The sequence below is a fragment of the Mucilaginibacter celer genome, assembly GCF_003576455.2.
GTDB lineage: Bacteria > Bacteroidota > Bacteroidia > Sphingobacteriales > Sphingobacteriaceae > Mucilaginibacter > Mucilaginibacter celer.
In genome coordinates this window covers 979,735-1,441,107 of the sequence record NZ_CP032869.1, presented here as the reverse complement: position 1 = coordinate 1,441,107, position 461,373 = coordinate 979,735, and the positions used below count along the sequence as shown (strand labels likewise).

Genomic DNA, 461,373 nt, shown 5'->3' with positions numbered 1-461,373 from the left:
GGTAACCATCAGGTTTTGCTTGTTGTTCACCTTCAAAATTTTACCCATGGCATCTTCATTGCCAAAATATTTTTTTGCGGTGGAGGCCGTTATCACTACCGAGGCAGGATTAGTTAAAGCAGTGGCGGCATTTCCGCTCAAAAATTTAAAACTGAAAATCCTGAAAAATGGCTCGTCGGCCAGCAGAAACCGTTTTTCATTAAATAGCTTATCCTTGTATTGAACGGGATTGTTATACCATATAATACGTACGCCCTCCTCAATCTCCTGCAATTGCTGTTTAAATACAGGCACCGGGGCCGTTGGCGTTACCGATACCGATTTAGCTTCGGCATCATCCGACGATTTATAATTGTAAGCCACACGCACAATACGATCAGCATTTTTATGAAACCTGTCGTATCGCAACTCATTTAACAAATAGGTGGCCAATAGTATAAAGCAGCCAATACCAACCGCCAAACCTGCAATACTTATTAACGAAGTAACCTTATTGATAACCAGGTTACGCCATGCTGTTTTTATATAATTTTTAATCATAGTTCAATGGTTCATTTGTTCAATGGTTCATTGGTACTCATTAGCTTTGAGGCCAACTAATCTCTAAACTCCAACCTCTAATCACTCGGAACGCAGACTTTTAACCGGGTTAGCTACCGCGGCTTTAATGGCCTGGAAACTTACCGTTGCAAAGGCAATAAGCAGCGAAACCAGGCCGGCAATGCCGAATACCCACCAGCTGATATCAATGCGGTAGGCAAAATCCTGCAACCACCTGCTCATCCCGTAAAACGCGATAGGCCATGCTATTACATTAGCTATCAGCACCAGTTTTACAAAATGCCCCGAAAGCAGCAGCACGATATTTTGTACCGAAGCGCCAAGCACTTTGCGTACGCCAATTTCTTTAACCCGTTTTTCGGCGGAGTAAGACGCAAGGCCGAATAAGCCCAGGCAAGATATGATGATAATCAGTCCCGCCAAAATACTTACTACGGTGCTTACCTGGTTATCAACGCTGTAAACTTCGTTAAAATGATCGTCCAAAAACTGGTATTCGAAAGGCACACCCGGAAACTGCTTCATCCAGGTAGCCTGTATAAAGGCCACTGCTTCCTTAGCCCTGGCACCGTTAATTTTAACCGACATCTGGCTGAAACCTTTTCCGTTTACCAAAAACAGGGTTTCAATTTTATAATGCAGGGAGTTAAAGTTAAAATCTTTGGCGATACCCGTAATCACTCCCAACGAATCAAAACCAAAGCGTTGGCCCAACAATGATTCCATATTTTTACCTTTATGATCTTTCAGCAGTTCCTTAGCCAGCGCTTCGTTAATAATATACTGCTTCCAAACAGCCGAGGTATCTTTAGAGAAATTATTGCCCATCGCCAGTTTAATCTTATACAGATCGAGGTAGTTATTATCAACCACCAGCAAGGTTGAAGTAAGCTGGCGTAATGGCGAATCGCCCAGTTTAAAAGAAATGCCGGTTTGGTCAAGATGGCTACCCAAAATATCCTGCGAGGCGGTAACGCCTTGTACCAGGGTATTTGATTGTAATTCCTGCTTAAACAGATCGTATTTATTTTGTGGGATGAGGCTTAACGGCACATTCACAATCTGATCGCGGTTAAAACCGGGATCTTTTTTCTGCATAAAATTGAGCTGTTTGATCACAAACACCGTAGCAATCATCAAAATCACCGCGCTGGTAAACTGCCCAACTACCAAAATATTACGCAACGGCACTTTATTTCCCCCTACGGAAGCAAACGCTCCCTTCAAAACTTTAACTGGCTGGAAGGATGATAGAAACAAAGCGGGGTAAATACCCGATACAATACCAACCAACACGGTGCTTATTAATATCAAACCGATAAGCATCCGGTTATCGTGCAGCGGCAAACTGATGTCCCGCTGGCTTAAGCTATTGATAAAAGGGATAGCAAAAGTTACAAGCACACAGGCAAATATCAAAGCTATCAACGATAACAGCACCGTTTCACCCAAAAACTGCATAGCCAGTTGAAAGCGGCCTGCACCAATGGATTTACGTACGCCTACCTCCTTAGCCCGCTCGGACGAGCGCGCGGTTGAAAGGTTTATGAAATTAATACAGGCTATCACCAGCACAATAATGCCTATTACTGTAAACAGGTTGGTGATATGTTTATCAAACTTTTGATAATTGATATAATCCAACCCGATATCGGCCGAGTTGGCATGCACATCTTTCAGAGATAAAAGGAAAAGCTCATAATTTTTTGAGCCGCCCTTGCCCCGGTATTTTTCAAGATAAGCCGGAAACTTCTTTTCTAAAGCCGCTACGTTTGTACCCGGAGCAAGTTCAAGGTAAGTATTGAGCCAGTTGCCGCCCCAGTTGGTAAACATCCACGGTTTATAAATGCTGCTGAACGAAAACAGGCAATCAAACTGCAATTGCGAATTTTTAGGGGTATTGTCCAATATGCCGGTAACCGCATAGCTTATGGTATCCTGCCCGTAATTGGTAATGGTTTTGCCCATAGGGTCTTCATTACCAAAGATGCGTTTGGCAGCATCTTCGGTTAGCAACACGCTGCGCGGCCTAAGTAAGGCAGTTTCCCTGTCGCCCCGGATGAGCTTAAAATCAAACATTTTTAAAAACATCGAATCAACAAAAAATACCTGCGGCATGTATACCCGCTTCATACCGTAATTAAGTGGAAATTTTTGCTGCCAGCGCACACGGGTAAAGTTTTTTATTTCGGGGAAGTCGGCCTTTAAAGTGGGCCCCATCGGAAACATGGATAAAGCCACTTTTTGCGATGCGCCCATTCCCTCAAACTTCTGCACCTCGTTTAAACGGTATATGTTTTTGGCGTGCAGGTTATCGAAACTTTTTTCATAGCTCACAAAAAGCACAATAACAATACAGGCCGCCATCCCCACGGCAAGGCCAAAAATGTTAATAGCCGAAAAAACCTTGCTTTTCCAGATGTTCCGCCACGCGGTTTTGAAATAATTTTTTATCATGATTGGTTCATTAGTTCAATTGTTCATTAGTGTGGTGGCTGGGGATCTGCAAGGCCTAACCTCCAATCTCTAACCTCTAATCACTCCGACCGCAAACTTTTAACCGGATTAGCCAACGCTGCCGCAGTAGCCCTATACCCTACCGTAATCCATGCGATAACGAACGTTGACAGGATCGACATCACAAATATTTCGGGCCCAATACTGATGCGGTATTGAAAATCTTTTAAATAATTGTGCATTGCCCACCAGGCCAGCGGCGCGGCTATTACAAAAGCAATAAGCAACAAGATGCTGAATTCCTTGCCAAACAGCCACAAAATGCTGCTGATATTGGCACCCAGCACCTTGCGCACGCCAATCTCTTTAGTTTTGCGCACAGCCATAAATGATACCAGGCCATATAAACCAAGGCAACCGATAATGATGGCTATACCGGCAAAGGCTTCTATCAGGTTTAGCAGTATGTTATCCATCTCATAAAAACGGGCTATGCTATCATCCAGAAACTGGTACGAATACAACTCCTCAGGAAAGGTTTGGTTCCAGATCTTGTCCAGTGCTGCCAGTGTTTCTTTCGAGTTGCGCATATCCATTTTTACCGCAATGCTGTAATAGCCCTGGTAGTTAGGCATGATACAGATAGGCGCGATTTCGGTATGGAAAGAGTAATTATAAAAATCTTTCACAACGCCAACAATCGTTCCTTTGTATGACCGGCCGTTAACAGCCATTGTTTTACCGATCACGTCCTGCGGCTTCATGCTTAGCTTTTTAACAAAAGTTTCGTTCACCAGAAATTCTTTTACCGAATCGCCTTTGAAATAATTTCTGCCCGCAACCAGTTTTAAACCGAACGTGGAGAGGTAATTTTCGTCGGCCTGTTTAGTGTTAATGCTCCAATGCTCATCTTCAGGGCGGTTATTGAACTGGATGCCGGTGTTGCTGTTTGAACGCGATGCAGGCGGATTATAGCAATAGGTAACATTTTCCACGCCTTTAATCTCATTGAATCGGTTACGCATGGTGCTCATCTTCATGTTATCGTTTTGTGGCAGCGGTAACACCACTATCGCCTTTTTGTTAAAGCCCAGATCGGCGTTTTGCGAATAGTGCAGCTGCGATACCACGATGATGGTACCGATAATCAGCACCTGCGATATGGTGAACTGAGTAACCACCAACACCCTGCGTAACGAAAACCCGCCAACATCCCTTTGGGTCAGTTTACTTTTTAAAGCCTGGATAGGTTGAAACCTTGCCAGTACCAAACCGGGATACGATCCTGATAAAAACACAACAGCTATAGCTATCAGCACAATAAACAGCGTTAACTGCGGCCAGTTAAATGCCATTTGCGAATGGAACAGATTGTTTAATGGGTTGAGCGCCAACTCGGCCAAACCAAGGGCCACACCTACTGCTATGAAGCTGATTATAGCCGTTTCGGCAATAAACTGCCAGAATAGTTGTACCGGCAAACTCCCCAGCACTTTACGCACGCCAACCTCTTTTGAGCGGTTGAGGGCCTGCGCGGTGGCCAGGTTTACAAAGTTTACACAAGCGGTGATAATCAGAAACAGGCCGATGAAAAACAGTGCCCACAGATATTTTTTATCAGCATAGCCCCCTAATTCCCTGTCGAAGTGCATCTCGGCGATGGGCTGCAGTTTAAAACGCCATACCTGCAAATCGCGGCCGGTGTAGTTTTTCTTCACCAGTTGCAGCATGCCTTTTTCGGCTTGTTCTCTTGTGATACCCTTTTTTAGTAAAGTATAAGCCTGGGAGCCGCTGTATACACCACCCCAGTTATTTTCACGGTCCTTACCGCCATACTCGTCCATACTGCTGTAGGATACATAGATCTCAGAACGGCGGTCTGTATTATTTGGCAGATTTTTAAGCACACCGGTAACCGTAAAATTCACCTTGTTATCCAGGCGGAAAACTTTGCCTATCGGGTTATCATTACCGAAATATTTATGGGCAATTTTCTCGGTGATAACAGCCTCATTGGGATGAGCCAGTATAGTTTTGCTGTCGCCTTTCAGCAATGGAAAATTAAGAATGCTGAAGTAATCCGGCTCTGCAAAAGAAACACCGTTATCTTCGCCAAATTTTTTAACATCATTCCCTTTGGTTATAGTGATCAGCGTTTGGTTAAAATCAATTACCCGCGCAGTTTTTTCACTATAGGCTAAATCAGTACGATAGCCTTTGGCCAGTGGCTGAGGTACGGCCCCTACCCGGCTTACATCCTCGTCATGAAACTCGGTATAAAAACGGTAGATCCTGTCTTTATTTTGGTGAAAGGTATCAAAGCTAAGGTGATAGGTAATCAGCGTGAAGATCAATATCCCGCAGGCCATCCCCAAGGCTAAACCAATAACACTGATACTTGCATAAGCCTTGTTACGAACCAAATTTCGCCAGGCAATTTTTATATAATTTTTTATCATATTCTTCGATCATTATGTCATTAGATCATTGAGTCATTTTATTTTGCCATTCCGTCATCTGGTCATTTTTAATTTGCCCCTTGCAACAATGACTTAATGGCGCGCAGCAAATGACTCAATGACAATTTATTCCGAACGCAAACTCTTCACCGGGTTTGTCAACGCCGCCTTTATCGCCTGGAAACTGATAGTAACCAGCGTAATAACTATCGCTGCTACGGCCGAAAGCACAAACACTCCCGGACCAATAGTAATACGATATTCATATTTCTGCAGCCAACCCTTCAAAAAGTAAAAGGCTACCGGCGTTGCTATTACACAGCTTAACATTACCAGTAAAATAAACTCTTTTGATAACAGCAGCCACACCTGCGCAATTGAGGCACCCAATACTTTGCGGATCCCGATCTCTTTGGTGCGCTGCTCGGCTACGTAAGCTGCCAGGCCAAACAGGCCAAGGCAGGAGATAAAAATAGCCAGCCCGGCAAATACCCCGGCCAGTTTACCAACCAATGCTTCAAGGCTGAATTTGCGGTTGTATTCTTCATCAATAAACTTATAAATGAAAGGATAAGCCGGGTTATACGTATCAAAGATCTTTCCTATTTTTTTAAGGGCATCCTGTGTATTTACATTGGGCGCAAGGCGGTACATAATATTGTTGCCGCCCCTGCCATGGTTAAATATGGTAGGCCTAACCGGCGTAAAAGGCGATTCCATCAAGGCATCTTTTACAACGCCTATTATTTTTACTTTGCCTAAAAAGCTGTAGTTTATTTCCTGATTGAGCGGATTTTTCAGACCCATACGTTTAGCCGCGGCTTCGTTAATTATTACGCTTGCACTATCGGTAGCCCAGGTATCGGCAAAATCACGTCCCTCCTTCAGGGTAATACCCAATGTTTTAAAGTAACTTGGCGATACGGAGATGGCACCTACGTTTATCCCCATTTCGCCGGCATTTTTACCCGGCCAGTTATCCACGCCGGCATGACTATAAATATCGGTAACAGGACTCGATGCCGAAGCTACGCTTTCAACCATTCCTCCGGCAATCAAATCGTTTCGTAAGGCGCTGTAATTACGTTCAAGATCGCCGCTCATATCAGTAACTACCAATCGCTCGGCACTATAACCTGTAGGGCGGTTTTTGGCGTGTTGAATTTGCTGGTAAACGATAACGGTGCTTATAATTAACGCTACCGAACAGCTAAACTGCGCCACTACCAAAATTTTGCGTGGCAGTGAGGCTGCTTTACCCACTTTGATAGTTCCCTTTAAAACCTGCACCGGATTAAATGAAGAAAGATAAAATGCCGGCCTGCTGCCTGCCAGTAAACCGGCAAATAAAACGTAGGCTATCATCAACACCCAAAACCAAACATTGCTGTAAGGTATGCTGATGGCGCTGCCAACTATCTCATTAAACGATGGTACCGCCAACTGCACCAAAACCACCGATAAAATAAATGCGATAAAAGTGATCAATACCGATTCGGCCAGGAACTGGGCAATCAAATCGCTCCGTTGCGAACCTATGGCTTTGCGTACCCCAACTTCGCGTGCACGCTTTTCTGAGCGTGCGGTAGACAGGTTCATGAAATTGATACAGGCAATCAACAGCACCAAAATGCCTATCACGCTAAACATCCGCACATAATCAATAAAACCGCCAACGGCTTTACCGTTTTTAAAATCATTATACAGGTGCCATTTTTTTAGCGGATGAATAATCACTTCGGGCTTAGCCGGGCGCATTTGTTCGCTGTGGTTATATACGATGTTTTTAATTTTTGGCGCTATCTGCTCCATAGTTACACCGGGTTGCAGCTCCAAAAACATGTTGAACGAGTTATTGATCCACATGGTGCGGGCACCTTTCATCCAGTCTTCGGTGGCTTCTTTAAAGCTAAATGGCGTTAAAAAGCTGAATTGTATGGTAGCATTTTTAGGAATATCCTTAATAACACCGGTTACCTTAAGGCTTTCATGGTTATCATAACGAACCACTTTATTGATAGGATCAGCATCGCCAAACAGTGCCTTAGCGGTCGATTCATTCAGGATGATAGAATTTGGCTGGGTAAATACATCTTTGGCATTACCTTTTACGAAAGGATATTTAAAAATCTGCAAAAAATCGGGATTTGCGGCGCCGCCTGCAACGTAAAACTTTTTATCGCCCACCAGCAAATCGTGCCATTGCATGCCTACCCAATCGGTTTCGGCAACACGTTTAATACCGGGAATTTCCTTACGGAGCACCTCGGCCAGCGGCAGTGAAACAGCCGCCTGGGTATGTTCACCATCGTGCTGGGTAGTAAAATGTTGTTCAACCTGGTATAGTTGCTCATAATTGGGCAAAAATCTGTCGTACGAGTACTCGTTGACAACCCAAAGCCCAATCATCAGCGCCACCGCCATCCCCGCGGCAAGCCCCAGAATATTAATAGCGCTGTAAACCTTATTGTTAAGGATATTGCGCCAGGCGATTTTCAGGTAATTCTTTATCATCTTTTATATCATTAGGTCATTTACTTCGTGTCATTTTGCTGCGCGTCATTGGGTCATTTGCTTTGCGTCATTGAGTCATTAAGTCATTTTGCTGCACACGTCATTAGGTCATTAAGTCATTTTTGTTTTGCGCCCTGCAACAATGACTTAATGACCTAATGACTCAATGACTATTCACTTCTAAGGCTTTTAACCGGGTTACTCAGCGCTGCTTTTACAGCCTGGAAGCTTACCGTTGCCAATGCTATTACAATTGCGGCAATCCCCGCGGCTGCAAATACCCACCAATGTACCGTAACACGATACTGGTAATTTTGCAGCCAGTTATTGGCTGCATACCAGGCCACCGGGAAAGCGATGAGGCACGAAATTGCCGCCAGCTTTAAAAAATCGCGCGATAGCAATCCTGTTAAACCGGCTACCGATGCACCAAGCACCTTGCGAATCCCGATTTCCTTGATCCGGCGTTCGGCGGTATACGCAGCCAGGCCAAACAGGCCGAGGCATGATATCATAATGGCCAACGAAGCGAATACACCTGCCAGTTTGCCGGTTAGGTTTTCGGTTTTAAACAGCTGATCGAAATCGGCATCTACAAACTTATAATCGAAGGGGTAGCCCGGGTTGGCGCGTTTATAAACGGCTTCAGCTTTAGCCAGCGCATCTGTTAAATTAACGCCCTGTTTAAAGCGGATGGTTAATACGTTGTTGTTTTGGGGATGGCTAAACAGCATGAGCGGTGCGCCCGAAACATACATATCGTTGTACAGGAAATCTTTAATAATGCCGGCTACCTGGAACCTGGCACCGCCGCCATCCCTGATAATGCCGCCTACATGACCGGCTTTACCCATTTGCTTGGCAAAAGCTTCGTTAATTATTACGTTGTTACTATCCGGTTTGGCGTTTGCATAAAAATCACGACCGGCAAGCAGTTTCATATTCATGGTTGATACAAACTGCGGGCTCACATTTTCAATAGTGATCAATGGGTTTTTGGATGGATCTTTGCCATCCCATGTATAGTTATCGGTATTGCTCCAAATTTGCAATACATCGTATTCGCTTAATGAGGCATCGGCCACAACACCGGTTTGTTTCAGTTCGGCATTTACAGCAGCGAAATGATCGGTTATTTTGCCTTTGGTATCAACATAAACAAGATTATCCTTGTCATAACCCATTTTACGGCTTTTTACATGCTGAATTTGCTGGTAGATAATTACAGTACCGATAATAAGGATGATAGACACGGAGAACTGGATCACCACCAAACTTTGCCTGATAAAGCCGGCGCCGGTTGCCGATGGCAATTTGATATTTTTCAATACCGATATCGGGTTAAACGACGACAGGTAAAATGCCGGGTAACTCCCGGCCAACAAACCGGTAACCAAACCTATCGACAGTAAATAAAATAAGTGCAAAGGTTGCAGCAGATCGATATCCAACTCCTTCTGTACCATATTATTGAAGGTTGGCAAGGCGGCGTACACCAAAAGTACAGCTACAATTACAGCTATAAATGCCATAATCACAGCCTCGCCTATAAACTGTGCTACCAGCTTGCCTTTGCCGGCACCCATCACCTTACGCACGCCAACTTCTTTGGCCCGTTTCTCAGACCGGGCGGTAGACAGGTTCATGAAATTGATGCAGGCAATGATAAGGATGATAAATGCGATCGCCGAAAACAGGCGCACATACTCAATCCGGCCGCCATCCATTTTGCCATCCGTAAATTTATCGCGCAGGTTCCAATCGTTCATGGCAAAAAGGAAGGACACGGTATTGTTGCCTTCTTTTTTAGAGCCGATGTAATGCTCCAGTTTTTTATTTACCGCGTTAATATCTGCCGATGGTTCCAACTCTACATAAGTACGCGCCCAGTTGGCCCCCCAGTTCTGCATCCACGGCTGCATGTGGTCGATATTTTTTAATGGGGCTAACCATTGGGTTTGAAAAGTTGAGTTTTTAGGCAGATCGGCAAATACACCTGTTACAGTAAACTCCCGCTCATTATTCATTTTTAAAGTTTTGCCGATGGGGTTGGCATCACCAAAAAACTTTTTAGCCATGGTAGTACTGATCACTACCGAATGCAACTCGCGAAAAGCATTATTTTCATCGCCCTGCACAAAAGGCAGTTTCAGCATTGAAAAAATTTGCGGATCGGCGTATGAACCATCTTCGTTAATCACCTTATCACCCAAAGCAAACACAGCCTTATCCGAACCCGCGGTGCGCGCCGCATTTTTAATACCCGGAATTTCGGCACGCAAAGCCTCGGCCATAGGCCCGGGCGTGGCCCTAAAGGTTGAGGTTTTACCATCATAGGTTTGATTTTCAAACACCGTGTACAGGTTATCCCGCTTCACAAAGTTGTGATTGAAGGTAAGCTCATCCTGCACCCACAAAAATATCATCGAAGCGCAAGCCACGCCGATAGCCAGCCCGACGATATTTAAAAAGCTGTAAGCCCGGTTTTTCATCAGGCCCCTTACGGTGGTTTTTATGTAATTTCCTATCATGGTTGAAGGTTCATTGGTTCAGTTGTTCATTAGTTCATTCTTTGCAAACTGCCTACTGCTACTGCAAACTGCCTATTGCTACTGCAAACTGCCTACTGCTACTGCAAACTGCTACTCACTTCTCAGGCTTTTAACCGGGTTGGCCAGCGCGGCTTTAACGGCTTTGTAGCCTACGGTTACCCAGGCTATTACCAGCGATGATACTATGGCTAATAAAAAGATCCAGGCACTCATCGAGATGCGGTAAACAAAATTTTGCAGCCAGCCGTTCATAATGTACCAGGCAGCAGGCATGGCAATGATAAACGAGATGCCGATAAGCACCATAAACTCTTTCGAGAACAGGAATACGATACTGCTTACCGATGCGCCTAACACCTTGCGGATGCCTACTTCTTTAGTGCGTTGCACAGCCATAAATGATACCAGCCCGTATAAGCCAAGACATGAAATGAAGATGGCTATGCCGGCAAACACTTTGTATACCAATGCCATTTTATTTTCCTGCTCGTAAAACTGGGCTATTCTCTCATCCAGAAAGTAACCGTTGTAGGCGTACTCGGGATAAGTGTTTTCCCACAGTTTTTGTAGTTCTGCTACGGTTTTGCTAAGGTTGGCAGTTTCTATTTTGATGCCTAACTGCCCTTGGTAACCTTTAGCGGGTGCGATAACGATGGGCTTAATGGCATCACGGAGCGAATTGGTTTTAAAATCTTTCAAAACGCCTACTATGGGTTTCCAATGACCGCCACCTAATCTTACCATTTTACCAATGGCCTGCTCCGGGTTTTGGATGCCTAATTTGTGAATAAAGGTTTCGTTAACCACATATTGTTTAACGGTATCACTAACATCGTAACCTTTACCGGCGGCGAATTTTAAGCCGTAGGTTTTAAAGTAATCAGCATCGCCAAACTTCATAAAGGTACTGAAGCCGATATCCTTGTTCGAGTTATTGAAGTAAAAATTGGTGCCCCAGTTATTATCCGACGATGGTACATCCGAAGAAAAACTAACGGCCTTAACACTTTTGTTTTGAAGCAACTGGTATTTAAACGATTCCATTTTGCCCAGGCTTACGCTATCAGTATAACCGGGGATAATGAGTAGTGCACTTTTGTTGAAGCCGAGATCGGCATTGTTTACAAAATCCATCTGGTTTACGGCTACTATGGTGCCGATGATGAGTAGTTGCGAAATAGCAAATTGGGCAATTACCAATGCCCGGCGCAATGGGATGCCCCCTATTGATGCCGCTGTGATCTTATTTTTTAATGCCAGCACCGGTTTGAAACCCGATACTACCAGGGCCGGATAAACGCCCGATAACAAAATAATCGTCACCGTACTTACCAACAAAAACAACACGCTGCCGGTACTTAACAAAGCGATATTTTCCGGAACATTGGCAACATTTTTTAACTGTGGGATAGCGAATTTAGCAGCGCCAATGGCAAATAATGTCGAAATAATGACGATGATAGTAGTTTCGCCAATTACCTGCAAAATAAGCTGCGGACGGGTACTGCCCAGTACTTTACGGATACCAACCTCTTTTGAGCGACCAACGGATTGAGCCGTAGAAAGGTTGATAAAATTGATAGATGCCATAATAATAATGAGCAACCCGATGAACGACAGTGTGCGCAGGGTGGCCATACTGGTGCTATGATCGCCCAGCGGGTTACCTATCACCTTATCAAAGTGCATATCGCCCAGCGGCTGCGGCACAAGGCTTCTTTCTGAGTTGTTATCTTTTTTGAAGTGTTTGGCAGAGAAGGTTTTGAATTGTGCATCGATATTTGCTTTGCTCATGCCCGGAGGGAACAGCATAAAGATTTCGTGACTGCTGCTGGTAGAATGCCAGTCTTCATTATAATCGTAGGCTTTGGCATGTTGTTTCCAGGTAACAAAAGATACCATCACCTTGAACGGAAAATCACTGTTAGATGGAGCATCTTCAACCACACCGGCTACTTTCAGGGTTAAAACATTGTCCATTCGCAGGGTTTTACCCATGGCGTTGTTCCAATCGCCAAAGTACTTGGTGGCGGTGGTTTTGTCAATCACCACCATATCAGGATTGGCCAATGCCGATGCGCTGCCTGCCAGCCATTTGTAACTGAAAATATCAAAAAACTGCGGCTGGAGGAATAACACGCCAATACCCTCGGTAAATTTTTTATCGCCGGTGTTGCTGCCGGCCGCTTCGGGTACGGTTATAAGGCTGCCATAGCTGCTATTTAAAGCAGCAACCTTAGCCTGCGGAAAATCTAAACGTAAAGCCTCCGTAGCCGGAACAGCTACACCAGGGTTTGTAGTGGTTTCCGCTTCAGATTTGCCCTGCGTAGTAATACGGTATATATTTTTAAAATTGGGGTTATAGGTATTAAAACTCAGTTCGAACTGGATGATAACAAAAATGAGCAAACAGGCGGCTATGCCAACAGTTAAGCCGGCAATGTTTATAGCAGAATAACCTTTATGACGGATAATATTGCGCCAGGCTATTTTGAAGTAGTTTTTCAGCATATCGAATTGTGATTTTCGATAGTAATGTAAAACCTATACCAAAATAACAATCATCTGATTATCAAATATTTAAATCAAATTAAAATATCCAGGTGTTCGTAAGTGTAACACCATGTGTACGGTATTGATACAGTGGTTTTAGTGGTTAGAGACAGGAGGTTAGAGGTTAGAGGTTAGAGGTTAGAGGTTAGAGGTTAGAGGTTAGAGGGGAATGCCTTTTTATCGGCTTTGCTTTAAAACAATTAAAAAAGCCCTTGCAACTTAAACAATGCAAGGGCTTTTTCCTAACCACCGGTCTCTAAACTCTAATCACTTGAACACGACCTCTAATCACCACTCCTCAAACTCCTCGCCGGGTTGGCCAGCGCCGCTTTGATGGATTGGATACTTACCGTTAACAGCGCTACCAACAAAGCCACGATAGCAGCCACGGCGAAGATCCACCACGAAATATTGATGCGATAGGCAAAATCCTGCAGCCACTTATTCATCATGTACCAGGCAACCGGGAAGGCAATGAGGTTGGCTATCAATACAGTTTTCAAAAAATCGGCAGAAAGCAGCCTGATAATGCTTTGCACACTTGCGCCCAGCACTTTGCGGATGCCTATCTCTTTTACACGTTGCTCGGCGGCAAAGGCTACCAGCCCAAGCAATCCCATTGCCGAAATTACAATAGCAATTGTAGCAAAAGATGCTATCAGCGTAGATGAGCGTTGTTCCGCATGGTAAAGTTTGTTATAACCATCATCGATAAAGCTGTATTCAAAAGGTTGTTCGGGTACAAATTTGTTCCATACATTTTGGGCTATTTTTATAGCTGCTGCGGTGTTGCCGGGCGTTGTTTTAATATAAAAACTGCGTGCCCAGTCAGTATGATTATTAATAACCATGGGGCCAATTTTTTCGTGAAGACTCCTGAAATTAAAATCTTTAACCACCCCTGCAACTACACCTGAGTCGCCGTTAAATTTAAACCGCTGGCCAATTACAGGTTGATGAATACCCAACTGTTTTACTGCCGTTTCGTTCAGAATTACATTATGCTGATCGCTGCCTGTTTTACTGAACCAGTGCCCGTCCTGCATTTTCAGGCCCAGGATATGCTGAAAATTTTCGTCGGCCGATATTGTTGCAACCGAAGGTTTATAATCGTCTGGCCTCCCCTCCCAATCCATAGATCCCGACACTTTATTACTGTTGTTAAAAAAAGCATCGTTTGCCGAGCGGGACACCTCGCCTATGGCGCTTTGTTGCTTCAGTTCATTCATGATGCTCCTTAATTTGGGCTCCCGCACTTTATCGTCAAAACCAAGCACCTGCCATGGTATGCTCATTACAAAAACGTGCTCGCGGTTATACCCCAGATCAGCCTTTTGCACAAAGTTAAGCTGGCGGTAAATAATCATTGTGCTGATAATGAGCATTACTGAAATAGCAAATTGTAAAACAACCAGCGTTTTGCGGATGGCTCCATCTTTAAAATTTAAAACAGCCCTGCCTTTAAAAGCGGTTAGCGGCTTAAATGATGATAAAAGAATAGCCGGGTATAAGCCATTAAACACAAAGCAAACCACCAGCGTACCTAATAATAGCAACCAGGTTGTAACAGATGCCAGGGGCTGCACAAAATGCTTTTCAGTAACCTCATTAAACCAAGGCAAACATAATTGAATAAATAAAATGGCAAATGACAATGCCAGAAAACTTACTACCAACGATTCGGACATGAACTGGCCGAAAAGCTGCCCTCTGCCTGCACCCACAATTTTGCGCACACTTACCTCTTTTGCACGTACACTTGATCGTGCCGTAGTTAAATTAACATAATTGATACACGCAGTGGCTACAAGTAAAAAGGCAAGAATGAGGAATATATTAACCAGTTTTAAATTACCTTTCTCAAATGATGTGCTTAACAAACCTGTTTCAAAATGCATCTCTCTAAGGCCAATCACACTCATGGTGGTGTTTTCACTCCCCTTGTTATTTTTCCTGATGATATCGGTTAGTTTTTTGCCAACATCTTTAACATTTATACCGGGTTGTAGCTTCAAAAACGTAAGACCGCTATAATTGCCCCATTCGGCCGACTGCTGTTTTTCATGAGGATTACTCAATTTGGCTTCAACCGGGATCAGCATATCGTACTGAAAACTTGAGTTTGCCGGATTATCTTTAACTACTGCCTGCACCTGGTAATTCATGCTGTCAACCCTTAATGTTTTACCTACCGCTTCGCCATCACCAAAATACTTTTTTGCTGTTGATTGAGTTAAGATCAAACTAAACGGGTTTTTAGAAAAGCTTTCGGCACTGCCAGCCACGAAATCATAATGAAAAACCTTAAACCAATTGGCATCTATAAAGGCATACTTTTTCTCGGTTATCAGTTGATTATCGTGGTGTACCGTTATCATATAACCAGGCCATAAAAATGTATAATTCTTTATACCCGGAATCTCTTGTTTGGCAGCAGGTCCCAGCAAATAAGGTGATGACTCCCAATCCCAAACTTCAGTTTTGGTTAAGGTAAGTTTTGTTTTTATGCGGTATATATTATCTACATCCTTATGGTAATTATCAAAACTGTACTCGTTTTGCACCCAAAGCATTATAAATACCGCCGCGGTAATGCCAACGGTAAGCCCGGCAATATTGATAAACGCTGTTGTACGGTGTTTAATTAAATTACGAAACGCTACTTTAAAATAATTTTTTAACATGTTGGTTCATTAGTTCAATGGTTCATTAGTTCATTAGCAAGTAAACTTCCTGCCGCCACTGCAAACTGCTTACTGCCACTGCAAACTGCCTACTCGCTTCTCAGGCTTTTTGTCGGATTAGCCAGTGCGGCTTTGATTGTTTGGAAGCTTGAGGTGATTAGCGCCGTTAGTAACATTCCGCCGCCGCTTACCACGAAAATCCACCAGCTTATTGATGTTCTGTCGGCAAAAGTTTGCATCCATTTGTTCATGGCATACCAGGCTACCGGGGTTACCAGTATAAAGGCAAGGGCAATGAGCATTACCAGTTCGCGGGACAGCAGGGTTACTATCTGCCCTACAGTAGCGCCAAGCACTTTGCGCACGCCTATCTCTTTGGTGCGCTGGTTGGTATTGTATATCGCCAAACCCAATAAACCAAGGCAACTAATAAATATAGATAAACCGGTTGACCAGGTTAACAAGGTTGAAGTATGCTGTTCCGAATCGTAAAGTTTGGCTATACTTTCATCAAAAAAATTGTATTCAAAATCATCTTCAGGATAAATTTCTTTCCAGGCTTTTTCCATCTGGGCAATGGCGGTTTTCCACTCGTTACCACCCGCGGTTTGCGGTTTAAGCGCTATGTGGAAAGTGCCGTTATTGTAAAAAGCATTGCTGATGTGGATACAGGTAGGTTTTATAGCTGCATGCAACGATTCGGAATAAAAATCGGCCACTACGCCGATGATCTGCATCCGTTTATCGCCGTTAAACTTATCGATGTATTTGCCCACCGCATCAGCCGGATTTTTAAAACCTATCAGTTTTGCATAGGTGTTGTTAATTAAAAACGCCCTTGTGCTATCGCCATATTGCAAATTACGCCCGGCCAGAAGCTTTATTTTGTACACATGGATATAATTAGGATCGCCGTATTTTTCGTACAGCTCAATCTTGGTTTCCTTTTTTCCATCAATATAAGTAGCCTCGGTAGAGTTGGTACTTGTTGATGATGGTGCAGCTTTCCCTGCGCTTATCAGCTCAACCTGGGGGATAGCTTTTAGCCTGTTCATAAACACCTGGTTTTTACTCAACGTACGGTTTTTCCAGGGTGAATTGACAATGACGATAGCATCTTTTTTAAAACCTAAATCTTTGGTAAGTGCATAATGGATTTGCTTGCTCACCAGTACGGTAGCCATTATAAAAAACTGGGCTATAACAAACTGCGTAACGGTTAATGATTTACGCAACCATGAGTTGCGTGTTTTACTACTGTTTGATGCAGCCTGGTTTTTAAGCACCAGCACAGGTTTGTAACCGGATAACAAAGCAGCCGGATAAAAACCGGATAGCAGGCTCACCACAATGGTAAGGATCAGCAGGAATACGAAAAGGCTTGGATGATGAAACAGGTCGAATTCGATTCCCGCAGCAATAAAATCTTTAAATAACTTTAAAATAACCGGCGCCAAAGCCACCGAGATTATCACGGCAAACAGGGTTATTAAAAAAGTTTCGCTTAAAAACTGGGTAACCAGTTGTGCGCGGCTGCTTCCCATGGTTTTACGCACGCCGATTTCTTTGGCCCTTTGCGTAGCCTGCGCCGTAGTTAAATTAACAAAGTTGATGCAGCCCAACAGTAACAAGAATGCCGCGATAGCTAATAAGCCGTAAAGCGTAGTTTTATTTGCAGGATTGCCCGAATCAAACGTGCCGTAAATATTATTAAAGTGAATATCGCTTAAGGGCTGCAAAGTAAAATTACGGGTATTACCCTTGTTTTCCGGTTTCGGCGGGTTATTCTTCTTCAACAATTCATTCAGCTGCTTTTCAAAACCGGATTTGGTTGCATTGGGAGATAGCTTCACAAACAGGATAGACGACGAGGTGGTACCTCCCCAATTGGTAAGTGACAGTTCTTCGGCAAGGGCTTTGTTATCTTTTGCTGATGAGTACGAAACAAAATCGTGAAAAGTAAAGTCGTTATTTCCTTTTAATGGTTCTACAATACCGGTAACGGCCGCGCTAAGGGTATCATAAGTGATTACCCGGCCTATCATCTCGTTGTATGAAAGTTTAGGGAAGTATTTTTTTGCCTGATCTGCCGTTAACACCGTTTGATTCGGCGCGTTCAGGGCGGTTTTTTCCGCACCTGCAAGCCAGTTATATTTAAACATTTTAAAATAACGTCCATCGGCAAGGATCACATTATCCTGTAATTTGAATTTAACGGGCACGCCCCCTTTTCCCGGAACAAGTACATTAGGCTGGCTCAGGGTAAAAAACGGCGCGGTTAATTCAACACCGCTTACATTATTCCGCACAGCCTCTGGTACGGGGCCTGATACGCCGCGGTTATGCGCTTCCTCGCCCGAGAAAGTATAATTGGATACTACGCGGTAAATCCGGTCGCTATCATCAAAATTTTGGTTAAACGTAAAATCGTAATGCACAATAAGGTATATCACCAACGCCGAACTGATGCCGATAGATAAACCGATTACGTTGATGAACGTAAAAAATTTGTGCCGCCAAAAATTGCGCAGAGCAATTTTAAAATAGTTTTTAAACATCTTATTTGGTCATTAAGTCATTGAGTCATTTGCTTCGCGTCATTCAATCATTAAGTCACTTTTTGCTCTGCGCCAATCAAAAAATGACTTAATGACGCGAAGTAAATGACCTAATGACCCGATCTATTCAGATCGCAGGCTTTTAACCGGGTTTGCCAGCGCAGCTTTTATTGATTGATAGCTGATGGTTGCAAAAGCTATAATAAGCGCTATCACACCAGCCATTACAAACACCCACCATTGGATGCTTACCCTGAAGGCAAAATCAAGCAGCCATTTGTTCATAGCGTACCAGGCAATGGGCAGGGCTATCACAGCCGCCACAATTACCAGCTTCAGGAAATCTTTTGATAGCTCGGTAACTATTTGCGGGATACTGGCCCCCAATACTTTGCGCACACCAATTTCTTTTACCCTTTGTGATATGGTAAAAGCCGAAAGCCCAAACAAGCCTAAGCAGGCGATGAATATCGCCAGGCAGGAGAATATGGTGAACAGGTTGCCCTGCTGCTGCTCGGCATTGTATAGTTTTTGAAAGCGCTCATCCAAAAAACTGTATTCAAAAGGAGATTCGGGTTGATATTTTTTCCAGGTTTGTTCGAGGGTTGCTATTGCCGAATTGATATTGCTGCCGTTAATTTTAACCGATACCCGGCCGTAATTGTTATTTGCAAACGACGGCATCTCCATCAGCAAGGGAATGATGTTTTGATGCAGCGATTCGAAATGAAAATCACTTACCACACCTATTACCTTGCCTTTTGTATTACCATAGCCCATATCCCTGCCGATAGCATTTTCGGGGGTTTTCCAGCCTAACACCTGTACAGCAGCTTCGTTAATTACAAAATTATTGCTGTCGGTAGCAAAATCGCGACTGAAATTTCGGCCCGCCACCATTTTGATGCCGTATGTTGGGATGAAGCCATAATCAGTATTCAGGCATTTGATGTCAGCCTTAACGGGCAGCGGTTTATCACCATCAAAAACAGAAGCCCCCTGATCATCCAGTAATCTGCCTGATGGAATGCGCGACGAGCGGCCAATTTCTTTGATAGCCGGGTTACGCAGCACATCGGCCCTGAAGGCTTCAAACTGGTTAGCCGGAATTCCCTTTATGGTAACCAAATGGTCTTTATTAAAACCAAGCGATTTATTCTGGATATACCTTAACTGCTGAAAAACGATGGTTGTGGCAACAATCAGGATTATAGAAATAGAAAACTGAACCACCACCAATACCTGGCGGAACGATAAGTTACCCGAGCCAACTTTAAGAATGCCTTTTAAAACTTTGATCGGCTTAAAGGAAGCCATAAAGATAGCCGGATAAACGCCGCTCAATAATCCGATAACTAAAGGCAACGTTAGTACCGCTATTAAGATTAACGGGCTGAACAAACTGCTAACAGATAAGCCCAGGTCTGAAAGTTGATTGATTAACGGCAACAAAGCCCAGGTAAGCAGCAATGCCAACACCAACGAAAAATAAGTAACCAACACCGATTCGCTTAAAAACTGGGTGATGATCTCTTTTTGCTGCGCACCTATCACCTTGCGAATGCCAATCTCTTTGGCTCTTAAGGTTGACCGGGCGGTAGACAGGTTCATGTAATTGATACAGGCTATCAGTAAAATAAACAAAGCGATGGCCGAAAATATATATACCCTTGTAATGTCCCCATTCTGTTCTACCTCATCATCCAAATGCGAATGCAAATGGATATCCAGGAATTTCTGGATATGCAGTTGTGTAAATTTTGATTGCTTAAAGTTGGCCGGTTGCCCCGGGAAACGCATGTATTTATCAATAAAAGCCGGAAACTGAGCCACAATCCGGTCCATATTGTAATTATCGGGCATCAGCAGGTAAGTAAAAAACGAGTTGTTTCCCCAGTTGGTTTGCAAAGCATTGCGGCCGTAAACCTTATCATCATTAAGGGTATTGAATGAAAGCAGCATTTGCGGGTGCATTTGCGAATTTGCCGGGAAAGGTTTGAAAATACCGGTAACCTTAAAATTGGCGGTATTATCCAGCCTGATCTCTTTGTTTATCGGGTCTTCGTTGCCGAAGTATTTGCGGGCCATATCTTCGGTCATCATAACGGTATAAGGCTCGCTGAGGGCGATTTTAGGATCGCCGGCCACTGTTTTGAGATCGAAAAACTTTAAAAAGTTTTCGTCGGCAAAATACGATCCCTTTTCGGTAAGCAGTTTCTCCTTGTAACGTAAAACCACATCCCCGTTAGGAAACAAGCGGGTAACCATTTTAATATCCGGAAACTCATTTTTAAGCAGCGGACCAAATGGCGGCGCCACAGCACCCAAGTGCAGGTTAACCACACCATCGCCGGTATTAAAACTGCGGCTTACACGGTAAATATTGGGCGCGTTATGGTTAAACTTATCATAACTCAGCTCTTTAACTATGTAAGTTAAAATAAGCAGGCAACAGGTTAACCCAATGGTTAAACCAAATATGTTGATGAACGAGATAAATTTGTGCCGGGCAATATTGCGAAAAGCACTCCGTAGGTAATTCTTTATCATAGCTTATATCATTGAGTCATTTGGTCATTAAGTCATTTTTTTCTTTGTCATTGGATCATTAGTCATCAAGTCATTTTTTCTCGCCGCGTTACAATGACTTAATGACGCGCAGCAAATGCCCCAATGACGCGCTCTATTCAGAGCGTAAACTTTTAACCGGGTTGGCCAGCGGGGCTTTAACCGATTGGAAGCTGATGGTGATTGCGGCCACTACCAGCGCTATTACCCCGGCTAATAAAAACACCCACCATTGTATGCTGATGCGGTAGGCAAAATCCTGCAGCCATTTGTTCATTAAAAACCAGGTTAACGGGAATGAGAATACTGAGGCTATCACAATCAGCTTTAAAAACTCTTTCGAGAGCATTACCGTGATGCTGCCTGTTGACGCGCCAAGCACTTTGCGGATCCCGATTTCTTTTACCCTCAGCCTGATCATAAATGCAGTTAGGCCAAACAAGCCTAAGCTGGCAATAATTAAGGCCACACAAGAAAACACAGTAATTATTTTACCTGTTCGCAATTCGGAGGCGTAAAGCGAGGCGTACTGCTCATCTAAAAATGAATAACTGAAGGGCGCATCCGGTCTGAAGCTATCCCATTCGGTTTTAATTCCGGCTATCAGCGATTTGATATCCGCCGTTTTAATCTTTAAAATAACAGTGCCTGTGCTATGACCGTATAACAACATCAGCGGGGCGATTTTTTGTTTGGCTGATGCATAGTGAAAATCCTTAACCACGCCTACAACATTATAATGCGTACGGGCCGACCTAACGATGGTTTTCCCCACCGGGTTGGCATCACCCCAGCCCAGCCCTTTTACCAAAGCTTCATTCACCACTACCGACATTGAATCGCCGGGAAACGATGAGTAAAAATTACGGCCTTTTACCAATTGTAAACCTAAAGTAGTTACATAACCTTCGTCAACATGGTAAATATTGGTATGGATATCGGCATGACCGCCCTTATCATCAAATTCTTTAGCTGTAATCTGTGTACCATCCATCCCGCCTGATTTTCCGGGCAGACTACTTGATATAGTAGCATTCAAAATTTGGGGATTGCGCAGCAATTGATCTTTAAAAGCATCAACACTTCGGCCCAGGGTATAGGCATCATTAACAACCAGTACCTGATCTTTATCATACCCCAATTTTTTGCTTTGCATATAATGCAGTTGTTGATACACAACAATAGTTGCAATAATCAGCAATGTTGATACTGCAAACTGCACAACGATCAAACCACTACGTAAAAAATTCCGTTCGCCGACCTTCGCACCGCTATTACCTTTCAATACACTAATAATCTGGAACGATGACAGGAAAAAGGCAGGATAGATTCCCGCCAGAACTCCAACCAAAAAGGCGGCGGTAATTTCAATAATCAACGCCGTAGTGTCTAAGAAAAACTCTATCCCGATATTCTTTTGAGCTACATTATTAAACAACGGCAATAAAAGATATACCAACCCCAAAGCCAATAACAAGGCCAGCAAAGTTAGCATAACCGATTCGGTAAGAAATTGTGACACCAGTTTACCTTTTTCAGAACCAAGAACCTTACGGATGCCTACTTCTTTTGAGCGCCTGGCCGAACTTGCAATTGAAAGATTAGTAAAGTTAATCCCGGCTAATATCAATATAAATATAGCCATCGCGCCAAATATATATATGTAATGGATATCGCCCGGAGCCTCCAACTCATACTTTGTAGCCGAATGCAGATGAATCTCGCTTAGGGGCTGTAAATAAAACAGGAAAGTATTAACGAATTTACTGGCCTTGGCAATGCCGGTACCCATATCATGTGCAATTTCGGGCACTACAAACTTACGCACCATTTCGGGGAAGGCGGCCTCCAGCTTTTTGGCATCGGCATTTTTGCTGAGTACGATGTAAGTGAAGAAACCAACATTGCTCCAGGTTTGCTGTGTGCGCTCGGCTATGGGTGTAAGGTTTAAAAAAGCATCGGCGTGGAAATGTGAATTATCGGGTACCTTATCAATTACGCCGGTAACCTTATAAGGCTTACCATCAATGGTAACGGCCTTACCAACGGCAGGTTGGTTGCCAAAATACTTAAGGGCCATGGCTTTGGTAATTACCATCGCCGCCGGATCTGTTAAGCAGGTTCTATTATCGCCTTCAATAAGCGGAATTGAAAACAGTTGTAAAAAGTTGGGATCAACTATTTGTACATGTTCTTCTTTAAACTGGCGGTCGTTGTATTTGATAAACACCGGTCCACGGCCGGTTAAGCGGGTAGTTTCAACCACTTCGGGAAACATATTTTTGATACCCTGAGCTACGGCTATATCAACCATAGGGTATTCGCTTACGCCGTTGTTTTCGATAGAGCGTAAGCCCACGCGGTACATCTGTTTAGCTTGTGCCGGATATTGATCGTAATTTAATTCGCTGTATACATAAGCACAGATCAGCATACAACAAGCCAGGCCCACCGAAAGGCCGAACACATTAATAAACGAGAATATTTTATTGCGTTTTAAATTTCGCCAGGCAGTTTTGATGTAGTTTTTTAACATGAGCGTACGGATAACGTACATAATGCTTTTAAAAGGCATACCAATTATAAATACAACTGATTACCAGTTAATTACAATTATTTTTCAATCACAACTGTACGAAGACGTAACACCATGTGTACGGTTATGATACAAAATTACGTAAGCAAAAAGGCCTGTCGATTTTCATCGCAGGCCTTTGAACATTTTTTTATAACTTCTTAATTTACAGTAAGGCTAACCCGGTTACCGCCGCGCACTTCAACCAATGCGCCGCCGCCGTTCAGTTTGCCTTCTATCCGCTCTTTATCTTTATTGCCCGAAAAGCTGTCGCCAAGATTAGCTTCTACCCTATCGGCACGTACATCAAGGTTTAAACCTTGTTTTGATGGCAATTGCAAATCAACACGACCAGCGCTTACATCAATTTTAACCGATTTACCCACGCTTAAAAACTGCGCATGAAAACTACCCGCACTTGTTGAGGCATCAAGGCTGCATGACAGGTCGGTTAGGTTAATGCTGCCGCCCGAGGTACCTGTTACAAAATCGCCGTCAATTTTATTACCGCTGATACTGCCGCCCGATGTAGTAGCTTTAATATCGCCTTTCAAACCATCAAGATGCAATGAACCGCCAGAGGTTTCCAGCCTGATGCGGCCTGTACAGTTAGTAGCCTCGATGCTGCCGCCCGATGTTTGCAGATCGATATCATCTTTAGAGTTACTTACGTGGATGCTGCCCCCCGAGGTACGGCCTTTGATATTGCCTGCGATTTTATCAAGGTGCAAGCTGCCGCCGCTGGTTTCAAATTGTTGCGTACCGGTTAAATTATCCAAATGGATGCTGCCTCCGCTGGTATTCAGGTTGGTGGCCACATTGGCCGGAACATAAACGCGGAACGAAATGCTCAACGATTTTTTCCAGTCCCAGTTATTATCTTTTTTACTTTTTGCCGATGCGTGTACTTCGCCGCCGCTTACATCAACTTTAAGCTCGTAGTTTTCATCAAGGCGCTTCTGGATCTCTTCTTTTGGCAAATCGCCGTTACCGTTGTTGCCCTGGATAAAAATCTCAACCCTCGGCTGCTCGCCCGAAGCGCCGCTTACCGTAATGCTACCACCCGAAGTATTCACAAATACTTCTTTAACAGATTGGCCCGATAATGATTTGGTTAAATATGGTGTTTTCCAGTTATTTTGAGCTAAAGCCGCGTTACCTGTACAGGCAACAAATAACACAAGTAAATACTTTTTCATAATAATGATTGTTGGTTTATATCTACAAGACCAAAGCTTTTGCTGATACGTTGCATCCGTTTGAAAAATAAATTGATCATTACGTCATTTGCGCTGCGTCATTGGGCCATTTGCTGCGCGTTATTGAGTCATTTTGAACTTTTCAATGACTTAATGACCTAATGACTCAATGACTAAATTATTCATTTTTAAGGCTTTTAACCGGGTTAGCCAGGGCTGCCCTGATGGATTGGAAGCTGATGGTTACAAAAGCGATCAATACAGCAAGTACACCCGCCACGGCCAGTACCCACCACTGGATGTTAATACGGTAGGCAAAGCCCTGAAGCCATTTACTCATCATAAACCAGGCTAAAGGCGATGATATTAAAATGGAGATGAATACCAGCTTTATAAAATCTTTCGACAACATGCCTACGATGGTGGTTACACTTGCGCCTAAAACTTTGCGGATGCCTATCTCTTTGTTACGTTGCTCGGCGGCGTAAGCAGCCAAACCAAACAAACCGAGGCAGGCTATTAATATAGCCAGCGTGCTGAACGAGATAAACAGCTGCCCTATACGGTGCTCCGAACGGTAGGTGGCATCAAAATCCTCATCCATAAACGAGTAGGTGAATTGATGGTTAGGTGCCAGTTCTTTCCACTTATTTTGTACCTGCTCTATAAAAGCCGATATGTTCGAAGCCTTGATCCGCACGCTTATCGCACCATAATCATCGGCATAAGCCAAAACCACCGGACCAATTTTATCTTTAAGCGAGCTGAAGTTAAAATCCTTCATCACCCCTACTATATGGTAAGGCTGCACGCCCCAGGTATCGCGGTAAACGGTTTTATTAAGCGGTGCTTTCTCGCCATAAACTTTTACAAATGCCTCGTTACCAATAATAGCGGCAGTATCGGTAGCCATTGCTGTAGAGAAGTTTCGGCCTGATAGCATTTTAATGCCCATGGTATTGATGTAATTTTCATCAACCGGCCAAAACTCGGTGAGCATATCTTTTTTTATGTCGATGGTTTTATCGGGGAAGAGGCCGGTCATGTTCCTGTCCTGCCCCGTTGGGGTGTATAACGACATGGTGGCGTTGATTACGCCCGGCATCCTGCCAATTTCCTGCTTCAGTATTTTGGCCTGTTTGCCCAATACGTTGGTGTTTTTTACTACCAACACCTGGCTGCGGTCAAATCCGAGGTTTTTATTGTGGATAAAGTTGAGCTGGTTATAAATTACCAGCGTACCGATAATCAGAAAAATAGAGATAGAAAACTGGAACACTACCAAAAATCCGCGTAAAAAACTGCCTTTAAAACCGGTTGCCAGTTTACCCTTTAAAACCTCGATAGGCCTGAAAGCAGATAACACAAACGCGGGGTATAATCCGGCCAGAAATCCAACCACCAATACAACAACAACCAGCGAAGGAAGCAACCATACGGCTGATTGCGGGTTGAAGGCTATCCCTTTACCCGACATCTGGTTAAACAGCGGCATTAAGGCCCAGGCTATAACAATAGCTACTATTGTTGAAAACAAGGTAACCAACAGCGATTCGGTTAAAAACTGGGCAATGAGGTTTTTACGCGCCGAGCCTAATACCTTGCGCACACCAACCTCTTTAGCCCGGTTTGCAGATCGGGCTGTTGAAAGGTTCATGAAGTTTACACAGGCTATAGCCAATATAAATACCGCTATTATCGAAAATATATACACATACTGCATGCTGCCGCCTTTTTCAAACTCGTACTCGCTTACCGAGCGCAGGTGGATATCGGTAACAGGCTTCAGTTCGGTATGTAAATAATTACCGCCGGTTGTCCAGGCTTTGGGGTTGAACGAATTTTTAATATCAATTTGGGTGATTTGTGCTTCAAGGTTTTTAACATTGGTACCCGGCTTCAGCAATAAATAATTATGCACGCCGCTAAAGCCCCAGCCATGCTGCCGGCTTTCAGGTATTGATGAAAACGATAAAAAGAAATCGTATTTAAAATGCGATTGTGACGGTATATCTTTAACAACACCGGTTATTTTATAGGTACCGGTATCATTAACAGTTAAAGTTTGGCCAACCACATTTACCCTGTTAAAATATTTTTTTGCCGTGCTTTCGGTAATTACGGCCGAGTGTGGTTCGGTTAGCGAATTTGCCGGGGTACCATCAATCATGGGCAAGGTAAACACATCAAACAGGTCCGATTCGGCAAATACCACATTCCGTTCCTGGATATTTTCGTTCCCGTTGCGGAAATAATATTTCTGTGGCGATAAAAACAGGGAACTTGTAGGGATCATCCTCGCTATTTTTTCAATTTCAGGAAAGTTACCCTGCAAAGCGTTCTTAAACGGTTCGGGCGAGCCTGCGTACGATCCTTCGCGGCCATTTAGCCTTACGTTTTCCGTGATCCTGAAAATCCTGTCGGCTTTGGTGTTATATTTATCGTAACTCAGCTCATCGGCCACAAAAAGCACAATAAGCAGGCAGGTAGCAAGTCCAACCGATAAACCTAATATGTTAATTGCCGTAAACCCCACATTTTTCCGCAACGAGCGAAAAGCCGTTTTAATGTAATTCCTGATCATAATTTTATCGTCATTTTTTCTGGTCATTGAGTCATTAGTCATTAAGTCATTTTTTTTGTCCGCGCTTCAATGACCTAATGACGCGAAGCAAATGACTCAATGACTAAACAAGTTATTCGTTTTTTAAACTCCGCACCGGGTTGGCCAATGCTGCCCTGATAGATTGGAAGCTGATGGTTGCAAAAGCAATCAGCACAGCCGAAACCGCGGCCAATGCTATTACCCACCATTGAATATTTTGCCTGTACGCGAAGCCCTGCAACCATTTATGCATAAAAAACCAGGAAACCGGGATGGCAATGACAATGGCTATGAATACCAGCTTAATAAAATCTTTTGATAGCATACCTACTATGTTAGCCACGTTAGCGCCCAACACTTTGCGGATGCCTATCTCTTTGGTGCGCTGCTCGGCGGCGTAAGCGGCAAGGCCAAATAAACCTAAACAGGCTATGATAATGGTTAAACTGCTGAAAATGATGAAAATGGTACCCATGCGCTGCTCCTTGCGATACGAAGCGTCAAAATCATCGTCCATAAACGAGTATTCAAACTCTCTGCCCGGCTGTATTGATTTCCATTTGTCTTTAATAAGCGCCATTAATGAAGTAATGTTGGCAGTATTCATTTTAACACTTAACGATCCCGTATCCTGCCCGTACATCAACATTATCGGAGTTATATTATACTCCAAAGAGTTGAAATTAAAATCTTTAATCACACCTATTATATGATACTCTTTAAATGTTTTAGCCATGTTATCCATCGGCAAAAACATTGATTTATTAAGCGGATCACGCACGCCCATTAACCTTGCCGCAGTTTCGTTAATGATCATCGCTGCCGAATCTGTTGGCATCTGATCAGAAAAATTACGGCCTTTGGTTAATTTAATATCAAGGGTAGGCAGGTATTTATCATCAACTGTCCAGGTTTGGGCCAGTACGGCTTTTTTGGGGTCGAGGCTTCGTTCCTGGAAAACGCTGCTGCTGTTGCGATAATCTGATGTGGGTAAGAAGCCTGTCATGGTAACACCGGTTACGCCGGGAAGCTGTTTTACCTCATCCCTGAAAACCTTGCTTTGTTCGCCCAGGTTATATACACCGTGCACAACCAGCACCTGGTTGCGGCTATAACCCAGATCTTTATTCTGGATGTATTTAAGCTGATTATAAATTACCAAAGTACCTATAATCAACACTATCGATACAAAAAACTGGAACACCACCAACGAGCTCCGCAGCAGTCCGCCTTTAAATCCCGCAGATAATTTACCCTTTAAAACCTCAATAGGCTGAAAACCCGAAAGGAACAGCGCCGGGTACCAACCGGCAAGGAAACCTATTACCAGCACGGTTACCAGCAAGGCCGGAACAAGCCAAACAAACGATGCGGTACTCAATTCAATACTTTTGCCCGCAATATTATTAAACAATGGCAGCAAAAAATAAGCTGCCGCGAAAGCCATAAGCGTAGCCACAAAAGTTACCATCATCGATTCGGACAGGAACTGAGCCACCAGGTATTTACGTTGCGACCCCAACACTTTACGCACCCCCACCTCGCGGGCGCGATTGGCCGAACGGGCGGTTGACAGGTTCATGAAATTAACGCAGGCTATCAGCAATATAAATATAGCCACTGCGCTAAAAATGTACACATACTGAATATCACCATTATGATCCAACTCTGATACCAGGTTCGATTTTAGGTGGATATCCAGCAAAGGCATCAAACTTAACTGGTATTTATTCCCGTCGGCTTCAAACTTGTCAAAGGTTAAATGCAGGATGCTTTGCAATTGCGGGCCTGCATTTTTACGCATCAGCCCGGGCATTTTAGCCTCAAACTTTTTAATATCGGTGCCGGGTTTAAGTAGCACGTAGGTATTGAAGTTATTACTAAACCAGGCATTCTCCTTACTCTCCTGCGTGGTGGTCATCGACAGGATGAAATCGTAATTAAAATGCGATTGCTTAGGCATATCTTTAATTACACCGGTTACCTTATATAGCCCGTTTTCGCCAAGGGTAAGCGTCTTGCCCACGGCCTGGGTAGTGTTAAAGTACCGTTTAGCTGTTGTTTCGGTTAATACCACGGTTTTGGGTTCAACAAGCGCCTTTTTCGGATCGCCAGCCACCATGGGCAGGGTAAACACATCAAAAAGTGTCGAATCGGCAAGGATTACCTTATTTTCGTGGATGATCTGATTTCCCTTTTTTACGTTGTAACCTCCGCGTTGCAATAACCTGCAGGTACGCTCAACCTCGGGATAATCGTTCTGGAACGCGGCACTAAGCGGTGCCGGCGAACTGGCATATTTTTGATCGATACCGCCAAACTTAATCTGCATATTGGCGCGGTAAATCCTATCGGCTTTGATATTGTATTTATCGTAGCTTAATTCATCAACCACATAAAACACAATCAGCATACAGGTAGCCAGGCCCAGAGCCAAACCAAAAACATTAATGGCTGTAAATCCCACATTTTTTTTCAATGTGCGATAGGCGGTTTTCAGGTAATTTTTAAACATCTCTTTATTTCATTTAGTCATTGGGTCATCTGCTTTGCGTCATTGGGTCATTAGGTCATTAAATCATTTTGCAAAGTTTTACACTCGTTTCAAACTTTTCAATGACTTAATGACGCAAAGCAAATGACCCAATGGACCAAATTATTCACTTTTAAGGCTTCGCGCCGGGTTGGCATTTGCCGCTTTTACAGATTGTATACTTACAGTTACAAAGGCAATAATTACCGCCAGGATACCTGCTACAGCAAATACCCACCAGTTGATGTCAACCCGGTAGGCAAAGCCCTGCAGCCACTTGCTCATGCCGTACCATGCCAGCGGTGAGGCTATCAGCGTGGCAATCAACACCAGTTTCATTAAATCTTTCGACAACAGGGTTACTATCGAGGTTACACTCGCGCCTAACACTTTCCTGATGCCTATTTCTTTTACCCTCTGCTCGGCGGTAAATGTTACCAGTCCGAACAACCCCAAACAGGCTATGCTGATAGCCAGGATGGTAAATATGAGCAGGATGTTGCCTTGCTTTTGTTCGGATTGATATTGTTTGGCGAAGTTTTGATCGAGGAAGTGGAACTCTACTTTATTTTCGATATCGAAACGGCCGTAAACCTTGCTGATATAATCCAGCGTAGCCGGGATATTATTTTTGCCGATGCGGATGTACATATTATCCTGATCGTTAGCGGCAGGCGGCAGGTACAGCATCATTGGCGCTACTTTATGCTGTAACGAATAAGTGTTAAAATCCTTCACCACGCCGATAATCTTCCGGCTAATCACATTGCCGTTAACATCCAGGCCCACCCTAACTGTACGGCCTACGGCATCCTTCCAGCCCATCTCATTAACCAGGGTTTGGTTAACAATAATTGATTCCTGCTTATCGGTAGCCATTGCTGCTGAGAAGTTGCGGCCTTTGGCAAGCTTAACCTGCATAGTTGGAATAAAATCTTCATCAACAATCAGGTTCTCCACTACCTTCGATTCGGAATTGGCTTTGCCATCCACACCGATATTGAAATAATCGGAGCCGATATCGTTATTGCCTATCGGGTTACCGGCAATACCTACGGCCTCAACTGCCGGGTTTTGTAACAACTGGCTTTTAATGGTAGCTATTTTTGTACGGGCCTGTTTATCGCTGATGTGGAAGGTAAGCGTTTGGGCTTTATTAAAACCCAGATCCTTGTTCATTACATAATGCAACTGGCGGTATATAATGCACGATCCGGCAATCATTACAATAGTGATTACAAACTGAAACACCACCAACGATTTCCTGAACAGGATAGTTGCCGCCTGGCTCCCTATTTGCCCCTTCATGGCCGCAATAGTACGGAAGCCCGACAGGAACAAAGCCGGATATAAACCGCTGAAAATTCCCGTTGCAAAAGCAAAAAGCATAAACATTGCCACTGTTTGCTTTAATCCAAATTGCAGCAGCACCAAAGTTTTGCCCGATAGCTGGTTAAAATAAGGCAGTAAAAACTGTACCATTACCGCTGCTATAAGCGAGGCTATCAGCGCAAACAAAACAGATTCGGCAAAAAACATCATTACCAGTTGCTTTTTGCTCGATCCTATCACTTTACGTACACCAATTTCTTTAATACGGATAGATGAACGGGCCGTAGTAAGGTTTACATAGTTGATAACCGCGATAGCCAATATCAGTAAAGCAACAACACCAAATACATATACATAAGTGATATTGCCGTTACTGCCCAGTTCATAATCCAAATTTGAATGCAGGTGGATAGAAGTTAGTGGTTGCAACTCCATATTGTACCGCATAGCCCCCTGCGAGCTTTTGAGATATTTGTTAAAAAAAGCGCCCGATCCGGCTTCTATCTTTTTAAAATCATCGTGATTTTTAAGCAATACATAAGTATAAATATGTGAGTTGCCCCAACTGTCCGTATATCCCTCAGGCAGCGAACGCAACGCGCTGAATGTAAATTGCGAGTTAGCAGGTACATCGTCAATGACACCGGTTACAGTGCTGGGGGTGTTTTCAATCTGCACTGTTTTATCTAAAGCATCGGCGGTGTTGCCAAACAGCTTTTCGGCCAGCGTTTTGGTTAGTAAGATGCTTTGTGGTTTACTTAGCGCAGTTTGCGGGTCGCCTGATAAAAAATGGTGGGTAAACAGGTTGAAGAAACTTTTATCAGTAAACAACATCCCGCCTTCGCTGATGTGCTTTTCTCCATAGCTAATCTTTCCGCCACCCTCGGCATCAATACGCACAGCATCTTCAACTTCGGCATAATCATTTTTTAAAGCCGGGGCATAAGGTGCTGATGTAACCGCGAGGTTAAACTTACCGCCATTCCAGGTACCATGCTGTACTACTCTAAAAATACGGTCGGCTTTAATATTATGGCGGTCATAGCTCCATTCATCAACCACATACAGGCTAATGAGCCAGAACGCGGCAATACCGGTAGCCAAACCAAAAATATTGATAAAGGAAAAAACCTTATGCTTAATGAGGTTTCGCCAGGCTATTTTGATGTAATTACGCAACATAGGTAAATGGTTTATACTATTGATTTATTAAAACCCGTACCATTTATTTAAGCAATTAAAAATCAATAACTTACGATTTTATCCTATATCAAAACCGTCCGGTAATGAAACAGTTAGGGGTACGGAAGTGAACGGGGGTTAGTGATTAGAGGTTAGAGATCAGAGGTTAGGGTTTTAGAACTAATCTGCAATCACTAACCTTTAATCACTTCATGATCAACTAACGGATAGCGATTAGAGGTTAGCGATCATAGGTTAAGATTTAAGAACTAATCTCCAATCTCTAACCCTCTAATCTCTCCAAAGGATCACTCATTCTTCAAACTTTTAACCGGGTTACTCAGCGCGGCTTTGATGGCCTGCCAGCTTACTGTTACCATGCATACCAACAGGCTGATGGCTATTGTTGCCAGGAAAACCCAGATGCTGATACCGGTGCGGTAGGTATAATGCTGCAGCCACTGGTTCATATAATACCAGCTTATGGCCGATCCGATCAGGAATGAGATTGTTACCAGTATTAAAAACTCTTTAGAAAGATTAAACCACAGGCTGCTGATGCTTGCGCCCAATACCTTGCGGATGCTGATCTCTTTTTTGCGCTGCTCGGCCGAGAATGAGGCAAGGCCGAATAAACCGAGGCATGAAATAATGATGGCCAATACCGTAAACGAGCTTGAGAGCGTACCCAAAAGCTTTTCGTTGGCAAACTTGTCGGCAAAGCTGTCGTCAACAAACTGGTATTCGAAAGGGTACTCGGCGTTATACTTTTTGTAGATATTGCCGATGGTTTCGAGGCTTTTTGAAACCGATTGATTGGGGTTAAGGCGGATCCCTACCTGGTTAGCCCAGTTTGGATCGAAGCCTATGATGGCAGGTTTCACCGGTTCGTAAGGCGATCCCCATACAAAATCTTTAACTATGCCTACTACGGTGCAGTTGCGGCCCTGCCATTTTACTATCTGCCCAAGCGGCTCTTTTAAACGCATCAGCTTAACGGCCGACTCATTCATAATAAGTGACAGGGTATCGGCCATGCGGCCCGGGATATAATCGCGGCCCTTTAGCAGTTCAAGTTTATACGTAGATATAAAATTATATGTGGTAACAATCTGATCGATAGGGATTTTATCTTCGCCCGGCAATTGTCCCGGCCAGTTGATACCCCAACTGCTGCTATTACCGCCATTGGCTATACTGCCCGAAGCTAAGGTAGCATTAACCGCCGCGCCAGAGTTAATAATATCAGTACGGAAAGCTTCATACTGTTTTACCAGGTTACCTTCAAGCCCAACTTCAATTACGCCGTTTTTAACATAACCTACGGGGCGGTCTTTAATATAGCTAATCTGTTTATAGATCAATATGCTTGAAAGGATAAGGCTTGTTGCAAAAACAAACTGCAAAACCACCAGCACCTGCCTTGCATGCAGGGTGGTTTTGCCTGTTTTATTTACGCCTTTTAAAACTTTTACAGGTTTAAATGATGATAAAAACAATGCGGGGTAACTACCCGCTAATATGCCGGTAAGCAGTGTTACCACTATAGCGGCTCCCCAGGCCCAGGCGTTACCATACGGGATAACCAAATGCTTGTTGATAACCTCGTTAAAATAGTTAATGGACACAGCCATTAATATCACAGCAACAACCAACGAAAATAAAGCCGTTAATATCGATTCGCCCAAAAACTGCTGGATAATGGCAAACCTGCGTGCGCCCACTACCTTGCGGATCCCCACTTCGCGCGAGCGGCGTTCTGAGCGTGCGGTTGAAAGATTCATGAAATTGATACAGGCAATAAGCAAAATACCAATAGCCAGGAAAAAGAACAAACGTACATACTCGATGGCTCCGCCCGCATTTACGCCGTTTTTAAACTGCCCGTACAAATGCCCGCGGGTAAATGAGTACAGGAACATTTTATTTTCCTTGTTGTTGGGATCGTAACGTTCAACCAGTTTCCGCATTTTGGCGTTGAGCTTGTCCAGATCAACACCCGGTTTAAGCATCACAAAGGTTTGGAATGAATAATTGCCCCATCCCGAATTTTTTACCCATTGGTTTTCGGCTTCGTATAAAGCCCAGGGAATCATGGCTTTAAATTTAAAGCTGGAATTTGAAGGCAAATCTTTAAACACACCGGTAACTTTGGCGGATGTTGTACCGTCTATTTTAAGGCTTTTTCCAATCGGGTCTTTATCCCCAAAAATAGCCTTAACCGCCGATTCGGATAAGATAACCGATGACTGATCGTGAAAAACATCATTTCTGTTACCTTTCACAAAATCAACAGTAAACATTTGCAAAAAAGCGGCATCAGCGGCCATCAGTTTTACCTTAAGCGGCTTGTTATTATAATTAAACAAATGATCGCCCCCCCAATCAGTACGTGCCACATGCTCAATCTCCGGAAAGTCTTTTTGCATAGCAGGCCCTGCCGGTACAGGCATAGATTGGTTGGTGTAGATCTCGCCGTTGTTCGGCTGCGTACGCATTACGCGGTACAGGCGTTCCTTATTCTGGTGAAAGCCATCGTAGGTAAACTCGTTGTAAACATACAACAGCAGCATAAAGCTTACCGCCATACCCACACCCAAACCGCCAATATTTATGGCCGAATACAGCTTGTTTTTAACCAAACTGCGCCATGCTATTTTTAAGTAATTTTTAAACATATCTTTTTATATCATTAAGTCATTGGGTCATTAAGTCATTTTTTTAATACGTCAATCAAAATGACCTGATGACGCAAAGCAAATGACCTAATGACTGATTTATTCAGAACGAAGGCTCTTCACCGGGTTTGCCAGTGCCGCTTTAACAGCCTGGAAACTTATTGTTGCAAAAGCTATCACAACGGCAACAGCTCCGGCCACCGCAACCAGCCACCAATGCAGTTCGGTGCGGTAGGCGTAATCCATCAACCATTTATTCATGGCATACCAGGCTATGGGCGATGCTATGGCGATGGCTATCAGCACCAGCACCAAAAAATCGCGCGATAGCATAGCGGTGATATTAGCTACACTTGCTCCTAATACCTTGCGGATGCCTATTTCCTTAACTTTAATTTGCGCCGTATAAGTAGCCAGACCAAACAAGCCAAGGCATGAAATAAATATGGCTATACCCGCAAATATGTTAAACAGCGTGGCCGTATGCTGTTCAGTTTTATACATATCGTTATAGGTATCATCCAAAAAGGTGTACTCGTACGGAAAATTGGCGTTATACTGTTTCCAGTACTTTTCAACCAGTTTAATAGCAGCCGGTGCATCCTTACCGGTTGTTTTAACATATAGCTGCCATGCTGTTGGCCGGTACGAAAATATAGCCGGCGCGATGGTTTCCTTTAATGATGCGAAATGAAAATCCTTAACAACACCTATAATGGTGCCGTTAAGATCATGCAGTTTAAAGCGTTTGCCGATAGGATTTTTAATACCGGCGAGCCTAACCGCTGTTTCGTTAAGGATGTAGTGCGCTGTATCCGATTTTATCCCTGTAAAGCCTGCACCTGCGGCAAACTTCAACTTAAACAACCCCATAAAATCCCTATCAATATCATACGGGTTGATAAGTAAACTTACATCCGATGCTTTTCCATCCCAATCGGTATCGCTGGTACTGCCGTTACTGGTTATTACACTGCTCGATCCGGTACTTAATCCCTTTATTTCGGGATGAGTTAACAGCTCGGCCCTGATCGCCTCATAATGATCCTGCATGGCGCGTAAGGGCAACGCAAAAACGTGCTCTTTATCGTAACCTAATTGTATGGAGTGGATGTAACCCAATTGCCTGTTGATGATCAGCGTGCCGATGATAAGGCCCACCGAAAAGGCAAACTGGCATACCACCAGTATTTTACGAAATGTAGCGTTACCTGCACCCGAGATTTTACCCTTAAGCGCATTGATGGGCTTAAAAGATGAAAGCAACAGTGCCGGGTATATACTTGATGCAACAAGCGTTGCAATAATAGTTAAAGCTATAACCTGCCATACGTTAGCGTTAAACAGGTCGAAATGCATTTGTTTGCCCGAGATATTATTGTACACCGGCATAACGGCATAAATGAGCCCGAACGCCAGCACCAGGGCAACAACAAAACACAATACAGTTTCAATAATAAACTGCATAAAAAGCTGGCTCCGCCCGGCACCTATTATTTTGCGTACGCTTACTTCTTTTGAGCGCAGCATTGACCGGGCAGTAGAGAGGTTGATATAATTGATGCAGGCAATCAATAAAATGAGTACTGCAACAATCGAAAATATTTTCACAATCTGGATCCCGGCCGATGAACCGTCGGGATTGTACAGATGGATCTCTTTTAATGGCTGTAACTGAAAAACACCATCGGTTGGCTTAATACCGGGCTGGTTTTTCATGTGGATTTCGGTAAGTTTGGCAGCAATGACTTTGGTTGAAGCATCGGGCCTCACCTGTAAAAACGTGGTGGTGTAGTAATTGCCCCAATCAGCATCCATAGCCTTCCAATAGCCCTTACCATCATACTCCCTGCGTTTCAAATTCATGGAAAATAACATATCACCTGCAATGCTCGAGTTGGCCGGAAAATCGGCCAATACACCCGATACGGTGTAAGGATCTTTGCTATCGCCCAAAATGGTTTTACCCATCGGGTCCTGATCACCAAAATATTTTTTGGCTGCGCTTGCTGTAATTATAACCGATTGATCGTTAGGAAAGGGCGTTTTAACATTTCCCTTTAATAGTTTAAAATCAAAAAGTGTAAAAAAGGCATCGTCAACAAACTGTAGTTTGCCGTAGTCTTCTTTCAGTAATTTTTCCTGGTACCTAAAAACAGAATAGCTGTAACTGGTAACCACCCTTACAGCAGTTACTATGCCCGGCACTTCCTTTAAGCCAAAAGCGGCTACAGGTGCCGGTACTCCACCCCATACCTGCCTGCTTGCACCTGTGCCTATCGAGGCATTAACCTTGTAAATCTGGTCGGTTTTGGTATGGAAACGGTCATAGCTCAGTTCGTCCTGCACCCAAATTAAAATCAACATCCCAACGGCGAGGCCTATAGTAAGACCAACAATGTTCAGGGCACTGTAAAACTTAGTGTTAATTAAGTTGCGCCAGGCGGTTTTCAGATAGTTTTTAAGCATAGGAGTAGGCGTTTTTTAACAAAAAACTCCCCAACACGCCCCTCTGCAAATAATTGCGGAGGGGCAGCAGAGGCATTTTATTAACTTATCTATAAACTGATTTCGGGGGCGGGTGTAGGAAAGTTCTAATTTTTTAGTCTTAAGTAGCAGTCCAAATTTAAGATATCCTCAAAAAACCATAAACCATGAACTATCAACTATGAACTCAAAAACCTACACCATGATATTTTCCATAACGGTTTGTCCGTCAAGCAGGCGTATAATACGGTGGCTGTAACGGGCATCGTGCTCCGAGTGCGTTACCATGATAATGGTTGTACCCTGTTCATTTAAATCGGTAAGCAGTTCCATTACATCGTTACCGTTGCTGCTGTCAAGGTTACCGGTGGGCTCATCCGCAAGAATCAGTTTGGGTTTGTTAACTACCGCGCGGGCAATAGCCACACGCTGTTGCTGACCACCCGATAACTGTTGCGGATAGTGGTTGCGGCGGTGCATGATCTGCATTTTATCCAATACCTCTTCTACCCTTTTTACACGCTCTGAAGCGGCAACACCTGTGTAAATCAATGGTAACTCAACGTTTTCGAAAACGGTAAGCTCGTCGATCAGGTTAAAGCTCTGGAATACGAAACCGATGTTGTGCTTACGCAGGTCGGCGCGTTTACGTTCGTTGAAGTGCGCTACCTCAATTTCGTTGAAAACGTAGCTGCCAGCATCCGGATCGTCAAGCATGCCCAGGATGTTAAGCAAGGTTGATTTGCCGCAGCCCGAAGGGCCCATAATGGCAACAAACTCGCCGGTTGCTACTTCCATCGACAGCTTGTTTAACGCGATGGTCTCTACCTCTTCGGTACGGTAGAATTTTTCGAGATTGGAAATTTTTATCATTGGTGCCTCCGTTATTCAGTCCCGGTTTTTACCGCAGACTGATTTTGTTTTTTGTTTATGCTGAATTAATTAATTGGCTTTTATATTATAATGACGCCTGGTACGGTGAATGTGTTGCAACAGATTTACTATTTTTTCAATACAAGTTCCTGAATATCACCATAGGTTTCGTAGCTCGAGGTAATAACCTTATCGCCGGGGTTCAAACCTTCGGTCACCACATAGTAATCAGGGCTTTGACGGCCAAGCACGATGTTAACTTTGTAGGCTTTGCTGCCGTCTTCGCTCACTTTAAAGATCCAGTTACCACCGGTTTGCTGGAAGAAACCGCCTTTAGGCACCAATACCGCCTGCATCTGGTCGCTCAACGCTAAACGCACCTGCAAGGTTTGGCCTTTACGGATTCCGGTTGGCACGGCACCCACAAATTGCATATCAACCTGGAAACTACCTGTTGATTTTACCTGGGTGTATACCTTTTTTATAACGAGGTTATAAGTTTTATCGGCAAACTGAAAATCGCCTTTTAAACCTGTGTAAATGCGTGATAAATAGTGCTCATCAATATCAACCCTAACTTTAAAACCCGATTGCACGTCGATCTGGCCCAGGTGCTCGCCTTTGTTTTTACTTTGGCCCACCTCGGCATCCATCGATGTCAACTGTCCGTCGATAGGCGCCCTAAGCACCAAACCCGCAACTTTTTTGCGCATCAGCTCGAGCGTGGTTTTCATGTGGCTGTATTGTTCCTGCGCTTGTGAGGCCTGTTGCTTAACCAGTGAGGTATCCTGCGATAAGATCTGTTTGGCTAATTTATAGCGATTAACCTGGTAATCATACGTATTTTTTGCTGATTGATATTCCTGCAGGCCAATAGCTTTTTGATCGTAAAGATGTTTATCCAGTTTGTAAATCCTTTCGGCTTCCTTGTAGGCGTTTTCCACATCGGCCATAGTGTTCAGTTTGCTGATGGTATTTTGTTGAGCGTTGTTATGCGAAATCTGCATTTGGGTTTGTTCGGCATATACAGCGGTTTCCTGGTTGGCGAGGTTGAGTTCCAGATCTGTATTTGACAGTTTCAAAATCGGATCGCCTTTTTTAAGCGTAGCGCCGTCTTCAACATACTTTTCTTCAACCACACCACCTTCAGATGCATCAAGATATATGGTAGTTAATGGCATAACCACGCCGTTAACCGGAATAAACTCCTGGAAAGGGCCTTTTGTAATAGTGCTTATAGTTAAGCGTTCGGTATCAACATCAAGCTTGCTTTTGCCCGATGTTAGGTAAATGCTGCCCCCAATTAGTATAATAACGCCTGTAATACCCGCAATGGTTAGTATCTTTTTGCTGTTCCAGGTCTTTTTCTCAATTTTTCTGTCCACTGTATTTTTATAATATTTTGTTAGTGATAACAAAAACACATGCCACAAATTAAAATACTGTTTTACAGCTATTTAAACACCATTTACTCAATTAAAGCGTACGCTTCTGTTACAGCAAGTGTACGGTATTGATACAGTGTATTTGCACGGTTTTTCAGCTTAAATAGCGTGCTACCGGCTTATCCGTTCATTGTGAACGGTTTATAGGTTATATATAATAAAACAAGGCTATTTAGCACAAAATTTGTAACGGATGAAACTGTTAACGAGTCTTTATAGTTCATGGTTGATAGATCATGGTACATGGTAGCAATACGAAAGTTTATTTTTGTGGATGCCTTATAAAGGAGTTACAATTTACTTTAAATTTATAACTTTTGTTAAATTGACATCCTCAATTAATCGTGCGTATTAACGTGCGGCCATGAACAACGATCTATGAACTATTAACTAAATATAATGATATTAAAAAAAGCTACCATTTTAATTGTTGATGACGACCCGGACGTGCTGACCGCCGTAAAACTGTTGTTAAAGCCGGAAGCACGCGAGATCATCACCGAAAAAAATCCCGAAAACCTTAACTGGCTGCTACAACGCAACGAGGTTGACCTGGTATTGCTTGATATGAACTTTAACAGCGCCATCAACACCGGTAACGAGGGATTATACTGGCTGCGTAAGGTGAAAGAATGGAAGCCAAACGTATGCGTAATTATGATAACCGCTTATGGCGATATCGACCTTGCCGTACGCTCGTTAAAAGAAGGCGCCAACGATTTTGTGGTGAAACCATGGCATAACGAAAAACTGCTGAACACGATAAGCGACCTGCTGGAGAAAAAAGAAGGCGGCAGTGCAAAAAGCACCAAAACCACGGTTAAAAGTACCGCGGGCGATACGGCCATCCTCGGCGAATCTGACGCGATGCAGGATATTTTTTACAAGGTGAACAAAATTGCCCCTACCGATGCCAATATTTTGATTTTGGGGGAGAACGGTACCGGTAAAGATTTGATGGCCAAAGCCATTCACGAACGGTCGTTACGTGCCGATAAGCCTTTTGTTAAGGTAGATGTTGGCGCATTGACAGATACCTTGTTTGAAAGCGAGCTCTTCGGCCATAAAAAAGGGGCATTTACAGATGCCCGCGAAGACCGGATGGGCCGTTTTGAAGAAGCACAGGGCGGTACTTTATTTTTGGATGAGATAGGCAATATCAGCCTGCAGCAACAAGCCAAATTGCTTACCATTTTACAAAACCGCCAGGTAACCCGCCTCGGAACCAACAAACCTGTTGATGTGGATATCAGGCTGATTTGCGCCACCAACGTACCGCTGAGCGAATTGGCTAATGAGAATAAATTTCGTAAAGATTTAATTTACAGGATCAATACCGTAGAAATCAATATGCCGCCATTGCGCCGCCGTAACGAGGATATTGTGATTTTGGCCCGTCATTTTGCCAAACAATATGCCGGTAAATACCTCAAACCATCAATGGATTTTGACGCGGCTGCCATAAACAAACTCAAAATGTACAACTTCCCCGGTAACGTGCGCGAGTTACAGTACACTATTGAGCGTGCAGTAATTATGGCCGATGATAACATTTTAAGGCCCGACGATTTGATTTTTTCGATTCTGGAAACCAATACCGAAAACGACGCGGTTGATGCGGATAACATCCCTTTAAGCACGCTGGAGAAAAACGCGATACTCAGGGTTATTGAAAAGCACAATGGCAATATTACCCGTGCAGCCAAAGAGCTTGGCCTTACCCGTACCGCCTTATACCGAAGATTGAGCAAATATGATATTTAACCGTTACGAATGGCGGCTGCTGCTGCGCGTTTTTTTATTACTTGTTGTACTGGTGGTTACCGCCTTCGTGATCGTTAAACTCAGTCAACCATTGTACCTGGTTATTTTGCTGCCATTGGTGGCTTATTCGGTTGTGGATATGATTCGTTTTCAGAAAAAGGCGCAGGACGAGGTGAACCAATTTGTTGAATCCATCCATTACCGCGATTTTTCGCGCCATTTTGATGTACGCAAAGCGCCGAACGAGTTAAAACCGCTACGTAAAGGTTTTAACGATATCAATACTACTTTTAAACTCATCAGCCGCGAACGCGAAACACAATATCATTACCTGCAAAAAATACTGGAACTGGTTGATACCGGCATCCTATCCTACGAAGAGGAAACCGGCGAAACCGGTTGGATCAATGAAGCTTTTAAAAGCATCATCGGCGTACCATATCTTAAAACGGTTCACTCGCTCGAAAAAAGGCAGCCTGATCTGTATGCCGACCTCATCAAACTAAAACCGGGCGAAAGCAAAATTATCACCGTAACCCGGAGCAACCAACAGGTTAAAATACTGGTAAGTGCCAGCCTGATGCGGAGCGACGACAAGCTGTACAAGCTTATCGCCTTTCAAAACGTGAACGAGGCGCTGGACGAAACCGAATCAAAAGCATGGTCGAAACTGTTGAATGTAATGACGCACGAGATCATGAACTCGGTAGCGCCAATCTCCTCGCTGGCAGATACGCTTAAAAACCGCCTGCAAAGCCCCGATATTACCGAAAGCCTTGAACATAGCGATCTGGAAGACCTGGAACTGGGCATAGATACCATTAAACGCCGCAGCGAAGGCCTGCTCAAATTTACCGAAAGCTACCGCAGCCTGAACAAGATTACCAAACTTGATCTGAACAAAATCATGGTTCGGGATATTTTTGAGAACCTGAACAGCCTGATGACCCCTACCCTCGAGAAAAAGAACATCGAGCTCGAGATCATCCTCCGCGACCCAACGCTTGCCATCGAAGCGGATATCAACCTGATTGAACAGGTAATGATCAACCTGCTGGTAAACGCCATAGAAGCGGTAAAAGACCGCGAAGTGCCACGCATCACCCTCACTGCCGAAGTACAAAGCGGCAAAACTTTTGTAAAAGTAATTGATAACGGGCTTGGTATGCCGCCCGAATTGTTAGATAAGATCTTCATCCCGTTCTTCAGCACCCGCAAAACCGGCAGCGGTATTGGTTTGAGTTTGTGTAAGCAGATCATGCTGCTGCATAAAGGTAATATCCAGGTACAATCTACCGAGGGGAAAGGTTCGGCGTTTATATTGTCGTTTTAGAAATTTGTCTGAATCAGAATTTACAGAATTTTAGAATTAGCAGAATTCTAAACCCCATTAAACCCATTTTGAGGATTTAGAGAGCTTACTCAGCATTCTGTAAATTTTGTAATTCTGTAAATTCTGAGTCAGACAATGCCGGTTCAAACATCCTCACCTGCCAATTTGACAATCCAACCACAATTGGAACAGCCCTTGATGAAGCATTACCAACAATCATTAAATCAACCATATTAAAAATATTTTATGCAAGAAAAAGGCAGCATTTCGATCCACACCGAAAACATTTTCCCGATCATTAAGAAGTTTTTATACTCTGATAACGAGATCTTTTTACGCGAGCTGGTATCAAACGCGGTAGATGCTACCCAAAAAATTAAACGCCTGGCTTCGTTAGGCCAATACAGCGGCGAACTTGGCGACCTGCGTGTTGAGGTAGCCTTTGATGCCGACAAAAAGACAATCACCATTAGCGATAATGGTATCGGTATGACCGCCGAAGAGATCAAAAAATACATTAACCAGATCGCTTTTTCGGGTGCCACCGAGTTCATGGAGAAATTTAAAGAAGCCAAAGACGCGAACGAGATCATCGGTCGTTTTGGCCTGGGCTTCTATTCGGCTTTCATGGTGGCTGATAAGGTGGAAATCCAAACCCTATCGTACCAGGAAGGCGCTGAACCTGCCTTCTGGGTTTGCGATGGCAGCACCGAGTTTGAAATTGGCGACGGTATTTTAGAAGAGCGCGGCACCGAGATCACCCTGTTTATTAACGATGAATCGGCCGAGTTTTTAAGCCAATATAAATTGCAGGAGATACTGGATAAATACTGCAAATTTTTGCCTGTACCCATTAAATTCGGCACCAAAACAGAATCTGTTGAAGATGGCGTTGACGAAGAAGGCAAACCAAAATACACTTCGGTTGAGGTTGATAACATTATCAACACCACCAACCCTATCTGGACAAAATCGCCGTCTGAATTAAAAGACGAAGATTACCTGGACTTTTACAAACAGCTTTATCCTTTTAGCGAAGATCCGCTGTTCTGGATCCACCTTAATGTTGATTATCCTTTCAACCTTACCGGTGTGCTGTACTTCCCTAAGTTGAAAAACGATTTCGAGTTCCAGAAAAACAAGATCAAATTATTTAGCCGCCAGGTATTTATTACCGATGAGGTTAAAGACATTGTTCCTGAGTTTTTAATGTTGCTGCATGGCGTTATCGATTCACCGGATATTCCGCTGAACGTATCGCGTAGCTTCCTGCAGGCCGATAGCAATGTGAAACGCATCAGCAGCTACATCACCAAAAAAGTAGCTGATAAATTGGCAGAACTTTTTAAAGCCGACCGTAAAGCCTACGAAGAAAAATGGACCGACATTGGCCTGTTTGTAAAATACGGCATGGTGAGCGAAGACAAATTTGCCGAAAAGGCCAAAGATTTTGTACTGGTTACCAATACCGAAAAAGAAAACTTTACCCTTAACGAGTACAAAGACAAAGTTGAGGCTAACCAAACTGATAAAGATAATCAGCTGGTTTACCTGTATACCAACAACCCGGCAAAACAGGATTCGTTTATCCAATCGGCCACTAAAAAAGGTTATGATGTATTGGTGATGGATTCGCCTATCGACAACCACTTCATCAGCCATTTAGAGCAGAAACTGGAGAAAACATCGTTAAAACGTGTTGACGCCGATGTTGCTGATAAACTGATCAGAAAAGATGATGCGCCTGAAACCGTATTAACCGAAGAGCAAAGCACAAAGGTTAAAGACATCTTTAACAAAGCCATCAACAAACCGGCTTACAACGTACAAATTGAAAGCTTAAACCCGGATGAACTTCCTGTAACTATTACTATGGACGAGTTTATGCGCCGCATGAAAGACATGGCAGCTATGGGCGGCGGCATGAGCTTTTACGGCAACATGCCAGATAACTACAAGGTAATTGTAAACGGCAACCACAAACTGGTAAACCGCATTTTACAGGAAGAAGACGAAGCCGTACAGGCCCAGCTTTCAAAACAGGCGTTTGACCTGGCCCTGCTATCGCAAGGTTTATTAACCGGAGCCGATTTAACCGAGTTTGTTAAACGCAGTGTTAGTTTGATATAATTTAAAAAGCGCCCCTTCCTGAGAGCGTAGCCGTCAATTTAAGAAATCAAGCTTTTGAACTCCCCTCTTGAGAGGGGGCGTGATGGGAAAGAGCGAGAGCAGGGGTGTGTTATACGAGCGATAAACCTTGCACAGAATAACACACCCCTCCACCCCTCTCAAGAGGGGAATCGCACAATCCCGCCGCTTTTTGCTTAAATTAACGGCTATGTTCCTGAGAGGGGCGCTATAGAAGCGCGGGAGCAGGTGTGTGTTTAACCGCCGTGAATGGCGAGGAAAGGCACACTCCTTCGCCCTTCTCAAAAGGGAAATCGAACTTGCTTCCTTACTTTTTGGCATCCCAAAATCTTACGATTTTCAAGCTAAAACGAGAACTCCCCTTACTCAAACAGCTCCATCATCCTGTTCACATTATCCCTGATATCAAAAGGCAATACCGCTTCAAATTTCAAACCTGTATTACCTAATAAACTACCTATCACCTGTTCGGCTTGCTGAAGTGTATTTACAATATGCCAATTGGCAATTTCATCATTCATCGGTTTAACAAAACTCACTACCCTCGCCCCGGCATACAGCGCCTCTAACGAAACAGCCCCAAAGCCCTCATATTCCGAAGGATGAAAAAGTATTTTTGAACGCTGCATCATCTCAAGCAAATCCTTATGCGGCAATTCGCTAAGTAAACGAATATTATTTTCGAGTTTCTTCGAAATAATTAAAGCCTGCAGTCTTTCCCTTTCAGGACCGCTACCGCAGATTACCGTTTTGATACCGGGATAAGATTGCCTCAATAAATCAACAACTTCAATAAACAGGTCGAACCTTTTTAAAGGGATCAATGAGCCCGCGCCAATAATATCGATATCCTTTCCAACCGGAGTTAGATTAAACATTTGCGTATCAATACCTACCGGCACTACCGCTTTAGGCTTCAATCCATAATTCCGGTTAAACTCGCTAACCATAAAATCCGACAGGGCAATCAGTTCGCCCTCATCCGGCTTAATCCATTTTACATACCTGTTACCCGCCTTTGCATCCTGGCCAAGCATCCAGCAGCGGTGTTTAATGTTTTTATATTTCGAAAAGCAATGGGCAACAAAAGCGCATTCGTCCAGCCAGAAACTCAGTAAACCAATCAGTTGGTATTGGCGGTTAAGCTGCAACAGTTTTCGCCAAACTTTAAACCATAGTTTACGCCTGGTAAACCCATCACGCCCCTCCCCCCCAAATGCTATTACCTTTACCCCATGCCAATCATATTCGGTTGCAGCAAAAGGGTACTGAAAGCTAAGCATAATAATATTCAGATCAGGATGTTCGGCCCTTAACGATCGTACAAAAACCTGCTGCGGAGGCAAACAGGTGGTATCCTCCTCGTTTTTCGGGAAACCAGGGCTCAGGATGATCAGTGTTTTTGTACGTTTATTCATCGGGGGATACAATTTTATTGCAAATAGCCAAACTGGCTTTGTTATGTGTAATGAGGATGATCATTTTTCCTTGCCGGGCAAGTGTTTGCAGTTTACCCAGTAATTCGTTTTCCGTATCGGCATCCATTTCGCTGAAAGGTTCGTCCAGTATCAACAGATCATGATCGTGATAAAGCGCCCTTGCCAGCATTAGCCTTTGCCGCTGGCCTCCGCTTATGTTTTTACCGTTTTCGGTGATGATTTTGTTGATGCCTTCAGGATAGCCGGCAATCAGTTTATTTAGACCACAAAATTCAAGTACTTCGGCAAACTTTTGTTCATCTACGGCAGCATCATCAAGTGTTATATTTTTAAGGATACTATCATAAATAAAAAACGGTTGCTGCTTTACCAGCGACATCCGCGCGCGATAACGCTTACGTGCAACGGCTGTGGTAATGATATCATTAATATAGATACTTCCTTCTGTCGGCTCTAAAAAACCCATCAACAGGTTAATTATAGTGGTTTTGCCCCGGCCCGAATCTCCCGAGATCCCAACAATGTCGCCCGGAGCTATCTCCAGATAGAGTCCGTTTAAAACCGGCTTTTCCGGATAAGCAAAACTTACTTTTTCAAACTTTACCGATTTAACAGGCTCATCAGCAAGTACAGCAGTTTCCGGTTTCGCGTCGTTCGCAACAACCAAATCGTTCAGTATAAACTCATAGGTTTTCATCTGCCCGCTGCTGTTCAATATTTTTACTATTCCGGGAATGATTTTGTAAGCTGCCGCAACAAAAATACCAATAGTGAGGATGCTAACCGCCGGTGCATCACCAGTAAGTTTATTTACTGCGACAAGAATAAAAAACCCTAAAACGGCAAACACTTCCATCAACCTGGAGGGCAAATTTTGCCAGGTTTGCTGCGAGGCTATATTTTGATTCAGCTGCCGCTGATAATTAAAAAACCGACTGCTAAAAAATTCATTTTTATTGTAAATATTGCTCTCCACATAACCCGATAATGATTCGTTTAAGTGCTGAAGTGTTTTCTCGCTCACCGTTTTAATCTCCCCGCGGATAGCCTTCAACCGCGTTTTTATAAACCAACCCAAAGCAGCCACCGGCGGCAGCAACAGCACAAACAGCAATATAAATAAAGTAGGATGATATAGCGTAATAGCGCCGATAGTAAAAACGATTTGTACGCCCTGCGAAATAATTTGCTGAAAATTGGTAAGGATATAATGACTAAACTCGATAGGTTGCTGGCTGATCCGCCTGATCTGGACTGATGAATCTATGTGGATATACTCACTATAAGGCGCGTCGAGATAATTACGAATATTGCGTTCGGATAAGCGGGAAGCCACATCATAAAAAAAATGATGCTGGCTGTTTTGGACAAAAAAACCGATGCCGTTTTTTAACGCAAAAAGCAGCAAAAAGAATCCGATAAGCCAAAGCGAATGGTTATCCGCCAAAGCAGCAGGCAAAAAGCCTATAGCATGCACAGCCGCATTTTGTGTATAAAAATTTACGATGAGCAACAGCGCCCCTAAAAAAGCAACATCAAGCAGGGCGATAACCACATCGGCAACAATTAGCCTGATGAGTTTCGATTTTTCCTGATGATTGAGTACCAGGCTTATGCTTTTAATGATCTGTTTCAAAGGGATATTAACCAATAAAGCAAGGTTTGTTCTGGCTTTATAGTTAATACGGGGGTGCAAAGCCAGCAGTTGCCTTGCATACTGATTATATGGGCAGGCAAAGAAGTTAGGTAAAAACCCTTGCGATTCTTAGCCACCTTTGCGTGCTTAATTATGCGCCATGCACTCTACAACAATCCACAAAAACCTTAGCGCCTTTGCGTGCTTAAATATACACCATGCACCCTACGATAATCCACAAAAACCTTCGCGACTTAGCGCCTTTGCGTGCTTAACTCTGCGCCAACCACGCTAAACAAAAAGAAACAAACTTTACGCCCAGTCAAAATCCACTACCCTACCGTTCAGTTTCCATTTAGATGGCGTTAAGGTTTCCATCCAATCCAAAGGCTGGCCAATTGGTTGTACCTTAGCAGCCTGCGCAAAGGCAATTTTTACCGCTTTCTTTTGCTCCTCGCCCATGGCTTCTGGCTGGCCTGAAATAAATAGCGGCGCGCCGCTTTCAGCCAATAATTGCAGCCATTGCTTATTGCGTTTCCATTCAATGTCTTTGGTAAGCCCTACACAATCACCATCAACCGCATAGAAAGCATTATGCTGCGGCAGGCGGAATGCCAGCGTGTTCACTCCCATTTTACGGGTACGGGCCCATTCGTGGCCACTGGTATCGTCGCCTATCCGGCAAAGTTCAAAAATACCTGCCGAGAGGTGGCTCATGGTATTACAGCCAATCACATAAATATTTTCGCCGGCAGCCTGGCGGATGGCACGGTACAAGCCCAATATGATCTCGGCATTGGTTTTCGACCTGTCATTAAAATGCCATCCCGGCGAAGTAAAGCTATCCTTCATATCAAAACCCCAGCGGCCGGTAATATCATAAGTGGTAAAATCATGCTTTACCATTTCATATCCCCATAACTTATACGCGTCAAAATTGTGCTGAATACGGGCAATATTTTCTGGAATGGTTGGATCCAGCGTCGGGTTTTTAGGATCATTTCTGCCCGGGATCTTGGGGGCCAGCAGACTGGCTTTTTCATCGTGCTTCGCACAAAGCGGGCGCATCCACAGGCCGGGACGCATGCCCAGTTTTTTAATGTCATCGCCCAGGATGTGCATATCCTTAAACTTATCATTAGGCTTTGAAAAATCGTCGTTCCAGCCACCATCACCGGGCAGTAACGGCGAATAGGTGGCCCAACCCGCATCGATAACCGAAAATGGTTTGTTGTTATGATCGGTAACCAGCTCGGCCATCATAGTGGTGGTTTTCCTGATCAGATCGGCCGAGTTATTGCCATACGCGAAATACCAATCGTTAATACCATAAACAGGTTGTTTCGGGATGCGCGGTTTATCACACATCATTTTGCAAAAGCGATGCGTTGCCGCGAAGGTGTCTTCGCCGGTTTGGGCGTTGGTGGCAATCACGTCGGCCGCATGCAGTTGCCTGTCGCCCAGTAATACGCCTACCCCGCCCGATGTGGCATCTAAAGTAAGTTCGATATTATCTGCATTCACTCCCCACCAGCAAATACTGTTGGCACCTGTTTTTACACCGAAGCAGGCGGTTTGCTTATCATCGTGGATGATTACATACCATGGGTTTTTAATGCCCGCGGCAAGGGTTTTCCATTGCAGGTCGCCGTATGAGCGTTCCCAATGGTCTCCTAAAAATTTGGCTGATGTTGGTGTATTGTGTTTCCACTTCAGGCGAACGGCGTTCAGTTCCTGTTTGGGCGATGACGCGTAAACTCCAAGCGCGTTGCCGTTGGTTTTCAGGGATACCGCTATTTCTTTAAAGGTATATTGTGATCCGTTGGTAGCCGTAAGTTTTACCCATTCGGTACCTGATTGCGCCCAAACCTCATCGGGCGAGTTGATTATAGAAGTTCCGTTTGATGCCGCGTGAGTGAGCCTGCTAAATAGCAATGCCGCGGATGTTGTTGCCGAAAGTTTTAGAAAATGCCGTCTTCGCATGGTTAGGTAATTGCAGTATTATTATCCGTTAAAGTTACATTTAAATTGGTTTACAACATTACTAAAAGGATTAAGCAAAAACTAATACGATTATATTAATTTATGAAAAAAAGCGCATCGGTTTACTTCGTTCCCTCAGGGTCTCTCGGAGATTTAAGTTTACCCACAAAACAGCATTGGTGAAATTGAATAGCAACTTGAGTTGAACCCCTCTGGGGTTCGGAAGGAGCGTAGCGTGTTTTTTCTACAAACCTTTACCCCTTCTGGAGGATTTCGATAATTTGTCAATCTTTTTATTTCTTTTATAGCACCATGATAGGTGCACCAGAGGTGCAAAACAAGACATTTAGCAGGTCCGATTTTTATGGGTAAACTTAAATCTTCGATAGACCCTGAGGAGACGGGAAGAAAAAAATCCTATCAATCCTAAAAATCTCCCCAAATCCCGGTTCAGAAAAAATCAGCGAAATCAACGTAATCATTTAAATCAACGGTTCAGAATATGGGCGTTGCCTGCGGCCCGGGCTATCCGCTCCAAGTCCTCGCCTTTCCCGCCCTCTATCCCAACTCTCGCTGTGGGCATTCCACTACTATCTAACGCGGCCCGCGCACAACCTCTCAAAAGTCAACCCCTCGCACAACGCCATCGCGTTTTTTTCACCCGCTTGATAGTACTCCAGGTGAAATAATTGTTTGACCATCCTCCCTCCCCCAAAGTTTAACAATAACTTAACACACAGCACCGCACATTGTAACAGCTTAGTGATATTATTGCCGAACTGACAATATGATAATGGAGGATATCGAATTACTGTCGAAAGTTAAGGCGGGTGACAGGGACGCTTTTAATTCTTTATTTCTGAAATACTATCCATTATTAGCTGATTTCTATCGCTTTTTAGGTGCAGGTACTGATGATGGCGAGGATGCCATTGCCGATGTTTTTTTAGACCTGTGGCTTAAACGCGATCGCCTGCAAGTTCACACGTCGATAAAATCATACGTGTACGGCGCTGTAAAAAACCGCATTTATACCCTAAACGGCAAAAATCAAAAAATGCAAGTCCTGCCCGAGGAGTATGCTTCGGAGCAACCCATAAGCAATCAACTCCACCCCGATGAGATCCTTTTCAGGAAAGAACGCCGCGTGATGATCCAGCGTTTTGTGGATGAACTGCCCGAACAAGGCAAACTCATTTTCATGATGCACTGGCAGCACCAACTGGAGCACCAGGAAATTGCCGAAATTTTAAATATCTCGCCCAATACTGTAAAAACCCATATATACCGGGCTATTAATTATTGCCGCAAGCGATTGCTATTGTTAAATAATCAGCAGTAATATTAACATTACATTAAATCGTAAAATCATGTAATCGGATTGTGCCGTTTTGAATACCTACCTCAAAATGGCATACATGGATGAACATCATTACCTATTGATTATAGGCTACCTGGAGGGAAAGATAACCGAAGAGGAAACGCAGTATTTATTGCAGAAAGTTCAGACGGATAAAGAATTTTCGGACGCGTTTGAAGATATTGCCGAGATCTGGTCGGCCAGGAAAGCTATTCCTAATAACAACCTTAGGGCTAATGATGCGCTGAACCGTATTAATAAAAAGATTGATGAGCTGGGGGCTATTCCGGATCAATCTGCTAAGCGCCATTCAAACACCATTATTTTAAAATTGAGACCTTTGCTGGCTATTGCTGCTTCGGTGCTATTGCTTGTCTGCTCGTTTTGGTTTTATAACAATCGCTTAAACAATAACTCTGCCGGTAGTTTGGCATTTACCGAAAACCGGACAACACCGGGGCAAAAGAAAAAGATCAGCCTGCCGGATGGTACCGTGGTTACCCTAAACGCCTCGAGTAACCTGCGCGTAACCGGCAATTTCGGCGATGAAAAACGAGAGGTTTATTTAGAAGGCGAGGCTTTTTTCGATGTAAAACGCAATCCCGAAAAACCATTTATTGTGCATACCGGCAAGGTGGCCACACAGGTATTGGGCACGCATTTCAACGTTTCGGCCTATGCCAATGATGCCAACATCACCGTATCGTTGGTACAGGGAAAGGTTCAGGTTGATATGAATAATGATCTATCCAAACGCATCATCCTCGACCCGGGCAAGCAAATGACCTATTCAAAAACCGATGGGCAGGCCCGCGTTACCGATTTTACAACCGAGGACATCACCGGCTGGAAGGAAAACAAACTGGTATTTAATTACGATAGCTGGACAGATGCCGCCAAAAAGCTAAGCCGCTGGTACGGCATCCCGGTGCAATTACAGGATAGCACCTTGCTGCGCTGCAAACTGAAAGGCACGTTCGAAAATATCCCGCTTACAAAAGTGCTGGGGCAAATCAAAATGGTATCCGATATCTCGTGGAAAATGCAGGGCAATACTATGATCATATCCGGAAAATGTAACTAAATAAAAACTGAATGAAATAAAGAAAAAGCATAAAACAACAACAGGCAGCATGATCAGATCATACCGCCCGTTCCGTAATCAGGTCCTCGCCAAAGGACCCAATTCAAATTAGTATTAGCAATCTCAAAAATATGAAAAAATATATATTCTCGCTTTTAAGCGCGATTTATTTACTGTGCGCTGTATTACCGGCCAACGCAGCCAAAATAAATCAAACTTCCGATCCGCTTTGTACCGTACAGGTATCAGGAAAATCAATAAAAGAAGTGTTTTCGTTAATCGAAAAACAAACCGGCTTACACTTTATACACAATGCAACCGAAGCACAGCTGAGCAAAAAGATCAGCCTGAACGCCAACAATCAACCTATCGACGATGTATTGAAAAAGATAGCCAAACAATCGGGCCTTTCTTTTAAACGTGAAGACCAGGTAATTTATGTACAAACCGCCGCCAGGTTGTTACGCGTTACCGGCAAAGTAACCGACGCGCAAACCGGCGAAGCCCTGCCCGGTGTTTCGGTAAAAATTAAAGAAAGCGCTGATGGTACCATTACCGATACAAACGGCAATTATCATATCGAAGCCGCCGAAAACGCCGTGCTTGTTTTCTCATTCATCGGCTACCAACTGCAGGAAGCCTCGGTTTCCGGCAGCAATCTTAACATCGCTTTACGTTCTGATCAAGCCGCTTTGAAAGAAGTTGTAGTTGTGGGTTACGGCAAACAATCGCGTAAGTTGTTGACCAGTTCTATTGTAACCGTTCAGAATAAAGATTTTAACCGCGGCGCGTTTAATAATCCTGCACAATTGCTGCAAGGTAAGGTAGCCGGGTTAAACATCACCCGCTCAGGCGATCCCAACGAAAGCCCTTCTATCAGCCTGCGTGGCCCATCAACCTTACGTACCGGCCAGGCACAAGAACCATTTTATGTAATTGACGGTGTGGCCGGTGCCGATTTCAGGCTGGTAACGCCCGATGATATCGAAACCATCGATGTATTGAAAGATGCTTCGGCGACTGCCATTTACGGTACCCGTGCGGCAAATGGCGTAATCATCATCACCACAAAAAAAGGTAAAAGCGGTCAAACTTCGGTTGCATACAATGCCTATGCAGGCGTTGAGAAAATAGCCAACAGCATTAAAATGATGAATGCAACCCAATTGGCCGACTACCTGAGCAAAAACAACCTCGCCCTTGATCCATCCGACCAGAAAGGCGCTAACACCAACTGGCAAAAAGAGGTTAGCCGCACCGCTTACTCGCAAAATCATAATGTATCCCTTGCAGGCGGTTTTAACCAAACCACCTACAGCGCATCGGTAAATTACTTTGATGATAAAGGTATTTTAAAAGGCAGCGCCCTTAACCGTTTCACCACCAAAATGGCGGTTGAGCAAAAGGCGTTTAATGATCGGTTGAAGCTGGGTTTATCGGTAAATAATTCAACCAGTAATTCGGATATCATCCCAAATCAAAACATTGTACTGTATAATATGCTGCGTTACCTGCCAACCGTGCCGGTAATGCAAAATGGCGCGTATACAGAAAACTTACAGCGCATTCAGTACTATAACCCGGCAGCTTTACTGGCCGATGCCTATCAGAAAACTAAAAGCAAACTGAGCTTAATAAACGCCACTGCCGAATTAAAACTACCTTTAGGCTTCACTTACAATATTAGCTTATCTACCCAAAACGAGCAGGTAAACGGCGGTTCATACTACAACAGCCAATACACTTTAGACCAGGGCGTGCATGGCGAAGCTTACCGCTCGGCATTTGAAAATACCCGTAAAGTTGGCGAAACCTTTTTAACCTACAACAAAAGCACCGGCAAACATGATATCAACGTACTGGCCGGTTACAGCTTGCAGGAAGATGTGAACGGCGATGGTTTCCAGGCCAATAACCGTAACTTCCCTACTGATGACATTGGTTACCTGAACATAGGTTTAGGTTCGCCTGCCGGTGATTTCAGGACTGATTGGGGACCAAACCTGTATCAAAAACTGCGTTTGATCTCTTATTACAGCCGCGCCAAATACAGTTACGATAACAAATACTTGTTGCAATTATCCTTAAGGCGTGATGGTTCGTCTGCTTTCGGAGCAAATAACAAATGGGGCACTTTCCCATCGGCATCATTGGGATGGAGGATCACCGAAGAATCTTTTATGCAAAACCAGCATTTGTTTAATGAGCTGAAACTGCGCGGCAGCTACGGTATCACCGGTAACTCACTGGGTTTCGATCCGTTGATCTCGCAGATCAAATACGGTTCGGCAGGTGCATTTTATTATAATGGGGTATTTACCAATTCTATTGGTCCGTCGCAAAATGCCAATCCCGATTTGAAATGGGAAAAAACCACGATGTACAATTTAGGCCTGGATTTTTCGATGTTTAACGGCAGGTTAAGCGGTACCATCGAGGCTTACGATAAAAAAACCAATGATCTGATCTACTTTTACCCGGTATCAACCACGCAATACTTTGTAGGTACTTTAACGGCTAACGTAGGTTCGATCTCCAACAAAGGCTACGAGGTTACCATCAATGCCACTCCTATTGTATCGGGCAGTTTTAAATGGAATACTTCGGTTAACATCGCCCACAACAAAAACAAACTGGTATCGCTGTCAAACAGTAGTTTTAAGCTCGATTCTATTCCGCAGGCAGAGCCGGGTGGCCAGGGTGAAACAGGTTATAAGGTACAGATCCTAAAAACGGGTTATCCTGTTGGCCAGTTCCTGTTGTATAAATATGCCGGTAAGGATGCCAACGGCGTATCGCAATTTTACAGCCATAACGGCGGTGTTACAACTACCCCAACATCTAAAGATTATTTCTACGCCGGTAACGCGCAGCCCAAATTAGTGTTCGGCTTCAATAACAGCTTTACCTACGGCAACTTTGATTTGAATGTTTTTGTACGAGGATCGCTTGGCGGAAAAATCCTTAACGCCACCCTGGCCGATCTGAACCGTACCAGCGATGTACGGAGTTACAATCTTCCTGCCTCATCGGCTAACGAATCGCCTAAAGATGTAAATGCTTACCTGTACTCTGATCGTTATATCGAAAGTGGCTCATACCTGCGCCTGGACAATGCTACCCTTGGTTATACCTTCCCTAAGTTCACTCCCGGCATCCGTAACCTGCGGGTGTATGTGGCGGGCAATAACCTGGCGGTAATAACCGGTTACAAAGGCATCGATCCCGAAATTTCATTAGGCGGGTTAACGCCGGGCATCGATAACAAGAATTTTTACCCGCGTACCAGGGCTTTCCTGTTCGGTTTAAGTGCAGCGTTTTAAATTATCCACCATTAAAAAATCAACATGAAAACTTCCATTCATAAATACTGCGCCATATTTTTTGCCGCAATAACCATATCATCATGTACCAAGGTTGATGTGCCGGTAGAGACCGAGTTAACGCCATCCAACTTCCCTACAACCACCCAACAGTTTATCCTTGCTTCGGGCGCTGCTTATGCACAGCTACGCGGCTCATTCGCCCAATCGTACTGGCAAATGCAAACCCTCAGCACCGACGAAGCCATTATGCCCGCCCGCGCCGGCGGCTGGCGCGACGGTGGCCGTTACCAGCAACTACACTATCACAGCTGGAATGCCGACCTGCCACAGGTTCAGGATGCCTGGACATGGGGTTTTGGTACTATTAGTACCTGTAACCGCATCATAGCCACATTTGCCACAGCGCCTGATAACGCAGCCAAAGCCACCACCATTGCCGAATTAAGGGCTACCCGTGCCATGATGTTCTTTTTCATGATGGATTTGTACGGCAATATCCCTGTGGTAACCACTTTCGGTTCGGCCGATAAACCGGCTACCATGGCCCGTAAAGATGTTTTTAACTTTATTGAGAAAGAGCTGAACGAGGTAATTCCTAACCTGAGCACCGTAGTTGACCAAACCACTTACGGCCGCCCAACGCAGTTTACCGCCTACGCCATTCTGGCCAAAATGTATTTGAACGCCGAGGTTTACACCGGTACCAACCGCTATAATGATGCCGTTAAAATGTGTGACAACATTATACAATCTGGCAAATTTGCTTTGGAGGATGATTACCTGAAAATGTTTTACCCGGATAACGGCCCCAAGGTTAAAGAGTTCATCTTCGCTATTCCTTATGATCATGCGCTGGCCCAGGGCGAACAGTTTAGCTGGTATTCGCTGCACCCGGCCTTGCAGGCTAAATATGGGTTGCTGTACCGTTTAAGTAACCCGTGCAGTACTATCCCATCATATTATGCACAGTTTAATGATCCTAATGACATCCGTACAAGCCTTTGGTTAATTGGCAAACAATATGATTTTGCAGGCAATCCTATTATCATTAAAACCACCAAAAAAGGCCTGGATGCTTCATACAGCGGCCCCGATCCTACCGCCCCGGTTGATTTCCAGTTAACTTTTACGCCTGATCTGACTTTGGTTGACGTTCCTACCTTCGAGGTTGGCGGCGATGAGCTGGGCAAAGCCAAAGGTATCCGCAATAACAAATACTACCCGGATGTTACCGCTACAGATCGTAACCAAAGCAATGATGTACCTGTTTTCCGTTATGCTGATGTATTGCTAATGAAGGCCGAGGCTATTTTACGTGGCGCTACCCCAACAAACGGCGAAACGGCTTTATCATTAGTTAATCAGCTAAGAGCTAAACGTAAAGCCGCCACCTGGAGCAGCGTCGATCTGCCAAACCTGTTACAGGAACGCGCGCGCGAACTAAACTGGGAAACCTGGAGAAGAAACGACCTGATCCGCTTTGGTAAATACGAAGAGGCCTGGGGTTACAAAACAGATAACGACGCTAACAAACGCCTGTTCCCAATCCCATCTGCCGAGTTGATCCTGAACCCGAAGCTTAAGCAAAATACCGGCTATTAATACCCCTATATAGTTCATTTTAAACGATGGCCGTCCCGAATGTTTTCGGGTCGGCTTTTTTGTTTTTTTGGAAGGAAATGAGTATTTTCTATTCCCTCGGGAGGGTTGCGGTGGATTGTGTAGTGGCAGGGAGGGATTTGTACGCCCTGTTTAATTAATACGCATGTTGGAGAAACCCCTCCCTATACCCTCCCACGGGAGGGAATCGCACACGACCTCCGCTTTTTACAGAAACTTGTTTTCACCCCCACCAAACCACAAACTCCGTTTGCCCCTCTACAACTGTTTTCAACGAAAACTCAAAGCCATGGTTCAGCATAATTTCGCGTACCAGGGTGAGGCCTATCCCCTGCCCATCCTTTTTCGTGCTGAAAAAAGGTGTAAAAAGATTTGCCTGTTGCCCGGCGCTAATGCCCTTGCCTGTATCCGTAATGGTTAGTTTTCTTTCCTTCAGATTGATGGCAAATGATACCGAGCCCTTGCCTTCAATAGCCTCGATAGCATTTTTAGTGATGTTGATAAAAGCCTGCTCCAACTGCTGTTCATCAGCCAAAATAGTTATCGGTGCTTCGGGCAAATCTATCAGTAATTCGACACCTTTTTCCCCGGCGCGGATAGCCATAAGTTTTACAACCGAGCCTATGAGCTTTTGCAAAACAACCGGCTGTTTATTAGCCGACGGCAATTTCACCAGGTCGGCAAAGTTGCGCATAAACAGGTTGAGGTTTTGGTTGCGGTCCATAGCTACCTGCAAGGCATCCTTTATCAGGTCGAAATCATGGCCCTGCCAAAGCTGATCTGTTTTCATAGCCGATTGCATGATGGAGTTTACCGGGCCAATGGTATTGTTCACTTCATGCGCCATCATCCTGATCACTTTGCCGTAAACCTTTTTCTCGGCCGCCAGGATCTCGGCGGTCAAATCCTCCATCATAATAAAATTGCGCGAAAAGCCCCTATCTATAAAATGCGATTTTTGAAGTTTGAAAGAATTGATACCATCAAGCTTAACGACAGTGGTCTCGCCGGATTTAAGCGCTTTGATGTGCGAAAATATAGGATGATTCAACTCACCTATCAACTCTCCCACCAAAGCTTTTTCATCCGTGCCGAGGGCTTGCAGGGCTTTTGGATTTACCTGTTGTATGCGGTCGTCAAAATCAAGGATAATGATGCCGGTTGGCGAGGTATGGATCAGTTTTTCTAAAAAGAAATGCTGCTGTTCCTGCCGGGTACGTTCGGTTCGTAATTCGTCCATCATCTGGTTATATACATTAATCAGTACGTCAACCTCCAGCTTACCAGTTGTTAAAAATTTAACATTAAAATCTTTGTCTTTTATAGCTTCGATGCCTTGCATCAGCATTTTTATGGGCAGTACCAGCTGACGATAAAGCTGGATAGCTATGGCTGCCGAAATCAATACAAAAGCCTCGGCTATGATAAAATATACCTTGTTATCGATAAAAATAAACCATGCCAGCACCAGGGTAAGCAGGTGCAGCATCAGCACAAATAAAATGTATTTAGTCCTCAGCTTCATCGTAAGGTATCTGGTACTTTTCCAGTCGCCGGTATAAGGCGCTGCGCGTGAGGCCCAGCGCCGCGGCCGCTTTGCTTATTTTGTTTTTATGGTGATCGAGGGCACGTTTTATCATTTCAACCTCTACCTCCTCTAAAGTTAATGTACCTACGCCCGGCAACTGCATATTTCCTTTTTTCACAGGCGATAGTTCCAACTGAGACCTGAAATCATCCACAGCCAGCTCGTCCCTCCTGCTCACTAAAATTGATCGTTCCACCAGGTTTTTTAACTGCCTGATATTACCCGGCAAAGGTAGCTGCTGCAACCACTTCATGGCCGATGGCGCAACGGATAGGTTTGGCCGGTTATAGATCTGCTTTAAATTATTTATAAAAAAGCTAACCAGCAAAGGGATATCCTTTGGCCGCTCGCGCAGGGCGGGCAGATAAACGGTGATGAGGTTGATACGATACAACAAATCTTCGCGGAAAGTACTGCGCGACACCATTTCGTTCAGGTTTTTATTGGTGGCGCAAACCACACGCGTATCAACAGTTTTGGTGCGGCTGCTGCCTAATACTTCGTAGGTGCGATCCTGCAATACCCGCAATAACTTTACCTGGCTCCCGGCATCCAGATCGCCTATTTCATCTAAAAAGATGGTGCCTTTGTTAGCCATTTCAAAGCGGCCTATCCTGTCAAAGCGAGCATCGGTAAAAGCGCCACGGATGTGACCGAACATCTCGCTTTCAAACAAGGAGGTTGAAATACCGCCCAAATTTACTTTAATAAAAGGTTTATTTCTGCGGAGGCTGTTTTGGTGGATAGCCTCCGCGATGAGTTCCTTACCCGTACCGCTCTCTCCCATAATCAGTACCGATGCATCGGTTGAGGCTACGCGGCCAATGGTTTCCAGTATATCCAGCATCCGGGTATCCTCGCCTACTATGTTTTCAAAGTTGTAGGTTTTATCAAGTTGTTTTCGGGTGCGGTGCTCGGTTTTTTTATCCTGTAGATCGAGCAGGGTTTTCACCGATTGGATGAGGTGCTCGTTTGTCCATGGTTTATTGATAAAATCGTTGGCACCCAGCTTCATACCTTTCACAGCCAGTTCAATGCTGCCCCAGCCGGTAATAAGGATTACCGGGATGGAGCTGTTGATGGCCTTGATCTTCCCGAGCAGATCCATCCCCTCACTGCCCGAAGTATCTATCGAAAAATTAAGATCAAGGATGATCAGTTCGGGGGCTTTTTTCTTAATAATTTTCAGCGCTTCGGAGGGCTCTTCGGTACTCACGGCATCGTAGCCCTCGCTTTTTAACAGCAGGATAAGCGAGGTGCGTACGGCAATATCATCATCAATAACCAGTATCATAACAGGCGGGTAATATCGTAATTATTCTTCGTGTAAAGCAACTGCGGGGTAAATGGCCGCGGCTTGTTTGCCGGGATATAATGAACAGATGAGCACCAGCAGGTAAACAAATAATATCGACAGCAGCATCCCCTCGATATAAATTTCGGCACGCAGATCAAACACATTCAGCAACGGAAACTGTACCGCGAAAAACGCCCCAACAATAAGCGCCAGCGTAGCCAGAATCATAGATTCGGATACCAGTTGTGCCGATACCGAGTTACCGGTAGCACCTATCGCCCTGCGCAAACCTATTTCGCCTTTGCGTTTGTTGATGTTATACCACAACACCCCAAACAAGCCAAGCGCTACGTTAATAACCAAAAAGGTGCTTACAATGCCCAGCACAATCATCGGCACCAGGGCAAAGTAATTAGTGCTCCTTAATTTATTGGTTAGATGCTCAATTTCCACGTTAGAGTTTTTCATGTAGTTGGCCATGGTTTTATACAGCTTACCTTCAAACGCGGCATCAGAACCGGGATCAACTTTTACCAGGATCTTGCTTAGCCAGCGGAATGAACCGGTATCTGTGCGGAAATATTCTCCCGGACCGGGATTAGCATAATTACCATCTTTTTTCACGGCCTGGATAACCCCTACTACCCTCATTTTATTTTTATCGTCATCGCCCCCTAAAAGCTTACCCACTGCCGACTCTTTGCCGAAAGTGACTTCTTTTAAATTATTATCGATAATAACCGGGCGGTTTTTACTCACCGCATCCTCCTTGTTAAACCAGCGGCCCTCGAGCAAGGTAAGGTTCAAAACATCCTTGTAGCTATCTTCGGCTGTGTAATTGTTGATGTGATCAATGTGTTTACCCTTATAGGTCATCCCACCGTTATTAATTTGCTGAGAAAATGGGGTATTGCCGCTTACAAAGCTTATTTCGCGCACATGCGGTAACGATTTGATGGTTTTACGCAGGGTTTCGTAATACAGGTTGAGCGAATCGGTGTTTTTGGTTTGATACGAGTTGCCGTAATTAATAACCCATACGTTTTCGTACTCCAGGCCCATCGGTTTTTTGTAGTTATCGTAGTAATACATCATCAGCGTAAATACCGCGAACAATACCAGGAAGGATACCAGCATCTCGGTCATGAGCAAAAAATTCTGCTTCTTTTTATTCCAGATGAGTTTAAATAAATGCTTAAACATAATATTTTGATTTAAGGTTGAATAATTATTGTGCCTTGAGCGCCGTTACCACATTTAGTTTTGACATGCGCCAGGCCGGGTAAACACCCGAGATAAAACCAAATACAAGGCAAACCAGCATGCCAATAAACAGTACCGAAAAGTTGATGCGTAGCTCGAGGTTAGATATCAGATCGGCATTGTTAATAACAGATAAGGCCGCCACCGATAGCACCACGCCAATAACACCACCCAACAACGTAAGAATCAGGTTTTCGACAATAAACTGGTAAACCAATGTTTTTGATGATGCACCGAAAGCTTTGCGCACCCCAATTTCAGACGAGCGCTCCATAATGCGGGTAATGTTGATATTGACAAGGTTGAGCGTTGGCAGCAACGTAAATATGAACACAAAAATACTGATGGCTGTAACAACGATAACTACACCCGATTGCTTTTCGTTCCCGGTATCCACATAACTCCTGAAAAAAGTATTGGCATGGCTGTAAACATGCTTAAAATCCTTACGCTCAACCGGTACCCTTTTAATGAGGTTTTCATACTCGGCCTGCATTTTGGGTACATCGCCCGGTGTAGCTGCGAGCAAAAAAGCCATATAGGCACCGCTGTAACTTTTATCCTTATAATCGGCTTTTGATACAGTGTACGGCAGATAGATATCGCTGTACATCATGTAGTTGGTAATGGGTACGTTTTTTACCACACCAATTACGCGGTAGTTTACGTTATCAGCCTCGAAGTATTTACCCACTACCGATGGCGCATCGCCAAAGTACTGCTTTTTCATATCCTCAGATATTACCGCAACCCTATCGGCATTGCTTACTTGTTGCTTATTGAAAGGCTTGCCTTCGGTAAAATCATGATCAAGCACATCCCAGAAATCGGCATTGGTGTATTTGTAGCTTACCGATATTTTTTTGTTGTTAACATAAGTATTGGTACCGCTAAACATGGATGAAATGCCCACCTTAACCGGCGTTTTCATCATTCCGGTATAGTGGCTCAAAAAATAATACGATACCGTGCCCGATTGCATGGTGCCATCGCCAACCTGGGCAATACGGTTGATGTAAAGCATCCTGTCGCGCTTTTTATCGGGGTAATTATCGTTTATTATCTTATCGATAAAGGCGGTTAACACCATCAGTATGGTAAGCGTAAAGCTGATACCGAACAAACTGATAAACGTAAAAAACTTGCGGCGTTTAAGTACCGCTATGGCTATTTTAAAATAGTTTTTAAGCATGGTTGTAAATTTTAAAACAGTGTAATTACAAAACCTGGGCACCATCAAACAGGCGCACCAAACGGTGGGTTTTATGGGCCATATTTTCATCGTGCGTTACCATTACTATGGTGGTACCATCGTTACGGTTAAGGTTGATGAGGATATCCATAATCTCGTTACCCATGGCGCTATCCAGGTTACCGGTAGGCTCATCGGCCAAAATAATTTCGGGCCGGCCTACAATGGCCCTCGCAATAGCTACGCGCTGGCGCTGACCGCCCGATAATTGCGTTGGAAAATGCTTTAAACGATTTGCCAGTCCTACTTTTTCCAAAGCTTCAGCAGCCAGTTCGCGCCGTTGTTTGGCGGTGGTATCGCGGTAAAGCAGGGGCAGTTCCACGTTATCCAGCACCTGCAAATCGTTAATGAGGTGATAGCTCTGGAAAATGAACCCAAGCTTTTTATTGCGGAATTGCGCCAGTTGCTTATCATTCATGCCCTCGGTTTTTTGATCATCAATCCTGATATCGCCTTTTGAGGGGGCATCCAGCAGGCCCATAATGTTAAGCAGGGTACTTTTGCCACAGCCCGATGGGCCCATGATGGATAAAAACTCGCCTTTGGCCACGTCAAGACTTACGCTGTTAAGGGCCAGGGTTTCGATGGTATCGGTGCGGTACACCTTTTCAATGTTTTGTAAACGGATCATGATATTAATGTCGATTTAGTGAATTAGTGATTTAGTGAATTATGGGTGATTAGTTATAGGTGATTTTTTTGTTTGTTTCAAAGTCGTAAAGCGAAAGGTAGCGCAGTTGGTAATAGGCTCCCCAAAAATCGCGGAGGGCGGCCACGTAATCGCGCTGGGCCTGGTCGTTTTCGCGGAAGGCTATGCCGAGGTCGGTAATGCTCAGGTCGCCCAACACGTAGCGTTCGCGGGCTATCTGGTATTTTTCGCCGGCTATGCTATCGGCGCGGGCGGTGTACACCAGCTGCTCTTTCATTACATTAAACAGCGATACCTGGGTTACTATCTGTTGCTTAAAAGTTTGCTTATCCTGCTCAACGGCATACTCGGTAAATTGCTGGTTGGCCAAGGCTGTTTTAGCACGAGATTTCGACCGCCCCCAATCCAGTATCGGGATAGATAGCTGTACCTGCAATTGCTGCTGGTTTTGCGGGTTCTTGTATACATCCGGAATGTTGGTTGCCGTGTTCGAGAAACCGAGATTGGCGGTAAGCGTAGCCGTTAAACCATTTTGCCCTTTGGCTTTCGCTACATCCCTTGCCGCCTCGGCCAGTCTGCGTGAAAAAGCGATGGCGTCTGAGCGGTTTGCATAAGCTTCGGCCAGTACCTTTTCTGATGATACAATCATCCTGCTGATGTTTTTTGGCGCTTCCAGCACAATTTTACCGTCGCCCTCCTGCCCGGTAAAGCTGCGTAGGTTTAAGGTGGCAATTTCCATATCGCGGCGGGCTGTGCCAACCGCTTTTTGCGCGTTAATCTGTTCCAATTGCAATTGCAGTATCTCGTTTTTGGATACCTTGCCCAATTCGTACTTCAGGTTGGCCACTTTCAGTATTTTTTCTGTATTGGCTAAATTGGTTTCGGCAATTTTAAGGTTTACCTGGGCCAGGAGCAGATCGAAAAAATAGCCTTCCACATCAATAGCTATTTTTTCCTGGGCCTCGATGTAGGCCTGTTTGCTTTCATTAAATTTTAAGGGCTCAATCTTTTTATCCCATTTCAAACTGTTAAACTGAAACAGCGGCTGCGAGTAGCCAATGCCATACGGGATACCATTGTACAATACATTATGCCTGTCGAAATCGTCAAAACGCTGCAACTGGGTTGTACCATAAATAGTACCGCCGGTAGCAGTAATGCTCTGGCTAAAATTAAGCGCCAGCGATGAGTTATCATTATGCACCGGCTGGAACAATATGGTACCATCTGGCTGCTGCACCTGCGTGAAAGTTTTGGTGTAACCCGGCAAAATACCGCTTAGGGCCAGCTGTGGCTGATAGTTTGATTTGTAGGTGCGGTATTCCCAATATTTGGTTTCGCGCACGGTAGCGGCCTGTTTGGCTGCTATGGAGTTGGCCTTGGCCAGCTCAACCACCTGCTGCAGGGTTAGCCGCAGGGTATCGCTACCGCTGCGGGCTAATGCAGTTGTGGTTAAGGTTGATAATAATATGATGTATAGATATTTCATTGTTAATGTCTTTTTTTCCCTGGTTATTGTTGGCGCCATCAAGTCCCCGCCCCGCTGTTGTTGGTGTTGTCACCAACAACTTTTCGAGGCCCTACGTTCGTCTCCTTACGATAACCCGCGTTCCCCGTATGGCTAGAGCTGTTGGTGACAAAACCAACAGCGGCGGGCGTTAATTCTTCACCGTCACTTCCTTCGAGTTTTTATACTCACTCATATCCGATGTAATCACCACGTCGCCCGGTTTTACGCCGCTCTCTATCTCTACAAAATCAAAATTGGTGAGGCCGATGTGCACCGTACGCCTTTCGGCTTTGCCATTGCTGAGTACAAAAATGTCCTGCACCGTCGGGCCTTTAAATGCCGGACCGTTGGCTACCCGCATAATTTTGCTGTGCGTGGCCGTCACCAAAAACACATCTACCTTCATATTCGGCCGAAGTAGTTTGCTGGCACGGTCATCCAGTTGCACCTCGAACGAGATAATGCTGTTTTGTACCGATGGGGACACGTTGCTCACATGCCCGCGTAACAGCGCATCATTAATGCGCACTATTACCGGCAAACCGCTGTGCACCTGATCGGCCGAGTTATCCGAGATGCTTCCCTGGATTTTAAAGCTGCCCAAATCGGCAATGCGGGCGAGGGTTTCACCTTCATGAATGGTAGCGCCGATATTTTTATTTACATAGGTTACTACCCCGGCACGGGTAGCAACTACATTGGCAAGGTCTAACTTACGTTGCAGTGCATTCAGGTCATTTTGCTGGATATCGGCGGCGATCTGCGCCTCCCTGATCTCGATCTGCATAGTTTGCTGTTTGCTTTTGATCTCGTTTTCAAGTTGCTTTTTTTCCAGCTGGGCAACTTTCAGGTTCAGTTCGGCCTGTTCAATACCCTCGCGAGTGCCGCCGCCGGCTTTATACAGGCGTTTGGCATTTTCAACCGCATCGGCAAGGTTGCTGATGCGCAGTTGCTTGATATCATTGTTGGATTTGATATCGTAGAAGCTTTTATCCAGATCGAGCTTGGATTTGGCAATCTCGGCACGTTTGGTTTCGAGCTGAAATTTTTGTTTTTCGAAATCGGTTTGGGTGGCCGATTTATCGAGCGTTAACAACGACTGGCCCGGTTTTACTTTATTGCCTGCATCTGCCAAAGCGCTTTTTATCGATGCATTGATGGGGCTGGTGATAATCTCTTCAAACTCGGGCAAAACTTCGCCGCTGGCATTGAGGGTATTTTCGATATTACCTACCTCAACAGTAGCAGCAGTAATTTCCGACCGGTTGATGGATGATTTAATGTATCCCCGTAAAAGCCATACAGCAAATACCAGTACGGCAATAACTATGATGACAACCAGCGCCGTTTTTTTGCGTTTGGCCGATGTAACTTCGAGTGCTATTTCCTTATCCATTGTGATAATTTTGGATAAGAGTTTGCAAGAGCTATACCAATATTAAATATCTAATTATCAGAATATTAAAAAAATTAGATTTTAAAAAAGTGATCGATATCGGACAAAAGTTCCGTAAATGAACCTCTTTATCTCCCTGTAGATGCCTGATGAGCAGGCATAAAAAAAGGCACCACTAATGTGGCGCCTCTCAGTAGTTTTTACCAAAAACTTAGTTAATCTTAACGTTAAACTTGCCGTTGGTTATAACTTTATGTTTGGCAACTCCCATATCATCGCCAATTATATTGGTGAGGTTACCTTTAAAAGTGCCCTGGTAAGCACTCACCGCAGCCGAAGTGATGTTAACGGTAACCACCTTAGTGGGATCGGTATCATCATTAACATAATCATCAGTTGTTGTTGAATACACTGCAAGCACTTTATCGTTGTCGTCCGCCGCTGTCGAGGTGTATACTTTGCCGGTGGTAATATTGCCGGGTAGTGTGATATTCAGTGTGTCTTTATTGGCAACGCCCTGGATATTGGTATAACTTTTTCCTTCCACAACAGCATGAACGGCTACCACATTGGTAAAATTAATATTTGTGCCATCTACAGTTGCCGAAAGGGTACTGTTGGCAGCAACATCGTCCGATTCTTTATCGCAGCTGTTTAACGTAAAGGTGCCTATAACAAAGGCTAATAATAAGGCAGGTTTCCTGATATTCATGTTAATTTAAGGGTTATGTAATTTATAAATTGGAATGTTTAAGCTTTGTACGTGTATTAATACAAATATGCTACAATATGGTTTAATATTTTTAAGCTTTAAACACCGCCAACGGTTAAAAGTTTTTTTATTTTGGTAAGCAGATCATCTATATCAAACGGCTTGGCCAAAAAATCATCGGCCCCGGCTTCAAACGCCGATTTTTCGATATCATGACTGGCCGAGATCATGATCACCGGCATTTTTTTGGTAAGCTCCTTATTTTTCAACTCCCGGCATACATCGCGCCCGTCAGAGCCCGACATCCAGATATCAAGCAGCAGCAAATCGGGCAAACCACTTTCCATGGCCAGCACGGTAGCGCCGTTGGCGGTTGACGAAACTTCGTATCCTTCAAAATCCAGTATAATCTCTACAGCATCAACAATTCCCGGATCATCATCCGCAATCATAATTTTCTTCATATTTCCCACGTACGCATTGGGCCGCAAAAATCAGGCCTTGAGGGTAATTAGCAAAGTATTATCAAAATAAAGTTTAAACCGGGTGACAAGCTTCTATCAATTAAAAATCGGAGTAATCTGCCGGGCGAAGAAAGATGATATCGGCATGCGATACATTGTGCTGATATTCAGGCTTAGCCGAAAGCGTTTTCCAGTAAGCATCCTTACCAAAGGCGTCCCAATGCTTGTCGCGGTCGTCCATACTGTTAAAAGTGGTCATGTACATTAAATTGGGCATGCGGCTGCCAGCAATAACTTCCGAATAAAATACTGCATTAAAACCCAGTCGCTTAAAAAGGCCAATCTCATCGCCCAGGTTAAACATGGTTACTTTGTTTACGTTGTATTTTTCGGTGGGGCTTTCGTAGCTGCGCAACTCGTAAACCCTATCGGCTTTATTAGCGGTTAAATTTGGAACATCTGTTGATGGCATCCCCGGGAAAGCCTGCAGAATGATGGTTTCAATGCGGGTGTAGGGCTGTTCATTGTAAACCGCATCAATGTAATCCTTACCATCGGCAAGGTAACTGGCATCCGCCTGTAATTTCTGATCAATGCCCATCAATTTATCCCATGATTGGAAAGGCGTAAACACGTAAATCAACCTTGCGGTGTCCTGTTGTTTCAGGGGCTTAAACACACCTACATTTTTTACTCCTGCCCGGTGCAGAGCCGGGATATAAGCCTGCTGCAGGTAATGCTCAATTTTATCTTCCTGGGCCTGGGTTTTGTAATGGTATACTTTAAGCTGATAATAATTACGTGATGGTGCGGCGGCAAACGTTGCCGACAAGATGAAAAAACATCCTATTAAAGCTAAAGCGGGTTTAAAAAAGCGGTTCATAGTAAATGGTTATTGGGCCGTAAATATAACTCAATTAAGCAAACTTGTGTTTTGTCCGTTTATATATTTTCCCCAGCGTTCCAACATTTCCATCAGGTCGGATAGCTTCATCGGCTTGCTCAGGTAATCGTTCATCCCTGCATCCAAACAGGCCTGCCTGTCTTCAGGCATGGCATTGGCCGTCATGGCTATGATAACCGGCTGCTCCTGCATATTGCTACGGATAAAGCGTGTGGCTTCCAGGCCGTCCATTTCGGGCATCTGCACATCCATCAGTATCAGGTTATAATGTTTGGTGGCCATAGTGTTAAGTGCCGCATGCCCGTTTTCGGCAATATCCGGATGATAGCCCATTTTGGTTAGCATATGCACTGCCAGTTTCTGGTTAATCAGGTTATCCTCGGCAATCAATATCTCCATCGGGTAGTTTTTGGCAAACTCGGTGGTAAAAGCAGTTTGTACAGGCTGATACTCGTTTTTAATACTACTGCCGGTTTTTAATTGCTCAACAATATGCTTATGCAATAGGTTATGCTTGGTTGGTTTGGTTAAAACCGCACTAAAAACATTATCCTCTCTTTTACTCTGCTCACTTCCTATCGAGCTTAACAAGATAACCGGCATTTCCGGAAACTTCTTCCGCACCTTTGTAGCCAGTTCAAGGCCGTCCATCTCGGGCATGCTCATATCGGTTATCATCAGGTCGATAGCCCGGCCTTTTTTGTTAAGCACCTTCAGCGCTTCGCTGCCCGATGCTACTACCACCGGATCGTACTTCCATTGCTTTAGCTGTGTATCAATGATATCGCGGTTGGTTGCGTTATCATCCACAAATAAAATGCGCTTATTTTCAAGCTCGGCAAGGTTAAGGTAAACATAGTTGCGTTTTACCTTTTGCCCTACTTTTGATTTGATAGTGAACGAGAACACCGTACCCCTGCCCACTTCGCTTTGCACAGCAATTTCGCCACCCATCAGCCTGATCAGTTTTTCGCTGATAGCCAAACCTAAACCGGTACCGCCATACTTGCGCGTAGTGCTCGAATCAACCTGCGAGAACGGTTTAAACAAACGTTCCAACTTATCATCCGGAATCCCGATGCCTGTATCCCGGATCCTGAATTCCAGTTCCAGGTCATCTCCCTCCTGTGCTTTTACACCAACGCCAATAAACACCTCGCCCTGGCTGGTAAACTTAACGGCGTTCCCCACCAGGTTTATCAGGATCTGCCGCAGGCGTAATGAATCTGAAATAATCTGCACCGGCACATTATGCTCAACCTGGTAAACCAGATCGAGATTGAGGCGCGAGGCCTTCTCGGCAAAAACATCCAACACACCTTCAATACAATCGCGCAGGTCAAAATCTTCCTCATCCAGCTCCATATTGCCCGATTCTATTTTGGAAAAATCAAGAATATCGTTAATTACGGTTAACAGCGCATCGCCGCAGTTTTTAATGGTTTCGGTATATTCTTCCTGCTCGGGGCTTAGTTTGGTGCTGGCCAGCAGAGAAGCCATACCTATAACACCATTCATAGGCGTACGTATTTCGTGGCTCATGGTAGCCAGGAAAATACTTTTGGCTTTATTGGCATTTTCGGCTTCTTCGCGGGCAATTTCGCTGGCCTGGCGGGCAAGCCTTTCGTTGGCCGTCATTTTAACCAGGCTCTCGGTACGCTCTTTTACCTGGCGCTCCAACACCGTTTTTTGGGCTTTTAAAAACTTTACCCGGTACCTGAAAATAAAATAAAGTAACGATACAAATGCAACCGCGGCAATCAGTTCAAACCACCAGGTTAGCCAAAACGGCGGCACAATGGTAATTTTTAATCCGGCCGTAACAGGCGACCATAAGCCCGAAGTGTTTTGATACCTCAGCTTAAAAACATAATTACCCGGGGGCAGGTTAGTGTACGATGCTGTATTGCGGCTGCCTACGTTGTTCCAGTCTTTATCAAAATTTTCGAGAATGTAACTGTAGTTCTTTTTATCTACCGATGAATAATCGAGCGCGGCATATTGCAGGGTAATAACTGATTGTTTGTACGAAAGCCTGAGGGCACGGGTATCGGCTATATCTTCCTTTAAAGGCGATGGGTCTTCGGCATCGCGTGCTATTTTCACGGTTTTGTTAAACAGCTGAAAATTAGTAATAACCAATGGCATAAAACCCGATGGTTTCAGGATTTGCTGCGGCGTAAACGAGTTAAAGCCATTAATGCCTCCAAAATAAATCCGCCCATCGCGGGTTTGCAGGGCCGAGTGCGATTTAAACTCTTCGTTCTGCAAACCATCCTCTATGGTGTAGTTTTTAAAAGTACGCTTAACCGGATCATAGTTTGATAGGCCATTGTTGGTGCTGATCCAAAGCGTACCCAGCTTATCTTCGCGCACAGCGTAGATCACATCGCTGGGCAAACCATCCTCGGTAGTAAAAACGGTAAAATGTTTGGTAACCGGGTTAAACAGGTTTAAGCCCGATAGGGTGCTGATCCAGATGCGGCCTCTACTATCCTCAAACAAATCGGGGATGCTGTTATTGCTGATGCTGTTCTTTTTTTCATCGTGCTGAAAACGGGTAAAAGCACCTGTTTTCCTGTCCATCAAATTTAAGCCGGCATCGAAGGTGCCTACCCAAAAGTTTCCTTTTTTGTCCTCCAGCAGGGCGTAAACCCTGTCGCTGCTGATACTTTTCGGATCGTTGGGATCATACCTGAATGCCGAAAAATTACCCGATGTGTTATCATACAAATCAAGCCCGCCGTTGTAGGTGCCCACCCACACCTGTCCATCGCGGGTTTGGGTAAGCGCGTAAATATTATTATTGCTCAGGCTGCCGGGCTTTAAGGCATCATGCTTATAGCGGGTAAACTTACCTGTTGCCGGGTCAAGGCGGCATAAGCCATCGGCCCAGGTACCTATCCAAAAGCTACCTTTTTTATCTTCAGTAATATTCAATACGTAGTTGCCTGCAAGGCTGTTGGGGTTGCCGGCTTCCTGCATGTAATGTTTAACGCTGCCATCCTTTTTAAATACATCAACCCCGCCGCCATCGGTACCCACCCAAATGTTTTGGTTCCTGTCTTCCTGCAGGCAAAGCACAAAATTATTGGCCAGGCTATTGGGGGACGAATTGTGCCTGTAGTGCGAAAAGCTTTCGGTACTGCGCTTGTACAGGTTAATGCCGCCGCTAAATGCACCAAGCCACATATTACCCATCCTATCGCGGCAAATACAATAAATGGAGTTACCGTTTATGCTGCTGCGGTCAATGTCATCGTGCTGATAAGTGACTATTTTACCGGTGGCCGGGTTAAGGATACTCACCCCGCTGTTTTCTGATCCAACCCAAAGGTTGCCGTTCAAATCCATGCCAAGGCTTAAAACCGTATTTCCGGATATGGTATTTGGGTTTTTATCATCGTGCAGATATCGTTTAAAGGTACCTTTATCGTCGTTTACCAGGTTAAGGCCCCCGCCTTCGGTACCTATCCAGATGCGGCCGGCGTTATCTTCATAAATGGTGCTTACATAACTGCCCGACAGACTGCTATTATCGCCTGTTTTGTTTTGATACCGACTAAAAGTGCCGCTCTTTTTATCAAAAAGATTTAAACCACCGGTAAGCGTACCTACCCATAACCGGTGCTTCGAATCTTCTTTTAAAGCCGTTACATCATCATCACTAAGCGATGATCTGTCGGCTTCGGAGTGCTTGTAATGGGTGAATTTATTTTGTTTGATATCAAACCTGTCGAGCCCCCCTTTTTGACTGCCTATCCACAAAATGCCTTCCTGATCAAAAATAAGTTTGTTTACAAAATTGCTGGAGATGCTGTTGGGGTTGGCATTATCATGAAAATAATGGATAAAATGCCCGGTTTTACGCTCAAACTTATTAAGGCCCGATAAGGTGGCCAGCCAGATGTTCCCCTCTTTATCCTCGGCAATATCGGCTACCAGGTTGCTGCTTAATGAATTTCCGTCCTGTATACTATGCTTGTAAATAACGAAGCCATAGCCATCGTAACGGTTAAGGCCATCGCGGGTGCCAATCCACATAAAGCCCCGGCTATCCTGCACAATGGCACTCACGTTTATTTGCGACAGACCCTCGCGGGTGCCGATGTGCTCAAACTTCAGGCTTCTATCCTGCGCAAAGCCGCTTTGAGCCATCAGCACAAAAGCTACAATAAATAAATATTTAAAAATCCTCACTATAACGGATTGTATTGACTTTTAACAACAATGAAAAAAATTTTCGCCCTTAACACGGGAGACAGGTTTATATATCAGCTTATACGGCTGAGGTATTTATAAGTTTAATATATGTAATAAAATAGCTACAAACAAGCAACAGCCTAATTTTATTGCTGAAATGATAAAAAAGTATCAAATAAAAAACGCCCCCCGACATATACCGGAGGGCGTTTAATTTTTTAACTGTTAAATAAGGTTACAATTCCCTTACCCAAATATTACGGAAGCTAAGCGGCTCGCTTTTATCGCCGTGAGCCTGTAATTTAATTGGTGATGGACCATGTTTTTTACCTTCGTAAGATGGTTTGCCAATGTATTGGGTTGGGCCAAGCAACTCAAAGTTGTTTTCAACCAAAACACCGTTGAAGAATACAGTAGCACGGGCGGCCGATTTTAAGGTGCCGTCCTCGTTGTATACCGGTGCAGTCCAGATCACATCGTAAATATTCCATTCGCCTGGTTTGCGGCCAGGGTTTGCCAACGGGATAGCCTGTTTGTACAAACTGCCTGCCATACCGTTAACATAAGTTTTGTTTTCGTACGAATCCAGTACCTGTAACTCGTAACCATCATCACCTTTACCTATCGAGGCTAAGAACACACCGCTGTTACCGCGGGCCTGGCCGCTGCCGGTAATGCTTGCAGGCACTTTCCACTCGATGTGTAACTGGTAATTTGTGAAAGTTTTTTTGGTTTCGATATTACCTGTTGATTTATTTACGGTGAGTACATCACCTTTAACCAGCCATTTGGCCGGGGTTTTATCTTCTACAGACACCCACTCGTCAAGGCCCTTGCCGTTGAACAAAACGATAGCATCTGAAGGTGCATCGCCTAAATTTTTACCGGGGGTAACAACTTTAGGTATCGGCTCCCAGATCTCGGTATCTTCGGGTTTTGCGTTTTGCGCGTTCGCCATAAAGCAGCTTCCTGCTAAAAGGGCGGTTAATATTAAAGGATATTTCATCTCTATTCGGGTTTGATTGGTTTTAAACGTGTAGTGTATCTTTCAAATAAGAAGCACTTTTGGCAATGCTCATATACGGATCGATATTGGTATAGTTTTCCTGCTCAACAATAAAGTGCTTAATGCCGGCCAGTTTGGCTTTACCTAATATGGTTTTAAAGTCGATGTCGCCTGTGCCAATCTCTGTGTTCAATTCGGCATTGGTTTTATCGCGGTCTTTAACGTGTACAAACTCAAAGCGGCCAGGGTGTTTGCTAAAAATTTCAACCGGGTCTTTACCTGCACGTACAACCCAGTAAATATCCATTTCCATGGCCACCAGTTTCGGGTCGGTGTTGTTCAATACCACATCGTAAAAAGTAGTATCGCCAACAGGTGCCCACTCAAAGTTGTGGTTATGGTAACCTAATTTTAAGCCCGATTTTTTCAAGATTTCGGCAATCTTGTTCATCTTATCCGCTACGCCTTTGCAATCATCAACAGTTTTAATAAAGTTGTGATTTAAAGCAGGGATAATGATATGCGATTGACCGATAGTGTTAGCCACCTCGATATAAGCATTCAGATCATCAGTTTTGCCGGTACCTAAATACTCGTCCAAACCATAGTGGCCGCTTGGGGTGCTTAAGCCGTTATCTTTCAACAGTTGACTAAACTCTTTACCTTTTAAACCCCAATAGCCTGTTTCTTTATTAAAGCCGAAGGTTTCAACTTCGTTGTAACCGGCTTTGGCTACCTGGCCAATAACGCCTTTTACATCTTTTGGTAACTGATCGCGCAGGCTATACAATTGCAGGCCCACTTTATTTGAAGCTTTGGCCGAAACCAATTTGGGTGCAAGCATTGCGCCTGCGGCCATTAATCCGGCTTGTGCTAAAAATGTTCTTCTGGTTGTCATGTATTTGTTTTAGTTTGTTTAGCTTTTAGAGTGATAAGGTGATGTAAGGTTTAAACATCACAAATATGTACCGCTTTTTTAAGCGAAGCTAATTTGTCTTTTTGCTTGGGGATAAACTCCTGCGCCACAAAACCTTTATGGCCTACCTCAACAATGGCACGCATAATGGCCGGGTAGTAAAGCTCCTGTGTTTCGTCGATCTCGTTACGACCGGGAACACCACCGGTATGGTAGTGCGCAATGTACTGATGATTAGCGCGGATATTACGGATCACATCGCCTTCATCAATCTGCATGTGATAAATATCATACAGCAGTTTAAAATTTTCTGAGCCTAAGCGACGGCAAAGTTCTGCACCCCACTCTACCCTGTCGCACTGGTAATCTTTATGGTCAATTTTGCTGTTCAGCAATTCCATTACCAATATGATGTTGTGTTTTTCGGCAAGGGCCACCATGGGTTTTAGGCCCTCAACACAGTTTTTCCAACCCTCCTCGTCGGTTTTACCACGGCGGCTGCCGCTAAAGCAGATCAGGTTTTTATAACCGGCCTCTGCTACCAGCGGAATCATTTTGGTATAGTTTTCATGCAGTTTCGCATGATATTCTTTATCGCCGAAACCATCGGTCAAATTAATTTCAGCACCGTTGCACATGGACGAGAACAGGCCGTATTTTTTAAGCGTTGGCCAATCTGAAGGGCCAACCAGGTCGATACCTTTAATGCCGATATCTTTGGCTGCAGCACAAAGCTGATCTACAGAAATATCGCTGTAGCACCAGCGGCATACGGCATGGTTAATATTGCCTTTCAGCTTTTCATCAGGCTGCATATTTGTTTTTTCGGTTTCGGTGGTAAATGAAGATAATACGCCCGACGCGCCAATGGCCGCCGTGCCCGCGATCATGCTTTTAATAGCTGAGCGCCTGTTTTGGTTTGATGACATGGTTATATTTGGGTTTGAGCAGAAGGTTCCTCAATGTCCAGTCCGGGTTTTGTAGCCATACTGGTTCTATCTTTAAAAAATAACAGGAAAAAGATCAATACCACAGCGGCAATACCGGCAGGGATAAGCCAGATAGACTGCCAGTTGTGTGATGTTTCAGAAATTTTCCATTTATCAACTACCGGGCCCGATATATACGAGCCGATCAGCATCCCCACACCATAAGTAGCCAGGGTAATGAATCCCTGCGCAGCGCTTTTAAAACGCTCGCCTGCTAAATTATCGGTATAGATTTGCCCCGTTACAAAGAAGAAATCATAGCAGATGCCATGCATCACAATACCTGCTATAAGCATCCAATAACCCGATCCGGCATCGCCGTAAGCAAAGAATATGTAACGCAAAACCCATGCGAGCATACCGATAGCCAGCATTTTTTTAACGCCGAAGCGTACAAAAAGCAGCGGCATGGCTGCCATAAATGCTAATTCGGATACCTGCCCCATCGCCTGTACACCGGCAGCCTTTTTTACCCCTACTTCATTTAAAAACGGATTGGTAAAATTGTAGTAAAATGCCAACGGCACACATATAGCTACCGATGCCAAAAAGAAGATCAGGTACGACCTGTTTTTTAATAAACCGATCGAATCTAAACCAATGATATCGCCAAATGTAGTTTTCTGGCCTTTTTTAACCGGAGGCGTATCAGGTAATGTAAAGCTTAACAGACCTAATATCAATGACGCCACCGCTGCCATTTTGAAAGTAAGCACCAGTGTTCCGCTTTTTTCCCATCCTAACAGGCCTATCACAATACCGGCAACGATCCATCCAAAAGTGCCGAATACCCTGATCCAGGGAAATTCTTTACTTGGATTTTTCATCTGCTTAAACGAAACCGAATTTACCAATGCCAGCGTTGGCATGTAAATGATCATGTAGAACAGGATATTAGGGTAAAACTTATCAAAATCGGTTATGGTTGTAGCATAATAAAGCGAGGCCGCACCTAACAGGTGAAGCACACCCAGTATTTTCTGTGCCGAAAAGTATTTATCGGCGATAAGACCGATAACAAACGGCGCTATAATAGCACCTAACGATTGCGTTGCGTAAGCACCGGCATTTTGCGTACCGGTAGCTTTCAGCGTAACCGTTAAATAAGTACCCATTGTTACAAACCATGCGCCCCAGATAAAAAACTCCAGGAACATCATTGTTGAAAGCTTTACCCTAATTCCAAGATTCATACTTATATTTTAAGGACAGATCAAATGATCTCTAATTATTTTTTTGTTGATAAAATGTATTTTACAATTTCCTTAGCATCAGCCTCGGGCAGTGAAGGGTGCGGGGTCATGGCGATGTTACCCCAGTTACCGCTGCCGCCGCTAATGATTTTCTTAGCCAACATATCGATGTTAGCATCTGTAGCTTCGTATTTAGCTGCAATTTCCTGAAATGCAGGGCCGATAACTTTGGTATCAACCTTGTGGCAGGTGCTGCAATCTAAAGTCGCGATCAGTTTTTCGCCTGCTGACGGGGCTGCAGAACTGCCGGTTGCTTCGGTACCTGTTTTAGCTACAACGGTATCAGCATCAGAGTTTGCGGCTTTTGCAGCTTGATTTGCGCCACTGGCGCTATCGGCACCGCCTTTGGTTGATGAATTGCCGCCGCAGGCAGCGAATATTGCACTGATACCAAGAATAATGAATACTTTTTTCATAAAAGTTTAATTGTGGTTTTGGATAATAACTCAACAGAAAATCTGCATGTTAACAAAACTGCTGTTAGCCATTATCCTGTAATTTTAATTGGGTTGGTTAATCAGGCGAAAAATACAATTTTTTATCATAAATAAAACCTCAATGAGCCGATATAGCGCCCAATGAAGCAGTTTTTTTACGTGAGCGCATGTAAATTACCAACCCGATAAATGCTACGATTAATGCAAACGGGATAATCAGGGTAGTATTTAACACTTCAGGACCGGCAGCCGACCTTGCCGCATCAAAAGCCTTAGCCATTTCTGAGCCTGCCGGGGCCGAACGATACGCATCCAAACTTGCACCTTGCGGTAATTTTGAAGCCATGATGTTATCATAGTATCCCCCCATAAAGATCATGTAAATAGATACACCGAACATGCCCGCACCGCCCATCAGGTTTAAGCCAACAGCGCCGGTACGCGGCAGGTTCTCGGCCACAAAACCTATCATACAAGGCCAGAAGAAGGCCACGCCTAAACCAAACACAACAGCCGCCAGGTAAATGGCGTCGCCGTGCAGGTGCACCATCAGATAAATACCCAAAGCAGATAATATGGCCGAGATGAGCAATACGCCCTGCGGCGCCAAACGGTGTACAATGGGGCTTGCAAAAGCGCGGCCCAATACCTGTACCGAGGCAACAAAGGTTAAAATAAGTATGGCATTATCAGTAACTGTTTTGAATAAAACGTCTGTCCATTGGTTGGTAAATAACTCGGTGATGGCGGTACCAAACATGCAGATGATCATGAACAGGAATAACGGGTTGATCAGCGCTTTGTACATATCCTCGGTACTTACACCGGCAGATACGCGCTCGGTAACCGGGAAATCCAGCTTGGAGAAAAGGAAGCCGTAGGCTAAGGTTGGGATGAGCATCAGGGCTATTTCTACCTGCGAGATCCAGTAAGGTTTTGGAGATACGCCATGTGCCAAAGCGGTATCTAAACCAAATACAATCAACGTACCTATCACGATGCCCGCCGGAAACCATAGGTGGAAGTGGTTAAGTTTGGTTGTTTTATTATCGGTATATAAAGATGCTACCAGTGGGTTACACGAAGCCTCAACCGTACCATTGGCTATACCTATCATTAAAGTAGAAAGGAATAAGGTCCAGTAACCGTTGGCAAAAATGGTAAGCAGGATACCTATCAAGTGAAAAACGAAAGCAGATACCAACAGTTTTTTCATACCGATAATATCCACAATAAAGCCCCCGATAATAATAGCCAGCGGAAAACCCCAGAACGCGGTTGCCGCGATAGTACCCAGTTGTGACGCGTTTAAATGAAAACGTACGCCCTGATCATTCAAAATACCCGCGCGGATACCAAATGACAATGAAGTTACCAGCAGCGACAGGCAGCTTGCCCTAAATAGCTGTGATCGGTTAATAGTTTGCATTTTTTGTTAATTAGGTTATTTGATAATTGGTTAATTGGCTTTGTTAAAATGCGTTTTGCTGAGGTTTATTTCAGCGGATGAATTGCTGCTTGTAAGTCCCATCTTTAAAACAACAATTTTTAAATCTCATCATTGCGAGGAACGAAGCAATCGCATACTCTACAGGGCGGCCCTGCACAGTTCGGGATTGCTTCGTTCCTCGCAATGACGTGTATGATTACTATATCCCCAACGTTTTCCTGTTAAACGCGTCATCACTGCCTGATGCTGCGAAATCGTCGAAAGCGCGTTCGGTTACACGGATGATATGATCTTTGATGAATTGAGCGCCTTCTCTTGCGCCGTCTTCCGGGTGTTTAAGCGCGCATTCCCATTCCAACACAGCCCATCCTTTGTAATCATACTGCGTTAGTTTGCTGAATATCGATTTAAAATCAACCTGTCCGTCGCCCAATGAGCGGAAACGGCCTGCGCGGTCAACCCAGTTTTGGTAGCCGCCGTAAACGCCCTGGCGACCGGTTGGGTTAAACTCGGCATCCTTAACATGGAACATTTTGATGCGCTCGTGGTAAAGGTCGATGTATTCGAGGTAATCCAGACATTGCAGTACAAAGTGCGATGGATCGTACAATAAGTTGGCACGTTTATGGCCTTTTACATGATCCAGGAACATTTCATAAGTAATGCCATCGTGCAGATCTTCGCCCGGGTGGATCTCGTAGCAAAGGTCGATGCCGTTTTCTTCGTAAACATCCAGAATCGGTGTCCAGCGTTTAGCAAGCTCTTCAAAAGCTGTGCCTACGATACCGGCAGGGCGTTGCGGCCATGGGTAAACCATTGGCCAAAGCAGCGCACCGCTAAAGGTAACCGAAGCCGCTAATCCTAAATTTTTAGATGCCTGCGCAGCATATTTCAGTTGCTGTACAGCCCATTTTTGCCTTTCGGCAGGGTTGCCGCGTAAATGCTCGGGGGCGAAACCATCAAACAGATCATCGTAAACCGGGTTTACGGCAACCAACTGACCTTGCAGGTGAGTTGAAAGCTCGGTAATTTCCAAACCGGCGGCATTAACAATACCTTTAATCTCATCAGCATAAGTTTTGCTTTCGGCAGCTTTTTGCAGGTCGATAAAGCGGGCATCGTTGGTTGGCAATTGCACACCTTTGTAGCCTAAACCGGCTGCCCACCGGCAGATAGATTCAAGACTGTTAAATGGTGCCGTATCGCCTATAAACTGTGCTATAAATATGGCTGGTCCTTTTATAGTGGTCATGTTTTTTTGTTTTAAGTAGATGATGGATTAAATAGTGAAATCAGTCCATTTAACGTCCGATTTACCTGATGCGATCACGTTTTCGATAAAAGCCATCCCGCGGATGCCTTCCTCAATACCCGGAAAATCCAGTTCTTCGGGAGTGGCTTCCTTGCCTTCCAAACCGGCTTTAACGGTTAAAGCAAAGTTGCGGTACAGGTTGGCAAAAGCCTCGAGGTAACCTTCGGGGTGTCCAGGAGGGGTGCGGGTGTTGTGCTGCGCGAATGAACTGGTATAACCGGCGCCGGCTCTCCAGGTTTCGGCAGGTTTATCAGTGTACATTACTGTTAATGAGTTAGCATCACTCTGGTGCCATTCCAAACCGCCTTTTTCGCCATACACCCTGATTTTTAAATTATTCTCTTCGCCTGCTGCAATTTGGGTTGCAGTAAGTACGCCGCTTGCGCCATTGTTAAATTTCAACAGTGCAGCACCGTCATCATCCAGTTTACGGCCTTCAACAACGATATTGATATCTGCGCAAATTTTGGTAACCTGCAAGCCGGTAACATACTCGGCCAGGTTAAAGGCGTGCGTGCCTATATCGCCCATTGCACCCGCTATGCCGCTTTTACCCGGATCGGTACGCCATGAAGCTTGCTTGTTATCTTCTCCTTCTAAAAAGCTGCTCAACCATCCTTGCGGATACTCTACATAAACTTTTCTAACGGTTCCTATTTTACCGGCTTTGATCAATTGTTTGGCTTCCTTAACCATTGGGTAGCCTGTGTAGGTGTGGGTTAAGCAAAACAGTTTGCCAGATGCCTTTACTACTTTATCCAGTTCTTTAGCTTCATCTAAAGAAAAAGTCATCGGCTTATCAAGCACTACGTGAAAACCGTTTTCCAATGCCATTTTGGTTGGGGCAAAATGCACGTGGTTTGGGGTAACTATGCTAATCACCTGCACACGTTCATCCTCGGGCAGTTGTTTTTCTTTTTCAATCAGTTCCTGGTATGAGCTGTACGAACGGCTGGCCGGTAAACCAAGCAATAAACCGCTGGCCTGCGATTTTTCGGGGTTTGAGCTGAAAGCGCCGCAAACCAGTTCATACTCACCATCAATGCGGGCAGCTATGCGGTGTACGGCACCAATAAAGGCACCTTGTCCGCCGCCTATCATTCCTAATCGTAATTTCATTTGTTGGGTTGTTTTTTGGGGTTAGATTTTACTCAATCGATTGTAAACATCAAAAACAGCATTAAACTATAATGCTGTTTTTGATAATAATTTCATTTGGGTTGGAAACCAAAGGTGTATCAATTGATGTTGCAATTTTTTAGGTTGCCCAGGCTTTGTCGCCTTTTTTGTACGGCAGGTTGCCATCATATTTGCCCGGAACGGCAATATAACGCAAGGCCTCTGTAGCGCCCGGTTTTGAAGTGAAGAAACCCAACAGGGTTAATTCTTTCAACATCCTGAAGTAATGGTTCGGATCTTCAGGCTTTTTGTTTTTGGTGTATTCTTTTTGCTCTTTATCCAGCTCGGTTAACAATTCGGTACGTTGCTGAGGGGTAGCCTCCAGGAATTTTTTACCGAATTTCTTGTCGCAGGCATCATTAAGGTCATTCAGGCCTTTAGTAAAAATTTTCTGATCATCTTCCTTGTAGCAATCCTGTACCATTACGGTCATAAACTTGCCAACCTGCGCATCCTTAGCACCCGGAGTTGAGGTTTTAGGCAAAATGGTTTCGCCTATCTCATCCAAAAGGGCAAGGTCATCCTGCGTAAACAGGTCGTTTACTTTTGGCGAAGATGGTTTACATCCCGAGATGAAAAACTCGGCACCAATAATAGTACCGCCGAGGATCAGGCCCACCCTGCTTATCGCTTCTCTTCTATTCATAAATTAGTTAGTGATTTAGTGAATTAATGAATTAGTGATTTAAATTAATGATGAATTAGCGAGTTAGTGAATTAGTGATTTTTTATTCACTAACTCACTAATTCATTAATTCACTAATTAATGTCCGTTATGCTTTTAACACGAAACCATCACGGTAATCGCGTTTAATATATTGGTTAACTGCATCAAAGTTGGTAACCTTCATGGCTTTGTTATCCCAAACCAGTTTTACCCGGCCGCCTTGTAACTCATGACCGCGAACCGCAAGGTTTGCCATCAATAATGCCTCAGTAAGCGGACCGGCTTTATCAAATGATGAGCTAAGTTCTGTTTTACCGTAACCTGCAATACAACCCTCAACCCACTGCGCGTAGTGCCCATTAGCACCACCAGGTACACGAGCCCATTTTTGCGGAGCTTTGGCATCTTTGGTGAGCGCTTTCGGCAGCAATGTAGGTGCATCAGAGTAAGTACTTGCGTACATTTTACCTTTAGTACCGATAAATAAAGTACCGTTACCTTCTTCGCCACCAAAGTTTTCGCTTGCCAATAACTCGATTGGGCGTTCGGGTTGAATACCGCCGTCCATCCAGTGCAGGGTAACATCGCCTTTGGTTTTATCGGTTTTAGGGAAGGTTAAAGTGATGTGGCTTGACGGAGGGCAGCTTTCAGGGAAGTGGCCTTCTTTAAACTCGTCAACATATACACTACCAACACTGGCCTGTACATCTTTTGCATATTGGATACCCAGTACGCGGAAAGGTGCTTCAACAAGGTGGCAACCCATATCGCCAAGAGCACCGGTGCCGTAATCCCACCAGCCGCGCCAGTTAAATGGTACCAGTTTATCTACGTAATCTTTTTTAGGCGCAGTACCCAACCACAGGTCCCAATCCAGTTCTTTCGGGATGTTTTGCTGTGGTGCAGGCCATGCAATACCTTGCGGCCATACAGGGCGGTTTGTCCAGCAGTAAACAGTATGCACATCACCAATCAGGTCGGCATCATACCATTCAGACATCAGGCGTGTACCATCGTTTGATGAACCCTGGTTACCCATTTGTGTAACCACTTTATATTTTTTTGCAGCCTCGGTTAATAAACGGGCTTCCCAAATATCATGCGTTAACGGCTTTTGAACATACACGTGTTTGTTCAGCTGCATGGCGTTATAAGTGATGATAGCGTGGTTATGATCGGGGGTTGAAACCGATACGGCATCGAAATTTTTGTGTTCTTTATCAAACATTTCGCGCCAGTCTTTATAATACTTGGCTTTAGGGAAATCACCGCGTGATTTAGCCGATCTTCTGTCGTCTACATCGCACAGGAAAGCGATCTCTGCTTTACCGCTTTTGTAAAAATTAGCGATATCGCTTTGGCCTTTACCACCTGCACCAACGCCGGCAATTAACAATTTATCGCTTGGAGCAATGAAGCCCTTTCCGCCCAATACATGGCGCGGAACGATCATAAAGCCGGCCGCGGCTACAGCGCCGGTTTTAATAAACTGCCTTCTCGACGGATTAGGGGTTTTGTCCTTTTCTTCAGTCATGGGTATTTTTGTTATAGGTTTTTGTATGTGATACTGATTAAATTTCTCCCTTTTTCAATGCATCAACTGCGTAATTAGCTGCACGCGCGGTTAAAGCCATATAAGTAAGTGATGGGTTTTGACATGCAGCCGAGGTCATACATGAGCCATCGGTAACAAATACGTTTTTAGCATCCCAAACCTGGTTCCACTCGTTCAATACCGAAGTTTTTGGATCGCGGCCCATACGTGCGGTACCCATTTCGTGAATGCCACGACCAAGATATGGATTGGTGCTTGAAGTTTGAACATCTTTACAGCCAATTGCTTCCAGCATTTCTTTACCGTCTTTTTCCATGTCGATACGCATTTTCAGCTCGTTCTCTTTCAGTTCGGCATCAATGGCAACAACAGGTAAGCCCCATTTATCTTTTTTGGTTTTATCGATAGTGATCTTGTTATCATGGTAAGGCAATGTTTCGCCGAAACCGCCCATACCTACATGCCATGAACCTGGTTCGGTCAGGGCGTCTTTAAACGCACCACCAATGTTCAGTTCGGCAATGTCACGGCTCCAGCCTTCGCGGCTTGCAGAACCCTGGTAGCCGAAACCACGGATATAATCGCGTTTTTCGCCATTCAGGTTGCGGTAGCGAGGAATGTAGAAACCGTTGGCACGGCGACCAAAGTAGTATTTATCTTCATAACCTTCAAACCTGCCCGATGCGCTTACGTTAAGGTGGTGGTCCATCAGGTTGTGGCCAAGTTCGCCGCTGCTGCTGCCTAAGCCACCTTCCCAAACATCGGTAGCCGAGTTCATCAGGATCCAGGCCGAGTTAATGGTTGAAGCGTTTACGAATACGATCTTGGCGAAGTATTCGTATGTTTTGTTTGTTTCAGCATCCAAAACCTCAACACCTTTAGCTTTCTTGGTGTCTTTATCGTAGATGATCTTGGTAACGATAGACCATGGGCGCACGGTTAAATTACCTGTAGCCATAGCCGCAGGCAAAGTAGCCGATTGCGTGCTGAAATAAGCACCGAACGGACAACCCAACCAGCATTTGTTACGGTACTGGCAGTTAGTACGATCATAATGCGGCACAGTAATATTGGCTGTACGGCCGATGATCATGTGGCGTGCTTCTTTATAGTATTCTTTTAAGCGTTTTGAAACATCTTTTTCAACAACGTTCATCTCCATCGGCGGCATAAAATCACCATCCGGAAGAATCGGTAAACCGTCTCTATTACCAGAGATACCTGCAAATTTTTCGGCATAGCTGTACCATGGAGCGATGTCTTTATAACGGATAGGCCAGTCAACAGCGATACCGTCTTTCAGGTTGGCTTCAAAATCAACATCGGCCCAACGGTATGATTGGCGGCCCCACATCAGCGAGCGACCGCCCACGTGGTAACCACGGAACCAATCGAAACGTTTAATTTCGGTATACGGACTGTCTTTATCGCTTGCCCAATAATCAAGATTAACTTCGTTCAGCGGGTAATCGCGCTTAAGAACAGGATAATCTTCGATCATTTTTTGCGTACGGCCGCCCCTGTGCGGAAACTCCCAGGGGTCTTTGGTAGCATTTACATAATCTTTGATGTGCTTGATATCACGACCACGCTCAAGCATGATGGTTTTCAAACCCTTTTGTGTTAGTTCTTTGGCAGCCCACCCGCCTGAAATTCCTGAGCCAATGACTATTGCGTCATAAGTGTTTGCAGACATACGAATATTACGGTTAAATTATTTTTGTTTAGTACTTGGTTGTCTCGTTAAATGTATGAATAAAATTCATTTTACAAATATTTCATTGTGTTTTTTACACACAATGTTTCTTTAGTTTGCAGTTACCAGTTGGCAGTTTGCAGTTGGTTATCGGCTATTTTATCCGGCAAACTGCCTGCTGAAAACTGCAAACTGAATTGCAAACTGCCAACTGATAACTGCAAACTGCCTCAACTACAAGTTTCCCTTTTTCATCTCGCTCATTGCATAATCAGCTGCTCTTGCGGTGAAGGCCATATAGGTTAGCGATGGGTTTTGGCATGAGGTTGATGTCATGCTGGCACCATCGGTAACAAATACATTTTTAACGCTATGCACCTGGTTCCATTTATTTAATATTGATGTTTTAGGATCGTTGCCCATACGTGCGCCGCCCATTTCGTGAATATCAAGCCCCGGAGCACGTTGATCTGTGCTGGCCTGGATATTGGTGAAGCCGGCACTGGTAAACATTTCGGTAAGCTGCTCGATGTAATCCTTCTTCATCTTTTCATCGTTATCATCATAATCGACGTTCATTTTTAGCAACGGCACGCCCCAGGCATCTTTTTGCTTATCATCAAGGCTTACAAAGTTTGTTTCCTTGGGGATGGTTTCGCCCATCATGTGCGAACCTACATGCCATGGGCCAAGCTCCTTATTGGCGAGGTTATTTTTCAGGCTGCTGCCCACGCCGTCCCAACTGCGTTCAGGATAACGGTAGGCACTGAAGCCCGACGCGTAACCACGCAGGAAATCTGTTTCCTGTTTATATACGTTCCTGAAGCGTGGAATATAACCGCCGCCGGCCGGGTTACGGCCATCGGTTGTCCATTCTTTGGCTCCATCATATTGGGCACCAATGTGTGCCGAATAGTTGTGGAAGGCCACATATTTACCCAGTACCCCGCTATCGTTACCCAAACCATTAGGGAAACGGTGCGATTTGGAATTGAGCAAAATAAGGTTGGTATTTAATGCTGCCGCGTTTACGAAGATCACCTTAGCATGGTATTCAATAGCTTCTTTAGTATTTGTGTCGATAACCCGAACGCCGGTCGCTTTGCCTAATTTATCATCATAAATAATAGATTCAACAACCGAGAATGGCCTCAACGTAGCATGGCCAGATTTTAATGCCCAGGGGATGGTACTCGCATTTGCGCTAAAATAGCCACCGAATGGGCAACCACGCTCACAAATAGTACGGCGTTGGCATTGTACCCTGCCCTGATCCAGGTGGATCTGATTTGGGGTTGATAAATGCGCGCAACGGGCGCTGATTACGTACCGGTTTTTATAATTACTTTTTACGTGTTTGCTGAAATATTCTTCTACCGTATTTAAGGGGAATGCAGGTAAAAATTCTCCATCAGGCAATTCGGCAATACCATCACGGTTTCCGGAGATGCCCGCAAATTTCTCTACATAGCTATACCACGGAGCGATATCTTTATAACGGATAGGCCAATCAACCGCGAAACCATCGCGGGCCGGGCCTTCAAAGTCGAAATCGCTCCAGCGTTGGGTTTGGCGTGCCCAGAGCAGGGATTTACCACCCACCTGGTATCCGCGGATCCAATCAAAGGGTTTATCCTGGATGTATGGATGCTCAGCATCTTTTACAAAAAAGTGAGCCGCGCTTTCACCGAAGGCGTAGCAGCGGTTTACTATAGGGTTGGCTTCCTGGATAGCCATGGGCAATTGACCGCGGTGCTCAAATTCCCAGGGGTACATATTGGTGGTGGGGTAATCCTTGATGTGCTTTACATCGCGGCCACGCTCCAATATCAGGGTTTTTAAGCCTTTATCGGTAAACTCTTTGGCAGCCCAGCCTCCGCTCATGCCCGATCCTATTACAATGGCATCAAAAGTGCGATCCTTAACGCTGTCGATATTTAAATTAGCCATTGCTTAAACTGCCTGCTTTAATTTATAAGGGAAACGCGCGTTGTACCGGCCCGGCACAAGTTCGTAAACCACTATATTGGTCATAAAATATTTTGAATTGGTATAGCCGTTGATGGTTTGACGTTTTACCATACTGTAAAATTTCCTTGTCTCGGCGGAGTACTTTCCGACAAACCGAGGAACAGTAGCACTGTCCCTCTTAGCGGCCTCTAACATTTCAGCTTGAATTTCTTTTTCTATATCCAGCAAAAATAACTCGCGGGTTTTGGCATCAAGCTGATCAAACGTTTTACCGTATTGTTTCTGCACAGCATCTGCAAAATGACTGCCCCCTGCTACAAATGCCTGCTGATCTTCTTTTTTATAGCAATCATCAACCATTTTCAGCACAAATAAATGCAGCAGCAGATCTTTAGCTCCCGGCGTAGTAGTTTTCGGAATGATAGTTTCAGACACCTCGCCTATAAGCTGCTCCTGATCGGCACTGATATCGATATTTTTTAGGGCGACTTTTGATTTTGCTTTATCCTGCGAACAAGCCGGGAGCAATGCTGCCCCTCCTATTATCAAAGCCAGGTTTTTAATGACGGTACGCCGATCCATTTGTTAAACTAAATTGTTTTAGCGAAGCCCATGTTATCTCTCCTTTCATTTTAAGCTGATTGGACAAATAGCGGGGGAGGCTTTTTATGATTTATAACGTATTTCCAAACTTAATCATTACAAATTAAAATACAAGGCCTGGAAAATTAAATCTTCACGATGGTGTAAGATAGCTTTATGCTATTAATAGCCCCACTTTTTCATGATTTGTAAATCAATTTTTACACAATCAACCGGATCCATCCCCTGGTAAGATTCCTGTTCGATTATGAATAATGACGTGCCGCCTTTTTTAGCAGCAGCCTTTACAATATCCCTAACAGGTAAAATCCCCTTGCCTAAAATGGTGCTCTCGGTATCGTCGCCGTTATGAGGCGGAACTTTAATCTCATCTTTAACATGCATCGACTGAAAGCGGCCCGGGTATTTATTAATAAAATCCAAAGCCATACCACCTGTGCTGTACATATTACCAATATCTATCTGCTGGGCAACCAGTTCAGGGTCGGTATTCTGGATAATATAATCGTACAGTGTGATATCACCTATTTTGGTACTGATCTCGAAGTTATGGTTATGATAACCAAACATCATGCTCGATTTTTTGCACAACTCGCCGCTTTTATTAAACTGTTCCATGGTACGTTTCAGGGCATCGGTATCAGTGCGCACCTTTTCGTCCATCCAGGGGCTTATCACATATTTCTGGCCCATGGTGGCGGCATCTTCAACCGTATATTTCCAGGCATCGGTAAAATCATTTTTTGATGCATCCCAGTGCTGAGGTGTCATAACCGTATGGCCGCTTGGCATTTTTAGGCCCAGATCGTTCAAAATCTTTTTAAACTCCTTAGCGGTGTAGCCATAAAATTTCCTGTCGATATAATTGGCATGCTCCACATGGGCATAGCCTGCATCAGCGATCTTTTTAAGGGTAGCCATCGGATCGGCCTTCATGGCATCGCGTACGCTGTAAAGCTGCACCCCTACCCGCTTTAGCTTATTATCCGTAGCGGCAAATAAACCATCAGGAAGCAAGGCTGCACCGGCTACTGCAAGGGCACCGGTTTTTAAAAATGATCTGCGTGATGTATACATGATTATATATGTTTAAGGTTATTTCGCTACAGGGAAAACAGGGAACAATAAATCAGAATTACTTACAAAGGCCAGGTGTTTGCTATCAGGCGCCCACGACGGCGTATTGATAGTACCCTGCCCTCCATAAAGGTATGCCACCACTTTTGACGGACCGCCGCCAACCGGCATTACCCTTAAATATACATGTTTATAAAATGGATGATCACCAGGGGCAACTTCGCTTTTCAGGAAGGTGATGTAAACGATCCATTTACCATCAGGTGATACATGAGGGAACCAGTTGTTATAATCATCATTGGTGAGCTGCGTTTGCTCGCTGCCATCAGCTTTCATCCGCCAGATCTGCATCAGGCCGCTGCGTACCGAATTAAAGTAAATATATTTTCCATCAGGCGAATATTCCGGGCCATCATCCAAACCGGGCGTTGTGGTTAACCTCTCTTCGGGGCCGCCTGTTGATGGAATGCGATAAACATCATATTCCTTATTCCGCTCGCCGCAAAAAACAAGGTACTTACCATCCGGCGACCAGCCGTGCATATAGCTTGCTCCTTTTCCGGTTTGAGTAACCTTGATTGCTTCGCCGCCTGCTGATGATACGGTGTAACCTATTGAAGGGCCGCCATCGCCACTGCTGATGGTTAGCATTTTGCCATCGAAAGATAGCACATGGTCGTTATTGTTATTTTTAGCAGGATTTGTATTTAATACTGTAGGCGTATGCGATTTAAGATCGAATTTGTATAGCGAACCCTCGCTATTATAAATAAGCGATTTACCATCCACCATCCAGTTAGGTGCCTGGAGGGATTTGGGCGATTGATAGATAACAGTGGCGTTCTGGCTTTCCAGGTCGAGCAGTTCGATTGCGCTGCCTAAATATTGCTTGTAAGGTACCAGGGTTGCCGGGGCCGGGGTAACTATGCGTACATTGTTAAATACGGCTTTTTCGGTAACATCAGCATTGTGCGAGCAGATGAAGATGCCTACGTAAACATCATCGCCTAAATCCAGATCGGTAACTTCTTCGTTTACAAACAGATCACCTTTACGCGCTACCGACATGGTGTAAGTATTGCCTTTACGCTCCAGCTGAATTACATCGGCAGCTGTGATAGATGCTTTCTTTTCTTCGGTAACGCCGCTGATAGTTTTGCGGTATTGCAACGATGTTAAACCATCACCATGTACAACAGCATTAATATGTTTTGAATTGGAATCGAGCGTGGTACGTACCATTAAACCCACTTTACGGTGCAGCTCAACACCTTTACCAATAAAGGCGGCATTGGTGCGCAGGATAAAATCGCCTTTAATTTTTCTCCATACAAAGTGAAAATCATCGTGTGTGGCCCAAATGTTTTGGCCCGAACCGGTAAGGGTATACTGTTGCGTTTTGGCATCATATACACCGCTGCCCGCATGTTTTACCGTGCCTACATCGGTTTGGCCATCAAAAATTCCCGGGCCCTGTGCTTTTACTTCGCGAACATACAAAGCAAGGCAAGCCATGCATAAAACAATACTTAATAGTTTAGCGCGCATTGGTTTTGGTGTTTAGTGTACACTATAATCGGTTCACTAAAGGTATATAATCAATTTGCAATTAAGATAGTACTATTTTAACATTTCTCCACATTTTTATCATATAGCCAGATTTTTACAGAGGGCTATTTAAATCTCATAGGCAGATAAATAGTCCTAACAACAGGGGTTAATCAAACAAAAAAAGCCACAGCTATTATCCAGCTATGGCTTTCATTATATTTAAGATCAGTCTTTACTCCGCCTCAACCAGCATCTCGGCAACAGGCACAGCCACCGGCACAACAACCGGAACCGAAGTACAGTATACCTTTAAAAACTCGGCCTTCGAATCGCGGTATGAGCTAACCGCGCCAAGCACACTCATCATCTTAATATAGCACCAGGCCAAATCAAACTGGTATGGCTTAAAGCCCGAACGGGCACTTTTAGGATACAGGTGGTGGTTGTTATGCCACTCGCCGGCCACATAGCCCGGCCAAAGCTGGTTTATCGACATATCCTCGCGGTTATGATCAATACCCTCGCGGCGCATATCCTTACCCTTACCATGCCCCTCATAATTAAATGTACGCACCCCAACAGCCCAGATACCAGCCGAACCGAATACAGCACAAGCCAGCGGCATACCACCCAACAGGTAAAAAGCAACAAACCAGAAACCCCAGTTTAGTACGATACCGATAATGGTACGTGTAGGATTGGCCAGCGTTCCCCATTTTTGATATTCGTTGTAAGTATTCACTTTCACCCCCGTATGCTTCATCAGGTTAACGCATTTGGCGTAACAAGTTTCGTTCATGTTGCGGGCTATAGGCTGGTGGTTAACATCGGCCAGGAAGCAATACATAAAACCACCCTGTGCATTGTACGGATCGCCTGGCTGATCAGACAAGGCATGGTGTACGTGGTGCGATACCGCGTAAATCTCCTCGGGAATGATCTTCAGCGTAAGATTCTGCGTAAAAAACCGCCAGAAATTATTTTTAAATGTGTACGCGCCATGTGTGCAATACCGGTGGTGCCAGATGGTGCCGTGGGTGCCCATAATAATCATGCTGTAAACAAAAGCTACTATAAGCCCTGTGATACTGAAATACTTAAAAATAAAAAGCCCCAAAAAAGGCACTAATGCCAGCACCAGCATCCAACTCAAAAATGAAAGCCAGTTCTTCTTATCCCTGAAGACGTTAAGTCGTTTAAAAAATTCGATTACAATTTGTTTGTTAGTGGGTTTCGACAAGTTGCCAAGTTCATCTGTCCAACCGTATGCAGGTGGTTCAAGCACAGTGTTTAAAAAAGCCATTAAAATGGGGAGATTAGTTTTAAGAGTGGGAAATTTCCGTTGATTTTGTCACAATATAGTAAAAAGTTCTATTTGTTTATACGTATTAACGGAACAAATAGATTTAAATTACCCAACAAAAGATTAAAACTTTTTCAAAATAATTAAATTTCTTTATAATTAATTATAGATGGCGATTCATCTTAAATATAAATTAGAACGAATTTAAATAAGCTAACAGGGTGTTTTTTTCGATAGGAATAATTTTTGATGACACTGAAAATCCGACTAAAAAAGTATTGCGAACCTGAATTTGGGATAGGAAAACCCTTATATTATTTGCTACTGTTCTCAGATTTTGGATCATTAACGTTGCTGTCCGATTCTCCGACTTGCTTTATGTCCGGAGTTTGCAACTCCGGGGGTAGTATTAAAATATATCGTTTCAAGTATATCTGGAGTTGCAAAGTTCAGCATAGTAAATTCGAGCTAAGAAGAAAAAAGAAAAATCACAATTGCGCGGCCACCGCGGCATCACTGCTATTGCTGCTACCCTCGTCATCATTACAACATTCGCCCTCAAATAATGGCAAACTAAAGCTAAAGGTACTCCCCCTGCCAATCTCCGAGTTTACCCACAACCGGCCACCGTTAAATTCAACCAGCTCTTTGCACAAAAACAAGCCTATACCGGTGCCTTTTTCGCCCGATGTGCCGGTTGCCATGTACCTGCCGGTATCCAGTTTAAACAACTGGTTTATTTTTTCTCCCGGGATACCTCTGCCGGTATCGCTCACGCTAATTACCAGTTCGTGTTCTGCAGCAGCTCCCGATAGGGTAATGGTCCCTCCCTCTCCTGTAAACTTAATAGCATTGCTAACCAGGTTACTCAGCACCACTTTAACGTGCTTTTCATCTGCCCGTACACAATATTGCGGCGGAATGGCATTTACTATACTGATGCTTTTTTGCTGCAGCATGTAATTAAATGTGCGTATCATTTCATCCCCGGCCAAATTGATGCTTACCGCCGATGGTTCCACATTAATACCTTTAATCTGGTTGCCGGCCCATTCCAATAAGTTTGAAAGTGTGAGCTCGGCACCCTGCACCACGGGCTCCAGCTTCTTCATCAAATCCTGAATTTCGGCCGAGGTTAACGCATCGGCCGTATTATACAAATAAAGTATGGAATGTAAATTAGCCAGCGGCGTACGCAAATCATGCCCTATAACCGCCAGCAGCTTATCCTTTAAATTATTAATACCCGCCAGGTTTGCCGATTGCTCTTCAATCAAATCCTTTTGTATCAGCAGCGCTTTGTGCTGCTTCCGCATGCGGTTAATCAATACTCTTTTCAGCTTATATTGGTAATATGTAACCGACAAGGCTATCACCACCACTAACAACGATATCAACAAAGTAGCGATAATTGTTTTCTGAAAACCGAGTTTCTCGCGATAAGTTTTAGCCCTTTGCTCAACAGCCGCAATGGCATTTAACCGGCTATTAAGTTCAAAGTAGCTTTGTATCAGACTGGTATTATTGCGCTTATTGGTAGCGTTTAGGCTATCCAGCACCTGATTATACCTCCGTTGGTAAACAAGCGATTGTTTGAGGTCATTTTTTTGCTCAAAACTGTATGTCATAGCCTGGTAGGCCGATGAAATACCATCCATTACGCCTATGCTATCCGATAGCGCTGCGCCTCGTTTGGCAAGGTCAATAGCTTTATCATACTGCTTCAGGGCGTTAAAAACCTTGGCTCGCTCAATAAATGATATTGCCCTTAAGCGTTTGTTATTAACCACATAACTCATGCGCAACGCGGTATCTGAGCAGGCTATCGATTGGTTATACTGCTCCTTTAACCGGTAGGCATTGGCAAGCCGACTATATAATATGCATATTGAAGGTTCATCATTTATTACCCGGCTAAGCTGCATGGCCCGCCTGGCGTTGGCTATCCCCTCATCATATTGCTGAAGTTTAAGGTATACAAACGATCGTTCGTTGTAAACTTCGGCCAGCATTTTCTTATCACTACCGGCATATCGGGCAGCCAACGATAAATTTTTTATGGCCTGGCTGTAATTTTGCAGATCGGTATAAGCGCGACCAATTGAACTGTAACAATGCGCCAGCGTTAAAGGTTCTTTTTTTGACAGGTAGGTTAAGGCCGAATTAAAATAGAATAAACTGATAGGATAATAAGATTGCGACCAGTATACATGCCCCAGGTTAAGAAACGAACAACCGGTACCCTGCCTGTATTTTACTTTTTCAGAAAGCAACAGCGCCCGCTCGGCCATAGCACGTGCCTGGTATGGGGCACCTACATAAATATTCTCTGCCAGCTTATTAAGGCTATCAACAGTTTTGATGGTATCCGGCTTATTAACAGACAGAAGACTCTCTCCCGATTGCGCATAAGTTATTACACTATACGCCAAAAACAGCCATATCAATCCTGCATGCCATCTCATTCGTCAACAGTTTACCTCAGTTAAGTACCGCAATGTAACAAAAATGTTAAAATACACAATACTTATCCTGCAACAAGGCAACGTTCGCCGTGCAGCAGTTCAATACAATGTTCGTAATTATCAGGCATCTGGATTTGTTTTACCTCCTGCATATAACTTTGCTTAATTTCTTTACGGCGTCGGGCTTCAATAAAACGGCGCACCTGGTCGCGGTTTTCCAGTATCAGTCCGGGTACTTTGGCTGGCCTGTTATTTTCGTCCTTAGCTACCATGGTAAAGTAGCTGGTATTGGTATGTTTTACCGAGTTGTTTTTAATGTTTTCTGATATCACCCTGATGCCCACCACCAACGAGGTATTGCCCACATAATTTACCGAAGCAAGCAGCGATACCAACTCGCCCACTTCAACCGGATGCAGAAAATCAACTGTATCGATAGATGCGGTTACGCAATAATTATTGGCATGCTTGGCGGCGCAAACGTAGGCCACTTTATCCATTAATGAAAGCAGGATACCACCGTGTATTTTGCCGCCAAAATTGGAGTACGACGGAATCATGAGTTCGGTAATGGTGGTTTGCGAAAAACCTACGGTTTTATAGTCGGATGTGTCGGGGATCGAGGTCATATTTAATGATAAAATAGTACAAGGCTGAGCACTAAGCTACAATTACTGCAACATTAGTATTACATAGGGTTAAATCATTAAACCTTCATTAAACTTTAAAGTTCAATACCCTAAATTGACCCTAAACTATGAAAAAACACTTACTGCTCGCGCTACTATCTTTTCTTTTTTTATCTGCAGCCTACGGCCAGCAAACCCGGGAGGTGCACGGAACTGTTGTAGATAGTGTTGGCGCCGTACCCGGCCTAACGGTAAAACTCACTTCGGATAAAGATAGCGTGGTAGTGGCCAGCGGTGCGGGCGGTGCGTTCTTTTTCCCCGCCGTTGTTTCAAAAAACTTTAAGATAACCATCAGCGGTATCGGTTATCAGCCCCTCAGCAGGAAGTATGTAATGGATAACGATACCAAACCCATTAAGCTCGACCCCATAAAGGTTAAAGTGCAAACCAATATGCTGAACACAGTGGTGGTTTCGGCAGTAATCCCCATCACCATAAAAGAAGACACGGTTGAATATAAAGCAAGCGCCTACAAGGTGCGTGAAGGTTCGCCGGTTGAGGATTTGTTGAAAAAACTACCCGGCGTAACCGTTGACAAGGATGGCAACGTAACCGCCCACGGCAAACAGGTTACCAAAGTGCGCGTAAACGGCAAGGATTATTTTACCGGCGATGTACAAACGGCCACCCAAAACCTGCCTGCTGACATAGTAGAAAACATACAGGTGATTGACGACTACGGCGACCAGGCCAACCTAACCGGCATCAAAACCGGCGACCCGGATAAGATCCTGAACATTACCATACAAAAAGGAAAAAACAAGGGTAATTTTGGCCAGGGCAGCGTTGGCGTTGGTAATGACGATAAGTACCAGGCGCGCCTATCAGCCAATTCATTTTATGATGCCCGGCAGCTGGCCCTGATAGGCACCTGGAATAATAACAATACCAACAGTTTTAACCTTGGCAGCAGCGGTGGCGGAGGTGGCAGGGCGGGCCGTGGCGGAGGTGGTGGCGGCGGCAGCGCCGGCGGTGTAAGCACGGCCAACGGCATTACCACCAACCGATCAATAGGCACCAATTACCGCGACGACTGGAGCAAAAAGGTAACTGTATACGGCAGTTACAGCTTTGCTGATAAAGACAGAGATGTTAACAGCACCACCGTGCAGCAAAACCTGTTTCAATCGGGCAGTATCATCAATATGGATAACAGCGCCAATCATAACCATGGTATTAACCACCGGTTTGATTTTAATATTGAATACAAGATAGATACATCCAACTACATCAAAATTAACCCAGGCTTCTCGTACGCCACGGCCGAAAATATGAGTACCGATACCTTCAGTAATACCCGCAACCAAACACTGGTTACCGGTAACGAGCTGGCGCTTACCAACAACTCATCGCAAACGGGCAGCCTCAATGTGTTGTATAACCACAAGTTTCATAAACGCGGGCGTAATTTTAGCATCAATGCCAATGTAAGCTACTCCAAAAACGACCAGGGACTAAACGATCAATATACGACACACCAGGATACCGCCACCACCAAATTGTTTCAGCAGATCAATTCAGATAACCAGTCACAGCGGGTGGGTGTGCATATTTCATACATCGAACCGATAGCGAAAACCACCTACCTCGAAACCAACTACAGCTACAATTACTCGAATACAGATAATAACCGTTACAATTACCGGGTTGACCCGATAACGGGCAATCAAATTTATGTTGATTCGCTCAGCACCTTGTATAATTACCAGTTTATTACCAACCGCATCGGCTTAAACCTTCGCGGGGTGCAGCCTAAGTATAATTATACGCTGGGTTTGGCGGTACAGCCATCCAAACTTGATGGCGAATCGCATAATTTTCATACCACTACAAACACGTTTAATATTATCCCTACCGCCAGGTTTATTTATAATTTTTCAAAAAATCATTCATTTTCATTCAACTACAGCGGATCAAACGCGCAGCCTTCATTTGCCCAGCTGCAAATACAACCCGATTACTCCAACCCGCAAAACCGGGTGTATGGTAACCCTAATTTAAAGCCCGAGTTTACCAACAGTTTCAACGTACGGTACAACCAGTTTGATATTGCCAGCGGTAATTCGCTGTTTACCAGCGTTTCATTTGCCGAAACGCAAAATAAGATAGTAACCAACTCCTCGCCCATTACCGATAGTACTTTAACCAAAGGCAACAATACCATACAGCAAACCCGGTATATCAACACCAACGGTTTTTACAATGTAAACGGCAACTACTCATTTTCAAAACCCTTTGCCGAGCGCAAGTACACCGTGTCATTAAACGGCGGTGCCAGCTACAGTAACAACATATCCTATATTGAAAGCCAGCGCAACGAAGGTAAAAACTGGGTATTTAACCAGGGGGCCAAAATAAGGTTCGATCTGGATAGCATTATGGATAGCGAAGTAAGCGCCAACTACAGCATCAACACCACGCGCTACAGCCTGCCATCATCCCTCAATACCGATGCCCAAACCTGGACCTTGGGGCTTGACGGCCGCAATTATTTTTTTTACAGCTGGGTATTGGGTTACAACCTAACCCAAACCATTAATCACGGTTTCAGCAGCACGGTAAAGGCCAACCCTACCCTGCTGAGCAGCTATATTGAATACCAGTTTTTAGCCAAACATATCGCCTCCCTCCGTTTCCAGGCCTTTGATATTTTTGATGAGAACAAGGGGATAACACGTACCGTATCGGGCAACCAGGTAATTGATACCCGTACCAACCGCTTAGGCAGGTATTTTATGCTGAGCTTTACTTTAAGGCTACAAAAATTTGCCGGAAGCAGGCCCCAAGGCGGGAGAAATGGCGGAGGCCGCGGAAACTTTGGCGGCGGAGGTGGCCGCCGCGGAGGCCGTGGTTAATTTAACGGTTGGTGTTTGAAGATCTGAAAAGCTGCTTTATATTTACAAAAATCAAAATACCTGCATTGAGAACTCTTGTAATTATCCTGTTATCATTTTTTTATTGCGGAATAGCTTTTGCCCAAACCAAACCAGCCGAAGCCACTAAACCCCAACCCGAAACGGTGATTCAAAAGCACCGCTTAACCGACTCCGTTCAGGAACGGTACAGTGTGCTTAAAAGCGATAAATATACCCGGCAGGGGCTGTACCAGGCCATCTATCAAAAGAACTACGCCCTGGCCAGCGGCTATTATACCAACGGCAAACGCACAGGAGTTTGGCATTTTTTTGATAACCAAGGCAACCTGGTGCAAAATTTTAATTACAATACCAACGAGATTACCTACGAGGCACCGGAAGACAGTACATCAAACGTGCAATACTTTGTTGATGTACCGTTAAATGATAGCTCGAAGGTGAGTAAGCCGCTAAAAATTGGCGGGCGCTTTTATGGATACCTGCCCTATTTAAACCTGTTTAAATTACCGCAGGATTTGACGAACCTTAACCCTAATGTATCCTTTGGGATGATTGAACTATTGGTTAGCCCGCTGGGGAGACTGGCTTCGTTTAAGGTACATGTATACAGCGGCCCCACCTACCATAAAATTTTCAACATGAGCGTTGATGTGCCCGACCCGGCCGATAAGGAATTTGTGCCTGCAACGGTAAATGGTGAGGCGGTTAGTTGCCGGGTGGCTATTAAATGTGCGTTTAGGAGCGATGGCGGGTTGGAGTTTTATTAGGTCGATAGATTTTAATGTGCATTCGCGATAGGAAAACCGAATCCTGGACTAAGTTTAGCGACAGCGTAACTTCGTCCCAAAGTGATGGAAGCATCCTGCTTCCGAAGCCAGATATAAATACCTGTTAAATAAAACACTCCAGGTAAAACACGCTAAAGTTAAGCTGAAAGCGTAACTTCGTCCTAAAGTGACGGAAGCATTCTGCTTCCGAAGCCAGGCATAAATGCCTGTCAAATTCAGAAACATTTCAGATAAAATACTACCAGGTTAAGCTGAAAGCTTAACACAGTTTAGGACGAAGTTACGCTGCGCTAAACTTCGACCAGAATCATAAAACAAAAAAACGGCGGTTCTCAATTTTGAAAACCGCCGTTTTTTTTCTTATACTCCCCCTTCAGGGCATAGCCGTCAACTTAAGCAAAAAGCGGTGGAATTGTGCGATTCCCCTCTTGAGAGGGGTGGAGGGGTGTGTTATTCTGCGCGAGGTCATCGCTCGTATAACACACCCCTGCTCTCGCTCTTTCCCATCGCGCCCCCTCTCAAGAGGGGAGTTTAAAAGCTTGATATCTTAAATTGACGGCTATTCCCTTCAGGGGGCTGGGGGACTTAATGATGGTGATGACCATCCGGGCCATGTGCGTGGCCATGAGATAACTCTTCATCGGTAGCAGGGCGCACATTAATAATTTCGCCTTTAAAATGCAGAGCCTGGCCTGCCATAGGGTGGTTTAAATCAACAATAACGGCATCTTCGGCAATAGAAACCACTACAGCCTGAAAACGGTGGCCCTGGTTATCCTGTAAAGGCAAAACGCTGCCAATTTCAGGCATTTCGGTACCCTGAAACATTTCTTTAGGCAGGTTGGCTACTGCCTCTTCATCATATACGCCGTAAGCATCCTCGGGCGACAGGCGAAACTCATAGCTATCGCCGGTTGAAAGTGTGTTCAGGTTTTCTTCAAATTTAGGCAGCATCTGGCCGGCACCAAATAAAAAGGTTAGCGGTTGTTCCTGGGTGGCACTTTCTACTAAATCTTCAGTACCGGTGTTTTCGCGGTCAACATACAAATCGTAGGTTAACGATACTACGTGCTGTGGTGCAATCTTCATTATAAATTATTTTTAGTTGTAAAATCTGGCTTCAACCTCTTGTATGGCATCGGCCGGGTTATTAGCAGGTAATCCGCAGGTTTTATCTTTACAAATAAAAATTTGTGTTGATGCACCAAACTTATCCTGCAGCAAAGGTAAACTTCCTTTATTACCGCCCAACATAATTTTATTGGGGATGTAATTATTTTCCATTTCCCTTCTAAAAGCTTCGGCATTACTGCCGGTGATGGCAATTTCGTTTACACCAAACACCTCATCAAGCAACAGCATTACCCAATTTGAATAAGCCGAACCATACTTTGGCAATTGCGGCATTACATTGCGTAACAGCTGCGCCGAAACCTCTGTGTACTCCTCGTTATCAAAAAGCAAGCCTAACTTTTTAAGCACCCTCGCCATAACCGAATTAGATGCCGGGATCACCCCATCCATAATCTCCGATTTGCGGGCTATCAGCTGCTCATCATCATCGGCAGTGAAAAAGAAGATGCCTTTGCTTTCATCGTAATAATGAATCAGGGCGGAATTAGCCAGTTTCCGGGCTTCCAGCAGCCAATGCTCATTAAAGGTAACTTCGTACAAAGCAATCAACCCATCGATGATATTGGCGTAATCATCCAAAAAGGCAATGGGTTTATCTTGTGCCGTTGCGGCGCTGTAAATACGTGATAGCCTGCCATTTTGGCTAACAAGGTTATTTAAAATAAAACCGGCGTTATTCAGCGCAAGTTCGAGATATTCTTTTTTATTAAAAGTGCGGTAAGCATCGGCAAGGCCTTTCAGCATTAAGCCATTCCATGAGGCGAGGATCTTGTTATCCAATCCGGGCCTTACACGTACGCTGCGTGCCTCAAATACTTTCTGGCGCGATGCATGTACTTTGCCAGGCAATTCCTCAACCGATAAACCTAACTTTTGGGCCAGATCCTGATCACTATCCTTACGGAATAAAACATTCGACTCCTCTTCCTCCCAGTTACCATCTTCGGTAATATTGTAGTAGATACAGAACAATCCTGCTTCATCACCCAAAATTTCTTCAATCTCCTTTTTTGTAAAGATGTAAAACTTTCCTTCCTTGCCTTCACTGTCTGCATCTAATGCCGAGTAAAAACCATATTCGGGCGACATCAATTCGCGGGTGCTGAAAGTAATGATCTCATTAACCACCTGCCGGTAAAGTTCATCAGGCTGCCAGGTATAGGCTTCGGCATATAAACTGATAAGCTGCGCATTATCATACAGCATTTTTTCAAAATGCGGCACATGCCACAAACCATCAACCGAGTACCGGGCAAAACCACCGCCAACATGATCATAAATACCGCCGAAAGCCATTTTATGCAGCGTGAGCTTAGCCTGCGCTGCAACTTCCTCATCTTTCATTAAAAAAGCATAACGCATTAAAGCCTGCCAGTTATTGGGCATCGGGAATTTGGGTGCGTTACCGCTGCCTCCCTCCCGCTTATCAAAATAACGTTTCCAGTTATTTACTATCGTTTCGAGATCGTTTTTTGCATATTGAGCCTGAGCTACAACAAACTCTATCGATTCGTAATTTTGGATGCCTTCGGTTAGGCGCACTGCGTAATCCTCGGCTTCTTCAGGTTTTTGATTGTAGAAATCGGCAAGGTTAAACAGCAGTGAAGTCCAGTCGTTTTTACGGAAGTAGGTACCACCGTAAATAGGTCGCTGATCGGGCAGGCAGATGCAGTTTAGGGGCCAGCCGCCGCGGCCGCTCATTAATTGTACGGCACTCATGTAAATCTGGTCGACATCTGGGCGCTCTTCCCTATCCACCTTAATACAAACAAAATATTCATTCATTACCGCCGCTACCGATTCATCCTCAAAACTCTCGTGCTCCATTACATGGCACCAGTGGCAGGCCGAGTAACCTATGCTCACTAAAATGAGCTTATTTTCGGCTTTGGCCTTATCCAGGGCTTCCTTGCCCCAGGGATACCAGTTAACCGGGTTATTGGCGTGTTGTAACAAGTATGGAGAAGTTGAATTAGCCAGGCGATTCATATATGTAAATGTATTTGCTGCAAAGGTGCAGATATAATTGCAGCTGTAGGATAAATGGTATTTATTTAGAAAAGTTTTACGGAGAGAAAGTAAAAGTTGCAGAATTAAGCACGCAAAGGTGCCAGGTGGCTATGATTGCCTTTGGAGTTCTAATCTATCCCAACCTGAATTACAAAACCTGATTTCTATTCCCGCCATACCTATCAGATAAACTATAATACCTATAAATATCCTAATTTTTAGCTGCCCGTGTTTGATGCTAATTTCGCCATCAGTAAATAACAATTCGAAAAACTATGAAGATAAAAGATATACTACCCGGTAAAATAGGTTTTGGAACTGCGCCGCTGGGCAACATGTTCAGAAATATTCCCGAAGAGGAGGCATTTGCCACCGTAGAAGAAGCCTGGAACCAGGGCATCCGTTATTTTGATACAGCCCCTTTTTATGGAGCCGGACTATCTGAAATACGATTGGGACATGTATTAGCTCAATATCCCCGTAACGAATTTGTGATCAGCACCAAAGTGGGCCGTATTATTCTTGACGAGGTGGAGGATGTGAATGCCCGTGACCTGGGCGAAAAGGGAGAAATTTTTAAATATGGCCGCCCTAACAAAATAGTGAATGATTACTCTGGTGATGCCACTCTGCGCTCGATAGACGACAGCCTGAAACGGCTGCAAACCGACCACCTGGATATTGTATGGGTACATGATGTGGCCCAGGATTTTTACGGAGATGAATGGCTAAGCATGTTTGAAAGTGCCCGCAAGGGCGCTTTCAGGGTGCTTGATAAACTACGCGATGAGGGCGTTATTAAGGCATGGGGCCTCGGCGTAAATCGTGTTGAGCCCATCGAAATTATCATGGCACTCGAAAACACTCATCCCGATGGCTTTTTGCTTGCCGGCCGGTATTCATTACTTGATCATGACCGGGCTTTGCAAAGGCTGATGCCCGAAGCATTGCGGCAAGGTTTAAGCATAGTAGCCGGCGGCCCCTACAGTTCGGGAGTGTTGGTTGGCGGTACGCATTTTGAATATGCTCCCGCTACGCCCGAAATGTTAAACAAGGTTGCAAAAATTAAAGCCATTGCCGATGAGTATGGCGTAAGTATGAAATCGGCAGGTTTGCAGTTTTCGCTGGCTAATCCGGCTGTAGCAGCCGCCATCCCGGGTTCGAGTAAACCGGGCCGTATTGCCGAGGATATTGAGGCGCTTAACGCCACCATCCCCACCGAGTTTTGGCAGCAATTGCGGGCACATAACCTGATTAACGCATCGGCGCCGGTTCCTTCCAATAACAAATAACCATTAAACAAACTATTTATGGCAACGGCATCAGCATTTATCGAAATCCCTGTAACGGCAAATGAGGTTTGGCAACTAATTGGCGGCTTTAACTCCCTGCCCGACTGGCTACCCTACATTCCGCATTCAGAACTGCAGGAAGGCGGCCGGGTACGTCACCTCGCCAACCCTGAAGGAGGTGTAATTATTGAACGCCTGATGGCTTTTGATGAAACAGAACGCAGCTATACTTACCATATTTTGCAGGCTCCGTTCCCTGTTAAAGACTACTATTCCACCTTACGGGTTAGGACAGGAGAAACCGGCAATAGTTGCCGCGTGGAGTGGTTTGGTGATTTCGTACCGGTAAATACTACCGAAGATGAGGTGGTTGCACTTTTTCAGGGTATTTATGAGGATGGATTAAAGGCACTTAAGGAGCATTATGCCAGGTAAATGAACTTTCCTACCGGTATATCAGCGATGGTATTATTCATACCAGGTTTGCCCTGCCCTCAACCCAAAAAATATTTGATACAAATAACGTAAACCATAAGTACCCTGCATTCCATAATCAGTAATCTCCTTAACCGAACCATCGGCAAATTGTACCTTAAGTTTGATAGTCTGATCGTCCGTCCAATCTACGCTATAGTTATTATCAAGCTTTTGCACGTCGATATAGTTAATTAATGACAGTATTTGGGTTAATTTTTCCTGATCAATTGTTCCTGTAAAAACCCCGGTTTCGGGGTTGTATTTGGTTGCTGTATACGTGGTCGTTCCATCTGCCGCTACATCAAGCTTAAATACAGGGCATGTTCCAAAACACATGGTAGTTTCAACGTGCACGCCGGTAATTGCAGCAGTTGAGGGTTTTGGGTTATATTCGATAAAGTTACCAAACTTAAAAATCAGCGTATCTGTTGCCTGCGCGCCCTTGGTTTTCTTAAATGAAGGATCACCACCAGAACATGCTCGATAAAGCAGCATCTGCGTTCCGTTAATCATCATAGGTTTTGCCAACGGAAAATCGGGCAGAAGGCCAAGATATTTTCTGATAACATATACCGGCTTAAAAGTATCATCACCATTGTCAATTACAGCCAGCAAACTCGTATTATCATCCTTCCAAACAACGTACACTAACAAATCAGTTTTCCCGTCATTGTTAAAATCCGCCTTTTCCCAGGTTTTACAATTCATTTTATGGGCTTCCTGGTAACAGCCGTTGTTTGCAAACAACGAATCTGCGGGTAAAATGATCACATCTCCCTTCCTGATTTTATTTTGTTTTTTTGCTATGGCGAATACAAACCGCGCAACATCAGCATTGGTTTTCAAATCGTCGATGGTATTGGCAGAGACAATTTGCGTTGCAAATAACAGCAAAAAGAAAAAAAGGAATTTCATGAAATTAGTCCAGGATAAAATTATTCGGATTTGCGGTAATAAAATTAGCAGTATCCTTTTAAAAATCTAAAAATACTTATTATAAACACATTAAGCGTAAACGCTCCCTTAGCGGCCCTACCACCTGGTGAGCTAAAAAAATTGCTGATAGCTATTAAGCTTCATAATTGAGATAAGTCAAAACAATTAACATATAGCGTCCTAAATTATCAAACTCACAAATTATTTCGTTTTATTTGCCCCCTTATTATCAAAAATTTAAGATGCACTGTTTAAAACTGAATTATTTACTATGCGCTGTAGTTTTGCTGACTTTAACGCAAAAGGCATCGGCCCAAAGCGCTGATACGGCCGTATACAACCACCAGGATCTGTTCGGCCCAATTACCTGGCCGGTTACAGCCGGGGGCACACGCTCGGCAGCCGGCAAACCTTCACCAGCCTACTGGCAAAACCGCGCCGATTACCAGATTAAAGCCGCCCTTAACGAGGGTAAGGATACCACCATTACCGGCGAGGTTACCATCACTTATACCAACAACAGTCCCGATAAACTGGATTACCTGTGGCTGCAACTTGATCAGAACCTGTTTAAGCCTGATTCGCGCGGGGCAGCCACCACACCAATCTCGGGCGATAGGTTTGATGTGCGGGGCTTTAGTCGCGGTGGTTACCATATTGCCTCGGTTAATGTTACCTATAAAGGCGAGACCTATAAAGTTGAACCTGTAATAACCGATGCCCGGATGCAACTGCGCCTCAACACTCCTATGGAGGGCAAAGGCGAAAAAATTGAGGTAAAGGTGAACTATGACTTTGCCATTCCCTTTTACGGTGCCGACCGCATGGGCCGCAAAAAGTTTAAACAGGGCTACGTTTACGAAATTGCACAATGGTACCCACGTATGTGTGTTTATGATGATGCCGAAGGCTGGAACACCCTACCCTACATGGGCTTAGGCGAATTTTACTGCGAGTACGGCGATTTTGATTATTACATCACTGCACCTGCCAATAAAATTGTAGTAGGCTCGGGCGATTTGCAAAACCCCGAAGAGGTGCTTACCCCTACCCAGTTAAAAAGATTGGAAGAGGCCCGCAACAGTGATAAAACCGTAACCATCATTAGCGCAGGCGAAGTTGGCAAAGGTTCAACCCGTCCGTTTAAAGGTACATTAACCTGGCATTTTAAAATGCAGAACACCCGCGATATTGCCTGGGGCGCTTCGGATGCATTTATATGGGATGCAGCAAGGGTTAACTTCCCTTCGGGCCGCAAGGGTATTGCACAATCAGCTTACCCTATTGAAAGTTCGGGCTCTGATGCCTGGGGCCGGTCAACCGAGTACCTGAAAAACAGTATGGAGATCTATTCGAATTTATATTTTGAATATCCCTGGAATTCGGCAGTAAACGTATCGGGTGTGGCTTTGGGTATGGAATACCCGGGGGCTATCTTCTGCCTCAGCAACCTGAAAAACGGGCAACTTTGGGGCGATGTTACCCACGAGATAGGCCACAACTGGTTCCCGATGATTGTAGGATCGAACGAACGTAAGTACATGTGGATGGACGAAGGTTTTAACACTTTTATTAACGAATACGCCAGTAAGGAATTTAACAAAGGCGAGTACGCCGAAAAAGGCAACTCGGCACAAAATATCCTGGCCGGTTACCGCAACAGTGCCGATCCGCTCATGACGGCTCCCGAAGCTATAGGTCTTAACGATTACGGGCAATACTATGTTAAAACAGCTTTAGGTTTAGATATCCTGCGCAACGTAGTAGTAGGCCCCGAGCGTTTTGATTACGCCCTGCGCGAGTATGTTAAAAACTGGGCATTTAAGCACCCGCTGCCTTACGATTTATTCCGCGCCATGAACGATGCCACCGGCGAAGACCTCAACTGGTTCTGGAAATCGTGGTTTTTCACTACCTGGAAACTGGACCAGGCTGTGACATCCGTTACCTACCTAAAGGATACGCCATCCGAAGGTGCCGTAATTACACTCAGCAATAACGAAAAAATGGCCATGCCGGTTAATTTGAAAATTACCCAGGCCAATGGCAAAGTAGAAACCATTCACCTGCCGGTAAACATCTGGCAACGCGACGGGGTTTGGAAATTTAAATATCCATCGACATCAATAATCAAAACCATCGAAATTGATCCTGAACATCAACTCCCGGATGTTAACCTGAGGAATAATGTTTACAGGGGGGAATGAGATTAGAGATTAGAGATTAGAGATTAGAGATTAGAGATTAGAGATTAGAGATTAGAGATTAGAGATTAGAGATTAGAGATTAGAGATTAGAGATTAGAGGAAATTTTTAAAGGCGATGAGTGTTTGAGCTCATCGCCTTTTTATTTTGATCTTTTATTTTTAATCAAGGTTTACCTGGCCGAAGTTTGATTTGATGACGATGCTGCAGGTTGTATTACTTTTGCCTGCTTGGCCTTTATAGCTTTTTGCTGCGCTGAGGTTAATATTATCCTTGTTTGTTTTACCCAAAAAGTTTAACTGCGGATTGTTGAGTTTTAAAACCCCGTAGCTGGTTGTAACGTCGTAACTGGCATTAAGTTCATTCAGTTTGCCCAGTTTGAGGCCAGTATAGCTCGAATTAATATTAAGGGCTTTGAATTTTTTATCAAAGCTGCCTATGCTTAACTCCCTGCCAAACCTGATATTAATATTAGCCGATGAGTATAACCTGCCAATGTGTGCTTCGCCGTAACTGATGTTGGCATTCAGGTTATTGGCATCGCTTAGCTGGAGGTGGCCGTAAGCAATTTCGAGCCGGGTACCGCTAAAGCTTTCAATACTGGCGTTGCCGTAGGTTACCTTAACTTCATTAAGCGGGTTGTTTATTTTTTGCGCCTTAAGCTCGCTGCAAAAATTATTGAGCGAGAGCCTGCCGTCAAAATCGGGCAGAATTGTGGTGCCGTAGTTGTTGTTGATACTAAGGGCATTTTTTGACGGCATATATACAAGGTAGTTGATCTCGATTTTTTTCAGGTGCGATTTGCTGTCTCCTTTCCATAAAAGGCGGTCGCTGGTGCCGGTGTTGCCTATCATAGTTTTAAACGACACAAGGGCATCTTTTTTTCCATCGGTTATGTTAACAACATCCATAAAACTTTGGGCATCACTCAGGTTATCGGCATAAATGTTTATTTGTACCTCTACCTTAAACTCCTTGCGATCCCAGGTATTAATTTTCACCTCGCCAAAACGGTTGTCAATGGCCAGCGCATCCGGGTTATTGGCCACATACACTTTGCTGTATTTTTTTGTTGCAAGCTTTATTTCGCCGTTGGCTATCTTATTTTGCATCTCGGCATCACCCTGGGTTAGGCTGATGTTTTTTAACACCTCGTCGGGCGCAGCCGGCACCTGAAATAACGTCACATTACTCAATGTATCCGTAAGGGCGGTGCTCACCGTCGTGGCGTCGTCGGCTTCAGTTTTGCTGTTTGATTGCGCCAGGACCGGCCGGGCAAAAAATACAACACCGGTTAACAGCACAAAAAATAGGTTAAGCTTGATTTTCATTTTGCGGGTGATTTTTTTATAAAGATCTGCCCTAAACGACACCTGTTTTTCAAATGAGTTGCATCTATAATGATAAAAGCCTGTACGAAAGTAAAATGGAGCGTGGATTTCGGGCTAAAGCAATTTTACAGGTTAATCAAACTTTATCAATCTGAGAAATTAATACCAATATATTTTCAAATAAACATGATAATAACCTATTGTTAATAAACAAAATAGTTGTAATTTAGCTATAACCTCAACCAGCCAATTAAGCACCTCGAAATATTTTTAATTATAAAACATTTTGTTTATTTGTGGTATTAGTACCCAATAGGGGGCTTATATTTTGCAATTAACCGTTACCAATATGCCAAAAAATATACTCATTATTGAAGACGATGCCGAAATTTTAAGAGTTTTGGAAACCGTATTAACGTTTAACAATTTTGACGTTACTGCGCTAAGCCGTACCGATGATATCATTGCCTCGGTAAAAAACCACAATCCCGACCTGGTACTTACCGATTACATGCTACCCGGCCTTAACGGAGGCCGCATTTGCCAGTTGATTAAAAGCAATGAAGAAACAAGGCATATCCCGGTTATCCTGATCTCGGCCTATCATGAACAAGCTATTGCACTGGTTAATTTTGGCTACGATGCCTTTGTGCCCAAACCCTTTGATGTGAATAAACTGGTGAAAACGATTAACAGGTTTTTGAATTAAGATTGTCCGGGCGCTAAATAACCAACACCAATTATATGTTAAGATTTTAGATAAAGCGCCCGGAGTATCGGAAATAAAAAAGTATCCGCCAGGCTACACGCGATACAATCGCGAACCCATATTAAGCACTCATCACAGATGAGCGCAAGGATAAGAAAGAAAAATCAGCGAAATCAACGCAATCATAACAATCAACGGTCAAAATAGGTGCAATCAAACAATAATCGGTGTAATCCCAAAAACAAAAAAATCCGAAATCCCCAATCCTAATTCCGAAATATCTTTCCCTCTTTCGCCCCAAAACCTTAATTTCGCTGCCTCATAGCAAAGAGGAAAAGATTTTGGATTACTTACAGGGATTAAACCCCGAACAAAGGGCAGCGGTTGAACAAACTGAAGGGCCGGTAATGATTATTGCCGGTGCCGGATCGGGCAAAACACGTGTTATCACCTATCGCGTGGCGCACCTGATACGCAAGGGTGTTGATTCATTTAATATACTGGTACTTACCTTTACCAACAAAGCCGCCCGCGAAATGCGCGAGCGTATTACGCACGTAGTTGGCACCGAGGCAAAAAATATTTGGATGGGTACTTTCCACTCGGTATTTGCCAAAATTTTGCGTGTAGAGGCCGAAAAAATTGGCTATCCGAGCAACTTTACCATTTACGATACTGATGACAGCAAGAGCGTTTTAAGGGCCGTTTTAAAAGAAATGAACCTGGATGATAAGCTGTATAATGTAAACTTTGTACTGAACCGCATCTCGGCATCAAAAAACAACCTGATCTCGTGGCAGGAATATAATAAAAACGAGCAGATCCAGGCCGACGATTTTTCGAGCGGCCGTGGGCAGATGGGTAAAATTTACGAGATGTATGCCACCCGCTGCTACCGCGCCGGTGCCATGGATTTTGACGATTTGCTGTACAAAACCAATGAACTGCTTAAGCTGCACCCCGATGTGCTGAACAAATACCAGCACAAGTTTAAATACCTGATGGTGGATGAGTATCAGGATACCAACTTTTCGCAGTACCTGATAGTAAAAAAGCTGGCCGCCGTTAACGAAAACCTTTGCGTTGTGGGCGATGATGCGCAAAGTATCTACGCCTTCCGCGGTGCCAACATTCAAAACATCCTCAATTTTGAGAAGGATTATCCCGATTTGAAGGTGTTTAAATTGGAGCAAAACTACCGCTCAACCCAAAACATTGTAAATGTTGCCAACAGCATCATCCGCAATAATAAAGAGCAGCTTAAAAAGAATGTATTTTCGGAGAAAGAGGCCGGCGATAAAATAAAAGTGATGCGTGCCTTCAGCGATAACGAAGAAGGCAAAATAGTGGCCGAAGCCATTATGCAGGATCGCAGCTCAAAAGGGCTTAAATGGGGTGCTTTTGCCATCCTGTACCGCACCAATGCCCAATCCCGTTCGATGGAGGAAGCTTTGCGCAAGCTGGGCATCCCTTACAAAATATATGGCGGACTGTCATTCTATCAACGTAAAGAAATTAAAGACCTGATAGCCTATTTCAGGCTCACCTTTAACCCGAATGATGAGGAAGCGCTTAAACGCGTTATCAATTACCCTAAGCGCGGCATAGGCGATACCTCGGTTGATAAGATCATTGTAGCGGCCGATCAGCACGGTATCACACCCTGGGAGGTGATTGTAGAGCCGGGCAAATATCTTGAGGGCAAAATATCGGGCGCGGTAGGCACATTTGCCACCATGATCCAAAGTTTCCAGGTGCTGGCCCGTACCAAATCGGCTTACGAATCGGCCCTTTATATTGCCCAGCATTCGGGTTTATTAAAAGATCTTTACGAAGATAAATCAGTTGAAGGACTTAACCGTTACGAAAATATCCAGGAACTTTTAAACGGTATTAAAGAGTTTTCGGAACGTGAGGATATTGAGGAAAAAGGCCTCGATATTTTCATGCAGGATGTTGCTCTTTTAACCAACGACGATAACGATAAAAACAAGGATGCCGACACGGTATCGCTCATGACCATCCACTCATCCAAAGGCCTCGAGTTTCCGCAGGTATACGTGGTGGGTCTGGAAGAGAACCTGTTCCCCTCGCAAATGTCGCTCAACTCACGCAGCGACCTGGAAGAAGAGCGCCGCCTGTTTTATGTAGCTGTTACCCGTGCCGAAAGCAAGCTACACATCAGTTATGCAACATCGCGCTTTAAATTTGGTACGCTGATAAGCTGCGAACCGAGCCGGTTTTTAGATGAGATAGACCCTAAGTTTTTAGAGCTTGACTATACCGCGCGCCCAACCACAAACAGCAACGCCAGTTTTGACGATGACCGCAAAGCCTGGAGCCGTGATAAACAACCTGATACTTTCAGCAAACCTAAACCCGCCAGCCAGGCCCCTGTAAAAACCACGGCTATGCTGGCTAAAGCCCACGTGCCTTCGGCCAATTTTAAGCCATCGGATACCTCAAACCTGCAGGTAGGTATGGAGGTTGAGCACGAGCGTTTCGGCTTCGGCAAGGTGATCTCGTTAGAGGGTAATAAGCCGGATATTAAAGCCACTATATTTTTTAAAGAGATTGGCCAGAAACAACTATTATTAAAGTTTGCCAAGCTTTATATCATTCAATAAAATAAACTACCAGTTAAATCCCGATTTTGAGGAATTCATTCCCCACGTTAAAACATTCCCCATCATTAAATTGCCGTTATAACACTAATTTAAAGGTAATTTAATGATGGCATGCTGTTTGGATTCTCATTATATCCCTTTTCCTAATTATTATTGAGTTATTGATATGAGTGATATTGTAAAAAAGAGAACTAACACATCAGTTGGTAAAAACATCCGTACCCTGCGTCATCAACATGGCTGGAGCCAGGAAGATGTGGCTAACCGCCTGGGCATTTCTATCCCTGCATTTTCAAAAATTGAAACCGGCGTTACCGACATTAACCTGTCGAGACTGGAGCAGATTGCCAACATTTTTGGTGTAAACGTGGTAAACCTGCTGGCCCTTGATGTGGAGCAGGCCGACCTGAAACCTTCGAGCCTGAGCATCGCGCAGAAAAAACTGATCGACCGCGAATCTGAAATTGCAAACCTACAGCGTAAAGTTATTTTACTTTATGAAGAATTGCGCAATAAAAGGAGCGTAGCGATGTAACACTATGCCGGAGGGTACCCTGAAAAATTCCGGCATAGTGTACAATGTTCACTATAACAGACTTGCGTATTTTTCTGATTTATTAAATATAAATTAACAATATTTAACGCTGCGAAAATTTCAAAGACAAAGGCATTCCAAAATCTACTATTTTACTGTTGAGGGCTGAATTTTAGCAAGTTGGTGTAAAAATTGTGACAAGGGTGTTGTAGTAAACACTATACCTATGTCAAATTATCTTATTTCCATATCTAAAAACGAAACTTTAACCGATGGCGTTATCCACGATCCCGGCAGCAAGTTAAAAGTTAAGGCTTTTGATTTAATAAAATCACGCTTTAAGCCCCGCAAAGGTGAGATGAGATTTTTTGTTACCGCTGGCGATGAAACTTTGGCGTTTGAAACACAGGGATATAATAAACACAGGCAGTTGCTGGTTTTGCAGATGATAGCGTATTACTGTATTTACCTTGGCCTTATTGAAGCGCAGATCCATTCAAGTCTGCCGGTTCATTTCAGTTAATGAATGAGATGATATGCTAATGTGGTTGAATTAAACACGTGGCGGATTGTGTAGCATATCACTCATTTCGATAATCTTCTCATCAATTTCGGATACGCATTTATCCATCATATCCAAACATTCGGCCTGGTCAACCAGGCCTTCTTTTTCAAGATTTATCAGGCCACGCAAGGTTGCAATAGGCCCCCTGATCTGGTGCGACAGGTACGAAGAATGCTCTGAAAGCTTTTTATTTTTTAATTGAAGATCCTTTGTACGCTCGTCAATAATCTCTTCAAGGTGATGATTAATCCTGTCCAGGTTATCCTTTTGCCGCGATACTTCACCGTTAAGCAGTGTAAGCTGGGCATTTGTTTTGGCTTTACGTTTTACGTTGTTGATAAGCAAACCTATCACTATCAGTAACAAACCTGCCACTACGGTTACGGCCCAAAATTTCGATCTGTCGTAAGCCTGTTTCTCGGCAATACGCTCATTCTCTTTTACCTGCTCTTCCTGGCGGCGTTTGGCCTCAACAAGGTTCATTTGCGCTGATGCATTGGTTTTATAAGTAGCGCTGTCCTGGCTGTAGATGCCGCGGAGCAAGGTTAAAGCACGGCCGTAATTTTTACGTTTAAGCTCCAGCTCGTAGGTGGTGTAGCGATAGTCGTAATCAAGTTTGGGGTCTTTAACCAGTTGCGTATAAGCCGATCCTTCCTGTACAATTTTTTCAGCATTCACATAATCTACCTTTGCAACATATAATGCGGCAAGAGTAAGATCGATACTTGCCACCGATTCGTTCAAATCGCGGGCTTTGGCGCCGGCGTTGGCTTGCAGCAAAAGATCCAGTGCCTTATCATAATTTTTAAGCTTAAAATAAATTACCCCCCTGTTTTGAAGGCATTGGATGAGGTTTACCGAATCCTGCAGTTTTTGAAATATCGGGAAACTTTTGTCATAGTACGTAAGCGCCATGAACAAATTATTTTTGCGGGTGTACGTGTTACCTATATTGAGGTACAACGACCCCATGAGCTTTACATCATTTATTTTTTGCGCTATCTCCAACGATTTTTTCAGGTAATTAAGCGAGCGCTCGTAATCATGATCGCGAAACAGGATCCCGATATTATTATAAACTTTTGCCTCGCCGCGCAGGTTATTGCCACGGGTAAAATAAGCAAGCGAGTTGAGATAATTTTCCATTGCCTTTTCAGGCTGATCGAGGTAGTATTTGCCAATACCAATAACCCGGTAAGCCTCGGCTATGCCATTGGTATAATTAAGACGGGTTGAAATTGACAGGGCCCTGGTAGCATCCTCAATGGTTTGCTCGGGGTTGGTAAGCCTGTTTGCGTAAGCGGTGGTATTGAGGGTATTAACCTCGTTGGTATCTTTAGCCACCACATCAATTATATCATCCGCATACGCTGTTAGCGATAATAAAAGGAATAATATAAATGAGTAAACTTTTTTCATTAAAACACTTGTACGATGTATTGGGGTGAAAGTTATGAAATAATGCTGAATTATATTTAACGTTAAAGATAAAAAACGCTGTGGAAAAATATTTTTTAGTTTTTTCGTACCAATTAAAAAACATATCTATATTTGCACAGTTAATCTACTGAAAAACAATTATTTAGATTGCAAAAATCAAATATTTAATACCTTCAGAGCATAGCAGTGCCACTGAACAGCGCAAGGCGATGTGCAATAGAAAAACAGCAGCAAAATAAGCAATATGATAAATTAACTTAAGCGGGATTTTATCCCGCTTAAGAAACAAAACAAATCTTATTGCGTTTAAAATTAATAATTTAAATTGATTTTATAAAGAAAATAAATATAGAGATAAACAACAGTTTTTTAACATTTTAACAGGTTTATAGCAAACAAAAAAAGAGACACAGATCACTTTATTTAAATATTATTAGCAGCTAAAAATAGCCAGCACGGTTTATAACAAATATTAACTATCGTTCTAATTTAAAAAATAAATAATTAAATATATTAATTAATCAATATGAAAAAAACAGTATTTTTTGTACTGCTTGTTGCAACAACCGGAGTACTCACTTCAACATCTGTTTTATCGTCATCAGCAAAGAAAGAAGCTCAGCCAGCCACGGTTGATTTTACAAAAACAGCAACCGGCTTTAAGCGCGATTTGGGTAGCGCCGACTAATATTTTAAAAATTACCCTGAATAATTTAAACACTGAAATACCCCACCCGATCATGAAAAAGATAATCACCATTACCCTGGCTGTGCTGTTTACCGGCACAATCTCATCCTGCAAAAAGGAAAGTGTAAAAGCAGAGATTGCCGACACGCATTCATTTACCACCGGTTATAAAAGAGACCTGGGTAGTGCCGACTAATTATTTCACGATCAATAAAATTAAAAACACCATGAAAAAATTCATCCTCATAGCAGCAGTAGCCCTTAGTGCAGGTGCATTATCATCAGCTACAAACAAAAAAGAAAACAACGAGCAAATACCCGTTGCAAAGATCAACTCATTGGCAAGCGGCTTTAAAAGAGATTTAGGCAGCGCCGACTAATTACAAAACAAACAGCGATTACAAACAACATCATATAAAATATTTAGTACCCCCATATCCAAAAAACATCATGAAAAATTTATCAGTTATAGCAACTTTAGCATTAAGCACAATATTATCATCTGCAACTATCGCAAACGCGGCCACCATCACCCCTAAAAAAGATGGCGTAAAAACTGCAAGCCATGCCGGGCCGAAAAGAGATTTAGGTTCTGCTGATTTCGCAAAAACAGGCCCCGGTCCAAAACGTGATTTAGGTTCTGCTGATTTTACCAATGCTGGTCCGAAAAGGGATTTAGGCTCTGCCGATTTCACTAACGCCGGCCCAAAACGCGACTTAGGTTCTGCCGATTACGCTGTAACTGAAGCTGGTCCGAAAAGAGATTTAGGTTCTGCTGATTTCACTAACGCTGGCCCAAAACGCGACTTAGGTTCTGCCGATTATGCTGTAACTGAAGCTGGCCCGAAAAGAGATTTAGGCTCCGCCGATTTTACTAATGCTGGTCCAAAACGTGACTTAGGTTCTGCTGATTACGCTGTTAGCGGTCCTGGCCCGAAAAGAGATTTAGGTTCTGCCGATTTTACTAACGCCGGTCCAAAACGTGATTTAGGTTCTGCTGATTATGCTGCAACTGAAGCTGGTCCAAAAAGAGATCTTGGTTCTGCCGATTTCACCAATGCTGGCCCAAAACGTGATTTAGGTTCTGCTGATTTTGCTGCAACTGAAGCTGGTCCAAAAAGAGATCTTGGTTCTGCCGATTTCACCAATGCTGGCCCAAAACGCGATTTAGGTTCTGCTGATTATGCTGTAAGTGGTCCTGGCCCAAAAAGAGATCTTGGTTCTGCCGATTTCACTAACGCCGGTCCAAAAAGGGATTTAGGTTCTGCTGATTACGCTGTAACTGAAGCTGGTCCGAAAAGAGATTTAGGTTCTGCTGATTATGCTGTTAGTGGTCCTGGCCCAAAAAGAGATCTTGGTTCTGCCGATTTCACCAATGCTGGTCCAAAAAGAGATTTAGGTTCTGCTGATTACGCTGTAAGCGGTCCTGGTCCAAAAAGAGATTTAGGTTCTGCTGATTTTACCAATGCCGGTCCGAAACGCGACTTAGGTTCTGCCGATTTCACCAACGCCGGTCCGAAAAGAGATTTAGGTTCTGCCGATTTCACTGCATAATCAAATCTCTACAGTTAATCACCATCAAAATAAAAACAACATGAAAAAATTTCTGATAGCAGCAGCCTTATTAGTAGCAACCGGCCTTACCGCAGTATCATTAACCCATAGGGAAGCCAAAACTGAGGTTAAAGCCCAGATAGAAAAAGCGGAGTTTGTTAAAACCCCTGATGCCCCAAAATCAGACCTTGGCTCGGCGGATTGATTAGTTAGCGAATTAGTGATTTAGTGAATTAGTGACTATGTAGGTTGAAAAATTATCCACTAATGAACTAATGAACCAGTGAACCAAGAGAACTAACTATATTTGCTGCAAACCATAATATTATGCAGCACATAAAGCAATATGTTGAGCAAAACAGGCAGCGTTTATTAGACGAGTTATTCGATCTGTTGCGTTTAGCCTCGGTTAGCGCCGATCCGCAATACAAACCCGAAGTATTAAAAACTGCCGATTACGTGGCAGCAAAGCTCCGCGAAGCCGGAGCCGATAATGTTGAAATTTGCCAAACCGCCGGATACCCTATTGTATACGGCGAAAAGATCATCGACCCATCAAAACCTACCGTACTGGTTTATGGGCATTATGATGTTCAACCGCCAGATCCGCTGGAACTTTGGCACACCCCTCCTTTCGAGCCTACCGTGCGCGATGGTAAAATATATGCCCGCGGTGCCTGCGATGATAAAGGCCAGTTTTATATGCATGTAAAAGCCTTCGAGCTGATGATGCAAACCGATACCCTGCCCTGCAACATTAAATTTATGATTGAGGGCGAGGAAGAAGTAGGCTCGGCCAACCTGGGCATTTTTGTTAAAGCCAATAAAGAAAAACTAAAAGCCGATGTGGTGCTGATTTCCGATACATCGATGATCAGCATGGAACACCCTTCGCTCGAAACCGGCCTGCGCGGCCTCTCCTACCTCGAAGTTGAAGTTATCGGACCAAACCGCGATCTGCATTCTGGCGTTTACGGCGGCGCTGTTGCCAACCCTATCACCATACTGGCACAAATGATTGCCAGCCTGCACGATGAAAATAACCATATCACCATTCCCGGTTTTTACAACGATGTTATTCCGTTAACACAGGATGAACGGGATGCCCTGAACAGCGCTCCCTACGATGAGGCTGAGTATAAAAAAGATTTAGACATTGCCGAACTTTGGGGTGAAAAAGGATACAGTACCTTTGAGCGCACGGGCACCCGCCCTACCCTTGAGGTAAATGGTATTTGGGGCGGTTACATAGGCGAGGGTGCCAAAACCGTATTGCCATCAAAAGCCAACGCCAAAATTTCGATGCGTTTGGTACCTAACCAAACATCTGAGGCGATAACCAAACTATTTACCGATCACTTTTTGAGCATCGCGCCACCATCGGTAAAAGTAAAAGTAACCCCGCATCATGGCGGCGAACCGGCAGTTACACCAACCGATAGCGTAGCCTACAAAGCGGCACAAAAAGCCATTGCCGAATCATTCGGTAAGGAGCCTATTCCAACCCGCGGCGGCGGCAGTATCCCTATTGTGGCTTTGTTTGAGGCCGAACTTGGCATAAAAACCGTGCTGATGGGTTTTGGCCTGGATAGCGATGCCCTGCATTCGCCTAACGAAAAATATGATATCTATAATTATTATAAAGGCATTGAAACAATTCCGCTATTTCACAAATATTTCGCCGAATTATCATAAACATGTTATAACATATTAAAAAGAGGGGTTTTGCCGTTTTATTTTCATTTATTGCCAAACAAATATTATATTTATGATATTATCTATAAAAACAAACTCTACTGTTATGGCAACTAAAGAATTGGAAAAGGAAAAGACCGAGGCATCGAAACAGTTGCACGATCCTAAATTATCAAAACAGGAAAAAAACGGTGCAGGCAAAACGCCTAACGCAAACCGTGCAAAGCGAAAACCCCTGTTATAAAATATTTATAACAACAAAAACGGGCCGGTAAAATTACCGGCCTGTTTTGTTTTTGATGATGATTGAGGGTGTTACAACCTAATCCGCATCTCAACCATCCGCTTCTCAAAACCAGCTTTTTGGTAAGCTTTAATCGCATCGGTGTTTTCGCTGTACACTTCGAGCCTTATCTCGGCGAGGCCTTGTTGTGCAACCCAGTTTTTAAGCTCTTCGATAACTGCCTGGTTCACGCCTTTTCCCCTATGCTCCGGCTTTACATACATAAAACCGAGGTAGGCATATTCCTCAAAATCATAATATGTGTTATCATTCTTTTTAATCCGGGCATAACCGCTGCCTGCAATCTCACCATCAATTTCGGCCACTAAAACCTCTACATCAGGCATGGTGATAAATTTTTCAAGATTATAATAGCTTATCGGATCGGGCAGTAAAGTGCTGTCGAAAGGGCGCTCGGCATTGATAATTCCTTGTTCAAATTGAAGCAATACGGGTAAATCTTCGGGGGTGGCTTTTCTAACCAGCATTTATCTCTTTGTTTATATGGTAAAACGTTCGCAACCGGCTAAAAAACCTTCATCGGCATCAGCGCCTATACCGGGAGCATCATCAATATCAAGGTTATAGCCCTCGTATCGAGCGCCGCCGACGCAGGGATCAATCAAATGCCCTAATTTGCAGGTATCCATATCGTAAAAAACAATATTAGGACTGGCGTATACAAAATGCAGCTTGGCGCTTAAGGCAATACGGCTCTCCAGCATCCCGCCCATCATACAGGGAATGCCTTTAGAGGCAGCCACATCATGAATCTTTTTAGCCTCATAAATCCCGCCCGATTTTGCCATTTTAATATTGATGTAATGGCATGATCCGCTGTTAATCTGCTTACGGGCATCGTGATGGTTATACACGCTTTCATCGCCCATAATTTTTACCGGCGAGAGCTGCATCAGCTCGGGCAGGCGATCGTCATACCAGGTGCGTATGGGTTGCTCGCAAAATTCAATGTCATATTGGCCTATCCCCTGCAGGGCAAAAACGGCTTCGTTAAAAGTCCAGCCCTGGTTGGCATCAACACGGATGCGCATAGCCGGACCAACAGCCTCGCGGATCTGTTTAATGCGTTCAACATCTTCCGCGGCGTTTTTTCCCAGCTTTACCTTTAATATATTAGCACCAGAGGCCTGGAAATCTAAAGCCTTTAGAGCCATGGTATGATGCCCGGCTATGCCTATGGTGATATCCGATTCGACCGGGCGTTTCTCTCCCCCTAAAAATTGATATAAGGGTAAACCGGCATTTTTGGCCGCTATATCAAACAGAGCGATATCAAAAGCGCTTTTAATAGTGGTATTACCGGCCGTAAAGCTATGCAAATCATTTAAGCGGGCTTCCAGATCCAATGCGTCTTTACCCTTCCACAATCGGGCAAACTCGCGGGCCATTAACAGGCAGGTTTCCTGTGTTTCGCCAACAATCATCGGGAAGGCAGAGCATTCGCCTACGCCATAAAAACCGGCATCGGTATGTACACGGATAAAAACATTCTGGGCATGATCCATGGTGCCGGTGGCAATGGTGAAAGGCTCCATCGGGATGCTGAAGCGGTAAATATCTATATGGGTAATAATTAATTGCTGATTTTCCAAATTGTAGCTGTTTAGTGGCCAAATTAAAACAAATAATTGTAACATTTAGTTCATGTAATTTGTACATTATAAGTATTACATTATATTTGCGTTACTTCAATACAAGTAACAATTCAACTTTAGCCTCATTTGCCCTTCCGGGAAATTTGTCTGGCTAAATTCAAACTTTCTTAAAAACAATACAACTAACATGGCATTAGATAAATCGCCTGCAAATTTTGATTATAACTCAACCAGGAATAAACTCATCCTGTCTGAATATGGCCGCAACGTACAAAACATGGTTAAATACATAGTTGCGCTGCCAACCAAAGAAGAACGTAACCGCTACGCACAGGTAGTGATTGACCTGATGGGTTTTTTAAACCCCCACCTGCGCGATGTGGCCGACTTTAAACACAAACTATGGGATCACCTGCACATCATTTCTGATTACCAGATAGATGTGGATTCGCCCTATCCTAAACCATCGCCCGAGGCTGTGCATATCAAACCTGCGCCTTTAAATTATCCGCATCAGCGTATTAAATACAAGCATTACGGCAAAACCATCGAGCTGATGATTGAAAAGGCCAAAGCCATTGAAGAGCCCGAACGCAAGCGTCACATGGTGCAGGCCATAGCCAATTTCATGAAAATGGCCTATGTACAGTGGAACAAGGATTCGGTAAGTGATGAAAGCATTATTGCCGATTTGTACGCCCTATCGGGCGGTACGCTGAAACTGGAAGAAAATGTTAACCTTAACCGTGTTGATTTCCGTCCGAATAACTTTCAGCAAAACAACAACAATAACCGCGGCCGTAACAACAACCAAAACAACCAAAGCCGCGGCGGTGGTAACGGTGGTAAGCAAAACAATCAAAACCGTAACAACAACCAAAACCGTAACCGTAATAATAACGGCGGTAAAAAATATTAAAAGTCCGGATACTGTCCGAAAATTAAAAAAACGTCATTGCTGCAGATTCAGCAATGACGTTTTTGCTTTAGTGATAAATCCCATTCTCCTTTTATTTTATCTGCATTAATTTTTTAATCTTTGCCCCGTAAAAATTATTTGACAAAACCGATGATGGTTTTGTTAGTTTATTGATGGTGATCTTATCAATTATCTGAAAATCCGCATGACTAACGCATTTGTAATAAACGGCGGCAAACCGCTAAAAGGTGAAATAACCCCACAGGGTGCAAAAAACGAAGCTTTACAGGTTATATCGGCCGTATTGCTTACCGAAGAGAAGGTAACCATCAGTAACATCCCCGATATTAAGGATGTTAACAAACTGATTGAGTTGCTTGGCGACATGGGTGTTATTGTTGAGCGCGTAAACGAGCATACCTACACCTTCGAGGCTAAAGATATTAACCAGGACTTTTTCGCGTCGGAAACTTTTAAAGCTAAAGGCGGCGGTTTACGTGGGTCTATCATGATTGTTGGGCCGCTGCTGGCCCGATTTGGCAAAGCATCCATCCCTAAGCCGGGTGGTGATAAAATTGGCCGTCGCCGTTTGGACACCCACTTTTTGGGTTTTGAAAAACTGGGCGCGCAGTTTAACTATAACCCTGAGGATGGTTTCTTTAATGTAGATGCCTCAAATTTACAGGGCACTTACATTTTGTTAGATGAAGCTTCAGTAACCGGTACTGCCAACGTAGTAATGGCCGCGGTGTTGGCTAAAGGCACAACCACCATTTACAATGCCGCCTGCGAGCCTTACCTGCAACAGCTTTGCAAAATGCTGAGCCGCATGGGTGCAAAGATCAGCGGGATAGGTTCAAACCTGCTTACTATTGAAGGCGTAGAAAAACTTGGCGGTACAGAGCACCGTTTGCTGCCTGATATGATTGAGATCGGCTCGTTCATTGGCTTGGCTGCCATGACCGGCTCTGAAATCACGATTAAAGATGTTCAGTACAAAGAACTGGGCATGATCCCGGATGTATTCAGGCGCTTAGGCATCAAATTGGAGCTTAGGGGTGACGATATCTTTATCCCAGCACAGGATCATTACGAAATAGAAACTTTTATCGATGGCTCGATCATGACCATTGCCGATGCCCCATGGCCGGGCTTTACACCCGATTTGCTGAGCATTGTACTGGTAGTTGCCATACAAGCCAAAGGGTCAGTATTGATCCACCAAAAAATGTTTGAGAGCCGTTTATTTTTTGTGGATAAACTGCTGGATATGGGTGCGCAGATCATCCTTTGCGATCCGCACCGTGCCACAGTTATCGGTTTGGATAACCAGGTTAAATTAAGAGGTATTTCCATGACCTCGCCGGATATCCGTGCAGGCGTTTCATTGCTCATCGCCGCCCTATCGGCACAAGGCCAATCAACCATTTACAACATTGAACAAATTGAACGCGGTTACCAGCATATTGATACCAGGCTTAAGGCGTTAGGCGCTGATATAACGAGGATATAAGCTGAAAGCCGAAGGCGGAAAGCTAAAAGCTTAAGGCTAAAAGCATAAAGCCTTAAGCTGAATATCATTCAAAAGCTCAAAGCGTAAGGAAAGGCGAAAAAGCTTTCGGCCTTATGCTTTGAGCTTTCTGCTTTTTTTTATATAGCTTTAGGCTTTCAGCCTTCAGCTTTAAGCCACCAATCAATGCCCTACAAAAACCGGAAGCCCACTTACGTTTATTTCGTACTGATTTTTGTATTTATTAAAATTGTTTTAAACCTGTTTGCCATATCGCATTTTGGCTTTCACCGCGATGAATTTTTGCACCTGGTACTGGCCGATCATTTAGATTGGGGGTATAAAGAGGTTCCCCCTTTTATAGCCTTGCTGGCTAAAATATCCATCACCAGCTTTGGCAACTCGGTTTTCGCGGCGCGGATATTCCCTACCATTTTTGGCGGATTGATAGTTTGGCTCACCGGACTTATTGTGATTGAATTTGGCGGCAAAAAATTCGGCATCACGGTAGCCTGCCTCAGCATCATATTCGCTCCCGCTTTCGCAGCAAGCGAGTACCTTTTTCAGCCAGTAGTGTTTGATCAGTTTTGGTGGGTGTTAACCGTATGGCTGCTCGTAAAATACCTTAATACAACTGATGTTCGTTATTTGTACTGGTTGGGGGTGGCCGTTGGTTTGGGGGTGCTTACCAAGTATACGATGCTGTTTTTTGCAGGATCGCTGATCATTGGCATCCTTATCAGTAAACAGCGTAAGCTTTTGTTTAACAGGCATATTTTAGGTGCGGCGGCGCTAACGTTTCTTATCGTTTTGCCTAATCTTATCTGGCAACTTACACACCACATGCCGGTATTTACCCACATGAAGGCGCTGCGCGAACAGCAGCTTGACTACATTACCCCCACCGATTTTATCAAGCAGCAGCTCCTGGTTAATGGCGTAGCCCTGTTTGTTTGGCTTAACGGACTGGTATTCCTCATCTTCTCGTTCAGGCTCCGTAACTTCCAGTTTTTGGCATTAGCTTACGGGCTAATCTTTTTGTTTTTATTGATGATGGACGGCAAAAGCTATTACCTGTTTGGCGCTTACCCAATGCTTTTCGCAGCGGGAGGTTTTGGTTTTGAACGATTGCTGAAAACCAGCGGTTATGCTTTGCGAATTGCTTTGATATTGTTGTTCGCGGTACCGAATATCCTGCTGCTCCCTATTTTGCTTCCTATTTTATCGATGGATCAAACGCTGGCCTTTTTCCGCTTTGCTGATAAAAATCTGCCACCCGCACGTTTTATGATGACCTGGGAAGACGGCAAAAAACACGCCACCACGCAGGATTATGCCGACATGCTGGGCTGGGACGACATGGCCGCCCTGGTTGATAAGGCCTATCGGAGCCTGAGCCCTGATGCTCAAAAGCAAACAGTAGTTTATGCCGATAACTATGGTGAAGCCGGCGCCTTGCACCACTATCGTAAACAATACGGATACCCCGAAGTGATCTCCCTAAACAGCAGCTTTACCCTTTGGGCACCCGATAGTTTGAAGTGTAAATACATGATCTATGTAGATGAAGACGGCGGCAAAAACATTAGAGAATTTGTGGCCGGCAAGATGATTGAAAGTTATACCAAAATTGGCGAGATAACTAACCCGCTGGCGCGTGAAAAAGGGACTGCCGTGTTTATTGTAACGCCTAATCAGCTATTAAATGAACGGTATGCGCCGGAGTTGGCGAAGAAGAGGTTAGAGTAAATTATAAACAAATAGAAATCTTATTTATAATGCGTGAGTCTAACAACTCTGCCATCTTTAGCTGAAAATATAATTAAAAATCCGCCTCCAAGCATCTTTTCAGGTAAGGTTCCATTTAGTACCCAATACCCGTCTATGAAATAAACTTCATAAGGCCGTTCGTTAATTATTTGTTCTTTGCCATAAATTCTGAATAAAATAGCTTCGGCCACAGCTATTGCGGTTTGCTTATCACCTATTATTTTATCAACAATTACTTGTCTGTCTTTTTTATTATTTAAAGCTGTTTTAAGTTCATCTTTCGCAACTTGCAGCCCAAGTAAGGTATGTTTTTGACATCGCGCAACAAATGGTAGCAAAATCAAAAAGGCAAAAGTTAGATATTTCATTGTCTAAATATAAACAAAAAGGTGCCATGCCCATCGCACAACACCTTTAACCTTTAACTTTTACCTCAAAAGGTTAAGCCGAAATAGCGTTTATAATATCATACTGCGTAATGATCTCGATCTTGCCTTGCTCATCTTCAACCAACACGGCGATGTTATCTTTATTGATCATTGCGGAGATCCTATCTATCGATGTATTCAAATCAACAAAAGGGAATGGTGCGGTGGTGATATTTTTTATCGGCTGCGATTTGATGGATGGGTTTTCAATCAACGAGTCGAGGATGTCGCTTTCAGTGATCTTTCCAATAACCATACCTTTTTGCGTAACCGGAATCTGTGATATATTGAGCGATTTGATAGTGTTTATTGCTTCCAAAACCGTTTTCTCACAATCAATAGTAACAATCTCCTGGACATCTTTTTTGGCGATGATATCGCGGGAGGTAAGTTTTCCGTCTTTCAGGAAACCACGGTCGCGCAGCCAATCATCATTGTACATTTTGCCAAGGTAGCGGGTGCCGTGATCCGGGAAGATGATCACAACAACATCGCCTTCTTTAAACTTATCCTTCATCTGCAGCAAACCTGCCACTGCCGAACCGGTTGAGTTGCCCGAGAAAATACCCTCCTTGCGGGCGATTTCGCGGGTCATCAATGCTGCATCTTTGTCGGTTACTTTTTCAAAGTGATCTATCAGGCTGAAATCAACGTTGGCCGGCAGAAAATCCTCGCCGATGCCTTCGGTGATGTACGGGTAGATCTCGTTTTTATCGAAAATCCCTGTCTCCTTATATTTTTTAAATACCGAGCCGTAGGTATCGATACCTAAAACCTGGATTGCCGGGTTCTTTTCTTTAAGATAACGGGCGATACCTGATATAGTGCCACCTGTGCCAACGCCTGCAATTAAGTGAGTAACTTTACCCTCGGTCTGCTCCCAGATCTCCGGCCCGGTTGACTCGTAATGCGCCTGCGAGTTACTCAGGTTATCATACTGGTTAGGTTTCCACGAATTAGGTACTTCCCGCTCTAAACGTGAAGATACGGAGTAATATGAACGCGGATCTTCCGGCTCAACGTTGGTAGGGCAAACTATCACCTCGGCACCAAAGGCACGCAGGGCATCAAATTTTTCTTTGGATTGCTTATCGGTGCTGGTGAAAATACATTTGTAGCCTTTTATTACCGCTGCAATGGCCAGGCCCATACCGGTGTTACCCGATGTGCCTTCAATAATGGTTCCGCCGGGTTTAAGTTTACCGCTTTTTTCGGCATCTTCAATCATTTTAAGGGCCATCCTGTCCTTGATGGAATTGCCGGGATTGGTAGTTTCAATTTTGGCTAAAACCGTCGCCGGGATGTCTTTCGCTATTTTATTAAGTTTTACCAGGGGCGTGTTGCCAATGGTGTCCAGTATGTTATTGTACCACATAATTTAAATCTCTACTAACCCGGTATGCATAGCAGGGTTATGGCTCAAAAATAAGTTTCTTAAATGATATTTCTTTTATGGAATAGTAAATACATCTGCATCTTATTGAAGTCGGAAGTCTTAAGTTCGAAGTAGAAAGTGATGTTTTGACTTTGAACTCAAGACTTGCGACTTAAAACTAAACAGATTATCTTACCATACCAGGCGCTACTTATGCTATCTAAACTTACAAAAACGCTGCTAACATTTAGCCTATTAATTTTTGCCGGGGTTGCATACGCGCAAAAGCCATTAACCCCCGGCAGGCAAAGCAGCTATTACACCTACATCTATAAAATAACTGCCGATGATGTTTTAAAGTTTTACCAGCATCCCAACAAAAAACCCGACGAAAAGATATTACACAACCCTGTCGACTCATTCAAAACCGACGGCAGGTGGGAAAACACACTTCCGCCGGGAAACTATATGAAGATTGTGGCGAGGCATAATAAGCTCGACTATTCGCTGATTGAAAACCGGTCGGCCAATTTGAAGATTCTTGCCAATAATTATGATTTGAGGTTTGTATTGGTAGATAAACAGGGCAAGGCTATTGATAATGCCGACGCCCAAATCAATAATACATCCATCCCGTTTGATGCGAAAAGCGGCTTGTACATTGGCCGCCCTTCAAAAAAAGACACGATTTTAAAAGTTGATTTCGCGGGCGTTAGCAATTACTATCTTATTAAACTACAACAGCGGTATTATGGATACAACCGGTACCGCAATATGAGTTTTGTTAAAGCTACCTGGAACCGTTTTAAAAACCTGTTCAGAAAGCGCTACTACCAGCGCCCCGGCAAATACGAGGGTTTTATAGTATTTAATAAAGCCATTTATAAACCGCACGATACGGTAAAATTTAAAGCTTTTATCCTGAATAAAAAATCGAAACGGCCTATAAACGTTCGTCAATTATTGGTTAGGCTGCGGGAAGGCGGCGATAACGACGGCAAGATCATCGGCAGGGTAAACAGCTACCGCGACGGGGCTTTTGAGTATAGTATCCCCCTGGTTGACAGCCTTGATCTTTCGCTGGATGAAGATTACATCGTTACGCTCGAAGATCCGTCTGCCGAAAAATATAAAACTGAAGATGACGACAGAGATAATCAACGCCGCCTTTTAGCCAAACGCAGGATTTACCTGAGCGGCGAATTTAAGTATGAAGAATACGAGTTAAAATCGATAACCTTTACCACCCGGGTTGATAAAAAAGAGCATTCGCCAGGCAGCCCGGCAACCCTGTATTTAAAAGCTGTTGACGAAAATAACCTGCCGGTTACCGACGGCCGCGTTAGCATTACGCTCAACACAACCAGTACCGGTACCCATAAACAACATTATACCTTTGTGCCAAACCAGCTTTGGAAACACGATATGCCGCTCGACCCTGTGGGCGAAACCAAATTGGTAATCCCTGATTCTATTTTCCCGAAGGCTGATGTAAACTACGCCATCAATGCCGAATTTCTGAACAGCAATAATGAAAGCCAGTCGTCAGATCAGGATGATATGAGTTATACTTATAGCCCCTTCAGCCTTAGGGCCAAATTAAGTGCCGATACGCTCGTGGCTAACTATTATTTGAATGGTAAAGAAGCTAAGGCTCCTGCTATCATAAGCGCACTCGATGCCCACGATGATACCCTATCTAAAACCAAAGTGACGCTGCCCGCCAAAATTATCATAAACCCCTACGCGGTTAGTTATAGCGTGGATGCCGACAGCACTTATGCCGATATCGACCTGAAGGAAACCACACCCGATATATCGCTTTCGGGCTATCGCACTGCCGATTCGCTGTTTGTTACCGTTAACAACCCGCGGCACCTGCATTTCTGGTACTCGGTATTTGGCGGCGATAAATTGATAGATGCCGGCCAGGCCGACAGCCTGTTTTGCAGGCGGGCGTATCATGAACAAAACGTCGTCAATTTCCAGGCGCACTACATCTGGGCCGGCGAAAGCAAAACCGAAGCTACCGACGTAGTTTACCGGGATAAACTGCTCACCATTAACGTGCGGCAGCCTGTAACCGTTTACCCCGGGCAACATGCCAAAACGGATATTGTGGTTACTGATAAAGACGGCAAACCTGTTGCCGGTGCAGATTTAACCGCCTGGAGCATGACCAGCAAATTTACCGGTTATAAAGTTCCTGATGTGCCGTACCTTGGCGGAGGATTCCGCTATCGCAAACAAAAACAACCATTCAGAACAGAGGAAATACGCAGCAACGGATTGCTTGAGCTGAACTGGAAACGTTGGAGCACAGAGATTGGCCTGGATAGTATTAGCTATTACCGTTTTACCCACCCCGATAAAATTTACCAGGTAGAAGAAAATCCCAAACAGGATACGACTACACAGGTAGCTCCTTTTATAGTTAAAAACGGAGATGTGATACCTGTTCATATCCTTTATATTGATGGCCGCCCGGTTTATTTTGATCAAACCCAGCAATTAAGGCGCTATAGCTTTGCTGTAACCCCGGGCAAACACGCGTTCAGGTTTCGTACCAGTCACCTAAATATATGGGTAGATAGCGTAATGGTTGAAAAATCAAAAAAGCTGATTTTTAGCCTTAATGCTGATAACGCACAGTACACCAAAGTATCAGATACGTTAACCGCTTACGAAAGCGACCTCATCAATCGTTACCTGATTACGGTGGTGAATAACTTTGGGTGGAAAATGGCGCTTTTAAACCAGGGCAGTATGCGGTACATGATCAATCCCAACCCAAACTACGGCTACCGGGATAATGACGTACTTGTAGGGCCTTTTGCCGGTAGCTTTGCCGGGTTAGAGGTGCAGGGCGAAAAACCAAGGTATTTTGAAACCGAGCCCGGCTATTCATACCTGTTTGCGCCGGGTTTGCTGAAACAAAAAAGCATCCCTACGGCATTTAACCCGGTGCTATCATCCTACAATGGAGTTTACGATGATTATACCCAGCTGGTGCTTACCCAACCCGAAGCCGAAGATATATGGCAGCAATACCTCGATTTACGCCGTTACAGCGAGCAGCTTTTTCATAACCCCGATATAAGAGGAGAAGCGGGGCGATTGCAAATGAGCATTAATCAACCCAAAGGAAAAGCGCTGCTAATTAAAAACGTAATTATTTATAAATATAACGACCCCGATTTTATGCTGATTTACCCCGGCAATACCTTCGCTATCGAAAAGTTGCATGCGGGCAATTACAGGTTTTTATTTTTATTAAAGGGGGATAGCTATGATATAAAAGAGAATGTAACCATAAAAACCGGCGGCACCAATTACTACAATTTTGATGTATTGCCAACTCACCGCAAAGATTCGGTAAGTATCAGGATTGGCGATATTATAGATAACCGCCAATCGGCATATAACAATAACGACCGGGAGATAGTGAACGATGCTCTTAAAATAAAGGAAGCCTTTAACGAAAAATACCTTGATACCGAAATGTTTATGGACGGCATGAGCGGCACCGTAACCTCAGGCAGCGACAAACAACCGATACCAGGAGTAACCGTGAGGGTAAGAGGATCATCAACCGGGACACTTACGGATGTGCATGGGCATTTTAACATTAAGGTGCCTAAAAGCGGCAAATTAATCATAGGTTCTATCGGATATGAAACCAAGGAAATCGATATTAATCCGGGTTCACATGTAAATGTAGCCTTGAAAGATAGTTATAAGTCATTACAGGAAGTTGTGGTTGTGGGATACGGAATGGCTAAAAAGAAAGATATAACCGGCTCAGTCACTTCAGTATCTTATGGTTTATCAGGTAGAGTTGCCGGAGTTACGGTATCCGGTGATGCCCCCGGAGCCTCAGCCCAGGTTATGATCAGGGGAGTCAATTCACTAACCGGAGCTCAGCCACTTATAGTAGTTGACGGCGAAATTGTCGATAAACTTTCTGATATCAATAAAGATGATATAGCAGAAATGAGTGTGCTGAAAGATGCAGCTGCCACAGCCATTTATGGCTCGCGGGGGGCCAATGGCGTTATCGTGATCCGTACCAAGGGTAAACAAGGTACAGCCGGATCCACAGCCGATAGCACACAAACGGCAGGCACCCAAACCATGCGCAAAAACTTTTCTGATTATGCTTACTGGCAGCCCAAACTCACTACCGATGAACAAGGCAAAGCCAGTTTTATGGTTACCTACCCGGATGATATCACCAACTGGCGCACTTTTATTATAGGCATAAATGGCAATAAGCAAACCGGCTTTAACGAAAGCAGTATCAAAGCATACAAGCCTTTAAGCGCCAACTTCATTGCACCGCAATTTGCTATAGCAGGCGATGAAATGAACCTGATAGGTAAGATAATGAACTACAACATCACGCCAATAAAACTTACCCGTACCTTTAAATACAACGGGCAGCAACTAAAACAAGATGAGCTAGAAGTTAAAAATTCAAAAATAGATACACTTAAAATAACTGCTACCACTCTCCCTGCAACTGCCTCTGCCACTAACTCTGCTGCCTCTTCAACCGATAGCCTTACCTTCGAGTACACCATCAAACGTGATAACGGCTATTTTGATGGTGAAGAGCGCAAAATTCCGGTAATGCCGCAGGGAACAAAAGAAACTAAAGGCATATTTGAAACCCTTGATAGGGATACCGCGGTTACTTTGAAATTCGACCCTGCATTGGGCCCGGTTACTTTCCGCGCCGAAGCATCTGCCCTACCTATACTGGCCGAAGAAACCCGTAAACTACGCGAATACAAGTACCTGTGTAACGAGCAATTGGCATCAAAACTGAAAGGCCTGATTATGGAACGCCATATTAAAAAGTTTTTGGGTGAGAATTTTCTATATGGCAAAAACGTACAGGAAGTGCTTAAAAATTTACAGGACAACCGAAAAGAAAATGGCCTGTGGGGATGGTGGAAAAACAGCGATGATGAGCTTTGGATAACCCTGCATGTTGTTGAGGCACTTTTATCAGCCCAAAAAGAAGGTTACACCGTTCAGCTTGATAAACAAAAACTATCCGACTTTCTGATCTATCAAATGGAAAGCTATAAAGGCCAGGAGAAAATATTTTGCCTGCAATTGCTTAACCAGCTTGGGGCAAAAGTTGATTACCAACGCTATATTGGCCTAATTGAAAAAGAACAGGCCCGGGGCAAAAATATGTTTGGCGGTAATATATCCGGTTATGACAAATTAAGAACGATGCTGTTACGGCAGGAAGCCGGTTTAAAGGTCAATTTAGATAGCCTGCTCTCAACAGCCAAACACACCATGTTCGGTAACGTATACTGGGGAGAGGTTGGGTATAGGTTTTTCGATAATTCGATCCAATTAAGCGCGCTGGCCTATCACATTATTAAAAATGATGGTCATCATCCCGAAATATTAAGTAAGATCCGCGGCTATTTCCTCGAGCAGCGCCGCCTTAACGAATGGCGCAATACTTATGAATCTGCTTTAATTCTTGAAACTATCCTGCCTGATATGCTGATTGAAAACAAACAGGTAAAACCATCGCAGATCACCATCGCCGGAGCCGAAACAAAAACCATCAGCCAGTTCCCCTACTCGGCTACATTAACCGATAAGCAGATCAGCGTTAGTAAAACCGGGGGATTGCCGGTTTACGTCACCGGCTATCAGCAATTCTGGAACAGCAAACCCGAAAAGGTAAGTAAGGATTTTACGGTAAATACCTGGTTTGAGCGTAAAGAGAAAACAATAACCACCCTTAAAGGCGGCGAAACAGTACAGCTAAAGGCAGAGGTGACAGCCCGTGGCGATGCCGATTTTGTAATGATAGAAATCCCTATCCCGGCCGGATGCTCGTACGAGGGCAAAGAACAAGCCTGGACCAACAACGAAGTGCACCGCGAATATTTTAAAGAAAAGGTGAGTATATTTTGCCGCAAGCTTAAACAGGGCAAATATACCTTCACCGTAAACCTCATCCCCCGTTACGACGGCAAATACACCCAAAACCCGGCCAAAGCCGAAATGATGTATTTCCCGGTATTTTACGGCAGGGAGGGGATGAAACAGGTTGTCATTGGTTCATTTGTTCATTAGTTCATTGGTGGTATAGTTCAATAACAAAACCACTCACATGGTATTTGGTTCATTTGTTTAGCGTTTGCTAATACAAATGAACTAATGAACCAGTGAACTAATGAACTTAAAACTTAAGATGCTTAACCGTTAACCCGTTATTGATTAACTGCTTTAACGATTCGATACCGATGTGCAGGTGTGTTTCAACAAACTTTTCGGTTACTGACGAGTCGCTTTCGGCGGTTTTTACACCTTCAGGGATCATTGGCTGGTCTGATACCAATAGTAAAGCACCTGTTGGGATCTTGTTGGCAAAGCCGGTGGTGAAAATTGTGGCGGTTTCCATATCAACAGCCATGGCACGTAAATCTTTCAGGTATTTTTTAAAGGTTTTGTCGTGCTCCCAAACGCGGCGGTTGGTGGTGTAGCAGGTGCCTGTCCAGTAATCGCGCGAGTAATCGCGGATAGTGGTTGAGATGGCTTTTTGCAGCGCGAATGAAGGCAGTGCGGGCACTTCGGGAGGTAAGTAATCATTTGATGTACCCTCGCCACGGATGGCAGCAATAGGCAGGATTAAATCACCTACATTATTCTTCTTTTTCAGGCCTCCACATTTGCCCAAAAATATCACGGCTTTTGGGTGGATAGCTGTAAGCAGGTCCATCACGGTAGCAGCTACCGAACTTCCCATACCAAAATTGATGATGGTGATACCATTGGCCGTTACGCTTTGCATCGGCTTATCAATACCCATTATCGGCGCGTCATCATTCCATTGCGAAAACAACTGGATGTACTTTGAAAAATTGGTAAGGATAATGTACTCGCCAAAGGCATCCAGCGGACGGCCGGTGTAACGCGGCAGCCAGTTGGCCACAATTGCTTCCTTGGTTTTCAGGCCCGATTTTACAGGCGATTGTACTTCTTTTACTTTCGGGATGTTGTCTCCATCTTTCTTTAAATCTAATTCTTCGTTCATAATATAATTCCTTTTTATACAGCAAACCCCGGTATGATAACCAGGGCCGCGTTATTTTTAATAAATATAAGTGTTTACTTATATACTTGGTGTTAAGCTACTTTTAACTTTTTCAGATCAGATTTTTCAAACTTTTCATGCGCATAATCCAACGTTACATGCAGGCGCTTCACATCCTTTTTGGATGGAAACTCGAACATAGCGTCGATCATAATTGCCTCACAAATTGACCGCAATCCCCTTGCACCAAGCTTAAACTCCATTGCCTTATCAACAATAAAATCAAGCACTTCGTTCTCAAAATCAAGCTTTACACCTTCGTATTCAAACAGTTTTTTGTATTGTTTCAATAGGGAGTTTTTAGGCTCGGTAAGAATATTGTGCAACGCATCCCTATCCAGCGGGTTAAGGTAAGTAAGCACAGGTAACCTGCCTATCAACTCAGGGATCAAACCAAACGATTTTAAATCCTGCGGGGTGATATACCTGTAAAGATTTTTCAAATCCACCTCATGATCGTTACCTTTCAGTTTATATCCAACGGTTTGCGTACGCAGGCGATTAGCTATTTTCCGCTCAATACCATCAAAAGCACCACCGCAAATAAACAGGATGTTACTGGTATTAACAGTGATCATTTTTTGATCGGGGTGTTTACGGCCACCTTGTGGTGGTACGTTAACCATGGTACCTTCCAGTATTTTCAATAAAGCCTGCTGTACACCTTCGCCGGATACGTCGCGGGTGATTGAAGCATTATCACTTTTGCGGGCTATTTTATCAACCTCATCTATGTAAACAATACCTTTTTCGGCAAGGGTTACATCATAATCGGCCGATTGAAGTAAGCGGGTAAGGATACTTTCAACATCCTCCCCTACATAACCGGCTTCGGTTAATACCGTAGCATCGCAAATACAAAACGGAACATTCAGTACCTTGGCAAGGGTTTTGGCAAGCAGGGTTTTACCGGTACCGGTTTCGCCTACCATAATGATGTTCGATTTCTCAATCTCTACCTCATCCTTATCCACACGTTGGTTTAAGCGTTTGTAATGATTGTAAACCGCTACCGATAATATCTTTTTGGCATCATCCTGACCAATTACATACTGATCAAGGTGCGCCTTCATTTCTGATGGTTTAAGTAAAGCAGGTGCCAAAGGCGACGATTTTACCTTACGCACCTTTAACTCCTCAGCCAATATTTCATTAGCCTGGTTCACACATTTATCGCAAATATGCGCATCAAGCCCTGCAATTAACATCAGGGAATCTTGTTTCCCGGCGCCGCAGAACGAACACCTGATCTCCTTGCTGTTTTTATTCATCTGATTCGTTTTCTTACTCAAAGTTAATTAATTGCTATCAAAAAACAAAGTCCGTAGTCCTTAGTGCGAAGTCGGAAGCCGGAAGTTTTAAGTCTTAAGTAATTAAAATACTTTTTGACTTAGAACTTCCAACTCCGGACTTAAAACTTACTTCCCTTTATTACCCCTTAAAATCTCATCCACCATACCAAATTCTTTGGCTTCTTCTGCAATCATCCAGTAATCACGATCCGAAGCATCCCAAACTTTTTGGTAAGGTGCACCGCTATGATCGGCAATGATCTGGTACAACTCTTTTTTCAGTTTAGTGATCTCCTGGTAGGTGATCTCAATATCTGATTGCTGACCTTGCGCACCGCCAGATGGCTGGTGAATCATCACCCTTGCATGCGGCAACGCTGCCCTTTTACCTTCGGTACCGGCAACCAATAATACTGCTGCCATTGATGCTGCCATGCCTGTACAGATAGTCGCCACATCGTTTGATATAAACTGCATGGTATCATAAATACCTAAACCTGCATATACCGAACCACCCGGCGAGTTAATATAGATCTGGATATCACGCTTAGCATCGGCCGACTGTAAGAAAAGCAATTGAGCCTGGATAATGTTTGCAATATTATCATAAATAGCATCACCCAAAAAGATGATACGATCCATCATCAAACGCGAAAACACGTCCATCTGAGCTACGTTCAGCTGGCGCTCTTCAATGATATATGGGGTCATGCCGGTTGGTACGGTGGTGATACCGCCTGTCGGCATGTTACCACGTTCAACGCCTGCAATGTATTTATCTACGTATAAACTGTTAATACGGTGGTGTTTAACAGCGTATTTCCTGAATTCGTTTTTATCGATGTTACTGTTCATGGTTTTTGTTAATTGTTCTTGTTGGATTGCGGACGTCTTGCCCGCGTTAAATATAGTTTTTAGTTGAATACTATTTTTAAAAGATAGTTTTAAATAAGTAATTTTTTTGGTGACGAACAGTTGAGTTGGCTGGCATGAAAGCAGATAATATCACAATGTCACTTCTGGTTTACATTGGGCGCTTATTTTAGCCGCCATCATTCCCTCCCTCGGGAGGGGCGCGTAGGAATGTGTGGTGTAGGGATGGGTTTAGTCACCATGCCTATTCAACTTACATGGCGACTAAACCCCTCCCTACACCCTCCCAAGGGAGGGAATCGCACGGGCCTCGCTTCTTTTTTCCGAAGGCTAAAAACACCAAAAGCAACCCGATGAGTTGCTTTTGGTGAATATGCTGATCTCCCGCAGGAGATAAAAAAAATTACTGCGCTGCAGAAACCAATGCACTGAAATCAGTGTAAAGGATATCCTGTTTATCTAAAGTGATAACGTTTTTAATGTAATCAAATACTTTAAGGGCTTTAACCTCTTCAAATATTTTGTTAGCGTTGTCTTTGTTTTGCAGGTACTGAACGGTGTACTGTCCTAACTGATCTTCAGGAATAGCAGTTGGGCTGTACATTCTGAATTGCTGATCTAAACGGATCTTAGCCAATTCAAACACGTCTTCATATTTAATTTCGATCGTGTTATCAACAATGATCTTGTTTTCGATCAAAGTCCATTTCAGGTTTTGTGCAAAATCATTGTAACCACCTTCTAACTCTTCGTCGCTTAGTTTTTCGTTAGTAGCTTTTAACCAACGTTTCAAAAACTCGTCCGGTAACGCGAAATCAACTTTTGCAATGGCCAGTTTGTAGATATCGTCCTGTAATTTACGGTCCGAATCCTGTACCATCATGCTTTCAAGCTCTTCGGTAATTTTAGCCCTGAACTCCTCTTCGGTAGTTACTGTACCTTCACCAAATAATTTGTCAAAGAACTCCTGGTTTAAGTCGCTTTCCTCTAAACGGTTAACGTTTTTAACAGTTAACTGGAATTCGCCTCTTAAATCAGCCGCGTCATCCTCTTCAATTTTCAATAAACCTGCAATTTTAGCTGCGTCGCCATCAAAAGCTTTACGGATATCGATATTCAAAACGTCGCCTTTTTTCAAACCGATTAACGAAGCTTTGATAGCCTCATCTTTGATCTGATCTAAACGAACCGACGCGGTGTTGCTAATTCCATCCTCAAAAACACTACCATCAGCCGAAAGCTGAGCCAAATCGCTGTAAAGAACGTCATCATCTGCCGATACGTCAGGATTTGTCATTTTGCCATAGCTTCTGCGGATATTTTTGATACGTGAGGCAAGCGTTTCGTCATCAATTTTAATAACGTATTGAGTTAATTTATCCTGCGATGAAAAATCAATAGCAAACTCAGGTGCTAAACCTAATTCGTAGCTAAACTCAAAGTTATCGGCAAAATCCCAGTTGTATTCTTTGTTATCATCAACAGCAGGCAATGGCTGACCTAATACGGCCAGTTTTTGCTCGTCGATGTAGTTATTTAAAGTATCTTGTAACAGGTTGTTGATCTCATCAACCAAAATGCTTTTACCGTACATTTTTTTAATGTGCGATGCCGGCACCATACCCGGACGGAAACCAGGAAGTTTCGCTTTTTTAGCGTTTTCTTTTATCGCCTTTTCAACACGTGGCTGATAATCTTCAGGGTTGATGTTAATTTTAACAATCGCGTTCAGGTCACTAATTTTTTCCTGTGTAATATTCATCTTTTACCGGGTAATTTAATTTAATCGTTTGACGTATAGCTTAAAGCCTAATGCAGGCTATACAAAATTCGAGGCGCAAAAGTATAAATTTATTTTTAATTGTGGCTTGATTTTATATTGTTTTAAAGGAAATCGGTTTTAAAAATTACAAAAGTTTAAGGGAAGATTTTTTACGCTAATTTTTGTCTGAACCGGAATTTGGGGGAATTAAAGAATTCATAGAATTTACAATGCATTCTGTTAATTCCTGAATTCATTAGTTCGGGGGGCAAGCAATATTTACAGCATCAATCTTTGTTTAATAGTATCTAATCCTCAACAAGCAATTGTATTTAGTCATTCGCCTCAGTTAACTTCTCACTTAAAATTGATAGTTTTGAGGTCTGTCACTGCTTCATGACCATAGAGGAAATATTAAAACAATACTGGAACCACGATAGCTTCAGGCCTATGCAGGCTGAGATCATTCAGTCTGTTTTAACCGGGCACGATACTTTGGCCTTGCTGCCTACCGGAGGCGGCAAATCGGTTTGTTTCCAGGTGCCTGCCCTGGCTAAAGAGGGCGTTTGTATTGTGGTTTCTCCTCTTATTGCCCTCATGAAAGACCAGGTTGAAACCTTGCGGGACAAAGGCATCAACGCCATCTCGATAGTATCGGGCATGGGGCGGCGCGAGATCGATCTGGCGCTGGATAATTGCATTTACGGCTCTGTGAAGTTTTTGTATTTATCGCCCGAGCGCTTGCTGAGCGAGTTGGTGCGCGAACGCATTAAATACATGAAGGTAAATCTTTTCGCTGTGGATGAGGCACATTGTATTTCGCAATGGGGATATGATTTCCGGCCGCCTTATTTGCATATTGCCGATCTGCGCGAGCTTCATCCGGAGGTGCCGGTTTTGGCCCTTACCGCCACAGCTACCGCCGAAGTTAAGCAGGACATTCGGGATAAACTCCAATTTAAAAACGGCATAATATTTCAGCAAAGTTTTGAGCGAAGCAACCTGAGTTATGTAGTTCAATACGAAGAAGACAAATTCAGAAAACTGCTGGATGTAGCCCGTGGTGTAAAAGGTACCGGGATTGTTTACGTTCGCAGCCGTAAAGAAACTTTCGAAATAGCTAAGTTTTATACTGATAACGGTATCAAGGCCGATTATTACCACGCAGGTTTAACAACCGATCAGCGTGCCGAAAAGCAGGAGGCCTGGAAAAACAACCGCGTACGGATCATCGTAGCCACCAATGCCTTTGGGATGGGAATTGATAAACCTGATGTGCGTTTCGTGATCCATAAAGATATGCCCGAAAGCCTGGAAGCCTACTACCAGGAAGCCGGCAGAGGAGGCAGGGATGGCAAAAAGGCCTATGGCGTATTGCTTTACACACCTGCCGATAAACTGCGGCAGGAGAAAATGTATGAGCTCAGTTTCCCCTCTGTTGATGAAATTAAGCAGGTTTATCACTACCTGGCCAATTACTACCAGCTGGCCTACGAGGCTGGTGAAGGCCTGAGTTTTGACCTTGATTTGGGAGAGTTTTGCGCCCGCTTTAAGCTTGACGCGATAAAAACCCTCAACGCCCTCAAATTTCTGGAGCGCGACGAATACCTCGCCTTTAACGAAAGCGTATTTTTGCCCTCGCGCTTTCAGTTTGAGGTGGTGAATGAGCAATTATATAATTTTCAGATCCAGAATGCCGGTTGGGATCCTTTTGTTAAAACCCTCCTCCGCTCATATGGCGGCGCGTTTGATGGGTATGTACGGATCAAGGAATTTGATATCGCCCGACGCACGGGCCTCAGCGTTCAGCAGGTTATTGAGGGGATGGAGAAGCTGCAGCAGTTTGGCCTCATCAGCTATATGCAGCAAACCGATAAGCCGCAGGTTACCTATCTTAAACCAAGAGTACAGGCCAGTCACCTCATTATCGACAGGAAATATATTGAAGAGCGTAAAGAGGTATACCGCAAAAAAATGGAAGCGGTATTTGCCTACGCTACCCGCAAAAAATGCCGCAGCCAGATGCTGCTTGATTATTTCGACGAAGCGAATGCGCACAAATGCGGCGTTTGCGATGTGTGTATTGACGAGAAAAGGCGTATTAACGAGGAAGAGATTTTTGACAATATCACCACCGAAATAGTGCAACTTTTACAGGTGTCCAGCCCGGATATCGGCACGTTAATTACCGGTATCAATATCGGCACCGAAAAAGAAAAACTGGACACTGTAAGGATGCTGCTGGATGCAGGGAAGATCAAAACTGATGGTGAGGCATATTATCTAAGTTAATCTTTTTATCCTCAACCAAAACACCATTACCACATTCCAGTAGAATATTAGCGGCCTTTCCATCTTAGGAAGGGCTTTGCATTTTAATTGCTGCATACCAAAAACTCACCGGCCATCCACAAAAAAACTTTGCACCTTCGCACCTTTGCGTGCTTAAAATCTCAAACTATTCAAACCAAAAAACTTTGCGCCTTCGCGCCTTTGCGCGCTCAAAATCTTCAAACTATCCAAACCAAAAGCTTTGCGTGCTTGAAATTTAGCAACTATCCACCAAAAGGCTTTGCATATTACTGAGCAATACTTCGTACTGGTTGCGCTTTCGTCTGCTCATGAAAAATCCCGTGGCTTTTCACCGGGGAAAACCACCGCTTTACCGATAAAAACCTGTCTTCCATCTATTTAACCCAATACCGCTGTAACGTTTTAAAATTGGGGGCGTCTTATCAGTGTATTTAATGAAATAAAAAATAATCACTTGATAATCAAAATATTAAAGCCATGAAAACTACATTAATCGCCATCGCTGCCGTATTGTTTATGGTACCTGGATTCGCAAAAAATGCAAATGCAAACGCAACCACAATTAAAGATAACGCTGCAGTTGTTTTAACCGATGTAAGCAACATTAACAAAATTGAAGTTTACGGCAACGTTGAACTTTATGTATCAAGCGGCCCGGCCGACCAGGTAAAGGTTTACAACCGCTATTATGCCGAAAACGCATTGGTACAAAGCAAAAAAGGGGTATTACGCATCTCCTCATATAAAAACGAAAAACTGGTGGTTTGGGTAACTGCCAATCAATTAAGCGCCATAACCGCCTATGATAATGCTGAAATTAAATCATTCGGCAGCCTTAGCGGGGTTGAACTGAACGTGAAGCTAAACAACAACGCTTCGGCAAAATTAAACCTGGATACCTATGCAGCCAGCATCAGCCTAAGCGGCAATGCCAAAGCCGAACTAAGCGGTAACACCAGCGAATACAGCCTTACCCGCACCCCGGTATCAAACGTAAACAGCAATGGTTTAACTTACGCTCACGCCACCGAAACTTTAAACCGTGAAACTAAACCGGTAGTAGCTGAGTACGCTACTTTATAATAAAGCCATTTTTTTTGAGTCAATTATATAGTGGAAGCCGTTCTCTGTAAAGAGGCGGCTTTTTTGATTTTTAAGCATGCTAAGGCAGTGAGGTATGCAGGCGAAATTATTAAAGTCGTCATTGCGAGGTACGAAGCAATCGCGAACTATACAGAGCGAACTTGTCTACGTGCGGTTGCTTCGTTCCTACCCAAAAAATCTTTAAAAATACGTTGTCATGCTGAGGAACGAAGCATCTTCTACAACTTGCATAGCGGCTATACAGGGCGAAGAAGATCCTTCGTTCCTCAGGATGACAAAAGGCCGATGTCATATAATCCGTCAGAGGCGACCGCTTTTACTTACTCAGGATGACAAGGTGGTGATGTCATATTCCTTCAGATGCTCCCGCTTTCAGCTACTCGATGGCAGGTAGAATATGGTTTTGTATTTCATGAATTTTTCTCCTAATCTTCACCCAATTGTCATCAAATAAAATACCATTTCATTTTTCGACTTTTTAGTCTAATTTTGATTCGTCAAACAAAAACAACAATGGGCAAAGCAGAAAGAACCAGGCAATTTATCATCGAACAGGCAGCGTCCCTGTTTAATGAAAAAGGTATTGCCGGTACTACCATTGATGATATTTTGACGGCTACCAAAATGGCCAAAGGCGGTTTGTATGGGCACTTTGAAAGTAAGGATGAAATTGCCCGTGTAATGGTTGATTACCTGCTTGGCAAACTGAGCGATAAGATAGCATCGGCTATGGCCCACGAAAAAACGGCGGTAAAAAAGATCTTTGCCTTTATCGATGTATATAAAGATCCTATAAAATCATACATCGACGGGGGGTGCCCGGTTTTGAATTTTGGTGTGGAGGCTGATGATAATAACCCCGAACTAAAACTGAAACTCAAAAAAATTATAGAAGAGGGCCAGGAAACCATTAAAGCCGTTATCAAGGGTGGGGTTGAAAGTGGAGAATTATCGCCCGAAATAGACGCCGCCGATTATGCCATCAAAATGTTTGCCTCGCTGGAAGGTGGGATGCTGGTTTCGCGGGTTACCGGGGATAGCAAATACATGCACAGCCTGATAAAAATGTTAAAAACCGAATTGAAAAGCTACGAGATAAACTAATTTTTTTTAATAAAAATAGACCAAAAAGTCTTTTACTGAATTTTAAGTAGACCAACAAAAGCAAATCACACACATAAAAATAGACTAAAAAGTCTAAAAATATCAACATAAAAACAAAACAACAATGAAAACTCAAAAAGTAATATTAGTAACCGGAGCCTCGAAAGGTTTTGGTTTAGAGATTGCAAAAACTGCCCTTGCAGCCGGCGATAAAGTAATAGCAACCGTACGCAGCAAAGCCGATGAGCTTGCCGCCTCATTAAATAATAACCCCAATCTGTTGGTGGTAACCATGGATGTAACCAACGAAGAACAGGTTAAAGCCGCTGTAGAAGAAGGCGTGGCTTATTTTGGCAACGTTGATGTATTGATCAACAACGCGGGTTATGGCATAGTAACCGCTATTGAAGAAGCTACCGATGCCGAAACCAAAGCACAATACGCCACTAACGTATTCGGTTTGCTGAATGTAACCCGCGCGGTATTGCCTCATTTACGCGCTCAAAAATCAGGGCATATTATTAATATATCATCACTGTTTGGTTATGATGCCTATCCGGGTTGGGCCTTGTACGGATCTACCAAGTTTGCTGTTGAAGGCATCTCAAAAGGTTTGGCCCTGGAGTTAGCTCCGCTGGGTATTAAAGTTACTGCTGCCGCTCCCGGCTTGTTCAGCACCGATTTTTTGAGCGCCGAATCATATACCGCGGGTAAAAACATTATTGAAGATTATGCCACTACCGTTGGCCCGATGAGGGCGGGTGCCGATCAGTTACATGGCAACCAGCCTGGCGACCCTAAAAAACTTGCACAGGTACTTGTTGACCTGGCACATAATGAAAACCCTCCGTTGCATTTGCCAATAGGTAAAGATGCAGCAGGCATGTTTAAAGCCAACAGCGAAAAAGTTAACAAAGAGGTAGATCAATGGCTGGCGGTATCAACCAGTACCGATCATGATCATGTTACTACAAACTAATTAAATCATCATATACACTCAACTCTCTAAATAATAAAAATCATGTCGAACAATAAAAAAGTTGCCTTAATTACAGGCGCAAACCGAGGTATAGGCTACGAAACCGCTAAACAACTGGGCGAAAAAGGTGTGGCCGTAATTGTAGCCGCCCGCAACATCAAATCGGCCGAAGAAACCGCTGCTAAATTAGCCGGACAAGATATTGAAGCTTATGGCATCCAGCTGGATGTTACCAATGCCGATGAACGTAAAGCCGCCGCCGCTTACATCGATCAAAAATTTGGTAAGCTGGATATATTGGTGAACAATGCCGGCGTAGGTCCAAAAGAAGATGATTTGTTTGTAAAGAAGACCGTAGCTACTACCGCCGATGAGTTTGAATATATATTCAATACCAACCTTTTCAGCGTGGTATACCTCACTAACGACGTATTGCCGCTGTTGAAAAAGAGCGATGCAGGCCGTATAGTTAACCTGTCGAGCATATTAGGATCGCTTACCCTGCATGCCGATCCTGAAAGCCCGATAGCACCGTTTAAACGCTTATCGTACGCGGCATCAAAAACTGCTTTAAATACTTTCACCGTGCTTTTGGCCGATGAGCTAAAAGGCACCAATATCAAAGTTAACTCTGCACACCCAGGCTGGGTACAAACAGAACTGGGCAGCGTTGAACACGCCCCTATGAGCGTACCTGATGGTGCCAAAACCAGTGTAGAGCTTGCACTAATTGGCGAAGATGGCCCTAACGGCAGGTTTATTCACCTGGGCGAAGAATTGCCCTGGTAAGCCAACCTTGTATTTATATATGTTTGTTTTGTGGCAGGGCGTTGGTAACAGCGCCCTGTTTTGGTTTTGATTCGCTCCCCAAATATTAACAGAAGAATAACTGGTTGTTAAGAGTTTATATTTAGTGCCAAAATTTAACCTAAAGGGCGTATTATTGTATATGCGTTTGTTACTTAAGCCCTTGTTATTTATTGCCGTTGTAATTACCCTGCTATCTGTTAGTTTTAAAGGAGCTGCCCAGCAAACACAAACATATCCCCGCATAACCGGCTACTTCAGCCTTACTAACCCTATTGGCACCTGGAATAAAGATGGTTTTAAAAGCAATTTTGATGGGGATGTTTATACCATTGCCTTTCCCTTTGGCATGAACCTGTTAAAAAGTGATCATTTTGGGGTAAGCTTCGAAGTATCGCCATCTATCCGTACCGAAAAAAATGTATCGAAGGTAAATTCGGTATTATTTCATCCCGGTGCCATGTTTAGGTTTAAACATGGCTTTACTTTTATCGGCAGGATGGCATTTGAAACCAACGGACGCTTTGGTGTAACGCCGGTTTTTAACCAGGTGGTGGTACGCGGAAAAAACGCTAATTTTTTTGTCTCGGTACCGGTACCTGTTAGGTTTGGGAATGATCAGCCGGCTTCTGTTGGCACGGGGCTGCAGTTGGGGGTATCGTTTTAAGATTTGTTTCTGTGATATATCATTACTACTACGCCGTTCATACACTCCTTGTGCTGTCTCTTGACTCTGTCTACGAACTACTATGCCTGTAGTTTGCAACTACAGATGGATTGATAAAACTTTTTGGCCGAAGCAATTCTGTAGTAGCAGACTACGGGCATAGGCGTCTGAAGTTGAAAACTTCAGACAGCTTAGCTTTTTTCCCTATCGATAACCGCATAATTTCATATGCACATCTGAAATCCGCACATCTGCACATCCACACATCAAAATTTCTTCCCCTTTTCACCGATGATTTCCCGCCATTCGCCGACTAAAACCTGCCGTACATCTAATTGAACCAAAACTGCTGTAACGTTTTAAAAATGGGGGCGTCTTATCTGTGTATTAAATGAAATAAAAACACAAATAATTGACAATCAAAATATTAATCATCATGAAAACTACAATATTAACAATCGCAACCTCTTTAGTTTTAGCACTTGGCGTATCAACCGCAGCTAATGCAAATACCAAAATTGATAACAACGCAGCCGTTGTTTTGAACAATGTAAACAAGATCAACAAAATTGAAGTTCGTGGTAACGTAGAAGTTTACGTATCAGCCGGCGACGCCGACCAGGTTAAAGTTTACAATAAATACTACGCCGAAAACGCGCTTGTTCAAAACAACAACGGTACTTTGCGCATCACCTCATACAAAAATGAAAAACTGGTAGTTTGGGTAACCGCTGCCGATTTGAAAGCCATCAATGCTTATGACAATGCTGAAGTAAAATCATTCGGTAAATTATCTGCCCTTGATTTGAATGTTAACCTTTACAACAACGCTTCAGCTAAATTAAATTTAGATGCCTACGCCGCAACAGTTAACGTAAACGATCATGCCAAAGTTGAACTTAACGGTACTGCCGATGTATACACACTTAACCACACCCGCGAATCGTTTGTAAACAACAACGCTTTTGCCGCTAACCAGTATAATGATAAAGTAACCAACGCACCTGCTAAACATACAGTTGAAAACGAACTGGCAGGCCTTTAATAATCACTTTTGCAAAAGTCTATCATATATTCTGAAAGCTACCGCCCAAAATGTGGTAGCTTTTTTTAATTTTGATGTAACACTAAACTGCCCCCGGGCGTCATACACCACAACCATGAAAAAGCACATCTTTACCATCACTATTATAAGCGCGTTTATTGTAACAGGCATTTTATCATCGTGCCGGTTAAAATGCGTGCACGGGTCGGGCAATCAGACCACCGAAAAACGCAAAGCAGACGATTTTAAAAAAGTAGATATTTCGGGTGCTTTCAAAGTACACTTAAAGCAGGATAGCACTTTAGGAATTTCCATTACTGCGGATGATAACCTGATCAAATATATTTCAACCTCGGTTGAGGGGGGCACACTGCATATCAAATCGAAAAAGAATTTCTGCGATCCCGGCGATATGGTGATTAATATCGGCGTGAAAAACCTGGAAGAAGTTAAGGCTGCCGGTGCTGTAGAAGTTTACAGCGACGGTAAAATAACCGCCAAAGATTTTAGCCTCGATCTGTCGGGTGCTACCAAAGTAACTTTAGATTTAAACGCGGCCAACGTATCAACCGATGGCAGCGGTGCCACCGAGGTTAATTTAACAGGCCAGGCATCATCGCACAAAATTGACATGAGCGGTGCCAGCAAAATTAACGCCTTTGATTTTGTTGTTGGCGAATATGAAATTGAAACTTCGGGTATTGCTCATTGTAAAATCAACGTATTGAAAACGCTTAACGTACACACCAGCGGCGCATCCGAAATTGAGTACAAAGGTTCACCATCTACGGTAAATAACGATAAATCGGGCGCTTCGTCCATCAAAAAGGTTGACTGATCATCTATCATAAAATCACAGCAAAAAAGCTGAGGAACTGATAAATCCCCGGCTTTTTTATTATTCACTACCTATCACTAATTAAAAATTTCAAATGAAAAAGTTTTTAAAATGGACAGCCTATGCCGTTATTGCACTGGTGCTGATCATTATTGCAGGCATCTCATACATAACGCTTGCACTCCCTAACGTGGGCCAACCCGAAGCCATTAAAATTGATGCCACGCCGCAGCGCATAGCCCGCGGCAAGTACCTGGCCAACCATGTAACCCTTTGTATGGATTGCCACTCGGCCCGCAGCTGGGATAAGTTTGCAGGTCCGTCTGATTCTACAACGCTTGGCGGGGGCGGCGAAAAATTTGATGCCGCGGTTGGTTTTCCTGGTACGGTTTATTCGCCTAACATTACGCCGCTCAATTTAGCTGGCTGGAGCGATGGCGAATTATTTCGGGCTATTACCACCGGGGTTAAAAAAGATGGTTCGGCCATATTCCCGATCATGCCATGGCCTTATTATGCTAAAATGGATAGAGAAGATGTTTTTGATATCATCGCATACATGCGTACTTTAAAACCGCTGGGCAAAAACTACCCGGCACACCAGCTGGATTTTCCGCTGAGCGTTATTGTACATACCATGCCTAAAAAGGCCGAACTGGGTACGGTACCAAATCCGTCGGATACTATTAAGTATGGTGCCTACCTGTTAAATGCGGCAGCCTGTAAAGAATGCCACACGCAATCGGATAAAGGAACGCTGAAAGAAGAACTTGCTTTTGCAGGCGGACAAGGCTATCAATTACCGGGAGGAGGCAAAGTATATTCGGCCAACATCACCCCGGATAAAACAACCGGCATAGGCAGCTGGACCAAAGAACAATTTGTAAGCCGTTTTACCCAATATGCCGATGGCAAAATACAGCCAACACCGGTAAAACCCGGCGAGTTTCAAACCATTATGCCCTGGTGGAAATATGCCGGTATGAAAACATCCGATCTGGAAGCGATATACGCTTACTTGAAAACCATTAAGCCTATTGAGAATAAGGTGGTGAAATTTGTGGGGAGAGATTAGAGGTTGGAGATTAGAGGTTAGTTGTTGTGTGGAATGATGGGTCGGCTGTGTTAGTGCGGTGGAGCCTGCAGGCATATGGGTGTACAGCCCGTGCATAGGTAACGCTCACATTTTTGAACCGTTGATTTTTTTGATTACGTTGATTTCGCTGATTTTTTGTTAATACATGGGGAAAAATGAGCATCCGGTAGAAAAGACATAACTGCACGGAAAAAGTTCGGAAGCCGGGACGGCGAAAGCGTCTTTCCGGCTTGCCGGCTTCCGGACTTATTGGCTATTTCCGCATTAACCATTCATAAAATCCCGGCCAATCTCCGTTCCATTGTTTTTCATTGTGTAATGCGCCTTTAATAACCACCACAGGTGCATTTTGCGGCTTGATACCTTTTAGCTTTACCAGATCGGCCATCTTCAGCATATCTGCAACCATACTGTCACTTTCAGCATCGCCGCAAACAAAATAAAAACGTGCCGATTTGCTTAATGCTGTTTCTTTAACCAGCTTATAAAGATCCGGAGCTATCCAAAGCGCAGGCGAAAAGATCCCGGCATTGCCAAACACCTCCGGATGTTTAACAGCGGCATACATCGAGATCAACCCTCCCATCGAGCTGCCTGCAATTGTTGTATGCTTTGCATCTTTAATAGTGCGGTAGTGGGTATCGACATAAGGCTTGAGGTTTTTAATTAAAAACTGCACATAATCATCACCCCTGCCCTTTCCATATTTCGAATCGTAAGGATCATATTCGGTTATGCGATTATCACCACCATGGTCAATGCCAACTATAATACACTGATTTTTGGCCGTTACCTTATCCATCAATTCATCTATCCCCCATTCGCCATAGCCAGAGGTATATTCATCAAAAAGGTTTTGCCCGTCGTGCATGTAAATCACCGGGTATTTCTTTTTGGCTGCTTCATAGCCTGCAGGCAGATAGATCCAAACCCGGCGTTGGCGGCCAAGCTGCGGCATATCAAATTTTTCGCTGATAACGTGTACCTGCGCGGTGGCCGTATGTTTCTTTTCGGCCGGGGTAAAATTATCCTGCCAGCCTGCTACATCAAGTGTTACTGTGGTATCGGTGCTGAGTTTTAAAAGGCGGTTATCAATTTGTTTTCCCGAGGCATCGCATTCAACTGTGCTCCAGCTGCCGCGGGTAATTTTAAAATGATAGATGCCGGCGCGTAGTTCTTTGGATAAAGCGTACTTTTCACCATCAGTATTGATCAGTTCCCAGGCCTTATCGCCAGGGTTCCAACCGTTAAAATCACCTGCTAAAAACAGACGTTCGGAAGCACTTTTCAGAGCCGGAATTTTGCCGGTAAAAACATTGATTTTCACCTGTGCAAAAAGCAAAAAATTTTGGCTCAAAAGCCAAAACGCGCAGAAAATTATTTTTTTCGTCATCGTAAAACAGTAAAAACCGGGAACGTTTCCGGGAACGTTCCCGGAAATTGATTGCATTAAAGTAAAATCACCTATTGTGTATTATTGACACTTACATTTTTAATAAATGCCCGTTTAAATCCAAATTTCGCATAAAAACAATATTTTTTGACATCTTTTTTAACACTTTTCAATATTTCTTTTCAGTTAAAAAAGCCTTAATTAAACGCTTTAAAATTATCTTTTACATAAAATTTGCAATTGATATTTGTAAATGTAAATTAGTCGCATGCTGTTTCGGCAACTATTATAAACCAATTATAGCCGACAAATTAAGCCTTTTTTTATTCATAAAAATCAATAAGTAAATGAGAAAAAATTACTCAAAAAAGTATGTTCTTCTTTGCGCTTTCCTGATGATGTCTGTCATGGCATTTGCTCAAACCGGAAGCATTAAAGGAAAGGTATCCGACGAAACTAACCAGCCCCTGCCCGGCGCTACGGTTACTATCGACGGCACCACCATCGGCTCAACTACCGATGCTAATGGTAACTATGCCATTAACAATGTTAAAGCCGGTAGCTATACCCTTAGCATTAAGTTTATCGGTTATGTTACTTTAAAACAAGCGGTAAATGTTAGCGGTACAAGCACCTTAAACTTCAGTCTTGTACCCGAAAGTAAAAGCCTCAATGAAGTGGTGGTTATCGGTTACGGTACTCAGCGCAAAAAAGATCTTTCGGGAGCTATCACCAATGTTACCGCCAAAGATTTCCAGAAAGGTGTGATCACCACTCCCGAACAGTTAATTGCGGGTAAGGTAGCCGGCGTATCGGTAATATCAAACAGCGGCGCGCCTGGTGCAGGTAGCACCATACGTATCCGTGGTGGTGTATCACTAAGTGCCAGTAATGATCCGCTTATTGTAATTGATGGTGTGCCTATCAGCAACAACTCTATCTCGGGTGCTGCCAATCCTTTAAGTTTGATAAACCCTAATGATATCGAATCATTTTCGGTTTTAAAAGATGCTTCTGCAGCTGCCATCTATGGTAACAGGGCATCAAACGGTGTAATTTTAATCACCACTAAAAAAGGCAAAAGCGGCAAACCGGTTATTGATTTCAGCTCACAGATTTCGGCCAGTAAACTAACCAAAGAAGTACCCGTATTGACCGGCGACCAGATCCGTGCTTATACCAAAGCCAATGGCACCGCTGCTCAAATTGCTTTATTAGGTACCGCTAATACCGATTGGCAAAAACAAATTTACCAAACAGGCATCACCACAGATAATAATATCAGCGTCTCGGGTGCTGCCAAACACCTCCCCTACCGCGTATCTGCCGGTTACCTTGACCAGGACGGTATTTTAAAAACCAGTTCATTACAACGTATAACAGGCGCTATCAACTTAAGCCCAAGCTTTTTCCAGGACCATCTGAAAGCAACCCTGAATGTTAAAGGCGCACAATCAAAACAACGTTTTGCCAATGAAGGCGCTATCGGCTCGGCTGTTAGCTTCGATCCAACCAAACCTGTATATTCGGGCAACAACCGCTTTGGTGGCTATTGGCAATGGCTAAATAACCCTGCCCAACCTGGCGGTCCACTTAAAGATCTGGCTACCTTAAACCCACTTGGTTTATTGGAGCAGCAGGACAACCGCAGTACAGTTTACCGCAGCATCGGCAACTTACAGTTAGACTATAAATTTCACTTTTTACCAGAGTTACACGCCAATGTTAACTTAGGCTATGATATTTCGAAAGGTTCCGGGAACGTTATCATTCCTGATAGCGCTGCATCAAACTACAAAGGTTTCCTTGATGCAAAAGGCGTTACTCATCGTGGTTTAAACAACCAGTACAAACAAAAACAATCAAACACCATATTTGAAGGTTACCTGAGCTACGCTAAAGACTTCAAAAGTATAGCCAGCCACATCGACGCGGTTGCAGGTTATTCATACCAGGATTTTTCGATCACCAATTACAACTTCGGCAACTTCGCCCGCGATGGTGTTCAACAACCCGGCACACAACCGGTATATCCTTTTGACAAACCCGAAAACAGGCTGATCTCGGTATACGGTCGTTTAAATTACGTGTTTATGGATAAATACATCCTTACCGGTACTGTACGTCGTGACGGTTCGTCAAAATTCAACCCAGATCAAAGGTTTGGTACTTTCCCATCTGTTGCATTTGCATGGAAGCTGAAAGAAGAATCGATGTTTAAAGGTTTAACTGCCTTGTCTGATCTTAAATTACGCGCAGGTTACGGTATTACCGGCCAGCAGGACGGTATCGGAAATTACGATGTGATCTCATTTTATAACCTGAGCAACAACACTGCTCAATACCAAATAGGCGATACTTTTTATAACCTGTACCGTCCGGGTGGTTATTATTCACTGCGTACCTGGGAGCAAACAGCATCAACCAACGTAGCTGTTGATTTCGGTTTCCTTGATAACCGGATTACCGGTACCGTTGATTACTATCACCGTAAAACATCAAAACTGTTAAACCAGATCCCGCAGCCGGCAGGCACCAACTTCTCTAACTATATAGTGGCTAATATTGGTGATTTAACCAGCAATGGTTTGGAATTAAACCTGAATGCCGATGTGATCAGGACTCAAGATGTTACCTGGAATGTTAATCTGAACGCTACTTATACCACTAACAAGATCACCAAACTTACCCTGGCGCCTGATCCGAGCTATCCGGGCGTATTTACGGGCGGCATATCGGGTGGTACTGGTAATACTATCCAAATTAATTCGGTTGGTTATCCTCGTAACTCGTTCTATGTTTATCAACAGGTTTATGGTGCAGATGGCCGCCCACTTGATGGCGTATTTGTTGATCGTAACACAGATGGTATCGTAAACTCAAACGATCTTTATCGTTACAAAAGTTCTGATCCAAAAGGTTATTTTGGTTTAAGCTCAAACGTTACCTACCGCAAATGGTCGGCAGGTTTTGTGGCCAGGGCAAGCGTTGGCAATTATGTATATAACAACGTATTCTCAAGTTCAGCAACACAGCTAAGTATCTTTAACGGTATCGGCATTTTAAATAACGCCTCGACTAATTTACTGGAAACCGGCATCACCGGCTCATCAGACAAAGGCAGGTTATCTGATTATTTTGTACAAAACGCATCATTTATCCGTATGGATAACGTAAACGTTGGTTACAACTTTGGTAAGTTGTTCCACAACACCGGCAACCTGCGTTTGAGCGCCAATGTTCAAAACGTATTTGTAATTACCAAATACAAAGGTGTTGATCCGGAAGTTAGTAACGGTATCGACGCTAACTTTTACCCTCGCCCACGTACTTATGTGTTAGGTCTTAATTTATCGCTATAACACTTTATCAACAGTAAAGAGAAATTGACATGAAAAGAAATTCAATAAAATATATAACTGTAGCAGCTTTAATTGCCGGCGGCCTTACGTCGTGCACTAAAAAGCTCGATCTGCTGCCAACCAACGATGTTACCTCGGCACAGGTTTACAGCAATCCCGAAGGATATAAAAAGGCTTTTGCCAAAGTTTATGCTGCCTATGCATTAACCGGCAACTCGGGCCCGGCAGGTAATGGCGACGTACAGGGTATTGACGAAGGTACATCCGACTTTTTCAGGCTTATGTGGTGCGCCGAAGAGTTATCAACCGACGAGGCTGTTGTTGGCTGGGGCGACGTAGGTTTACCCGACTTTCACAGCATGACCTGGTCATCAAGCAATACTTTCCTTACCGGTTTATATTACCGTTGTATGTATCAAATCACTTTGGCTAATGATTTTATCCGCCAATCATCTGATGCCAATCTCAGCAGCCGTGGTATTAGTGGTGCCGATGCTGATAAAATACGCCAGTATGTTGCCGAAGCTCGTTTTTTAAGGGCTTACCAATATTCTATCCTGATGGATCTGTTTGGCAACCCTCCATTTGTTACCGAAAATGATCCGCTGGGCGGTCCGCTGCCAAAGCAGATCAGTCGTAAAGATTTGTTTGCTTATATTGAAAGTGAACTTAAAGCCATCGACGGTACATTAGCTGCTCCAAAAACAAACGAATACGGCCGTGCCGATAAAGCTGCAGCATGGGCCTTATTAGCGAGGATTTATCTTAACGCCGAAGTTTACACCGGTACCGCCCAATACAACAACGCGGTAACGTATTCAAAAAAAGTGATCGACGCGGGCTATACCCTGATTGGTGACTACACAAAACTAATGCGTGCCGACAACAACCTTAATAAAAACGAATTTATTTTAACCATTAACTACGATGGTCTGCATACGCAAAGCTACGGTGGTATGACCTTCATGACCCACGCCCCTGTTGGCGGCAGCATGAACTCGGCCGATTTTGGCATCGCCGGTGGCTGGGCTGGTTTGCGTACAACAAAAGCCTTTGTAAACCTGTTCCCTGATGGAGCCGGCAGCGCGGATAAGCGTGCGCAGTTTTATACCGATGGTCAAAACATTGATATTAATACCATAAGTACTTTTACCGATGGCTACGCCATAACCAAGTTTAAAAACATTAAAATAGATGGCACCGCTGCACAAAGCAAGGATTATGCGGACGTAGATATGCCAATCTTCCGCCTGGCCGAGCAATACCTTATTTATGCCGAGGCTACAACCCGCGGTGGCGGTGGCGATGCAACTCTGGCCTTAAGTTATGTTAACGCATTAAGGGCACGTGCTTATCAAAGCGCAACCGTTGGCAAATTAACTGCCTTAACTACCGATTTGTTGTTAGATGAACGCGGCCGCGAGCTATATTGGGAAGGCTTCCGCCGTACCGATTTAGTCCGTTACAAAAAGTTTGTTGAGGCTACTTACCTATGGCCATTTAAAGGAGGATCAAAAGATGGTAAAGGCGTTGAAAGCTTCAGGAACCTATACCCATTACCATCAGCCGATGTTACAGCCAACCCTAATTTGAAACAAAATACAGGATATTAATAACATAACGGGAGGTGCCCGCAAAGCATCTCCCGTAAAACCATAAAACCTAAAAAGGATATGAAAAAAATATTTACCACGATTTTGGCAATAGGCGGCATAGCGCTGCTGATGCTGGCATCATGTAAAAAGGATGAAACAAAGGTTGTAGCAAACGTTGGCAAGGTAGGTGCTTTAACATCAACCACAACAACTCCTGAGTTATCAAAACCAAATGCCGCTAATGATGCTGTAACCTTTAGCTGGGCTGCTACGTCAGTAACCGGCTACAAAGCTCCTATTACTTATACTGTACAGGTAGACGTAAAAGGAAACAATTTTAAAAACGCGAGGGAAGTTAGTACCGATAAACTTACTCAAACGCTAAAAGTAGGTGTGCTAAACGATATGCTTATCGCTTTGAAGTTATCATATAACGATCCATCGCAGGTTGAGGTACGTATCAAATCATCGGCGGCACCAAACCTTGCAGCAACTTACTCAAATGTGGTTACTTTAACCGTATTGCCATACCAGGGCACAGGCTACATTTATGCCCCCGGTGCTTATCAAGGTTGGGAACCAAAAACTGCCGATAGCCTGATCTCGCCTAATAACGATGGTGTTTATGATGCAAACATTGGCTTTGCGGCTGGTAAACTGGAGTTTAAACTTACCCCAAAAAGAACCTGGGATGTTTCATGGGGTAACGCAGGCGGCGGAAATATTTCGACAGCGAAAGGTGATAACCTTTCAGTACCTTCTCCTGGCTACTATGCTATACACGTTGTTATCGATCAAAACGATAAATCAAAAGGCACATTTACAGCAACACAACAGTTTTGGAGTATTATTGGTGATGCCACACCTAACGGATGGGGAGGCGACACAGATATGGCTTACGACGCCGATGCCAAAACATGGAGTGTTACATCAACGCTAATTGGAGGCAAAGAAATGAAGTTCAGGTTTAACCACGATTGGGGAGTTAACTTAGGGGGCCCACTCGGCGCGCTTACCAATGGAGGAGATAACATCAAAATAACATCAGACGGCACGTATCGCATTGTACTTGACGCTAATGCCAAAACATGCACTATAACTAAGCTGTAAGCATACACATAGCAATAGTTGATTGATTGATTTATATAAGGCCCGCATGGTGAAAACCGGCGGGCCTAACTTTTGAACCGTTGATTGCCTTTTTGATTACGTTGATTTCGTTGATTCTATTTTATACTTGCGGCTTTTAAAGAATCAGCGAAATCAAACACATCAACGGTTCTGAAAAAAAGCGATGAGGTCATCCCCCATCGCTTTTCTTATTTAATATGATTTCTTTTTCTATGAACTATGATCCATCAACTATGAACCGAAAAAACTACCTGTTAGCTATTTCCACATAATCTTTAGAGGTTGCGCCAACATAAATCTGGCGCGGGCGCCCAATAGGTTCTTTGTTCTCTTTCATTTCTTTCCATTGGGCAATCCATCCCGGCAGGCGGCCAAGGGCAAACAATACGGTAAACATGTCTGTAGGGAAGCCTAAGGCGCGGTAAATAATACCCGAGTAAAAATCAACGTTAGGGTAAAGTTTACGCTCAACAAAGTAGGGATCCTTTAAAGCCACTTCTTCCAGTTTTTTGGCTATTTCCAGCACCTCATCGTTAATGCCTAATTTCTCTAAGATATCATCACAGGCTTTTTTAATGATTTTAGCACGGGGATCAAAGTTTTTGTAAACACGGTGACCAAAGCCCATCAGGCGGAAAGGATCGTTTTTATCTTTTGCTTTGGCAATCCATTTATCAGTATCACCACCGTCTTCTTTAATTTTTTCCAGCATTTCAATTACGGCCTGGTTGGCACCACCATGCAGCGGTCCCCAAAGGGCAGAGATTCCGGCAGAAACAGAAGCGTAGATATTAGAATCCGACGAGCCTACAATACGTACAGTTGAAGCTGAACAGTTTTGCTCATGATCGGCATGTAAAATTAACAGCTTGTTCATAGCATCAATCACTACCGGATCAATAGTAACCTCTTCTGTACGCTGACCAAAGGTCATGTGTAGGAAGTTGGTAACGTAATCGTATTTATTTTGAGGATAGATAACCGGGTGACCTAATGATTTTTTATAGATCCATGAAACCACGGTAGCCATTTTAGCAATCATTTTAATGATGCTTTGGTTAAGCTCTTCGTTGGTTTGCGATGGTTTTAATGATTCGGGATAAAAAGCTGATAAAGCCGATACCAATGATGACAGCTGCCCCATCGGGTGAGATTTTGACGGGAAACCATCAAAAAATTTCTTCATATCCTCGTGTACCAGCGTATGGCGGCTTAACTCGTATTGAAATGCCTTCAGTTTTTCTTCAGTTGGCAATTCGCCATAAATCAGCAAATAAGCAACTTCAATAAATGATGATTTTTCGGCCAATTGTTCAATCGGGTAACCGCGATATTTAAGTATGCCCTGCTCTCCATCTAAAAAAGTAATGGCGCTTTTGGTAGCGCCTGTATTTTTGTACCCGATATCGAGGGTAACATAACCTGTTTGATCGCGAAGCTTAGAAATATCGATTGCCTTTTCACCTTCAGTGCCCTCAATTACCGGCAGCTCGAATGTTTTATCATCAAGTATTAGTTGTGCTGTTTGAGCCATAGAGAATTTGTATCTGCAACAAATGTAAATAAATCTGCGTATTATTAACCGCTAATATAATTTACTGTTTGTAAAATTTACGCGCAAATTTATTAATTTAAGCCCTGTATTTTTGTTTTATTCTCATTAATAATTGATTAAAAAATTACTCAACATCGTGTCGCTAAAAGGCAAGGGATTGTTTTTAATCCAAAACGATGCCACCGTTTACCGGCTATTGCTTATAGGCTTATTAATTGCCAGCCCGTCGTTGCATTATCTGTGTTCGTATAACTCGTACGATCCATTCTGGCTTCGTCTTATAAGCTGTTTTTTTTGTTTGGCGGCACTATCCTTTTCTTTTTTAGGTAATAAAGTATACTATAAAATAAGCGTTAGCCTAACCATTACGTCTTTTTTGCTGATAAACAATTGCATTTTATTAGGGAAAAACGGCTTTGAGCATGTATACCTGTTTAGCGCTATAACCGTTTTTATAGCACTTACTCTTTTTTGCAAAAAACGCCTTGAGTTTGTATTAATAAGCGAAGCGAACCTGGCGGCCATTGTAACAGCTTATTTTACCGCGCCAAAACTGGCTATTTCGCCTACTGTGCTTGTAGTGCTTATTGTGATTTTTACATTGATAGCCTACTTATCGTTTTTAGTGGTAATGGCCTACCAGTACCAGTTGAAAAGCGCTGTAGACAACGTAATGAAGCTAAACCAAAACCTTGTTGTTAACGATGCCGAATTACGTGAAAGCCGCAAACACCTCAACGCGCTCATTAACTCGCTTAATGATATCATTTTTGAGTTTGATGAAACCAAAACCTGTATTAATGTTTGGTTTAATGAGATGACCGAGCGGCCCGTTAACCCGCGAATAGCGATAGGTAAAACGCTTGACCAGGTTGTAGGCCCCGAAAAAGCCGAGAAGTACGACAGGGCTTTAAATTATGTGATAGAAACCCGCAAACCGATATCGATAGAGTTTGATTCGGACTTCGATAGCGGTCACTCTTTTACCGCCAATTTTACGCCGATATTTGAACAGTCATCAGGTTATACCGGCCGTATTTCGGCATCGGTTGTTGATATAACCGGGCAAAAGAAATACGAGCGTAAGCTTAAAGAAAATGAGGACTTACTGCTTGAGGCCCAAAATATTGCCCGGATAGGCAACTGGTGGTACGATCATGAAACGAAGGAAACCTTTTGGTCGGCTAACTTAAACTCCTTGCTCGAAATTGAAAACCCACCCGAAGGTGTAAGCAGGTTTCAATATTACATAAGCATGGTACACCCTGATGACAGGGATGATGTTTTTGAATACCTCAATACCATCCGTACTACCCCTCAAAGTAAAATTGAACATAAATTTATTACCCCGGCGGGTAACTTAAAATACATCAGGATTCAACGCGGCGAACGGAAGCTATCGGCCAACGCCGAAACCCGCACTTTTGGTATTATACAGGATATTACCGAAGCCCGGCTGGCCGATAAGGCAGTTAAACTGAGCCAGCTGGAACTGATGGAAGCCCAGGCCATTGCTAAAATTGGCAACTGGAAATACGATGTTGCGTCGAGGCATATTTCATGGTCGGAAGAGTTGAATAACATTTTTGAACATAACCGGCAAACCTCATCATGCCACAGGTGCTTTGTTAAGTTATTGCTGAAGCATGCGCATCCTAACGACAGGCCCATTATAAGGCAAATGCTGCGCAGCAATGCAAACACCATGGATTCATCTTACGAATACCGTATTGTTACTCCAGCCGGCCATATCAAGCATGTTAGCATTATTGCGGGCAAGCGTTTATATAACGAAGACGGCAGTGTACGTAAAATCATCGGTACCTTACAGGATATTACAGAACGTAAAACTGCCGAAATTGATTTCAGAACCGCCGAAAGTAAATACCGCCAGGTGCTGGAAACCATTAACATGGCTGCCATAACGATTGATGATAATGGTTACGTTACCTTCTGCAATAGATACCTGGCCAATTTGTTGGGTTACACCCAAACGGAAATCATCGGGATGAACTGGATGGATCACCTTATTCCGGAAGATTTGAAAGATTACATGAAAAGCTGGTTTGCAAACAATGCCATTTTACCCCATTACATTAATCCGGTTATTTGCCGTAACGGCGAACGGCGTATAATAAACTGGCAAAACACTATATTTTATGATGAAAACGGCAAAATTAAAGAAGTAACTGCACTTGGCGAGGATATAACCGACCAGGAAAAAGCACGGCAGGATTTGATCTGGGCTAAAGAAGTGGCGGAAAAATCATCCAAGTTCAAATCGGAGTTCCTGTCTATCATGAGCCATGAAATCCGTACGCCGATGAACGCGGTAATTGGCACCACCAACCTGCTGCTAAGCGAAAATCCACGGGCCGAACAAATGGACTACCTTAACACGCTCAAATTTTCGGGCGAGAGCTTGCTGGCTATCATCAATGATATTTTAGATTATAACAAAATAGAGGCCGGAAAGCTGGAACTGAATCATTCGCGTTTTGATGTTCAGCAACTCATCCAAAAAATAAAGCAGCAGTTTATTCACCGGGCTACAGAGAAACAGCTTGCACTTGATGTTATTATAGACGGGAGCATCCCAGCCGAACTGATGGGAGATGCTATGAGGCTTAGCCAGATCTTAAACAACCTGGTAAGCAACGCTATAAAATTTACACATAAGGGCGGTGTAACCATAAGGCTTGACAGGGATATACTTACCGAAAGCACCGTAAGCATTAAATTTGCGGTTACCGATACCGGCATTGGCATCTCGCCCGAAAGCTTCAACATCGTTTTTGATCCTTTTATGCAGGATCAGCAGGTAATTAACAATGATTATGGGGGAACCGGGCTTGGTTTGGCCATTACCAAACGCCTGGTTGAACTGCATAAAGGTACCATCTCGGTATCGAGCGAATTGAGCAAAGGCACAACTTTTAATTTTACCATAAGCTTTGCGCTTGCGCCTGGATCGGACATACCTGCACAGCCGGCAGTGCCAATGAATATTACAGATCACAACTTGCAGGGCCTGAATATATTGGTGGTTGATGACAACAAAATGAACCTGATGATAGCCGCCAAGTTTTTAAAACGATGGAATGCGCAGGTGGCCGAAGCTATAAATGGCCGTATTGCTGTTGATATGGTAAACGCCAATAATTATGACCTGATTATTATGGACCTGCAAATGCCCGTTATGGATGGCTTTGAAGCAACCGCAGTTATTAAGGTATCGCATCCCGATTTACCTATTATAGCCCTTACTGCCGATGCCATGCCCGAAACCTACGAAAAAGCCCTGGCAGCCGGTATGGTTGATTATCTGACCAAACCTTTTGTACCCGAGGTGTTATATGCTAAACTGGCAAAACATTTAAAACAACCGGCGCAATTTTGATTTCGGATTTCGGATGTTCGATTTCGGATTTATTTTTGGGGGGGGGGATTACACCGATTATTTTTTGATTACACAGATTCTGGCCGTTGATTTAGATGGTTGCGTTGATTTCGCTGTTTTTTGTCTGAATCAGAATTTACAAAATTATAGAATTAACAGAATGTCTGCTGATCATTTATTATTCTGAAAATTCTCAAATTCTGTAAATTTTGATTCAGACAAGATCAACGGTCTTAATTAATCTGCTCCTTCACTGATCCGCACTCCTTCATGTGTTCAGGAAAATACGGATTCTCGATGGTTTTAGCTGCTGATAGCCAATAGCCGCCTTTACCTCCATCTGCCATCGGGCAAAAATCAACATAAATTGGTGCCGATTTAAATTTACCGCCTTTAACAAGGTCTACCACATCTTTACTCAAAGCCAAAAATGATTCACGCTGGGCTTTGATATCGCCGGCTTCGGTTATCTGGTGTGCTACAATTGCTGTTTCGGAGCAGCCTTTAATACCGGCCAGTCTTGCCTCCAGGGCCGAGGCAGCAGTTTTAACACCTGCTACATCCGATTTTAAAAACTCATCTTTTAGAGCGATGTAAGCTTTAACTACAGCTGCTGTATCCGCTATCTGCGTGGCTGCGGTTGTTTTGGCAGTATCGGCAGAAACACCCTCTGCTTTGGCGGTTTCCTGCTGTTGCTTAGCGGGTTGATTGCATGCTGATGAGGCAATAACCGCCAAAAAACATAGTGATTTAATAATTTTCATATTGCAAATTAGTTTGTGCGGATAGCTTCAACCGGATCGAGCCTTGAGGCCGAATAGGCCGGGATAATTCCCGCTATCACTCCTATTATAATTGAATAACTTAAGCCTGTTGCAATGTTGGCAGCATCGAGTATCACCTGTATATCAGCAGCAGCTTTTACAATTAAAGTACCCAGATACACAAAAAACAACCCGATTAACCCGCCGGCAAGGCAAAGCAATACCGATTCAATTAAAAACTGCAATAATATAAAATAGTTTTTAGCACCTAACGATTTTTGGATGCCGATAATATTGGTGCGTTCCTTTACCGAAACAAACATGATATTGGCTATCCCAAAACCACCCACCAGTACCGAAAACAAGCCGATAATAAAACCGCCTTTATTAACGATGCCAAAAAGCTCGTCGAGCTGCTGGGTGATCATGGTAGTGCGGTTGAGCGAAAAATTATCTTCGGCCCCCGGCCTTAGCCTGCGAATAGAGCGCATCAGGCCTTTAATCTCGCTTTCCACATCATCTGTAGGAATGCCTTTTTTACCCCGTACAATTATTGCCGGGCCGTATCTTGAACTTTGAATATCAATTAAGTTGCGGGCAAAGTTAAGCGGAAGCAATACTTCCTTATCGGTAGAGATGCCCAACATATCTTTACCCTGCTTGGAGAATACGCCTACAATAGTTACATAACGGCCCATTACCTTAATCTGTTTACCGATGGCATCACCATCCGGAAACAGGTTTTGAGCTATATCATAACCGATATTGGTAATCGGCGCGCCGGTTTTTGACTCGATTTCGGTAAAATAGCGCCCGCTTTCAAAATCAAAGTTCCAGGTTTTGTCGTGATCCTGCGATGCGGCATCAACCTGCGCGCCTTCTACTGTATTACTTTTATATTTGATGGTGCGGTTATCGATATTGATCTCGTAGGATAAAGCTTCGGCTGTTGTGATGCGGCGCGACAGTTCGTTAAAATCGCGCAAATCAGATTCGGGGCGTTGCAGGTACTTCCACCAGGGGAAGTCGCTGCCGCCAACCCAGGGCCATTTTTGTACGTAAATACTGTTATTACCCAGTTTATCCACACTGTGCTGCAGGTTGTTACGCAAAGTATCCACTGCCGATTTTACCGCTATAATGGTAAAAATACCGATGGTTACTCCCAACAGTGATAAAAACGTGCGTGTTTTATTTTGTCGCAGCGCATCGCCGGCAAATAAAAAACTCTCTCTTAAAAGTTTTAAAAAAATCATCTAACTAATTTTGATATTTCCTGTTAATCAATTTTATTGCACGCTTTTACGTGGGAATGTGCCGGGCAACCGCTTTTATTAACAATAAACAGCCTTTTGGGCGATATTTATTTTAGACGGTAACGGCTTTATTAAGTTACAGCATTTTGCAATTAATATAACAGTTGTGTAATTAAAATGCTTCTTAAAAAAATCTGTTAAATTAACAAAAAAATTTCGTACATTTGCGCCCTTGAAAATTCATAAACACAAACATGAAATTATCTCAATTTAAATTTAACTTACCTGAGTCCCTTATCGCCCATACTCCATCTGCTACCCGCGATGAATCACGTTTAATGGTTTTACACAAAGATTCAGGCAAAATTGAGCATAAAATATTTAAAGATGTACTTGATTACTTTCATGATAAGGATGTAATGATCCTTAACAATACCAAAGTTTTCCCTGCCCGTTTATATGGCAACAAGGAAAAAACAGGTGCAACCATCGAAGTATTTTTGCTTCGCGAACTGAACAAAGAATTACGCCTGTGGGATGTGCTGGTTGATCCGGCCCGTAAAATCCGCGTAGGCAATAAATTATATTTTGGCGACGACGATTTGCTGATTGCCGAAGTTGTTGATAACACCACTTCACGCGGCCGTACCATCCGCTTTTTATTCGACGGTACCGACGAGGAATTCCGCCGCAATGTAGAGATTTTGGGCGAAACACCGCTGCCAAAATACATTAAACGTAAAGCCACCGCCGAAGATAAGGAGCGTTACCAAACCATTTTTGCTAAACACGAAGGTGCCGTTGCTGCCCCTACCGCAGGTTTACACTTTAGCCGCGAGCTGATGAAACGCCTTGAATTAAAAGGTGTTGATTTTGCCGAGGTTACCCTGCACGTTGGTTTAGGCACCTTCCGCCCGGTTGAGGTTGAGGATTTAACCAAGCACAAAATGGATTCGGAGCAATTCATTATTGAGCAAAAACAAGCTGATATTGTAAACCGCGGTATTGAGCGTAAAGCACGCATTTGCGCGGTTGGCACTACATCAATGCGTACCATCGAATCGGCAGTATCGGCCAATAAAACCCTGAAAGCCGCTAACGACTGGACCAGCAAATTCATTTTCCCGCCGTACGATTTCAGCATTGCCAACTCCATGATCACCAACTTCCACACACCCGAGTCAACCCTGTTGATGATGATTGCGGCCTTTGGTGGTTACGAAAACGTAATGAACGCTTACGAGATTGCGGTAAAAGAAAAATACCGTTTCTACAGCTACGGCGACGCGATGCTTATCATTTAAAAGTTTTTTAATAGCATATATAAATTTGAGATGCGGGATTTTCCTGCATCTCATTTTTTTTGCGGTAGATTTTAGGGTTAGCCCATCAACTCCCAATCAAAACGAGCGGTGGCCCGACAGAAAAGCGGGCCGGGAGTATGGCCTCGCGGGCAGAAGCTTTTTTCTGTCTTGACTTTTTGGTTACTTTTGTGTCAAGACAAAAGTAACAGCCCCCGCGGCAAATGAGCGGCCAATGATTGTATCATTGCACAAAGCCGTTCGTAACCCCAAAAGCCGTATGCAAGTCCTACCCGGTGCAAGCACCAGAGGTTTAACCATTTAAAAGCTACAAACTGAAATTAAATGTCCTCTAACCACGAATCGTTATTTTCCAATATCCCAAAATACGTTATTATAGTAGCCGGTGGCTCGGGCAGCCGCATGCAATCGGCAATACCAAAACAGTTTTTGCTGGTGAATGGCAAACCTGTTTTAATGTACACTATCGAAGCATTCAACAATACAGAAGCAAACCCCCAAATCATACTTGTTTTACCAACAGATTATCACGAATACTGGCAACAACTTATAAAAAAACACACCTTCAATATCCCCCACCAACTGGTAACCGGCGGCGAAACCCGCTTCCACTCGGTAAAAAACGGACTGACTTTAATTACAGACCACGAAGCCTTAGTAGCCGTACAGGATGCTGTACGCCCACTCACAAGCCCATTAACCATCGATGAAGCTTATCAATGCGCCAATGAACACGGAACCGCCGTAGTGGCCGTTAAAAGCCGCGATTCTATCAGGCAGGTTAAAGATGGCAAATCGGTTAGTTTAATAAGGGATGAGATTTACCTGGTTCAAACCCCGCAAACATTTAAAGCATCACTGTTGCGAAAAGCCTACGAGCAGCCATTCAGCCCAAATTTTACCGATGATGCCAGCGTTGTTGAACAATACGGAGCCGAAATAAAACTAACCGAAGGCGATCACAGCAATATCAAGATCACCTTTCCCGAAGATATAGCCATTGCCGAACTACTTTTAAGCAAAAAGCCACAGGTATAATACCCGTGGCTTTTCTATTTGCAATACAAGGTGGTTTTATGCCCTCCTGATCACGCCTAACAGTACAGCTATAATAGCTATAACCAATAAAATGTGGATCAAGCCACCTCCAAACGGGTGAATAAACGCTCCAAACAGCCATCCAATAACCAGGATAACCGCGATGATGTACAATAAGCCTCTCATATTTGTAATGTTTTTAAGTAAATGTGTAATCACCTATACCAAAACCATTCCAAAAAAGGCTAACCAACAAAAAAACCCTTATTGCTAAGGGTTTCTTTATTGTTTTTAGTACTCGTCTTCGTTAAAAAAGAAGTCGTCTTTTGTCGGATAATCCGGCCAGATCTCTTCAATATTTTCGTAAGGCTCGCCATCATCTTCAAGTGCCTGAAGGTTTTCGATAACCTCTACAGGAGCGCCTGAACGGATAGCGTAATCAATTAATTCATCTTTTGTTGCGGGCCATGGTGCATCCTCAAGGTGCGATGCCAGTTCAAGTGTCCAATACATCGTTTTTATTTAATATTTATAATTATCGGTAAATTTTACGTTTTCGCAAAAGTATAACATTTTCAATTTGAAAATCAATATTTTTTTTCATTTTTCTTAACACGCGGTACCCACTGATTTTCAGGTATTTTATAATCATTTGCCAATTTGCGTGCCAGTGTGAACAGGTAATCGCTCAACCTGTTCAGATAAATATTCACTTTTTCATCAACTGTACTTTCTTCGGCAAGCTGCACGGTGATTCTTTCGGCCCGGCGGCAAACACATCTTGCAATATGGCAAAATGAAATTACATTATTACCGCCCGGCAAAATAAAATGCCGTAATTCGGGCAGGCTTTCGTTCATGGTGTCCATTTCGCTTTCCAGCAATTCCACATCCTCCAATTCCAGATCGGGTATAACCATTTTTGATTTTTCGGGATCGGCCGCCAGCGAGGCACCAATAGTAAACAACCTGTCCTGTATCTGCTTCAATACCTCCTTATCATGTGCATCAATATCCTGGTCGCCAATCAGCCCGATGTATGAGTTAAGCTCATCCACCGTACCGTAACTTTCAATCCGGATATGATGCTTGGGCACCCGGGTGCCTCCTATTAGTGAGGTTAACCCTTTATCGCCCGTTTTAGTATATATTTTCATGCTTAATTTAACAATAAATCACAACAATGCTTTTATCAAGTTCAAAATATCGCGCTTTAAGTCCAAAATTGTAAAACACATTCAACTTAAATCTTTAAACTTTCAACCTAACAAAATCTCACAATCAGCTAATTAAAACACCGTTAATTAAATCTTTTTTCGGGCATTGCTGTTATTCAAATCTATCATCTTAAATATCGCATTTCATAGCAATAGTGTATAATTTTTGCTAACGGAGTGTAATTTTAAAATGTTAGCTTAAACTTGCATTTGTAATATCATCAAACATATTTATCCGATACCTAATGAAATCGATCATATTATCATCCAAATTGCTTGCCATCTCCTTGTTTATACTACTATCAACAGGCTTTAGTTGCGGCGGCAGCAGCAAAAGCAATAGTAGCAGCGACAGCAGCAGCGCTTCGGTAAATAAACCCGCCGCTCCTAAGGTAAGCATGGCCAGTTTACTGAGCGAGCAACAGTTTAATGATCTGTTTCCGCAACGAGATAAGTTTTATACTTACGCTGCCTTTATTAAAGCTGCCGACGAGCTCGGGCTGATTAAAGTTAAAGTAACCCGCCGCGCCACCTCGGTTTACCAGCTGGTGCGTACCGATAAAAAAACGGGCAAAAGCGCCGTTGTGCGCCAGGATGTTGATTGGAACGAAGACTGGGCCAAAGCCAAACCCGGTAGCTCCTACACCATTGATTATGGTAATTTTTGTGCCGAATTTGCTGCAGATATCAATAAAAAGGAACTGGCCGCTTTTTTTGCCCATATAGCCCACGAAACCCGCCACGGTGTTAATGCCACTTATACCGATGGCCTGATGCTGATTCACGAAAGCAACACTACCCTGCCCTATATTAACGAAAACGACGAATACCCACCCGTTGCCGGCAAAAAGTACTACGGCCGCGGACCAATGCAGTTAAGTTACAACGGCAATTATGGCTATGCTTCGGATTGTATTTTGGGGGACGATAAGATCCTGCTTCAAAACCCCGAACTGGTTGAAAACGACCCGGTGATGGCTTTTAAAACCGCCATCTATTTCTGGATGACACCTCAAACGCACAAACCATCGGCACATGATGTGATGACCGGCAAATGGCAGCCCAATACCGAAGACAAAGCCGAAGGCCGCACACCAGGCTTTGGCATGACCATCAATATTGTGAATGGCGAGGTGGAGTGCAACAAAGGAGAAGACATGTATAACATGAACGACAGAATAGGTTTTTACCAGTTTTTTTTAAAGAAACTTGGCGTTACCGATGCGAACTGTGTGTGCTCTTGCGGTAAAATGAAACCTTATCATTATTGATAACCTTTTGATTTTTGTTGCTAAAAAGTTATTATTGTGTTAATATTTAACACTAAACTTTACCAAAGTGTCATCATTATTTGATACCGCGCAAATTCCATCACCTGTAACAGAAGTAGCCGACATACTTGTAACTCTTAAACAAGAGTTCAGGATTGAGCAAACCGGGCATATTGATTTTAACCTGGGTCAGTTCAGCGTGTTAAAAAATTACACCGATGTGCGCCTGCTGAGTTCGCACGCGGTAAAAAATAAAAATAACGATAGCTATATCCTTTTTACTGAAGCGCAGCCCAAACTTACCGATCATGGTAAAACCCAGCCTGTTGAACAGCACGTTTGGGCGCTGGCCTATTTAAAGCACGATTTTGGCCGGGTACTCATCAGACGCGAAACCCTTGTTGATAAGATCAAAGAACTCATCCACCCTGTTGAACTTGATTTTGCTGAAGACAAAGCTTTCAGTGATACTTTTTATATGCTAGTAAGCGACCGCCAAAAAGCAACCTCAGGTGCCGACCGTAATTTTCGTAACGTGGTGATGGATATCCGCCTGGATGATTTTGTGATTGAGATTGTTGAGCATACGCTTATTATCGGTAACACCAAACCACGCGGTGCTGAAAAAGCGCTGCATTTGGCCGAGTTTGTTTCGAGGCTTTGTACTACCTGTGATTAGCCCCGTAATAATATCATTATCCCCACCTACACCCTATGCGCAAATTAAACCTATTGCTTTTATTCATTTGCCTTATATTAAAAAGTTACGCGCAAACAGAAGCAGCTAAGTTTAAGCAAAGCTGGAAGAAGCAGATCCTCGGCACAACCGATATCAAACAGCAATTTGCTAATCACGATCTATCAAAACTATGGACAGTTACAGATAACCAATCAGTTTATGGTTTTATAGGCGATAACTATCAGCGTATAAGGATAAAATTCATTTCCATAAAAAAAGCCGGTGCTTTTACTTATGTTGTTACGGGCAAAACAAAAGTTAGGGATAACATTTGCAACTTTAAAGGCACTTTCACTATTGCTGATTTACGCAAATACCAGGGTACATCGTACGGGGTTGACAATAAATATAAAAACAAACTAAAAAACCAATATACCATTCTGGGAGATTATACCCTTACCGAAGACAGTACTCAAAAAAACACGGGGGTATTTAAGGGTATTTTTAAAACAGATTTTTATGTGGATAACAACAACAAAATACACTACGACGATATCGATATACACGCAGATGGCTTTACCAATAACGAATTTGTAGGCTCTTGGGCTCAATACACTACACAAAAAGCCAAACGATGTAACTGGGGCGATTATCGCATCCCCAACAGCGGAGATCTCGACGTTGGAGCCGGCGAATTCTCGGCCAATGAAAAATATATAAAGAATGGCTGGCTTGAAACTTACAATAAAAGTAAGCCGGCTACATCAAACAAACCTCCACTTGAGTGGTGGCAATAAGCAGGAAAACTATTCAACTATTACAGTTGGTAAAATATATTTCTGCATCATTTTATCAACCCACCGGGGGATAAAATTAAACAAGCACCTATTTTCCCTCTAACGAATCCGGAGCCTCTACGGCTCTCCTATCCACCGTTTGGATATTGGTATTCAAATAGTCCTTCTCAATCAAACCATCACGCATCCGTACAATACGGTGGGCATGAAGTGCAATGTCCTCCTCGTGCGTTACCAGGATAATAGTATTGCCTTTTGCGTGGATATCCTCAATAAGGCCCATAATTTCGATAGAGGTTTTGGTATCCAGGTTACCGGTTGGCTCATCGGCCAGGATAATGGATGGGTTATTGATCAGCGCCCTGGCCACCGCCACACGCTGCCTTTGCCCGCCCGAAAGCTCGTTTGGTTTATGATCCATACGATGACCCAAACCTACGTTCTTCAAGGCACCGGCCGCCCGTTCTGTACGTTTTTCCTTGGTTACACCGGCATAAACAAGCGGCAGGGCCACATTATCTAAAGCGGTATTACGGGGCAGCAGGTTAAATGTCTGGAAAACGAAACCAATTTCAGAGTTACGCACTTCGGCCAGCTGGCTATCCGTCATGCGGCTCACGTCGATGCCGTTAAGTACGTATTGCCCTTTGGTTGGCGTATCCAAACAGCCCAAAATATTCATGAGGGTTGATTTGCCCGAACCCGAAGGGCCCATCAGCGCCACAAACTCGCCTTTGTTAATAGATAGCGAAACTGATTTAAGTGCGTGGATCACCTCGGCACCTATTACATATTTACGCCCTATATCTTTAATAGTTATTAACGGTTTGGCAGTATTTATTGGCTCCATGAATTATTTTTTGGTTTGACTGCAAGAGGGGGTGGAATGTTACAGTTGGGAAGTCGAAAGTCTGAAGTTTTTAGTCAGAAGTTATTTTTAGTAGTGATGACTTAAGACTTTCGACTCCGGACTTAAGACTTAGAACCTACTTCTCAATAACTTTTGCTACCAAAAAGTAATCGGCATCATGCTTAGGGGCATTTTCCAAAGCTTCTTCGTGGGTAATTTCCTGTTTCACCACATCTTCGCGCAGCACATTGGCACCGGCGGTCATATACACAAGGGGTTCAACGCCGGTGGTATCCACTTCGTTAAGTTTGGCCATAAAATCGAGGATTTTACTCATATCCTGCATAGTTTCCTCTTTTTCGGCTTCGGTAAGTTCTAAACGGGCCAGGTGGGCTACTTTTTCAACTGTTTCTTTATCTATGGTCATGCCTGTTAATTACTATTCAAAAAATCTGGTAAACCCGGTTGAACGCGGCGCCCGTTTGAGGCGACATTTTTTGTGGGTTACGCACAAATATATTACAAATTACCGGTGTGATGCGGCATCGCATCAGAATTGATTATGCATAGGCCGAAACTGTGTTTCCTGTTTTTAGGTCGGCATTTATAATTTGATATACCTCATCGCGCAGGCTATCGGCATCATCTACGCTTAATGCAGATGTATCAATAGGTTTATGCACTTTAAATTTGCATATCCCCGGCTTGCTGCCGTACCGGATGCCGGTATCCCAAAGTATTTGCCAGGTATTGGCCGATGATACCGGGATAATAGGAATTTTAAGTTCGATAGCCAGCCTGAAGGGCCCGTTTTTAAACTCGCTAAGCTGCGGGGGATAATCATCGGCAATTTTTCCTTCAGGGAAAATAATGAGCGACATCCCTCCCTGCAATCTTTCGCCCGCTTTTTTAAATGCCCGGAATGACGACATTTTACTTTCCCTGTTTACCGGGATATCAACTGTACGAAAAAACAGACCGGTAACCAGTCCGTCTTCCAGCTCCTGCTTACCCATAAAACAACAATTGTTTTTTACCATAATGCTCATTCCCGAAATATCAAGATTGGAGGTATGGTTGGGGCAAATGATATAAGGCCTACTCCAGTCAATAGCCTGTTCATATTCAAACCTGTAAAATATGCCCACCAGGCCCGAGCTTACCCGTCCCAGCAAGCGTCGCACGCTATTCAGCCTGGGGTATCGCTCGGGTTTGCGCGAGAAATAATACAAAAAAGGCCACATCACAAAGTATCCAACGGCAACACTGGCCATATACAAATACACGTGCACTTTTTTCAATATCATTTTCATCTCCACCAAAAATATAAAAATTCCTTACTTTCGCCACACTATGGAGATTGTTGTTAGTGGTATCCGCTCGACCGGAAACTTACACTTAGGAAATTACTACGGGGCCTTGCAAAATTTTATAAAAATGCAGCATGAATACAACTGCTTTTTTTTTATTGCCGACCTCCACTCGTTAACTACCCACCCCACACCTGCCGATTTACATGGCAATGTAAAGCAGGTGCTGATAGAATATTTAGCCGCCGGCATCGACCCGGAAAAGGCTACCATCTACGTACAATCAGACGTACCTGAAGTAACTGAGCTGTATCTGTACTTAAATATGAACGCCTATTTGGGCGAGTTGGAACGCGCTACATCATTTAAAGATAAGGTACGCGCCAACCCCGAAAATGTGAACGCCGGCCTCCTTACCTACCCTGTATTGATGGCTGCCGACATCATCATTCATAAAGCCACCAAAGTACCTGTAGGCAAGGATCAGGAACAACACCTGGAGATGGCCCGCACCTTTGGCAACCGCTTTAACAGGCTGTACAACCACGATTATTTCCCCGAGCCTTATGCCTTTAGCTTTGGCGAGAGTTTGGTAAAAATTCCGGGATTGGACGGCAAGGGAAAAATGGGCAAATCGGAAGGTGAAGGTAATGCCATATTTTTGAGCGATACGCCCGAAGCAATCCGCAAAAAAGTGATGCGCGCCGTTACCGACAGCGGTCCGACAGTTGAAAACCAGGAAAAACCACAGGAAATTCAAAACCTTTTTGATTTGATGAAAGTGGTATCAACCCCGGATACTTTAACCCATTTTGATGAGGCTTACAACAAGATGGCCATCCGATACGGCGACCTAAAAAAACAGCTTGCCGAAGATATGATCCTGGCCACCGCCCCTATCCGCGACAGGATCAATGCCATCGCCAACGATGCCGATTACCTGCGCAAAGTAGCCGAAATGGGCGCCGATAAAGCCCGCGAAAGCGCTTCAAAAACAATCAGGGAAGTAAGAGAGATTATAGGGTTTAAAAAATTCTGATTCAGAATTTTCAGAATTAAAGAATTGACAGAATTTGAGCAGGTGCTTTTTTAATTCTGTTAATTCTGTAAATTAGGAAAATTCTGATTCAGACAACTAAAAAATATGCACTTAGCTATTGTAGGAAATATAGGCGCCGGAAAAACCACCCTTACCGAAATGCTGGCCCGCAACTACGGTTGGGACCCATTATATGAGGCTGTAGATAATAACCCTTACCTGGAGGATTTTTACAGCGACATGAAACGCTGGAGCTTTAACCTGCAGATTTACTTTTTAAACAGCCGCTACCGCCAGATCATCGATATCCAGAAAAGCGGTCGTAACATTATCCAGGACCGTACCATTTATGAGGATGCCTACATTTTTGCCGAAAACCTGCACGATATGGGCCTCATGACCACCCGCGATTACGAAAACTACGAGTCTATTTTCCAAAATATAACCGAGTTTATTAAACCGCCCGATCTGTTGGTTTACCTCAAGGCTTCGGTACCTACCCTGGTAAGTAATATCCAGCGCCGTGGCCGTGAGTATGAGATAGGCATCCGTTTAGATTATCTTTCAAAACTGAACGAGAAATACGATAAGTGGATCAACAACTACAAACTGGGCAAACTGCTGATATTGGATAAAGACAATCTTGATTTTGCCAATAACACCGAGGATATGGGTACTATTGTTAACCTGATTGAACGGGAAATTAACGGGTTGTTTTAAGACTTTAATTTTGAAAAAGCTTTTTGCGGTTATATTAATCCCTTTTTTTGGGGGATGCATTTCAATAAAAGTACTTGAGCTCAATGCTTTTAAAATATCCATTCCGTCTGATTGGAAATACATTAAACAACAGGGTATTGATTCATTTATAGGCATGCTGCAGGCGGGTAATGACACCCTTCATTTTGATTTTAGCATGAATGGATATGCCAATAGTCTAATATCAACCGAACAAGAGTACATTAAAAGGGAAGAATGGAAGCGTGGGCCATATTTTTTAAAGCCAGACATCACATATACAGCCGAATTTGATGTAAAGCCCGAGCGTGAACGCCAAATGAAAAAACTCGGCACAACAGATTCAACGAAAGTTCATGTAGAGGCAGATCCAAGCTATAAAACAAAAAGCGAGGTTAGCTTGCCCACAACAGATCAAAAGCTAAAGTATCCTAAAGCTGATTACATTGCTAAACTAACTTATAAGGATAGCAGTATTTTTGTGGCTATTGAAATTCCTCCGGAAATCAAAATGCACAATATCCAAATCGACAGCACAGATAGCTACATCATTAAAACAATATCGCCCAAAGTACCAGGAAAGGGGGATGACAGGAATTTATTTCCGTGGACGTTCATCAAACCTTACTTTTAATTTGTTGGGATATAATTTATCTCAACAAAATCAATCCTTAGCTTTACAGGCCTTTAAAACTATCGTAATAAAAACCAAATGAAGATATTAGGCATTATACCCGCCCGCTACGCGTCGTCACGTTTTCCAGGTAAACCAATGGTTGATATCGGTGGCAAAACCATGATACAACGCGTGTATGAGCAGGCAAAAAAATGCCAAAGCCTGAGCGAGGTTATTGTCGCCACGGATGATGACCGCATTTTTAACCATGTAATCGGTTTTGGCGGTGTGGCAGTAATGACCGGCGAAAATCACCAAAGCGGCACTGACCGCTGTGCCGAGGTTGCCCGCCTGCATCCGGATTATGATGTTATCATCAATATACAAGGTGATGAGCCTTTTATCGACCCTGAACAGATCACCAAATTAACGGCCTGCTTTAACGATACCGGCACCCAACTGGCCACATTAGTAAAACGTATTCTTACCGAGCAGGAGTTGCACAATACCAACTCGCCCAAGGTAGTGATTAATAGACTATCCGAGGCTGTTTACTTTTCACGTTCAACCCTGCCCCACATCCGCGGACAGGAACCTGAAAACTGGCTTGAATTTTATCCTTTTTTTAAACACATAGGTATTTACGGTTATCGTGCCGATGTTTTGCAGGAGGTTACCAAACTCCCTGTATCTCCCCTTGAAAAAGCCGAAAGCCTGGAACAGTTACGCTGGATAGACAACGGCTACCGCATAAAAGTTGCCGAAACCGAGTTGGATACGCATGCGGTGGATGTACCGGAAGATTTGGATAAGCTCAAATTCAACTTATAATTTCCCTAACCAGATAACGTTCTTTTTCGCCAACATTTTTGTTGCAACTATCCTGCCTTTAATCTCGTAAACCATTACTCATTACGCTTACAAAATGTGATTGATACCGGGTTAAACTATTGAAACATAGCACAACCATTAATAATTAAGTTTATTTACACAAACAACAAAACGCTTGATACTTTCGTAGTTTAATCAACTATTGCTTTTTAATTTATTAACTTCACGCAAAGCACCGCCCCCTGCTATAAACCTGATTGTTATGAGAATACGGCAGCACCATTTTAAAAATGAAGGTTGGATAAACTATTTTTCCGAGCCGGGGTTCAGTGCCGAAAAGTGCCGGCTGGTACTTGCATTCGGAGCACCTCAACTGATTATTGATCCGGCAATTTACAATCATCTTAAAAATACTTATCCTGCGGCCGATATCGTTTTTTCGTCTACATCAGGCGAGATCATAGGCAGCGATGTTTATGATGATTCGATAGTGGTTACTGCTGTTGAGTTTGAGGAATCATCCATCGCCTGCACATCAACACATGTAAACGAGCAGGCAGACAGCGCCGAAACAGGTGCTTTCCTGATGTCGCAACTGGAAAAAGAGGGCTTGAAATGCGTGTTCATTATTTCCGATGGTACTTTTATTAACGGCAGCGAGTTGGTTGACGGCTTTAACCGCGACAACCCGGGCAAAGTGCCGGTAACGGGCGGTTTGGCGGGCGACGCGGCGAGATTTAGCAGCACCTTTACCAGCCTAAACGCGGTACCTTCACAGGGCAATGTAATTGCAATCGGTTTTTATGGTGATAAGCTGCGTATCAACCATGGCTCGAGCGGGGGCTGGGAAGAGTTTGGACCTCAGCGCACCATCACCCGGTCGGTAAAAAATGTTTTGTTTGAAATTGATGGCAAAAGCGCCCTCGATCTGTATAAAGAATACCTGGGCGAGTATGCAGCCGAATTGCCTGGCTCGGCCTTGCTTTTTCCGCTTTCGTTAAGTATTGAGGGAAGCGATAAAAAGCTGGTACGCACCATACTAAGTGTTAATGAAGACGAAAAATCAATGACCTTTGCAGGCAACCTGCCCGAGGGAAGCAAAGTACGCCTGATGAAAGCCAATTTTGAAAAATTGATCAACGCTTCCTCAACAGCCGCCACCGATTCGATCAATAGCCCCGAACAGGCCGATTTAGCCATACTTGTGAGCTGTGTTGGCCGCAAACTGGTGCTTAATGATCGTACCGATGAAGAACTTGTGGCCGCTAAAAGTATTTTTGGCGATAAAACATCCATGGCGGGTTTTTATTCGTATGGAGAACTATCCCCCCTAAACAAGGGTTCCAACTGCGAGTTGCACAACCAAACCATGACCATTACCACCTTTACCGAGATATAGATATAGTTTTATGGAGTACCATTACCTGTTAGATAAGCAGATTAAAAAAATGCTCCCGGCGCAATACCTGGAGGATGAGGCTATTTTGCAGTTTTTGGGTGCCATAAACGGTAGTTTTAAAAATTTCGACAAGTCGATAAAACTGGCCGATCACGCTTTTAATATAAGCGAGCGGGAATACGTTACAGTAACCGACAACCTGAGGCAGCAAAACGAGATCAAACAACGTTCGATATCACAATTAAAGGATGCCATTAAGGCGCTGAGCCCGGATACTGAATTAAACATTTCTGATTCGGGCGATGATCTGATCCATATCATCAGCTTTTTACAGGAGCTGATTACCAAGGCTAAAGCGCTGGAAATTGAGTTGATCCACTCGAAAGACCTTGCCGAAAAGGCGGCTATGGCCAAATCGCAGTTTTTGAGTGTGATGAGCCACGAGATCCGCACACCGATGAACGCGGTGATCGGTTTTACGCATTTACTGATCCACCAGGATCCGCGGCCCGACCAGATGGAATTCCTCAACTTCCTCAAATTTTCGGCCGAGAACCTGTTGGTGCTCATTAATGATATCCTGGATTTCAGCAAAATAGAGGCCGGTAAAGTAGAATTTGAAAATGTGGATTTCAGCCTAACCGATCTCATCAAAAACATCCGCCTGGCGCTGCTTCAAAAAGCTAACGAAAAAAACATCCAGATAAAACTGATGATGGATCAGGACCTGCCCAATGCCATCATTGGTGATCCGGTGCGTCTTGGCCAGATCCTGACCAACCTGATAAGCAATGCTGTTAAATTTACCCACCAGGGCAAGGTAACCATAACAGCTACCCTTGCGGAAAGTAAAAAAGGTGAAGCAACAATTGATTTTGAGATTGCTGATACCGGTATAGGCATCACTCCTGATAAAATTGAAAGCATATTTGAAAGCTTTACCCAGGCAAGTTCTGATACCACACGCAAATACGGAGGCAGCGGGCTTGGCTTAACCATCACTAAAAAGCTGCTGCTGTTATTAGGCAGCGATATTACAGTTGAGAGCGAGTACGGTAAAGGCTCGGTATTTAAGTTCAACCTTACTTTTAAAACCAGCCGCCGGCAACTTAACAGGCATAACGATAACGAAGAATTTTACGCCTTAAAAAGCCTGAAAGGCACCCGCCTGCTTATTGCCGAAGACAACCAGATCAATGTGATACTGGCCAAGCAGTTTATGAAACAGTGGGATGTAGAATGCGATGTTGCAGAAAATGGCGAAATAGCCCTCACCCTTGTGCAAACCCGCGATTATGATATGGTACTGATGGACCTGCAAATGCCCGAAATGGACGGCTACCAAACCACCCGCGCCATCCGCGAACTACCCGGCGAGCAATATAAAACCCTTCCTATCATAGCGCTAACCGCCTCCGCTATGCTGGATATTCAGGATATGGCTTTTACCGTGGGGATGAATGATTATGTGAGCAAGCCCTTTAACCCGAATGAGCTGCACCGAAAGATTGATTTGTATAGCAGGCAGCGTGAAAGGGTTTAAGTTCAGTTTGCAGTTAGAAGTATGCAGTTTGCAGTAATTTTATTTTGATGTTTGAAGCCTCTGATTTCGTATAGCTGTCAGCGATAATCCATTTGCTAAAATATACTGTACTGCCAGCGCATCCACACAACAAACTAACAATCAAAAAATTACATTCCGCATAAAATTAACAGTCCCTTTTTTCTCAACAGATGTGGTGAACCCTGAAAATTTTCGTACTTTTGTATCCCGTACAGAAACAATTGGTCGCGGCATAAAAGCCCGGTCATTTTTAAAAAAATCATGACTAAATATATTTTTGTTACGGGCGGTGTTACCTCATCGTTAGGAAAAGGTATTATCTCTGCTTCATTAGCCAAACTACTTCAGGCGCGCGGTTATCGTGTAACCATTCAAAAGTTCGACCCTTATATCAATATCGATCCGGGAACATTGAACCCTTACGAGCACGGCGAATGCTATGTTACCGAAGATGGTGCCGAAACCGATCTTGACCTTGGCCATTACGAGCGTTTTTTGAATACCCCTACTTCAAAAGCCAATAACATTACCACCGGTCGCATTTACCAAAACGTAATTAACAAAGAGCGTGAGGGTGCTTTTTTAGGAAAAACTGTACAGGTGGTGCCCCACATTACCGATGAAATAAAAAGAAACTTCCGCATTTTGGGCGAAAGCGGCGATTACGATATCGTAATTACCGAGTTAGGCGGTACCGTAGGCGATATCGAGTCATTACCATATATTGAGGCTGTAAGGCAGTTTCGCTGGGAGATTGGCTCGGCCAATTCACTGGTTATCCATTTAACATTGGTACCTTTCCTGGCTGCAGCCGGCGAGTTAAAAACCAAACCAACCCAGCACTCGGTTAAAATGCTGTTAGAATACGGTATTCAGCCCGATGTGTTGGTTTGCCGTACCGAGCATCACCTCACCAACGATATCCGCAAAAAAATTGCCCTGTTCTGTAACGTAAATATCAACGCGGTTATCGAATCGATAGATGCTCCAAGTATTTATGACGTACCCCTGCTGATGCTGAAAGAACAGCTGGATAAAACCGTGTTAACCAAACTAAAGCTTCCGCATAAAAACGAGCCTGATCTGGAAAGCTGGAAGGACTTTTTGGGCAGGTTGAAAAACCCAACTGCCGATGTACGCATAGCTTTGGTTGGTAAATATGTTGAATTGCCTGATGCTTACAAATCAATAACAGAAGCCTTTATTCACGCCGGCGCCAAGCAGGAGTGTAAAGTAAGGGTTGAATACATCCCATCAGAACAATTAACGCCCGAAAATGCGGTTGAAAAACTGAAAGGCATGCACGGTGTGCTGGTTGCCCCGGGCTTTGGCGAGCGTGGGTTTGAAGGCAAAATTCAGGCTATCCGCCACGTACGCGAAAACAATATTCCGTTCTTCGGCATCTGTTTAGGCATGCAATGCGCAGTAGTTGAATTTGGCCGCCATGTGTTAGGCTTTGAAAACGCCAACAGCACCGAAATGAACCCCGATACCCCCTACCCTGTTATCGGCATGATGGAGGAGCAGAAAAACATTACCCATAAGGGTGGCACCATGCGTTTGGGCGCTTACCCTTGCGATATTAAAAAAGGATCAAAAGCGGCTATGATCTACGGAAAACCACATATTTCTGAACGTCACCGCCACCGTTACGAGTTTAATAATGATTATTTAAAACAATACGAGGCCGCAGGCCTCACCCCATCCGGCATAAATCCTGATAACGGCCTGGTGGAGATTGTTGAGTTAAAAAATCACCCGTTTTTTGTCGGTTCGCAATTTCATCCCGAATTAAAATCAACAGTTGCTAATCCGCACCCACTTTTTATTAACTTTGTCGCCGCTTCGCTGGCTTATGCCCGCAAAAAATAAGTAATTGTACGATAATTAGATAATGGATAGAAATACGTTTACAGGATTATTCCTGATCATGGCGATCATAGCCGGCTCGATATACTTTTTAAAGCCATCAGAAGCCGACCTTAAAAAAGAGCGCGAAGTACAGCACCAGGATTCACTGAAAAAAGCGGGATTGGCCAAAACTACTGCTGCCAATAAAACTACCGCTAACTTTGATACTGCCAAAACTGCTAAAGTTGATTCGGCCTTGTTAAAAATGCCTTTTGGTGCCGCTTCGGTTGGCAAGCAGGAGTTTGTTACCATCCAAAATAAAGAGTTGCTTGTTAAATTAAGCACACAAGGTGGTAAAGTAGCATCGGTTGAATTAAAGAACTATAAAACCTTTGATAAAAAACCACTGATACTATTTGATGGCGATAAAAATCAGTTTGGTTTAAAATTTGCCGCCGGTGTTGCCAACATCAATACCAATAATTACTTTTTCACCCCAAGTGTAAAAGAGCTTAATGTAGCCGAAAAAGATTCGGGCTCGGTAACGCTGCGTTTAAGCTACAGCCCTACCCAGTATATTGATTATGTATATACCCTGAAAGGTGAAGGCTTTAAACTTGGCTTAACCATTAAACCTACTGGTTTGGATGCTGTAATTGCCAATAGCAGCGCTTTGAACCTTAACTGGGCAGCCAGCCTGCACAAACAGGAAAAGGACATGAAGCAGGAGCGCCAGTACTCAACCGTGTATTATTACAATACCGATGGCGATGTTGACTACCTGAGCGAAGGCAAAGACGATCAAAAAAGCATTAGCGATAAAAAAATGAACTGGGTTGCCTTCAAGCAACACTTCTTCTCCAATGTACTGATAGCTAAAAACAGTATTGCTAAAACTGATATTTCTGTCGCCACCGATGTAAATGATACTACCGATGTAAAACAAATGAAAGCCGACCTATCGCTTACCCGCGGTGCCGACGGTACTTTCCCTTTAGAGTTTTACTTTGGCCCTAACCGGTTCAATACATTAAAAGATCAGGGGCATGACCTGGATAAACTGGTTAACTTGGGCCCGGGTCCGTTAAAATACATTAACCGTTTTGCCACCTTGCCGATATTTAACCTGCTTAACAAATTTAACTGGAACTACGGCCTGATCATTTTAGTGCTGACCGTGTTATTAAAGCTGGTATTATCGCCGCTTACTTACAAATCATACCTATCGATGGCTAAAATGCGTGTATTGAAGCCCGAGATGGATGAGATCAAAGCCAAAGTTGGTGAGGATAACCCTACCCTGTTGCAACAGGAGTACCTGAAGCTTTACAAAAAAGCAGGTGTTAACCCATTGGGCGGTTGTTTGCCGTTGGTTATCCAAATGCCTATTGTTATCGCATTCTTTAAGTTTTTCCCAAGCTTATTTGAGTTAAGGGGACAAAGTTTTTTATGGATGCATGACCTTTCAACCTACGATTCGGTTATTAAATTCGCACCTATTAGCCTTATAGGCGGTGTTGATCACATCAGTTTGATGTGTTTACTGATGACCATCTCAACACTGATCTACACTTACTTCAATAACCAAATCTCGGGTGCTACCGGGCAAATGAAATATATAGGTTACATTACACCTCTTATTTTCCTTTTCACCCTTAACAGCTACCCATCAGGCTTAAACTATTATTACTTTTTGGCCAACATGTTCACCTTTTTACAGCAATACCTGATTAAGTTTATGGTTGATGATAAAAAGATCCATGCCCAGATCCAGGAAAACAAAAAGAAACCTGAAGATACTAAAAAGAAAAAATCGGGTTTCAGCGCCAAAATGGAAGAGATGATGAGGCAGCAACAACAGGTGCAGGCTAAGAATAAGAAGTCTTAAGTCGGAAGTCCGGAGTCGGAAGTTTTTGTCCGAAAGTCGGAAAGACCGCAAGTCCGAAAGATATGAAGCCCTTGGGAATTAGTTCCAGGGGCTTTTTCTTTGCTTGCTTTAACAAGCCGTTTCGCAAAAAACTTTCGGACTTACGGACCGTGGACTTCCGGACTTATTTTTTAAAACAGCTAAAATAATTAGCAAAATTGTATTACATTTGAAATAATGTATGCAATTGTCGATATCGAAACCACCGGGGGGCATGCCAGTGCAAATGGTATTACCGAGATAGCTATTTGCATACACGATGGTAAAAAGGTTGTAAAGCGTTTTGAGTCGCTGATTAATCCGCAGCGCGACATTCCTATTTATATCAGCGCTTTAACCGGCATCACTAATGAGATGGTTAAGGATGCTCCTGTTTTTGAGGATGTGGCAGCCGATATTTACCACCTCATTCACGGAAAAATATTTGTTGCCCACAATGTAAATTTCGATTTTTCTTTTGTGCGATATCACATGGCTGCTGCCGGATATGATCTGCAAAGCAATAAACTGTGCACCGTTAGGTTAGGGCGTAAAATAATGCCGGGACTGCCATCATACAGCCTGGGCAGGCTATGCAAACATTTAGGTATCGATAATCAGGCACGCCACCGGGCCATGGGCGATGCCGAAGCCACCGCCGAACTCTTTACTTTATTATTAAATAGCGATACCGAAAATCATATCAAACAATCGCTGAAACAAGGTTCGAAAGACCAGGTATTACCGCCCAACCTCTCCAAAAAAGATCTCGACCAACTGCCCTACACACCCGGCGTGTACTACTTTCACGATCAGAAAGGCAAGGTGATATACGTTGGCAAAGCTAAAAACATAAAAAAACGGGTAAGCAGCCATTTTACGGGTAATAATCCCGGTTTTCAGCGGCAGGAATTTTTGAAAAATATTTACCAGATCAGCCACCAGGTTTGTGGTACCGAGTTGATTGCTTTTGTATTGGAAGCTATTGAAATTAAGCGCCTGTGGCCAAAGTATAACCGATCATTAAAACGGTTTGAGAATGCGTTTTGCCTGTATGCGTTCGAAGATCAGCGCGGCTACATCCGCCTGGCGGTTGATAAATACCGCAAATACAGCGATCCGATATATACCTGCAACTCCCTGCTTGATGGTTATAATTTATTAAATAAGCTAATTGAAGCTTTTGATCTTTGCCCTAAACTTTGCTTTATACAAAAAAACAATGATGTATGCAGCAGCAGTTTGGGAAGCACCTGCGCCTGCGAAGGTGTAGAAAGCACCGATAACTATAATCAGCGGGTAAATAACGCTATCAATCAGCTTAAACAGGCCTTACCAACCTACGCCATCCGCGATGAAGGCCGTACCGGCGATGAGCATAGCTGTATTTTGGTAGAGAAAGGACAGTTTTATGGTATGGGCTATATCTCACATTATTTTGACGCCGATAATGTACAGCAGCTTAAAAATCACCTTACCCCTTACCCCGGAAACGATTACATCAAAAATATTATAGCCACCTACGCTTCTAAAAATCCCGAGCGGATGGTAGTGTTCGGGTGATGTTGGTTGTCTGAATCAGAATTTTCAGAATTTAATAATTAACAGAATAAGAGAAGTTGCTTCCGGAGATTCTCTTACGCGTAAATTTGCCGACACACCATATTATAAACTTATTCATCAATAATTATCCTTAAAGTTAAATCCAATCAACACAATATCCATTTTAGCTGGTTATGCTTATATCATTTACCAATAAAAACTAAAAATAATGGATAGCATTAATCAACAACAGCCCGAGGATAACATGAAGGATTTGAACGGTCCGGAGGCTATGGATAAGATCAAAGAGCTGGCAAAAAGCTCTAAAAGTTGCTTCTTTGTAAGCAATATCAAAACCGGCGTTCCGGCTTCGGTAAGGCCGATGTCGGCACAAAAAATTGATGATGAAGGCAACTTCTGGTTCCTGAGTGCAAACGATAGCCATAAAAATGCAGAATTGGCAACAGATCCCTTCGTACACCTGCTTTTTCAGGGTTCTGCCTACTCTGATTTTCTGAATATTTATGGTATAGCCACAGTTACTGAAGACAAGGAAAAGATTAAAGAACTATGGGAACCAACCTTAAAAGTATGGTTTACCGAAGGGATAGATGATCCGCGCATCAGCGTGATCAAAGTTGAGCCTACTGAAGGATATTACTGGGATAACAAGCACGGCAATGCGGTTGCCTTTGTAAAACAGCTGGTAGGCGCTGCTATCGGCAAAACTATTGATGATTCGGTTGAGGGGAAACTGGAAGTCTGAATCAGAATTTTCAGAATGAAAGAATTAACAGAATAGAACGGGGAAAGGCTTGAGCGTAACATCAAGCCTTTTTTATTTCAACTGTTGTTCCCCCTTCAGGGGGTTAGGGGGCTAAATACTTCCCAAACCATTCAATATATCGCTGCAACCTATCTACCTGGTAACTTGGTACGGTAATACCATGATATTGACCGGGATACAATACCATCTGCGTAGGCACGCCCTGCGACCTCAACGCCTCATACATTTGCTCACCACCACCCGTTGGCACATTAAAATCTTTCAGGCCCGACATAAATTGTGTTGGCGTTTTAATTTTATCGGCATGAAAAAAGGGATAGGATAATTTGATATACTTATCAGCATTTTTCCAGGGCGCGCCAAGCTCGTTATCGTATTGTACTACCCATTGGTCGGAGCCGTAAATTGCTAATTGCAAGGCACTTCCGGCACCGCTTGATGCCGCTTTGAAGCGGGGATCTGTGGCTATGGTATAATCGGTAAGGATGCCGCCGTAGCTCCAGCCGCCAATACCGAGGCGGTCTTTATCGGCAACGCCCAGCTTTACCAGCTCATCCACGGCACCCAGTAAGTCCTTTACTTCTTTATTGCCCCAATCGGCATAAATGGCTTTGGTGTACTCAATACCACGCCCTGTACTGCCCCGGTAATTAACTGCTGCTACAGCAAAACCGGCACAGGCTAAGGTTTGCCTGATCTCATCAAAATCAAATTCGTCCTGATCAGTCGGACCGCCGTGGATATAAAGTATGAATGGCATCTTTTTGGTCACTATACTATCCGGTGTATATAAAATACCCGATACCAGCGTACCATCGCTGCTAAATGACTGGAAACCTTTTACATGTGCCAGTTTAACCGTACTCAACCACTTGTCCTGGTGAAAACTTAGCCTGCGGATTTTCCCATTTTCAATAGCCACCAACTCGTGCGGCATATAAGGTGTTGTCATTTTACCAACCCAAATGCCTGCTGATGAGCCCATCAGATCTGAAAAACTACATTCGGCGCCTTTATAAACAGTGAAAGATTTGCGGGTTAGCAGGTTATACCGGTTGATATAGCGAATCCGATCGCTACTTACCAGGTATTCCAGATCCTTACCATCGCGGCTCCAGGCAATATTGCTTACCGGGCGATCGAGTTGATCTGTAAGCAGTTTGTTGTTTTTACCATCGGCATCCATCAGGCATAATACATCATGCTGATAAATAAAATAATCGGCATCACTGGTTGAGCGCAGGTAGGCTATTTTCTTACCATCCGGGCTCCACAGCGGGTTAATATCATGTCCGGTAAAGGTGGTAAGTTGGGTTTCTGCGGCACCGGCTTTGGCTTCTATGGTAAAAATATCGGTGTTTTCATTCCGGTCGGGATCGGAGGTATGGTTACTTACATAAGCTATCAGCTTACCGTCGGGGCTCCATTGCGGCGAGCTATCATCCATATGGCCGCGCGTTAGCGTATCCAGCTTTTTGGTTGCAATATCATACAAATATAAATGCGAATACCGGTGTTGCAGGTATCCTTCAATATCCTGCTTAAAATGATAACGGTCTATTTTAATAGGCGGAATGGTTTTCGGTTCCTCTTCACCTTTATTTTCAGGATCCTTGATAATAAGCGCCAGCCGTTTGCTATCAGGCGACCATTCGTATTCTTCCAATTCGCCCTTAATATCAGTTAGTTTATGCCCCTCTCCCCCTCTGCGGTCCATCAGCCAAACCTGTCCGGCGGTTTTTGAATCTCTTTCTGATAAATAGGATACGTATTTACCATCCGGGCTCCATTTGGGTGTAGAGGCCGGTTCATCGCCATATGTAAGCTGAATGGATTGTTTTCCGTCAAAACTCTGCATCCAGAGGTGTGATACGCGATTATCTTTTGCTGTATCAACTTCCGATAGCTCGTATACAATCCACTTGCCGTCGGGCGAAAGCCGTGGTGACATCAATGTTGGCTGTTTATATAAGTCGGAAGGCTTTAGCGGATGTTTTATATTTTGGGCAGAGGCAAAACTGAATAAGCAAACCGCCCAAATTAAAAGTATATGTTTATGCATAGGAAACCTCAAATCGGACGGAAAATTACTAATTAAACCTGTTCGATGGGGTTGCGATTGCATCTCTTTACAATAAACCTACTTTTTTAAATACTTATCATACCACTCCACATAACGCTGCAACCTGTCAACCTGGTAACTCGGCTTTGTTAAACCATGGAACTGGTTTGGATACAAAATCAATTCGGTAGGGATATTTTGCGAGCGCAGTGCCTCATACATTTGCTCACTGCCAATGGTTGGCACATTAAAATCCTTCAGGCCCGACATAAACAGTACCGGCGTTTTTATTTTATCGGCATGGAAAAACGGGTAAGATAACTGGATCCATTTATCGGCTGTTTTCCATGGCGCGCCTAACTCGTTTTCGTACTGCAAAACATACTGGTCGCTGCCATAAACCGATAGCTGCAGTGCGCTGCCTGCGCCGCTGGCCGCAGCTTTAAACCTCGTATCTGATGCGATGGTATAATCGGTAAGGATGCCGCCATAACTCCAGCCGCCAATGCCCAGTTTATCAGGATCGGCGATGCCTAATTTTTCTAACTGATCAACAGCACCCAATAGGTCTTTTACCTCTTTGTTTCCCCAATCGGCATAAATAGCTTTGCAGTAATCCAATCCCCGGCCGTTACTGCCACGATAATTTACGGCAGCCACAGCATAACCTGCCGCTGCCAGCGTTTGGCGCGTGGCATCAAAGCCAAACTCGTCCTGCCCAACCGGCCCGCCGTGGATAAATAATATCAGGGGGTATTTTTTATTCTGAACGCTATCTGGTGTATAAACAATCCCCGATACCTTTGTACCATCGTTACTGGTTGATTCAAAACCTTTGGCATAAGCCAGTTGAACCGTATTCAACCAGTTTTGATGGTGAAAAGTTAAGCGGCGGAGCCTTTTATCCTCCAAAGCAAACAGCTCGGCAGGTGTGTACGGATCTGTTTTTTGTACTACCCAATTGCCTGATTGGTTGGTATTAATATCATTAAACACATAATCGCCTTTATTTAGGGTAGTAATTTTTCCGTTACCAACGTTAATATTTGCCAGGTAGCGGGTACGGTCGTCGGTTACAATAAACACCATGTTCTTGCTGTCTTTAGTCCAGGTTTGTGCACTAACCGGCCTGTCGAGCGATAGGGTGAGCGGTTTACTGTTTTGGCCCACTACGTCCATCACACATAAAACATTCTGATCGTACATCATATAATCAGCATCGCTTGTGCTGCGTAAATAAGAAATAAACCTGCCATCCGGGCTCCATTGGGGGGTGGCATCGCGCCCTTTCCAGGTGGTAAGCTGGAGCATGCTGGCGCCGGCCCGGGCATCAATAGTGAAAATATCGGTGTTTTGGTTTTTATCAGGGTCGATACAGCGGTTACTTACAAAAGCAATGGTCTTACTATCCGGCGACCATACCGGCGAGCGCTCGTCTTTATCGCCACGGGTTAATGTATCCAGTTTTTTGGTGGCAACGTCAAACAGATACAAATGATCGTGCAGGTGCTGCAGATAACCTTCAATATCCTGTTTAAAATGATAGCGATCAATCACAATGGGTTTTGGCGTTTTAGGTTCTTCCTTGCCTTTATTTTCCGGATCGCCTATTACCAGTACAATCCGTTTACCGTCCGGGCTCCAGGCGTAATCGCTCAGGTTGCCTTTTATGTTGGTGAGTTTGGCCCCCTCGCCACCTCTGCGGTCGATAAGCCATATTTGTGCCCCTGTTTTTGAATCGCGCGAGGAGAGGAAGGATAAATATTTGCCATCCGGGCTCCAACGTGGTGACGATGCGGCTTCATCGCCATGCGTCAACTCAAGCGACTCCTTGCCATCATAGCTTTGCATCCATAAATGCGATACTCTTCTATCCTTCGCGGTATCCACTTCAGATACACTGTAGGCCAGCCACTTGCCATCCGGAGAGAGTTGCGGATCGCTTACTGTGGGTATGCGGTAAACATCGGCAGGTTTTAAGGATTTTTTTTCCTGTGCGGATGCAGGTAAGTGTAAAACGGCAGTTAGCGTAACGACAGTGAGTAAAACGCGCTTCATAAATTTAGATGTGTACTATGAAGCATGTAAGTTAGTAAAAGAACCTTGATTTTGCAGGTTTGCGGATTTGTGTGGATAATATTACAAAAGTTTGGCATATTTTAATTGAGCCCGGCCCGTTACCAAACGCTCTACATCAAACCGATTACATAATCATACCATGATAAAAACTTAACAGAAATACAAACAACTTTGCCGCATTATTTATGCCGGTTAGCCCCTGTTTGACGGAGCCGGCTACATGCTACCTATGAAAAAAAAATTATCAGCAGTACTACTTGCCCTGTTTATGGTAACCGGGCATCTTATGGCTCAAACAGCCAAACATGTTATATTTATTACCATTGATGGCTTCCGGCCCGATTTTTACCTCGACAATGAATGGCAAACCCCCAATTTGCGTGCGTTGATGAAAGACGGAGCTTATGCCAAAGGTGTAAACAGTGTATTCCCTTCCATGACCTATCCATCGCACACTACAATTGTCACAGGCGTACAGCCTGCGAAGCATGGTGTATTTTACAACAATATTTTCACACCCGACGGCGCACCACAACAACCTTACTGGCAGGATAGCTCGATCCACGCTCCCACCATATGGAAAGCGGCTAAGGCCAAAGGCATGACCGTGGCTTCACTTTACTGGCCCGTATCTGCCAATGCACCTGTGGATTATAACATTCCCGACATAGGTGGCCTGGGCGACGGAATTCGTGAACAATATTCTCTGCCACAAGGTTTTTACGCTGAGGTAAAAAAAGAAGTATTTGGAGGCGTGGATAAAATAGATGCAGGAAAAAATCAGAACATTGCCAGGATTGCGGCTTATGTAATTAAAAAAAGCAAGCCTGAGTTGATGACTATCCACGTATTTTCGGTAGATGGTGCTGAACATGCCGCTGGGCGTTATGGAACACGGGTGCAGGACGCAGTAGCAGATGCAGATGCTGCAGTAGGGATTATTGTTGATGCCCTGAAAGAGGCCGGAATCTGGGAAAACACCGTATTATTAATAGGCGGCGACCACGGATTTTATGATGTAAAAAAATCTATCTCGCCCAATGTATGGCTCAAAGAGGCAGGCCTAATCACTAACCTGGCCACCGGTGAGTGGAAAGCTCAATTCAACACCGTCGGCGGATCGGCTTATTTGTATTTGAAAGATCCGGCTGATAAAGCAACAGCCAATAAGGTAAAAGCACTGCTTGAAGCACAACCCGATAGCGTAAAACAATATTATCGCATCATCAGTAAAAAACAACTGGATAAAGGCGGCTATAACCCAAATGTGGCTTTTGCACTTACAGCAGAGCATGATGCTTCATTTAGCGCAGCTAACACGGGCAATGCGATAAAACCCGGCAAAGGAGGCACACATGGCCATTTTCCTGATACAAAAAATATCCGTACCGGTTTTATAGCTCATGGTCCGGGTATTCGCAAAGGTACTGTAATAGAAGAGATGAACCTGCGTGATATGACGCCGATAATGGTGAAACTGCTGGGAATTTCATTTCCAAAAGTGGATGGAAAAATACCGGCAGGATTATTAGAATAAACCTTGATTTTTAGGATTTGAGGATGATCATGATAAGGTGAATTTTATCTATCAAGTACATCCTCAAATCCTAAAAATCATGGTTCTAAATTACCCCAGCCTTTTCCAACTCTGCCTGCATCTGCTGCTGCAAACTCAATGCCTCCGCCCTTGCAACCTCGGCAAAATCTTCGCCATTGCTTGCATAAAGTATCGAGCGTGATGAGTTCACCAGCAGCCCGCAATCTTTAGTAATACCATACTTACACACATCCTCTAAACTTCCGCCCTGTGCGCCCACGCCCGGCACCAATAAAAAGTTATCCGGCGCATATTGGCGGATGTTGGTAAACTCGGTGCTCTTTGTGGCCCCTACTACATACATAATTCTATCGGCACCAGCCCAGGTATTGGCTTTTTTTATTACGGTTTCGTACAGAAAATCATCGCCTGTTTGCAGGTACTGAAAATCCTTGCTTCCTACCGATGAGGTTAAAGCTAAAATAATAACCCATTTACCTTCATAAGCCAAATAAGGCGTTACACTGTCATTACCCATATAAGGAGTGATGGTAATGGCGTCAAAGCTCATTCCGCCCGATTGTTCATCAAAAAAAGCGCGGGCGTATTTATCAGATGTATTGCCGATATCGCCGCGTTTGGCATCAATAATGTTCAGGCAATCTTTGGGCAGATATTTGTAGGTATCAATTAAAGCCTGCAAACCTTTTATGCCGTAAGCTTCGTAAAAAGCAGCATTAGGTTTGTAGGCCACGCACAAATCTTTAGTGGCATCTATAATACGCTTATTGAACTCGAATATCGGGTCGGGGTATGATTTTAAAAATTCGGGGATTTTATTGATATCCGGATCAAGTCCTACACATAAAAACGATTTCTTTTTTTTGATCTGTTCAATTAACTCCTTGCGCAACATCATATACTGTTGAATAATATTTTAAATGTCAAAAAAACTAAAAATTTGGCTTATACGTTATGCTATCACAGATATTTATTTTTAATAATTTGATTTTAAGAAATAATTGTTTACACTTGCATCGTTTTCCAATGAATTTTTCTTGCACTAAAGAAACAATTTAAATCACCACGCTTTTTATTATCATCATCACATAATACTGGCACGGGTTTGGATGTTTACTGAAAACAGGTTTCAAGATCAATTTCTTTCAATTATTGCCTTATGCACTTTGCGCATACTAAGCTTTAACACTTGCTTGGAAATTTACCATTTGAGAAAAGATACAATAAAAAATCCCTTTTGAACTATAATTCATATCATGTCTGATAAAATTGAATTGAACGATAAACTCGTTTCGGAGTTACGCGAAATTGCCAAAAATTTAGGTATCGCCGAGGCCGACGAACTGCGCAAAGCCCAGCTTATTGCCCGCATTACAGAACAACAACAACTAATTGAGGCCGCCCGGGCCCAGCAAAATATAGTTGAAGCAGCATATACCCCTACGCCTGCTCCGGGCGAAGCACCTGCCGAAACAGCCGACAAACCCCGCAAAAGAACCCGGGTTATAAAAACCAAAGAAACATCATCAAAACCACGCGTTGAAGTACCATTGGATGATACCAATTTATTTGATACGCAGGAGGATGAGCCGGTACAGGAAGAAACTGAAAATGAAGCACCTGTAGTTGCCGCCGAAACAGAAACACCACAGCCCGGTGAGGCAGCACCTGTAAAAATGGAAGAATTGGTTTCGGAAGCCCGTACGCAAAAATTTGAAAGAAGGGTAAATCCGAACAATCAAAATCAACAAAAAGCCCAGGAACCACCTATTAACCTTGATTTTGATAATGTTATCATCAACGAAGGCGTTTTGGAAATTATGCCTGATGGTTATGGTTTCCTCCGTTCGTCTGATTATAACTACCTTACCTCTCCCGATGATATTTACGTATCGCAATCGCAGATTAAACTGTTCGGTTTAAAAACCGGTGATACTGTGCGCGGCAGTATCCGCCCGCCAAAAGAAGGCGAAAAATATTTCCCGCTGGTACGTGTTGAAGCCATTAACGGCCGCATTCCTGCCGAAGTGCGCGACCGCGTTCCTTTTGATCACTTAACTCCGCTTTTCCCGTCAGAAAAACTGAGCCTGTTTACCGATCCTAACAACTATTCAACCCGCATTATGGACCTGTTTTCTCCAATTGGTAAAGGTCAGCGTGGTTTGATTGTGGCGCAGCCAAAAACAGGTAAAACCATGTTGTTAAAAGATGTGGCTAACGCGATAGCAAAAAACCATCCGGAAGTATATCTTATTATATTACTGATTGACGAGCGCCCTGAAGAGGTTACCGATATGGCCCGCAGCGTACGCGCCGAAGTTGTTTCATCAACTTTTGACGAGCCTGCCGAGCGCCACGTAAAAATTGCCAACATTGTACTTGAAAAAGCAAAACGTATGGTTGAATGCGGTCATGATGTAGTGATCCTGCTGGATTCTATCACCCGTTTGGCCCGTGCTTACAATACCGTAGCCCCTGCATCAGGTAAAATATTATCAGGTGGTGTTGATGCCAACGCATTGCATAAACCAAAACGCTTTTTTGGTGCCGCCCGTAACATTGAAGATGGCGGTTCGTTAACCATTATCGCTACGGCGCTTACCGAAACAGGCTCGAAAATGGACGAGGTTATCTTTGAAGAATTTAAAGGTACCGGTAACATGGAGTTACAGCTTGATCGTAAACTATCAAACAAACGTATTTTCCCTGCTATCGATATCACCGCATCGAGCACCCGCCGCGACGACTTACTGCTTGACCGCGAGACACTTCAGCGTATATGGATCCTACGTAATCACCTTGCCGATATGAACTCGCAAGAATCGATGGAGTTTTTACAGGCCCAGATTCGTGGAACAAAAACCAACGAAGAATTTTTGATTTCGATGAATTCGTAATATTTTAGCGATAATGAAGTTATAAGTAAGCAGAATATTATTTGTAACTTCATTATTACTTAATAAAATCCTGATAACTTCGATGGCGAAATGAAGAGACGCGTAAAAAAACACCTTCCAAATGCTATTACCTGTGCCAACCTGTTTAGCGGTTGTATAGGGATAGTTTTCGCCTTTCAGGGTAATTTAATAGTGGCTGCCTACGCCATTTTCCTCAGCTCGATATTCGATTTTTTTGATGGCCTTGCTTCAAGGGTTTTAAACTCCTATTCCTTTATCGGTAAAGATCTGGATTCGCTGGCCGATATGGTAAGCTTTGGTGTGCTGCCATCGGTTATCATGTACGAGTTATTTTTACAGGCTCCGCAAATTGAGGGCGTAAGCCAGGTTTTAAACTTCGTTGCCTTTTTATTGCCTGTATTTTCGGCTTTAAGGCTGGCTAAGTTTAATAACGATACCCGTCAGTCTGATAGCTTTATAGGTTTGCCAACACCGGCTAATGCTATACTGATTGCATCGTTACCTTTGATAGTGCAACAGTATGATGCGCTGGCCCATTATATACTAAACCCGTATTTCCTTACGGTGTTGGTATTGATCATGTGCTCGCTCCTGGTATCCGAAATACCGCTGATGTCGCTAAAATTTAAAAACCGCGACTTTAACAAAAACATTTTCCGTTATTTACTGCTCATGTTTTCGGCAATACTGATACTATTTTTTAAATTTGTGGCCGTTCCGGTGGTTATATTCATTTATATCACCTTATCCTTAATTCAAACAAAACTCACAAATGACAAAGTTCCAGGCTGAAATCGACGTAATGCCAAAAAAAGAAATACTTGACCCACAAGGTAAAGCAGTAACCGGTAGCATGAAAAACCTTGGCCTTGCCGAGATCCAGAACGTGCGCATAGGTAAACACATTACACTCGAGCTTGAAGCCGAAAGCGCCGAAGCCGCCGAAGCCAAAGTTGATCAGGCCTGCAAAAACCTGCTGGCTAACCTGATTATGGAAAGCTATACTTTTAAAATAGAGCAGGTAGCTTAAAGCTGAAAGCCGAAGGCTTAAAACGAAAAGCATCTAAAAACGTTAAAAAAATCTATATAAAATAAAAAGGCAACTCTATGGGTTGCCTTTTTATTTTATAATGTTCCAGAAAAGCTTTCGGCCTTCGGCTTTGCGCTTTAAGCTTACAAATTCGCTTCCTTCTCTTCCTTAATTTGTTTCAGCGTGATCAGGTTGGCCGATACAATGGTATTTACCTGGTTAAACTTTTGCCCGATTTCGGCGGGGTTCTGGCCCCCGGCTTTGCAGGCCAGTTCAACCTCCTGTATGGTGGCCTGGCTTATGGGCATCCCAAAAAAGCCAAGGTTGGGTTTTAATTTATGGGCGGCCTGTGCGGCTAAAGGCCAATCCTGCGCGGTAATAGCGTTGCCGATGGTTTTCAATAATTCGGGCGATTGCTCGAGGAACATGCCTATCGAATCAACAATAAAATCGTCGCTGCCATCAGCAATCTCGTATAAAAAAGATAGGTCAAGGTCCTGATCTGGTGAAATATCTGCCATATAAAGCTTTGTGTTATTCAAAAATATGTTTTTTTACGATTAAGTTGTCTTTTAGTTGAGCCTTTAATTCTAAAATATTTTTTCTGAATACCGGGTGCACTAAATCGGGCGTTATTTCGGCCAGCGGAATCAACGTAAAGCTGCGTTTATGCAGTTCGGGATGAGGTACCACAAGGTTTACCTCGTGTATTATTTCATCCCCATAAAATAAAATATCTATATCAATAATGCGCGATCCCCATTTTACTTCCCTCCTGCGGCCCATCTGTAACTCAATAGCCAGCACTTTATTTAATATTTCCTGCACAGGCATATCACTTTTCAGCATCAGTACCTGGTTTAAATAATCGGGTTCGTCGGTTTTACCCCAGGATTGGGTTTCGTATATCGATGACAAAGAAACCGGTGGAGCTATTTGGACAGTTATTAATTCAATTGCCTGCTGCAGAAACAATTCGCGATTGCCGAGGTTACTGCCAAGGAGTAAAAAAACATTTATCATGTTGTAACAAATATAATGGAAACTGCTCTTAGCATTATACGGCACCTTATTACTAAGTTTGCGCATAGATAAAAAAGATTTATAATATTAATGAAACAATTCTTCAAATTCGTTCTGGCTACTATTGTAGGTGTAATTATATCTGGTATAATAATCGGAATTGTGGGTGCAGTACTTGTTATTGGCCTTATAACAGCGGCAGGCAGCGATAAGCCTGTGGATGTGAGTACCAATTCAATACTCTACATGTCGCTTAAAAACCCCATTACCGAGCGTACGCCCAATAATCCCTTAGCCGGGTTGGATTTTTTAGGATTGGATGATGATAAATCTATCGGATTGAACGATATTTTAAGTGACATTAAACGGGCCAAAACCGATAGCAACATTAAAGGAATTTACCTTGATGAAAGCTACATGACCGCCGGCCAGGCCACTACCGAAGAGATCAGGAATGCGCTTATCGACTTTAAAAAATCGCGCAAATTTATAATAGCATACGCCGAGGTTTATACACAGGGCTTTTATTACATGGCCTCGGTTGCCGATAAGGTGTACATTAACCCTAAAGGTATTTTTGAATTTCATGGTTTCAGCTCGCAAACCACTTTCCTAAAAGGCGCATTGGATAAACTGGGTATTGAAGCCCAGATTATTAAGGTAGGTACATTTAAAAGTGCTGTTGAGCCTTTGTTCCTTACCAAAATGAGCGATGCCAATAAACTGCAGGTAACCTCGTATCTCGGCTCATTGTATGATCATTTTTTAACCGGCATCAGCAAAAGCCGAGGTATTAATAAAGATTCGTTATTTACTTATGCTGATAATATGCGCATTCAGTTTCCGGAGGATGCTTATAAACTGAAACTGGTTGACGGTTTAAAATATAAAGACGAGATACTGAACGATTTAAAAAAACGCACAGGCACCGATTTAAGAGACGACCTGAAAAGTGTTGACCTAACCGAATATGCCAAAAACAAAGCCGACGACAGCGACGATAAATCAGATGATTCATCATCAAAAAACCGTATCGCTGTAATTTATGCCTCGGGCGATATCAATACCGGCGAAGGCCAGGACAATACCATCGGTTCCGAAACGATTTCAAAAGCTTTGCGTAAGGCCCGTTTGGATGATAAAGTGAAGGCTGTAGTATTGCGCGTAAACTCGCCGGGAGGCAGCTCACTGGCCTCGGATGTGATCTGGCGCGAGGTTAAACTTGTTCACGAAACTAAACCGATTATCGTATCGATGGGCGATTACGCCGCATCGGGCGGTTATTATATCTCGTGCGCTGCCGATTCCATCATTGCGCAGCCTAATACCATAACCGGTTCGATAGGCATTTTCGCGGTGCTTCCAAACATGCAAAAGCTGTTTAACGATAAATTAGGTGTAACTTTTGATGGCGTAAAAACCGGCAAATACGCCGATTTAGGCGATGTGAGCCGCCCGCTTAGCCCAGACGAACGCCTGATTTTGCAAAACAGCGTAAACCGCGGCTATGATGATTTTACTAAAGCCGTTGCCCAGGGCCGCGGCAAAACACAGGCCTACATCAACAGCATTGGCCAGGGCCGTGTATGGACAGGCCAGCAGGCACTGAAAATTGGACTGGTTGATCGCTTGGGCAATATTGATGATGCTATTGCATCAGCAGCAAAAAAAGCTAAGATTAAAAATTACCGTTTAGTAGCGTATCCGGAACAAAAAAGCTTTTTCAACAAACTGGGTAACGGCCTCAGCGCCGAGGTACAAACCCGTATGGTTAAAAAAGAACTTGGTGAAAACTACCGCGTTTACGAACAAATAAAAGGCCTTACCCAAATGATGCGCACCCCCCAGGCCCGTTTACCCTACGACCTGGTGATTAAATAAAATTTCATTAATACACTAATTTTGATTGTGAAAGCCGCCCGGTTGGGTGGCTTTTTTTACTAAGAAAGATTTATGAAGATTCAAACCCCCGTAAGTCCAACTACAATGTAAGAACCTACCCCCTCGCCAAATAAGCATTTGGTACGTTATCCGGCGCATAATCAATGCCATAAGCATGCTTAATCAACAAACTCACCACATTCATAACAATTTGTTCTTTACGATGAAACTGCGGCAGCAAGCCCATCATGGCGTAGCTTACCGGATTTACCGACGGAATAAAAGTTTCCCACTCGTATCCCCTGCCCCACATCAGGCCTTTAACGGTAACATTTAAATCTGCACCATTCTGCAACAAAAAATGCAGCATATCAACCGAACTGTTACCATTTTGGTTAACTGTATGAAATATTGGTGTATGCCCGCCAAAACCATACTCATCATAAGCGGCAACCGCATTCACGTCCGCACCATGTTGCAAAAGTATTTTTGCGCAGTCAACACTGTTATACTCAGCACAAAAATGCATTAGTGTACCACCTGTTAAAGGTGTGTAAGTATTATTATATAAGTTATAAGTTCTGTTAACAGCCGAGGCATCCTCATTTAGCGCATCTGTCAACCGCCGGGTATCGTGAGCCAAAACCGCCAACAAAGCCTGATCTTCATAATTAAGTCCGGCATCAATAAAAGCATGCACACAATCTTTAAAGCGAGGGCCGCGGGCATACATTTCTACCATCATTGTAAAAACGGGCATCCCGTCATGAATTTCATTGGGGCTACCGCCATCGGCAAAATATTGCTTTATTTTATCAACTGAATGGGTTTCGGCGGCATAAAGAATGGTGTTGTAATCGGGCATGATCTTTTTTATTAAAGTTAATAAAACAAATAGCTAAAAAAACGCAAGGGTTCAAATAAAAACACTAAGTATCAATCACTTAAATACCAACAATCAGCATATCCAGCAACCCACAAAAAACTTTGCGTCTTAGCCATCTTTGCGTGCTTAAAAATCTCAAACTATTCAATCCAAAAAAACTTTGCGTCTTCGCGCCTCTGCGTGCTTAAAAATCACAAACTATTCAAATAAAAGAAACTTTGCGTCTTAGCCACCTTAGCGTGCTTAAAAATCTCAAACTATTCAAACCAAAAAACTTTGTGTCTTTGCGCCTTCGCGTGCTCAAAAATCTGCAACAAGCAAATTCGACTATCTACAAAAAACATAGCGAGAAAACATCCCCCAAAAACAAACCCTCCACCTAAGCTGTCATTACAATGGCTTTTTGTATTTTTACACCCTCATTGTATTTATGGAAAATAAACCCATAGCCCGTACGCTTCGCTTACTATCACAACTCATGGAACTGCATGAGGTTAATCCGTTCAAAATCAAATCGGTAGCTAATGCGGCTTTTAAAGTTGATAAGCTCCCCTTCCCTATCGCCGGTAAAAAGCTGGATGAGCTGGAAAAGATAGATGGCATAGGCAAAAGCATTGCCGGCAAAGTAGCCGAACTGCTGGCAACCGGCTCCATGGCCGAGTTGCAGGAAATGCTGGATAAAACCCCGGCAGGCATTGTAGAGATGATGGGCATTAAAGGCATCGGCCCTAAAAAAGTAGCCATCATTTGGAAAGAACTCGGCATCGAAAATACAGGAGAATTATTTTATGCCTGTAACGAAAACCGCCTGATAGAAGCTAAGGGGTTCGGCTTAAAAACACAGGAAGAAATTCGCAAAGCTATCGAATTCAGGATGGCGAGCAATGGTAAATTCCTTTTTGCACAGGTTGAAAAGGAAGCCAACCAATTGATGGACGAGATTAAAGCCATTTTCCCGGATGCGTTGAAACACTTTGCAGGCGAGTTTAGGCGGCTGAATGAAATCATCACCGAAATAGTGATTGTTATTGGCTCTATCAATCCAGAAGTTGCTTTTGAGGCGATGGCAAACTCAAAAATATTATCAAACGTAAATCTGAATAAAAACCATGTGCAGGGCGAGTTATCAAACGGCCTTTTGGTTGATATCATTTGCGTTGATAAAGCCGATTATTATAAAGAGTTATTTATCAATACCGGTACAGACGAACACGTGCAGGCTGTTTTCGACAGGATCAATGTCCCCGTCGATCAGCCCGAAACCGAAGAACTGATCTATACCAAAGCAGGCCTGGGATGGATGCAGCCTGAACTGCGCGAGGGCACCCTGTTTATTGAAAAGGCCGAAAAGAACCAACTGCCAACCCTCATTAACTGGCACGACCTGAAAGGTACCCTCCATAACCACAGCACCTGGAGCGACGGCGTAAACACCATTGAAGAAATGGCCCTTTATTGCCGCGATACCCTGAAGCTGGAATACCTTGGCATGTGCGATCACAGCAAAAGCGCCTTTTATGCCAAAGGCTTAAGCATTGAGCGCGTGTTGCAGCAACATGAAGAAATTGATGCGCTTAATAAAAAGCTGGATGGCTTCCACATATTTAAAGGCATCGAATCAGACATATTATATGATGGCGCGTTGGATTATCCGGACGAGATATTGCAGAAGTTTGATTTTGTAGTTGCATCCGTACACTCCATCTTAAAAATGGACGAAGAAAAAGCAACTTCAAGGCTCATCACCGCCATCGAAAACCCTTACACTACTATCCTCGGTCACCCTACCGGCAGGCTGTTGTTAAGCAGGGCCGGATATCCAATCGACTATAAAAAGGTGATAGACGCTTGTGCTGCCAACAATGTAGTGATCGAAATAAACGCCAACCCGCTCAGGCTCGACCTTGATTGGCGCTGGCATCAATATGCCCTTGATAAAGGCGTTATGCTATCCATTAACCCCGATGCCCACCGCATTGAAGGTTTTACTGATATGCACTACGGCATACTGGCAGCCCGCAAAGGCGGTTTATATAAAGAGATGTGCTACAATGCGCTGTCGTTAGCGGAGATTACAGAGGCGTTTGCGCGAAAGAGAGGTTAGAGATTGGAGATAAGAGATTAGGAAAAAGTAAAAAAGAGATTAGAGGTTGGAGATCAGAGGTTAGGTTAGGCTATGTCAGGCAATGCATACCTGTTAGGCAAAAATGACTCAATGACCTAATGACTCAATGACAAAAACAATGAATTTAAAAGATAAAGTAGAAACCATACGGGATAACGCCAAAACACCTTCTATACTGGTAGTGGGCGACCTGATGGTTGACCATTATATTATAGGTACTGCTTCACGTTTATCGCCCGAGGCTCCGGTGCCTATAGTTAATGTAAAAAACGAAACCACCACGCTTGGCGGCGCCGGTAACGTGGTGCAAAACCTGGTATCATTGGGTGCAAAAGTTACCGTGGCAGGTGTTATAGGCGATGACAGTGCTGCCGGCGAACTCATTACCATATTAACCGATGAGGGGGTTGAAACCGATACTATTATTAAAGACAACAGCCGCACCACAACTGTAAAAACGCGCGTTTTGGCAGGCAGTCACCAACTGGTGCGCGTTGACCGGGAAGTAACCGACGAGGTATCAGAAACTATAGGCCTTGAACTGATTGAAAAGCTGAACAGCCATATTGATGCTGTGGATATGGTACTTTTGTCGGATTATAACAAAGGGCTGTTTTCGCCGTTTTTAACGCAGCAGGTTATCAAAGCAGCAAATGCGAAAGGCAAAAAGGTAATTATCGACCCCAAAGGGCTTAACTATCAAAAGTACGAGGGCGCATTTATTATTAAGCCCAACCGTAAAGAACTGGCAGAGGCTGCGAAAACAGAAAAAATTAATTCGATAGAAAGCCTGCAGCAAGCGGCAAACATCATTTTGCAGCAAACAGGTGCCAAATATATAGTAGTTACCCTATCTGAAGAAGGTATGGTAATATTAAACGAAACCGGGCTTACCCTATTACCCGTTAAAGCCACCGAGGTATTTGACGTAACCGGTGCCGGCGATACCGTGCTGGCTACCATGGCTTATTTTTTAGCCAGTGGATGTACGCTTGAAGAAGCCTGCGAATTGGCCAACCACGCGGCTGCTATAGTAATACGCCGCGTAGGCAGCGCCACCACCACCGTGCAGGAAATTATTGATGATATTGAACGCGATGAGGTAAGGTAAAAGGCAAAAGGTTAAGGCGAAAGCTTATAAGCCGTATGAAAAATGACTTAATGACCTAATGCCCCAATGACATTTAAAGAAATGAATAACAAAATATTAAACGAACTTAAAGATCACCAGGAAACGTTGCAGTGTGTAATTGATACATTGGGGGATGATATTGCAACGGCATGCGAAATGATCACATCAACCATAAAAAACGGTAGTAAAGTACTGCTGGCCGGTAACGGCGGCAGCGCTGCCGATGCACAGCATATTGCAGCAGAGCTTACAGGTAGATACGTTAAAGACCGTCAGCCTTTGCCGGGCATTGCCTTAACAGTTGATACTTCGGCACTTACATCGATAGCTAATGATTATGGTTACGAACATGTGTTTTCGCGCCAACTGGAAGCTTTTGCGCGGCCGGGCGATTTGTTTATTGGTATTTCAACCAGCGGCAATAGTCCGGGGATATTGGCTGCTTTCGAATCGGCTAAGAAACTGGAGGTTAAAACTTTAGGTTTATCGGGACGGAACGGCGGAAAAATGAACGGACTTTGCGATTTGAATATCATCGTTCCATCCAGCATTACGGCGCGCATCCAGGAAATGCATATCCTTATCGGGCATATTTTGTGTACTGCTGTGGATGATCTGTTTGATTGATCTTGATTGTAGAAAGATTATTGAAATTAGATAAAAGGAGAGGTATTTGAAGGATATAAAATTGGGCGGCCTGGCCTGTCACCCTGAGCTTGTCGAAGGGTGGCGCGTAAAGGCCCTACGCTCCATGCTTCGACAGGCTCAGCATGACACCCATCCTTAAATTAACATAATAAGTAAATGAGAACCGGCTTCGAAAAAACATTACTTGATAAAATAACCGATCTGACATCGTTGCAACAACAGGTAAAAGCCTGGCAAAGCGAAGGTAAAAAAGTGGTGTTTACCAATGGTGTGTTCGATTTGCTGCATATTGGTCACCTTACCTATATGGCCAAAGCTGCCGAGCTTGGCGATAAACTGGTTATCGGGCTTAATGCAGATAGTTCGGTACGCCGTATTAAAGGCCCTACCCGGCCGGTGAACGATCAAAACAGCCGCGCGGCTTTATTGGCGGCTTTGTTTTTTGTTGATGCGATAGTTGTTTTTGAAGAGGATACCCCGCTTAACCTGATCACGGCGCTGTTACCCGATATTTTGGTAAAAGGTGCCGATTATGCTGTAGAAAATATTGTTGGTGCCAAAGAAGTGCTGGCCAATGGCGGCGATGTAAAAACCATTAGTTTTGTTGATGGATACTCGTCAACCTCGATAATTGAAAAAATAAGGGGTCAAATTTCCTGAACTGTTTAGCAAAATGAAGATACTGGTGATCCGCTTTAGCTCGATGGGAGATATTATTTATACCACTCCTGTTGTGCGCTGCCTAAAAAAGCAGGTGCCGGATGCCGAGGTCCATTTTTTAACCAAACCGGCTTTTAAATATATTTACGACAGTAATCCCTACGTTGACAAATTACTGTTATTAAAACCCTCGTTAACAGATACCATTAACGAAATTAAAGCCGAAAAATACGATCAGATCATCGATCTGCACAATAACCTCCGCACAACCATTATAAAGCTGCGCACCGGTATAAAAGCATCAACCTATAAAAAACAACCAATCCGCAAATGGCTCAGCCTTAAATTCAAACTAAACTTAATAGCTGCCGAACACCTGGTTGACAGGTATTTAAAAGCAGTTAAATTTTTAGGGGTGATTAATGATGATGCGCCTATAGATTATTATGTTAAAGCCCAACATGATATTAGCAAACTATTACCGCCTACCCATCAAAACAGCTATGTAGCTTTTATAATAGGTGCTACTCATTTTACCAAACGGATGCCTAATTACAAAATCATCAGCATATGCAAACAGCTTAACCTGGCCGTTTTGCTGTTGGGAGGAAACGATGTAAAAGCCAATGGGGATGAGATAGCTGCAGCCGCAGGGAAGCAGGTATATAACGCATGCGGGATCACCTCGCTTGATGAATCGGTTTTCCTGGTATCAAAAGCAAAAAGCGTAATAGGATTTGATACCGGCCTCACCCATATTGCCGAAGCTTTTAATGTGCCTATAGCTTCCGTATGGGGTGGCACTACGCCCGATTTGCTGGGTGTGTGGCCATATAAAGTAAAAAATTCATTAATTGCCGGCATCGAACTTTCGTGCAGGCCATGCTCCAAATTTGGTCTGGAAAAATGCCCGCTTGGCCATTTTAAATGCATGAATGAGATGCCCGAAACCGGGATTGTTGATTTTGCCAATGGCAATTAACATATAACAAATTATAAATCTGCAAATTAACCAAACCTCTACTGTCTGTTTTTTATAATATTAATAAAACTTTAGCGTTAATTGCTGTGTTTATATAATTTAGTTACCCAACTTAAAATCCTTTCACCCATGAAAAAAATCTTACTAAGCCTTTGCTTTTTAACAGCTTCTTTTGCAGCGTTTGCCCAGTTACCAACCGTTGGTATTAAAGGCGGTGTTAATTTTGCTACCCTGCACGCCACTGTCGACGGAGTAAGCGGTTCCGGAAACTCGGGCAGTTTAACCACATTCAACGTCGGCGCATTTGTCGATTTTAAATTTGGCAACGTATCATTACAACCAGCCTTAAACTTTACCGGTAAAGGAGGGTCATCAAACTTCGATATTGATGCGCAAAGCGGATCGAAAGTAAAATTGTATTATTTACAGGTGCCTGTAAATGTAGTTTACCATGTACCTGCCGTTGTGGGCGAATTTTATTTTGGTGCCGGTCCTTACGTTGGTGTAGGTGTTTCGGGCAGCGGAAAAGACGGCCAGGGAAACTCTGAAGACGTTAAATTTGGCAGCGGTGCAGAAGAACTTAAACGGACTGATGTTGGCGCAAACGCAATAGTTGGTTTCAAATTCAAAACCGGTTTCCTGATCAATGCTAACTACGATTTAGGTTTAACCAACATCACTAATGTTGATGGTATTAAACTTACCAACCGCGTATTCGGCGTTTCTGTAGGTTACGCTTTCTAAGCATCTGTTAAAGAAATGAATTTAATAAAATAGAGGGTCAACGTCCCTCTATTTTTGTTCTACACCAATCAGTTTTAAAAAGGCTGTTGTATAAACAGGTTATGCTATAATGATATATTTGAAAATACAATCAAACCACAATTAACATGAAAAAACCTATACTATCTTTACTGTTAATCTTCATCACACTATCAGCTTTCGCGCAATTACCAACCATAGGTATAAAAGGCGGCGTTAACTTTGCTACACTCAGCGCATCGGGCCAGGCTAATAATGTTGTTGCCGGTACAAACCTGCAGGCATCATCAGGCAGCGTAACTTCATTTAACTTTGGTGTTTTTGCCGATATTAAATTCGGCCATCTTTCCTTACAACCGGCGGTTAACTTTACCGGCAAAGGCGGCACTTTTGATGGCACCACGGGCCCGTTGCCCGGTGGCTCAACAAGCCAGGTGCATAGCAAATATAACTTGTACTATGTGCAGGTTCCGGTTAATATCGTATATCATATCCCGGTTGTTATTGGTGAAATTTATCTGGGCGCCGGCCCCTACGGAAGTTATGGCGTGCATGGAAAACTTAAACAATCCGCCATAAATACCCAAAACGGATCATTCAGCAGCTCGCGCGATATCAAATTTGGCGATGAATCAGGCGAGATCAAACGGATGGATTACGGTGCCAATGCCATTGCCGGTATTAAACTGAAAGGCGGTTTGCTTTTTAATATTAATTACGATCTGGGCCTAACCAATATCCTGCCCGATGCCGACGGGAATAAAATGAAAACCCGCGTTTTGGGTGCTTCTGTGGGCTTTGCTTTTTAAGCTGATCCTAAAATATTTTATAAAGGAGGAACTGTTATTCCTCCTTTTTTATTTAGTATAATTGAAAACTTAATAGAAAAATTTCACGTTATATTTACAAGATCATAACATTATAAACCGCTCTGCTTCCCTAATACAACAATGAAAAAACTAATGCTTATTCGCCACGCCAAAGCCACCCATGAAAGTGGCTATGCCGACTTCGACAGGCCCCTTAAACCATCGGGCATGCAGGATGCCGCGCTGATGGCTACGCTTTTAAGGGGGCAAATGCAGATCCCCGAAATTGTGGTAACCAGTCCGGCATTGCGCACATTAAATACTGCCGAAATATTTGCCAACCAATTTAAAATCCCGGCTCCGCTTACCGATAAACGAATTTATGAAGCGAGCGAAAATACCTGGGTTAAAGTGGTGAACGATTTACCGGTAGATCATAATTTCGTAGCCGTTGTAGGCCATAACCCGGGCATAAGCCATATATTATACTATTTAACCGGCCAGGTAAAAGATATGCCTACGGGCGCAGTTGCTATAATCACTTTTGAGAATGATGACTGGCAATCTATAAGCGAGGAAGACGGAAAGCTGGTACATTTCGATTCGCCGAAAGGATGAGTTTTGAGTCAGAAAAGTCCGAAAGTCTGCAAGTCCGGAAGCCCGAAAGAAAAAACCAGGCTTAAATCAGAAAAATCCCAACCAGCCATCAACAGACTTCCGGACTTTTCCGACTTCCGGACTTCACACTAACCAATCCGATACATCTTTCCCGGCAATGAACTGATATAACCCTGCATTTCCATATTCAGCAGGTTCATAGCCAGTTGGCTCAGGGGCATATTGGCTTTCAATGTAAGGTCATCAATGGCAACAGGAGCTTTATTTTGTTGTAAAATCTCTATAATCAGGCGCTCTTCTGCCGAAAGATCAAACGGGAGTGAAAATTGCTCAACAGCCGGTTTGTTATCATCCGTTTTCTCCCAGCCCAAACTAAAAGCCAGGTCGGCCATGCAGGTAAGCAGGCTTGCTTTGTTGTTACGAATCAAAAAATTACAGCCTTCCGAAAATTCGTCGCCTATCCTACCCGGAAAAGCAAAAACATCCCGGTTGTAAGAGTTGGCAATTTCGGCGGTAATCAACGCCCCGCCTTTTACGCTGGCTTCTATCACTACGGTAGCATCGGCAATACCGGCCACTATCCGGTTTCTTTGCGGAAAGTTTTCCCTATCAGGATTGGTGCCGGATGGATACTCGCTCAGGAGCCCACCGTTTTCAAGCATCTTATCAGCTGTGGCCCGGTTTTGCGATGGGTAAAGCCTATCAAGGCCGTGCCCGAGCACGCCTATTGTTGGCACCCCCAGTTTAACACAATCCTTATGGGCAGCCACATCAATACCATGGGCAAGCCCGCTTACTATTAATACGTTGTATTGCTGTAATTCTTCTACCAGTTGCCGGCATAGTTGCTTGCCGTAATCAGTGGCGTTACGGGTGCCCACTATACTGATTACATGCGGTGGATTTAGGTCCATCTTACCTTTTGCATAAAGCAAAACCGGCGAGTCGTTACAGTTTTTCAGGCGTTTGGGATAACGGGCATCTGTATAAAATATCACCTCGATATTGTTTTTTTCGATAAACAGTAACTCGGCCTCCGCCCTTTTGAGTGCTTCATCAAAGTCAATCTGTGCTATTGTTTTTTCGCCGATGCCCGGAACCCTGAGCATCTTGTCTTTCGATGCTTTAAAAACCTCTTCGGCGCTGCCCATGTAAGCAAGGAGTGATTTTGACGCTACCGGGCCAATATTTTTTATAAAAGTTAACGCTACCTGGTGAAGTAATGACATGGTTTAGATTTTTCGATTTCAGATGTGGAGATGATTGATGTGCAGATGTGCAAATTTCAGATGTGCAGATGAAAAAAACTCTCTTTATAATTTACTCATCTGCATATTTGCACATCTACAATTCTGCACATCCATTCACACGCTAAAGTATAAATAAATCCTAAAAACATTAGCAAAAAATAAAAACTACAAAAATAGTTTGCAAACTATAAAAATAGTTTTACCTTTATCTAACTATAAAAATAGTTTACTATGCTTATAAAAGAACTAACCAAGGCCGAAGAGCAGATCATGCAGATCCTCTGGCAATTGAACGAAGCCATTGTAAAAGATATTATTGAAGAAATGCCAGATCCCAAACCGGCCTACAACACCGTTTCGACAGTTGTAAGGGTACTGGAGGGCAAAGGTTTTATCGATCATAAAGCCTACGGAAATTCGCATGTGTATTTCCCCCTTATCAGCGAAGCGGATTATAAAAAATTTACGTTTGATAAGATGATGAAAAACTATTTCAGCAATTCGTACCAAAGCCTGGTATCGTTTATTGTTGATGAAAAAAACATCAGCGTACAGGAACTGGATGAGTTAACCTCGTTAATTGATCAACTTAAAAACAAAAAACAATGAACTGGCTGCATTACCTTTTAGAGGCAAACCTGTATCTGTGCGTGTTTTACGCCGGTTATTGCCTGTTTTTAAATAAAGAAACCTACTACACTTTAAACCGGGTATACCTGCTGCTTAGCTGCATCGTATCCTTCATTATACCTGTTGTGCAAATAGGCTGGCTAAAACCTGCCGAACAGCCGCTGCAAACCTTTATAATTACAGGTACGTCTCAACTGCAGATACAAGCAGATGCGGCGACTACTACCCCACAGTTAACTATCAATGAATTAATGGTTTATGCCTACATATTGGGTGTTGCCACGCTTGCCGTACTGCTTATTGTTAAAATTTATCAACTCCTGAAGCTAACAAAAACAAGCAAAACACGGATTGGCGATAAGTATAAACTGATAAACGTTCACGGATCCAATACCGCGTTTTCATTTTTCAACTACCTTTTTATTGGCACAAAAACGGCTAAGAATAACATCATTATTCAACACGAGCTGGTGCATATCCGCCAAAAACACTCGGTTGATATTGTTTTTTTAGAGTTGATCAAGATCATTAACTGGTTTAATCCGCTTGTTTATTTGTTGCAAATAAGCCTGAAAACCGTACACGAATACATTGCTGATGAACAAACCGCCATGCAGGAAAGCGATGCTATCAGCTATTCATCCTTCCTGGTTAGCAATGCTTACGGGCTTAGCGGCTCATCTATTGCGCATTCATTTTTCAATTATAATTTACTAAAAAAGAGGATCATTATGTTAAACCAAAAACGATCGGGGAAATTAGCCAGGCTAAAATACCTCGTGGCCCTGCCCATAAGCTGCGGCCTGCTGGGCGCATCAACGCTGGCATTCAGTAAAACTTATGGATTTATTGATCTGCTGCCCAAACATCAGGTTGCCGCAAACCGTATGGCAATGGCCCATTCGCCAATTGCAGATACTACAAAACGCGCGCAATTTAATTTAAAAGGCAACACGCCAAAAGGATACAAATACGAAGAAAGCGGTTTTGTTGAAGGCGATAAAGCTGATTTTAAAGTGGTTATCCAGGATAAAAACGGCGAGCGCAAAGAGTACCTGAAAAGCCAGGCCACTCCCGAAGTATTAGCTACACTGAAAGAAAAATATGGCTATTCGTTCCCTAAAAACTTCAATTTCCCGAAACCTCCTCCGCCACCGCCATTACCAGCAGGCTCTGGTCCGCACAAGATAACAAATCAGTTGCCACCACCGCCGCCGCCACCAATACCGGCAAAAAAAGGTAAAAAACTGAAAGCTACGGTAGATATGCTTCCCGCGCCCGCCGCACCAGGACAGGAACCGGCTACACCTTTGCCTCCAGCTCCGCCCTCACCGGCCACCGAAGTACGTATCCCTCCGCCTCCCCCACCGGCCGATCCGTTTCACGATCTACATCGCTTTATCGGCCGAAACGTCCGTTATCCTTCAAAAGCGCGCAACGCACGCATTGCCGGCCAGGTTATGTTAAGCGTTAATGTTACTGATGGAAAAATAAATAATGTTAAACTTTTAAAAAGTATCGATACTGATATAGATAATGAAATACTAAGGGTTTTAAATAGCTTTGATGGCAAACTGGGTGTGAAATCGGGCATGTATAATGTACCTGTAGCGATGGAGCTTTTAGATTCGAAAACCGATAATCAAGTGCCCGAAAAACAGGCTAAAGAAGTAGCTGCAGCCAATCCATCCGCAGTTACAATTAATCAATCAGTAGTGGTGGGCTATTTGTAAACCAGCCTCCACTAAAATAACAGAGCTTTATAAGCTCTCTTAATTGCCGACCGGCCTAAATCCGTTCCGGCAATTTTTGACGTAAACAACTCTCCTCTTTTTCAATAATTTACAAATAAAAATAGCCTGGTATTTGTAATATATCTTTTCGATTTACGTAACTTTATTATAGTGCTGATTTAAAATCATCAACCAAATGCAAAGCAAACAAATACCATCGCGCTTTGTAGTATTAATACCGATTATACTTCCTTAACCTTACCGTTAACCTGCTTTTGTTCATTTTTAAAACTTGATAATATGAAAAGGTTTGGTATCATCTTAGCAATTGTAGGGCTTATTGCTCTTATTGCCGGCAATTTTTTTTACGGATCAACTATTAACGCTGTAGATAGCTCAGGCAGCTCAATCATCACCACCGGAATGGGCGGTAACTGGACATTCAAACTTCCTGTTTTTGCCGGAGGGGCGCTGTTTTTCCTGGGCTTTGTTTTCTGGGCAGCCTCGAGAACAGACAATCAGCACCACGACCACTTGATATAATTTATCACGCAAAGCCGCCGAGACTCTGAGAAGAAAAGTTTGTATCTACATGCGCAAAAATCAACGACCAAAACCTACCAGCTTTGCGTCTTAGCTTCTTTGCGCCTTAAAAATTCAAACTATCTATTTGTAAACCTTTGCGTCTTAGCCTCTTTGCGCACTTAAAAATCTCAAACCATCCACCCAAAAACCTTTGCGTCCCTGCGCCTTTGCGTGCCTAAAAATCTCAAACCATCTATTCGTAAAACCTCTGCACCTTAGCGCGCCTAAAAATTATAGATTAATGGAAAACGAAAGGCTTATCCCTTAACGTATATCACCTGCTTTGTTTCGAAAAACTCTTTTTTAAAATAGTCTTTCAGATGATATTGTGTTACACTCAGGCCCGATTCTTTGATCTCCTGCGTCAGGTCTCCGCCCTTTAAATAAAGGATTCCGTTAGGTAATTTATTGTTGGATTGCTTGTTGAATTTGCCTTTTACCCAGGGATAAAAATCTTTTAATTGTGTAACCGCGCGTGATACAACAAAGTCGAATTTCTCTGTTAACTGCTCGGCGCGCAGGTGCGAAGCCCGCACATTTTTCAGCCCCAAAGCAGCAGCCACTTCGGTAACAACTTTAATTTTTTTACCTATCGAATCAACCAGATGAAACTGCGTTTCGGGAAATAAAATAGCCAGAGGAATACCAGGAAAGCCGCCGCCGGTACCAACATCAAGTACATTTTCGCCGGGTAAAAACGTCATAACTTTTGCAATTCCAAGCGAATGAAGCACGTGTCTTTCAAATAAAAGATCGATGTCTTTACGCGAAATTACGTTAATCTGGCTGTTCCAATGTTCATATAACGCGGGCAATTTTTCAATTTGTTCGCGCTGTTCATTACTTAAATCAGGAAAATATTGTAGAACTATTTCAGATGTCATCCCTGTTAAAACGATTAATAATATTACCAAGCAGGTACCTCGCCCTGAATAATTGTGCCTTTACAGTACCCAACGGAAGATCAAGTTGCTGGGCAATTTCTTCGTACGAAAGCTCATCAAAATACCTTAAAGTAATCAGGTTTCTGTAGCGGGTAGGCAAACTTTCAATTAACGTTTTCAGCTCCTGGGTTTGCTGTTTTTTGATAGATGTTTCTTCGGGATTAAGTGTATCCGCCTTAATTTGCAGTGGTTTTTCATCGCCTTCATCATCCATCATACCATGGATAGACATGGTATTGAGCTTCTTTTTGCGGATAAAATCGATACAATTATTGGTAGCCACCCTAAAAAGCCAGGTGCTGAAAGCAAAATCGGGCTGATATTTTTCAAGCTTTTCAAATGCTTTAGCAAAGGTTTCTACGGTTAAATCCATTGCATCCTCCTTGTTGTTCACCATTTTAAGCACCATAAAGTATATCGAATCTTTATAGCGGTGCATTAAATCGGCGTAGGCTTTCTGATCGCCCTGGCGGGCCTTTACCACCAGGTGAAAATCATTCTTAGCATTTTCGGTAAAGTTGGCGTTTATTTCCATTGCTTCGTTTTTAAAAAGGTACCGATCACTCCAAAAACAGTTAAATACATATAATATATAAGATCAAAAAGGGGGAAATACCAAAACAGGCTTTTTGCTTCGAGTTTTTTAAATATACGATTATAAATGGCCAGTTGTAATATCATTCTAAAAACGCACAAACCCAATGCCAGTACTGGTTCATACCTTAAAATAACGAATAATATCAACAAAATATAAAATATAAATCCACTTAAGGCGTCAAAACTAATCATGCGCCTGTGCTGGTTTTTGTACAGTTTGCCCACACCCATGTGCCGTTTTTTTTGCCTGAACCAGGCTTTAAAAGTGGTTTTAGCCTCGGTATAAACAAAGGTTTCAGGGTTTAGTTCCACGGCAGTATTGCTGCTTGTGGCATGCTGGTTAACAAACAAGTCATCATCGCCGGATAGTACATGCATGTGCGAAGCAAAGCCCTTGGCGCTAAAAAACAAGGTTTTTGTATAGGCAAGGTTGCGGCCGATGCCCATATACGGATCGCCGGTAAGGGCGCTTGAAAAATAATTAATGGCAGTTTTCACGGTTTCAAAACGGGTAAAAGCGTTTAAAAAACCGCGGCGTTTGGTATAAGGCGAGTAGCCCAAAACTATCTCCACGCCGTTTGAAAAATTAGCCATCATGCGGCTGATCCAATTTTCGGAAGCCGGTCGGCAATCGGCATCGGTAAACAAAAGGTATTCGTTTTTTGAGGCTTTTATCCCCAGGGTTAGTGCAAATTTTTTCCCGGTTTTAAACCTGTCATGCTCGGTTATGGTAACCACTTTAAGGTGTGAATATTGTTTCTCCAGTTCTTCCAGCACCTCATCGCTTCGGTCGTACGAGCAATCATTTATAACTACCACCTCAAAGTCGGGGTAGTTTTGTTCAAGAATAGCGGGCAGATTTTCCTGCAGATTTTGCGCCTCGTTGCGCGCGCTGATGATGACAGATACCGGAATCAGTACCTGCGGAGGCGGTTCCTCACCCGGTTTGTAGCCTGCAAGGCGGGTATGCCTGCTTATCAAATAATACAGCTGAACTATAAAACAAAGCTGAAAAAGAATAAAAAGCGCGTTTTGTACGTACGTTTCCAAACAAAAAAAATAATCAGGCAAATTTGTTAAAAATCGATGAAATTAAGGCGGCGGTTCAGCGTTAATTTAAAGTTTAATAATGGATTAACGTAATAGTTCTCAACAGTGCTCAACTTTATCAACATGGGTTTAATATTCAGCGCGTTTACCAATTGCTTTCCGGTACTCTTATATAAGCACACAACGGGGTTGAGGCTTTTTTTTGCTAATTTTGCCACCTCAAAATGAAATTTACTTTAACAACGCAAGATCCGCTTTCGAAGGCACGCGCCGGCGAGATCACTACCGACCACGGTACTATCCAAACCCCTATTTTTATGCCCGTAGGCACCGCGGGTACCGTAAAAGCCGTACATCAGCACGAATTAAAAAACGATATTGAGGCCCAGATTATATTAGGTAACACCTACCATTTATACCTGCGCCCCGGCTTAAGCACGCTTGAAAGTGCGGGCGGTTTGCATAAATTTAATGGCTGGGATGGCCCGATATTAACGGATAGCGGCGGTTACCAGGTTTATTCATTAACCGAAGTACGTAAAATTAAGGAAGAAGGCGTTACATTCCGTTCGCACATTGATGGCTCGAAACACTTGTTCACGCCCGAAAATGTGATGGATATTCAGCGCGTAATCGGTGCTGATATTATCATGGCTTTTGATGAATGCACCCCCTATCCCTGCGATTATAACTACGCCAAACGATCAATAGAAATGACGCATCGCTGGCTTAAACGCTGCTGCGACAGGTTTGATAGTACCGAGCCAAAATACGGTTACAGCCAAACACTCTTCCCTATTGTACAGGGCTCTGTTTATAAAGATTTACGTATACGCTCGGCCGAAGTAATTGCCTCTTACGAGCGTGAAGGTAACGCCATCGGCGGCCTATCAGTAGGTGAACCGGCAGAGGAAATGTATGCTATGACCGAGATTGTTTGTAATATATTACCTGAGCAAAAACCTCGCTACCTAATGGGGGTTGGCACACCTGTAAATATACTGGAAAACATAGCCCTGGGCATTGATATGTTCGATTGTGTAATGCCAACCCGTAACGCCCGCAACGGTATGCTGTTCACCAAAAATGGCATCATCAATATCAAAAACGAGAAGTGGAAAAACGACTTTTCGGCTATTGAAAATGATAGTGATCTGTTTGCAGATAAAGCTTACACCAAAGCATATCTACGCCACCTGATCCACTCGGGCGAGATGCTTGGCGCGCAAATTGCAACGCTCCATAACCTCCATTTTTACTTATGGCTGGTGAAAGAAGCGCGAAAAAAAATCATAGCCGGCGAATTTTACGAATGGAAAAACATGATGGTAAAATGCCTTGGACAGCGTTTATAATCTATCACGGCAAAGATCAAATTAAAAACAAAAAGCAAATAAAATAACCGATAAATGAAGGCTATTTTTCATAGGTATTTAAAAATTATCGACAGGTTTATCATCGGAAAATACCTGGGAACTTTTATATTCACCATGGGCATTTTCATGGTGATATCCGTGGTATTCGACGTATCAGAAAAGCTTGATAACTTCCTGAATAAGCACGCCAGTTTACACGATATTATCTTTAGATACTACGCAGGATTTATTCCATTTTATTTGAATATGCTATCGCCATTGATCAACTTTCTGGCGGTAATTTTCTTCACAGCTAAGATGGCAAATCAAACAGAAATTGTTCCGATTTTGAGCGGAAGGGCAAGCTTCAACCGTTTTTTAAGACCATACATTATTTCCTCTACACTGATATTTATTGTATCATTTTTTGCCAATGTTTATCTTATTCCATACACAAACAGATTAAAAATAGACTTTGAAAATGCCAATGGAATGATGGATAATGACCCTACAAAGAGTGAAGTGCATATGCAAATTGACAAGCATACTTTTGTTTATCTGAGCAATTATGATCCCACCACGCACCTGGGTTATAATTTTATAATGGAAAAGTTTAACGGAGATACACTTCGCGAAAAGCTGATTGCAAATCAAATTCAATACGATTCGGTAAAAAATATCTGGAGTTTAAAAGATTATTCTGTTAAATATGTGCGGGGAATGAAGGAGCAATTTCTGAAAAATCAGCCCCAAAAAGATACCGTATTAGATATGCACCCGAGCGATTTTATCGTGTATGATAACGTGTATACGGCCATGTCATTAAGCGATTTGAACAAGAATATCGATAAGGAAAAACTTCGTAGACCAGAGTATTTAAAGTCGATTTATTTCGAAAAATTCCACCGTTTTGTTTATCCCTTATCGGCTTATGTACTTACACTAATTGGTGTTTCTATCTCATCAAGAAAGGTGCGTGGCGGTGTTGGATTACCCCTCGGTATTGGTATATTACTATGCTTTGCCTATATCATTTTAGAGCGCTTTGCCCTGGTATTTTCGGTAAAAGGAGGCATGACACCGCTGGTTGCCGTGTTTATACCTAATATAGTATTCGGCATTTTGGGGTATTACCTGTTATTAAAAGCACCTAAATAATGTCGCAAACAGCCCGTCAAAGTCTAAATAAGAACCTAATTATTCTCCATTTTACCGTTTTTGTATGGGGATTTACCGGAATTTTAGGTGCTTTAATCACCATTTCGGCGGTACAATTGGTATGGTTCAGGGTTTTGATCGCTTCTTTATCCTTGTTTTTGTATTTCAAATTCAGTAAAACCGATTTTAAAGTTGAGCGAAAATCCATACTAAAAATGGTGGCTACGGGCGCTATTGTTGGTGCGCATTGGATCCTTTTTTTCGCTGCTATCAAGCTTTCAACCGTTGCTGTTACGCTGGTTTGCCTCTCCTCCATTACTTTATTTACGGCTATTTTTGAGCCGGTCATCAATAAAAAGCGCATCTCAAAACTGGAAATACTTGCCGGAATTTTAATTATCACCGGCATTATTTTAATTTTCAAGTTTGAAACACGATACACTAAGGGTATCATAACCGGATTGGCGAGCGCTGTTTGCGCCAGCCTTTTTTCGATTATCAACTCGCGCCTGGTAAAGAAAGCCGAGGCCCCGGTGATTGCTTTTTATGAATTATCGGGCGCATTTGTATGGATCTCGATATACCTGTTTATCACCTCGGGCTATACCCGGGATATGCTATTGAAGCCGGCAGACATTGGCTACTTATTACTACTCGGCACCATCTGCACATCGCTGGCCTATGTAGCCGGCGTATCGGTTATGCGCGAACTTTCGGCGTTCAGGGTAGCGCTTATCACCAACCTCGAGCCGGTGTATGGTATCATTATGTCGTTCATTTTTTTTGGTGATATGAATAAAATGACACTCGGATTTTGGGGTGGAGCTTTACTCATCCTGTCTACAATCTTCCTGTACCCGGTTGTACAAACTCAAATTTCAAAACGAAAAAGCCGGGCCTGATCTTTTATTTTCTGTATCCACCAGGCCGGAAAACATCATAGAAAAGCTACCTCATCCGGGGTAGCTTTTTGTTTATAACCGATAACCTCAGCCACCACCTTTGCGTGCATTTTACCCCGATATCCCAGCCGGGAGAGCAAATAACCCCACATTAAAACAGGCCATTTTTAGCCCTTCTAAGCCATTATAATTTTCAGACGTATTTCTGCCCGCAAACATCGCTTTGCCGCGAATAGCGCCAAAATCCAATTTTTAGTTAGTGTATTTAAATTTCACACGATCAACAAGCGATGAAATTAAAAAACGAGAGGGTATCGAGATTTTCATCAGCATTAAAATTAAAAAAAGAGTTCAATTAAATAAAATATTAAATTAAAAATCAGATATATATAAAATTTACATGAATAAAAAATACAACAAAAGCCATACAACTAAAATCACAAAAAACTAAAAAAATTAGCATTGTAAAAAATATCCAAAATAAAAAACCATTAAAATTTAAAAATCAGATATTTAAAATAACTTATATAACTAATAAGTTCACAAAAGCAGTTAGGAGATTTAACGGAACGATAGTGTATCCAGTTAAAAAATGAGAGTTCGATAAAATTCGAGACATCTCTCCTGCTTGTATACAGCCCGAAAATTTTAGCAGGTTTTTCGATACTCTCGTCGAAGAAAAACTTGATTCAAAGCGTCGAAAAAATCCGTCATCGGCGCGGTTACCTCACAGCTCCTTTCCTCTCGCCCCGGGTATTTTTTTGGACGCGTATGGTTGCCTTAAAACAGAATTAAAATTTAAGGTTTGATTTGGCGGCAAGGAGACGAGGTGTACACGCCAGGAAAAAAATGGGTACGCGAAATTTCCCGGCCTGTTCATATCCTCCGGATGAGCTGCACCACTGTACCGGTTTAGGCGAGCGCCTGTAAACACACCATCATCGCAGCGATATTTTATCGACGTTTTATTTAAACATTTAAAAAGCGGATATTGTATTATCTAAAATAAGATCTATCATGAGCATTAAAACAATCATCGTTGTAGTCGTAGCCGTTTTGCTAACCATCGTGTTGATGCAAAATACCGACGAGGTTTATTTCAAATTTTTATTCTCCACTTTCAGGGTTTCAAAACTGACGATGATGTTGGTGGTGGCAGTAACCGGCTTCCTGCTGGGCCTCATCGTGGCCTGGCCTAAAAAACAAAAATTTGACATCGGCGGCTATCACGACGCCATTCACGACAAAAACAATCCCGATACACTAAGCGACGAAGACAGGGAATACATTAACTAACATATGAAAACAACTATCGGCTTTATAGGCCTCGGCAACATGGGTACCCCCATTGCTAAAAACTTACTTGCCGCGGGCTATCAATTACAGGTTTACAACCGCACACTTGCTAAAATTGACGAGCTGGGAACCGAAGGTGTAACCAGATGCCAGAGCCCGGCCGAGGCGGCCAACTCGGTACCATTTGTAATCTCCATGCTCTCGGATGATACCGTGTTACGAGAATCGGTTACAGGCGACGGCGGAATTTTAAAAACGCTACAACCAAATGCCGTTCATATCTCCATGAGCACCATTTCGCCAGACACTGCTGAAGAACTGGCCGCACTGCATGAACAGGCCGGCAACCGCTACCTGGCCTCGCCCGTATTTGGCAGGCCAGAAGCCGCCGACGCGCGCAAGCTTTGGATCTGTATTTCTGGCGATGAACAAACCAAGGCCGACGCCCGCCCCATACTGGATTGCCTGGGCCAGGCCGTGATTGATTTTGGCGATAAAACCGCAGGTGCCAATGTGGTGAAAATAGCAGGCAATTTTATGATCATGGCCTCGATGGAAATGATGGCCGAGGCCTATACCCTTGCCGAGAAAAATGGTCTCGACCGCGTACAGGTTTCCGAGTTTTTCGGATCGACACTTTTTGCCGCTCCCATCTTTCAAAACTATGGTAAGGCGATTGCCAATAAGCAATATCAGCCGGTGGGCTTCAAATCGAAACTGGGCTATAAAGACGCCCGCCTGGCATTCAAGTTATCGCAAACGAGCGAGATGCCCATGCCAACCGTAAATACCGTACACAACCGTTTACTAACGGCCGTAGCCAAAGGCTGGGGCGAAGCTGATTGGGTAGAGGGTGTGAGCCGGGGTGTAAGCGAAGATGCGGGACTTTGATTTCGGATTTCGGATTTTCGATTTCGGATTTTAGGATTGGGAAGTTTTGATTTCTTGATTGAAGATTTTTAGAACCGGATTTCAAATTTAGTAGAAGGCCGGCTGATATGCTGACGATATACAAGTTGATATAATCATCCGGCATTTTTTCATATCCTGCTGCGGGGACTCAACCGGACTACGCCACGCTGGTCAGGCCTCTCTTCGGCGTAGCCGAAAAGAGGGTAAAAAAATTGAAGCTTTCAAGTTCCCTCTTACGCAAAGCGTAGAGAGGGGTATCGAGCGGAGCGATGACGGGTGAGTAAATGAATGCTGAAGCCGGGGAGTACCAGCAAATCAATGGCCGGATTACACAAGCATTGCCAATCCACAATATCTATTCTTCACAACCAAAAAAAGGCGCCATTGCTATACCTCGCAATGGCGCCTTTAATGTTTTCCGGTTTCCTAAAATCAAACAAATCCGGAATCGAAAACCCGAATCCCGAAATCAACAATAAAACACTTCGTTCTCTTCTTCTAAAAATTTCACATCCGGTGTATCTTCAAAAATTCCAAACACGGATGCCCCGCTTCCGCTCATGCTGGAGTAAATAGCACCGGCCTCATACAAGGCCGCTTTGATGCCGCGGATCTCCGCATGATTTTTAAATATCGATGTCTCAAAATCATTCTTAATGTACTTCTTCCAATCGGTTATCGGCAACTTGATTAAATCAAACAGCGATTCCTTTGGTTGTGCAGGCACAATCCCCCTGAAGGCCTCTCCTGTGGACACGTGAACGGGCGGCATTACCAGTACAATTTTATAAGCAGAAAGATCGAGTTTAATGGCTTCAAACTCATCGCCACGCTCAAAAGCAAATACCGGTTTATTCTCGATAAAGAAGGCACAATCAGCACCCAGGCGGCGGGCATATCCGGTCATCTCATCAACTGATAAACCAAGCTTAAATTCGTCATTCATCAGCCTGATAAAAAACGCTGCATCTGATGAACCCCCACCCAGTCCGGCCCCTATCGGGATTTGTTTATGGAGATGAATATTTACCGGCGGCAGGTCATGATCTTCCTTCAGCATTTGGTAGCCCTTAACACACAGATTATCCTCCATCCTGCCGGGAATATCAAGACCTGATGAAGTAAAGCTAAGCTTGTCGCTTTGTACCACCTCGAGGGCGTCTTTAATATCAAGCGGGTAAAAAATGGTTTCGAGATTATGGTAGCCATCGGGCCGGCGCTCGGTAATATTGAGGCCAATGTTTATTTTTGCGTTCGGAAATAAAATCATACAAAGTAATTAACACCTGGTGTTTTTGCCAACATCAGTAGGAAACCAAAAGTAGATTATTTTTCTTTGCCTTTTGAAATTGTTCATTAGTTCAGCGGTTCATTAGTTCATTGGTTTTACCCAATTAGCTGATCACAACTACTCACCTAATCAACTACTCACCCAATCAACTAAAAAATAAAATGAAACAGTATCTCGACCTGATGAGGCATGTGATGGAAACCGGCGCGCAGAAGCATGACAGAACCGGCACCGGTACGATAAGTGTATTTGGCTACCAGATGCGTTTCAACCTGAACGATGGTTTCCCGATGGTAACCACCAAAAAGCTTCACCTTAAATCGATCATCCACGAGTTGATCTGGTTTTTGAGCGGCGACAGCAATATCCGCTACCTGAAAGAAAATGGCGTACGCATATGGGACGAATGGGCCGATGAGAACGGCGACCTCGGACCGGTGTACGGCAAACAATGGCGCTCATGGCCAACGCCTGATGGCGGCCATATCGACCAGATACAGCAGGTGATCAATCAACTTAAGAACAACCCCGACTCGCGCCGCATTATGGTATCGGCCTGGAACGTTGCCGAGGTTAACCAGATGGCCCTGCCACCATGCCACAGCCTGTTCCAGTTTTATGTGGCGCCTGCAGATTCATCGAAGGGTGAAACGAGGGGAAAACTATCATGCCAACTCTATCAAAGAAGTGCCGATATATTTTTGGGCGTTCCGTTCAATATTGCCTCTTATGCCCTGCTCACCATGATGGTGGCACAGGTATGCGATCTTGACCTTGGCGACTTTGTACACACCCTTGGCGATGCCCACCTGTACAACAATCACCTCGACCAGGCACGCCTGCAACTAACCCGCGAACCACGCCCGCTGCCTACCATGAAAATCAATCCGGAGGTGAAGGATATTTTCTCATTTAAGTACGAGGATTTCACGTTGGAAAATTATGATCCGTGTCCGCATATAAAGGCGGAGGTGGCGGTGTAGTCTGAACCGTGATTTATGGGATTAAAGGATTGATAGGATTTTGATAATCAATCACGCACTCATCATTGCGAGTAGTAAAAGCCCGGGCTTCCAAAGGAGTATATTTACAAAGCAGGTAAGACTTACGAAGTTTTAAAAACTTCGTAAGTCTGAATTTCCCACCACGTCATTGCGAGGAACGAAGCAATCCCAAACTATACAGGGCGTGCCTGCATAGTTCCTCTGCTTATCGGGGATTGCTTCGTTCCTCGCAATGACGTGGTGGAGAAACCGAATCGCTTTAGCAAACACAAACACTTTTGAAAAACAAATTAGGTTCATCCTGCTTAGCACATATGAACCATTGACCTAAAAGAAATGACATTATCCATAATAGTAGCCATAGCCAAAAACCACGCCATCGGCAAAGACAATAAATTACTCTGGTACCTGCCTAATGACCTGAAACATTTTAAGGACACCACATCAGGCCGCACCGTAATCATGGGGCGCAAAACTTTCGATTCGGTTGGCAAGCCTCTGCCCAAACGCCGCAATATTGTGATAACCCGGCAGGCCATCAGCATTGAGGGCTGTGAGGTGGTTGATTCGCTTGAAGCCGCTGTGGCCCTTTGCAAGGCCGAGGACGAAGTTTTTATTGTTGGTGGGGCTGAGATCTACCGGCAGGCTATTCCTTTAACAGATCGCATCTATCTCACCATAATCGACCAGGATTTTGACGGTGATACCTTTTTCCCGGAATTGAACCCGGACGAGTGGCGGGAAACAAAACGTGAAGATTTTGAGCCCGACGAAAAAAACAAATACAAATATTCGTTTATCACGCTTGAGCGTCGCTAACATTTTTTGTCATGATTTTGTTTTAATTTAAAATTTTGTGCTTACGAAATTTTATTAGATTTGCTGCCTTATTAAAAAAAGCTTATAAACTAATTTATTACATATTACAAATTCGATGCAAGGCAAAGGGGTTATTAAATTTTTCGCCATACTACTGGCAGTGGTGTGCTTATACCAGCTATCATTTACGTGGGTGGCCCATAACGTAGAGAGTGATGCCAAAGCGTACTCAAAAGGTGATCCGGCAAAATACACTGCTTATTTGGATTCAATGTCCAATCAACCGGTGTATCCGTTACTTAAACACGATTACTCGTACGTAAAGCAACGTGAAATTGCCTTAGGTTTGGACCTTAAGGGTGGTATGAACGTTACCATGCAAATTCAACTGAACGAGCTGGTGCGTAAAATTGCCAACAACAACCCTGATCCAACCTTTAACCAGGCTTTGGCTAATGCCGATAAATTGCAGGCAAATGCACAAACCAGCCAGAAAGATTACATCGCCTTATTTGTAAGCGAGTACGAAAAGCTTAACCCTAACGGTAAGCTTGCCGCCATCTTTTCAACAAAAGACAACCAGGATCACCTGAAGTTTAACGCTTCAAACAGCGAGGTTAAAACCTACCTTGAAGATTTGGCTGCCACTGCGGTAAAACAATCATTCACGGTATTAAACACCCGTATCAACCAGTTTGGTGTTACCCAGCCTAACATCCAGTTGCAACAAGGCTCAAACAGGATTTTGGTTGAGTTGCCAGGCGTTAAAGAACCCGAGCGTGTGCGCAAGCTACTTTCAGGTTCGGCTAAACTGGAGTTTTACGAAACTTTTGATAATTCAGAAGCTTACCAGTACCTGATTAATGTTGACAACCTGCTTGGTGCAAAAAACAAAACAGCTAAAACCGATACCGGTAAAACTGATACTACAGCTAAAATTGCTGCTGCTAAAGCTGATACTTCGGCTAAAGGCGGTTCGTTATTAAGCAAGGTTCAAAAAAATGCCTCTAAAAACGATACTTCTGCTTCGTCATTAAACAAAACAAAACTGGCATCACAGCATCCGCTGTTTGCTGTAATGAGTTTAAACGTTGGCCAGGGTGCTAACGGGCAGCAGCAATTGGGTTATGGCCCGGTTGTGGGCTACGCGCCGTTACAGGATACTGCCAAAGTAAATGCCTACCTGCACAGTGCAGATGTACAGTCGGTATTGCCACGTAACATTAAGTTTTTGTGGGATGTGAAACCTATCAAAAACACCAAAACTTTTGCCTTATATGCCATCAAACTTACCGGTGCCGATAACGGTCCTGTACTATCAGGCGATGTAATTAACGATGCCCGTGCGGATAACGACCAAAAAGGTGCTCCGGATGTTGTGATGGTGATGAACTCGGAAGGTGCACAAAAATGGCGTGCCGTTACCGCCGAAGCTTCTTCAGGCCAAAATAAAAAAGCTATCGCCATTGTATTGGACGATAACGTATACTCGGCACCTACCGTACAGAACGAAATTTCAGGCGGTGTATCATCAATCTCAGGTAACTTTACCATTGATGACACACATGACTTGGCTAACGTGTTAAAAGCCGGCCGTTTACCGGCCCCGGCGCACATCGTATCTGAGTCAATCGTTGGTCCGTCATTGGGCCAGGAAGCTATCAATGCCGGTATTCTTTCAAGCGTATTAGGTTTGGTGGTTGTATTGATCTTCATGATTGCATATTACAACCGTGCAGGTACTGTAGCTGTGGTTGCGGTAATTATCAACATCTTCTTCCTGATGGGCGTATTAACCAGCTTAGGGGCGGTATTAACCGTACCAGGTGTTGCAGGTATCGTATTAACCCTGGGTATTGCGGTAGATGCCAACGTACTGGTTTACGAACGTGTGCGTGAGGAGCTTGGTTTAGGTAAATCATTAAGCACTGCTGTTGCCGATGGCTTTAAACACGCCTTACCATCAATCCTCGATTCGCAGATCAGTACATTCCTTACCGGTTTAATCTTGTTTGTATTTGGTTCTGGTCCTATCCAGGGTTTTGCAACAACATTGATGATCGGTATCGCCACTTCATTGTTCTGTTCATTACTGATCTCGAGAGTAATTTTTGAGTGGATGCTTGACAGGAAAATGGATATCAAATTCTCAAACCCATGGAGCTCGCATACTTTCAAAAATGCAAACTTCGCTTTTGTTAAAAACCGTACCAAGTTTTACATTTTCTCGGGCGTATTTATCCTGGCCGGTTTGGTTTCTATCTTTACCCGTGGCTTTACCTACGGCGTGGATTTTGAAGGCGGCCGTAACTACATTGTTAGCTTCAAAAATAAAGCAGTAACTACCGAACAGATTCACGATGCAATTGATGCTACTTTGGGCCGCAGCACTGAGGTTAAAACCATGGGCGATAAATTTAGTATCACTACTAACTATTTGTTCAATGATAACTCAAGTGCTGCCGATGCTAAAGTAAAGTCAACCCTGGTAAACTTGTTAAATAAAAAACCTGAAACTCAACTTTCTAACGGAGACTTAGGTGGATCGAAAGTGAGCGCTACAATTGCCGATGAGTTGAAAACATCAGCTATCTACACGGTAATCTTCGCCATCTTTGTTATCTCAGCTTATATCCTGATCCGTTTCCGCAAATGGCAGTTCAGTTTGGGTGCGATGGTTGCAACCGCGCACGATGCTTTGCTGGTATTATCGTTCTTCTCGTTGTTCAATGGTTTCTTACCATTCTCACTGGATATCGACCAGGCCTTTATCGCGGCTATACTTACTGTAATCGGCTACTCAATTAACGATACCGTGGTAGTGTTCGACAGGATCCGTGAGTTCCTTGATCACTCAGGTAACGAAAAACAGGAAGATGTTATTAACCGCGCTATCAACAGTACATTAAGCCGTACAATTATCACAGCTTTAACCGTGGTGTTCGTATTGTTAGTATTGTTCATCTTTGGTGGTGATGTTATCAAAGGCTTCTCGTTCGCTTTATTGATCGGTGTACTATTCGGTACCTACTCGTCGATCTGCGTGGCAACACCGGTGATTGTAGACTTTGGAAAAAAGCAATTAAAAAAATAAGATAAAATACATCGTTATTTAAAAAGGCTCCAAAGAACATTTGGAGCCTTTTTTGTTACTGTATAAGCTGAAAGCCGAAAGCCTAAGGCCGAACGCTTTAAACTAAACCCTGCTTTAGGCTTTTTGCCTTCAGCTTTAAGCTAAAAAAAATGAATACTCCCAATAAATCAAAATTCCCTTTAGTTGTAATAGTAGGCGGCGGCTTTGGCGGCCTGCAGGTAGCCAAGCACCTTAAAGATAAACCCGTTGATGTACTGATGCTGGATAAGCATAATTACCACGTATTTCAGCCCCTGCTTTACCAGGTGGCCATGGGTAGCCTCGAATCGGAATCGATAGCATTTTCTTTGCGGAAGAATTTTGCCAGCCAGGAAAACTTCCGTTTCAGGATAGCCGAAGTTACACGGGTTGATGCCGAAACAAACACGCTTGAAACCACCATAGGCAATATCAGTTATGATTACCTGGTGATAGCCACCGGATCAACCACCAACTTTTTTGGCAATAAAGATATTGAACATTATGCCATGCCGATGAAATCCATCCCTGAGGCATTGAACCTGCGCTATTCTATTTTACAAAATATAGAAGAGGCCTTGCTTAAGGTAGGCAAGGCCGAACGCGATCCCTACCTCACCTTTGTATTGGTAGGTGCAGGCCCTACCGGTGTTGAGCTGGCCGGCTCGCTCGCCGAATTACGCAATCACATCCTAACCAAAGATTATCCGGAACTAAAAAAGGAGGATATGAAAGTTTACCTGGTAGATTTTCTGCCGAAAGTTTTAGGACCGATGTCTGATCAGGCTTCCAAAGCGGCCAAAGATTTTTTAACGGGCATGGGCGTTGAAGTTTTATTAGGCGTTAAAGTGGAAAGCTACGATGGCGAGGAGATCAGGTTTGAAGGCGGTAAAACCATCCGCACCAAAAATGTGATCTGGAGCGCCGGGGTTATGGGCGTTGTGCCGGAAGGATTTGAACAGGACATTATAGAACGGGGCAACCGCATCCGGGTTGACAGCGTGGGCCGGGTAGCGGGCAGCAGCAACATTTTTGCCATAGGCGATGTGGCAGCCATGATAACCGACGAAACGCCAAAAGGCCACCCCGGCGTAGCGCAAGTAGCAATACAAATGGGGCAGAATGTAGCAAAAAACATCATCCATATTATTAACGGCGAACAAACCACGCCATTTAAATACAACGACAAAGGCTCATTGGCAACCATTGGCCGCAACAAGGCAGTAGCCGATCTGGGTAAGATAAAATTCCAGGGATTTTTTGCATGGCTGGTGTGGATGTTTGTGCACCTAATTTCGCTTTTAGGCGGGCGTAACAAGGTTATTGTATTCATTAACTGGGTATCGAGCTATGTAACCTATAATGGCGGCACAAGGCTTATAATCCGCAAATTTGAGCGGGAAGGGTTGACAGAGGATCAACATTTGCCTAATACGGTGGATTGATTTGGGAAGTCAGGAAGTCCGCAGTCGGAAAGTCCGAAGATAAACGACAAGTCAAAAATTAGATCTTTTACATTAGATTAAGCTAAATAGTGTTTTTGGTACAAAATGCGGGGTGGCCCGACAGAAAAGCGGGCCGGGAGTTGGCCCGCGATGGGCATCGGGGCAGGCTCTGCGGGCTGAAGCTTTTTTCTGTCTTGACTTTTTGGTTACTTTTGTGTCAAGACAAAAGTAACAGCCCCCGCGGCAAATGAGCGGCCAATGTTTGTGTAAGAGGATACGGTGTATTGTGAGTGCTTAGGCAAGCATGCAAGTCTCGGGGCGATAGGTTAACACGTCACCATCGGAAATTTAACCATGCCAATAAAAATAACCGAATGCCCCCGCGATGCTATGCAAGGCATCCATAATTTCATCCTTACCGATATCAAAGCAGCATACATCAACCTGCTTTTGCAGGTAGGGTTTGATACGATAGATTTCGGCAGCTTTGTATCGCCCAAGGCAATCCCGCAATTAAGTGATACAGCCGAAGTGTTAAGCAGGCTCGATTTTGGCGGGACACGCTCAAAGCTTCTGGCCATCATAGCCAATTATCGTGGTGCGGAAGATGCGGTAAAACACCCGGAGATCACTTATTTAGGCTATCCCTTTTCCATATCCGAAACTTTTCAATTACGCAATACCAATAACACCATAGCGCAGGCTTTTGAAAACCTACAACGCATCAACGAGCTGTGCGCAGCGAACAACAAACAATTACTGGTTTACCTCTCCATGGGCTTTGGCAATCCCTACGGAGATGAATGGAATACCGGCATTATTGAACAGTGGACCGGAAGACTGGTTGCAGAAGGTATCAAAAACATAGCCCTTGCCGATACCATCGGCATTGCTAATGAGGCGCAGATAGCCCGGATCTATCCCAAATTAGTTGAACTTTTTCCGGAAACTGAGTTTGGCATCCACCTCCACTCTACCCCCGATACCTGGCGGCCCAAAATAAATGCAGCCTATCAAAGCGGTTGCAAACGTTTTGATACAGCGATAAAAGGCTACGGAGGCTGCCCGATGGCCGCAGATGAGCTTACAGGCAATATCGCTACCGAAAACCTGATTGCCTATCTCGAAGCACAAAATGAGCTTACAGGGCTTGATATGGAGAAATTATGGCAAGCGATGGAGTTTTCGGGGAGGGTGTTTGTCTGAATCAGAATTTACAGAATTTTAGAATGTACAGAATTAAAATGTATCATTGGCATAATAATTAAACTTAAACCAATGAGCTCTTCCTATTCTGAAAATTCTCAAATTCTGTAAATTCTGATTCAGACAACCTTTTTTTTACGCTGCCGCGTTCTTAGCTGCTTTTACAGATTTAACTTTTACCACCCTGTCAAAGTTCTCCATTACCAATACTGCCGCGCCAATCAGTTCGGCATCGAAGCCTAACTCAGACACCAGCAACTCGGTACCGGCCGCTAAACGCGGGATGCAATATTTATGCAATGCCTGCTGGATAGGTGCCATGAGTATTTTGGCTACCCTTGCTCCCCTGCCGCTTAGTACAATGATAGCCGGGTTCATGATATGGATCAGGATGGCCAGGGCCTTCCCTATTTTATAGCCTGCATCTGATAATAATTCAATAGCAAACTGATCGCCGTTGTTGGCGGCTTCTATCAGGGCATCGCCCATCAGTTTTGAATGATCGTCTTCACTATATTTCAAACTGGTTACACGGCCTTTTTTGATGCCTGCAATAGCTTTTCGGGCTACAACAAGCAGCGAAGCTTCGGCCTCCAAACAACCCCGCTTGCCGCATTCACAAAGCAGCCCATCCTCCGAAAGCGGAATATGGCTCAGTTCGCCCGCAAAACCATTGTGGCCGCGGAATAACTTACCGTTAACAATCATCCCTAAACCAATACCCCATCCCAGGTTTATTACCATTACTTCCTGCTGCGATTTGGCTATACCAAACTTTTGCTCGGCAAGGGCAATTAAACTCGAGTCGTTATCGATATATGTTGCGATACCTGTTTTTGAAGTTAAATATGCAGTGAGGCTTTGGCCGCCAGCATCAAGGTAGGTATAATTGATACCTTCGGTTACATTGATAAAACCGGGCATGCCTATACCTATACCTGCAATTTTATCTTTGACAATACCGCTATGCGCTATGTAAACATTAATTTCATCAACCAGCTTTGGCAAGGCATCTGGATTATTGAGCAGCTTAAGCTCGAAGGTAAGCATATCAGCCACCGGATTGTTCAGCAAATCAAACATCTGGATACGGGCCGTAAGCTGATCGAGCGCAATGGCGAGGATGTACATGGCACTTGATTTTACCGAGTACATTAACGGCCTGCGGCCACCGCTTGATGGTGCATAACCCTGTTCAACCACAAAACCTTCCTGCATCAGCTCGTTGATAGCCTTGGCTATTGAAGGGATGCTTTTATCAAACAACTCGCTTAGCCCGGCACATGACATGGCCTTATTAAAATAAAGCCTTTTGATGATCATATTTTTTAGCTGACTGCCCTTTACCCCTTTAGTTGTAAGTTCCATTAACAAATTGTATAGTTTGGTTTATAACGGGCCGCGCCCTCCTGGTGTATTGTACTTTATAAAATTATAAATAAAGTGATAAAGTACAACTGTAATAATTACAGTTGAGGCCCGCTATGCAATCAGACTAACATCATGTAAAATGATATTGGTCTACAGCCTGCAAAAATATCTATAAAATTTGTGTACGATAAAAAATAAGCGAAAGTTTTGATTAAAGCTTGCCACCCCAAACGGTTTTACCCGTATTTTTACGCTTCGAGAGCTTAGAATACACCTCCACCCCGGCCGGACCATCCAAATCTGCAGGCGATTGGATATCGGTTTCAAAACAATCGTCATAACTTTCAATGCGCCATCGTACAAAACGACCCTGTGGATTTAGATAAGGCTCAACGTATTCATCCTGACTCTTTTCCAGCTTTTCATAAGCATCATCGCTTGATTTTGCTTTGATCAGTACAAAACGCTTCTCGAGATCCTGTTTTTTTGATGAGATACCTTCTACCTCTATCACAACAGTCATTTTTACACAGAAATACCTGTCGGGCTGTACAGTTTCCTTTTTCTGATGTACAGCGTTATCTATCGATTGGATTGAAAAAGTGTAGATATAATCCAGCGCAGCAATATTTTTAAGCTGATTATACCTGAGTTTCCCGGTAATTATCTGCGGTTTCTTTTTTGAAGATTGAATTTCAAGGCTCTCAAATATGCCGAGATCCAAAAGCTTTTGATAGTTATCCCTGAAATTTTTACTGATTGCCTTAATCCGCTCTTTAGGCTTAAGGTTGATAAACAGCGCCTGGTCGGGGTATTGAAAAAAGATCGTCACAACAGCAAAACGCTTCGCGTTAGGAAATTTCTTATCTAAAATCCAATCTTTTAATCCGGTAATTTCTTTCATCGCAAAAAATATTGCTAATTATTACGGCAGCAACCAAAAGCGCCACCCACTCCAATATTCATCGTACTGCGACCGGAAATCTTTTAAATCTCCGGCTAATGGAAGTTCTTTAGCCGCCGCCAGTTTGTTATACATAGGCTCATTGCTAAAGTTGATGAACACTTTGGTTTTCAGGTTATACACCTTATAACCCGAATCAACCGACATGCAAAGGTTATCGCCCTTTACCCGGAAGGTCTGCACATTTATTTGCTCTGCTTTATCTTTAGGTACAAAATAAGCGAAGGTATCGCTCTCGCTCATAACCTCACCATGGCCCAGCGGAATATGTGATTCATCGCCTAAACCATGATTGCCATAATAAGTGAACGAAAATATGAGCAGCAGGATAAAAACAACTTTGTGAGCCGCAAATACCTTATACCACTTAAAGCCGGTATATTGTTTTTTTAGCTTTAAAAACAAGGCCAACAGCAGCCCCCCAAAAAACGTGTAAACTACAGCAAGGATTGCGGATTTAATTACAACAAACAAAAAATGCAATGATGCTGCCATAACTTTCAGTTTGCCTCAACCTGCATAAACATCCAGCGCTGCCCTTCCAGATCGGCAGCCCGGTAACGGGTGCCGGGGAAACCGTATTCCAATTCACTTAATATAGTAGCGCCTTTGGTTTTGGCGGTTTGGTAGTGCAGTTCAACATCGTCTACATATACTAAAACGCCGTTAATAATATAAGGCACCTGGTACCATTTAGCCGCGATATTGCAGTTTTTAGCATGATGTGAAGGTCCCTGGTAATCCGGTGTGGGTTCGGCAAGCATAATTAAATTCTCTCCAATTTTAAGCTCGCCATGGGCTAACCGGCCGGTATCATTTAACATCTTCATATTTTCGGTAAATCCGAACACATCGCACAGCCAGTGCATTGCCGCTACACCATCCTCATAGGCCAGCATAGGGATTACTTGTTGTTTGGTTGCCATTATGGAATTATTTTTAATACATACCTCATTATGCAAGCCACCAGGGTTCTGATCAATATTATACCGATAATAGCATACCCAAACTCGCGTAAAAAAAACTGCTATTTTTAAAAACAGATAGAATAAGCCACAATAACAAAGCCACACAAACAAAAACGATAATATAGTAAGTTTGAATAAAAGCCGCTAAGTAGGTAACCTGGTATGCGTTTATTTGATGATTGCTATGCGAAAATGTTGCGTTGGCGAAACTTTTTACCTGCGGGCGGATCAGAAAAATAACAACACGATCAATTATATAAGTTGAACCCATCAATATAAAGATGAACAGGCCGATAAAATTAAAATGGAGTTGTTTACGATACAAAGCAGGCATTGTGTGATAAGTTTAGGCTAAAAGTAAACTATTAAAACCTAAATGCAAAAGCTTACTTTTCGGCCAGTTGTTTCTTCAGCTTTTCAATTTCATATTCCAGCTTCAGCACATATTCATTTTGCGGGGCAAAAGCCTCTTTAATTTCATCAACTGTGTAGCGCGGTGTAATGTGCTGCGGGCAATTCCAGTCGAAAGCCTTCACATCAAAAATCAGCATCCGTTCGGCGGTATGTTTATAGTCGGATGGATCGATCAGATCAAACAGTTCGGGGTTGTCGGCCAGTTCAACAATACGTGCATCGGCAAAAATTTTGAGACGGGTTTTGTGCGGATAATCCATTAAAAACAAGGATACCTGCGGATGCGCCAATACATTACCTACCGAGATATATTGTTTATTCCCCCTAAAATCAACTACACCCAACGTATGGTTATCAATTACCTTAATAAAGCCGGTGGGGCCTCCCCTGTGCTGAATGTAGGGATAACCGTTTTCGCCAATGCTGGCCATATAAAAACTGTCGCGGCTTTCAATAAATAGTTGTTCGTCCTCAGTAATCCCTTCCTTATCGGCCAGCATATTTTCCATACGGGCGTAGGCCGGGCGGCTGCCGTATTTTTCCTGGAGCTTTTTAACCCCATCGGTAAAAGCAAATCGTGCAAAGTTCATGATACAGGTTTTTATAAAAATAAACAGTTAAGCCCGTCTTACTTGGCAAGGCGGGCTTAAAAGCGTAAACTAAATTATAAACTGACAATTATTTTACTTCAGGAATAGCTGGCCAGTCGACAGGTACCTGGGTTAAGGCGTATACGTAGTTGGTGATAGTTTTATCGCCTACTGCTACGGCTACGTCAATCAGGTTAGCCTGGGTATAACCGGCAGCGTAAAAGTTTTCAATCAGCTGATGATCGGCATGGCCTTTATTTTCGGTAATTGATTTGGCTACTTTTACAAGGGCATCAATTTTAGCATCGAATGAAGCACCACCTTTGCGGATTTCAACAATCTGGTCATCGTTAAAACCATTCATTTTGGCGATAGCTGTATGGGCTGCAGAACAGTAAGCACAGTCATTTACCTGGCTGACTATCAGGTTTACGGCTTCTTTTTCTTTGGCACGTAATGAAGTTTTGCCGTTTGAAAGGGTGATGTAGTTGGCAAGGGCATGATCTGAAGTTGCAAATACTGCAAACAGGTTTGGCACGCGGCCTACCACTTTGGTTAATGTATCGAATATTGCCTGGTTTTCAGGAGTTACTTGTTCTCTGGTTGGAATTGCGAAAGTTTTCATTTTTGTTATGTTAATTTTTGTTGTTTTGAATTAACAATACAAAGATGCGGTGCGAAAGCCCCCTGAAAAATAGACAAACTTCCCGACTGCTTGTAACTATTTCCCTTCGGCTACTAAAACTTTATTATTTCTGAAATCGGTAGGCGAAAACGAGGTGTGTTTTTTGAAGAAATTGCTGAAATAAGCGGCATCGTCAAAGCCCAGTTCGTAAGTAATTTCTTTAGCCGATTTATCGGTATAATAAAGCAGGCGCTTTGCTTCGAGGATTAACCGCTCCTGGATAATCTGTAGGGGAGTTTTATGATTGTACAGCGCAAATACATTTGAAAGTGTTTTAGGCGATTTATTGAGCTGCTGCGCGTAATAAGCCACGGTATGTTGCTGGCGGAAATTATTTTCAACCAATAAATTAAACTTGCGGATGGTAGCAAATTTCTCATCTGATTGCGCAGGTTCGGACAGGCGGATGGCTTTGGCTAAGCGGGTTACTAAAATAATTAAGCGCTTCAACAGCATCCTCAGCATATCAACCTGGATACTGTCGGCAGTTTCAAACTCCTCGATAAAAATCTCCAGCAGGCGCTGCAATTTAAACTGCATGGTCTCGTCTAACTGAACAAAAACCTGCTCGGCCGAGCCGTAAAACAGGAAACCCACGCAACTTACTTCCTCATCATGATCAACAATACAATAAAAATCGCGGTTAAACTGCCAGGCCACAATATCCTGGGGCTTTTCAAAGCGGAAGGATTGGTTAACCATTAAAGGTAAAATGGTATTGGGCAAAAAATCGTAGGCTACCTCATCGATAATAACTGTTTGCACCGGGCCCCTGTTCCATGCAATGGTTAAATGTTTGTGCTCACGATCGCGGGTAAAAAACATCCTGTCGAAATGTTTTTCATTAATCAGGAGGTGTAAATCGCCGCCGGTGGATTGTTCTGTTACCGATAGTTTCATATTGGGATAAGGGCAAATATATCACAAATTGGCTACTGTTTATCTGCCGGTATGCAGCTTGTATTTTTCAATACTAAACAATGTGATAACCTGCCATTAACACACTTCATCAAACATTCATCGTAAAAAAAGAAATTGCTCCTGATTATTTTACGATACGCTTGTAAAATAACCATCCCTATTAATTTAAGATGACTGTTACCCAATTTATCAGCACGCACCAGGATGCCGTGCAAATTGCTTTATACGCCTTTATCATAAGCTCATTATGGCTGATGGAAGTTTGCTTTTCGGCAGGCCTTATCTCTGTAAAAAAGCGTTGGCAACATAATAAAACCAATTTGCTGTTTGTTTTTACGGCCCTTCCCATCCAGCTGATGTTAACTACAATTGTTTTATTGATAGTTAGCTGGACCAATGCCCGCCATTGGGGACTGATTAACTACATTCCTGGTCATCAAAATAAATGGATCTATTATATCAGCCTGTTTATGCTGCTTGACCTTTGCGAATACATTTACCATGTGGTGATGCACAAAATTGATCTGCTCTGGAAGTTTCACCTGGTGCATCATAGCGACCAACACGTTGATGTTTCGACCACCGTACGCGAACATCCCGGAGAAACCTGTGTACGTACCGGATTTTTGATGTTATGGGTTTTTATATTGGGCCCTGCGGTTAGTGTTTTGGTGCTGAGGCAAACTTTCCAGTCGGCTTTTAATGTTTTGGCCCATACCGAGTTCAGGCTGCCACAAAAAGTTAACAAGATAGCAGGTTTAATTTTTATAACACCTAACCTGCACCATGTACATCATCACTACCAGCTCCCACACACCGATCGTAACTATGGCGATGTGCTAAGCATCTGGGACAGGCTTTTTGGTACCTTTGGCGAACTGGATGTTAAAGAAACCCGGTTTGGTATTGATACGCACATGAATGAAAAAGTTACCGGCCGGTTTTTAAATATCCTTAAGATCCCTTTTCAGAAACTGGAGCGGCCGGGAAAATAAGTTTCAAAAACAGGGTTTAACTTTTATTCATCATCCTCGCCTCCAAAATCCTCCATCACTCCAAAATACTCCTCCCATTCAGGGTCATCGGTAACAGTAATATTTATGGGTAATTCATCAAAATCGGCTAAGGCATCGTTCAGGCGTTCGCCGGCTATATCAATATTGGTGGTGTACCAGGCCCACCAGCGCTCGTTTTCGCCGGTAAACACAAACGCCAGGATGCTTTGATGATCGGCCTCAAGCATATCAATAAGGGCATCTTCAACCTGTTCCATCAAAACCATTTCTTCGGCGGGCGGCAACAATGATGAATCCGTAGCTTCATAGCTCCAGGTAATATCCATTCTTTGCAGGTAAACCCCGCTTTCAAAAAAGTTGAGCAAATTGGGCCGGTAACGCACCAACAAAGGGATCTCATCATCAGATACAGCTTCAATAGCTACCCAGGTATCATCTAACAGCATAGGTTTAAATTTAGGTGGAAGTTAGGAAAAATTAGCCGAACAAATATTAAAAACGGCAACCCGATCTGATGTCGGGTTGCCGTTAAAACTCTTTAATCAGAATTTGATCTGTTTATTCTACCTCAAACTCTTTTTTCAATTTCAAATCAACGGACGAACTGCCTACCATCACCATAAATTTACCGGGCTCAACGGTCCAGTTCATGTTTTTATCCAGCAGGGCCAGATCATCCGGGTGCAGGGTAAATTGCACGGTTTTCTTTTCGCCCGGGTTTAGGGTGATCCGCTCAAAGCCGCGCAAATCGTATTCGTAAGTGGTAACGCTGCTCACTTCATCTTTTAAATAAAGCTGCACTACTTCATCACCTTTACGCCCACCGGTGTTGGTAACCTCAACACTCACCTGGTACAGACCCTGCGAGTTTTGTTTTTCTGGTGAGATTTGCAGGTTGCTGTACTCAAACGTAGTATAGCTTAGGCCATAGCCATAAGGATAAAGCGCGCCTTTAACGCTGGTTTTACCCCAGCTGTTTTGCCCGCCCTGCTCGGCCTGCGATGCAGGTTTGAAAGGAAAGTTATATTCCAGCTGGCCCAGGGTTTTCGGGAAAGTCATCGGTAACCTTCCGCCCGGGTTATTATCGCCAAACAAGGTTTCGGCAATAACCTGGCCGCTTTGTACGCTCGGGAACCAGGCTTCTAAAATGGCCGGTAAATATTTATTTTCCCAGTTAATGGTAAGCGGCTGTCCGTTTATCATTACCATAACTACGGGCTTGCCTGTTGCCTGCAAAGCCTGGATCAGCTTTAATTGCCTGCCAGGCAGGTTTAAACCGGTACGCGAAAGGCTTTCACCTACCCTATCCACATCCTCGCCCACAACGGCTATAACAACATCTGATTGTTTAGCCGCAGCCACAGCCGAATCAATACCCGCCTGCTCCTGCGCAGTTAGCGGCGTTTCAATAATTTCGCTTTCGGGCCAGGTGGCATCAACCATATCGCAGCCTTTTATGTAGCTAACCTTACCATCGGCACCCATGTAATTTTTAATACCATCAAAAACGGTGGTAACCGGGTTGTGCGACGGGCCATAACGGCTGATAGCATAATTGGTTTCTTTAGCCAGAGGACCTGTTACCAGTACATTAGGATATTTCTTTTTATCCAGCGGCAGCAAATTATTGGCATTTTTAAGCAACACCATCGATTCGCGGTTCATTTTCAGGCTCATCTCCTTATCAGCTTCGGTATGCACAATTTTATCCGCCGCTTTAGGGTCCTTAACATAAGGGCTGTCAAATAAACCCAACCTGAATTTTACTTTCAACACCTCGCTAACACGGGTATCGATAATTTTCATCGAGATGCGGTTTTCTCTTATTAACTCGCGCAGCGGCATAATAAAAGTTTGCGGCATGGTAAAGTTGGTACGCACGTTCAGGCCGGCTTCAACAGCCTGCCTTACAGCTTCTTTATAATCGGCAGCAACGTGGTGTTTCGAGTACAGAAACTCAACCGCCTCGCTATCGCTCACCACATAGCCGTTAAAGCCAAATTGCTGGCGCAAAAGCTGGGTTAAAAAGTAATAGCTGCCGGTGATAGGCACACCATCCCAATCATTATAACTGCTCATTACCCCCATTGGGTGTGCTTCCTGGATCACCCTGCGGAAAGGATATAAATACACCTGGTACATTTCGCGCGGTGCAACATGCGGATCGGTACGGGCGCTGCCATCGCGGCCTCCTTTGGGTACGCTGTAAACGGCGTAGTGTTTAAGGGTTGAGGCAACACCTTCGTCCTGGATGCCGAGCACCATTTGTTTGCCCATTTCGGCAATATGAAAAGGATCTTCACCATAACATTCAACCACGCGGCCCCAGCGCTGGTCGCGGGCCGGATCAAGAATTGGTGCGTAAACGTTGGTGTAACCCAAAGCTTTGGCTTCGCGGCCAACGGTTTTGCCGGCCTGGTAAACTAATTGTTTATCAAAAGTACTGCCTATGCTGATAGGCGCAGGCAATGGTGTTGCACGGTCATGATTAAGGCCGTGAATCCCCTCGTTGGTAAAATCGACAGGGATTCCGAGGCGGGTTTCTTCAACAAACCATTTCTGGATGGTGTTGATGGCCGAGGCGTGTTTGCTGAAGGGGTAGGAATACTGCGTAGGCGCATCGTCGGTATGCGAGGTAAGGTTGTTCAGTTCCTCGTCGATATTGGCAATACCGTCCTTCCATACCTCGTTTTTCCAGTTGGGTATGGGCATTTCATCTTTCAGTACGCGTTTGTAGCCATACAGGGTAGCCATCTGGCAGGTTTTTTCTTCAACGGTCATCTGGCTTACCAAATCGGCTACACGTTTATCGATGTTTTGCGAGGGATCTTCAAAAACGTCCATTTTGCCGTTTTTGTTAAAATCGATCCAGCCTTTGTGGTAAATATTGCTTTGCTGCGCCGACGCCGACAGACCAAAGCTGATACATACGGCCGATGCCACAAACACACGTGGCAGGTGGTATTTATTTCTCATGTGAGGTTGTATTACGGTTGGTGTTTTCAAATATATAGGTTTAGCAGCATCTTGTATAGGTACACTATCCCCGAAGCCGTATATTTTAACTACATCGTTTGAGAAGGATGGGGATAGAGGCAGGACGGCAAGAAGCAGGAAGCAGGAAATCAGGAGGCAGGAAAAAAGATTCAGGAGGTTAGGAATAAAGAAGGCGGAAAAGAAAGATAAAATCTTGTAAACTTTATTTAAATTAGTTTTTAAATGAGCTTAAAACAACCCGTAACCCTAATTTCACAATCATTAGTTCAGGCAGGTTTTTGCATGCCTTTTATGCTGATAACGCTTATAATTTACGGCATCTCGCGCGAGGGTGAAGATTTTGGTGCCGCCGCTATGTACATGCTGTTTGCCATACCGGGTTACGTGGTGGCTTTTGCAAGCTATATTATTTTCAGCATCATCGAGTTTAAAATAAAAAGCCGGTGGCAGCTTGTAAAGCATGCTGTTCCGTTGGTGCTTCTGGCAATAGGGTTGCTGTTTATCCCATCATACAAACCAAACAGCCAGCAAGTGTTTTTTACCATTATCATCAGCATTATACTGTTTGATTTGGGCAAAATGCTTTATCACCGGGTTTTAACAACTTTGTAATATCGGTATCTGAGGGATATCAATCTCTCTTTGTGATTCTTTTACACTTCTGCGCTTGCGCGTGCTTATTCCCCTGCGAGCAACCTATTATACAAACCATAATTCTCATCATCAAAACACACAAAAATCACTTTCTCCACAACTTTATCGAAGGCTAAAAATTCCTTCACGGTTGAGAGGGCAATTTCCGCTGCTTTATCTTTCGGAAAACGATAAATGCCCGTGCTGATGTTAGGAAAAGCAATGGTATGCACCTCATTTTCGGCAGCAAGTTTCAGGCTGTTTAAATAAGCCGAACGAAGCAGTTCCAATTCTTTAGGCTTTCCGCTGTTGTATACCGGCCCAACAGTATGGATCACATATTTTGCCGGCAGATTGCCTGCGGTGGTGATCACAGCTTCGCCTGTTTTACATTTACCCTGGCGGGCCACTATTTTGCGGCAATCCTCCAATATGGCAGGGCCTCCTGCACGGTGGATGGCACCGTCAACGCCGCCGCCACCCATTAATGAGGTATTTGCCGCATTAACTATAGCGTCAGCTTTTATTTTGGTGATATCGCCTTGTATCAATTCGATATTAAGCATGATTACAAACTTTTAAAAAAGAAAACAGGACAGAAGAGGCTTTGGTTCTATTGATCAAAAATAAATCTGTACCATTTTGCGCCAGTAGCGGGCACGGTGCGCTTCTTCGTGCCAGATATAAAGATGATTGGGGATACCCTTGGCCGCAAGTATGGAACAGAGATATTTGTTATCTGCCAAAAAAGCGTCTTCCTCGCCAATTACAATAATTATATCAAGCTTTTTGAGGGCAGTAATAATATCGGGATTGCCAAGGTTGGGCATAAACTGGTTGGGCATGTTAAAATAAACATTCTCATCGCGGTAACCGTCAAGCAAATCGCGAAAACTGCCCATGCTTTGGGTTACATCGTACCGGCCGCTCATGCCTACCACTTTTTTAAATAAATGCGGATGTTTAAATGCGGTTGTAACGGCATGATAAGCCCCCATACTGCACCCGGCCGAAATAAGTGCGGTGCCGGGATTGTTTTTTTTCATGAAAGGAACAACCTCCTGCAATATATACTGCTCGTATTGCAGGTGGCGCTCAATACGGTGATGCGGGTGGCTGTATTCGTTGTAAAAACTTTCGCGATCAATACTGTCAACGCAATAAATCTGCAGGTAGCCGGCTTCTATTTTAGGGCGTAGTGCTTCAATCACCTTCCAGTCTTCATAATCATAAAAACGGGCAGTGCGGGTTGGAAAAAATAAGACGGAGGCACCGGAATGGCCGAAAACCAGCATTTCCATATTGCGTTGCAGGAAGGGACTGAACCACTTGTGGTACTCTCTTTTCATCTTTTAAACCGCCGAAAGATGACAAATGCCTATAAACCCTGTATTAAGTTAATTTGATACTTTGGAGCATTTGCTGTAAAACAGCATTTTTCCACAAAGTGTATCCGGTGCTGCTTAAATGCAGGCCGTCTTTATCATAATAATCCCTAACCGGCCTACCCGAACCATCCATCATCTGGTTAAATATATTTACAAACTGCCAGTTTTTATGGCGGTGTATTATCTCGTTTTCAATAAGGCTATTGGTGTACCTGTATTTATCAACAAGCGGCCAGCGGGCAATGCTGGGCTTTAACGAGATAAAATAACAAGGGATATCGCCAAAAAGCCTGGCAACCTCATCGGTAAGCTGCTTAAAAAAAATAAAGACTTCTTCGGGATTGCGGCCATCACCCAGGTCGTTATCGCCTGCATAAACCACAATAGCCTCGGGCGTATATGAGTGCATAATGCGCTCAAAAAACCAAACACAGGCAGCAAGTGTTGAACCGCCAAAACCGAGATTAACCGGCTGAAAATCGCCAAAATCAGCATCAAGCGTATTCCACAACCTGATAGACGAACTGCCGTAAAAAATTACCCTTGGCACGTAATTAAGTTTTGTTCGCTTAATTTCCAGTTGCTTAACGTCCTCTTCGTACCAGATCATATCAATATTAATGGGCAATTCAATTTCAAAGCGCTAAAGATAACATTATAGGCTTGCAATAAAATCGTTTTAACAAAAGAATGATGTTAAACACATAATATTTTTACGCTTCTTCGGCAGCCTCTTCGCCTTTGGTACCCAGTTCAACTATATCACCTTCTTTAAACAGGATAGCCTGTAATGTGGTGCGCCAAACGGGTTTCCTGCGCAATAAAAACTCCAGGTCCATACCAAAATGTTTAAACTCCTCCTGCTGGGCGTTTTGCATAATGGCTTTTGCCTGTTTATCTTTCTCTACCGAGATCCGCTGCTCGTACCAGTTAATGGCTTCAGCCTCTTCGGTAAGCGAAACAATCATGCGGGCAAAGGTGCGGGTTTCTTCAGATAGCTCGGAAGCGGGTTCGTGGTATTGATCAAATGACATAATGTTTGTTTTTTGAGATACAAGCATTATCGGGTTGATTTTGTTTGAACAACCTGTGGCAAAACCGATAACAATCAACTCTCCCCGGTCAAATTGTTATTTAAAGCTAACCTATCAACCGGCGTCATTACCCGGTGTGCCCCCGTGTAAATATTAAATCGTTCATCGCGCAAAAAACCTATCAGGGTTATATTAAACTCCCCGGCCAGCTGAACGGCCAGGCTGGATGGAGCCCCTACGGCCGCTATTATAGCTATGCCTGACATGGCAGCCTTTTGTATCAGTTCAAAACTGGCCCTGCCGCTTAATACCAGTATGGTTTGCTGTAGTGGCAGCCAGTTATACATCATGGCTGCGCCAATCAGTTTATCCAAAGCGTTGTGCCTGCCTACATCCTCCCGCAGTAAAAGCAACTCTCCAACAGGGGTAAACAATGCCGAGGCATGCAGCCCCCCGGTATCGTCAAAAACACGCTGGTGCCGGCGCAATATATCAGGCAGTTGGTAAAGCAAAGCACTATGCACCACCATTTCATCAGGCTGCCCGGTAAACGAGCTAACCGTACGGATAGCGCTGATAGAGCCTTTGCCGCATACCCCGCAACTGCTGCTGGTGTAAAAATTACGCTCGGTGTTTTGAAGGTGTGGTTCCACCTGTGGTTCAAGGCTCACCAGGATGGTATTTTCCTTATTTTCGGCACAGGCAATAAAACTATGTTTTGCCGATTGGATCTCATCAGCGTTTTTAATAATACCTTCTGTAAATAAAAAGCCGGTTGCCAGTTCTGCATCATGGCCGGGGGTACGCATGGTTACCGAAATATTTTTTACCCGTCGCTGGTCGTCTGCGCCATACTCCAGTTTTATTTCCAGGGGTTCTTCAATGGCAAGCGTATCATCTGTACGGGCGCTTTGCGTACTGCTTACTTTTACAATGGGAGTTTTTATGGTGGATGCAGGCATAAATCAAATATACAACTAAGGTTTGGGGTTTGATTATTTGACCCAGGTTTACGTTGCAAACGTAAACCCATATTAAGCACTCATCACAGATGAGCGCAAGATTAGTGCTATGTCGCGCATTAAATTAAAAACTTACCCGGTTTTTATGATCTAATTTGAATATTTTTGAGATATGAAGATCAACGTACTGGCTTTTGGTGTGGCTAAGGAGATTTTTGGCAGTAGTGAAGTTAGCCTTGAAATGACCAACGATGCAACCATCTCTAACTTACAATACCTGCTGGAGCAGCAATACCCACGCCTGAAACAGCTTTCATCATACATGATAGCTGTAAACAACGAATATGCATTGCCCGGCGATACGATTCATGAACGCGATGAAGTGGCCATTATTCCGCCGGTGAGCGGGGGGTAATTTAGTTTGCAGTTTTTAGTGGGCAGTTTGCAGGCTTAGTTGCAGTGGCAGTTTTTAGTTGCAGTATTACCTATTTTTGACGTTTTTATCGATCTGTAAATACATTAATCAATGTCTATCAGAAATGCTACCGTAGCCGATCATGTTGCTATTTCATCCCTGTTAACGCAATTAGGATATCCGGGTACCGAAGATTTTTTACCGGCTAACCTTGAAAAAATGCTGGGCCAATCACAATCGAGGGTGTTGGTTTATGAAGATGAAGGGATCGTGGCCGGTTTTATCGCTATTGATTTTTTAACGCAACTGGCGGTTAAAGGCGATTTTATACGGATCAGTTGTTTTTCGGTAGATGAGAATATCCGGGGTAAAGGCATAGGCAAGGCTCTGGAAGATTATATTACAGCACTCGGCAAAGAGCGCAATTGCGACCGTATAGAGGTGCATTGCCATTCGCGCCGGGTGGATGCCCACAGGTTTTATTACCGGCAAGGTTATGTTGAATCGCCTAAATACCTGATGAAATCATTACTTGAACAAGCTTAACTTATTTTGTTTTGAATACGCAGATTTTACTATCGGACCAAATGCTTAACATCCAATCGTGTATCGATTGGATCATGTCGCCCGAATCCGGGGGGATAGATGTTTTTATCGGTACTGTGCGTAATGCTACCAAAGGCAAAAAAGTTTTAAAGCTTGATTTTGAAGCTTATGAGCCCATGGCCATCAGCGAGATGAACAAAATTGCCGCCCAGACCTTTGAGCGCTGGCCGGTTCAGAAAATACTCATCCACCACCGTACAGGTTTATTGCAGGTTGGCGAAGTACCTGTGCTGATTGCAGTATCGGCGGCCCATCGTGATGCCGCCTTTGAGGCTTGCCGATATATTATTGATACGCTTAAACAAACCGTGCCCATCTGGAAAAAGGAAAGCTTTGAGGATGGGGATGTTTGGGTGGCCGCGCATCCGTGAGTTAGAGGTTAGAGATTAGTGATTGGAGGTTAGATTTTTTCTGCCGCAGGTTTAGCGGCAGATGATAAACCTGCGGCAGCTTCACAATGACTCAATGACTCAATGACCAATCAACAATCCCTCCCTCTAAAGAAAACACATCAGCTTCGGGAATACGCTTCATAATCAGTTTAACGGCTTCATCGCTTCTTTTGCCTGATGAGCAGTAGAGTACCTTGGTATTGCCGCTGGCGAAATAAGCGAGATATTCTTCCAGTTCGTCGAGCGGAATGTGGGTACCGCCTATGTCAAAAGCATCGCGTTCCTGCAAGGTGCGTACGTCTATCAATTCGAGGGTATCATCATGAAGCATCCGCTCTTTCAAATCGGTAGCATTAATGGTTGGGATAGCGATGGTAGTTTTTAAACGCCTGATGTGTGTTTTAGTAACCGGGCCTATTTTAAAAATGCGACTTTGCATACTTTGTGCATCAAAGATCAGCACTTTACCGGCCAGCAGATCGCCGGTTTTGGTGATGTATTTGATTGCTTCGTTGGCCTGCATGCAGCCGATGATGCCGGCAAGGGTTGGAATCACGCCGCCTTCAGTACAGTTGGGGATCTGGGTTGCATCCACATCCGGGAACAGATCGCGATAATTGGGCGAATTGGTGCCTTTCCCTTTATCTACATTCCATACAGCAACCTGGCCTTCAAACTGGTAAATAGCACCATACACAAGCGGCTTTCCGCTTAAAACGCAGGCATCATTAAGCAGGTAGCGGGTTTCAAAATTATCGGTACCATCCAGCACTATATCATAACCGGCTATAACATCCATCACATTATCCGAAGTTACTTTTTGCGCATGCGGCACCAGTTTAATACCCGGGTTTTGCTGCGCCAGCTTTGCGCATGCTACTTCGGCTTTATTTTTGCCTTCATCGGCCGGGGTGTACAGAATCTGCCTGTGCAGGTTGCTGATAGATACAGAATCGTAATCGGCAATACCCAGTGTACCTATGCCTGTTGAAGCGAGGTATTGTGCGGCCGGGCAACCTAAACCACCTGCACCTACTATCAATACGCGGGCCTGCCCTATCAGTTGTTGCGCTTCGTTGCCAAAGCCCGGAAGGGCTATCTGGCAGTTATATCGTTGTAAATCCTCATTCATTAGTGGTAACTATTTTGGTGTGGATCATTGATTTTACTTTCTCCAATTCTTCAGGTGTATTTACGTTGGTTAAGGCCGCGAAATCGGGGGCGTTAAGCAAAGTAATATCACTGTTGATCAAAACTTTACGAGGGCACGAAAATCCCTGAGCCAAAAACGATAACAGCACCGGGTAGCTTTTAGGTTCCCAAATAGCTATCAACGGCTCGGGAAAATCAGTAACCGGACTATGATAGGCTGTTGCTACCGACGAAATATTACGCCAGGCTACCAGGTTGCGCAAAGTGGCCTCATCCATCAAAGGCAAATCGCAGGCTATTACCAGCCATGCGGCATCAGGTTGCTCCCTAAAAGCAGATAAAATAGCCCCAAATGGCCCCAGCCCGGTAAAAGTATCCTCAATAACAGAATACTCCTGGTCAATTTCCTGCCGCTGGCCGGGCCTGCCCGAAATGTAAACCTCATTACAAAAGTTTTTCAGCATATCGGCCATGTAATAGCGTTGCTGTTTGCCATGCCAGGCTGCAGCGCCTTTATCAAAGCCCATGCGGGTGCTTTTGCCACCTGCAAGCACCAATCCATTTAAAACCGGTTTGGCCTGCTTTAAGGCTTTTTCAAAAAAGGCGATAATATTTTCGCGATCGTCAATTTTCAGTACCGGGATTTGCTGCCAATGTGGGATAGCTTCCTGTATAAAATCAGCTACCTCATTCGCATTATCCGCCAATAAAAACAACTGTACATCGGTTAATTGCTCAAGCCGTTTTTGAAGCGAAGCTGTTTTATTAATATCGATGATCACCACCTGCTTTTTAGCCTGTTGATGGTTGCCATTTACTAAAATCAGATCGGCTGGGGAAAAGTATTGTTTAAGCTGATACAGGTAAACGGGGTTAGGATAGTTAAATTGCTGATGGTTGATCTGATCGGTGTACTCTAACGAAGCACCACTGGCCAATCTCCCCGGTAACGAAGTAAAATCATCATTATGCGATGTATCTACATACGCGCATCTATAAACCGGCGATAGCGCCCTGATCACATCATCGGCCAATAATTTAATCACCGTACACGGCCCGCCTACAATGGCCCACTCATTCCAGCCGAAATTACCGGTTGAAGGTTTAGCCAGTTTGGCATGCTTGCGATGCCCTTTATCTGTTTGGTTATGATCGTTTAAAATCACGTTTACCTCCTGTTTTTGCTATCAGTTTGGTTTCTTTTATCACAATATCATGGCTCATGGCCTTACACATATCATAAATGGTTAGCGCAGCTATTGAAGCGCCCACCAGGGCCTCCATCTCCACACCTGTTTTGGCTGTAATGCTTGCTGTACAATCAACTACTACTTCCTGCTGCTCATTAATTTGAATACTGATATTACAATTATCCAAACCCAGCGGGTGGCAAAGCGGGATCAGGTCGCCGGTTTTTTTGGCAGCCATAATGCCGGCAATAATAGCCGTTTGAAACACAGGCCCTTTTTTTGATTGCAACTCATCGCCCGATAAAAGCTCAAATACTTCGGCAGGCAAAACCACAATGCTGCGCGCCGTGGCGGTGCGTTGCGTAACCTGCTTTTCAGTTACATCAACCATATTTGGGTTGCCTTGTTTGTTTATGTGGGTTAACATTATTTGTGTGATTATACCGATTAGAATGATTACACAGATTATTTTGATTTTACTTGTTTCTTTAGGATTTACCTGATCATCTTCACTGTTATTTTTTACCCCTCCATCCAACAAATAAATCTTCGAGATCATCTTCTTATTCTCGAAATCACCAAAAAAAATCGGTGAAATCATTCTAATCGGTGAAATCAAAAATTAATCAGTGAAATCCCATAAAACAAATACCTCTCCTTTCTTAAACTCGCTCCTCTCCATCGGCAACTCTAAAAAAGCTTCGGTAACGGCTAAATTAGCAAAATCGCCCGAACCATTTCCTTCAACCGGCATGGCTATCAGTTGCGCCTGCTCGTTGCTTTGTAAAGTTACCTGTAAATAGTACTGCAACTCGGGTTTAAAAGTAAAATCACGCCCCAGGGCCGCATACGTTACTTTTTTGGGTGGCAAACCCAATATGGCATTAAGCCAGGTTAAAAAGTAACGGTGCAGGCACATAAATGTTGCTACCGGGTTGCCTGGGAAGGCGAATACCAACGCGCCGTCGTCGCCGTGCCTGCCAAACCAAAACGGTTTGCCCGGCCGTTGGGCTACTTTATGGAATAGCTTTTCTACACACGAGTCTTCTAATGCCTGGGGGATAAAATCAAACTTGCCCATCGAAATGCCGCCGCTCAGCAGCAATACATCATAGTTTTTAAGGCAATGTTGTATTTTTTCTTTGGTGATAGCCGGATCATCGGGAATGTGCAGGATGTCGGCATCTATATTATGTTTTTTTAATACAGCACGTACGGTGTAGCTGTTCGATTTACGGATCTGGTATGGCGATGGGATTTCGTTCACATCAACCAGTTCATCACCCGATGAGATGATCATTACCCTTGGCACTTTTTTTACCAGTAAATGGCTCTTGCCTATCGATGCTGCCAGGCTGATAATAGCCGGACTAACCACCACCCCGGCCCTTGCTACAACATCGCCCTGTTTTTTATCAGCACCCTGCAAATGCAGGTTCTGGCCCTGTTTAATTTCTGCCAAAAGTAATGTTGCCTGGCCTTTCTCAATCTTCACATCCTCGTAACGCACAACCGTATCTGCCGATGCAGGCAATACGGCCCCTGTCATAATCTCGATGCATTCATCGTCCTGCTCTACCTCAACCGGGCCATCACCGGCGGCTTGTGTGGCTGTGATCCGGAATGTATTGAGGCCTTTTTTAATAGCTGAATATTTTAGCGCGATGCCATCCATGGTTACCCGGTTAAAAGGCGGCAGGTCGCGATCTGCTTTTAGGTCTTCGGCCAGGGCGTAACCCAAAGCCTGCTCAAAAGGCAGCAATTGGGTACCAAAATCCCTTAATTGTGAAAGCACCAGTTTTTCTACTTCGGCAACGGTTGTCATTTTTATTATATTAGACTGCCAGCTACCCACCTATGGTAGCCATCGATTCGTGTATGCCTGTTTTTGCTATTCTTGCACGCTCGGCCTCCCGGCCGTCTTTTGGCCGGTGTTTAAAGGCATCCCGTAATATATTTTGCAATTTATCATCTTCTGTACCCGCTCTAAGCAAGTCTCTCACATTAAGTACCCCATCATCATATAAACAGGTTTTTAACTGCCCTTGAGGGGTGATGCGGATACGGTTACAGGTACCACAAAATGTGCGGGAGTAGGCTGCGATGATACCTATGCTACCTTTATGGCCCGGAATATGGTAGTTATAAGCGGTTGAATTGGCCGGATCATCCAGCTTTTTAATTTGCGGGTATTTTGCCTTGATCTCATCTAAAATTCGCACATAATCCCAATGCAGGCCATCGTAAACATGACCATCACCGTTAAAGGGCATTTCTTCAATAAACCTTACACTTACCGGTAAATTTTTTGTTAGCTCAACCAATGGCAATATATCCTGCGTGTTTTTACCGTCCATTACCACCGCGTTTATCTTTACCTCCATATCATGATGCAACATGGCTTCCATAGCTGCTATCACGTTGCTAAACTCATCCCGGCGGGTTATAGTAAAAAAGCGGTTGGCATCCAAAGTATCCAAACTGAGGTTTACCGAGCGGACACCTATTTTTTTTAATTCGGGAACATAGGGGGCTGTTAACACACCATTGGTGGTGATATTCAATTCATTCAAACCATCAAGCCCTGCAATTGCGGTAAGCAGCTGCATAATATCCTTACGCACAAAAGGCTCGCCGCCGGTAATACGGATTTTTCCGATACCCATATTTACCATTACCCGGCAAACGCGAAGCATTTCTTCGTAGCTCATCAACTCGGCACGTGATAACCAATCGAGCCCCTCTTCGGGCATGCAGTAAAAGCAACGCAGGTTGCATTTATCTGTCACCGCGAGGCGCAGATAGGTTATTGGTCGGCCGTGGTTATCAAATAGCAAAATAGTTTCCTTTACCCTGTAAATTTAATCAATAAACGCGGGTTGTTTATTAAAGTTTATATACAGCAAAGTAAATGTAAGCGTTACCAGCGCAGATTGTGTTAATGAAATGTAGTTTTTCAAAGCAATAGCAGCGGTTTTGAATATGACATTTAAACTAATAGATAATTTACAAAAACTATCATTTTATAAAACAATACTTACAAGTATCAAAAAATCAATTTGTTATCGATCAACGCATGTAACTATAACTTTAATTAAGCACTTACCGTAATAAGGCATAGATCTGCAAACTGAAGCTATAAACGGGGAGCCCCCTGAACCCGGATTAAAAGAAAATTGAACAAAAAACGTTTGCAGCATTGTGCCATGCCGGGCATTGATACAAACGGCAGCACATCGGCCTAATTAAACAGTTTTTAAATGACAGGGATCGTTATTTTAGCCGCGGGGGCATCAAGCCGCTTCGGTTCGCCAAAGCAAAACCTTATTTACCAGGGCCAAACCCTGTTACAGCGCGCCGTTCAAACCGCATTAACCTGTCTGCATTGCCAAAAAGTAATTGTGGTACTGGGCGCTAATGAAGGCGTGATCCGCCCCAATATATCCGACCAAACAGTGCATATTACCTATAATACCGACTGGCAGGAAGGTATGGCCTCGTCAATACGCCTTGGTGTAGCCGAAATGCTGCGACTGGAGCCCAAGGTAACATCAATTATTTTAATGCTTTGCGATCAGCCTTTTGTTGATCCTTTTTTATTATCACAGTTAACTGATAAAAGCGAACATAGCGATTGCGGCATCATAGCCAGCAGCTACCGCGATGTAGTGGGTGCCCCTGCCTTGTTTGATGAAAGATATTTCCCCGAATTGCTCCGGTTAAAAGGCCAGGAGGGTGCAAAAAAAATCATCGAGGCGCACCCCGATGATATTTTGACTATTCCTTTCCCCTTAGGGGCTATTGATATCGACACAACCGAAGACCTGGAACGACTGAACCAGGCCGGTTAATTTAGTTAGGCCGAAGCTACCAGTTTGTTCACGCTGCGGTAAACAAACTCGGTAAAAATATGCCTGCGTGCAAAACGCCCCGGCGAATCGGCATTAACCAATTTTACATAAACGGCCCTTGGCACGTCGAAGTATTCATACACATTGCCGTCCAGAAACTCAACTTTCAATACCTGTTGCTTGTATTCAAAATCGGCAATATTTGATTGCGTGGTGGTTGCTGTGTATTCGGCTAAAGTTTGGGCACGGGTTTCGGGGGCGATGCTTACCAAAAAATGGTAGGCTTCAATAATGGTTTTGCTTTTTTCTTCGGCTTCAACCCGGCCCTCGTCCTGAAACCTGTCGGGGTGCCAGGTTTTCATCAGGCTTTTGTATACTGACCTTAATTCGCTTAATTCTGCTGTTTCGGTTACGCCTAAGAGTTTCCTGTAGTCGACAATTTTTTTCATGCTGATTTTGGGGTTATTTCCGTTGAAAGGCAATGGTGTAAATGATAAAATATTGACTTTTAGAAAATAACGGCGCAAAGGTACGCTTTTTAAGCGAGGAAAAATTGAGAGATTTAATTATGGTTTTGTTAAGGGATTGTGAGGAGAAGTGCTTCAATTTATGATTGTTATAAAAGGCGTTATTGAGTAAGCAAAGGCCCCTCCGCTGCCGCAAGCGTCCTCGCTTGTGGACCGCGTTTAGATCTACAATTTGACAAACAGCATTGTACAGCTCAATATGATAACCACAAGCGAGGCGTCCACGCTTGCGGTAGCTCTGCCGCGTTTAATACTACCCACGCACGCCATAACGCTTATCCAATTCCTTCATAACCACATCATCAAGCCTTTGCTTTAAAAGCCCGCGTATTTCTAAATAAATATCGCGGCTCACCCAAAGGTGCATACCCTGTAGCGTTTCTGCCCTATCTCCTAAATGCTCATAGAAACTCACTGCTGCCGCGTTCCATAAATCTTTTGATTTTTGGGTGAAGCACCAGGCTGCAAACTCATAACACCGCCTAAGCTGTGTTGCATCGTTATTTTTATGCGCATTAACAGTAGCCGGCAGCAATTCCATAAAAACGCCGTAAATGGAAGTTGATGGATCTTCAAACTCTTTTCTTAATTCGGGCAAACATGCTATCGCTCTTTTTCGCCAGGCGCTCATTCAACTAACTTTCCTGAAATAAATAGACTCCGGCAAGCCGCCAAATACATATTTGGTAACATCACACAACCACATTTGCTGATTTAGCGTTACGCCATTATATTCATCCAAAAGGTAAATACCGCCTCCTACATGCTCAGCATAATCTTCAATCAGTTTAAGCGTGCTACTTCCATCAAAAAGCGTTTCTGAAAGCATCAACTCTACAACATCGCTGCCTTCTCCTACATAATCGAGCATAATATCTGCCCCTTCAACCATCTCCAGGTCGGCTTTTACTCCCGGCCAATCGGGTAGGTCGATGTACCAGCGGCCTGTTTCCTTCACAAATTTGTAGGTATTAATATCGGTTGTCATAACACGAATATAAAACAAAAAGTCCCACCGTTAAGCAGGACTTTTACGTATATCTAAATAAACTAAAGCTTATTTCACTACCGAAAACTTATACAACGATTGTGTTTTATAAGTATCGCCCGGTTTCAACTCGGTTGATGGAAATTGTGGTTGATTTGGCGAATCAGGAAAATGCTGCGTTTCCATAGCGAACGAGGTACGGTATTCATCTTTAATACCACGCTTCATCACGTTTTTAGCCTGCATAAAGTTGCCGCTGTAAAACTGTAAGCCCGGTTCTTCAGTAAATACTTCCATTTTAATACCGCTTTTGTCGCCAATAACGGTAGCAACAGGCGTAGTCATATCATGCTTGTTCAGCACAAAGTTATGATCGTAACCTTTACCGTCTTTCAACTGTACGTTATCCTCGTTAATGCGTTTCCCAATTGATTCAGGCTTAGTAAAATCAAAGGGTGTACCTGCAACTTTTTCGATTTTGCCCGTAGGGATCAAACCGGCATCAACAGGTAAATAGCCATCGGCATTAATTTGCACCAGGTGATCTAATATGGTACCGCTGCCTTCGCCGTTCAGGTTAAAAAAGGCGTGATTAGTTAAATTAACAACAGTTTTTTTATCAGTTGTAGCCTCGTACTCGCATTTAAATGTGTTATCATCGGTAAGGCTGTAAGTTACCTTAACGTTCAGGTTGCCGGGAAAACCTTCTTCCATATCTTTTGAAAGATAGGTAAGTTCCACAGTTGATGAATCAATCAATTTGCCATCCCATACCACTTCCTGGAAGCCGTGTTTACCACCATGCAGCGTGTTTGGCGTGTTGTTGATTGACGATTGATAATCCTTGCCATCTATTTTAAAGTGTCCTTTAGCAATGCGGTTACCGTAGCGGCCAATGGTAGCGCCATAATAACGCTCGGTTGATTTTTCAAAACCTTCCACATCATCAAAACCCAAAACAACATCGGTAAGTTTTCCGTTTTTATCGGGCACCAACAGGCTTACCACGCGGCCACCATAGTTGGTAACGGTAAGGATAGCGCCGTTTTTGTTTTTAAGGGTGAACAAATGCGTTTGTTTTCCATCGATTGTTTTTTCGAATGCCGATGCAGTAGTTGTGGTGCTATCCGCCATAGTAGTGTTTTTCTGTGAGGTTGAATTTTGATTACAAGCTGCCAAATATAGGCTACATGCCGGTAAAAGTGCTAACGAAATGCCTTTAAATAAATTTCTCATAAATGGCTTGGTTATAGTTTGGTTTAAAAATAGTGTTTTTTCATTATCACCTCGCTTTGTAGTGTACCTCGCTTAAACCCCTTAACTTTTCGGCAGCAAATTCGGCAGTGATATCGCGCTGCGGATTGGCCAGCATTTCATAGCCTACCATGAATTTTTTTACCGTTGCCGAACGCAGCAATGGCGGATAAAAATGCATGTGCCAGTGCCAGTAAGGATGATCGCCCGAGTTAACCGGCGACTGGTGCATACCGGCCGAATAAGGGAACGAGGTTTCGAACATGTTATCGTACCTGATGGTCAATCTTCTGATGGCATCGGCCAAAGCTACTTTTTCCTCATCAGTAAAATACAGGATGCTTGTAACATGTCGTTTACTAACAATCATGGTTTCGTATGGCCACACGGCCCAAAATGGCACCAATACAGCAAAATGTTCGTTTTCAAAAACTACGCGGTCTTGTTTTTTTAGTTCAAGCGCCAGGTAATCGGCCAGCAGGCTGGTGCCTTTTTGCTCGAAATGAAGCTTTTGTTGCTGGGTTTCTTTAGCCACTTCAACAGGCAGGCTATTTTGAGCCCAGATCTGGCCGTGTGGGTGCGGATTGCTACAGCCCATGATATCACCTTTGTTTTCAAAAATCTGGATATGTTTAATCCATGGGTATGAGGCCAGATCCTGAAACTCGGTTTGCCATACGTCAACCACTTTGGCAATCTCTTCTGTAGTCATTTGAGGCAGGGTAAGATCATGCCTTGGGGAAAAGCTGATAACACGGCAAATACCTTTTTGGCTGTTGGCTACCAGTAATTCATCTTCGTTTAAACCGCCGTCGGGGGTGTTTAATAACAATGACGAATAATCGTTGGTGAATACAAAACTGCCTTTGTAATCGGGGTTTTCGCTGCCGTCGGCACGTTTGTTGGTTGGGCAAAGGTAGCAGGCTGGATCGTATTGCGGGCGGTCATCGGCTTGTGTAGCCTCAACTTTGCCTTGCCACGGGCGTTTGGTACGGTGGGGGGATACAAGGATCCAATCGCCGGTTAAAATATTTAAACGGCTGTGCGGGTGCTCTTTTAAGTCGAAGTTTGTTTCCATTAGTTTTTAAAATCAGGTAATAATTGGCTAATACATGTAAGGTAGACAGTTATACCTTAGCGATTTCAAAGGTGGTAAAAATAAATGTAAACCTTACATTTAAAATAGAGTTTTTGAAATAAATAGAAATGGTAGAAAGATTGAGAGGATTTGTGGAAGAAAACTTAGCCTGGCGTAGTGGAGTAAGGCAGGTGAAAGCGTTGACGTATATCAATAGGACCGTCATTGTGAGGAACGAAGCAATAGCACACAGGCAGAGGAGCTATGCAAGACGCTCTGTAGAGTTCGCGATTGCTTCGTTCCTCGCAATGACGATGCTGTTCATTTTTTAGAGAAACCGATTATAGAAGTTTTTTAATTAAAACCCCAAACCTCCCAGCTCCACCACTGCCGAATCGCAGATGTAAGTTGGCACAATGCCGGTAGACGTTATACGGTTTTCGGCATCCTTGGCCTGCGTGTTGCCGGATAGTACCAGCACGGTATCCAAACCGAATTTATTACCACCCAAAATATCGGTTTGCAGCGTATCCCCTACCATTACAATATCTTTTTTGCTGATAGGCCTGCGCTCGCGCAGCAAATCATAGGCGAACATAAACATCTGCGAATCTGGTTTGCCGAAGCGGATAAAGGCTTTGCCTACAATTTTTTCTATCATGCTGGCCAGGCCGCCAATGGCTATCGATACATCCTGCTTGGTTACGGGATAGGCCTGATCGGTATTGGCTACAATGGCGGGAATGGTGCGTTTCCGCATCAGGTTAACGGTTTTGTTGAGGTCGCGCTCCCATTCAAAACCCTCGTCATCCAAAAACACCAGGGCGTTAACGCTATCTATGTTACTTGCATTTACCTCGCTGATGGGCAGAGTGTGCAAACCCGAGCTGTCTATATAATGCGCGGAATCCGGCGTACCAAGGTAAGCTACGATGCCGTCATTCACCTTTAAATCAAGGTACTCTTTGGTAAGCATACCTGACGAGATAATCCTATCGGGCGTTATGGCGGTTAAACCTTTACTGGTATATGATTCGGCCAGTTGCACCGGGCTGCGCGAGGCATCGTTGGTTACTATGTAGTACTCCTTGCCCTGCTCCTGCAAATACGCGAAAGTGTTTTCGATACCCGGCAACAAACCGCCATAATTTTTTAAAACTCCGAAAGCATCAAAAAAAACAACTTCATATTTATCAATAATGGATTTAAAGTTGTCTATTCGGGTCATATACTTTCGGATATTTTGAGGGTTAGCAGATAAATGGCCCGAAAGATAGCTAACCTATTTTAATTTTAAAGCCTCGATAATTTTTTCGGCATCAAAATCCCTGTCTACCGATGGTAAATACACATCAAATGCTTCGGCTTGTAGTTTTTTGGCGTATTGTTCACTAAAAAAGTGCTTGCCATCTTTAATTACATAATTCAGGATAAAAAAGCGGTAAGCTTCTTTCAAAAACCTGATCTCGTCGGCCGTTAAGGGGTTTACTTTGTGATATTCTTTCAAAAACAGGATGAAACGGTCTTCCATCATGGTGTTGATCACGTAGCTGAATACGGTACGGTCGCCCACGTCAGATACTACGCGGCTGAAGAAATAAAAATCGAGCAGGCGATAACTCATCCTGAACCAATCGTAATCCCAGCGCGAGTACAATTCCAGGTCGGGCGTTACCGAGAAGTTGCCGATGTTCCAGTCAATAAATACCGGGATAATCTCGAACGAGCTCATGTTGTATTTAGAGCGGTTTTTCAGGAAAGTTTCGCAATGATATTTCAAAAAGTCGGCCTGCATGCCGCTACCAAATTGCTTCGGATCAGCCTCCAACTGCTGTAATAATGCAGAAATATCTGTACGTAAGGTTTTTGACGATTTTGGTAGTACGTTTTTAACCCTCGAACAGGCCTTATGAAATTTCCCCACCTGCTGGCCAAGCTTTTTGATATGCTTTTCTTCCAGTCGGCGTGGTAAACGCTCTAAAATACGGGTGGGGTTATAAAATACCACCCAGGCATCCGTTTTCCCCTGCTTATGATGATAAATATAAACCCGGTTATTTTTTTGCAGCGAACGGGCCAAAAAGTTTTCGAACGGATAAAGCAGGTTAATGGCCAGCGTTTGTATAATGCGGTGGTCCTCTTTAAAATTTTCAAATTTGCCAAAGTACGATAGTTTGGCTATGATAATATCGTCATCGTCGAACGTAATGCGGTACACGTGATTGGTTGATACCATCGCGCTGATCTCTTCAATGTCGCGGATGGTTTTCGACGCGTCATACCCCTCCCAGGCCTTGCGGATAATAAAAGAATAGTCCATTTGTATAATTCTGCCGGCAAAGTTACGCCAATGGCAGCTTCGGTTTATAATGAGGGTACAAATATATAATATTTTCTGAACCGGGATTTGGGGGGATTTCTGGGATTAATAGGATTTCGATTTGCAAGCTGTTTTATGATTTGAATTTCTTGTTTGTTAATCGTTTAACTGTTAACGATTTGCTTCCGAAATTTATTAACAATCCTACTTCTACGTTATAGGCTTCGAGATAATTTAAGGCTTGTGCCAAATGCACATCTTCAAGTAATGTAATAGCTTTTAGTTCAACCATAATTATTCCCGCCACAAAGAAATCCACTCTTCTTGTACCGATCTGCAAATTACGATAATAAATTGGCATCTCCTTTTCACGCTCGAAAATAAGATCGTTCAAAGCCATCTCAATTTCTAACGCTTTCTGATAAATAACTTCCTGAAATCCATTGCCGAGCGTGGCATGAACATGCATGGCACAGCCAATAATTTTGCCTGTTATATCAGTATGTTTAAGCTGATCCATTTATAAATAAGAATAAGGTTTAGAACAATTATTAACAAAACACCAGGCAAAAATCTTATTAATCCCAAAAATCCCCCCAAATCCCGGTTCAGATTATCTCAAAATACCTCTTCAACTCCCAATCAGTAACACTTTTAGCAAACTGCCTGTATTCCCACAACCTGGTTTGCGTAAAATGCTCAACAAAGCCCTCGCCAAACAACTCTTTGGCCAAGTCTGATTGCTGCATAGCGGTAGCGGCGGCATGCAGATTCGGCCATAGTACACCGTTGCGCTTATCCTGGTAGCCATTACCTTCGGTAGGCTCAATATTTAGTTCAAGTTTATTTTTAATACCATATAGGCCGGAAGCAAGCGCCGCAGCCATGGCCAGGTAAGGGTTAGTATCCGAGCCGGGGATACGTGTTTCCAGGCGGGTGTAGTTCTCGGTAGTATTAATAATACGGATGGCCGTGGTGCGGTTTTCTACGCCCCAGGTAATGGTGGTTGGTGCCCATGCTCCCTCAACAAGGCGTTTATAACTATTAATGGTTGGCGCATACATCGGCAGCAAATGTGGCATACAATACAACTGTCCGGCAAGGTATTGCTTATGCAGCTCGCTCATTTTATTTACCTCACTGGCATCGTAAAACAGGTTTTTAGATTGATCCTTAGTCCACAGGCTTTGATGAATATGACCTGAGCAGCCCGGCAGCGTTTCGGTCCATTTGGCCATAAATGATGCCATAATGCCGTGTTTATAGGCTATTTCCTTAACGGCCGTTTTAAACAATACCGCTTTATCCGCGGCAGCTAAAACCTCATCATGCAGTATGGCAGCTTCATATACCCCCGGGCCGGTTTCGGTATGCAAACCTTCCATAGGAACGTTAAACTTAGTAAGCAGGTTAAACAGATCGTAATAAAAATCACTATTCTCTGATGTGCGCAGTATTGAATAGCCAAACATCCCCGGTGTAAGTGGCTCAATATTGGTAAACTTTTTATCGGCCAGGCTTTGCGGGGTTTCCTTAAAATTGAACCATTCAAACTCCTGTGCAAACTCGGCATGAAAGCCCATTTCGTTACACTGCGCCTGGATATGCTTTAATAAACTACGCGGACAAGCCGGCAAATCATTGCCATCGGGCTTACTGAAGTCGGCTAAAAAAAATGGGATATCATCCTGCCATGGCACATTGCGGAGGGTTGACAGATCAATACGGCACAATTTATCCGGGTAACCGCTTTGCCAACCGGTAAGCGCGACATTATCATAGCAAACATCGCTGCTATCCCAGCCAAAAACCACATCGCAAAAACCGTATCCACTTTGCAAACCATCCAAAAACTTTTTAGGATGAATTACTTTTCCGCGCAAAATGCCATCAATATCGGCAAAGGCGAATTTGATTTTCTGGATGTTGTTTTGTTCGATATATGCTTTGATCTGCTCTGCGTTCATGGTGTAAAATTATGTCCGGTTAAGGTTGGGCAAGATAGTTATTATGGCTTAAACTATAAAAATTAAGCCCCCATGCGTTTAATACGCACATCCGCTTACCTTTGTTTTTATAATTTGATGGAAACTGCAAGCGCTTATTTATTTGTTTACGGAACATTGCTGCTGCCAACTAATCAGTTTGGCCGGTATCTTAATGTACACTGCAAACCGGTGGCTTCGGCAAAGTTTAAAGGCAGGCTTTATGATATTGGAGAATACCCCGGCGCATTAGCCGATGACAGCGCCAACACCTACGTTTACGGTAGCATATATTTAATGGATGATGCGAGTACCGTACTTCAGGTACTTGACGATTACGAAGGCATCGGCCCTAACGACCCTCTGCCACACGAATACATCAGGACGCTACTTAATGTTGAAACAGAGAGCGGCTCAGTGAACTGCTGGATATACTTTTACGCCCTCCCGGTTGATCAACATCACCAAATACCAGGTGGAGATTACATTCAATATCTATCAAACCAATCTGCTTAATTATGCTGCTTGCTGTTGATGTTTATTACATTGAAGACCGTGCCAAAGCTGTTGGCGTTTTATTTAATTGGGATGATGAGCAACCTCATCAAATCATCACCGAATATTTTACAGGCATTGAAGAGTACATCCCCGGTGAATTTTACCGGCGAGAACTTCCCTGTATCCTTAAATTACTAAAACAAGTAGATTTAAATATCCTCGAAGGTGTTATTGTTGATGGTTACGTTTACGTTAGCAACCAAGGCGATTTTGGCCTCGGCGGCAAACTTTATGAGGCCTTAAATAAACAGGTGCCCATTATTGGCGTTGCTAAAACATCATTTATGGCTAACAAAGAAACAGTTGTTGAAATACATCGCGGAGAAAGTAACAACCCTTTACACGTTTCGGCAATAGGAACCGATATTGATGAGGCTGCCCAAAATATAAAAACAATGAAAGGCCCTTACCGGATGCCCGCTATATTAAAGCTAATGGATACTGAAACCAAAAAAGAATAAAAAAAATCCCCCCGACTCTTGCGAACCGGGGGGACAGACTATGAGTTATTCAGGGGGATAATTACAATTTCGCTGATTTGACAGTTTTGATGATCACAGCAGCAACTTTGTATGGATCGGCAGCCGAGTTAGGGCGACGATCTTCCAAATAACCACTCCAGTTGTGCTCAACAGCATACAGAGGGATACGGATAGAAGCACCACGGTCAGATACACCATAGCTAAAGTCGGTAATTGAAGCAGTTTCGTGTTTACCGGTTAAGCGCTGATCGTTATCAGCACCGTAAACAGCGATACACTCAGCAACAGCAGGACGGAAAGCTTCGCAAATTGCTTCGAAAGTAGCTTTGCTGTTAGCAGTACGTAAAGTTGTATTTGAGAAGTTTGCGTGCATACCAGAACCGTTCCAGTCTAACTGACCAAGCGGTTTGCAATGCCAGTTAACAGCAACTCCGTATTTTTCACCAATTCTTTCCAACAAATAACGTGCAACCCAGATCTGGTCGCCGGCTTCTTTAGCACCTTTAGCAAAGATCTGGAACTCCCACTGGCCGGCAGCAACCTCGGCGTTGATACCTTCAACGTTTAAGCCTGCTTCTAAACATACGTCTAAGTGTTCTTCAACAATTTCGCGACCGAAAGCGTTGTTAGCACCTACCGAGCAGTAGTAAGGGCCTTGCGGGCCTGGGTAACCGCCTGCCGGGAAACCAAGCGGTTTGTTGGTAGCCGGATCCCACAGGAAGTACTCCTGCTCAAAACCAAACCAGAAATCATTATCATCATCGGCAATAGTAGCACGGCCATTTGATTCGTGTGGAGTTCCATCTGCGCTTAACACTTCGCACATTACTAAATAAGCGCTTTTCCTTGCCGGATCAGGAACAACAAAAACTGGTTTCAAGATACAATCTGATGAACCACCTGGTGCTTGCTCAGTCGAAGAACCATCAAAGCTCCAGTTATCTAAATCTTCTACTTTACCGCTAAATTCTTTAACGATTTTTGTTTTGCTACGCAGGCTTTGGGTTGGTTTATAGCCATCAAGCCAAATGTACTCGAGTTTTATTGCCATTTTTTAATTAATTTGTAAAGTTGGGGTTTTAATTATAGTTTTTGTATTAATCTCAATAATTATTAAGGCGAATTTAAATGTTTTTTACAAAAATCATCACAAATGTTAAGAAATTTTGATTTTTTTTTCAAGAATAGGTCAACAATAATTAAAAAAGCATAATACAAATCATTAAAAAACGAATTTTTAACAATTTGATATTTTACACCAAAAATCAGGCTTGTTTTTTAACAATATTGCAAACCCGAATTTTTTGCAATAAAATCGGGCATAAAAAAAGCGAGTAACAGGTGTTAATCGCTTAATTTTTCGGAGATATTCTTAATTGCATCATCTAATTTGGAGGCCGAACTGTAAAGATGCTTCTCTACCTCCATAAACTCCGCTTTTTTATCCTTACTTTCATTCATCAGCTCTACTATTCCTAATATATTGGTAAGGTGTTTACGCACTTCGTGCGAGTTGATAAAGGCAAGTTCCTGCTTTTTGGTGTCGTAGAGTAATTTTTCGTAATGGCGCTTTTGCCTTATGCTGCGGTAAAGCAGCACAATACCGGCAAGCATAAAAACCACGGCAACAATAATAAGGATCAAAATAAGGCGCTCGCGGCGGTACCGTTCGGCTGTATCGGTAAATGAACTTTCAATTTTGTCTATTTTTATCTGGGCCGATATGTTGCCTACCTGGGTGGTATTATTGATACGCTCTTCAGATTGTTTAAGTGCAAGATCGAAATTGGTTGCTGCCGTTTCATAGTCGCCTTTATCGCGGGCTATTTTGCCTAAAAGTTCGTAAAGGTGATATTTTATTTCGGGGTGATTGGCCGAATATGGTTTAACAAGCAGTTCATCAACAATAGCCTTTGCCGAGTCAGGCTGCGAGTTTCGATAAAAGCAATCGGCCAGGTTTTGATTATCAACATCATTCACCACGTATTGCTTGCTGGCCTGCAGGGCCTTTATTTGTTGAATAGCCTCGGCATTACGGTGTTTAAGTAACGAAAGATAGTAGGCCGTGCGCCCCTGGTAAGTAAAAAGCTTATAACTTTTATTTTGGGGACCTAACAACTGGTCGTGACATTTTTTTAACGAGTCGACCAGGCCCATCCTGAAAAAATTTTCAGCCTTGTTGTAGCTGATAACCGTGTAAAACCTGTCGTCCTTTATTTTATTTTGTTCTTTTACCGAAAGGGCCTGATCGAGGTAAAACAACGACTGATCGTACAGGTTGAGTTTATAGTACAGATCAGAAATATTGATATTAAGCACTACCTGCAGCTGTGGGTCGTTAAGCTTCAACGCTTCTTTCTGGGCCAGCCCATAGCTGTATATAGCGCCAATAGCATTACCCTTATCAGTTTGAATAAAGGCGAGGTGACTTATAAACGAATAGGTTAAAAAATCGGCCTTATCCTTCGATGCCTGGTTAATGGCCTTGATCATGGCATTTTCGGCACCGCTAAGGTTTGAAAAGCGCCGCTGAATGGTACTTTCAATAAAATACTTTAACGCTTCGCGATCATTTACCTGAAATTTATCCAGTTCGCGGTAAACTTCAGCTTTCCCCTGCGGGATAGAGGCCTCCGGGCCATTTTGAAAGCGGAGTTTGATATAATTTACCAGTTTTTTTTGCTGCAGGTTTTTATTAGTTATCTTAATAAAACTAACCAGACTGTCTTCGGAGAGATACACGTATGGTCCGGCTTTTAAGTAACTCGTCCCAAACAATATCAATAAAACAAATAGGAATACCTTTTTAAAGTAATTGGCCATTAAGCATAAAAATACGGTGGCTTAACGTTAATATCAAACACTTTGTTACATTATTTGTATTAACTGTCAAACTTATCCAGCAATTTTAAAAGCGTTTCAAAGTCTTTAGGATATGGTGCGTGGATAGTTACCTCATTATCAACACCAAGACTAAAAGTTACTTCGTAAGCGTGCAGCGCAAAACGTTTCATAATCGGCATCTCTTCCTGGTCTTTTCCGAGGTGATATTTGCGTTTTAGCTTTGATAAATATACGGGCTGCCCTTTGTAAACCTCGTCGCCGGCTATGGATGCGCGTTGCGTAGCCAGGTGAATCCTGATCTGGTGCATGCGGCCGGTAACCGGGCGGCACTCCACAAGTGTATAATGTTTATAGTATTTTAATGAGTTAAACCAGGTTTCGGCGGCTTTGCCCTCCTGCCTGCTGATGGTTACCGTGCCTTTGCCTACGTTTAATATAGGCAGGTCAACCTGCAGGTTATCAAAAGTGTGGGTACCGTCAATAACGGCATGGTACACTTTTTTAACCTTACGCCTTTCAAACTGCATAGATACCGAACGATAAGCTTCAGGATTTTTGGCAAAAATTAAAGCGCCGGATGTTTCCTTATCCAAACGGTGACAGATCTGCGCATCATCCCAATAGGCTTTGGCCAGCCTTAGCATACTGATCTCGCCGGCGGCATCGCCCCGCTCATCAAGCGAACTGATAAAGGGCGGCTTGTTCACCACAATCACATCATCGTTTTCAAACAGTATCTGGTCGGCAAATTTTGGAAACTTCATAGCCTGCAAAAATACGGTTTATAATTTAAACCGCTATCACCCTGTTAAATTGATTGCTGTGCTATTGTTACTTCTTTGTAAAACAAACTTTAAGCCTGCCGGTTAATTGCTTAATTATATAACAATCTATTTACCTATCTATAAAACATCATGAGTACAAATTCAACCCAACCTGAAGAAAAGGGATTTTTCGAGAAGGTTAAAGAAACCATTGAAAGCCTATGGGAAGGCACCAAAGACACAGCCGAAGACGTAAAAGAAGCAGCCGAAGAAAAAATTGAAGATATCAAAGAAAAAGTAACAGCAAAAAAGGCCACCGCCGCCAAAAAAGTATCGGCAACAAAAAAAGCAGCCGTTAAAAAAGCGGATGAAGTTACCGCGAAAGCAAAAACCGCAGCCGCCGATGTAAAAGCCAAAGCTGATGCCAAAGTAAAAACTATTGCTGCTAAAGCTAAAACCGATGTTGCCGAAGCTAAAAAGGCAGCTACCCAGGTAAAAGAAAAGGCTGCAGCCAAAGCTAAAACCATTACCGCCAAGGCTAAAACCGAAGCTACTGCCGCAAAGAAAACTGTAGCGGCCAAAACAGCTAAGGCTGCTACAACGGTTAAAAATAAAGCCACTGCGGCAGCCAAATAATCTCTTCCTACAGACTTACGAAGTTTTGATACTTCGTAAGTCTGTTCTTCATTTCTGTCTTTTTAAATTACAACAATATTGATTCCATTAATTTTATTTTATTAGATATTGATAATTGTTTAATTAATCGTAATATTGCAATATAATTATGGGAATCACCAAAACAGAAATTTTCACCGACGAACAGAACAAACTTGCTATTCAGCTTAAAGCCATAGCGCACCCCGCGCGGATAGCTATTTTGCAACTTATTATTGAAGCGAAAGCCTGTATCTGTGGTGACCTGTCTGCCGAATTGGGATTAGCCCAGCCAACGGTATCGCAGCATTTAAAAGAATTAAAAAATGCCGGCCTTATACAGGGCACCATCGAAGGGGTAAGTGTTTGTTATTGTATTGAACCCATAGCCTGGAAAAATTTAAATGATGAATTGAATAAACTCTTTTCATCCTATCAAAACCCTAACAACTGCTGTTAAATTTTTTTGAAAAAACAAATCGCAATATTGCAATAAACAAATGAAAACAAATCAAGAGTTAAAAGAACTGGTGAAGCTGAAATACAGTGAAATAGCCTTACAGGATAAGGAGAGCAACCAGGCATCATGCTGCGGGGCGGGTGGCTGCTCTGCCGAGGTGTATAACATTATGAGCGAAGATTATACCGAATTGCAGGGTTATACCGCTGATGCAGATCTGGGTTTAGGCTGCGGTCTTCCAACACAGTTTGCACAAATAAAAAAAGGCGATGTGGTAATTGACCTCGGTAGCGGTGCCGGCAACGATTGCTTTATAGCCCGGGCCGAAGCGGGCGAAACCGGTAAAATAATAGGTATCGATTTTACTGAAGCTATGATTAACAAAGCACGCGAAAATGCAGATAAGCTTGGTTATAACAATGTTGAGTTTCGCCTTGGCGATATTGAAAACATGCCGGTAACGGCCAATAAAGCTGATGTGGTGGTGAGCAACTGCGTATTAAACCTGGTGCCCGATAAAGATGCTGTAATTAAAGATATTTACAGGGTGCTGAAACCCGGTGGCCATTTCAGCATTTCGGATATTGTTTTAACCGGTACACTGCCTGAAAAAATCCGGTCGGCAGCCGAAATGTATGCCGGATGCGTGGCCGGTGCCATTCAGAAAGATGAATACCTGGGACTGATTGAAAAAAACGGGTTCAGCAATATCACTGTACAAAAAGAGAAACCTATCATCATTCCCAACGATATTTTAAGTAACTATTTATCGGCTGATGAGATTACCGAATTTAAAGGCGGCAATGGCGCTATTGTAAGCGTTACCGTTTATGCCGAGAAAACTGAAATAAAGGCCTGCTGTGAGCCAGGCTGCTGTTAATAACCAAACATGAAAAACGTATTAGTATTGTGCACCGGCAACAGTTGCCGCAGCCAGATTGCCCATGGATACTTAAAGTATTTTGCAGGCGATAAAGCAAACATTTACAGCGCCGGTATTGAAACACACGGCGTTAACCCAAGGGCTATTAAAATTATGGCCGAAGATGGCATTGATATCTCCAATCATACCTCAAACCATGTTGATGAATATATTAGTGTCCCTTTTAATTATGTGATAACCGTTTGCGATAATGCCAACGAGGCCTGCCCCTTCTTTCCGGGCAATGTAAACCGATTTCACCACAATTTTCCCGACCCGGCAAAAGCACGCGGCACCGAAGAGGAAATAATGGAATCATTCAGGCAGGTGCGGGAACAGGTAAAAGCCTATACCAAACAATTTACCGAACAATATTTAACCGAAACAATTTAAGATGGCTGCAAATAACTGTGCCCCTGCCGCCGAACGGAAACGCCTTGGCTTTATAGACCGCTATCTTACCCTATGGATTTTTCTGGCCATGATTATTGGCGTGTCTGTAGGATACTTTGCGCCTTCGTCTTCCTCTTTTATCAATTCGTTTTCGAGCGGTACAACCAACATACCGCTGGCTATAGGGCTTATATTGATGATGTATCCTCCGCTGGCCAAAGTAAAATACGGGCAAATAGGCAAGGTATTTAAAGATACCAAAGTGTTAATTGCATCCCTTGCTTTAAATTGGATAGTTGGCCCCATCCTGATGTTTGTTTTAGCGATAGTTTTTCTGCACAACTATCCCGATTACATGTTTGGGTTAATATTGATAGGGCTTGCCCGCTGCATAGCTATGGTTGTTGTATGGAATGACCTGGCCGACGGCAGCCCCGAGTATGCGGCCGGACTAATTGCACTCAACAGCATTTTCCAGGTATTTTTATATAGCGTATATGCTTACATTTTTATAACGGTATTGCCGCCGCTGTTTGGCTTTAAGGGGCATGAAGTAAATATCACCATAAGCCAGATTGCCAAAAGCGTGGGTATTTACCTGGGTATTCCCTTCGCTGCCGGCGTTATCAGCCGATATGTACTTATTAAAATAAAGGGAGAAACGTGGTTTCAGCAAAAATTTGTCCCATTTATTTCTCCGCTTACGCTTATTGCATTGCTGTTTACCATTGTTGTTATGTTTAGCCTTAAAGGAGGCTTAATTGTACAAATCCCATTGGATGTTGCGCGTATTGCATTGCCATTGGTAGCCTATTTTGCAATTATGTTCCTGTTAAGTTTTGTTGCAGGTAAATATTTTGGTGCCGATTATTCAAAAAGTACCTCTATCGCCTTTACAGCAACCGGTAATAATTTTGAACTGGCCATTGCGGTATCTATCGGTGTGTTTGGTATCAACTCGGGCGAAGCCTTTGCCGGGGTGATCGGTCCGCTGGTTGAGGTGCCGGCTTTGATAGCACTGGTTAACGTTGCATTTTGGTTTCGCAAAAAATATTATCGTAACCAAATTATGGCTGGTAATTGAAACTAAAAATGCCAAACCATCTTAAAACAAAAAAGCGACCTGCATGCAGATCGCTTTTTTCTTAACCATATTTTCTGTTACCGGGATTGGCGCTTATGCCTCAAATTTATAACCTACGCCTTTTACGGTAGCAACACAATCGTCGCCCAGTTTTTCGCGCAGTTTACGGATGTGCACATCAATAGTACGATTGGTTACCACTACCGAATCTTCCCAGATATTTTTCAGGATCACCTCGCGGGTGTAAACCTTGCCTGGTTTTGAAGCCAACAGGTAAAGCAGTTCAAACTCTTTTTTAGCCAAAACCACTTTAACACCATTTTTATATACCAGGTAAGCCTCACGGTCAATCACCAGGTCGCCAATTTCAAGCTTGTTATCAACTACGTCTTCGGCTGGGGCGTTACGGCGAAGTATCGCATTAATACGGCTTACAAGGGCGCGTGGTTTAATAGGTTTGGCAATATAATCGTCGGCACCTACGTTAAAACCGGCAATTTCTGAATACTCTTCACTGCGGGCGGTTAAAAATACCATAAAGGTGTTTTTAAACTCGGGCATGGTGCGCATAATGCGGCAGGCTTCGATGCCGTCCATTTTAGGCATCATGATATCCAGTACGATCAGATCGGGCAGTGCCTTTTTTGCTTCGGCAACGGCTTCCTGGCCATTACGGGCTAAAAACACCTGGTATCCTTCTTTTTTGAGGTTATACTCAATCAGTTCCAGGATATCCGGTTCGTCATCAACAATAAGTATTTTCTGTTTTGCGGTACTGCTCATGTTGCGTTAATTTTTTTGTATAAAAGTATACGCTTTACAACAGCTAATAGTTAAACTAATATTAACAAATTGTTAAACATTACCTTATGTTAACCCTAAATTGAGGCTATTTAAATGTTTTATTTAAAAAAGCTTCAAGATCGGCACCAGTAATATTCTTGGCAACGATGTTTCCCTGCGGATCAATAATGAAATTTGAGGGGATAGCTTCGATATGATAAAGTGCCTCGGTAGGGCCCTCAAAGCCATTTAAATCCGAACCATGAGCCCAGGTAAGTTTATCATCATCAATTGCTTTTTGCCATTCGGGCTTGCCTTTATCAAGCGAAATACCCAAAATATTAAAGCCCTTACCTTTAAACGCATTATATTGTTTTACCACATTGGGGTTTTCCATACGGCAAGGCTGGCACCATGATGCCCAAAAATCAATCATTACGTACTTGCCTTTATAATCAGTAAGCTTGATGGGCTTGCCGTCAATACCGGTAACTGTAAACTCAGGTGCTTTATGGCCTATCGAGATTGGTTTTATCTTATCCATCTGCGCAATGAATTTTTGTACGGTTGGGTTATCTTTAAAATCGCCCCTGATATCATCAGCAAACTGAATTAATTGTGCTTCGTATTTGGTAGGATCCAACGTAGTAGCCGCATAAAAACCGGCAAGCGATTTTTTGTTATCGTTAACAAATTTCAATACAGCCTGTGCGCCATCGTTCACATTTTTTAAAAATACAGGCATGTATATTTTCAATAACGAGTCGTTGCGCTCGCCGTGGGCTTTCTCCTGGTATTCGGCAAACAGTTTGGCGTTTTTATCGCCGTAGGTATTACTGATACGGTTAAACTCTTTGATTTTATCCGAATCGTCCGATCCTTTAATGGTATAATCGTGTTTAGGATCATTATTATCGGTGGTAAACTCGATATCGTCGCCGTTTTTGGCAATAAAATCGTACAGGTTTTCGCCCTGCATTTCACCACCCTGCGGACCGGTACTGCCTACCTTTAATTTAAACAGGTTAGGATAAAGCGCAACGTGCTTAAATTCAAACTTGCCATTTTCGCCTAAGGAGGTTGAATCAACTACTTTTAAACCCGAGCTATCGGCCTCAATAAGATAGATCCCTTTAAGTTTACCCGGGTTTTTGATGGTTCCCGAAACGCTGAACTGCGATTCGTTTTTACAAGAATACATACCTGCGCTTAGCAATAACAGCGCGCCGGCAGCCATATTTTTAACTTTCATTTATTTAGCTTCTAATTCTTTTATTAATAGCTGGTTAGTTTTCTGCGGGTCGATCTTCCCTTTCGAGCTTTTCATGATCTCGCCCATAAACAGGCCTAAAACGCCCTTCTTTCCCTTTTGGTAATCCTTAACCTTATCAGGAAATTTGGCAATGGCGTCTTTAATAAAACGGCTTACGTCATCGCCATCGGCACTGATAAGTAGATTAAGTTCTTTGGCCAGATCATCAGGTTTTTTACCCGGCTGGTTAATCATGGCAGGGAACAATTTGTGCGAAGCTACAGAATTATTTATCACGCCCGTGTCAATTAGTTTGATGAGGGCGGCAAGGTTTGCCGGGGTAACAGCAAAGTTACCAATGCTTTGACCATGATCGTTCAGGTATGAACGTACGGCACCCATCATCCAGTTGGCTGCAGCCTTGTAGTGATCGGTGTGTTTTATTAATTCTTCAAAATAAAAAGCAGTATCCCTGTCGGCAGTAATTACCGAAGCGTCGTAAGCAGACAAACCAAGCGTTTGGGTATATTTTTGAAACAATTGAGCAGGTAAGGCAGGCAGTGCCTTGCGGATATCATCCACATATGCCTGGCTCAATTTTAACGGCGGCAGATCCGGCTCGGGGAAGTAACGGTAATCGTTAGCCATCTCTTTTGATCGCAAAACTGATGTTTCACCTGTATCTGCATTAAAGTTAAGGGTGTTTTGATCGATATGGCCGCCGGCCTCGATAACATTTACCTGGCGGATAAACTCATGTTCGATAGCGCGCTGCACATTGCGGATAGAGTTAAGATTTTTCACCTCGCAACGGTTGCCATAGGTGGTAGCCCCCCTCAGTCTAACCGATATATTGGCATCACAACGCATACTCCCCTCTTCCATATTGCCATCGCAGATATCAAGGTAACGCAATATTTTACGCATTTCGGTAAGGAACTGGCCTGCCTCTTCGGCACTGCGCATATCCGGTTCGGATACAATCTCAACCAGCGGCACACCGGCCCGGTTCAGGTCGATCAGTGAATCGGCATGGTGCTGATCGTGCATGCTTTTGCCGGCATCCTCTTCCATGTGGATGTGGTGCAGGGCGATATTCTTTTCGGTACCATCGGCCAGTTTTACGGGCACATGGCCGTTAAGGCAAATAGGTGCCTGGTCCTGGCTAATCTGGTAGCCTTTTGGCAAATCGGCGTAGAAATAATTTTTACGGGCGAAGCTGTTATTGAGGTTGATGGTGCAATTACAGGCCAGGCCCATTTTAACGGCGTATTCAACCGCTTTTTTATTGATAAAAGGCAAAGTACCGGGATGCCCCAGCGATACCATGCTAACATGGCGGTTAGGTTCGGCACCAAAGGCAGCAGAATCTGCCGAGAATACCTTACTTGATGTAGATAGCTGCGCGTGTACTTCGAGGCCTATTACCACCTCGTACTTTTCAGCTACCCCGTCTGCGAGAACTGTCATAAAAATAAAAATTCAGCTATGTTTTACTGAGCTATAAAAATCAAATATATAAAGATTAATACAGTATCGGCAGCATTTTGCTTTTAAAAACAACGGTAAAAGTACAATACCATAGTTGTGAGGTGGGAATTATAGAGATTGCTTTTAGAGATTAGAGGCTGGAGATTGGAGGTTAGGCGAAAAAGCGGTACAGAACATAGGTCCCAGTTCTGCAAATTAAACTTTCGGCAACCGATTTCTGGTCGAAGTTTAGCGGCAGCGTAACTTCAACCAGTACCGGTCAGTGGTCGATGTTTTCACATCGACTACAGAAAATTAAACTTTCAGCTTCCATCACCGTCTATCATTTAAACGGCACAGAAATTGAATTAAGTGCCTCAATATTTTAGACAGATACACATACCATGAAAAAACTAATTTTAGGAATGCTTGCCGGATGTTTTATACTCGCGGCTTCCGCTACAAAATCAAACGCCCAGGTAAGTTTAAATGTGCACGTTGGCGCCTGGAACCCACCTGCCGAATATTCTGACGTTAATTATTATTACCTGCCTGATGTGGAGAGTTACTATTATGTACCAACCCACCAATATGTTTATTTAGATGGCGGTAACTGGGTTTGGAGAAGCTCGTTACCTCCACGCTACGCCAGCTACAACATTGCCTCAGGTTATAAAGTTGCCGTAAACCGCCCAAGAGCGTACACTTATTTTGTGCACGATCGCGATACTTATGCCCGTTACCGCGGTACACCAAACGTAATAGTGCGCGACAATTATCGCACCCGTGTTATAAACCGCACAACGGTAGTAAATCGTACAAGGGTTGTTAACCGTACTCGTTATGTACCCCGTACAAGGGTAGTGAACCATACCCGTGTAGTAAACCGCACCCGCTATGTGCCTCGTACACGTGTAGTTACCCGTACTAAGGTTGTACATGATAATGGACACCATCGCCATTAATTATCCAATGCGGATCAATTTATAAAAAGGAAAGACCACCTGACTTAGGTGGTCTTTTTGTTTAAAGTTTCTTTATGTAATTACGAGGCAAAAAACACGGCGGGTGTCATGCTGAGCTTGTAGAAGCATGCTGGGCAGGGCCTTTATGCGCGACCTTTCGACAAGCTCAGGGTTGTAAAGGCCTACGCTCGCGATGTTACTATCTATTACAGGCTTTCAATAATACAACAACCTGCTTCGTTACCCTACAAAACTCCTCGCCTTTACCAGCACATTGTCCAATCCGCTCACATCACTGCCACCGGCAGTAGCATAAAACGGCTGACCGCCGCCGCCGCCTTTAACCTCTTTAGCCAATTCTTTAACAATGTTACCCGCATGCAGGCCTTTTTCCTTCACCAGGTTTTCGGCAATCATAACGGTGATACTTGGTTTGCCATCAAAATCGGCAACCAGTACCAGGAATAAGTTACTTACAATATCTTTTAACTGGTAAGCCAGGTTTTTAACGGCATCGGCGTTAGGCAGAGCTACTTTTTGGGCAATGAAATTGATATCGCCGATAACTTCAGCTTTTTGCGCCAGCTCGTTTTTCAGGCCTGCTGATTTTTCGAGGATCGATTTTTCGATCTCTTTTTTCAGTTTAGCATTTTCGTCCAGCAAGCTCTCGATACTTTTTGAAAGGTCTTTTGGATTTTTAAGCAGCTCTTTCAGTTGGTTAAGCAGCGCGTTTTGCGTAACGATATATTTTTCGGCAGCAACACCGGTGATAGCCTCAATACGACGAACACCCGCGGCTACAGCGCTTTCGGCAATAATTTTAAAGAAACCGATTTGCCCGGTTGCTTTTACGTGCGTACCGCCGCAAAGCTCTTTACTGAAATTATCATCAAATGTGATTACGCGTACATACTCGCCATATTTTTCGCCAAACAGGGCGGTTACACCGCTGGTAATGGCTTCGGCATATAATACGCTGCGTTCTTCTTTAAGCGGGATGTTTTCGCGTACTTTTTGGTTTACGATAGCTTCGATCTGCGCCAGTTCCTCATCGGTAACTTTGGCGAAGTGCGAAAAATCGAACCTCAAATAATCGGCATTTACCAACGAACCTTTCTGGTTTACGTGCGAACCCAGCACCTGTTTCATGGCGGCGTGCAGCAAGTGCGTGGCCGAGTGGTTGCTATTGGTTTGGCTGCGCAAAGCCGGATCAACAATGGCAGTTAAAGCATCGTCAATATCCTGCGGCAGTTTATCGGTGAAATGAACTATCAGTCCGTTTTCTTTTTTGGTATCGGTAACTTCAATGATCTCGCCATCCGGGAAAACCAGTTCGCCCTTATCCCCTACCTGGCCACCGCTTTCGGCGTAGAACGGCGTTTTATCCAATACCAGTTGGTATTGTTCTTTGCCTTTGGCGGTTACTTTGCGGTATTTTACAACGTGGGCTACAGTTTCGGTTTCATCATAGCCGGTGAATTCTACTGATTCATCGTCTTTTAGGATGATCCAGTCGCCGGTATCAATAGCGGTGGCTGCGCGGGAGCGGTTTTTTTGTTCAGCAAGCAAACTTTCAAAACCTTTAACATCTACAGTCAATCCCTTTTCACGAGCCATTAATTCGGTAAGGTCTAATGGAAATCCGTAGGTATCTGATAATTCGAACGCTACTTTAGCTTCTACTTGTTCAAACTTCTTATCGGGAAGCATCATTGCGGTTACGTTAAAAACGTACTGCTCAAAAATATTTATACCTTTTTCTAAAGTTCTTAAAAAAGAAACTTCTTCCTCTAAAACTACTTTTTTTACAAAATCTTTCTGAGAATACAACTCATCAAACACACCTTTAAACTGATCAGCCAACAAAGGCACCAATTGATTCAGGAACGGCTCTTTAAAACCTAAATATTGATATGAATAACGCACAGCCCTACGCAAAATTCTGCGAATTACGTAACCTGCTTTATTATTAGATGGCAACTGTCCATCAGATATAGCAAAGCTGATAGCACGGATATGATCGGCCATTACACGCATGGCTACAGCATCGTTCCAATCAGCATCGCCGGGCTTGGCGGCGCTGTTATATTTTTTACCCGATTTTTCGGCAATGAACTGGATCATCGGCTGGAAAACATCGGTATCATAGTTTGATGTTTTACCTTGCAGTACACGTACCAAACGCTCAAAGCCCATACCTGTATCCACATGTTTAGCAGGGAGTGATTGCAGCGAAGTATCTTTAAGCCTGTTAAACTGCATAAACACGTTATTCCAGATCTCGATAACCTGGTCGTGATCGGCATTTACCAAGGTAGCACCCTCAACTTCGGCACGCTCGTTATCCGGGCGACTGTCGAAGTGGATTTCAGAGCATGGGCCGCATGGGCCGGTTTCGCCCATTTCCCAAAAATTGTCTTTTTTATTTCCGCGGAGGATGTGTGCTTCGTCTACATACTGTTTCCACAGTTCGTAGGTTTCAGTATCGGCTTCAAGGCCTTCCTTTTCGTCGCCTTCAAAGTAGGTAACGTAGAGGCGGTCTTTGGGCAGCTTGTATACTTCGGTAAGCAGTTCCCAGCTCCAGGCAATGGCTTCTTTTTTAAAGTAGTCGCCAAAGCTCCAGTTGCCCAGCATCTCAAACATGGTGTGGTGATAGGTATCGATACCAACTTCTTCCAAATCGTTATGCTTGCCGGATACGCGTAAACAACGCTGCGTATCAGCCACGCGGGGGGCTTTAGGTGCCGCCTCGCCTAAAAATATATTTTTAAACTGGTTCATCCCCGCGTTGGTGAACATCAGGGTTGGATCGTTTTTAATTACAATAGGTGCCGAAGGAACAATGGTGTGTCCCTTTGAAACAAAAAAATCAAGAAAAGCCTGTCGTATTTCGGTAGCAGTCATGAATAGTGTCTTTATGTCACTTTATAAGTGAAGTGCAAAAGTGTGAATTTTTGTGAATTTTTCGCTTACGATATCTCCTATTTTTCTACCCCGGTTGCCCATTTTACAAGTTCAATAACCGTTTTTCGCTATTTAGCGATTAAAAGCACACGTGAATTTTTATTTAAATTTGAGTATGGAAACATTGCGGGTAGATATTCAAAACGAACAGGAAAAAAAGTTCTTTTAGCTTTTTTAGATAGCCTGAATTATCGTTATAGTACATATAGCGACGATAATACATTAAGCGACAAAGGTGTTCAGGAGATGCTACAGCGAAAAGCTTATTTTTTAGCAGGTAAAACTACTTCGCGCTCCTGCAATGAAATAAAAAAGCGATACGAGAGCGTATAACATTCAATCCTTATCATTTCCCGAAGAAATACTCTGATGATAGCTATAAGTATCGCCAAAACAGAAAGTTCAGGAGGGTTTCCCGAACTTTCTGCTTTGAAGAAGCACCTTACTTCTTTTCCAGCAAAATCTTCTGCGTATTGAAGTTTGACGCCGCATCAATAACCTCGGTAAGCAGAGGCCAATCGGCTGCTTTTTCAAAGTTGTTATTGTAAACACGAGTTGCCAAAATGGTTAAAGTACTCCCGTTTACTGCCGCTGTAGCTGTGAACGAACCTGTTTTGTTCGCTTTTTTCACTTCCATTTCTTCCCCACCTTTAGCTGTATATCCCGGTGGAATGGTAATATTGATAGTATAACTAAAACTGCGCGAATAAGGCATATAAACATCCAGTACCCGCTTCCTTTCTTTGTCGTCCAATTTGTAAAACAAGCCTGTAAGCTTTCCTGCATCTATAATAAAGTTATTGCCCGCTTTTTTCACCAGGTTATCTAACACAAACGACGAGGAATACTGAAATACGGGGCTGCTGTTATCAAGCGCGTTATTAATAACTTTGCAATCGGCTACCTGGGTTGGTTCCTGGTCAAATTGGCTTTTAATTTCTTCGGTAAATTTTTTTACTGATTTCGAGGCATCGTCATTAAAGGCATAGCTAAAATCGTCGCGAAGTTTTTTCGTTTCAGGATTATCACCCAAACGCTTGTTCAGCGCTTCGCTTTTTGATAGTTCCATCATCGCATTATCAACATCAATGGCTGGAATCAGGCTTCGCTGATCATCGTGCCTTAAAGCGCCGGTTTGTTTAACCAGCCGTTGTATTTTTAGCTTTTGTGTATTAGGTATTAATGACACTTTCAAATCTTCGGTTATGGCATTGGCGCTGGCCGGAGCAACGGGCAATGTTACGCTGCCTTCTGTAAATGAGTACCGGGTACTGCTTTCGCGCTTAGGTGTAAGTACTATCGCTTTTTCGCCCTGAAAACGGTCCGGAATTTCGTTAAAATGCGTGGTTACATCGTCAAAAAACATATACAGCTGTTTCGCTCCATAATTAATACGGATGGCTGCGTCAAAATCACTATAGTTAAAAGCATTTTCGAGCGTGCTGGTATTACGTGAACTTATCAGCAGTACGTCGTGATCAATTTTCATATCGGTTAGCGCCATGCTCATAGCCGCGGTATTATACTTGCTGGCCATCCGGCGGTAATTAAGTTCGTCTATCTTGCTCACATCCTCTTTGCCGTAGCTCCCAAAAACCATCCCCCGCTTTATATTGTACAATACCTTCATCAGGCTATCTGTAGATACTTCCTTCATATTTTTTTTGCCATCGAAGTATTTCTTCAAGCGGTCGGCGGGCTCCTTAAAAAACGGATTGTCACGTTCGCTAAACGTTTGTTCAAACAAGGTTTTATTTGCTTCTAAACGTTGAGATGCATTTTCGCCCCATTTGCCGCCTGTTATAAATTTGGCAAAACCACCAACCTCCGGCGAATTACTGATCTCTATGTAAGGGAACTGGCGGAATTTAGATGTCCATAAATGGCTTTCGTACTTATTGATATTTTTTAGCTTCATGCTAAAAATCTGGTCGCCGGCATCATTGGTACTCGTTTCAAAATTAGGCGCGCCATTGGCACATATTGCTTTAACAATATCTTTTTTGCTGTACTGAAAATCCAAACTGTAATGTAAAATAGGATATTCGCCGGCAAGCACAAACACCATATCATTATTGGCAAAGGTATCATCCATGGCATTTTCGCTTACATCGCTATTACTTATATAATAATCCAGTATATCGCCAACCTGCAAATCGGGTATGGCCAGTTTGCTTTGCTGATCCTTTTTTTCATTTTTTATCAAAACCTCTTCGCTGGTATTTACAATAACCTCCTTGCCATCGGGTTTAATGATTTTAGCACCAATATAGGTTTCGTGTGTCTGCAAAAATTTTGCTCCCAGAATTCTTACACTTTCGTCGAGTTTTTTTTGATAAGAGATGGTTGAAAAATCTTCCAGTGCCGATTTATCGTTGATTTTAACCCGCTCGTGAAAGGTGGTGAGTTTTACCGAACGTTTTGTTGACGACGCAGTGATAATCATAAATTTAAACTTGCTGCTTAACGAGCGCTGCAGGCTATACGAGCGTGCAAAGATCACCGCGCTTTCGTTGCTTAAATTGGCAGGCACAGCGGTAGCCGCAAATTCCGGAACTTTTGTACCCCAAACTTCCTTTTGAAGAGCAGCAGCCTTTTCGGCATAAGTTTGATTATTGTTTTGCGCAATGGCCGAACAGGAAAGCAATAAAGAGAAAAATACCAGGCGTAAAGTTTTACTCATTGTGATACAGGTTTTATAACTAAATTTTCGTTGTATGCTTTGTTTAACTGCTCAATATCCTGGTTCCATTGGGCAAAATTAGCCTTGGTTAACAGGGTGTTTTTGATGAGCAGTGTTTTTTTATAGGTCAGCTTTCCGGGCGAACTTACATAGCTGATATGAAACTCGTATCCCGGTTTTGAGATATTCAATTCGGGAGGGATGCCTGATGCCTTGTAGTTTGGCGGCAGCGTAAGTTCGGTTTCGGTAACAATATGCTGTTTGCCCGGAAACCAGAAATCATTTTTCCGCTTATCAACGGCAATAGCTGCGTCCGAGAGCTCCTTGCGGTTATCCATATCAATATAATACTCTTTGCCAAAAGCCGAGATGCCGTTTTTACGCTCAACATCATAAGCAGCTGTTAAATCTTTATCGGGATTGGCGGTGCTGCTTAAAACCAGGTTGGTAATGGTATAATCGGCGCTGCCCGCTGCAAGATAACGCTTGGTAGCTTCATCTACCTTTTCGTGCTTAACGCTGTTTATCCCTGCTAAAACCCCCTCTTTATCTTCACCTTTCCACAGGTTGCTTACTTTACCTGTTAAGGTAGTACCCTTAATGCTTAGCTTACTTATTTCGCTGCTTAAGTTTTGCACCGGCAGCGCATAAGGTATTTTGGCAAGTATATATTTATCGCCATCTTCCATCAAAACCTGGCGCCCCTGTATGCGCTCGGCGTATTCATTGAAACCCAGGTAAGTTTCGGTGGCATCAAGATAATAGGTTTTGCCCTTGTAATTTAAGCCGCATATCATGTGGTTATCAACCGCCATTGAAGGGGTTTGATAATCATAGGCAATATGTTTGGTGCCCAGCCAGCACAAACGGGCATCATATCCAGCCGCGGTGAGCAATGCTTTGGTTAAATTAGCCATGCCTTTACAATCGCCGTATTTTTTCCGTAATACTTCATCGGCTTTCTCGGGCTTGAAACCGGCCATTCCATCTTCAAACGCTATGTACCTGATGTTATCCTGCACGTAGTAAAAAATGGCTTTTATTTTATCCATATCATTGGTAAGCCCGGCAGTAAGCTCCCTGCTTTTGGCGCTGATTACGGCCTGATCGCCGGCCACATCTTTTACCAGTTCGCGATACCAGGCGTACTGATCGGCCAGGGTGTTGAAATAGGTAAACTGTTTGCCACCGGCCGCCGCCGATTTACACATGATAAGCAAATGCGGATATATATAAGTTGGCCCGGGGCTATTAGGCTCTTTTTTCATTGCCGGGATGTTGCTGAAGGTGTAGGTTATAATATCTGCATCGTCGCCACTTTTATAAACGGTGCTTTTTTTAATGTTAAAGCCATTAAAATTAAGTTCCTTAATATCCAGCTTCATCCAACGCGGCACTTCTATACTTACTTCTCCCTGCTGGATCTGTTCGGCTTCGGCAAAGTAAATACTGGTAAAATAGCGCGGATCGGTAAGGGTTTCTTCAAAAGTAACGTTGCCGTTGCTTCCTTTTTTTGCAAGTTCGAGAGGGAAGTAACAGATCCGCTCGTCCGAATAAAAAATATCGTCGCTACCGTAATAAGTATACAGGGGCTTAAAGTTACGGGGAGTGTGTCCGTCAACTTTGCAGCTTATATCATCAATGGTAATGTTATTGTTATAAAACTCGGTAACGGTGTAGTTTACCTGGTAAGCATTGCTTGTATAAATACTGTTAAGCTTTTGCTTAATTTCTACCCGGTTGCTTTTACTGTTCCAGTTAAACCGGTATTCATTTTTCAGGGAGGTTATGGTTACAGCCGAATCAGCTTCGATGGCATTTACATTGCCCGCAAAAAACATACATAAGGTGTATGTTATCAATAGTTTAATCGTCATAAGGTTATCCGGCTATAAATATATCACTATTTTTTTAACCACATTTAAAAAGATTTTCCTCTCAAAAAATCTCCAAAGTTATGAGCGGTTCCTCAAAACAGTTGCCGGTACATTATTGTTAAATTACTAATCCGGCAAGTCTATTTAAGACAGAAAAATCCGAAATCGAAATTCCGAAATCCGAAATCAATATAATACATTTGTATTATGCCTTATAAAGAACGTGAAATAAGCAAGATGTACTACACCATGGGCGAGGTATCGGCCATGTTTGATGTAAATCAGTCGCTTATCCGTTTTTACGAAAAGGAGTTTGATATCCTTCAGCCTAAAAAAAACAAAAAGGGCAACCGGTATTTCACGCCCGAGGATATTGAAAATTTCAAGATCATTTTCCACCTCATTCGTGATAAGGGCTATACGCTGAATGGCGCCAAAGAACACCTTAAAAATAATATGGGTGACACGAGGAACAATCAACGTGTTATCGATTCGCTCGAAAACCTTAAAAAGTTTCTGTTAGAAGTGCGCGACCAGATGTAGGCCACGGCACACCCATCATAAACTTTGCTATCCCTGGTTTAAAATATATCTTTATTTTCGGAGCAGATAACCTTTGCCTTGTATGCTATCTCATTCAACAAAATTTGTTAACCGGATATGATCGCCAAACATAAGGGCGAGATCCCGGTTGTAATTTTGCTGCTCCCCTTTTTGGTGGGTATAGGGCTGGGTATCAATTTTTCTGCACTGGCTCTCCTATCCGTTTTAGCGATCTTCTTTTCGGGCTTGCTGATTGTTTTTTTGCTACTCAACTTCTTATACAAACCATTTTACATTTATAAAAAACGCTGGATAGGCGGCATATTCATCCAGGTATTATTACTGCTTGCCGGTTGGATAGCTGCTATTAATAACCATGAACTGAACAATGCGCATCACTTTTCAAAACAACCGGCACAACGCCTGTTGCTGCGTATTAACAACGAACCACAGTTAAAAAATGGCATTGTACGATTTACTGCAACGGTTTTAGCTGCCAACCGCGGGCGCGAAAGCCGTGCAACCACCGGTACTTTATTAATAGCTATTAAAGATAGTATGAAGCAGGCCCTGAACTACGGAGATGAGCTATTGGTACCCGGACGCTTTACTCCTATCGATCCGCCTTTTAATCCTGCCGAATTTAATTACAAGCAATACCTTGCCCACCAAAACATTTACTACCAGGAGTTTTTATACCCCGGGCAGTATCACAAAACAAATATTAATACAGGCAACCCAATTATAGCACAGGCACTGAAGCTGCGACGGCAGATGGTTGAAAAGTTCAGGCTGCAACTTCATAACCCTGATGCTATAGCCGTGGCCTCTACACTGATATTGGGTTACAAAGCCGAGCTTAGTGAAGACGTGCTGCAGGCTTACTCAAAAACCGGCACCATTCATGTGCTTTCGGTATCAGGAGCCCACGTGGTTTTGGTTTGGGGATTGCTTTCATTCTTACTGCAGTTTTTAAACAGGTTTAAATACGGCAGGATAATTAAAGCAGGTATCATTATAGTTTTTATATGGTATTATGCCATGCTTAGCGGCTTTTCGCCGGCGGTGTGCCGGGCCGCAGTAACAATCAGTATGGTTATTATCGGTAAAACTTATAGCCGTTATGTAAACAATCTTAATATCCTGGCTATATCAGCTTTCGCATTACTCTTGTATAATCCCCTTTACATTACAGATGTCGGGTTTCAGCTCAGTTATCTTGCCGTTGCCGGATTAATTATTTTGTATCCAATTGTTTATAAATGGCTTAGTTTTGAAAGCAGGTTTTTAAACACACTGTGGCGGTACTGTGCCGTATCCATCGCGGCGCAACTGATCACTTTCCCACTCAGCGCTTTTTACTTTCACCAGTTCCCGGTTTACTTTTTGTTTAGCAACCTGTTTATTATCATTCCTACCGAAATTATTATGGGCAGCGGACTCGCTTACATGGTATTGCCGCAAATACCGTTTCTGTCTTCAGCCTTAAGTTTTGTACTCGAGAAAACTATCCTCGTCATGAATTATGTTTTGTACGGGATAGAGCATGCACCCTTTGCAGATATTAATAAAATATGGCTTACCACTACCGAATATCTGTTGCTATACGTCATCATTATCGGTGCATTTTATTTTTTACACAGCAAAAAAGGATGGCTGCTTAGGTTAACACTGGCCTGTACACTTTTACTGGCTATAAGTATCAGCATGAAGCGGTACCGGGCTTACACCAGTAATTCTATAGCTTTTTTAAACCTGCGTAAAAATACCGGCATTGTATTTAAAAACGGAAGTGACGCAGTCGTATTAAGCAACCTTGCAGATACGGATAAGGCCTATAAATATTCCGTTCAGCCTTATCTTGATAGCAGCAAGGCGAGCCTTGTAAAAATTTACAGCCCTGAAAAGGAAATCAGTTTACCATACCTGCATAAAAAGGGCAACATCATCGGGTTTAACAATCAAACCGTTCTGATCATCGGTAAAAACTCCCCGCTTCCGGCCACTTCGCAAAAAACTGCTGTTAACTACCTCTACCTCACCGAAAATCCTAAAATTTTACTTGATAGTATTGATAAATTTTACGAATATCATACCATAATTATAGCCGCCGATAACGCGCCAGGAACCGTACAACATATTGTTAATGAAGCCGGTGCAAAACAGGTTAATTATGTGGTTTTAAAGCGTAACAAATCGTTCATTGCCACATCTAATTAGCAAAACATATTAAACCACGTACCTTAAAATTTGTCTTTTAATTAATAAAAGTTAATTTGGTATTAAATCAAACTCAAAACATGAACATTAAAATTTTCAACGTTGCCTTAGGCCTTGCCCTTACCGCAACAGCTATCAGCGCAAACGCCCAAAAAGCTTACAAAGAAGGTGTTGTAACTATCTCTACCGCAATGCAGGGACAACAGGTTGAAGCAAAAAGCTATTTCAGGGCCGATTCGGCAGCTATGCAATTCACTACTGGCCCGGCTACTATTAAAATCTTAACTGATGCCGAAGGTAAATCATTAGTAGTTATGGTTGATGTGCCTGTTGCATCTATCAAAAAAGCGGCTATCGCAACTCCTGATGAGGTTGACCAGGCTATGGCTACCCTGCCTACCTTAACGTTTGCGCCAGGCACCGAAACCAAAGTAATTTCGGGCTTTAACTGCAAAAAAGTAGTTGCTACCGATACTAAAAGCAACAAAACCTACGATGTTTGGGTAACTAATGATGTTACTTTACCTGTAACCGGCATTGCTAAATATTACCGCAGCGCAGGTGGCTTCCCTATCCAGTACACATCATTTTCGCAAGGCCAAACTACCGAGGTTACTGTAAAAAGCATCACCGAGCAAAAAAACCCGGCCGGTACTTTCGGTATCCCTGCCGATTTCGACAAGATCACCATGGATGACCTGAAAGCTATGAGCGGTGGCAGGTAATTAAAATTTTTAATAATAAAAACGGGTTTCTTAATGATGAGAAACCCGTTTTTGTTTGATAGAGAACCGCGTAATTACAAGATACCAATCGACTAATTATCAGAGCCTTACTCCACCACGTCATTGCGAGGCACGAAGCAATCCCCGATTAGCAGGTCCGCCCTGTACAGTTTGTGATTACTTCGTGCCTCGCAATGACGTGGTGGAACTTTTGTCGGTATTTATGCATTTTTTTTAAGCTGCTATCTCTTTCCCCAACTGTTCAACCCACTGATTAAACAGCTTAGTTTCAAACCCAACAGCTTTTTGTGCATGCAGTTCCCAATCGGGAGAAAATTGCTGTAACTGGTTAATCATCTCCTCCAGGTGCCCTTCCTCTTCTAAAATAATCGATTTTACATTTACCTTACTGCCTGCTTCGTCAAGCGCATCCTGGTAAATTGGATAAAGTTCATCGGCACGTACCTCGATAGCGTAAGTAACCAGCAAGTAAGCGGCAAAACGCAGTTCAGCGCCTTTCAAACCAAGTTCTGCTTTAAGGTAACGACAAACATCAACATCAAGCTGGTTTAAATAGTATTTGCTCGAGCCGGGAGCCAACAGGTATTCGGCTGCGTAGGTTGGCAGCGTTACGCCTGTTTTTTCCAGTTGTTTTTTTAGGTAGAAGGCATGACGGTGCTCTTCGGCAGCGTGCTTCAGTATAATATAGGTAACTGTAAGCGGATCTTCACTGGCCGATATTTTACGGGCACCGGTGTTCTCCATCAGCGATAGCGTGTTTAACCAACGCGAATGCAGCTGATTATCAGCAATTATAGTAGGTAGTATTGTATGTAGCATAGTTATATTTCGTTGAGGGCCTGCTCAATTTTGCTGTAAACATAATTGAGTTGTTCGTTAGTAATGCAATACGGAGGTAAAATATAAATAACGTTACCCAGCGGGCGCAATATAATACCCGCGGCTAAAAAGTAATGGTAAAGTTTATCCCGTAATGAGCTGAAGTACGATGTATTATCGCCCGTTTCCCACTCCATGGCTACGATGGTACCGGTTTGCCTGATGGTTTTTACCTTAGGATGATTGCGAATCCTATCGGCAAAAGCAGCATGCGAAGCTACAATCCTCGCTATATTCTCCGCAGTTTCCGGCTGTTGAAACAGATCGAGACTGGCCAATGCCGATGCGCAAGCGATAGGGTTAGCGGTAAACGAATGCCCGTGAAAAAGGGTTTTCAATTTATCGTCGGATAAAAATGCATCGTAGATCTGTTGGGTACAGGTCGTTAAACCCAAGGCCATGGTACCGCCTGTAAGCCCTTTAGAGAAGCACATGATATCAGCTTCCACCTCTACATAGTTTGTAGCGAAAGGCTTGCCTGTACGCCCGAAGCCGGTAAATACCTCATCGGCAATTAACAACACTTCTTCTTTACGGCAATGTGCCATTAATGCATTCAGATACTCAGCCTCATACATAATCATCCCCGCCGATCCCTGAACCAATGGCTCAAAAATAAAACAAGCTGTTTCAGATTTGAGATTTGAGATTTGAGATTTGAGACTTTCGATATTTTCTTTTGTAGGGATATCAATAAACTCTACCTCAAACAGTAAACTATCAAAAGCTTTAGTGAACGCGCTGCGACCGCTTACCGCCATCGCACCGAAAGTATCGCCATGGTATGCGTTATTGAAAGCTATGATTTTTGTGCGCTGATCGCCTTTGTTCAACCAGTATTGCAGGCACATTTTTATGGCTACCTCAATAGCGGTAGAGCCGTTATCAGAGTAGAACGCTTTTTTCTGGTTAGATGGCAGGATGGCCAGCAGGCGCTCGGCCAGTTCAACAGCTCCCTCATGGGTAAAACCCGCGAAGATTACGTGCTCCAGTTTGTGCAGTTGCTCTGATACTTTTTTGGCGATATACGGATGCGCATGCCCGTGGATATTTACCCACCATGATGATACTGCATCTATGTATTGTTTACCTTCTTCGTCAAATAGCAAAGCCCCTTCTCCCCTAACAATGCCTATCGGCGGTTGCGCGGTTTTCATTTGGGTGTAGGGGTGCCATATTACCTGTAAATCCCGGTGGGTAAGGTTCATAGTTCGTTTTGTAAAAGTTCAACCACACGTTTATCTGTCGGGAATTCAAAGTCGGTTACGCTTAAAGCGGTGAGTGGCACCCATCTAAAGGCCTGTAGCACTTCCCCTTCGCCGTCAAAATCAAAGGCTGCAGTTTTGATATTCAAATTAACAGGAGTTAAGCTCCTAACCAAATAATACACGCTGATGATCTGCGAATTATTAAAAGCTGATTTAACGGCAAAATCGGTGGTATAAAAATGACCTACAACCTCTATCTCGATATTGCACTCCTCCATAAACTCGCGTTTAAGGCCGTCAATCAGGCCCTCGCCCAATTCCAGGCCACCGCCGGGGAATTTGGTAAAACGGATGCCATATTCCTGCTCATCGCTTATCAGCAATTCGTCGTCATCATTCAGCAGCAGGCCGTAAACCCTCACGTTAAAATATTCCATTTATTCAAAGTGTTTTTTATTACGTACAACATTTTCCATTGTCCACGCTATGGTTTCTGTTTGCGCCTCGGTGCGGATAGGGCAATTAGGCATGCTGCAGTAGTGGCAGCAATCGGGCAAACAGGGGTCGGCGTGGATAAACAATTCGGTTTTGATACCCATATCCTTGTTGATCATTTTATCAACCAACGAGATTTCGGTATGTACCGTGTTCAGATCAAAATAGCTTGGCAAGGTCATGTGGCAATCAATGTGCAATTCATGACCGTATTTTTGTGCGCGAAGGTTATGCACATCAATCCATGATTCGCGACGTTTTTCGCTCAGCACGTGAATAATATCATTAACAACCTGCGTATCAGCCTCGTCCATCAACCCTCCTACCGATTTACGCACCAATTTGTAGCTGCTGTAAACTATATACAAGCCGACTAAAATAGACAGAACGCTGTCCAACCATAAAACATGGGTAAACTCAATCAGCAATAAACCAACAACGAGGCCGCCGCTGGTTACCGTATCGGCCAGTAAATGGCGGCCATCAGCATCCAACGTCATGGAACGAAGCTCTTTTCCCTTGCGGATCATGTAATAACCCAGGCCTCCGTTTATGGCACCGGTAATACCTATAATAACGGCACCGGTAAACAAATCATGAATTACATTGGGATAAAAAAAGCTGTAGGCCGATTTTACAATGATGATACAACCGGCAATACCTATCAAAGCCCCTTCAATAAAAACCGAAAAAAACTCAACCTTGCCATGGCCATAAGGGTGGTTCTCATCTCTCGGTAGCGACGACAGGTAGATACTGTAAAAAGCAAAGGAGCTTGCTATTACGTTTACAATGCTTTCGGCGGCATCGGTTAATACAAAGTTGGAGGCTGTTAAAAAGTAGGCACCAAATTTCGCTAACATCAGCACTATGCCCGTAACAAGCGAAATTAATATGATCCTTTTTTGTTGATTCAAAGCAAAGGGTTATTAGGCCGCAAATTTAAAAAATAACAACCGTAAGTAGCAGTAAAGTTATTTTCTATATTTGCCGCGATAACACAATTTATATGAGCGCATTAAGTACCCGGATACAAAACCTGTCCGAATCTGCAACAATTAAAATGGCCAAACTGGGCCGTGAACTTGCCGCTAAAGGTGTCGACGTGATCAGCCTTAGCTTTGGTGAGCCTGATTTTCATACTCCTGAGCATATTAAGGAAGCAGCAAAGCAGGCCATGGACAAGAACTTTACCTACTACACACCCGTAGCAGGCTACCCTGATCTTCGTAAAGCCGTAGTTGCCAAGCTCAAGAATGAGAATAATTTGGATTATGACGCTGCCGACATAGTTGTTTCAACAGGTGCTAAACAAGCCATCGCCAATGCGGTATTATGTTTGGTTGATCCGGGACAGGAAGTAATTATCCCTACACCGTACTGGGTATCATACAGCGAAGTTGTTAAACTGGCCGAAGGCAAAAGCGTTTTCATCAACACCACCGTTGATACCAACTTTAAAATTACTCCTGAGCAATTAGAGGCCGCTATTACGCCAAACACTAAATTGTTCATGTTTTCATCGCCATGTAACCCTACCGGCAGCGTTTACACTAAAGACGAACTGGAAGGCCTGGCCAAAGTATTTGAGAAACACCCACACGTTTATATCCTGAGCGATGAGATTTACGAGCACATCAACTTTGTTGATAAGCACGAATCTATCGCGCAGTTTGATGCTATTAAAGATCGTGTAGTGATCATCAATGGCTGGTCGAAAGCTTTTGCCATGACCGGTTGGAGAATTGGTTACACAGCCAGCACCAAAGAGCTTGCTGCAGCATTTGACAAAATGCAGGGCCAGGTAACTTCAGGTACCTGTTCAATTACCCAACGTGCCGGTATTGCCGCCTACGAGGGTGGATTAGAGAGCGTTTTGGAGATGCGCGCGCAATTCAAAAAACGCCGCGACATTGTATACAAATTATTAAGCGAGATTGAAGGTGTTAAAGTAAACCTGCCCGATGGCGCGTTTTACTTCTTCCCAAATGTTACCTCTTTCTTCGGTAAAAGCTATGAAGGCCGCGTGATCAATGATTCGGACGACTTGAGCCTTTACCTGCTTGAAGAAGGCCACGTAGCCACCGTAGGTGGCGATTCGTTCGGTGATCCTTCATCTATCCGTTTATCTTATGCTGCCGCTGAGGATAAGTTGATTGAGGCTATGAGGAGGTTGAAGGTTGCGTTGGGTAAGTTAGCCTAATTGGGATTTCGGAATTTGGATTTTCGATTTCGGATTTTTCTGAACCGGGATTTGGGGGGATTAAGGGATTAATAGGATGCTTAGCAAATTCCGAAAATTCTTTAATTCGATAAATTCGAGTTTGACTTGTCCTAAAAAAGGTTGACAGTGATTTTATAAAAATAAAGATAATTATTGTTTGTTTGTCGTGTTAGGATGTGGGTAACGCGTAGCGTTATCCACATCCTAACACGTTTTTCTTTTTTTGCTTCTTTTTTTCTTTTTAAAAACGGGCGTTTGTTGTTGATAACTACCCGGCTGTCTCCTCCCTTTTTGCAGGTTTACTCTTATAATTGTTCCTCCAGAGGCGTTTGAGTTTAAACTTTCTGGTATGTACCAGTGCAGGTGTTAACATCGATATGCTGCTATGAGGGCGTAAGTAATTATAAATATTGACTGCCTGTGTCACAGCAGTTCTTGCATCTTCAATATCTATGAACGATGGCTTTAGTAGTTCCATTTTCAGGATCCCGTTTACCCGCTCAGCAATCGCATTGTCTCTTGGATCCCCGCTTTGGGTCATGCTAATATCTATGTTGTTCTCCTGTAGTGTTTTTATATAATCGTGGCAACAATATTGCGTCCCCCGATCTGAGTGATGGATCAATTCTTTTTTATTCTGACGCCCCTCAATAGCCATTTTCAATGCTAATATGCTGCCTTCGGCTGTAAGGTTCCCGCTAACATGAAAACCAACGATCTTACGGCTATAGGCATCCGTTACAAGGCTCAGATAAGCAAATTCACTGCTGAGTTCAAGGTAAGTGATATCACTTACCCATAACTGTTCTGAGCGCGTAGGGACCATGTTTTTGATCAGGTCGGGATATTTCTTCATCCAGTGATTGGAATCAGTAGTTTGTGGTTTACCACGCCGCTTTTTGTTCAACAAGCCATACTTGCCCAGCATCCTGAAAAAGTGATCTCTACCCATTTTTAATTTATGGGCCTTGATAAAAGGGGCCAAAAGGAAGAATAGTTTACGGCCTCCGATACGGGGCTGTAAATCCCTGTAGCCGATAACCTGCTGAACCAGCAATTCCTCCTTGATGGGTTCCTCCTCTTCCAATAAACGTCGCTTATAATAGGCTTGGCGCGAATACCCAGACAGTGAACATAACAGGGATAAGCTACAACCCTGGCTTTGTTCTACTTTCATGACTGCCTGGGGCCAGCTTTTTTTCTGATATCGGTGCCATACTGCTCATCCGATATATCAATCATTGCTTCCAGTAGATGGATCTTCAATTGGGCTTTACGTAACTCTTCCTGTAAGGCCTTGATGTCCTCTGGCATGCCCTCCCGTTCTTTTGCCACTTGAAGGGATGCTGCCCTTTGCGCTATTTTATTGTTCTTTTTCTTTTCTTCCACAACCCATCTTGATACGCTCGCGTTTCCGAATCCGTATTTCTGCCCTAATTTAGCTGATGTTGTGCCGCCCGCCAAATATTCTTCTATGGCAAGCGCTTTTCTTAATGTATAATCCATTGCTGACTACTTTTGTGTCAACCTATAGCAGGACAAGTCAGTTCAGACAAAAAATCCTATTAATCGAACAAATCCACCCAAATCCCGGTTCAGAAAAAAAAGGTCGGCTCGCAATTGGCAAGCCGACCTTTTTGTATTAGTATTAAAATATTTCTAAATCCTAACAATCATGGTTCATTACAAACCGAAGCCATAAGCTATCCTCAAACCAACCAGGCCGTAATTATCCCCCGAGCCTGAGAAGTTTTCATAACGCACACCTACGTCCCACGATTTGGTTGCATAACCTAAGCCAGGAGCAAGGATCAGCTTGGTGTTTTTAGAAGCGCCTTCTACCACCGGGTGAACTTCAAACCCGGCACCAGCTTCGCCAGCCAGGTAAAATCCACTACCCACAAATGCTTTGATACCTGCTTTTACAGGAATTTCGCCAAGCGACCTGCCGTTGTAAACATTTTTAACTACGTCTGTCGCGAAAAAATTATAGTAACCCGAGGTTAATGTCAATGCCAGGTTATCGCTTACTCCATATTGTAAACGTGCAGTACCACCAAGCATAAAATGCGAACGGTAATCGGCGTTACCTGTTGGGATACCTGTTTCAAGGCCGATGCCAAAACGCAGTGCATTGGCCGGTGTAGTTTGAGCTTTTACATTTGTTCCGATAAATATAGCCGCAGCTGTAAACGCAGAAGCTATCATTTTAGTCATTGTTTTCATAGTTGTGTTTTTTAGTCAAATTCTACAATGCTTCAATTTTTAAATTTTCATTGTATTAACCCCATATTAACAAATACTTTGCCAGTGCAGCTTAAATTTGACCGTGCCAAAGTACATTAGCAAACTACCATCCATCAAAAAAACATTGCTGAAATAGTTTATTTATTGAATATCAGGCAGATTTTATTGAAGATTTTGTAACACTATAAAAGGCATTTCCACAAAAATCCATCGACATTATTTTCCAAAAACTGTTTGGCAAACTCTTCAAAAGTGTACACAAACCTGAATTTTTCGCTATAAAAACGGAGCATTAACGATGTATCGTTGCGTACCAAAACGCCTAAAAACAAAAAGAGAGAAGCACCGGCCTCTCTCTTTTTACAAAATTTAAACAATATGCTTAAACCTCGGGTTCGTGACCTTTTTCGGGTTTATAGTTTTTTTCAAGCTCGGCAAGCTTTTCTTTACCGTACGCTCCCTTGGTTATCAGGTAAAACAACACCGGCACTATAAATATAGCAAGCGATGTAGCAGTAAGCATCCCGCCAAACACCGTCCAGCCAATGGTTTTACGTGCTTCGGCACCGGCGCCTGATGCTATCATAAGCGGTACAACGCCTAATATAAAGGCCATCGACGTCATGATAATTGGCCTTAAACGGAGCCTTACAGCCTCGAGGGTAGCTTTTTCAAGGTTCATACCGGCATCCACACGTTCTTTGGCAAACTCCACAATCAGGATGGCGTTCTTGGCCGCCAAACCTATCAGGGTAATCAAACCAATCTGCGCATAAACATTATTAGTCAAATCCGGCCAGAAGGTAAGGAACAGGATCGCTCCAAATGCACCCAACGGTACTGATAACAATACCGAGAACGGCACCGACCAACTCTCATACAAAGCCGCCAGAAACAGGAATACGAAGCCGATTGACAATGCGAAGATGTATACCGTTTTTGATCCCGACAATAACTCCTCCCGGCTTAAGCCCGAAAACTCGTAGCCATAACCCTGCGGCAATACCTGGGCGGCGGTTTCTTTGAGGGCCGTAATGGCATCACCGCTACTGTAACCAGGCTTGGTACTACCGTTAATCTCGGCCGAGCGGAACAGGTTGTAATGCGAGATCAACGGCGAGTTTTCAATTACCTTGTACGAAGTAAGCGTGCTTAAAGGCACCATAGCTCCGGATGAGTTGCGCACAAAATACTGCCCTATATTCTGCACATTGGTACGGTAACTGGTGTCGGCCTGGGCCACCACCCTAAAGTTACGGCCATAGATAGTGAAATCGTTAATATAGGTACTACCCAAATAAGTTTGAAGTGCAGTGTTTACATCAGATATTGCTACGCCCAGCTTTTTAGCCTTTTCCCTGTCAATTGTTAGCTGGTAAGCAGGTGTACTGGCCGTGAAGAACGAGAATGCCCTCGCTATCTCCTTACGCTGGTTAATGGCACCAAGGAAGGTACGCAATGTTTTCTCAAAAACCTTGATATCTCCGCCCGCCTGTTTCTCTTCCAAAATAAAAGAAAAACCGCCCGTGCTACCCAAACCCGGAATTGCCGGCGGCTGAATTACTACCACGTTGGCCTCTTTGTATTTAGCCAGTTTCTGGTTTAAGCGTGCTACAAGCGCAGTTATTTGTTGCGATTTCTCTTTACGTTCATCCCATGGTTTCAACTGCACAAAGATGGTAGCACTGTTTGATTTACTTGCGAAGCTGATGGCGTTCAAACCACCCAAAGCGGCGTAGTGCGCAATTTCGGGCACACTATCAAGCGTGTGCATCATCCGATTCAATACATCAACTGTACGTCCTGTTGATGAAGCTTCGGGCAAATCATAAGTGATGTAAACACGACCGTCATCCTCCAACGGGATAAAGCCTGATGGTTTACTTCTGAATAACAGTATCGTACCGATAATAATACACACCAGTATTATGATAATGTACCTCGAGTTTTTGATGCTCTTGTCAACAGTATTACGGTATCTCCCGGTTACCCGGGTAAACCAGTTGTTAAATTTGAAGAAGAACTTGTTTAAGCCGGTCGATTTTTCATCAATTTTATGCGGCTTCAATAACAAAGTACACAGCGCGGGCGTTAATGAAAGCGCAACAAAGGCCGAGATTAACACCGAGATAGCGATGGTAATTGCAAACTGCTGATACAAGCGCCCAACTATACCAGGCACAAAGCCTACGGGCACAAACACCGCCGCCAAAATCAAAGCGATGGCTATTACCGGCGCCGAAATATCGGCCATGGCATGTTGGGTAGCTTCTTTAGGTGTCATGCCCTCTTCGTCCATATAATGCTGTACCGCTTCTACTACCACAATCGCGTCATCCACCACAATCCCGATAGCCAGTACAAAACCAAATAGCGTTAATGTATTTATCGTAAAATTGAGCGGGATAAAAAAGATGAACGTACCGATAATGGATACCGGGATAGCCAGTACCGGGATTAGCGTAGTACGCCAGCTTTGCAGGAATAAAAACACTACAAGGATAACAAGGCCGAGCGCTATCACCAGTGTTTCAACCACCTCCTCAACAGATACTTTCACTACGGTCACCGCCTCAAACGGAACTACATAATCAATATCGGCCGGAAAGCTTTTTTTAAGCTCGTTCATGGTAGCGTAAACGTTATCAGCCGTTTCGAGCGAGTTACTGTTTGGTGCCTGGTAAACCAGCAGATACGACGCACGTTTACCATCCACAAACGAATTACCGGAGTAGTTAAATTTACCCAATTCAATCCGGGCAACGTCCTTTAAATGCACCACGCCGCCGTTGTTAGGCTGCGTTCTGATCACCACGTTACCAAACTCTTCAGGCTTACTCAAACGGCCTTTTACAATTACCGAATATTCGAAGGTTTGTCCTTTTAGCTGCGGTGTGGCACCTACAGTACCGGCAGCTACCTGCGCGTTTTGTTCCTGCAGGGCGGCCGTAACTTCCTGGGCAGTCATGCCCAATGCAGCAAGTTTATCAGGGTTAAGCCAGATGCGCATACTGAAATCATCGGCACGGGTAACTACGTCGCCCACACCTTTGGTACGTAAAATGGCGTCCTTAATAAATACGTTGGTATAGTTATCTGTAAAAGTAACATCGTGGCTGCCTTTGGGGCTAAACATGGCCACCAGCATCAAAATACTGGGGTTACGTTTACGCACTACCATACCTAAACGCTGTACTTCCTGCGGCAGCGTTGGCAGGGCAATACCTACGCGGTTTTGTACGTCCAACGCAGCAATATTAATATCCGTGCCTACATCAAAGTTAACGGTCATGCTCATTTGGCCGTTGCTGCTGCTGTTACTTTGCAGGTAGGTCATGCCGGGCACACCGTTTACCTGCACTTCCACCGGGGTGGCTACGGTTTGCTCAACGGTTAATGCGTCGGCACCTATATAGTTACCGCTAACAGATACTGTTGGCGGCGTAATATCAGGATACTGGCCTATAGGCAGGCTGGTGATTGACAGGATACCTACTATTAATATCACCAGTGATATTACTATGGCGGTAACCGGTCGTTTTATAAAGGTATCTGCAATCATGCTTTCTTTCTGTTAAGTTTTCCGGGGTAGATACTGCCCCTCGTTAAGCTTAAAATTTTTGCTATCGGTATAAAAAATTATTTTTTTTGCGCTGCGCCTGCCGGAGGGCCAGCCAGCGCTGTTGTTACCTTGCCGCCATCGCGCAAACGCTGAAAGCCATCGGTAATTACATTGTCGCCCTGTTTTACACCATCGAGCACTACTACATTATCATTAACACGGGCCCCCAATTTTACCTTTACCTGTTTGGCAATGGTATCGCGCCTGTCTTTAACCGTTTTATCCTGAGCGGTATCTTTAACAGTAGTATCCCTTGTTGTAAAAACAAAAAACTCACCCATTTGCTCAATAACGGCTTTATAAGGAATCTGAACCCGTTCGCCCGACTGGTTGTTGAGCACCTGCAAAACGCAGCTCATACCATCCTTCAACACATCTTCCTCGTTAGGAAACTGGATCCTTACCCTGATGCTGCCTGTCTGGTTGCTCACCCCCCTGTCAACAGCCAGCACCTTGCCCGGCTTGTTGTATTTGCTGCCGTCAGGCAATACCAGTTTAAAGGTGCTGTCGGTGCTTGATTTTTGGAGATTATAAAAACGGTTAATATCCTGTTCATTAATCACTACGTCAACGCCAATAGGATGCTCGGCAGATATGGTGTTTAACAGTGTAGTACCCACCCCAACCTGCGAACCAAGCCTTACCTGCGAAATACCAATGCGGCCGGTAAACGGAGCCGTGATAGTAGCGTACGACAAATCGGTACGGGCCGACTCTAAAGCTGCTTTGGCTACAGCTACCTGGCTTTTGCTGGTTTCAAAAGCTGCCGTTGCCTGATCGACTGTTTGGCGGGCAATAGCATCGTTTTTCAACAACATGTTATACCTGTCAATATCTTTTTGAGCTTTAACAAGGTTGGCTTCGGCGCTTAATACATTGGCTTTGGCCTGATCATACGCGGCCTGGTACTTGCGTTTATCAATTTCATACAATACTCTTCCTTTTTGCACCACATCACCCTCTTTAAAAAATATCCCGGTTACAAAACCCGGCACCTGGCTGCGTAACTCTACCGTGTTGATAGAAACAACAAGGCCCTGGTACTTATCATAATAAACCGCCTCGGCAGTTTTGGCGCTGGCAAGGTATACCGATGTTGGCGGCATAGCCGGCGTACCTGCTTTTTGTTTTTTACCGCATGATGCCCATGTAAGCAATACCGCGGGAGCTAACCAATATATATATCTGTGTTTCATGTAGAAAGAGGATTGTTCGTTTTATACTGTTGTGATTGTTTTTGTTTTTTTGGCCGATATTATTGCGGTTCGCCAACCGGCAGTATGCCCAGGGCCCGCTGTAAATCTATTTTACTGCTCAATAAGTTAAACAGGGCGTTATAATAACTTAACTGCGCCGTACGCAGGTCTGATTGTGCTACAATTACATCAAGGTAGGTTTTTACACCCTCGCGGTATTGCAGGCTCACCACCTTATATACATCTGATGCCAGGTCAACATTTTCGCGGATTAGCCTGTAGCTGGCGTAGTTACTTTTGTAAGCAGCCAGCGCCTGCGTGTATTGGGTGTTGATGGTATTTTTGGTGTTCACCAAGTCGAGATCAGTGCGCTGAACGGTTAACCGGGCTTTGGCCAGGTTTTGCAGGCGTTTGGTTCCCTGGAAAATAGGCACCGATAATGTTAAACCCACATAACCGGTTGGGAATGATTTATCATACAGATCGGAAAAATCATGACTGAAATAGGCATGCTGATAACTGCCCACCGCCGATAGCGATGGCAAAAACCCGAAGCGGTAGTAGTTAACATTAAGGTTATTAAGTGCCTTGGTTGTTTCAAGCAGGCGGTATTCAATGCGGTTATTCACGTTAAGCGTTTGCAGGGTATCAATACTGATTTCCTGTTCATACCTTGTCGAATCGTACGAAAGGCTTACCGGTGTTTCTGCATTTACGCCCATAATTTGCTTCAGCAAGGCGGTTTTGCTTTTTATAGCCTCTTCGGTTTGCTTGCGGGTAGCCAGCGAATTATTTAAGGCGATGGTAGCCTGCTTGTAATCGGTAGGATCAGATACGCCCGCATTGTACCGGTTTCTGGCATCCTTTAAGCTCCGCTGCAGGCGGGTGATATCGGCAATAGTGATATCAAGCTGCTTTTCGGATAATAAAACATCAAAAAAAGCCTTGCTTACGTCGCTTACCACATCAATCTGGCTGCTTAGTGTATTTTCCTTGTAGTATTGGCGCGAATACCTTTTGGCCCTCGATGCCAGAAAGACATCATTATTATAGATAACCTGCGAAGCGGTTACCCCCAGGGTAGAAAGGTTGCGGATACTGCCGGTATTGCTCGGAATATTTGCACCAGATGCCCCGGCCTGCGGGCTGCCCTTGTAATAATAGTTATATAAACCCGATCCGTTTACCTGCGGTAACCATCCCGATAAACCGATACGGATGTCCCGCTCGTTAATCTGCTCATCTATAGAGGCTTGTTTTACTGCCGGTTGGTTGCGCAAGGCATAATCAATGGCCTGCTTTAAGGTCACGGGCCCGGTAATACTGTCGGCCGGGGTTTGAGCGAAGGCTCTGGTATGTAAAGTTAATGTTAAGAGAAGTACAAAATGCGCAAAAAGGTACCTGGTTTTTTTCATACGGTGGCAATAGATATCAGTGTATATCAAGCAAAAATGATAAAGAAAAGTTTTATAATTAGTGCATGATTCGTACAGGGGTATGCGAATATGTAATTAATATTACGATTTTTAAATCAGGAACAAGAATTTTACGTAAAATTTGCAGAAATTATACAATTAAGCGTGATTTATGGGGTTTTTACAAAAAAATGAAAATAAGAGCCTCGATATAAACAAAAAAATTAATTAATTTGCCTTGTAAGAATTTGTGTGCTTCTTAAGTACTATTGATACGTAATAAGCATTTATTAAAAAAATTTACACACACCGTATAAGTTATATGCTTATTCATGGTATTTTTACACAAAATTTAAGCAGAGTTAATATACATGGTTAAAAAACTACATGGGAAGATTGCTCAGTTCCAGGTGGCTAATATGCTACGGGAGCGTGGTCTGTACCCTTATTTCAGGCCTATCGAGTCTGCCCAGGACACAGAGGTTATTATTGATGGCCAGCGGGTATTGATGTTTGGTTCTAACTCTTATTTAGGCCTTACCAATCACCCTAAGATCAAAGAAGCTTCAAAAAAAGCAATTGACAAATACGGTACAGGTTGTGCCGGTTCACGTTTTTTGAACGGTACACTCGATATCCATATCGAGCTTGAAAACAGGCTTGCCAACTACGTTGGTAAAGAAGCTACTGTTTTGTTCAGCACCGGTTATCAGGTAAACCTTGGCGTACTTTCGTGCGTTACCGGTCGTAACGATTATATCATCCTTGACGAGTATGACCATGCTTGTATCATTGATGGTAGCCGTTTATCGTTTTCAAAAGTTATCAAGTATGCCCATAATGACATGGCCGATCTTGAGCGCAAATTAAGCATCCTTCCTGAAGATGCCGTGAAGATCATCGCTGTTGATGGTATTTTCAGCATGGAAGGTGATATTGTTAAACTGCCTAAAATTGTTGAGCTTGCCGCTACTTACGGTGCCAACATTATGGTGGATGATGCGCACAGCCTTGGTGTAATTGGTGATAAAGGTGCAGGTACCGCCTCACACTTTAACCTTACCAATGATGTCGACCTGATCATGGGTACCTTCAGTAAATCATTAGCATCATTAGGCGGTTTCATCGCTGCCGATCAGGATACTATCGATTATATCAAACACCGCGCACGTTCATTAATGTTCAGCGCGAGTATGCCTCCGGGTTCGGTAGCCAGCGTAATCGCTGCTCTGGATATCATCGAATCTGAACCTGAAAGGATCGAAAAACTTTGGGATAATACCAACTATGCCATGAAGCTTTTGTTGGAAGAAGGTTTTGACCTTGGCCCAACCGAAAGCCCTATTTTGCCGATCTATGTTCGCGACAACGAAAAAACTTTCGCGGTTACCAAACACTTACAAGCTTCAGGCGTGTTTGTGAACCCGGTTGTATCCCCTGCCGTTCCGTCCGATTCATCTTTACTTCGTTTCTCATTGATGGCTACCCACACTTTCGATCAGATTGACGAAGCTGTTGAAAAACTATCAAAAGCCTTTAAAGAAGTTGGTGTTGACGCCGCTTCTGTTAAAGAAAAAATATAATGAAAACATTATTTTGTGCATTTAGCTTACTTTTATTTTAAGGTAAGCTGAATGCACATTATTTTTATAAGGCATACCAATTTGCCCTGCTAATCCATCACCCATGATTACAATAGTAACGGTTAAATCAAAAAAAGAACTGGCTTCGTTTATTGATTTTCCGCATGACCTGTACAAGAACGATCCTTACTACGTTCCCGAACTGTTCATCGCCCAAAGGGATCTGTTAACCATCCACCCTTTCCATAAGCACAACACCGTACAACCATTTTTGGCTTACGATGGCGATAAAATTGTTGGCCGTATTGCCGCTATTTTAAACAACGGGCATAACGACTACAGCCATGTAAATGATGGTTTCTGGGGATTTTTTGATTGCATTAACGACACCAGCGTATCTACTATACTTTTCGAAACCGTTACCAAATGGCTGAAGGAAAAAGGCGTTACCGGTAAACTGTTAGGCCCTACCAATTTTTCAACCAACGAGCCTTGCGGTTTATTGATTGAAGGTTTTGACAGTTCGCCATTCCTGATGAATACTTACAATTTTGAGTATTATGCCAAACTGGTAGAAAACTTTGGTTTTACCAAAGATGTAGACCTGATATCATGGCATTGGGATGGGCAGCATTACGATGATAAGTCGGTACGCCTGCTAAACTCGCTCGAAGAGCGTTTAAAACGCAGCGATATCGTGATCCGTAAGATCAACCTTAAAAAATTCAAGGAAGAGGCTGCTAAGCTCCGCGAAGTGTACAACTCGGCCTGGGATAGCAATACCGGCTTTGTGCCGCTTACCGATGAGGAGTTTGATTACCTGGCAAAAGACTTGAAACTGATCCTTGACCCTGATTTTGCCATTGTTGCCGAGCAGCATGGTAAAATTGTGGCCTTCGGGTTGGCACTGCCAGATTATAACGATATTTTCAAAACCATAAAACGTGGCAGGCTGTTGCCTACCGGTATCTTTAAATTGCTATTCGGTAAAAAGGCTATCCGCGGCATCCGTATTTACGCGTTGGGTGTTATTGAAGATTACCGCAAAATGGGCATCGAAGCCTGTTTGTACGGCACCATCATCAGGGAATATAAAAAGAAAGGTTATGCCCACGCAGAAGCCGGCTGGACATTAGAACATAACGACATGGTGAACCGCGCCATTGAGGCGATAAAAGGCGATCCATACAAAAAATACAGGCTATACCAAAAAGCGATATGAAGGAACGGGTTTTAATAACCGGTGCAAGCGGATTTGTAGGATATCATTTGATAGAGGAGGCTTTACAAAACAACCTCGAAGTTTTTATAGCGATACGCAAAAGCAGCAAGACCGATCATCTCAAAAACTTCGATATCCAATACGTATACCCCGAATTTAACAACCAGGAAGCGCTCAAAACGCTCCTGGCCGAAATTAAGCCCGACTATATTATCCACGCCGCGGGCGTAACCAGCGCCCGGTCTGAAGGTGAATACAACCGCATCAACGCCACCTATACTTATAACCTGGCTTCGGCAGCAAAAGAGGCCTGCCCTGCTTTAAAAAAGTTTGTTTTGGTTGGCAGCCTTGCAGCAGTTGGCCCCCTGGATACTTTAAACGGCTGGATAACCGAAACCACAACACCAAAACCGGTTACCGCCTACGGCAGAAGCAAACTGCTGGCCGAGCAAAAACTGAAAACAGTTGCCGGTTTAAACTATACCATACTAAGGCCAACCGCTGTTTATGGCCCACGCGATACCGGCATATTTATTTTTTTTAAACAGGTAGTTAAAGGCATTGAACCTTACATTGGCAGCGCGCAGCAAAAGCTGAGTTTTATATATGTTAAAGACCTGGCCAAGGCCTGTGTTAAAGCATTATACGGTGGTAATAACCAAACATTTAACCTGAGCGACGGCAATTTTTACAGCCGTTACGAGTTAGGTAATATCACCAAAGAGGTGCTGAAACTAAAAACGCTCAAGTTTCATTTGCCTGTAAACTTTGTAAAAATAATTGCAGCTGTGTCTGAAAAACTGAGTTCTTTGAGAAATAAAGCCGCGATACTGAACATTGAAAAATTAAATGAACTAACAGCCACCAACTGGCACTGCGATATTGAAGCAGCTAAATCCGATCTCGGTTTTTATCCTTTGTACAATCTGCAAGCCGGCATGGCCGAAACACTAAAATGGTATAAAGCCCACAAGTGGCTTTAAACCCTCCAAACTCGCTTAACCAAATAAATTGTTACATAAAATGAAAATTAACATCACACCAGCCAATGGTAAGCTCGGCGTACTGATCCCCGGATTAGGCGCAGTAGCCACTACCTTGATTGCCGGCGTAGAGGCCGTTAAAAAAGGCATCTCGCAGCCAATTGGCTCCCTCACGCAAATGGGGCACATCCGCCTGGGTAAACGGACAGAAAACCGTAACCCTAAAATTAAAGATTTTGTGCCTTTGGCCAACCTTAACGATATTGTTTTTGGTGGCTGGGACGTTTACGAGGATAACGTATTTGAAGCTGCATCTAACGCGCAAGTGCTTGAATCAGGGTTGTTACATGCCGTGAAAGCCGAGTTAGAAGCTATCAAACCGATGAAAGCCGCGTTTGACAAAAACTACGCTAAAAACCTTGATGGTACCCACGTTAAAACCGGAACCCGCCTTGAGCTTGCCGAGCAGGTAATGGAAGATATCAAAAACTTTAAAGAGGCTAACGGCCTTGACAGGGTTGTTTTAGTATGGTGCGGATCAACCGAGATCTATTACGAAGCATCGGCTGTACATCAGTCGTTGGCTGCTTTTGAAGAAGGTTTGAAAAACGACGATAAGCTGATCGCCCCAAGTATGATCTATGCTTACGCGGCCTTAAAATTAGGTGTACCTTTCGCTAACGGTGCCCCTAACTTAACCGTTGATATCCCTGCTTTGGTAGAGTTGGCTAAATTAACCAAAACCCCTATTGCAGGTAAAGATTTCAAAACCGGTCAAACTTTAATGAAAACCGTTTTGGCTCCAGGTTTGGCAGCCCGTTCATTAGGTGTACACGGCTGGTTCTCAACCAACATTTTGGGTAACCGCGATGGCTGGGTGCTTGATGATCCGGACAACTTCAAAACCAAAGAAGTATCAAAACTGGGCGTGCTGGAAGATATCTTCAAACCGGAAGATAACAAGGAACTTTATGGTAACATTTACCACAAAATCCGTATCAACTACTATCCTCCGCATGGCGATAATAAAGAAAGCTGGGATAACATCGACATTTTTGGCTGGTTAGGCTACAAAATGCAGATCAAAATCAACTTCCTTTGCCGCGATTCGATCCTGGCTGCCCCTATCGCGCTGGATCTGGCTATCTTCTCTGACCTGGCTAAACGTGCCGGCATGAGCGGTGTTCAGGAATGGTTATCATTCTACCTGAAATCGCCTCAAACCGCACCTGGTTTGCCTGCAGAGAACGATATCTTTAAACAACTGATCAAACTGGAAAACACCCTGCGTTACATCATGGGTGAAGACCTGATCACCCACCTTGGGTTGGATTATTACGAAGACGCTTTTGCGGGACAGTAATCGCCGATTGACGATATAACGTTACAAACAGCCGTGAGCAGCTAAGCCTGCCTTACGGCTGTTTTGTTTTTGTTTGGTAAAAATATACACTGTTCAGTAACAATATTTTAACAGGGCTGTCTTATTTCGGGTTAATGAAACGATATGTTAAAAAATGTTATTTAAGTTACCGCTTTATAATTTAACAGTATAGTTGGAGTTTAAATAACATCTAATTATCAATGCATTACGTATTTAAAAACATCAAACTGAAAAACATTTTAAGCCCGGTAAATACCGCGCTCATTTGCTTTATCAATGGTTAATTTATAGTTACGAAAACGTGTTTCAGGCCCTTGGGTAAACAATATTTGACTTTTTGACCACATTAGTCTGTAGTGATTTTTTTTACCTTTGGCCTGTTAATTGTAAACTCCGATAATCATCTGCCCGGAGTGTAATAAAGTTCATCAAAACAGGTTTAAATACGGCAGATACCTGGAAAACAAAAAGAGGCGGGATATTAAATCTGCCGAAAATATAGAATAACTAATACATACATCTTTATAACAGGAACAGCGGTATTGCGGTGGAAAAAAGAAGTTTGTATTCGCACAATTGCACAAAATACATGGATTTTAAAAGAATTTATAAAAGCTTATTTTTCCTGATACTGTTCTTTTCCGCTTCGGCATTGTATGCGCAGCAAACGGTAATAACGGGTACCATTACCGATGCCGCTAACAGGCAAACCTTACCATCTGTAAGCATCTCGTTTACAGGAACAACCACAGGAACCACCGCCGACGTAAACGGCAAATACCGTTTGGTAACTTCCAACCAGGCGCTAAAACAAATAAAAGTTTCATTTTTAGGCTATAAAGACGCGTTTTTAAGCGTTGTTCCGGGTAAAGAACAGGTGATTAACGTAAAGCTGTTTACGGCATCGCAGCAATTGAACGAAGTGGTTGTAAAATCGGCCAAAAGAACCACGAGGTACCGTAATAAGGATAACCCGGCGGTAGAGCTGATTCGTAAAGTTATTGAAAACAAGGAAAAGAACCGTCCGGAAGCCTATAACTATGTTGAGTATAAGGAATACGATAAGATGATGTTTGCGCTCAGCAACGTATCGGCCCAGTTTTCTGACAGGAAGTTTTTCCGCAAATACAAATTCATTTTAGATAACCGCGACAGCTCGCTGATTCCGGGCAAATCATTATTGCCTATTTACCTGGATGAGAAATTACAACAGGTTTACTACCGCAAAAACCCTGAAAAAACCAGGGAAAACGTATTAGGCCAAAAAAGCGTGAATTACGGCCCTGGTATTGATAATGAAGGCCTTACCCAATATTTCAAGCACTTGTACAATAAGGTTGACATTTACACCAATAACGTATTTTTAATCACCAGCCAGTTTTTGAGCCCTATCTCGGATAACTCGCCAAATTATTATAAATTTTTTATTGCCGATACTATTGTTGATGAGCATAACCAAAAGCTGATTAAGCTTGATTTTACACCGCGTAACACTACCGATGTATTGTTTGAAGGCAGTATTTACATTACACAGGATGGCAATTTCGCCGTTCAAAAGTGTGATTTAACCATCAACAAGCATATCAACATCAACTTCATCAGGTCGATGACCGTTAACCTTGAGTTTCAGCAAAACCCTGATGGCCGTTACCACCTGAGCAAAAGTACAACCATTGCTGATTTCGGCGCTTCAAAAAAAGATGCCAAAAGCGGATTATTCGGCATCAGGGCCATAACATTTAGTAATTACGTGGTGAACAAAGCCCGCCCCGATACTACTTACCAGGGATCGCCATATGCCGAACTAAGCGATGAGGTAAAACACCGACCCGAATCATTCTGGCAGGAAAACAGGCCCGATACGCTAACCCTTGCCGAATCGAAAGTTTATAAAAACATTGATAGTCTGCGCAATATGCCGTCGTTTAAACGTACGGTTGACATCGCGACCCTTTTGCTTGCCGGTTACAAAGGCTTTGGTAAATTTGAGTTAGGCCCGGCCAACACTTTTTACAGCTTTAATCCGGTTGAGGGTTTCCGCCTGAGGGTGGGTGGCCGTACCACGCCGGAATTAAGCAAGCGTTACTATTTTGAAACGTATGCCGCGTATGGCTTTAAGGATGAGCGCTGGAAGTACTTTTTAAGTGCAACCTACTCGCTTAACGATAAATCGATCTATCGTTTCCCACAACATTATATCCGTGCAAGCTTTCAGCGCGACACCAAAATTCCGGGTGCCAGCCTGCAGTTTGTACAGGAGGATAACTTCCTGCTATCATTTAAACGTGGTGTGAATGATAAGTTTTTGTACAATGATTTTTACCGCTTTGATTATGTGCACGAGTTGGAAAGCCATTTTTCGTACGCTATGGGCTTTAAAAAATGGACGCAAGAACCTGCCGGATCATTGTATTTTGACAATGTGGTAAATGGCACTCCAAACTCCATTCATCACTTAACCACTACCGAGCTAACCGGAAGCATACGCTGGGCGCCGCATGAGCAGTTTTACCAGGGTAAAATTTACCGGATCCCGATCCCTAACAAATACCCTGCCTTCGAGCTTGACTATGCAACCGGTATTAAAGGCTTGTTTGCGGGCGAATACAACTACCAAAAACTTGATTTCCGTGCCGATAAACGTTTCTATTTTTCGCAGTTAGGTTATGCAGATATCAACCTGTCGGGCGGTAAAGTTTTCGGTGCTATCCCATATCCTTTGTTAACCATACACAGGGCCAACCAAACTTATGCTTACGATATCGATTCGTACAACTTAATGAACTTTTTGGAGTTTGTGAGCGATAAGTATGCGAGCTTTAGGATCGACCAGCACTTCAGCGGGTTCTTCTTTAACAAAATACCTTTGTTAAAGAAACTTAAATGGCGCGAAACCGCTTCATTAAAAGTACTGTATGGAGGTTTGTCTGATCAGAACAACCCAGGTATCCACCCATCATTGTATCAGCTACCGGTTGATGCCAATGGGGTACCAATTACCTACACCTTAGGCAAAACACCTTATGTTGAAGGTAGTGTTGGTATTGAAAATATATTTAAATTTATACGCATAGATTTTGTAAGGCGCTTCACTTACCTTGATCAGCCGAACGTTGCCCAGTGGGGACTTCGTACCAGGGTTAAATTCGACTTCTAAAAATCATTGCACCTAAATACGAGAGAGAAAAATGGAACAGCAAGCAACAACATTAAGAAAATCTTTTAGAACCAGCCTGCAATTGGGTATTTATAAGGTTATTGATCCGTTTGTGAAGATCCTTATAAAAATCGGCCTTACCCCTAACGCCGTTACCACTATTGGCTTTGTACTTAACGTAGGCGTGGCCGGCATCTTTATTTTAGGTGCCGAAGAAGGTAACCGCGGCGACCTGAGCTATGTTGGCTGGGCCGGAGGATTAATTTTGTTTGCGGGCCTGTTTGACATGCTTGACGGACAGGTAGCCCGTTTAGGCAATATGAAATCGATATTCGGAGCATTATACGATTCGGTATTGGATCGTTACAGCGAATTGATCATGTTTTTGGGCATCTGTTACTACCTGGTAGCTCATCACTACTTTTTAAGCTCGATAGCTGCCTTTATAGCCCTCATCGGCTCAATGATGGTAAGTTATGTTCGTGCCCGCGCCGAAGGCCTTGGCGTTGAAATTAAAGGCGGTTTAATGCAGCGCCCGGAACGTGTGGTAACCATCGGTTTGTTTGCAGCCTTATCAGGCATTGTTGCTCAGTATATCGGCGGTAACTATAAACTGTTTATCCCGGGTATCAAATTTCATGTATTTGAAACCATATCGATATTTACCATACCGTTGGTTGTACTTGCCGTGCTAACCAACATTACCGCTTTTAACCGTTTGCGTGAAGCTAAAAAAGCTTTGATGAAGCTGGAAGAAGAAGGGAAATAAGTTGGCAGTTTTGAGTTGACAGTTTGCAGTTATGAGTGAAAACTACATAACTGCTTCTTAACTTAGGCTTACAACTCCCGGCAAAATATCATATCTTCGCAACAATAAAATAAAGGCATTTACAAAAGGCAATTTCTTTGCTAAAATTGCCTTTTGCTGGTTAATAGCCATTCGTCCCTTAAAATATTTAAACACACCATAAACAGGCAGAGAGATCCTGAAAGCATTTTCAAACCTGATTATACCATGAAAAAGAAATATATATCCAACTCGCAGGAATCTGTGAGGATGTTTAAAAGTGATTTTTTAGAGGCCCTTTCAAAAGTGCACTGGACTGTGCCTTTGTATATTTTTGTACCTGTTATTGGATATTGCAGCTACAAATATTTCGACGTTATGGGCTTGAATATATTAGGCTACCTCGGCCTGTTTGTTTTCGGCCTTTTTATCTGGACCATCACCGAATACGTAATGCATCGCTTTGTTTTCCACTACCAGCCAAGCGAAAAACTGGAATGGGCACAGCGCCTGCATTTTATTATGCACGGTGTACACCACGATTACCCAAGCGATGCTATGCGTTTGGTGTTGCCTCCTTCTTTAAGCATCCCGCTGGCTACCGGCTTTTTCTTTTTGTTTAAATGGTTACTGCCGGTTGATTATATCTGGGGATTTTTCCCGGGCTTTATTTTGGGGTACCTGATCTATGATATCTCGCATTATGCTATGCACCACTTTAATTTTAAAAGCGGGCTGTTCAAAAAAATAAAGCAACACCATATGCTGCACCACTACCAGGATCCTGAAAAAGGCTACGGTGTAAGCTCACCATTCTGGGATAAAATTTTCCGTTCAGATTTCTTAAAAAAATAGCATGAGCAATGCCAACCCCGGCGTAACGGTAAACATCCGCTCGATCATTGTCGTTTCGCTGCTTTCTGTCGCTTACCTGGCATTTTCAACTTTTTTGATAGGTTATAAACCCGACGAGTTAACGTTGGTAGTGATCTTCAATGTGCTGTTTTACGCATCGGCTATAACCCGCAAGTTTATTTTAGGCTTCACTATTTTTATAGTGTACTGGATCATTTTTGATTACATGAAGGCCTTCCCCAATTACAACTATAACCCCGTACACATAGCCCAGCTGTACAACGCCGAAAAACATTTGTTCGGAATTCATTTCAACGGCAAATTGCTTACCCCAAACGAGTACTGGCTGGCCAATACCAAAACTTATATCGACGTAATATCGGGCCTGTTTTATTTATGCTGGATCCCTGTACCCCTGGGTTTCGCAGCATACCTGTTCTTCAAAAACAAAAAGCAGTTCCTTAATTTTTCGCTCACATTTGTGTTGGTGAATATGCTGGGTTTTATAGTATATTACACCTACCCCGCAGCACCACCCTGGTTTGTGCAACAACACGGCTTCCATTTTATCCCGCTAACTATGGGTAATACCGCGGGGCTCGCCAGGTTTGATGCATATTTTCATGCGGATGTTTTTAAAAATATCTACACCAAAGGATCGAATGTTTTTGCTGCTATGCCGTCGCTGCACTCCTCTTACCCGGTTATCGTGCTTTATTATGGTTTGAAAAACCGTCTGGGTTGGGTTAATATTTTCTTCGCAATAGTTACTGTCGGCATTTGGTTTACCGCCGTATACGCAAGTCATCACTATGTGTTAGACGTGCTTGCCGGTATTAGCACTGCTTGTTTAGGCATCGGGCTTTATAATTTGATGCTTAAGAAAATCTCTGCTTTGCAATCAGCTTTGAATAGTTATCAGCACGTGATTTCGTAGAAATAAAAAGACGTCTTAGCTGTAAAATAAAAACCGGGGCCTCTGAAAGAAATATGACATTATTGGGCGGGAGGGCCTGTCACCCTTAGCTTGTCGAAGGGTCGCGCGTAGAGGCCCTACCCACCATGCTTCGACAGGCTCAGCATGACACCCATTTTTAAACATGTCACAGGTAGGAATGAAGCAATCATGTTTCGAAGTTTTTACTCCCGACTAATGTATAAATTCCGGTTTTATATACGCTTCTCTGAGCCTGAACTCCTCCCTGTGGAAAACAATTTCACAGTTGTTGATTTTTTCATAAACGGCTATCCTTCTGAAAAACAGCCTCCCAATGCTCATAATCGCATAAAATATACTTCATATTGACAATAGCGCCCTAACATTCATTTAAACAGGCACACTATTTGACTAAGAATAAGCAGATTAATTGTATTTTCGAGTAATCGGTTCATATGAAGAGACTTATCACTCTGTTTATTATTACTACCGCCGCCTTTAACCTGCCCGCACACGCGAGCGAGCTGGACAGTCTTAAGCAAAAATTACAGATCACCAGCGATTCATTGAAAGGCCCTATCTATACGCAAATAGCTGCTCATTACCTTGGTTATGATACCGTTTCAACCCGGAGGATGAAATATTATTTTCAAACCGAGGCACTGAACTACACCATGCTTGCCCTGCACAGCTATTCGGCCTATAATGATACTTTGGGGTTACGTACCAGCTTTAATGCGTTGGCCAAAGTATATCGCTCCCAACGCAAATTTAGCCAGGCCAAATGGTTTATTCTGCAATCAAACACTATATCAAGGCAACGAAAGGATACACTAAACATTATAGCCTCGCTGATAGAACTTGCTGCTATAAAAAGCGATATTAAAGACTACAAGCTAAGCATGCTCGATCTTAACGATGCCTTAGCTCTATCCTTAAAAACACACGATCCTAAAAAAGAATCGATAGTACAGGTAGGTTTTGCCGAGTTGTACCGCAAAATGAACGATTACGATAAGGCCGCCATCGCTATAAAACGTCACGAGTTTTTAGATGACAGCCTGAACCAGGTAACGGTAGACAGCGTTACCCAGGTAAACATGGCCAAAACCATCGAGCTTAAAAAGAAAGACTCGATACTGGCCAAAAAAAAAGTGCTTACCAGCAATTACAAGCGCAGGCCAATGCTAAGATCAGCCAGGAGCGTAACCTTACAACCACCCTCATTATTGCTCTTATCCTCGTCGTTATAAGTGTTATTTTTTACAGGCGACGCAGGAAACCAAGGCAATAAATTAAACTACAGGCGCTTAATATCGTCCAACCGGTAGCATGAAAAAGTTAATAATTATGTTAGTAGTGCTGTTTGGCTTTAACAGCGCCTATAGCCAAAGCAGTAACCAGTTTAAAGCCGAGTTTTTGGCGAGAATTAATGCCGTACGCCAAAAAGGCTGTAACTGCGGCAGCAGGTACTTTCCGCCTGCTCCTCCCCTTACCTGGAACAATGATCTGGAAGATGCAGCTATTGGTCATGCCAAAGATATGGCACGGAAGAATTATTTCAGCCATACCAGTAAGGATGGCCGGAGCATGGAAGACCGGATTGTGTTTGCCGGCTACAAATTTAAAGGTTATAAAAGCTTTGCCATAGGCGAGAACATAGCACAGGGCCAGCTCAGCATCCCCGAGGTGATGGACGGCTGGTTTAAAAGCGAAGGCCACTGCCAAAACCTCATGAACCCCGATTTTAAGGAAGTTGGCGTAGCCGAATACAAAACCTACTGGGTACAGGATTTTGGCGGGCGGACAGAGTTTTCGGCCCAGCAGCAGAAGTTGATCAAATCAGGAAAATATAGGTTGATACAGGAGAAGCCGGTGGAGAGGCATTAATTTTTGTCTGAACCCGAATTTATCGAATTAGAGAATTTATCGGATTTAAAATAGCATTCTGCGAATTCGCCCAATTCAATAAATTCGAGTTCAGACAACTTATTCCCCTTTATTTTCCATCTTAGGTTTCGGCTGCCGCGGCCCGCGTTTGTAAATAATCAACCCGTTTAAAAAATTGCGCAAAATCTGGTCGCCGCAGGGTTTAAAATTGGGGTGATCATCGGCACGGAAAATAGCACCTATTTCTGCTTTGGTAATCCTGAAATTTACCAGTGCCAACACTTTGATGATATCGTCATCGGTAAATTTCATGGCCACCCGCAGCTTTTTCATGATATCGTTATTGCTCATTGTATCTCTTTTATTTAAAACAAAATTACCTCGAAATTTCCATCTTAACCTTTTTGCCTTTTATTTTTTCGGCTTTCACCTGCTTTACCACAGCTTCTATCTTATCGCGTTTAATGGCAGCGTACGATGAATAATCAAGCACTTCTATCAGGCCGAGATCATCCTTTGCCAGCCCGCCTTTTTTAAGCAGCAGGCCAACTATATCCACCTTGTTTACCTTATCCTTTTTCCCGGCGGCTATGTACAGGGTAACCCAGGGCGAGGCCGGCGGAAGGATCAGCTTTTCGGGCAGTTCTTCAATCTCGGGCAATTGTTTCAGGTATGGTAGTTTTTCATCAGGCGTTAACATCAGGTATGAGGTGCCTTTGGCATTCATCCTGGCAGTGCGGCCGTTGCGGTGCAAAAAAGCCTCCTCGTTATGAGGCAACTGGTAATGTATCACATATTCTATTTCGGGGATATCTAATCCACGCGAAGCCAGATCGGTGGTGATCAGCAAACGGTGACTCCCGTTCCTGAATTTGAGCAGCGCACGTTCACGGTCGTCCTGTTCCATGCCGCCGTGAAAAATATCGTGCTCCAGGCCTTTGTACCAAAGCAGCTCGCTGATGCGATCTACCGCTTCGCGGTGATTACAGAACACAAGTGTGGCTTTATTGCCAATTTTACAGATCAGGGCAAACAACGCGTCAAGTTTATCGGCAGCTTCGCTTATCACCGCCTTCTGCTTAATATCGGGAGCCGATTGGGTGTTGGTTAAAAAGTTAACCTCTTTAGGTTGGGTGATACCGGTAAAAGCTGGAATTTCGCCCATTTTAGTGGCCGACGTAAGGATGCGTTTATTGATAGCCGGCAATTGCCTGATGATATAAGCCATATCTTCCTGAAAGCCAAACTCAAGCGCTTTATCAAACTCATCAAGCACCAGGGTATTAATAGTTTCGGTTGCAAAGTTCTCTTCCCTTAGATGAAAAGCTATCCGCCCGGGCGTACCCACCAAAACAGCGGGTGGATGCGACAGATTATTGCGTTCAATTTTAACCGGGTGGCCCCCGTAACAGCAGTTTATTTTAAACCCGGTACCCATCGCCCGCCAAACCTGTTCTATCTGCAAAGCCAGCTCGCGCGAGGGTACCAGGATCATCACCTGTACTGTAGTTACATCGCTTTTAAGTAAACCGAGTAAAGGCAATAAAAAACCCAGTGTTTTGCCCGATCCGGTTGGCGATAGCAAAATTACATCGCCCTTTTTGGCGGCACTAAGCGCGGCAAGCTGCATGGGGTTAAGGGCAGTTATGCCGAGGTTACTGAGCGCCTGATCTATCATGAGATTTTTTTTGTTGAGCGGCAAAGATACGGTAAATATTTTGGCCGATAACACGCAGGTTTAAGCGTCCACACTTAACTAAAAAACGGGATCATGGACGCCCCCGTTTCCGTACTTGCGAGCGAAGAACCGCATGCGCTCGCATACTTTTTTCATCTACCTCTCTGCCAACGCGTTCAAATTATGCTTTATAAACCGGGCTACCTTTTTTGCATCCTGATGGCTCAGGTTGCCCATACAGGTATATTCCCATTCGTGCATGTTATCATCAAAAACAATATCGCCAAGGTCTGTTTCTCCTTCAAGTAAACTAAAAACACCTGTGGCATAAGTATTGGTTCCGGGTATTTGTTGTTGCACCGGTTCGATTACAATATGACGGATACCATCATCAGTATCCAGGTCAAAAATAACAGGTTGTTTCATGTACTAAATACAATAAACGGACTGTTTTGTTTAAACACTTGCGCTACAGTTAATTTTTTTACCAGCCCATCAGGTCTAATACCCGTTTAAATTCTGGTTGAACTTCGGCCCCTATTTTAACCTCGTGGCCGGTAGCAGGGTGCTTAAAGCTCAATTCGCGGGCATGCAACAACATGGTATTCATCTCCCAGCGTTCTAAAAAAAGTTTGTTCTGTTTGTTACAACCATGGGTACGATCGCCTATTATGGGATGAAAAACGTGACTCAGGTGCTTGCGTAGCTGATGCATACGCCCCGTAGTAGGCGTAGCTTCCACCAGCGAATACCTTGAGGTTGGATGTTTGCCGAAAGGTACATCCAACTCGGCCCGTTTTAAGGTAGTATAGGTTGTAAAGGCATCCTGCAGCGTACCGTTTTCTTTTCGCAGCGGATAATCGATATCCTCTTTATCGGGCGTGTGCCCGCGTACAATGGCAAGGTATTTTTTGCTTACCTCGTTTTCCATAAAGGCCTTTTGCATGGCAATCTCGGTTTGCTTATCAAAAGCAAAAAGCAAAATACCGCCTGTTTTGCGGTCAATGCGGTGAACAGGATTTACCTTCATACCTATCTGGTCGCGAAGCAGTTGTAACGCAAATTCGGATGCATCGGCGGCTATAGATGAGCGGTGCACCAGTAATCCGTGCGGTTTATTGATGGCTATAAGGTGTTCATCGCGGTATATGATCTCTAACATGGCGTTTTGCAAGGTGCGAAGTTAAAGTTTTTTATGCTGCAGAGATGTATCACATGCGCCTCCCGCTTACAAATAGTGCTATGCTTGGCTTGGTGTAAAGCCTGTCCTACGGGAGACGTATGTGATGCGTCTCCTATGTTTGTCATCAAATAAAAAAGGGAATAAATTAGAAATCTTAAGTGAAAAGAATGAGAGTTGGGTCGCGTCTAAACAACTTTTATAGTATGTACATGTAGAGATCAGGCCTCATTCTTTTTACCTTTTAGAGTCTGAACAGAATGTAAGGAATACAGCAGGTCTGTATATTCAGGATATCCGACCAGGAGACAAGACGAAGAAAGGTTGTTCACTTAAGAAAATACAAACCTAATAAGTGATGGCAAAAATTTTAAAACAGGTAGCAGGCATTGATGTAGCTCAAAAAGAGTTGGTAGTTTCTCTTGGACGTATGGATGATTCTATTGAACCAGATATCTATGCTTTCAAAACATTTGCCAATAAACCATCTGGGTTTTCTGCTTTAGAAGTATGGATAAAGAAACATACGGATAAACAGGTAAAGGTCCGGTTTGTAATGGAAGCAACGGGCGTTTATCACGAAAAATTAGCGTATCATCTTTCAGGCCTGGGCTATGAAGTAAGTATTGTACTTCCTAATAAGATCAACAATTATGCTAAGTCACTCGAAACAAAAACGGTCACCGACAAAACAGCATCACAGGCTATCTGCCAGTTTGGACTGGAAAAGAAGATTAGTTTATGGCAACCACCAAAAAAAATATTCAGAGACCTTAAACAATTGACACGCGAAAGGAATCAGATAATCGCAGAACGTACGGTAGCTAAAAATCAACTGCATGCAGAAAATGCAGAAGCGTTTCCCAACGAAAGAAGCATAGCCAGGCTACACCAACGCATCCGGTTATTCAATGAACAGGAAAAGGAAATTAAAGCAGACCTCGCTGAAATAATCAAAAAGGATAAGGAATTGGTTGAAAAGATAAACAATATCAGCACAATACCAGGGGTTGGGAAGCTTACAGCCATAATTACCATGGCAGAAACCAATGGCTTTAACCTGATTAAAAGTAAAAAGCAAATCGAAAGCTATGCGGGATTTGATGTAAAGGAAAAGCAATCCGGCTCATCGGTAAAAGGAAAATCCAAAATATCAAAAAGAGGGAACAGGCACTTACGTAAAGCCATGTATATGCCGGCATTAGCAGCCATCAGGCATGACGATCGCTTTAAAGCTGTATTTATTCGGCTGGTAAGTAAACACGGTATTAAGATGAAGGCAGCTGTTGCGGTACAAAGAAAGCTACTGGGGCTCATCTATATCGTTTGGAAAACTGATATTAAATATGATCCCAAATTCCTGAACAAAGTAACAGAGAACGAAAAAGTAGTTATAAATAGTTAGAGCGGTGACATCATAAGATGAACCGCCCTAATCTGGCTGGCTTGTGCCGCCTTAATAAACAAATCTAAAAATTATTTGATGTTAACACAGAATCTCTACAGAATCAATCTTTTTAAATCCGTTTCAAAAGTCTATCTATCTAAAAAAATAATTTGAAATAGTTTCCCTTTTCCTATCTTTAGTTGCACCCTAAATCAGTTAAAACCAATGGTTACCACAGCAACACAGGCAAGCGCCAAACAGGCCGACGATATTAACGCCGCCCCTACCCGATTATTCTCGTTAGATGCCCTGCGCGGCTTTGATATGTTTTGGATTATGGGTGGCGAAGAGATCTTTCACGGCATGGCCAAAGCTACGGGCTCGCCGTTTTGGGGTGCCATAGCCAACCAGTTTACCCATCCCGACTGGAATGGTTTTCACCTTTACGATCTGATCTTCCCGCTGTTCCTGTTTATGGCCGGCGTATCCACCCCGTTTTCGGTGGGCCGCGAATTAGAAAAAGGCAAATCGAAACAACAACTATTATTAAGGGTGATAAAACGGGCGTTTATTTTAGTGCTGTTGGGCCTTGTGGTAAATAATGGCTTAAAAATAATGCCTATTTCTCAAATCCGCTTCCCCAGCGTACTGGGCCGCATAGGTATAGCTTATATGTTTGCCAACATCATTTACCTGTACAGCAAAGAGCGCTGGCAAATGTTCTGGTTCGGTTTTTTTATTATAGGATACTGGTTGCTGCTTAAGTTTACATCGGCACCAGGCTTCCCAATGGGCGATTTAACCATGCAGGGCAATTTTGCTTCCTTTGTTGACCGGAGCATTTTGCCCGGCAGGTTGTATTTAGGTATTCATGATCCGGAAGGCCTCTTTTCAACTATTCCCGCTATCAGTACAGGCATTCTGGGAATTCTTACCGGTACGTTACTCAAAAAAGGCGGGATAACCCAAATGCGCAAAGTGGCTACAATGTCGGTAATAGGCGTAATATTCCTGATCCTGGCGCAAATTTGGAACCTGGATTTCCCTATCAACAAAAACCTTTGGACAAGCTCGTTCGTGCTGCACGTAGGCGGTTTAAGTTTACTGCTGATGGCTTTGTTTTATTATATTATTGATGTAAAGGGCTATCAAAAATGGGCCTTTTATTTCAGGGTGATAGGCATGAACTCTATCCTCATCTACATATCAGGCCATTTCATTAAATGGGATTATACCACCGAAGGCTTTTTTGGATGGATAGGCCAACTGGTTGGCAACCCGTATAATATTGTGGTAATGGCTATTTGCTATGTGATGGTGAAGTGGGTGTTTTTGTATTATTTGTATACGAAGAAGACATTTTTGAGAGTCTGATCAGGATAATGATTGCGTTGATGTCATAACCAGGATTTGGGTGGATTTTTAGGATAAGCAGGATTTTGTCTGAACAGAAAAAAATCAACGCAATCAGCGTAATCAAAATAAATCAACGGTCAAAATCAGTGTAATCCAAAAAATAAAAAAATCAGCGAAATCAACGTAATCAAAAAAATCAACGGTTAAAAGACTGCTGCTCTTCCTTAGTCAAATAAGTCCAGGCCATAATGCGGCTCACTTTTTGGCCTTGCGACATGTTGATGGTTTGCACATCCTTAACTCCTTCCTTTTGAAGGGCGTTATATAATACCCTGAGGTTTTCTTTTTTAGATACCAGCGTAGTGAACCAAAGTACCTGCTTTTCAAATACCTTGCTTTGACTGGCCATAAGCTTCAGGAAATTAGCTTCTCCGCCGGGATACCAGAGCTCGGTATTTTGGCCGCCGAAATTCAGCACCCGTTGTTTCTCCTTTCGCAGCCCAAGATTATCCCATTTGCGGGCCGAACCTTCTGCCGCCTCTTTAGCCGAGGCATGAAAAGGCGGGTTACAGATAGTGAGATCAAACAATTCGCCGGGTTTGATGATGCCTTTAAAAATATCCGCCTTTTTGCTTTGCTGCCTTAGTTCGACGGCGAGTTTTAGATGGGTGTTTTGTTCGATAATTTTTTGTGCCGATGCCATGGCTTCCAGGTCAAGTTCGGCACCAACAAAATTCCAGCCGTATTCTTTAAAACCTACTATAGGGTAAACCAGGTTGGCACCGGTGCCAATATCCAGCACCCTCACCTTGCGGCCTTTGCGTACTACACCATTATTAAAAGAAGCCAGCAGGTCGGCTACGTAATGGATATAATCAGCCCGGCCCGGAATTGGCGGACACAGAAAACCTTCCGGGATATCCCAATCCTTTATACTATAATAATGTTGTAACAGCGCCTGGTTCAGCGTTTTTACAGCAGCCGGGTTGGCAAAGTTGATGGTTTGATTGCCATAATCATTCATCCGCACAAAAGGGCGTAATGCAGGCAGTGTTTTTATTAATGCCTTAAAATCGTAACCCTCGCGATGTTTGTTGCGGGGATGCATATTTGTTTTAGCCTCGGGCGGATTGTTGGGTGCTGATGATGACAATGGATAGCGTTTTTAATATATATAATTAACCTACAATTGTTTTCAAATCGGCAGGCGAATAATTGATAGATTTTAATGTTTTATGATCGGCGGTACGGTATACCAGGTAAAGGCCGTCAATTTCTTTATAATAAGCGTCTGTATCTGATTTTGCTTTGTAGTGCGCGATGGTAGCTTCGGCTTCTTCAACAGTTTTGCAGGCTTTGCTCATGTTTGAGCGGTGTACCTCGTCAAACAGTTCTTTAAATTTCGAGCCTAAACCAAACTCCAGTACTGCGCCCGATAATACATATTGCAAATCGCAAAGTGCGTCGGCCACTTCAACCATATTGTTATCATTAATAGCCTGTTGTAATTCCTTCAACTCTTCGGCAATAAGTTCAACACGCAGGTCTGAACGTGATTTTGAGGGAATAGCCGGCTTTTCAACAATAGGATGTTTAAAGGTGCTGTGAAATTCAGCAACCTGGGTTAACGCGCTTAAATCTTTGATCATGGTTATCTGAGGCAAATAAAATTAAGCAGCTAAGGTATGAATTAACCCACAGGCCGTCAAAAAATTAATATCAACGGTACGGATAAATATCCGCATCAATATCCAGGAGTAATAGTATTTAATTTATTATCGGCGCTGAATATCAATTAATAAAAACTTAACAAACCTAACAGTTGTTAACATAAATATAATATTAAACAAACTTTATTTTAACCTAAATTTGCAAATCAAAATAAAAATTCGCCAAACTCAAAGGTTTTATAATCCGTTCACATGAAAAATATAAAAGATAAAGCAGCTACCAAACAAGCCCGTAAAGCATTAAAAAAACAGTTAAAAGACAAGTTAGTACTCCAAATAGAAACTCTTGTAAGCGAATTTGGACCCGATATTAAAAAAGCCAAAAAAGCCATCGACAAAGCTTCAAAAAACCTGGCTAAAACTTTAGCTTCAAAACTCAGTCCGGTAGTACATGCGGCTACTGTTACCGAAGCACCAAAAGCAAAAAAAGAAAAAAAAGCTGAGGTTATAGCTGTGGCAGAAAAAGCACCGGTGGTTGCAACACTCGCAAAAACGCCGGCAAGCAAAAAAGTTAAAGCCGCAGAACCTGAAAAAACTGCTTAAGCTTTAAAAAGAAGAAACAGAGTAATGTTTCGTTTATTTTTCTATCCTAAAAGCCAATTGATTAACGTATCAATCGGCTTTAACTATTAACTGATCTCATACTTTTAGCCGTCCGGTTTTTTTCCGGGCGGCTTTTTTGTTACAGAATGTTTTTAAATAACAGCGGCCTTGTAACTTTACCGCCGGATATAACTCTAAACTTACAATTTGTTAAAGCTTGTTAAAAAAGCACGAATGTTAAATTTGTGCATTTTTTTAACATAGCATTGCAGATAAAATAATGCCTGCACCAAACCCGCATATAGCCCATACAGACGAACAGCTTTTGCAGCTGATGGCCAGCGACAACCGCGATGCCTTTACCGAGCTGTACAACAGGTATTGGGATAAAACCTTTGCGGTGGCCTACCATCGTTTGGATGATGAGCTTGAGGCAGAAGAAGTGGTGCAGGAAGTATTTTTAAGCCTGTGGCAGCGGCGCAGGGAGTTAAAATTAAACTACACCCTGGCTACCTATCTTTCGGTAGCTGTAAAATACCGGGTAATTAACCACCTCGACAGGCAATACCGCCGCGAACAACACCTGGATGAATTGAGTTTCTGCTTTGATGAAACTCAGGATAGCACTACACAATGGCTGGAAGAAAAAGAGCTGCGCGAAAGGATCGAACAAGGTATTAGCCAACTGCCCGAAAAATGCCGAATTGTATTTTTACTAAGCCGGGATGAAAATAAAACTTACGCCGAGATAGCTGCCGAACTGGGCATCTCACAAAAAACAGTGGAGGCGCATATGAGCAAAGCGCTTAGCTCGCTTCGCCAGTCGCTTGGGGTTTCGGTACCGGTGCTTATTTTACTGTTGAGTTAGTTATAGTAACCTACCATTGCCTAAAAGCCCCTTACTTTTGTCGCGATACCGCCCTGCGGTATTGAACGGCATGTGCTTATCTTTATCAAAACCAAACAAAATCATCCATGAGAAACGTGATCTGCGCTTTAAACATCAGCATAGATGGTTGCTATGACCATACCAAATTAAGCGGCAACGAAGAATTACACGAATATTTTGCCAACCTGATGAAAGGTGTGGATCAGACAGTTACGGGCCGCAAAATGTACGAGTTGATGACGCCCTATTGGGATGAGGTAGCCCGCACACAATCCGGAACAAAAGGAACCAATGAATTTGCCAATGCCGTTACCGCCATCCCCAATATTGTGGTTTCCCGTACGATGGAAGAGGTAGCGGGCGGTCCGCGCATCATTCGTGATAACCTGGAGGCGGAAGTACGCAAATTGAAGGAACTTCCGGGTAAAAAGATCTCGATAGGTGGCATGAGCCTGCGCTCTCAGTTGATGGAGATGGGATTGATCGATGAGCTTTACATAGTGGTACAGCCGGTGATAGCCGGATCGGGACCGCGATTATTTGATGACATCAGCCTTAAGGAGGTTATGAAAATGGAACTGGTGGATACAATAGTGATGAAAAACGGAAACGTGGCCTTGCATTACCTGAAACGTTAATTTTTTAATGCATGAGACGCATCACATGCGTCTCCCGCGTGCAAATCAAACGTACTAATCACGGTTGCTTGTGCTGAGGGAGACACAAATGATGTGTCTCTACAAAAAGCTTTACTTCGCCTTGCCCAACCTCAATTTAATACCCCCGTTCACTACAAAGCCATCAAGAGGCGCGTAAATATCTTTAAATGTAGGGTCGGTGAGACTGCCTGTATAAACCGGGCCAAATTTGGTTTGCCGCGTATTGGTAAGGTTTTCAAAATTGATGAAGATGGAAAAGCCCTCCCAAATTTTCTCGGCCATAAAACCTGCTGTCCAGTAGGCCCGTCCGCGTGTGCCATCATTTAATTGCTGCGGGCCAAAGTAGTAGGCTTCGGCACCCAGCTTCAGTTTGTCTTCAATTTCGTAAACCAAAATATTATTTAAACGGTTGCGCGATACCAGCGGGTAATTACCAAAACTGTTACCGGTATGCTGGCTTACATCGGCCAGGGTATAACCCAAAAACAGCTTAAAATTATTATAAGTTATTTTAACATTGGTTTCCATTCCTTTGGTGTTCAGATCGCCGGGGGGCTGTGTGTATTGCCAGTTACCATTGGCCAAAGGCATCAGGATAATAGGATTATCAATACGCGTATAAAAAAACAATTGGTTAACGCTTAAACTAACCAGGTTATCAAAAAGCCCGGTACGGTAAGTGATATCATAATTAGCACCATATGATCGTTCGGCCCTGGTATTATTTACATCTATCGGCAACACATTTCTGAAAGATAAACGCTCGGCATCTTCGGTAAAAACACTTGGCGCTTTATAACCCAAACCGCCGCCTAACCTGCTCGAAAAATGCGAACTGATTTTATAAAGCGCTGAGATACGCGGTAACACAAAGGTGCCGTAGCGGTTATGATGGTCAATACGCAGGCCCGATTCAAGAATAAATTTTTGCGTAACATTCCAGGTGTTTTGAATGAAGCCGCCTATGGTATGATAATCGTAACTACGCAGCGGAAAACTGCTATTGGCATCCTCGTTAAAATGATCGGTAAGGAAATTTAAACCGGCTACCCAATCGGTTTTTTCACCGTTATAGGCATAATTGGCTTCGCTATAGGTTGATGTTTGCTTGCCCGAAAAACGGTAGCCAGGCAGGGTGATTGCGCGATCAAAATAACTCAGACTGTTTTTTAAGGTGATCTTCTCCTTGCCTGATAGCTTACTATCTAACTGAAGCTGCGAGCTGTAGCGGCCTGTTTTATTTTGTTCGAAATAAGTATGCTGTGCGTCTCCCCTGCCTGCCAAATATTCCATATCGCCGCCGATGCGGTTTTCGATAGTACTGTTTATGCCGGCAATAAGGGTTGTTCCATCATTAATATAAAAAAACAACTTAGGATTAAGGGTATAACGATTATACCGCGGAATAGCCGAAAGGCCCGTGCCCGATGGATCATAAGCCGTGCTGTGATTATAAGCTGCATAAACTGTGGCACCTGTTGTTTTAAACTTTTGCGAATAGAAACCGCTTGCATCCAGGCCCAGGGCCGAGGTTCCGTTCAGTAAAAAATCAAGCCGGGGTACATCGGTTGGTGTTTTTGATACCAGGTTTACCAAACCGGCTATTGCGCCGCCACCGTACAGGGTTGACGACGAGCCTTTAATTACTTCCACCTGTTTCAAATCAAGCGGGGCAATCTGCAGCAAACCCAATCCGCCCGAAAAACCGGAATACAGGGGAAAGCCATCCCTGATGATCTGCGTATATTTGCCATCCAGCCCCTGGATGCGGATGCTCGAGTTACCGCTGGTTGCCGATGTTTGCTGGGTTTGGATGCCGGTACTTTCGGCCAGCAGCATGCGGATATCGCCGGGTTTCATGTTGCCTTTTTCATCCAGTTCTTCGCCGGATATAACCTCAACACGGGTTGGGATATTGGCAATGGTGCGGCTGCTGCGTACTGCGCCTACTACAACCTCCGTAAGTTCGGCTCCCTCTCCTTTTCCTTCGGGAGATAATAATATTTCTATTGGCGAGGCTTGCGGTAGCGGGAAAGTTAAAGTATCGAGCCTTGGTTCAAAACCTATATAGCTAAACCTGATAACCTGTTTGCCATCGGGGATATTTTTTAATGTGAGCAACCCTGCGGTATCGGCCAAACCTCCGATAGTTGTATTTAAAACGCCCGCGGTTGCTCGGGGCAGTGGTTGGTTTGTTTTGGCATCTTTAACAATGGCCCTAAATGTATTTTGCGAATATGCCGCAACAGTATATAGCAGTGCTATGATCAGCACATATATTTTTTTCATTAAATTGTGTTTAAGTTAATACCGAATGATGGCCATAACGCCGTAAAAATGATATATTAACCTATTTTGGGCGGCTGCCAAACAGAAAGTGCCACCGACTGGATAAGCGGCTGGTTATAGCGGGAATAAACAACGGAAGCAGTTTGGGCAACAACAACCGTGTTAAAACTAAGCGGTTTTGAAACAATAAAGCCCACGCATGAACCGCAGGTAAAAAAGGGCGAACAGCCGGGGCATTCCTTTTCTTTCGCAGATTTGCCGGCATGTTCTTTTTGGGGAGAAAGCTGTGCACGGCAGTCATAATCTGAGCAACAGGGCTTAGCTGTAAGCACAAGTACAAAAACAGATAATAACAGGCACAGTAGTTTCACGGGGTAAAAGTAATTATTCATCTTCAATTACATCCCGAAAAACTGTTTTTTCATTTTCCGGTTATCATATCAATTTTCACTTCTGTAACGTTTTGCCAAAAACAACGGTCTTTTAATCATGAACCACATCCGCTTCTACTTCTTGTTTGTTTGCCTTGTGCTGCTGTTATCAGCATCCGGATCAGCATTCGGCCAGGACGCATTGCCGGCCAGGAATGATACCGCGGTTTATTCTTTATCCCCTATCATGGGCGAACAGCGCACACTCTGGATCCATGTTCCGGCAGATTATTACACTTCTGCCAACACATATCCTGTATTATACCTATTGGATGGTGATGCCCATTTCGGCTATGCCTCGCAGATGACAGATTTTTTGGCCGGGCATGATCGTAACCGCATTCCTGAAATGATAGTAGTGGGAATCGTAAACATTGACAGGCAGCGTGATTTCTCGCCGGTTTATGCCAAAAAGCCGAATGGCAGCGCCGATAGCACCCGGATAGTGCCAGATACGGGTCTTGGTCGTTTTGCCCGTTACTTAAAAAACGAGGTTGTACCTTACATAGATAGCCATTACCGGGTACAACCCTACCGGATTTTGGCAGCCCATTCGCTTGCCGGTTTGCCGGCCATGTATACTAAAGAAATTTATCCGCAGTTATTTTCGGCGACGGTTTTAACAAGCCCGGTGCTCTCCGGTCCGCTGGTACGTAACCTGGATGCTTTTTTAAAGGCTGATCATCCGCATAATGGTAAATTGTTTATTGGGATAGGGAATGAAAACACTTCGGCGGTTGATGCCTTGATTAAGCGGATCCGGGAGCAGGCACCAGGCTGGTTTGAATGGAGCAACGCACAATACTCCGGCGAAAACCATTTCACTGTACCCTACACCATCCTGTTTGATGGCATTAAATTCATTTACCGCAGCTGGTTTCTTGATTACTATGGCAACGAAAGCGTTACCATGCAGGATATAAACAGTCGCTTTGCCAGGCTATCTGCGGAGTTTGGTTATGCTATCACCCCTAATGAAGAATACCTTAACAACTGCGGATATTACCAACTTCGGTTAAAGCATATCGATAACGCGATAGGGATTTTTGAAGAGAATGTTAAACAGCACCTTGATTCATTTAATGCCTACGATAGTTTGGGCGAAGCCTATATGAATGCAGGCAACAAAACGCTCGCCATCAAAAATTACGAGAAATCCATCCGGTTAAATCCCAATAACGATGGCGGTAAGCAAATGCTCAAAAAGTTAAAAAAACAGTAAATAACATTTCTATTCGTTGCAAAAAGCCTGTTCAAAACAAAAATCATCCCCGGCAAAAATATTTTTCATTTTCCACTAAGGGTATCTTCAATTATGGCTGACTATATGTGCAAAAGGTTGAAAGATCAGCAACGATGGAAAACAATACCTACAATGTAAAAGAGCTTGCCCACAAATTAAAACAAGGAAGCATTACCCCGGCCGAAAAAATTTGGCTTGATGCCTGGTACCTTAATTTTAACGATGAGGAAGTTCTGCTATCAAACTCAAAACACCAAACTCCCGAACAGCTGCGGGAAAGTATTTTGGCTAAGATAACCGCACAAATGGAAACGCCGGCACAACCCGCGCGCAAAGTGGTTAGGCTATGGCGAAACATTGCCGCCGCTGCAGCAGTGGTACTGTTAATTACATTTGCCGCGCTTTACAAAAACGAAGTATTAAACATTGTCGATCCCGCCAAACAGGTTGAATTGACGGTAGCTCCCGGCAAGCATAAACAGATCAGCCTGCCCGATGGTACCCGCATCTGGCTTAGCCCCGGCACGCATATCAGCTATCCGGATAAATTCCGTGCTAAAGAGCGATTGGTAACATTGGAAGGTGAAGCATTTTTTGACGTAGTGCATGACGAAGACCATCCCTTTGTGATTCAATCCGGCCAGCTTAAAACCGTGGTATTGGGAACCAGCTTCAACGTAAAAGCCTACCCGGATCAGATCATATCTGAAGTTACCGTGGTAAGCGGCAAAGTGGGCGTGCAGGAACACAACCTGCCCAAAAGCCAGCAGGTTATCATGACGCCTAATCAGCGGGCTATCTACAATAAAAACAACCGGTTGTTAGTAAAGGAAGATTATCCCAACGCATCCGAATTTCTTGCACAACGCACCGGTTTGTTTAGTTATGATGGCGCGGCTTTGCAAACCGTTATTGATGACCTGTCATTACAGTATGATATCCACGTAACCCTCGCACCGGGTATTGCTAAAGCAGGTTTCTACGGCCATATCAATACCAACGAAGCCGTTGATAAAACCCTGGATAAACTTTGCGCCGTTATGGACCTCCGTTGGAGCAAAACCGGGAACGAATATCATCTGCAACCGCTGCCACCGGTCAATTAACTTTTTCAATTAAAAAAATCCCCCAAAAGGAACAACAACACAACAATTACAGCATTTATGAAAACTAACAAAACGGCATGGCCTACCATGCTGATTGGCAGAATAACGCGGCTCTCTGTCCGAACGGTGCTCTGCATATTACTGCTCAGTATAGCCCATCCTATTTGGGCCGATGCGCAAAATCCATTGGATAAACCAGTTACCATCAGCTTAAAAAACGAGCCCTTAAAACAGGCTTTAGATAAAATAACAGCAGCATGCGGCGTACGCTTCACTTATAATGAAACAGTTGCCAAAAGCACCATAAAAATCAGTATTGAAGCCAACAACCAACGCCTTGGCGATGTATTGCGCACCGCATTTGCAGCACAACCACTTACATTTACGGTGCTTGACCAGGAGGTATTGATAAAGTTTGACCCGGCGAAAGCAAAAAAGTCGGCAGCCGCGCCGGCCGACTGCAAATACACCATAAGCGGCACCATTAAATCAAAACAAACCGGCGAAACCATTATAGGCGCAAGCGTTAGGGTGGTGAACGGCAACATGGGCACATCAAGCAACGAGTACGGATTTTATTCGCTCACCCTGCCTGCCGGCGATTATCAGCTTTCGGTAGGCGCTATGGGCCAAAAATCGATGGTGATACCGGTATTATTAAGCAGCAACCAACGCTTAAATATCGAGCTGGAAGATAACGCCCAGCAACTTACCGAAGTAACCATTAAAGCTAAACCGGCCGGAGCGCGCGATTTGAGCAGCCCGCAAATGGGAGTTGAACACCTCAGCATCCAGGAAACCAAAAACATCCCGGTATTGCTTGGCGAACGCGATGTGATCAAAACCATCCAATTACTGCCCGGCATTAAATCTGCGGGCGAAGGCAGCGGCGGCTTTTACGTTCGCGGCGGCGCGGCCGATCAGAATATGATCCTGTTGGATGAGGCACCTGTTTACAATGCATCACACCTGTTGGGTTTCTTCTCCACCTTTAACTCCGATGCGATTAAAAACATCAGCATTTACAAAGGCGATATGCCTGCCCAATACGGCGGCAGGCTCTCATCGGTACTGGATATTAAAATGAATGATGGTAACAACCAGAAATTTGGTGTAAGCGGTGGCATCGGGCTAATTGCAGCCCGGGTTAATGCCGAGGGACCTATTCAAAAGGGCAAATCATCCTTCCTGATCTCGGCGCGGCGCACTTATGCCGATTCATTCCTGGCCTTATCAAAAGATAGCGTTGCTAAAAACAGCCAGCTGTATTTTTATGATCTAAATGCGAAAGCCAATTATGTTTTGGGTGATAAAGACAGGTTATTTCTTTCTGGATATTTTGGCAAGGATGTATTGAGCGCTGCCGATATTGCCGGTATAAACTGGGGCAATACCACAGCAACCCTGCGCTGGAATCATATTTTTAACAGCCAGCTATTCTCCAACACCTCGCTTATTTACAGCAATTACGATTATAAGCTGAACATTAAGCAGGATGTGAACGAGTACAATATCTACTCGCAAATCCGTGATTTTAACTTTAAGGAGGATTTGCAATGGTATGCAGGGCAAAACAATACAGTAAGCTTTGGGGTAAATGCTATTTACCATACCATTAAACCGGGCGAAATTTCGGCCACGGGCAACTCGGGCGTCATATCGCAGAGTCTGGAAAATCGTTACTCGCTCGAAAATTCGGCCTATATCAGTAATACCTGGCGGGCTACAGACCGGTTTACTTTAACTTACGGTGTACGCTTATCGGCCTTCACCATTCTTGGCTCGGGTAATTATTATACGGTTGATGGCGATGGCAATATCACCGGCGCAACGCATTACAATTCGGGCCAGGCAGTAAAAACCTATCTTAACCCCGAGCCCCGTGTAGCCGCGGCTTTTCAGTTAAATGATATCAGCTCATTAAAAGCCTCTTATGCCCGCAACGCGCAAAACCTGCACCTCATCTCCAACTCAAACGCGGGCTCGCCAACAGATAAATGGGTGGCCAGCACCAACCTCATCAAACCCGAACTGGCCGACCAGTTTTCGGTAGGTTATTACCGCGATTTCAACAAGCATAACTACGAGTTTACGGTTGAAAGCTATTACAAAAAGCTGCAAAACCAGATTGATTACCGCAACGGCGCCAACGTATTCACCAACCAACCTATCGAAACACAATTGCTTTACGGAAAGGGCCGGGCCTATGGTGCCGAATTTTTACTAAAGAAAAAAACAGGCAGATTGAGCGGCTGGATCAGCTATACGCTTTCCAAATCTGAAAAAATGATCGACGGTATCAACAGTAATCAATGGTACAATGCCCGGCAGGATCGTACGCATGATATTGCCATTGTAGCCATTTATAAAGCCAGCGACAAATGGACATTTTCGGCCAACTTTGTGTACTACACCGGCGATGCCGTTACTTACCCCACCGGCAAATACCAGGTTGACGGTGTAAACTACTATTACTACACCAATCGCAACGCCGACAGGATTCCGGCCTATCATCGCCTCGATCTGGGTGCAACCAAACAGCTCAAAAAAACAGCTAAAATGCAATCAGACTTAACATTTAGTTTGTATAACGCCTACGGAAACCCTAATGCCTACCGCATATTTTTCCGCGATAATAAAACTGATCCAACCCGTACCGAGGCTGTGCGCACCACACTGTTCACCTTTGTGCCATCAGTTACCTATAACTTTAAATTTTAAGCCGATGAAAAACACTATAAAATATATTATACCCCTGCTGATAGCAGCCACACTAAGTGCCTGCGAAAAAGCCATCGACCTGAAACTGAAAGACAGCACCCCGCAATATGTTGTTGAAGGCGTGCTCACCAACGAAGCGGGCGGCTGCAAAGTACTGCTCAGCAAAACCAAAAACTTTACCGACAACAATAATTTTAACGGAATTGGCGGGGCCACCGTAACCATTGCCGATGAAACCAATACCTATACACTCAGCCCTACATCTGCCGGCATCTATCAAAACAATACCCTAACAGGCACCCCCGGCCATACTTATAAATTAAATGTAAGTGTTGACGGCAAAACATTCACATCAACCTGTACCATGCTGCCGGCTGTTAAGCTGGATAGCATTTACCTGGTTAAGGATGAACTGATTAACAATAAAGACGGCACCCCGCGCAAATACGTAACCGCGCAATATCATGACCCGGCCGGGGTGAAAAACTACTACCGCTTTGTACAATATGTAAACGGTCGCAAGGAAGAAACCATTATGCTGGAAGACGACGAGTTTACCGACGGGCAGGACGTGAATAACAACCTGCGCTTCAGCAATGACAACGATAACCCGGCACGCGATATCCGCCCCGGCAATGAGGTAACCATAGAGATGTTCAGTATTGACCAGGCTGTTTACAAATATTTTTACAGCCTGAGCAATAGCGCCAATGGCGATGGCAACAATGCTGCGCCTGCCAATCCGATGACGAATATTAAGGGTGGAGCATTAGGATATTTTAGTGCCCATACGGTGGAACGGAAGAAGTTGACGGCTCCGTAAGCCCCCCATGACGGACGTATAAAATTCTGAAATAGCTGGTTCAAGCTTAGCGAAAACACAGCCAAACTCTATAATCGTGAAGATATTCTGTTTACGCGGTTATAGAGTTTGATGCGATTAAAAGCACACGTGGGTTACCCGATCACCCCTTGTTTAGGCTTTCAAAAAGCTCAGCGAAGCGCTTCGGGCTATCAAAAAGCTCATCTACTAAATAAAAGCCCTGCATTTCAGAGCTGGTGTGTTTTAGTAAGACAATTTTTTTATCGCCAAAAAAACGTTCATTGATCTCTTCTGCTTTAACGGTTCTTATATCTAAAGAAACTATGATCGGCTTATTTCCGAACAATTTAAATGTTTTTAAATTAAGTATATCGTCATCAATTGATAAGCTTTGTACAGTGTTATTAATATACTTTTTCCTTAAAACCAACGGCGAATAATAAAAAGCACCTATTGTTATAAGTATAGGCGGAGTTAAGATATAAACACAATTCCATGTAACGCCAACCATCATCATGGTGCATACTGAAAAGAAGATCAGGAAAGCAGGGCCCAACACAAAAATACTGATTGAGGTATCTTTCTGCCATTTTTCAAAAAACAAATCACCGGTTTGATTTACGGTCAATTCGATATTCATATGTACCACAAATATTATAAATCCCTTTTAAAAATCCCCCTTCTCCCATCATTCAAATATTTTCATAAATTTAGCATGTGCAAGATTACCTTTTATTCATCGATACCGAAACTTCGGGCCTGCCCATTAAGTGGGATCAGCCTTATTGTAATAACGATAACTGGCCCTACGCGCTGCAGGTATCGTGGATAGTGTACACCAAAGATGGCCGCGAGGTAAAACGGGAAGATCATTATATTAAAGACAATGATTTCACTATAAGCGAAAAGGCATTCAAGGTACACGGTCTTACTCCTCAATTTTTATTGCAGAATGGCGAATGGCGCAAAGATGTAATGACCAAACTGGCCGATGATTTAATTCATTTTGAGCCGCTGGTAGTAGGCCATTTCATTGAACTTGATTTGAACATTGCAGGGGTAGAGTTTTACCGTACCGGGATTCCAAATCCGCTGGATAACCTGAAAACATTTTGCACCATGCTGGCCACTACCAAATGGGTACAAAACCCGCAGGCCAAATACCTCCGCCTAAATCAGCTATACGAAGTGCTGTTTGGTAAAACTTTAGACAGGCAGCATAATGCCATTGAAGATGCTGAAGCTACCGCCGAATGCTTTTTTGAAATGGTAAAACGTGGTGATATTAATAATGACAGCGTGGAGCACCAGGAGGTTTACCTGCAAAAAATCCGTTCGGAAAAAAAATACCTTTTGCCGGCGGCTATCGTTTTAATATTGATCATCATTTTAGCTGTTTGGATCCATGGTTCAACGTCTTGAATTTTTAAGCAAGGTTGCCCCTTTTAACCTGCTACCGCAGGAGGTGCTGGAGGAAGTTGCAGATCAGCTGCAGGAGATCCGCTACAGCAAGGATACGCTCATTTACCAACAGGAAGTAACCAAAATGCGCGGCGTGGATATCATTGCTGAAGGCGAATACGAATCTTTTTTTTACGATAGTAAGCAAAACAAACGCCTGTTGGAACATCATTATCCGGGTTATTGCTACGGCGGCATTTCGGTATTGTTGAACCGCAAGCAATCCATCCGCACGGTTATAGCTAAAAAAGGCACCACAGTTTTCTTTTTACACCGCAAGGATTTCCGTTCGCTTTGCAAAGCTTACGAGGAGTTTTTTCAATACTTCACTTCCGATTTTGGCAAGCGGATGCTGAATGATGAGTTTGCCCATTTTTATAAAAAGCCCGCAACTTTTGAGGAAAGTTATATTGCTTCGGAACAACTGTATTCGCGCAAAATTGAGAATATCGAATACCGTGACATCGTTTCGTGCAGTGGCAGTACTCCTGTTTTTGAAACAGCCCGGCTAATGGCCAAACACAAGGTAAGCTGCATTTTTATCCGCGATGCGCAAGGTAAAATCGTTGGCTATGTAACCGATATCACCCTGCGCGATAACGTGATAGCCAAACAGGTTGATACCACGCAGCCGGTAGCCAGCGTAATGGATAACCCCATTGTTTGCATCAGCACCAACGCGTATGTTTATGAGGCTATTTTAATGATGTTTCGCACCAAAACGCGTTACCTGCTTATTAAAAACGGCGATGAGTTTGTAGGCAGCATCAGCAGGAACAAATTACTGGCCGAGCAGGCGCAATCGCCGCTGGTGTTTATCCAGTCGGTTAAACAGGCTATCTCAGTACAGGAGTTGAAACGTAAATGGGAATCGGTACCGCAGATGGTAACCCAATTACTTGGCCGCGGCGTTAATGCCGAGATTGTGAACCAGGTAATCACCACCATAGCCGATACTATTGCCATTAAAGTAATTGAAAGCGTTATTGAAACCATGGGGCAGCCACCTGCCAAATTTGTTTTTATGGTGTTGGGCAGCGAAGGCCGCAAAGAGCAAACCTTTAAAACCGACCAGGATAATGCCATCATATACGAAGATAAAGCCAACGAACACCGCGAACAGGTACGCGAATATTTTTTGAGCTTTGCCCAGCAGGTATCCGAAAAGCTTGACCATATTGGCTTTAGCTTTTGCACCGGCGGCTACATGGCCCAAAACCCCAAATGGACGCACTCGCTTTCCCATTGGAAACGCAACTATGAAAGCTGGATGACCGAGGCGGTACCCGAAACAGTAATCCAGTTCTCCACCTTTTTCGATTGTCGATACCTGTACGGCGAGGCCGGTATAATGGACGAACTGAAGGATTTTTTGGATGAAGAATTGCAAAAACCATTAGGTAAGATCTTTTTCCACCTGGCTAAAAATGCATTGCAGTACGAGCCACCGTTAACCTTTTTCAAAAACATCAAAACATTCACCAAAGGCAGCCAGGAGGTTTTCGACATTAAAAAATCGATGACGCCTATTGTTGATCTGGTGCGTGTGTATGCCTTACGCCATCGTATTTTTGAAGTTAATACCGGTGAACGTTTGAAAGCTCTGAAAGAAAAAGGAGTATTTAACGAGCAGGAAGCACACGAGCTCACGCAATCCTATTACTTTTTAATGAGCCTGCGCTTAAGAAACCAGGCCTCCCAAATTATCCAGGACCGCACCGAACCCGATAACTATATCGACCCTGATAAACTCACCAAAATTGAAAAGGTAGCGCTCAAAGAGATTTTCAAAACGATTGATAACTTCCAGACGAGGATAAAGCTGGAGTTTACCAATAATTTGTTTGGGTAAACCCTCCCCCACCGTCATGCCGATTACTTTTTCGGCACGACGGGCGGAAATAATGACCACGCAGCTTGTTGACACGCATTCACTAAGTTCGCCGCCTACCTATCCGGTGTCGTACTGAAGCAAACCCGGCATGGCGTAACCCATTACCCCACCACATCCGGCACGGTAAACCTATCCCTGTTAAGGCCGCTGCGGTTAATGATCATGGTAAGATCATGCACGGCCTGCCGTTTAAAAAAGGGGTATTGATCAAGTACACCGTTGTGTTTCAACAACATCATCAACACGTTCATTTTTAAAATTTTATTCCCCGAATCGTCGGCAACGGCATTGATACATTTCAGTTCCTCGATGATCAGATCTTCGCGTGGGGTATTCATGAGCAGCTTTATTTTAAGGTTATAAAAACGTGCTTTAATTATCGGGCTTAGCTGCCTGCCATCGGCACCAAAGGTTTCGGCAATGGGGCTAAACAATTCCAATGCTTTGTCGGTTTCGCCAACACCATACCAGGCCTCGGCCTGCAGTAAATTGATAAAGAAGGCAAACTGGGTTTTAGCTTCCTCTATTTCAGCGGTTTTGTAATTGTTTTTCACCATGTTCACAAAGCGCACCACTTTGTAAGGATCACCGCAAATAAGCATGGTGTAGGCACCCAAAATATAAAGCATATCGTTGGCGGCGCATGGTTTTAATTTAGCGGGGCTAAAAGCTGCTGAGAACGATAATTGATCGATACGGTTAAAAGCTTCGTGAGGAAAAATGCCATTATGCAGGAAACCATAAAAGGCCTCGAGGCAATTTACCGGATCAAGTGCCAGGGCGTCCAAATCATCCTGGCTAAACCTGGTTAAGTAATCTAATCGTATTTTCAACTCCTTTAAGTCGAGTTGAATAACGGCAATTATACCTAAAGCACTTTGAAGAATGATTTTCTGATCTGCCGAAAGTTCAAACCTTAGCATGGTTAAAAGCGTTTTTTTATGCGAGGGGTTAATCAGTTCGAGACTAAAAAAATAATCGAACATCTTCCCGCTGAAAACCTGTTTAAAATACTGCAACAGCAGTTCGTTTTCTTTCAGGGATGAACATTCGCGCTCCAGCAGGTTGCCTATAAATAACATAATGTCGGCTTTTTCGGCTGCGCTTAAATCAATGCCGGTAAGGTGCTCCAAACTATTTTGTTGCCCGGTTTTTATAGCAAATATCAAACACCACTTTAAAATAGGCAGTTTATAATCGCTATTGACAAAAGCATTGTTAAAGCAGGTTACAAATTGAGCATCAAGCCGGTTATCAGTGCCTGCAAGGATTGTTTTTGCTATGCTGTGCTCTAAAAAATTATTATTAAAAGCAATATGACACTGTAAGTCATGATCGGCACCTTCGGTAACTTCTTTTAAAATTCCAATCCCAAGCAAATTGCGATAGGCCTGGTTATAAAGCTTAAGTAGCTGAGCCGCCGCAGACAGAGGCACACTATATTGCTCCTTTTTAAAATCCATCAGGCTAACCAGACTTTTTATAACAAATACCTTTTCGGCGGCATTTCTACCCAGGTAAACATTATTAAATATAAAAGCCGATGATAATTCATACAAACAAACATTATCGAGGCTTGCGGAGGTAAAATTGCCGCGGTGTTGTTTATAGTAATATTGAAAAAATAAAGGATGACTGAGCTTTTCGGCCGTTTCGGGGCTAATATTGTTTTGAAATGCCGGGCTGATTTTTAAACAAAGCTGGCAAACCTCCTTATAGGTTAACAGGGGCACGTTTACGCGTTCGTTATTTGCGGTGCTGAAACCGGTAAACCAGGTGCTGCCATCAGCCTGAAGCTTATGGCGGTAATTTATCCAGGTTGATGAGCGTAAGGTTAAAACAAACTTAAGCCAGCCCTCGCTTTGATATAACGACAAGCCTTTTGCCAGGTAGTTTAAAATTAATTCAAACTGTTCGGCACCAAGCACATGTTCATCAAACGCATCAATAACCAGGTAAAATTTAAGTCCCTTATTTTGTTTTCTGTTTATCAGATCATTTAATTGCTGGTGGGTACAGCAGCCTCCCAGCCCAAGTGCCCATTCAATCAAATTGCGTCCGCTTTGCCAGGCATTAATCAGGGAGCTGCCGTTTATAAACAATACGGCATCATTACGCATGCCTGCGGCATTCATTTCCATTCGCTCTTCAACCCATTGGCACAGGGCCAGCGTTTTTCCATATCCGGCAGGAGCACAAAGTACAGTGCTTGTATGTGCCGAATGGATAAACTCATTTAAATGAGCCCCTACCAGCTCTCTTTTTATAGTGTAATGATAAGGAATACCAGACCGGTTCCTGATTGTTTGCAGGGTTGAATTTGTGACATTAGAGAGTTTTTTTTGAAAGATCTGCCAATCAAAATCATTAACTGCCGGTTCGGTTTCATCAGGAATCTTTATATCGCAAAAGGCCTTCCAGCTATTGTAGTTACAATATTGCGCAAGCACATCAAGCGTAAAACCTGATGGATTAAATCTGCTCAATGCAAACCCATAAATGCGTTTCAGCGTGGTTTCGCTTATACAATGCCTGGTTTTGTTGGTAACCAGTACCGATATGGCCCTGCAATCGGCAGGGCTGATGCTTTTAAATCCGGCTTCGGCAAGTAACTTCCTTTTTAACAGATCGTAATGGGGATGGGAAATAACTGTCATATATACACACGTTAATAATGCAATTCAAGTATTAACCGGTAAGTTTTTCTGCATTAGGGGAATACACGACTAAACCAATACTTTACACAAGATTTTCTTTTTAACTAATATTTAACAACCTTTTTAATAACACCCACCTTAGCAGTGTTGATTTATGAATAAGGGTTGCTACAATATTACGGAATTGAAAAAATTAAGTTGGGTAAAAACGAACTAAAAAATTCCTGTAAGTTGTACAGTTGTAAAATGAACAACAATGAACAGCAATTTTAAAAATGAACAGCATGATAAACAGTTATAACTATAGGTTAACCGTTATTTGCAAAAAGTATAAAATGTGTGGTTTTTATTGAGCAGTATCAGTATAAATATTGGTGATGTGGTAGGTTAAGGTACGATCAACCTTGCCAAAGTTATCTTTTAATAATTGCGATAACTTGTCATTATGCAATTTTACCGCAAGGAGTTTTAAAACATGAACAGCATTAGCTTCCAGGCATTCAATAAAGCTAAGGTATGAGATGATCATGATGGCCCCCAAATCCGGATCGCCGATGTTCCATTGAAAACCGATGAATGATTTTTCTAAAAATTCAATCAGGCCGTTAACATTTTCAAACGAATAGCGGGTGTTAAATAAGCAGTAAATCTGGTCCATTTTACTTACCTGCAATTCGGCTTGCTCAATGGTTGCATTGATGGCCGGCTTTATGCTTTTAAAACGTGCGGCATCAACAATATCAGGTAAGCGCTCAACCACGTGGGCCTTGGCGCAGTAAAGCCGGTTTAGATGCTCCATAAAAAATGATTGCAGCTTTTCGGCTCCGGGGCTTAAGGGTGCAAATACTTTACCTGATTCGTTTTCCATCAACAATTAATAAGGGTATTGGTTAGCGCTATAATAACAGCTAAACTTCACAATTAAATTAAATTAAATTACGAAGTATAGCTAAAACAGGTTTTTAATCTTTTTGCTTAGCGGCCAACCTCATCTATTTTTGCAGCCATACAAGCATCCAGGTAAGTTTGTTAAAATTAATTAAATATTTGTAAATCTGCCATTTAAAATAAATTCTAACTGCAAATTAATCTTTATGGAGTTCAATCTGGGCCGGCAGCATTATGTTTTTGCTGCTTTTTTATACCCGGCACCAAATCATCTTCTAATTCCCATCTCCTTTAAATAGCCTGTTACCGGCTCGTCATTAGGTTTTCTAAGTTAAAAAAGCATGTTTACGGGTTATGTCAACTGCAAAACTGCCGGCACCAGTACATTGCCGGGTAACTTCATAGCAAACCGGCAACGGCAATAAATTGCGTGCTTTTAACAAAAATTCAATATTTAGGTTTCAATATTGAAATATATGCAATAACCATGAACGTTAACGCATATTAAGGCAATTCATTTTATTCAATTGCATTTAGCACAAAACGAACGCGCAAAACCTGTTACCGGACTGCCGAGAAGCAGCCAATAACAGGTTAAAAAAATTAACTATAAACCCGCTTACTTACGCAGCGTAAAAATTATTAAAGCAGAGTTAAGCAAAATCAGCGCCGGCTGAATCAGGGTTGAAAAATTCTGAAGTTTTTCATTCCGGATAGCTTTCCTGTTTTGTTCGATGTAGATAACATCCTGGTTTTGCAGCATAATGGCAGGGTTGGTGAGTGCATTTACATCGCTCAGGTCAATTTCCAGTATCTGCGGATTAGCTACCCCTCCCCTAACAATTTTGATGTGCTTTTCGTTCCCTTTATCAGTTATGCCGCCGGCTTCGCCAAGCATGTCAATCAGGCTGGTGTTATCCCTTATCAGCGGATAGTTGCCGGGCCGGCGCACCTCGCCCAATACGGTTACTTTTAAATTGATGATCTTAACATCAATGATAGGGTTTTTGATGAGGTTTTTGCTGTACAAATCCTGGATTTTATTGGCAGCCTCCAACCGCGACAAACCGGCAACCGTTACCCGGCCAATAACAGGCAAGGCCACGCTGCCGTCTTCGGCTACCTCATAACTTTGCCCTAAGCCGGCCGTGCCGGTTGATGCCGCTGCCCCGCCCGTACCCGGCGATGCAGGCACATCATCAACAATGTATTTAATGTTTTGCAGGTTGCGTACCTGCAAAACATCCTGGGCTTTTATTTTATAAACATCGGTACTGCCGGTAAAACCGGTAATGGGTGCATTAGCGTTTTTACGCTCTAAAAATGCCTGGCTTTGTTTGTACGAGCATGAGCTGCCAAAGGCAGTCATTACACCTAAAACAAAAACCATTAATAATTGCTGGGGGAAACTATTCCTGGTCATCTGGTTTATTTGGGTTATAAAATTTGTGCGTTTTCTAAGTATAAAGCAACTTCCACAGCGTTTGGCAGTGCAGGTTGAGTTTTGGCGTCTTTTAGTTTTATGGCTTCAAAATGTGCAGCGTAGGCATCAACAATGTTTTGGCAGGTGTAAACCGTTCTTATTTTATGAGTGTTGTTAGCCAAAAAATGCTGATAGGTTTCGGCACTTTTTTCAACTGCCCTCAGGTGTTCGGCAACATCCATGGCTGTGCTGAAATAAAAGGCATCATCATTTAATACCGCCCTGTTAAATTTGTTGTCATGCGAGCAGATAAGACTGTTTGATGCCATGGCCTCCAGCAGTGATGGGTTTGTACCACCTACTGTATGCCCGTGAAAATAAAGGTTTGAATAGTAGCGCAGGTTGTTGAGCTTACCTATATTATAAATACCGCCAACAAACCTGATGCGCGGGTAATGCGCAAATTTTAGTTTAAGGTATTCGCCAAAATCATTATTGGCATTGCCTACCACCAGGAAAGGCCTGTGCCTGTCGGCCCTTAGTACACCGTCTAAAATAGTTTCAACGCTGTTTTCGGGTTCCATGCGGGCTATCAGCATGTCATAGCCATGGGGTTTCAGGTCATAATCGGCAAGTACGCTTTGGTCGGGCGTTTCAAACATCTCGGCACCGTATGGAATAAAGGTGGCCTCTTTTTTAAATTTATGACCCAGGTAGCGCTGAATCTCCAGCGAATCGGCGATCAGGTGATCGCTGTATTTTACAGCAAGGCGTTCGGCAAAATGCAAAAAACGCTGTACAGGTTTAGAGTATTTGGCCCTTTTCCATTCCAGGCCATCCATATTGGTAGTTACCACCGCATTACCCGGAAACAACCACGACCATACCGAGCTGCTGGTATAACCTAATTGCAGTATAATATCAAAATTACCCTTGCGCACATCCTTTATACAATTCAAATCGTAAAAAAACTGACCTATCGTACCCATTTTACATTCGGGGTCGTAGCAATGCCGGATCTCTACGCCGTTCCATTCCTTTTGCTGATACGGGTGATTATGCGAGTTGTATACCACAACTTCATAACCTTTCTTTACTAACCCAGCCGATAGGTATTCGGCACATTGTTCAAATCCACCGTAGTGGTTGGGGATACCTCTTGTTCCGATGATGGCAATACGCATAAGTTGTTTTCTTTAGATATTATATAAATATTAATTTCAAATTCACTAACTTTAATATTCTCACAAACCGAGATCATCAAAAGCAATTGAATGATTAATATTACGCATAAAAAGCCTTTTTTGATGCTTTTTTAAGGTACATGAACGGAATGAATGGAGTGAATGGATATGAACAAAACAAACAGCAATTCAATAATAAATTAAGAATAATACTATTTTACAATCTATTATTTATTAAACTATTTATATAAATTAGCATCCGCTGAAAGAAAAAGCCACTTGTTTTTGGTATTATACCGATGCGAAAAATTGTGGGAGTATTTCGGTAAATTCAAATAATTAAAAACGCCATTTAACCCTGAACATAAATGAGCAAAACTTTAAAGCTGCTTTCGCGCATCAACCTTAAATCGGTTATTTTTAATTTTAAATACTTTCCGTTTAAAACAGCCATTAAACTGCCGGTTTTAATTTCGAACAATATTTACCTGCACAAAATGGGCGGAACGGTTATGATAAACGGACCAATTAAAACAGCCCTGGTGCAAATTGGCTACGGCAAAGTGGGGATTTCTGATTTTAAGCGGGCGCGTGGCGTGTGGCAGGTTTTTGGCGATGTGGTTTTTAACGGCCGCGCCTTTATCATGCACGGCTGTAAAATAAATGTAGGTAAAAACGGCAAACTTACGTTTGGCGAAAATTTTAACATGAGCACCGAAGTTGCCATTGTGGCCGAAAAGCAAATAACCATTGGCAACAACAGCGGCATTAGCTGGGAAAGCCTGGTAATGGATACCGATTTCCATCATATTTTTGATGAGAACGGGCAGATTATTAATCACCCGAAAGAGGTTATTATAGGTGATAATGTTTGGGTTGGCTGCCGCTGCACCATTTTAAAGGGCGCTAACCTACCCGATGGAAGTATTATTGCGGCCGGATCATTAGTTACCAAAAAGCTGGTTGGCAATAACAGTATTTTTGGCGGGAACCCAATGCGGGTTTTAAAGGAGAATATTACCTGGCAGTATTAGGAAAGCTAATCGTTTTAAAATGAGCGTCATGCTGAGGAATAAAATTCGGCGACTCCGAAAGTGGAATGACATTTTTCCTTTTGTCATCCTGAGTAAATAAAAGCCGCGGTATTTGAAGGTGATATAACATTTTCACCTTTGTCATGCTGAGGAACGAAGCATCTTCTTAGCCCTGTATAGCCGCCATGCTTGTTGAAGAAGATCCTTCGCTATTGCTCAGGATGACAAACTTCTTTAATTATGTCATGGGTAGCCTGTCGAAGCATCGTGGGCGGGGCCTCTGCGCGCGACCCTTCGACAAGCTGCCATTGACACATTATGCAGCTATTTGGTTTTCAGAAAGTTGCATATTGTATTTTTTAGCCATTTTTTTCAACAATGCCATTTCTCTTCTCTGCAATTGATCTTCGTAGCGTTTAGTTCCTTCCTCAACATATGCGGTTCCTTTGGTTAATGTATTATAGTAAGCAATGGCCAACTTTCTGGCACCGGCTTTTATAGCAATCCCCGAATCTTTACGGCCACGGAGCTTTCTCATGAAACTACCGATAGCATTATTCTTACTATTCAATAATGACTGGGCACATTGTTTAAAGATCTGCCCGGCAACATTGCAAGGCATACCCCTGACATTCTTTTTCATTTTTCCGCTCCGATGACTTTTAGGGGATAAGGTTAACCAGTTTACAAAGCTTTTAACTGTAGGAAAACGGCTCATATCCACACCAGTTTCCCCAATCAGCCGCAATGCCGTATAATCATTTATCCCGGGAATGCTGGTAAGGTCAACACCGTATAAGCGCGCCATAGTGGCGTGAAGCCCCGGTATTTTTGGGGCATGATGCCGTACTGCTTTGGCTTTTCCTGTAACTACCTCTTCTTTATCTACACTTAGTTCGTCCAACAGGCGGCTAATCTCCCCGTCTATCTTTTTTATTTGGTTTTGGTGTATATCCCAAAGCTGCATGTTCTGCTCAAGCATGAATAAATAGGTATCATTATACCGGCCTTCCAATGCTTTTAATACTTTTTCACCTTTATATTTTTGAATGCGTTCATCACAAAGGCTAAGTAAATAGTTGCTGTCCCGGTTCCCGGATAATATAGCTTTGATCATATTAATGCCGCTGGTACCATGGATCTGGCTAAGTACCTCCGGAAGTTTGATGTTCATCAACTCCAGGCATTTCTGCATCTTGTTAACATAGGTACTGCCCATACTGATGATATCCAGGCGTTCCCGCACCAAATGACGAAGTTCCATGAACTTGCCCTGGGGGATAAAGCTATGTCTGAGGATGCCGGCAGAAAACAGCTTCTGGATCCACTGGCAATCCCTTACATCAGTTTTTCTGCCTTTCACCTGTTTGGTTTCTTTAGGGTTGACCAGGCAAACCAATATGCCAAGTTCTTCTAACAGAAAGTATAAAGCGATCCAGTAAACACCTGTGGCTTCCATTGCTACCTTTTTTACGCCTCTCTCTTTCAGATACACTGCACAAGCATAATAACTTGATGTGAAGGTTTCAAAGCTGACCACCTCTTTCCCATCAGGGGATACAAAAATCTGCTCAGCACCGATATCAATACCTGCAACATTTTGGTGGACTGTTTCAAAAGTCGTTTCTTTTGCCATAACTTTACTTTAGATTTTAAAATCAAGCAACTTATGGCTCAGGAAAGCGATAAATAAAAGGCACGCTGCCATACGGGAATACTGCAGGTAACAGTATCACCAAAATGCTTACGCTATTTCCTAAAGCAAATCTCAGGGGCGGGTAAATAACACCAAGAGCTAAACTGCTACTCTGCCATAAGTTGCTTTTGCAAAGTTCAGCATTCGCTTGTCATCTGCAATGCTATTATTTGTGCGCAAATAAACCCTACTCAGGGTGACAGGCTCACCCGCGTAACCTTATACATCCATCAAAGGTCATTATTTACCTAACCGGAATGACATTTTCTTTTATAATCAAAATCAGATTATCGGCAAAATAGCATCGCCCAAATCATAATTCAAATTTTCGTTCCGTTTGGCAATGGGCTTAGCCGGTACACCGCCAACCACGGTATACGGTGCAACATCGCGGGTAACAACGGCACCGGCGGCAACAACTGCGCCATCGCCAATGGTTACACCCGGTAAAATAATTGCGCGCGAGCAGATCCAGGCGTAATTGCCGATAGTTACCGGCGCACCTGTTTGGGCAAAACCGCTATCATTATAGTCATGGTGCAAAGTCCAAATCATCACTTCGTTACTCAGGTTAACACTATTGCCAATGGTTAAACCACATCGGGCATCGAGCAAAGCATCATGACCGATGATTGATCCATTCCCGATAGTCAGTTTCCAGGGGCTCCGCACTTCAAAACCACGGTAAATACCCGTGCGCTTGCCAATATTTGCTTTCAGCATCCGCAGAAAAAAAATTCTGAACGTATGAAAAGGCAAATAACCGATAGCCCCACAAGCTATATACAAGCAGGCTCCTTTTAGCTTGTTAAAACCAGTGGTCATTGAACCGGGCTGTTTTTCGGTTTGCTGTTGGTTGATAATATGTTGTTGTGCAATGTTCATCCGTTCGTGGTTTTATGCAACCTTACCTACAGTTACTACTTTACGATTTTTTAAAACTTTGCCCGGCACACCGGCCACCACCGAATCATCACCAACCGAGCGGGTTACAACGCTTCCGGCGGCTATTACGCAGCCGCTGCCTATGGTTACACCGGCCAGGATAATGGCTCCTGCCCCTATCCAGCAGTCGTTTTTAATAACAACTCCATCGCGCGATACACCCTGGTCTTTAATATTTACGTTGAGATCCGAAAAATTGTGATTTTCGGAAAAAACCTGCACTCCCGGACCGATAATTACATTATCGCCAATATCGATACCGCCCTGTCCGCCAAGGTAAGTACCGGCGTTGATACCGGTATTGCTCCCAATTTTAATCCCCTTACCTTTTTGCGAAACAATACCGGTACCAATCAAGGTGCAGTTACGTGCTATGGATACGTTATCCTTTATCAGGATCCCATCAAACGAGAGGGCATTAATAAACACATTATCCTCGATAATAAGATTTTTGCCTGCCGAAACCAGGTAGGCATGCCTTATTTTCACATTGCTGCCAATAAAAAGCAAGCCTTCCACATGTTTTAAAAACAGGCGCACCCAACTTCCGCGTAAAATCTGGCCTAACCTGCCCGTGAGGATCACTCTCAGATCTCTGAGGGTATAACGGCTTTCCCACTTATAATCGGGGTTGCGTTTCAGCTTTCGGATAATTTTTTCTACCAGCATAAGCTTCGGTAATTAAGGTTAATATTTCGTTAGCGGCTTTTTTCCACGAAAATTTGCGGGCCTGGGCAATGCCTTGCTTCGCTTTCATCTGATATAAATCTGCATCGGCCAACAACAATTCAATTTTGCCGGCCATGTTTTCTGCACTGTCCGGGTCGGCGTACAGCGCTGCTGTACCGCAAACCTCGGGCATGGCGGTTCGGTTTGAAACCACCACGGGCACACCACATTGCATAGCCTCAAGCGGGGGCAGCCCAAACCCTTCGGCGTACGACGGGAAACAAAAAACAGTAGCCCGGGCATAAAGCAGGTACAAATCATCTTCGGGCACATGCCCGGTGAAAATGATATCTCCGGCAAGCCCGTTATCGGCAATAAAACTATCCAGTTGGGGGTAGGCACCGGTGTTTTTTCCGGCTATCACCAGTTTAATATTGTGTTGTTTTAACAGCGCGAAAGCCCGCACCAACGTAACCAGGTTTTTGCGGATATTAACCCTGCCAACATACAACAGGTATTTTTGTGGCAATTTGTATTTGTCTTCTAACGCCTCGATAGCATCGGGCTGATACGATGAAAGTGGCTTAAACTTTTCGTTTATACCATGATAAACTACATCGATATTGTTTGAGCTTAGCACATTATGCTCAAGCATGCGCTGTTTTTCGCTGTTGGATATCGTGATAATTTTATCGGCCTTTGCCGCAAAGCGAATCATCTGCTTAAAATAAGTCACCTCGCCGGGGGTATAATATTCCGGGTGATCAAGAAAAAGTACATCGTGGATATAGGCTATCTTTAAAGCCAGCGCCGGCCAGGCACTGCCAAAATTTTGAAACAGCAGCACATCAATACCGTAAATAAAGGTCATTACGGGCACCAAAAACAGGTTCGAAAGCATGTTGGGAATCCCGGGTAAAAAAACCAGCTTTACGTAGATGGGGAAATGCAGTGAAGCCTGCTGCTTAAACTTATCGGTTATAAACAGGTAAAGTTCAAAGCGGCCATCATTATTTTTTATAATTTCATCAACCAGGTTTTTAACCACCACATGGCCGCTGGGCGGGCCGTCAAAATACCATTTGGCATCAATACCAACCCTTATTCGCTGATCGTGGATGTTGTTCATATTATAGGGCGATTAAATTTTCATTGGGTAATAAATAGGCGTTTCGTTTTTCGTGCATCATGATAGCCTCATCATAAATTCGGTTAAGCAGGTTAAGCCTGGCATCCCATTGAAAAGCACCGGCATTGGCAATTGTGGTGTAAGCCAGGCACTGTAACAGGTAAGGTTTTTCAAACAATTCGTCGAGCCTTTTTGCGATGTCGTTTACCAGCACCGGATACTCATTAACCGGCACCTTGATGCCGTTTTCGCTGCTGATTACATCGCCCATACCATGATGATTGATAGTAAGCGAAGGAACACCGCAACTCATGGCCTCAAAAACCACGGCAGGGTTATCCTCCGCTATGCTGGTAATGATGTGCAGGTGAGATGCTGCCATCATTTGGATGGCTTCGCTGCGGTTAAGCTGGCCATGCCATGTAATTTTTTCATTTAAACCAAGTTTGCCGGCGTATTGCTTTAGCTTACCGGTAAGCGGTCCGCAACCCAAAACATGAAGCTGCCAGTTGCTTTGCCTAACCTGTGCCAGGGCATCAAGGCATAGCTGCAGATTTTTACGCTCGATATGGGTACCGCACCAGATCAGTTGGATTACCCCGTTTGTAAACTTTGCTTCATTGAGCGAGATACTACCGATGATGCCCTGCTCGGACAAATAATAACTTTCGCGATCAAACCTGTTCATGATGGTTTGCTGCCCCGCCCGGGTAGCCGATATCAATACATCGGCATGCTCAAAAGCCTGCTTAATACGTGCCGAATAACCAAGCTGAATTTGATTGATAATATTTTTAAGCCCGAACTTTATCTGCGTAAGCAATGGTTTATTATGCATGAGGCATTTATCAATAACCATCATACCACCTATCGGCCCCCAAACCATTGGTTTGCCCAGGCGGTATAAAAAGCCCGGCTCGCGGTAACCTATGGGGCCAAGCTGGTGTACCACATCAATATCTTCTGTTACCAGCAACTGCCGGGCGGCTTTATAAGCTTCCTTTTGCCAAAGGGTGTAAGCGAAGTAAAAAAACCAGCCCAAACCGGCTTTATTGAGCAGGTTGATAGCCCTGGCCAAAGGCCCAGGCTGCACTTCAACAAAACGTACATTGGGCACTTCATTGTTTTCCAGAAATTTGCGCATGGTTTGTGTATCACCCATGTGATCGTCAGACATGCCGTAGAGCACCCACAACTCATGTTTAGATGAAAGGTTGATAACCGTATTCCATGCAGCGCCATATTCCGAGCCTTTGTATGGCGATATGGCATAAGCAGATATGAGGATCTTTTTTTTCATACACTATGCCTGTAGGGTAATTTGTTTACGAAAAGGATCTTTATAAAAGAAACGCCACCTGAGGCGGTTTAGATAATTAAACAGGCATGATAACAGGTAATTGATGCCGTGCAGATGCCTCCGCATCACGGCCAGTTCCTCTTTGTGCATTTTAACGGTATCATTACTAACGCCATCTGTACGCATACAGGCAATTACATGGTTGATGTATTGAATGTTATAACCCAGCCTTTTGATGCGCAAAAACATATCAAAATCCATAGCGATACGCAGGGATATATCATAGTTGCCTACTTTGCGGTAAACACAGTGCCTTACGAAGCAGCTGGGGTGCATAATGTACATGCCGAAGTTTAGCCAGCTCACCTTACTTTTTTTATCGCGTTCGGTTCCGTTGCTGCCTATTAGCCGGATGTTGCCGCAGCACACATAGTCGCCTTTTGCCACGTTTTTCATCATCACCTCAACGGCATCGGGGGTGTACCAGTCGTCGGCATTGATCATGCCTATCCATTCGCCGTTGGCCATTGAGATGCCTTTGTTAAAACCATCTCCAATGCCCCTGTCGGGCTCGCTGATAAATTGTGCTATGTGTTCGCGGTATTTTTCGATGATGGCCAGTGTACCGTCGGTTGATCCGCCATCAACAATAATATATTCAATATCCTTATAGGTTTGCCCTATAACGCTTTGAATGGTATCCTCGATGGTGTTTACTGCATTGTAAACAACAGTGATGATACTTACCTTATTTGCTTTGTAGGTGTGTTCCATATAGCTTAATTTTAATGAGCTGCTAAACCGGCAAGTTTTATTTTAACAGTTTCCTGCCGTGCTTTTAACTGATGTACAAGCACATGTACATTGATATAACTATAACCCAATGCCACCATCAGTATGCTCATTTCCATATTGAAAAATGCGGTTACGATATAGTTGGTAAGCAACAAACTGAATACACAACCTATAATAAAGGCTGAGAACATCCGGATTACAGGCTTGCCTGCCTTGTTGGCGTAAAGACGCCATTTGGTAATGATCAAGCCAAAAAATATGGTTATATAGGTAATAACGCCCACTGCGCCGGTTTTTACCAGTATGTACAGCCAGCCGTTGTGCAAAACAGGGATGTATTGAAAATCGGCATCTTCGCCAAGGCGCACAAAAGTTTTCAGGTCGATAAGCTTGCCAAGCCCACCGAAAATCCAGTCGCGCATGCCGCCTTCCAGGTATCCCCGCAGGGCCATGAACGATTCGTAGCCGCGGTAGCGCAGGTTAATATCCTGCTCGGTATTGTAGTTACCGATGCTCACTTCATTAAATGAGCCCATTATTTTGTTAATGAAAGTGCTATCTGAATCAACACTGAAAGTGATAAAGGGCAGCACGATCACCAGCAATCCGAGAGCGAAAATTACCGGGAAGATCCACACCTTTTTGATCTTGTCAATCACCAGCAGCATGATAAAGCAAAGCGTGATAATAAGGTAAGTGCGTGAGGCAAACATATAAATGCCAAAGGCATTAACACCCAGAAAAATATTGAACAACGAACGCCTGAACAAAGTGATATTAAACTTGCGTGTAAACAGCAAGCACGCAAAGGCCAGCGGCGGGGCCGGCGTACCCACAATACCGATAGCGTAATGGGCCGAATAAGGATCGGTAAGCGCCCCCAGGCCCATGTATGATATAGAAATACCGGTAACCACAAATGATACCAGCACACCGGCTATAACGATGGTTTTAAGGAATAGTTCAACCTCGATACGGCGGGCCAATACAATGCCCGAAAGCATGAACAATACAGGGATGGAGAAGTAGTAAAAATCCTTTACAATAAGATAAGTACTGTTTTGATAGCCCGCTATCAGCCCCAGCACAGCCGGCACAAATAATAACGTAAAGATCCCCGCCATTTTAAATACGGCGAATTGATGTTTTACCGGCGGCAAAATAATGAGCAATGCCAGCCCAAGCACGGGCGCCTGCATGTGAAAAAACGATACCAGCACCATAATTAAAAATAAAAGCGCATAAAATGCCTGGTTTACCTGCTGCATGTTTCTAACTCCATTTTATATGTATCGCGTACATAAACCGCCGGATTGCCGGCCCAGATCTGCTCATCAGGAATACTTTGAAAAACCACCGAACCTGCCCCTACTATCGAATTTTTGCCGATGGTAACGCCTTTTAGTATGGTGGTGTGTCCGCCTATAAAAGCGCCGTCTTTAATAATTACAGGCTTGGTACGAAGCCCATCCAGCCGCTCAGGAATATCGTTACGGGCTTCGGCATAAAGCGAGTGGAAATCCGTATCGTAGATTACGGTATTGATGCCGATTTTTACATGGTTGCCTATCTTTATTTTATCGTGGCAGATAAAGGCTACCGAGGTGCAGCCCACATAATCGCCAATGCTTAACTCGGCACCTTTGGCCACTACAAAGTAGCACTGCTGCTGGCGGCCACCCATAGCATGGTATTTACCGCTGTTAAACCAGAATTTTTTGCCGATACTGAACTGCCCCTCCATGTTAACATCCAAAATGGGGATGCCGTATCCAACAAAATCTTTATTGAATTTCACGCCATTCAAGTGGAATTTAAAAGTAGTAACGGCATGCGAGTATCTCCGCGCCATGCCGAAATACATTACCCGCAGGCCCCTGTAAAATTTCCGGATAAGATATGCTGTTGCCATGTTGCTACCTGTTAAAAATACCTGTGGCGGTACGGTTAATGATACGGTTGGTTTGGGTTGAAAAAACTATTCCCATAATTACAAAAATGAGGGCATTGGCTATGGGGATCCCGGCCACACCTATCCACTTACCCATTAGTATAGATAGCGGGATGTTAATTACCGATGTGCCGACACCCAGGTAAAGCTGCAGCTTGATCTTCCCTATCCCGTTTAAAAACTGCACATGAATTGCCTGGTATATCAGTGTGATAATATAGATACACATAGCGATAGAAAGGCTAAAAGGTACCGATACACTTTTGCCAACCCACACATCATACACCCAGGGCGAGATAGCGGTAAGCACAACGGTACACAAGCTTAAACCAATCCAAAGTTTATTGATGCGGGCGAGAGCGTTTTTAATCCACTCAAACTCGTTTTTAGTGAAAGCCTCGGTAAAGGCGCTCCAGAAGGGCGTGATCACCACCACAAAAAACATCAGCACTACCGAAAATAAACGATAGGCGATATTGAACGTAGTAACCTCTTTAGGTCCGAATAACTGGGTGATCACCATATTATCCGATTCATACATTACCAGTGCGCAGATCTGGATAATGAAAAACGTGCTTCCCACGCTCAGCATCTGCCTGGCGCTTTTAAAGTTTATCACGCTGATGGCGGGTGCCAGTGACCTGTAATCGCCTTTAAACGCCAGTATGCTTCCCCCAAGCAGTACCAGCAAAGGCACACCCGCCATCACCATCACCAGCCAGGTTAAAGAACCCGGCACCAATTTTATAAGTAACAGTATAGCTATCAGCGAACACACCTGCCCCACCAGGTTTAACTGGGCCGTTTTTGCAGGCTGCTGATTGGCCGCCAATACCGTATTGATTAACTGAATCACAAACTGAAAGCAGAAAAAAGCAAAGATGATGAGCACTATATTGTTCAGGGATCCGCTGCCGTCATCGGGTACGTTTAAAACGCTTGTCCATTTTATAAAAGGGTTTATAAAATAAAACACCACAAACATCAGCAGACCTATAACCGCCATGATAGCATAGGTTGAGCTTACATACACCCTGCCTTTTTCGGTTTGGTTAAGTGCAATGGCTTCGGCAAGCTTGTTTTTTAAGCCGTTACCCAAACCCATATCAAACAGCGCCGCCCAGGTTATCAGCGAGCTTAAAGTAAGCCAGATTCCGTACTGGGTAGGATTAACATACCTGATAGTAAGCGGAATCATTACCAAAGTAATAACCACGCTACCTACCTTTAACAAAACCGAGCGGAAAATATTTTTCCGTGCCCTTACCGAGCGCTCATGGCCTTTGTTAAAAAACCGGTTAATATTTATTGTTAGTGCCTGCAGCATATTGGGTTTAGGTTACTGACTATTTTAATTACCAAACATTCATTTTAATTTTTTTTAGCCACTCGGCCACCTTGCTTTTATTATCATCATAAGGCGATCCGTAACCATAGCTGCCATAACCATGTCCGTAGCCGGTAATGTTGTTGGTACGCATTTCGATATCATTTACAATGAGGTACATGTGTTTGGCTTTCCGGGTTTTGTGCAGATCATTAACGATACCAAGCTGTGTTTTAAGCGTATAATTTTGCCTTACCACATAAAAAGTAACATCAACAAACTCCTCGATGATGAGCGCATCCGAAACAAGGCCTACCGGCGCAGTATCGATAATCACATAGTCGAAGCGTTTTTTCAGGTCGCCTATCAGGTTTTTAAGCCTGTCGTCCATCAGTAACTCGGCCGGGTTTGGTGGTACCGGGCCCGATGAGATATAGAAGAAATTCGGGTTATTTTCGGATGGATTAAGCAAGCAATCAACACAGCCATCGGGCGAGATCACGTAATTGGTAAAGCCATATTCATCATTGGCGCTGCCTATGTTTTTAAGCAGTTTGGGTTTGCGCAGGTCCAGTTCCAACAGCACCACCCGTTTGCCGGTTAATGCTATTGAATTAGCCAGGTTAAGCGATATAAATGATTTCCCCTCGCCGCTCATGCTGGAGGTAAACATAATTACGTTAGAGTTTTTTGTATCGGTAACGTACTTTAAACTCGTTCGCAAAGCCCTGATCTCTTCGGCTATGGTTGAGCGGGCATCATTGTAAACCAGCGATTTTACGCGCTTTTCTCCGCGACTTATCTCACCAAATAATGGTACACTGGTATGTTTATCAATATCGGCCTTGGTATTGATGCGGGTATTCAGCATTTCCTTAATGCTGATACCTGCTGCCGGGATGCAGATGCCTGCCACCAAACCTATCAGGTAAAGCAATGATTTTTTAGGGGCGAAAGGCTTTTCGTCGGCATCGGCATTATCCAAAATGCGGCAGCTTGAAAGCGTGGCCGTTTGCGAAATGGCCGTCTCCTCACGCTTTTGAAGCAGAAAGAGATACAAATCCTGTTTAAGGCTTTGTTCGCGGGCATAATCCAAATAAATACGTTCTTTAGTGGGTGCACTGGTTATTTTATCTTCAATACCGGCATTCTGTTTTTTAACGGCCGCCTGCGATACCTGCAAACTGTTGCGATAGTTGTTCAGGCTGCTCAGCAAAGCCTTACGGGCAAGTTCAATCTGCTGATCGAGGTTGGTGATCACCACGCTGTTATCGGTAAGTGTCATCCTCAACTGTTCCTTACGCAGCAGCATTTCGTTATAGCCGTTTATAGCGGTACCAAAGGCCATATCCTTGGTAATTAACGAGCTTGGCACTACCTGCGGGTTGGCAGCGTCGCTAACATATTTAAACAGATCATTTGCTATAGCCAGTTGCACCTCGTTATCATTCAGCTTATTTTGATAAGCATTGGCTCCCTCAATCAAAGCTTTCGACTGAGCGTTGATATCTGAGATTTTGTTTTGAACCTTATACTGCTCCAGGTTTTTTTCAACCTTGCCAAGCTCGGCCCCTACTACAACCAGTCGCCTGTCTATAAACTTCATGGTGCTATCGGCAATGCGTACCTTGTTGGCCAGGTTGTTTTGCAGGTACACATCCATTAGTTTTTGAAGGATAACGCGGCCACGGTCGGGGTTGCTGTAGCTTAGGTTGAGATCAATTACGGTGGCCTGTTTATCATCAAGCCCAACGCCAAGGTTCTCGTCCAGGTCTTTTTCAACCTGTTTAGGGGTTTGAATTTTTACCTTGTAATCGCCTTCGGGCTTAAAATATTTTGTTTTATGAAAGGTGAGGTTATACTGGTTGAGACTTACGGGTTTATCAAAAGTGCCGGCTACATCTTCGCCGCTTTTACCGTTAATCAGCCTGAAAGTATTGCTCCCCAAAACCTCCATCGAATATTCGGAAAGTTTAAGTTTATCTGTTTTGTAACCGATATTAACTGTAAAGGGTGCATCTTCAAATACTTCAACTTTGCGGAAGCCATTGTTATCATACACATGCATATTTAAATCGAGCAGGTAAACCACCTTTTTTATCAGGCTGCGCGATTTAAGCACTTTTACCTCGTTATCGGCATTGCTTTTAATATCAAACAACGAAGCCAGATCTGAGTTTACGCCGTTGGTGAGCGCTTTGGCCGGAGTATTCTTATCATCCTCAACAATAATTTTACTGCTGATATTCCATTTGCTGGGCTCGTACTGAATGTAAACAAACACACCGAGCACACACACAATTATCCCGATAAAGAAAACATACCAATAATTGAGGCAGATGGCGACAAGACTCCGAACATCACCGGGCGTTTCCTCTTTTTTGTACACAAAGTCGATCTTGTCGGCTAAAAGGTCCAATTTATCCATATTAACATTTATTAAAATGCCAACAATCACGATAAAGCTATTTTTCCATAAGGCAGAAATAATAAGCAGCTACAATGATCAGGGCAACAATTTTTACTTGCTATTATTTGACCGAAAGTTAAGGCAGAAAAGCCGTTTTTACCTTGCAAATGAATGTTATGAACAAAGTGAACGACTGAATGATAATGAACGGAATGAACGGATGGCGGGGAGAGATTGGAGGTTGGAGATTAGAGGTTAGGGGGATATTACATCTTATAAAACCCAAATTTAAATTATATTATAAAGGAGCTACCAAATTAATATTTAATTAATCATTTGATGCAGGGTTACATTTAATATGAACCGGTATTAATGGATAAACTGCTTATTAATGTGGACGATTAAAGTGAATAAAAAGAAATGGCTGCTGATTATACTACTCTTAGTTGCATTGGGTATTGGCACCTGTAAACTGGTTAACAATATGAGTGAGCGCCAGGTACAAACCATCACCTTCAAAAATTGCACGGAGAATTATTATTACAGTACTAAGTGGCCCGATATGGAAGGCGAAGAAGACTATGCTGCCAGGGGCAGATTGGCCGTTTGCCTGTGTCAATCTTATTCAGAAAAAGCAGACACCGCTATTGCCCGGAAAATAATGGAGATTTATAACAATGATGGTCGTCATATTCTATTCAACACGTCTCAGGATAAAAATTATAATAAACTCGATTCGGTGATTAAATACCGGAAAATGGTGTTCGATACCGTGGCACAATACGACTGATTAATTTTGCTAACCCTTGCCCCGCCGTTTCCCATTCCCTAACTTTGTATTATGCCGGGTACCCAAAATATAAAAGTTGCTGTTGATGCCGTAGTTTTCGGATATACCTCAAAAGAGGGTTTATCTGTACTGCTTATTAAACGCAATATTCAGCCTTTTAAAAACAGTTGGGCCCTACCCGGCGGACTGGTACGCAACGATGAATCGTTAGAAGACGCTGTTCAGCGCGAACTTCGTGAGGAAACCAGCATCAGCATCAGTTACCTTGAGCAACTATACAGCTTTGGCCAGCCGGGCCGCGATCCGCGTAACCGGGTAATTTCCATAACGTACTACGGCCTTGTACGACCGGATGCCTTCGACGTAAAAGCCGATACCGATGCCAGCGACGTAGCCTGGTTCAACATCAAAAAACTGCCTTCGCTGGCTTTTGACCATACCACCATCATCAGCGTAGCTCATGAGCGCCTTAAAAGCAAAATGCTTTACCAGCCGGTAGGCTTTGAACTACTGGAAGAAAAATTCCCCTTCTCCGAACTGGAGAAACTCTACCTCGCCGTACTCGACCGCCCCTTCGATCGTCGTAACTTTAAAAAGAAGATCACCAAATACGGTTTCCTGGAAGAAACCACCGAAAAACAAGCCCTTGAAGGTGCCGGAAGGCCAGGCAACCTGTTCCGCTTTAACGAAGAGAAGTATTTTTTGTTGAAGAAGGAAGGGATTAGCTTTGAGATATAAGATCGCGATTTTTCTGCTATTGGGTTAATTAAGGCACGCAAAGGCGCGGGGGCGCAAAGTTTTTTTGTGCATTTACGGAATAGCCTGTCCCTTTAAACTTATCAAAAGTCGTGCGCAAAGCCCCGCCCATCATGCTTCGACAGGCTCAGCATGCCATCATTAAAAACACGTTGTCATGCTGAGGCACGAAGCATCTTCTACAACAAGCATAGCGGCTATATAGGGCGAAGAAGATCCTTCGTTCCTCAGGATGACAAAGAGATAAATGTCATTTCATTTTCGGAGTCGCAGGACTTTATTACTCAGCATGACACCCCATTTTTGCCCTGGTTACTAATTTAAAACACTTTGCGTCTTAGCTCTTTTGCGTGCTTAAAAATCTCCCCCCAACCAACCATCCACAAAAAACACTTTGCGTGCTTAGCTCCTTTGCGTGCTTAAAATCTCCAACATACATTTAACAACTATTCACAAAAAACTTAGCGCCTTCGCGCCTTTGCGTGCCTAAAAATCTCCGTCATCCATAAAAAACACTCTGCGCGCTTAACCCCCCAAACAAAACCCACCCCTCCCCGCTTTAGCTAAGCATCAATCGCAAAAAAATAAAAAAATAATTTGCGTATTTAAAACACATATTTATATTTGCGTATAATTAACACAAAATACAAATGAAAACCGCAGTAATTATAGCACGCTTTCAAACCCCATACCTTCACGAAGGCCATAAGGAGTTGATTGCACAGGTTAAGCAAAAACACGCCAAGCTGATTATCTTGCTGGGTGTAAGCCCCATTAAAGGCAGCCGCAAAAACCCTTACGACTATTACACCCGCGAAAAAATGATCAAGAAAGACTACCCCGAAGTAGTTGTTCTCCCCATAAGCGATAACCCGAGCGACAAGATCTGGTCGGAGAATTTGGATAACCTGCTGAAAAGCGTTTTCAGCGCCGAGCAGTTTTGTTTATACGGCAGCCGCGATAGCTTTATCCCCTACTACAGCGGCAAGTTTGAGACCGTAGAGCTACCCGAGCATGGCGATTACAATGCCACCGAATTGCGTAAACAATATGCGGATAAAGTTTTTGATTCGAACGATTTCCGGGCGGGGATCCTTTACGCATACTACAACCAGTACCCTAAAGTGTACCCTACGGTTGATGTGGCCCTGTTCAGGAATAACCGCAGCGAGATATTGCTTGGCAAAAAGGCCATCAACAATAAATGGCGCTTTGTGGGCGGCTTTTCTGATCCGGAAGATGCCTGTTACGAAGATGCCGCCAAACGCGAGCTTATCGAAGAGTGCGGCGAGATGCAAACCACCGCCATGCAGTACGAAACATCGGCCAAAATAAATGATTGGCGCTACCGCAGCGAGGTAGATAAGATTATTACCCTGCTGTTTAGCTGCGATTTTATTGAAGGCGAACCACAGGCCCAGGATGATATTGCCGACCTGGCCTGGTTTAAACTTACCGATCTGCCATTGATGATAAAAGATGGCGCGATAAGCGAAGAACACGTTGATTTGTTTAATTTCATCACCAGCAAATACCAAAAAAACTAAAGCCATGGATTTAGAAATATCAAAACCAGAAATAATCTCACTACGGGATTTTGAAATGCCGCCTATGGTTTATAAATATAGAGATTGGAATAATGACTCACATAAAAAAATTATAACACAGAGAGAAGTCTACTTTGCAGCTCCCAATCAATTTGAGGATGAACTTGATTGTAAAAATCCAACAAGATGGGATTTACTCACCGAGGAGGACATCTTGAATAAATTTTACCGAGATTCTCAATATAAAAATCCCCAATATACAATTGAACAACACATGGAGTATGCAATATATTGGTCAAATAACACCCAAGTTAGAAACAAAGATTTCATTGCGCAAATGCAACAAGAAAGCTTCAACCAATATTGCGAACGGACCGGTGTTTTAAGCCTTACAGAATACCCTTGCGAAACAAGAATGTGGGAAAAATATTCAAGTATGTACACTGGCTTTTGTATTGGCTTCGATACAAAACTTATGCTCCCACAAATTTGCAATTCGGGAGGCAAAGTCATTTATCACGATGAGTTACCAATTATTCATCCATTTCCAAAACATTCTTATATAAATCAAGCATTGCTACAAGTATTTAACAAACACAATAAATGGAGCTTCGAAAAGGAGTACCGTGCTTTCAAATTCAGATTAAATCCATTTACAAAAGCGGAAAGAATATCAGTAATCCATCCTGATGCCGTAAAAGAAATCATATTAGGTTTTAAAATATCAAAGGAGAATGAAGACTCATTATTATCTTCCATTCCAAGCGAACTAAATCATGTCAAAATAAAAAAAGCGTTTTTACAAAATGATAGAGTCGTAGTTGAGAACTACCTTAAAAACTAAAGCCATGAAAAAGGAAAATCTGATCCTCTTAGCCGACGCCTATAAATACGCCCACCATAAATTTTACTACCCCGGCACCACCCAAATTTACAGCTACCTGGAAAGCCGCGGGGGTATGTTTAATGAGACCATTTTTTTCGGTCTGCAATATTTTTTGAAGGAATACCTGCAAGGCCCCGCCTTTAACCAAATTGATTTGGATGAGGCCGACGAGTTTTTAAAACAGGTTTTTGGCCGTAACGATGTGTTTGATTGCAGCAAATTTCAATACATACTGGATAAATACAACGGCCACCTGCCCGTACGTATCAAAGCCGTAGCCGAAGGCACCAGCATACCCACCGGCAACGTGCTCATGACCATCGAAAACACCGACCCGGAATGCTACTGGCTCACCAACTTTTTAGAAACTTTGCTGATGCAGGTTTGGTACCCCTGCACCGTAGCCACCCTAAGCCACGAGGTTAAAAAAGTAGTTACCCGCTACTACGAAGAAACCGCCACACCCGAAGCTTTTGGCGGGATAGGTTTTGTGCTCAACGATTTCGGTTTCCGCGGGGTGAGCAGCGTGGAGAGCGCCAAACTGGGCGGTGCCGCGCATTTATTAAGCTTTATGGGAAGCGATAATTTAGCGGGATCAAGTATGGCCCTTAAATACTACCACGCGCAAAAAGTGTACGGGTTAAGCATCCCGGCTACCGAACACAGCATTTGTACCCTGCTTGGCCAGGAAGGCGAGCTGGAGGTATTTAAACATGTGCTGCGCAGCTTCCCTACCGGCGTTATTGCCTGCGTGAGTGATAGCTTCAATATTTTCCGAGCCTGCAGCGAATACTGGGGCGAGGATTTGAAACAGGAGATCCTGAAACGCGACGGCACCCTGGTGATCCGCCCCGATAGCGGCGACCCGGTACGTACCCTGCTCGAGATTTTTAACATCCTGTTTGATAAATTCGGCTTTACTACCAATGCCAAGGGCTACAAAGTATTGCCGCCACAGGTTAGGGTGATACAGGGCGATGGCGTTAACTACACCGAGATAGGCGTGATATACGAAGCCCTTAAAGCCAACAACATCGGCGCCGAAAACCTGGTACTGGGCATGGGCGGCGCGCTACTGCAAAAGGTTGACCGCGATACCCAAAAGTTCGCCCTGAAATGCAGCGCCGCGGTAATAGATGGTAAAGAGGTTAACGTAGAAAAAAGCCCTACCGAAATGGATGCCAACGGCAACATTACCACAAGCTTTAAAAAGAGCAAAGGCGGCCGCCTGAAACTGGTTAAAACCAACGAGGGCTACAAAACCATCCACCAGGATGAACAACCCGAACTGGCCGACCAGCTCCAAACCGTTTTTGAAAACGGCCATATTGTGAAAGAATTTACCTTTGAGCAGGTAATTGATACCTTGCAGAATCAGTAAACTAATAGCCAACCACTAATCCAAAAGCTTTAGGCCTTGTGCATTCAGCTTTCAGCTTAAAATAATGAAGAAACTACTTTTTGCCATAACCGGATACGAATACCTTGCCGAAAAAGTGCTTGCCCTTGGCCACTGCGAACGCGGAGAAATTGAAGTGAGCCACTTTACCGATGGCGAGCGCTACCAGCGCATCCTCTCCAATGTAGAAGGCCGCGAGGTACTGCTGATAGGCGGCACGGTGAGCGATAGCGCCACCCTCGAACTGTACGATCTGGCCTCATCGCTGGTAAGTTATGGTGCCGATTCGCTTACGCTGGTGATCCCCTACTTTGGCTACAGCACCATGGAGCGCGCCGTTAAACCCGGCGAAATTGTGACTGCCAAAACCCGTGCCCGCCTGCTCTCGGCCATACCCAAATCAAACCGGGGCAACAAGGTAATGCTGTTCGACTTACATAGCGAAGGCATCCAGTACTATTTTGAGCAGGACCTGTACCCCGTACACGTGTATTGCAAGGATATCGTAATTGAGGCAGCCACCCGTTACGGCGGCGACAATTTTGTAATGGCCAGCACAGATGCCGGCCGCGCCAAATGGGTTGAATCATTAGCGAACGATATGGGCGTAAACGCCGCCTTCATCCTCAAACGCCGCCTAAAAGGCGACCACACAGAAGTAAGCGCCATCAACGCCGACGTAGCCTGCAAAACGGTTATTATATATGATGATATGATCCGCTCGGGCGGCAGCATTGTAAACGCGGCGCTAACCTACAAAAACGCCGGTGCCGGTGATATTTATGTGATCACCACGCATGGTTTGTTTGTAAATGATGGGATTGGGAAGTTAAAGGCTTGCGGGGTTATTAAGAAGCTGATTTGTACCGATACGCATGTGAATTGTAAGGATTTGGAAGGGGATGACTTTGTGGAGGTGAAGAGTGTGGCGGGGTTGATTTGCGGGTGAGAAGAATGCTAAATACTCTGCAAAATATAAATATTTGGAAATGAATATTAATTATCTAATTTAGAACAACTTGATACAAAAAACATATTTAATTATCATTAAGATAATATTGTAAATTAAATAAAAATGGCAAAGAAAGAAGGAAGTATTAAAGGCACTTCTAATAAGACAGAAAACAAGCGTGAGTTAAGGCCTTATCCAAGAATAACTTTAGAAAAGTGCTTAATAATCGGAAGAAAGATACGGGAGTTAAACGGAGGAAATCCTTGGAGTCCCAAAGAGGTGGGAAAGGCGATAAACTTGTCCATTACTAATAATGACTTTGTTTATTATGCCGCATCATCCAGAGAATTTGGAATCACATCGGGAACGAGACATTCAGAAACCATTAATATAGAACCACTCGGTAGAGAAATAATCTATGCCGACAACCCAGTGGTAGAAAGAGAAAAAAAGATAGAAGCTTTTCTAAGGATTCCTCTTTTTAAAAAGGTATTAGATCATTATAAAGGTTCTACTTTACCTGAGATGACCTATCTAAGTAATACTTTAGAAAACAAGTTTAAATTAAATCCGAACTTCCATAAGGAGTTCGCTGAATTATTTAATCAAAATTGCGTAGACCTCGGTATAAATAATTTATCTAATTTAGATACACCATTAATTAATACCGGTAATGTTGCAGATACGGAAAAAATTGAGGTTGTGTCACATACACATCTTAGCTCAACCGGAAAAAAAGGATCAAAAAGAATTTTCGTCGCCATTCCCTTTAGCGAGAAAAATCCGGAACGTCCATTAGGTTTTTTCAAAGAAGTTTTACAAAGTTTAATAACTCCTGCGGTAGAAAAAGCTGGCTTTGAAGCTTACACAGCAAATATTAAGGGCAGTGATATAATTCATTCAACTATCATTAACGAATTATTAGATGCCGATTTGGTGGTTGCCGACTTAACAGATCACAATCCCAATGTATTGTTTGAACTTGGAATGCGAATGGCTCTTGACAAGCCTGTTGTAATAATTAAAGCTAAGGGTACTGGTAATATTTTCGATGTTGATAATATGATGAGATACTTTGAGTATAATCCAGTGTTATGGAAGTCGTCGATTGAAGCGGATATTCCAGAACTGTCTGATCACATAAAGGCAGCTTGGGAAAATAAAGGAAGCACTCAAACGTACATGAAACTTCTTAGGCAGCGTCAATAGCGCTTCCTCTATAGAAAATAGCTAATCATCGAGTTTATAACTTCCGAATCATAAAAGTTGATAAGATTATCCAAGAGCAAGAAAACTTAATTTCTTCGCAATTTTAAAATAAAAACGAACCTAAATTTATTATCATGATCAATAAAGTACCTGTAAAAAAGCTAATTGAATTTGGCAGATTTTCTGAAAGAAGACAAACAACTTTCGCGAACAAGCTAAAAGTTCCAAAGAAAATTGATTTAGACGAAAATAGTAATGGCGGTGATTATTGGATACGAAGTACCAGCGGGTTAGCTCGCGCATTTAAAGAAAACAGTCCATCGGTCATAAAAGAAAAAATTGAAGACCTATCAACTGATTTTGAATCGACAGAATTCAACAATACAAAAATAATGTTCAAGCGAAATCTTGAGATACTCCACAATTATGAAGACTTCGATTTTTCGATTTGGCGTCCATCTAATGATTTAAAATTTCTTTCAAAATCAAACTCACCCCTACTTATAAAGGATGTACCAATACAGATTCTCCCTCATCATATATTTTCTTTTAAAAACAAAGGCGAACTTTCAGTTGGTGGCATTTGGTTTGTTGTCTGGTTAGAAGGGTTCAAACCAAGTGATTTAGGTACATTTTCCGATGCGCTGTTCAGATACATATCACATCTTTATTCACGAGAGCATAAAGTAAATCCTACTTACTGCATAATTGTGGATGCTCTGAGTAAAGAAACGGTAAATTACCAGCAAGTTTTAGAAGGAAAAATTCCATCATCACTTAATACGACAATCGATAGGCTCAAGAAATACCTATAAGTTCCGGCTTCCCCCGCTGCCGCAAGCGTCCTCGCTTGTGGCCCGCGTTTAGGTATACAACATGCTAAATCGCTCATATAACTTAGCATAATGACCACAAGTGGGGATGCTTGCAGTAGCTTTTGAGTATTTGACACTGGCTTTTTAAATAAAGAAAAGTTAGAATGTAGATTTAATATTATATTTGATAAACAACCATCCGCTATGCCTACTCCTGATCTTACCAATATTGAAACTCTTCTGAAGGAAGAATATTTTCATCTTCAAAATACGATAGAATCTTTTGATAGCAAAAGTATAACAATCAAAGCTTGGAGTATTTCAGGTAGCCTTGTTGTTATGGGAGCCGGATTTACAGATAAAGGAAGTAACGAGTTATTTTTAGTTGCGTCTTTTGCATCATTATTATTCTGGTATATTGAAGGTATTTGGAAGGCTTTTCAACAGTCTTTTTACGACCGCGTTTATACAATTGAAGATCATTTTAACGCTGAAATAAAAAAACCGATACAACCTTTACAGCTAAGTCATTTTTGGAGCAAAAGATGGCATGGTAAATACAAAAAAGGCACTTTCAAAGTCCTCTTTTGGCCACACGTTATGTTACCGCACGTATTTGTATTTTTAGGAGGGATCGCTATTTATCTTCTGGCAACTTACCATATCATTAACCTTCGTGCGAATATTTAAACAACAACAATCTAACTGGTGGAAGTTTAATTCTCGCTGGCGCACGCGTGCCGCGTGTGCCCCGCATTTAGGTCTACGCTAACTGGCGCCAGTATTCAGCACAAGTAGAAGCCTAAAATATTCATCAAAAATCCAAGTTCATGCAAAGTAGATATACATACTTTATCCGGAAGTAGCCGGACAGTTAGGTACAAAGACTACATTGGATAGAAATGTACATCCGCCGATTGTCAGCAAACTGCACTATCAATTTGATGGCTGGCTCGGCGACTATCTTCTTGAATGTTTTCCTTGTTTTATCTGTACCGAAAAATTAATGGAGTATCTGAAAAGTTCTGATTTAACAGGTTTTGCGGATTGCGAAATCAGTAAATCGGAGCAGTTTACTGATCTTTATCCGGATAGAATCTTACCTGTATTTTATTGGTTAGTAGTTAATGGCGATGCTAACAACGACTTTTCTTTATCACCGAATGCATCATTATTAGTTTCTGAAAACGCTTTGAATAGCCTTAAAAAGTTTCAAACAACGAATTGCGAAATTGAAAACTATTTTAATTGACGCTAATTTGAGAACCCCCAACTGGCGCGAGTATGCAGCACAGGACAAAAGCCTGGCTTACTCGAGACTTTCTAAGCGATAAAGGTCACGAGTACCCAATCCCTCATATCCAGTCTGCAAACCCGCGTCGGCTGGGGACAGCTACCAATTCATCCTGCTCATTGCTGCCTATAATAACCGCCATACCCAGCAGATCAGGGAAGTAATGGCGGATGCTAAAAGTAAGTTTAAGCTACTGCACATTTATCGCATCTACCTCAAAGTGCAATGTCTGTTTCATTTTAGCATTTGCACTACCTAATATGAGCGTTTTTCCCCTTGCCAGCCTGTTGAGCGCAGGAACTGTTCCCAGGTTAGGCTATTTGGATTTACGCGTCGGCTCCATAACCAATCGCGATCTTTGCTGAAATAGCCATATTCAACAGCGTATTCCACCATCCCCAGTGTTTCTTGCAGCAAAAGCTCATTTGCCCCAAATTCAGGAAAATGCCGGAGGAAATCCTCACGCGAAAAGGCTGAACTGTACACTGCCTTCTTTCCGGTAACACGCATAAAAGTATCAACCATCTCGCGGGGTGAGATCACATCGCCTATTACCGGTAAGGATTTGCCAGAATACCTGTCCGGATCTGATAAGATCTCTAAAACTGCGGGGCCGGTGGCAGTAAGGGGATCGGCAAACGGCGCCCGGAAATCTTCCGGGAGGTATATAGGAAATACAAGGGTATCGCCGTGCTGATAAGGGGTATAAAATTCAATGAGGTTTGTATAAAAAAAGGCCATGTAGATAAACGTGCTTTTAATTGGAAGCGTACGTATATATTCTTCTACCCGTGCCTTATCCGTAAAATGGGGAGCGAACTTTTTTCCTCCTGTGATCTTATCTACATTTTCCAGGCTGCTGAATATCAAATGTTTTACACCGGCCTTCAGGGCGGCGTCTGCCAGCTGTTTACCCAATTCAAACTCGTGGGTTTGTGGAGGGGCTATACCCGGTGTCATCATGAAAACAGCATCAGAGCCGAAGAATGCCCTTGCATATTCGTGCTGATACCCTGCGTCAAGCGGCAGGTTAATGAGTTCCGCCCCCATTTCTATTAAGGCGCGTGCCTGCGGTGAGTCAATTCGTCGGGTAATACCGCGTACGCGGTATAGCCCGCTTTGTAAAAGCGTGTGCGCAGCACTGTATCCCTGCTTGCCCAAAACACCAGTTATGGTAATTAGCGGTTTGTTTTGTAACGTAGAGTCTTTACTTATGTTAGCCATCGTCATCTGTAATTTTGTACTATAATAATTATAGTTGCAAAACTATTTATAGCTCTGTACATTTGCAATAACTATCATTTTCGATAGCTCAAAATACCTGGCATATGAAAATAGAATGCATTGGCGAGGGTGTTAAACTGAACGATAAGGTTTATCCCTGTACGGTAAGCCTGGCAATGGACCTTGTTGGCGGGAAATGGAAAACAGTGATCCTGTACCATTTAAAATCGGAACCTAAAAGGTACAGCGAACTTTTAAAGGAAATGCAGGCCGTAACGGAAATGACCCTAAGCCTGCAACTAAAGCAACTGGAAAAGGACGGTTTGATTACAAGGAAGGTATATGGTAACAAACCACCCGTAAAAGTGGTTTATAGCTTAACGGATTTCGGCAAGACCTTCATTCCTGTACTGGAGGCTATCACGGCCTGGGGGAACCAGGTTACAGAGCAAAAAGGTACATTCGTCAGGAACTCTCTTTGATTACTTCATTCCCTACTGGTCGAAGTTTAGCGCAGGCATAACTTCGTCCTAAATTCATGCAAGCATTCTGCTTGCGCGTACGGGATATTTTACTTCCAACTATATCGGTTATGTAATTTTAGCTGAAACTACAAACATCCCCATCAACATTCTCAAATCGAGAAAGCCAATTAATCAAAATGACATAATTTCAAAATAACCAGCAAAATAAAAAACGGTTTACCGAGGCTTCTAAACGCGTTTTTAATATAAATAACAAGCCATGGCATAACTATAGCAACTGCATCCTGCTGTAAAAATACCGCAGCAATTAAGGATGAAGATGAACACTGATAAAGCCCATCACCTCCGGCCCTTTTGGCCCGAAAAAGAGGCTGATGCGAATGCCCGTAAAAGCGTAAAAAATCGTATTGAGGCGTTAGATGATAAGTTACAGCGCATGCTGCTCTGGAGTAATATACTTACCCTGTGCGCCTGTATCCAGGTAATTTTTACCATCAGCAGGCTTTACGGGAGTTTGACGGGAGGGCACCCCGTGTTATTGGCTGCTACCCTTATCCTGATTATGATCATGCTGGCATTATACTTATTCTTTGTATGGAGGGGTATTGTTTACCGGGATACCGGCAGCACCGATATAAGAATCAGCTACCTGCAATACCGCATTCAAAAAATAACCGGGCAGGTTAAACTTATGGCGGGTTATCTTTCGGTGTATTCCGTTGTAATTGTTATTTCAGGTATATTCTTTTATGTGGATATTAATAATGGCCTTACAATACTGTTCAAAACCACCGCCCCCGTTACCATGCTCATGTACCTGCTTGGGTTTTATTTTATTACCGGATTTGTAAAGCAAAAGCGAAAGCTATCAGCAATTAAAAAGCAGCTTGATCATACCGAGCCACAGACTGATCTTAACTCCCTTTAAATTAAATATTTATATTACAACTTTGGGTACTAAACAAAAACATTTTAAATTAAATATTTTACTTCGCTTTAAACTTCGCCACCAGCGCCCTGGTATGCTCATTAGGCACCAACAAATAAGCCCGCTCCGCCCACTTTGCTGCATCCTTTTGCGCGGCATCATCCCCCGGCAACAACTCCCTGAAAGCATCTGCAACCTCAAACAAAAGCGTAGCCACATTACCCGAATACTGCCTCGCGGCCAAAAGTTTCTCTTCGGCAAAACCCGGTATTTTAGTACTATCCTGCTGTCCGCTTAAAAACGGAGCCATTACTTTATCAAACAACTCTTTATCTTTTTCACGAGCCAACAAAGTATCAACCGCCATCTGTTTCACAGCCAAACGGTTGCCTGCTTTTTTTAGGCCATCGGTAAGTTGCAGTTTTCGACAATGGTACAGGGCAGCATGGTCGGCAGTTAGTTGGGCGGCTTCGGTTAGTAGCGGATACAACTTTTCTTCAATAGCCAAAGCCTGCAGGGCTGTTTGCCGGTCGCCGGCTTTGGCGGCATCGCCCCAGGCAAAGTATAGGGTATTATCAAACAGATTGTTGGCCACCTGTTTTTGTTCGTCATGATCAAATACATTAAGATTTTCAGCAATCAACGGCACCGCTGCCGACCATGTGCGTCCGCAGTTTTTCAACAGGAAACGAAGCTCTGCGGCGTTCATGTCTTGCTTTTTCAGGGTTGCTACGTAGGCGTTCAGTATCCTGGCGTTATCCAACTGTACCGCTGTTCGCGCTTCCAGGTAAGTATGAAAGAATGATTTACTGCGTTCGCCACCGGCAAATCGGGCGTCTAAAGCAGATAACCTTAGCGATGTACTGTCACTGCCCAATGCCAATTTCGCAGCCGCAATAAATTCATCGACGGGCATATAGTCGGTACGTTTACTGCGCAGCACGCCTTTAGGGTCGAGGTAAAGCCAGGTTGGGTATGCACTTATGCCGAAGGCTTTGGCAATTGCCGGCCCCTCCCCTTTTTCGGCATTAAGGCGGTAGCAGATAAAATTATTGTTGTAAAACTTACCAACTTCGGGCAGCGGAAAAATCTCCTTCTCCATGCGCTTGCAGGGGCCACACCAATCGGTATACACATCTACAAAAATGGGGAGTTGTTTTGCCTGGGCCGTGGCCAGCAATTGTTTCCAGCTTCCGCCCAAAAAACGGATGCCGCCTCGTTGTTGCTGCGCATGTGCAGGGCGCAACAAGCTTAGTAATAGGCAGAAACAAAGTATTTGTGGTTTCATATCGTAAAGCTACTATTTTTGGGCACAGGTTATTGATCATCCTTCACAACAACACTATTCAACCCCACCAAATTACCCAACGCACTACCCAGCGTATTATTAAAATAAGCATACACGGTTTTACCCTCCCCACGCCACTCATTAATATAAGCCGCATATTCGGCAATAACATCATCGGCATAATTGCCTCGATACCCTGCTTCCGGTCCATGAAACCTGAGGTAAACAAAATCGGCAGTGGATTCGATAAAGGGTGGAGCCGATGCCTTCATATCATGCATAACTATCGCCACATCATTATTTTGCAACAACTGATAGGTTTGCTGATTATACCACGACGAATGCCTGAACTCAACCACAATGCGCCATGGCGATTCCCGGTTATATTGCTGAATAATGGCTAACAAAGCTGCCAACTGCCCGAAACTCTCAAAGCGGGTACCTGGCGGTAATTGGATCAGCAGGCAGCCTTTTTTATCGCACCGGTTAATAACCTCAAAAAAGCGCTCTACATCGGCAGGCTTAAAAGCAAGGTTTTTATTGTGGGTGATCTCCTTCCAAAACTTAAAGGTAAACCTGAAACCGGCAGGCACTTCGGCCGACCATCGCGCTACAGTTTTACCCAGCGGAACTTTATAAAACGTACTGTTCACCTCCAAACTGTTAAACAACGACGCGTAAAAACTAAGGCGGCTTTTATCGCGCCAGGCCTCGGGAAAGGCCAGCTTATTGGGCACCGGCAGTACGATATTGCTGGTGCCCAAATAAAAATCGCCGCGCATACGGCTCACGACAAACCCGTCACCGGCACATCCTGATCGGCCGGTCCATCATTTGCTTCGGTTATTTTGCTCAGGTTGTATTGCATCCGGCCATTATGTTCTTCACCCTTAAGCAGTCCTTTATTGTGCAGATCGGCCAAAACGGTTTTGGTAATGGCGGTAAGCTGCTCATCGGTAATGCCGGGCTGCAGGGTTTCCAGTTCATTAATCACATCAGCCGCCGAGCCCTCGCCTATTTGGGCCAGGGCGAAAATTATTTTATTCTGCTGCGTATCCTGTATCTCGAAATGTGCAGGGATGTATAAAGGTTTATACTCTTCGCGAAATTCTTCATCACTTAGTGCCATAATTGTAGTATTTAAATAGATGTATGGAGTTAAACAAGCGGCGATGGAAAGGGTTTTTGATTTGGGATTTCGGATGTTCGATTTCGGATTTACTTTTTGGGGATTTCGCCGATTTTGACCGTTGATTTTTTTGATTGCGTTGATTTCGCTGATTTTTTCACTGGGATTACTCCGATTTTTTAGATGATTACACAGATTATTTTGATCGCACTGATTAGTGTTACCCGGCATTCTGTGAATTCATTAATTCCCCCAAATTCCGGTTCAGACAATTTATTGGATTTGCCTGGCATTCTGCCCATTCATTTAATTCCCCCAAATTCCGGTTTGACTTGTCCTGCTATAGGTTGACACAAAAGTAGTCAGCAATGGATTATACATTAAGAAAAGCGCTTGCCATAGAAGAATATTTGGCGGGCGGCACAACATCAGCTAAATTAGGGCAGAAATACGGATTCGGAAACGCGAGCGTATCAAGATGGGTTGTGGAAGAAAAGAAAAAGAACAATAAAATAGCGCAAAGGGCAGCATCCCTTCAAGTGGCAAAAGAACGGGAGGGCATGCCAGAGGACATCAAGGCCTTACAGGAAGAGTTACGTAAAGCCCAATTGAAGATCCATCTACTGGAAGCAATGATTGATATATCGGATGAGCAGTATGGCACCGATATCAGAAAAAAAGCTGGCCCCAGGCAGTCATGAAAGTAGAACAAAGCCAGGGTTGTAGCTTATCCCTGTTATGTTCACTGTCTGGGTATTCGCGCCAAGCCTATTATAAGCGACGTTTATTGGAAGAGGAGGAACCCATCAAGGAGGAATTGCTGGTTCAGCAGGTTATCGGCTACAGGGATTTACAGCCCCGTATCGGAGGCCGTAAACTATTCTTCCTTATGACCCCTTTTATCAAGGCCCATAAATTAAAAATGGGTAGAGATCACTTTTTCAGGATGCTGGGCAAGTATGGCTTGTTGAACAAAAAGCGGCGTGGTAAACCACAAACTACTGATTCCAATCACTGGATGAAGAAATATCCCGACCTGATCAAAAACATGGTCCCTACGCGCTCAGAACAGTTATGGGTAAGTGATATCACTTACCTTGAACTCAGCAGTGAATTTGCTTATCTGAGCCTTGTAACGGATGCCTATAGCCGTAAGATCGTTGGTTTTCATGTTAGCGGGAACCTTACAGCCGAAGGCAGCATATTAGCATTGAAAATGGCTATTGAGGGGCGTCAGAATAAAGAAGAATTGATCCATCACTCAGATCGGGGAACGCAATATTGTTGCCACGATTATATAAAAACACTACAGGAGAACAACATAGATATTAGCATGACCCAAAGCGGGGATCCAAGAGACAATGCGATTGCTGAGCGGGTAAACGGGATCCTGAAAATGGAACTACTAAAGCCATCGTTCATAGATATTGAAGATGCAAGAACTGCTGTGACACAGGCAGTCAATATTTATAATTACTTACGCCCTCATAGCAGCATATCGATGTTAACACCTGCACTGGTACATACCAGAAAGTTTAAACTCAAACGCCTCTGGAGGAACAATTATAAGAGTAAACCTGCAAAAAGGGAGGAGACAGCCGGGTAGTTATCAACAACAAACGCCCGTTTTTAAAAAGAAAAAAAGAAGCAAAAAAAGAAAAACGTGTTAGGATGTGGATAACGCTACGCGTTACCCACATCCTAACACGACAAACAAACAATAATTATCTTTATTTTTATAAAATCACTGTCAACCTTTTTTAGGACAAGTCAGTTCAGACAAACATTCTGCTAATCCTAAAATTCTGTAAATTCAGATTCAGACAACAAACAATAAACGCGAACCAACCGGTCCGCGTTCAAAATTATGTTGCAATATTTATGGTATCGGCAATTAAACTGTTGATGGGCTGCGGATGATACCCAGTAAAAAGGATATCACAGCTATCACTAATAAAGTATGTATTAAACCTGTTGCCGAGTAGGCAAATACGCTTATCGCCCAACCTATAATCAGGATAACGGCGATGATATACAATAATGATCTCATAGTAGTATGTATTTAGTTTGTTGTAAAATACATCGTAAAAACCGTGCCATAATTTTACAGTATCAAAAAATATTATTCTTTAAGTAAAATAAATTAAATAATGACTTATGAAGTATTATGGCACCATGCTTGCATGTTTAAATAAATACCACCAGCATTATGAAACCTTTTTTTATTACCATAGCCTACAACCTGCACCTGATAGTTTTACCCGAAAGCGAAGCCCATATAGACGGGCACCCGGTACTCACCTACAGCTACAGCATTTTTCGCCGCGAACCGTCGGTACTGAACATCTCCGAAAACTATGATGCGCTTTTGCAAACCACTAAAAAAAATAATCCCAACTATTTAGGTCATATTAATTTTGAACAGCCCGGAAAGGTGTTCAATTACATTGCCGATGGGCATGAGGCTCTATCACGCGCCGAAGTTGAGGACGTGATTGAAGAAATAAACCGTTACCGGGATACGCCGCAATTGTGGTCGATTTAATAACGCTGATTGTTTTGGCCATATGAATGCGTTTGATTATGTAGGTTTGCAAAGCCTAAAGCATAAACACATGCCCGATAACCAGAGTACTATTACCAAACTGATTGCTTTTAAAGAAAGAGATAAATTTTCATCATCAGCCTGGGAAGAGCGGGGATTAAACCCATCTCCTGATGATGAAATGAGCCATTACCTGCAACAGTTTTTTAACGATTGCGCTGCCGGTCTTGCTGATGCTGTAGAAAATGAGGCATCGCCCGCTAAATTAAAATCGTTGCTGAAGCGTTACCTTGGCAAGATAAAATACCGCGATTACGATACCGAAGAGGGAGAGTTTATATGCGACCTGTTTGAAGAAATGGCGCATATAATCGGGGTAAATATCAATGATGATTTAAACAACTGGCTTCACGGGCGCACGCTGAACGTATTGTGGAAATTAAAGAGCATATTTAACAAAACCAAACCAGCCGAAATACAATTTACCTCCTGCACCGGATGCGAAGTTGAGCTGGAAACCCACATTATAAGCAAACAAGAGGGGATACCGGACCAGGGCTGGATGATTGTACGGTGCAATAACTGTAACGAGTTTAACCTGTTATCGTTTGGCAAGGGTATAAGACAAATTCAGTTTATTAATTATGGATGGATTGAAACGCTCCCGCCCGATAAATTCAATCACACACAGGCTTTAACAAGGCTTCAGCAGGTGCGCACCTACAGGAGGTAAGCCATCCGTATAAACAAAAAAGGGACTATTGTTTTAAAACAACGGTCCCTTTTTTATTTAAATCAAATTTTATTTAGTTGGCAGTACCAATTGCATAAAAGTAACAATACTACTGGCCTCGTACGATTGGATATCGCCCGTTGGCGTGCCCACAGCATAATTGCGATAAGTAAGATTACGTCCGTCGCGGTTGCCCCAGCCGGTGTTAACATTGGTTTGGATCCAGCTTAGGTATTGGTTTTGGCCACCGTCGTTAATCAGTTGCATAATATACTGGGCAAAAATGGCTTTCAGCACGCCTTGCTCGTTAAAGTCGCCCTCGGCCGGGAGGATGCCGTTGGTGCACATGTTGTTTTTAACATAATCTGCATATAGTTTGGCATCGTTAAGGTACGCCGCATCGTTGCTTTGTTTATACAGCGCCATAGCTGCGCCAATGGCCGTACCCGAGTTATAGGTATAATCCTGCCCACCCGGCGGGTTGTTGCCTATTTTATTATCGTTCACCTTGCCCGATGCATCAACCAGGTTAGTTTTCGACCATGTGTAGATCATTTTGGCCTTATCCAGGTATGCAGCATCTTTGGTAATGCTGTACAGCTTCATAGCCGCAATAACCGTAGGGAAATTGATACACGAGTTTTTGCCGCTGTGCTGAAAATCCCAAAACATGCCGCCCCCTGCAGCATCGTACGATCCGTTCCAAACCCTTTCAAATCCCGATTTTGCCTTTTCAAGGTAGGTAGCATTACCGGTAAGCTGGTTGGCGCGGGCCAGGGCTATCACCCACCACATCATATCATCATAAATAAACCAAACGGTGGTATTGTTCCAGTTATAGCCATCGTAGTGGTTATAGTTACCCTGGTAAATGTCGCTTATTTTGGTAAGCTGGGCTGGTGCTTTGGTGCGCTCGTAAACGTTCATGGCCATATCCCAGTAAATGGCCTGTGTCCAGATGGCGGCTACGCCACCCTTTTTAGTGGTGCTGAAGTAAAGTTTGTTATTGGTATCGTAAAAAGCATTATTAAAGGCGGTGTAAGCCAGGTCGGCATCGGCGCTGGTAAATCCTGGTTTGCTGTTGGTTTTGCCGGTATCGGTTTTTGGAGCATTTACCGGGTTAAGCGATTTGCTCTTACTGCAACTCGCGATAGTGATTAACAGGCTGAGCGCTAAAATACAGCACGTTTTTTTCATAGATTATAAATATAGGTTTGTAAACAGGTTTAATAATTTTTGGCAGATAGCAGTGCAATAAGGAGCCTCCTAATTATCGATTAATTGCTGTCGGCAAAACAATGATAAGGCAAAAAACAAGGCCTTGTATAGGTTTTAACCAGCAAAAAGTTGTTAACCCTAATTTTAACCGGGCTATTAACCGACTACGGCCAGCAGGTACATATAAAAACAGAAAAGCAGGAAAGTCTCCTCTACCGGGGGAGATTTAGAGGGGGCTTTTTAAAATAACCCACCGCCTGCCGGGCCAGCTCGCCATGATCTTTATGCCAGGCAGTTATAGTTGCCGGATCAAAGTAATCAATATCAAAACTCTCGATAGATTTTGTTATGTTGCCGCTGATGTACCTGCAAAAATACAATGCATGCACAGAGGTATGCGGCTGCGCGAAGGGCCCCGGCAGGCGGGTATAAAAATTAATTAATTCAACCGGTTCTACAACCAGGCTTGCTTCTTCCACAAATTCACGTTTCAGGGCCGATACCGGGTCTTCGCCAACATCAACCCAGCCGCCGGGGAGGCCCCATAAATTATCATCTGTACGGTGTTCAAGCAATATTTTGCCTTCGGCATTAAACAGGGCTCCGTTAACGCCAAATTTGGGCGTGGCATAACCCAGGTCATTGTTAAAGCGCTCGCGTAAAATTTCGGTATCTAAACCTGTAAGCTGGCTGTACTCATCGGTTGCTATGGCCAGCAAGGTTTGGTAGCGGTCCAGATCGAAGGGGTTCCGGGTGTATTTGATGCCGGTTTGTGCCAGGGCGTATATTTTTTCGAGCAGATCGAGTTGGTTTTTCATGAGATACCTGCAATATCGGGCAAAATAGTTAAGCGGCAAATAAACAGCAGTAAACAAATTGTGAAGCCTGGCGATATTACTGCTGGCAGCGCAAAGCTGTTTTGTTATGAAGATTTGATGAATGTTTGTAACAAAAAAGTTGCAATTAATTAAAGTTGTGTTAACTTAGCCGTATAAATAGTGAGCGCCTTGCTCACGATTTGTGATAAGGTTTAGGTTTAAATCCCCACGCAGCGAGTGCTGTGGGGATTTTATTTTTTTAGGCCTTAAGTGTTTTGCTGATAGATGCGTGAACGCGTGTTGCAGATTTTTAGGCACGCAAAGACGCGGAGACGCAAAGGTCTTTTTGTGGATGGCTGGTTAAGTGCTTGTTGGAGATTTTTAAGCGCGCAAAGGTGCTGAGACGCAAAGATTTTTTGTAAATGGTTGGTTAAGCCCTTGTTAGAGATTTTAAACACGCAATCAATGTGTTTTATTTTGGACAGATTTTATCAGCGCAGCTGTCTTTTTCGCTGCTTCGGCTTCAGCAAGCTTGGTTTTGGCTATTAGTGTATCCAGTTGCCTGTACTTTACCGAGCCAAACTGGTACTCTCCTGCTACCGGGCAATGGCCATCGGGGCACATCGTCCAGTTTAATTCGTTGTATGTTTTGTTTTTATCGTAGCAAACTATCATAAAAGCGTCGCGCAGTTCGGCTTTAAGATCAACCTTGCCTGGCCTGGCGTTTTTTGCTTTGGGTTTGGATAGTTTGACAACGAATAACTGTTGGGACAGAAGTACTTCCCTGGTTTTTGATGAGTGGGCGATGGAATCGGTGGGGAACCTTTTGGTTGTTGAGGCCTCGGAGCTGTTGCTGCTTAATAGTTGAAGAATGAGGCTGAGTATTAATATTGGCAACAGATTTTGATTTCTTTTTACGATAGATTTCATGGTGATAAGATTTGTGGAATGAAGATATGATATAAACGGATACTTTCAGTACCACAAATAAAAAAACAGGTAAAGTACCGGCATAACCATTATACCGGTACTTTTAATATTTATTTAAGATATCATCGCACTTGAGATCCAGTTTCCGGTTGATGAATTATCCACTTTCTCGTACACAATGCCACCGCCGGTAATAGATGCACAAACCACCTTGGTACCTACTATAGCTGCCGGGTACGATGAGTTGAGTGACGATTTGCTAAGCGCCGAGGTGGTAGTATTGGTAATAGCTAACGCTGTTGGCGTACAGCTTGCACCGCCAACTTCAAGCCATGTTGTGTTTCCTTTAATAAAACGAACAATCTGTCCCGCGGCAGGTTTAAAATTAGCCCCGGAGGCAAGGGTAATATTACCGGTGCCGTGAACGATGGTGGTGAAGCCATCAAATATCAACTCCAGTTCCTGCCCTATCAATGATCCGGATATTGTTGGCATGTTAAGAGCCGAGGTATTAATCAATTCATATAAAGATGAATCGGCAGCGGTAACGGGATTGCCGCTGAGTGTCGGGATACTTCCGGCAATTGGAATTCTGATTATTTTGTTTGGATAATAAACCCCTTTTACATTATTACCCGTACGCTGAAACTGAATTACCGGTTTAAATTGGTTTAAGGCATCATTGTTTATACCTAATTCGAGCCGTGTTGATGATAAGCGGTAATCCCATACTTTTTCATCATCAATATTATCAGTTTTTATTAGTCTAATAAGTGGGGTTCTGTGACTTTGCGTAAACGTGGTAGCCAGGTTAAAATTGGGGTATGTACCAAAAAAGGTGGTATAGGGAATACCGCTGCCTTCTACTATTTCCGGATCGGGATCAAGAGGTACATCATTAGCTGATGTTATTCTTGAGTAGCAGTTGTTCCAAAGTATGTTAGGCGAACTGTTGGTACTTTTTATGGTTGATTTTACCTTCAAAGAACCGCTGGTTGTTGGCCCCTGGTTGTTGGCCCCAAGTAAAGTTATCCCGGTACCCTGGCAATTATCAATTAAAACCGGGTAAGGTTGTACAGTAACTTTGGGTACACTCGTATCATAAGGATTTATAGCAAAATCTTCGCACTTAAGATTCACAATAACCACGTTGCTGTTCATATCAAGATTATTGATTTTGATAGCGGCACCTACATTTGAATCGGCCGAGATATTGGTAAGATTTACAGACTGAGCATGCTTTTTGCCTTCCGAACCTTCCTTTGAACCCAGACCAATACCAGGCCCTCCGTTGCAATACAGTTTAATATCGGTTACAAACAAAGGTATCCCTGCTAACGGAAATTCAATTCCGCCAGAAGGCATATATCTTACAGTTAGCCTTTGAATCATGGTAATATCAGCGGGAGATACACGGCTCCCGTCTGTGTTACGTATGCTTATTCCCCAGCCGCCTGTATTTGAGGGATTTCCCATAATAGAAAAATCATGCAGAAAGCCAGACCAAAACAGTGCGCCGGTGGTATTAGCGCCCGATTCCACACGGATAACATCAGCATTGGAGCCCGGAATCTGGTATAACTTGCTTTGTGCCCTGATATTTTGTTGTGTGGCCCCATCGCCATAAAACTGAGTTCCGGTTTTCATAACCAGTTGTGTTACAAAATAAGATCCAGCGGAAAGATATACCTGTGGTTGCTTGTAAACCTTTAATGCGAACGATGCATCGATAGCTTTCTGAATTGCGGCGGTGTCGTCGTTACCATACAAAACGGTAACTGTTAACTTTTCGTCGGGTTGGGCGCCTGCAATTTGAGCTGCCGAGGGCAGGTCAAATGTTGAATTATTGTTTAAGGTGATCTGGGTTGCCGAAGCTACGGCTGTTATTGTTGAGGTGATAAAATTTGTGTTAGCATCGTTACTGTATCGGATGTTGATAATTTTACCTACGTCTGATGAGCTAAATTGGCCTGTAGATATAGTAAAGCTGTTACTGCCGTTTGCTATCAATGATCCGGCTGTGGCACTGGCTAAAACGAACTGGCTGGAGGCGGAAGCAAAATTTGCCTTTGCGCCGAACCATTTCACATCAAATACACCTTCGTAAATTCTTTTAACTCTTTTACCATCGGCAGTAACTAAAATCGAACCGGTATCGTCGGCCGAAGTAGTGTCATTAGGGTCGTAACGCCAGTTGCCTTCCTGGTTAATGTCTGTTGTGTAAAAAATAGGGTCAGTAATGGTACCGGTAAAATCGCGGATTCCCTGGATTGTTGTTTGGATCATAATATTAAGATTTAAGTTTATTATTCTGATAACGAAGTGGTGCTATAGTGTATTATCCATTGGTAAAAAAATCATTATTCACAACTGTTTGAAATACGGAATCTCACTAACGTTACCGGATAGATAAACGCTCCGACTTTGCAGAGCTACGTCTACGCAAGTCATTTGCGCAGTGAAAATTATTTTAATAATATTATCAAAGAATTTGTCTGAACCGGGATTTGGGGAGATTTTTGGCATTGCAGGATTTTTCTTGTCTGAACCCGAATTTGGGGGAATTATTGAAATTTATTGAATTCGCTTAGCTTTCTGTTAATTCAATAAATTCCTTAAAATTCCAGTTCAAACAAAAAATCAGCGCAAGCAACTAAATCAAAAAAATCAACGGTCGAAATCAATTTAATCAAAAATCAATCGGTATAATCCCAAAAAACAAATCCGAAATCGAACATCCGAAATCCGAAATCAATAACCTATGCCTGTAAACCGCAACGCACTCATCCGCTACCGAACCATAGATAGCTGCCTGCAAAACCGCCGCAAACAATGGACGCTGGACGATTTAATAGAAGCCTGCTCCGAAGCCCTGTACGAATACCAGGGCATTGACAGCGGAGTAAGCCGCCGTACGGTACAGGCTGATATAGAGATGATGCGCAGCAACAAACTGGGTTATGAGGCTCCGATTGTTGTGGTAGATAAAAAATACTATACCTACGCCGATAAAGGCTACAGTATCACCAATATCCCTATCAACAACCAGGACATACAGGTGCTTGGCGAGGTGGCGGGCTTGCTGCAGCAATTTAAGGGTTTCAGTCATTTTACTGATATCAGCGAGATGGTCACCCGGCTGGAAGATAAGATTTACAGCCAGAAAACGCATAGCGTACCGGTGGTTGATTTTGAAAAAAATGATAACCTGAAAGGGCTTGAATGGATTGAGGTGATCCGCAAGGCAATTGTGGCTAAACGTACTATGTGTGTAACCTATCAATCGTTCAAAGCCAGGGATGCAAGTACCTTTTGTTTTAGCGGATATTTATTGAAAGAGTACCGGAACCGTTGGTTTGTACTCGGGCTGTCGCATCAGCGAAACAAACCCTTGCTTACTTTGGCGCTCGACAGGATTCAAACCATTGAACTGCATGACGAGGACTATATCGAAAACAAAACCATCAACCTCGCCACCTATTATGATGACGCATTGGGAGTAACCAAGTCGCCGGGGCAGCGGGATACCACCATTATATTTTGGATAGATAAAGCCAACGCACCCTATGTAATTACCAAACCATTGCACCATACCCAAAAGCTGCTGAGGGAAGAGGCCGACGGTAAGTTATTCAGCATAAAGGTGATTATGAATTTTGAATTGGAGCGCGAGCTGCTGGGTTTTGGTGCCAAGCTAAAAGTGATTAGTCCGCGGATATTGGTTAAGCAGATAAAACAGCAACTACAGAAAGCATTAGGTCACTACGCAGCCGACAGCCCGATACCTCAGGGCAAAAACCTGAGCAGTTTGCTGGATGAGTAAATAATATTAAACCGGATTTTGATATCTTTAAAGCATTATGTTAACCGAAAAAGAAACCACAAACCTTAGCAAATTTTTAAGCCTTGTATTGCGCCACAAACCCGAAGAAATAGGAATTACACTTGATGAGCAAGGCTGGGTACCAGTTGCCGAACTGTTAAACAAGTTAAATGCATACGGCAACAATGTAACCCTTGAGGCGCTGGAACACGTGGTAGATACCAACGCCAAAAAGCGCTTTGCCTTTAGCGATGATAAACTGAATATCCGTGCAAGCCAGGGCCACTCGGTTGAGGTGGAACTGGGTTACGCCCCGCAAACTCCGCCCGATGTATTGTATCATGGAACAGCCGCAAGCTCGGTAGAAAGCATTATGCAAAACGGACTGGAAAAGCGCAGCCGGCAGCATGTGCATTTAAGCATCGATACAGACACAGCCGTAAACGTAGGTGGCAGGCATGGCAAACCGGTAGTATTAACCATCCTGACCGGCGAAATGCATAAAGAGGGCTACAAATTTTACCTTTCAGAAAATAAAGTATGGCTTACCGACGAGGTTCCGCCGCAATTTATTAGCCAGGCATAGGCCCTGATCAGGCTTTTACAGCTATCAAACAAGCGAAACTTTATTTTTAAATATTTCGTTTAATTGTATCAAACCCGTTACATTTAAACAAATTATAAACTCAAATGCCAAAGCACATCCTAATTATTTACGTATTGGTAGCCTGTTGTATAGCGGGCATTATGATTAACGCTTATGTTAAATGCCGCCAGGCCAGGAAAGCGGCAGAGCGCAGGGTATTAAAACCTGTTCGCGATTAAGAAAGTTTACAAACCCGGCATGTGGGCATGCCGGGTTTGTAGTCCAATAGGTTACTGCTGCTTGTTTGCCAGCAGCAATTCTGTTACATCCACATCCAAAATCCCGGCAATAAGTATAAAGCGTTCAACCGTAAGCGCGGTATTTCCCAACTCCAGCTTGCTGTAGGTATTTTGCGAAATATTAAGCCGGGCGGCCATATACTCCTGCGAAAAACTCTTGCGTTCCCTGATCTTCCTGATATTGATGATTATATTTTTAAGCCTGCTCCTGATCTCTGCATGAGTTAAATTCACTTGCATCATATTTACTAACACTAAAAATTATATCTAAATACGACAAAATGATTTATGCAGTTTTATCAGAGAAGTACACGAAAGTTTTAGTTACTTTAGCTTAACTGATAACCAATCACACTGGAAACCGCGAAATATATATTTAAAACCCTTGGCCTTTACCTGCTGCTTAGCATCGCTACTTTCCTGATGCTGATAGGTATAGTTCGATACTATCCCATGCAGGATAACATCGGTTTCCTGCAATTTAAACAGGCCTATCTCCACATCCTCCCCTGGAAAATAGCATTCTATACCCATGTTTTCAGTGTAATACTGGTGCTGCTGGCTGGTTTTACACAGTTTTCTGATCAGATTTTAAAAGAACATAGGGCAGTGCACAAACTGATGGGCAAAATATATGCGTACGATATTTTGTTTATAAACTTTCCGGCAGCCATGATCATGGCTATATATGCCAACGGATTGCTCCCCGGTAAAACGGCCTTTGTAGTTTTAGATTGCCTGTGGTTTTGGTTTACTTACAAAGCGGTGGCTGCAATAAAAAGAAAAGATATTAAGGCACATAAACAATACATGTTGCGGAGTTATGCGCTAACACTATCGGCTGTAACCCTGCGGTTATGGAAAGTGATTATATCAGGCTTTATAATCATCGATCCTGTGCATTTGTATATGATTGATGCATGGATGGGTTTTGTACCCAACCTGCTTTTTGCCGAATGGCTGATCCGTACCAAGCGGGTTTAAAATGCTTATCGTTCAAGCCTGAAGTTGTAAAACAAAACAAATAGTAAAGCCACCAGTATCAATCCCATACTTAATATAAATGCAATTACGCTGGTTGACCGCGCGTAAGGACTTCCGGTGCCTTGCAATCGCCTGCGCACTGTTCTGGAAATAAAAAAAGCAGGAATGGCTGATATTGCAGCAGTAACGAGCAGAACAACTAAAAGTAAGCCAACTATATCCATTTGTGATAATTAAGGTTTATATAATTTTCTGTTTAAACGATCATCAAACTAAAATATTGTTTTTCGGCACCAGCGGTAGTGCCGGTACCAAACAATACAAGCGCAAAGCGCCATGTCAACCATAGCGCTTTGTGCCTGCTTCATCTTTAAAATCCGTCAAACACAAACCCGCCTTTTTCCAGCGGTTTGCGTGGCAGCATTTCGGGGCGGATGCTGGCCTGGTATACAAAAGAGGCTACTATAATGGCGGCCTGTTTCAGGTCGTCAATTTGCAGGTGGTCGTAATCGTCCATGTTACTGTGGTGGGTGCGGGTTTCGTAGTCGATAGGATCCTGCACAAACTGGAAACCAGGGATGCCCGCCCAATCAAACGAGAGGTGATCGGTTGAACCTGTGTTGGCCAGCGTTACGGTTTGTGCCCCCAAATCGTTAAAAGGCTTAAACCATTGCTCAAATATAGGTTTCACGGCCTGGTTGCTCTGCGCATAAATCCCCCTAATTTTGCCGGTGCCGTTATCAAGGTTAAAATAGGCAGATACTTTTGCCTGCTCCGGTTTTATTTTTTCACCCTCGCGGTAATGATTTTTAACATAACCAAAAGAGCCATACAAACCTTGCTCCTCGCCACCCCAAAGCGCTATGCGGATAGTGCGTTTAGGTTTAAGGCCCAGCGAATCCAACAGACGGATGGCTTCCATCATCACTATGCAACCTGCACCATTATCGGTAGCACCGGTAGCGGCCTGCCACGAATCGAGGTGGCCGCCCAGCATCACCAGCTGCGATTTTAGTTTAGGGTCGGTACCTGGAATTTCGCCAACTACATTATATCCATTGGTATCATCCGTTGAGAATTTGCCTGAAATATTGAGCGATAGCTGCACTTTCTGCCCCGATGCTATCAATCGTTTAATTTTCTGTGCATCTTCCATAGCCATACTTGCCCGCGGCACCGTTTCCGGGTCGGTTAATTTGTAGCCGTATTCGCCCTGTACAAATACAGTTCCGTTCATATTGCCTCCGCCGGTATTGATAAAGGCAAGCGCACCTGCTTTTTTAAATATCACATCGGCCGTTTTAAAGGTTTTGATGTAGTTTAGGTACATGGTAATCATTCCGGGCGGCACCATGTAAGTGTCTTTCAGGTTAGCCAGTTCGGCATCGGTCAAACGCTCGGCCGAAGCTTTAAAATTGGCCTTCGTGCCTGGCGACGAGCCAACAACCATCACAAATTTGCCATTAAAATCGGCCTGGTGTGCGGCCAGATAAGTGGTATCCATAGCCTGCGATGGGGTAATCAGCGTAACCTCGCCTTGCACCAACCCATTGGTACTTTCACTCCAGGGGTTTGGATATGCCCTTACCTGCGCGGGGTAAGGTGCACGCATCATGATGCTGAAATCCTGGATCTCCCATTGTTTGCCAAAGGTACCCCATGATTCGGTGGCAGCATTGGCCAGCCCCCATTTTTTCATGGTTGCAACGGCCCAGTTGGCAGCCCGGGTGTAGGCCGGCGACCCGGTAAGCCGCCCGCCGGAAACATCAGTAATATAATGCGCTATCTGCGGAATTTGTGAACTGTTCAACTCGGCTTTGCGAATGCGGGCAAAAACCGCTGTATCAACAACTTCCTGCTGCTGGGCATAGCTGCCTGCACAAGCCAGCAACAAAACCGCTGAGGTTAAAGTAGATTTTAAAAATTTCATAGTGAGGGTTTTAGACCGGAAGATAGAAATTTTATTTCAGAATTTAGTTTCAGAAAACCGATACCCAGGAAAATCGCTTTTAAAACAGAAGGGCTATTTTGTACACTACATAAGCCTCTCCCCGCCCCTTTACTGGCCGTCAACGTAAGCAAAAAGCGGTGGAATTGAGCGATTCCCCTCTTGAGAGGGGTTGAGGGGTGTGTTACTCTGCGCGAGTTTATCGCTCGTATAACACACCCCTGCTCTCGCTCTTTCCCATCGCGCCCCCTCTCAAGAGGGAAATTTAAAAGCTTAATTTCTTAAATTGGCAGCTATGCTCCAAAGAGGAGGGAACGTTTTTTTAAATCCTCTCTTTTGGAGCCATATCCTACAAATCATCAACAACCATAACCAAATTAATTTAGCCCGATGCTTGAAAATGTGCCGTTAATTGGCAAGCTTTGGCTTAATTCAAAACACAAATCCTATTGGCGTGAAAACTACTGTATTAATCTCCCGCGTGTTGCTCGGCGTTATTTATCTGATATTCGGTCTTGATTATTTTTTTAAGTTTATCCCCTATCAGCCCCTGCATCCGGGCAAAACGGGTGCCTTTGTTGCCGGGTTAAAAGGCGTAGGATATTTTTATCCCATGATCAAATCCATCCAGATTGCCGGCGGCCTGGCCTTAATATTTAACCGTTATGCACCATTTGCGGCGGTAGTGCTGTTCCCCATAAGTTTAAACGTGCTGCTTTTTCATACCATCCTGGTGCCATCCGGCTGGTTAATGGGCGTTACGCTAATGGTGCCTAACGTGCTTTTAGGCTTTGGCTATTGGAAATACTATAAGGGTATGTTTACCATGAAGGCAACAGTGTAAATTATATGACCTGTGTAATGTTTAGCACTCATAAACTGTAATTTATATGTAATAAACAGAAAAGATTTGAGATAAATTGTGAAAAATAGCCAAAGATGCGTTACTTTTACACAATGATTAGTGGGCGTTCCCAAAACGCTCATTGATTTGTGATAAGGTTTAGGTTTAAAGCCCCATGCAGCGAGTGCTATGGGGCTTTTATTTTGGCATTGATTGTGCTGCTAACACATATCTGTTTATTATAAATGCTATATTGGCCCGCTGATTAAAAACCATTATAAAAACGCATCTCCATGAAACGTCGTACATTCGTAAAATCATCAATATTAACCGGTGTAGCAGCAAGTATACTACCAGCCATGAGCAATGCAACAGAAGCCCCTGCTCCTACTGCCGAATATTACGAGCTGAGGATATACAGTTTTAAAAACGAAATTCAGCAAAAACTAACGGAAGATTACTGGAAGGATGCTGCCATCCCGGCCATGAACCGCCTGGGCGTAAAACATATTGGTGTGTTTACCGAAATGAACCCGGCAGGCCCAACCAAACTATATGTACTGGTGCAATACAACGGCATTGCGCATTTAGCTACTATTGCCGATGCTTTAGAAAAAGATCAGGCATATCAAAACAAGGGTTCGCTGTACCTCAACGCTCCGGCAACTGCCCCGGCTTACGAACGCATTGAAAGCTCATTAATGAAGGCTTTTACCCACATGCCGCATCTTGAAGCGCTCGAAAAGAGAAACCGCATCTTCGAACTTCGCCAATACCAGAGCGCAAGCGAGGCTGCCGGCAAAAAGAAGATTGAAATGTTTAATGATGAGGGCGAGATTGATATTTTTAAACGCCTTGGCTTTGCACCTGTTTTTTGGGGCGAAACAGTAATAGGCACCTTACGCCCAAACCTTACCTACATGATTACCTTTGACGATATGGAAGCCAAAGCAGCCCACTGGAAAGCCTTTGGCTCCGACCCGCAATGGAAAAAGATCAGTTCCGTACCCGAATATGCCGATGCGCTGCTGGTAAGCAAAATAACATCAACCATGCTGGTACCAACGGCATACTCGCAGATTTGATTGTGGTATCATTTTTTTAAATTTGATCATTAGTGCAATGGAAAAGGAAAAGCAAGTATTTAGCCCGGCCGAAATAGAACTTTTAAAAGAAGGACTGAAACGCAGCTATAAAGAGCGCTTTGAAATGGCTACGCGCCTGTATAAAATACAGCAAACCATGAACAAGGCCGTTATTACGCACAAGTCTTTTATCAGTAAGTAACCCGTTCTCCAAATTATGCTTTGGGCGTTGCCTGCGGCCGGGCTATCTGCTCATACTGCACAGGCATTAGCCACAGGCCGGTATCCGCGCCTATCCCTAACGCAATCCGTCTGAATCAGAATTTACAGAATTTTAGAATTGACAGAATATTGTCTGAACCCGAATTTGGGGGAATTAAAGAATTAACTGAATGCCAGACAAATTCAATAAATTCTTTAATTCGTTTAATTTCATTCAATCAAAATCCTGGCAATCTAAAAAAATCCACCCAAATCCCGGTTCAGACAAAATCAGCGAAATCAACGTAATCAATAAAATCAACGGTCAAAATCGGTGCAATCAAAAATCAATCGGTGTAATCCAAAAAAACAAATCCGAAATCGAAATTCCGAAATCCGAATTAAAAAATCCCCTACATCACCACTACCAACGTTTTTACCATTTGTATTATCTAAATATTGCCTTAAATTGTAATTGGATTTTTCGGGGTTAGCCTAAAAACCCAACCAATTTATAACCAGCCATATAGCCGTAAACAATGCTCAAAAAGAGATACCTTTTTTTAGTTCTTCTTGCTCTTATACCCCTTAGTTTCATTTTAACACAATGCTATACCAGTACATCTGCCGATCCGCGGGGTGAGGTTTATGCTGGATCTGAAAGCTGTAAAAAATGCCATAGCGATGTTTATACGTCATTTTTGCATACTGCGCATTTTCAAACTTCACAGTTGGCCACGCTGCAAAATATCAGGGGCAGCTTCGCTAAAGATTCCAACAGCTTTAGCTTTGGTATGGGGCAAAAAATTGTAATGGAAAAACGGAACGACAGCCTGTACCAGGTAGGTTACGTTGACGGCCGGCAAACCGAGGCCGAACCTTTTGATATTGCCATTGGCAACGGCAAGGCGCAAACCTATATGTACTGGAAAAATAAAATGCTGTATGAGTTACCGGTATCTTATTTTGTAGCGCTGCACAACTGGGCCAACAGCCCCGGCTACCTGCCCGATCACATGAACTTCGGTCGGCCAATTTTGCGCAGGTGCCTGGAATGTCATAGCTCGTACGTAAAAGAACTCCCCCCTGCAAGCGGTGAGTTCGGTTTTGATAAAGCTTCGCTGGTTTATGGCATCGACTGCGAACGCTGCCACGGCCCGGCCGCCAACCACGTTAATTACCATACCGATAATCCGGATGATAAAAAGGCTAAATACATTGCTACTTATGCTTCACTGTCGCGTGCACAAAAAATGGATGCTTGCGCGGTTTGCCACTCGGGTAACAAAAATATCCCGCAACGCTCATCATTCGGGTTTGAAATGGGCGATACCTTATTAAAAGACCGCACCCAGCCACGCGTTGTACCCGGCGCCAACATGCCCGATGTGCACGGCAACCAGTACGATTTATTAATTGCCAGCAAATGCTACACCATGAGCAAAATGGACTGCGGCAATTGCCACAACCCACATAGTAATGCTAAACAAAGCATGGCTATGTACACTCAAAAATGCTTAAGCTGCCACAGCCAAACCAATCATAACTTTTGCAAAATGGCACCACAACTGGGTGCCGTTATCAACAATTATTGTATTGACTGCCACATGCCCAATAAGGCATCAAACGTAATAAGGCTGGAAGCCGCCGAAAGCAAGCTGAAAGTGCCCTATATGGTGCGCAGCCACTACATCGGCATTTATCCCGAAGAAACTCAAAAAATAGTTGAGCTTATAAAAGGCAAAAAAGGCGTTTGATTTTTGTCGGCATTGCCGATCTTAGCTATAAATAACATAACCCATGTCATTTCAGGGATACTTAAAAACCATTAAAGGAAAAACGGGCAAAGGCCCGGCCGATTTCAGGCACCTGGCCGAAGAGAAAGGATTTACCAAAAACGGCGAGTTAAGCGCCAAAGCCGGCGACATTACCAAATGGCTTAAGGAGGATTTTGATTTAGGCCATGGCCATGCTATGGCTATTTACGCTTTGCTGAAAGGCATTAAGAACGAAGAAAGCGAGTAAATCAGCCTTTGGGATGCCACTTATGCCCGCATACCTTGCATTGGCGGGATAACGGCGCAATGGTATAGGCACGGCATTCGGGACACCTGTTAACAATAACATCCGGATGCTTTTCCTGGATCTCGGCGGCAAAAGCCAATATATACTGGATATACTCCTGATCGAGATAATTCAACACCTCAGGATCGCTGGTTAAATAATTCCCTTCCTCCCAAAGCTGCCTTCGCACCTCGCATGGGCGCATTTCTTTTAATTTCAAAGCCAGCACACGCTTTCTGAATTCGATATGACGCACTATGCCAAGCACGCCGTTTTAGTACTTAACAATAAAATTTGCATCATCGATAGTCATACGGGCAAAAATATCAACTCTTTTGCAAAACGCCGGTTAATTATAAATTATATAATAAAGCCTGATAGCAACAAGGTACAACGCTATCAGATCGCCTTTTATATGATGCAACTTTTGTTTTGGGCTGAGCCTGTTTTTTGGATTGAAACAGGTTTGGTAAATGTTGATGATCGTAATTTTGGTAGTTTTTAATGCTTCCATGCCTGGCAGATGTTTTTTTTAAATTTGATGTTTCATTAATCAAACATCGTTCTGCCAAACACGGGCCAAATATAAAAAACCTAAAAATCAATAACTTACAATATTTAACTTTTATTTCGGCCCGCTATATTTCAAAAATCAGCAATCTCGGCTACGAAATACAGCCATAATTTTGGTACCTGAAGCGATTCGGGTTTTCTATAAACTATTCACCACTTTATCAACTATATTTTAAAACGTTGACAAGGGGTATTGGTGCATGCCTTTCTACCCGACTTTATCAATTCCCGACCAAAAAAAATAAAAAAATAACAACAAACAACCATTTAATATTATTTAATAATATTTAAACACAAAATAACCCGGCGTACTTTCAGGCTACACCAGCGATATACTTGGGGCATTAAACACCCGGACCTTCAATAAGAAAAAAGAGGCCGGTACAAGATTCGAACTTGCGAACATTCCTTTTGCAGAGGACTCCCTTGAACCACTCGGGCAACCGGCCCTGTATGTGGAAATAAAAGGACTTGAACCTTTAACCGACACCGTATAAGGGTGCTGCTCTAACCATTGAGCTACATTTCCAGCTATAAATCAGTAGGGTAACCCGGACTCGAACCGGGAGCCTCCACATCCCAAATGTGGTAATCTGACCAATTGATATACTACCCTAAAACGCAAAAAATCCCCTTAGTTTTTATCTAAGAGGATTTTTCGAATGTGTTATATACTTACTATATATACATAGCTATCTCCTCCGATAAATCGGTATGGGTGATGGACACTGTATACATATTGTTGCTTTCATGACGCAAGTATACAAACAATATTTAAATTAAAAAATAATTATGAAAAAATATTACCGTTGATTTTTTTGATTACGTTGATTTCGCTGATTTTATTTCTGGGATTACACCGATTGATTGTCTGAACCGGGATTTGGGGGGATTTTTGGAATTAGCAGGATTTTTCTGTCTGAACCCAAATTTTTCGAATGAAAGAATTTTTCGAATTTGCCTGGCATTCCGTTAGTTCCTTAATTCTAAAAATTCGAGTTCAGACAAAAAAATCAGCGCAATCAACGAAATTAAAAATCATCAACGGTCAAAATCGGCGTAATCAAAAATCAATCGGTGTAATCCCAGAAATAAAAATCCCCCCAAAACCCCGGTTCAGAAAAAAATTTTAACTTTTTTTTCACTGCGCAAATACACTGCGCAGTAGCTTCTAACCTTTGTATCGTCAAAACAAACAAAGGAGGTTTAAAATGAAATTCAACCTGTTAAGCAAAGTAAAAACCATCGTTACAAATTATGAAGGCGCGAAAGCTTTTAAAATGAGCGCCGAGATGGAACTGTACACCACGGTAGTAACCTGGAGCTTAAACGATACCTTTTACGAAAAAGATGAAGCACGTATGGAACGCCTGCGCAAACTGATAGCACAATGCAACCCGGTATTTGTGGGTAAGCTGGCGGTGTATGCCCGTACTAAAATGTATATGCGTTCGGTACCGCTGGTGCTGGCTACCGAATTGGCTAAACTGCACTCGGGCGACGATCTGGTTGCCCGGGTTACGGATGGCGTGGTTGGCCGTGCGGATGAAATTACCGAATTGCTGGCCTGCTACCAGGTGTTGAACCAGCGTAACGGTGCTAAAAAGTTAAACCGCTTATCTAAACAGATGCAAAAAGGTTTATCGCTGGCGTTTAACCGCTTTGATGAGTACCAATTTGCCAAATATAACCGCGATGGTGCTGTTAAACTGCGCGACGCCCTGTTCCTGGTTCACCCACGTGCCAAGGATGATTTGCAGCAGCTGATATTTAACAAAATAGTGGCTAACAATTTGCAAGCGCCTTATACATGGGAAACGGAGCTATCAGCTTTAGGTCAACTAAATTTTGATAGCGTTGAAGCTAAAGCTATCGCGTTCCGCGCTAAGTGGGAACAACTGATAGATAGCGGTAAAGTGGGCTACATGGCTTTATTGCGTAACCTGCGTAACATACAGGATGCGGGCGTAAGCTATGCGCACTTTAAAAAAGTATGCGCAACCCTAAGCGATGGCGAGCAGGTGGCCAAAGCCAAACAGTTCCCGTTCCGTTACCTGGCTGCTTACCGCGAGCTGATAACACCAACTAACGCGGTGCAAAACATTGCAAGGGTCGCCAAAGCCGCCATAACAGGCAACAAAGGCTATACCGGCGAATTGCTGGACGCTTTGGAAAAAGCGGTACAGGCAAGCGCTGCCAACATCCGTGGCTTTGACGAAAACACCCGCGTGCTGCTGGCCTGCGACGTTTCGGGCTCAATGCAGAAACCAATCTCGGCAAAATCGAAAGTATTGTTGTACGATATCGGTTTGATGCTGGCTATGCTGCTGCAATCGCGGTGTAACAATGTTGAAGTGGGTATGTTTGGCAACTACTGGAAGACCATTGCCGTGCCGCGCCATAATATATTGGGCAATGTACAGGAGTTTTACCGCCGCGAAGGCGAAGTGGGTTATTCAACCAACGGTTACCTGGTAATCCGTGATCTGATTGATCGCCGCGTACAAATGGATAAGGTAATGCTATTTACCGATTGCCAGTTGTGGAACAGCAATTTCGGTCCGGATGATATCCAGAAACTATGGGTTCAATACAAACGAACCATCGCGCCAACAGCAAAATTGTACCTGTTCGATTTGGCAGGCTATGGCCAAACGCCTTTGCAACTGCTGCAAAACGATGTATACCTGATTGCCGGCTGGAGCGATAAAGTTTTCGATGTATTGGCAGCGATTGAAAAAGGCGGCTCGGCGTTGGATTTAATTAACAAAATTGATTTATAAATGATGGGGAGGAAAAGGCCTCCCCTGGTAAAAATATAAAGATGCCGTATGCCCGCGTTACTTCGCTTAACATGAAACGTACGCAGGCCGCCCGTTGCTCTTTATAAAGAAGGTGCCGTATATAAGTGTTACTTCGATTTCCAAAGCTGAGACGCCGGTTCGAGTCCGGCCCCGAAAGGGTAGTTGAGATGGTTAAACGCAGCGTAAGCCAGCACTTGTAACCTGTTGCCCTTCTTTTAAAAATATTGAAAATTGTAAAATGCGGAGAGGTTTATCTCTCCTGCAAAAAATAAAGATGCCGTTAGGTGAGGGTTACTTCGCAACCAAAAATCGGGGGTGGGCATTGTAGTGAAAACTATGATGGAGGTTCGAGTCCTCGCAGGCAAGTCCCCTAAGTCTCTTACCGTTTGTTGCTCTTTATATCAGGAAGGTGTCGTTTATAAGTGTTACTTCGTCAATTCACGACTGAAATGCCGGTTTGACGCCGGCCCCGCAAGGGTAGTTTAAATAAATAAAACACAGTAAGCACGCACTTATAGTTTGTTACCCTTCTTTTTAAAATACTAAAATAAAATAAGGTGCCGTAAACAAGTATTGCTTCGTTTAGGGACGTTAGGGTCGCCGGTTCGAACCCGGCCTGCGGGTAACTGCGGTAGCTCAGTTGGTAGAGCATAATGCAGAACACTTGTTGACTGTTGCCCTTATTTTTTTAAATAAACAGCGGTTAGAGTGCCGTAAATAAGTGTTACTTCGCCTGTTAAGCCCGGGGTTGCCGGTAAAAATCCGGCCTTTAGCAAAAACTAAAGTAGCTCAACAGAACAGAGCACGGTAAAGAGAAACACTTGTTGCCCGTTGCCTTTAACCGCTGTTTATTAAAATTTTACAACCTAACCTTTATCAGTAAAAGAAACCAGGATGCCGTGTACGTGCGATACTTCGCTTTTCATGCAAAACCTACCGCACATCTATTATTGCTCCCGGTTTCTTTATTTGTAAGGTTACCTTTATATTATTCCAGTATTAATTAAGGAAACCAAACCTGTAACCTTAATTATGAACATCAAAAAAAAAATTGCCCGCCTCATTCTAAAATTTGTGCTCGGTTTTGTAGCATTTGTGCTGCTTTACGCGCTTTCTGCATTCATATTTTCGATATGGACTGTTAATAAAGAGCCTGGAACATCCAATGATGTAGCCATCTATATCCTAACCAACGGCGACCATACCGATATAGTTTTGCCTGTAAAAACTGCAGTCATCGATTGGAGTAAAGAGTTGAGTTATCAAAACACTATCGCCAAAGATACCACCAACAAATACCTTGCTATTGGCTGGGGCGATAAGGGCTTTTACCTCAACACCCCTACCTGGGCCGATCTCAAATTCAGTACAGCGTTCAAAGCCGCCTTCGCCTTAAGCACATCAGCCATCCACGCTACTTATTACCGGGATATGCGTGAGAATAACGATTGTAAGAAAATCATGATCAGCGATGAACAATACAAGCGCATGGTGGCGTTTATTGATAGCAGTTTTAAACGCAATGCCGCCGGCAAAGTCATCAACATAAAAACCAACGCTAACTACGGTAATGACGATGCTTTTTATGAGGCTAAGCGCAAGTATAATATGTTTTACACCTGTAATACCTGGGCTAATAACGCGCTAAAAGCCGGAGGCCAAACTGCCTGCGTTTGGACACCTTTTGACCGGGGGATTTTTTATCATTACCGGTAGCGTTTAGTTGATAAAACTCTCTATTAAAAGCAAAGGCTTCTTTCGGTAAAAAAGAAGCCTTTGCCATTTAATGTGATTTTGTTAGTATCTCAATATGATAAATCCGGTTTTTGTTTTTTCCTGGCCTCCGTCCTTATATTTCAGCACATAGTAATAGGTGCCTGGTTTTTGCAGCGTATTATTATCGGCATGCCCGTCAAAAACATGGGTAACATTATCATACTGTTTCCGGGTAGCCAGCAGTTTGCCGTTAACATCCATAATATACAGGGTGTTATCAGGATGAGCACCTATGCCATCTACGGTAAGATAATCATCAATGCCATCCCCATTGGGAGATAAGGCCTGGTGAACGTTCACTTCCCCGTTGCCTGTAACCTGCGAAGCGGCAAAACTATTTGTAAAGCCCAAAGATAAGCTATTGGTTAATACAACCGTGTAAGTTTTAGTAGTAACGCCATCGGCTGCTGTCACCTTAATAGTAAAGGTAAATGTACCTGCATTAAACAACTCATGAATTGGAACGTACCAGAAAGGCGCTGTAGGTGTGCCGCTAAAAGACGTTTCCCTGCCGTTATAAACTAAAACACCTGTAACGCTTACTGTTGCCTTTACATCGGCTGGCCGGGCAGTTACCGAAACCTGGTTAGATGGAGTGGTTGTGATATAATTAAACACGCTGGTATCTCTTAGCGGATTTAAATTCAAAGATCCTATCTGAAGTATTTTTAAATATGCATATCCCTTGGGCACCTTGGTTATAGTTATGCTGTAGTTTTTTTTAGTAACACCATCCTGCGCGGTTACAAGCACATTAACAACTGTTGGCCCAACTTTATTTAATAGTACCGGGGTTCCGCTGCTTCCGTTACTAACAGTAACACCATTTACCAAAACAGAAGCGTTAGCATCGGCCGCGTAGGTTCTTACCAAAACAGTATCGGTAAGCAAACCTACTGTGGCAGTAAAATTATCATCAGTACCAACAACCTTGTTAAGTGCCGTTGCCGGGCTTAAAGCGATAGCACAATTAGCATTACTTGAGCCTGTTTTATTAACCGTAACAGAATATGTACGGGTAGTAACACCATCCTGCGCGGTTACCAGCAAATTTATGGTTGTAGCTCCCGAAGCATTTAAAGCAACAGGTTGAGACAATGTTCCGCTTGGTACAATGGTACCGTTTAATGTAATAACGGCGTTCGAATCGGCAGCGACGGGCTTCAAGGCGATAGAAATTGCATCGGGCGCAACCGATGTAGTGTAATGCGAAATACCGGCAACCGGTGCCGCGTTAAGTATAGTGCCACTACTTAATGTTAAGCCTTTTAACGCTGCATTACTCGATCCGTTTTTACTTACCGTGATAGTGTAAGGCCTGGTATTTCCATTTTGAGATGTAACCAGTATATTGATAACGGTACTGCCTGTGGCATTAAGATTAATAGCTCCCGAAGGCGTGCCGCTGCTTACAGAAACACCGTTAACCGTTACCGTTGCGTTTGCATCGGCAGTTGTTGGAGTTACTGTAACAGAGGTTGCACCATAATCAACCGAGGTATTAAAATTGGTAACACCTGCAACTGAGGTTGGCGTTAAAACCGTACCTGTACTTATAGAAAGGCCCCCGAGGCTGGCGTTGCTTGAGATCCTCAAAACCGATATAATATAATTTGCCGCGGGATGACCTGCCTGACTTACGCTTACGGTAACAGTATTGGCACCATTGTTAAGCGGTATAGCCGCCGACGCTGTTCCGCTTGCCACAGATATACCGTTAACCGTTATTACAGCACCGGCATCTTTAGCCGTTGGGGTTACCGTTAAATTTGTTGTGGCATTTGGCACGGTAACGTTATAATGCATTGTCGAATCGGCAAAGGCGGGCGATAGTGTACCATCACTTACTGTTAACGATGCAAGCGGCGGTGGAAAATCAAGACGGGTAACCGTAGTGGTATATGTTTTTGAAACCGTACCATCAGATGATGTAACCACGGTACTGATGGTATTCGGGCCTAAATTTAAATGGATCCCTGGTGATGTGTGGCCCGAATTTACAGCTACATCATTTACTTTAACAGATGCAACAGAATCGGTAGCCGAAGGCGTAACTGTAATTAACGAATCGGCATAACTCACCGTAGCTGTATAACCTGTAACAGCGGGTGTAAATACCGGGTTTAATGTACCCTTACTTAACTGCAGGCCCGACAGAAAGGGATTATTTGTTCCTATTTTTATACCTACCGTATCGGGATTGCTGTCTCCGCCTAAATAAGCATTAACGATGTAGTTGGTTAATGGCAGTGGTGTTGTTGGTGTACCGCTGATGGTACCGGTGTTCACGTTAAAGTTTAAACCATTGGGCAGGGTGGGTTTTATAAAATAACCTCCGGTTGTTATTAATTTTTGTACACCGTTTAATGAACCGTTGATATAATAAAACTCACCCGTTGGCGATATCGTTGCTTTGCTTATTGACGAGAAATTGCTCATAAGGGATACGGCCGCCCCACCGGCGGCAGGCAGCATTTTTAATACCCTGTTGCTTACATCGTTGATGTAAAGGTTTCCCGCATTATCAAGCGTAAGGTTTGATACGGTAAAGCCGGTAAGTACCGTTTGAGCGCTGCCATCCGGCAATATTTTCACCAAACCAATCTGGGTAGCCAGGTAAATATTTCCCAGCGCATCTGCTGCCAGCCCTCCAAACAAAGTTGTAGCCGGGGTGGTAACCAAAATAGGGCTTGTACCATTAACCGGAATTTTATAAAGCTTGCTGATGTTATTTATTACATAAATATTGCCTTTAGGATCGGTAGTGATAGCTATAGGCGAAGTAACAGGAATATTAACCCGGGCACCGCCCCCGGCAGGTATTTTCAGTACGTTATTAGCACTAAGTTGTAAAACGTAGATATTACCGGCAGGATCTATAGTAAAATCATAGTTGATGTGATTGCCCCCATCTCCAAAATTTTTTGCCACCGTGTCAATAACCCCACTGCTTGCGTTAATTTTAAAAATCCCCGTTGGTGCCGCCGGAGTTGTGCTTGTAATACCGGCAAAATATACATTACCGGCAAAGTCTGTTCTTACGTCAACCGCCTTGCCGCTGTAAACAACTGCCGGATCGGTATTACTAAAACCTAAAGCACCTATATTACTGCTGCTTGGTGTTAAAGGTGCTATGGCGGTATTAGTGGTATATAAATGAGGGCTTGAATAATTAATTGCAGGCGAAGCCAGCCTGGTTATATTTAAGGTGTATGTGCGGGTTGTAACACCATCCGGAGCGGTAACTTTTACGGTTACCGTATTGTTACCTACGCTAAGCGGCACTGCCGGCGATACTTTGCCACTAAAAACCGGGCTACCATTTACCAGGATGTTGGCTGTGCTATCGGTAGCTGTGGGCGTTAATGTAATTGCAGATACAGAATTTGGCACCGTAATATTATAAACACTGGTTTGGCTTACAAAATTCAGTAAACCTTTGTTGATTTTTAAAGCACTAAGGCTGGCTATAGTTGATACCACTTTAATATTAACTACTGCCGATGCGCTCCCTCCCGGGTTAAAGGACGTAACCGTATAATCGGTTGCCGGGCTGCCGACCGTTGCGTTACCGCTTATTATACCCGTGTTTTTGTCCATACTTAAACCATCGGGCAATATAGGCCTTATTAAATAGCCGCCAAACAGCGGGATTTTTTGCAGGCCGTTATTACCGTTAATATAAAGGTTATCCTTATTATCGGTTGCTATGTATAATTTTCCGGATGTGAGAACAGGGTTGAGCACCGAGGAAGGATATGAAGCTCCCGGGCGAAGCATGGATATATTGGCACCTAAACGCAAAAATATATTATAGCTGGCATCAACGGCTATTGCAGTAACAGCGGTATATCCCTCGGCTGCTGGTATGGTTTGCATTTTTGTGGTAACAGGGTAGTACTTTACTATATCTCCATTATTAGCAAGAATGTACAGCGTATCATCGTTATCTTTTGTTATGTATATGGGCTGTTTTCCGGTTGCAATTAAAGTTTGGGCACCTCCGCCTGCCGGTATTTTAATTATTGACTGAGATGTGCTGCTTATCAGGTAAAGACTCCCGGTGCGGTCGATCGCCATACCGGTGATGCTGCTAAGGCCTGTCGCAATCAACACAGGAGCGCCACCACCTGCCGCAATTCGGGATACCTGGGTGCTGTTTGCTACATATACGTTTCCGGCCAAATCAACTGTAATGGCCACTGCCGGAAAATTAGTGGCTATGGTAACCGGTATATTACCGCCCGGAGGCAATTTATCTATATTGTTGGTTTGTGTATTATTATAATATAAATTTCCGCCCGTATCGATAGCTAAAGCTTTACCCTGTATATTATACGGTATAGGGATCGAGCTGAATGCGAAATTAGCGCCCCCGCTGGTATTTGGTGTTAAGGGTGATATTGCTGTTCCTGTAAAAAAGGTTTGCGGACCGGCGTAGCTTACCGTTGGAGGTAACGGGGCTCTTGACACAGTTGTACTGTATATTGTTGAAACCGAACCATCGCGCGAGGTTACCTCTGTGTTGATAATATTATTGCCTACGTCTAAAGGTATACTTGCCGAAAAAGAACCTGAGGCAACAGCTACCCCATTTACCTTAATCCGCTGGCTGGTATCAGACACTACCGGCTTTAGCCTGGTGCTGCCTGCCAAATTTGGCACATTGTAACGGTAACTGAAAATATCCTTGTTAAAACCCGGCGTTAAAAAGCCTTCATCTGGCGTTAATGAGGCTAACGCCGGTGCTCTCGATACCCTAAAAATATAGGTATTGCTCCAGGTGCCATTATCGCAAGTAACAGTTATATCATTTCTGCCGGCTATTAACGGAATACCGGCACTTGCGTTACCAGATGCCACAGCTATGCCGTTTACTTTTATAGTACTGCCAGAAGAGGAGGCTATTGGCGTAAATGAAATAACAGAATCGATATAGGGAACGGTTATCCTATAGTTTCTTGTAGTATCCGGGAAACGGAAAGACGGAGTCAGAGTAGAGCTCCCCTTGCTCGGCGTAACACTTCTCAACTGAGCGCGATCATAGCTTTCGCCTATAGTAACCGTTGTTGATGTACTGCCGGTACTGTTATAAGCTGTAATGGTGTAAACTTGAGGGGCGTAATCGCCGCCAATCGGAGTACCGCTTATAATACCGGTATTACTATCAAAATGTAAACCGGGTGGCAATGATGCGGGACTTAAAAAATATCCACCCACAGGCACTATTTTATCCACCCTGTTGTTATAGGTATCAGCCACATAAACATTGCCTGCATAATCAATGGCTACCCCGCCGGGTGCATAACCAGCGGGAGACGCGCCAAAATCAGAAGCAAGCACTTTCGCAGCCGACCCATCGGCAGGGAAAAGTTTTAATGCTTTATTAACATGATCATATACATATATATTGTCCTGAAAATCAGCAGCCAGAGACAATGGGCCAACGATATCCTTTCCTACAACTCTCCCTACTTCAAAAGTTGAAAATGAGTGGATACCGTCATTTGCTGCTATGTATTGATACTTATCTTTAACAACAATAAAGGTAGGATTGGTAACACCATTCATTGGTAACGCAGAACCGTCAGCGTAAAGTATGTCTGAATAGGTTAAATCGGCAATATAAGCCCACGAGCCATCATAGGATACACTAACCGGGTTAGCTAAATTAGAACTTACTACTTGTATGCTACCGTTGCTTAGTAATACTTTTTTTATTGAGTGGCCACCCATATCTGCAACAGCAATATTCCCATCATCGCTCAAAGTTAAGCCCCTGGGGCCAACAAGGCCGGTTGCAATGGTTACAGTAGAACTTCCGTCTGCAAGAATTTTTTTTACCATGCCGTTTCCCGGAGCTGCGGTGTTGTCAGTTACATATATATTACCCTGCGCATCAACCGTCAATCCCATGGGCCTGGTAAAGCCCGAACCCACCTGAACACGGGTTGTACTGAAACCAAAAGGTGCAACTCCGGTACTGGTAGGCACAAGCGGCGTTATAGGCCTGTTTGTAACATAGTTTTGCGGGCCGCTATAACTTATGGTAGGCGCGGCAGACGCAGTATTAGTTCGGGCTGTGTTTTTTATTTTTTTGTGGACAGATTTGGGTGGCTTAGCCAGCGTTTGTGAAATAGCTAATAACAAAAAGGCAACCAGCAATAAAGTACATTTAATGTGATATAGCATACCACTGATGTTTACCCGGGAGGGAAATGTTTTTTGCATACAAGAAGAATTATAGTGATAGTTTAGTGCCGGGGGCCTCGGCGTTTTGTGTTTGCTAATTTAACACATTTCTTTCACTAATTCATATTAAAAAATTTACACAAATAGTTAATTAAACATTAAAAAGAATCCTTTAAGCACCAGTATTTACAACTGGTGCTTGCGTTACCTATCGGCTGGTTTTAAAATAAAAAAGGGTTCCTTGCCCAGAAACCCTTTTTATTTTATTATCAAAATATTTTATGCATTCGCATACAGTTCGCCCAGGTTTTGCAGCATATCCTCGGTCATCAATCCAACATCAAATTTCGGTTTCCAACCCCAATCCTTACGCGCTACGGCATCATCAATGCTTTGCGGCCAGCTATCGGCAATAGCCTGGCGGCTGTCCGGTTTGTAGGTTACCTGTAGCTCAGGCTTGTGTTTCTGTATTTCGGCAGCAAGTTCGGCGGCGCTGAAGCTTAAGCCTGACAGATTATAGGAGGTACGGATGCTGATACTTTCGGCAGGTGCTTCCATTAGTTCGAGCGTGCCGCGGATAGCATCGTCCATGTATAACATCGGTAAGCGGGTATCCTCAGCCAAAAAGCATTCGTAGCTTCCGGTTTTTATCGCTTCGTGAAATATAGCAACAGCATAATCAGTAGTACCGCCGCCCGGAGGGGCCGAATAACTGATGAGGCCCGGATAACGGATGCTGCGTACATCGAGGCCGTATTTTTCAAAATAATAACGGCACCATTGCTCGCCGGCTATTTTACTGATCCCGTAAACAGTAGATGGATTGGTAACCCCATCCTGCGGGCAATCAACCTTAGGCGCATCCGGGCCAAAAACGGCTATGCTGCTTGGCCAGAAAATCTGCTCCAGCTTTTCTTCGCGGGCTACCTCAAGCACGTTTAACAGGCCCTGCATATTGATATCCCAGGCCATTAATGGATTTTGCTCGCCTGTTGCCGATAATACAGCCGCGAGGTGATATATATATGTGATACTTTTTTCCTGAACCAAAGTTTGCAGGGCCGCTTTATCAAGCACATTTAACTGCGCATAAGGCCCCGCCTCTGTTGTTTTTTCATTTGCCGGATGACGATCTGAAGCGATAACCGCATCAACGCCATATTTTGCACGCAGGGCAATGGTCAACTCAGTACCAATTTGACCCAATGCACCAATTACAAGGATAGATTTCTTGTTACTATACACGTTTTATAGATTTTGTAGGATTAAAATGCTTTTTTTTAAAGCGAAGAAGATTGAGCCTCTTTAGCCGCTATTCCTGTCACCGTCATGCCGAACTTGTTTCGGCATCCCACAGGACAAGTGGGCGATTTGCTTAGCATGGTTGCTTAGCGAGTGGGGTGTTGAAACAAGTTCAACATGACCTTTTTTATTATGTCGCGAGCAGAAAGATCAGAAATTAGCCTTGAGACAACTAATCTCTGATCTCCAAGCGCTAATCTCTCTTACTTATGCTTCGCGCTCATGTAAAACGTGATCTCGCCGCCATTCATAATATCGGCATGGCTGATAAACGGCTTATCAAGCGGTTTGCCATTCAACACCATTTTTTGTACGTAAACATTCTTAGGGCCCTGGTTTTTAACGTTAACGGTAAATGTTTTGCCGTTATCAAGGTTAATCACCGCATGATCAACAGCCGGGCTACCGGTTGAGTACTCGTCTGATCCTGGTGCTACCGGGTAAAAACCAAGCGAGGTAAATATGTACCAGGCGCTCATCTGGCCGGTATCATCATTGCCACCTAAACCATCAGGAGTTGGCTTGTACATCATTGGCAAAATCATGCGTACACGTTCCTGGGTTTTCCATGGCTTATCTGTCCAGTTGTACAGGTAGGCTACGTGATGCGATGGCTCGTTGCCATGCACGTAGTTGCCTATGATCCCGTCGCGGGTAATATCCTCGGTTTCGGCAAAGTATTTATCGGGCAGGTTCATGGTGAATAACGAATCCAGGTAACGTACAAAACGTTTATCGCCCCCCATCAATTTGATCAAACCTTCAGGATCCTGCGGTGCAAACAGCGTGTAGTTCCAGCTGTTGCCTTCAATAAAACCTTCGTTAATAGTGCTCAACGGATCGAACTTAGCGCGAAATGCACCGCTTGCCGATTTAGGGCGCATAAAGCCTATCGAAGCGTCGTAAACATGCTTATAATTTTCCGATCGTTTGATGAACTCCTCATAAATATCGTTACGGTTCAGCTTTTTGGCTAACTGCGCGATAGCCCAATCGTCAAAAGCATATTCAACAGTTGATGATACTGATACGCCGCTTCTTTCATCGGGGATATAACCTTTATCCATATACTCGCCAATACCTTCGTAATCGCGATGACGGGCGGTGGCTACGCAGGCATCAAGTGCTTTGTTGGCATCAAAATTTACGTTGCCTTTTATCACAGCGTCGGCAATAACAGCAACACTGTGGTAGCCGCTCATACACCAGTTTTCGTTACCCGAGTTTGACCATACCGGCAGCATGTGCTCCGGACTCTGATCGTAATGAGCCAGCATCGATTGAATCATATCCGCATTCCGTTTCGGCTCGATGATATTGAATAGCGGATGCAGTGCACGATAGGTATCCCAAAGCGAGAAAGTAGTGTAATTGGTAAAACCATCGGCCTTATGTACGTTCTGATCGAGGCCTTTGTACTGGCCATCGGCATCCATGTAAACGGTTGGGTTAATCATGGTATGGTACATGGAAGTATAGAAATTTTGTTTGGTTTCTTTACTTCCGGCAATTTCAATTTTGTGCAGTTCTGTTTCCCAAAGCTGCTGGCCATCGTTTTTCACTTTATCAAAATCCCAGCCCGGTGCTTCGGTGCGCATGTTATTCAGCGCGCCATCCATACTTACAGGCGAGATAGCGAATTTAATTTTGATCTTCTCCCCTTCTTCGGTTTTAAAATCGAAGTAAGTGCGCAGCTGCCTTCCGGCAATTTCGGGGAAGTTTTTAACCTGGTTAAATTTGCCCCAGAAACCGCCGTAAACTTCGCGTTTATCATACTTTTTATAACCGTGCTGATAAAAAGGCTTTGAAAAGCTCATGGCAAAATACAAGGTACGGGTACGTGCCCAGCCATTGGTTTCGCGGAAACCAACAACGGTTGAATCGTTAACCACTTTCAGGTAAGTCCAGATGTTTTTATCCGGATAGTTATAAATGCCGGCCATCAAATCCAATATAATATGCGACTGATCTGATTTGGGGAAGGTATACTGGTGGAAGCCAACCCTTGTCGTGGTAGTTAATTCGGCGGTGATGTTATTGTCATCAAGCTTTACCTTGTAATAGTTGGCCTGGCTTACCTCGTTCTGGTGCGAAAAGGCCGAGCGGTAACCACTGCCCGGTTTATCGGCAGTACCGGGGTTAAGCTTCAATTGCCCAACGGTAGGCATAATCAAAAAGTCGCCCAGGTCTGAGTGGCCTGTACCGCTAAAGTGTGTATGGCTAAAGCCCACTATGGTTTTATCATCGTACTGGTAGCCGGCACAGTATTTATAAACGTCGGGATTGTAGTGCCCATCCTTTTCATAACTGGCGGTATCTGTTTCGGGGCTAAGCTGTACCATACCAAAAGGTACGGTTGCACCCGGATAAGTATGCCCCATGCGCTGGGTGCCAATAATTGGGTTTACATAGTTAACCAGCTTTTCTGTTTTGGTTTGGCCCTGTGCGTATACGGCCGATGCCATTAATAATGCTGTAAGTAATCGCTTCATTTGTTTTAGTATATCAGTATTCCCTTTAACAGGAATTTTTTTATCATCACCCGCCCGCTCTTAATTAATTACAGACTTTTGATTTGATTTTGTGATAAGGTTGCTAATTTATGTAAAACGGGTGGTTCAATAACCTGTAACCCCATTTGTTACACAAACGTTTTTGTACCGGCTTTAATTAAATTGTCGGGTTGGCTGCGTAAGCGGCCCATAATTCGTCAACTGTTTTGCCGGTAAGGTTTTTCCAGCTATCGTTGGTAAAAGTATGGTCGCGCAGTTGTTTATCCAGCGTTTTTACCAGGCCGGGTTTTACGTTCTTTTCTATCCACACTAAAAAGCGTGCAGTTACGCGGTAGGCGTTATCATAATTTTGGGTTGATTTAAAAGCAGGTAAGGCCCATTTGGCGCCCGCATTGTCAACACCAAATTTATTGCGGGCATAATCGGCAATACCCTCGGTTAGCCAGCCGGGTCCGTCGCTGTTGCCGTAAGCCTGTACAATGTGCATTACCTCGTGCGTAACCACGTCAATATCTCCCGGATATTTCGCCATATATTTAGCGCTGAAAACAACAGTATCATTACCGGTGGCAGCTACGCCATCATAAGCTGTATCAATAACAAAGGTTACTTTTTTTGATGTTTTTTTATTGTACTCTTTAGCCAGTTTAGGATATACCTCGAAAAAGGTTTTGATAAGCCGGTCCTTCAGCGCCGGGCTAAAAGATGGATCTTTGCTGATAAAGGTAACTTCATAACCTTTTTGCTTATAAACGTCCTGGGCCGCAGCAAACAAACCCGAAATTAGCAGTGCAAACAGAATAGTAATTTTTTTCATTGACGATTAAGATAAAATCGGCTAAAAACGCCGAAACAGCCAAATATAGATAAAACGTTTTATCGGTACCGGGCCTATATATTGTAATATTATTGCTAATTATTCGCTCCAATTACCTCAAAAAAACGCCTGTTGCTTCAACAACAGGCGTTTTTATAATTAATTAAACAATATTAAGGGAAAAAGAACTATGAAGCATTTGAAGATAAAGGCAGGGAATATAACTCCCCCGGAGATTACTCAGTACCTTAAATCTTTTCAAATCTAAACAAATAAAACGTTTTACCAAATTGTTTTAAAATTCCTTATCGCCTAAATTTAAGCAGCCCTAACTAAGCCGTAATCTTTGCTGCCGTCGATCCACGCTCAATCAGTTTCGAGGGGATCTGGAGATCGATTTTTGATGCATCAAGCTGGCGGCTGTTAATCTGCTCCATTAAAATATCAATTGCCGATTTGGCTATTTCATAAGTGGGCTGCTGTATGGTGGTGATGCCCGGCGGGTACAGGTTAAAAATCTCATTATCATCAAAGCTGATCACCGCCAAATCATCGGGGATGCTAAGTCCAAGATCGCGGATGCTCTGCAGCCCCATGGTGCCCAGGTAATTGGTGGTAAAGAAAATGGCATCCATCTGCTTTTGCTTACCGATAAATTCTTTGATCAATGCAGCGCCATCATTCTTATTTACATCAAAGGGCACCTTCAGTACCATTTTGTTATTTTCTTTTAAATGATGATCTGTCAAGGCCGCCTTGTAGCCTGCCACACGATCGTTTAACTGCACCAAACCCAGATCGGCAGTAACCAGGCCGATATTTTTATAGCCCGATTTTACAAAACAACTAACCGCACTGTAAGCACTTTCATAATTGTTAACCAATACGTGCGGTATATCAATACCGGGAAAATATCCGTCAATCAGCACCACCGGCTTTTCATTATCAACCAGGCTTTGAATCTCTTTTTCAAGGCCTTTCATCGGGGTAATAATATAACCGTCAACCAGTTGCTGCGATAGCATCCTGATCATATCCTTGCCTTTTTGCAGGTTATTGTTGGTGCTGCAATATATAATCCGGTATCCGTCTTTTTCGGCTTCCTCTTCAATTACCTTGGCCATTTCTCCAAAAAAAGGGCCGCCTATGTTTTCAACTATCAAACCAATAACTTTTGATACCCCTGTACGCAGGCCAACAGCCATACGATTAGGCTCGTAGCCGTTTTTTTGGGCAACATCCAATATCTTTTTACTGATCTCTTTACTTATCCGGCCTTTACCGTTTAAAACAAAAGATACGGTGGTAATTGAGGTATCTGTAAGTTTGGCTATATCCTTAATGGATATCTTTTTTTTCATCATTTTATTAACTTCAGGTATTAGGTTATTTACGTTTTAAAATTTGAAGTGGTTGTTAATCTCCTTTTAACCATTCAATTAGCGGTTATCCCTGCGTCAAAACAGGTTAAATTAATTCCAGACAACCAAATTATATGTTATTGAGGGCTAAAGATACCTTTTCCTCCTTATTTTGAGGCTAACACTAATTAATTGTTACAAAACAGGATAAAAAACGGGAATAGTTACTCCTTATTGCTATAAATAATCCGCAAGCAGTATATCAAAGCACCGGGTTATTAATTGTGGTTTAAAAATATTAAATTTAACTTCCGTGTTTATCCCTGTTAATTGATTTGAAAACTGCATGAGCATAACGCCCAAACTTACCCGTTTTGATCTTACCATGATTGTTATAAGCCTGGTGATAGGCATGGGTATTTTTGCGGCACCGGCCGAGGTGGCCAAAAGCTCCAGCAATCCCTACCTTTACTTTGGCGCATGGCTGCTTGGCGGCGCGGTAAGCCTGTGCGGCGCCTTAACCTTTGCCGAAATTGGTGCCCGCTACCCTACCACCGGCGGCTTTTACAAGGTTTTTTCATTCTGCTTTCACCCGGCCTTTGCTTTTATGATTAACTGGGTGTTGGTGATAAGCAACGCTGCATCGGTTGCCGCCGTAGCATTAATAGGCGCCGAATACATTAACCCGGTTATTATGCCGCAAAGTTTGCAAAACGATGTGGGCGTAAAAATCATGACCATCAGTTCGGTACTGATATTGTATATAATAAATTACCTGGGTATTAAAATGAGCGCACGTACGCAAAACGTGCTTACGCTATTTAAAATAGGCATGATATTGATTATATGCGCCGCAGTTTTTAAAGGAAATATAGTGCGGGCAGATAAAGTGATTGAATACCATAATAATAACGGCATAAGTGCGTTCGGACTAAGCCTGGTGGCTGTTTTTTTTACCTATGGAGGCTATCAGCAAACCATAAATTTTGGAGGAGACATTATAAACGCTAAAACCAATATCCCCAAGGCTATTTTTTTTGGAATAGCTACTGTGATAGCATTATATATGCTTATCAACTTTGCCTATTATTCGGTTTTGGGGATTAACGGCTTACAGCAAAAAACCACGCTGGCGGCTACGCTGGCAGGTGTTTTATTTGGCGCTGCGGGGTATAAAATAGTATCGCTATTGATGTTTGTTTCGGTGCTGGCCTTTGTTAATGTAAATATTATGGCTAACCCGCGCGTTTACTACGCCATGGCCGAAGACGGGATTTTGCCGGCAAAGTTTAAACATGTTAACCGCCAAACCCAGGTACAGGAGTTTGGGCTTAGCTTTTTTGTGGCAGCAGTACTTATTATATTGCTTTTTGCCGGTTCGTTTCAAAAAATTTTAAGTTATGTAATGTTTTTTGATACGATAGGCCTATCCACCGCCGCGGTGAGCATTTTTATTTTACGCAGAAAAACCAAACATTTAAACGATACAGGTATTTACAGCATGAAATGGTATCCTTTAATACCTATCATTTTTATAACTACCTACTGGTTTGTAACCATCAGTATTTTTATCGAAAATCCGCGGGCAGCGTTAATATGCATTTTGGCGTTCATTGCCGGCCTTATCATCTATTTTATTACAAAACGAAGCCAAAAAACCTTCACTACACCTTAACTATGGATATTTCATTTATATTAAATGAACTGGGAGAAGAAAGAGATCAGTACTTCAACGCCGTTTCGCCGCCTATTATGCAAAGCAGCAACTTTTGTTTTAAAGATGTTGCCGGACTGAGAACCGCCATGAAAGACGAGTTTGAGGGCAACCTTTATTCGCGCGGACAAAACCCCACACTTAATATTTTACGAAAAAAACTGGCAGCCCTTGATGGTGCTGAAGACGCGCTATTATTCAGCAGCGGGATAAGCGCCATCAGTATCCCTATCCTCTCGCTATTAAAATCGGGCGATCATATTATCGCAGTTGATAATATTTACAGCTGGACCATCAAGCTTTTTCAGGATTTGCTGCCCAAATTCGGCATCACCACTACTTTTATCGACGGAACAGTTTTCGAAAATTTCGAAGCAGCAATACAGCCACAAACACGGCTGATTTACCTGGAAAGCCCCAACACTTTTTGTTACGATTTGCAGGATATAAAACGCGTAACCACGCTGGCCCGTTCAAAAAACATAACAACCTTAATTGATAACAGTTATTGCAGCCCGCTTTTTCAACAGCCCATATCGTTGGGTGTAGATCTGGTAGCGCAATCAGCAACAAAATATATTGGTGGGCACTCGGATGTGGTAGCAGGTGTGCTTACCGGCAATAAAGCAATGCTTAAATATATTTTTGAGCATGAATTTATGAACCTTGGCCCCGCACTTTCGCCGCCCGCAGCCTGGCTGCTGCTACGTGGCCTGCGCACCCTCCCACTACGTTTACAGCGAAGTTTTGAGAGTACCAAAACCGTTACCCAATGGCTTGCAAACCATCCTAAAGTGCAAAAAGTGATATGGCCCTTCAGTCCCGATTTTGAACAGCGCGAATTGGTCCGGAAGCAAATGCAGGGTTGCGGCGGCCTATTCAGCATCACCTTAAAAAACAGCTCGTTTGATAAAATAGAAACGTTTTGCAACAGCCTGAAACATATTCTACTGGCGGTATCATGGGGAGGGCACGAAAGTTTGGTAGTACCGGCTATAGCCTCAGTTAATGAAGATCAGTATAACGAACACGATGAGCGCCACCAGCTCATCAGGATGTACATCGGCCTCGAAGAGCCGCAATACCTCATTGCCGACCTGGAGCAGGCCCTTAACAGCATCTAAACACAAAAGCCCGGCCTTGCGCCGGGACTTTTGTTTTGATCCGGACAATGCCGAACCGGGGGGATTTAATCAAATAGTTAATAGTTATTTATTAAATGGATGCGTGCTGTTGGGCAGCGTGGCGCTGTTGCTCAAAATACAGGTATTTTATTTTGTATTGTTTGCTCAGCTTATCGTAGGCGGCCAGATCAGCATCTCCGCGGAAAGATCCCTCAAGATTATACCTGAATTCGGTTTGGCCCGCGAAACTTTTGCCGATATTGGCCACAGTTAAATCATTAACAACCGACGCACCATCAACACTATAATAGTATTGGATGGTAGTTGCATAACCTTTACCCTGCGGCACCAAACGCTCGCGGCTGTAAATGGTGAAGCCGGCTGTATCCAGGATCCGATAGGCCTGGTTACCCTGGTACCTGTAATCGGCACCGTTAACGCGATAACCATAAATTCCTGCTTTTTTCAGTTTCACTTTTTTTCCCTGATCGGTGAAGCTAACACGGCTTCCACCCAAAAACCCGTTAAGTTTAAGGTTGGTTGCGTTGGCATAGCTTAGTTTCCCGGCCTTGTAATCTGCGGCGGTTAAATATATTCCCGTTTCATTACCCTGGGCATTTACCCTTCCTGCCTGCATCCCGATCAACACCATCAGGATGATGATTTTAATTGAATTTTTCATTTTATTATTATGTATTGTAATTAAAGTTAAATAGCCCCCTTAAACAGGCATACTATTTTATTTTGGCGCAAACATTGAAAAAAATGTTTAAACACACAATATTGTTCCCTTCGCCTTTCCTGTCAAAAAAGCCAGCACATTATGCATCAGCAGATTAAATTTTACTTTTTAGGTAAAACCTTTTATCAATCTGTCCGGTACTGCATCCGGCGAAATTAAGGGCATAAAAAAGCCGGGCGGCAAAACCCGGCCTCCAACCTCTACTAAACCTATCCTCCACAATGAAAAAGGAATAAGTTATCGCGGTTTCAAAGTACGTTTATATAAAAGTCCGCGGCTTAAAACCTAACCAGCAAAGCAGCTATAAACCTCGTTTCTGAGTTTACCAGATCAGGTACAAAATTAGTACCGCCAAGTGGTGTGGTATTGTAACCATCCGGCGATGTAACACCACCGTGACCGGCAAAGTAAGGCACATCGGCATGGCGATGTACCACTTCCATCCTGAAGGTAAGGTAATCGTTAGGCATTAAATCGATTGTGGTTGAGTAATCGTAACCATGAAATTTATCGCCCGGATTTGCCGAAAATGGATGTGTGCCGATATTGCCCGTACCCACGGCCGGAATAGGGTTGGCATCGCCTGTTGGGTAAAGCACAAGGTAACGGCCGGGGTTGTTCATTACTCCACCGCCAACCGTCCAGCCCAGGTGCCCTTTGGCCATTACCATGCGGTGGTACACCATCGCGCTTGCAAAATATTGTTCAGGGCCTTTAACCGGGTCTGATTTAAAACCGTTTACACCATCACCTTTTTCGTAACCCAAATCGCCCGTGATAGAAAAGGCCGAACTGTTTACAAATGTGTTTTTATTTTTATAGTAGCGTACCTCCACACTGTTATCGGTATGGAAGCGTTTACGACCTGGTTTATCCTGCGTATCGGCACCGTAATAGTTGTTTGATAATACCTGTAACCACTCTTTTGGTCTCCACAAAATTTGGCCGCCAATACCCGGCCTGCTGTTAAACATGCCATACGATTGCCAGCCGTTGATAATCCAGGGCTCTATCTTCAATTTATCTGATACGAAGATCTGGATCCTTACACCGTTAAAAAACCATGGCGTATTATCGCTGGTAAATGATGGCTGATAGGCCCAGTTTTCGGCATTGTAATAAGAGAACAAACCAATGTATGACATAAAAATACCTGCGTCAACGTTAATACCATTCAGTACATCAAAGTGGTAACCGGCATTGGCCTCGCTTAAATAACGGTAAGCCGTTGCCAGATCGAACTGGCCGCGGGTAACGCTGAAATCATTACGGGGCACTACGGTTGAGCGGGTGCCGAACTGCGTAAGCACGCTGGCACGTACATTATCATAATGAAAGTCGCCGCCTAAAGCCACTGTCGAGATCTCAAATTCATGATCGCGGGCCAGGGCGGTTGAACCTACCACGGTATGGTCAACCGGGTTATGGTTTGAGGCTGTATAGTTAAAATCCAACAAAAAACGACCGGTGAAGTATTTGGTATCCAACAGGGCTTTGTGGCGGCGGTCGTTACCGTTAAGCCAAGTAAAATCGCCAAAGGCAAATGGTTCGGGTTTGGTTTTTACGGTGTCTTTAACGGCGGTAGTATCGGTTAAAGATGCAGCGTTTGCCTGTGCATAAGCTAAAAGTAATGTAAGGCCTAAAGCAATAAATAAGAGAAGTTTTTTCATTTTAAATATGATATTAATTGTTCGCGACAGGGGCAGTTAGCAGTGTTTAATTTAATTTGCCCCGGCCTGCGTTAATTATGGCACGCCTGCCAATTGCTATACCAAGTGGTTGCAATATTTTGTGGTTGATTTGATTATCAGACCTCTATTAATTTTTATTTTATTTTCCGTTGAGCGATAGTTTGATAAAGTATCTCATTTTGAGATGGTGATTTTCTCATGGTGAGTGTGAAAACTTTATGATTAAAGTCATTGCTCAACGCTATCGCAAGCGTCCTCGCCATAGCCGTTAACTTAAGCGAATATTTTAGCCTAATCGCGTTTAAAATCCCCTCTCAAGAGGGGGCGCGATGGGAAAGAGTGGGAGAAGGGGTGTGTTATACAAGCGATAAGCCGCATGCAGAATAACACACCCCTCCACCCCTCTCAAGAGGGGAATCGCAAATTCCCCTGCTTTTTAACGATTTAACCCTTAAGTTAACGGCTATGGCGTCCTCGCTTGTGGTTCTAAGCTAACCATCTCATCAAGTCGCAGACCTAAACACGGGCCACAAGCGAGGACGCTTGCGGCAGCGTAAGAAGAAGATCCTTCGTTCCTACCCATGACAAGCATGGCGGCTATGCAGAACGAAGAAGATGCTTCGTTCCTTAGCATGACAAAGGTGAAAATGTCATATATCCTTCAGAGGCCGCGGCTTTTATTTACTCAGCATGACAAAGAGGATTTATCATGATCAATTAATTCATCAGTATATGATACTCATCAATCTTTCGGTAAAGCGTAGCCAGGCCAATCCCCAGCACCCTCGCCGCCTCAGACTTATTGCCTTTAACATACTTCAATATCCGGCGGATGTGGTGTTTCTCTACGCTATCCAGATCAAGCGCAACCAGGTCATAATAGCCTCCGTTATGAAACTCATTGGGGAGTAGTTTGGGGGTAAGTACCGGCTCGTCCATCAGGATAATAACCCGCTCAATCACGTTTTTTAGCTCGCGGATATTGCCGTTCCATTTATGCTGGTTAAGCAGCTTAAAAAAACCGGCATCTACATCGGGCTGTTTCTTTTTCACCTTGGCCGAGTATAGTTTGATAAAATGCCGGGCCAGCACTTCAATATCCCCTATCCTATCCCTCAGGGGCGGCAATACAATAGAAAAACCCGACAGACGGTAAAACAAATCGAGCCTGAAATGCCCCTCTTCCGATTCTTTTTGCAAATCGCGGTTGGTAGCGGCTATCAGGCGCACGTTAACCTTGATGGTTTTGGTTTCGCCTATTTTTATAAATGTGCCGTTTTCCAGCACCCGCAAAAGCTTAGCCTGCAAATCGTGGCTCATTTCGCCCAGTTCATCCAAAAAAATGGTACCGCCGCTGGCTTCTTCAAACAGGCCTTTTTTATCCTTAAGGGCCCCGGTAAAGGCACCTGCTTTGTAACCAAACAGTTCGCTCTCCAACAACTCTTTGCTAAAGGCGCTGCAGTTAACTGCAACAAAGGGCTTTTCTTTACGCAGGCTTTCGTAGTGAATGGCTTCGGCAAATACCTCTTTACCTGTGCCTGTTTCGCCCAAAAGCAAAACGGTAGCATCAGTGCGCGCCACTTTTTTTGCCAGCTCTACCGCCTCCAGAATAGCAGGCGAATTGCCCAGCACTATCGGGAAACCATGCTGCGTTTCCACCTCATTCTGCATTTCGCTGATGTGGTATTGCAGATTAGCCTTGTCCAGCGCCTTACTTACCAGCGGCAGTATTTTATCATTATCATCGCCCTTGGTTAAATAATCAAAAGCACCGTTCTTTATGGCCAGCACGCCATCACTTATCGACCCAAAAGCTGTTAAGTTTATAATCTCGATATAAGGTTTTATTTGCTTGATGCGCTGCACCAATTCAACGCCATTGGCGTCGGGCAGCTTCACATCGCTTAAAACCACACGGATATCCTCCCGCTCAATAATGCGCAAACCGGCTTTAGCATTGGGTGCCTGGATCACATCATAACCTTCAAGCATTAGGATGCGGGCCATCAGCTCGCTTAGCTTAACCTCATCATCAATTATTAATATGCCTGATTTCATTTTTGTATTTGTTAGGATTATTGATGAGCATCAGCGGCAGCATTTCAAGCAGCCTTACATACAGGCCGGTACCTTTCTTAATTTCTTCGAGGTAAATAAATTCATCTGCCGAGTGCGAGCGGGCCGAATCGCCGGGACCAATCTTAACCGAGGGGATAGATAACCAGGCCTGATCTGAGGTGGTAGGCGAAATATAAGTTTTGCAGCCAATTGCAATACCGGCCTTAACAATAGGATGCTCGGGCGAAACTGATGATGCACCCAACGAACCCGGACGCGGATTTACCTGGCAGGAAACATTTCGCCTGATAATATCCACAATCTCTTTTTGCGAAAAAGTATCATCGTGCCTGATATCCACCGTAAACTCGCAACGCCCCGGCACAATATTGTGTTGCGAACCCGCTTTAATGGTAGTCACCGTCATTTTTACGGGCGGCAAACCTTTCAATTGCTGCGGAAACTGGTAAAGGCTAAACCATTCCAAATCGCGCAGGCATTTATGGATGGCGTTATCTCCCTCCTCGCGTGCGGCATGGCCGGGGCGGCCGTTACTTACACAATCAATAACCAGGTTGCCTTTTTCGGCAATGGCCATTTGCAACAGCGTAGGTTCGCCAACTATGGCCAGCTCGCAAGTACCCAGCAAAGGCAGGATTGATTTAATACCGTTTTCGCCCGAGTTTTCCTCCTCGGCGGTAATGGCCAGGCAAAGGTTAAAGCCCAGGCCATGGTAGCTGTAAAAATGCAGAAAGGCTGCTATCAATGATACCACGCAACCACCGGCATCGTTACTGCCAAGGCCATAAAGTTTGCCATCGGCTATTTCCGGGCAGAACGGATCTTTTGTATAACCCTCGTTTGGCACAACCGTATCCACATGAGAGTTAAGCAGTATTGTCGGTTTAGTTTCATCGTAGTATTTATTAAAGCACCAGATATTATTTCCCTTGCGGTGCACCTTTACCGAGTATTCGTACAGATACTGGTGAATGATATCGGCAACTGCCGATTCATTACCGCTAAAGGATTGCGTTTTGATCATTTTTTGCAGCAGCACAACACTTTCGCTAAAAAAATGGGGGTTTAAGGGCAGCGTTTGCACTGGCGGGGCTATGGCCGGCTGCTGTTCGCTTAATGTTTTTATCATAACAGGTTAGTTTAATTGAGGATCAAACAACATGGCTGTACACAGACAGTTACAGCGGTTTTTATTTTGCAGTACATCATAGTTCACACAGCTTTTGCAGGCATCCCAAAAACGGGTTTCGCGCGCCACTTCCGAATACGTTACCGGCTCGAAACCTAAACGGGTATTCATTTTCATGATAGCCAGTCCGGAGGTGATACTAAAGATTTTTGCCCAAGGATATTTGCTGCGCGACAGGTTAAAAATCCGGTTCTTGATTTCGGACGCCACACCCTGGTTACGGTGTTTTGGCGATACAATTAAACCGCTGTTGGATACAAATTCGCCGTTATCCCAGGTTTCGATGTACGAAAAACCTACCCATTCGCCGGTTTCGGTTACGGCTACGATGGCCTTGCCTTCGTCGATCTTTTCAATTACTGAGGCGGCCGATCTTTTTGAAATGCCTGAGCCCCTTGCTATGGCCGAGGTTTCCATTTCTTTGATGATCTCGTCGGCAAATACCACATCGGCCGGGATGGCCGGCCTCACAATAATTCGTTCATCTTCCATTTTAAATGTTTATTTCAGTTACCAGCACGGATTTGTTGAATAACTGTACATACCCCAATGCCAAAAGAATGCCCGTTGTGGCACACCCAAGCCATTTATGGGTTTAGATGATGTAAATGAAGATTTTAAGTTTGCGGCTGATCTATCCGCATAAAAAAAGCCTATCAAAATGAAAGGCTTCTATTTTCAAAACAAGATATTTTGATGTTTATTCAACCGGCTGTTGATACTCCGGGCTGCTTTTAAAATTTTCAAGATAGCCATCGGCATTTACGGCAAGCGCGCTCATTTCTGTTTTGGGGGATGCTTTTTCCTTTTTTGGGCCAGCCAGCGGAATGATAATTACGGCTATTAAAGCGGTAATTTCGAGTACGATATAAAACGAATCCATTATTTTAACTTTATTGTAATGCCCAGGGCAAACTAAACCTGTGCCAAAAAGCTCATAAAGTCACCATACATGCCCCATCTACGTTAAAATTGTTATTTATCGATATTGGATGGTTAACCACTGCCTATCATTTTGGTAGAATTATATTATCAAAATGATAAACTATTGATTAACAGAAGTCATTTAAAAAAAAGCTACCGCGGGTTTAGGAATAGCGTAACCCGTGGGAAGAAACAGCCGCTCCGTTGTTGGTATTTGTTACCACAGGTGTTCGGAAGATTTTTTGTTGGTCGTTAGCGCAAGTCTTGTGAGGTGGTATTGTGGGTGGATGACTTGTGATCCAGCGCCGCTGTTGGTATTGTCAACAGTGACAACACCAACAACGGCGATAAAGTAATCATCTTTGGTCAGCTAACGTAATTCTATTTTCAGATCTTCAGTTTTCATTTCTGTTTCCGTCGTTAATTAGCTTTCGCGACTTTTACAGCGGTAGGTCCTTTTTGACCTTGCTCTACCTCGAAAGTAACTTTGTCATTTTCTTTGATCGCGAAGCTGACTGAGTTGATATGTACGAAAATGCTTTCCTGAGTTTGCAGGTCTTTGATAAAACCAAAGCCTTTAGATTCATTAAAGAAGGTTACTGTGCCTTTTCTTACGGTTTCTACTTCGATATCTTCCTGTTTAGGGGTACCGATTTGGATGTCTTCGGCCAATACTTTTTTCCGGTTACCCTGCTCTTGAGGCACGGAGGTGAGGTTGCCGCTTCCATCAACGTAAGCCATCATATCTGCTAAACCTTGCCCTTTAACAGCGTTAGTTTTACGATCGTCAGACCTTTCCTTTTTGTCTTGTTGTTTTTTGAGCTTTTTCTTCTCGCGCTCTTTTTTACTAAATGTTTCTGTGGATCTACCCATGTTTTTGATTAAGTGTAACAAAAAAAGCATCCCCCGAATGGGGGATGCTCTCACAATGATTATATAGTGTATTAAGCTACTTTAACATTTACTGCGTTTGGGCCTTTACGACCTTCTTCAACGTCATAACTAACAGCGATGTTTTCGCGAATGTTGTCAATCAGACCTGTTGAATGAACAAATATCTCGTTGCCACCAGCATCTGGTGTGATAAATCCGAAACCTTTTGTTTCATTAAAAAATTTTACTATTCCTTGCATTTTATTATTGTTAATAAGTGTGCAATATACTCATAACAATTGACATATTTTCTTTTTAATCAAAATATTTAACATTTATTTATAAATTAGGGAAGAAAAGAAACAAAGCCAGCCATTCGGGTAAGAATAACTAAGGTTTTACCTGTTGATTTGGTTTATAGCCTAATAATATACATCCGTTTGAGAAGTCATTTATTTTATCTACTCCCACTTCTTTATCCCCAGCTTCTGCATTTTTGAATGCAATGTTGACGGCGGCAAGCCCAGCTTTGAAGCCGCCCCATCCTTTCCGCTTATCTTTCCGTTACAACGCCTTAAAACTTCCAAAATATGCTCTCGTGCGTGTTCATCAATGGTTTTTAACCGGTCGGTAGCTGCATCTTCATAAACGGGGCTCTCCTTTTTATTTTGCATTTTGGGCAGGTAAGCCTGTTTAATCAGGGGGCCATCGGTAAGTAATACGCTTCGCTCTATAAAATGCTCCAGTTCGCGAACATTGCCGGGCCAGTGGTAATCACGCAATTGCGCCATAACATCGGTTGATATACCGGTAATTTTCTTCCCGCTTTTTTGCGCGTAACGGTCTAAAAAATGATTGGCTAAAACCGGGATATCGTCTTTACGCTCGCGTAAGGGCGGTATAATAATCGGAAACACAAATAAGCGATAATACAGATCAAGCCTGAAACGGCCTTCCTCAACCTCTTTTTCAAGATTGCGGTTGGTAGCAGCTACTATGCGCACATCTATTTTGATGGGCCCCTTGCCGCCAATACGTTCAATTTCCTGCTCCTGCAAAACACGCAGCAGCTTTACCTGCAGCTCCGCAGGCATCTCACCTATCTCATCCAAAAAAATGGTGCCGCCATCGGCCAGTTCAAATTTGCCTGTACGCTTTTCAACAGCCCCGGTAAAAGCTCCCTTTTCGTGCCCAAATAATTCCGATTCGATGAGGGTAGCCGGCATAGAGGCGCAATTAACCACCACAAGGGGCTTATTTTTACGGGGCGATAAATAATGAATGCTTTTTGCAATACGTTCCTTGCCTGTACCGCTTTCACCTAAAACCAACACCGATGTATCAAGCGGGGCCACTATGCCAATATGATCAAGCACGGTGAGCATCTGGTGGCTTTTGCCGATAATACCCTGAAAGCCCGCTGCTTTATTTTTTTCAGTCAATTCTTTGCCTGCATACTTATCATTTTTTGCAGCCTCTATTTCGCTGTGGTCTACCGGCATAATCTCTTCAATGGCGGTTAAGAGCGACCGGTGCAACCTATCCAGCAGTACAGCATGATCATTACTATAACAATCGGCTTTGCGGCTGTAAAACGAAAACGATATGTTATCGCCCTTCGAAGTAATTAAAGGTATTGCCAAAAACGATTGCATGTTAAAGGAATGCGCCAGCAGCTTTTTAACCGGAAACTGCGATTGCAGCCTGATAAAATCGGCCCCGTTATAAAAACCGGTTTTAGTAACCAGCGGACTATCAGCCTGCATTTGTTTTAACTGGGCTTTACTAACTTTGGTTACATTTAAAAACTCGTCGGTGCCAATAACCTGGTATTCATCAAAACCTGTACGTAAAAATGAAATGGCTTCTTCAGAGAAGCCGGCGGCGGTTTTAACAATAATAGTTAAATAATCGAAGGGGGCATGTGGCTGTAAACTTGTCGAAATTTTAAGCAGTTTCTGTTTCCAGGTTATAGGCTCGGCCACTATATTTTTAAAAACCTGCTCCAGCGCCTGTTCCCGGCGTAATTTTGATTCGATGCTGTTTTGGTGACGGTAAAAAGCAACATCAAGCGTAATCAACAATTCTTTTTCGCGGAAGGGTTTAACCAGGAAACCATAAGGCTGGGTGGCTTTTGCCTTTTCCAGAATACTTTCCTGGAAATTAGCCGAGAGGTAAACAAAGGCAATATTTTTTGATGTGAGGATACCGGCCAGGTCAATACCGTTTAAATTTCCTTTTAAAAATATATCGAGCAACACCATTTCGGGCTTTTGCTCTTCAATAATTTCCAGTGCTTCGGCCACCGAATCGGCAATACCACAAACCCGGTATCCTGCGCGTGTCAATATTAATTTCAAGTCGTACGCCACCAGCGATTCATCCTCAACTATTAATATTTTTCTGCTCATAAGTAAATTAACTATATAAAGTATTTGTTTCTATCTTGCTTAATATGGTCTCGGCTTTAAACTCAACCGTAATAACGGCGCCCTGGCAATTCTCAATTTTAAAATAGCCGCCAAGCTGTTTGCTCAGGGCTTTCATCATCTCCATACCCAGTGAGTTTGCCTGGCGTACATCAAAGCCCGGCGGCAATCCGTTCCCGTTATCGGCTATGGTGAGTACAATAGTTTCTTCGGCAAGTTGCAGGGCTATTTTTATTTCACCGCCACGCCCTTCAAACGCGTATTTAATGGAGTTGGTTATAGCCTCATTTAAAATAAGACCAACCGGCACCGCCTGGCCAACATCAAGTTTTATGGGCTGAACTGTTTGCTCAAAACGGATGCCCCGGCCTGATGGATTATAGCAATCGGCCAGGTAACTGATCAGTTCATTAATATACACCGACATATCGATATAAGCCACGCCCGAATTGCTATACAACTTTTGGTGAATTAAAGCTATGGCCTGCACCCGGTTCTGGCTTTCGCGAATGGCAGCCAGCGCCGCGTTGTTTTTTAAAAATGCCGATTGCGTGTTAAGCAGGCTCATTACAATTTGCAGGTTGTTTTTTACCCGGTGATGCACCTCTTTCAACAGCCAGTCTTTTTCATCAAGCAGGTTATCTTTTTCGTGAACAAGCTTTTGCAGCGAGGTATTTTGCGCATTAATTTCCGCCTGCTTTAGTTGCAATTGACGGTTACTTTGCTGTTTAAGCCTGTAGCCGTTAAACGCAAACCCGGCTATGGCAAGCAGCATGGCCACACCCGCAAAGGTGATATTACGCTGCATATTGGCTTTTTGGATCTCGGCCTTCTGGCTGTTGGTTTGCATTTGCAAAAGTTTTATTTGCTGCTTTGTAGCGTTGGTTTTATAAGTAAAATCAAGCTCTTCTATCTGTTTATTTTTAATAGCGTTAAACAGCGAATCGTCAATCCGTTTATTGATCTCGAAATGCTTTATAGCCGATACATAATTACCAGCCGCCGAATCAACCCTAAACTGCATCCGGTGTATTTTGGTAAGCGTAATTGGCCGGATAGATTCGGGCTTTAACTTCAGGATTTGTTCGGTATAAACGCCCGCCTTTTTAAACTGCCGGGTGAGCAGGTAAAAACCACCCATGGTTTCATTATAGTGAACAAAATCGGTCACCATTTGCTCGTTGGTAGTGTAAAAATCTTTATTAAAGGTGGTTGTTTTATACACCTCCATCATCTTCAGGTAATACAGCTCGGCCTTGGGGTAATCTTTCAGGGCCACGTAAATATTACCGAATGCCTCGTACATATCCACCTGTTGCGCAAGAATAACCGGCGGTACATCATTTACCGCTTTTTTCAGGTAGGCCAATGCCTCTTTCGGGCGCTTTGCCGTAATATAATCGTAAATAATGAGGCTCAGGTAACCGTAAAAATCCTCGTATTGCTTGCGCTGTTTTAATATTTCGGCCGATTTGAGGATGTACGTAAGGCTTTGATCGTACTTGTTCAGATCGGCATAAACCAGGGCTACTTTCGCGTAATAAAAATCGGCCAGGGCGGTATCGGCTGTTCCTTCCATGGTTTTAATTACTTCCAACCTGTAACGAAGTTCATTGTGCAGATCGATTTTTTGCTTGCTTATTTCGGCAAGAGAATGATAGGTAGTAGCCAACCGCTTATAACCAACAGATTGATATTGTTTCAAAGCCTGCTTCAGTTCGCCCTCGGCAAGATCAAGCTTTTTTTGGTTGAGATGGATATCGGCAATACTGCGGATCATATCGGCCTCATCTACTTTTTTGCCGTTTTGCTTAAATAAAGCGCGGGCCTGCCCGTAGCTGCTTATTTTATCAGGAATAGCTTGCGCATCCGTAAGATCAACCGAAATATTATCGCCCAGGCGTGCCCAGGTTTGGCCTTCGGCATAGGTATCGCCGGTTTTGCGGTAATAGCTAACTACCTGCATAAAAGCAGCCTTACCCTGTTTTAAATCGGTTTGTTTAAAGTATGCCGCGCCTTTAAGCATCAGGGCCTCGTTAAGCCATTTTATTGACCGGATAGCCATACTCATTTGTATGGCTTTATTAAAAGCGGTTATACCGCTGTCCAGAACCTCTTTATGATCGCCTATTTTATTGAGGTAATAACTCCCGAGCCTGATCTGCAGTTTAATGGTATTGGTATCTACCTTATTTTTTTGATTATCGAGACTTAGTTTAATGGTAGCAACGTCCATCTTTTTTTGCGCCAGCGAGCCTGTCGCAAAAAAAACAACAATAAAACATAACGTTATATATTTAAACATGAACAGCGTATTTTATTGTAAAAAAGACACTTATAAACAACCCAACAACCCTGCTCACCCCGGTAAATACAGCGGAACTATGACAGGTTTTGATCAGTAAATTTATTCATTTTTGGTCAAATCAGCCTTATTTATTTGGTATGCGTTTAAGGTGCGGCTATTAAGAAAAGTATCACTTCAGTTTGATTAAAACTATCGGTTGTGGGTACCGAATCCAATGTATTTTTTACGGTTTTTGTTGTATGGATTATCCTTTGATGAGTTGGGTGTGACATTATTTTTACAGCGAATAAAATTGCAAAACAAGGCGAATGGGATGTTTAGCGTATTGCGTTTATTGGTCGTATGGTTTTGTCTGAACTCGAATTTTAAGGAATTATGAGAATTCATCGAATTTGCTTCGCGTTTTGTCCATTCCATAAATTCGACAAATTCGGGTTCAGACAAAAACAAGCGGACATTCTTTTTCAGAGCTTTACCAAACCCGGTTCTCTTTAGTATACTCCCGCTCAATCCCTTCTAAAATCAACTCGTTGGAGATTTTAGCTTCCTTACGGGCCAGCATTTGCAGGCAGGCAAACTGCACCACATTTAAAATACCCGACCCGCTCAGTTCATACTTACGCGAAATTTGCTCGAGGTTTATATGCCCGTTAAGATTGGCCTTGGGTGGAAATGTTTTCTGCCAGATGATATGCCTTTCCTCGGCATTGGGTAGCGGGAAATGGATAACCGACTGAAAGCGGCGCATAAAGGCCTCGTCGATATTGTTTTTAAAGTTGGTAGCCAATATCACCAATCCGTTGTGTTGTTCAACCCTTTGCAGCAGGTATGAGGCTTCCTGGTTGGCATATTTATCATGCGCGTCTTTTACATTGGTACGCTTGCCAAACAACGCGTCGGCTTCGTCAAAAAACAGGATCCAGTTTTTATTATCGGCCTTCTCGAATAACTTGGATAGATTTTTTTCGGTCTCACCTATAAATTTGGATACGATCATGGATAGATCGATCCTGAATACATGCTTGCCGGTGTATTTACCTAACAACGAAGCCGTAAGTGTTTTACCCGTTCCCGGCGGCCCATGGAATAGAGCCCGGTAGCCCGGTTTCAGCTTGCGTTCCATGCCCCAATCCGTCATTAAAACCTGCTGATAGTTTACCCAGTTTTCCAGTTCGGCAATTTGCTGGCGGGTGGTGTCGCCAAGCACCAGGTCGTCCCAGTTATAGGTAGTTTCGAGGTGTTGGGCCGGGAAGTTCATGCTTAGTTTGGGGATGGATTGCGTGCCGGTAATCAGCAATTCAAGGTATTCCGGTTGCAGTACAATCCGGCCGGATAATGCGGGCTCTCCCTCCGGCACATCTTCAAGATATAAAATGTGCTGTTTGGCAAAGTTGCTTTGGTGGTGAAACAGGGCCGCTATTTCCAGGCGCTTTTCCATGTCATCACCTGCCAAAATAAAAGCGGCGGTTTGCCCGGTTGGCAAAAAGCTGCGCCCGTTACGGCTGCGCACGCCGCCCAGTTGCTGAAAATCGCCCGATTCCTGCATAAAGGGCTGAATGATCTCATCAAAAAAATCAACCTGTAAATGCGGGGCTAAAGCCATCATCAGTATGATCACTTCATTGCTATCCAGGTTATAATCGCTAATCAGCTTTTCGATACCGCTGCCGTCACGGTTTAGCCGGGGTAGTAACGGAGGTAAAAAAGTCACCTCACTCCCCAATACGGCCTGCAGCCTGGCTTTGAGATAGCCCGCCGTATATTGCAATAACGCTTTTATCTGTTTCAAATCTGTAACCATAACTATTTACGCGGACCGTTTTGCTGTATAACATGGGTTAACTCGTGCGCCAACAGGTTCATGCCTGCTGTACTTTCCGGATCAAACTTGGCGGCATTGAAATAAACATCATTACCATGCGTAAAGGCATGTGCTTTAGATAAGTTGCAAAGCTCAACCGCCTGCTGCCCGGTATGGATCTTTACCTGCTCAAAATTGGCATTCATCTGGCGTTCCAATTGCGCGCGCACCTTGGCCGGCAGCGGGCTGCCGCCGCCTTTGCTCTCGTTCAGTAACCTATCAAATTTGGCCTCCGGTGCCTCGGGCTTTCCTTCCGTTTTTTCTACGCCTCCGCCTTTTTCTTCTTTCTTTTGCGCGGCGACCTTATCATCTTTTTCATCGCCTTTTTCTTTTTTCTGCGGCTTGCCTTCGTCTTTTTTATCTTCCTCGCCTTTTTTCTGAGGCTCTTTATCTTTCTTTTCTTCTTCTTTTTTCTGCACACCCTCCTTGTCCTTCTTGTCCTCTTCCTTTTTCTGCGGCTCTTTATCTTTTTTCTCTTCCTCTTTTTTCTGTGGTTTTTCTTCTTCCTTTTTCTCGTCTTTTTTCTGCGGCTTACCTTCTTCTTTTTCGTCTTTCTTCTCCTTTTTCTGCCCGGCCTTGGCATCTTTTTCTTCATCCGCACCTTTTTTCTGTACGCTCATCTGGCCCATGCGTTGCGATGATTTGGTAGGTTCCTGCTGCGCCATGGTTACTTTATGGGCAACGGCATCGGCTTCCTGCTCGAGGGCGGTATCCTGGTTACCATCTATTTTACGGGCCTGAAAAAAGGCATCGTTATCCTGTTTGGCTTTTTCGCGGCTGCCGTTAAAAAAAGGTTTTTCTGCTTTATCGGCCTGTGGCTGGTTAAGCGGCTGCCGGGTATGGATTGATTTCATGAGATAGGTTAGTTTAAGTTATTTAACAGATCGAGTTGTTTTTGGGCATGAGCGGCCCATTCGCCGGGTTGGTTGTTCAGCAAATCTTCAAACACCTGCCTGGCCCTGGCTTTTTCGCTGAGGTTTGCTAACGCGATGCCCCGGTATAGCTTCCCTTTGTTATTATCCGGATGTTTTTCAAGCAGCAGATCAAAATGCTGCAAGGCATCAACAAAACGATCAAAACCCAAACAAAGCACACCCGTATTTAAGCGTACATCTTCATTATCCGGGTCATATTCCAATATCCGCTCATACTCGGCGGCACCTTCAAGCATATCGCCGCTTTGCAGGCAGGCTACGGCCAAATGGTTTCGCACAGCAACATCCGCAGGAAAAAACAATAAATACTGATTGAGGTAAGCTTTTGCCGAAGCATAGTTTTTTACCATTAACTGCGCCAACCCTGCGGTTTGCCAAGCCCGGCCATGCTGTGGATTTTCGGATAAAACATGCCCTGCCAAATCAAAAGCCTCGTTATATTTTCCGGTAGACAGGTAAACCTGGGCGACTCCCATCAACAGGTTTAAATTAGCCGGACTAAGTTCGATGGCCCGTAACCAGCACGTTTCAGCACTTTCCATATCGGCCGAAAGCATATATAATTTAGCAAGCCCTTCCCAGGCTTCAAACTGCTCATTTTTAAGCCGAATACTTTGCTTAAAGGCATTATAGGCATCCTCATATTGAGCCAGTAACACTTTAGTATTGGCAAGATTGAGCCAGGCGGTGGCGTTCTCCGCATCTATTTCAATAGCCCGTTCAAACAGTGGCAAGGCTTCGGTAAATTTATGTTGCTGGTATAATAGCATGCCCCGGTTATTCAGCAGGGTTACACTTGGCTGATTCAAATCCGCGGCTTTCGCGTAGTACTCGTCGGCAACCACAAAATTGCCGTTAAGGTGGTGCATAGCACCAAGGTTTATCAGTTCGGTTAGTTGGCTTTGGTTGCTCATAACATTTCTTCTTTAACTTTATCGGCTATGCCACCCGCTATTTCGGGGATATTGATATCCGGGTAGGTAACTTTTATATCGTCGGTTTTAACATCAAACGGTTCGCCGTCTTTATAATGAACAGGCAGCGACACTTTCACCTGCAGATCAGGACCATAGCTAAATGAGGCCAGGTTTTTACGCCATTCTTTCGAGATATCGAACAAGCCCAGATCAAGCGAGGCTCTCAGCAAGGCATTTACATCAAAGGTGAATTTAGGGTGTACCTCTATCTCGCCCAGGGCATTAAACTCAAAACCTTTGGTTGGCGACCAGGCCAGATCAACAGCCGCGCTCGCCTCTCCCTCCAAACCCAGACCACCCCGCACCTCAATACCACCGGTAACACTGGCCACGCCAATACTCAGGCCCACACCCAAATCGGCATGTAGCTGGATGCCCGCCTTAGCCGGGATAGAGAATTTGGCCCCGCCCGAGATCACCGTATCTTCAGGATGCGAAGGATTGAACTGAATTTGCCCGAAAACATCTTTTAACTGCCCCGGCCCTACGCTGGCTTTAAAATCCAACCCGCCGTTAATGGTTGCCACCACGCCGATACTACGTGGGCCCAATGGGATAGCAAACAGCGGGATCTCGATAGTTGGCGCTTTAAACAGTTGTTTATCGATAGATTTTTGCGGGAAGATATCAACCGCCGATGGCAGCTCTAACCTACCCACAACTTCGATCTCCCCAGCCGGAGTTACTTTTACACTGGCCGAGGCCTGCAGCCAATCGGTAACTTTAAGGGTTAATTTGCCCGAACCATAAGCGGTAAACTTATCTCCGGCAGGTCCCGATGGTGTGCCGTCGGCAGCAATGGCACGGTTTGTTGCGCCTACAGTTACATCGCCCGATACCCTTTCGGCCGTATAGGACGCTTTGCCTTCGATGGTTAACGCCCCATCATCGTAAGCGATGGTAAGCTGCGAATTGATTTTTGGTATTTTAGGTACGGCAATACCATTGGCCTTAACATGGTAAATTTCATCAGGCCCGCGGGTAACCTCCACCGAACCGCTGCCGCTTTGGATACCGGGGATGTTTTCATCCAGCACAAAGCTGCCGCCAATTACCAGTGTTTCATTAGCGTAAGTAACATGAATCTCGGCGCTTTTTACGCCTTTGATATCCGGTTCGGCGGTGCCCGAAGCATTGAAAACGCCTTTGGCATAATCAATTTTGATATGTGCAGATTTTAAGCCCTTTACTTTACCTGCCGGAATGCCAATATCTCCTGAGGCGCTGAACTCACCATTTGCGTATGATGCCTTTATTTGCGCCGGGTTAAAAGTTTTTGAATCGAAATCAAAAGATCCGTCGAGCGCGAACTCACCCGCAGAATTAGCTTTGGCCCCCACCTGACCTTTTCCTAAACCTTTTATTTCAAAATTGGCCATGCCTTTCACCCCGATTCCGGATGTAGCAGCATAAACCTCCAACGATGACGCGGTTACCTTAAAGGGTGGAGGCACCTTCAACTCGCCGGTATCAAATACTTTTCTGATCTTGATCCCATCGGCATCAAATATGATATCAATGGCCGAGCCTTTAATGAAGGGCACATCTGTATTGATCTTACCAAATCCAACAAAACCTGCGCCTGGATCGAGATCAATATCATCTATTGTAATAGGACTAAAACCTTTGGCGGTAAGCCCTGCGCTTAACTTGGATTTGAGCGATGCCTTGTTGAAACGCCCACCATAAATACCAGGCACAGGAGTAATTTCATGATCAGCAAGCACCACAGGAGCTAAGAAAGCATTATTTTGAAAAGCCTCTAAGGTGGCACTTCCCTTTGATCCTGTACTCATGATAACAGGCTGATCCTGGTGCGTGTACTTTACATCTTTAACTTCAACGTGCGCGCTCCTGGTACTTATTGCCCCGAATTTACGCTGCACGCCCTTGATATCAAAAGAGGCGCCTGCTGTTTGCACCGTGCCCGAAGGGACTTGTATGCCGTCCATCGCACCAAACCTTTCGCTGGTGATTAACTGCAGGCGGTGCGCATCAGATAATTTGAATTTATTTTGCTCTGCAGTTGAAAGGAACGAAAGCCCTTTCAAATGCGCGCCATTTTGAATCTCGGTTTTTTCCCAGCCCCTACCCTGGCCGGTAATAGGAAGGCCTTTGGTAAAACTACCTACAGTAATTGCATAAGTTTTTTGAATTGTATCAACATCAGGAGCAGTTTGACCGGCAGGCATCGTCATTGTTGATAAAGCCAATGTTATTTTCGCAGTAAGCTCTTTATCTATCTTTGAGCCCGACGACCGGTTTGTAGCCGATTCCAGCATCCAGAAGTTCTCGGTACCATCCACCCCGCCTAATTGCGTTTCAACTTTATGGTCAACATCATAACCGCCATCTACATTAGCACCTGCTGCATCCCAAAATGGCCGCGCCGCGGTGGCCTGAATAGCGGCCACATCGCCGGTAATAATATGGCTTAAAGAGGTGCCTTTCTTTTCGTTTGGCAATGTTAAGAAATACGTAGCAGAGGTTGCCGCCGCACCTAACTCAGTCTGCCGCTTAGTTTCAAACTCGGTTGCAAAGGTTCCTCCGGTTGCCGCAATCTTGTTCCATTCATCTATATGTTTTCCTCCGCCATTAACCTTTCTGAAAGTGTAATTGCTTGTTGAAGGCATCATATTATATTTCAGATCGGGAATTTGAACGGAAGGTATAAAGATGGCCTGCGAAAGCGTGTTAATAGGATTGGCAGCATCTGCTTTGATACCAGCTCCTATAACCGGAGATGCTACTCCCATGGTTGGCGCCCGTTGAATAGCCTTTTTCTGCACCCCACCACCGCTTTGCTGCACGGTATGCGCCACCTCATGCGCCAGCAAATGCTGGCCCTGTTTACTCTGCGTATCATACTTGCCCGAATCAAAGTAAATATCATTACCATGAGTAAAAGCCTGGGCCTGCAGGTTTTTACTCAACCCGGCAGCCTCGCTGTTGTTATGGATGCGTACCGCGCTTAAATCCGTACCCATGGCGCCTTCCATTTCTTCGCGGGTGTTGGCGGGCAGCGGTTCGCCACCGCCTTTGCTGCTTTCAATTTTTTGCTGGGTTTGAGGCGATACGTCGGGCACGGCGGCCTGGCTGCTGCGTTTTAATGTATTGCCCTCGTTCGGGTCGCCGTCGCTTTCAAAAATGGGGCGGCGCTGTAGTTCCTTATCGCCGCTGTTTTGCTCTTTTTCCTGTCTATCTTCCTTTTTATCTTCCTTTTTTTGAACTGCAGGGGTAGTAGCAGTGGCAGTTGCAGTAGCAGGGGTGGAATTAGTTGCAGTGGCAGCAGCAGTTGCAGTTGGTGTTTTGGGCTGATTGATGTGTTGCACGACCTTATCGGCAACCTGGTCGGCTTGCTTTTCGAAATGATCGCCAGGTTCGTTAACTGTCATTTTGCGCTGTACGCGGGGACCTTCAAAAAAAGGCGACTCTTTGGCCTGTTCGGCTTCATGCGTGGCCGAAAAGAAATTATCTTTCGAAGCCTGCTGATTGCCGGGTTGCGCTTGTTTGGTATTGGCGGGTGCTGCCTTTTGCGGTGTTTTCATTGCCATTCCACGTAAAAAGGTTCAACCATCCATGGTAATTTAACTACGCCCATTCCCCAGGGCAGGGTTGATAGCAGGATATCCATATCCATCCGTTCCACAATCAATCGGGCGGGCTGTTCGGCTTCTATCAGTTTTCCGTTCCGGTTCAGGAAACCTTCGCGCAGGCCTTCAGTCGAGGTGTTTTTCAGCGCTTTCCAGTATTTAATTACCGTGCGCAGCATATTGTCGCCTTCTTCAAGCATCCTTTGAGGGATTTCCACTTCGCGCTCCAGGGGCTCATCTGCGGGCCATCGGCATAAAAACTTTTCGAAATACAAGTCGTATTCAAAAGCGTTGGTATTGCCAGTACCGAGGTAATGCAACAGGTGAACGGCCAGTTGCCTCGCCGGCAGATCTACGAAATCATTATCCTGCAACAAACCGAAATCTTTAAAAAAGTATTCTAAAAACGGGTGCAGGATCACCAAACCGGCCTGGCTTACATAAATGCCGCCTTCGTCTTCTTTTTGCACCGGGTTAGTTTCCTCATCCCTGTGGGGAGTTAGTGTTGGTTTGTTTTTCTGCGGAGAGGCCGGTAATGGAGTTTCTGTTTTGACTACAGAATCGGCAATTTCAATCAGTTTTGATATAGATGGCCGAGCTGATGTTTGCAGCAGATCGATTATTAATAGCGCAATCTTGCTTCCCAACCCTTCCGAGGTAAGAGAAGTGGTACCCATACGGAGCCAAAGCGCAAGAAGCGTTTTTTCAATAACTTCAGATAATTCAGCCTGCTCAAAATTCAGATTTGTACCGGCTTTTTTATGCCCGATTGATATAGGGTCATTCTCCCCCTGGTTGTTTTTATCACTCTCTTTATCGTTCCCGCTATCATCCTTTAACAAAGCTATTGTTTGCTGCTCATCCGCTCCCGCTTCTCCCCTAACAATTAACCGGATTTGCTGTGCAATTGCTTCAACGGTTTTCTGTACCTGTTGCTCATCTATCGCCAATAAAACAACAATTAGTTTTTTTACAGATACTATATCAAATTGCTTAAACAACCTGCTCAGGGCTACTGATGAGGCATTAAACAGCCTGATCAGTTTTGATTTTGAAACACTATCTCTTACTAAAACCGATAATAGGTTACTAAACCACAGCGCTTCCTGTTGCAGCCAATCGGTATCCGTAGCTGCGTACCAGGGCAACCTGCCGGTGCTGATAAAATGCATAAACACATTAAATGCCTTTTGCTCTTCGGTTAGTGTAAGGTGTAGGATCTCTGCTTCTTCCTCTTCGTTACTGGGTAATGCCGAAGGATTTACCACCGGATCAAGCGCCTTGCCAAGGCTTGCTGTTAGCTGCTCAAAAACAGTTTCCAGCTTCCCCGAACCGAGGTCGAGGTCTATTTTATCTATCAGCACGTGGCCGGGCACATCCATTTCATCCAGCAGTTTTTGCAGTTGCTTCAACAGTACCTGCTCAAAGTGGCGTACGGCATCGTCCTGCACCTGTTGGGCAGTATTACGCCGCGGCACTTCAATTTGCAGTACCAGCTTATGGATGATATGTTTACCCTTGCCCATTGCTTATATTATTTGGTTGCTCCCGGATCTTTTTTGATTGTTGTGGGATCGATCTTTGGGGTTGTCTCCGCTTTTATTGTCGGGTCTTGTTTTACCGTAAGTTTTGGTGCCGGATCCTGGATGGTTGTTTCACTTGCAGGTAAACGGGTAACAAAGGTTTGGCTTATGCCGGCAGGCAGTGCTATCGGCCCCGGGTTAAAGGTTGAGCGGCATTTATCAAACTTGCCGTTAATAGCGGTAAGTATAATGGTGGTATTGCGGCCGCGCGGATAATTAGCCATCGGGAATGTTTTCACCATGTTAACTTCGGTGCTGGTTGTGCCATCATCAAACTGCCAGATAAATTTGAAATTCGCTGCATTAGCCGTTTTGTTGGTAAGCGTTACCGTAGCCACTCCCTTGGCCGCATCCGTAACCACTTTATATTCAAAGGCAGCAACCGGGTGCTCGTGGATCAGGATGGCGCAATCTGGCGCGGGTTTATCATTCACCATAAAGTCGCTTATCTTTTTCTCGAACGGACCTTTGGATGGATCCACAACCCATTGGCTACCCAGTAATTTCACCTGCTCGCCCAAAGTTTTGGAGGTAACTATACCACCTTCGGGCTGTACGGTTGTAAAGTTCACGTTCCCCTCGTCCGAGCATACTTCGCCCTTATCCAGTTGCAGCACAACAGGTTCTTCCGGAATCTCTACCGTATAATCAACCGTTTTAGTATCGGTACAATCGTGATTGGTTACCGAAAGTTTAAAGGTAATTTTACCATCAGGGAAGTTTTTACGGAGAAAATCGTACTGTAATATCGCCAAATCATCCGGCGAAGTTAGGTTGGCATGTACCTGCCCATCAGGCAATGTCCAGGTGTAAGCAAACGAATCACCTTCTTTTTGGTTGGTATCTGCCCCCAGGCGGATGTAAACGGCATAGCTGGTGGTATCGCTCGGATCGGCAGTTGGCGTAACTTCGGGGTGTTTAAATACGGTGATGGTACATTCGGTTGGCTGTTCGTTCACGGTGAACTTAATGGCCTGGCCAAATGAGCCGTCTTTAACTTTGGTGGTATCAAAGTAGGTGATCTTATCCCCCTCTTTACTCACCACAGTATCCTCAAAACCGGCCGAGGCTTTAATAATACCATCAACAGGACTTACCTTAAACGGCAACAAACCTTCATCCGAGCAGGCCACGGCTTTAGGCAGGCTCAAACCAACCTGCGGCTTAGGCATAATAAAGCCCACCGGCGGGCAATCCGAACAGCACATATATGGCAGGCAGAAATCAGCAAATACCACATCCACGGGTACATCGGGGGTGGCGGCTACCTCCCTTTCCTTGCCGTACCTCCTCGCCAGTTCCTGCGTTTTTGCAATTATAACGGCTTCGTTTTTGGGGTTATATCTCCGTTTGGATAGGTTTTCGTAGTATTTTATCGCATCCGGTATATCCTCATAATCTACATTTTTCGCTACATACTCCATCATGTCCCTATCATCCTCAAAGCCTTTAACAAAGCGTTTGTCGTCTTGCAAGGGCGAAAACCGCTCATCTCCAAAGCGTTTATCCGGAGCCGTGGTGGGCTTAGGTGTATTCGCAGTAGCGGCATACACCATTACAAAAGTGCCCCCGGCAGGTACCCCGGCCAAATGCTCCAAACCGGTATGACTGGCCGAGTATGCCGCGAAAGTAAGCTGTTGCAGCAGCTTGGTTTTGCGGTCTTGTATCTCTTTTAATATCACGGCCAATGCCTGGCCGGCGCAACAGTTTTCTGATAAGCGCCATAGTTGCAACTCATAGTCGTCTTCATAACCTTTGCGCACATAATCGGGCTTGGCAAATATTTCGCGGCTTTTTTTGGCTGCCGATCTTACTTCGTCGCACAGTTCGTCCAATTTGGCGGTAAAGTTATCGATGGTGTCTTCGTCAATATCCACCAGCCTGTCGGGCAGCCATTGGCTGATGTTGCGTGTTCCGGCGATCATCCGGATAGGGATATCAACCGCTATAGCCTGCTCGTACGAACCTGTTTGCGAAACATCAACAAGTACGCCAACGGCCTGGGCATAATCTGATATACTAACCGCTCCCTTCTGCCGGATGAGATCAATATACGAGCCCAGGGCACCCTGCACTTTATTAATATTGTTATCAACCGCGTCGATACCGCCATCCATCACATACTTTTTATTGATGGCATACCCGGTAGTTACCTCCTGCTGGGCAGCAGCAGGTTGCGCACCGGTGTCCTCTGCCTTGGCTGCGCGCTTTTCCGTAACAACGGGCGCAGCCGCTTCTTCTTCGTTGGCAAATTCAAGTACCTGGCCCTGTATTTCGTATTTTACCTCTTTGGCTACGGCATAACCGGTTTTGGTATTGAAGCTTGAAAAAAACTGGCTCACATCGCCATAAAGGCAGTTTTGTTCGGCCTGGAAAGCGCGCAGTGTCGCCTCCAGATCGTTAAACTGGCAGGCATAATCGTTTATGTCGATATCATCAAGTGTTACATTGCCCAGGCGAATGGCGGCCACATCAAAAGGCAAATTGGTTTCCGTTCTGATCTTTTCTACCGCTTCCATGGCATCGGTATACGTTTTACCAATGTGCCCCTCTATCCTGAAAAAGTTATTGCCGTCAATCGAATAACTTAAAGGGTTCACCACCGCGTCGTTAGCCGGAGAATACTGGCTGGCGTTATAGCCTAATATCAGTTTATCGGTACCTTGCAGCCAACGGCTATAGCTCCATTTTTGGGCGAGGGCCACAGTTTTACCGTAATAAAAAGGGATAGCCCTTGCTTCAACAGGTTTGCTGTTATCAACCGATGGGGTAATTTTTACGCCCGCGTTTGCCGATGGCGCAAAGGCACTGCTCATGATGCTCAACCTATCCAACAGGTTGATAGCCGCGTTCAGTTTCTCGCGGTTGACACTCACCGCAGGCGAGGCGTAAAACCGGTGACGATATGCCGTTGGCCTTGCGGTTGGCGTAGCTGTTAATGCCCCCAGCATAATATGCTTAGGAAAAGCGTAAATATTAGGGCAACACTGGTAAACAATGTCAACCAGCAAGGCGCGCAACTCATTATAGGTGGCTAACAGATCCTTATAAAAATCGTACAGGTACTGAGCCTGCAACGGCGCGGTTGAAATACTCAAGGTGGCATTAATGATAGCGGCAATACCATCTATAGAATAAGCCGACTGCGGATCGAGCACAAACTTGAAAGTGCCGTACAATGATTTGATGGCGTTCACCAATGCCGATGCACCGTTTTTGGCCGTATTGGCAAAAGCCGCTGTAAGTGTTGATGATGAGGCTATATTTTGCGAGTTTAAAAACACCCGGCGGGCGGCCAGTACCGGCGCATCGATATACGAATTATAGGCGTTGAAGTACTTTTTATAAATATCATCATAAATAACCTCCGACCCGCTTTGCTCAATAATCTGGTTCATGTTGGCCTGCGATACCAGCAGCACTTTTGGCCGCGCCACCTGTTTGCGGCCCTGGTTATCGCAATCTATCGCGGTACAGGCATCGGGGTCTTTGGAGTAGTATTCCAGATACAGCAAACCATACATTTCTAAAAGCTCGTTACCGGTTTTGGTTTTAAAAGTGGTAAGCGGACTGCTATCTGCCGGGAACGCTCCTTTATCATCGGCAGCAACCAACTCCCATAAATCCATCTGGGCACTATCTGTACCCAGGGGATAAAATGGCGGGTATTTAATAAGCGAATTATCATAAGCCCTGAAGTTTTTGTAAACGGTTTCGGGCAGGTACAGCAGGTCGCCATCAGTGGTTACGCCGCAGCCTTTGCAGACGGTAATGCCATTGGCATCGCCTTTAAAACTTAAACCGCATACCAGGCCCACCCCTATTAAGCAGGTACGGGTAAGGCGCTGCTGATCTTCAAAAAAATCTACAATATCATTTAACTGCTTGGCGGTAAGCACCTGGCTATCAACAAAGGAGTTATACTCTAAAGTGATATCGGTAAGCTTTATGTTGGTTACTGGAGGCATGGCTTTTTCATTTAGGTTTTAACTGTTTTTATTTGTACCACCCTGCAAGGTGCCAAGGCTGGTTTTATTCAATATGATCGGGTTGGTTTCCTGGGTATCATCGTCGCAATCGCTTAGCTGGCCCTGCTGGTAAACGGTGTACAGTTTTTCTATCAGGTCGATAAATTTGCTGTTCAGTACCGGGTCCATCGAGGTATCGGTGCTTACGGCTATATGTTTGGCGGCAAGCCATTCTTTGTAAAGCTTTTCAAAATCCACCATCTGGTCGTGGCCGATAAAGCAAATCCTTGGTAAGATATGCGCGGGTGTTTCAGTACGGATCAGCCGCTCGGCATAGGCCCGGAACGCGGTATCACGCAGCCTTACGCTGTAGCCCGGCAATACCACACAAACGCGGAACGAATACGGATCAAGCGGTTTACAGAACTCGCCGTTGGGATCAAGGCAAACCGGCATAAACTGGTGATTGGTTTTATCATCGCCGGCGTAATCAAATGGCGGGCGAAGCAGGATGTTTTCAATCACGTACATGCCCTCCATCTTAAAATCGTTCTGCATAAATTTGATGATGTAGGCAATCTCGGTTTCAATAGCCGCGGCGCTAAACTCCATATCATTATTAGTAAGCAGCGTACCCTTCGCGTTGGCAATGTTGTAAACATATTTGCCTGCCGTAGCACCCGGACTTAAGCGGTAATTTTCCCTATCGCAAGCCAGAACAGATACCAGGCCCAGATCTTCATAGGCATCAATCTCTTTGGAAAAATTGGCATTGCCTTTAAATTTCACCACGCCCAGCTGCGAGATAGTCCAGTTGTAATGAGTAGCATCCGATTTAAAGAGCAGGTAATCTTCAACGGCCAGTTGCTGCATTTTATAGTTAGAGAAGCCCAATTGCATAGAGATGCGTTTTTCCATGCCCGATACGTTTACCAGTTGCTCATCGGTGGTTTTGGTGTTGTAGAGGTCCATCCCGGCGCCGCGGCAAATGCTCATCTGGTCGTAGTCTTTCAAAAACTTTACTTTATGCCTGATGATGTTGCGCTGGTAATCCTCGCCATAAATACGGTACATTAAAAATACGTACTCGTTAAACTGCTCGGCAAAGCGGGCCAGTAAATGATCCAAAAATTTGTTTTTCCTTTCGGGATAGTTGTCCTGGCGTATATCGGTAATCACACCATCAACCATTTGCTGCCATTGCGCGTAGCCCTCTACAATTTTATCAGCATCGCGCACGCTGTTCACTACGTTGCCGAAATAGGTTTTGCGGATGCTGTCATCGGCTGTTAAAAGCACCCTGGCGTTTGATAACTGAGCGAAATAGTTAGCCAGCACCTGATCATAAAATAACAGGTAAGCTTTCAGTTGCAGCGCCAGCGAGCGTTGCTCGGTAGTGGCGGTGTCTGATAAGCCCAGCGGCGAGACGCCATAGTTTTCGGGGAACTGGTTTTGCAGGGTTTCGTAGTGGCCTATGTCGCGGTAATCGCCTTCGGGTACGGGCAGGTCAACTATTTTTTTCGCTTCAACGCTTTCCTGCCAATCCTTGCGGAGTTTATCCAGGTCGGCATCGGCTTCGTTTTGTTTTAGTTCGATGGGGACAACATCTTTATAAAAAGTGAAGGATGAGTTGGTTTCGCAAAGCACCGGTTTATACCCGGCGGCTACGCAAAGCAGCCATTCGTTTGATTTGTAGATTTTATCGGCTACCTCACTCTGCGGCGCGGTACATCCGCAGAAACCGAATGAGATGCGTTTTACCAGCCGCACGCCGTCAATCTCCATAATGATACGGTATAGATCAGACAGGCGGACTTCGGTACGCAATTGCGAAGCGGCAAGCTCGGCAGGGATAATAAAACCCTGTTTAGCAAACTGGGTATCGATGCCTTGCAGGTTGGCAAAATCCATTACCGGGCCTTCAAATATCTCGTCGGGCTGCATGCCTTTGTCCAACAATTCCTGCAATAGGTAAAAGCGGATATCGGGTGTTAAATACTGCTCGATGTTGAACATGATCTGCGCCCAGATCATTTCCGGATCGGCCTGGGGTTGCAGCTCTATCTCGGCACAAACCACTATTTCCTGTTTATCAACGGCTTTAACCTGGTCAAGATCTTCGCACAACTCGCGGAAATAGTGATAAACCGATTTTATTTGTTTGATGATGCCATCCTGCCTGGCTTTTATTTTGGTTTCATCACCTTCCAATTCGGGAAAATCTTCAAAATCTATCAGGATATCGTTGATGCCTTTCAGATCAAATTTCACTTCTTCACCGCTTTTTGCAGCTTCTGCGGGTTTGGCGTAGCGCAGTAAAGCTTTACCATCCGGTTGTTTATAATTGGCGATTATACTGTGCGGTGATTTTTTTATCCAGGCATTGCGTACCCCATCAATCCGCACAAAAAGCTGGCGGTAATCATCGGCGGTAACCGGGTAGGTTGGTAATATTTTAATGGCCGATAGAAATTGCCGGTGCATGCTGGTGGTGTTGTCATGGTCAACAGCAACTATGTTTTCTACCGGCAGGGTGATGCGATAGTTAAGATCGGTAAGGGCGTAGCACAGCATCTCGAGCGTGGTGATGCCCGGATCGTGCACGTTATAATCCGTCCAGATGGCGCTGGCGAGGTCGCGGATGTGCTGCATGCCCTCGGTGCGCAGGGTATTGTACTCAGGCCCAAGGCTGGTATCAATTTCTTTGGGTATGGTTAACTGATCGGTCATGGGCATACGGGTACGGTTTGGGTATCAATAATGTGTTGTTTGGCCGATACCAGGATGGCTTTCGAGTTGCCTGCCTCCAGCACATCGGGATTTGCGGGCCCGGTGGCGGTGAAGTACATTTTAAAATCGGCTATATAATCAACATAAGATAGTTCTTCAATAAAGCGGATCATTACGCTTTTGTACAGCGTGCCGCCAAAATCAATATCGGCGTTCTGGTTAAAAGCCCAGGGCGACAGGTAATTGATCAGGTCGGTATTCAGTTTGGCCGCGTACAGGTTTTCATCCAGTCCGAAATAAAATTTCACTTTAAAGGATAGGATCACTTCTTCATAATCGGGGTTGATCGTAAGCAAATCAACATGCTGCGAGTTGAGGCCCGAGAGGTATTTGGTGATCTCGCTCAAAGTGTTTTTGCTTACGCGGGGTTTAAAAGGATCAAAACTGATCTGATTGCGGATATCAGGGATAGCCACCACCCGCACGCTGCCGGGTGCCACCTCGCTGCTATCATCAGTATGGTTAAGGCATTTTACCCTGAACACCTGCGGGAATTGTGCCATTACCAGATGCTCATAATCCCAAATGGTGATGGCCCGGTGTTTATGCCTAAGCCTTTCGCTCACTCTCAATCTGAAAGCTCCATCATCTTCAGGCAACAATCCACCAAAGGACGCATAAGGCTGTGTGATGGATTTGATCTGCGGCAGCCTGTCCACCAATTTACTGATGGTGCCTGCGGGCAGGCCGCTTGCCAGGTGCGATAACTCATTGTCATTATCATCAAACTCAGCTTCTGCGGCCTGGATATGTACGTTTATGAATTTACAAACCGAATTGATACTCACCGAAGCGGGTAACTCTACGCCGAGCCAGGTAAGGCTTTGGTTAAGAAAAGTGTTATTGGTAGTAGCACCTTCGGGGATCAAAAACCGGATAATGCCTGATCGTAAAAAATCGTTGGTATCATCGCTGATGATATTTTTCTTATCCAAAGCCAGCCATTCATTGCCTGATAGGTAGTACCATTTAGGTTGGATAGTATCGGTAAAGGATGGCGAAAGCGCATCTTCACTCCCCTCAGCAACCTGGAATAAAATGCTGGCTACCGAGCCGGTTTCTATATCCGCGATACCAATATAAAACCCGGCCAGATCAGGCACTTTAGGCATGGCGCTGATATTATCGGCAATTAAACCGTGATATTGTTTTTTAAGGAAAGCATGCTGCTCGGCCTGGCCAAAAGGGGTTTCATGAAAAAACTGTACGCTGTGGTTAATGTAGTCCGTCAACAAACCAGAATTGTCGTTAGTGCCTGTTAGCTCGTCAATTTTATTGCTGGCCGATGCTTTGTAATCAAGGGTTAACGATGAAATCTCCGGCGTATAAGGTTGCTTCGGGATTATTTTTGTTTTTGATGTATCGGTAAGCGCGATAGCAAATAATTGCGGGTACGCGTTATGCAAAAAATCGCGCTGCAGGCTCAGGCGGATGTAATTATCCTTTACCGCACCCGAAAAATTTTCGGTTTGGGTTTGCACCGGGGTACTTGCCCGCTGAAAGCCGATAAACCCAACCACCGGAAAAAAGGCCTGCATAGGCTGCACATACTGCTGCACCAAAGCCTTTTCGGCCAGCGGACCGCTGCCGTGATTATAACTGCCGGATACATTAAAATACAGGTATTTATTAATGAAAGGCGCGGCGGTGTTTACAGACGGATTATTGTTAGGCTGATCAATATTAAATGTGTTGCTCAGCGCATTTACCTCGCTCACTGCCGGGGCTACCCATTTGCCCTCTTTGATATAATAAACTTTTGCTTTGAAACTATCGCTCCCGGTTATTACCCTGCCGCCACCGGTTTCATCTTTAGGTTCGCTGCTCGCGGCCGCAGTAATATCATAGCCGCTGGGCGTTAAGGTTGGCAGCAGATAGTTTACACGGTACGCGGTGTAATAACTTTTCAAATCGGCAGGTACACCCTTCCATTCAATATTTGGGGTGATCTGTGTCCAGTTTTTTTGGAAGATTTCGGCGTTGCCGATATACAGGTTTGAACCGGCCTGCGGAAGTGCCCCGTAAGGAAAAAACGGTTTGGATGGATCAACTTTGCCGTTATCGTTCTCTACCGAAAGGTTTTTCATCCCTTTTACCTGCACATCAATAGTTACATTGTTAAGCTTGGCTTTGCGCAGCGCCTGGTAAACCGGGTAAGCCTTATCCTGCACATTCATCAGCAGGCGGATAACCGGAAAATCGGTTTTGTAATGTTCTTTATGAATTGCCGGGTCGTACGGTACTATAGCCTTGGCCTTTGCGGGGATGTTTACCGTAATAATCAACTGGTTGCTTTTAACCACAAAAGCATCTGTGGTTGGAAAATCTGCCTGGATCCAGTCTTTCTCGGAGGTTACAAATGCTTTAAACAATTTCGGCAGCGCGGTCGCATCAATGGTATCCAGCGCGTTAAAGTTAAGCGTTAGGGTGATGGTCCGGTCGCCCTCGTTCATCAATAAAACTTTTGATGCAAAGGCAAAACCCATCGAAGCCGTTGGCCAGCTAACATTGCCAAAAGGGTTCCATTTAGGCACATCATCCTTAAAAGGCGTACCCAAACCATCTGCCGAAAAACTTACATCGGCATAAGCAACCCGTTTATCAGCATCAGCCCTGTACCAGCTTTTCATGGCGGCTATGGTGGCGCTGTTTACGGCCAGTTCGCTGTTGGTTTTAAATACTATGGGCCGCGGTTTAGTGCTTTTATCCTTCCCGGCATCAAGCGCGGTGCCTTGCGGCAAAAGGAAACCGGTTAGGTTGCGGGCCAGTTCAAATATTACGTGTACCTTATCGGGTACCTCGGGGCGATTACGGAGTTGTAATACCTGCTTAAAATAAAAATCGAGGTGGCGGCCGGTAAACTGGTTCAGGGCATCTTTTGAGTGCTGGAGGAGCATAATAAAGCTCATGAACAGCGCCAGGTGTGGCTCTACATCGCTTTTGATGCTCGAATCGGGAAAGCCCAGATCAGCATTCTGTATTTTTACTTCAACCTGTTTCAGAAAATCCTGCAGGGCTTTTTTATCCTGGATAAAGAAGGGTTTCCAGTCGCCCTGCGGGTGGTCGCTGTCTTTAAGCGAGTAGTAGTTAAGTTTATCAGCATAAGCGGCCGCGAACGTTAGCCAATCTTCCATGCCCAATTCCTCAATTGGGGCGTAGGCTGGATCGAGCGCTTTCAGAAAGCGCTGCGACTGGCTTGAGCCATCACGTTGAAGCGGATTTTTATCGTTACAGGCCATGGTTAGTTCTATTTGTTGGTCATGATACTGGTAAGGTCATTTTTATAAAAAGGGAACACGTAATTGTACCTCGAATTGGTGGTACGCACCGTGTAATTAAGCTTGATAAGCAAAATCCCTTCATTATCCATACTGCTGTCAACGTCGGTGCTGTTAAGCGTTATCCTTGGTTCAAAGTACAGTACGGCGGTTTCAATCAAATCTTTGATGTAGGTTTTAAGGGTGAGGTTCACGGCCTCAAAAACTACATTTTGTAAATCGCAGCCAAAAGTTGGCTGCATTACGCGCTCGCCCAGGCGGGTAGTGAACAATATGCCGAGGCTGCTTTCGATATCGGCCTCGTCGGTAAGCATTTCTACTTTACCGCCGTGGTTATCAAAACTGGGCGGAAAACTCCAGCCCCTGCCTATAAAAGCTATTTTTGGTTCCATTTTCTTCAGCCTCCGATGATTACTGTTGGGCAGCCTAACACTATCGATCCGCCGTGGGCTGTGCTATCGCCCATACGGGCGGCGGGCTTTCCGCCTATCATCACCGTTGCCGAGCCCTTGATGATCGAATCGGGCGGACCGGCACAAGTACACATATCGCCCACGCAAACGGCAGGCATGCCGCCAATAAGTACCGTTGGTACCCCCGGCCCCATCACAGGCCCACCTACATGAGGTGCCGGACCGTTAAACATAGGGCATACGTGCATATCGCCTATCCGTGCTGCTGCTCCCATTTTTTGCTATTAGTTTATTTGTACAATTGCACCTTTAAGCGTTGCCGTTCCGCTCGATTTCACCTCCACACCGGCCGATCCTTCGGCCGCGAACGAGGTATTGGCTTTCAGGCTTACATTCATTCCCTCGGCATTAAAATCCTGCTGGGCTTTTAAAACCAGTTTTCCTTTGGTTTCGATGGTGATCCCGTCGCTGTTCATTTTGATGGAGTTGTTGTTTTCGTCCTTCAGCTCAATCGCCCCGGCATCTTCATCCATCGTTATTTTTTTCCCGGCAGGCGTTTCGATAGTGACTGATTTTTTATCATCATCAAAAATCATTTTCATTTTGCTGCGGGTTACAAAGCCTTTTTGGTTATTGGCATCGGCAGCCTGTAGCGGCGCGGTTTTGTTGCTGCTGTTCAGCATGCCCAGTACCACGGGTTTGCGGGGATCACTGTTTAAAAAGCCTACTACCACTTCATCGCCCACCTCGGGCAAAAAGAAACTGCCACGTTCTTTACCGGCATCTAAGGTGGCTACCCGGGCCCAGATGCCCTGCTCGTCCGGGCTGATTACCGGCATCCGTACCAGTATGCGGCATTCGCCATCCGGGTCGCTTTCCAGTTGGGTTACTACCCCTATCTGCAAGCCGGGTACCGCCTGGATCAATGCTGAGGCTGGTTTGATACTGGTCTCAAATTTTTCGGCAAACCATTGCGGATCTAATCCAAACTGTACTTCCAGTTGCCAGTCTCCGGCGGATACATGGTGTTGGATGTGGCTTACAAAAGCGTTGCCGTTAAAGCGGTCGCTTAGGTTGCTCAGCTTAATGATCATACCGGGTTTTACGGTGTGGATGCCTTTAAATTTCACCCTGCCGCGTACTTTGGAGAGCACCTGTTTCAGTTTCATGCCTGTTGCCCAGGCCTGTAGCTCGGGTTGGGTAAGCTTGCCTCCATGGTTCAGGTGAAAATCCTTTTCGTTAAACACACCTGCCAGGTCATCGGCCGTAAGGTTGCCGTTCATCTCGCTTGATGGCGGATTGGCATCAACCTTTTCAATCTCCTGCGAGGCCGGGTTCCAGGTGCGGCCGGTTACGGACGGGAACTGGATCCGTGAATCGATCTCGGCATCCAACTCCAGCATGGTGGCACCAAATGATAACTCTACAACCGGGCTGCCGCTTAATTCAGGGGCTTTGATGGATAGCGTATTATCATCAGTGTAAACCAGCATGCCGTTTGCTTCGGCACGGGCGGTGATGAAATCCCAGTCGGTGGCCTCGTATTGTACCAAATCGCTTGTGGTTACGTTCATGGTGGCTACATCAGCGGTTAAACCGCTGTAATTGCCAGCCAGAGTTGTAATAGCATCACTGTCCTTCACCTTTTCGCCAAAGTATTTGCTGTGGCGGGCCAGAGTCATGGCTATGGCCTTATCACGGCATTCAATTACCAGTTGCGAGCCGCTATTGCGCAGCTTGATGCTATGTTTTATCACCACACCTTTAAACAGGGTGTAGTTATCAGATTGATAACCGCACAGTATCTCGATACTTTTTCCCGGCACAAACAGGTCGCCGTTGCTGGCATCAAACTTTTGGGCCGAGCTGTCGCCATCCATAATTACCAGTTTGGCGGCGGCTATGCGGTTCACGCCTTTATCAATCACAATAGCTTCCACCTGCATGGTACGCGGTATTTCGGTACCCTCAATTTTTACAACGGGGGTAACAACGGTACCGGGCCTGGTGGTTTCTATGGTGCGGCTATCGGCCATGATGTTATTATTGGTTTAATGGTGGAAACTTGATCTTTGAACCTGTGGTTAAGTACCTGAAATCGTTAAGGCCGTTTACACGGGCTACTTCAATGTAATACTTCGAATCGCCATACATTTCGTAGCAGAGCAGCGGCAGGGTATCACCCTCGTTAATTACCCGTACTTTCATCAAATCGGGCGATTGGGCGTTTTCTTTAGCTACCCGCTTTTTATCTTCAACCGAGCCGATGAACGATGTTTTCACTATCGCCCTCAGGGGCCTGCCCTGGCTATCAAACAGTTTATAGCTGATGTCCATCGATTCGAGCGCGCCATCAAATTGCAACGTTCCCCAGTAAATGCTTACAAAGCGTGGCCGGTGCTTATCGCCCTGGTACTCAATGATGAGCTTTTGCAGGTTCTCGATATCCTCGTCAACCCCCAGTTCGCCGGCAGTAGCGCCGTTGATCACCCCGGTACGATCAAACATCAGTTCAAAATCCATTTTCTGCGGCTCGATCTTGGAGAATTTGGGCAGCTTACCCGATGTGCCTTGCGCCTGCTTGTCAGAATATTTGATCTCAATTTTCTGGCTGTAGCTTTCAGGATTCACCTGCACAAACATGGAGCCTTCCTCCTTTTTGTTCTGAGGATCGGACCAGGCCACAATCTTCATTTTGGTTACGTTATCAGGCATCAGCGTTCGTTTTTATTTTTCAATATTTCCAAAATCTGCTCCACGCATTCGGCAATGATCTCGTCCTTGTCGGCACCGCCGCCACCGCCGCTGCTTCCGCTTGGTTTTGCATCCTGTTCGGCAGGGCTTTGGTTTACGCTTACGCGGATGTTGAGTTCTCTGATCTCGATAGGCATAACATCAGGTTTGAAGGGTGTAATACTGGTACTGCAACTCAAAGCTTTCAATAGCGATGCTGTTTTGCTCGGCATTCAAATCGCTCAGGCTCCATTTTTTTGGCCAGGCCTGCACTACATTCCAGGTTAAAAGCGGGTCGTGCTCTTCGTTAAGCAGGCTAACGGTGAGGTCTTTTGGTTCGATAATAAAATTATTGAACACGTTATTACACCAATCCACCAGTAGTTTCGATTCGGTGATCAGCCCGCGCTTCAATACCAGCGCCGGGAACTTGGCCCGTACCGGTAAGGCGTGCTCAAAGCGGTTTTCACCGCCCTCCTTTCTGCTCTCGGTTTCCATCTCCATAGATAGGCCCGATACATTCTGGAAACGGCTGTCGATCTCTTCCTCGCCAATGCCAGTAAACGTCACTTTAAAGTGGAAGCCTAAAGGCGGATAACCCGATTTAGCGTCGAAGGCCATGTTTAGCCGTTTTTAATGGTTAAACCTTCGTGTGCAACTTCCAAAGTTTCAATAGCAGCCTCGTTAGCATCTGCCTTTAAATCGGCCGACTGGATCTTAACCGGGAAGGCATTTTTAACCGACCAGGTAACTACCGGCTGGTGCTCTTCATTCAACAGGTTGATGGTAAGGTCGCGGCGTTCTATCTGGTTTAGTTTTACGGTGTTCATCCAATCATAAAACTCATTATCGTTGGCAAAGGTGCCCCGTTTAAGGGTGATGTTGCCGTATTTACGCATACCGGGCATTTTTACCTTGTTGTACTCCTTGCTGCTGCCTTCGCGGTATTCAACCACTTCGGTTTCAATCTGTAAGCCGGTAACTTCGGTAAAACCGATACGTGTGCCACCCCAGTCAACCTGGAAATGGAATTTTGGTAGAGGATAATTTGCCATTTTATTTGTTATTAAATGAAATTCAATTGATTAATTTGATTAACTCTCCATCATTTTGTGCATAAAGCGCAGAATGATAAACTCGGCCGGCCTTACTACAGCCATACCTATTTCAACTATCATGCGGCCCTCCAATATGTCCTGGGCAGTCATGGTTTCGTTAAGGCCTACGTGTACAAAAAACGCGTCTTCGGGTTTGGCACCTTGCAGCGCTCCCGCACGCCATTGCAGTGTTAAAAAGTTTTGAACCATTACCCGCATTTTTGTCCAGGTGTTGGCATCATTGTTTTCAAACACAAATGGGTAGGTAGCTTTTTTTACCGATTCTTCAACCATGATAAAGAAACGCCTTACCGGGATGTAACGCCACTCGTTATCATTACCGGCCAACGTACGCGCCCCCCAAACCAGGGTACCACGACCTGCAAACGCCCTGATGGCATTGATTGATTTACCGGTTGAGGTAACGTTCATATCATCCTGATCGCTGTTATCTATTTTAACTACCGGGCCTACCACGTTGTTAAGGCTTACATTGGCAGGTGCTTTCCAAACGCCGCGAGCACCATCAACATTAGCATATACACCGGCAATGGAACCGGATGGCGGCATGGTGCTCATTTCAAGTCCGGTAGCCACATTTACACCGTTAAAAAAGGCGTTACCCGCAAACAGGGCCTGCTCGGCCTGATTTTCATAAAACTGCGCGCCGCTAAGTAATGCCGCAAAATAGCTGAGGATGGTATTCAGGGTATCTGTAACCGCCTTGACGATGTTAAGGCCGCCAACCGCATTATGGGTGTACACATCCGGCGTAATCGGGGCTGTATCAAAAGTTAAGCCCTGCAGCCAATCGGTTCCGTCTAAAACGCCATAAATGGTTTTGGGATCGCGGCCGGGCATGTTTGGTTTTACGGTTACATTTTTTTCGATGGATACCAGCTTTACAATGGCATCGGTCAATTTTTTATCCTTGGCCATCCGGTCGATATCCACATTAAGCGGAGAATTTGCCGGAATAGCTGCTTTTGCTTTTTTGAAAGCTACAGCAACTGAGGATACCAGATTCATGTAACCGGTTGTCTGTGTATCGGCAGTAACATTTTTGATCAGGTTATTTACAAAAACCGATAGTTTGGCCTTAATAGCGTCAATACCGCCTAACCTTAGTGCATCCTTATCGGCCTGGGTGCTGAAAACCTGGGCTATTACCTTATCGGTGTCGCTCATTGCATTTTGCAGAGCAGTTACCAGATCTTTTTCGGCCTGGCTTTTTGAAAAGGCATCATAATTGGTGATTTTATTGGGTGTTGGATTGGCATTATCCCAAAATACCAACTGCCTGAAATCCACATTTACGGCATAGCTGGTAATGATCCACGGATAATAAGCCGCGCCATAATTAAGGTTATTGAGGCCAACAGAATTACGGAAATCATCAATAGGTTTGTAGCTTACATTCTGCGGTTTATCGCCCTGCAAAACATCGAGGATCGAAAACCTGTCCTGCATTCGGGCGCACAAGGCCAGAGCCTGAGTTTGCAGTGAGCTGAATTTAAGCAGGTCGGGCTTTTTGGTAGCGTCCAGCAGTTCAACCGCGTCCGGGAAAAGGATCAGTGTCGGTTCATCGTAAGCGCTGAGCGTGGCAATACCATCTGATAACGGTTGAAAACCTATAGTATCGGCAAAACTACCTACCGAAACGATATAACAAGGACCGCCGCCATTATCAAAATACTGTCTTAAGGCATTGTATAAATGAAAGCGCTTATCAGGCAACACGCCCAGAATATGGTTATTGGCAGGATCGATGGTTACGTTATACGCCACCTGGATGTATGCCGTGCCAAAAAGGCTCTCAAACTCCAGCAGCGATTTGATACGCGTTGGGGTATTGGCCAATGTTTTGCCATCGGGCGTTAGGGCAAAGGCCGTGTAACCGATAAAGGCCGGGATTGCGGTTTCAACCTGGGCTACTGATGGCGGAAAAAGTGCAATTTCCTGCACATAAACGCCGGGTGTTTTATAAGCCATGATTAATTGATTTAAGATTGAACCATTTTATGACTGAACTTCAGGATAATGAACTCGGCCGGGCGTACCACTGCCATGCCCACTTCAACTATGAGGCGGCCTTCCAGTATATCCAGCGAGGTCATGGTTTCGCCAAGGCCAACGTGTACAAAAAACGCGTCCTCCGGTTTGGCACCCTGTAAAGCACCGGCACGCCATTGCAGTATTAAAAAATTGGCTATCATACCGCGCACTTTGGCCCAGGTATTGCCATCGTTAGGCTCAAATACAAATGGCTGGGTTGAATTTTTAACCGATTCTTCAACCATATTAAAGAAACGCCTTACCGATATGTAACGCCACTCGTTATCATTACCGGCCAGCGTGCGCGCACCCCAAACCAACACACCTTTGCCCGAGAAAGTCCTGATAGCATTTACCGATTTACCGGTGCTGGTAACATTCATATCTTCCTGGTCGGCATCGTCAATTTTTACCATTGGCGCGGCTACCATGTTAAGGCTCAGGTTGGCAGGTGCTTTCCAAACACCGCGGGTATTATCTACCGAGGCATAAACACCGGCTATAGCTGCAGCAGGTGGCAAAATAAGGGCGAACTGATCAATTTGCTGTTTGATGGTATTGTACAGATCGCTGTTGAGGTGGTAGATGGATGTCCCGGTGTTTTTATCATCGCGCAGTACCGAATTATTCGGAATGTCGGCTGTTGTTACGCCCGATCCGGCAATAACCTTCTGCTTGGTTTCGTCTAAAAAATAGCTGATGCTGGTTTGCAGCCATGGATAGTAGGCGGCACCATAGCTCAGGTTGTTTACACCTATTTTACCGCGAAACTCGGTTGCTATATCGGCGAAGGCTTTTTTTCCCTTGTCGGCAGCGGCAATCAATGGGTCTATCAATACCACCCTGTCCTGCAAAAAGGCTGCTTGTGTTAGTGCACTGGTAAACAGACCGTAATATTTGGTAGGATCTGTAATATTTACCGCATCGGTATATAAAATAATGGTTGGTTCATCTTCTTTCTGAACGGCATCAAGCGCCTTACCCAGGTCAACTTCGCTCGGAACTACCGCCGAACCGGTTTGCCCGGCCGAAGAAATGTAGCACGGCCCACCGCCGTTTGCAAAATAAAGCTGCAAACAATAGTACATCCTGAATTTTAAGGTGGTGTACGGATCGGTAAGCACGGTATCCAATGTAAAGGCTGTACCGCTTTTGTTAATTTTAACACCCGCTGCGCCTGTGGTTATGAACACTGTATTTTCAGGGAAACCAAAAATCTGTTCATACTCTTTAAGCGATTTAATCCTTACAGGGTTGTATTGCAATGACGCCCCGTTGTAAGTAATGTTTTGTGTGTAGCCTATAAAGGCAGGGATAGCCGTTTCAACCTCGGCCACCGATGGAGGTAGGAGCGGAATCTCTTCCACGTAAACACCCGGAGTTTTGTATGTTGTTGCCATATTACTGTTTTTTAAATCCTAAAAAAATATGTCTGAAAAAATCTGGTTGGTTTCTGGTTTTATAAGCGAGGCTGTTGCGTTGGGCAGGTCGACCGTTGTAGGCTTATTGTCTTTGTCTTTTACTTTTACACTTAAAAAGCCCTGCCGGGTTAATGGCAGCGGGTTATCACTTACCGATGCCGCGCCGAAAGTTTTACCGATGTAGCGCCAGTAGGTTGCCCGGTTTTTAAACCGCAAACTAAACACCGGCGATTTCAGTGTAGTATCGCCCTGCAACAGGTTATAAACCGCGTTACCTGTTTTTACACAGATATCGATAAATGCCCAGGCCGATGCATCCTGGCTGTAGTAAAAAGCAAAATCATCTTTATAACTGGCATCGGCGGTGCTTAAATGTGCTGTGTATAAACCTTCGGGCAAATCGCCCATATCGGCTTTGATGATATTTAAGTCGCCGCTTTCCATGCTGGTAAGCACGTTTACGGTGTTGCCGAGGCGGTCTTTAATTATCAGATCGGGCGCTTTGCCGGCTACGGTTACCTGGTAGATGAAAATCCGACCGAACTGTTGGATCAGGTCGTTATTCCCGGCGTAAGCCAAAGGTTTGCCGCCTACCAGCGTGTCGGTGATCCAGTTGCCTGCCGGTGTCCCTCCTGCAGCCGGATCGAGGTTATTTTTCTTTTGTGCAATGAAGAGCTTTGTTGGTGCGGCCTGGTTATCAACCAGCATATCGCCGGGGTAATAATCGGTTGCTGCCTTGTACACGTTTGGCGTGGCAGTTAATGCCGGCGATACACGTGGCAAATACGAAGGATCATTGGTAAAATAATACACCATGCCGGCCGGTGCCTGCAAAGGCAATGAGCTATAGTTTGCAAACAGGCCATCAGTAATGCTTAGGTTAAAACTGAATACGTCATTATCTGCCGGTACCAGCTGCGGTTTTTCTTTTCCCGCGTCTAAAGTATAGGGCACACCGGTGATGATGCCGGTTGGTGTTTGCTTATAAACCACATGCAAACCGGCAAACTTTGCGCGGGTAGCTTTGGTTGGCACGATGTACAAAAAGCTGCCGATATCATAGCGTTTCAACAGGTTTACCTGCGCATCGGCGGTAAGTGTATCGAAGAGCTTATCTCCATCGTCCAGGTGATAATGGTGACGGATATTGATCTCGAAAAGCGTTTCGTAGTTCAGGTTGAGTGTCATAAGGTTATAATTTACAGGTCAATCTCCCGCACAAATCATTAACTCAGTTTCTCGCTCAGTTCAATTTTCTTGATGATGCCGCGTGTTTCGCTTACGTTATCCCTCAGGATCTCTACCAGCCTAACCCGGTACAGTACATAAGGAAACTGCTTGCCGCCCAGCGTGCTCCACAGGTAGTTGGCCTGCTCAAATGTGGGCGAATAGATATCCAGTATGAGGCGAAAATCGCCAAGGCCAACTTTCGTAGTGGGACTGTTTTGTTTGGTGAACGTGTTCTTCCCCTGGAAAAACTCTACAATGTGCGACAGGAAGATGAGCGATTTTTCGTACGAGGTATGCAAACAAGCCGAAAACAGCACATACAGGTTAAGGTACATAGGCGCGTTGCGGTAATTGATGTTGTCGCCATCGCGCACATAGTTGGGAATGTTTTTCATGGTAAACTCTTCGGAGATGTTTACCAGCGTTACCAGGACATTTTCCAGGTTCTTGATTTCGTCGTCGCTCAGGTGCGCAACATTTTTAAGTTGCGTAAAATTTGAGGCAAGTGTCGAATTACCGTCGGTGGTTTTGAGATAATTATTTAACTGCTCGGCTAAAAAACTTACGGCCTGGTAAATCATGATAATAGATGTGTTTATAGGTGGCTGCGGTAACCCGCTGATGTTGATGTAAAGTTGGCTATCAGGCTTTTATAATTTGCAAGTGCCTGCACGTAATTGCCCGCGTGTATCTACGCTATTGAAAAACGTATAAATACGTATGGCTGAATGGGTTAATTCAACGCAAAACCTTTAATTTATGGTTAAAAAACAAATTTACTGGCGGTTAAATTTCTGAACCGGGATTTGGGGGATTAGTTGGATATACAGGATTTACTTTTTGTCTGAACCCGAATTTGGGGGAATTATTTGAATTTATAGAATTTGAAAAGCATTCGGGTAATTCCTTCATTCTATAAATTCCGATTCAGACAAAATCGGTGTAATTAAAAATCAATTTTATCACCAAAGAAAAAATCAGCGAAATCAACGTAGTCAAAAAAATCAACGGTTCAAATCGGTGTAATCAAAAATCAATCGGTGTAATCCCAAAAAATAAAAATCAACCAGTATAATTCTCCATAAAACAACTAATCTCTAATCACTAATCTCTAAGTCAGGGCGTTCCCGTTAGCCAACGGGCGGGCTTTCCGTTACAAGTCCTCGCCTTGCCTGCCCACAGCCCCCCCGCGCGCTCCGGGCTTTTCACTGCAATCCTTAACGCGGCCCCCGCTCAGGCATTAAAAACGCACCGTTAAGCACCATTTGTAGCAATTAAATTCACTATCTACTGACAAGATCTTGTCAGTGTTCCACTTTTAAAAACAGGGTGTTCCACTTTTGATTTTTACTTTTTATAAACAACTGATTATCAATACCAAAGTGTTCCAATTGTATTTTTTGATTTTTTTACAATTTTGCAAGATACTGATTATCAGGTGTTCCATTTTTTAATTTCACTCAAAGTGTTCCACCTTTAAAACTGGAACGGTACCGAAAAGGGAATTTTAATTCAGACAATAATCCTGCCCATCCAACTAATCCCCCCAAATCCCGGTTCAGACAAACCAACTGCAAACTGCCTACTCAAAACTGCTAACTGCCCTACTATCCTGTAGGATACCGGTATCCTACAGGATAGTAGTATCTTTTTGATACTAAACCCAAGTAATTTTGCTTTCACAAAACACACAGAAATGAAAATACTACATTTAATAAGCAGCCCGCAGGGCGAAGCTTCATTCAGCGTAAAGCTTGGTAACGCGGTGGTGAAAGAATTGCAATCGGCCAACCCGGATAATACACTAACTACGCACGATTTAAGCGCGACACCTTATCCACACCTGGAAGAAGCGCACCTTACATCTTTTTATACTCCCGAAGAAAAACGTACGCCAGAACTGGCAGAAGCAGTAAAACATTCGGACGAGGCCATTGCCGAATTGATGGCTGCCGATGCCATTGTGATTGATACCCCAATGTACAATTTCAGCATCCCATCAACCCTGAAAACCTGGATAGATCATATTGCCCGCGCAGGCAAAACTTTTAAATACGATGGCAAAGCCCCCGAAGGCTTGGTAAAAAACAAAAAGGTTTACCTGGCCATAGCATCGGGCGGTGTGTATTCGGAAGGATTTATGAAAGCTTATGATTTTACCGAGCCGTACCTGCGCGCTGTATTAGGCTTTATGGGGATGACGGATATCAAAGCCTTCCGCGTTGAGGGTATCAAAGTACCTGACCTGCAGGCGACGGCTTTGGATAGGGCTATTGCAAGCATCGAACTTTAACATAGAACAAAAACGGGAGATCAAAGTCTCCCGCCTTTGTTCTATGTTAATTTTGGTCCGCTATTATTGTTGAGCGTGCAAACCAATGCGGTTACCTTCAGTATCGATAAAAAAGGCCATAACGCCAATTTCGGGACTGATTTCGGTGCGGGGCATGGCTACTGTTCCGCCAAATTCTTCAACACGGTCAATCACCGCCTGGATCTCGGGGTTGGCATTCAGGTAAACGATAACGCCTTCGGCAGATGATTTGTGAAAATCACTTTGTGCCAAGGCTCCCGAAACTTTACCGCTATTCATATCCATCGGGAAGCCGGCCATTTTCATACCCATCATTTCGGGCAGGGGGAACATCTGCATAGCGAAAATTCCCTCATAAAATTTCTGCGCGCGTTCAATATCCGTTACCGGAATCTCGAACCAGTTTAATGCGTTTGCTAAAGGATCCATAATTAGTTGTTTTAAATTAGTTTGCTGATTTATTGGGAGTAGTTGCCCTGTACCGCTGATAAATTTAAACTATTTTAAAGCCGATGAGATTACCGTTATATTAAATTTTCAAGTCTCTATCACAAACCTGTCGGTTAAAACTGCAATACTTCCCGCTTCATCGGTGGTATAGTATTCGCCGGTGATGGCAATACCGGCACTTTCTTTTTCAACACTCACTTTTAAAAATCCGTGGCGGGTATCGCAATTGTATTCAAGGCTAACACCGTCAAACCTGTAGTCATCAGCAGTAAAACGTTCGTTATCTGTTAATGCAATGGGGTGCAATTCGTCAAACCCACCAGTGCCTGCTACAATATAGGGCATTATCACACAATCATTATAGCGCTTATTAAAACGCTGATAGTTATGCACGTGTCCGCTGAAAACAACATCGGGACGGATGCCGGTTTCATTAAAAACCCCTTCCAGAAAATCAATCATCGGCAGGCTGGCGCCATGGTTAATATCTGCCGAATACGGCGCGTGGTGCATACAAAGTATAATAGCTTTATCGGGGCGCTGTGTATCGGCTTTTTGGAGCTCCTCTATAAACCAATCGCGTTGTTCACGAGTTACCACTCCGTATTTGGGTACGTTGGTATGCAGACCGATGATGGTAGCCAGCGGGGTATCCATCGTCCAGTAAATATTGGGTTGGGTGATGCTTTTGCGGTCAATTTCACGGCTCAGGGCTACAGGGCGCGAAACGGTATCGCAAAATACGGTGGTAAAAGCGTCGAGGCTTTGGTAGGGCGTTTCGGCAGCAGGATTTATATCACTATCGTGGTTACCGGCAATCGCGAATATCGGGCCGGGATATATGCTATAGGGTTCAAAAAACTGGTCGTAATAATTTTTGGCTTCGCCATAATTGTAAACCACATCGCCTAAATGATATAAAAATTTAGGTTGATCAGTTTCTGCAACCGCCTCAAACTGCTTTGCCATCAAAGCAGCTATCCGCCTTTGCGAACCGGGGTTGCGGATACTGCCCGTATCACCCACCATATGAAATATCATTTTATTCCCCACGATACCGGGTACAACATTATCAATATTTAAATGGTAAGGATAACTACCGGAAGCCGCTGGAGCGGCCTGGAATTTATAACTATCGTCGGGCTGATCTTTTTTGATAACCGGGGTGGTGTGCTTCAATGAAGAAATTACTGTCATTTGCTCCATGGTGTAAAAATACGCAAGTTATATTAAGACTGGGTTAAATCGGCGGCGCGCCATTTTTACCGCTGTTAGTTGCTCATCCGCAACCTGAACCCGCTTTGCACAAACTTGAACAGCTTTGAACCCGGTTTAGGCCCAACCATCCCCTACCTTCGATAAAAATTTAAAATGACCGACCTCTTATTCAAAACCTTATGAAATCATTATTCATCTTATCGTTTTTATTTTGCTGTATCTGCAATAAGCTCAGCGCGCAAAAAAGCTTTTTTAATAGCCCCAATGCATGGCTGGGCCAAACGCCACCTAATGATACACCCCGGCTTTTTGCCCGGCACCTGCTGATACCGGATAGCGGGATAGCGATGGGCAGGTCGGCATTTTCGGCAGATGGTAAGGAGTTTTATTATGATAATGCCATGCACTGGTTTAATGCCATGGGCCTTAAAATAAGGTATTTTAAATTTGACGGGAAGAAATGGGTTGGGCCGATGGTGCTCCATCGCGGTTATCACACCCCAACATTTTCTATCGATGGCAAAAGCATGTACCTGGCCGGCGGGCAAGGCGATGGCAGACACGCCTTCACCTGGATCTCGCACCGCAACAAAACCGGCTGGACCGAACCCAAACTATTCCTGAAAAAGGATTTCGGCCTGTACGATCTGATGCCTACGCAAAGCGGCACTTTTTACATCGGCAGCAACACCGACACGGGCAAGACAAAGGATTACAGCAATTATGATTTCTGCACTTTTAAACCCGGCAACCCTGATGTGGTAAAAAGCCTCGGCCCGGTAATTAATACCCAGGCTTTTGACGGCGATTTTTATGTATCGCCGGATGAATCGTTTATGATTATCAGCTACAAGGAAAAACCGGATTATGAATGCGAATTGGGTATTACCTTCCGCAAGCCAGATAAGTCGTGGACGGTGCCGCAAAATCTCGGTCCGCTAATTAATGATGGCGATGCGCACCGGTGGGGTGAGTATGTTACGCCGGATGGGAAGTATATGTTTTACACCAAAGGCACCGACGAAAAACACTGCCACATTTATTGGGTGAGGTTTGATAAATTGAAGGAAGATTTGAGGCGTAAAGCTTTTCAATAACGCTGATTTAACATGAGCCATGCCCAAAATGGTTACCTTTGCGTATGAAAAACTACAAAATAATCTTATCCGGAGCTTTACTGGCTCTGTCTGCCTGCAGCGTAAACAACACCAAAAAAACATCGGCATCGGCCGATTCTGCCGGTAATCAAACTGTTAAAGAAACGGTTAGCGATAGCCTAATTGCCAAAATGCAAATTAAAAACACCATTAAAGTTGGTGAGCATGTTGAACTAAAGTTCACCGTTTATAACAATGCCGATACCGCCCGCCAGTTTTGCAAATGGCACACACCTTTTGAACCATTAATGAGCAAATACCTGGAGGTAAAAGACGAAAGCGGCCAGGAAATGCAATACAAAGGCCCAATGGCTAAACGTATTATGCCGCCACCTGCTGCCAGCTATATTAAAGTTAATACCAAAGACAGCTTATCGGTAACTGCCGATTTGTTGAAAGCGTTTGATATTAGCAAGCCTGCTAAATATACTATTGTTTATGTTGGCCAAAATATGAGTGGTTTGGCGGTAAAGGATAGTGTTTCGTTTGTTTACATGAAGTAATAACAACTATCCAAATGTCATGCCGAACTTGTTTCGGCATCCCACAGGATAAGTAGCCTACTTGCTTAGCATGGCCGCTTAGCAAGTGGGGTGCCGAAACAAGTTCGGCATGACACTCGGTAGTTTAGATATGTTTGCTAATTAATTCAACTGCAAAGTTTGCGGGCCGAACTCTTCAAAATGGATCAGTTGCTTATCAATTCCCTTGCTTAGCAATTCGCGGTAATGGAGTTCGATAAAACCGGCCGGGCCGCAGATGTAGTACTCCGTTTCGTGCGCGAAAATTTCATCGCCTAACTGGTTAAGGTCAACCCAGCCGTTATACCAGTCTGCAGATTCTTCTCCGGTTACTTCGCTGTAAAAAATGTGCTTTTTAACATCGGCGTTTTTGCTTTCCCAGTACTCTATCATCTCTTTAAAGGCATGCACGTTATTATCCCTGCAACCATGAATCCAGGTTTTTGGGCGTTTGCTGCCGCTTTCAACCAGGCTTTCCAGCATGCTCATTAATGGAGTTTGCCCAACGCCACCGCTTATAAAAACAACCGGTCGGTCGCTATCAGCATTCAAAACAAAACCACCTGCCGGTGCCGAAACTTCAATAATATCACCCTCGTTAACAAAATTATGTAGGCGGTTACTGATCATGCCATCGGCCAACAAATGGGTACCAGCCTCGCGTTTTACCGAAATACGGTAATATTCGCCGTTTGGAGCACTTGAGATACTGTATTGGCGTGGCTGTAGCAAATTAAGCTCGGGCAAAAACAAGCGTACGCTTAAAAACTGGCCGGGCGTAAAATCTGGCACTTCGCCACCATGGGTAGGATATAAGTAAAACGACGTGATCTCGGCCGATTCTTTTACTTTTTCCTTCACCACAAACGGTCGCCAGCCTGTCCAGCCGCCTTTTTTCTCCACCTGTTTAGCGTACAGTTTACTTTCGTGGCCCGACATGATGGCCGCCAGTTGATTGTAGGCTACTGTCCAGGCCTCTAATAATTCGGGAGTAGCGGCATCGCCTAATACTTCGCTTATGGAAGCGATGAGGTGGCCACCTACAATGGCATAATGCTCGGGCCTGATATCCAAACTGATGTGCTTCTGGCCTATGCCGTCAACAACGGGCATCAACACGGCAGGGTTTTCAATATGCTCGGCGTAGGCCAGCACAGCCATGGCAAGGGCGGTTTGCTGCTTACTGTTTTGCTGGTTACCCATGTTAAACACATTTTTCAGTTCGGGATTATGGGTAAACATGCGTTTGTAAAAATGAGTGGTTAATAATACGCCATGCTCCCTCAATACCGGCACTGTGGCCTTAACCAACTCTTTTTGTTTGTTAGTGATCATAAATTAACAGATTATATATGTATGAATATGCTGCTTAAATCAACCCTGGATGAGCAAACAAATGCTATCCTCATTAGCCAACAGCCCGTGTGGCACGTTTACGGGTATTTCAAAATCAGTATCTTTTTTCAGTTCTACAGATCGCCCGGCCTCGTTGTATAACACCTCGCCTTCAATTACAATAAGCGTTGCCGGAACGGCCGTTTTATGCTCTTTCAGCACCGCGCCTTTTTTCAGGCCGATAGCCATCATTTTATAGCTACCGCCCTGTTTTACAATTTTTACCACCGCCCCGGCGGCCTCTTGCATTTGCTCGCGCACTTGTTCAATTACCATCTTATTTTATATTAATTAACCTCTTCCGGCTCAGCATACCTGATTTGCGCGCCATTGGCTAAAACTATCCAGGCTTTAAAATCATTAATTACCCTTAGCATGTGTTGTTCGTTGGCTGGTATTACATAGGTTTCGCCTTTGTTTAGCTCGTAAGTTTCGCCCGCGTAAATAAGCAGAGCGCTGCCTTCTTCAACCAGCAGGCAGGCATCACATGTAGCGATGTGCCTTTGCATGCTTGCATCGGCCTTCAGGTCAATTTTAACTACCTGGAAGTTTTGATTTGTTTGAAGCTGTTCCATAACATTTTATCTTTTTATCAGCATAAACGCAGTTACACAATCACCCTACCCGGCCCGCCTTTCATATTGGCCAATTTACTTTGAAACATCACCGCCATTAAACCTGCCCTGCTTTTAGCATCCACGGCTACAGGCCCTTCAAAGTGGCTATCAACAGTTTGGCTAAACAGCTCCAGCCAGCGGGTAAAATGATCGGCGTTGATTAAAAGCGGCGCATGTTTTGCAAAAGGGTTACCCTTAAATCCGGCTACGCCAAACAGCACGGTATTCCAAAAGGCGTACATTTTATCAAGGTGCGGCTGCCAGTCGTTTTCAATAACACCGGCAAAAACGGGCTCCAATAATCCGTCGAGCCGCACCTTGTGGTAAAAATCATCAACCAGTAGTTTGATTGATGTGAGGTTTTGTATATCGTTCATTTTTTTCCTTTTTATATTTTTCTGAACCGGGATTTGGGGGGATTTTTGGGATTAATAGGATTTTTGCCTATCCCCAAATAGAAATCCTATCTAACCCCCAAATCATGGTTCAGACAACTAATCTCTAATCTCTAACCTCCAATCACTAATCTCTACTTACAGCTTCACCGCCAGCGATGTGATAATAAAATACCCGCTCCAGGCCACAAACAGAATAATGCCTGCCACCAGCCACCAGGGGATACTTTGCGGGGTTTCGCTGCCTTGCAGCATAAACGTTTTCTGATCGCCTTTGCCGTAGGCATTTATCATCAACGGCAGCACACCTTCTACTATCTCGTCTTTTTTTAAACCCTCGATAGCTATGGCGGGGCCGTTGCGCACTACAAACGGGATCAGTTTAATGCCCTCCTTACCCTGGTGATCTTTGCTTACTACTTTAAGCGTATGGTTGCCATCGGTAAGCTTGCGGGTATCCAGATCGAAGGTTACCGGGGCCGGGAATTCGCCGATTGGGGTGGCATCATCATCTATAAACAGGGTTACAAAACTTTGATCTCTCATGGCTTCATGTTGTTTAAAATCATCCGTTTAATGTGTTGCTCACTCTTTTCGCCGGGTTTGATGAAACACCTAATACTGGCCACCAGTACGTACAGCGTAATTACTACCATTACCAGTACAATAAGGTAATCCCAGTTGCTGTCCGGGCCGGGGCCATGGGTTATGCCGGTAAAACCGCCCGATTTTTTGCACGATTCGCAGGCTGTAGCATCCAGCCTTATCATCAGTACAAGCAGTAGTATGATATATTTTTTCATGTTGTGATTGTTGAGTTGATTATTTTTTTGCTGCCACAGAGGCCGGTTTATCAAACGAGGCGATGATCTTTTTCACATCGTCAACCGTTACCTTTTTGGAGTTATTGCCCCAGCTCGAACGCTCGTGATTTACAATGGCGGCCACTTCTTCGGGCTTTAAATTATTATTGGTGCCTACGGGCGGCATTTCACCGTAGCCCTCGCTTACACGGCCATTGTAGCCTTTCATAATAATGGTTACCTGCAGTTCGGCGTTATCGTCAAGCACCACCTTGCTGCCCTTAAGCGCCGGGAACGCGCCAACCAATCCCTCGCCGTTGCCCTGGTGGCAGCTTTGGCAATTGGTGGCATACAAAGCCTCGCCGTCGGGCCCGGATTTGGTACCGGCCCCTTTACTCGTAGCGCCACCTGCTTTTTCGGCAGCGGTTTTGCCGTATAAAAACAACGGTACAGGTTTACCATCGGGCAGGGTAACTTCTTTTAATGATTTAAGGTAGGCTACCAACGCCATAGCCTTGTGCGATGCCACAATTTTACCGCTGATGCCTTTTTTAAAATCATCGGGCACGTTAACTACCACATCATTGGGCCAGGCATAATCTTTAATATCAAACAACCACTCATAAGATGGCATAACCGACTGGCTCACCACCGAGCGCGGATTAAACAAATGCAGGTAATGCCAATCGTCGCCGGGTTGGCGGGTGCCTATATTGGTTAAATCGGGCCCGGTACGTTCCGATCCCATCAGCGTGGCGGTATTACGCCATACATCCGTACGGGTTATGTTGGCGTAGTCGGCAGCTACGTTGGGGCGCGGCCCCCAAACCTTATCCATCTCTACGTTGCGCACCTGCTGGGTGTGGCAGGCTACGCAGCCTTCGGCAATAAACACAGCTTTACCTTCGGTTTGGAGGCTGCTTAGCGGCTTACTGCCCGGTAAAGGCGCGTTGTTATTCTGACTGGTGAACGCGGGCCCTATCGCTACAAAAAAAGTAAGCAGTAAAAAAAGGCACAGCGCCGCTGTAAAAAGCTTTTTATGATCGTTATAAATTTCCATGATTGCAGGGGTTAGGCGTTAACAGGTAACTGATCCAATTGCTCAAAAACTTCGTTTTTAATATCGGCCTCGCTTTTTTGGGCGGCAAACATTACATAAATGTTCCAGGCAAAAACCAGGTGCGATGCCCACATCAGCGTGCCACCAATGGCGCGCCACAACCAGTACGGGGCCATCAGCACTACGCTATCAATAAAGGGCTTGCCCTCTGTCCAGGCAATACCTTTCAATGTTCCGCCTACCATAAGGGGGATGGTATAAAAAAGTAAACCGATTAATGCCATCCAGAAATGCGCGCCCACCAAACCCTGTTTAGGCTCTTTACCCGTAAGCCGGGGTACTATGGTATAAATGCTGGCCCAAAGCATAAAAGCGATGATGCCGTACATGGTAAGATGCGAGTGGGCGGTAGTAAAATCGGTAAAGTGCCAGATGAGGTTTGTTTCCCTGAAAGCTTCGGCGGTGCCCTGGGTTGAGCCGGTGAAGTAAAACAGGATGCCTACTATGTAAAACGGCAGCGTATAACTGCGGCCAATTTTATTAAAATTGCCCCTAAACGTCATCAAAAAATTGGTAGTGCCCGAAAATACCGGGATCAGCATCCCCATACTACCTACAATAGCCACCGTTTGCAGCCACCAGGGTATCGGGCTGAATATAAAGTGATGCGTACCTATCAGCGTATAAAACAATATCTGCGACCAAAATGCCAGGATACCCAAACTATACGAGTAAATAGGTGTATTCAGCTGCTGCGGCAAAAAGTAGTACACCAGCCCCAGGTTAAAAAACATAAACCACATGCCCACCGCCTGGTGCATGTAATAACCCTGCACAATGGTTTCGCCCAGGCCATTCTGGTAAAAAGGCAGGTAGCCAACAGTAGCTATCACGGTTAAAAACATCATGGCCGAAACGATGTACCAGTTAGAGATATAAATCTCTTTGGTTTTGCGCTGCGCGATGGTTTTTAAGTAATTAACCAGGCTTACAATAATCCCCCCCGCAAAAAGCGCCATTACCGGCCAGATGTATTCGCGGTATTCGCCGCCGCCGTTGTTGATACCGGCCATGAGCATGAGGCTGCCAATAATTATGGATGAATTGATGAGTATTAAAGAGTAATACCCCCATTTGATATTATAAACAACCGTATTGCTTACAGTGGTTACCACGTAATACCCAAGCCCAATCATCGCCATGGATGACCATCCCCAGAAAACCATATTGGTATGCACCGGCCTGAGGCGGCCAAAGCTTAACCAGCTGATATGATCGGCATCGGGCGATACAAATTTGATGCCGATGTACTCTCCTACAGATGTCCCCAGTACCAGCCACAATGCCGCGCTGCCCAGGTACCACATAATCAAGCGCACCAGTTTTGGGTCGGTTTGATGTTTAGGTGCCGCTTTACGTTTAGAAGCGAAAAAGCGCGGGCCGTGTACTTCATCCACATTCAATAAAATACCTCTCGAATCGTTAGGGGGAATATCGCCTGCAAGCTCGTTATTGGTTAAACGGTAATCGAGGGCGTGTTTGCGTTTTAACAAGTCCTCATACACGGCATCATCATCGGCAGCCTGCGCCAGCTGATTCGTTTCTTTTTTAATCCGGCTATAATGGGTTTTTACGGCGATGTTACGGATTTTAAGCCCTACCAGCAGTACGGTTACCAACAGCGGGATAAAGATGAGCGTAAGCATAATAAGCATGCCGGGGCTGGTAAGTAAATGGCTGCCGACATCGGTAGTTTGGGCCTTTGCCGTTGGGGCAAGCAGCATCAGCAGCAAGGCAATAATAGTTGCGTTAAAACCCTGATCAGATCCGCTGCTTCCGTCGGCAGACTTTTTACGGAGGTTACGCCTCCTGATGAGGTGATCGAGCTGGCGGCTATTCAGGTTATTGATCTGCCTGAAAACCCATTTATCGCCATATTTCTCGCGGGCAATTTCATCTTCGCGCAGGCCACGGGCAAGGCGTATCAGCCAAAGTAATAACAGCAACAGTAAAAACACCGTTACCCCTATTAAAATGCAGGCAGCTGTATTAAAAGCCGGGGTAGCTTTCAATACCTCGGCGGCATGGGCACTGCTACCGGCGGATAGCAACACCAAACCTGTTAACAGGCTAAAAACTAAGTAGATTTTGAGTTTCATATTAAAATATATTAATACCTTTTTATCTTTTAAATTGATCTTTTAATGATGAACTTCAGTTTTAATTCACCAAAAAACGGGATCAAGCAGCCCTGTGATATCCGGGCCGGCGTTATTTTTTAAGCACTACAATACCCAGGTTCAAATCTTCATTAAACTGGCCTATGGTAATATTTTCGAGCATTTTTTGCAGGCGGTTGCGCACATCTAAAAATTCGAAGTGCAGCGGACAGGGATTTTTTGATGAGCATTCTTTCAAACCCAAACCGCAATCCCTGAATATGCCTCCGCCATCAACAGCTTCTATCACATCGGCCAGGGGGCGGGCCAGGCTTTGCTCATCAAGGTAAAAACCACCGTTGGGCCCTTTTACCGATTGGATAATGCCCCGCCTGCTCAAATCCTGTAGTATTTTGGCCAGGAAATGCTCGGGCGAATCAATGCTGGCAGCTATTTCCTTTATCCCTACCCTATTACCATCGGCCGTGCGCTGGGCTATTAAAAAAACAGCCCTTATAGCATACTCACATGTTTTTGAAAATATTCCCATTGCTTTACGAAGCAAATGTAGGTATTAGTTTCAATAATAAAAGAGTTTTTTATCTTTTATTATTTCTTTACTTAACGCTTACCGTTTTATGCCATTAGTTTTACCGCCTCCTGCCCGGTTGTGTTAAATTTGTTTTGCTCGCCAATTGGCAAACTGAAGTAAAATACGGCACCTCCGTTAGCTCCATTTTCGGCCCGTACCGTGCCGCCGTGTTTTTGAATAATATTTTTAACAATGTATAAGCCCAAACCTTTGCTGTTTTTTTGCCTTACCGATTTTTGGTTACACTGGTAAAATTTTTGAAACAGCACTTGTCCGTTCTCTTCGTTAATACCGGCACCTTCGTCATTTATGGCCACTTCAACATGGCTGTCTATGCAGTTTACACTGATGGTAATGCGCGAGCATTGCGGCGAAAACTTTGCCGCGTTGGTAAAATAGTTGATCAACACCTGCATAATTTTGTACTTATCGCCCCTTATCAATACCGGCTCATTGGCCGATAATTTGCAAAACCGATGACTGGTGTATAAAATACGCATTTCGCCAAGTACGATATCAATTAAATCGTTCAAATCAAACAAACTAAAATTAAGTTGCCCTGCTTTATCATCGCCTGCGGATGCCGACAGGTATTCTTCAATAAGCCTGGTAAAGCCGTTAATATGCTGATCAACCATATTTAAAAGCTTAACCGGCTGTTTATTGATGCTATGCCCCAACTGGTTAATTAAGGTTTGGGTATTGAGTTTGATGATTGATAAAGGCGCACGCAGCTCATGGTTAATAATGGCCATACCCAGGCATTCTTCATTTACTTTTTGGGTAACATCTTCAACCGTGCCTATCATTTGCTCGGCTGTGCCCCAGCGGCGCGAATACAATACGCCGGTTAGCTGAACCCATTTTTCGGTACCCCGTGGGGTTACTATCTGCACCCGTTTTTCAAACCGGGTGCCGTTAAAGCAGGCTACCTTAAACTCGTGGATCAGTTGATTTAGCTGACCAGGCTTAACCAGATCAAAAAAATCGTTAAGACTATCGTCATAACCTTTTTCAAGTTCGAGTATTTTGCGCATACGCGGACAAACAGCAATTTTGTTTGACCGGAGCTGAATTTTCCAGTTACCTATGTATGCCCCGTTAGTGGTGTATTCGGGCAAAGTTGCGCCAAGGCTGTTAATATTTCTGATTCCCCTGTTCATAAGTTTTATGTATAAGCCTTTATTTTGCTGCTGTGTAGTTTAATTTGATTACGTTGTTAAATTTTGACCACAACCTTAATGACATGCCGCGGATGTACGAGCGGTAGCTGCTCATCAAAATCCCGCTTACATCATAGTTGCTCAGCCTGATAGCGTACACCAGGCTGCCACCCTCTCGGTCATCGCAATGGTATGTTTCCAGTATCTCAAAATCATCGGGCGATATCAGTTCGTTGTACTGCAGGCACCTGATATATTCGTTCTCGATAACAAAATCGTGGTTAAAGCCCCGCGTTTGCAGGTCGATAATTACATTTATCAGCTTATGGTTCTGCTGCATATCCGTCTCATTTTTAAATACCCGGTGTTATTAATTCATTTTCTATCCCGATGCTTGTTGCGTTATCGCTTTTGTAAATCCATAACCTGCCCTGCCTTGCCATGTGGTAGATGATAAACATGGCCTGCACAATGAAAATGGATACAGGCATAGTTAAACTGCCGCTAAGTGTTACGCATAAAAGTATAGCCAGCACATCGGCCAGCAAAAAGCCCCACGCAACCTGTATAAGTGCAGGCTTGTTTGGCATTAACATAATAATAAGGAGGGCAAATTTTAATGCGCAAACGGCTTCAAGGGCCACCATAAAAAACCGGGCCGGCAACAAAGGCTGCATAAGGCCGGTGTTAAGCGTAATAAACAGCCCGGTAATTATAAACATGAGCACGCTTACCAAAAACGCCACCGGGAAAGAAATAAGCTTTTTCATAGTCGAACTTTACTTTACAACCGGGTTTAATTAATACTCAATAATTAACCTCAGTTTAATAATGTAAAGTTCGGGGCGGGGAGTGCCCCAATCAATGTATTAATTATGGTTTCAGTAGTATAAATTACATACACCTAACAGGTGTTAGGCCATTAGCTATCTTCATTATCAAGGTTCCCGAATTTTTTTTCGGCACCAAAAACAAGCGTAATCAATACACCATTGTTGCTTTCTATTTTAAAATCACCATCAAGTTGCTTGCTTAGCGCCTTCATCATTTCCATACCTAATGATGATGCTTCCTTAATATCAAAGTCTGCGGGCAGGCCTATGCCATTATCACTTATTTGTAGTATAATGTGCGCATCATCCAGTGTTTCGAGGCCTATTTTAATGGTTCCTTTAGCACCTGCAAAAGCATATTTAATGGCATTGGTTATGGCCTCATTAAGCATAAGGCCTACCGGAATAGCCTGGGTTACATCCATTTTTACAGGCTCAATAGTTTGTTCAAACCTGATGCCCTTGTCATATACATCATAACTATCGCCCAGGTAATTAATCAGTTCATTAATGTAAACAGCTATATCAATATAAGCCACGCTTAAGCTGGCATACAATTTTTGATGAATAAGAGCTATTGATTGAACCCGGTTTTGGCTTTCACGGATGGCGGTAAGCGCGGCATTATTTTTTAAAAAAGCCGATTGGGTATTGAGCAGGCTCATCACTATTTGCAGGTTGTTTTTAACCCGGTGATGCACTTCTTTTAGCAGCCAGTTTTTTTCGTCAATTAAGCGGTCTTTATCGGCAATTAAAAGCTGCAGGCTTTGGTTTTGTTCATTAATTTCCTTTTGCTTTTCAATTAACAGGAAGTTACTGTGACGCTTTAAATAATATAGATTGAAAGCGAATGCCAAAGCCACCAATAAAAGGACGATAGTACTGATGGCTAACACAGATATGTGGTTAATCAGTATCAATTTATAATAAGGCAGCCGGATAATTATATTGATGCTCACTTGATACTATTTTTACAATCACCACAAAAACAGGCAGATACCTTATAAATTATACGCTATTTAAAGCAATCAATACAGGCACCTGTTCAACTTATAAAAATCATATATATCAAAAACTAAATCAATGTATTAAGTACGGATTTTGATGTATAAATTACTTATTGTACATGTGGGTTTTACCAGCGGTTGGTATTTGCCCTAATATTATAACCGGCAGAAATAACTTATACTTTTTTACCTCGATAACATTATACCTGATCAATTTAAAAATCATTCCCGTGCAAGCCAAACCTGCCGGATATGTTTTACAATGGAGCCCGGGCGCTGCAACGCAGGTTTGCACCGGTTGATACCTCGATATGCCCTCACAATGTAACAAGGATAAATGCTGCAGACAAAGCACAAGCAACCAACTAAAATTTTACTAACCGCAGCAATCGGAACAGGAATAAGCTGCGATATTTCGATCAACCACAGTGTATTTAATGATATTTCGTTAGCTATTTAATTTAAAAAAAATCACAAACTCCTAATATTCAGTATTTTATAAAAACGGCACGATATTGGGAATAGCACGAAACGCTTAACAGCCCTAAAATAAGCAACCATGAAACACTTCAACGATTTTGCGCCGCTACCTTTTGAAAAAGCAGCCAGTTGTCTGCCTTTCAAAATTCACACAATCCAATCGGTTCGGGATAATGGGATCGATCTCCCAAACAATTATTTTATGCTGATATGGATCACGGCCGGCAGTGGCCACTACAGGCTCAATTTGCAAAAACAGGGTATCAGCATCAATCAACTGTTGCTCATAAAGCCAGGGCAACTGCACGATCTTAATTTTGGCGGGGGCTTGCAGGGTTATGTAATTTCGTTTACTGATTCATTTTTAGATGCCGATGATTACGGTCGCGAAACTACCTACGGGCATTTTTATCAATTATTCAGCATGATGCAAAGTACTACAATTGATGCCGAGCTGGCCGAAGACATGCTGGATATTACCGAAATAATGATGAAAGAATACAGCAGGCACAATTTATACCGGGCCGAGATTTTAAAACGTTATTTCAAAATATTCCTGATTTATTTATCGCGCCAGTTTGAGGCCGTGTCGCAGCCCGCAAAACCGTCACGCAATACCGAAATATTACAAAACTTTACGGGCCTGCTTGAGAAAAACTTCCGTGAGTACAAAATGGTGTCTGATTATGCCGATCAACTGTCGGTTACGCCCAATTATCTTAATGAGGTTGTGAAAAAATTAACAGGCCAGTCGGCAGGCCATCACATCCGCCAGCGCGTGGCCAGCGAAGCCAAACGGCAGGCTGTGTATCCCGACAGTTGCATGAAACAGATAGCATATGACCTGGGTTTTTGCGATCTGGCACATTTCAGCAAATTTTTTAAAAACGCCACGGGTACCAATTTTTCAGATTACCGGAAACAGGGTACCTTGCTGCAGCCGGCTATTTAAATAGCTATCGTCAATAACATATATCCATCTAATACCCCTAAAATTAACTAACATCATGTCTGAATCTGTAGAACTCATCCCCGGCAACACCCTGATCACGGCAACACCGCAGGAAGGCCGCGAGCTTGCCATAAAAATGGCCAGGCTTATTATTAAAGTAACCCAACCCGATGCCGAAGTACGCGGCAGATTACGAGGCATTTATGCCGAAGATGCCGCCATGCTGATAGCCGTTGGCCAAACCGTTGCTACCGAATTTGCTGTAATAGCAGCCGCCAACAACTACTGGCGATAATACTACCGCGCCCTACAAAACGTTATGAAAAACAAGCACAGCAAACATTGGTGCAAACACAGGTAATTATTATTGGTGCCGGGCCAACCGGCCTGATGGCCGCCTGCCAACTGGCCCGCCTTAACATTAATTTTATTATTATTGATAGCAAGCCCGCGCCCGTTGCCGAGTCGCGGGCTATGCTGGTTACGGCCCGTAGTATGGAAATTTACCGGCAAATGGGATTAGCCGATACCGTTTTAAAAGAGGGACAGGTTATAGATAGTTTTTCGATATTTATGAATGGCCGTGAAAAAGCCACGCTGAAAACAACTAATGCCGGCCAGGGCCTTACCGATTTCCCAAACCTGCAGGCCTTCGAACAGTTTAAAAATGAAGACCTGCTATATACCGATCTTAAAATGCTTGGTCACGATGTTTTATGGCGTACCAGCCTGGTGAGTTTTGCACAAAACGAAGATGGCCTGCAAGCCCGGTTATATGATAAAACCGACCCGTTCAGAGATTTTTTTGTGGAAGCAGATTATTTGCTTGGTTGCGACGGTGCATCGAGCACTGTGCGGCAGCAGCTTGGTCTTGATTTTATTGGCGGCACCTATCAAAATAAATTTTTTGTGGCCGATGTAAACTTAAACTGGCTGCAACCTACCAATAAACTCATCGCTTCCCTGTCGCGCCAAAGTTTTTGTGCTTTTTTCCCGATGTATGGCAATGGTAGCTACCGCATACTGGGCACCCTGCCGCAACACTTCATGGCAACCGAAGAGATTGATTTTGACGATTTAAAACCCGTTATCCATTCAACCGCCAAAATACCGTTCAACATCGAAACTCTTAACTGGTTTTCGGTGTATAAGCTGCACCACCGCTGCGTTGATGAATTTAAGGTTGGACACTGTTTTTTATTGGGCGATGCCGCGCACATTCACAGCCCGGCCGGCGGGCAGGGCATGAATACCGGGTTACAGGACGCCTATAACCTTACCTGGAAACTGGCTATGGTGTTAAACAAAGCAGCAGCCGAACCATTACTGAACACCTATCATGATGAGCGATATCCATTTGCCCAATGGCTGCTCAGGTTTACTGATAATATCTTCGGCTTCATGACCGGGCAGCAATGGTATGTTTACTATTTTCGCCGATGTTTTATTCCGATATTTTTAAAATGGCTTCTGGCTGCTCCGTTCTTTTCACGGCGGGCATTTAAAACATTATCGCAAATTGGTTATTCGTATCGCAAAAGCAGGCTCTCAATAAACTGTAGTTCGCAAAAATTAAAATTTAAAGCCGGCGACAGGTGCCCTCATATTTTAATTGATCATGACGGGCATCAGCAAAGTTTACTGAGCCTGTTAACTGAAACAAAATTCTACCTGCTTTGCGTTGGCGATATCCGGCAGCATGATTTTTTGCCCGCGCATTTGCAAGGCTATATCAATGTGATTAACCTACCCCATGCAGCATGCTGGCACAAGGCCGGTGTAAAAGGTAAACTGTTTATTTTACTGCGCCCCGATCAGTATATAGGCCTCGTAAGCGACGAGATGAATACAGCCTTATTGTCCGGCTATTTCAATAACTTCAAATAAGCAAAATTTAAACACGGCAAGCGCACAGGCGGCGTTTGGTATTCAAGCCTCAATTATCCGTTTCATCATATTTATTATCAATGCTCCATCTGTAAACAGGTATCGATGCCAGCAATAAACTCCCTGCGCTATCGGCCCAAACCGAGTAAGTGAAAGGAGCCTTAAAGCCCAGGAATATGGCCATACACAGCGCAAAAATTAAAGTAAGCCCAAAGCTTGTTAAGGCCGCCACTCTTATCTTAAAACCAACAATAAACATTACCGCTATCGAAGCTTCGGCTACTGTGGCCAAAAAACCCATTACGCCGGCAACCCAGTGGTTAACAAAGGGTATCAGCGTGTTGGTATAAACCACAAAATTATCCCAGCTTCCCCAGCTTACCCCGTTTTGGCCTGCGGGCCCAAAGAGGCCTAATCTATCGGCAACAGGTAATAAAAAACCAATGGCAAGGGCAAGGCGTAAATAAAGCTGGGCAATGTGGTAGGTATTTTTCATGTAATGAGGTTAATTATTGACTTAAAAATAAGGATATAAATCATTGTTTGAACACAGAATTTTGCCTGTTTACACAATATGGATAAAAGTGTCATTTTTTTGTTGAACGATTGCCTGCCTCAACATTTATCCAGATTTTCTACAGAATGTGGGGGTAGTATAGCAGTTAAATGCCTGCAATTAATATAGTACAAAAAGTTGCCGCCTACGTTAGCATGCTGATGAAAAAGCAACTGCCGGCAACCATGTACTTCCATAATTTGCGGCATACCCAATATGTGGTTAACGCTGCTATCGAAATTGCAAAAAACAGCGGCCTTAACCGCGATCAAACCACTATAGTTAAAGTAGCGGCCTGGTTTCATGATACCGGTTATTTATACCACTATACCGGCCACGAAGACACCAGCCTTGTTATAGCCGGCACCTTTTTAATGCAGCACCACTATGGCGACGAATTTATACAGCAGGTTTGGGATTGCATTGCAGCAACCAAAATGCCGCAATCGCCCAAAAACACTACCCAACAGGTGATCTGCGATGCCGATATGCGCCACTTTGCCGACGAAAACTATAAGGATTTTGCCCACTGCCTGAAACAAGAATGGGCCGTACATTTAGATAAGCGCTACACCGAAGCCGAATGGCAGGATATTAACCTGCACCTTTTACAACACCATCAATATTTTACCGATTACGGCAAAACCGTACTGCAACCATTAAAGCAAAAAAACATCAGCCTGATGCAGACCCTCGCTTAATGTTTTTTTACCGTTTCCTTTCGTACCCGGCTTAACGTTTCGGGCGTAATGCCCAGGTATGAGGCTATCATGGCTTGCGGTACACGTACCGATAGATCTGGATATTTTTCTATAAAGTCAAGGTATTTTTGTTCGGCAGTGAAAGCTATTGCAGCCTGGATGCGGCTTTGGCTGGTAATGAAGCTTTTGTTAATAATGGCATTCACCATATCGTTAAAAGCAGGTATTTCCTTGCAAAGCTTCTCAAAATTAGTATTGGCAATCATCACCAGTTCAGTATCCTCAACGGCGTCGATATTATTTTTGGATGGTTCGCCGGTAAGCAGGCTGGCGCGGTCGCCGGTCCACCAGTTTTCTCTGGCAAAGCTTACAATATTTTCACGGCCGCTTTCGTCAACGCTGTAAAAACGTGTTAGTCCTTTAGCTATAAAAGCGTTATATCGCCAAACATCGCCTTCCTGCAACAGGTATTGCCTTTTGCGTAGTTTTTTATAAATGCAAACTGCTTCAATTTTAGCATAATCGGCATCGGTAAGTGTAGCTTTTTGGCTGATGTATTCTTTTAAAGGCGCAAACATAGTAAAGGCAAATATCCTTTTATCTGCGGATATTTGCCTTGAGTTGAAACTTTATTTTATAGCCCGGCTGTTTAATTATTGTATTTGCTCAGCCATTTTGCTTTGATGGCCGCGCGGGCATCAATAAATTCCTGGTCGGTGCCCTGGGCAACGGCATCAAGCGGATAGCGCATTGGCCTGCTGCCTTTTTCCATCTCTACAAGGTGCAGAATACCATCGGCAATAGTTTGCGGATCCATATTAAACTCGGCCATTTTACTGAACAGGGCTGTGCCCATTGCGTTAAACTTTTGGGCGGCCACATCGCCATATTCAGCAATAATTTCAGGTTTATCAGCATGTACGCCGGCCTTGCTGCCATTGTTCATTTCGGTAGGATATACGCCCGGCTGAATGCTCACGTTTTCAATATTGTATTGTGCAAGCTCGTCGTGCAAGCCCTCGGTAATGCTTTCCACACCAAATTTCGAGGCAAAATAAGGAATCATGAAAGGCAGCGTATGGCCGCTGGCGCCTGTGGTGATGTTGATGATAAGGCCATTCATTTCTTTACGCATGCCCGGCAATACGGCAAAAATGGTGCGCAGGGTTCCGTAAAAGTTCACTTCAAACATCTGTTTAATCTGATCTATAGAGTAGCCCTCCAGCAAGCCAAAACCGGATACTGCCGCATTGTTCACCAATACATCAATATGGCCGTATTTGGTTAGCGTATATTCAAAGGCAGCTTTAACCGAGGCATCGTCGGTAATATCTATCTCCACCACTTCAACATTGGGCAATGCCGAAAGCTCTTTGGCAACAGCTTCATTTTTCCCATTCACTCCGCGCATACCGGCAATAACGGTATGGCCTGCATTTGCCAGGGTAATAGTGGTTAATTTACCAAACCCTGTACTTGTTCCGGTTATAAAAATTGTTTTTGACATTTTGTATCGTTTTTGTTGATACAAATGTACCCCGCCCCCAAAACCTGCACATTGATGTATGATAAAAAGAAACTTGACATTTATCAAGCGGGATAGGAAGGATTGTTTGAAAATTACGCCGCATCCCAGGCTCGCAACCGCAAACTGCCAAATCCTAACTGCAAACTGAACATGGGCGTTGCCTGCGGCCGGGCTATCCGTTCCAAGTCCTCGCTTTCCCGCACACAGGCTTTAAAAGCATATCATTCAGGCACTTTCCCTCGCCAACCCCGCAATATCATCCAGGTTACAACAGGTAGCGGTAGTGATAATATTATTAGGCGATTGCTTAAGATAATTCACAATAATAGCCTCCTCCGAATCCGTATCATAATACCTGCTGAATGGAATTTCAGCCTCCGGAATACTTTCAAAAGCCGGATCGTTACTTTTTTGTTTAACGAGGATATTTTTAAGCGCTACCGCCTGCCGGTTTTTAACGCTCACGGTATTGCTTACCCCGAAAAGCACCTCGGGCTTGGTTTCGAGGCCCAGGTTAAATACATACTGTTCCATCTCCTCAAAATCAAGGTTCTGGCAGTTAATGTACAGGCAGCCATCGCGTATGCCAATCACCTTGCCGCTATACCGGTGCCCCTCAGATACCGATTGAACAATTACCTGTCCGCTGTCACTCTCCTTTAAAACAAAAGGCGTTTTAATTACATTTTTGCTGCCATCTGTTTTTTGATAGTATAAAAAATAGTTCCCCAAAAAATAACTTTTAATAACAGCCATTGATGATTTACCCTGCCCCATCCCAATAACCGGCGCTTTGGCCAGGCTATGCCGGTACGGGCCGGTGCTTTTACCGGTTTCCTTTTGCCATTCGTCCCATTGGTTAAAGGGCACCTGTAAAAAAACCAGTAAGGCGTTTGCCTTTACATATTTGGCTTCGCCGCCGTTCCAGTAGCTTTGCAGGGTTTTGCCGCTTATCCAGTTAAAAACGCGGTACTCGCCCATATTGCCCAGGTACTTTATAAAATCGTAAACATTGTGGCAGCGGAGGGTTTCGAGGTGATTATTGAGCTGCTGCCGCCCAATGATCAGGCCCATTTCTACCAGATCGGGATTTGCTATTACTTCTTTGCTTATCTGCTTATTAATAACCCGCGCAACCAGGTTAAACTGGGTTCGTGTAAAATTAACCCAGTTATTTTCCTTGCCTTTCAGCTTTAAAGCAGCTAATATTTGTTGATGATCGGCTATTGCCTTTTGTATTTTTCGGGATAAATGCATTAATGGCAGATAATTTTAATTTTTCTTCAGTTAACAAAAGAAAAATCCGGGTAAAACAAATAGTTTATTACCAAAACAAGATACACTAAGTCACAACCGGTATCTCACCAATCCCTCTCCTTGTGATCAAAAGCAGTCAAAACTTCTGACTTAAAATTAGACTTATTTATGACCAATTCCAAACTCCTGTATATCAACGATTAAAAAATAGTTTAAAAAATATTTTTGACTTATATTTTTCCTCATCTGACTTAGTGATATTTATAAAACACCCCACACCCGTTCTTTTCCCGAATAAAAATGTAAATAATCACCTAAAACCACGCTATGAAACAACCTTTACGCTTATTATTTACTGTTTTAAACATATGGCTTTGCTTAGTGGCACCTGCCATAGCCCTTGCACAGGATCATACCGTAAAAGGAACCGTTAAAGATGATCAGGGCCAGCCCGTTGTTGGTGCTTCGGTATTTATAAAAGGTACCAACAAAGGCGCTATAACAGCGGTCGACGGCGGCTTTTCTATCGCCGTGCCGGCTGCCAACCCGGTGTTAACCATATCCTACGTAGGCTTTAAAACATTTACGGCCAATGTTGCCGGCAAAAATACCATTGCCATTGTTTTGGAAGAAACCAA

The 461,373-nt window shown here is 43.7% G+C and carries 380 protein-coding genes, 3 tRNA genes and 1 pseudogene (2 of these 384 cut by a window edge); 159 read left to right on the top strand and 225 right to left on the bottom strand.

Features of this window, described 5'->3' with window-relative positions; all coding sequences use genetic code 11:
• From HYN43_RS05810 to HYN43_RS05725, 18 genes are all read right to left on the bottom strand, one after another.
• Positions 1–540 carry the start of an ABC transporter permease gene (locus HYN43_RS05810; protein WP_119408554.1) on the bottom strand. The gene continues 1,863 nt to the left of window position 1, outside the view, so only the first 540 of its 2,403 coding nucleotides appear in the window; it begins with the start codon at positions 538–540; its stop codon lies beyond the left edge, outside the window.
• An 81-nt stretch (positions 541–621) separates the two neighbouring features.
• Positions 622–3,018 carry an ABC transporter permease gene (locus HYN43_RS05805; protein ID WP_119408553.1) on the bottom strand — a complete coding sequence of 799 codons (2,397 nt, stop codon included), beginning with the start codon at positions 3,016–3,018 and terminating at the stop codon, positions 622–624.
• An 80-nt stretch (positions 3,019–3,098) separates the two neighbouring features.
• Positions 3,099–5,477: an ABC transporter permease gene (locus HYN43_RS05800; protein ID WP_119408552.1), complete on the bottom strand. Its 2,379-nt coding sequence runs from the start codon at positions 5,475–5,477 to the stop codon at positions 3,099–3,101.
• Between the two features lie 126 nt (positions 5,478–5,603).
• Positions 5,604–7,991, bottom strand: a complete 2,388-nt coding sequence (locus HYN43_RS05795; protein WP_119408551.1) for an ABC transporter permease — start codon at positions 7,989–7,991, stop codon at positions 5,604–5,606.
• A gap of 170 nt (positions 7,992–8,161) precedes the next feature.
• Positions 8,162–10,522, bottom strand: coding sequence for an ABC transporter permease (locus HYN43_RS05790; RefSeq protein WP_119408550.1), 2,361 nt, complete (start codon positions 10,520–10,522; stop codon positions 8,162–8,164).
• A 111-nt stretch (positions 10,523–10,633) separates the two neighbouring features.
• Positions 10,634–13,054 carry an ABC transporter permease gene (locus tag HYN43_RS05785; RefSeq protein WP_119408549.1) on the bottom strand — a complete coding sequence of 807 codons (2,421 nt, stop codon included), beginning with the start codon at positions 13,052–13,054 and terminating at the stop codon, positions 10,634–10,636.
• A 326-nt stretch (positions 13,055–13,380) separates the two neighbouring features.
• The gene (locus HYN43_RS05780; RefSeq protein ID WP_119408548.1) at positions 13,381–15,780 is read right to left on the bottom strand and encodes an ABC transporter permease; all 2,400 of its coding nucleotides are present in this window, start codon (positions 15,778–15,780) and stop codon (positions 13,381–13,383) included.
• A gap of 89 nt (positions 15,781–15,869) precedes the next feature.
• The gene (locus tag HYN43_RS05775) at positions 15,870–18,338 is read right to left on the bottom strand and encodes an ABC transporter permease (protein ID WP_119408547.1); all 2,469 of its coding nucleotides are present in this window, start codon (positions 18,336–18,338) and stop codon (positions 15,870–15,872) included.
• A 123-nt stretch (positions 18,339–18,461) separates the two neighbouring features.
• Entirely contained in the window at positions 18,462–20,888 is a 2,427-nt protein-coding gene (locus HYN43_RS05770; protein ID WP_119408546.1) for an ABC transporter permease, read from the bottom strand.
• A gap of 133 nt (positions 20,889–21,021) precedes the next feature.
• On the bottom strand, positions 21,022–23,481 hold the full coding sequence (locus HYN43_RS05765) for an ABC transporter permease (RefSeq protein WP_205589879.1): 2,460 nt from the start codon (positions 23,479–23,481) through the stop codon (positions 21,022–21,024).
• A 161-nt stretch (positions 23,482–23,642) separates the two neighbouring features.
• A complete protein-coding gene (locus HYN43_RS05760; RefSeq protein ID WP_119408545.1) occupies positions 23,643–24,680 on the bottom strand; it encodes a DUF4097 family beta strand repeat-containing protein in 1,038 nt (345 codons plus the stop codon).
• Between the two features lie 178 nt (positions 24,681–24,858).
• Complete coding sequence (locus tag HYN43_RS05755) at positions 24,859–27,291, bottom strand: ABC transporter permease (RefSeq protein ID WP_205589878.1); 2,433 nt, start codon at positions 27,289–27,291, stop codon at positions 24,859–24,861.
• An 85-nt stretch (positions 27,292–27,376) separates the two neighbouring features.
• On the bottom strand, positions 27,377–29,800 hold the full coding sequence (locus tag HYN43_RS05750) for an ABC transporter permease (protein ID WP_119408544.1): 2,424 nt from the start codon (positions 29,798–29,800) through the stop codon (positions 27,377–27,379).
• A gap of 141 nt (positions 29,801–29,941) precedes the next feature.
• Positions 29,942–32,332 (bottom strand): ABC transporter permease, encoded by a 2,391-nt coding sequence (locus tag HYN43_RS05745; RefSeq protein ID WP_119408543.1) that lies wholly within the window; start codon positions 32,330–32,332, stop codon positions 29,942–29,944.
• A 308-nt stretch (positions 32,333–32,640) separates the two neighbouring features.
• Positions 32,641–35,010, bottom strand: a complete 2,370-nt coding sequence (locus tag HYN43_RS05740; protein ID WP_119408542.1) for an ABC transporter permease — start codon at positions 35,008–35,010, stop codon at positions 32,641–32,643.
• Positions 35,011–35,109: 99 nt separating this feature from the next.
• Complete coding sequence (locus HYN43_RS05735; protein WP_119408541.1) at positions 35,110–37,479, bottom strand: ABC transporter permease; 2,370 nt, start codon at positions 37,477–37,479, stop codon at positions 35,110–35,112.
• Positions 37,480–37,692: 213 nt separating this feature from the next.
• A complete protein-coding gene (locus HYN43_RS05730; RefSeq protein ID WP_090525339.1) occupies positions 37,693–38,370 on the bottom strand; it encodes an ABC transporter ATP-binding protein in 678 nt (225 codons plus the stop codon).
• Positions 38,371–38,498: 128 nt separating this feature from the next.
• The gene (locus tag HYN43_RS05725; protein ID WP_119409267.1) at positions 38,499–39,755 is read right to left on the bottom strand and encodes an efflux RND transporter periplasmic adaptor subunit; all 1,257 of its coding nucleotides are present in this window, start codon (positions 39,753–39,755) and stop codon (positions 38,499–38,501) included.
• A 459-nt stretch (positions 39,756–40,214) separates the two neighbouring features.
• Between HYN43_RS05725 and HYN43_RS05720 the strand changes: the two genes are divergently transcribed.
• Positions 40,215–41,579 carry a sigma-54-dependent transcriptional regulator gene (locus HYN43_RS05720; RefSeq protein WP_119408540.1) on the top strand — a complete coding sequence of 455 codons (1,365 nt, stop codon included), beginning with the start codon at positions 40,215–40,217 and terminating at the stop codon, positions 41,577–41,579.
• Positions 41,569–42,912: a sensor histidine kinase gene (locus HYN43_RS05715; RefSeq protein WP_119408539.1), complete on the top strand. Its 1,344-nt coding sequence runs from the start codon at positions 41,569–41,571 to the stop codon at positions 42,910–42,912. The genes HYN43_RS05720 and HYN43_RS05715 overlap by 11 nt, the downstream gene beginning before the upstream one ends.
• Positions 42,913–42,997: 85 nt before the next feature.
• Here the strand turns inward: HYN43_RS05715 and HYN43_RS30190 are convergent, their stop codons facing one another.
• Positions 42,998–43,144 carry a hypothetical protein gene (locus tag HYN43_RS30190; protein ID WP_162996330.1) on the bottom strand — a complete coding sequence of 49 codons (147 nt, stop codon included), beginning with the start codon at positions 43,142–43,144 and terminating at the stop codon, positions 42,998–43,000.
• Positions 43,145–43,158: 14 nt separating this feature from the next.
• Between HYN43_RS30190 and htpG the strand changes: the two genes are divergently transcribed.
• The gene (gene htpG, locus HYN43_RS05710; RefSeq protein ID WP_119408538.1) at positions 43,159–45,042 is read left to right on the top strand and encodes a molecular chaperone HtpG; all 1,884 of its coding nucleotides are present in this window, start codon (positions 43,159–43,161) and stop codon (positions 45,040–45,042) included.
• 380 nt (positions 45,043–45,422) lie between these two features.
• Here the strand turns inward: htpG and HYN43_RS05705 are convergent, their stop codons facing one another.
• The 3 genes from HYN43_RS05705 to HYN43_RS05695 all read right to left on the bottom strand — a co-directional run bounded on the left by HYN43_RS05705 (position 45,423) and on the right by HYN43_RS05695 (position 50,118).
• The gene (locus tag HYN43_RS05705) at positions 45,423–46,478 is read right to left on the bottom strand and encodes a glycosyltransferase (RefSeq protein WP_119408537.1); all 1,056 of its coding nucleotides are present in this window, start codon (positions 46,476–46,478) and stop codon (positions 45,423–45,425) included.
• The gene (locus tag HYN43_RS05700; RefSeq protein WP_162996329.1) at positions 46,471–48,135 is read right to left on the bottom strand and encodes an ATP-binding cassette domain-containing protein; all 1,665 of its coding nucleotides are present in this window, start codon (positions 48,133–48,135) and stop codon (positions 46,471–46,473) included. Before HYN43_RS05700 ends, HYN43_RS05705 begins: the two co-directional genes overlap by 8 nt.
• A 312-nt stretch (positions 48,136–48,447) precedes the next feature.
• Positions 48,448–50,118 carry an alpha-amylase family protein gene (locus HYN43_RS05695; protein ID WP_119408535.1) on the bottom strand — a complete coding sequence of 557 codons (1,671 nt, stop codon included), beginning with the start codon at positions 50,116–50,118 and terminating at the stop codon, positions 48,448–48,450.
• A gap of 793 nt (positions 50,119–50,911) precedes the next feature.
• Between HYN43_RS05695 and HYN43_RS05690 the strand changes: the two genes are divergently transcribed.
• From HYN43_RS05690 to HYN43_RS05675, 4 genes are all read left to right on the top strand, one after another.
• A complete protein-coding gene (locus HYN43_RS05690; protein WP_162996328.1) occupies positions 50,912–51,460 on the top strand; it encodes an RNA polymerase sigma factor in 549 nt (182 codons plus the stop codon).
• Positions 51,461–51,527: 67 nt separating this feature from the next.
• Positions 51,528–52,562 (top strand): FecR family protein, encoded by a 1,035-nt coding sequence (locus tag HYN43_RS05685; RefSeq protein WP_119408533.1) that lies wholly within the window; start codon positions 51,528–51,530, stop codon positions 52,560–52,562.
• 131 nt (positions 52,563–52,693) lie between these two features.
• Positions 52,694–55,885, top strand: a complete 3,192-nt coding sequence (locus HYN43_RS05680) for a TonB-dependent receptor (protein WP_119408532.1) — start codon at positions 52,694–52,696, stop codon at positions 55,883–55,885.
• A 24-nt stretch (positions 55,886–55,909) separates the two neighbouring features.
• Complete coding sequence (locus tag HYN43_RS05675; RefSeq protein WP_119408531.1) at positions 55,910–57,490, top strand: RagB/SusD family nutrient uptake outer membrane protein; 1,581 nt, start codon at positions 55,910–55,912, stop codon at positions 57,488–57,490.
• Positions 57,491–57,731: 241 nt separating this feature from the next.
• Here HYN43_RS05675 and HYN43_RS05670 read toward each other — a convergent pair whose 3' ends face one another.
• The 29 genes from HYN43_RS05670 to HYN43_RS05530 form a co-directional block, all read right to left on the bottom strand.
• Complete coding sequence (locus HYN43_RS05670) at positions 57,732–59,033, bottom strand: sensor histidine kinase (protein WP_119408530.1); 1,302 nt, start codon at positions 59,031–59,033, stop codon at positions 57,732–57,734.
• Positions 59,017–60,390 (bottom strand): sigma-54-dependent transcriptional regulator, encoded by a 1,374-nt coding sequence (locus tag HYN43_RS05665; RefSeq protein WP_119408529.1) that lies wholly within the window; start codon positions 60,388–60,390, stop codon positions 59,017–59,019. The genes HYN43_RS05670 and HYN43_RS05665 overlap by 17 nt, the downstream gene beginning before the upstream one ends.
• 21 nt (positions 60,391–60,411) lie before the next feature.
• Positions 60,412–61,596 (bottom strand): ABC transporter permease, encoded by a 1,185-nt coding sequence (locus HYN43_RS05660; protein WP_119408528.1) that lies wholly within the window; start codon positions 61,594–61,596, stop codon positions 60,412–60,414.
• 25 nt (positions 61,597–61,621) lie between these two features.
• The gene (locus HYN43_RS05655) at positions 61,622–62,848 is read right to left on the bottom strand and encodes an ABC transporter permease (RefSeq protein ID WP_119408527.1); all 1,227 of its coding nucleotides are present in this window, start codon (positions 62,846–62,848) and stop codon (positions 61,622–61,624) included.
• A 25-nt stretch (positions 62,849–62,873) separates the two neighbouring features.
• The gene (locus HYN43_RS05650; protein ID WP_119408526.1) at positions 62,874–63,539 is read right to left on the bottom strand and encodes an ABC transporter ATP-binding protein; all 666 of its coding nucleotides are present in this window, start codon (positions 63,537–63,539) and stop codon (positions 62,874–62,876) included.
• A gap of 49 nt (positions 63,540–63,588) precedes the next feature.
• Positions 63,589–65,046, bottom strand: coding sequence for a TolC family protein (locus HYN43_RS05645; RefSeq protein ID WP_119408525.1), 1,458 nt, complete (start codon positions 65,044–65,046; stop codon positions 63,589–63,591).
• Positions 65,047–65,215: 169 nt separating this feature from the next.
• Entirely contained in the window at positions 65,216–66,463 is a 1,248-nt protein-coding gene (locus HYN43_RS05640; protein WP_119408524.1) for an efflux RND transporter periplasmic adaptor subunit, read from the bottom strand.
• A gap of 211 nt (positions 66,464–66,674) precedes the next feature.
• Positions 66,675–67,175: a hypothetical protein gene (locus HYN43_RS05635; protein ID WP_119408523.1), complete on the bottom strand. Its 501-nt coding sequence runs from the start codon at positions 67,173–67,175 to the stop codon at positions 66,675–66,677.
• A gap of 98 nt (positions 67,176–67,273) precedes the next feature.
• Entirely contained in the window at positions 67,274–67,639 is a 366-nt protein-coding gene (locus HYN43_RS05630; protein WP_245447166.1) for a response regulator transcription factor, read from the bottom strand.
• Between the two features lie 100 nt (positions 67,640–67,739).
• The gene (locus HYN43_RS05625) at positions 67,740–68,522 is read right to left on the bottom strand and encodes an NIPSNAP family protein (protein ID WP_119408521.1); all 783 of its coding nucleotides are present in this window, start codon (positions 68,520–68,522) and stop codon (positions 67,740–67,742) included.
• Positions 68,523–68,552: 30 nt separating this feature from the next.
• Positions 68,553–72,743 carry a hybrid sensor histidine kinase/response regulator gene (locus HYN43_RS05620; RefSeq protein WP_119408520.1) on the bottom strand — a complete coding sequence of 1,397 codons (4,191 nt, stop codon included), beginning with the start codon at positions 72,741–72,743 and terminating at the stop codon, positions 68,553–68,555.
• A gap of 238 nt (positions 72,744–72,981) precedes the next feature.
• On the bottom strand, positions 72,982–73,752 hold the full coding sequence (locus HYN43_RS05615; RefSeq protein ID WP_119408519.1) for a 3-keto-disaccharide hydrolase: 771 nt from the start codon (positions 73,750–73,752) through the stop codon (positions 72,982–72,984).
• A gap of 22 nt (positions 73,753–73,774) precedes the next feature.
• The gene (locus HYN43_RS05610) at positions 73,775–74,650 is read right to left on the bottom strand and encodes a sugar phosphate isomerase/epimerase family protein (protein WP_119408518.1); all 876 of its coding nucleotides are present in this window, start codon (positions 74,648–74,650) and stop codon (positions 73,775–73,777) included.
• A 50-nt stretch (positions 74,651–74,700) separates the two neighbouring features.
• Entirely contained in the window at positions 74,701–75,597 is an 897-nt protein-coding gene (locus tag HYN43_RS05605) for a hydroxypyruvate isomerase family protein (RefSeq protein ID WP_119408517.1), read from the bottom strand.
• A gap of 2 nt (positions 75,598–75,599) precedes the next feature.
• The gene (locus HYN43_RS05600) at positions 75,600–76,850 is read right to left on the bottom strand and encodes a nucleoside permease (RefSeq protein ID WP_119408516.1); all 1,251 of its coding nucleotides are present in this window, start codon (positions 76,848–76,850) and stop codon (positions 75,600–75,602) included.
• 35 nt (positions 76,851–76,885) lie between these two features.
• Entirely contained in the window at positions 76,886–77,326 is a 441-nt protein-coding gene (locus tag HYN43_RS05595) for a c-type cytochrome (RefSeq protein WP_119408515.1), read from the bottom strand.
• A 139-nt stretch (positions 77,327–77,465) separates the two neighbouring features.
• Entirely contained in the window at positions 77,466–78,776 is a 1,311-nt protein-coding gene (locus HYN43_RS05590) for an MFS transporter (protein WP_119408514.1), read from the bottom strand.
• Between the two features lie 220 nt (positions 78,777–78,996).
• Positions 78,997–80,049, bottom strand: coding sequence for a sugar phosphate isomerase/epimerase family protein (locus HYN43_RS05585; RefSeq protein ID WP_119408513.1), 1,053 nt, complete (start codon positions 80,047–80,049; stop codon positions 78,997–78,999).
• 27 nt (positions 80,050–80,076) lie between these two features.
• Positions 80,077–81,228 carry a Gfo/Idh/MocA family protein gene (locus tag HYN43_RS05580; RefSeq protein WP_245447164.1) on the bottom strand — a complete coding sequence of 384 codons (1,152 nt, stop codon included), beginning with the start codon at positions 81,226–81,228 and terminating at the stop codon, positions 80,077–80,079.
• A gap of 139 nt (positions 81,229–81,367) precedes the next feature.
• Positions 81,368–81,934: a gluconate 2-dehydrogenase subunit 3 family protein gene (locus HYN43_RS05575; RefSeq protein WP_119408511.1), complete on the bottom strand. Its 567-nt coding sequence runs from the start codon at positions 81,932–81,934 to the stop codon at positions 81,368–81,370.
• Between the two features lie 127 nt (positions 81,935–82,061).
• A complete protein-coding gene (locus tag HYN43_RS05570) occupies positions 82,062–83,489 on the bottom strand; it encodes a Gfo/Idh/MocA family oxidoreductase (RefSeq protein ID WP_119408510.1) in 1,428 nt (475 codons plus the stop codon).
• Between the two features lie 37 nt (positions 83,490–83,526).
• Complete coding sequence (locus HYN43_RS05565) at positions 83,527–85,206, bottom strand: GMC oxidoreductase (protein ID WP_119408509.1); 1,680 nt, start codon at positions 85,204–85,206, stop codon at positions 83,527–83,529.
• Between the two features lie 234 nt (positions 85,207–85,440).
• Positions 85,441–87,156 carry a GMC oxidoreductase gene (locus HYN43_RS05560; RefSeq protein ID WP_119408508.1) on the bottom strand — a complete coding sequence of 572 codons (1,716 nt, stop codon included), beginning with the start codon at positions 87,154–87,156 and terminating at the stop codon, positions 85,441–85,443.
• A 3-nt stretch (positions 87,157–87,159) separates the two neighbouring features.
• Positions 87,160–87,759 (bottom strand): gluconate 2-dehydrogenase subunit 3 family protein, encoded by a 600-nt coding sequence (locus HYN43_RS05555; RefSeq protein WP_119408507.1) that lies wholly within the window; start codon positions 87,757–87,759, stop codon positions 87,160–87,162.
• A gap of 183 nt (positions 87,760–87,942) precedes the next feature.
• Positions 87,943–88,857, bottom strand: coding sequence for a sugar phosphate isomerase/epimerase family protein (locus tag HYN43_RS05550; RefSeq protein WP_119408506.1), 915 nt, complete (start codon positions 88,855–88,857; stop codon positions 87,943–87,945).
• An 18-nt stretch (positions 88,858–88,875) separates the two neighbouring features.
• Positions 88,876–90,405, bottom strand: coding sequence for a TolB family protein (locus HYN43_RS05545; protein ID WP_119408505.1), 1,530 nt, complete (start codon positions 90,403–90,405; stop codon positions 88,876–88,878).
• Between the two features lie 235 nt (positions 90,406–90,640).
• Entirely contained in the window at positions 90,641–91,711 is a 1,071-nt protein-coding gene (locus HYN43_RS05540; RefSeq protein ID WP_119408504.1) for a fatty acid desaturase, read from the bottom strand.
• Positions 91,712–92,199: 488 nt separating this feature from the next.
• Positions 92,200–94,176 carry a tetratricopeptide repeat-containing sensor histidine kinase gene (locus tag HYN43_RS05535; RefSeq protein ID WP_119408503.1) on the bottom strand — a complete coding sequence of 659 codons (1,977 nt, stop codon included), beginning with the start codon at positions 94,174–94,176 and terminating at the stop codon, positions 92,200–92,202.
• Between the two features lie 62 nt (positions 94,177–94,238).
• A complete protein-coding gene (locus HYN43_RS05530; protein WP_119408502.1) occupies positions 94,239–94,805 on the bottom strand; it encodes an acyl-CoA thioesterase in 567 nt (188 codons plus the stop codon).
• A gap of 128 nt (positions 94,806–94,933) precedes the next feature.
• On the opposite strand from HYN43_RS05530, the gene HYN43_RS05525 reads away from it, so the two are divergent.
• Together HYN43_RS05525 and HYN43_RS05520 are read left to right on the top strand one after the other, a co-directional pair.
• Positions 94,934–97,720 (top strand): TonB-dependent receptor, encoded by a 2,787-nt coding sequence (locus HYN43_RS05525; RefSeq protein WP_119408501.1) that lies wholly within the window; start codon positions 94,934–94,936, stop codon positions 97,718–97,720.
• 65 nt (positions 97,721–97,785) lie between these two features.
• Positions 97,786–98,508, top strand: a complete 723-nt coding sequence (locus HYN43_RS05520; RefSeq protein WP_162996327.1) for a toxin-antitoxin system YwqK family antitoxin — start codon at positions 97,786–97,788, stop codon at positions 98,506–98,508.
• A gap of 606 nt (positions 98,509–99,114) precedes the next feature.
• On the opposite strand, the gene HYN43_RS05515 is transcribed toward HYN43_RS05520, so the two are convergent.
• Together HYN43_RS05515 and HYN43_RS05510 are read right to left on the bottom strand one after the other, a co-directional pair.
• The gene (locus tag HYN43_RS05515) at positions 99,115–99,618 is read right to left on the bottom strand and encodes an FKBP-type peptidyl-prolyl cis-trans isomerase (RefSeq protein WP_119408499.1); all 504 of its coding nucleotides are present in this window, start codon (positions 99,616–99,618) and stop codon (positions 99,115–99,117) included.
• Positions 99,619–99,630: 12 nt separating this feature from the next.
• Positions 99,631–101,652, bottom strand: a complete 2,022-nt coding sequence (locus tag HYN43_RS05510; protein WP_119408498.1) for a thioredoxin domain-containing protein — start codon at positions 101,650–101,652, stop codon at positions 99,631–99,633.
• A gap of 296 nt (positions 101,653–101,948) precedes the next feature.
• On the opposite strand from HYN43_RS05510, the gene HYN43_RS05505 reads away from it, so the two are divergent.
• Positions 101,949–102,965, top strand: coding sequence for an aldo/keto reductase (locus HYN43_RS05505; protein WP_119408497.1), 1,017 nt, complete (start codon positions 101,949–101,951; stop codon positions 102,963–102,965).
• A gap of 18 nt (positions 102,966–102,983) precedes the next feature.
• Entirely contained in the window at positions 102,984–103,400 is a 417-nt protein-coding gene (locus HYN43_RS05500; protein WP_119408496.1) for an SRPBCC family protein, read from the top strand.
• 33 nt (positions 103,401–103,433) lie between these two features.
• Here HYN43_RS05500 and HYN43_RS05495 read toward each other — a convergent pair whose 3' ends face one another.
• Positions 103,434–104,357 carry a DUF6438 domain-containing protein gene (locus HYN43_RS05495; RefSeq protein WP_119408495.1) on the bottom strand — a complete coding sequence of 308 codons (924 nt, stop codon included), beginning with the start codon at positions 104,355–104,357 and terminating at the stop codon, positions 103,434–103,436.
• A gap of 263 nt (positions 104,358–104,620) precedes the next feature.
• Between HYN43_RS05495 and HYN43_RS05490 the strand changes: the two genes are divergently transcribed.
• Positions 104,621–106,585 (top strand): M1 family metallopeptidase, encoded by a 1,965-nt coding sequence (locus tag HYN43_RS05490; RefSeq protein WP_119408494.1) that lies wholly within the window; start codon positions 104,621–104,623, stop codon positions 106,583–106,585.
• Positions 106,586–106,744: 159 nt separating this feature from the next.
• Here HYN43_RS05490 and HYN43_RS05485 read toward each other — a convergent pair whose 3' ends face one another.
• Positions 106,745–107,914, bottom strand: a complete 1,170-nt coding sequence (locus HYN43_RS05485) for a hypothetical protein (protein WP_162996326.1) — start codon at positions 107,912–107,914, stop codon at positions 106,745–106,747.
• A gap of 349 nt (positions 107,915–108,263) precedes the next feature.
• Here HYN43_RS05485 and HYN43_RS05480 point away from each other — a divergent pair, with 349 nt between their 5' ends.
• From HYN43_RS05480 to HYN43_RS05465, 4 genes are all read left to right on the top strand, one after another.
• Positions 108,264–108,623 (top strand): response regulator, encoded by a 360-nt coding sequence (locus HYN43_RS05480; protein ID WP_119408492.1) that lies wholly within the window; start codon positions 108,264–108,266, stop codon positions 108,621–108,623.
• A gap of 341 nt (positions 108,624–108,964) precedes the next feature.
• The gene (locus tag HYN43_RS05475) at positions 108,965–111,250 is read left to right on the top strand and encodes an ATP-dependent helicase (protein ID WP_119408491.1); all 2,286 of its coding nucleotides are present in this window, start codon (positions 108,965–108,967) and stop codon (positions 111,248–111,250) included.
• Positions 111,251–111,416: 166 nt separating this feature from the next.
• Positions 111,417–111,785 (top strand): helix-turn-helix domain-containing protein, encoded by a 369-nt coding sequence (locus tag HYN43_RS05470; protein WP_119408490.1) that lies wholly within the window; start codon positions 111,417–111,419, stop codon positions 111,783–111,785.
• Positions 111,786–112,011: 226 nt separating this feature from the next.
• Positions 112,012–112,308: a hypothetical protein gene (locus HYN43_RS05465; RefSeq protein ID WP_119408489.1), complete on the top strand. Its 297-nt coding sequence runs from the start codon at positions 112,012–112,014 to the stop codon at positions 112,306–112,308.
• Between the two features lie 30 nt (positions 112,309–112,338).
• On the opposite strand, the gene HYN43_RS05460 is transcribed toward HYN43_RS05465, so the two are convergent.
• Entirely contained in the window at positions 112,339–113,769 is a 1,431-nt protein-coding gene (locus tag HYN43_RS05460) for a tetratricopeptide repeat protein (protein WP_119408488.1), read from the bottom strand.
• Positions 113,770–114,316: 547 nt separating this feature from the next.
• Here HYN43_RS05460 and HYN43_RS30185 point away from each other — a divergent pair.
• The 7 genes from HYN43_RS30185 (at position 114,317) to HYN43_RS30170 (ending at position 117,971) form a co-directional block, all read left to right on the top strand.
• A complete protein-coding gene (locus tag HYN43_RS30185; protein WP_162996325.1) occupies positions 114,317–114,478 on the top strand; it encodes a hypothetical protein in 162 nt (53 codons plus the stop codon).
• 52 nt (positions 114,479–114,530) lie between these two features.
• Positions 114,531–114,674 (top strand): hypothetical protein, encoded by a 144-nt coding sequence (locus HYN43_RS30180; protein WP_162996324.1) that lies wholly within the window; start codon positions 114,531–114,533, stop codon positions 114,672–114,674.
• A 31-nt stretch (positions 114,675–114,705) separates the two neighbouring features.
• Positions 114,706–114,858: a hypothetical protein gene (locus HYN43_RS05455; protein WP_162996323.1), complete on the top strand. Its 153-nt coding sequence runs from the start codon at positions 114,706–114,708 to the stop codon at positions 114,856–114,858.
• A gap of 70 nt (positions 114,859–114,928) precedes the next feature.
• Positions 114,929–116,032 (top strand): hypothetical protein, encoded by a 1,104-nt coding sequence (locus tag HYN43_RS05450; protein WP_119408486.1) that lies wholly within the window; start codon positions 114,929–114,931, stop codon positions 116,030–116,032.
• Between the two features lie 40 nt (positions 116,033–116,072).
• Complete coding sequence (locus HYN43_RS30175; RefSeq protein WP_162996322.1) at positions 116,073–116,237, top strand: hypothetical protein; 165 nt, start codon at positions 116,073–116,075, stop codon at positions 116,235–116,237.
• A gap of 122 nt (positions 116,238–116,359) precedes the next feature.
• Positions 116,360–117,727, top strand: coding sequence for a dipeptidase (locus HYN43_RS05445; RefSeq protein WP_119408485.1), 1,368 nt, complete (start codon positions 116,360–116,362; stop codon positions 117,725–117,727).
• Positions 117,728–117,833: 106 nt separating this feature from the next.
• On the top strand, positions 117,834–117,971 hold the full coding sequence (locus HYN43_RS30170) for a hypothetical protein (RefSeq protein ID WP_162996321.1): 138 nt from the start codon (positions 117,834–117,836) through the stop codon (positions 117,969–117,971).
• Between the two features lie 71 nt (positions 117,972–118,042).
• On the opposite strand, the gene HYN43_RS05440 is transcribed toward HYN43_RS30170, so the two are convergent.
• Together HYN43_RS05440 and HYN43_RS05435 are read right to left on the bottom strand one after the other, a co-directional pair.
• Positions 118,043–118,498, bottom strand: a complete 456-nt coding sequence (locus tag HYN43_RS05440) for a GNAT family N-acetyltransferase (protein ID WP_119408484.1) — start codon at positions 118,496–118,498, stop codon at positions 118,043–118,045.
• 12 nt (positions 118,499–118,510) lie between these two features.
• Entirely contained in the window at positions 118,511–119,566 is a 1,056-nt protein-coding gene (locus HYN43_RS05435; protein ID WP_425373720.1) for a mandelate racemase/muconate lactonizing enzyme family protein, read from the bottom strand.
• 247 nt (positions 119,567–119,813) lie between these two features.
• Here HYN43_RS05435 and HYN43_RS05430 point away from each other — a divergent pair, with 247 nt between their 5' ends.
• The 3 genes from HYN43_RS05430 (at position 119,814) to HYN43_RS05420 (ending at position 123,804) form a co-directional block, all read left to right on the top strand.
• Entirely contained in the window at positions 119,814–120,545 is a 732-nt protein-coding gene (locus HYN43_RS05430; RefSeq protein WP_119408482.1) for a DUF4290 domain-containing protein, read from the top strand.
• 205 nt (positions 120,546–120,750) lie between these two features.
• Positions 120,751–122,058 carry a UDP-N-acetylglucosamine 1-carboxyvinyltransferase gene (gene murA, locus HYN43_RS05425; RefSeq protein WP_119408481.1) on the top strand — a complete coding sequence of 436 codons (1,308 nt, stop codon included), beginning with the start codon at positions 120,751–120,753 and terminating at the stop codon, positions 122,056–122,058.
• 183 nt (positions 122,059–122,241) lie between these two features.
• The gene (locus HYN43_RS05420) at positions 122,242–123,804 is read left to right on the top strand and encodes an ArnT family glycosyltransferase (RefSeq protein WP_119408480.1); all 1,563 of its coding nucleotides are present in this window, start codon (positions 122,242–122,244) and stop codon (positions 123,802–123,804) included.
• A 20-nt stretch (positions 123,805–123,824) separates the two neighbouring features.
• Here the strand turns inward: HYN43_RS05420 and HYN43_RS05415 are convergent, their stop codons facing one another.
• Together HYN43_RS05415 and HYN43_RS05410 are read right to left on the bottom strand one after the other, a co-directional pair.
• Positions 123,825–124,193, bottom strand: a complete 369-nt coding sequence (locus tag HYN43_RS05415) for an NTF2 fold immunity protein (RefSeq protein WP_119408479.1) — start codon at positions 124,191–124,193, stop codon at positions 123,825–123,827.
• 73 nt (positions 124,194–124,266) lie between these two features.
• The gene (locus HYN43_RS05410; RefSeq protein WP_119408478.1) at positions 124,267–125,628 is read right to left on the bottom strand and encodes a pyridoxal-phosphate dependent enzyme; all 1,362 of its coding nucleotides are present in this window, start codon (positions 125,626–125,628) and stop codon (positions 124,267–124,269) included.
• Between the two features lie 213 nt (positions 125,629–125,841).
• Here HYN43_RS05410 and HYN43_RS05405 point away from each other — a divergent pair, with 213 nt between their 5' ends.
• A complete protein-coding gene (locus HYN43_RS05405) occupies positions 125,842–131,742 on the top strand; it encodes a carboxypeptidase-like regulatory domain-containing protein (RefSeq protein ID WP_121540018.1) in 5,901 nt (1,966 codons plus the stop codon).
• A 106-nt stretch (positions 131,743–131,848) separates the two neighbouring features.
• Here the strand turns inward: HYN43_RS05405 and HYN43_RS05400 are convergent, their stop codons facing one another.
• From HYN43_RS05400 to tig, 4 genes are all read right to left on the bottom strand, one after another.
• Positions 131,849–132,703, bottom strand: coding sequence for an AMP nucleosidase (locus tag HYN43_RS05400; RefSeq protein WP_205589876.1), 855 nt, complete (start codon positions 132,701–132,703; stop codon positions 131,849–131,851).
• A gap of 92 nt (positions 132,704–132,795) precedes the next feature.
• Positions 132,796–134,034, bottom strand: a complete 1,239-nt coding sequence (clpX, locus tag HYN43_RS05395) for an ATP-dependent Clp protease ATP-binding subunit ClpX (RefSeq protein ID WP_119408476.1) — start codon at positions 134,032–134,034, stop codon at positions 132,796–132,798.
• 147 nt (positions 134,035–134,181) lie between these two features.
• Entirely contained in the window at positions 134,182–134,910 is a 729-nt protein-coding gene (gene clpP, locus HYN43_RS05390; protein WP_119408475.1) for an ATP-dependent Clp endopeptidase proteolytic subunit ClpP, read from the bottom strand.
• A gap of 421 nt (positions 134,911–135,331) precedes the next feature.
• Positions 135,332–136,690, bottom strand: coding sequence for a trigger factor (tig, locus tag HYN43_RS05385; protein ID WP_119408474.1), 1,359 nt, complete (start codon positions 136,688–136,690; stop codon positions 135,332–135,334).
• Between the two features lie 396 nt (positions 136,691–137,086).
• On the opposite strand from tig, the gene HYN43_RS05380 reads away from it, so the two are divergent.
• The 9 genes from HYN43_RS05380 to HYN43_RS05335 all read left to right on the top strand — a co-directional run bounded on the left by HYN43_RS05380 (position 137,087) and on the right by HYN43_RS05335 (position 146,622).
• Entirely contained in the window at positions 137,087–138,982 is a 1,896-nt protein-coding gene (locus HYN43_RS05380; RefSeq protein WP_119408473.1) for a RecQ family ATP-dependent DNA helicase, read from the top strand.
• Positions 138,983–139,480: 498 nt separating this feature from the next.
• On the top strand, positions 139,481–140,086 hold the full coding sequence (locus HYN43_RS05370) for a GIN domain-containing protein (RefSeq protein ID WP_119408471.1): 606 nt from the start codon (positions 139,481–139,483) through the stop codon (positions 140,084–140,086).
• Positions 140,087–140,620: 534 nt separating this feature from the next.
• Positions 140,621–141,211 carry a TetR/AcrR family transcriptional regulator gene (locus tag HYN43_RS05365; protein WP_119408469.1) on the top strand — a complete coding sequence of 197 codons (591 nt, stop codon included), beginning with the start codon at positions 140,621–140,623 and terminating at the stop codon, positions 141,209–141,211.
• A 124-nt stretch (positions 141,212–141,335) separates the two neighbouring features.
• A complete protein-coding gene (locus HYN43_RS05360) occupies positions 141,336–142,190 on the top strand; it encodes an oxidoreductase (RefSeq protein WP_119408468.1) in 855 nt (284 codons plus the stop codon).
• Positions 142,191–142,232: 42 nt separating this feature from the next.
• Complete coding sequence (locus HYN43_RS05355) at positions 142,233–142,979, top strand: SDR family oxidoreductase (RefSeq protein ID WP_119408467.1); 747 nt, start codon at positions 142,233–142,235, stop codon at positions 142,977–142,979.
• Between the two features lie 160 nt (positions 142,980–143,139).
• Positions 143,140–143,664 carry a hypothetical protein gene (locus HYN43_RS05350; protein ID WP_119408466.1) on the top strand — a complete coding sequence of 175 codons (525 nt, stop codon included), beginning with the start codon at positions 143,140–143,142 and terminating at the stop codon, positions 143,662–143,664.
• A 436-nt stretch (positions 143,665–144,100) separates the two neighbouring features.
• On the top strand, positions 144,101–144,709 hold the full coding sequence (locus HYN43_RS05345) for a GIN domain-containing protein (protein WP_119408465.1): 609 nt from the start codon (positions 144,101–144,103) through the stop codon (positions 144,707–144,709).
• A gap of 115 nt (positions 144,710–144,824) precedes the next feature.
• Positions 144,825–145,547, top strand: coding sequence for a head GIN domain-containing protein (locus HYN43_RS05340; protein ID WP_162996320.1), 723 nt, complete (start codon positions 144,825–144,827; stop codon positions 145,545–145,547).
• 94 nt (positions 145,548–145,641) lie between these two features.
• A complete protein-coding gene (locus HYN43_RS05335) occupies positions 145,642–146,622 on the top strand; it encodes a c-type cytochrome (RefSeq protein ID WP_119408463.1) in 981 nt (326 codons plus the stop codon).
• A 274-nt stretch (positions 146,623–146,896) separates the two neighbouring features.
• On the opposite strand, the gene HYN43_RS05330 is transcribed toward HYN43_RS05335, so the two are convergent.
• On the bottom strand, positions 146,897–147,970 hold the full coding sequence (locus HYN43_RS05330) for an alpha/beta hydrolase (RefSeq protein ID WP_162996319.1): 1,074 nt from the start codon (positions 147,968–147,970) through the stop codon (positions 146,897–146,899).
• A gap of 413 nt (positions 147,971–148,383) precedes the next feature.
• Between HYN43_RS05330 and HYN43_RS05320 the strand changes: the two genes are divergently transcribed.
• From HYN43_RS05320 to HYN43_RS05310, 3 genes are read left to right on the top strand one after another with little or no spacing between them, the layout of a single operon-like run.
• Positions 148,384–151,398 (top strand): SusC/RagA family TonB-linked outer membrane protein, encoded by a 3,015-nt coding sequence (locus HYN43_RS05320; RefSeq protein WP_119408460.1) that lies wholly within the window; start codon positions 148,384–148,386, stop codon positions 151,396–151,398.
• A 29-nt stretch (positions 151,399–151,427) separates the two neighbouring features.
• Positions 151,428–153,011: a RagB/SusD family nutrient uptake outer membrane protein gene (locus HYN43_RS05315; RefSeq protein WP_119408459.1), complete on the top strand. Its 1,584-nt coding sequence runs from the start codon at positions 151,428–151,430 to the stop codon at positions 153,009–153,011.
• A gap of 60 nt (positions 153,012–153,071) precedes the next feature.
• Complete coding sequence (locus HYN43_RS05310; RefSeq protein ID WP_119408458.1) at positions 153,072–154,103, top strand: SusE domain-containing protein; 1,032 nt, start codon at positions 153,072–153,074, stop codon at positions 154,101–154,103.
• A 268-nt stretch (positions 154,104–154,371) separates the two neighbouring features.
• On the opposite strand, the gene HYN43_RS05305 is transcribed toward HYN43_RS05310, so the two are convergent.
• Complete coding sequence (locus HYN43_RS05305) at positions 154,372–155,658, bottom strand: citrate synthase (protein WP_119408457.1); 1,287 nt, start codon at positions 155,656–155,658, stop codon at positions 154,372–154,374.
• A 133-nt stretch (positions 155,659–155,791) separates the two neighbouring features.
• On the opposite strand from HYN43_RS05305, the gene HYN43_RS05300 reads away from it, so the two are divergent.
• Positions 155,792–159,079, top strand: a complete 3,288-nt coding sequence (locus tag HYN43_RS05300; protein ID WP_119408456.1) for a PAS domain-containing hybrid sensor histidine kinase/response regulator — start codon at positions 155,792–155,794, stop codon at positions 159,077–159,079.
• Between the two features lie 233 nt (positions 159,080–159,312).
• On the opposite strand, the gene HYN43_RS05295 is transcribed toward HYN43_RS05300, so the two are convergent.
• Both HYN43_RS05295 and HYN43_RS05290 read right to left on the bottom strand, forming a co-directional pair.
• A complete protein-coding gene (locus tag HYN43_RS05295) occupies positions 159,313–159,843 on the bottom strand; it encodes a DUF3347 domain-containing protein (protein ID WP_119408455.1) in 531 nt (176 codons plus the stop codon).
• Between the two features lie 8 nt (positions 159,844–159,851).
• Positions 159,852–161,099, bottom strand: coding sequence for an ABC transporter permease (locus HYN43_RS05290; RefSeq protein ID WP_119408454.1), 1,248 nt, complete (start codon positions 161,097–161,099; stop codon positions 159,852–159,854).
• Between the two features lie 254 nt (positions 161,100–161,353).
• On the opposite strand from HYN43_RS05290, the gene queA reads away from it, so the two are divergent.
• The gene (gene queA, locus HYN43_RS05285) at positions 161,354–162,403 is read left to right on the top strand and encodes a tRNA preQ1(34) S-adenosylmethionine ribosyltransferase-isomerase QueA (RefSeq protein ID WP_091211398.1); all 1,050 of its coding nucleotides are present in this window, start codon (positions 161,354–161,356) and stop codon (positions 162,401–162,403) included.
• 342 nt (positions 162,404–162,745) lie between these two features.
• Positions 162,746–163,459 carry a 2-C-methyl-D-erythritol 4-phosphate cytidylyltransferase gene (locus HYN43_RS05280; RefSeq protein WP_119408453.1) on the top strand — a complete coding sequence of 238 codons (714 nt, stop codon included), beginning with the start codon at positions 162,746–162,748 and terminating at the stop codon, positions 163,457–163,459.
• Positions 163,460–163,495: 36 nt separating this feature from the next.
• Here HYN43_RS05280 and HYN43_RS05275 read toward each other — a convergent pair whose 3' ends face one another.
• From HYN43_RS05275 to HYN43_RS05265, 3 genes are all read right to left on the bottom strand, one after another.
• Positions 163,496–163,645, bottom strand: a complete 150-nt coding sequence (locus tag HYN43_RS05275; RefSeq protein ID WP_110585189.1) for a lmo0937 family membrane protein — start codon at positions 163,643–163,645, stop codon at positions 163,496–163,498.
• Between the two features lie 105 nt (positions 163,646–163,750).
• Positions 163,751–163,972, bottom strand: coding sequence for a DUF2795 domain-containing protein (locus HYN43_RS05270; protein WP_002996718.1), 222 nt, complete (start codon positions 163,970–163,972; stop codon positions 163,751–163,753).
• A gap of 74 nt (positions 163,973–164,046) precedes the next feature.
• On the bottom strand, positions 164,047–164,616 hold the full coding sequence (locus tag HYN43_RS05265) for a cob(I)yrinic acid a,c-diamide adenosyltransferase (protein WP_119408452.1): 570 nt from the start codon (positions 164,614–164,616) through the stop codon (positions 164,047–164,049).
• Between the two features lie 305 nt (positions 164,617–164,921).
• On the opposite strand from HYN43_RS05265, the gene HYN43_RS05260 reads away from it, so the two are divergent.
• The 3 genes from HYN43_RS05260 to HYN43_RS05250 all read left to right on the top strand — a co-directional run bounded on the left by HYN43_RS05260 (position 164,922) and on the right by HYN43_RS05250 (position 167,423).
• The gene (locus tag HYN43_RS05260) at positions 164,922–165,947 is read left to right on the top strand and encodes a chitinase (protein WP_119408451.1); all 1,026 of its coding nucleotides are present in this window, start codon (positions 164,922–164,924) and stop codon (positions 165,945–165,947) included.
• Positions 165,948–166,014: 67 nt separating this feature from the next.
• Positions 166,015–166,626, top strand: a complete 612-nt coding sequence (locus HYN43_RS05255) for a hypothetical protein (protein ID WP_119408450.1) — start codon at positions 166,015–166,017, stop codon at positions 166,624–166,626.
• Positions 166,627–166,661: 35 nt separating this feature from the next.
• Positions 166,662–167,423, top strand: a complete 762-nt coding sequence (locus HYN43_RS05250) for a hypothetical protein (protein WP_119408449.1) — start codon at positions 166,662–166,664, stop codon at positions 167,421–167,423.
• A gap of 88 nt (positions 167,424–167,511) precedes the next feature.
• Here the strand turns inward: HYN43_RS05250 and HYN43_RS05245 are convergent, their stop codons facing one another.
• The 3 genes from HYN43_RS05245 to HYN43_RS05235 form a co-directional block, all read right to left on the bottom strand.
• Positions 167,512–168,273: an ABC transporter ATP-binding protein gene (locus tag HYN43_RS05245; RefSeq protein ID WP_119408448.1), complete on the bottom strand. Its 762-nt coding sequence runs from the start codon at positions 168,271–168,273 to the stop codon at positions 167,512–167,514.
• 136 nt (positions 168,274–168,409) lie between these two features.
• The gene (gatC, locus tag HYN43_RS05240) at positions 168,410–168,700 is read right to left on the bottom strand and encodes an Asp-tRNA(Asn)/Glu-tRNA(Gln) amidotransferase subunit GatC (RefSeq protein WP_119408447.1); all 291 of its coding nucleotides are present in this window, start codon (positions 168,698–168,700) and stop codon (positions 168,410–168,412) included.
• Between the two features lie 133 nt (positions 168,701–168,833).
• Positions 168,834–169,586, bottom strand: a complete 753-nt coding sequence (locus HYN43_RS05235) for a lysophospholipid acyltransferase family protein (RefSeq protein ID WP_119408446.1) — start codon at positions 169,584–169,586, stop codon at positions 168,834–168,836.
• A gap of 40 nt (positions 169,587–169,626) precedes the next feature.
• On the opposite strand from HYN43_RS05235, the gene trpS reads away from it, so the two are divergent.
• The 10 genes from trpS (at position 169,627) to HYN43_RS05185 (ending at position 181,835) form a co-directional block, all read left to right on the top strand.
• Complete coding sequence (gene trpS / locus HYN43_RS05230; RefSeq protein WP_119408445.1) at positions 169,627–170,622, top strand: tryptophan--tRNA ligase; 996 nt, start codon at positions 169,627–169,629, stop codon at positions 170,620–170,622.
• Between the two features lie 105 nt (positions 170,623–170,727).
• A complete protein-coding gene (locus tag HYN43_RS05225) occupies positions 170,728–171,342 on the top strand; it encodes a deoxynucleoside kinase (protein ID WP_109608057.1) in 615 nt (204 codons plus the stop codon).
• Between the two features lie 10 nt (positions 171,343–171,352).
• Positions 171,353–171,994, top strand: coding sequence for a hypothetical protein (locus HYN43_RS05220; RefSeq protein ID WP_119408444.1), 642 nt, complete (start codon positions 171,353–171,355; stop codon positions 171,992–171,994).
• Positions 171,995–172,072: 78 nt separating this feature from the next.
• On the top strand, positions 172,073–172,807 hold the full coding sequence (gene kdsB, locus HYN43_RS05215; RefSeq protein ID WP_119408443.1) for a 3-deoxy-manno-octulosonate cytidylyltransferase: 735 nt from the start codon (positions 172,073–172,075) through the stop codon (positions 172,805–172,807).
• 262 nt (positions 172,808–173,069) lie between these two features.
• Positions 173,070–174,206, top strand: a complete 1,137-nt coding sequence (locus tag HYN43_RS05210) for an FIST signal transduction protein (RefSeq protein WP_119409265.1) — start codon at positions 173,070–173,072, stop codon at positions 174,204–174,206.
• A 10-nt stretch (positions 174,207–174,216) separates the two neighbouring features.
• On the top strand, positions 174,217–175,749 hold the full coding sequence (locus tag HYN43_RS05205; RefSeq protein ID WP_119408442.1) for an ATP-binding protein: 1,533 nt from the start codon (positions 174,217–174,219) through the stop codon (positions 175,747–175,749).
• Between the two features lie 282 nt (positions 175,750–176,031).
• Positions 176,032–177,642, top strand: a complete 1,611-nt coding sequence (locus HYN43_RS05200) for a CTP synthase (protein ID WP_119408441.1) — start codon at positions 176,032–176,034, stop codon at positions 177,640–177,642.
• 22 nt (positions 177,643–177,664) lie between these two features.
• The gene (gene yidC / locus HYN43_RS05195; RefSeq protein ID WP_119408440.1) at positions 177,665–179,509 is read left to right on the top strand and encodes a membrane protein insertase YidC; all 1,845 of its coding nucleotides are present in this window, start codon (positions 177,665–177,667) and stop codon (positions 179,507–179,509) included.
• A 216-nt stretch (positions 179,510–179,725) separates the two neighbouring features.
• Positions 179,726–181,090: an exonuclease domain-containing protein gene (locus HYN43_RS05190; RefSeq protein WP_119408439.1), complete on the top strand. Its 1,365-nt coding sequence runs from the start codon at positions 179,726–179,728 to the stop codon at positions 181,088–181,090.
• 208 nt (positions 181,091–181,298) lie between these two features.
• The gene (locus HYN43_RS05185) at positions 181,299–181,835 is read left to right on the top strand and encodes a pyridoxamine 5'-phosphate oxidase family protein (protein WP_119408438.1); all 537 of its coding nucleotides are present in this window, start codon (positions 181,299–181,301) and stop codon (positions 181,833–181,835) included.
• A gap of 103 nt (positions 181,836–181,938) precedes the next feature.
• Here HYN43_RS05185 and HYN43_RS05180 read toward each other — a convergent pair whose 3' ends face one another.
• Entirely contained in the window at positions 181,939–183,807 is a 1,869-nt protein-coding gene (locus HYN43_RS05180; RefSeq protein ID WP_205589875.1) for an alpha/beta hydrolase family protein, read from the bottom strand.
• 189 nt (positions 183,808–183,996) lie between these two features.
• Complete coding sequence (locus HYN43_RS05175; RefSeq protein WP_119408436.1) at positions 183,997–185,976, bottom strand: alpha/beta hydrolase family protein; 1,980 nt, start codon at positions 185,974–185,976, stop codon at positions 183,997–183,999.
• Positions 185,977–186,226: 250 nt separating this feature from the next.
• Here HYN43_RS05175 and HYN43_RS05170 point away from each other — a divergent pair, with 250 nt between their 5' ends.
• Positions 186,227–187,534: an alkaline phosphatase family protein gene (locus HYN43_RS05170; RefSeq protein ID WP_119408435.1), complete on the top strand. Its 1,308-nt coding sequence runs from the start codon at positions 186,227–186,229 to the stop codon at positions 187,532–187,534.
• Between the two features lie 85 nt (positions 187,535–187,619).
• On the opposite strand, the gene pyrF is transcribed toward HYN43_RS05170, so the two are convergent.
• Complete coding sequence (gene pyrF / locus HYN43_RS05165; RefSeq protein WP_119409264.1) at positions 187,620–188,450, bottom strand: orotidine-5'-phosphate decarboxylase; 831 nt, start codon at positions 188,448–188,450, stop codon at positions 187,620–187,622.
• A 361-nt stretch (positions 188,451–188,811) separates the two neighbouring features.
• Between pyrF and rho the strand changes: the two genes are divergently transcribed.
• The 3 genes from rho (at position 188,812) to purS (ending at position 191,503) form a co-directional block, all read left to right on the top strand.
• Entirely contained in the window at positions 188,812–190,452 is a 1,641-nt protein-coding gene (gene rho / locus HYN43_RS05160) for a transcription termination factor Rho (protein ID WP_119408434.1), read from the top strand.
• Between the two features lie 90 nt (positions 190,453–190,542).
• Positions 190,543–191,265: a CDP-diacylglycerol--serine O-phosphatidyltransferase gene (pssA, locus tag HYN43_RS05155; protein ID WP_119408433.1), complete on the top strand. Its 723-nt coding sequence runs from the start codon at positions 190,543–190,545 to the stop codon at positions 191,263–191,265.
• The gene (gene purS / locus HYN43_RS05150; RefSeq protein ID WP_119408432.1) at positions 191,246–191,503 is read left to right on the top strand and encodes a phosphoribosylformylglycinamidine synthase subunit PurS; all 258 of its coding nucleotides are present in this window, start codon (positions 191,246–191,248) and stop codon (positions 191,501–191,503) included. Before pssA ends, purS begins: the two co-directional genes overlap by 20 nt.
• Before the next feature lie 143 nt (positions 191,504–191,646).
• Here purS and HYN43_RS05145 read toward each other — a convergent pair whose 3' ends face one another.
• Both HYN43_RS05145 and folK read right to left on the bottom strand, forming a co-directional pair.
• A complete protein-coding gene (locus HYN43_RS05145; protein ID WP_119408431.1) occupies positions 191,647–192,024 on the bottom strand; it encodes an Hpt domain-containing protein in 378 nt (125 codons plus the stop codon).
• 13 nt (positions 192,025–192,037) lie between these two features.
• The gene (gene folK, locus HYN43_RS05140) at positions 192,038–192,526 is read right to left on the bottom strand and encodes a 2-amino-4-hydroxy-6-hydroxymethyldihydropteridine diphosphokinase (RefSeq protein ID WP_119409263.1); all 489 of its coding nucleotides are present in this window, start codon (positions 192,524–192,526) and stop codon (positions 192,038–192,040) included.
• A gap of 90 nt (positions 192,527–192,616) precedes the next feature.
• Between folK and sppA the strand changes: the two genes are divergently transcribed.
• On the top strand, positions 192,617–194,407 hold the full coding sequence (gene sppA, locus HYN43_RS05135) for a signal peptide peptidase SppA (protein WP_119408430.1): 1,791 nt from the start codon (positions 192,617–192,619) through the stop codon (positions 194,405–194,407).
• Between the two features lie 115 nt (positions 194,408–194,522).
• Here sppA and HYN43_RS05130 read toward each other — a convergent pair whose 3' ends face one another.
• Positions 194,523–195,272 (bottom strand): ankyrin repeat domain-containing protein, encoded by a 750-nt coding sequence (locus HYN43_RS05130; RefSeq protein ID WP_119408429.1) that lies wholly within the window; start codon positions 195,270–195,272, stop codon positions 194,523–194,525.
• 451 nt (positions 195,273–195,723) lie between these two features.
• Here HYN43_RS05130 and HYN43_RS05125 point away from each other — a divergent pair, with 451 nt between their 5' ends.
• The 8 genes from HYN43_RS05125 to HYN43_RS05090 all read left to right on the top strand — a co-directional run bounded on the left by HYN43_RS05125 (position 195,724) and on the right by HYN43_RS05090 (position 203,029).
• Complete coding sequence (locus HYN43_RS05125) at positions 195,724–197,397, top strand: DNA polymerase/3'-5' exonuclease PolX (protein ID WP_119408428.1); 1,674 nt, start codon at positions 195,724–195,726, stop codon at positions 197,395–197,397.
• A gap of 139 nt (positions 197,398–197,536) precedes the next feature.
• Complete coding sequence (gene rfaE1 / locus HYN43_RS05120; protein ID WP_162996318.1) at positions 197,537–198,529, top strand: D-glycero-beta-D-manno-heptose-7-phosphate kinase; 993 nt, start codon at positions 197,537–197,539, stop codon at positions 198,527–198,529.
• A 66-nt stretch (positions 198,530–198,595) separates the two neighbouring features.
• Positions 198,596–199,177: a D-sedoheptulose 7-phosphate isomerase gene (locus HYN43_RS05115; protein ID WP_281024315.1), complete on the top strand. Its 582-nt coding sequence runs from the start codon at positions 198,596–198,598 to the stop codon at positions 199,175–199,177.
• Positions 199,178–199,354: 177 nt separating this feature from the next.
• Positions 199,355–199,858, top strand: a complete 504-nt coding sequence (gene rfaE2 / locus HYN43_RS05110) for a D-glycero-beta-D-manno-heptose 1-phosphate adenylyltransferase (RefSeq protein WP_119408425.1) — start codon at positions 199,355–199,357, stop codon at positions 199,856–199,858.
• Between the two features lie 13 nt (positions 199,859–199,871).
• Positions 199,872–200,840, top strand: coding sequence for a glycosyltransferase family 9 protein (locus HYN43_RS05105; protein ID WP_245447162.1), 969 nt, complete (start codon positions 199,872–199,874; stop codon positions 200,838–200,840).
• 129 nt (positions 200,841–200,969) lie between these two features.
• Complete coding sequence (locus HYN43_RS05100; RefSeq protein ID WP_119408423.1) at positions 200,970–201,584, top strand: porin family protein; 615 nt, start codon at positions 200,970–200,972, stop codon at positions 201,582–201,584.
• 146 nt (positions 201,585–201,730) lie between these two features.
• On the top strand, positions 201,731–202,411 hold the full coding sequence (locus HYN43_RS05095) for a porin family protein (RefSeq protein ID WP_119408422.1): 681 nt from the start codon (positions 201,731–201,733) through the stop codon (positions 202,409–202,411).
• Between the two features lie 141 nt (positions 202,412–202,552).
• On the top strand, positions 202,553–203,029 hold the full coding sequence (locus HYN43_RS05090) for a SixA phosphatase family protein (RefSeq protein WP_119408421.1): 477 nt from the start codon (positions 202,553–202,555) through the stop codon (positions 203,027–203,029).
• Positions 203,030–203,157: 128 nt separating this feature from the next.
• Here the strand turns inward: HYN43_RS05090 and dprA are convergent, their stop codons facing one another.
• A complete protein-coding gene (gene dprA, locus HYN43_RS05085) occupies positions 203,158–204,258 on the bottom strand; it encodes a DNA-processing protein DprA (RefSeq protein WP_119408420.1) in 1,101 nt (366 codons plus the stop codon).
• A 252-nt stretch (positions 204,259–204,510) separates the two neighbouring features.
• On the opposite strand from dprA, the gene HYN43_RS05080 reads away from it, so the two are divergent.
• From HYN43_RS05080 to HYN43_RS05070, 3 genes are all read left to right on the top strand, one after another.
• Positions 204,511–204,888 carry a BlaI/MecI/CopY family transcriptional regulator gene (locus HYN43_RS05080; protein WP_119408419.1) on the top strand — a complete coding sequence of 126 codons (378 nt, stop codon included), beginning with the start codon at positions 204,511–204,513 and terminating at the stop codon, positions 204,886–204,888.
• The gene (locus tag HYN43_RS05075) at positions 204,885–206,642 is read left to right on the top strand and encodes a M56 family metallopeptidase (protein ID WP_119408418.1); all 1,758 of its coding nucleotides are present in this window, start codon (positions 204,885–204,887) and stop codon (positions 206,640–206,642) included. The genes HYN43_RS05080 and HYN43_RS05075 overlap by 4 nt, the downstream gene beginning before the upstream one ends.
• A gap of 300 nt (positions 206,643–206,942) precedes the next feature.
• A complete protein-coding gene (locus tag HYN43_RS05070) occupies positions 206,943–207,185 on the top strand; it encodes a hypothetical protein (RefSeq protein WP_119408417.1) in 243 nt (80 codons plus the stop codon).
• A gap of 299 nt (positions 207,186–207,484) precedes the next feature.
• Here HYN43_RS05070 and rsmG read toward each other — a convergent pair whose 3' ends face one another.
• From rsmG to HYN43_RS05055, 3 genes are read right to left on the bottom strand one after another with little or no spacing between them, the layout of a single operon-like run.
• Positions 207,485–208,111: a 16S rRNA (guanine(527)-N(7))-methyltransferase RsmG gene (rsmG, locus tag HYN43_RS05065; RefSeq protein ID WP_119408416.1), complete on the bottom strand. Its 627-nt coding sequence runs from the start codon at positions 208,109–208,111 to the stop codon at positions 207,485–207,487.
• On the bottom strand, positions 208,101–208,706 hold the full coding sequence (locus tag HYN43_RS05060) for an RNA polymerase sigma factor (RefSeq protein WP_119408415.1): 606 nt from the start codon (positions 208,704–208,706) through the stop codon (positions 208,101–208,103). Before HYN43_RS05060 ends, rsmG begins: the two co-directional genes overlap by 11 nt.
• Entirely contained in the window at positions 208,697–209,818 is a 1,122-nt protein-coding gene (locus tag HYN43_RS05055) for a glycosyltransferase (protein WP_119408414.1), read from the bottom strand. Before HYN43_RS05055 ends, HYN43_RS05060 begins: the two co-directional genes overlap by 10 nt.
• A 224-nt stretch (positions 209,819–210,042) precedes the next feature.
• On the opposite strand from HYN43_RS05055, the gene tgt reads away from it, so the two are divergent.
• The 5 genes from tgt (at position 210,043) to HYN43_RS05025 (ending at position 215,420) form a co-directional block, all read left to right on the top strand.
• A complete protein-coding gene (gene tgt / locus HYN43_RS05045; protein ID WP_119408412.1) occupies positions 210,043–211,173 on the top strand; it encodes a tRNA guanosine(34) transglycosylase Tgt in 1,131 nt (376 codons plus the stop codon).
• Between the two features lie 54 nt (positions 211,174–211,227).
• The gene (locus HYN43_RS05040; protein WP_119408411.1) at positions 211,228–212,331 is read left to right on the top strand and encodes an LptF/LptG family permease; all 1,104 of its coding nucleotides are present in this window, start codon (positions 211,228–211,230) and stop codon (positions 212,329–212,331) included.
• Positions 212,331–213,233 (top strand): DMT family transporter, encoded by a 903-nt coding sequence (locus HYN43_RS05035; RefSeq protein WP_119408410.1) that lies wholly within the window; start codon positions 212,331–212,333, stop codon positions 213,231–213,233. The genes HYN43_RS05040 and HYN43_RS05035 overlap by 1 nt, the downstream gene beginning before the upstream one ends.
• 1,017 nt (positions 213,234–214,250) lie before the next feature.
• The gene (locus HYN43_RS05030; RefSeq protein ID WP_119408409.1) at positions 214,251–214,529 is read left to right on the top strand and encodes a LapA family protein; all 279 of its coding nucleotides are present in this window, start codon (positions 214,251–214,253) and stop codon (positions 214,527–214,529) included.
• 3 nt (positions 214,530–214,532) lie between these two features.
• On the top strand, positions 214,533–215,420 hold the full coding sequence (locus HYN43_RS05025) for an NAD(P)-dependent oxidoreductase (protein ID WP_119408408.1): 888 nt from the start codon (positions 214,533–214,535) through the stop codon (positions 215,418–215,420).
• A gap of 490 nt (positions 215,421–215,910) precedes the next feature.
• On the opposite strand, the gene ispE is transcribed toward HYN43_RS05025, so the two are convergent.
• Positions 215,911–216,711 carry a 4-(cytidine 5'-diphospho)-2-C-methyl-D-erythritol kinase gene (gene ispE / locus HYN43_RS05020; RefSeq protein WP_119408407.1) on the bottom strand — a complete coding sequence of 267 codons (801 nt, stop codon included), beginning with the start codon at positions 216,709–216,711 and terminating at the stop codon, positions 215,911–215,913.
• A gap of 182 nt (positions 216,712–216,893) precedes the next feature.
• On the opposite strand from ispE, the gene HYN43_RS05015 reads away from it, so the two are divergent.
• From HYN43_RS05015 to HYN43_RS04995, 5 genes are all read left to right on the top strand, one after another.
• Positions 216,894–217,715 (top strand): thymidylate synthase, encoded by an 822-nt coding sequence (locus tag HYN43_RS05015; RefSeq protein WP_119408406.1) that lies wholly within the window; start codon positions 216,894–216,896, stop codon positions 217,713–217,715.
• 357 nt (positions 217,716–218,072) lie between these two features.
• Positions 218,073–218,555: a dihydrofolate reductase gene (locus HYN43_RS05010; RefSeq protein WP_119408405.1), complete on the top strand. Its 483-nt coding sequence runs from the start codon at positions 218,073–218,075 to the stop codon at positions 218,553–218,555.
• 115 nt (positions 218,556–218,670) lie between these two features.
• Positions 218,671–221,649, top strand: coding sequence for a protein translocase subunit SecDF (secDF, locus tag HYN43_RS05005; protein ID WP_119408404.1), 2,979 nt, complete (start codon positions 218,671–218,673; stop codon positions 221,647–221,649).
• A 149-nt stretch (positions 221,650–221,798) separates the two neighbouring features.
• Positions 221,799–223,112, top strand: a complete 1,314-nt coding sequence (locus HYN43_RS05000) for an NAD(P)/FAD-dependent oxidoreductase (protein ID WP_119408403.1) — start codon at positions 221,799–221,801, stop codon at positions 223,110–223,112.
• A 354-nt stretch (positions 223,113–223,466) separates the two neighbouring features.
• A complete protein-coding gene (locus HYN43_RS04995; protein WP_119408402.1) occupies positions 223,467–224,318 on the top strand; it encodes a hydroxymethylglutaryl-CoA lyase in 852 nt (283 codons plus the stop codon).
• Between the two features lie 135 nt (positions 224,319–224,453).
• Here the strand turns inward: HYN43_RS04995 and HYN43_RS04990 are convergent, their stop codons facing one another.
• The 8 genes from HYN43_RS04990 to HYN43_RS04955 form a co-directional block, all read right to left on the bottom strand.
• Complete coding sequence (locus HYN43_RS04990; protein WP_119408401.1) at positions 224,454–225,686, bottom strand: ROK family transcriptional regulator; 1,233 nt, start codon at positions 225,684–225,686, stop codon at positions 224,454–224,456.
• Positions 225,687–225,900: 214 nt separating this feature from the next.
• Positions 225,901–226,593 (bottom strand): DUF4288 domain-containing protein, encoded by a 693-nt coding sequence (locus tag HYN43_RS04985; RefSeq protein WP_119408400.1) that lies wholly within the window; start codon positions 226,591–226,593, stop codon positions 225,901–225,903.
• Between the two features lie 21 nt (positions 226,594–226,614).
• On the bottom strand, positions 226,615–227,148 hold the full coding sequence (locus HYN43_RS04980; RefSeq protein ID WP_119408399.1) for a hypothetical protein: 534 nt from the start codon (positions 227,146–227,148) through the stop codon (positions 226,615–226,617).
• A 5-nt stretch (positions 227,149–227,153) separates the two neighbouring features.
• Positions 227,154–227,579 carry a VOC family protein gene (locus HYN43_RS04975; protein ID WP_119408398.1) on the bottom strand — a complete coding sequence of 142 codons (426 nt, stop codon included), beginning with the start codon at positions 227,577–227,579 and terminating at the stop codon, positions 227,154–227,156.
• Between the two features lie 58 nt (positions 227,580–227,637).
• Positions 227,638–227,955, bottom strand: a complete 318-nt coding sequence (locus tag HYN43_RS04970) for a hypothetical protein (RefSeq protein ID WP_119408397.1) — start codon at positions 227,953–227,955, stop codon at positions 227,638–227,640.
• A 52-nt stretch (positions 227,956–228,007) separates the two neighbouring features.
• The gene (locus tag HYN43_RS04965; RefSeq protein ID WP_119408396.1) at positions 228,008–228,625 is read right to left on the bottom strand and encodes a pyridoxamine 5'-phosphate oxidase family protein; all 618 of its coding nucleotides are present in this window, start codon (positions 228,623–228,625) and stop codon (positions 228,008–228,010) included.
• A gap of 88 nt (positions 228,626–228,713) precedes the next feature.
• Complete coding sequence (locus HYN43_RS04960) at positions 228,714–229,250, bottom strand: carboxymuconolactone decarboxylase family protein (protein WP_119408395.1); 537 nt, start codon at positions 229,248–229,250, stop codon at positions 228,714–228,716.
• Positions 229,251–229,346: 96 nt separating this feature from the next.
• Complete coding sequence (locus tag HYN43_RS04955; RefSeq protein ID WP_119408394.1) at positions 229,347–230,210, bottom strand: helix-turn-helix domain-containing protein; 864 nt, start codon at positions 230,208–230,210, stop codon at positions 229,347–229,349.
• Between the two features lie 191 nt (positions 230,211–230,401).
• Between HYN43_RS04955 and HYN43_RS04950 the strand changes: the two genes are divergently transcribed.
• Complete coding sequence (locus HYN43_RS04950; RefSeq protein WP_119408393.1) at positions 230,402–231,226, top strand: sterol desaturase family protein; 825 nt, start codon at positions 230,402–230,404, stop codon at positions 231,224–231,226.
• A 23-nt stretch (positions 231,227–231,249) separates the two neighbouring features.
• On the opposite strand, the gene HYN43_RS04945 is transcribed toward HYN43_RS04950, so the two are convergent.
• A complete protein-coding gene (locus HYN43_RS04945; protein ID WP_119408392.1) occupies positions 231,250–231,693 on the bottom strand; it encodes a DUF695 domain-containing protein in 444 nt (147 codons plus the stop codon).
• Between the two features lie 112 nt (positions 231,694–231,805).
• Positions 231,806–234,223, bottom strand: a complete 2,418-nt coding sequence (locus HYN43_RS04940) for a glycoside hydrolase family 3 N-terminal domain-containing protein (protein ID WP_119408391.1) — start codon at positions 234,221–234,223, stop codon at positions 231,806–231,808.
• A 243-nt stretch (positions 234,224–234,466) separates the two neighbouring features.
• Between HYN43_RS04940 and HYN43_RS04935 the strand changes: the two genes are divergently transcribed.
• Positions 234,467–234,856 carry a hypothetical protein gene (locus tag HYN43_RS04935; protein ID WP_119408390.1) on the top strand — a complete coding sequence of 130 codons (390 nt, stop codon included), beginning with the start codon at positions 234,467–234,469 and terminating at the stop codon, positions 234,854–234,856.
• Between the two features lie 65 nt (positions 234,857–234,921).
• Here HYN43_RS04935 and HYN43_RS04930 read toward each other — a convergent pair whose 3' ends face one another.
• The 5 genes from HYN43_RS04930 to fdhD all read right to left on the bottom strand — a co-directional run bounded on the left by HYN43_RS04930 (position 234,922) and on the right by fdhD (position 238,261).
• Positions 234,922–235,443: an O-acetyl-ADP-ribose deacetylase gene (locus tag HYN43_RS04930; RefSeq protein WP_119408389.1), complete on the bottom strand. Its 522-nt coding sequence runs from the start codon at positions 235,441–235,443 to the stop codon at positions 234,922–234,924.
• Positions 235,444–235,497: 54 nt separating this feature from the next.
• Positions 235,498–236,226 (bottom strand): esterase family protein, encoded by a 729-nt coding sequence (locus tag HYN43_RS04925; RefSeq protein ID WP_119408388.1) that lies wholly within the window; start codon positions 236,224–236,226, stop codon positions 235,498–235,500.
• 43 nt (positions 236,227–236,269) lie between these two features.
• Positions 236,270–236,875 (bottom strand): GDSL-type esterase/lipase family protein, encoded by a 606-nt coding sequence (locus HYN43_RS04920; protein WP_119408387.1) that lies wholly within the window; start codon positions 236,873–236,875, stop codon positions 236,270–236,272.
• Positions 236,876–236,978: 103 nt separating this feature from the next.
• Positions 236,979–237,299 carry a ferritin family protein gene (locus HYN43_RS04915; RefSeq protein WP_119409262.1) on the bottom strand — a complete coding sequence of 107 codons (321 nt, stop codon included), beginning with the start codon at positions 237,297–237,299 and terminating at the stop codon, positions 236,979–236,981.
• Positions 237,300–237,373: 74 nt separating this feature from the next.
• On the bottom strand, positions 237,374–238,261 hold the full coding sequence (fdhD, locus tag HYN43_RS04910; protein ID WP_119408386.1) for a formate dehydrogenase accessory sulfurtransferase FdhD: 888 nt from the start codon (positions 238,259–238,261) through the stop codon (positions 237,374–237,376).
• Between the two features lie 172 nt (positions 238,262–238,433).
• Between fdhD and HYN43_RS04905 the strand changes: the two genes are divergently transcribed.
• From HYN43_RS04905 to HYN43_RS04895, 3 genes are all read left to right on the top strand, one after another.
• Positions 238,434–238,676 carry a MoaD/ThiS family protein gene (locus tag HYN43_RS04905; RefSeq protein ID WP_119408385.1) on the top strand — a complete coding sequence of 81 codons (243 nt, stop codon included), beginning with the start codon at positions 238,434–238,436 and terminating at the stop codon, positions 238,674–238,676.
• Between the two features lie 111 nt (positions 238,677–238,787).
• A complete protein-coding gene (locus tag HYN43_RS04900) occupies positions 238,788–239,222 on the top strand; it encodes a GNAT family N-acetyltransferase (RefSeq protein WP_119408384.1) in 435 nt (144 codons plus the stop codon).
• 41 nt (positions 239,223–239,263) lie between these two features.
• On the top strand, positions 239,264–239,653 hold the full coding sequence (locus HYN43_RS04895; RefSeq protein WP_119408383.1) for a molybdenum cofactor biosynthesis protein MoaE: 390 nt from the start codon (positions 239,264–239,266) through the stop codon (positions 239,651–239,653).
• 91 nt (positions 239,654–239,744) lie between these two features.
• Here the strand turns inward: HYN43_RS04895 and HYN43_RS04890 are convergent, their stop codons facing one another.
• From HYN43_RS04890 to moaA, 5 genes are all read right to left on the bottom strand, one after another.
• Positions 239,745–240,806: a HesA/MoeB/ThiF family protein gene (locus HYN43_RS04890; protein WP_119408382.1), complete on the bottom strand. Its 1,062-nt coding sequence runs from the start codon at positions 240,804–240,806 to the stop codon at positions 239,745–239,747.
• Positions 240,799–241,992 (bottom strand): NTP transferase domain-containing protein, encoded by a 1,194-nt coding sequence (locus HYN43_RS04885; protein WP_205589873.1) that lies wholly within the window; start codon positions 241,990–241,992, stop codon positions 240,799–240,801. Before HYN43_RS04885 ends, HYN43_RS04890 begins: the two co-directional genes overlap by 8 nt.
• Entirely contained in the window at positions 241,973–242,443 is a 471-nt protein-coding gene (gene moaC / locus HYN43_RS04880) for a cyclic pyranopterin monophosphate synthase MoaC (RefSeq protein ID WP_119409260.1), read from the bottom strand. Before moaC ends, HYN43_RS04885 begins: the two co-directional genes overlap by 20 nt.
• 195 nt (positions 242,444–242,638) lie before the next feature.
• The gene (locus HYN43_RS04875; RefSeq protein WP_205589872.1) at positions 242,639–243,841 is read right to left on the bottom strand and encodes a molybdopterin molybdotransferase MoeA; all 1,203 of its coding nucleotides are present in this window, start codon (positions 243,839–243,841) and stop codon (positions 242,639–242,641) included.
• Between the two features lie 22 nt (positions 243,842–243,863).
• Entirely contained in the window at positions 243,864–244,853 is a 990-nt protein-coding gene (gene moaA, locus HYN43_RS04870) for a GTP 3',8-cyclase MoaA (RefSeq protein ID WP_119408381.1), read from the bottom strand.
• A 423-nt stretch (positions 244,854–245,276) separates the two neighbouring features.
• Here moaA and HYN43_RS04865 point away from each other — a divergent pair, with 423 nt between their 5' ends.
• A complete protein-coding gene (locus HYN43_RS04865) occupies positions 245,277–245,867 on the top strand; it encodes a nucleotidyltransferase family protein (RefSeq protein ID WP_119408380.1) in 591 nt (196 codons plus the stop codon).
• 5 nt (positions 245,868–245,872) lie between these two features.
• Here the strand turns inward: HYN43_RS04865 and HYN43_RS04860 are convergent, their stop codons facing one another.
• From HYN43_RS04860 to HYN43_RS04815, 9 genes are all read right to left on the bottom strand, one after another.
• Entirely contained in the window at positions 245,873–246,316 is a 444-nt protein-coding gene (locus HYN43_RS04860) for a KTSC domain-containing protein (protein WP_119409258.1), read from the bottom strand.
• A 331-nt stretch (positions 246,317–246,647) separates the two neighbouring features.
• A complete protein-coding gene (locus HYN43_RS04855; protein ID WP_119408379.1) occupies positions 246,648–247,025 on the bottom strand; it encodes a DUF7674 family protein in 378 nt (125 codons plus the stop codon).
• Complete coding sequence (locus HYN43_RS04850; RefSeq protein ID WP_119408378.1) at positions 247,026–247,382, bottom strand: DUF6717 family protein; 357 nt, start codon at positions 247,380–247,382, stop codon at positions 247,026–247,028.
• A 69-nt stretch (positions 247,383–247,451) separates the two neighbouring features.
• The gene (locus tag HYN43_RS04845; RefSeq protein ID WP_245447158.1) at positions 247,452–248,516 is read right to left on the bottom strand and encodes an aldose epimerase family protein; all 1,065 of its coding nucleotides are present in this window, start codon (positions 248,514–248,516) and stop codon (positions 247,452–247,454) included.
• A gap of 148 nt (positions 248,517–248,664) precedes the next feature.
• Positions 248,665–249,714, bottom strand: coding sequence for a UDP-glucose--hexose-1-phosphate uridylyltransferase (locus HYN43_RS04840; RefSeq protein ID WP_119408376.1), 1,050 nt, complete (start codon positions 249,712–249,714; stop codon positions 248,665–248,667).
• Between the two features lie 358 nt (positions 249,715–250,072).
• The gene (locus tag HYN43_RS04830; protein ID WP_119408374.1) at positions 250,073–250,942 is read right to left on the bottom strand and encodes an HAD-IIA family hydrolase; all 870 of its coding nucleotides are present in this window, start codon (positions 250,940–250,942) and stop codon (positions 250,073–250,075) included.
• A gap of 54 nt (positions 250,943–250,996) precedes the next feature.
• Positions 250,997–252,034, bottom strand: coding sequence for a hypothetical protein (locus tag HYN43_RS04825; RefSeq protein WP_205589871.1), 1,038 nt, complete (start codon positions 252,032–252,034; stop codon positions 250,997–250,999).
• Positions 252,035–252,167: 133 nt separating this feature from the next.
• Positions 252,168–252,554 carry a GxxExxY protein gene (locus tag HYN43_RS04820; protein ID WP_119408372.1) on the bottom strand — a complete coding sequence of 129 codons (387 nt, stop codon included), beginning with the start codon at positions 252,552–252,554 and terminating at the stop codon, positions 252,168–252,170.
• Between the two features lie 88 nt (positions 252,555–252,642).
• On the bottom strand, positions 252,643–254,001 hold the full coding sequence (locus HYN43_RS04815) for a glutamine synthetase family protein (RefSeq protein WP_119408371.1): 1,359 nt from the start codon (positions 253,999–254,001) through the stop codon (positions 252,643–252,645).
• A 117-nt stretch (positions 254,002–254,118) separates the two neighbouring features.
• Between HYN43_RS04815 and HYN43_RS04810 the strand changes: the two genes are divergently transcribed.
• Together HYN43_RS04810 and HYN43_RS04805 are read left to right on the top strand one after the other, a co-directional pair.
• The gene (locus HYN43_RS04810) at positions 254,119–254,535 is read left to right on the top strand and encodes a gamma-glutamylcyclotransferase family protein (RefSeq protein ID WP_162996317.1); all 417 of its coding nucleotides are present in this window, start codon (positions 254,119–254,121) and stop codon (positions 254,533–254,535) included.
• A 2-nt stretch (positions 254,536–254,537) separates the two neighbouring features.
• A complete protein-coding gene (locus tag HYN43_RS04805; RefSeq protein WP_119408369.1) occupies positions 254,538–255,038 on the top strand; it encodes an endonuclease V in 501 nt (166 codons plus the stop codon).
• Between the two features lie 61 nt (positions 255,039–255,099).
• Here the strand turns inward: HYN43_RS04805 and HYN43_RS04800 are convergent, their stop codons facing one another.
• From HYN43_RS04800 to HYN43_RS04790, 3 genes are all read right to left on the bottom strand, one after another.
• Complete coding sequence (locus HYN43_RS04800) at positions 255,100–256,110, bottom strand: glutamine synthetase beta-grasp domain-containing protein (RefSeq protein ID WP_119408368.1); 1,011 nt, start codon at positions 256,108–256,110, stop codon at positions 255,100–255,102.
• Between the two features lie 293 nt (positions 256,111–256,403).
• Positions 256,404–257,882: a tetratricopeptide repeat protein gene (locus HYN43_RS04795; protein ID WP_119408367.1), complete on the bottom strand. Its 1,479-nt coding sequence runs from the start codon at positions 257,880–257,882 to the stop codon at positions 256,404–256,406.
• 59 nt (positions 257,883–257,941) lie between these two features.
• Positions 257,942–258,667 (bottom strand): RluA family pseudouridine synthase, encoded by a 726-nt coding sequence (locus tag HYN43_RS04790; RefSeq protein ID WP_119408366.1) that lies wholly within the window; start codon positions 258,665–258,667, stop codon positions 257,942–257,944.
• Positions 258,668–258,817: 150 nt separating this feature from the next.
• Between HYN43_RS04790 and HYN43_RS04785 the strand changes: the two genes are divergently transcribed.
• From HYN43_RS04785 to arsB, 5 genes are all read left to right on the top strand, one after another.
• Complete coding sequence (locus HYN43_RS04785; RefSeq protein ID WP_119408365.1) at positions 258,818–259,303, top strand: hypothetical protein; 486 nt, start codon at positions 258,818–258,820, stop codon at positions 259,301–259,303.
• A gap of 148 nt (positions 259,304–259,451) precedes the next feature.
• Positions 259,452–259,781 (top strand): ArsR/SmtB family transcription factor, encoded by a 330-nt coding sequence (locus HYN43_RS04780; protein WP_119408364.1) that lies wholly within the window; start codon positions 259,452–259,454, stop codon positions 259,779–259,781.
• A gap of 40 nt (positions 259,782–259,821) precedes the next feature.
• On the top strand, positions 259,822–260,661 hold the full coding sequence (locus tag HYN43_RS04775; protein ID WP_119408363.1) for an arsenite methyltransferase: 840 nt from the start codon (positions 259,822–259,824) through the stop codon (positions 260,659–260,661).
• Positions 260,662–260,670: 9 nt separating this feature from the next.
• Positions 260,671–261,096 carry an arsenate reductase ArsC gene (locus HYN43_RS04770; protein ID WP_119408362.1) on the top strand — a complete coding sequence of 142 codons (426 nt, stop codon included), beginning with the start codon at positions 260,671–260,673 and terminating at the stop codon, positions 261,094–261,096.
• 1 nt (position 261,097) lies between these two features.
• Entirely contained in the window at positions 261,098–262,180 is a 1,083-nt protein-coding gene (gene arsB, locus HYN43_RS04765; protein WP_119408361.1) for an ACR3 family arsenite efflux transporter, read from the top strand.
• Positions 262,181–262,273: 93 nt separating this feature from the next.
• Here arsB and HYN43_RS04760 read toward each other — a convergent pair whose 3' ends face one another.
• The 3 genes from HYN43_RS04760 to gatB form a co-directional block, all read right to left on the bottom strand.
• Positions 262,274–262,963: a response regulator transcription factor gene (locus tag HYN43_RS04760; RefSeq protein ID WP_119408360.1), complete on the bottom strand. Its 690-nt coding sequence runs from the start codon at positions 262,961–262,963 to the stop codon at positions 262,274–262,276.
• Positions 262,964–263,069: 106 nt separating this feature from the next.
• Positions 263,070–264,215: a TlpA disulfide reductase family protein gene (locus tag HYN43_RS04755; RefSeq protein ID WP_119408359.1), complete on the bottom strand. Its 1,146-nt coding sequence runs from the start codon at positions 264,213–264,215 to the stop codon at positions 263,070–263,072.
• Positions 264,216–265,685 carry an Asp-tRNA(Asn)/Glu-tRNA(Gln) amidotransferase subunit GatB gene (gene gatB / locus HYN43_RS04750; protein WP_119408358.1) on the bottom strand — a complete coding sequence of 490 codons (1,470 nt, stop codon included), beginning with the start codon at positions 265,683–265,685 and terminating at the stop codon, positions 264,216–264,218.
• Positions 265,686–266,089: 404 nt separating this feature from the next.
• On the opposite strand from gatB, the gene HYN43_RS04745 reads away from it, so the two are divergent.
• A complete protein-coding gene (locus HYN43_RS04745; RefSeq protein ID WP_119408357.1) occupies positions 266,090–266,650 on the top strand; it encodes a hypothetical protein in 561 nt (186 codons plus the stop codon).
• A gap of 240 nt (positions 266,651–266,890) precedes the next feature.
• Here HYN43_RS04745 and alaS read toward each other — a convergent pair whose 3' ends face one another.
• Complete coding sequence (gene alaS / locus HYN43_RS04740; protein WP_119408356.1) at positions 266,891–269,554, bottom strand: alanine--tRNA ligase; 2,664 nt, start codon at positions 269,552–269,554, stop codon at positions 266,891–266,893.
• Positions 269,555–269,596: 42 nt separating this feature from the next.
• On the opposite strand from alaS, the gene HYN43_RS04735 reads away from it, so the two are divergent.
• On the top strand, positions 269,597–269,947 hold the full coding sequence (locus tag HYN43_RS04735; RefSeq protein ID WP_119408355.1) for a hypothetical protein: 351 nt from the start codon (positions 269,597–269,599) through the stop codon (positions 269,945–269,947).
• 109 nt (positions 269,948–270,056) lie between these two features.
• Here HYN43_RS04735 and HYN43_RS04730 read toward each other — a convergent pair whose 3' ends face one another.
• Together HYN43_RS04730 and HYN43_RS04725 are read right to left on the bottom strand one after the other, a co-directional pair.
• Complete coding sequence (locus tag HYN43_RS04730; protein ID WP_119408354.1) at positions 270,057–272,297, bottom strand: DUF3857 domain-containing protein; 2,241 nt, start codon at positions 272,295–272,297, stop codon at positions 270,057–270,059.
• Positions 272,294–274,174 (bottom strand): transglutaminase-like domain-containing protein, encoded by a 1,881-nt coding sequence (locus HYN43_RS04725; protein ID WP_119408353.1) that lies wholly within the window; start codon positions 274,172–274,174, stop codon positions 272,294–272,296. The genes HYN43_RS04730 and HYN43_RS04725 overlap by 4 nt, the downstream gene beginning before the upstream one ends.
• Before the next feature lie 207 nt (positions 274,175–274,381).
• Here HYN43_RS04725 and HYN43_RS04720 point away from each other — a divergent pair, with 207 nt between their 5' ends.
• From HYN43_RS04720 to HYN43_RS04710, 3 genes are all read left to right on the top strand, one after another.
• The gene (locus HYN43_RS04720) at positions 274,382–274,717 is read left to right on the top strand and encodes a MerR family transcriptional regulator (RefSeq protein ID WP_119408352.1); all 336 of its coding nucleotides are present in this window, start codon (positions 274,382–274,384) and stop codon (positions 274,715–274,717) included.
• Between the two features lie 117 nt (positions 274,718–274,834).
• Positions 274,835–276,937: a ComEC/Rec2 family competence protein gene (locus HYN43_RS04715; protein WP_119408351.1), complete on the top strand. Its 2,103-nt coding sequence runs from the start codon at positions 274,835–274,837 to the stop codon at positions 276,935–276,937.
• 80 nt (positions 276,938–277,017) lie between these two features.
• Positions 277,018–277,662, top strand: coding sequence for a DUF4412 domain-containing protein (locus HYN43_RS04710; protein ID WP_119408350.1), 645 nt, complete (start codon positions 277,018–277,020; stop codon positions 277,660–277,662).
• 234 nt (positions 277,663–277,896) lie between these two features.
• Here HYN43_RS04710 and HYN43_RS04705 read toward each other — a convergent pair whose 3' ends face one another.
• Genes HYN43_RS04705 through HYN43_RS04690 form a run of 4 tightly spaced genes read right to left on the bottom strand, consistent with a single transcriptional unit; the run spans position 277,897 to position 281,182 of the window.
• Positions 277,897–278,502 (bottom strand): hypothetical protein, encoded by a 606-nt coding sequence (locus HYN43_RS04705; protein WP_119408349.1) that lies wholly within the window; start codon positions 278,500–278,502, stop codon positions 277,897–277,899.
• Positions 278,503–278,504: 2 nt separating this feature from the next.
• Positions 278,505–279,770 carry an adenosylmethionine--8-amino-7-oxononanoate transaminase gene (gene bioA / locus HYN43_RS04700; RefSeq protein WP_119408348.1) on the bottom strand — a complete coding sequence of 422 codons (1,266 nt, stop codon included), beginning with the start codon at positions 279,768–279,770 and terminating at the stop codon, positions 278,505–278,507.
• Positions 279,767–280,207 carry an NUDIX domain-containing protein gene (locus HYN43_RS04695; protein ID WP_119408347.1) on the bottom strand — a complete coding sequence of 147 codons (441 nt, stop codon included), beginning with the start codon at positions 280,205–280,207 and terminating at the stop codon, positions 279,767–279,769. Before HYN43_RS04695 ends, bioA begins: the two co-directional genes overlap by 4 nt.
• Positions 280,208–281,182, bottom strand: a complete 975-nt coding sequence (locus tag HYN43_RS04690; RefSeq protein ID WP_119408346.1) for a cation diffusion facilitator family transporter — start codon at positions 281,180–281,182, stop codon at positions 280,208–280,210.
• Positions 281,183–281,274: 92 nt separating this feature from the next.
• On the opposite strand from HYN43_RS04690, the gene HYN43_RS04685 reads away from it, so the two are divergent.
• Positions 281,275–282,468 (top strand): pyridoxal phosphate-dependent aminotransferase, encoded by a 1,194-nt coding sequence (locus tag HYN43_RS04685; protein ID WP_205589870.1) that lies wholly within the window; start codon positions 281,275–281,277, stop codon positions 282,466–282,468.
• Between the two features lie 289 nt (positions 282,469–282,757).
• Here the strand turns inward: HYN43_RS04685 and HYN43_RS04680 are convergent, their stop codons facing one another.
• The 6 genes from HYN43_RS04680 to HYN43_RS04655 all read right to left on the bottom strand — a co-directional run bounded on the left by HYN43_RS04680 (position 282,758) and on the right by HYN43_RS04655 (position 290,969).
• The gene (locus tag HYN43_RS04680; protein WP_119408345.1) at positions 282,758–283,666 is read right to left on the bottom strand and encodes an IS3 family transposase; all 909 of its coding nucleotides are present in this window, start codon (positions 283,664–283,666) and stop codon (positions 282,758–282,760) included.
• Entirely contained in the window at positions 283,663–283,995 is a 333-nt protein-coding gene (locus tag HYN43_RS04675; protein ID WP_119406542.1) for a hypothetical protein, read from the bottom strand. Before HYN43_RS04675 ends, HYN43_RS04680 begins: the two co-directional genes overlap by 4 nt.
• A 177-nt stretch (positions 283,996–284,172) precedes the next feature.
• Entirely contained in the window at positions 284,173–284,715 is a 543-nt protein-coding gene (locus HYN43_RS04670) for a hypothetical protein (RefSeq protein WP_162996316.1), read from the bottom strand.
• 403 nt (positions 284,716–285,118) lie between these two features.
• Entirely contained in the window at positions 285,119–288,298 is a 3,180-nt protein-coding gene (locus HYN43_RS04665) for an efflux RND transporter permease subunit (protein WP_119408343.1), read from the bottom strand.
• A 77-nt stretch (positions 288,299–288,375) separates the two neighbouring features.
• On the bottom strand, positions 288,376–289,554 hold the full coding sequence (locus HYN43_RS04660; protein ID WP_119408342.1) for an efflux RND transporter periplasmic adaptor subunit: 1,179 nt from the start codon (positions 289,552–289,554) through the stop codon (positions 288,376–288,378).
• Between the two features lie 59 nt (positions 289,555–289,613).
• Positions 289,614–290,969 (bottom strand): TolC family protein, encoded by a 1,356-nt coding sequence (locus HYN43_RS04655; protein WP_119408341.1) that lies wholly within the window; start codon positions 290,967–290,969, stop codon positions 289,614–289,616.
• A 371-nt stretch (positions 290,970–291,340) separates the two neighbouring features.
• Here HYN43_RS04655 and spt point away from each other — a divergent pair, with 371 nt between their 5' ends.
• The 10 genes from spt (at position 291,341) to HYN43_RS04605 (ending at position 303,767) form a co-directional block, all read left to right on the top strand.
• A complete protein-coding gene (gene spt / locus HYN43_RS04650; RefSeq protein ID WP_119408340.1) occupies positions 291,341–292,552 on the top strand; it encodes a serine palmitoyltransferase in 1,212 nt (403 codons plus the stop codon).
• 103 nt (positions 292,553–292,655) lie between these two features.
• On the top strand, positions 292,656–293,774 hold the full coding sequence (locus tag HYN43_RS04645) for a GNAT family N-acetyltransferase (protein WP_119408339.1): 1,119 nt from the start codon (positions 292,656–292,658) through the stop codon (positions 293,772–293,774).
• Entirely contained in the window at positions 293,771–294,757 is a 987-nt protein-coding gene (locus tag HYN43_RS04640) for an NAD-dependent epimerase/dehydratase family protein (RefSeq protein WP_119408338.1), read from the top strand. Before HYN43_RS04645 ends, HYN43_RS04640 begins: the two co-directional genes overlap by 4 nt.
• Before the next feature lie 40 nt (positions 294,758–294,797).
• Positions 294,798–296,120 carry an inositol-3-phosphate synthase gene (locus HYN43_RS04635; RefSeq protein ID WP_119408337.1) on the top strand — a complete coding sequence of 441 codons (1,323 nt, stop codon included), beginning with the start codon at positions 294,798–294,800 and terminating at the stop codon, positions 296,118–296,120.
• A gap of 610 nt (positions 296,121–296,730) precedes the next feature.
• Positions 296,731–299,298 carry a DUF5686 family protein gene (locus HYN43_RS04630; protein WP_119408336.1) on the top strand — a complete coding sequence of 856 codons (2,568 nt, stop codon included), beginning with the start codon at positions 296,731–296,733 and terminating at the stop codon, positions 299,296–299,298.
• 31 nt (positions 299,299–299,329) lie between these two features.
• Positions 299,330–300,067, top strand: coding sequence for a CDP-alcohol phosphatidyltransferase family protein (locus HYN43_RS04625; protein ID WP_119408335.1), 738 nt, complete (start codon positions 299,330–299,332; stop codon positions 300,065–300,067).
• Positions 300,068–300,313: 246 nt separating this feature from the next.
• Positions 300,314–300,940 (top strand): sterol desaturase family protein, encoded by a 627-nt coding sequence (locus tag HYN43_RS04620; RefSeq protein WP_119409256.1) that lies wholly within the window; start codon positions 300,314–300,316, stop codon positions 300,938–300,940.
• Position 300,941: 1 nt separating this feature from the next.
• Positions 300,942–301,877 (top strand): phosphatase PAP2 family protein, encoded by a 936-nt coding sequence (locus tag HYN43_RS04615; RefSeq protein WP_119408334.1) that lies wholly within the window; start codon positions 300,942–300,944, stop codon positions 301,875–301,877.
• Positions 301,878–302,332: 455 nt separating this feature from the next.
• Positions 302,333–303,130 (top strand): hypothetical protein, encoded by a 798-nt coding sequence (locus HYN43_RS04610; protein ID WP_119408333.1) that lies wholly within the window; start codon positions 302,333–302,335, stop codon positions 303,128–303,130.
• A 79-nt stretch (positions 303,131–303,209) separates the two neighbouring features.
• On the top strand, positions 303,210–303,767 hold the full coding sequence (locus HYN43_RS04605) for a CAP domain-containing protein (protein ID WP_119408332.1): 558 nt from the start codon (positions 303,210–303,212) through the stop codon (positions 303,765–303,767).
• Between the two features lie 99 nt (positions 303,768–303,866).
• Here HYN43_RS04605 and HYN43_RS04600 read toward each other — a convergent pair whose 3' ends face one another.
• The 4 genes from HYN43_RS04600 to HYN43_RS04585 all read right to left on the bottom strand — a co-directional run bounded on the left by HYN43_RS04600 (position 303,867) and on the right by HYN43_RS04585 (position 306,607).
• Entirely contained in the window at positions 303,867–304,118 is a 252-nt protein-coding gene (locus HYN43_RS04600; RefSeq protein WP_119408331.1) for a DUF1456 family protein, read from the bottom strand.
• A 25-nt stretch (positions 304,119–304,143) separates the two neighbouring features.
• Complete coding sequence (locus HYN43_RS04595) at positions 304,144–305,445, bottom strand: DEAD/DEAH box helicase (protein WP_119409255.1); 1,302 nt, start codon at positions 305,443–305,445, stop codon at positions 304,144–304,146.
• A gap of 156 nt (positions 305,446–305,601) precedes the next feature.
• A complete protein-coding gene (locus tag HYN43_RS04590) occupies positions 305,602–305,871 on the bottom strand; it encodes a hypothetical protein (protein ID WP_119408330.1) in 270 nt (89 codons plus the stop codon).
• Positions 305,872–305,929: 58 nt separating this feature from the next.
• Positions 305,930–306,607: a pseudouridine synthase gene (locus tag HYN43_RS04585; RefSeq protein WP_119408329.1), complete on the bottom strand. Its 678-nt coding sequence runs from the start codon at positions 306,605–306,607 to the stop codon at positions 305,930–305,932.
• Between the two features lie 376 nt (positions 306,608–306,983).
• Here HYN43_RS04585 and HYN43_RS04580 point away from each other — a divergent pair, with 376 nt between their 5' ends.
• Positions 306,984–308,030, top strand: a complete 1,047-nt coding sequence (locus HYN43_RS04580; protein ID WP_119406621.1) for an IS110 family RNA-guided transposase — start codon at positions 306,984–306,986, stop codon at positions 308,028–308,030.
• 207 nt (positions 308,031–308,237) lie between these two features.
• Entirely contained in the window at positions 308,238–309,386 is a 1,149-nt protein-coding gene (locus HYN43_RS04575) for an acyltransferase family protein (RefSeq protein WP_119408328.1), read from the top strand.
• A 178-nt stretch (positions 309,387–309,564) separates the two neighbouring features.
• Here the strand turns inward: HYN43_RS04575 and rlmF are convergent, their stop codons facing one another.
• Positions 309,565–310,521 (bottom strand): 23S rRNA (adenine(1618)-N(6))-methyltransferase RlmF, encoded by a 957-nt coding sequence (gene rlmF / locus HYN43_RS04570; protein WP_245447156.1) that lies wholly within the window; start codon positions 310,519–310,521, stop codon positions 309,565–309,567.
• Positions 310,522–310,546: 25 nt separating this feature from the next.
• Positions 310,547–311,017, bottom strand: coding sequence for a pyrophosphohydrolase domain-containing protein (locus tag HYN43_RS04565; RefSeq protein WP_205589869.1), 471 nt, complete (start codon positions 311,015–311,017; stop codon positions 310,547–310,549).
• A 273-nt stretch (positions 311,018–311,290) separates the two neighbouring features.
• On the opposite strand from HYN43_RS04565, the gene HYN43_RS04560 reads away from it, so the two are divergent.
• From HYN43_RS04560 to HYN43_RS04550, 3 genes are all read left to right on the top strand, one after another.
• A complete protein-coding gene (locus tag HYN43_RS04560) occupies positions 311,291–311,641 on the top strand; it encodes a hypothetical protein (RefSeq protein ID WP_119408327.1) in 351 nt (116 codons plus the stop codon).
• A gap of 280 nt (positions 311,642–311,921) precedes the next feature.
• On the top strand, positions 311,922–312,509 hold the full coding sequence (locus HYN43_RS04555) for an RNA polymerase sigma-70 factor (RefSeq protein WP_119408326.1): 588 nt from the start codon (positions 311,922–311,924) through the stop codon (positions 312,507–312,509).
• A 107-nt stretch (positions 312,510–312,616) separates the two neighbouring features.
• The gene (locus HYN43_RS04550) at positions 312,617–313,168 is read left to right on the top strand and encodes a dihydrofolate reductase family protein (RefSeq protein ID WP_119408325.1); all 552 of its coding nucleotides are present in this window, start codon (positions 312,617–312,619) and stop codon (positions 313,166–313,168) included.
• A gap of 111 nt (positions 313,169–313,279) precedes the next feature.
• Here the strand turns inward: HYN43_RS04550 and HYN43_RS04545 are convergent, their stop codons facing one another.
• The gene (locus HYN43_RS04545; protein WP_119408324.1) at positions 313,280–315,478 is read right to left on the bottom strand and encodes a TonB-dependent receptor; all 2,199 of its coding nucleotides are present in this window, start codon (positions 315,476–315,478) and stop codon (positions 313,280–313,282) included.
• Between the two features lie 56 nt (positions 315,479–315,534).
• On the bottom strand, positions 315,535–315,849 hold the full coding sequence (locus tag HYN43_RS04540; RefSeq protein ID WP_162996315.1) for a hypothetical protein: 315 nt from the start codon (positions 315,847–315,849) through the stop codon (positions 315,535–315,537).
• 118 nt (positions 315,850–315,967) lie between these two features.
• On the opposite strand from HYN43_RS04540, the gene HYN43_RS04535 reads away from it, so the two are divergent.
• The 4 genes from HYN43_RS04535 (at position 315,968) to HYN43_RS04520 (ending at position 321,802) form a co-directional block, all read left to right on the top strand.
• Complete coding sequence (locus HYN43_RS04535; RefSeq protein ID WP_119408322.1) at positions 315,968–317,131, top strand: alpha/beta hydrolase-fold protein; 1,164 nt, start codon at positions 315,968–315,970, stop codon at positions 317,129–317,131.
• Between the two features lie 134 nt (positions 317,132–317,265).
• Positions 317,266–318,258 carry a FecR family protein gene (locus HYN43_RS04530; protein WP_119408321.1) on the top strand — a complete coding sequence of 331 codons (993 nt, stop codon included), beginning with the start codon at positions 317,266–317,268 and terminating at the stop codon, positions 318,256–318,258.
• A 57-nt stretch (positions 318,259–318,315) separates the two neighbouring features.
• A complete protein-coding gene (locus HYN43_RS04525) occupies positions 318,316–320,979 on the top strand; it encodes a TonB-dependent receptor (RefSeq protein ID WP_245447154.1) in 2,664 nt (887 codons plus the stop codon).
• Positions 320,980–320,983: 4 nt separating this feature from the next.
• Positions 320,984–321,802 (top strand): DUF4249 domain-containing protein, encoded by an 819-nt coding sequence (locus HYN43_RS04520; RefSeq protein ID WP_162996314.1) that lies wholly within the window; start codon positions 320,984–320,986, stop codon positions 321,800–321,802.
• A 142-nt stretch (positions 321,803–321,944) separates the two neighbouring features.
• On the opposite strand, the gene HYN43_RS04515 is transcribed toward HYN43_RS04520, so the two are convergent.
• Entirely contained in the window at positions 321,945–322,442 is a 498-nt protein-coding gene (locus tag HYN43_RS04515; protein WP_119408319.1) for a hypothetical protein, read from the bottom strand.
• Between the two features lie 77 nt (positions 322,443–322,519).
• On the opposite strand from HYN43_RS04515, the gene HYN43_RS04510 reads away from it, so the two are divergent.
• Together HYN43_RS04510 and HYN43_RS04505 are read left to right on the top strand one after the other, a co-directional pair.
• Positions 322,520–323,224 carry a 3'-5' exonuclease gene (locus HYN43_RS04510; RefSeq protein ID WP_119408318.1) on the top strand — a complete coding sequence of 235 codons (705 nt, stop codon included), beginning with the start codon at positions 322,520–322,522 and terminating at the stop codon, positions 323,222–323,224.
• Complete coding sequence (locus HYN43_RS04505; RefSeq protein WP_119408317.1) at positions 323,208–325,115, top strand: DUF294 nucleotidyltransferase-like domain-containing protein; 1,908 nt, start codon at positions 323,208–323,210, stop codon at positions 325,113–325,115. Before HYN43_RS04510 ends, HYN43_RS04505 begins: the two co-directional genes overlap by 17 nt.
• Positions 325,116–325,258: 143 nt before the next feature.
• On the opposite strand, the gene HYN43_RS04500 is transcribed toward HYN43_RS04505, so the two are convergent.
• The 4 genes from HYN43_RS04500 to HYN43_RS04485 form a co-directional block, all read right to left on the bottom strand.
• On the bottom strand, positions 325,259–327,814 hold the full coding sequence (locus HYN43_RS04500) for a hypothetical protein (protein WP_119408316.1): 2,556 nt from the start codon (positions 327,812–327,814) through the stop codon (positions 325,259–325,261).
• Between the two features lie 346 nt (positions 327,815–328,160).
• A complete protein-coding gene (locus HYN43_RS04495; protein WP_119408315.1) occupies positions 328,161–328,682 on the bottom strand; it encodes a DUF892 family protein in 522 nt (173 codons plus the stop codon).
• A 639-nt stretch (positions 328,683–329,321) separates the two neighbouring features.
• Positions 329,322–330,125, bottom strand: a complete 804-nt coding sequence (locus HYN43_RS04490; RefSeq protein ID WP_119408314.1) for a polysaccharide biosynthesis/export family protein — start codon at positions 330,123–330,125, stop codon at positions 329,322–329,324.
• 14 nt (positions 330,126–330,139) lie between these two features.
• Entirely contained in the window at positions 330,140–331,309 is a 1,170-nt protein-coding gene (locus HYN43_RS04485) for a DUF1972 domain-containing protein (RefSeq protein WP_119408313.1), read from the bottom strand.
• A gap of 368 nt (positions 331,310–331,677) precedes the next feature.
• On the opposite strand from HYN43_RS04485, the gene HYN43_RS04480 reads away from it, so the two are divergent.
• Positions 331,678–332,343 (top strand): acyltransferase, encoded by a 666-nt coding sequence (locus HYN43_RS04480; protein WP_119408312.1) that lies wholly within the window; start codon positions 331,678–331,680, stop codon positions 332,341–332,343.
• Between the two features lie 316 nt (positions 332,344–332,659).
• Here HYN43_RS04480 and HYN43_RS04475 read toward each other — a convergent pair whose 3' ends face one another.
• The 10 genes and pseudogenes from HYN43_RS04475 to HYN43_RS04430 all read right to left on the bottom strand — a co-directional run bounded on the left by HYN43_RS04475 (position 332,660) and on the right by HYN43_RS04430 (position 344,583).
• A complete protein-coding gene (locus HYN43_RS04475) occupies positions 332,660–333,979 on the bottom strand; it encodes an IS110 family RNA-guided transposase (RefSeq protein ID WP_119406282.1) in 1,320 nt (439 codons plus the stop codon).
• A gap of 393 nt (positions 333,980–334,372) precedes the next feature.
• Positions 334,373–334,528, bottom strand: a pseudogene (locus HYN43_RS30940) (DapH/DapD/GlmU-related protein); the annotation flags it as partial.
• A gap of 408 nt (positions 334,529–334,936) precedes the next feature.
• Positions 334,937–335,653, bottom strand: a complete 717-nt coding sequence (locus HYN43_RS04465) for an acyltransferase (protein WP_119408311.1) — start codon at positions 335,651–335,653, stop codon at positions 334,937–334,939.
• Positions 335,604–336,782, bottom strand: coding sequence for a glycosyltransferase family 4 protein (locus tag HYN43_RS04460; RefSeq protein WP_119408310.1), 1,179 nt, complete (start codon positions 336,780–336,782; stop codon positions 335,604–335,606). The genes HYN43_RS04465 and HYN43_RS04460 overlap by 50 nt, the downstream gene beginning before the upstream one ends.
• A 1-nt stretch (position 336,783) precedes the next feature.
• Entirely contained in the window at positions 336,784–338,082 is a 1,299-nt protein-coding gene (locus HYN43_RS04455) for a glycosyltransferase (protein WP_119408309.1), read from the bottom strand.
• Positions 338,083–338,085: 3 nt separating this feature from the next.
• A complete protein-coding gene (locus HYN43_RS04450; RefSeq protein ID WP_119408308.1) occupies positions 338,086–338,856 on the bottom strand; it encodes a glycosyltransferase family 2 protein in 771 nt (256 codons plus the stop codon).
• A gap of 11 nt (positions 338,857–338,867) precedes the next feature.
• A complete protein-coding gene (locus HYN43_RS04445) occupies positions 338,868–340,145 on the bottom strand; it encodes a hypothetical protein (protein WP_119408307.1) in 1,278 nt (425 codons plus the stop codon).
• The gene (locus tag HYN43_RS04440) at positions 340,133–340,789 is read right to left on the bottom strand and encodes an acyltransferase (RefSeq protein ID WP_119408306.1); all 657 of its coding nucleotides are present in this window, start codon (positions 340,787–340,789) and stop codon (positions 340,133–340,135) included. The genes HYN43_RS04445 and HYN43_RS04440 overlap by 13 nt, the downstream gene beginning before the upstream one ends.
• A 4-nt stretch (positions 340,790–340,793) precedes the next feature.
• Positions 340,794–342,155: a lipopolysaccharide biosynthesis protein gene (locus tag HYN43_RS04435; RefSeq protein WP_119408305.1), complete on the bottom strand. Its 1,362-nt coding sequence runs from the start codon at positions 342,153–342,155 to the stop codon at positions 340,794–340,796.
• 28 nt (positions 342,156–342,183) lie between these two features.
• Complete coding sequence (locus HYN43_RS04430) at positions 342,184–344,583, bottom strand: GumC family protein (protein ID WP_119408304.1); 2,400 nt, start codon at positions 344,581–344,583, stop codon at positions 342,184–342,186.
• A gap of 373 nt (positions 344,584–344,956) precedes the next feature.
• On the opposite strand from HYN43_RS04430, the gene HYN43_RS04420 reads away from it, so the two are divergent.
• From HYN43_RS04420 to HYN43_RS04375, 10 genes are all read left to right on the top strand, one after another.
• Positions 344,957–345,355 (top strand): hypothetical protein, encoded by a 399-nt coding sequence (locus HYN43_RS04420; protein WP_119408302.1) that lies wholly within the window; start codon positions 344,957–344,959, stop codon positions 345,353–345,355.
• Positions 345,356–345,406: 51 nt separating this feature from the next.
• On the top strand, positions 345,407–346,093 hold the full coding sequence (locus HYN43_RS04415) for an NUDIX hydrolase (RefSeq protein ID WP_119408301.1): 687 nt from the start codon (positions 345,407–345,409) through the stop codon (positions 346,091–346,093).
• A gap of 668 nt (positions 346,094–346,761) precedes the next feature.
• Positions 346,762–347,658 carry an NUDIX domain-containing protein gene (locus HYN43_RS04410; protein ID WP_119408300.1) on the top strand — a complete coding sequence of 299 codons (897 nt, stop codon included), beginning with the start codon at positions 346,762–346,764 and terminating at the stop codon, positions 347,656–347,658.
• Between the two features lie 4 nt (positions 347,659–347,662).
• On the top strand, positions 347,663–348,502 hold the full coding sequence (locus HYN43_RS04405) for a DUF2971 domain-containing protein (RefSeq protein ID WP_119408299.1): 840 nt from the start codon (positions 347,663–347,665) through the stop codon (positions 348,500–348,502).
• 4 nt (positions 348,503–348,506) lie between these two features.
• Entirely contained in the window at positions 348,507–349,925 is a 1,419-nt protein-coding gene (locus HYN43_RS04400) for a nicotinate phosphoribosyltransferase (RefSeq protein WP_119409250.1), read from the top strand.
• A gap of 64 nt (positions 349,926–349,989) precedes the next feature.
• Complete coding sequence (locus HYN43_RS04395) at positions 349,990–350,892, top strand: ribose-phosphate diphosphokinase (RefSeq protein ID WP_119408298.1); 903 nt, start codon at positions 349,990–349,992, stop codon at positions 350,890–350,892.
• 126 nt (positions 350,893–351,018) lie between these two features.
• Positions 351,019–352,104 (top strand): TIR domain-containing protein, encoded by a 1,086-nt coding sequence (locus HYN43_RS30595; RefSeq protein WP_205589868.1) that lies wholly within the window; start codon positions 351,019–351,021, stop codon positions 352,102–352,104.
• A 134-nt stretch (positions 352,105–352,238) separates the two neighbouring features.
• Positions 352,239–352,919 carry a hypothetical protein gene (locus HYN43_RS04385; protein WP_119408297.1) on the top strand — a complete coding sequence of 227 codons (681 nt, stop codon included), beginning with the start codon at positions 352,239–352,241 and terminating at the stop codon, positions 352,917–352,919.
• 204 nt (positions 352,920–353,123) lie between these two features.
• Complete coding sequence (locus HYN43_RS04380) at positions 353,124–353,609, top strand: hypothetical protein (protein WP_119408296.1); 486 nt, start codon at positions 353,124–353,126, stop codon at positions 353,607–353,609.
• Between the two features lie 202 nt (positions 353,610–353,811).
• A complete protein-coding gene (locus HYN43_RS04375; RefSeq protein WP_205589867.1) occupies positions 353,812–354,171 on the top strand; it encodes a hypothetical protein in 360 nt (119 codons plus the stop codon).
• A 297-nt stretch (positions 354,172–354,468) separates the two neighbouring features.
• Here HYN43_RS04375 and HYN43_RS04370 read toward each other — a convergent pair whose 3' ends face one another.
• Positions 354,469–355,437, bottom strand: a complete 969-nt coding sequence (locus HYN43_RS04370) for an NmrA/HSCARG family protein (RefSeq protein WP_119409248.1) — start codon at positions 355,435–355,437, stop codon at positions 354,469–354,471.
• 104 nt (positions 355,438–355,541) lie between these two features.
• Here HYN43_RS04370 and HYN43_RS04365 point away from each other — a divergent pair, with 104 nt between their 5' ends.
• Positions 355,542–355,919: a winged helix-turn-helix transcriptional regulator gene (locus tag HYN43_RS04365; protein WP_119408294.1), complete on the top strand. Its 378-nt coding sequence runs from the start codon at positions 355,542–355,544 to the stop codon at positions 355,917–355,919.
• 316 nt (positions 355,920–356,235) lie between these two features.
• A complete protein-coding gene (locus HYN43_RS04360) occupies positions 356,236–356,850 on the top strand; it encodes a hypothetical protein (RefSeq protein ID WP_119408293.1) in 615 nt (204 codons plus the stop codon).
• Positions 356,851–356,908: 58 nt separating this feature from the next.
• Here HYN43_RS04360 and HYN43_RS04355 read toward each other — a convergent pair whose 3' ends face one another.
• The 3 genes from HYN43_RS04355 to HYN43_RS04345 are packed head-to-tail and all read right to left on the bottom strand — an operon-like array spanning position 356,909 to position 359,267.
• Positions 356,909–358,138, bottom strand: a complete 1,230-nt coding sequence (locus tag HYN43_RS04355) for a thioredoxin family protein (protein ID WP_119408292.1) — start codon at positions 358,136–358,138, stop codon at positions 356,909–356,911.
• Between the two features lie 29 nt (positions 358,139–358,167).
• Positions 358,168–358,920: a DUF72 domain-containing protein gene (locus HYN43_RS04350; RefSeq protein ID WP_119408291.1), complete on the bottom strand. Its 753-nt coding sequence runs from the start codon at positions 358,918–358,920 to the stop codon at positions 358,168–358,170.
• Between the two features lie 5 nt (positions 358,921–358,925).
• Positions 358,926–359,267, bottom strand: coding sequence for a hypothetical protein (locus tag HYN43_RS04345; protein WP_119409247.1), 342 nt, complete (start codon positions 359,265–359,267; stop codon positions 358,926–358,928).
• A gap of 368 nt (positions 359,268–359,635) precedes the next feature.
• On the opposite strand from HYN43_RS04345, the gene HYN43_RS04340 reads away from it, so the two are divergent.
• On the top strand, positions 359,636–359,968 hold the full coding sequence (locus HYN43_RS04340; protein ID WP_119406542.1) for a hypothetical protein: 333 nt from the start codon (positions 359,636–359,638) through the stop codon (positions 359,966–359,968).
• Positions 359,965–360,873 carry an IS3 family transposase gene (locus tag HYN43_RS04335; protein WP_119406541.1) on the top strand — a complete coding sequence of 303 codons (909 nt, stop codon included), beginning with the start codon at positions 359,965–359,967 and terminating at the stop codon, positions 360,871–360,873. Before HYN43_RS04340 ends, HYN43_RS04335 begins: the two co-directional genes overlap by 4 nt.
• A gap of 288 nt (positions 360,874–361,161) precedes the next feature.
• Here the strand turns inward: HYN43_RS04335 and HYN43_RS04330 are convergent, their stop codons facing one another.
• Positions 361,162–361,317: a lmo0937 family membrane protein gene (locus HYN43_RS04330; protein ID WP_022832652.1), complete on the bottom strand. Its 156-nt coding sequence runs from the start codon at positions 361,315–361,317 to the stop codon at positions 361,162–361,164.
• Between the two features lie 159 nt (positions 361,318–361,476).
• On the opposite strand from HYN43_RS04330, the gene HYN43_RS04325 reads away from it, so the two are divergent.
• On the top strand, positions 361,477–361,812 hold the full coding sequence (locus HYN43_RS04325) for a hypothetical protein (RefSeq protein ID WP_119408290.1): 336 nt from the start codon (positions 361,477–361,479) through the stop codon (positions 361,810–361,812).
• 70 nt (positions 361,813–361,882) lie between these two features.
• The gene (locus HYN43_RS04320; protein ID WP_162996312.1) at positions 361,883–362,545 is read left to right on the top strand and encodes a DUF4844 domain-containing protein; all 663 of its coding nucleotides are present in this window, start codon (positions 361,883–361,885) and stop codon (positions 362,543–362,545) included.
• A gap of 69 nt (positions 362,546–362,614) precedes the next feature.
• On the opposite strand, the gene HYN43_RS04315 is transcribed toward HYN43_RS04320, so the two are convergent.
• The 4 genes from HYN43_RS04315 to HYN43_RS04300 all read right to left on the bottom strand — a co-directional run bounded on the left by HYN43_RS04315 (position 362,615) and on the right by HYN43_RS04300 (position 367,797).
• Entirely contained in the window at positions 362,615–363,742 is a 1,128-nt protein-coding gene (locus HYN43_RS04315; RefSeq protein ID WP_119408288.1) for a glycoside hydrolase family 76 protein, read from the bottom strand.
• Positions 363,743–363,975: 233 nt separating this feature from the next.
• Entirely contained in the window at positions 363,976–364,581 is a 606-nt protein-coding gene (locus HYN43_RS04310) for an NUDIX hydrolase N-terminal domain-containing protein (RefSeq protein WP_119408287.1), read from the bottom strand.
• Between the two features lie 462 nt (positions 364,582–365,043).
• On the bottom strand, positions 365,044–365,511 hold the full coding sequence (locus HYN43_RS04305) for a hypothetical protein (RefSeq protein ID WP_119408286.1): 468 nt from the start codon (positions 365,509–365,511) through the stop codon (positions 365,044–365,046).
• 114 nt (positions 365,512–365,625) lie between these two features.
• Complete coding sequence (locus HYN43_RS04300; protein ID WP_119408285.1) at positions 365,626–367,797, bottom strand: glycosyl hydrolase family 28-related protein; 2,172 nt, start codon at positions 367,795–367,797, stop codon at positions 365,626–365,628.
• 475 nt (positions 367,798–368,272) lie between these two features.
• On the opposite strand from HYN43_RS04300, the gene HYN43_RS04295 reads away from it, so the two are divergent.
• The 3 genes from HYN43_RS04295 (at position 368,273) to HYN43_RS30860 (ending at position 370,159) form a co-directional block, all read left to right on the top strand.
• On the top strand, positions 368,273–369,334 hold the full coding sequence (locus HYN43_RS04295; RefSeq protein ID WP_119408284.1) for a helix-turn-helix transcriptional regulator: 1,062 nt from the start codon (positions 368,273–368,275) through the stop codon (positions 369,332–369,334).
• 37 nt (positions 369,335–369,371) lie between these two features.
• Positions 369,372–369,920: an RNA 2'-phosphotransferase gene (locus HYN43_RS04290; RefSeq protein ID WP_119408283.1), complete on the top strand. Its 549-nt coding sequence runs from the start codon at positions 369,372–369,374 to the stop codon at positions 369,918–369,920.
• A gap of 104 nt (positions 369,921–370,024) precedes the next feature.
• On the top strand, positions 370,025–370,159 hold the full coding sequence (locus tag HYN43_RS30860; RefSeq protein ID WP_281024314.1) for a hypothetical protein: 135 nt from the start codon (positions 370,025–370,027) through the stop codon (positions 370,157–370,159).
• A 51-nt stretch (positions 370,160–370,210) separates the two neighbouring features.
• Here the strand turns inward: HYN43_RS30860 and HYN43_RS04285 are convergent, their stop codons facing one another.
• A complete protein-coding gene (locus HYN43_RS04285) occupies positions 370,211–370,453 on the bottom strand; it encodes a helix-turn-helix domain-containing protein (RefSeq protein ID WP_205589866.1) in 243 nt (80 codons plus the stop codon).
• A 189-nt stretch (positions 370,454–370,642) separates the two neighbouring features.
• Between HYN43_RS04285 and HYN43_RS04280 the strand changes: the two genes are divergently transcribed.
• Positions 370,643–371,203, top strand: a complete 561-nt coding sequence (locus HYN43_RS04280) for a DUF2306 domain-containing protein (protein WP_119408282.1) — start codon at positions 370,643–370,645, stop codon at positions 371,201–371,203.
• A gap of 370 nt (positions 371,204–371,573) precedes the next feature.
• On the opposite strand, the gene HYN43_RS04275 is transcribed toward HYN43_RS04280, so the two are convergent.
• On the bottom strand, positions 371,574–373,133 hold the full coding sequence (locus tag HYN43_RS04275; RefSeq protein ID WP_119408281.1) for a M20/M25/M40 family metallo-hydrolase: 1,560 nt from the start codon (positions 373,131–373,133) through the stop codon (positions 371,574–371,576).
• Between the two features lie 472 nt (positions 373,134–373,605).
• Here HYN43_RS04275 and HYN43_RS04270 point away from each other — a divergent pair, with 472 nt between their 5' ends.
• The 5 genes from HYN43_RS04270 to HYN43_RS04250 all read left to right on the top strand — a co-directional run bounded on the left by HYN43_RS04270 (position 373,606) and on the right by HYN43_RS04250 (position 377,306).
• Positions 373,606–373,995: a DoxX family membrane protein gene (locus tag HYN43_RS04270; RefSeq protein ID WP_162996311.1), complete on the top strand. Its 390-nt coding sequence runs from the start codon at positions 373,606–373,608 to the stop codon at positions 373,993–373,995.
• A 293-nt stretch (positions 373,996–374,288) separates the two neighbouring features.
• Complete coding sequence (locus tag HYN43_RS04265; protein ID WP_119408279.1) at positions 374,289–375,080, top strand: NIPSNAP family protein; 792 nt, start codon at positions 374,289–374,291, stop codon at positions 375,078–375,080.
• 37 nt (positions 375,081–375,117) lie between these two features.
• Positions 375,118–375,282: a hypothetical protein gene (locus tag HYN43_RS30165; RefSeq protein WP_162996310.1), complete on the top strand. Its 165-nt coding sequence runs from the start codon at positions 375,118–375,120 to the stop codon at positions 375,280–375,282.
• Between the two features lie 730 nt (positions 375,283–376,012).
• The gene (locus tag HYN43_RS04255; RefSeq protein ID WP_162996309.1) at positions 376,013–377,038 is read left to right on the top strand and encodes a multiheme c-type cytochrome; all 1,026 of its coding nucleotides are present in this window, start codon (positions 376,013–376,015) and stop codon (positions 377,036–377,038) included.
• A gap of 43 nt (positions 377,039–377,081) precedes the next feature.
• Entirely contained in the window at positions 377,082–377,306 is a 225-nt protein-coding gene (locus HYN43_RS04250) for a DUF4287 domain-containing protein (RefSeq protein ID WP_119408276.1), read from the top strand.
• 1 nt (position 377,307) lies between these two features.
• On the opposite strand, the gene HYN43_RS04245 is transcribed toward HYN43_RS04250, so the two are convergent.
• From HYN43_RS04245 to HYN43_RS04220, 5 genes are all read right to left on the bottom strand, one after another.
• On the bottom strand, positions 377,308–377,613 hold the full coding sequence (locus HYN43_RS04245) for a hypothetical protein (protein ID WP_162996308.1): 306 nt from the start codon (positions 377,611–377,613) through the stop codon (positions 377,308–377,310).
• An 81-nt stretch (positions 377,614–377,694) separates the two neighbouring features.
• On the bottom strand, positions 377,695–377,859 hold the full coding sequence (locus HYN43_RS30160) for a hypothetical protein (protein WP_162996307.1): 165 nt from the start codon (positions 377,857–377,859) through the stop codon (positions 377,695–377,697).
• 434 nt (positions 377,860–378,293) lie between these two features.
• Positions 378,294–378,367, bottom strand: a tRNA-Cys gene (locus tag HYN43_RS04230).
• 7 nt (positions 378,368–378,374) lie between these two features.
• Positions 378,375–378,447: transfer RNA gene (locus HYN43_RS04225), tRNA-Ile, on the bottom strand.
• Between the two features lie 13 nt (positions 378,448–378,460).
• A tRNA-Pro gene (locus HYN43_RS04220) sits at positions 378,461–378,534 on the bottom strand.
• A 595-nt stretch (positions 378,535–379,129) separates the two neighbouring features.
• On the opposite strand from HYN43_RS04220, the gene HYN43_RS04210 reads away from it, so the two are divergent.
• The gene (locus HYN43_RS04210) at positions 379,130–380,701 is read left to right on the top strand and encodes a TROVE domain-containing protein (RefSeq protein ID WP_119408271.1); all 1,572 of its coding nucleotides are present in this window, start codon (positions 379,130–379,132) and stop codon (positions 380,699–380,701) included.
• Between the two features lie 1,053 nt (positions 380,702–381,754).
• The gene (locus HYN43_RS04205; protein ID WP_119408270.1) at positions 381,755–382,438 is read left to right on the top strand and encodes a TIGR02117 family protein; all 684 of its coding nucleotides are present in this window, start codon (positions 381,755–381,757) and stop codon (positions 382,436–382,438) included.
• Between the two features lie 81 nt (positions 382,439–382,519).
• On the opposite strand, the gene HYN43_RS04200 is transcribed toward HYN43_RS04205, so the two are convergent.
• The 5 genes from HYN43_RS04200 to HYN43_RS04180 form a co-directional block, all read right to left on the bottom strand.
• Entirely contained in the window at positions 382,520–388,690 is a 6,171-nt protein-coding gene (locus HYN43_RS04200; protein WP_162996306.1) for a cadherin-like beta sandwich domain-containing protein, read from the bottom strand.
• A 279-nt stretch (positions 388,691–388,969) separates the two neighbouring features.
• Positions 388,970–389,935, bottom strand: a complete 966-nt coding sequence (locus tag HYN43_RS04195; protein WP_119408268.1) for an NAD-dependent epimerase/dehydratase family protein — start codon at positions 389,933–389,935, stop codon at positions 388,970–388,972.
• Positions 389,936–390,195: 260 nt separating this feature from the next.
• Complete coding sequence (locus HYN43_RS04190) at positions 390,196–392,484, bottom strand: GH92 family glycosyl hydrolase (RefSeq protein WP_119408267.1); 2,289 nt, start codon at positions 392,482–392,484, stop codon at positions 390,196–390,198.
• 178 nt (positions 392,485–392,662) lie between these two features.
• Positions 392,663–393,322 (bottom strand): basic secretory protein-like protein, encoded by a 660-nt coding sequence (locus HYN43_RS04185; RefSeq protein WP_119408266.1) that lies wholly within the window; start codon positions 393,320–393,322, stop codon positions 392,663–392,665.
• Positions 393,323–393,654: 332 nt separating this feature from the next.
• Entirely contained in the window at positions 393,655–394,686 is a 1,032-nt protein-coding gene (locus tag HYN43_RS04180) for a LacI family DNA-binding transcriptional regulator (protein WP_205589865.1), read from the bottom strand.
• Positions 394,687–395,029: 343 nt separating this feature from the next.
• Here HYN43_RS04180 and HYN43_RS04175 point away from each other — a divergent pair, with 343 nt between their 5' ends.
• Positions 395,030–396,358 carry an APC family permease gene (locus tag HYN43_RS04175; RefSeq protein WP_119408265.1) on the top strand — a complete coding sequence of 443 codons (1,329 nt, stop codon included), beginning with the start codon at positions 395,030–395,032 and terminating at the stop codon, positions 396,356–396,358.
• Between the two features lie 2 nt (positions 396,359–396,360).
• Positions 396,361–397,521, top strand: coding sequence for a trans-sulfuration enzyme family protein (locus HYN43_RS04170; RefSeq protein WP_119408264.1), 1,161 nt, complete (start codon positions 396,361–396,363; stop codon positions 397,519–397,521).
• Between the two features lie 91 nt (positions 397,522–397,612).
• On the opposite strand, the gene HYN43_RS04165 is transcribed toward HYN43_RS04170, so the two are convergent.
• The 29 genes from HYN43_RS04165 to HYN43_RS04030 form a co-directional block, all read right to left on the bottom strand.
• A complete protein-coding gene (locus HYN43_RS04165) occupies positions 397,613–398,203 on the bottom strand; it encodes a hypothetical protein (RefSeq protein WP_119408263.1) in 591 nt (196 codons plus the stop codon).
• Positions 398,204–398,541: 338 nt separating this feature from the next.
• Complete coding sequence (locus HYN43_RS04160) at positions 398,542–399,933, bottom strand: outer membrane beta-barrel protein (RefSeq protein WP_119408262.1); 1,392 nt, start codon at positions 399,931–399,933, stop codon at positions 398,542–398,544.
• Positions 399,934–400,671: 738 nt separating this feature from the next.
• Entirely contained in the window at positions 400,672–402,012 is a 1,341-nt protein-coding gene (locus tag HYN43_RS04155) for a sigma-54-dependent transcriptional regulator (RefSeq protein WP_119408261.1), read from the bottom strand.
• On the bottom strand, positions 401,987–403,162 hold the full coding sequence (locus HYN43_RS04150) for a M20/M25/M40 family metallo-hydrolase (RefSeq protein ID WP_119408260.1): 1,176 nt from the start codon (positions 403,160–403,162) through the stop codon (positions 401,987–401,989). Before HYN43_RS04150 ends, HYN43_RS04155 begins: the two co-directional genes overlap by 26 nt.
• 6 nt (positions 403,163–403,168) lie before the next feature.
• Positions 403,169–403,714 (bottom strand): GNAT family N-acetyltransferase, encoded by a 546-nt coding sequence (locus tag HYN43_RS04145; protein WP_119408259.1) that lies wholly within the window; start codon positions 403,712–403,714, stop codon positions 403,169–403,171.
• A 208-nt stretch (positions 403,715–403,922) separates the two neighbouring features.
• Complete coding sequence (locus HYN43_RS04140; protein WP_119408258.1) at positions 403,923–404,105, bottom strand: hypothetical protein; 183 nt, start codon at positions 404,103–404,105, stop codon at positions 403,923–403,925.
• 461 nt (positions 404,106–404,566) lie between these two features.
• Positions 404,567–405,019 (bottom strand): cold-shock protein, encoded by a 453-nt coding sequence (locus tag HYN43_RS04135; RefSeq protein WP_119408257.1) that lies wholly within the window; start codon positions 405,017–405,019, stop codon positions 404,567–404,569.
• A 71-nt stretch (positions 405,020–405,090) separates the two neighbouring features.
• On the bottom strand, positions 405,091–405,279 hold the full coding sequence (locus HYN43_RS04130; RefSeq protein ID WP_119408256.1) for a cold-shock protein: 189 nt from the start codon (positions 405,277–405,279) through the stop codon (positions 405,091–405,093).
• Positions 405,280–405,480: 201 nt separating this feature from the next.
• On the bottom strand, positions 405,481–407,430 hold the full coding sequence (locus tag HYN43_RS04125; RefSeq protein WP_119408255.1) for a sigma 54-interacting transcriptional regulator: 1,950 nt from the start codon (positions 407,428–407,430) through the stop codon (positions 405,481–405,483).
• Positions 407,431–407,437: 7 nt separating this feature from the next.
• Entirely contained in the window at positions 407,438–409,753 is a 2,316-nt protein-coding gene (locus HYN43_RS04120) for a histidine kinase dimerization/phosphoacceptor domain -containing protein (RefSeq protein ID WP_119408254.1), read from the bottom strand.
• A gap of 475 nt (positions 409,754–410,228) precedes the next feature.
• Entirely contained in the window at positions 410,229–411,545 is a 1,317-nt protein-coding gene (locus tag HYN43_RS04115) for an ATP-binding protein (protein WP_205589864.1), read from the bottom strand.
• 14 nt (positions 411,546–411,559) lie between these two features.
• Positions 411,560–412,471: an eCIS core domain-containing protein gene (locus HYN43_RS04110; RefSeq protein WP_119408252.1), complete on the bottom strand. Its 912-nt coding sequence runs from the start codon at positions 412,469–412,471 to the stop codon at positions 411,560–411,562.
• Between the two features lie 8 nt (positions 412,472–412,479).
• Positions 412,480–413,466 carry a tetratricopeptide repeat protein gene (locus tag HYN43_RS04105; protein ID WP_119408251.1) on the bottom strand — a complete coding sequence of 329 codons (987 nt, stop codon included), beginning with the start codon at positions 413,464–413,466 and terminating at the stop codon, positions 412,480–412,482.
• The gene (locus HYN43_RS04100) at positions 413,463–417,077 is read right to left on the bottom strand and encodes an eCIS core domain-containing protein (protein WP_162996305.1); all 3,615 of its coding nucleotides are present in this window, start codon (positions 417,075–417,077) and stop codon (positions 413,463–413,465) included. Before HYN43_RS04100 ends, HYN43_RS04105 begins: the two co-directional genes overlap by 4 nt.
• Positions 417,074–418,648: a contractile injection system tape measure protein gene (locus tag HYN43_RS04095; RefSeq protein ID WP_119408249.1), complete on the bottom strand. Its 1,575-nt coding sequence runs from the start codon at positions 418,646–418,648 to the stop codon at positions 417,074–417,076. The genes HYN43_RS04100 and HYN43_RS04095 overlap by 4 nt, the downstream gene beginning before the upstream one ends.
• An 8-nt stretch (positions 418,649–418,656) precedes the next feature.
• Positions 418,657–422,673 (bottom strand): hypothetical protein, encoded by a 4,017-nt coding sequence (locus HYN43_RS04090; protein WP_119408248.1) that lies wholly within the window; start codon positions 422,671–422,673, stop codon positions 418,657–418,659.
• Between the two features lie 18 nt (positions 422,674–422,691).
• On the bottom strand, positions 422,692–425,403 hold the full coding sequence (locus HYN43_RS04085; protein ID WP_119408247.1) for a hypothetical protein: 2,712 nt from the start codon (positions 425,401–425,403) through the stop codon (positions 422,692–422,694).
• Positions 425,400–428,702, bottom strand: coding sequence for a baseplate J/gp47 family protein (locus HYN43_RS04080; RefSeq protein ID WP_119408246.1), 3,303 nt, complete (start codon positions 428,700–428,702; stop codon positions 425,400–425,402). Before HYN43_RS04080 ends, HYN43_RS04085 begins: the two co-directional genes overlap by 4 nt.
• 8 nt (positions 428,703–428,710) lie before the next feature.
• Positions 428,711–429,133, bottom strand: a complete 423-nt coding sequence (locus HYN43_RS04075) for a GPW/gp25 family protein (protein WP_119408245.1) — start codon at positions 429,131–429,133, stop codon at positions 428,711–428,713.
• A gap of 5 nt (positions 429,134–429,138) precedes the next feature.
• On the bottom strand, positions 429,139–429,429 hold the full coding sequence (locus tag HYN43_RS04070; RefSeq protein WP_119408244.1) for a PAAR domain-containing protein: 291 nt from the start codon (positions 429,427–429,429) through the stop codon (positions 429,139–429,141).
• A gap of 9 nt (positions 429,430–429,438) precedes the next feature.
• Positions 429,439–431,190, bottom strand: coding sequence for a type VI secretion system tip protein VgrG (gene vgrG / locus HYN43_RS04065; protein ID WP_119408243.1), 1,752 nt, complete (start codon positions 431,188–431,190; stop codon positions 429,439–429,441).
• Between the two features lie 7 nt (positions 431,191–431,197).
• Complete coding sequence (locus tag HYN43_RS04060) at positions 431,198–431,869, bottom strand: CIS tube protein (RefSeq protein ID WP_119408242.1); 672 nt, start codon at positions 431,867–431,869, stop codon at positions 431,198–431,200.
• Positions 431,869–432,045 carry a DUF5908 family protein gene (locus HYN43_RS30155; protein WP_162996304.1) on the bottom strand — a complete coding sequence of 59 codons (177 nt, stop codon included), beginning with the start codon at positions 432,043–432,045 and terminating at the stop codon, positions 431,869–431,871. Before HYN43_RS30155 ends, HYN43_RS04060 begins: the two co-directional genes overlap by 1 nt.
• 4 nt (positions 432,046–432,049) lie before the next feature.
• Positions 432,050–432,508, bottom strand: coding sequence for a phage tail protein (locus HYN43_RS04055; protein WP_119408241.1), 459 nt, complete (start codon positions 432,506–432,508; stop codon positions 432,050–432,052).
• 2 nt (positions 432,509–432,510) lie between these two features.
• Positions 432,511–432,942, bottom strand: a complete 432-nt coding sequence (locus HYN43_RS04050; protein WP_119408240.1) for a phage tail protein — start codon at positions 432,940–432,942, stop codon at positions 432,511–432,513.
• A gap of 39 nt (positions 432,943–432,981) precedes the next feature.
• Entirely contained in the window at positions 432,982–434,976 is a 1,995-nt protein-coding gene (locus tag HYN43_RS30695; protein ID WP_119408239.1) for a phage tail sheath C-terminal domain-containing protein, read from the bottom strand.
• Positions 434,977–434,987: 11 nt separating this feature from the next.
• On the bottom strand, positions 434,988–436,439 hold the full coding sequence (locus HYN43_RS04040; protein WP_119408238.1) for a phage tail sheath family protein: 1,452 nt from the start codon (positions 436,437–436,439) through the stop codon (positions 434,988–434,990).
• Positions 436,440–436,457: 18 nt separating this feature from the next.
• The gene (locus HYN43_RS04035; RefSeq protein ID WP_119408237.1) at positions 436,458–437,648 is read right to left on the bottom strand and encodes a hypothetical protein; all 1,191 of its coding nucleotides are present in this window, start codon (positions 437,646–437,648) and stop codon (positions 436,458–436,460) included.
• Between the two features lie 38 nt (positions 437,649–437,686).
• Positions 437,687–438,271 (bottom strand): Pvc16 family protein, encoded by a 585-nt coding sequence (locus HYN43_RS04030; RefSeq protein ID WP_119408236.1) that lies wholly within the window; start codon positions 438,269–438,271, stop codon positions 437,687–437,689.
• Between the two features lie 1,115 nt (positions 438,272–439,386).
• Between HYN43_RS04030 and HYN43_RS04025 the strand changes: the two genes are divergently transcribed.
• Positions 439,387–439,983 (top strand): FMN-dependent NADH-azoreductase, encoded by a 597-nt coding sequence (locus HYN43_RS04025; RefSeq protein ID WP_119408235.1) that lies wholly within the window; start codon positions 439,387–439,389, stop codon positions 439,981–439,983.
• A gap of 63 nt (positions 439,984–440,046) precedes the next feature.
• On the opposite strand, the gene HYN43_RS04020 is transcribed toward HYN43_RS04025, so the two are convergent.
• The gene (locus HYN43_RS04020; RefSeq protein ID WP_119408234.1) at positions 440,047–440,433 is read right to left on the bottom strand and encodes a VOC family protein; all 387 of its coding nucleotides are present in this window, start codon (positions 440,431–440,433) and stop codon (positions 440,047–440,049) included.
• A gap of 108 nt (positions 440,434–440,541) precedes the next feature.
• A complete protein-coding gene (locus HYN43_RS04015) occupies positions 440,542–441,660 on the bottom strand; it encodes a metallophosphoesterase family protein (RefSeq protein WP_245447152.1) in 1,119 nt (372 codons plus the stop codon).
• A gap of 191 nt (positions 441,661–441,851) precedes the next feature.
• On the opposite strand from HYN43_RS04015, the gene HYN43_RS04010 reads away from it, so the two are divergent.
• Together HYN43_RS04010 and HYN43_RS04005 are read left to right on the top strand one after the other, a co-directional pair.
• Entirely contained in the window at positions 441,852–442,769 is a 918-nt protein-coding gene (locus HYN43_RS04010; RefSeq protein WP_119408233.1) for a hypothetical protein, read from the top strand.
• Between the two features lie 44 nt (positions 442,770–442,813).
• Positions 442,814–443,332 carry a protease gene (locus HYN43_RS04005; RefSeq protein WP_119408232.1) on the top strand — a complete coding sequence of 173 codons (519 nt, stop codon included), beginning with the start codon at positions 442,814–442,816 and terminating at the stop codon, positions 443,330–443,332.
• Between the two features lie 141 nt (positions 443,333–443,473).
• On the opposite strand, the gene hmpA is transcribed toward HYN43_RS04005, so the two are convergent.
• The 13 genes from hmpA to HYN43_RS03940 form a co-directional block, all read right to left on the bottom strand.
• Positions 443,474–444,685: an NO-inducible flavohemoprotein gene (gene hmpA, locus HYN43_RS04000; RefSeq protein WP_245447150.1), complete on the bottom strand. Its 1,212-nt coding sequence runs from the start codon at positions 444,683–444,685 to the stop codon at positions 443,474–443,476.
• Positions 444,686–444,724: 39 nt separating this feature from the next.
• Positions 444,725–445,021, bottom strand: coding sequence for a cupin domain-containing protein (locus HYN43_RS03995; RefSeq protein ID WP_119408231.1), 297 nt, complete (start codon positions 445,019–445,021; stop codon positions 444,725–444,727).
• 11 nt (positions 445,022–445,032) lie between these two features.
• Positions 445,033–445,320, bottom strand: coding sequence for a cupin domain-containing protein (locus HYN43_RS03990; RefSeq protein WP_119408230.1), 288 nt, complete (start codon positions 445,318–445,320; stop codon positions 445,033–445,035).
• A 32-nt stretch (positions 445,321–445,352) separates the two neighbouring features.
• Positions 445,353–445,739 carry a group III truncated hemoglobin gene (locus HYN43_RS03985; protein ID WP_119408229.1) on the bottom strand — a complete coding sequence of 129 codons (387 nt, stop codon included), beginning with the start codon at positions 445,737–445,739 and terminating at the stop codon, positions 445,353–445,355.
• A 156-nt stretch (positions 445,740–445,895) separates the two neighbouring features.
• Positions 445,896–446,303, bottom strand: coding sequence for an Ig-like domain-containing protein (locus HYN43_RS03980; RefSeq protein ID WP_119408228.1), 408 nt, complete (start codon positions 446,301–446,303; stop codon positions 445,896–445,898).
• Positions 446,300–446,560 carry a hypothetical protein gene (locus HYN43_RS03975; protein ID WP_119408227.1) on the bottom strand — a complete coding sequence of 87 codons (261 nt, stop codon included), beginning with the start codon at positions 446,558–446,560 and terminating at the stop codon, positions 446,300–446,302. Before HYN43_RS03975 ends, HYN43_RS03980 begins: the two co-directional genes overlap by 4 nt.
• Before the next feature lie 19 nt (positions 446,561–446,579).
• Positions 446,580–447,620 carry a cbb3-type cytochrome c oxidase subunit II gene (locus HYN43_RS03970; RefSeq protein WP_119408226.1) on the bottom strand — a complete coding sequence of 347 codons (1,041 nt, stop codon included), beginning with the start codon at positions 447,618–447,620 and terminating at the stop codon, positions 446,580–446,582.
• Positions 447,621–447,631: 11 nt separating this feature from the next.
• Positions 447,632–449,779, bottom strand: coding sequence for a cbb3-type cytochrome c oxidase subunit I (locus tag HYN43_RS03965; protein WP_119408225.1), 2,148 nt, complete (start codon positions 449,777–449,779; stop codon positions 447,632–447,634).
• A 112-nt stretch (positions 449,780–449,891) separates the two neighbouring features.
• A complete protein-coding gene (locus tag HYN43_RS03960; RefSeq protein ID WP_119408224.1) occupies positions 449,892–450,329 on the bottom strand; it encodes an RrF2 family transcriptional regulator in 438 nt (145 codons plus the stop codon).
• Between the two features lie 86 nt (positions 450,330–450,415).
• Positions 450,416–451,534 carry a PAS domain-containing sensor histidine kinase gene (locus HYN43_RS03955; RefSeq protein WP_119408223.1) on the bottom strand — a complete coding sequence of 373 codons (1,119 nt, stop codon included), beginning with the start codon at positions 451,532–451,534 and terminating at the stop codon, positions 450,416–450,418.
• 19 nt (positions 451,535–451,553) lie between these two features.
• Entirely contained in the window at positions 451,554–451,874 is a 321-nt protein-coding gene (locus tag HYN43_RS03950) for a hypothetical protein (RefSeq protein ID WP_119408222.1), read from the bottom strand.
• Positions 451,875–451,887: 13 nt separating this feature from the next.
• The gene (locus HYN43_RS03945; protein ID WP_119408221.1) at positions 451,888–452,304 is read right to left on the bottom strand and encodes a hypothetical protein; all 417 of its coding nucleotides are present in this window, start codon (positions 452,302–452,304) and stop codon (positions 451,888–451,890) included.
• A gap of 152 nt (positions 452,305–452,456) precedes the next feature.
• Entirely contained in the window at positions 452,457–453,326 is an 870-nt protein-coding gene (locus HYN43_RS03940; RefSeq protein WP_119408220.1) for a sensor histidine kinase, read from the bottom strand.
• Between the two features lie 607 nt (positions 453,327–453,933).
• Between HYN43_RS03940 and HYN43_RS03930 the strand changes: the two genes are divergently transcribed.
• From HYN43_RS03930 to HYN43_RS03920, 3 genes are read left to right on the top strand one after another with little or no spacing between them, the layout of a single operon-like run.
• A complete protein-coding gene (locus HYN43_RS03930) occupies positions 453,934–454,806 on the top strand; it encodes an AraC family transcriptional regulator (protein ID WP_119408218.1) in 873 nt (290 codons plus the stop codon).
• A 55-nt stretch (positions 454,807–454,861) separates the two neighbouring features.
• Positions 454,862–455,101, top strand: coding sequence for a hexameric tyrosine-coordinated heme protein (locus tag HYN43_RS03925; RefSeq protein ID WP_119408217.1), 240 nt, complete (start codon positions 454,862–454,864; stop codon positions 455,099–455,101).
• Between the two features lie 50 nt (positions 455,102–455,151).
• Positions 455,152–456,693: an FAD-dependent monooxygenase gene (locus HYN43_RS03920; protein ID WP_162996303.1), complete on the top strand. Its 1,542-nt coding sequence runs from the start codon at positions 455,152–455,154 to the stop codon at positions 456,691–456,693.
• 49 nt (positions 456,694–456,742) lie between these two features.
• Here HYN43_RS03920 and HYN43_RS03915 read toward each other — a convergent pair whose 3' ends face one another.
• On the bottom strand, positions 456,743–457,189 hold the full coding sequence (locus tag HYN43_RS03915; RefSeq protein ID WP_119408215.1) for a DoxX family protein: 447 nt from the start codon (positions 457,187–457,189) through the stop codon (positions 456,743–456,745).
• 170 nt (positions 457,190–457,359) lie between these two features.
• Between HYN43_RS03915 and HYN43_RS03910 the strand changes: the two genes are divergently transcribed.
• Positions 457,360–457,950, top strand: a complete 591-nt coding sequence (locus HYN43_RS03910) for an HD domain-containing protein (RefSeq protein WP_119408214.1) — start codon at positions 457,360–457,362, stop codon at positions 457,948–457,950.
• On the opposite strand, the gene HYN43_RS03905 is transcribed toward HYN43_RS03910, so the two are convergent.
• The 3 genes from HYN43_RS03905 to HYN43_RS03895 form a co-directional block, all read right to left on the bottom strand.
• Entirely contained in the window at positions 457,947–458,528 is a 582-nt protein-coding gene (locus HYN43_RS03905; RefSeq protein WP_119408213.1) for a Crp/Fnr family transcriptional regulator, read from the bottom strand. The genes HYN43_RS03910 and HYN43_RS03905 overlap by 4 nt on opposite strands.
• Positions 458,529–458,599: 71 nt before the next feature.
• The gene (locus HYN43_RS03900; protein ID WP_119408212.1) at positions 458,600–459,457 is read right to left on the bottom strand and encodes an SDR family oxidoreductase; all 858 of its coding nucleotides are present in this window, start codon (positions 459,455–459,457) and stop codon (positions 458,600–458,602) included.
• Positions 459,458–459,703: 246 nt separating this feature from the next.
• Positions 459,704–460,735 carry a hypothetical protein gene (locus HYN43_RS03895; protein WP_119408211.1) on the bottom strand — a complete coding sequence of 344 codons (1,032 nt, stop codon included), beginning with the start codon at positions 460,733–460,735 and terminating at the stop codon, positions 459,704–459,706.
• 327 nt (positions 460,736–461,062) lie between these two features.
• Between HYN43_RS03895 and HYN43_RS03890 the strand changes: the two genes are divergently transcribed.
• On the top strand, positions 461,063–461,373 hold the beginning of the coding sequence (locus HYN43_RS03890) for a SusC/RagA family TonB-linked outer membrane protein (protein ID WP_119408210.1). Its footprint extends 2,767 nt past the window's final position; the window shows 311 of its 3,078 coding nt (coding positions 1–311); the start codon lies at positions 461,063–461,065; its stop codon lies beyond the right edge, outside the window.

Coding starts and splice junctions, on each gene's coding strand:
- HYN43_RS05540 (WP_119408504.1), bottom strand. CDS start 91,711: ATGGCTTTTTTAAACACTGTGCTTGAACCACCTGCATACGGTTGGACA.
- HYN43_RS05185 (WP_119408438.1), top strand. CDS start 181,299: ATGGATAGCATTAATCAACAACAGCCCGAGGATAACATGAAGGATTTG.
- HYN43_RS04590 (WP_119408330.1), bottom strand. CDS start 305,871: ATGAAACAACCTGTTATTTTTGACCTGGATACTGATGATGGTATCCGT.
- HYN43_RS04940 (WP_119408391.1), bottom strand. CDS start 234,223: ATGAGAAATAAATACCACCTGCCACGTGTGTTTGTGGCATCGGCCGTA.
- HYN43_RS04465 (WP_119408311.1), bottom strand. CDS start 335,653: ATGCTGGTAGAAAAAATTATCCGAAAGCTGAAACGCAACCCCGATTAT.
- vgrG (WP_119408243.1), bottom strand. CDS start 431,190: ATGGCCGATAGCCGCACCATAGAAACCACCAGGCCCGGTACCGTTGTT.
- HYN43_RS04420 (WP_119408302.1), top strand. CDS start 344,957: ATGTGGACGATTAAAGTGAATAAAAAGAAATGGCTGCTGATTATACTA.
- HYN43_RS05235 (WP_119408446.1), bottom strand. CDS start 169,586: ATGAAAATGATATTGAAAAAAGTGCACGTGTATTTGTATATGGCCAGT.
- HYN43_RS04785 (WP_119408365.1), top strand. CDS start 258,818: ATGAGTACAAATTCAACCCAACCTGAAGAAAAGGGATTTTTCGAGAAG.
- HYN43_RS05075 (WP_119408418.1), top strand. CDS start 204,885: ATGAACTGGCTGCATTACCTTTTAGAGGCAAACCTGTATCTGTGCGTG.
- HYN43_RS04175 (WP_119408265.1), top strand. CDS start 395,030: ATGAGCATAACGCCCAAACTTACCCGTTTTGATCTTACCATGATTGTT.
- HYN43_RS04100 (WP_162996305.1), bottom strand. CDS start 417,077: ATGAAAACACCGCAAAAGGCAGCACCCGCCAATACCAAACAAGCGCAA.
- HYN43_RS05760 (WP_119408545.1), bottom strand. CDS start 24,680: ATGAAAAAGTATTTACTTGTGTTATTTGTTGCCTGTACAGGTAACGCG.
- HYN43_RS05145 (WP_119408431.1), bottom strand. CDS start 192,024: ATGGCAGATATTTCACCAGATCAGGACCTTGACCTATCTTTTTTATAC.
- HYN43_RS05795 (WP_119408551.1), bottom strand. CDS start 7,991: ATGATAAAGAATTACCTGAAAATCGCCTGGCGCAATATCCTTAACAAT.
- HYN43_RS05430 (WP_119408482.1), top strand. CDS start 119,814: ATGGCATTAGATAAATCGCCTGCAAATTTTGATTATAACTCAACCAGG.
- rho (WP_119408434.1), top strand. CDS start 188,812: ATGTCTGATAAAATTGAATTGAACGATAAACTCGTTTCGGAGTTACGC.
- HYN43_RS05405 (WP_121540018.1), top strand. CDS start 125,842: ATGCTATCTAAACTTACAAAAACGCTGCTAACATTTAGCCTATTAATT.
- HYN43_RS04125 (WP_119408255.1), bottom strand. CDS start 407,430: ATGAGCAGAAAAATATTAATAGTTGAGGATGAATCGCTGGTGGCGTAC.
- HYN43_RS05370 (WP_119408471.1), top strand. CDS start 139,481: ATGAAAACTACATTAATCGCCATCGCTGCCGTATTGTTTATGGTACCT.
- HYN43_RS05360 (WP_119408468.1), top strand. CDS start 141,336: ATGAAAACTCAAAAAGTAATATTAGTAACCGGAGCCTCGAAAGGTTTT.
- HYN43_RS05460 (WP_119408488.1), bottom strand. CDS start 113,769: ATGAAAAAAGTTTACTCATTTATATTATTCCTTTTATTATCGCTAACA.
- HYN43_RS04460 (WP_119408310.1), bottom strand. CDS start 336,782: ATGAACAACATCCACGATCAGCGAATAAGGGTTGGTATTGATGCCAAA.
- HYN43_RS04080 (WP_119408246.1), bottom strand. CDS start 428,702: ATGGCCTGTAACGATAAAAATCCGCTTCAACGTGATGGCTCAAGCCAG.
- ispE (WP_119408407.1), bottom strand. CDS start 216,711: ATGATTTTATTTCCGAACGCAAAAATAAACATTGGCCTCAATATTACC.
- HYN43_RS05580 (WP_245447164.1), bottom strand. CDS start 81,228: ATGAAATTACGATTAGGAATGATAGGCGGCGGACAAGGTGCCTTTATT.
- HYN43_RS04515 (WP_119408319.1), bottom strand. CDS start 322,442: ATGAATATCGAATTGACCGTAAATCAAACCGGTGATTTGTTTTTTGAA.
- HYN43_RS04355 (WP_119408292.1), bottom strand. CDS start 358,138: ATGAAACCACAAATACTTTGTTTCTGCCTATTACTAAGCTTGTTGCGC.
- HYN43_RS04890 (WP_119408382.1), bottom strand. CDS start 240,806: ATGAATGAGGATTTACAACGATATAACTGCCAGATAGCCCTTCCGGGC.
- HYN43_RS05630 (WP_245447166.1), bottom strand. CDS start 67,639: ATGAAGAAAATTATGATTGCGGATGATGATCCGGGAATTGTTGATGCT.
- HYN43_RS04555 (WP_119408326.1), top strand. CDS start 311,922: ATGCCTGCACCAAACCCGCATATAGCCCATACAGACGAACAGCTTTTG.
- HYN43_RS03995 (WP_119408231.1), bottom strand. CDS start 445,021: ATGGTAATTGAACAAGTGCGCGAGCAAATGCAAGAGGCCGCCGGGGCG.
- HYN43_RS05225 (WP_109608057.1), top strand. CDS start 170,728: ATGCACTTAGCTATTGTAGGAAATATAGGCGCCGGAAAAACCACCCTT.
- HYN43_RS04810 (WP_162996317.1), top strand. CDS start 254,119: ATGGAAACTGCAAGCGCTTATTTATTTGTTTACGGAACATTGCTGCTG.
- HYN43_RS05695 (WP_119408535.1), bottom strand. CDS start 50,118: ATGCGAAGACGGCATTTTCTAAAACTTTCGGCAACAACATCCGCGGCA.
- HYN43_RS05365 (WP_119408469.1), top strand. CDS start 140,621: ATGGGCAAAGCAGAAAGAACCAGGCAATTTATCATCGAACAGGCAGCG.
- HYN43_RS04850 (WP_119408378.1), bottom strand. CDS start 247,382: ATGACAACCGATATTAATACCTACAAATTTGTGAAGGAAACAGGCCGC.
- HYN43_RS04915 (WP_119409262.1), bottom strand. CDS start 237,299: ATGTCATTTGATCAATACCACGAACCCGCTTCCGAGCTATCTGAAGAA.
- HYN43_RS05600 (WP_119408516.1), bottom strand. CDS start 76,850: ATGAATCTTGGAATTAGGGTAAAGCTTTCAACAATGATGTTCCTGGAG.
- HYN43_RS03905 (WP_119408213.1), bottom strand. CDS start 458,528: ATGTTTGCGCCTTTAAAAGAATACATCAGCCAAAAAGCTACACTTACC.
- HYN43_RS05605 (WP_119408517.1), bottom strand. CDS start 75,597: ATGTCATCAAACCAAAACAGGCGCTCAGCTATTAAAAGCATGATCGCG.
- HYN43_RS04715 (WP_119408351.1), top strand. CDS start 274,835: ATGATCGCCAAACATAAGGGCGAGATCCCGGTTGTAATTTTGCTGCTC.
- HYN43_RS03925 (WP_119408217.1), top strand. CDS start 454,862: ATGTCTGAATCTGTAGAACTCATCCCCGGCAACACCCTGATCACGGCA.
- HYN43_RS05640 (WP_119408524.1), bottom strand. CDS start 66,463: ATGGATAAGGAAATAGCACTCGAAGTTACATCGGCCAAACGCAAAAAA.
- HYN43_RS04760 (WP_119408360.1), bottom strand. CDS start 262,963: ATGAGCAGTACCGCAAAACAGAAAATACTTATTGTTGATGACGAACCG.
- tgt (WP_119408412.1), top strand. CDS start 210,043: ATGAAATTTACTTTAACAACGCAAGATCCGCTTTCGAAGGCACGCGCC.
- HYN43_RS04645 (WP_119408339.1), top strand. CDS start 292,656: ATGATTACAATAGTAACGGTTAAATCAAAAAAAGAACTGGCTTCGTTT.
- HYN43_RS03915 (WP_119408215.1), bottom strand. CDS start 457,189: ATGAAAAATACCTACCACATTGCCCAGCTTTATTTACGCCTTGCCCTT.
- HYN43_RS05705 (WP_119408537.1), bottom strand. CDS start 46,478: ATGAATAAACGTACAAAAACACTGATCATCCTGAGCCCTGGTTTCCCG.
- clpP (WP_119408475.1), bottom strand. CDS start 134,910: ATGAACAGTAACATCGATAAAAACGAATTCAGGAAATACGCTGTTAAA.
- HYN43_RS30185 (WP_162996325.1), top strand. CDS start 114,317: ATGAAAAAAACAGTATTTTTTGTACTGCTTGTTGCAACAACCGGAGTA.
- HYN43_RS30160 (WP_162996307.1), bottom strand. CDS start 377,859: ATGGAAGCATTAAAAACTACCAAAATTACGATCATCAACATTTACCAA.
- fdhD (WP_119408386.1), bottom strand. CDS start 238,261: ATGCCTGCATCCACCATAAAAACTCCCATTGTAAAAGTAAGCAGTACG.
- HYN43_RS04860 (WP_119409258.1), bottom strand. CDS start 246,316: ATGAAAAAAATTGTCGACTACAGGAAACTCTTAGGCGTAACCGAAACA.
- HYN43_RS05610 (WP_119408518.1), bottom strand. CDS start 74,650: ATGACAACCAGAAGAACATTTTTAGCACAAGCCGGATTAATGGCCGCA.
- HYN43_RS05060 (WP_119408415.1), bottom strand. CDS start 208,706: ATGGAAATAAACGCCAACTTTACCGAAAATGCTAAGAATGATTTTCAC.
- tig (WP_119408474.1), bottom strand. CDS start 136,690: ATGAATATTACACAGGAAAAAATTAGTGACCTGAACGCGATTGTTAAA.
- HYN43_RS05505 (WP_119408497.1), top strand. CDS start 101,949: ATGAAGATAAAAGATATACTACCCGGTAAAATAGGTTTTGGAACTGCG.
- HYN43_RS04145 (WP_119408259.1), bottom strand. CDS start 403,714: ATGGAAGATGAACGAATTATTGTGAGGCCGGCCATCCCGGCCGATGTG.
- HYN43_RS05660 (WP_119408528.1), bottom strand. CDS start 61,596: ATGTTTAAGCATTTATTTAAACTCATCTGGAATAAAAAGAAGCAGAAT.
- HYN43_RS04640 (WP_119408338.1), top strand. CDS start 293,771: ATGAAGGAACGGGTTTTAATAACCGGTGCAAGCGGATTTGTAGGATAT.
- HYN43_RS04725 (WP_119408353.1), bottom strand. CDS start 274,174: ATGACGATTAAACTATTGATAACATACACCTTATGTATGTTTTTTGCG.
- HYN43_RS04020 (WP_119408234.1), bottom strand. CDS start 440,433: ATGGATCCTTTAGCAAACGCATTAAACTGGTTCGAGATTCCGGTAACG.
- HYN43_RS04480 (WP_119408312.1), top strand. CDS start 331,678: ATGAGCAAAACTTTAAAGCTGCTTTCGCGCATCAACCTTAAATCGGTT.
- HYN43_RS05560 (WP_119408508.1), bottom strand. CDS start 87,156: ATGGCTAATTTAAATATCGACAGCGTTAAGGATCGCACTTTTGATGCC.
- HYN43_RS04095 (WP_119408249.1), bottom strand. CDS start 418,648: ATGGGCAAGGGTAAACATATCATCCATAAGCTGGTACTGCAAATTGAA.
- HYN43_RS05485 (WP_162996326.1), bottom strand. CDS start 107,914: ATGAAAATCAAGCTTAACCTATTTTTTGTGCTGTTAACCGGTGTTGTA.
- HYN43_RS05715 (WP_119408539.1), top strand. CDS start 41,569: ATGATATTTAACCGTTACGAATGGCGGCTGCTGCTGCGCGTTTTTTTA.
- HYN43_RS04730 (WP_119408354.1), bottom strand. CDS start 272,297: ATGAGTAAAACTTTACGCCTGGTATTTTTCTCTTTATTGCTTTCCTGT.
- HYN43_RS05295 (WP_119408455.1), bottom strand. CDS start 159,843: ATGAAAATTATTAAATCACTATGTTTTTTGGCGGTTATTGCCTCATCA.
- HYN43_RS04455 (WP_119408309.1), bottom strand. CDS start 338,082: ATGAAAAAAAAGATCCTCATATCTGCTTATGCCATATCGCCATACAAA.
- HYN43_RS05410 (WP_119408478.1), bottom strand. CDS start 125,628: ATGTGGTACAATAACATACTGGACACCATTGGCAACACGCCCCTGGTA.
- HYN43_RS04140 (WP_119408258.1), bottom strand. CDS start 404,105: ATGGATTCGTTTTATATCGTACTCGAAATTACCGCTTTAATAGCCGTA.
- HYN43_RS05785 (WP_119408549.1), bottom strand. CDS start 13,054: ATGCTGAAAAACTACTTCAAAATAGCCTGGCGCAATATTATCCGTCAT.
- HYN43_RS05645 (WP_119408525.1), bottom strand. CDS start 65,046: ATGAAATATCTATACATCATATTATTATCAACCTTAACCACAACTGCA.
- HYN43_RS05305 (WP_119408457.1), bottom strand. CDS start 155,658: ATGGCTCAAACAGCACAACTAATACTTGATGATAAAACATTCGAGCTG.
- HYN43_RS04160 (WP_119408262.1), bottom strand. CDS start 399,933: ATGAAAAAACTTCTCTTATTTATTGCTTTAGGCCTTACATTACTTTTA.
- HYN43_RS04405 (WP_119408299.1), top strand. CDS start 347,663: ATGGATTTAGAAATATCAAAACCAGAAATAATCTCACTACGGGATTTT.
- HYN43_RS05355 (WP_119408467.1), top strand. CDS start 142,233: ATGTCGAACAATAAAAAAGTTGCCTTAATTACAGGCGCAAACCGAGGT.
- HYN43_RS05800 (WP_119408552.1), bottom strand. CDS start 5,477: ATGATAAAAAATTATATAAAAATTGCCTGGCGAAATTTGGTTCGTAAC.
- HYN43_RS04430 (WP_119408304.1), bottom strand. CDS start 344,583: ATGGATAAATTGGACCTTTTAGCCGACAAGATCGACTTTGTGTACAAA.
- HYN43_RS30175 (WP_162996322.1), top strand. CDS start 116,073: ATGAAAAAATTTCTGATAGCAGCAGCCTTATTAGTAGCAACCGGCCTT.
- HYN43_RS05750 (WP_119408544.1), bottom strand. CDS start 29,800: ATGTTTAAAAATTACCTGAAAACCGCCTATCGCACATTGAAAAAAAAT.
- HYN43_RS05615 (WP_119408519.1), bottom strand. CDS start 73,752: ATGAAATATCCTTTAATATTAACCGCCCTTTTAGCAGGAAGCTGCTTT.
- HYN43_RS04925 (WP_119408388.1), bottom strand. CDS start 236,226: ATGAAAAGAGAGTACCACAAGTGGTTCAGTCCCTTCCTGCAACGCAAT.
- HYN43_RS05575 (WP_119408511.1), bottom strand. CDS start 81,934: ATGAATAGAAGAGAAGCGATAAGCAGGGTGGGCCTGATCCTCGGCGGT.
- HYN43_RS05040 (WP_119408411.1), top strand. CDS start 211,228: ATGAAGGCTATTTTTCATAGGTATTTAAAAATTATCGACAGGTTTATC.
- HYN43_RS04415 (WP_119408301.1), top strand. CDS start 345,407: ATGCCGGGTACCCAAAATATAAAAGTTGCTGTTGATGCCGTAGTTTTC.
- HYN43_RS04180 (WP_205589865.1), bottom strand. CDS start 394,686: ATGATGAAAAAAAAGATATCCATTAAGGATATAGCCAAACTTACAGAT.
- alaS (WP_119408356.1), bottom strand. CDS start 269,554: ATGACTGCTACCGAAATACGACAGGCTTTTCTTGATTTTTTTGTTTCA.
- HYN43_RS04015 (WP_245447152.1), bottom strand. CDS start 441,660: ATGGAGCAAATGACAGTAATTTCTTCATTGAAGCACACCACCCCGGTT.
- HYN43_RS05455 (WP_162996323.1), top strand. CDS start 114,706: ATGAAAAAATTCATCCTCATAGCAGCAGTAGCCCTTAGTGCAGGTGCA.
- HYN43_RS04165 (WP_119408263.1), bottom strand. CDS start 398,203: ATGAAAAATTCAATTAAAATCATCATCCTGATGGTGTTGATCGGGATG.
- HYN43_RS05765 (WP_205589879.1), bottom strand. CDS start 23,481: ATGCCTTTTAAAAGCATTATGTACGTTATCCGTACGCTCATGTTAAAA.
- HYN43_RS04050 (WP_119408240.1), bottom strand. CDS start 432,942: ATGGCAAATTATCCTCTACCAAAATTCCATTTCCAGGTTGACTGGGGT.
- HYN43_RS05530 (WP_119408502.1), bottom strand. CDS start 94,805: ATGACCTCGATCCCCGACACATCCGACTATAAAACCGTAGGTTTTTCG.
- HYN43_RS03985 (WP_119408229.1), bottom strand. CDS start 445,739: ATGAACGATATACAAAACCTCACATCAATCAAACTACTGGTTGATGAT.
- HYN43_RS04070 (WP_119408244.1), bottom strand. CDS start 429,429: ATGGGAGCAGCAGCACGGATAGGCGATATGCACGTATGCCCTATGTTT.
- HYN43_RS04745 (WP_119408357.1), top strand. CDS start 266,090: ATGAAAAAACTAATTTTAGGAATGCTTGCCGGATGTTTTATACTCGCG.
- HYN43_RS03895 (WP_119408211.1), bottom strand. CDS start 460,735: ATGCATTTATCCCGAAAAATACAAAAGGCAATAGCCGATCATCAACAA.
- HYN43_RS05570 (WP_119408510.1), bottom strand. CDS start 83,489: ATGACTGAAGAAAAGGACAAAACCCCTAATCCGTCGAGAAGGCAGTTT.
- HYN43_RS04875 (WP_205589872.1), bottom strand. CDS start 243,841: ATGACAACCGTTGCCGAAGTAGAAAAACTGGTGCTTTCACAATTAAGG.
- HYN43_RS05270 (WP_002996718.1), bottom strand. CDS start 163,972: ATGTATTGGACACTTGAACTGGCATCGCACCTTGAGGATGCACCATGG.
- HYN43_RS05015 (WP_119408406.1), top strand. CDS start 216,894: ATGAAACAGTATCTCGACCTGATGAGGCATGTGATGGAAACCGGCGCG.
- HYN43_RS05000 (WP_119408403.1), top strand. CDS start 221,799: ATGAATACTCCCAATAAATCAAAATTCCCTTTAGTTGTAATAGTAGGC.
- HYN43_RS05190 (WP_119408439.1), top strand. CDS start 179,726: ATGTATGCAATTGTCGATATCGAAACCACCGGGGGGCATGCCAGTGCA.
- HYN43_RS04530 (WP_119408321.1), top strand. CDS start 317,266: ATGGAAAACAATACCTACAATGTAAAAGAGCTTGCCCACAAATTAAAA.
- HYN43_RS04060 (WP_119408242.1), bottom strand. CDS start 431,869: ATGCCTGATAACGTAACCAAAATGAAGATTGTGGCCTGGTCCGATCCT.
- HYN43_RS05770 (WP_119408546.1), bottom strand. CDS start 20,888: ATGATAAAGAATTACCTACGGAGTGCTTTTCGCAATATTGCCCGGCAC.
- HYN43_RS04330 (WP_022832652.1), bottom strand. CDS start 361,317: ATGAGATCATTATTGTATATCATCGCCGTTATCCTGATTATAGGTTGG.
- HYN43_RS04110 (WP_119408252.1), bottom strand. CDS start 412,471: ATGAAATCAATCCATACCCGGCAGCCGCTTAACCAGCCACAGGCCGAT.
- HYN43_RS04780 (WP_119408364.1), top strand. CDS start 259,452: ATGGGAATCACCAAAACAGAAATTTTCACCGACGAACAGAACAAACTT.
- HYN43_RS05450 (WP_119408486.1), top strand. CDS start 114,929: ATGAAAAATTTATCAGTTATAGCAACTTTAGCATTAAGCACAATATTA.
- HYN43_RS04370 (WP_119409248.1), bottom strand. CDS start 355,437: ATGGCTAACATAAGTAAAGACTCTACGTTACAAAACAAACCGCTAATT.
- HYN43_RS04635 (WP_119408337.1), top strand. CDS start 294,798: ATGAAAATTAACATCACACCAGCCAATGGTAAGCTCGGCGTACTGATC.
- HYN43_RS04685 (WP_205589870.1), top strand. CDS start 281,275: ATGAGCGCATTAAGTACCCGGATACAAAACCTGTCCGAATCTGCAACA.
- gatB (WP_119408358.1), bottom strand. CDS start 265,685: ATGACAGTTCTCGCAGACGGGGTAGCTGAAAAGTACGAGGTGGTAATA.
- HYN43_RS04695 (WP_119408347.1), bottom strand. CDS start 280,207: ATGGAATATTTTAACGTGAGGGTTTACGGCCTGCTGCTGAATGATGAC.
- HYN43_RS05740 (WP_119408542.1), bottom strand. CDS start 35,010: ATGTTTAAAAATTACTTAAAAATAGCATGGCGCAGTTTGGTTAAAAAC.
- HYN43_RS04820 (WP_119408372.1), bottom strand. CDS start 252,554: ATGGATCAGCTTAAACATACTGATATAACAGGCAAAATTATTGGCTGT.
- rfaE1 (WP_162996318.1), top strand. CDS start 197,537: ATGAATTTAAAAGATAAAGTAGAAACCATACGGGATAACGCCAAAACA.
- HYN43_RS04190 (WP_119408267.1), bottom strand. CDS start 392,484: ATGAAGCGATTACTTACAGCATTATTAATGGCATCGGCCGTATACGCA.
- HYN43_RS04475 (WP_119406282.1), bottom strand. CDS start 333,979: ATGGCAAAAGAAACGACTTTTGAAACAGTCCACCAAAATGTTGCAGGT.
- HYN43_RS04950 (WP_119408393.1), top strand. CDS start 230,402: ATGACTGTTACCCAATTTATCAGCACGCACCAGGATGCCGTGCAAATT.
- HYN43_RS04445 (WP_119408307.1), bottom strand. CDS start 340,145: ATGCAGCAGGTAAACCAGGCATTTTATGCGCTTTTATTTTTAATTATG.
- HYN43_RS04380 (WP_119408296.1), top strand. CDS start 353,124: ATGCCTACTCCTGATCTTACCAATATTGAAACTCTTCTGAAGGAAGAA.
- HYN43_RS05415 (WP_119408479.1), bottom strand. CDS start 124,193: ATGAAATATCTAACTTTTGCCTTTTTGATTTTGCTACCATTTGTTGCG.
- HYN43_RS04085 (WP_119408247.1), bottom strand. CDS start 425,403: ATGACCGATCAGTTAACCATACCCAAAGAAATTGATACCAGCCTTGGG.
- HYN43_RS04980 (WP_119408399.1), bottom strand. CDS start 227,148: ATGGCAGCATCATTGCATTTTTTGTTTGTTGTAATTAAATCCGCAATC.
- HYN43_RS05345 (WP_119408465.1), top strand. CDS start 144,101: ATGAAAACTACAATATTAACAATCGCAACCTCTTTAGTTTTAGCACTT.
- HYN43_RS04185 (WP_119408266.1), bottom strand. CDS start 393,322: ATGAAAAAAATTACTATTCTGTTTGCACTGCTAATTTCGGGTTTGTTT.
- HYN43_RS04845 (WP_245447158.1), bottom strand. CDS start 248,516: ATGGCGGATAGCACCACAACTACTGCATCGGCATTCGAAAAAACAATC.
- HYN43_RS30165 (WP_162996310.1), top strand. CDS start 375,118: ATGGAAAAGGAAAAGCAAGTATTTAGCCCGGCCGAAATAGAACTTTTA.
- HYN43_RS04170 (WP_119408264.1), top strand. CDS start 396,361: ATGGATATTTCATTTATATTAAATGAACTGGGAGAAGAAAGAGATCAG.
- HYN43_RS04855 (WP_119408379.1), bottom strand. CDS start 247,025: ATGAGCGCCTGGCGAAAAAGAGCGATAGCATGTTTGCCCGAATTAAGA.
- HYN43_RS05720 (WP_119408540.1), top strand. CDS start 40,215: ATGATATTAAAAAAAGCTACCATTTTAATTGTTGATGACGACCCGGAC.
- HYN43_RS03900 (WP_119408212.1), bottom strand. CDS start 459,457: ATGTCAAAAACAATTTTTATAACCGGAACAAGTACAGGGTTTGGTAAA.
- HYN43_RS04565 (WP_205589869.1), bottom strand. CDS start 311,017: ATGATCAAAGATTTAAGCGCGTTAACCCAGGTTGCTGAATTTCACAGC.
- HYN43_RS04585 (WP_119408329.1), bottom strand. CDS start 306,607: ATGTTAGAGATCATATACCGCGATGAACACCTTATAGCCATCAATAAA.
- queA (WP_091211398.1), top strand. CDS start 161,354: ATGAAATTATCTCAATTTAAATTTAACTTACCTGAGTCCCTTATCGCC.
- HYN43_RS05130 (WP_119408429.1), bottom strand. CDS start 195,272: ATGCCCGATTACAACACCATTCTTTATGCCGCCGAAACCCATTCAGTT.
- HYN43_RS04360 (WP_119408293.1), top strand. CDS start 356,236: ATGAAGATGAACACTGATAAAGCCCATCACCTCCGGCCCTTTTGGCCC.
- rfaE2 (WP_119408425.1), top strand. CDS start 199,355: ATGAGAACCGGCTTCGAAAAAACATTACTTGATAAAATAACCGATCTG.
- HYN43_RS04315 (WP_119408288.1), bottom strand. CDS start 363,742: ATGAAAAAAACGTGCTGTATTTTAGCGCTCAGCCTGTTAATCACTATC.
- HYN43_RS05245 (WP_119408448.1), bottom strand. CDS start 168,273: ATGGAGCCAATAAATACTGCCAAACCGTTAATAACTATTAAAGATATA.
- HYN43_RS05730 (WP_090525339.1), bottom strand. CDS start 38,370: ATGATAAAAATTTCCAATCTCGAAAAATTCTACCGTACCGAAGAGGTA.
- HYN43_RS04535 (WP_119408322.1), top strand. CDS start 315,968: ATGAACCACATCCGCTTCTACTTCTTGTTTGTTTGCCTTGTGCTGCTG.
- HYN43_RS04205 (WP_119408270.1), top strand. CDS start 381,755: ATGAACATCAAAAAAAAAATTGCCCGCCTCATTCTAAAATTTGTGCTC.
- HYN43_RS04275 (WP_119408281.1), bottom strand. CDS start 373,133: ATGAAATTTTTAAAATCTACTTTAACCTCAGCGGTTTTGTTGCTGGCT.
- HYN43_RS04365 (WP_119408294.1), top strand. CDS start 355,542: ATGAAAATAGAATGCATTGGCGAGGGTGTTAAACTGAACGATAAGGTT.
- HYN43_RS04595 (WP_119409255.1), bottom strand. CDS start 305,445: ATGATAGATCAGGCGCTCAGTAACCTCGGCATAACTGCCCTTAACCCC.
- HYN43_RS05775 (WP_119408547.1), bottom strand. CDS start 18,338: ATGTTTAAAAACTATTTTAAAATTGCTCTGCGCAATTTTTGGCGGCAC.
- rsmG (WP_119408416.1), bottom strand. CDS start 208,111: ATGACATCTGAAATAGTTCTACAATATTTTCCTGATTTAAGTAATGAA.
- HYN43_RS05495 (WP_119408495.1), bottom strand. CDS start 104,357: ATGAAATTCCTTTTTTTCTTTTTGCTGTTATTTGCAACGCAAATTGTC.
- HYN43_RS04400 (WP_119409250.1), top strand. CDS start 348,507: ATGAAAAAGGAAAATCTGATCCTCTTAGCCGACGCCTATAAATACGCC.
- HYN43_RS04615 (WP_119408334.1), top strand. CDS start 300,942: ATGAGCAATGCCAACCCCGGCGTAACGGTAAACATCCGCTCGATCATT.
- HYN43_RS05665 (WP_119408529.1), bottom strand. CDS start 60,390: ATGATACTGGTTATTGATGATGATATTGCCGTACGCACCTCGCTTATC.
- HYN43_RS05680 (WP_119408532.1), top strand. CDS start 52,694: ATGAAAAAATATATATTCTCGCTTTTAAGCGCGATTTATTTACTGTGC.
- HYN43_RS04325 (WP_119408290.1), top strand. CDS start 361,477: ATGAAACCTTTTTTTATTACCATAGCCTACAACCTGCACCTGATAGTT.
- HYN43_RS05805 (WP_119408553.1), bottom strand. CDS start 3,018: ATGATAAAAAATTATTTCAAAACCGCGTGGCGGAACATCTGGAAAAGC.
- pssA (WP_119408433.1), top strand. CDS start 190,543: ATGAAGAGACGCGTAAAAAAACACCTTCCAAATGCTATTACCTGTGCC.
- HYN43_RS05690 (WP_162996328.1), top strand. CDS start 50,912: ATGGAGGATATCGAATTACTGTCGAAAGTTAAGGCGGGTGACAGGGAC.
- HYN43_RS05635 (WP_119408523.1), bottom strand. CDS start 67,175: ATGAATATCAGGAAACCTGCCTTATTATTAGCCTTTGTTATAGGCACC.
- HYN43_RS04920 (WP_119408387.1), bottom strand. CDS start 236,875: ATGATCTGGTACGAAGAGGACGTTAAGCAACTGGAAATTAAGCGAACA.
- murA (WP_119408481.1), top strand. CDS start 120,751: ATGACTAACGCATTTGTAATAAACGGCGGCAAACCGCTAAAAGGTGAA.
- HYN43_RS05335 (WP_119408463.1), top strand. CDS start 145,642: ATGAAAAAGTTTTTAAAATGGACAGCCTATGCCGTTATTGCACTGGTG.
- HYN43_RS05670 (WP_119408530.1), bottom strand. CDS start 59,033: ATGAAGCTGAGGACTAAATACATTTTATTTGTGCTGATGCTGCACCTG.
- HYN43_RS30155 (WP_162996304.1), bottom strand. CDS start 432,045: ATGCCTATCGAGATCAGAGAACTCAACATCCGCGTAAGCGTAAACCAA.
- HYN43_RS04120 (WP_119408254.1), bottom strand. CDS start 409,753: ATGTTTAAATATATAACGTTATGTTTTATTGTTGTTTTTTTTGCGACA.
- HYN43_RS04030 (WP_119408236.1), bottom strand. CDS start 438,271: ATGATTTACCAGGCCGTAAGTTTTTTAGCCGAGCAGTTAAATAATTAT.
- HYN43_RS05035 (WP_119408410.1), top strand. CDS start 212,331: ATGTCGCAAACAGCCCGTCAAAGTCTAAATAAGAACCTAATTATTCTC.
- HYN43_RS05095 (WP_119408422.1), top strand. CDS start 201,731: ATGAAAAAACCTATACTATCTTTACTGTTAATCTTCATCACACTATCA.
- HYN43_RS05480 (WP_119408492.1), top strand. CDS start 108,264: ATGCCAAAAAATATACTCATTATTGAAGACGATGCCGAAATTTTAAGA.
- HYN43_RS04090 (WP_119408248.1), bottom strand. CDS start 422,673: ATGCCTCCAGTAACCAACATAAAGCTTACCGATATCACTTTAGAGTAT.
- secDF (WP_119408404.1), top strand. CDS start 218,671: ATGCAAGGCAAAGGGGTTATTAAATTTTTCGCCATACTACTGGCAGTG.
- HYN43_RS05170 (WP_119408435.1), top strand. CDS start 186,227: ATGAAAAAAAAATTATCAGCAGTACTACTTGCCCTGTTTATGGTAACC.
- HYN43_RS04840 (WP_119408376.1), bottom strand. CDS start 249,714: ATGGAAACAAACTTCGACTTAAAAGAGCACCCGCACAGCCGTTTAAAT.
- HYN43_RS04450 (WP_119408308.1), bottom strand. CDS start 338,856: ATGGAACACACCTACAAAGCAAATAAGGTAAGTATCATCACTGTTGTT.
- HYN43_RS04490 (WP_119408314.1), bottom strand. CDS start 330,125: ATGACCAGGAATAGTTTCCCCCAGCAATTATTAATGGTTTTTGTTTTA.
- HYN43_RS05790 (WP_119408550.1), bottom strand. CDS start 10,522: ATGATAGGAAATTACATAAAAACCACCGTAAGGGGCCTGATGAAAAAC.
- HYN43_RS04345 (WP_119409247.1), bottom strand. CDS start 359,267: ATGGCACTAAGTGATGAAGAATTTCGCGAAGAGTATAAACCTTTATAC.
- HYN43_RS05200 (WP_119408441.1), top strand. CDS start 176,032: ATGACTAAATATATTTTTGTTACGGGCGGTGTTACCTCATCGTTAGGA.
- HYN43_RS03950 (WP_119408222.1), bottom strand. CDS start 451,874: ATGCAGCAGAACCATAAGCTGATAAATGTAATTATCGACCTGCAAACG.
- HYN43_RS04815 (WP_119408371.1), bottom strand. CDS start 254,001: ATGAACGCAGAGCAGATCAAAGCATATATCGAACAAAACAACATCCAG.
- HYN43_RS04600 (WP_119408331.1), bottom strand. CDS start 304,118: ATGAGCAATAACGATATCATGAAAAAGCTGCGGGTGGCCATGAAATTT.
- HYN43_RS05315 (WP_119408459.1), top strand. CDS start 151,428: ATGAAAAGAAATTCAATAAAATATATAACTGTAGCAGCTTTAATTGCC.
- HYN43_RS05010 (WP_119408405.1), top strand. CDS start 218,073: ATGACATTATCCATAATAGTAGCCATAGCCAAAAACCACGCCATCGGC.
- HYN43_RS03960 (WP_119408224.1), bottom strand. CDS start 450,329: ATGGGAATATTTTCAAAAACATGTGAGTATGCTATAAGGGCTGTTTTT.
- HYN43_RS05125 (WP_119408428.1), top strand. CDS start 195,724: ATGGAAAATAAACCCATAGCCCGTACGCTTCGCTTACTATCACAACTC.
- HYN43_RS05340 (WP_162996320.1), top strand. CDS start 144,825: ATGAAAAAGCACATCTTTACCATCACTATTATAAGCGCGTTTATTGTA.
- folK (WP_119409263.1), bottom strand. CDS start 192,526: ATGATAAATGTTTTTTTACTCCTTGGCAGTAACCTCGGCAATCGCGAA.
- HYN43_RS05210 (WP_119409265.1), top strand. CDS start 173,070: ATGAGAATACGGCAGCACCATTTTAAAAATGAAGGTTGGATAAACTAT.
- HYN43_RS04265 (WP_119408279.1), top strand. CDS start 374,289: ATGAAACGTCGTACATTCGTAAAATCATCAATATTAACCGGTGTAGCA.
- HYN43_RS04305 (WP_119408286.1), bottom strand. CDS start 365,511: ATGAAATCTATCGTAAAAAGAAATCAAAATCTGTTGCCAATATTAATA.
- HYN43_RS04410 (WP_119408300.1), top strand. CDS start 346,762: ATGAAAACCGCAGTAATTATAGCACGCTTTCAAACCCCATACCTTCAC.
- HYN43_RS30180 (WP_162996324.1), top strand. CDS start 114,531: ATGAAAAAGATAATCACCATTACCCTGGCTGTGCTGTTTACCGGCACA.
- HYN43_RS04930 (WP_119408389.1), bottom strand. CDS start 235,443: ATGCTTAATATCGAATTGATACAAGGCGATATCACCAAAATAAAAGCT.
- HYN43_RS04830 (WP_119408374.1), bottom strand. CDS start 250,942: ATGACCCGAATAGACAACTTTAAATCCATTATTGATAAATATGAAGTT.
- HYN43_RS04770 (WP_119408362.1), top strand. CDS start 260,671: ATGAAAAACGTATTAGTATTGTGCACCGGCAACAGTTGCCGCAGCCAG.
- HYN43_RS30190 (WP_162996330.1), bottom strand. CDS start 43,144: ATGGTTGATTTAATGATTGTTGGTAATGCTTCATCAAGGGCTGTTCCA.
- HYN43_RS05755 (WP_205589878.1), bottom strand. CDS start 27,291: ATGACCAGAAAAAATGACGATAAAATTATGATCAGGAATTACATTAAA.
- HYN43_RS04775 (WP_119408363.1), top strand. CDS start 259,822: ATGAAAACAAATCAAGAGTTAAAAGAACTGGTGAAGCTGAAATACAGT.
- HYN43_RS04610 (WP_119408333.1), top strand. CDS start 302,333: ATGAAGAGACTTATCACTCTGTTTATTATTACTACCGCCGCCTTTAAC.
- HYN43_RS03945 (WP_119408221.1), bottom strand. CDS start 452,304: ATGAAAAAGCTTATTTCTTTCCCGGTGGCGTTTTTGGTAAGCGTGCTC.
- HYN43_RS04575 (WP_119408328.1), top strand. CDS start 308,238: ATGGTTACCACAGCAACACAGGCAAGCGCCAAACAGGCCGACGATATT.
- HYN43_RS04075 (WP_119408245.1), bottom strand. CDS start 429,133: ATGGAACCAAAAATAGCTTTTATAGGCAGGGGCTGGAGTTTTCCGCCC.
- HYN43_RS05585 (WP_119408513.1), bottom strand. CDS start 80,049: ATGACCACTATAAAAGGACCAGCCATATTTATAGCACAGTTTATAGGC.
- HYN43_RS04300 (WP_119408285.1), bottom strand. CDS start 367,797: ATGATCCAAACAACAATCCAGGGAATCCGCGATTTTACCGGTACCATT.
- HYN43_RS04790 (WP_119408366.1), bottom strand. CDS start 258,667: ATGAAGTTTCCAAAATTTGCCGACCAGATACTGTTTGAAAACGATGAT.
- HYN43_RS05470 (WP_119408490.1), top strand. CDS start 111,417: ATGAGTGATATTGTAAAAAAGAGAACTAACACATCAGTTGGTAAAAAC.
- HYN43_RS05685 (WP_119408533.1), top strand. CDS start 51,528: ATGGCATACATGGATGAACATCATTACCTATTGATTATAGGCTACCTG.
- HYN43_RS04130 (WP_119408256.1), bottom strand. CDS start 405,279: ATGCAAGGAATAGTAAAATTTTTTAATGAAACAAAAGGTTTCGGATTT.
- HYN43_RS03975 (WP_119408227.1), bottom strand. CDS start 446,560: ATGAAAAAATATATCATACTACTGCTTGTACTGATGATAAGGCTGGAT.
- HYN43_RS04210 (WP_119408271.1), top strand. CDS start 379,130: ATGAAATTCAACCTGTTAAGCAAAGTAAAAACCATCGTTACAAATTAT.
- HYN43_RS04525 (WP_245447154.1), top strand. CDS start 318,316: ATGAAAACTAACAAAACGGCATGGCCTACCATGCTGATTGGCAGAATA.
- HYN43_RS04150 (WP_119408260.1), bottom strand. CDS start 403,162: ATGATAAAAACATTAAGCGAACAGCAGCCGGCCATAGCCCCGCCAGTG.
- HYN43_RS05525 (WP_119408501.1), top strand. CDS start 94,934: ATGAAAAAACACTTACTGCTCGCGCTACTATCTTTTCTTTTTTTATCT.
- HYN43_RS05510 (WP_119408498.1), bottom strand. CDS start 101,652: ATGAATCGCCTGGCTAATTCAACTTCTCCATACTTGTTACAACACGCC.
- HYN43_RS05350 (WP_119408466.1), top strand. CDS start 143,140: ATGCGTTTGTTACTTAAGCCCTTGTTATTTATTGCCGTTGTAATTACC.
- HYN43_RS05115 (WP_281024315.1), top strand. CDS start 198,596: ATGACATTTAAAGAAATGAATAACAAAATATTAAACGAACTTAAAGAT.
- HYN43_RS03990 (WP_119408230.1), bottom strand. CDS start 445,320: ATGGAACAGCTTCAAACAAATCAAAACTTCCAGGTAGTTAAAATTGAC.
- HYN43_RS04905 (WP_119408385.1), top strand. CDS start 238,434: ATGAAGATCAACGTACTGGCTTTTGGTGTGGCTAAGGAGATTTTTGGC.
- HYN43_RS05310 (WP_119408458.1), top strand. CDS start 153,072: ATGAAAAAAATATTTACCACGATTTTGGCAATAGGCGGCATAGCGCTG.
- HYN43_RS04805 (WP_119408369.1), top strand. CDS start 254,538: ATGCTGCTTGCTGTTGATGTTTATTACATTGAAGACCGTGCCAAAGCT.
- HYN43_RS04605 (WP_119408332.1), top strand. CDS start 303,210: ATGAAAAAGTTAATAATTATGTTAGTAGTGCTGTTTGGCTTTAACAGC.
- HYN43_RS05655 (WP_119408527.1), bottom strand. CDS start 62,848: ATGCTTAAAAACTATTTTAAAATAGCCATAGCGGTACTTAAACGCCGC.
- HYN43_RS04010 (WP_119408233.1), top strand. CDS start 441,852: ATGAAATCATTATTCATCTTATCGTTTTTATTTTGCTGTATCTGCAAT.
- HYN43_RS05435 (WP_425373720.1), bottom strand. CDS start 119,566: ATGGAGCCTTTCACCATTGCCACCGGCACCATGGATCATGCCCAGAAT.
- HYN43_RS04965 (WP_119408396.1), bottom strand. CDS start 228,625: ATGAACTTTGCACGATTTGCTTTTACCGATGGGGTTAAAAAGCTCCAG.
- HYN43_RS05675 (WP_119408531.1), top strand. CDS start 55,910: ATGAAAACTTCCATTCATAAATACTGCGCCATATTTTTTGCCGCAATA.
- arsB (WP_119408361.1), top strand. CDS start 261,098: ATGGCTGCAAATAACTGTGCCCCTGCCGCCGAACGGAAACGCCTTGGC.
- bioA (WP_119408348.1), bottom strand. CDS start 279,770: ATGAACCTTACCCACCGGGATTTACAGGTAATATGGCACCCCTACACC.
- HYN43_RS05590 (WP_119408514.1), bottom strand. CDS start 78,776: ATGCAAACTATTAACCGATCACAGCTATTTAGGGCAAGCTGCCTGTCG.
- HYN43_RS05265 (WP_119408452.1), bottom strand. CDS start 164,616: ATGAAAATATATACTAAAACGGGCGATAAAGGGTTAACCTCACTAATA.
- HYN43_RS05105 (WP_245447162.1), top strand. CDS start 199,872: ATGAAGATACTGGTGATCCGCTTTAGCTCGATGGGAGATATTATTTAT.
- HYN43_RS05595 (WP_119408515.1), bottom strand. CDS start 77,326: ATGAAAAAAGTATTCATTATTCTTGGTATCAGTGCAATATTCGCTGCC.
- HYN43_RS04040 (WP_119408238.1), bottom strand. CDS start 436,439: ATGGCAACAACATACAAAACTCCGGGTGTTTACGTGGAAGAGATTCCG.
- HYN43_RS04105 (WP_119408251.1), bottom strand. CDS start 413,466: ATGAGCAACCAAAGCCAACTAACCGAACTGATAAACCTTGGTGCTATG.
- HYN43_RS05175 (WP_119408436.1), bottom strand. CDS start 185,976: ATGAAGCGCGTTTTACTCACTGTCGTTACGCTAACTGCCGTTTTACAC.
- HYN43_RS04895 (WP_119408383.1), top strand. CDS start 239,264: ATGCTTAACATCCAATCGTGTATCGATTGGATCATGTCGCCCGAATCC.
- HYN43_RS03955 (WP_119408223.1), bottom strand. CDS start 451,534: ATGAACAGGGGAATCAGAAATATTAACAGCCTTGGCGCAACTTTGCCC.
- HYN43_RS04435 (WP_119408305.1), bottom strand. CDS start 342,155: ATGCTGCAGGCACTAACAATAAATATTAACCGGTTTTTTAACAAAGGC.
- HYN43_RS05490 (WP_119408494.1), top strand. CDS start 104,621: ATGCACTGTTTAAAACTGAATTATTTACTATGCGCTGTAGTTTTGCTG.
- hmpA (WP_245447150.1), bottom strand. CDS start 444,685: ATGATCACTAACAAACAAAAAGAGTTGGTTAAGGCCACAGTGCCGGTA.
- sppA (WP_119408430.1), top strand. CDS start 192,617: ATGAAACAATTCTTCAAATTCGTTCTGGCTACTATTGTAGGTGTAATT.
- HYN43_RS04290 (WP_119408283.1), top strand. CDS start 369,372: ATGTTAACCGAAAAAGAAACCACAAACCTTAGCAAATTTTTAAGCCTT.
- HYN43_RS03930 (WP_119408218.1), top strand. CDS start 453,934: ATGAAACACTTCAACGATTTTGCGCCGCTACCTTTTGAAAAAGCAGCC.
- HYN43_RS04485 (WP_119408313.1), bottom strand. CDS start 331,309: ATGCGTATTGCCATCATCGGAACAAGAGGTATCCCCAACCACTACGGT.
- HYN43_RS04280 (WP_119408282.1), top strand. CDS start 370,643: ATGCTGATAGGTATAGTTCGATACTATCCCATGCAGGATAACATCGGT.
- HYN43_RS05745 (WP_119408543.1), bottom strand. CDS start 32,332: ATGTTGCGTAATTACATCAAAATAGCCTGGCGAAACCTCATTAAGCAT.
- HYN43_RS05100 (WP_119408423.1), top strand. CDS start 200,970: ATGAAAAAAATCTTACTAAGCCTTTGCTTTTTAACAGCTTCTTTTGCA.
- HYN43_RS30860 (WP_281024314.1), top strand. CDS start 370,025: ATGCCAAAGCACATCCTAATTATTTACGTATTGGTAGCCTGTTGTATA.
- HYN43_RS04440 (WP_119408306.1), bottom strand. CDS start 340,789: ATGGCAACAGCATATCTTATCCGGAAATTTTACAGGGGCCTGCGGGTA.
- HYN43_RS04630 (WP_119408336.1), top strand. CDS start 296,731: ATGGATTTTAAAAGAATTTATAAAAGCTTATTTTTCCTGATACTGTTC.
- HYN43_RS30695 (WP_119408239.1), bottom strand. CDS start 434,976: ATGGCTTATAAAACACCCGGCGTTTATGTGCAGGAAATTGCACTTTTT.
- HYN43_RS04800 (WP_119408368.1), bottom strand. CDS start 256,110: ATGGCAATAAAACTCGAGTACATTTGGCTTGATGGCTATAAACCAACC.
- HYN43_RS04350 (WP_119408291.1), bottom strand. CDS start 358,920: ATGCGCGGCGATTTTTATTTGGGCACCAGCAATATCGTACTGCCGGTG.
- HYN43_RS04250 (WP_119408276.1), top strand. CDS start 377,082: ATGTCATTTCAGGGATACTTAAAAACCATTAAAGGAAAAACGGGCAAA.
- dprA (WP_119408420.1), bottom strand. CDS start 204,258: ATGTCATTACTTCACCAGGTAGCGTTAACTTTTATAAAAAATATTGGC.
- HYN43_RS05400 (WP_205589876.1), bottom strand. CDS start 132,703: ATGAACGAAGAATTAGATTTAAAGAAAGATGGAGACAACATCCCGAAA.
- HYN43_RS05735 (WP_119408541.1), bottom strand. CDS start 37,479: ATGCTTAAAAACTATCTGAAAACCGCCTGGCGCAACTTAATTAACACT.
- HYN43_RS04560 (WP_119408327.1), top strand. CDS start 311,291: ATGAAAAATATAAAAGATAAAGCAGCTACCAAACAAGCCCGTAAAGCA.
- HYN43_RS04665 (WP_119408343.1), bottom strand. CDS start 288,298: ATGATTGCAGATACCTTTATAAAACGACCGGTTACCGCCATAGTAATA.
- HYN43_RS05290 (WP_119408454.1), bottom strand. CDS start 161,099: ATGATTTTTTTAAAACTTTTAAGAGAGAGTTTTTTATTTGCCGGCGAT.
- HYN43_RS05280 (WP_119408453.1), top strand. CDS start 162,746: ATGTCCTCTAACCACGAATCGTTATTTTCCAATATCCCAAAATACGTT.
- HYN43_RS04520 (WP_162996314.1), top strand. CDS start 320,984: ATGAAAAACACTATAAAATATATTATACCCCTGCTGATAGCAGCCACA.
- HYN43_RS04900 (WP_119408384.1), top strand. CDS start 238,788: ATGTCTATCAGAAATGCTACCGTAGCCGATCATGTTGCTATTTCATCC.
- pyrF (WP_119409264.1), bottom strand. CDS start 188,450: ATGTTGCGCAAGGAGTTAATTGAACAGATCAAAAAAAAGAAATCGTTT.
- HYN43_RS05320 (WP_119408460.1), top strand. CDS start 148,384: ATGAGAAAAAATTACTCAAAAAAGTATGTTCTTCTTTGCGCTTTCCTG.
- HYN43_RS04995 (WP_119408402.1), top strand. CDS start 223,467: ATGCCAATAAAAATAACCGAATGCCCCCGCGATGCTATGCAAGGCATC.
- clpX (WP_119408476.1), bottom strand. CDS start 134,034: ATGAATAAAAACAGCAAGGAGATCAGGTGTTCGTTCTGCGGCGCCGGG.
- kdsB (WP_119408443.1), top strand. CDS start 172,073: ATGAAGATATTAGGCATTATACCCGCCCGCTACGCGTCGTCACGTTTT.
- HYN43_RS03970 (WP_119408226.1), bottom strand. CDS start 447,620: ATGGAAATTTATAACGATCATAAAAAGCTTTTTACAGCGGCGCTGTGC.
- HYN43_RS05030 (WP_119408409.1), top strand. CDS start 214,251: ATGAGCATTAAAACAATCATCGTTGTAGTCGTAGCCGTTTTGCTAACC.
- HYN43_RS03980 (WP_119408228.1), bottom strand. CDS start 446,303: ATGAGAGATCAAAGTTTTGTAACCCTGTTTATAGATGATGATGCCACC.
- HYN43_RS05260 (WP_119408451.1), top strand. CDS start 164,922: ATGAAATCGATCATATTATCATCCAAATTGCTTGCCATCTCCTTGTTT.
- HYN43_RS04675 (WP_119406542.1), bottom strand. CDS start 283,995: ATGGATTATACATTAAGAAAAGCGCTTGCCATAGAAGAATATTTGGCG.
- HYN43_RS05565 (WP_119408509.1), bottom strand. CDS start 85,206: ATGTCTGCAAACACTTATGACGCAATAGTCATTGGCTCAGGAATTTCA.
- HYN43_RS04295 (WP_119408284.1), top strand. CDS start 368,273: ATGCCTGTAAACCGCAACGCACTCATCCGCTACCGAACCATAGATAGC.
- spt (WP_119408340.1), top strand. CDS start 291,341: ATGGTTAAAAAACTACATGGGAAGATTGCTCAGTTCCAGGTGGCTAAT.
- HYN43_RS04035 (WP_119408237.1), bottom strand. CDS start 437,648: ATGACACTCAACCTGAACTACGAAACGCTTTTCGAGATCAATATCCGT.
- HYN43_RS04395 (WP_119408298.1), top strand. CDS start 349,990: ATGAAGAAACTACTTTTTGCCATAACCGGATACGAATACCTTGCCGAA.
- HYN43_RS05440 (WP_119408484.1), bottom strand. CDS start 118,498: ATGCTGGTTAGAAAAGCCACCCCCGAAGATTTACCCGTATTGCTTCAA.
- HYN43_RS05445 (WP_119408485.1), top strand. CDS start 116,360: ATGCAGCACATAAAGCAATATGTTGAGCAAAACAGGCAGCGTTTATTA.
- HYN43_RS04865 (WP_119408380.1), top strand. CDS start 245,277: ATGACAGGGATCGTTATTTTAGCCGCGGGGGCATCAAGCCGCTTCGGT.
- HYN43_RS05180 (WP_205589875.1), bottom strand. CDS start 183,807: ATGTCACCACGGCTTTCGCCCGACGGCAAGTGGATTGTATACGAGCTA.
- HYN43_RS04655 (WP_119408341.1), bottom strand. CDS start 290,969: ATGAAAAAAACCAGGTACCTTTTTGCGCATTTTGTACTTCTCTTAACA.
- HYN43_RS05250 (WP_119408449.1), top strand. CDS start 166,662: ATGCGCAAATTAAACCTATTGCTTTTATTCATTTGCCTTATATTAAAA.
- moaC (WP_119409260.1), bottom strand. CDS start 242,443: ATGTTAACCCACATAAACAAACAAGGCAACCCAAATATGGTTGATGTA.
- HYN43_RS04545 (WP_119408324.1), bottom strand. CDS start 315,478: ATGAAAAAAATATATGTGCTGATCATAGCACTGCTATATACTGTTGCG.
- HYN43_RS05780 (WP_119408548.1), bottom strand. CDS start 15,780: ATGTTAAAAAATTATTTTAAAGTAGCGTTTCGTAATTTAATTAAACAC.
- HYN43_RS05205 (WP_119408442.1), top strand. CDS start 174,217: ATGGAGTACCATTACCTGTTAGATAAGCAGATTAAAAAAATGCTCCCG.
- HYN43_RS04025 (WP_119408235.1), top strand. CDS start 439,387: ATGAAAATACTACATTTAATAAGCAGCCCGCAGGGCGAAGCTTCATTC.
- HYN43_RS04670 (WP_162996316.1), bottom strand. CDS start 284,715: ATGAAAACAATGACTAAAATGATAGCTTCTGCGTTTACAGCTGCGGCT.
- HYN43_RS05625 (WP_119408521.1), bottom strand. CDS start 68,522: ATGAACCGCTTTTTTAAACCCGCTTTAGCTTTAATAGGATGTTTTTTC.
- HYN43_RS04495 (WP_119408315.1), bottom strand. CDS start 328,682: ATGGAAAACGAATCAGGTAAAGTATTTGCACCCTTAAGCCCCGGAGCC.
- HYN43_RS04795 (WP_119408367.1), bottom strand. CDS start 257,882: ATGGCCAATTACTTTAAAAAGGTATTCCTATTTGTTTTATTGATATTG.
- HYN43_RS30170 (WP_162996321.1), top strand. CDS start 117,834: ATGGCAACTAAAGAATTGGAAAAGGAAAAGACCGAGGCATCGAAACAG.
- HYN43_RS04985 (WP_119408400.1), bottom strand. CDS start 226,593: ATGAAAGAAATTACCGGATTAAAAGATTGGATTTTAGATAAGAAATTT.
- HYN43_RS05080 (WP_119408419.1), top strand. CDS start 204,511: ATGCTTATAAAAGAACTAACCAAGGCCGAAGAGCAGATCATGCAGATC.
- HYN43_RS04155 (WP_119408261.1), bottom strand. CDS start 402,012: ATGAAATCAGGCATATTAATAATTGATGATGAGGTTAAGCTAAGCGAG.
- HYN43_RS04755 (WP_119408359.1), bottom strand. CDS start 264,215: ATGAAAGTTAAAAATATGGCTGCCGGCGCGCTGTTATTGCTAAGCGCA.
- HYN43_RS04580 (WP_119406621.1), top strand. CDS start 306,984: ATGGCAAAAATTTTAAAACAGGTAGCAGGCATTGATGTAGCTCAAAAA.
- HYN43_RS04660 (WP_119408342.1), bottom strand. CDS start 289,554: ATGAAACACAGATATATATATTGGTTAGCTCCCGCGGTATTGCTTACA.
- HYN43_RS04500 (WP_119408316.1), bottom strand. CDS start 327,814: ATGACAGTTATTTCCCATCCCCATTACGATCTGTTAAAAAGGAAGTTA.
- HYN43_RS05070 (WP_119408417.1), top strand. CDS start 206,943: ATGAAAAGGTTTGGTATCATCTTAGCAATTGTAGGGCTTATTGCTCTT.
- HYN43_RS05025 (WP_119408408.1), top strand. CDS start 214,533: ATGAAAACAACTATCGGCTTTATAGGCCTCGGCAACATGGGTACCCCC.
- HYN43_RS04705 (WP_119408349.1), bottom strand. CDS start 278,502: ATGCTACATACAATACTACCTACTATAATTGCTGATAATCAGCTGCAT.
- HYN43_RS04975 (WP_119408398.1), bottom strand. CDS start 227,579: ATGGCAACCAAACAACAAGTAATCCCTATGCTGGCCTATGAGGATGGT.
- HYN43_RS04945 (WP_119408392.1), bottom strand. CDS start 231,693: ATGCTGTTAGATGATACCTGGGTAGCTATTGAAGCTGTATCTGATGAT.
- HYN43_RS05550 (WP_119408506.1), bottom strand. CDS start 88,857: ATGTATACATCACGCAGATCATTTTTAAAAACCGGTGCCCTTGCAGTA.
- HYN43_RS04720 (WP_119408352.1), top strand. CDS start 274,382: ATGCCTTATAAAGAACGTGAAATAAGCAAGATGTACTACACCATGGGC.
- HYN43_RS04385 (WP_119408297.1), top strand. CDS start 352,239: ATGATCAATAAAGTACCTGTAAAAAAGCTAATTGAATTTGGCAGATTT.
- HYN43_RS04955 (WP_119408394.1), bottom strand. CDS start 230,210: ATGAAACTATCGGTAACAGAACAATCCACCGGCGGCGATTTACACCTC.
- HYN43_RS05500 (WP_119408496.1), top strand. CDS start 102,984: ATGGCAACGGCATCAGCATTTATCGAAATCCCTGTAACGGCAAATGAG.
- HYN43_RS04200 (WP_162996306.1), bottom strand. CDS start 388,690: ATGCTATATCACATTAAATGTACTTTATTGCTGGTTGCCTTTTTGTTA.
- HYN43_RS04505 (WP_119408317.1), top strand. CDS start 323,208: ATGGTTCAACGTCTTGAATTTTTAAGCAAGGTTGCCCCTTTTAACCTG.
- HYN43_RS04550 (WP_119408325.1), top strand. CDS start 312,617: ATGAGAAACGTGATCTGCGCTTTAAACATCAGCATAGATGGTTGCTAT.
- yidC (WP_119408440.1), top strand. CDS start 177,665: ATGGATAGAAATACGTTTACAGGATTATTCCTGATCATGGCGATCATA.
- gatC (WP_119408447.1), bottom strand. CDS start 168,700: ATGACCATAGATAAAGAAACAGTTGAAAAAGTAGCCCACCTGGCCCGT.
- HYN43_RS04335 (WP_119406541.1), top strand. CDS start 359,965: ATGAAAGTAGAACAAAGCCAGGGTTGTAGCTTATCCCTGTTATGTTCA.
- HYN43_RS04935 (WP_119408390.1), top strand. CDS start 234,467: ATGAGCTTAAAACAACCCGTAACCCTAATTTCACAATCATTAGTTCAG.
- HYN43_RS05650 (WP_119408526.1), bottom strand. CDS start 63,539: ATGATCCGTTTACAAAACATTGAAAAGGTGTACCGCACCGATACCATC.
- HYN43_RS04825 (WP_205589871.1), bottom strand. CDS start 252,034: ATGGACTATTCTTTTATTATCCGCAAGGCCTGGGAGGGGTATGACGCG.
- HYN43_RS04135 (WP_119408257.1), bottom strand. CDS start 405,019: ATGGGTAGATCCACAGAAACATTTAGTAAAAAAGAGCGCGAGAAGAAA.
- HYN43_RS04005 (WP_119408232.1), top strand. CDS start 442,814: ATGAAAAACTACAAAATAATCTTATCCGGAGCTTTACTGGCTCTGTCT.
- purS (WP_119408432.1), top strand. CDS start 191,246: ATGACAAAGTTCCAGGCTGAAATCGACGTAATGCCAAAAAAAGAAATA.
- htpG (WP_119408538.1), top strand. CDS start 43,159: ATGCAAGAAAAAGGCAGCATTTCGATCCACACCGAAAACATTTTCCCG.
- HYN43_RS05555 (WP_119408507.1), bottom strand. CDS start 87,759: ATGGATCGGCGTACCGTCATTAAAAACCTGGCTTTGATAATAGGAGGG.
- HYN43_RS05465 (WP_119408489.1), top strand. CDS start 112,012: ATGTCAAATTATCTTATTTCCATATCTAAAAACGAAACTTTAACCGAT.
- HYN43_RS04960 (WP_119408395.1), bottom strand. CDS start 229,250: ATGAAAACTTTCGCAATTCCAACCAGAGAACAAGTAACTCCTGAAAAC.
- HYN43_RS04320 (WP_162996312.1), top strand. CDS start 361,883: ATGCCCGATAACCAGAGTACTATTACCAAACTGATTGCTTTTAAAGAA.
- HYN43_RS03910 (WP_119408214.1), top strand. CDS start 457,360: ATGCCTGCAATTAATATAGTACAAAAAGTTGCCGCCTACGTTAGCATG.
- HYN43_RS05275 (WP_110585189.1), bottom strand. CDS start 163,645: ATGAGAGGCTTATTGTACATCATCGCGGTTATCCTGGTTATTGGATGG.
- HYN43_RS30595 (WP_205589868.1), top strand. CDS start 351,019: ATGGCAAAGAAAGAAGGAAGTATTAAAGGCACTTCTAATAAGACAGAA.
- HYN43_RS04310 (WP_119408287.1), bottom strand. CDS start 364,581: ATGAAAAACCAACTCGATCTGCTCGAAAAAATATACGCCCTGGCACAA.
- HYN43_RS03965 (WP_119408225.1), bottom strand. CDS start 449,779: ATGAAACTCAAAATCTACTTAGTTTTTAGCCTGTTAACAGGTTTGGTG.
- HYN43_RS05535 (WP_119408503.1), bottom strand. CDS start 94,176: ATGAGATGGCATGCAGGATTGATATGGCTGTTTTTGGCGTATAGTGTA.
- HYN43_RS05380 (WP_119408473.1), top strand. CDS start 137,087: ATGACCATAGAGGAAATATTAAAACAATACTGGAACCACGATAGCTTC.
- trpS (WP_119408445.1), top strand. CDS start 169,627: ATGGAGATTGTTGTTAGTGGTATCCGCTCGACCGGAAACTTACACTTA.
- HYN43_RS04680 (WP_119408345.1), bottom strand. CDS start 283,666: ATGAAAGTAGAACAAAGCCAGGGTTGTAGCTTATCCCTGTTATGTTCA.
- HYN43_RS04340 (WP_119406542.1), top strand. CDS start 359,636: ATGGATTATACATTAAGAAAAGCGCTTGCCATAGAAGAATATTTGGCG.
- HYN43_RS04990 (WP_119408401.1), bottom strand. CDS start 225,686: ATGGAACTTACAACTAAAGGGGTAAAGGGCAGTCAGCTAAAAAATATG.
- HYN43_RS04710 (WP_119408350.1), top strand. CDS start 277,018: ATGAACATTAAAATTTTCAACGTTGCCTTAGGCCTTGCCCTTACCGCA.
- HYN43_RS04970 (WP_119408397.1), bottom strand. CDS start 227,955: ATGCCTGCTTTGTATCGTAAACAACTCCATTTTAATTTTATCGGCCTG.
- HYN43_RS04055 (WP_119408241.1), bottom strand. CDS start 432,508: ATGGCCTTCGACGCTAAATCGGGTTATCCGCCTTTAGGCTTCCACTTT.
- HYN43_RS05545 (WP_119408505.1), bottom strand. CDS start 90,405: ATGCGCGCTAAACTATTAAGTATTGTTTTATGCATGGCTTGCCTTGCT.
- HYN43_RS04620 (WP_119409256.1), top strand. CDS start 300,314: ATGAAAAAGAAATATATATCCAACTCGCAGGAATCTGTGAGGATGTTT.
- HYN43_RS05515 (WP_119408499.1), bottom strand. CDS start 99,618: ATGAAGATTGCACCACAGCACGTAGTATCGTTAACCTACGATTTGTAT.
- HYN43_RS04625 (WP_119408335.1), top strand. CDS start 299,330: ATGGAACAGCAAGCAACAACATTAAGAAAATCTTTTAGAACCAGCCTG.
- HYN43_RS05090 (WP_119408421.1), top strand. CDS start 202,553: ATGAAAAAACTAATGCTTATTCGCCACGCCAAAGCCACCCATGAAAGT.
- HYN43_RS05420 (WP_119408480.1), top strand. CDS start 122,242: ATGCCCTACAAAAACCGGAAGCCCACTTACGTTTATTTCGTACTGATT.